Genomic DNA, 373,180 nt, shown 5'->3' on the forward strand with positions numbered 1-373,180 from the left:
CGCGGTCGCCTGCGGCAACGGCTTTCCGGCTGATGGTCGTACGGACTTTTTTACCCCGGAGAACACCGGCAAGTCCCATAACCGCCATGAGACGTGCCACAGTGCATCTGGCCACTCTGATACCTTCCCGTAACAACTGACGCCAGACTTTACACCGTATACCTTGTGATTTTCATCGTATACGCGCTGTATCTCTTTCTTCAGCCAGTCATCGCGCTGCGCACGGGCACTGCGTTTATCCGGATGATGTCGCTGTTGCTGACAGTGGTAATACGTTGACGGGGCAATATGCAGTTCGCTGCATAGCGGTCCGCCCCCGTACTGCTCACGCAGCTTATCCAGCAGTGGCATCATTTTTTCCAGAGGCGGTCGAACTCCGCCTTCGCAAAATAAGCGGAAGCCTGGCGAAGGATATCGTTACTGCGGCGCAGTTCACGATTTTCACGCTCCAGCTCTTTCAGACGCTGACGTTCAGCGGTGGTGAGCCCTCCATCACCGCCCCCGGTATCCCGCTCATGCTGGCGACCCCAGACACGCAGAGTCTCCGGCGTACAGCCAATCTTTGGGGCAATGGAACAAATTGTCGCCCATTGTGAGTCATATTCGCCCTGACTTTCCAGAACCATACGGACTGCCCGTTGACGGACTTCGGGGGAAAAACGAGTATTTTTAGTCATCCTGTTTACCTCTTTCTCAGGAAGTTTAGTCTCCAGGATTCCCGGGGCGGTTCAATACTGACACTATTGATAGCCTTAAATTACAGCGTGAAGATTTGCAGCGTAAAATCTCAAAAATGGCAGAACTTGCTATTGAACTCGATGATATGACAATTATCACAGAGAAATTACGCGACATGAAGAATGCGCTTTCAAAACTCAATCATGATATCGAAGAGGATACAAAGCGGATAAAGGCCATCACAACTGGAAGCCTCAAAGATATTGACAGGACAACAAAGGAAGGGATGGTAGAGACACAGCTACTTATCAAGGGCGTACTCAAAGAAATAGTTATAGATGCCGCTAAACGTCGATGTTGAAGTGGCACACTGAATTTGGCCACCTGAACAGAGGTGATATGCTCACCTCAGAACAACACAGGTGCTCCAATGAAAAAAAGAAATTTTAGCGCAGAGTTTAAACGCGAATCCGCTCAACTGGTTGTTGACCAGAAATACACGGTGGCAGATGCCGCCAAAGCTATGGATGTTGGCCTTTCCACAATGACAAGATGGGTCAAACAACTGCGTGATGAGCGTCAGGGCAAAACACCAAAAGCCTCCCCCATTACCCCGGAACAAATTGAAATCCGTGAGCTCAGGAAAAAGCTACAACGCATTGAAATGGAGAATGAAATATTAAAAAAGGCTACCGCGCTCTTGATGTCAGACTCCCTGAACAGTTCTCGATAATCGGGAAACTCAGAGCGCATTATCCTGTGGTCACACTCTGCCATGTGTTCGGGGTTCATCGCAGCAGCTACAGATACTGGAAAAACCGTCCTGAAAAACCAGACGGCAGACGGGCTGTATTACGCAGTCAGGTACTTGAGCTACATGGCATCAGCCACGGTTCGGCCGGAGCAAGAAGCATCGCCACAATGGCAACCCGGAGAGGCTACCAGATGGGACGCTGGCTTGCTGGCAGGCTCATGAAAGAGCTGGGGCTGGTCAGCTGTCAGCAGCCGACTCACCGGTATAAACGTGGTGGTCATGAACATGTTGCTATCCCTAACTACCTTGAAAGGCAGTTCGCCGTGACCGAGCCAAATCAGGTGTGGTGCGGTGATGTGACCTATATCTGGACGGGTAAGCGCTGGGCGTACCTCGCCGTTGTTCTCGACCTGTTCGCAAGAAAACCAGTGGGCTGGGCCATGTCGTTCTCGCCGGACAGCAGGCTCACCATGAAAGCGCTGGAAATGGCATGGGAAACCCGTGGTAAGCCCGGCGGGGTGATGTTCCACAGCGAGCAGGGCAGTCATTATACGAGCAGGCAGTTCCGGCAGTTATTGTGGCGATACCAGATCAGACAGAGTATGAGCCGGCGCGGAAACTGCTGGGATAACAGCCCAATGGAACGCTTCTTCAGGAGTCTGAAGAACGAATGGATGCCGGTGGTGGGTTACGTAAGCTTCAGCGAGGCAGCTCACGCCATAACGGACTATATCGTTGGATATTACAGTGCACTAAGACCGCACGAATATAACGGTGGGTTACCCCCAAACGAATCGGAAAATCGATACTGGAAAAACTCTAACTCGGTGGCCAGTTTTTGTTGACCACTTCACTCATTAGCTGAGGCTGTGAAGGTGCTCTCACCATTTTTAACGCTAACGCTCTTAGAGCACGTTACACGGGCTTTTAACGCTTCATCTGATAACTCACTTGCCGAATAGCTAAAAAGCTCTTTACAGGTCAGCATAGGGCTTCCAAGACTTGTCGTAGTGTTGCCAGTGTTCTTTTTACTGGTAGCACCGCCATCATTCGTGGTAGAAGTCCGTCCAGTGGCTGCTGAAACATCAGTTTGCCCTACAATAGCTTTGAAGTTAATTTCCTGAAAAGTTAGCTGGATTCTCAGTCCGTTTGAAATTCCAACATCTTTAGAGGCTTTAAAGCTTGTAATAATGGAGTCGTCAATCTTAATACCATCTTTACAGATAACTGAAATAATCTGCTTCTGGTCACGCCAGTTTTCAAGAGTGTCGATGAAGTTCTCCACCAGCTTATTATCTCGTGAGATAAGGGTACTACCGGATTCACTAGACTGGCCCCCTGAATCTCCAGACAACCAGTATCACTTATTTAAGTGATAGTCTTAATACTAGTTTTTAGACTAGTCATTGGAGAACAGATGATTGATGTCTTAGGGCCGGAGAAACGCAGACGGCGTACCACACAGGAAAAGATCGCAATTGTTCAGCAGAGCTTTGAACCGGGGATGACGGTCTCCCTCGTTGCCCGGCAACATGGTGTAGCAGCCAGCCAGTTATTTCTCTGGCGTAAGCAATACCAGGAAGGAAGTCTTACTGCTGTGGCCGCCGGAGAACAGGTTGTTCCTGCCTCTGAACTTGCTGCCGCCATGAAGCAGATTAAAGAACTCCAGCGCCTGCTCGGCAAGAAAACGATGGAAAATGAACTCCTCAAAGAAGCCGTTGAATATGGACGGGCAAAAAAGTGGATAGCGCACGCGCCCTTATTGCCCGGGGATGGGGAGTAAGCTTAGTCAGCCGTTGTCTCCGGGTGTCGCGTGCGCACGTGCACGTCATTCTCAGACGAACCGATGACTGGATGGATGGCCGCCGCAGTCGTCACACTGATGATACGGATGTGCTTCTCCGTATACACCATGTTATCGGAGAGCTGCCCACGTATGGTTATCGTCGGGTATGGGCGCTGCTTCGCAGACAGGCAGAACTTGATGGTATGCCTGCGATCAATGCCAAACGTGTTTACCGGCTCATGCGCCAGAATGCGCTGTTGCTTGAGCGAAAACCTGCTGTACCGCCATCGAAACGGGCACATACAGGCAGAGTGGCCGTGAAAGAAAGCAATCAGCGATGGTGCTCTGACGGGTTCGAGTTCTGCTGTGATAACGGAGAGAGACTGCGTGTCACGTTCGCGCTGGACTGCTGTGATCGTGAGGCACTGCACTGGGCGGTGACTACCGGCGGCTTCAACAGTGAAACAGTACAGGACGTCATGCTGGGAGCGGTGGAACGCCGCTTCGGCAACGATCTTCCGTCGTCTCCAGTGGAGTGGCTGACGGATAATGGTTCATGCTACCGGGCTAATGAAACACGCCAGTTCGCCCGGATGTTGGGACTTGAACCGAAGAACACGGCGGTGCGTAGTCCGGAGAGTAACGGAATAGCAGAGAGCTTCGTGAAAACGATAAAGCGTGACTACATCAGTATCATGCCCAAACCAGACGGGTTAACGGCAGCAAAGAACCTTGCAGAGGCGTTCGAGCATTATAACGAATGGCATCCGCATAGTGCGCTGGGTTATCGCTCGCCACGGGAATATCTGCGGCAGCGGGCTTGTAATGGGTTAAGTGATAACAGATGTCTGGAAATATAGGGGCAAATCCATTCACCAACCACAACCACACCACTGATTGAAATAGTTCTAGGTGAACGCATTACATTATCTGTTACAGTCTGCCCTGATTGCATATTTTGAGTGGTAACCATCATAGGGCTATCAAATTCCATGTTTTCAGTTGCTGATAGTGACAAGAAATTATCTGGTTGGCCTTGTAGATGGAAGTAAACACCATCTTTGCCAGTGTAACGAAGCTGATTAGAGTAAATCATTAAATTCTCTTTTGATTTCAAAGACTTAGCGCATTTTAATCATTTTTAACCAAGCCTTTGATATATAAGTATTTTCTCTGTTAAGCGTGAGCTACGTAAATTCTATGAACCGCCCCGGGAATCCTGGAGACTAAACTTCCTGAGAAAGAGGTAAACAGGATGACTAAAAATACTCGTTTTTCCCCCGAAGTCCGTCAACGGGCAGTCCGTATGGTTCTGGAAAGTCAGGGCGAATATGACTCACAATGGGCGACAATTTGTTCCATTGCTCCAAAGATTGGCTGTACGCCGGAGACTCTGCGTGTCTGGGTTCGCCAGCATGAGCGGGATACCGGGGGCGGTGATGGAGGGCTCACCACCGCTGAACGTCAGCGTCTGAAAGAGCCGGAGCGTGAAAATCGTGAACTGCGCCGCAGTAACGATATCCTTCGCCAGGCTTCCGCTTATTTTGCGAAGGCGGAGTTCGACCGCCTCTGGAAAAAATGATGCCACTGCTGGATAAGCTGCGTGAGCAGTACGGGGTCGGACCGCTATGCAGCGAACTGCATATTGCCCCGTCAACGTATTACCACTGTCAGCAACAGCGACATCATCCGGATAAACGCAGTGCCCGTGCGCAGCGCGATGACTGGCAGAAGAAAGAGATACAGCGCGTATACGATGAAAATCACAAGGTATACGGTGTAAAGTCTGGCGTCAGTTGTTACGGGAAGGTATCAGAGTGGCCAGATGCACTGTGGCACGTCTCATGGCGGTTATGGGACTTGCCGGTGTTCTCCGGGGTAAAAAGGTCCGTACGACCATCGGCCGGAAAGCCGTTGCCGCAGGCGACCGCGTAAACCGTCAGTTCGTGGCAGAACGACCTGACCAGCTGTGGGTGGCTGATTTTACTTACGTCAGCACATGGCGGGGCTTCGTCTATGTGGCGTTCATCATTGATGTGTTTGCCGGATACATCGTGGGGTGGCGGGTCTCATCGTCCATGGAAACGACATTCGTGCTGGATGCACTGGAGCAGGCGTTATGGGCCCGTCGACCGTCCGGCACGGTCCATCACAGTGATAAAGGTTCTCAGTATGTATCGCTGGCCTACACACAGCGGCTTAAGGAAGCCGGATTACTGGCATCAACAGGAAGTACAGGCGACTCGTATGACAACGCGATGGCGGAGAGCATCAATGGTCTTTACAAATCGGAGGTAATACACCGTAAGAGCTGGAAAAACCGTGCAGAAGTGGAACTGGCCACACTCACGTGGGTGGACTGGTATAACAATCGACGATTGCTGGAAAGGCTGGGCCACATCCCTCCGGCAGAAGCAGAAAAAGCTTATTATGCTTCCATCGGAAACGATGATCTGGCAGCCTGAGTTCACAGATAAAACACTCTCCAGGAAACCCGGGGCGGTTCACTATTTTCAGTTTCAAAACGGTCGCATAATGCGAGCATGTAAAGGATAGTTGCATCCGTTTGCTTACGACTGATAGCCTTTGCACTACACCTGTTAGCTGAACGATTAGGGCATCTGTACATTCCAAAACGTTTTAAGGCATATCCACCAAGAACAATAGTAGCCCCACACTCAGAACATTTGAGGTAGCCTGAGTTTAACGGACACTCCTTCCTGAAATAGAATGGCATCAGAAGGAGCTAATAATGAGCAGAAAAACCCAACGTTACTCTAAAGAGTTCAAAGCCGAAGCTGTCAGAACGGTTCTTGAAAATCAACTTTCGATCAGTGAAGGCGCTTCCCGATTATCTCTTCCTGAAGGCACTTTAGGACAATGGGTTACCGCCGCCAGAAAAGGGCTCGGTACTCCTGGTTCCCGCACGGTGGCTGAACTGGAATCTGAAATTCTGCAACTGCGTAAGGCGTTAAATGAAGCTCGCCTTGAGCGCGATATATTAAAAAAAGCAACAGCGTATTTTGCACAGGAGTCGCTGAAAAATACGCGTTAATCGAACAATGGCGACAACAATTTCCCATTGAAGCGATGTGTCAGGTATTTGGTGTATCCAGGAGCGGTTATTACAACTGGGTACAGCATGAACCCTCAGACAGAAAACAAAGTGATGAGCGGCTAAAACTGGAGATTAAGGTGGCACATATCCGCACTCGCGAAACATATGGAACCCGGCGGCTCCAGACGGAGCTGGCAGAGAATGGCATCATCGTTGGTCGTGACCGACTGGCACGTCTTCGTAAGGAGCTGAGGCTACGCTGTAAGCAGAAACGCAAGTTCAGAGCAACTACGAACCCGAACCACAATCTGCCAGTTGCGCCAAATCTGCTGAACCAGACGTTCGCTCCTACAGCACCAAATCAGGTCTGGGTGGCGGACCTGACGTATGTTGCCACACAGGAGGGATGGTTGTACCTCGCTGGCATCAAAGATGTTTATACGTGTGAAATTGTCGGCTACGCCATGGGAGAGCGCATGACAAAAGAGCTGACAGGTAAAGCCCTGTTTATGGCGCTCAGGAGCCAGCGCCCACCTGCCGGGCTAATCCACCACTCTGATCGAGGTTCACAGTACTGCGCATACGATTACCGGGTCATACAGGAGCAGTCTGGTCTGAAAACATCAATGTCGCGTAAAGGTAACTGTTACGACAACGCTCCGATGGAAAGCTTCTGGGGAACGCTGAAAAATGAGAGCCTGAGCCACTATCGTTTTAATAACCGGGATGAAGCCATCTCAGTAATACGGGAATACATTGAGATTTTCTACAATCGTCAGCGTCGTCACTCTCGTCTGGGGAATATCTCCCCGGCAGCCTTCAGGGAAAAATATCATCAGATGACTGCTTAAAAAAAGAACAAATGGTAGTGTCCGCTATTGCCAGTACACCTCACATTTGATGATACCCCTGAACAAGTTGACTGATAGCGGATTACTTGATACAGAAGCCCTACCATATTGCCCTGTGTTCAGTTGCTGTACTCGATAGAATAGTGACTCACTGATTATTGCGGGGTAGTAACCCTGAACTTCTTCACGTCCAGCAGGTGTGAAACATCCAATCACAGCACGATTTCTGAGCAGTTTCTTTACAGCAGTATCAGACCACCCCTTTTGTTTGGGTGTGTATTGATTCAATGACAAGTGACCTTCATCGTTTAAAGTTCTGGTGATAGCCCAAAAGCTTAAACCCTGTAATCTCAGGTCAAATGCTCGTTTAACAACTTCCACTTTATCAGGAATGATTGTGAATGTTCGACGGTCATCATTCAGCCTTAACCATGCAGGACAACGCCTAGATACCTTGATACCTTCGGAGATGAGTTCTTTTTTACGGTTCCATGCAGCTTGGACACGCTCAGACTTTCTCAAACTTTCCTCATGCGCCCGCTGCATTATCAGAATGCTTTTAATCAGGGCTAACGGGTCTTTTAAACTTTCTCGTGTGTAATGTTCTCCATCGCTCAGTGTGACTACATCTACACCAGCCCTTAAGATACGGCGTAATAGCTCAGAAGCAATATCAATATCCTGACGTGACAGACGGTCTAAACTCTCGATTAGTAGCGTATCACCAGCTTTAACAAGCCCTTTCTCGATAGCGGTTAAAAAGTCACCTAGACCACCTTTCAGGTGCTTACCACTAAAAGCACTTTTCCCCAAATCTTTAAAGCTCAAGGATGAATCCAAGTAAAACTCAGGGTTCTTATCAAGCCAGTCAGTAACCAGCTTAGATTGTCGGCGTACAGAGTCCCCTTTCAGTTGTCGTTCACTTGAAAATCTGATGTAGCTGATTGCCCGTCTCATATTCAATACCTAAAATGATGTGTTTAGGAACCCATTATACTGAAGACAATACCGGACCACATATTCAGGGCGGAGTGGCCGGTAACACCAAGCTGCTCAACGTAGAGGGGTAAGAAGGGCATTACCAGACTGAAGGCGGCCCCGGTAAGAAAACAGCCTAGCCAGGCGACGATCAGGTTTCGTTTCCAGTTTATAGGGGTGTCATTTTCACAGGGTGACATAGCAATCCGCTGTTGGTGCGCCAGGCGCGGTGAACATAAGAAGAAAAGATAAACACACTAATTATGCGCCCGACTTCCAGGGGGCGCAATCCAGAGAGCTTTTATCGCTAAATCAGGGGGATTTGCTGTGGTAATGCCGGATGCCATTCTGAAGCATCCGGCATGGGAGATTTAATAGCGTGAAGGAACGCCTTCCGGGCGTGTTTTAAAGCGACGGTGTAACCACATATACTGCTCTGGTGCCATCATGATGCATTTTTCGACCACTTTGTTCATCCACGCGGCGGTAGTTTCGGCATCATCCAGTGGCGGAGAACACTCTGGTGGCAGCATAATCAATTGATACCCTTTGCCATCTGGCTTACGGCGTGGAACGAAGGGCACCAGACATGCGCCGGACATCCGTGCCAGCATCCAGGTTCCGGTCGTGGTCGCAGCCTGCTCAACGGCAAATAACGGGACGAAAACGCTTGAGCGCGGGCCGTAATCATGATCTGGTGCGTACCAGACCACTTCGCCTTTTTTCAGGGCTTTAATCATGCCTTTTAAATCTTTGCGGTCGAGCATCGATTTATTTGAGCGCAAACGGCCCCAGGTTTGTAGCCAGTCAATCAGTGGATTATCGTTCGGGCGGTAAACGCCAATCCCCGGTTCCTGCATACCAAACTGCCGCGCGCCCAGCTCCAGTGTCAGAAAATGGATGCCAACTAACAGGATGCCGCGTTTTTGCGCCTGCACGTCACGAATGTGTTCCATGCCGATCACTTCCGTCCAGCGGGCGATTCGGCGGTCCGGCCAGAACCACGCCATACCGGTTTCCATCAGGCCCATGCCAACGGATTCGAAATTCTTCACCACCATTTTACGGCGTTCTTGTTCGCTCATTTCCGGGAAGCACAGTTCCAGGTTGCGATGCACAATTTTTGCGCGTCGTTTCATAAAACGTAACGCCAGTTTTCCTAATCCACAACCGAGGCGGTAGATAATCGGGTAGGGCAATTGCACGACCAACCAAAGTACGCCAATACCCAACCAGGTTAACCAATAACGCGGATGAAGCAGTGCGGTGGAGAACTTGGGTAGATTCGTCATATCAATCCTGTTTTTCAACCTATACGGGCAATTGTATGTATTGTCGCATTTTTTCGCCCGCAACCAAAATTTGTGGCTGAAGACTGGGCGAAATTGCCGCGCTTGTAAATAACAAATAATTTTTAATGCGCAAATGTAGCGTAAAATGTGTGGATGTTAATTATCGATAATTGCTATATCATGCCGCGGATTTTTACTTTCCCATCTCGCAGGAACCGTACACCATGCCAGTGTTACACAACCGCATTTCCAACGACGCGTTAAAAGCCAAAATGTTGGCTGAGAGCGAACCGCGAACCACCATTTCGTTTTACAAGTATTTCCACATCGCCGATCCTAAGGCGACCCGTGACGCTTTATATCAGCTGTTTACCGCGCTGAATGTTTTTGGGCGAGTGTATCTGGCGCATGAGGGCATTAACGCGCAAATCAGCGTACCTGCGAGCAATGTTGAAACATTTCGCGCGCAGCTCTATGCCTTCGACCCGGCTTTAGAGGGTTTACGCCTGAATATCGCGTTGGATGATGACGGGAAATCCTTCTGGGTACTGCGCATGAAGGTACGCGATCGCATTGTTGCCGACGGTATTGACGATCCTCACTTTGATGCCAGCAATGTTGGTGAGTATCTGCAAGCGGCGGAAGTGAACGCCATGCTTGACGATCCCGATGCACTATTTATCGACATGCGTAACCACTATGAGTATGAAGTGGGGCACTTTGAAAACGCGCTCGAAATTCCGGCAGATACCTTCCGTGAGCAGCTGCCAAAAGCAGTCGAGATGATGCAGGCACATAAAGATAAAAAAATCGTCATGTACTGCACCGGCGGCATTCGTTGTGAAAAGGCCAGTGCCTGGATGAAACATAACGGATTCAACAAAGTCTGGCATATCGAGGGCGGAATTATTGAATACGCCCGTAAGGCGCGCGAGCAGGGCTTGCCGGTGCGTTTTATTGGCAAAAATTTTGTTTTTGACGAGCGGATGGGCGAACGTATATCGGATGAGATTATCGCGCATTGCCACCAGTGCGGCGCGCCGTGCGACAGCCATACCAACTGTAAAAATGATGGCTGCCACCTGCTGTTTATTCAGTGTCCAGTATGCGCGGAAAAATACAAAGGTTGTTGTAGTGAGATTTGCTGCGAAGAAAGCGCGTTACCGCCAGAAGAACAGCGACGCCGTCGGGCAGGACGTGAAAATGGCAATAAGATCTTTAATAAGTCTCGTGGACGTCTGAATACAACACTGGGTATTCCTGATCCAACAGAATAAATATCATTGCCGGATGCGTGCCATCCGGCAACATTTCACTCTTACTTCTGCTGTACGCCTTCCACTGAAATAATCAGATCCACTTCCTGAGAAGCTGGACCTAAATCTGTCTTGATATTGAAGTCTTTGAGCTTAATTTTGCCTTCGGCCTCAAAGCCTGCACGTTTACCGCCCCATGGGTCGTCGCCCTGACCAATTAATTTCGCTTCCAGCGTGACGGGTTTGGTTACGCCATTCAGCGTCAGATCGCCGGTAATATCCAGTTCGTCACCGTCTTTCTTCACGCTGGTGGAGGTGAATGTTGCCTGTGGATATTTTGTGGTATTGAGAAAATCCGCACTGCGAAGATGTTTATCGCGTTCGGCGTGGTTAGTATCGACGCTGGTGGTGTTAATTGTCACATTCACTTTATCGGCAGCCGGATTTTTTTCATCAAAGGTAAAAGTACCGTCGAAATCTTTAAAGGTGCCATATAACCAGCTATAGCCAAGATGCTGTATGCGGAAGTTAACAAAGGCGTGCTGACCTTCTTTGTCAATTTTGTAATCGGCGGCAACCGCTGAACCGGCAGAGAACATCAGGGACGCGAAGGTTAAACCAAGCAGGCTTTTTTTCATTTTTTATACTCCATAGTCAGATGACGACTTTCCCAGCATGCGCTTCAGAGTGTCGTCTTTATCGATGAAATGATGCTTCAGGGCCATAAATCCGTGCATAACAGACAGTACTACGACGCTCCACGCGAGCCAAAAATGCAGGGCACCGGCAAAGTCTGCCTGTGCGCCAGCGTCGGCAAGGGTCGCGGGGACGTCAAACCAGCCAAAAACGCTGATCGGTTTACCATCGGCAGTTGAGATCAGATAGCCGCTGATGCCGATGGCGAACAGCAATAGGCACAATGCGAGATGTCCAGCTTTTGCGGCAAGACGAGTCATGGGCGAATAACTCGGCAGCGGACCCGGCGGTGGAGATATGACACGCCACAGAACGCGAATAACCAGCCCCATCATTAACAAAATACCGATGCTTTTATGCAGTTCGGGTGCTTTGTGATACCAGCCATCGTAATAACTGAGCGTGACCATCCACAGACCTAAAGCAAACATGCCGTAGACAATAATTGCGCTTAGCCAATGGAAGGCCGCAGATATAACACCATAGCGTTCAGGGGTATTTGTGAATGACATAAGTGCATCCAATACGAATTTGCGAGAGAAAGAAAATGGCGTGTCGGAGAATGAATTGCAACACAAAAATAACAAATTGAATGATATTTATTTTTATTTCAATAATTTTGAATTAATAATGAAAGAATCTTCATAAGTTTAGTGGGTTCAGCATCAGAGATGTCTGGTGAGTGCTGTAGAAGCAGGAATAATCTCATTCAATTTTTCACGCTAAATGAAAGGGAGATTAAATATTTGTCAGTTTATGTCAGTGCGGAAAACTAAAAATAAAACACATAGATCAGATCCATAATTGCCAACAATCCCCAGAGAAAAAGATAAAGCATCAGATGCTCGCGAATATTATTGATGAGATAGTGCAACAGCCGACGCATTAAATACTCCTGTAAAAACGGCCTCATTCTGGAGGCCGTAATGATGATTATTGGAAGCGGGAAAGCCTGAATGGCGTCAAATCAAAATCGCTTTTTTGGTCTTGCGCAAAATCGGCAGCTATTTCCCCTAAAACTGACGCAAATTTAAAACCGTGCCCACTCAGGCCGGTAATGAGCAGTGTATTATCGTGGCCGGGTAGGGTATCGATAATAAAATCTTCGTCAGGCGAATTATCATAGGTGCAGGCAGCGCCGTACAGGCAGCAACCGATACCCGGCAATACATTGCGCAAGAACGGGAAGGCTTCTGACCCATCACTGGCCACTTCCGCAAACGGAACACGTTCATCCGCTGAATGGATAACCTGGCCTCCGTTATGTTTGCCAATCTTCAACGCGTCGTTTTCTGCCGGAAAACCATAATATTGATCGCCATTGGGCAGTTCACCGGTAAACGCCGGGAATTTATTCTTCACGCTATAGCGGCCATCGGCCTGATACCAGGCAAATACTTTACGTACGGGCTGGACAGGCAGCTCCGGGAGCAGGTCTTTTACCCATGTTCCCGCGCAGACAATCGCTTTTTTCGCCTGATACTCACCGTCAACCGTTTCAATAGTTACGCCATCATCGTCATGACGAATTGCGGTGACCGGGCAGTTGAACAGTTGCGCACAGCCCGCTTCCTTCGCCAGTTGGATCCAGGTTTTAATCGCCAGTTCGCTGCGCAAAAAACCGGAATCAGTCTCAAATAAGCCGATGTAGTTGTCCGGGACGCGTATTTCTGGCCAGCGGGCCATAATCCCTTGCGCATCGAGCTTTTCAACGTTGAGTTGCCACTGTTCGGCGCTGTGGGCGACGTTGGCGAGAAATGCGGAGTCAGCCGGGCCGAGGTTAATGACACCAGAGCGTACAAAAATGGGATCATCTTCGTTGTGGCGGGAAAGTTCATCCCACAGCGTTTGCGCGCGGAGGACCAACGGGACATACTTTTCGCCTTCACCATAAGCATGGCGAATTAATCGCGTATCGCCGTGGTGGCTGCCGTGTTGATGCGGTGGCATATGGGCGTCGGTCATTAGCACGTTTAAACCGGCGCGGGTTGCATAATACCCGGCGGCAGCGCCTACGGAACCGCTGCCAATAATGATGAGATCGTATTTCATTTTTTTCTCTCTGCTCTCATGGTTTAAGCAGAGTAATTAACTGAATGCAGATATACAACCCAGAAATGGTAAAGGCACCGGTGAGGTGCCTTTTGGGTGGATGGTCATGTCATGTTAATGACGCCGATACTCGTTTACCGGGAAATCACCGGATTCAATTTTGGCGATTCCTGCTTCTAATATCGAAATAAATTGTCTGGCAACATCAGTGGTTAACCAGAGCGTCTGACCAACTTCAGTCCCTTCCTGCTCGGACTAATTTGGGGTCTGGTAGTGCAAACGCAACATCAGCGCATCATAGCTATCAACGGTGCTGATGTCCCACCCTACGAGCGGATGAGTCTGAATGACTTCATTATTTTTTTCCATCATGGCCCCCTAATTCGTGTTACTAGACAACGTTATTCGAGGTTCAATGCGTTTTTATCTGAAGCAACTTCAGTATACCAATAAGTAAGGGTATTCACCGAATTTTTAAAGGGGGGAACAGATAAATTTCTGCTTTTAAGATTTATATGAACAATAAAACAGCATGTCATTCATATTTTTTTAGCATATTGTGCAATTATTTTGAGGAAGTGTAGAAATTTTGTACTCAAAATTCGTAAGTAAAATAAAAAAGCCGGGGCGATCCGGCAAAAACAAAAATCACTGCATATTATTCGCTGACAAACCAGTCATCGGCGCTTTCCCACGTTTCCTGGAGAATTTCGCTAATGCGCTGTTTATCTTCTTTTGTTGCGCCAATAACCGATAAATTATTCGCTGCGGCATAACGTACCGATACGTGGCCTTCATTATCAGGAAACGCATACTGAATACGGCGGGAAAGTTCGCCAGCCAGGGCGTCAATAGCCCCAGCTGGCAATGGAGAAGTTTTCGCTATGGTGACTTCAATTCGCATAATAGCCCCCTGTTGAATATACTGGTTATTTATACAGGTAAAATAACCTAATGACAACAGGAAGCTACGATTTTTATTGTTTAACGGACCAGCGTACCGTTTCCCCGGCGAGGAATGGCACCAGGGTGTCATCAGTCAGTGCGATGCTTTCAGCAACCTGTTGCTCTTCACGTACCAGTTCGATGAATGTGTCGTTGACCGGCAAGCCATAGAACTGCGGGCCGTTTACAGAACAGAATGCTTCAAAGTGCTGCAGAGCATTCATCTCTTCAAAGACGGTAGCGTAACTGCCCAGCGCGGTTGGGGCGTTGAAGCAGCCCGCGCAGCCGCAACTGCTCTCTTTGCGATGACGTGCATGTGGCGCAGAATCCGTACCGAGGAATACTCGATTAAAACCGCTGGCGACCAGTTCACGCAATGCCTGTTGGTGAATATTGCGTTTGAGGATGGGTAAACAATACAGGTGCGGACGCACGCCACCAACCAGCATATGGTTGCGGTTAAACATCAGATGCTGCGGAGTGATGGTGGCAGCCAGCCGTTCATTTCCGTCACGGACATAGTCGGCAGCATCTTTGGTGGTGATGTGCTCAAAAACGACTTTCAGCGCAGTCAGGCGCTGGCGCAGAGGTTCCATCACGCTTTCTATAAAGCGCGCTTCACGATCAAAAATGTCGATATCTGCATGTGTCACTTCACCATGCACCAGTAGCGGCATACCGATTTTTTCCATGCGCTCAAGTACCGGCATGATTGCGTCAATTGACGTCACGCCGTGGCTGGAGTTAGTGGTTGCGTTTGCCGGGTAAAGTTTTGCAGCGGTGAACACGGCTTCATTAAATCCGCGCTCCAGCTCATTAGGATCCAGCGAATCTGTTAAATAACAGGTCATCAATGGGGTGAAATCGTGCCCGGCAGGTACGGCGTCAAGAATACGTTGGCGATACGCCACGGCAGCCTCAACTGTGGTCACGGGCGGAGCCAGATTGGGCATTACGATAGCCCGTCCATAAATTTCGCTGGTATACGGCACGACAGTTTTTAACATGTCGCCATCGCGGAGGTGAAGGTGCCAGTCGTCTGGGCGGCGGATCTTTAATACCTGGGATGGTGCAGTCATTAATCTCTATGCTCCGGCTGAAGGGATGTTTTTGCCGGACACAAAGGATAAGCGGAAACGTTTTCCTTTGCACGAAAAATAAAGGGCGCGAATGCGCCCTCGTCATTAATCCGTAAACGGAATGACAATTTCGCCTGGCTTCACTTCAATGCCTTTCGCCAGTTTTTTCGCCATTGCTTCGCCCTGACTGCCATCTTCGCGCAGGACGTAAGCAGGTTGCTGGTTAAAGTAATTGCGTAATGCCTGGTTCAAATAGGGAAGCAACGTTTGCATCACCGTTTGCATTTTTTCCGGTTGTACCGTCGCATCGACCACTTCCATCTCTTTCAGGAAGATCGCACCTTTTTCTTTATCAAACACGGGCAGCGCTTTCAGCTTCAGTTTCATGGTCGCTTTCTGACTACCGAACAGGGAGTTCATGTCCAGATTGGCGTCTCCGGTTAGGGTAACCTTATTCGGCTCTTCGCGACCAATTTGGCTGGTCAAGTTTGTCAGAACAATATGGGCGTCAGCCACGCCGGGTAAACCGATATCTTTTGAGAAATTATTATGTTTCGCAAGCGACTGGTTAATTTCTTGTTCGGTGATGGTGTATTGGGTGAGTTGATTACAGCCAACGAGCAGGCCACTGACGATCAATGCAGCGGCAAATAAAAACTTGTTCATGGTAGTCCTCGACATGAAATCTGCGTCAATATCCTGACACAACGCAGCATGTGTCACCAGCGATAAACTCGCCAGCAGAAAAAACTGAAAACGGCGGCAACCCGCGAATACAGGCTGCCGCGGCGGGTCAGGATTAAATCGCCATTGATGATAACAAATTGATTTGTGTCTGTTTCGCCATATTATCGCGGTAATTAGCAACGCGGCTTGGCCAGTTGATTCCGGCTACCAGCGTCAGATTACGCAGTAGCGGAAATAGCTGAATATCATCTTCCGAAAGTTCGCCATTCACGGCGTTCGGTTTGACGATCAGTTTGTCCAGCGCACGCAAATCATCGCTGATATTCTTAATCAGACCGTCAGAGTGGGCCAGCAGGTCGGCAAAATTACCCGCGCTGGCCTCTTTCTTGTCGACGAAATATTTGCGCGCGGCGGGAGTAGAAAACTCATCAAATGCCGATTTGGCAAAACGCGGCAACAGCAGTTTGTTGACGTAGCCATTGACCTTGCGCAGCCACTCTTCAATGGCAGGGGAACGTTTGCCGGTCAGTAACGGTTTGCCGTCGAGTTTATCGACATAGTGAACGATATCCATGCTTTCTGGCATATAGCGGCTGTCATCTTTTTGCAGAATGGGAACCTGTTTTTGACCGACCATCCGGGTGGGTGTTTCTGCGTCGTCGTTGAGCAGAACATGTAATTCGACGGGGATATTTTTCAGGCCGAAAATCATGCGGGCTTTGAGGCAGTAAGGGCAGTGATCGTAAATGTATAGCTTCACGTGACTCCTCCATTTGGCTGTCAGTTCACTTTCAGTATGGAGGAGTCAGGGGGGAGTATCAAATCAGGCGTCGCGTTCCAGCAAACGACGCGCGGCGCGTTTCTGACTAAACTGCCAACCCAGCGCAAGGAAAGTGAAGATGCCAATAATTCCCAGCATCATCCACGGAAGCTCTGGCTGGTGCGCCGATTTGCCCAGGTCAAACAGCCAGCCACCACCGATATAACCAATAGCGCCGCCAATCGCCAGACCCAGACGGCTAAACCCCATATAGCTGCCGCGAGCTCTTGCGTCCGCCAGCGAAGCACTTAAGGTTTCACGCGCAGGCTCGGCAATGATCGACCCGATATAAAACAGACAAATCAGGGTGAAAAGTTGTTGTAGGCCGCTGACCATGCCCACCGGCATCATGCTTAATGACATTATCAACAGCCCAGCCATCAACCGGTGTTCCAGACGAAAATGCTTTTCACTCCAGCGGGCGATAGGGTAGAGCAACGTTAACGACAGACACGCTTCAATGGCATACATCCATTTAACGGCAGAGGGCGCGCCAGCCACGTCGTTGACCATAATTGGCAGCATCAGCATCACTTGTACAGCCAGCATGTAGTAACCCGCCAGCGTCAGGACATAGGTGACAAAACGCTTGTCACGCATCACGCGGGTCATGCCTTCGCGAACGGGCGTGCGTACGGTGGAGAGTTTCCATGCCGGTAACAACCACGCATTGAACGCCGCACATAGCACAAACAAAACGGCCCCTGTGGCGCAGACCAGGCGAAAGTCGTATTGCAACAGCCAGCTCCCCAACAATGCGCCAATGACCGCACTGGCACTGTCCTGCATCATCAACAGCGAGAAAAAACGACCACGTTGTTGTGGACGGATTAGTTTCACCACCAGCGCCGAACGCGGCGGATCAAACAACGTGCCGCCGAGTCCCGAGAGCAGGCATGAAAACCACAATAGCCACGGTTCGTGGGCGATACCCATTGTGGCGAATCCGGCGGCGCGCATCAGCATACCGGTAACAATCATCGGTTTGGCACCAAAGCGGTCGGCAATTGCGCCGCCGAAAATACCCAGACCTTGCTGAATAAACTGGCGTAGACCGAGAGCAATACCGACCATGACGGCGGCCCAGCCCATTTGATCAACGAAGCGGATAGAGATCAGCGGGAAGACAACAAAGAACCCCAGCACGACCAGCATATTATCGATGAGCAGGAAATATTTACCCAGGTTCCTCGCCTGCGATACGCGGGACATTTCCCCTCCCGGGAAATAAAAGATGAGCACTTTCTATTCTGCATTGCCGCTAAGACTTTTCCCATCACTTCGGGGACAGTATTTTTTTATCAAAACGTCGCTTTGATAGAGAGTTTTTATCAAATATGTGAATAATGCAGAAAATGGCATTTTGGACTTTTCACAGGGTCTGGTTGCGCAGGTATAGTAATACTTACAGCGTATTAAAGACGTTACGGGAAGGAGTAGGTATAGAATGTTTGGCTATCGCAGTAACGTGCCAAAAGTGCGCTTAACCACAGACCGACTGGTCGTGCGTCTGGTGCATGATCGTGATGCCTGGCGTCTGGCGGATTATTACGCAGAGAATCGCCATTTCCTCAAGCCCTGGGAGCCAGTGCGCGACGAAAGCCACTGTTATCCATCAGGCTGGCAGGCCAGGCTAGGGATGATTAACGAATTTCATAAACAAGGTTCAGCTTTCTACTTTGGCTTATTCGACCCGGACGAAAAAGAGATTATTGGCGTTGCCAATTTTTCCAATGTTGTTCGCGGCTCTTTTCATGCCTGCTATCTCGGTTATTCGATTGGGCAAAAATGGCAGGGCAAAGGACTCATGTTTGAAGCCCTGACCGCAGCCATTCGTTATATGCAGCGCACCCAACATATTCATCGCATTATGGCTAATTATATGCCGCACAATAAACGCAGCGGTGATTTACTGGCGCGACTGGGTTTTGAAAAAGAAGGCTATGCGAAAGACTATCTGTTGATTGATGGACAATGGCGCGATCACGTACTGACGGCATTAACTACCCCAGACTGGACGCCCGGCCGCTAAGGAGAATCTCATGAAATATCAACTTACTGCCCTGGAAGCTCGCGTAATTGGTTGCTTGCTGGAAAAGCAGGTGACCACGCCGGAGCAATACCCGCTCTCAGTCAATGGTGTAGTCACGGCCTGTAATCAGAAAACGAACCGTGAACCGGTCATGAATCTGAGTGAATCCGAAGTGCAGGAACAGCTGGATAATCTGGTCAAACGTCATTATCTACGCACAGTGAGCGGTTTTGGTAATCGGGTCACCAAATATGAGCAACGTTTTTGTAATTCAGAATTTGGCGATCTGAAACTGAGCGCCGCAGAAGTGGCGTTAATCACCACGTTGTTATTGCGTGGTGCCCAGACGCCGGGTGAACTGCGCAGCCGCGCCGCGCGAATGTATGAATTCAGCGATATGGCGGAAGTGGAGTCGACGCTGGAACAACTGGCGAATCGCGAAGATGGTCCTTTTGTGGTGCGTCTGGCCCGCGAACCGGGTAAACGCGAAAGCCGCTACATGCATCTTTTCAGTGGTGAGGTTGAAGATCAGCCGGCGGTAACGGCTATGTCGAACATGGTTGACGGTGATTTACAGACCCGCGTCGAAGCCCTGGAAATCGAAGTGGCAGAACTGAAACAACGTCTTGATTCGTTGCTGGCCCATCTGGGAGATTAAAGTGAAAAAATTACGTATCGGCGTAGTGGGATTAGGCGGCATTGCGCAAAAAGCGTGGTTACCGGTGCTGGCGGCAGCGTCTGACTGGACGTTACAAGGAGCCTGGTCGCCTACGCGCGCCAAAGCCCTGCCAATTTGTGACAGCTGGCGCATTCCTTATGCCGATTCGTTATCCAGCCTTGCCGCCAGTTGTGATGCGGTTTTTGTGCACTCCAGCACCGCCAGCCACTTTGACGTGGTCAGTACGTTACTCAATGCGGGGGTACATGTCTGTGTCGATAAACCGCTGGCAGAAAATCTGCGCGATGCTGAAAGGCTGGTGGAACTGGCGGCGCGGAAAAAACTGACGTTGATGGTCGGTTTTAACCGTCGTTTCGCACCACTCTACGGTGAGTTAAAAACGCAACTCGCCACCGCAGCCTCGCTAAGAATGGATAAACATCGTAGCAATAGCGTCGGGCCACACGATCTTTATTTCACGTTGCTGGATGATTATCTGCATGTGGTGGATACCGCGCTGTGGTTGTCGGGCGGCAAAGCCTCTCTGGATGGCGGTACGCTACTGACTAACGACGCTGGCGAAATGCTGTTTGCCGAGCACCATTTTTCGGCCGGTCCTTTGCAGATCACCACTTGTATGCATCGCCGTGCCGGAAGTCAGCGTGAAACCGTGCAGGCCGTGACTGACGGTGCGCTCATCGACATTACGGATATGCGCGAATGGCGTGAGGAGCGCGGGCAGGGTGTAGTGAATAAACCGATTCCTGGTTGGCAGAGCACTCTTGAGCAACGTGGATTTGTCGGCTGTGCGCGGCACTTCATTGAATGCGTGTAAAATCAGACAGTTCCGCAAACCGCCGGCGAATAGGCAGTGCTGGCGCAACGTATCGTTGACAAGATCTGGCGCGATGCGATGAGTGAATAAACCCTGTAACATCTGGCGGTAGCAATTCACCATAATCTAGGTAGACTATTCGCCTCTTTCAGCGCCTGCCTTGCAGGCGTTTTGCCCGTGGGTCCGGATTAGAACACCGATGAATTTATTAAAATCGCTGGCCGCCGTCAGCTCGATGACCATGTTTTCGCGTGTGCTTGGCTTCGCACGAGACGCAATTGTCGCCAGAATCTTTGGCGCAGGGATGGCAACCGACGCCTTTTTCGTCGCTTTTAAACTTCCTAACTTGTTACGCCGTATCTTTGCCGAAGGGGCATTTTCCCAGGCATTTGTACCGATTCTGGCGGAATATAAAAGTAAGCAGGGTGAAGACGCCACGCGGGTCTTTGTCTCTTATGTTTCTGGCCTGCTGACACTTGCGCTGGCGGTTGTGACGGTCGCTGGCATGCTCGCCGCACCGTGGGTGATCATGGTGACCGCGCCAGGCTTCGCTGACACAGCTGACAAATTTGCCCTGACCAGCCAGCTACTAAAGATTACCTTTCCCTATATCTTGCTGATCTCCCTGGCGTCGCTGGTGGGAGCGATTCTGAATACGTGGAACCGCTTCTCGATTCCGGCGTTTGCGCCAACACTGCTTAACATCAGCATGATTGGTTTCGCGCTGTTTGCCGCACCGTACTTTAACCCACCGGTGCTGGCGCTGGCGTGGGCTGTTACGGTCGGCGGCATCCTGCAGCTGGTGTATCAGCTACCGCACCTGAAGAAGATCGGCATGCTGGTCCTGCCGCGCATTAACTTCCACGATGCTGGAGCAATGCGCGTGGTGAAACAGATGGGACCGGCGATCCTTGGCGTCTCTGTGAGCCAGATCTCCTTAATCATCAACACCATTTTTGCCTCGTTTCTTGCTTCCGGTTCGGTGTCTTGGATGTATTACGCCGACCGCTTAATGGAGTTTCCCTCCGGTGTGCTGGGCGTGGCGCTTGGCACCATTTTGCTGCCGTCGCTGTCGAAAAGTTTTGCCAGTGGCAATCATGATGAATACAACCGTTTGATGGACTGGGGGTTGCGTCTTTGTTTCCTGTTGGCACTGCCGAGTGCGGTTGCGTTGGGCATTCTTTCAGGTCCGTTAACCGTTTCGCTGTTCCAGTACGGTAAATTTACCGCGTTTGATGCGCTGATGACCCAGCGGGCGTTAATTGCCTACTCGGTGGGTTTGATTGGCCTGATTGTAGTGAAAGTGTTGGCTCCTGGCTTTTATTCCCGCCAGGACATTAAAACGCCAGTGAAAATTGCCATCGTTACGCTGATTTTAACGCAATTGATGAACCTGGCGTTTATTGGTCCGTTGAAACATGCCGGGCTGTCACTTTCTATTGGTCTGGCGGCGTGTCTGAATGCTTCGCTGCTTTACTGGCAGTTGCGTAAGCAGAAAATCTTTACTCCGCAACCCGGCTGGATGGCGTTTCTGTTGCGTCTGGTGGTGGCGGTACTGGTGATGTCTGGCGTGCTTTTAGGTATGTTACATATCATGCCGGAGTGGTCATTGGGTACCATGCCCTGGCGCTTACTGCGTTTAATGGCGGTCGTGCTGGCGGGGATTGCCGCGTACTTCGCTGCACTGGCGGTACTGGGCTTCAAAGTTAAAGAATTTGCCCGCCGGACGGTGTAACAATGCATTCCGGCCTGCAGTGCAGGCCGGAGATAATATTCAGATCGAAATCTTTTTACTGCCGCGATGGGGTGTTGAGGTCTGACCGTTCGCCCCATATAGCGTCGGTTCCTGATGCGGTTTCAACATTTCCAGCGCCTGTTGATTGCGCTCAATCTGTCCTTCCAGTAACCAGCCGTTATGTTGATTCATTTGGCGTAGTTGCTGCGTTTTCACAGTAATTTCCTGCCAGCGTTGACTAATATCAACGCTATTTGCTGTATTGGGTTCTTTCTTGCGTAACTGTTCGAGGTAATCCAGCGTCGCCAGCAGTGAGCTTTTTTGTTCTGTAATCCATTGCAACTGGCTGCCGTTGATCTGCCCCATAGAGAGATGTTGCTGCTCTTGATCCATTACCGTTTTGAGATCGTTAAGCACAGCGGACATCTGGTCGAGGATCTCTGCAAGACGTGTCATACGATCAGTTACTCTGCAAGTCTTGCTGCGCTTCGTTGATCAGCGCATCGGCAATTTTGCCGGTGTCCATTTTTAGTTCACCGTTACGAATCGCCAGTTTTAACGCTTCGACACGTTCAAGATTGATATCACTGCTGCCGGGTTGCATCAGTTTTGCTTGCGCGTCGCTTAACGTCACACTGGTGCTGGTGGAGGCGGTTGTTTTTGCCGCCCGGCTGTTCGTTACCGGCGCGTCGGTGGTTTCGCGCGGTTGAACGGTGCTTACAGGCTTCAGAGGCGAAGTGCGATCAATACTCATGGTTTATTCCTCATTGAGGGCGCTTTTATCATGTGTTGCTTATTTATCGGCAAGGGACGGGTAATCTTTAACAGCTTACAGGTTTATAAGAATATTCCCATCTGCATCAACAACGCCGCTGACTACCTGTTCCGATACCATGCGCACCCGCGCATTCTGTGCGACGGCTGCATTGTTCAGCGCCTGACCTTCTGCGTTGGCGCTAAACCCATCACCGCTGGCGATCACATTGACGCGTTGTCCCGCTTTTACCCGCCATGCCTGGCGAAACTGGGTTAACTGGATAGGTTGATCGGGTGATAGATCGCGCAGGCTAACGGCATCAACAAGTTGATTGATATCCAGCACCGTACGCGGTGGCAGGGTATCCAGGCGTCCACGTTTCAGTTTGACATTGCCAGCTTCCAGCTTTCCTCCCCGCACAATAGGCATCGCGGCAACCACATAATTTCCTGTGGCCTGCACATTAACCTGTAAATATCGTTTGTCGTTACCGCAGCGTGCCAACACATTCACATTGCCCCACAGGCGGGAATTATTGCTCATCGAAAGCAATGGCTGCTCGCATGGCGGTAGTAGATTGGGCGCTGTACGAATAGAAACACGAACCTCATCACTTACCCCCGCGAGTTGGGCGCTAAAAAAGTTGTGCAATTGCGATGTGAGATTGCTCGCCGTACTTAACGGACTGAACAGTATCGCGATGATCGCCACGCTACGTTTTATTGTCAGCATTTTCGCCCCCAGCCATTTCTACAACGTGAATTGTACCTGTCCGCAATGACCATCAACGGCATAAATAGCGACCCATTTTGCGTTTATTCCGCCGATAACGCGCGCGTAAAGGCATTTAAGCTGATGGCAGAATTTTGATACCTGCGGAGGAGATATGCTCGATAAGCTCGACGCCGCCTTACGTTTTCAACAAGAGGCGCTCAATCTGCGCGCCCAGCGTCAGGAAGTGCTGGCAGCAAACATCGCCAATGCCGATACCCCTGGTTATCAGGCGCGCGATATCGATTTTGCCAGTGAACTTAAAAAAGTCATGCAACGTGGACGGGATGCAACCAGTGTGGTTGCACTGACGATGACCTCAACGCAGCACATCCCGGCGCAGGCGCTGACGCCTCCTACCGCAGAACTGCAATACCGTATTCCGGACCAGCCTTCGCTTGACGGTAATACCGTCGATATGGATCGCGAACGCACCCAGTTTGCCGATAACAGCCTGCAATACCAGATGAGCCTTAGCGCGTTGAGCGGGCAAATCAAAGGCATGATGAACGTTTTACAGAGCGGAAATTAACGGATGGCACTGCTGAATATTTTTGATATCGCCGGGTCGGCGTTAACTGCCCAGTCCCAGCGCCTGAACGTGGCGGCCAGTAATCTGGCAAATGCTGATAGCGTGACCGGTCCTGATGGACAGCCATATCGGGCAAAACAGGTGGTATTCCAGGTTAACGCTGCACCAGGTGCTGCGACAGGCGGCGTAAAGGTTGCCGATGTTAAGAAAGTCAGGCCCCGGACAAACTGGTTTATGAACCAGGTAATCCGCTGGCAGATGCAAAGGGCTACATAAAAATGCCGAACGTTGATGTCGTCGGGGAGATGGTTAACACCATGTCGGCGTCACGCAGCTATCAGGCCAATGTTGAAGTGCTCAACACGGTGAAAAGCATGATGCTGAAAACCCTTACGCTCGGTCAATAAAGGAGAAAGCTATGTCCATTGCGGTAACCACCACCGATCCGACAAATACCGGCGTCAGTACCACCAGCAGTAGTTCGCTCACGGGCAGCAACGCCGCAGATTTACAAAGCAGTTTTCTGACTTTGCTGGTGGCGCAGCTGAAAAACCAGGACCCGACCAATCCAATGGAAAACAACGAGCTGACGTCGCAATTGGCACAAATCAGCACGGTCAGCGGGATTGAAAAACTCAATACCACGCTCGGATCTATTTCCGGACAGATTGATAACAGCCAGTCGTTACAGGCCAGTAACCTGATCGGTCACGGCGTGATGATCCCCGGCACAACTGTTCTTGCGGGAACCGGCAGTGAAGAAGGGGCTGTGACCACGACCACGCCGTTTGGTGTTGAGCTGCAACAGGCGGCAGACAAAGTTACGGCCACCATCACCGATAAAAATGGCGCGGTTGTGCGCACCATTGATATTGGTGAACTGACCGCCGGAGTTCACAGTTTCACCTGGGACGGTTCGTTGACTGATGGCAGCACTGCGCCGAACGGTTCTTACAATGTAGCGATTAGCGCCAGTAACGGTGGTACACAACTGGTTGCCCAGCCGCTGCAGTTTGCTCTGGTGCAGGGTGTGATCCGCGGCAACAGCGGTAATACGCTGGATCTCGGCACTTACGGCACCACCACCCTCGACGAAGTACGGCAGATAATTAAAGCCTTCACATTTCAGGAGTCAGTCATGGCCTTTTCTCAAGCGGTTAGCGGATTAAACGCTGCCGCCACCAACCTCGATGTTATTGGCAACAATATCGCCAACTCCGCCACCTACGGCTTTAAATCAGGCACGGCCTCTTTTGCCGATATGTTTGCCGGTTCGAAAGTGGGACTGGGGGTAAAAGTTGCCGGTATCACTCAGGACTTTACCGATGGCACGACCACCAACACCGGGCGAGGTCTGGACGTTGCTATCAGCCAGAACGGTTTTTTCCGTCTGGTAGACAGCAACGGTTCGGTGTTCTACAGCCGTAACGGACAATTTAAGCTGGATGAAAACCGTAACCTGTTGAATACGCAAGGTTTACAGCTGACGGGTTACCCGGTAACCGGTACGCCGCCGACTATTCAGCAAGGGGCGAATCCGACCAATATTTCGATCCCGAATACCCTGATGGCAGCGAAAACTACCACCACGGCGTCGATGCAGATCAACCTGAATTCCAGTGATCCGCTTCCTACTGTTACGCCATTCAGCGCCAGCAATGCGGATAGCTATAACAAAAAAGGTTCGGTGACTGTTTTCGACAGTCAGGGTAATGCTCATGACATGAGCGTCTATTTTGTGAAGACCGGGGATAATAACTGGCAGGTCTACACCCAGGATAGCAGTGATCCAAACAGCATTGCGAAGACAGCGACAACACTGGAATTTAATGCTAATGGCACATTAGTGGATGGTGCGATGGCGAATAATATCGCAACCGGCGCAATTAACGGTGCAGAACCCGCCACGTTTAGTCTGAGCTTCCTCAACTCCATGCAGCAAAATACCGGCGCTAACAACATTGTGGCAACCACCCAGAATGGCTACAAACCGGGCGATCTGGTGAGTTATCAAATCAATGATGACGGTACGGTTGTCGGCAACAATTCCAACGAACAAACCCAACTGCTGGGGCAGATTGTACTGGCGAACTTTGCCAACAACGAAGGTCTGGCATCCGAAGGCGACAACGTCTGGTCTGCGACGCAATCTTCTGGCGTGGCGCTGTTGGGGACAGCCGGGACGGGAAACTTTGGCACTCTGACCAACGGTGCGCTGGAAGCGTCCAACGTCGATCTCAGTAAAGAACTGGTCAATATGATCGTTGCCCAGCGTAACTATAAGTCTAACGCCCAGACCATCAAAACCCAGGACCAGATCCTCAACACGCGGGTTAACTTACGCTAATCGCTGACGGGATAGCTCAATGGATCACGCAATTTATACTGCGATGGGAGCAGCCAGCCAGACGCTGAATCAACAGGCGGTAACCGCCAGTAATCTGGCCAATGCCTCTACGCCCGGTTTTCGCGCGCAGTTAAACGCCTTGCGCGCAGTGCCGGTGGAAGGGCTTTCACTGCCCACGCGCACGCTGGTAACGGCGTCAACACCGGGTGCAGACATGACGCCCGGCAAGATGGATTACACCTCTCGCCCGCTGGACGTTGCGTTGCAGCAGGATGGCTGGCCGTGCAGACCGCTGACGGCAGCGAAGGGTATACGCGTAATGGCAGCATTCAGGTTGATCCCACCGGGCAACTGACAATTCAGGGGCATCCGGTGATAGGCGAGGCGGGGCCAATTGCTGTGCCGGAAGGGGCGGAAATCACGATTGCTGCCGATGGCACAATCTCGGCGCTCAATCCGGGCGATCCGGCAAATACAGTTGCGCCAGTAGGGCGTCTGAAACTGGTGAAAGCCACGGGCAGCGAAGTGCAGCGCGGTGACGACGGCATTTTTCGTTTAAGCGCAGAAACCCAGGCCACGCGAGGGCCGGTACTGCAGGCAGATCCAACCTTGCGTGTGATGTCGGGGGTTCTGGAAGGCAGTAACGTCAATGCCGTTGCGGCAATGAGCGACATGATTGCCAGCGCGCGGCGTTTTGAAATGCAGATGAAGGTGATCAGCAGCGTCGATGATAACGCAGGCCGTGCCAACCAACTGCTGTCGATGAGTTAATTGAACGATTGATGACATTGCAATAAAAGCGCGCGGACTATTCCCTCGCCCCTTTGGGGAGAGGGTTAGGGTGAGGGGAAATTCACACTGTCGCGTGCTTCTGCTCTGCTTGTCAGCAATCCACTACAGGACATTATATGATCAGTTCATTATGGATCGCCAAAACGGGCCTTGACGCCCAGCAAACCAATATGGACGTCATTGCCAACAACCTGGCAAACGTCAGTACTAACGGTTTTAAGCGTCAGCGCGCGGTGTTTGAAGATCTGCTTTATCAAACCATTCGCCAGCCGGGGGCACAGTCTTCCGAACAAACCACCTTACCCTCCGGATTACAAATCGGCACGGGGGTACGCCCGGTCGCCACTGAACGCTTACACAGCCAGGGCAATCTGTCGCAGACCAATAACAGCAAAGATGTCGCGATTAAAGGGCAGGGCTTTTTCCAGGTAATGTTGCCAGATGGCTCATCAGCCTATATCCGTGACGGCTCTTTCCAGGTGGATCAGAACGGGCAGCTGGTGACGGCTGGTGGTTTTCAGGTGCAGCCAGCGATCACCATTCCGGCGAATGCGTTAAGTATCACCATCGGTCGTGATGGCGTGGTCAGCGTAACCCAACAAGGCCAGGCAGCTCCGGTTCAGGTTGGGCAGCTCAATCTCACCACCTTTATGAATGATACCGGACTGGAGAGCATTGGCGAAAACCTCTACACCGAAACGCAATCCTCCGGTGCACCGAACGAAAGCACGCCGGGCCTGAACGGCGCGGGACTGCTGTATCAAGGGTATGTTGAAACGTCTAACGTCAACGTGGCGGAAGAACTGGTCAATATGATTCAGGTGCAACGCGCTTACGAAATCAACAGTAAAGCGGTGTCCACCACCGATCAGATGCTGCAAAAACTGACGCAACTCTAAGGCATAACCGGTGGCAGGTTCACCGGTTTACTGATTTTTGAAGATGATAGCCATGCAAAAAAACGCTGCGCATACTTATGCCATTTCCAGCTTGTTGGTGCTTTCACTAACCGGCTGCGCCTGGATACCCTCCACGCCGCTGGTGCAGGGGGCGACCAGTGCACAACCGGTTCCCGGTCCGACGCCCGTCGCCAACGGTTCTATTTTCCAGTCTGCTCAGCCGATTAACTATGGCTATCAACCGCTGTTTGAAGATCGTCGACCACGCAATATTGGCGATACGCTGACCATCGTGTTGCAGGAGAACGTCAGCGCCAGCAAAAGCTCCTCTGCGAATGCCAGCCGTGACGGTAAAACTAATTTTGGCTTTGATACTGTGCCGCGCTATTTGCAGGGGCTGTTTGGTAACGCTCGTGCCGATGTCGAAGCCTCCGGTGGTAACACGTTCAACGGAAAGGGCGGGGCCAATGCCAGCAATACCTTTAGCGGCACGTTGACGGTGACGGTTGACCAGGTACTGGTCAACGGCAACCTGCATGTGGTGGGTGAAAAACAGATTGCCATTAATCAGGGTACCGAATTTATTCGCTTCTCGGGCGTGGTTAATCCACGCACTATCAGCGGCAGCAATACCGTACCGTCTACTCAGGTGGCGGATGCGCGTATTGAATACGTAGGCAATGGCTACATTAACGAAGCGCAAAATATGGGCTGGTTGCAGCGTTTCTTCCTTAACCTGTCGCCAATGTAAGTGAGGCTGTGGTGATTAAATTTCTCTCTGCATTAATTCTTCTACTGGTTACGACGGCGGCTCAGGCTGAGCGTATTCGCGATCTCACCAGTGTTCAGGGGGTAAGGCAAAACTCACTGATTGGCTATGGCTTGGTAGTGGGGCTGGATGGCACTGGTGACCAGACAACCCAGACGCCGTTTACCACACAAACGCTTAATAACATGCTCTCACAGCTGGGAATTACCGTTCCGACGGGCACCAATATGCAGCTAAAAAACGTCGCTGCGGTAATGGTGACAGCGTCACTTCCTCCGTTTGGACGTCAGGGGCAAACCATCGATGTGGTGGTTTCTTCCATGGGTAATGCCAAAAGCTTGCGTGGAGGTACGTTGTTGATGACACCGCTTAAGGGCGTTGACAGTCAGGTGTATGCGCTGGCGCAGGGCAATATTCTGGTTGGCGGCGCAGGAGCCTCCGCAGGCGGTAGCAGTGTTCAGGTTAACCAACTGAACGGTGGACGGATCACCAATGGTGCGGTTATTGAACGTGAATTGCCCAGCCAGTTTGGCGTCGGGAATACCCTTAATTTGCAACTTAACGACGAAGATTTCAGCATGGCGCAGCAAATCGCTGACACCATCAACCGCGTGCGTGGATATGGCAGCGCCACCGCGTTAGATGCGCGGACTATTCAGGTGCGCGTACCAAGTGGCAACAGTTCCCAGGTCCGTTTCCTTGCCGATATCCAGAATATGCAGGTTAATGTCACCCCGCAGGACGCTAAAGTAGTGATTAACTCGCGCACCGGTTCGGTGGTGATGAATCGCGAAGTGACCCTCGACAGCTGCGCGGTAGCGCAGGGAAATCTCTCAGTAACAGTTAATCGTCAGGCCAATGTCAGCCAGCCAGATACACCGTTTGGTGGTGGACAGACTGTTGTTACTCCACAAACGCAGATCGATTTACGCCAGAGCGGCGGTTCGCTGCAAAGCGTACGTTCCAGCGCCAGCCTCAATAACGTGGTGCGTGCGCTCAATGCGCTGGGCGCTACGCCGATGGATCTGATGTCTATTTTGCAATCAATGCAAAGTGCGGGATGTCTGCGGGCAAAACTGGAAATCATCTGATGATCAGCGACAGCAAACTACTGGCAAGTGCGGCCTGGGATGCGCAATCACTCAACGAACTAAAGGCGAAAGCGAGCGAAGATCCGGCGGCAAATATCCGTCCGGTGGCCCGTCAGGTGGAAGGGATGTTCGTGCAGATGATGTTGAAAAGCATGCGCGACGCTTTACCAAAAGATGGCCTGTTCAGCAGCGAGCACACTCGTCTGTATACCAGTATGTATGACCAGCAAATTGCCCAACAGATGACGGCGGGCAAAGGTCTGGGGCTTGCAGAGATGATGGTTAAACAGATGACGCCAGAACAACCATTGCCAGAGGAGTCCACGCCAGCAGCACCGATGAAATTCCCGCTCGAAACCGTGGTGCGTTATCAAAACCAGACGCTTTCGCAGCTGGTGCAAAAGGCCGTACCACGTAACTACGATGATTCGCTGCCGGGTGACAGTAGAGCATTCCTCGCGCAACTCTCGCTGCCCGCCCAACTGGCAAGCCAGCAAAGCGGTGTGCCACATCATTTGATCCTCGCTCAGGCTGCGCTTGAATCTGGTTGGGGGCAACGGCAAATCCGCCGCGAAAACGGCGAGCCAAGCTATAACCTGTTTGGTGTCAAAGCCTCTGGCAACTGGAAAGGGCAAGTCACTGAAATCACCACGACTGAATATGAAAACGGCGAAGCGAAGAAAGTAAAAGCGAAGTTTCGGGTCTACAGCTCGTATCTGGAAGCATTGTCGGATTACGTTGGGCTGTTAACACGTAACCCGCGCTACGCCGCCGTGACGACCGCCGCGAGTGCGGAACAGGGGGCGCAGGTCCTACAGGACGCGGGCTATGCTACCGATCCTCACTATGCCCGTAAACTCACCAACATGATCCAGCAGATGAAATCGATAAGCGACAAGGTGAGCAAAACCTACAGCATGAACATTGATAATCTGTTCTGAATAACTCAAGTCCGGCGGGTCGCTGCCGATAATACTCTGTAATTGAAGGCTTATAAGGAACCTCCATGTCCAGCTTGATCAATAACGCCATGAGCGGACTGAACGCGGCCCAGGCGGCGTTAAATACGGCAAGTAATAATATCTCCAGCTATAACGTTGCCGGATATACCCGCCAAACCACTATTATGGCGCAGGCCAATAGCACCGTTGGCGCTGGCGGCTGGGTTGGGCATGGCGTCTACGTTTCTGGTGTGCAGCGTGAGTATGATACGTTTATTACCAACCAGTTACGTGCTGCGCAGACGCAAAGTAGCGGGCTGACCGCCCGCTATGAGCAGATGTCGAAAATCGACAATATGCTCTCCACCAGTACCTCTTCGCTGGCAACACAGATGCAGGATTTCTTCACCAGCCTGCAAACGCTGGTGAGTAACGCGGAAGACCCGGCGGCGCGCCAGGCGCTGATTGGGAAATCAGAAGGGTTGGTGAATCAGTTTAAAACCACCGATCAATATCTGCGCGACCAGGACAAACAGGTCAATATCGCGATAGGTGCCAGCGTTGATCAGATCAACAATTACGCTAAACAAATTGCCAGCCTGAACGATCAAATCTCGCGCCTGACAGGCGTGGGGGCAGGGGCGTCACCTAACAATCTGCTGGATCAACGCGATCAACTGGTGAGCGAATTAAACCAGATTGTTGGCGTAGAAGTCAGCGTTCAGGATGGCGGTACTTATAACATCACGATGCCAATGGTTACTCACTGGTTCAGGGAAGTACGGCGCGGCAACTGGCGGCAGTTCCTTCCAGCGCCGACCCTTCTCGTACGACTGTCGCTTACGTTGATGGGACGGCAGGCAATATTGAGATCCCGGAGAAATTACTGAATACCGGGTCGCTGGGCGGCATTCTGACATTCCGTTCTCAGGATCTGGACCAGACGCGTAATACGCTTGGACAACTGGCGCTGGCATTTGCCGAGGCTTTCAACAGCCAACACAAAGCCGGATTTGATGCTAACGGCGATGCTGGTGAAGATTTCTTTACTATCGGTAAGCCCGCGGTTCTGCAAAACACGAAAAACAAAGGTGACGTTGCGATCGGTGCCACGGTAACTGATGCCTCCGTGGTACTGGCGACAGATTACAAAATCTCGTTCGATAATAATCAGTGGCAGGTCACCCGCCTTGCCAGCAATACCACTTTTACGGCGACACCAGATGCCAACGGTAAAGTGGCATTTGATGGTCTGGAGTTGACGTTTACAGGAACGCCTGCCGTTAACGACAGCTTCACGCTGAAACCAGTAAGTGACGCCATCGTCAACATGGATGTATTAATCACCGACGAAGCGAAAATCGCGATGGCGAGCGAAGAAGATGCGGGTGATAGCGACAACCGCAACGGTCAGGCCCTGCTGGATCTGCAAAGCAACAGTAAAACGGTGGGCGGTGCGAAATCCTTTAACGACGCTTATGCCTCGTTAGTGAGTGATATCGGTAATAAAACCGCGACGTTGAAAACCAGTAGCACCACGCAAGGTAATGTGGTGACGCAGCTTTCCAATCAGCAGCAGTCGATTTCCGGTGTCAATCTCGATGAGGAGTACGGAAATCTGCAACGTTTTCAGCAGTATTACCTGGCGAATGCGCAGGTTCTGCAGACGGCAAACGCGATTTTTGATGCGCTGATTAACATTCGCTAAGGGGAGATAAAATGCGTTTCAGTACCCAGATGATGTACCAGCAAAACATGCGCGGCATCACCAATTCTCAGGCAGAATGGATGAAGTACGGCGAGCAGATGTCGACGGGTAAGCGAGTCGTTAACCCTTCAGACGATCCCATTGCTGCATCACAAGCTGTTGTTCTCTCCCAGGCACAGGCGCAAAACAGCCAGTACACGCTGGCACGTACTTTCGCCACTCAAAAAGTGTCACTGGAAGAGAGTGTACTTAGCCAGGTCACCACTGCTATCCAGAATGCTCAGGAAAAAATTGTCTACGCCAGCAATGGCACCTTGAGTGACGATGACCGGGCCTCGCTGGCTACGGATATTCAGGGGCTTCGTGACCAGTTGCTGAATCTGGCGAACACCACTGACGGTAATGGGCGCTACATATAAAACAGAGACTGCGCCGTTTAGTGAGGCTAACGGTGATTATGTTGGCGGAACAGAAAGTATTAAGCAACAGGTCGATGCTTCGCGTTCGATGGTGATAGGACATACGGGCGACAAAATTTTCGACAGTATTACCAGTAACGCGGTAGCGGAACCAGACGGTAGCGCTTCTGAAACCAATCTTTTTGCCATGCTGGATAGCGCCATCGCAGCCCTGAAAACGCCGGTCGCGGATAGCGAAGCGGATAAAGAAATCGCCGCTGCGGCATTGGATAAAACCAACCGTGGACTGAAAAACTCGCTGAATAATGTCCTTACCGTTCGCGCGGAATTAGGCACGCAGCTGAACAAACTGGAGTCGCTGGATTCCTTAGGTAGCGATCGCGCTTTAGGGCAAACGCAGCAGATGAGCGATCTGGTTGATGTGGACTGGAATGCAACTATTTCATCTTACATCATGCAGCAAACGGCATTGCAGGCATCGTATAAAGCATTTACCGATATGCAGGGATTGTCGCTCTTCCAGCTCAACAAATAAGCTCGCTTTAAAACATATCATGAAACTGGGTATGTTTTGTCTGCCCGCTCTGGGATCGCCGGGGCGGGCATTTTTTTTGCCTATTTTGCATTGTTGGTTAGCAAGGATGCCATTTGATGAATTTTAATATGTTGATTCAAACATGAAATAAAAAAGCCCTGGCAGTTACCAGGGCTTGATTACTTTGAGCTAATTATTACTCAACAGGTTGCGGACGCGCAGGAGCGGCAGAGGCATGATGCGTTGCCGTATGACCACCTGCGGCACCTTTACCTTCGAAGGCAAAAGTAGGGCGCTGCCAGTCACTGTGACGCGGTGCCTCCGGAACATATTCCGGTGCCGGAGCGCGCGTCATTGGCGCGGTAGCGTGGTTATGCTCAACGGTGATCTCTGGTTCAACCGCGGCCACCGTTTCAACTTCTGCTGCGACTTCAGCGACGACTGGCGCGGCAGGTTGAGCAACAACTTCAGGTTCAGCAACCACAACCTCAGCAGTTTCGGCAACTTCTTCAATATCTGCATCTGCCGTCTCTTCCTGCGGTTCAACCATCGGTTCTGCGTGTTCTGCGACTTCCTGGGCTACGGCAACATCAGACTCGGTAATCACCTGCGGCTGTTCAGTTACCGCGGCGGCAATCACTTCAGGATGCGTCGTTTCAACCACTTCCGGTTGCGGTTCGGCAACCGGTACGGGGGCTTCTACGACTTCAGCCATTTCTTCAACAACTGGCGCGCTAACAACAGGTTCGACAGCGGCGGCGACAGGGACCTCAGTCACCATCGGCTGCACTTGTACTTCTTCCTGTTCGCGCTGCTCTTCAACTTGTACATCTTGCGGACGTACAATTGGATAGCGGATCCAGACTTTGCCAGAGGCCAGTTCCGGAGACGCGCACGCTACGGTCAACGGCATTGGCGACTGGGTTGGATAACGCTCGTCACGATAGCGACGACGACGCTGACCACTCACGCGCAGGTGACGAGGCGAGCGGCGAGAACGACGCGGCATGCCACCGTTGTCACGGTTATCAGCATTGTTCTCTTCTTGCTGTTCTGGTGCAGTTTGCGCTACGACTGGCAGCGGGACTTTCACCAGTTCTGTGCGTGGAGCTGGAGCTTCCTGAACAATTGGTTCGGCAGCGGCAGTTTCTTCAACCACCGGTGCGACTACCGCTTCTTCGGCTACGCTTTGCTCGTAACGCACTTTCTGATTGAGCTGACGCTGTTTACGACGCGGCTGAACCGGACGTACACGTTCTTCCTGTTCGGTTTCCTGAACAGATTGCTCTTCAACATTCAGCGCCTTCGCTTCTTGTTGCGCCTGACGTTTATCATCGTTACGGCGGCGGCTACGTTCACGACGCGGCGCTTGCTGCTCGTCGGTGGTACGTGCTTTTTCCGTTACCTCAGCCTGCTGACGGCTCTCACGCGTCTCGGCAGTTTGCTGCTGTGCCTGGCGACGATTACGACGGTTTTCTTCGCGATTATCGCTGCCTTCAGTACGTTCACTACGGGTGTCGCGGCGCTCATTACGGTCACGGCGGTTGCTCTGACGAGGTTTGCGACGATCCTGTTGACGTTCCGGTTTCGCTTCTGCTTTCGGTGTTGGTTGCTCGGTCGGTTTGGCTTCTTCACCACCGCTGAACAGCGCTTTCAGTGCGCCGAAGAAGCGGCTTAACAGCCCAGGTTGTGCAGGAGCTGCTGGTGTTGCCGTTGCAGCTTTCGGTGCTGGGGCTACGACAGTCGCGGCAGGTTCAGCTGGGGTTGGCGCTGGCGGTACATCCGGCATGGCAAAGGTTGCCAGTGCAGGTTGTTCAGGACGCTTACGTTCAGCGAACTCTTCTTCAGACGGCAGCGCCATCGCTTCTTCATGCAGCTTCGGCAGCATGTAGCTTAAGGTCGGCGTTTCTTCCCCTTTGCGCACGCGCAACACGTGGTAGTGCGGGGTTTCCATCTGATCGTTTGGCACAATCACGCAGCGAACACCGTCCTGACGCGTTTCAATCGCATTCACCGCAGAACGTTTTTCATTCAGCAGATAAGAAGCGATTGGCACAGGAACAATGGCGTGAACTTCCTGGGTGTTCTCTTTCAGCGCTTCTTCTTCGATCAAACGCAGAATAGAGAGCGACAGCGATTCGTTGTCACGCACGGTACCGGTACCGGAGCAGCGCGGGCAGACGTGATGGCTGGATTCACCCAGTGATGGGCTCAGGCGCTGGCGGGACATTTCCAGCAGGCCAAAGCGAGAAATATGGCTGATTTGAATACGCGCACGGTCCTGACGCACCGCTTCACGCAGACGGTTTTCTACCGCACGCTGGTGGCGTACTGGCGTCATGTCGATGAAGTCGATAACAATCAGGCCGCCGAGGTCACGCAGGCGCAGCTGACGAGCAATCTCATCGGCGGCTTCGAGGTTGGTGTTAAACGCAGTTTCTTCGATATCGCCGCCGCGGGTCGCGCGTGCGGAGTTGATGTCGATGGCTGTTAACGCTTCGGTGCTGTCGATAACAATGGAACCACCGGATGGCAGACGGACTTCACGCTGGAAGGCGGACTCGATCTGCGACTCGATCTGGTAGTGGCTGAACAGCGGGATCTCGCCGGTGTACAGTTTGATTTTGCTGCTGAAATCCGGGCGACCTAATGCAGCGATATGCTGACGTGCCAGTTCGAGGACTTTCGGGTTATCGATAAGGATTTCGCCGATATCCTGACGTAAATAATCGCGGAAGGCGCGAACGATTACGTTGCTCTCCTGATGAATCAGGAACGGAGCCGGGCGGCTTTCAGCGGCTTTTTTGATGGCTTCCCAGTGTTTCAGGCGGAAGCTTAAATCCCATTGCAGCGCCTCAGCAGATTTGCCTACGCCAGCGGTGCGCACGATAAGCCCCATGCCTTCCGGCAGTTCAAGGCTTGCCAGTGCTTCTTTTAATTCGGTACGGTCATCGCCTTCGATACGGCGAGAAATGCCACCTGCGCGCGGGTTATTTGGCATCAGAACCAGATAGCTACCCGCCAGACTGATAAAGGTGGTTAATGCCGCGCCTTTGTTGCCGCGCTCTTCTTTATCGATCTGAACAATGACTTCCTGACCTTCACGCAACACATCTTTAATGTTGGGACGACCATGAGCACTGTAGTTAGCAGGGAAATATTCGCGGGCAATTTCTTTTAGTGGGAGGAAACCGTGACGTTCAGCGCCGTAATCAACAAAAGCAGCTTCCAGACTCGGTTCAATGCGGGTGATTTTACCTTTGTAGATGTTTGCCTTTTTCTGCTCGTGCCCTGGACTTTCGATATCCAGGTCATACAGACGCTGCCCATCTACAAGGGCAACGCGCAACTCTTCCTGCTGAGTTGCGTTGATTAACATTCTTTTCATCGTAACTTACTCATTATTCTTACATTGACGACTAAGCTGCGGGCAAAGTAACGCCTTTCCGGGTGTGAACCGATGGCCTCGTGTCTAGTCGCGTCGCCAACCTCACGGTTATCGTCAGCTCAAAGAGGCGCAGAGTGTCGGTTGCCCGTTTTTCATGCGGAAAAACAGCGCAATTATCAAAGAAACAGACTGGGTATTACTCTCCAGAAATATTTCCATCTACCGGTAAGGACTGCAACCCGCAGCCCGCTAACTGCCTGAAAGATCAATACGTCTTACGCCATTGCTGCGTGGATGATCGGTCGGGCAAAATGGGTTATTCCGTAAAATTTCTTGTTTTAACAAGGATGGACACGGAAACGGCCTCATTATTCCACTGCAAGCCTTGTTATAGCAAGATGACTTTTACCATTTATCACCCGCTTACTCACAGTTTTTTCACTTCTTGCTGGTGATTGGTTTAATAACCATCAATAAAGTGATCACGTAGTGAAGTAATAAGGTGCAAAACTAAATATAAGCATAGAAAAATGAGTGGCGCGAATCCTGTTGGCTAATTAGAATCGCCCACCATGAAAACAGAGACTCCATCCGTAAAAATTGTTGCTATCACCGCTGACGAAGCGGGGCAACGTATCGATAACTTTTTGCGTACCCAATTGAAAGGCGTACCAAAAAGTATGATTTACCGTATTTTGCGTAAAGGTGAAGTGCGGGTGAACAAAAAACGTATTAAGCCTGAATATAAACTCGAAGCGGGTGATGAGGTGCGTATCCCACCGGTTCGCGTTGCTGAGCGGGAAGAAGAGGCGGTTTCGCCACATCTGCAAAAGGTGGCGGCGCTGGCGGACGTCATCTTATATGAAGATGATCATATCCTGGTGCTGAATAAACCTTCCGGTACGGCGGTACATGGCGGCAGTGGTTTAAGCTTCGGCGTTATCGAAGGTTTGCGGGCGTTGCGCCCGGAAGCGCGGTTCCTTGAACTGGTTCATCGTCTCGACCGGGACACTTCAGGTGTGTTGCTGGTAGCGAAAAAACGCTCGGCGTTGCGTTCTCTGCATGAGCAATTACGTGAAAAAGGAATGCAAAAAGATTACCTGGCGCTGGTGCGCGGTCAGTGGCAGTCGCATGTGAAGAGCGTTCAAGCGCCGTTATTGAAAAATATTCTGCAAAGCGGCGAACGTATCGTGCGTGTCAGTCAGGAAGGCAAACCGTCGGAAACACGCTTTAAAGTGGAAGAACGCTATGCATTTGCCACCCTGGTGCGTTGTAGCCCGGTAACCGGACGTACTCATCAGATCCGTGTGCATACACAGTATGCGGGTCATCCGATTGCCTTTGACGATCGCTACGGTGACCGTGAATTTGACAGACAGCTCACTGAAGCAGGCACGGGATTAAATCGTCTGTTCCTGCACGCCGCAGCGTTGAAGTTTACCCATCCGGGGACCGGTGAGGTGATGCGTATCGAAGCGCCGATGGATGAAGGTTTGAAGCGTTGTTTGCAAAAGCTGCGTAACGCGCGCTAATACAAGCATATAAGCCTGATAATGGGCGGTTGGCCTGATAAGGCGTTTACGCCGCATCAGGCCGCCTGCACCGATTGCCGGATGCGACGTAACCGCATCCGGCGCAAACAACTATCCCATCAGCGGGTTTTTCCCTTCCCGACGTAACATCTGACACAGCGCGATTAGCGGTAAACCAACCAGCGTGTTAGGGTCACGTCCCTCTAAACGCTCAAACAGCGTAATGCCAAATCCTTCACTCTTAAAGCTACCCGCGCAGTGCAGGGGATGCTCCTTACGCACGTAATTATCAATCTCCGCCTCGCTTAGGTGACGGAAATGGACGTCAAAAGGCTCCACTTCTGTTTGTAGATGCCCATTCGCCGAATTAAACAACGCCAGTCCAGTATAGAAGGTGACGATATTGCCGCTGGCTTTGCGTAATTGCAGACGGGCATTTTCTTCCGTTAACGGTTTACCGGTGATTTCGCCATCAAGAACACATACCTGGTCTGAACCAATAATTAAATGATCCGGATAACGTGACGCCAGAGATTGCGCTTTTTCTTGTGCCAGTCGAAGCACCAACTGTCGCGGTGATTCGTCGCTGCGTGGGGTTTCGTCGACCTCAGGTGCTGCACATTCAAAAGAGATTTGCAGTTTTTCCAGAAGAGCGCGACGCCATGGCGAGGTGGAGGCTAAAATAAGTTTAGGCATATTTTTTTCCATCAGATATAGCGTATTGATGATAGCCATTTTAAACTATGCGCTTCGTTTTGCAGGTTGATGTTCGTTATCAGCACTGAACGAAAATAAAGCAGTAACCCGCAATGTGTGCGAATTATTGGCAAAAGGCAACCACAGGCTGCCTTTTTCTTTGACTCTATGACGTTACAAAGTTAATATGCGCGCCCTATGCAAAAGGTAAAATTACCCCTGACTCTCGATCCGGTTCGTACGGCTCAAAAACGCCTTGATTACCAGGGTATCTATACCCCTGATCAGGTTGAGCGCGTCGCCGAATCCGTAGTCAGTGTGGACAGTGATGTGGAATGCTCCATGTCGTTCGCTATCGATAACCAACGTCTCGCAGTGTTAAACGGCGATGCGAAGGTGACGGTAACGCTCGAGTGTCAGCGTTGCGGGAAGCCGTTTACTCATCAGGTCTACACAACGTATTGTTTTAGTCCTGTGCGTTCAGACGAACAGGCTGAAGCACTGCCGGAAGCGTATGAACCGATTGAGGTTAACGAATTCGGTGAAATCGATCTGCTTGCAATGGTTGAAGATGAAATCATCCTCGCCTTGCCGGTAGTTCCGGTGCATGATTCTGAACACTGTGAAGTGTCCGAAGCGGACATGGTCTTTGGTGAACTGCCTGAAGAAGTGCAAAAGCCAAACCCATTTGCCGTATTAGCCAGCTTAAAGCGTAAGTAATTGGTGCTCCCCGTTGGATCGGGGATAAACCGTAATTGAGGAGTAAGGTCCATGGCCGTACAACAGAATAAACCAACCCGTTCCAAACGTGGCATGCGTCGTTCCCATGACGCGCTGACCGCAGTCACCAGCCTGTCTGTAGACAAAACTTCTGGTGAAAAACACCTGCGTCACCACATCACTGCCGACGGTTACTACCGCGGCCGCAAGGTCATCGCTAAGTAATCACGCGTCTGCGTGATGAAGCTTAGTGAGGATTTTCCCCAGGCAACTGGGGAAAGACCAAACCGGGCGGCGACGATACCTTGACACGTCTAACCCTGGCGTTAGATGTCATGGGAGGGGATTTTGGCCCTTCCGTGACAGTGCCTGCAGCATTGCAGGCACTGAATTCTAATTCGCAACTCACTCTTCTTTTAGTCGGCAATCCCGACGCCATCACGCCATTACTGGCTAAAGCTGACTCTGAACAACGTTCGCGTCTGCAGATTATTCCTGCGCAGTCAGTTATCGCCAGTGATGCCCGGCCTTCGCAAGCTATCCGCGCCAGTCGTGGGAGTTCAATGCGTATGGCCCTGGAGCTGGTGAAAGAAGGTCGAGCGCAAGCCTGTGTCAGTGCCGGTAATACCGGTGCACTGATGGGGCTGGCAAAATTATTACTCAAGCCCCTGGAGGGGATTGAGCGTCCGGCGCTGGTGACGGTATTACCACATCAGCAAAAGGGCAAAACGGTGGTCCTCGATTTAGGGGCCAACGTCGATTGTGACAGCACAATGTTGGTGCAATTTGCCATTATGGGCTCAGTTCTGGCTGAAGAGGTGGTGGAAATTCCCAATCCTCGCGTGGCGTTGCTCAATATTGGTGAAGAAGAAGTAAAGGGTCTTGACAGTATTCGGGATGCCTCAGCGGTGCTTAAAACAATCCCTTCTATCAATTATATCGGCTATCTTGAAGCCAATGAGTTGTTAACTGGCAAGACAGATGTGCTGGTTTGTGACGGCTTTACAGGAAATGTCACGTTAAAGACGATGGAAGGTGTTGTCAGGATGTTCCTTTCTCTGCTGAAATCTCAGGGTGAAGGGAAAAAACGGTCGTGGTGGCTACTGTTATTAAAGCGTTGGCTACAAAAGAGCCTGACGAGGCGATTCAGTCACCTCAACCCCGACCAGTATAACGGCGCCTGTCTGTTAGGATTGCGCGGCACGGTGATAAAAAGTCATGGTGCAGCCAATCAGCGAGCTTTTGCGGTCGCGATTGAACAGGCAGTGCAGGCGGTGCAGCGACAAGTTCCTCAGCGAATTGCCGCTCGCCTGGAATCTGTATACCCAGCTGGTTTTGAGCTGCTGGACGGTGGCAAAAGCGGAACTCTGCGGTAGCAGGACGCTGCCAGCGAACTCGCAGTTTGCAAGTGACGGTATATAACCGAAAAGTGACTGAGCGTACATGTATACGAAGATTATTGGTACTGGCAGCTATCTGCCCGAACAAGTGCGGACAAACGCCGATTTGGAAAAAATGGTGGACACCTCTGACGAGTGGATTGTCACTCGTACCGGTATCCGCGAACGCCACATTGCCGCGCCAAACGAAACCGTTTCAACCATGGGCTTTGAAGCGGCGACACGCGCAATTGAGATGGCGGGCATTGAGAAAGACCAGATTGGCCTGATCGTTGTGGCAACGACTTCTGCTACGCACGCTTTCCCGAGCGCAGCTTGTCAGATTCAAAGCATGTTGGACATTAAAGGTTGCCCGGCATTTGACGTTGCAGCAGCCTGTGCAGGTTTCACCTATGCATTAAGCGTAGCCGATCAATACGTGAAATCTGGGGCGGTGAAGTATGCTCTGGTCGTCGGTTCCGATGTACTGGCGCGCACCTGCGATCCAACAGATCGTGGGACTATTATTATTTTTGGCGATGGCGCGGGCGCTGCGGTGCTGGCTGCCTCTGAAGAGCCGGGAATCATTTCCACCCATCTGCATGCCGACGGTAGTTATGGTGAATTGCTGACGCTGCCAAACGCCGACCGCGTGAATCCAGAGAATTCAATTCATCTGACGATGGCGGGCAACGAAGTCTTCAAGGTTGCGGTAACGGAACTGGCGCACATCGTTGATGAGACGCTGGCGGCGAATAATCTTGACCGTTCTCAACTGGACTGGCTGGTTCCGCATCAGGCTAACCTGCGTATTATCAGTGCAACGGCGAAAAAACTCGGTATGTCGATGGACAATGTCGTGGTGACGCTGGATCGCCACGGTAATACCTCTGCGGCCTCTGTCCCGTGCGCGCTGGATGAAGCTGTACGCGACGGGCGCATTAAGCCGGGGCAGTTGGTTCTGCTTGAAGCCTTTGGCGGTGGATTCACTTGGGGCTCTGCGCTGGTTCGTTTCTAGGATAAGGATTAAAACATGACGCAATTTGCATTTGTGTTCCCTGGACAGGGTTCTCAAACCGTTGGAATGCTGGCTGATATGGCGGCGAGCTATCCAATTGTCGAAGAAACGTTTGCTGAAGCTTCTGCGGCGCTGGGCTACGACCTGTGGGCGCTGACCCAGCAGGGGTCAGCTGAAGAACTGAATAAAACCTGGCAAACCCAGCCAGCGCTGTTGACTGCATCTGTTGCGCTGTATCGCGTATGGCAGCAGCAGGGCGGTAAAGCACCGGCAATGATGGCCGGTCACAGCCTGGGGGAATACTCCGCGCTGGTTTGCGCTGGCGTGATTGATTTCGCTGATGCGGTGCGTCTGGTTGAGATGCGCGGTAAGTTCATGCAAGAAGCCGTACCGGAAGGCACGGGCGCTATGGCGGCAATCATCGGTCTGGATGATGCGCCTATTGCGAAAGCGTGTGAAGAAGCTGCAGAAGGTCAGGTCGTTTCTCCGGTAAACTTTAACTCTCCGGGACAGGTGGTTATTGCCGGTCATAAAGAAGCGGTTGAGCGTGCTGGCGCTGCCTGTAAAGCTGCTGGCGCAAAACGCGCGCTGCCGTTACCAGTGAGCGTACCGTCTCACTGTGCGCTGATGAAACCAGCAGCCGACAAACTGGCAGTAGAATTAGCGAAAATCACCTTTAACGCACCAACAGTTTCTGTTGTGAATAACGTTGATGTGAAATGCGAAACCAATGGTGATGCCATCCGTGACGCACTGGTACGTCAGTTGTATAACCCGGTTCAGTGGACGAAGTCTGTTGAGTACATGGCAGCGCAAGGCGTAGAACATCTCTATGAAGTCGGCCCGGGCAAGGTGCTTACTGGCCTGACGAAACGCATTGTCGACACCCTGACCGCCTCGGCGCTGAACGAACCTTCAGCGATGGCAGCGGCGCTCGAGCTTTAAAAGAGGAAAATCATGAATTTTGAAGGAAAAATCGCACTGGTAACCGGTGCAAGCCGCGGAATTGGCCGCGCAATTGCTGAAACGCTCGCAGCCCGTGGCGCGAAAGTTATTGGCACTGCGACCAGTGAAAATGGCGCTCAGGCGATCAGTGATTATTTAGGTGCCAACGGCAAAGGTCTGATGTTGAATGTGACCGACCCGGCATCTATCGAATCTGTTCTGGAAAAAATTCGCGCAGAATTTGGTGAAGTGGATATCCTGGTCAATAATGCCGGTATCACTCGTGATAACCTGTTAATGCGAATGAAAGATGAAGAGTGGAACGATATTATCGAAACTAACCTTTCATCTGTTTTCCGTCTGTCAAAAGCGGTAATGCGCGCTATGATGAAAAAGCGTCATGGTCGTATTATCACTATCGGTTCTGTGGTTGGTACCATGGGAAATGGCGGTCAGGCCAACTACGCTGCGGCGAAAGCGGGCTTGATCGGCTTCAGTAAATCACTGGCGCGCGAAGTTGCGTCACGCGGTATTACTGTAAACGTTGTTGCTCCGGGCTTTATTGAAACGGACATGACACGTGCGCTGAGCGATGACCAGCGTGCGGGTATCCTGGCGCAGGTTCCTGCGGGTCGCCTCGGCGGCGCACAGGAAATCGCCAACGCGGTTGCATTCCTGGCATCCGACGAAGCAGCTTACATCACGGGTGAAACTTTGCATGTGAACGGCGGGATGTACATGGTCTGACCGCGATTTGCACAAAATGCTCATGTTGCGCGCAGTCTGCGTGGTTATGAGTAATAATTAGTGCAAAATGATTTGCGTTATTGGGGGGTAAGGCCTCAAAATAACGTAAAATCGTGGTAAGACCTGCCGGGATTTAGTTGCAAATTTTTCAACATTTTATACACTACGAAAACCATCGCGAAAGCGAGTTTTGATAGGAAATTTAAGAGTATGAGCACTATCGAAGAACGCGTTAAGAAAATTATCGGCGAACAGCTGGGCGTTAAGCAGGAAGAAGTTACCAACAATGCTTCTTTCGTTGAAGACCTGGGCGCGGATTCTCTTGACACCGTTGAGCTGGTAATGGCTCTGGAAGAAGAGTTTGATACTGAGATTCCGGACGAAGAAGCTGAGAAAATCACCACCGTTCAGGCTGCCATTGATTACATCAACGGCCACCAGGCGTAAGTGAACATCTCCAGGCGGTCGTTCGACCGCCTGAGTTTATCTTTTTGTCCCACTAGAATCATTTTTCCCTCCTTGGAGGACAAACGTGTCTAAGCGTCGTGTAGTTGTGACCGGACTGGGCATGTTGTCTCCTGTCGGCAATACCGTAGAGTCTACCTGGAAAGCTCTGCTTGCCGGTCAGAGTGGCATCAGCCTAATCGACCATTTCGATACTAGCGCCTATGCAACGAAATTTGCTGGCTTAGTAAAGGATTTTAACTGTGAGGACATTATCTCGCGCAAAGAACAGCGCAAGATGGATGCCTTCATTCAATATGGAATTGTCGCTGGCGTTCAGGCCATGCAGGATTCTGGCCTTGAAATAACGGAAGAGAACGCAACCCGCATTGGTGCCGCAATTGGCTCCGGGATTGGCGGCCTCGGACTGATCGAAGAAAACCACACATCTCTGATGAACGGTGGTCCACGTAAGATCAGCCCATTCTTCGTTCCGTCAACGATTGTGAACATGGTGGCAGGTCATCTGACTATCATGTATGGCCTGCGTGGCCCAAGCATCTCTATCGCGACCGCCTGTACTTCCGGCGTGCACAACATTGGCCATGCTGCGCGTATTATCGCGTATGGCGATGCTGACGTGATGGTTGCAGGTGGCGCAGAGAAAGCCAGTACGCCGCTGGGCGTTGGTGGTTTTGGCGCGGCACGTGCATTATCTACCCGCAATGATAACCCGCAAGCGGCGAGCCGCCCGTGGGATAAAGAGCGTGATGGCTTCGTACTGGGCGATGGTGCCGGTATGCTGGTACTTGAAGAGTACGAACACGCGAAAAAACGCGGTGCGAAAATTTACGCTGAACTCGTCGGCTTTGGTATGAGCAGCGATGCTTATCATATGACGTCACCGCCAGAAAATGGCGCAGGCGCAGCTCTGGCAATGGCAAATGCTCTGCGTGATGCAGGCATTGAAGCGAGTCAGATTGGCTACGTTAACGCGCACGGTACTTCTACGCCGGCTGGCGATAAAGCTGAAGCGCAGGCGGTGAAAACCATCTTCGGTGAAGCTGCAAGCCGTGTGTTGGTAAGCTCCACGAAATCTATGACCGGTCACCTGTTAGGTGCGGCGGGTGCAGTAGAATCTATCTACTCCATCCTGGCGCTGCGCGATCAGGCTGTTCCGCCAACCATCAACCTGGATAACCCGGATGAAGGTTGCGATCTGGATTTCGTACCGCATGAAGCACGTCAGGTCAGCGGAATGGAATACACGCTGTGTAACTCCTTCGGCTTCGGTGGCACTAATGGTTCTTTGATCTTTAAAAAGATCTAAGTTGTCATTTTCCACCCATATAAAAGGTCCGCTTGCGGGCCTTTTTTCTTAGCTTTTATTCCGACTTGTTCCGTAGTGAACATGCTGCCACACTAACAATTCTCTGATAAGGAGCCGGTATGTTCTTAATTAACGGTTATAAGCAGGAATCGCTGGCAGTAAGCGATCGGGCAACGCAGTTTGGTGATGGTTGTTTTACCACCGCCAGAGTTATCGACGGTAAAGTCAGTTTGTTATCGGCGCATATCCTGCGACTACAGGATGCTTGTCAGCGGTTGATGATTTCCTGTGACTTCTGGCCTCAGCTTGAACAAGAGATGAAAACGCTGGCAGCAGAACAGCAAAATGGTGTGCTGAAAGTCGTGATCAGTCGCGGTAGTGGCGGGCGAGGGTACAGCACATTGAACAGCGGACCAGCAACGCGGATTCTCTCCGTTACGGCTTATCCTGCACATTACGACCGTTTGCGTAACGAAGGGATGACGTTGGCGCTAAGCCCGGTGCGGCTGGGGCGCAATCCTCATCTTGCAGGTATTAAACATCTTAATCGGCTTGAGCAAGTATTGATTCGCTCTCATCTTGAGCAGACAAACGCTGATGAGGCGCTGGTCCTTGACAGCGAAGGGTGGGTTACGGAATGCTGTGCGGCTAATTTGTTCTGGCGGAAGGGCAATGTAGTTTATACGCCGCGACTGGATCAGGCAGGTGTTAACGGCATTATGCGACAATTCTGTATCCGTTTACTGGCACAATCCTCTTATCAGCTTGTCGAAGTGCAAGCCTCGCTGGAGGAGGCGTTGCAGGCAGATGAGATGGTTATTTGTAATGCGTTAATGCCAGTGATGCCCGTACGTGCCTGTGGCGATGTCACCTTTTCGTCAGCAACGTTATATGAATATTTAGCCCCACTTTGTGAGCGCCCGAATTAGTCATGAAAAAAGTGTTATTGATTATCTTGTTATTGCTGGTGGTACTGGGTATCGCCGCTGGTGTGGGCGTCTGGAAGGTTCGCCATCTTGCCGACAGCAAATTGCTTATCAAAGAAGAGACGATATTTACCCTGAAGCCAGGGACCGGACGTCTGGCGCTCGGTGAACAGCTTTATGCTGATAAGATCATCAATCGCCCACGGGTTTTTCAATGGCTGCTGCGTATCGAACCGGATCTTTCTCACTTTAAAGCCGGGACTTACCGCTTTACACCGCAGATGACCGTGCGCGAGATGCTGAAATTGTTGGAAAGCGGTAAAGAAGCACAGTTCCCGCTGCGACTGGTAGAAGGGATGCGTCTGAGCGACTACCTCAAGCAATTGCGTGAGGCTCCGTATATCAAGCACACGCTGAGTGACGATAAGTACGCCACCGTAGCGCAGGCACTTGAACTGGAAAACCCGGAGTGGATTGAAGGTTGGTTCTGGCCAGACACCTTGATGTATACCGCCAATACCACCGATGTCGCGTTACTCAAGCGAGTTCACAAGAAAATGGTGAAAGCGGTCGATAGCGCCTGGGAAGGGCGTGCGGACGGTCTGCCTTATAAAGATAAAAATCAGCTGGTGACGATGGCATCAATTATCGAAAAAGAAACCGCCGTTGCCAGTGAACGCGATCAGGTTGCCTCGGTATTTATCAACCGTTTACGCATTGGTATGCGCCTGCAGACCGACCCAACCGTGATTTACGGGATGGGAGAGCGTTATAATGGCAAACTTTCTCGTGCAGACCTGGAAACGCCGACAGCGTATAACACCTATACCATTACCGGTTTGCCGCCGGGTGCGATAGCTACGCCGGGGGCGGATTCGCTGAAGGCTGCTGCGCATCCGGCAAAAACGCCGTATCTCTATTTTGTGGCCGATGGTAAAGGTGGTCACACGTTTAATACCAATCTTGCCAGTCATAACAAGTCTGTGCAGGATTATCTGAAAGTGCTTAAGGAAAAAAATGCGCAGTAAGTATATCGTCATTGAGGGGCTGGAAGGCGCAGGCAAAACTACCGCGCGTAATGTGGTGGTTGAGACGCTCGAGCAACTGGGTATCCGCGACATGGTTTTCACTCGGGAACCTGGCGGTACGCAACTTGCCGAAAAGTTAAGAAGCCTGGTGCTGGATATCAAATCGGTAGGCGATGAAGTCATTACCGATAAAGCCGAAGTTCTGATGTTTTATGCCGCGCGCGTTCAACTGGTAGAAACGGTCATCAAACCTGCGCTGGCTAACGGCACCTGGGTGATTGGCGATCGCCACGATCTTTCCACTCAGGCGTATCAGGGCGGAGGACGTGGTATTGACCAACATATGCTGGCAACACTGCGTGATGCTGTTCTCGGGGATTTTCGCCCAGACTTAACGCTCTATCTCGATGTTACCCCGGAAGTTGGCTTAAAACGCGCGCGTGCGCGCGGCGAGCTGGATCGTATTGAGCAAGAGTCTTTCGATTTCTTTAATCGCACCCGCGCCCGCTATCTGGAACTGGCTGCACAAGATAAAAGTATTCATACCATTGATGCCACCCAGCCGCTGGAGGCCGTGATGGATGCAATCCGCACTACCGTGACCCACTGGGTGAAGGAGTTGGACGCATGAGATGGTATCCATGGTTACGACCTGATTTCGAAAAACTGGTAGCCAGCTATCAGGCCGGAAGAGGTCACCATGCGCTACTCATTCAGGCGTTACCGGGCATGGGCGATGATGCTTTAATCTACGCCCTGAGCCGTTATTTACTCTGCCAACAACCGCAGGGCCACAAAAGTTGCGGTCACTGTCGTGGATGTCAGTTGATGCAGGCCGGCACGCATCCCGATTACTACACCCTGGCTCCCGAAAAAGGGAAAAATACGCTGGGCATTGATGCGGTACGTGAGGTCACCGAAAAGCTGAATGAGCACGCACGCCTAGGTGGTGCGAAAGTTGTCTGGGTAACCGATGCTGCCTTACTGACCGACGCCGCGGCTAACGCATTGCTGAAAACGCTTGAAGAGCCACCAGCAGAAACCTGGTTTTTCCTGGCTACCCGCGAGCCTGAACGTTTACTGGCAACATTACGTAGTCGTTGTCGGTTACATTACCTTGCGCCGCCTCCAGAACAGTACGCCGTGACTTGGCTTTCACGCGAAGTGACAATGTCACAGGATGCATTACTTGCCGCATTGCGCTTAAGCGCCGGTTCGCCTGGCGCGGCACTGGCGTTGTTTCAGGGAGATAACTGGCAGGCTCGTGAAACATTGTGTCAGGCGTTGGCATATAGCGTGCCATCGGGCGACTGGTATTCGCTGCTGGCGGCCCTTAATCATGAACAAGCTCCGGCGCGTTTACACTGGCTGGCAACGTTGCTGATGGATGCGCTAAAACGCCATCATGGCGCTGCGCAGGTGACCAATGTTGATGTGCCGGGCCTGGTCGCCGAACTGGCAAACCATCTTTCTCCCTCGCGCCTGCAGGCTATACTGGGGGATGTTTGCCACATTCGTGAACAGTTAATGTCTGTCACAGGCATCAACCGCGAGCTTCTCATCACCGATCTTTTACTGCGTATTGAGCATTACCTGCAACCGGGCGTTGTGTTACCGGTTCCTCATCTTTAAGAGAGACATCATGTTTTTAGTCGACTCACACTGCCATCTCGATGGTCTGGATTATGAATCTTTGCATAAGGACGTGGATGACGTTCTGGCGAAAGCCGCCGCACGCGATGTGAAATTTTGTCTGGCAGTCGCCACAACATTACCGGGTTATTTACATATGCGGGATCTGGTAGGCGAACGTGACAACGTCGTATTTTCTTGTGGCGTGCATCCACTCAACCAGAATGATCCCTACGATGTAGAAGATTTACGCCGTCTGGCGGCAGAAGAGGGTGTTGAACCGCTGTGTGAAACCGGGCTGGATTATTATTACACACCGGAAACTAAAGTACTTCAGCGAGAGTCCTTCATCCATCATATCCAGATCGCTCGTGAACTGAACAAGCCGGTTATCGTCCATACCCGTGACGCCCGTGCCGATACACTGGCAATTCTGCGCGAAGAAAAAGTGACGGATTGCGGTGGCGTACTACACTGTTTTACAGAGGACAGAGAAACGGCGGGTAAATTACTGGATCTCGGATTTTACATCTCCTTTTCCGGCATTGTGACCTTCCGTAATGCGGAGCAACTGCGCGATGCTGCGCGTTATGTCCCCCTGGATCGATTACTGGTGGAAACTGACTCACCTTACCTTGCGCCGGTACCGCATCGAGGAAAAGAGAATCAACCTGCGATGGTTCGTGACGTTGCAGAATACATGGCTGTGTTGAAAGGTGTTGCCGTTGAAGAACTGGCGCAGGTAACCACCGATAACTTCGCCCGTCTGTTTCACATCGACGCTTCCCGCCTTCAATCCATCCGTTGAATGAGTTTTTTTAAAGCTCGTAATTAATGGCTAAAACGAGTAAAGTTCACCGCCGAAAATTGGGCGGTGAATAACCGCGTTTGAAATATTGTGACATATGTTTTGTCAAAATGTGCAACTTCTCCAATGATCTGAAGTTGAAACGTGATAGCCGTCAAACAAATTGGCACTGAATTATTTTACTCTGTGTAATAAATACAAGGGCGCTTAGATGCCCTGAACACGGGGAGGCTCTCCCCCCTTGCCACGCGTGAGAACGTAAAAAAAGCACCCATACTCAGGAGCACTCTCAATTATGTTTAAGAATGCATTTGCTAACCTGCAAAAGGTCGGTAAATCGCTGATGCTGCCGGTATCCGTACTACCTATCGCAGGTATTCTGCTGGGCGTCGGTTCCGCGAATTTCAGCTGGCTGCCCGCCGTTGTATCGCATGTTATGGCAGAAGCAGGCGGTTCCGTCTTTGCAAACATGCCACTGATTTTTGCGATCGGTGTCGCCCTCGGCTTTACCAATAACGATGGCGTATCCGCGCTGGCCGCAGTTGTTGCCTATGGCATCATGGTTAAAACCATGGCCGTGGTTGCGCCACTGGTACTGCATTTACCTGCTGAAGAAATCGCCTCTAAACACTTGGCGGATACTGGCGTACTCGGAGGGATTATCTCCGGTGCGATTGCAGCGTACATGTTTAACCGTTTCTACCGTATTAAGCTGCCTGAGTATCTTGGCTTCTTTGCCGGTAAACGCTTTGTGCCGATCATTTCTGGCCTGGCTGCCATCTTTACTGGCGTTGTGCTGTCCTTCATTTGGCCGCCGATTGGTTCTGCAATCCAGACCTTCTCTCAGTGGGCTGCTTACCAGAACCCGGTAGTTGCGTTTGGCATTTACGGTTTCATCGAACGTTGCCTGGTACCGTTTGGTCTGCACCACATCTGGAACGTACCTTTCCAGATGCAGATTGGTGAATACACCAACGCAGCAGGTCAGGTTTTCCACGGCGACATTCCGCGTTATATGGCGGGTGACCCGACTGCGGGTAAACTGTCTGGTGGCTTCCTGTTCAAAATGTACGGTCTGCCAGCTGCCGCAATTGCTATCTGGCACTCTGCTAAACCAGAAAACCGCGCGAAAGTGGGCGGTATTATGATCTCCGCGGCGCTGACCTCGTTCCTGACCGGTATCACCGAGCCGATCGAGTTCTTCTTCATGTTCGTTGCGCCGATCCTGTACATCATCCACGCGATTCTGGCAGGCCTGGCATTCCCAATCTGTATTCTTCTGGGGATGCGTGACGGTACGTCGTTCTCGCACGGTCTGATCGACTTCATCGTTCTGTCTGGTAACAGCAGCAAACTGTGGCTGTTACCGATCGTCGGTATCGGTTATGCGATTGTTTACTACACCATCTTCCGCGTGCTGATTAAAGCACTGGATCTGAAAACGCCGGGTCGTGAAGACGCGACTGAAGATGCAAAAGCAACAGGTACCAGCGAAATGGCACCGGCTCTGGTTGCTGCATTTGGTGGTAAAGAAAACATTACTAACCTCGACGCATGTATTACCCGTCTGCGCGTCAGCGTTGCTGATGTGTCTAAAGTGGATCAGGCTGGCCTGAAGAAACTGGGCGCAGCGGGCGTAGTGGTTGCTGGTTCTGGTGTTCAGGCTATTTTCGGTACTAAATCCGATAACCTGAAAACCGAGATGGATGAGTACATCCGTAACCACTAATCCGTAAGACGTTGGGGAGACTAAGGCAGCCAGATGGCTGCCTTTTTTACAGGTGTTATTCAGAATTGATACGTGCCGGTAATGCTGAAATTACGCGGTGCGCCGTAGACGATAGAACCTTCCATGTTGGTATCGTAGGTTTTGTCGAACAGGTTATTGACGTTCCCCTGTAACGAGAAGTTTTTCGTCACCTGGTAGCGGGTGAAGAGATCCACCAGCGCGTAGCTACCTTGCTCGGCGCGGAAGGTGCCATACGGTGTCACGGTGTCGGTATACACGCGATTTTGCCAGTTAACACCACCGCCGACTGTCAACTCTGGCATGACAGGCAACCGATAGCTGGTGAACATTTTAACCGTGGTGCGTGGCAGATTAGGATTAACGGCGTTTCCTTCGTTATCCTCTGCAAGATAGCGCGTTGCGCCAAATGTCAGCTGCCAGTTGTCGGTAATTGCGCCGTTGAGTTCAAATTCCACCCCTTTACTGACTGTCCCATCCACCGCTTTATAGGCGGTTTCGCCGTTGCTGCCGGGGATAGGTGTACCGGTGGACTGAGCGACATTATCCTGCTCAATACGGAAGATGGCTAACGTGGTGGTCAGACGGCTATTCATCCAGTCCGATTTCAGACCCAGCTCGTAGTTGTTACCGGTGATTGGAGCCAGATATTTGCCTGAACTGTCACGATCATTTTGCGGCTGGAAAATAGAGGTATAGCTGGCGTAGGTCGACCAGTTGTCATTGATGTCAAACACCAGACCAGCGTAAGGCGTGGTGTGGTTTTTCTCCATGCTGTAAGTCAGCGTATCAACCCGCCAGTTGGTATAACGTGCGCCGAGGATCAGATGCAGCGGATCGGCAAGGGTGACACGAGTGGCAGCATATAACGATTTCATATGTGTGGTATCGTCCTGCGCCAGGCTCTGTGATGACCAGTCGGCTTGTGGGAAATTGCCATTAAAGTTGTAGAAACTGCCAATTTCATCCGGGAAGATGTTGGCCCATGAACTGAACGATTGTTTTGTTTGCTGTAACTGCCACCAAACATTAGATTGTGCTGACGACCAAACAATTCATAACTACCGTCAGCGAACAAATCCAGCGCATCAACTTTACGTTTGCCACTGTTCCAACCGGTGCCGCCGACATGATCAAAGCCAGGTCCATAATTACTGTATGGCCCAACCAGCATACCATCCGCTTTGTTTACATAGGCATCGACATACATCATTTTGCTGTCAAATTCGACTTCAGAGTGGGTGGCATTCAGTGTCGCTTGCCAGGTATCAGCAAACCGCTGCTTCAGGGTCATAAAGACCTTGTTGATCTCTTTATCGTTGTACGCCCAGTCAGGTGCGGTACTGCGTGCGCGATCGTAACTGTTGCTGCTGCCATCAGTATTCCAGCGCGGTAAACCGCCCCAGGTTGGGCTATTAACATCAATGCGCTGATATTCGTAACCGGCTGAAAGCGTCGTAAGATCGCCTAAATCAGCATCGACAATGCCCGAGAAGAAGGTCTTTTCACTATTGTAGCGGTCCAGCCATGAGTCGTTATTCTGGTAGCCGCCGACAATTCGCGCGCGGATTTTACCGTCTTCGGTGAGTGGGCTTTGTAAATCCGCCACATACCGTTCTTTGTTCCAGCTACCGTATTCCGCCGAGACATCGCCTTTAAATTCACGACAGGTCGCGTGTTTTCGAACCATATTAATTGCCGCAGATGGATTACCCGTCCCGGTCATGAGTCCTGTCGCGCCACGCACTACTTCTACGCGTTCAAACAGTGCCATATCAGAAAGTGCGTCGCCCAGATTCCAGCGCGATTCAAAATAGGTGGGGATACCATCAACCATATAGTTATCGATCTGGAATCCGCGGGAATAATAAAGAGCACGATCGGAATCCGCCTGACTTTTGCTGATCCCCAGCGTGTTTTCCATCACTTCGCCCAGCGTTTGTAACTGCTGATCTTCCATCCGCTGCTGGCTAACAATAGTGACCGACTGAGGAATATCATGTTGAGTCATCTGCATTTTGGTACCCGCAGAGGTAGACGTTACGCTGTAATCATTTTCGCCATCATCTGGAGCTGTGGCTGAACCCTCAACAATCACCGTTTCTTCAGTGGCTGGTGCAGCAAAAGCGGCAGAAGGTAATAGTGCCAGTGCTATGCAACCGGCAAGTAGTGACGGTTTGGTGATGACTTGATATTGATTATCCCTGTTAAATTGTGTTGAAAGCATTTGAAATCTCTTGGTTTATGTTGTCGTCAGGCTCATGCCGGAGGAGGGTGATGAGCGGTTATATTTAGTGTGCGAATAATTTTGCTGCAAATGCAAATGCAAATGAGAAATATACGCATTCATATTTGTCGTGTAAACCAAACAGAGAATGTCTTTTCAGCGCATTCGCAGGCAGAAATGGGAATAATGGCGATATATACGGCAGCAAAACGATTTTTTGCTTAAGAAATCGTGAGTTAAGATTGAAAGAGCAGGTTTAACTCGACCATACTCTATACTCGCAGTGTGGCGCGGCGTAGCATGGCGCAACGCATGGCTATTTGAAAAAGGAAAATGTCGTGGCAGAAGAAACTATATTCAGCAAAATTATTCGTCGTGAGATCCCCTCCGATATCGTCTACCAGGATGATCTGGTAACGGCGTTTCGCGATATTTCGCCGCAAGCGCCAACGCATATTCTGATCATTCCGAATATTCTCATTCCGACTGTGAACGACGTGTCAGCTGAGCATGAGCAGGCGCTGGGACGCATGATCACCGTAGCGGCAAAAATTGCTGAGCAAGAAGGTATTGCCGAAGATGGCTATCGTCTGATCATGAATACCAACCGCCATGGCGGACAAGAGGTTTACCACATCCATATGCACTTGTTGGGTGGCCGTCCGCTGGGACCAATGCTGGCGCATAAAGGTCTGTAACGATGAGAAAAGGATGCTTTGGGCTGGTGTCTCTGGTGTTGTTACTGCTGGTGGGCTGTCGTTCACATCCGGAAATTCCGGTGAATGATGAGCAATCGCTGGTGATGGAGTCATCTTTATTGGCTGCGGGCATCAGTGCAGAAAAGCCCGTCCTTTCGACGTCTGATATTCAACCTTCAGCATCCTCAACGATTTATAACGAAAGGCAAGAACCCGTTACCGTTCATTATCGTTTTTACTGGTATGACGCCAGAGGGCTGGAGATGCATCCTCTGGAAAGGCCACGCAGCGTTACCATTCCCGCACATTCGGCGGTAACGCTGTACGGCAGCGCCAATTTTCTGGGGGCGCACAAAGTCAGACTTTATCTATATTTGTAAAGGGGTGAATCTTGATGACAAAAATGAGTCGCTACGCCTTGATTACCGCGCTGGCGATGTTTCTCGCCGGGTGTGTGGGGCAACGTGAACCTGCACCGGTAGAAGAAGTGAAACCAGCGCCGGAACAACCAGCCGAGCCACAACAGCCTGTCCCCACAGTGCCCTCGGTGCCGACGATCCCGCAGCAGCCAGGCCCAATTGAGCACGAAGATCGAACGGCACCGCCTGCGCCGCATATTCGCCATTATGACTGGAATGGCGCAATGCAGCCGATGGTCAGTAAGATGCTTGGGGCTGACGGGGTGACTGCGGGTAGCGTCCTGCTGGTTGATAGCGTTAACAACCGTACTAACGGTTCGCTGAATGCCGCAGAAGCGACCGAAACGCTGCGAAATGCGCTGGCTAATAACGGGAAATTTACCCTGGTTTCCGCCCAGCAACTGTCGATGCTATATCAACAGTTATGTTTGTCGCCGCAAGACAGTTTAGGCACCCGTAGTACAGCCATAGTCATTGCCCTCAATGTCGGCGCTCATTACGTGCTGTACTCCTGCGCCTCTGGCAACGTTAACGCTCCACCCTACAAATGTAGCTGATGCTGGTGCAGACGGGCGAAATTATCTGGTCAGGTAAAGGTGCCGTTTCGCAGCAATAATCCCATCACGCGCGACGAATTGCTGTCGCGCTTTTTCCCGCAGTTTCATCCCGTCACGACGTTTAATAGTGGGCTTAGTGGCGGTAGTTTTCTCATTGAACATCAGGGCCAGCGTTTTGTTGTGCGTCAGCCGCACGATCCTGATGCGCCGCAGTCCGCGTTCTTGCGCCAGTATCGGGCTTTATCACAACTACCCGCAAGCATTGCACCGAAGCCGCATTTATATCTCCGTGACTGGATGGTAGTCGACTATCTGCCCGGTGCGGTAAAAACGTATTTGCCGGATACCAACGAACTGGCAGGCTTGCTGTATTATCTACATCAACAACCACGTTTTGGCTGGCGAATAACGCTGTTGCCCTTACTGGAACTGTACTGGCAGCAAAGCGATCCGGCGCGGCGGACTGTGGGTTGGCTGCGAATGTTAAAACGTCTGCGCAAAGCGCGGGAACCACGACCTTTACGCTTAAGTCCATTGCATATGGATGTCCACGCCGGAAATTTAGTGCATAGCGCATCAGGGTTAAAACTCATCGACTGGGAGTATGCTGGAGATGGTGATATCGCGCTGGAACTGGCGGCGGTGTGGGTGGAAAATACTGAACAGCACCGGCAATTGGTCAATGACTATGCCACTCGCGCGAAGATTTATCCGGCGCAATTATGGCGTCAGGTCAGGCGATGGTTTCCCTGGCTGCTGATGCTCAAAGGAGGGTGGTTTGAGTACCGCTGGCGACAAACCGGCGATCAACAATTTATCAGGCTGGCCGATGACACCTGGCGGCAGCTATTAATAAAACAATAAGGAGAGCAGTGTGGGTCCAGTAATGTTGGATGTCGAAGGTTACGAACTGGACGCGGAAGAGCGTGAAATACTGGCGCATCCGCTGGTGGGAGGGCTGATTCTCTTTACGCGTAACTATCATGATCCTGCCCAGTTACGTGAACTGGTGCGCCAGATCCGCGCAGCATCGCGCAATCATCTGGTGGTGGCGGTAGATCAGGAAGGTGGACGCGTGCAGCGTTTTCGCGAAGGTTTTACCCGCTTACCGGCAGCACAATCCTTTGCTGCGCTGTTGGGAATGGAAGAGGGCGGCAAACTGGCGCAAGAGGCGGGTTGGCTGATGGCCAGCGAAATGATCGCTATGGATATTGATATCAGCTTTGCGCCAGTGCTGGATGTCGGGCATATCAGCGCGGCGATTGGCGAGCGTTCTTATCATGCCGATCCACAAAAAGCCCTGGCAATTGCCAGCCGGTTTATTGATGGTATGCATGAAGCCGGAATGAAAACGACCGGGAAACACTTCCCAGGACACGGTGCAGTAACGGCAGACTCACACAAAGAAACACCGTGCGATCCACGTCCACAAGCGGAGATTCGCGCTAAAGATATGTCGGTCTTCAGTTCCTTAATCCGCGAAAATAAACTCGACGCCATTATGCCTGCGCATGTGATCTACAGTGATGTTGATCCGCGTCCGGCGAGCGGTTCTCCCTACTGGCTGAAAACCGTTTTGCGTCAGGAACTGGGGTTTGACGGCGTGATTTTCTCTGACGATTTATCGATGGAAGGTGCCGCGATTATGGGCAGTTATGCCGAACGCGGGCAGGCATCACTGGATGCGGGTTGCGATATGATCCTGGTCTGCAATAATCGTAAAGGGGCCGTCAGCGTGTTAGATAATCTGTCACCGATCAAGGCAGAACGTGTTACACGTTTGTATCATAAAGGTTCATTTTCGCGACAGGAACTGATGGACTCGGCTCGCTGGAAAGCGATCAGCACCCGTCTGAATCAGTTACATGAACGCTGGCAGGAAGAGAAAGCAGGTCACTAACCCTGGCTTATGTGAGGAAGCGATGATTATCTATTTACACGGTTTTGACTCTAACAGTCCGGGTAACCACGAGAAAGTCTTACAATTGCAGTTTATTGACCCGGATGTACGCTTGATAAGCTACAGTACGCGGCATCCGAAACATGATATGCAGCATCTGCTTAAAGAAGTGGACAAAATGTTGCAACTGAACGTTGACGAGCGTCCGCTAATTTGCGGCGTTGGCCTGGGCGGATACTGGGCGGAACGGATTGGTTTTCTTTGCGATATCCGCCAGGTGATCTTCAACCCTAATTTGTTCCCTTATGAGAACATGGAAGGCAAGATTGATCGCCCGGAAGAGTATGCCGATATTGCCACTAAGTGTGTGACCAACTTCCGCGAGAAGAATCGCGATCGTTGTCTGGTTATTTTGTCGCGTAATGATGAAGCACTTAACAGCCAGCGGACATCTGAAGAGTTGCATCATTATTACGAGATTGTCTGGGACGAAGAGCAGACGCACAAATTCAAGAATATCTCCCCGCATTTACAGCGCATTAAAGCGTTCAAAACCCTCGGGTAAATGCCCTCGTCGCATCAGGTAACCTTGCCGGTACCTGATGCGCTCCGAATTCTGTAAGTCGGATAAGGCGTCCACGCCGCATCCGACAGTCGAGCATCAATGCCTGATGCGATGCTGCGCATCTTATCAGGACGACCAAACGCCCTCGATATACGCTTCACCCTATATTACCCTTCCGAATTTGCTCAAATAATAAACAATAAACTCTATTTTTTGATCTCCCCCGGTAAAGTTGCCTATCTTTTAAGCAACAAAACTTGATTAACATCAATTTTGGTATGACCAATGCACCATTCATGTTATTCTCAATAGCGAAGAACATTTTCATTGCTGTAACCTGTTGTTAATTAAGAGCTATGTTAATAACCATTAATTAACAATTGGTTAATAAATTTAAGGGGGGCACGTTGACTACGCCATTGAAAAAGATTGTGATTGTCGGCGGCGGTGCTGGTGGGCTGGAAATGGCAACACAGCTGGGGCATAAGCTGGGACGTAAGAAAAAAGCCAAAATTACGCTGGTCGATCGTAACCACAGCCACCTGTGGAAACCACTGCTGCACGAAGTGGCGACTGGCTCGCTTGATGAAGGCGTCGATGCGTTGAGCTATCTGGCCCATGCGCGCAATCATGGTTTCCAGTTCCAGTTGGGTTCCGTCATTGATATTGATCGTGAAGCGAAAACAATCACTATTGCAGAACTACGCGACGAGAAAGGTGAACTGTTGGTTCCGGAACGTAAAATCGCCTATGACACCCTGGTCATGGCGCTGGGTAGCACCTCTAACGATTTCAATACGCCAGGCGTCAAAGAGAACTGCATTTTCCTCGATAACCCGCACCAGGCGCGTCGCTTCCACCAGGAGATGCTGAATCTGTTCCTGAAATACTCTGCCAACCTGGGCGCAAATGGCAAAGTGAACATTGCGATTGTCGGCGGCGGCGCGACGGGTGTAGAACTCTCCGCTGAATTGCACAACGCGATCAAGCAACTGCACAGCTACGGTTACAAAGGCCTGACCAACGAAGCCCTGAACGTAACGCTGGTAGAAGCGGGAGAACGTATTTTGCCTGCATTACCGCCACGTATCTCTGCTGCGGCCCACAACGAGCTAACGAAACTTGGCGTTCGCGTGCTGACGCAAACCATGGTCACCAGTGCTGATGAAGGCGGCCTGCACACTAAAGATGGCGAATATATTGAGGCTGATCTGATGGTATGGGCAGCCGGGATCAAAGCGCCAGACTTCCTGAAAGATATCGGTGGTCTTGAAACTAACCGTATCAACCAGCTGGTGGTGGAACCGACGCTGCAAACCACTCGCGATCCAGACATTTACGCTATTGGCGACTGCGCGTCATGCCCGCGTCCGGAAGGGGGCTTTGTTCCGCCGCGTGCTCAGGCTGCACACCAGATGGCGACTTGCGCAATGAACAACATTCTGGCGCAGATGAACGGTAAGCCGCTGAAAAATTATCAGTATAAAGATCATGGTTCGCTGGTATCGCTGTCGAACTTCTCCACCGTTGGTAGCCTGATGGGTAACCTGACGCGCGGCTCAATGATGATTGAAGGACGAATTGCGCGCTTTGTATATATCTCGCTATACCGAATGCATCAGATTGCGCTGCATGGTTACTTTAAAACCGGATTAATGATGCTGGTGGGGAGTATTAACCGCGTTATCCGTCCGCGTTTGAAGTTGCATTAATCGACGTACACTGGCGGATGTGGTATAAACGCCTTATCCGCCCTGGACAAATGGTACGAGCGGTAGGCCTGATAAGACGCGTTAAGCGTCGCATCAGGCATTCCTTCAGACTCCTCCGAATCCTTAAGTATTTCCAGTCATTCCCGCGCTTTTCATCTTCTGTCTGATAGCTGCTTTTCTCCTTCGCTTGCATGATTGGCATAACTGCAAAGAAGGAGGTGTTCCCGTGAATAAATCAATGTTGGCGGGTATCGGGATTGGTGTCGCAGCTGCGTTGGGCGTAGCGGCAGTGGCCAGTCTGAACGTGTTTGAACGGGGCCCGCAATACGCTCAGGTTGTTTCTGCAACCCCAATCAAGGAAACGGTTAAAACACCGCGTCAGGAGTGTCGCAACGTCACAGTGACCCATCGTCGACCGGTGCAGGATGAAAATCGCATTACCGGGTCGGTGCTCGGCGCTGTTGCTGGTGGCGTGATAGGGCATCAGTTTGGTGGTGGTCGCGGTAAAGATGTCGCCACTGTTGTGGGGGCGCTGGGTGGTGGATATGCCGGTAACCAGATCCAGGGCTCTCTCCAGGAAAGCGATACTTACACGACTACGCAACAGCGTTGTAAAACGGTGTATGACAAGTCAGAAAAAATGCTCGGTTATGATGTGACCTATAAGATTGGCGATCAGCAGGGCAAAATCCGCATGGACCGCGATCCGGGTACGCAGATCCCGCTAGATAGTAACGGGCAACTGATTTTGAATAACAAAGTATAACAAGGCTGTACTCTGCAATTTGGCCCCTCATTCGCTCAGGCTGAGGGGCCTTTTTTGCGACTTATTTCACCAGTTCGGGCCATAAACGCAAAGTCGTTCCGGCAATCTGCATCAGTTTTTCCAGCGATGCACCTTCGCGTGCGCTGATCGACATCCCCTGAATAATACAATTAAGGAATTCTGCCAGATGTGTCACGTCACAGTGGGTCGGGATTTCCCCGCGCGCTTGTCGTTGACATAAAAACTGCTGCAAAGTGCGCTCTTGCATCGCATGGCGTGATTTCAACGTATTGGCTATATCTCCTGAATCTGGGGAGAGGGTGGTGCAGTTGTTGATCATGAAGCAGCCTGCCGGGGTGTCTTTGCTGGTAAAGCAGTTGGCGATGGCAGCAAAATAGTCAGCCAGCGCAGACTCCACGCTTTTCTCTTCACAAAACAGCTGTGCTTCATGCTTAGCGGCAAAACGATCGATATAGCGGTCGAGAACGGCACGAAATAACCCCTCTTTGTTGGTAAATTCCGCGTATAGCGTGGGCGCTTTGGCTCCGGTTGCTTCGACGAGGTCCGCAAGAGAAGTCGCTTCATAACCGTGTTGCCAGAACAATTTCATGGCCTTATCAAGCGCGGCATCCCTGTCGAACACTTTTGGGCGGCCACGGCTTTTTTTTACACATTGTGTTGAGTCAGTTGCCATGATGCCGTTGTACCTGGTGACTGTGAATGAAAGGTTATTATAAAAATAATCACCTCCGTTCACCAGTCCAGATTCCATAAAAATAATTGCTTTCTATTTGACTGAAATTTAAAGATTTTTAAATTAATTAATGATTGTTATAAAAAATATCTTGTATGTGATCCAGATCACATCTATCATTTAGTTATCGATCGTTAAGTAATTTCTTGCGACGTCATTCATCTGCATAAGGCCACTATTATGAAAAACGTAAAAACCTCATCGCTGCGGCGATTTTAAGCTCCATGTCATTTGCCAACTTTGCGGCTGTCGAAGTTCAGTCAACGCCAGAAGGCCAACAAAAAGTCGGTACTATCAGTGCTAACGCGGGGACAAATCTGGGATCGCTGGAAGAGCAGCTGGCGCAAAAAGCGGATGAGATGGGCGCAAAATCTTTCCGTATTACTTCTGTAACCGGTCCGAATACCCTCCATGGAACAGCAGTAATTTATAAATAAGCATTAACCCTCATTAATGCCTGCTACTGCTGATTTTTTCCCCGCGACATGCCGTGTCGCGGGGATTTTTTTTATCCAGGATTTACAGAGTTTGTGGGCTCACTTGATGACGGCGGACATCCACCGGCATCCCGGAACGGACATCCATCACATGTTGCATCACTTCAGCGTCAGTTTGTGCTGCATCTTTAAATGATTGCATTGCGCTATTCAGCGTAATTGGCAGCAGCTGCGGATCGTCATCAATCTTCTCTGACAGCGGCTGATGTACTTCAACCAGACGCGCACCGTTTGGTTCGGCAGAGACTTTTATCGGAGTGTTGATGATATTCACTTTGGTGCCTGGGGTGACCTGGCTAAAGAGTGTTTTGATATCGTCATCCCGCAGACGAATACAGCCAGAACTTACCCGCATGCCAATGCCGAAATCGGCGTTCGTACCGTGAAGCAAATAAACGCCGCCATAGGCCGCCAGACGAATCGCATGATGGCCCATTGGGTTATCCGGTCCAGCCGGCACTACCGCAGGCAACTCAATTCCCTGTGCTTTATAACGGGCGCGGATGTTTGCCGTTGGCGTCCAGGTTGGGTTTGCACGTTTGTCTGAAACGGTGGTCACCATTGTCGGTGTCAGCGTGTCACCACCTAACTGACCAATACCTATTGGATACACGGTTACCGAATTTTTACCCGGCGGGTAGTAATAGAGACGCAGCTCCGCAATGTTGATCACAATGCCTTCGCGCGGCGCGTCTGGAAGTAGGGTTTGCAACGGGATCGTTAACACGCTGCCCGCGCGCGGTACGTAAGGATCAACGCCGGGGTTAGCTTGTAACAGAGCGAGAAAGCCGACGTTATATTTTTTGGCGATGGCTTCCAGAGAACCACCGTCATTTTCCACCACATGAAATTTGTTTTCGCCAACCAGACGACTGCTCGCTGGCGGCAGCGGCCAGGTGTTGGCTTTTGCCGGTAGCGCCAGCGCCACGGCAGCGGCGAACGTAAAAAACGTTAGCCAGCGAGAAAAACGCGTTTTGATCATCACCAAAAATACATAATAAATATAAGGTTATTGTAATAAACAGATAAGCCTGAATTATGGATGGTGACAGTGTCGGATAGTGCAGGAAAGTGCAAAGAATTTGTAAATGTTGCAGATGGGGGCGCAGAAACGCCCCCGATTTACATTAAGCGATCGCGTTCTCTTCCAGTTCACGCATAAACTGGCGTACCCATTCGATACGCGTTTTCCGCTCACTCAAATCCTGAATAAATTTCAGGCGCGTCGGACCATCAAGGCGGTAATGCTGCGGCTGTTTTTGCAGCAAACCAATCAACCAGGCCGGATTAACGTGATTCTTCTCGGCAAATTCGATCACCCCGCCTTTCTCATTACCTTCCAGCTTCCTGATCCCCAGTTTCTGCGCTTGCTGGCGCAGACGGGCAATATCCAGCAGGGTACGCGCCGGATCTGGCAGCAGGCCGAAGCGATCGATAAGCTCGACTTTGATCTCTTCCAGTTCGTTTTCCGTTTTGGCGCTGGCAATACGTTTGTAGAACGACAGACGCGTGTTCACGTCAGGGATGAAATCATCTGGCAATAGCGACGGCATCCGCAGCTCGACTTCTGTTTGCTGGCTGGTGAGATCTTCCAGCGACGGCTCGCGTCCGGCTTTCAGTGCATCGACGGCGTTTTCCAGCAACTCCATATACAGCGAGAAACCGATGGTTTCCATTGAGCCGCTTTGTTCTTCGCCAAGCAGTTCACCCGCGCCGCGAATCTCCAGATCGTGCGTTGCCAGCGCAAAACCTGCCCCGAGATCTTCCAGCGAGGCAATCGCTTCAAGACGTTTTTGTGCATCGGTAGTCATCGCTTTTGGATGCGGCGTCAGCAGCCATGCATATGCCTGATGATGTGAACGTCCGACGCGACCGCGTAACTGGTGCAGCTGCGCCAGACCGAAGTGATCCGCACGTTCAATGATAATGGTGTTGGCTGTCGGGATGTCGATCCCGGTTTCGATAATGGTGGTACAAACCAGCACGTTGAAACGTTGATGATGGAAATCATTCATCACCCGTTCCAGTTCGCGCTCGCGCATCTGCCCGTGACCGATGGCAATCCGTGCTTCAGGCACCAGTTCTGCCAGCCGTTCGGCGGCTTTCTGAATGTTTTCCACATCATTGTAGAGATAATAAACCTGTCCTCCGCGCAAAATTTCACGCAGGATCGCCTCCCGGACCACCAGGCTGTCATACTCACGGACAAAGGTTTTAACTGCCAGACGACGGGCGGGCGGCGTGGCGATAATCGACAGGTCACGCATTCCGCTCATTGCCATATTCAGCGTACGTGGGATCGGCGTTGCAGTAAGCGTCAGAATATCCACGTTCGCGCGCATCGCTTTAATGCGCTCTTTATGACGCACCCCGAAGCGGTGTTCTTCATCGACAATCAGCAGGCCTAAATCTTTAAACTTGACGTCACTTTGCAGCAGTTTGTGCGTACCGATCAGAATATCGATTTTCCCTTCCGCCACTTCCGCAAGGATTTGCGTCTGCTCTTTGGCGCTGCGGAAACGGGAGATCATTTCGATACGTACCGGCCAGTTGGCGAAACGGTCGCGGAAGTTGTCGTAATGCTGCTGCGCAAGAAGGGTGGTAGGCACCAACACCGCTACCTGCTTGTGGTTATCTACTGCCAGGAAAGCGGCGCGCATCGCCACTTCTGTTTTACCAAAGCCAACATCGCCGCACACCAGACGATCCATTGCCAGCGGCTGACACATGTCGCTAAGTACCGCATTAATGGCCTGCGCCTGATCCGGCGTGGTTTCAAACGGGAAGCTGTCGCAGAATAACTGATACTGCTCACGATCGTGTTTAAACGCGAAGCCCTCTTTGGCGGCGCGTTGCGCGTAGATATCCAGCAATTCCGCCGCCACATCACGCACTTTTTCCGCCGCTTTCTGCCGCGCGCGTGACCACGCATCGCCGCCAAGTTTATGCAGCGGGGCGTTTTCTTCCGCGCCACCTGCGTAACGGCTAATCAGATGCAGTGACGACACCGGAACATACAGTTTGGCGTCGTTGGCATAGGTGAGCATCAGGTACTCGCCAGTAATGCCGCCAGCTTCCAGCGTGGTCATTCCGGCATAGCGACCGACGCCGTGCTCCAGATGGACCACCGGCTGACCAATATGCAGCTCCGCAAGGTTACGGATCAGTGTATCGGGGTTGATGGTGCGGCGAGAATCCTGACGACGGCGGGCAACACGTTCACCGAGCAGATCGCTTTCGCAGATCAGCGCCAGATTACGCGCCTTATCGACAAAACCATGTTCGGCAGCGCCAATCATCAGATAACGCCCACGGTCGCTGGCTTCATCAAGACGCATAATGCGTTGCGGAGCAATTTTAATTCGTGCGAGCAGTTCACCCAGCGCTTCACGGCGACCTTCACTTTCTACCGAGAACACCACCGGACCGTCGAAAGTCTCGAGGAACTTACGCAGCGCATCCAGCGGCGCTTTTTGTTGCGCCTGAACGGCCAGGTCTGGCAGTTTCTGGAAACCTAAATTGGCATTCGCGGCTTTTGTCGGTAAATGTTCAGTTTTTAGCTGCACTCGGGGCCAGTTTTTCAGCTCTGAGAAGAGCTCGTCCACCCGCAGCCAGAGCGATTGTGGTGGCAACAGCGGGCGCATCGGATCGACGCCGCGATTCTCAAAACGCGCCAGCGTGTCAGCCTGGAAACGTTCGGCACTGGTTTCCAGATCGCCAGTATTCACGAGCAAGGTATTGGCAGGGAAATAACTGAACAGCGGTGGCAGTGGTTCGCTGAAGAACAATGGCTGCCAGTACTCGATCCCAGCAGGTAATGTGCCTTTACTCACTTGCTGGTAAATATGTTCCGGATCGCGCTTCACTTCGAAGGTATCGCGCCACTGGCTGCGGAACAGTTCAATTGCCGCTTTATCGGTCGGAAATTCGTGCGCGGGCAGCAGATTGATCGCTTCTGCTTCCTCCAGCGTGCGCTGGCTGTCGACGTCAAACACCCGCAGGCTGTCGATTTCATCATCAAAGAAATCAAGACGATAAGGCAGCTCACTCCCCATCGGGAAGAGATCCAGCAACGCGCCGCGCGTGGCGTATTCGCCGTGCTCCATCACCTGGTCAACATGGCGATAACCGGCGCTGTCCAGTTGGGTTCGTAATGCATCTCGTGACAGGCGCTGACCTTTTTTCATCACCAGCGCATGACCGTGGAGAAAACTGTGTGGGCAAACGCGCTGCATAAGCGTATTCACCGGAACAATCAGTATGCCACGCTGCATCGTCGGTAGCTGGTAAAGGGTGGAAAGGCGCGAGGAGATAATGTCCTGATGAGGCGAAAAACTGTCGTAGGGAAGAGTTTCCCAGTCCGCCAGATTCATCACCATCTGATCGGTGAACTGGCTGATTTCATCATGCAAACGCAGAGCATTTTGCATATCTGGTGCAATGAGTACCACCGGACCGGCGTGACGTTCGGCAATTTCCGCTACCAGCGTTGCACAGGCTGCGCCGGTTAACTCGCCCAGCAGACGCTGCTCACCCGCTTTGACGGGCAGCGTATAACGATATTGTTCAGGCATAACGGTTGTCAGATTCTCGTTAGGATATGCCTCAACATATGGGGGCATATCTCTGATAAGCAATGCTGTTCATTATCCGTAATCGACATGGTTTAGCAAATTGAATCGCCCCGGCTGGGGTGATGGTTTAACGAGAGTAACTGACGGCAGCGGGCAGTGAAGGCGGGGAGAACAACAGATCGCTGAATGCACGCTGTGAAAGTTTTCTTACCAGCAAGCCCGCAACAGTACAGATGAACAAACTGACAAAGGGATAAACCAGCAGGAGTGTCAGTTCGACTTGCGGCGACCAGCGTGCTGCGTTCATTTGCGCAAGCAGAGTTAAGCTGAATATTTCAACCAGAATGCGATGGGTGGTGTAGATAGCAATGGTGTTGGAGCCAATCACATTCAGCAGGCTGGTGGAGCGCATACCGAATCGTTGCTCGTACTGATAAAACAGCTTCATGATCACCACAATCGATACCAGCGACAACAGCAGCGAGATAGTAAACAACCAGGCACCGACCGCCAGAACGGTAAGCAAAGAAGCCATCAGCAGATGGCGGCGCAACGGCACCTCTTTAACACAGGTCATTATTGTTGCGCCAAACCATGCGCCAAGGCTGTAATAAGGCAAATTGCGTATCACACTGTTCATTCCCCACCACGGCGTGGGAACGAAATTAACCGCCACACTCAGCAGTACAAACAAGGCGAATAGTGGCAGCGCCAGACGGCTAAAAATTTTACATACCACGAAATAGACAATTAACGCATACAGATACCACAAGCTGGTGCTGGCGGTGATCATCCCGTGCAGGAACTCACCGGTGGAATCGGCATAAGCGGCATTGGAGGCATTGCTTAAATCGCGCTCAGGTGCCAGCCACTGGTTCAGCGCACTTAACGCCAGCCACTGCACCACGCCCCAAAGCGCCAGCACCCAGAAGATGTTCCAGATCCGTTTATCGAGACAATTTCCCCACGGTACGCTGTCGATATAGCGGCGAATCAAATAGCCGGATATAAAGAAAAAAACCGGCATACGAAAGGGGGCAAGGTAAAGATTGAAATAGATCCAGCATTTGCTCAGGACTTCCGATAACGGATGCTGAAAAGTGGTCATATGCGGATAAAAGGTAATGACCGAGTGATAAATCACCACCAGACAAATACATAACCCTTTGATCTGGTTAATCCATAGCTCTTTTTGTTTCATCAGAACAACACGCTCTTTTTTAATTTACATGCGGTTGATCCTGCTGGTTATGACCCGAGGTGTAATGGGTATCTGTCTGTATTGGATGATTTTTCAGATTAAGATCAGGCGGCAAGATTGATGATAAAATATGGCAATTTAGCCGATTGATTTACGGGGGCTTTTCAGATTAGCCCTGACGATCACTTACAGTTCAGACGTTTACCCATCTTGCTTTCGCTTATATACTCGTGTCTTTGCTACAGCAACCAGACGGATTTCATGTACCAACCTGTCGCTCTATTTATTGGCCTGCGTTACATGCGTGGGCGTGCAGTGGATCGCTTCGGTCGTTTCGTCTCCTGGCTTTCTACCATCGGCATTACCCTCGGGGTGATGGCGCTGGTCACAGTATTGTCAGTGATGAACGGCTTTGAGCGCGAGCTGCAAAACAACATCCTTGGCCTGATGCCACAGGCAATTCTCTCTTCTGAGCATGGCTCTCTTAACCCGCAGCAACTCCCGGAAACGGCAGTCAAACTGGACGGCGTTAATCGCGTCGCACCTATTACTACCGGTGATGTGGTACTGCAAAGCGCGCGCAGCGTGGCGGTCGGGGTGATGCTCGGTATCGACCCGGCGCAAAAAGATCCACTAACGCCGTATCTGGTCAATGTGAAACAAACTGACCTCGAGCCGGGGAAATATAATGTCATCCTCGGCGAACAACTTGCCTCACAGTTGGGCGTCAATCGCGGTGATCAAATCCGCGTGATGGTGCCATCTGCCAGCCAGTTCACGCCGATGGGGCGTATTCCAAGTCAGCGCCTGTTCAATGTGATTGGCACTTTCGCCGCCAACAGTGAAGTCGATGGCTATGAAATGCTGGTGAATATTGAGGATGCCTCGCGTCTGATGCGTTATCCGGCAGCCAATATTACCGGCTGGCGTTTGTGGCTGGATGAGCCGCTGAGAGTTGACTCTTTAAGTCAGCAAAAACTGCCTGAAGGCAGCAAATGGCAGGACTGGCGTGACCGTAAAGGCGAGCTGTTCCAGGCCGTACGCATGGAAAAAAATATGATGGGCTTACTGCTGAGCCTGATTGTCGCTGTTGCGGCGTTTAACATTATTACCTCGCTGGGGCTGATGGTGATGGAGAAGCAGGGCGAAGTCGCGATCCTGCAAACGCAAGGCTTAACTCCGCGACAAATCATGATGGTCTTTATGGTGCAAGGGGCTAGCGCCGGGATTATCGGTGCAATCCTCGGAGCGGCGCTTGGCGCACTGCTTGCCAGCCAGTTAAATAATCTGATGCCGATAATCGGCGTCCTGCTTGATGGCGCGGCGCTGCCGGTGGCTATCGAACCTTTACAGGTCATTGTTATTGCGCTGGTGGCGATGGCTATCGCGCTGCTGTCTACGCTTTACCCTTCATGGCGCGCTGCCGCCACACAACCCGCTGAGGCTTTACGTTATGAATAAGATCCTGTTGCAATGCGACAACCTGTGCAAACGCTATCAGGAAGGCAGTGTGCAAACCGATGTGCTGCTCAATGTCAGTTTCAGCGTGGGCGAAGGTGAAATGATGGCAATTGTCGGTAGCTCTGGTTCCGGTAAAAGTACCTTGCTGCACCTGTTAGGCGGGCTGGATACGCCAACCTCCGGCGATGTGATCTTTAACGGTCAGCCGATGAGCAAACTGTCTTCAGCGGCGAAAGCAGAACTGCGCAACCAGAAGCTGGGCTTTATTTATCAGTTTCACCACCTGCTGCCGGATTTTACTGCCCTGGAAAACGTGGCTATGCCACTGCTGATTGGCAAGAAAAAGCCCGCTGAAATCAACAGCTGTGCACTGGAGATGTTAAAAGCGGTGGGGCTGGAGCATCGTGCGAATCACCGCCCATCTGAACTTTCTGGCGGCGAACGCCAGCGTGTAGCGATTGCCCGTGCGCTGGTCAATAATCCGCGTCTGGTACTGGCGGATGAACCTACCGGTAACCTCGATGCGCGTAACGCCGACAGCATCTTCCAGTTGCTTGGGGAGTTGAATCGCTTGCAGGGCACCGCTTTCCTGGTGGTCACTCACGACCTGCAACTGGCGAAACGTATGAGCCGCCAACTGGAAATGCGTGATGGACGTCTGACGGCGGAACTGAGCCTGATGGGGGCGGAGTAATGGCGATGCCTTTATCGTTATTGATTGGCCTGCGTTTTAGTCGCGGACGGCGACGCGGCGGCATGGTGTCGCTAATCTCTGTCATTTCTACCATTGGCATTGCCCTCGGCGTGGCGGTATTGATCGTCGGCTTAAGCGCGATGAACGGCTTTGAACGCGAACTGAATAACCGCATTCTGGCGGTGGTGCCGCATGGCGAAATCGAAGCGGTAAATCAGCCATGGACTAACTGGCAGGAAGCACTGGATAACGTGCAGAAAGTGCCGGGTATTGCCGCCGCTGCGCCGTATATCAATTTCACCGGTCTGGTGGAAAGTGGAGCGAATCTGCGCGCAATCCAGGTGAAGGGCGTTAACCCACAACAGGAACAGCGTCTGAGCGCATTACCCTCGTTTGTTCAGGGGGATGCGTGGCGCAATTTTAAAGCGGGCGAACAGCAAATTATCATCGGCAAAGGCGTGGCGGATGCGCTGAAAGTGAAGCAGGGCGATTGGGTGTCGATCATGATCCCCAACTCGAATCCCGAGCATAAACTGATGCAGCCAAAACGTGTGCGTTTGCACATTGCCGGTATTTTGCAGTTGAGTGGTCAACTCGATCACAGTTTTGCCATGATCCCGCTGGCGGATGCCCAACAATATCTTGATATGGGTTCCAGCGTGTCAGGTATTGCCCTTAAAATGACGGATGTTTTCAACGCCAATAAGCTGGTACGCGATGCGGGTGAAGTGACCAACAGCTATGTTTATATTAAAAGTTGGATTGGTACTTACGGCTATATGTATCGCGATATCCAGATGATCCGCGCCATTATGTATCTGGCGATGGTACTGGTGATTGGCGTGGCCTGTTTCAACATCGTCTCCACCTTAGTGATGGCGGTGAAAGACAAGAGTGGCGATATCGCAGTATTAAGAACGCTGGGGGCGAAAGATGGTTTAATTCGCGCCATCTTTGTCTGGTATGGATTGCTGGCAGGGCTGTTCGGCAGCCTGTGTGGGGTGGTTATCGGCGTAGTTGTTTCACTGCAACTTACCCCGATTATTGAGTGGATTGAAAAGCTGATCGGTCATCAGTTCCTCTCCAGCGATATTTATTTTATTGACTTCCTGCCATCGGAATTGCACTGGCTGGACGTCTTCTACGTACTGGTCACAGCATTGTTGCTGAGTCTTTTGGCAAGTTGGTATCCGGCGCGGCGCGCCAGTAATATTGACCCTGCGCGAGTCCTTAGCGGCCAGTAAAGGCAGTACATTAAAACAAGGAGCGGCAATGTATTACGGGTTTGATATTGGTGGAACAAAAATTGCGCTTGGCGTGTTTGATAGCGGTCGGCAGTTGCAGTGGGAAAAGCGGGTGCCGACACCGCGTGACAGCTATGACGCATTTTTAGATGCAGTGTGTGAGCTGGTAGCTGAAGCTGACCAACGTTTTGGCTGTAAAGGTTCTGTCGGCATCGGTATTCCGGGAATGCCGGAAACAGAAGATGGTAAGCTGTATGCCGCTAATGTCCCCGCTGCCAGCGGCAAACCGCTGCGTGCCGACCTGAGCGCACGTCTTGATCGCGATGTACGCCTTGATAACGATGCCAACTGTTTTGCCCTTTCAGAAGCCTGGGATGATGAATTTACGCAATATCCACTGGTGATGGGGTTAATTCTCGGCACCGGCGTTGGCGGCGGGCTGGTTTTCAACGGCAAACCGATTACTGGTAAAAGCTACATTACCGGCGAGTTTGGCCATATGCGTCTGCCGGTTGATGCGTTAACCATGATGGGGTTGGATTTCCCGTTACGCCGCTGCGGCTGTGGTCAGCATGGCTGCATTGAAAATTATCTGTCTGGTCGCGGTTTTGCGTGGCTGTATCAACACTATTATCATCAACCGTTGCAGGCTCCCGAAATTATTGCGCTTTATGATCAAGGCGATGAGCAGGCAAGGGCGCACGTTGAGCGTTATCTGGATTTATTAGCGGTTTCTCTGGGAAATATCCTGACCATTGTTGACCCTGACCTGGTCGTCATTGGTGGTGGCTTATCGAATTTCCCGGCAATCACAACGCAACTGGCGGACAGGTTGCCTTGTCATCTCTTACCTGTAGCTCGTGTTCCGCGCATTGAACGCGCGCGCCACGGTGATGCGGGAGGAATGCGTGGTGCGGCCTTCCTACATCTAACCGATTAATCAGCAAAGGTTGCTATGCTGTCGCGTCGGGGTCATCGGTTAAGTCGTTTTCGTAAAAATAAACGTCGCCTGCGCGAGCGTTTGCGTCAGCGTATTTTTTTCAGAGATAAAGTGGTGCCGGAAGCAATGGAAAAACCAAGAGTACTCGTACTGACAGGGGCAGGAATTTCTGCGGAATCAGGTATTCGTACCTTTCGCGCCGCAGATGGCCTGTGGGAAGAACATCGGGTTGAAGATGTGGCAACGCCGGAAGGTTTCGATCGCGATCCTGAACTGGTGCAAGCGTTTTATAACGCCCGTCGTCGACAGCTGCAGCAGCCAGAAATTCAGCCTAACGCCGCGCATCTTGCGCTGGCTAAACTGCAAGACGCTCTCGGCGATCGCTTTTTGCTGGTAACGCAGAATATAGACAACCTGCATGAACGCGCAGGTAATACCAATGTCATTCATATGCATGGGGAATTGCTGAAAGTTCGTTGTTCGCAAAGTGGTCAGGTTCTCGACTGGACCGGAGACGTTACGCCAGAAGATAAATGCCATTGTTGCCAGTTCCCGGCACCCTTGCGCCCGCACGTCGTTTGGTTTGGCGAAATGCCACTCGGCATGGATGAAATTTATATGGCGTTGTCGATGGCGGATGTCTTTATTGCCATTGGTACTTCCGGGCATGTCTATCCGGCGGCTGGGTTTGTACACGAAGCCAAACTACATGGTGCTCACACCGTTGAACTGAATCTTGAACCGAGTCAGGTTGGTAATGAATTTGCCGAGAAATATTACGGCCCGGCAAGCCAGGTGGTGCCAGAATTTGTTGAAAAGTTGCTGGAGGGATTATAAAGCAGGAAGCATTGCCTGATGCGCTACGCTTATCAGGCCTACAAGCGGACCACAATACCGACGAAAGAGCGGGATAAAACTTTACTGTCCTGACTCATTAGCCACATCCTTGCTAACTAAAAAACGGGCGGTAATACCACCGCCCGCTTGCTGAATTAACGTCCTGCTTTCAGCTTCTGATAATACTCTTCATAAATGCTGCTGGCTGCGCCAACGTCATTCTGCCATTCGCCATTTTTAATGGTTTCAGCATCCGGGTAGAGCGTCTTATCGTTTGCCACTTCTGGACTTAACAGCTTACGCGCCGCAAGGTTTGGCGTTGGATAACCGATAGTTTCAGCAACCTGTTTTGCCACATCCGGGCGCAGCAGGAAGTTGATCAATTTCAGCGCGCCTTCTTTGTTTTTGGCATTTGCCGGGATCGCCAGGCTGTCCATCCAGAATATGCCGCCTTCTTTCGGCCACACCACGTCAATAGGCGTACCCGCCTGGCGTGCAACGAAAGCAGAACCGTTCCAGATCATGCCGAGGTTAACTTCGCCTTCCATGTACGGGTTAGCCGGGTTATCGGAGTTAAACGCTGCGACGTTTGGCATCAGTTTTTTCAGCTCGTTATATGCAGCTTCAATCTCTTTCGGATCGGTGGTGTTACCGGAGTAGCCCAGCTTACGCAGCGCCATCTGGAACACTTCACGGGCATCGTCGGTCAACAGCAGGCTGCCTTTGTACTCTGGCTTCCACAGATCGGCCCAGCTGGTGACAGATTTCGGATCCACCGCATCACCGTTAACACCAATCGCCGTCGCACCCCAGATATACGGAATGGAGTAGTCGTTATTCGGGTCAAAAGGCTTGTTGAGCATGTCTGGATCGAGATTGCTGAAGTTCGTTAACTTCGACTTGTCGATCTTCTGGATCATCCCCTCTTTACGCATTTTATCGACGTAATAGGTTGAAGGAACCACCAGGTCATAGGCACCGTCTTTGTACGTTTTCAGCTTGGCGTACATGGTTTCGTTCGACTCGTAAGTCGAATAGATAACCTTAATACCGGTTTCTTTGGTGAACTGTTCAAGCAGTCCTGGCGGCACGTACTCGGTCCAGTTGTAGAAATACAGCGTGTTGTTGTCATCGGCGTGAGCGGCGCTCATGCCCAGTGCCAGAGCACCCGCCGCGAGCAGGTGGCGTGACCATTTTTTCATTTAACGTCCCCTCCGTTACCTTTCGTTTTATCACGAGCAATAAGCTGGCTGGCAATAACCATCACCAGCGACAGCACCAGTAATATGGTTGCCAGCGCGTTAACTTCCGGCGATACGCCGACTTTGACCATCGAATAAATTTTTAACGGCAGAATTTCATAACTTGGTCCGGTGACGAATGAAGAAACTACCACATCGTCCATCGACAGGGTAAAGCTTAACACCCAGCCCGCCGCCACCGCTGGCATTGCCAGTGGCAGAATGATTTTTCGCAGAATGGTAAATTCGCTGGCACCGAGATCTTTCGCCGCTTCCAGCATCCGCACGTCAAAACCTTTCAGGCGCGAATACACCGTCACCACCACAAATGGCAGGCAGAAGGTGATATGCGAGAACAGCAGCGACCAGAAGCCAAGCTGAATACCCAGCAGCATAAACAGCACCAGCAGCGAAATTGCCATCACGATATCTGGTGACATCATTACCACAAACAGCATTCCGCTAACGAACGGCTTACCGCGAAAGCGATAACGGTACAGCGCAACTGCCGTCAGTGAACCGATAAGCGTAGCAAACGTCGCCGAAAACACCGCCATTGTTAGTGAATGCTGCGCTGCCTGTAACAGGCTGTCGTTGTTCATCAGCAGGCTATACCATTTGGTGGTAAAACCCTGCCAGTTGATGCCAAAGCGCGAGCTGTTAAAGGAGTTCACAATCAAAATAATGATTGGGATATACAGGTACGCGTAGATAGCGGTCATAAAACCGCCGCGAAGCAGTCGACCGATCATTCGAGTTCCACCTTCTTATTCAGCAAACGAGAAGCGCGCCAGTAAACCAGCAACATCAGGCCCATTACGATAGTCAGCGTAATGCTGGTGGCTGCACCAAACGGCCAGTCACGAATATTGAGGAACTGTACCTTGATGACGTTACCGATCAGCAGGTTTTTCGCACCGCCCATCAGGTCGGACACATAGAACAGGCCCATCGCTGGCAGCATCACCAGCAGACATCCGGCAATAATCCCCGGCATCGTCAGTGGAATAATGATGCGGATAAAAGTCTGTAACTTGCTGGCACCGAGATCGCGCGCCGCCTCAAGCAACGGCTTATCCAGTTTTTCGATACTGGAGTACAGCGGCATCACCATAAACGGCAGCAGAATGTAAACCAGACCGATAATCACCGCACTGGGCGTGAACATGATACGGATTGGTGTGTCGATAACGCCCAGCCAGAGCAAAAACTCGTTGAGATAGCCTTTGGTGCTGAGGAAAATTTTCAGCCCGTAGATACGAATCAATGAGTTGGTCCAGAACGGAACAATCAGCAGAAACAGCAGCAGCGGACGCACCTTGTGTGGCAGCTTCGCCAGAAACCAGGCAAATGGATAGCCCAGCACCAGGCAGGCGAGGGTGGCGATCAGCGCCATATTCAGCGAGTGCAATAGCACTTCAAAATAGAGCGGATCGAGCAGACGCGTGTAGTTATCCAGTGTAAAGACCATTTTGACGAAACTGGCGTCGTCGCGGGTCAAAAAGCTGGTGCCAATGATCATCAGGTTGGGCAGAAAGACAAACAACACAAGCCAACCGACAATAGTGACAATCACTACATTCTGGAACTTACTTGTGTTCTTCATCAGCCAGTACGACCTCCCAGCTTTCTACCCAATTAATGGCCATTTTTTGGTCGAGAGAGTGGTCAAAGTCAGGATCGTCTTCATTGAAGAATTCGCTGACCATCACCATCTTGCCATTTTCCAGTTCAACAACCGACTCCAGCGTCATGCCTTTGTAGTTACGCTCACGAACGTAACCAATCAGCCCTTCAGCGTGGTTGTCGTCGTTAATCTCTTCAACACGTAAGTCTTCCGGGCGCAGCAGAACATGCAGTTTTTGCCCCGGTTCAACGGCGAAGTTAACGTAGATATTACATTCGCGGCCTTCAACGTTGGCGCGTACGCGCTGCTCGTCGAGTCGCTCGATCACCGTGGCGTTAAACATATTAATTTCGCCAATGAACCCGGCAACAAACAGGTTTTTCGGCTCTTCGTAGATTTCACGCGGCGTGCCGTCTTGCTCAATGCGACCATCGCGCATCACCACAATCCTGTCCGACATGGTGAGTGCTTCTTCCTGGTCGTGAGTCACGAAAACGAATGTAATGCCAAGCTTACGCTGTAACGCTTTCAGCTCGTTCTGCATTTGCTTACGCAGTTTGTAATCCAGCGCTGAGAGCGACTCATCCAGCAACAACAGACGAGGCTTGTTAACCACCGCTCGAGCAATGGCGACGCGTTGCTGTTGACCACCAGAGAGCTGATGCGGTTTACGTTGAGCGAAGGTTTCCAGCTGCACCATCCGCAGGGCTTCCATCACGCGGGGCGTAATTTCAGCAGCGGGGGTTTTTTGCATGCGCAACCCAAAGGCCACATTTTCGAACACGGTCATGTGGGGGAAAAGTGCATAGCTTTGGAAAACAGTGTTCACATAGCGGTTTTCCGCCGGAACGTGGGTGATGTCCTCGTTATCCAGCATGATGCGTCCGGAATCAACAGTTTCCAGACCTGCAATCAGGCGAAGAACGGTTGTTTTACCGCAGCCAGAAGGGCCAAGCAGCGTGAGGAACTCGCCATTGTTGATAGTCAGATCCAGCTGGGGAATGACCTCTTTACCATCAAAGCATTTGCGAATTCCCGCCAATTGCACCAGCGGTGAAAGCGAACTCGGTTGTTTATTCAATTTTTTACTCTGTCCCATGTAAACGCAACGGATGGCTTACCGATGCGGGGTTTGTGGTTAACCACCTTGGTGACTCCTAATGAGGGCGGTAATTCTACGGCAAACCGCTTGAATCGCCAATCTTTGTTGTGAATTACTGGCTTAGCTTTATATTCATTAAGGTAATGCTGATAAATATTCCCGCTTGCAGGGGTAAAAGTGACCTGACGCAATATTTGTCTTTTCTTGCTTCTTAATAATGTTGTCACAAAAAGTGAGGGTGACTACATGGATAAACTACTTGAGCGATTTTTGAACTACGTGTCTCTGGATACCCAATCAAAAGCAGGGGTGAGACAGGTTCCCAGCACGGAAGGCCAATGGAAGTTATTGCATCTGCTGAAAGAGCAGCTCGAAGAAATGGGGCTTATCAATGTGACCTTAAGTGAGAAGGGCACTTTGATGGCGACGTTACCGGCTAACGTCCCTGGCGATATCCCGGCGATTGGCTTTATTTCTCATGTGGATACCTCACCGGATTGCAGCGGCAAAAATGTTAATCCGCAAATTGTTGAAAACTATCGCGGTGGCGATATTGCGCTGGGTATCGGCGATGAAGTTTTATCACCGGTTATGTTCCCGGTGCTGCATCAGCTACTGGGTCAGACGTTGATTACCACCGATGGTAAAACCTTGTTAGGTGCTGATGACAAAGCAGGTATTGCAGAAATCATGACCGCGCTGGCGGTATTGCAACAGAAAAACATTCCGCATGGTGATATTCGCGTCGCCTTTACCCCGGATGAAGAAGTGGGCAAAGGGGCGAAACATTTTGATGTTGATGCCTTCGATGCCCGCTGGGCTTACACTGTTGACGGTGGTGGCGTAGGCGAACTGGAGTTTGAAAACTTCAACGCCGCATCGGTCAATATAAAAATTGTCGGTAACAATGTTCATCCGGGCACGGCGAAAGGAGTGATGGTAAATGCGCTGTCGCTGGCGGCACGTATTCATGCGGAAGTTCCGGCGGATGAAAGCCCGGAAATGACAGAAGGCTATGAAGGTTTCTATCACCTGGCGAGCATGAAAGGCACCGTTGAACGGGCCGATATGCACTACATCATCCGTGATTTCGACCGTAAACAGTTTGAAGCGCGTAAACGTAAAATGATGGAGATCGCCAAAAAAGTGGGCAAAGGGTTACATCCTGATTGCTACATTGAATTGGTGATTGAAGACAGTTACTACAATATGCGCGAGAAAGTGGTTGAGCATCCGCATATTCTCGATATCGCCCAGCAGGCGATGCGTGACTGCGATATTGAACCGGAACTGAAACCGATCCGCGGCGGTACCGACGGCGCGCAGTTGTCGTTTATGGGATTACCTTGCCCGAACCTGTTCACTGGCGGTTACAACTATCATGGTAAGCATGAGTTTGTGATTCTGGAAGGTATGGAAAAAGCGGTGCAGGTGATCGTCCGTATTGCCGAGTTAACGGCGCAACGGAAGTAAGCGAAAAGGGATGCGGCATGTGATGCTGCATCCGGCTTAAATCCAAACTTACCCTTCGAAGAACCAATACCCGCTATTGACCAGCGCCGCGAGCATCGCGAGGAATGACGGATCTTCCAGCGCATCGCCAAAATTCTCCGCAGTCAGCGCAATGTTGCTGGCGAGTGCATCCAGTGCCGGACGGTGCGGGGAATCGATCTTCTCACCATTGGCATACACGTCGTCGCCAATGCGCAATACGCGCAGACCACCCAGGCGCACCAGCACATCACCTTGTTTCAGCGCATCGTAGATTTCATCTGGCTGATAAGGCGGTTCCGGCGGCGCGATATCCAGTTCATGACGTGACTGGGATATAAACTCGCCAAACCATTGCTTAAAGTGTTCCGGCTGGTTGATCAATTCGAGCATCATCTCACGCAGTTTATCCATCTCTTGCGGCAGAACATCCGCAGGATGAGCACGAGGTGGAACATCCGGATCGCTGTAGTAGTTGCCGCCCAGTTCACGTTGCAGCACATAATCGGCAAATCCGCTAATTAATTCCCGCGTATTTGGCGCGCGAAAACCCACGGAATAGTTCATCGCATTTTCCAGCGCGTAGCCTTCATGCGGGAATCCTGGCGGAATATAAAGAATATCACCAGGCTCCAGCTCTTCATCGATGATGGCTTCGAACGGATCGACCTGTAACAGATCCGGATGTGGGCAGTGCTGTTTCATTTGCAGCTTTTCGCCCACTCGCCAGCGACGACGTCCGGTACCCTGAATGATAAACACGTCGTACTGATCGAGATGCGGGCCGACGCCGCCGCCAGGTACAGAAAAAGAAATCATCAGATCATCAATACGCCAGTCCGGTAGTTCACGGAACGGTCGCATCAGCGCGGCGGTCGGCTCATGCCAGTGGTTTACTGCCTGTACCAGTAATGACCAGTTGGTTTCACCGAGATGATCGTAGCTTTCGAACGGGCCGTGGCTGACCTGCCATTTGCCATCCTGGTGACTGACCAGTCGACTGTCAACTTCGCTTTCCATCGCCAGACCCGCCAACTCGTCTGGAGAGATCGGGTCAATAAAATTATTAAAGCCGCGTTTTAACACCACCGGGCGTTTCTGCCAGTGACGTTCAAGAAAATCGGGCCAGTTAAGAGTGAGTTGGTATTCCATGTTAAGCATCCACAGGCTGGTATCTGCAACCGATTATAACGGATGCTTAACGTAATGCGTGAAGTATGGACATATTTTATCAATTAGTGTTTTTTGCCGTTTCATAATGTTTCAGATTGTTCATTATGTTTTTGATTATAAACAGATTTGTGATTTTCCTTGTTCCAGCTTGTTTCACGTTGTAGCCCTTTGTGCAACGATCGGTGTAGTTAATGGTGTAGTTAATTGTGATGACCGGAATCAAAATTATGAGCAGAGCACTTAACAAACTGAGCGATACACAGCTGAGGAAAATCAACGGCACACCCGCCCAAAAAACAGCCTTTCTTAATGACGGTGGAAACCTGAGCGTCAGGCATTCAACCAGTGGCCTTTTAACCTGGTATTTCACTTACAGGGCCGGAACGGGAAGGGGGGCACCACCGGAACGCATTAAGCTGGGAAATTATCCTGATCTGAGCCTGAAATCAGCCAGGGAAAAAGCCGCCCAGTGTCGCGCATGGCTGGCAGAGGGGAAAAATCCACGTCATGAGCTTAATTACACCGTACAGGAAGCGTTAAAGCCGGTAACGGTTGGCGATGCGCTCACCTACTAGCTTGAGTCGTACGCAAAGGAAAACCGCGTGGATTATGCCGCCCTGAAAAAGCGCCTTAATAATCACGTAATACAGCACATTGGTGCTATGCCGCTGGATAAATGCGAGCTACGGCACTGGCTGGCCTGTTTTGACCAGGTGGCAAAGCGAACGCCTGTTACTGCCGGATTCTTGCTACAGACGTGCAAACAGGCGCTTAAGTTCTGCCGGAGGCGGCGCTATGCAATCAGCAACGTTCTTGATGATATGAGTGTGGCGGACGTTGGGAAAAAACCGGATATAAGCGAGCGTGTCTTAAGCACCAAAGAACTGGGCGAATTATTGCAGGCACTGGACAAAAAAATATTCTCCCCCTACTACATCGCGTTAATCCGCCTCCTGATTGTGTTCGGATGCCGGACGGTAGAACTGAGGTTATCGGAGATCAGCGAGTGGGATTTTACCGAAATGCTCTGGACCGTGCCGAAAGAACACAGCAAAACGAAGGTGGCAATATTCCGGCCCATACCGGAAGCAATACTGCCGTTCGTCACGCAGCTGGTGGAGCAGAACAGGCACACGGGCTTATTGCTGGGGGAAGTGAAACAGGAAACAAGCGTGTCGCAGTACGGCAGATTAGCGCACAGGAGGCTAAATCACCCTCACTGGTCACTACATGACATCCGGCGCACCTTTACAACGATGCTGAACGATTTAGGCGTGGATCCTCACGTCGTGGAGCAGCTTACAGGCCACCAGATGCCAGGAATGCAGCGAGTTTATAATCATTCCCGTTATCTGGATGCTAAACGCAATGCGCTGGATATGTGGACGGAGCGGTTAGGGATACTGGCGGGAACACATGAAAACGTAACCACGCTACCAGTAGCCAGAAGAAAATAATTTTTTTCGTGTTTTTTCAGTATGCGCATACTGGATATGCGAACAGATACAACGTGCAACAATGAGCAACAATGCGGAACAACTACGAACAAGAGGTGAAAAAGTGTACAGATTTATAAGTAGCTGATTTTTAATGTGTTACTGATTTTTTATACACTAGCGAATCACTCTTTAAATAGCGAGAAAAAAGGCATGAAACAATATTTTATGCCTTTGTATTAACATGAATTTAAAGGATTTTATCCTGATTATTCCTCTTTCTGTAAACCATACGGCCTCAACATTTGCCAACTCTGAATCATCCTGACACAATCAGACACATCCCAACGCAATAGAACACGAAATAACTCTTTAAGAAACGAAAGGGGGCAATAGTGTTAAGCACTGATCGGTTTATACGTGAAAAAGAATGCGAAAAGCTAACAGGCCTTAGCCGCTCATGCCGCTACCGCCTGGAAAAGGCCGGACAATTCCCATCACGTCGTAAACTTGGCGGTCGTTCCGTTGGCTGGTCTTTATCCGAGGTTCTGGCCTGGAAGGATAGCTGCAAGGCAGTTCATTAATCACGCTGGCGGCACGCAGCCGCCACACATCAATCATCTGAACACAGAGCTATAACCATGAAGATTGAATATACGCCAGAACGTGGGCGGGGATTCGTTCGCCCTGGTGAAACTGGAAAACCACAAAATTGGGGTTTTTCAGGCATAAAAAAAGCGGCCCCGAAATGGAGCCGCCTTTCTGAACAGATAACCCGCTGCGCCGTTTGTGTGTGTGATCCCAAACATAAGCACGGGGATGATAGCCGCTATCAGGCTGGTGGGCAATGCAATCAGTCTGGTTCAGTGCGTTGCCATAACTGCGAAGTTCTCTCCTTTGATGAGTATTCTTTAAGGTACTTCTCAAGGGCAAAAGAACACGGCGCGAATCGTTCTGATTCATGCTCTTTCTTTCTGCGTCGTCTTTTTCGTGCAGGTGATGTTTTTTCGGTTGATTCTTCGTTGGTCATTGTGTGCGCCTGTAAAGCAATGCGCCGTAGTACCTCACACCACGGCGCTGATAGTTTTTATCCTTTGGGTTCTATGCCGCGTTGCTGTAATTCTTTGCGGATTATTCGCTTTATCCAGGCAGCAAGAGAATCATCGCCGTCCTGTTGTTGTGCCTTTTCCATCTTTTCCCGTAAGTCAGGATCTAAACGGAACTGGAACGGAGGATTACCACGCCTTTCGTTTTTGTGTGTTGACACGTTAATTACACCTCAGGTAATGTATTTATGTGTAGTGACACATTACACACAATCAACACAAAAAGCAAAGCCCCGCACTGTAGGAGCAGTAACGGGGCTTCTAACCAACAACGTAAACTAGGAGCCGTTATGGTTGCCGTAAATCATATACCACACCTTGTACACACACAAACGGCCTTTGTGTGGCGTTTTCTGGCACTGAGTGCCGGAGAATCCCAAATCATCCACGTAACCGCTTGGACGGAACGCGAAGCGCGTAGCCGTTGCCCGTCCGGTTGTGTTGCTGTATTCGCCGCCCGTATTCGTCAGGGGGAAACCTATGCACAATAAAACCACACCGAACGCAGCAGCCGCCGCACTCACTACGCTGATGCACGCGCTTATTGATATTGAATGCACGGCAGAGCTTGCGCAGGGAGAAGAACAGAAAGACCGGACACAGTTCGCCCTGGAATGTATCCGATACATCGCAACGCGGTCACTGAATGACGCTAAAAATATTCTTGTTGCCGATTGTGAAAATGGGGGGGGTTATGCGTGATGATCGTTTTAATTCCCTGAAACAGGAATTTTCCGGCGTTCCTGATGATGCGGCTGATGCGCTTTCGTCAATGCCAGAACTTATTAGAGCGGCTTTTTTCTTACTTTCCACGAGAGAATATAAATCAACGGGCTTGATGTACTGAATATCGCCGCCGATTATGCTGATTTCGTGACAGAGGTTATTTTAAGAAAAACGACGGACGGGGATTAATATGCGTGATATTTACCACGAAACAATAGACCGCGCATTTCTTGCACTTTCTCACAGTGAAAACATGCTGGAAATATTGCGCATATGGCTTGAAACACTTGGCGACAATGAACGCGACAAACAAAAATCAAGAATTGCCACGGCATTAATAACGCTTCTTGAGCCTGTAATAATGGAACTGCAAGAAATAGATCTATTGCACGACAGATATAAAGAACAACACACCGGAGAATAAAAATAATGAAACTTAAATATTCTGGCTTAACTGCCAGTGGCAACACTCACCCTAAATTTACGCGCGGTGATATTTACCGCGACCAGTACGGCGGCATGGTAACGATTAAAGGCGTGGCAGAACGGCGCATCACCTACCGCCGTGAAGGTTACGAATATGATTGCGTGATGCCTGTTTATCAATTCCGGCGTGATTTCACGCTGGTACAGGCAGCGCCCCGCAGTAAACCAACCAGCAGGGAGAAAGCACGCGCCAATATTCAGGAAATAAAAAAGATGCTTAACGTATTCAGGGGTAAAAAATGAAACTGGCACCGAACGTAAAAAAACAGCCACGCGGAATAAAACACAAAGACACAGAGGTAATTATCTTTGCGGGTAGTGATGCCTGGTCGCACGCGAAACAATGGCAGGAGCAGGATGGCCCCGCATCCGGCGATAATGTGCCGCCTGTGTGGCTTGGGCCAAATCAGCTTGCCGAACTTGATGCACTGAAAATTGTTCCGGATGGAAAAAAACGCGTAAGGCTGTACCAGGCCGGAGAACTGGATTTGGTGGAGACCAAAAAGATTGGTCAGAAGCTGGCGGCGGCAGATATTCAGGACGCAAATTTTTACCCCGAAGGAATGCACGTCCAGAAGTGTGAAAACTGGCGGCGCTATCTGAATGCTGAGCGTGAAAATATTGCCGCAGGGCTTACCATGCCGGAGCAGAAAAATACGCAACTGGCACAAATGGCAGACAGTGAGCGCGCGCAGCTGCTTGCCGAGCGCTTTGATGGCGTTTGTGTGCATCAGGAAAGTGAAATCGTTCACGTATGGCGCGGCGGGGTATGGTGTCCGGTCAGCACAATGGAACTTAGCCGCGAAATGGTGGTGATCTATTCAGAGCACAGGGCCACTTTCAGCAAGCGCGTAATCAATAACGCCGTGGAAGCGTTAAAAGTTATTGCCGAACCAATGGGCGAGCCGTCCGGCGATTTGCTGCCGTTCGCCAATGGTGCGCTTGACCTGAAAACGGGGGAATTTTCCCCGCACACGCCGGAGAACTGGATCACCACGCACAACGGCATTGAGTACACGCCACCAGCACCAGGGGAGAACATCCGCGATAACGCGCTAAACTTTCATAAATGGCTTGAGCACGCAGCCGGAAAAGACCAGCGCAAGATGATGCGTATATGTGCCGCGCTGTACATGATTATGGCGAACCGGTACGACTGGCAGATGTTTATTGAGGCCACCGGAGACGGCGGGAGCGGTAAAAGTACATTCACACACATAGCCAGCCTTCTGGCAGGGAAACAGAACACGGTAAGCGCTGAAATGACATCGCTTGATGATGCTGGTGGACGTGCGCAGGTTGTCGGGAGTCGTCTTATCGTCCTGGCTGACCAGCCGAAATATACAGGCGAAGGAACGGGCATCAAGAAAATCACGGGCGGTGACCCCGTGGAAATTAACCCGAAATACGAAAAGCGTTTCACGGCTGTAATCAGGGCGGTGGTGCTGGCGACCAACAATAACCCGATGATATTCACCGAACGGGCCGGAGGTGTGGCACGTCGTCGCGTGATTTTCCGTTTCGACAATATCGTTAGTGAGGCCGAAAAAGACAGGGAGCTACCGGAAAAGATTGCGGCTGAAATCCCTGTCATTATCCGCCGATTGCTGGCGAACTTTACCGACTCTGAGAAAGCACGGGCTTTACTACTGGAACAGCGTGACGGTGATGAAGCTCTGGCAATAAAGCAACAGACGGATCCGGTTATTGAGTTTTGCCAGTTCCTGAATTTTCTGGAGGAAGCACGCGGCCTGATGATGGGCGGCGGTGGCGATTCAGTGAAGTACACGACCAGAAACAGCCTTTACCGCGTCTATCTGGCGTTTATGGCGTACGCAGGCAGGAGCAAACCGCTAAACGTAAATGACTTTGGCAAGGCTATGAAGCCAGCCGCGAAAGTTTACGGACATGAATATATTACGCGGAAAGTTAAGGGAGTAACGCAGACTAACGCAATAACAACAGACGAGTGCGACGCGTTTTTATAATTTTTTGTAATTGCTGTCTACCCTGTCTACCTGAGTAAAGAAAAATACATTTAATTCAGTGCATTAAGTTAGGTAGATAGCCTTTTTTTACTGTCTACCCACTATCTACCCTCTCTACCTGATTTTACCTGAATCAGACAGGGAGGTAGACACGGGGTAGATAGTGGATAAAAGCACTCTACCCCGCTGAAAGCAGCGCCATTACTGGCATGAGGGCCACTAAGGTAGATAAGGTAGACAAGGGGAGGCACAACTCAAAACTTTTTAAACGAGGGGGTAAAAATAAATATGCACACTTCAGGGAAATTTAATAAATCATTCAAAAAACGCAGAGACAGAACAGAACCGAAATATCGCGCGTTAGACATGACAGAGCACGCTTTAAAGGTGGCAATCAGAACGATAGACCGCCACGCGGGGGAAGGATACGCGAAAGCACATCCCGAACTGATAAGCGCATTCATGACCACGACGGCGGCAAATTTTGCCACGCTGACAGAGCGGGAGATTGCCGAAGCGGAACAGGTAACAACAATCAACGTTAAAACCGGAGAGGTGGAATCATGAGCGAACCAAAATTTGGTGAAAAATTTTACAAGCACAACGGACGGATCACGATTCTGCAAATAAGCGCAGCTACACCAGGCTGGTGGGTTGAAACAGACGAAGGATCCTCACCCGTGGCATCATGGGAGCTTTGTGTGCTTAGTTACCCTGACCGCGATGTGTATCAGGATATTCTGCCTGTGATATCCACTGACAAAGGCATGAAACCCGTAGACATCAAAAACATGGGGTTTCAGTGCGTAATGCTCACTGAAAAAATGATGGAAGAGATGAAAAAGAACAATGCCGGATCGCTTCACTGAGGTGGCAATATGACAGCACAAATTGCAGCTTACGGGCAGCTGGTGGGCGACCCGCTGGTAAAACAGAGCAGCAAGGGCACACCGGAGCCGCCAACGGAGAACTACGCAGACCTGAGAAATGCAGTAAATCGCACTTACGCAGACATGGGGCTGAGCAAATTAGCAGAGTAGGAATATCAGAACCACACCACGCAGCCGGAGCAATCCGGCTTTTTTTGCGTCATTTGAAACGGTATGGAGCACTACTGGCTTTTCGTCACGGTCCGGCATAGTTACTATCTGAAACAAACAGACACAACAGAGGAAAACGCAATGCCGATGAAATTTGATGAGATACTTAAACAGCGTGATAAATACCATGCTGACAACATGGAGACGATGAATATCACTGATTACCGCGCATTTCTGGAAACGGGGGCGCTGATTGAAAAGGATCATCATGGTTTTGTTCGTTGCGCGCTATCCGGTGAAATGCTGGCAGTAAATCCTGAACAGACAGATGCATTGATAGAATTTCTGAAAGGGATCAGAGACTGAGCACCCATACAGCACATACAGCCGGAGCAATCCGGCTTTTTGTTATTTTTTGTAAATTATTTGTTCGTGGTTGTTCCACGTTGTTCACTGAGCGGATCGGCATATTTTACCCGAACTGAATCATGATTATTCTCGCCCGTGGTGCCAGGACGCTGGGGCCACTTTCCCGCCTGTTAATGTGCTCGCCAATATTCATTACCAGGCGGGAAAACGATCGGTGCGATTACTGATTTCCTTATGAAAAACGGTTGAGTGTTTGCCGCGTCCTGGAGTTCCTTACTTAACCCCAGGACTTTTTTTATGCAGAGAATAATCGAATTACGCCAGCAGAAAACCGCCATTAAAAATCAGATGCGCGACATGCTGGAGAACGCTGAAAAAGAAAACCGCAGTCTTAACGATGCTGAGGGCGCAAAATTTGACGAATTACGCGCTAAAGCTGAATCCCTCGATAAAGACATTTCCCGCCTTGAAGCCATTGCAGACGAAGAGCGCAGCAAGCCAGGTAAAAGCAGCCAGACCACTGACCCCGCAGAACTACGTAACTACATTCTGACCGGTGAAACCCGCGCATTAAGTACAGGCGTTCCCGCTGATGGTGGTTATACCGTTATCCCTGAACTGAACACCGAAATCATGCGAATGCTGGCGGATGAATCCACCATGCGTCGCATCTGTACCGTGAAGAAAATCAGCAGCAACGAGTTTAAGCAGCTTGTTTCCGCTGGCGGTGCGACCGTTAACCACGGTGAAGAGGGTAAGGCACGCGAACAGACCAGCACCCCGCAGATTAACGAGGTGAGCATTAAGCTGTATCCGGTCTATGCGTACCCGCGCACCACACAGGAAATCGTGGATTTTTCCGATGTGGACATCCTTTCATGGCTGACGGGTGAGATTGGCGACACCTTCACGGAAACCGAAGAAAGCGATCTGGTTGTGGGCGACGGTGACAAAAAAGCAAAAGGTTTTTTATCCGTACCCCGTGCAGAGAAGAACGACAAAGAGCGTGATTTTGGTACGTTGCAGGTAATTAAACCTTCCGAATCTCTGGCGTGGACATCTGCGGACCCGCTGATCGACCTGAAATTTGCATTACGTAAAAAATACCGCAAAAACGCGGTCTGAGTGGTTAACTCCACGACGGCGGCAAAACTTCAGAAGGTGAAGAACGCGAACGGTGATTATATCTGGCGCGACCGTTTACAGGCGGGTGATCCTGATACGTTGCTGGGCCTTCCGGTCGAATATCTGGAGTTTATGCCTGATAACGTTATTGCCCTGGGTGACTTCAAACGCGGTTACTACATTGTTGATCACGAAACAGGTGTTCGCACCAGACCGGACAACCTGACAGAACCAGGATTCATCAAAATTTTCACGCAAAAATATTTAGGCGGTGGCGTGGTGGATTCGAACGCGATCAAGATTCTGGCACTGCCGGAAGACGACGATTAACAGCATACAGAAGGGGCTAAAAAGCCCCTTTAGTGTTTTATGGGTGAAAAAATTATGAAGAGTATGGAAATCCGGTCATCGGAAATCACCACCAGCGGAGCCGGTACGCTGACGGGCTACGTTGTTCGCTGGGATAAGCTTTCAGAACTGTTATGGGGTGAGTTTTACGAAAAATTCCAGCGGGGGGCGTTTACTGAATGGCTTGCGGCGGGTAATGACGTTCGCGGCCTGTATGAGCATGACCACAGCATGTTACTGGGGCGCACCCGTTCCGGCACGCTGAAACTGGAAGAGGACGAAACAGGGTTACGCTTTGAACTGACCCCACCGGATACCAGTACAGGGCGCGACGTTATCGAACTGGTTAAGCGTGGGGACATCTCGGGGATGAGCTTTGGCTTTCGCTCCCGTAAGGATGTATGGGATACCACAACAGATCCATGCGTGCGCACCGTGCTGGTGGCGGAACTGTACGAAATTACCGTTACATCGGTACCGGCTTACCCCGATTCCGGCGTGGAGCTGGCCCGCCGTTCCCTGTATGAGCAGCACCCCGAAAAAATGCCGCGTGCGGATAATCGCCGCTGGTGGGCGGATTTAGCGGGGGTGTGATATGTGGCCTTTCAGACGAAAAAAAGAGCAGCGCAGCATGACGCTTGATGAATTTATGGCGCTGGCCGGCACATCGAACACGGGGGCGGGTGAGTACGTATCATCTGGGACAGCGGAATCACTCCCCGCCGTCATGAACGCCGTCACGGTCATCTCTGACGCGGTGGCTACCATGCCGTGTTACCTGTACCTGGTACGCAATGAGAAGGGGAAGGAGGCCCGCGAATGGCTTGATTCTCATCCGGTCGATCACATCCTCAACGAGCGCCCGAACGCGTGGCAGACACCCTACCAGTTTAAGCGAATGATGATCCGCTACTGCCTGTTAAGTGGTAATGCTTATGCGGTTATTCAGTGGGGGCGTGATGGTTTTCCGGCGGCTTTACATCCTTACCCGCCGCAGTCGGTGAACGTGGAGCAGACAGGTGATCATAACTGGCGCTACTGCATCACTGACGCCTACACCGGAAACATCCGCAACTATTTACCGTGGGAGGTTCTCCACCTTCGTTACTCCACGGATGACGGTTTTATGGGGCGCTCACCTGTAACCATCTGCCGCGAATCGCTGGGGCTTGGGCTGGCCCAACAACGCCACGGCGCGAGCGTGATGCGTGATGGCATGATGGCGGCAGGGGTTATCACGTCAGGCGAATGGCTGGACGGCGTGAGGGGCAAACAGGCATTAGCCGCACTGGAACGCTACAAAGGGGCCAGAAACGCCGGAAAAACGCCCATCCTTGAAGGGGGGATGAGCTATCAGCAGCTGGGCATGAGTAATCAGGATGCCGAATGGCTGGCCTCCCGTCGCTTCACCATTGAAGACATCGCCCGAATGTTCAACGTCTCGCCGATTTTTTTGCAGGAATACAGCAACAGCACCTACAGCAACTTCAGCGAGGCAAGCCGCGCATTTCTCACCATGACGATGCGCCCGTGGCTGGCGAACTTTGAGCAGCAGATAAAAAACGCCTTGCTGGTGGCCTCGCCTGTACCTGGTATCCGGTATCAGGTGGAGTTTGACAGCGCGGACCTGTTACGGGCCACACCTGGCGAACGCTTTGCCACCTATGAGCGCGGCATAAAATCCGACGTTATGTGTCCGAACGAAGCCCGCGAACGTGAAGGGCTGTCACCGCGTGATGGTGGTGATGAGTTCAGCCAGGCATGGAAACAGGAAGTAAAAATCAGCGAGGGAGAAAAACCGGAATGAACATAGGGCGACTGCGTGACAGGATAACGATTCAGACCCTGAAACAGACCAGGGATATAACCGGCGAAATACTCGAAACGTGGGAGGACGGTCACACACTCTGGGCAAGCGTGAACATGGTCAGCAGCAAGGAGGCCATTTCATCGGGCGCAGAGCTGGCGATTGGTACCGTAAGGATCTGGATACGGTACCGGAAGGACATCAACGCCACCAGCCGGATAAAGGTCAGTACGGGGCCGCTGGCGGGGCGTGTACTGAATATCATCGGGCAGCCGCTGCCGGATGCCGCCAGGACACGCCTTGAAATTCTTTGTCGTGAGGGCGCGGAAAAATGACAGAAGAACTTATCACCCTGGAAGAAGTGAAACTCCATTGCCGCATCGATGGCGACGATGAAGACCAGTTAATCAGCGGATACATTGCCGCATCGCTTGAGGCGTGCCAGATACACATAGGCAGGCGCTTTGATGACGGGCTGGCGTTCACGCCAGCCATAAAGATTGGCTGCATGATGTTTATCGCTCACCTGTATGAAAATCGCCAGATTGTCGCGGATAACGCAAAAACACGCGTACCCATGACGATAGGCGCACTCTGGACGGCTTACCGTGATGTGGGGGGGTACTGATGCCGTGGCAACCATTAAGACGATGCACAGAACCAGGCTGTAACAGGCGCGTTAAATCCGGCAAGTGTGAGGAGCACAGGCGGGCGGCATGGCGTGCAGAGGATGCCAGACGAGGACACCGCCGCGCGCGTGGATATTCCAGACAGTGGGACAAATACCGCGCCATGTATCTGAGTAAAAACCCGTTATGCGTGCGATGCCTTGAGAAGGGGATATATACGCCCGCCGTGGTGGTGGATCACATTATCCCGATTAATGGCGGTGATGATGTTCTCTTCTGGCCCGAATGGAACCATCAACCATTGTGCCAGGCGTGTCATAACCAGAAAACGAAATGGCTTGATCCGGCAACAAAAAGCAAGCGTGCCGCAGGTGGATTTCGTGAAGAGGAAGAACGGGCTGCTAACCGCAATAACTGGATGTATGACGCTGATGAATGAGCGGGAACAAAACCGCCTTATCCGTGGACTTATAAGGCAGCGTGACGCATGGAAGACACAGGAAACAGGGCATAAAGATAAAGCGTCAGGACGCGCAGAACGCATCACAGCGAAGCGATTAACCGACCGTGACCGCGAGGTTATGGAATGTTTCCGCAATCGCTGATGAGGCTGTATGACGGGGTGGGGGGCGTTTTCAGGACAAACCCGACCCCGCCTACCTGGATGATATCGCCGTGAAGCAGTGGCGGGAAAAATCGCGGCAGCTTGCGGAACGGGGAGACCTGACCCCCGCCGACTGGAGCAATCTGGAACTGTATTGCGTCAACTACTCCATTTACCGGAAAGCCGTTGCAGACCTTGCGGCGCGCGGGTTCAGCATTGTTAACAGTCAGGGCGGCGAGAGCAGAAACCCCGCATTAAGCGCAAAATCCGACGCTGAAAGAGTGATGATAAAAATGGCCTCCTTGCTCGGTTTTGACCCGATAAGCCGCCGTAAAAATCCACCGGAAACAGAAGAAGAGGACGAGCTTGACCGCCTGGAATAAGTACGCAGAAGACGTAAAAACGGGCAAAATTCCGGCCTGTAAACGGTTAAAACAGGCTGTTAAACGGTACTTTTCGGACCTTAAAAGCCCCCTTTACACGTTCGATCGTGAGGTTGTGGAGCGGTTTATTGCCTTTTCCAGGGTGTGCCCGCACGTAAAAGGACCGATGCGTGGCAGACCCATTGAGCTGGAGCCGTGGCAGCAGTTCGCCTTTGCGTGCATCCTCGGCTTTAAGGTTAAGGCCACCGGACGGCGCAAATACACGAGCGCCTTTATCGAAGTGCCGCGCAAAAATGCGAAATCCACGACCGCCGCGATTCTGGCTAACTGGTTTCTGATTATGGAGAACGGTCAGCAGGATATCTACACCGCAGCGGTGAGCCGTGACCAGGCGCGGATCGTGTTTGATAATGCGCGTCAGATGTGCCTTTTATCCCGACCGTTACGCAGGCGGGTGAATATTCAGGCGCATAAGGTGATACACCCGAAAAGCAACAGCCTGTTAAAGCCGCTGGCAGCAAAAGCGGCAACCATCGAGGGGACAAACCCCAGTCTTTCCATCGTGGACGAATACCACCTACACCCCGATAACGGCGTTTATTCCGCGCTTGAGCTGGGGATGGGCGCACGTCCCGAAGGGCTGTTATTTGCCATTACCACATCGGGCAGTAACGTCGTTTCAGCCTGTAAACAGCACTATGATTATTGCTGCCAGATCCTGGACGGCGAAGAGGTTAACGATTCAATTTTTGTACTGATTTACGAACTGGACGACGAAAACGAGGTTGATGATCCGGCGATGTGGATAAAGGCGAACCCTAATATTGATGTTTCCGTGGATCGTGAAAAACTGGCCTCAACCATCCAGAAAGCGCGGGGTATTCCGTCGCAGTGGGTGGAGATGATGACAAAGCGATTTAATATCTGGTGTCAGGGGACTACCCCGTGGATGGGTAATGGTGCATGGGCTGAGTGTGCCGGAACGTTCACGGAGGAAGATTTACACGGTCAGGAGTGTTACGCGGGGCTGGACTTATCATCAACCAGCGATATTTCCAGCGTATGCTATGCCTTTCCGGTCGGTAAAACCATTATGCTGATTTCCCGTCATTATCTGCCGGAGTTCCAGCTACAGAACCCCGCCAATAAAAACCGCGCTGTCTATCGCCAGTGGGCTAAAGCGGGCTGGATACGCACAACGCCAGGTGACTGCATTGATTACGACCGGATCAGAGATGACATCATGCAGGATGCGGAGAAATTTAATATCAGGCTGGTGGGCTTTGATACGTGGAACGCCACGCATCTCAGGACGCAATTACAGGGGGCTGGTTTTGAGGTGGAGCCGTTCCCGCAAACCTACCTCAGATTCAGTCCGGCGGCGAAATCGTTCGAAGTTTTTGTTAACCGCAGGGTGATTGTGCATCGTGGCGATCCGGTGTTGTCCTGGTCGATGAGTAACGTCGTGATGCAGAGTGACGCGAACGCCAATATCAAGCCGAACAAGAAAAAATCACCGAACAAGATAGACCCGAGCGTAGCGGCGCTGATGGCGTTTGGTACATTCCAGGCAGAGCATGAGGATTTTGCTTTTGATATAAGCGACAGCCACCGCCAGAAACTGGAAGAATTTAGCGGGGTGTAATGAGGTCAGCAGCATGACAGAAGCCGAAATACTGCGATTAATCCGCCGCGTCTCTGGAATCAGCCAGCAGGCTGACGAACAGACCACGCAGCCGGACAGCGTGACAGCCGAAAATTATGCGCGTGTTGTTGCTGAGGTGATGCGCCGTGATGGTATCCAGCTTAATGATGCGGATATGCGCGACATACGGATCCGCGTTCTGGAAATGCTGGCCTACAATCGCCGCGTTGAACTGTATCGGGAGAAGGAGAAAATCACGTACCACTGGAAGAAGCCGGAGCGGTTACGGCGGTAACTCACTGAGATTAAAGCAAAGCGCAAAATTGCGCTGGCTACATCCCTCACATCTGAGGACTGTTAACCAGCAGGCCGGAATATATTCAGAAACTACGAAATTTTCGCAGTTTAATTACTCGTCAGCTTAATCGCTAACCCGCTCTGATATTTTCGGAAACCTCAATTTGAGGAAGTCGGCGAGGTAACTGTTTGATATTCCCGATAGCGCAAAGATGCGCGGTCGGGCAGAATGACCACCACCTCAATCGTGACGGAGAGTGACAACCAGTGACACACCGTGACAAAAAGACGGTTTAACCGTTCATTAAAAATCGACGTGATTTTGTGCTTTCCGGATGACGTGGCCAACGTCATTTTTTAGCGAAAAATTCTGATTAAGGTCACTGGCTGAACGGTCATAATGACCACGCAGACCATCGAGGCAACCATAGCGATCATCGTTACGGTTGGAGCTTTTCCGCCATTGGTGGAAAAGGTGCACATCTGGATCATCATTACGGTGATCAAGGGTATGTAAAACCCACCAGCCTGATTAAAGGTTAACCGGAAAAAAAATCCGGTAGCTCCGTTATGGGGATCCCCATATCGACATTAACGCCCCTCATGAATTGGTGCGCTTCCCCCTGGAAAGATTACCCGCCTGTATATTTCTTGTGTCTATTTGTTCCACGTTGTTTCATACAGTGCACCGAACGGTGTAGTTAATGGTGTAGTCAATTTGCGATTTTTGGCACTTTTTCAATGAAAATTGTTTGATCGAATCAATGACTTGATGTAGTGGTAAAAGGACATATTTATTCATCTTTCGGCGCAGAATGCTGGCGACCAAAAATCACCTCCATCCGCGCACCGCCCAGCATGCTCTCTCCGGCGACGATTTTACCCTCATATTGCTCGGTGATTTCGCGGGCTACCGCCAGCCCTACACCTTGCCCAGGGCGTAAAGTATCAACCCGTTGACCACGGTCGAAAATGACCTCTCGCTTGCTTAATGGAATACCGGGGCCATCATCCTCGACCACAATATAGAGATGCTCGTCGGTTTGCCTTGCAGAAATTTCGACAAACTCGAGGCAATATTTACAGGCATTATCCAGCACGTTGCCCATCACCTCGACAAAATCGTTCTGCTCACCGACAAAGCTGATCTCTGGCGAAATATCGAGAGAGATATTGACCCCTTTGCGTTGATACACTTTGTTCAGCGCTGAGGTGAGATTGTCCAGCAGTGGGGCGACCGGATGCAGCTCGCGGCTGAGCAATGTCCCGCCGCGCATACTGGCACGATGCAGGTAGTAGCCAATTTGCTGTGAAATGCGGCTGATTTGCTCCAGCATTACCGGCTCAGCATCACTGACGCTCATCTTTTCACTACGCAGAGAACGCAGCGTACTTTGCAGCACCGCCAGTGGCGTTTTCAGACTATGGGTCAGGTCGGTGAGCGTCGTACGGTATTTGTCGTAACGTTCGCGTTCACTTTTTAACAATCGGTTCAGGTTTCGTACCAGACTGGTCAGTTCTCGCGTTGTGGCTGGATTGAGCAATTCGCGGTTATGTTCTTCCAGTTCGCGGACTTCTTTTGCCAGGGCTTCGATGGGGCGTAAACTCCACCAGGCGGCGACCCACAGCAGCGGGATCACTAACAGCAGATTGGCTGAGAGCACATAGATAAACCAGCTCCAGACCATATAGGAACTTTTTAGCTCCACCGGAATGGTATCCACCACCACAATGGTTAATTTTGGCATCCGCGATGTTGCCGGGTAGACGTTTACCGCCACCGAGTGGGTCATCTCCGCGTCGTCATCATCTTCCCGCACTTCCTGCAACTGTTGCTGTATCGAATGATCTCCACTCAGCAAGAGGCTGGTATCGTTAACATCCGCTTCAATTTCATGAAAACCATTCGATTTCAGCCAGTCAGGCTGGATCATTTTCATCAGCCAGGGCACGTCACGTTGCGCCCATAAAAGCTGCCCGTTCTCATCATAAATTAGCGTCATGGTGGGGCTTTGCTTGTCGATATTTTCGGGTAACTCGACATGCAACTTATTGTTTTCCCACTGCGCAAGGGTATAGAACAGATTGCTCTCGCCACGTAACAGCCGAAACGTAGTTTTATCGAAACTGACGCTATAACCGATCAGCGCGACCATTCCGTAGGCAAGCGAAAGCACCAGTACTACCGCTGCCGTTGCCAACAGAAAACGTACCCGCAGCGAGAGCGGGAAAAAAAGACGCAGTAATTTTTTCATCAGCGCAATTCGAACAGGTAGCCCTGGCCGCGAACGGTGGTAATGACTTCTTGCGGATATTGTGCCTGAATTTTTTTGCGCAGACGTCCCATCAGTACATCAATGGTATGGCTTTCCCGCAGCTCCGCATCCGGATAGAGTTGTAGCATTAACGAATCTTTGCTGACCACTTTGCCATTATTGCGTATCAACGTTTCCATAATGGTGTATTCGAACGCGGTCAGTTTGATCACTTCGTCATTAATAGATAATTCACGGCGAGAGAGATCAACCTGAAACGGGGGGAGCGAAATGACCTGTGAAGCCAGACCGCTATTACGCCGCATTAATGCCTGCATTCGCGCCATCACCTCTTCAATATGAAACGGTTTAGTCACGTAATCATCAGCACCGGCACTTAATACTTCGACTTTGTCCTGCCAGCTTTCACGGGCGGTTAATACCAGAATCGGCAGTGAAACATCGTTGCTACGCCAGCGGCGAATCAGTGACAGACCGTCCTCGTCAGGCAATCCGAGATCGACAATCGCAATATCCGGTAAATGTTCATTGAGATAATAATCGGCTTCTTTGGCATCTTCTGCGTCATCGACCTGATGACCAGCATCCTGAATCTGAACTTTAAGGTGGTGACGTAACAACGCATTGTCTTCAACAACCAGTACGCGCATTTTTATTTCTCCCTGTCTTAATTATTAAAATAGTGTAACGCGATTATGTGTTTATGGGGGTAAACATTAAATAAACCAGCGGGGAGGGGAGGTAAAGTGAAAAAAGAAAAAGTGGATAATCTTAATAAGCAGGCCGGACAGCATCGCCATCCGGCACTGATTTGAGGCTTATTTCAGCTCATCAACCATCGTGATAGCTCGACCAATATAGTTAGCCGGCGTCATCGCTTTCAGGCGGGCTTTCTCTTCTTCTGGCAACGCCAGACCATCGATAAACTGCTTCATGCCTTCGGCGTCAACGCGCTTACCGCGAGTAAGCTCTTTCAGCTTCTCGTACGGTTTTTCGATGCCATAGCGACGCATAACTGTCTGGATTGGTTCTGCCAGCACTTCCCAGTTGTGATCCAGCTCATCCAGCAGATGGTCACGGTTCTCTTCCAGTTTGCTCACGCCTTTCAGGGTGGATTGATACGCAATCAGCGCATAACCGATACCCACGCCGAGGTTACGCAGCACGGTGGAGTCGGTCAGGTCACGCTGCCAGCGGGAAACCGGCAGTTTGCTTGCCAGATGCTGCAATACCGCGTTGGAAAGGCCCAGATTCCCTTCGGAGTTTTCGAAGTCGATCGGGTTAACTTTATGCGGCATGGTGGAAGAACCAATCTCACCAGCAATGGTTTTCTGTTTGAAGTGGTTAAGGGCGATATAACCCCAGACGTCACGGTCAAAGTCGATCAGAATGGTGTTGAAGCGCGCAACGCAATCAAACAGTTCGGCAATGTAGTCGTGCGGTTCAATCTGGGTAGTGTACGGGTTCCATTGAATACCCAGCGAGGTGACGAACTCTTCGCTGAACTGATGCCAGTCAACTTCCGGGTAAGCGGCGATGTGGGCGTTATAGTTACCGACCGCGCCGTTGATTTTGCCGAGGATCTCCACCTGGTTAAGCTGGCGGTGCTGGCGCTCCATACGGTAGGCGACGTTTGCCATCTCTTTACCGATGGTTGACGGCGTGGCTGGCTGACCGTGGGTACGAGACAGCAGCGGGATATCGCGGTACTGAACGGCGAGATCTTTAATGCCATCAATCAGTTGACGCCAGTACGGCAGGATCACTTCATCACGCGCGGTTTTCAGCATTAATGCGTGGGAGAGGTTATTGATATCTTCCGAAGTACAGGCAAAGTGGATGAATTCAGAAACCGCGTGCAGTTCCGGGATCTCCGCCACTTTTTCTTTCAGGAAATACTCAACCGCTTTAACGTCGTGGTTAGTGGTACGCTCGATGGTTTTGATGCGTGCGGCATCTTCTTCGCTGAAATTGGCGACAATTGCATCAAGGTAACCGATTGCGTCGGCAGCAAAAGCAGGAACTTCCTTGATCGCTGCGTGCGCGGCCAGTTTTTGCAGCCAACGTACTTCAACTTGTACACGGAATTTCAGCAAACCATATTCGCTGAAAATCCCGCGCAGCGCGCTGACTTTATCGCCGTAGCGTCCATCGACAGGGGAAACGGCGGTCAGTGAGGATAATTCCATAGATCACAACTCCGGGGTTAAATGAGCAAGAATTTGTTTTGCCTGAGTGGTCAGGCGATTACGAGAAAACATCAGTTGTAGACGTCCGCCGCCGACCTGGTGCCAGAGCACGGCGGCGCGAATGCCTGCCAGCAGGGTTGCGCGAACTTTCGCCTGCACTTGTGGGCTTTGCAGTACAGCAGGGGAACCGGTGACCTGAATGCGCGGGCCAAGCGGGCTGATCACATCAACATAGATAGCAGCCATCGCGCTCATCAGCGTTTCGGACTGTAAATCGAAGTGTTCGAGCTGGCGTTGCAGGCCGTTGATCCGGTTGCCCAGAGTGTCGAGCGCGCCTTTCGCTGAGGAGAGTTTGCGCTCAAGCACCATCAAGCTGAGTGTGTAGCGGGTTAATTCGGCGTTTAAGCCCTGGCAACTGCTGGCATTGAGCACGCCGAGCAGGGTTTCCAGCCCGACGCGCAGGTTGGCTTCGCTACCGCCAAAAACCGCCAGCGTCGAGCTGGGGTTCATATCAATAATACTGTTGAGTGAGACGTGTAGCGCATCGGCATCACAATGCCCCTGGTGAGCGAGTTGTTGCACCAGGCGTGCCGACTGACAAATACCGGCCAGGGCGAGGGTGATGTCATAGTAATTCTTTGCCACGTTCACTGCTTCCTTGTTTTAAGTAAAGATAATAATCAGACCGGCAGCGGCAGACGCTGCTCAATAATACCGCCACCGAGGCACACTTCACCGTTATAGAAGACGGCAGACTGGCCCGGCGTCACGGCGGCAACCGGCTCATCGAAAATCACTTTAATGCGATCGTCGTCCAGCGCCTTGACGGTGCACGGAATGTCGGTCTGGCGATAGCGGGTTTTTACCGTGCAACGCATAGTGCCGGTGAATGGTTCGCGATCGACCCAGTGCAGCTGCTGGGCAATCAACCCGACAGACATCAGCCGCGGGTGTTCATGGCCCTGAGCGACAACCAGAATGTTGTTTTCGACGTCTTTGTCCACCACATACCACGGTTCTTCGGTACCTTCTTTGGTGCCACCGATACCCAGACCTTTACGCTGACCGAGAGTGTGATACATCAGCCCCTGGTGCTCACCAATTTCATCGCCATCGACGGTAATGATTTTGCCCGGTTGCGCCGGGAGATAACGGCCCAGGAACTCGCGGAATTTACGTTCGCCAATGAAGCAAATGCCGGTAGAGTCTTTTTTCTTCGCGGTGACCAGACCAAGATCTTCAGCAATCTTACGCACCTGCGGTTTTTCCAGTTCGCCTACCGGGAACAGGCTTTGCGCAATCTGCTCATGGCTGAGCGTATAAAGGAAGTAGCTCTGGTCTTTATTGCTGTCCAGACCACGCAGCAGGCGGCTCTTGCCATCGACATCGGCCCGACGTACGTAATGACCGGTAGCGATATAATCGGCACCTAAATCTTCGGCGGCAAATTCGAGGAAGGCTTTAAATTTGATCTCCTTGTTGCACAGAATATCCGGATTCGGCGTGCGACCGGCTTTATATTCGGCAAGGAACAGTTCGAAGACGTTGTCCCAGTACTCGGCAGCAAAGTTAACGGTGTGCAGTTCAATGCCGAGCTTGTCGCAGACCGCCTGGGCATCAGCCAGATCCGCTGCTGCTGTGCAATATTCCTCACCGTCGTCTTCTTCCCAGTTCTTCATAAACAGGCCTTCGACCTGATATCCCTGTTGTTGCAACAGCCAGGCAGAAACGGAGGAATCGACACCGCCGGACATGCCGACGATTACTTTTTTTGCGGTTTCAGACATTGGATCACTCACGACATTGAACTTCAAGGCGGCGTATTCTATCACGCAGCCTTTTAGATGACACCCTTTGTAAAAGGCCAGTTAAAATCGCCAATCATCTCCAGCGGATAACGTTGCCCGCTTTGATAACAACGAATACTTTCCGCCACCAGCGGCGAACGAAGATTTGACGCCTGTAAAATTTCTTCGGCGCTGACCCAACGGCAGCAGTCGATATCGCTGTCATGAGGCTGGGTCGGGCATATTTGCTCAAGCTCAATGGCAAAGAGGAAACGCAAAAACGGCGTTTTATCTGGCGCAATCCACTGATGCATACGAATAAAGTGTTGCGGCTGCGCGCTGATGCCGGTTTCTTCCCACAGTTCACGGGCGGCGGCTTCCACTAAGGTTTCATCGGCTTCCAGATGCCCGGCAGGTTGGTTCCATAACGCTTTACCATTAATCGTCTCTTCAACGACTAAAAATTTGCCTTCTGCGTGCACCACGCAAGCAACGGTAACGTGCGGTTTAAACATTTTGCATCCTTAATCTGTCACTTCTCGCCATTCGCCATTGGCAAGATTATCCAAAGAGTAATCTCCCATCGCATAGCGAATCAGTCGCAGCGTGGGGAAACCAACATGGGCGGTCATGCGGCGCACCTGGCGATTACGTCCTTCATATAAGGTGATCTTCAGCCAGCTGGTGGGAATACTTTTGCGTTCACGAATTGGTGGATTCCGCGGCCATAACCACGCGGGTTCGTCAACCAGCTCCGCGCCTGCGGGCAGGGTAGGGCCATCATTTAAGGTTACGCCATTGCGCAAGGCTTCAAGTGCGTCTTGTGTGGGAATACCTTCCACCTGCACATAATAGATTTTTCCGGTGCGTTTACCCGGCTGGGTTAAACGCGCCTGCAACGCGCCGTTATTGGTCAGCACCAGCAACCCTTCGCTATCGCGGTCAAGGCGACCTGCTGCATAAACGCCCTGAACCGGGATGAATTCTTTTAATGTTTTGCGTCCGGTTTCATCGGTGAACTGCGGAAGAACATCGTAGGGTTTATTGAAGAGGATCACACGCGTGGGCTGGTTTTCATGTTTACGCCTGGTAGAACGTTGCGAGCTGAATCGCTTAACCTGGTGATTTCTAAAAGAAGTTTTTTGCATGGTATTTTCAGAGATTATGAATTGCCGCATTATAGCCTAATAACGCGCATCTTTCATGACGGCAAACAATAGGGTAGTATTGACAAGTCAATTACAAATCATTAACAAAAAATTGCTCTAAAGCATCCGTATCGCAGGACGCAAACGCATATGCAACGTGGTGGCAGACGAGCAAACCAGTAGCGCTCGAAGGAGAGGTGAATGGAAAGTAAAGTAGTTGTTCCGGCACAAGGCAAGAAGATCACCCTGCAAAACGGCAAACTCAACGTTCCTGAAAATCCGATTATCCCTTACATTGAAGGTGATGGAATCGGTGTAGATGTAACCCCAGCCATGCTGAAAGTGGTCGACGCTGCAGTCGAGAAAGCCTATAAAGGCGAGCGTAAAATCTCCTGGATGGAAATTTACACCGGTGAAAAATCCACACAGGTTTATGGTCAGGATGTCTGGCTGCCTGCTGAAACCCTTGATCTGATTCGTGAATATCGCGTTGCCATTAAAGGCCCGCTGACCACTCCGGTTGGTGGCGGTATTCGTTCTCTCAACGTTGCCCTGCGTCAGGAACTGGATCTCTACATCTGCCTGCGTCCGGTACGTTACTATCAGGGCACTCCAAGCCCGGTTAAACACCCTGAACTGACCGATATGGTTATCTTCCGTGAAAACTCGGAAGACATTTATGCGGGTATCGAATGGAAAGCTGACTCTGCCGACGCCGAGAAAGTGATTAAATTCCTGCGTGAAGAGATGGGCGTGAAGAAAATTCGCTTCCCGGAACATTGCGGTATCGGTATTAAGCCGTGTTCTGAAGAAGGCACCAAACGTCTGGTTCGTGCAGCGATCGAATACGCAATTGCTAACGATCGTGACTCTGTGACCCTGGTGCACAAAGGCAACATCATGAAGTTCACCGAAGGCGCGTTTAAAGACTGGGGCTACCAGCTGGCGCGTGAAGAATTTGGCGGTGAACTGATCGACGGCGGCCCGTGGCTGAAAGTTAAAAACCCGAATACCGGCAAAGAGATCGTCATTAAAGACGTGATTGCTGATGCATTCCTGCAACAGATCCTGCTGCGTCCGGCTGAATATGATGTTATCGCCTGTATGAACCTGAACGGTGACTACATTTCTGACGCTCTGGCAGCGCAGGTTGGCGGTATCGGTATCGCCCCTGGAGCAAACATCGGTGACGAATGCGCCCTGTTTGAAGCCACCCACGGTACTGCGCCGAAATACGCCGGTCAGGACAAAGTAAACCCTGGCTCTATTATTCTCTCCGCTGAGATGATGTTACGCCATATGGGCTGGACTGAAGCCGCAGACCTGATTGTTAAAGGTATGGAAGGCGCGATCAACGCCAAGACCGTAACCTATGACTTCGAGCGTCTGATGGAAGGCGCTAAACTGCTGAAATGTTCAGAGTTTGGTGATGCGATCATCAAGAATATGTAATCACTACATGTGTTAAATATTTAAACGGGCGTATAACACGCCCGTTGTTTTATTTATGTGGATATTATTAATAGCATATCGAGCATATTTAGGTAATGACTCCAACTTACTGATAGTGTTTTATGTTCAGATAATGCCCGATGACCTTGTCATGCAGCTCCACCGATTTTGAGAACGACAGTGACTTCCGTACCGGCCTTGCCAGATGTTGTCTCAGATTCAGATTATGTCGCTCAATGCGCTGAGTGTAACGCTTGCTGATAACGTGCAGCTTTCCCTTCAGGCGTGATTCATACAGCGGCCAGCCATCCGTCATCCATACCACGACCTCAAACTCAGAAGACGCTCCAGTGTGGCCAGAGTGCGTTCACCGAAGACGTGCGCCACAACCGTCCTCCGTATCCTGTCATACGCGTAAAACAGCCAGCGCTGACGTGATTTAGCACCGACGTAGCCCCAATGTTCGTCCATTTCAGCGCAGACAATCACATCACTGCCCGGTTGTATGCGCGAGGTTACCGACTGCGGCCTGAGTTTTTTAAGTGACGTAAAACCGTGTTGAGGCCAACGCCCATAATGCGTGCGCTGGCGCGACATCCGACGCCATTCATGGCCATATCAATGATTTTCTGGTGCGTACCGGGCTGAGAGGCGGTGTAAGTGAACTGTAGTTGCCATGTTTTACGGCAATGAGAGCAGAGATAGCGCTGATGTCCGGCAGTGCTTTTGCCGTTACGCACCACGCCTTCAGTAGCGGAGCAGGAAGGACATCTGATGGAAATGGAAGCCACGCAAGCACCTTAAAATCACCATCATACACTAAATCAGTAAGTTGGCAGCATTACCCATTTTCATGTATTAAACCCTTTGGCCGGGACAAGCAAATGCGCAATACACTCATACCCATCCTCGTTGCGATATGCTTGTTTATTACCGGTGTCGCTATTTTGAACATCCAGCTCTGGTATTCCGCAAAAGCAGAGTACCTGGCGGGAGCAAGATATGCCGCCAACAATATCAATCATATACTTGAAGAAGCGTCACAGGCGACTCAAACAGCGGTTAACATTGCCGGGAAGGAATGCGACCTCGAGGAGCAATATCAGCTTGGCACTGAAGCAGCTCTGAAACCTCACCTGCGCACAATCATCATTCTCAAACAGGGAATAGTCTGGTGTACATCCCTGCCTGGGAATCGGGTCCTGCTGTCTCGTATTCCTGTTGTCCCGGACAGTAATTTACTGTTGGCTCCGGCAATCGACACCGTTAATAGATTACCTATCCTGCTCTATCAGAGCCAATTTGCAGATACGCGCATTTTGGTTACGATAAGTGATCAACATATTCGCGGGGCGCTTAATGTACCCTTGAAAGGGGTAAGGTATGTATTACGCGTGGCGGATGACATTATTGGACCAACGGCTGATGTGATGACGCTTAATGGACATTATCCCTATACCGAGAAGGTTCACTCCACAAAATATCATTTCACTATTATCTTTAACCCGCCGCCACTCTTTAGCTTCTACAGACTTATCGATAAAGGCTTTGGGATTTTAATATTTATTCTGTTAATCGCCAGCGCCGCTGCCTTCCTGCTTGATAGATATTTCAATAAAAGCGCAACGCCTGAAGAGATCCTGCGACGGGCAATAAATAATGGGGAGATCGTCCCTTTTTACCAACCTGTGGTAAATGGTCGGGAAGGGACATTGCGGGGAGTTGAGGTGTTAGCCCGCTGGAAACAACCTCACGGTGGATATATTTCACCCGCGGCATTTATTCCACTTGCTGAAAAATCCGGATTAATCGTTCCGCTTACACAAAGCCTGATGAATCAGGTTGCCAGACAGATGAACGCTATCGCGAGTAAACTGCCGGAAGGTTTTCATATTGGAATTAATTTTAGCGCTTCGCATATTATTTCGCCGACGTTTGTCGACGAGTGTTTAAATTTCCGTGACAGTTTTACCCGCCGCGATTTAAACCTTGTTCTGGAAGTCACCGAGCGTGAGCCATTGAATGTTGATGAAAGTCTGGTTCAGCGGTTGAACATTCTGCATGAAAATGGTTTTGTCATCGCGCTGGATGATTTCGGTACTGGCTACTCAGGGCTTTCTTATCTTCATGACCTGCATATTGATTATATCAAAATTGATCACAGTTTCGTTGGCCGCGTAAACGCAGACCCAGAATCAACCCGAATTCTGGATTGTGTATTGGATCTGGCGCGTAAACTTTCGATCAGTATCGTCGCTGAAGGTGTCGAAACGAAAGAACAACTTGGCTATCTGAACCAAAATAATATCACATTTCAGCAGGGTTATTATTTCTATAAACCTGTTACATACATCGACCTGGTCAAAATTATCCTTTCTAAACCGAAGGTGAAGGTTGTGGTTGAGTGAAAATTGATCAGTAAGGCCATAGTGCGGTGTAATTATAGACAGCTAATTAGCTCGTTGCCTCTTGTTACTATTGTTCATTATTTTGTTTGCTATAATTGTTTGAAAGTTTTGACAGGATTGCCATTAGTAGCATGAATAATAGTAATAATCTGGATTATTTCACTCTCTATATCATCTTTTCCATTGCATTTATGCTGATCACCCTCCTGGTCATCCTTATTGCAAAACCCAGTACCGGGCTGGGAGAAGTGCTTGTGACGATAAATTTGCTTAATGCCCTTGTTTGGCTGGCGATCAATCTGGTTAATCGATTTAAGAGAAAGACTCGTTAGCCACAGGGATCAGCAATAATCTTTCAGTTTCTCACTGTCAGTATGCGGCTGAATGGGTTGCTGGCAGTGAACGCCTGGATCATTGAAGGAAAGGAATTATTGCGCAAATAGTTGTCAACCTTGGTGTTATCACAGTTGTTTTTATATATCACCGAAATAATTACCATGGCAACTATTAATAATTTTGATGTCGAAGAGTTATTTGTTAAACAAAATAGTCACCCCAAAGTGATCAATGTCATGAAAATAAGGTGAAAAATGATAATGCCGACTTATTTATCATTTATATATTGTCGCTGTTTATCTATTTAAATTTTTTGTGCTTTTGTTTTTGTCTTTACCCTCCGTTTTGGTAATCTGAGCTCATAGGTTATTTGACCAGGAATGTTTGTTAATCCAATGAATGGATAGTTAATCTATGAAACTGAAAAAACTCCCCGGGTTTAGTTTGGGACTTATTGCTCTGGCGGTGGGTAATGCATATGCTGAACAGTTTATTCAGCACGATGAATATAAACATGCTGTGGCAATAAAAGATGGAAAAGTAAAAGATATTGATAATGCGCTAGTTATAACAACGGGTAATGGAAGTTACGGGTATCCGTTGCAGGAGAGGGTAGTAAGTTAACCATTAACAATGGCGTCATTGTAACAACGGGCGGTTTATATCCTTCTGACAATAGTCCTCTAAGCCCAGCATTAACAGCTAGCGCAATCGTAAGTGAATTTGGCGGTGCTGTTATTTTGCAGGGTAAAAACACGATTGTCACAACGGGGGATTACTCAATTGGTTTGCTAAGTCAAACGAGTGGAAACCTGAATACTGACACCATAATAAGAGTCAACTCTGACGGTTCGGTTACCCCCTCTTTTTCTGACGGAGATGATACATTTATTGTTACTGCGGGTAATCACGCAGTCGGCGTTCTTGCGTGTGCATCTCCCGGAAGCGCGTGTGCGTGTGTATCTTCTCTTGATGAAGAAAGTACTGCCGATACAGGAAGTAATGAAAATAATGCCATAGCAAAACTGGATATGGCAAAAGGGGAGATCACAACCCACGGAACAGAAAGTTATGCCGCGTACGCTAATGGCACTGTCGTCAAGGCTGGTGACACGCTTGATTATACCAATGCCAGCGTTACATTAACCGATGTTGATATCACCACGCATGGGGACAATGCTCATGCCATCGCTGCCCGCCAGGGGACAGTTTCATTTAACCAGGGAGAAATTTATACAACGGGTCCTGACGCCGCGATTGCTAAAATTTATAATGGCGGCACGGTGACGCTGAAAAATACATCTGCAGTCGCGCATCAGGGGTCTGGAATTGTGCTGGAGTCTTCCATAAATGGTCAGGAAGCAACGGTAGATATTTTATCTGGTAGCTCACTACGGTCAGCAAATGAAATCCTCTACCATAAAGATGAGACGAGTAACGTGACCATTACGGATAGTGAGGTATCATCGGCTGCAGATGTTTTTATCAATAATATTAAAGGTCATTTGACCGTCGATGCAACTAATTCAAAAATAACGGGTTCAGCTAATATTTCAACAGATGATAACACTCATACCTATCTGTCGCTTTCAGATAATAGTACCTGGGATATTAAAGCTGACTCAACGGTGAGCAACCTCACGGTTGATAATAGTACGGTCTATATTTCCCGGGCAGATGGACGGGATGTCGAACCAACAAGATTAACAATAACTGAAAATTACGTTGGTAATAATGGCGTATTGCATCTCAGAACTGAATTGGATGATGATAATTCAGCTACGGATAAAGTCGTTATTAATGGAAATACCTCTGGAACAACCCGAGTTAAAGTTACCAATGCAGGAGGCAGCGGAGCTTACACGTTAAATGGGATAGAGATTATCAGCGTTGAGGGGGAATCAAATGGGGAATTTATTAAGGATTCGAGGATTTTCGCCGGTGCCTACGAATATTCATTAACCCGAGGTAATACCGAAGCGACCAATAAAAACTGGTATCTGACTAACTTCCAGGCAACGAGCGGCGGTGAAACAAACTCCGGAGGAAGTTCAGCGCCTACTGTTGCGCCTACCCCCGTCCTGCGCCCCGAAGCTGGAAGTTACGTCGCCAACCTGGCAGCCGCTAACACTCTTTTTGTTATGCGTCTGAACGACCGTGCGGGTGAAATGCGCTACATCGATCCTGTAACTGAACAGGAGCGTTCAAGCCGACTTTGGCTACGTCAAATTGGCGGGCATAATGCCTGGCGTGACAGCAACGGACAGTTGAGAACGACCTCGCATCGCTACGTCTCGCAGTTAGGGGGCGATCTGTTAACCGGTGGTTTTACCGATAGTGACAGTTGGCGTTTGGGAGTGATGGCTGGTTATGCCCGCGACTACAACTTAACTCATTCCAGCGTGTCGGATTATCGTTCGAAAGGGAGTGTCAGAGGCTATAGCGCAGGGCTGTATGCCACTTGGTTTGCCGATGACATCAGTAAAAAAGGCGCATACATTGACTCCTGGGCGCAATATAGCTGGTTTAAAAACTCCGTGAAAGGGGATGAATTAGCCTATGAATCCTATAGCGCGAAAGGTGCAACCGTCTCGCTGGAAGCGGGTTACGGTTTTGCCCTGAATAAATCCTTTGGTCTGGAAGCGGCGAAATATACGTGGATCTTCCAGCCACAGGCACAGGCTATCTGGATGGGCGTCGATCATAATGCGCACACGGAAGCCAATGGCTCACGTATTGAGAATGACGCAAATAACAACATCCAGACCCGACTCGGCTTCCGCACCTTTATTCGTACTCAGGAGAAAAACAGCGGTCCGCACGGTGACGACTTTGAACCTTTTGTTGAAATGAACTGGATCCATAACAGTAAAGATTTTGCTGTCTCAATGAACGGTGTGAAAGTCGAACAAGATGGGGTGAGTAATTTGGGGGAAATTAAACTTGGCGTAAATGGCAACCTGAATCCAGCGGCCAGCGTCTGGGGGAATGTGGGCGTGCAGCTGGGTGATAATGGCTACAATGACACCGCAGTGATGGTGGGCCTGAAATATAAGTTCTGATCCCGCCGTTAGCTAAAAAACCGCGTCGTATTCATCGACGCGGTACATATGAAATATTATTTTTTGCCGATAGCACGCATGGTGTCATCAATTGCCGTGATCAACAGCATTTGCGGGTCTTTAGCGCAAACCTGATTCAGTTTTTCTACCACTTTGGCGCTCAGTTCCGGAGATTGCTCAATTTTTAAATCACGGCTGGCAACGCTGGCATTACCCATTACCGCAACAATTTCTGCAACCTGTGCGCTGTCAGTTTTTGCCATTTCGTTGGCTTCTGCGCAAGTAATATAGGTTTCTGACGGCAAACCGTTTTTAATATTGTAGTCCTGCGCCCAGGTCATTGGTGCGAAAACAAACAGGCCCGCCAGTAAAGCAAATTTTTTCATCATCATTCCTTATTTCATTTTACCCAGAATTGCACCACCCGTACCGCCAATCACGGCACCTTTAATCGCCCCTTCGAGGCCATTGCCGGTCAGAACGCCAGTGACAGCACCAACGGCGGCACCCACTTTTGCACCTTTACGCGCATTTTTACCGTCGCGGCCTTTTTCTGTTACTGCACCAACACCAGCGCCAACAGCTGCACCTTTCAGTACGCCATTAACACCATTGCCAGTAAGTAAACCAACGCCTGCGCCTAGCAATGCACCTTTCGTGGTGCGGTTCATATCCGCCATCGCTGGCGTGGAGCAGAACAATGCTGAGATAAGCCCGAAGGCAAGTATTTTTTTCTTCAACTTAGATGTCCGGTATTAAGTAAGTTGCACACACAATAATTTCGTCTTCAATTAAGATCTGCTTAACTAAAGAACGCTCGCTATTATTCAGATAATTCAAAATGAGCGTGGCTGTGATGATAGGAATTATGTTTTTTACGTGAATGAGAATAATCTTAAATGAGGAATAACTCATTGATTGACAATATTTTTATTCAAGAAGTGTCATTGACTGTTAACGCAATGTTGTAAAGGTAAGATAATCTGATTTATCAATATTATTGTGTGATTTTTATGTGAGCAGAAGATATTCATCAGCAACGATTACATTAGTCATTTTATTTTTCCGACGGCCTCATTGTCTAAAGATAAGCGTACGACAGTATTATCTGAAAAGAGTGATTTTTTATCCAACTACACTTCAGCGCACTGCGTGTAAAAAATGCCTCTTTCTTATGCGGGATATCATCATTTCATCATGATGTCTTTGGTGAGCGGTGAACACAATACACCTGCGCTGTCTCTTCAGGATGAATCCCCTGGTCTGGTGCCTGCGGGCTGATGTTGCAGCAGAGCTTAGGTCACTTAGACGCTACTATCATTTATCCAATGGCATGGAATCGAAATCAGTCGATACCCGCAGTATATATCGTGAACTGGGTGCAACGCTGAGTTACAACATGCGTCTGGGGAACGGTATGGAAATTGAACCCTGCCTGAAGGCGGCTGTGCGCAAAGAATTTGTCGATGATAATCGGGTGAGAGTGAATAGTGACGGTAATTTTGTCAATGATTTGTCGGGCAGACGTGGAATATACCAGGCAGGTATTAAAGCCTCATTCAGCAGTACGTTAAGCGGGCATTTCGGGGTGGGGTATAGCCATGGTGCCGGTGTGGAGTCCCCGTGGAACGCGGTGGCTGGTGTGAACTGGTCGTTCTGACCATCAACGATTAAACTGCGCTTCGGCGCAGTTTTCGTTTACAGGATGTTGAAAGAGAAAATTCTGGGGCAAAAAAAGCCCGCCAGTTACGGCGGGAAACCTCATCCTATGGGAGAACAATGAATAATGAAATTGCGGGGTTATCATCTCCCAGTATATACACACTAATAACATGGTTATTTACTCAACCAGGCATAAACATTTTGTTCTGTGCGTGGGAACAGCCTTAAGGTGTAAAGGGGGAGGTGGAAATAGCAATGAGGAGTATCAGCAAGAATACTCGCCGCTTTACCACAACGTGGATGAGAGGGATGAAAAACTCAAGGCAGAAATGACTCTGCCTTGAAGATAAATGCGTTTTTACAGCGGGCTTATTTCAGCTCTTCTGCTTCCGGTAAGGTCACGTTCAGCTCAAGAATAGAAATATCGCCATCTTTTTGCTCAAGCTGTACGGTTACCATCTCAGGATCAATTTGTACGTATTTACAAATGACCTCAAGAATATCTTTACGCAACTGCGGCAGATAATGCGGTTCTGCATCGCTGCGACGGCGTTCAGCAACAATAATCTGCAGCCGTTCTTTTGCAATGTTGGCTGTGTTCTTCTTCCGCGAGAGAAAGAAATCGAGTAATGCCATAACTTATCCTCCGAACAAGCGTTTGAGGAAGCCTTTCTTCTCTTCTTCAATGAAGCGGAAAGGACGTTCTTCTCCCAACAGACGTTCTACGGTATCTGCGTAGGCTTTACCCGCATCGGCGTTAATGTCGAGAATGACCGGTTCACCCTGGTTAGAGGCGCGCAATACTGATTGATCCTCTGGGATCACGCCGACGAGTTTGATGCGCAGGATCTCCAGCACATCTTCCATGCTCAGCATGTCACCTCTGCTTACGCGGCCTGGGTTATAGCGCGTTAACAGCAGGTGCTCTTTAATAGGCTCTTCGCCATTTTCTGCGCGGCGTGATTTTGACGCCAGAATGCCTAAAATACGGTCAGAGTCGCGTACTGAGGAGACTTCCGGGTTGGTGGTAATAATGGCTTCGTCTGCAAAATAGAGTGCCATTAACGCACCGGTTTCAATCCCTGCCGGGGAGTCACAAACGATAAATTCAAAATCCATCGCTTTCAGATCATCAAGAACTTTGGCGACCCCTTCACGGGTGAGGGCATCTTTATCGCGTGTTTGCGATGCCGGAAGAATATAGAGATTTTCAGTACGCTTATCTTTAATTAACGCCTGATTTAGCGTTGCATCGCCCTGAATGACGTTGACGAAATCGTAAACGACCCGGCGTTCGCAACCCATAATCAGGTCGAGATTACGCAGGCCGATATCAAAATCTATCACGACAGTTTTCTTTCCCTTCTGGGCCAAACCAGTGGCGATGGCCGCGCTGGAGGTTGTCTTACCAACACCCCCTTTACCCGAAGTAACAACAATAATGCGTGCCATAGAAATTCCTTGTTAAAAAGGGATCAATTTAACGGTTGAACGGTCAAAGCGTTTTCGACTAACTGCAGTCGCGCCGCTTTGCCATAAAATTCTGCTGGGATTTGATCACTCAGCCAGTATTCACCTGCGATGGACACCAATTCCGCCATCAGGTTCGTACAAAATATTTGCGTTTCCCGGTCACCACTTGCCCCTGCCAGCGCACGACCGCGCATCATGCCATAGACATGAATGTTCCCATCGGCAATCAATTCGGCCCCAGCGCTAACGTGGCTTGTAACAATCAGATCACATTGTGGAGCATAAATACGCTGACCGGAACGCACCGGGGTATCTATTAAACGCGTTTTTGTGACCGGCATTGTATTTTGCGCTGGAGCCTGCGGTGCGGGAGCTGGACGTGGCGCTTTTTCTTTTCCTTCCGTCAGGATAGGCAGCCCCATTTTTTCAATTTCGGCTTTAAGTTGCGCATCTTTGCAGCCACTTACGCCAATAACCCGCAAACCGGTTGCCGAAACCGCCTTATGCATCGCTGACCAGTTTACCGGGTCTTCCAGTGCACTGACGTTGAGTACAACGGGGGCATGTTTTAAAAATGTGGGGGCCTGAGCGATTTTGTCTTTCAGCGCCTGATGGATAACCTTAGGTTCTGCCTCATGCAGATGAACCACAGATAAAGTGAAGCTACTGCCTTTAAGCTCGATTGGAGTGTTTGACATCCTGGCCTTACTCAATTAGCTATTAATCATCGCCAGCGCGCGATGATGTTCCGAAGACTATAAGGCATGTTATAGTCTGGATTATATTGAGGCAAGTCACCCTCCCATTTATTCAGAGTAAAAGTCTATTCTGTGATAAATGGCGCTGATTCATAGCTTAAAAAATACCCTTGTCAATCAACCCATTGCCGTCGTACTTTTGATTCTTCTTATTTACGCTTCCTTTTTCCGCACCCTAATCGTGACAGCATCTCCAGACCTGTTTAAATATCCAGTATTGAGGCAAGTGTATTTTTTCACCACGCCAGGCTTTCTTAACTTTCCATTTTTTGCAGCATCATTAAAGAACAGATACCCGTTATCTTAATATCCGCCACAGAATTGCTCTATCATAGAAACCGCAGAAGACGTCTGATACTTCTGTCAGGTCATCGTAACTCGTCCAGGTCAGCGGTTTTGATTACGGATTGATGACGAAATGAGCATAAGTGTTGTACGGTTGGATTATCAGGATGTGCTATGAATATGATGCGTATTATTTATATCGGATTGTCAGGTGTGGGGATGATGTTCTCATCAATGGCGTCTGGACATGACGCTGGCGGACTTCAATCTCCGACGTGCGGCGTTGTTTGCGACCCCTATATATGCGCGATCTCAAATGGCATTTCCCCAGAGTTAACAAGGAAATATCTCGGCGAAAAAGCCGCTTTGGATTTGCCCCTATATTTCCAGACATCTGTTATCACTTAACCCATTACAAGCCCGCTGCCGCAGATATTCCCGTGGCGAGCGATAACCCAGCGCACTATGCGGATGCCATTCGTTATAATGCTCGAACGCCTCTGCAAGGTTCTTTGCTGCCGTTAACCCGTCTGGTTTGGGCATGATACTGATGTAGTCACGCTTTATCGTTTTCACGAAGCTCTCTGCTATTCCGTTACTCTCCGGACTCCGCACCGCCGTGTTCTTCGGTTCAAGTCCCAACATCCGGGCGAACTGGCGTGTTTCATTAGCCCGGTAGCATGAACCATTATCCGTCAGCCACTCCACTGGAGACGACGGAAGATCGTTGCCGAAGCGGCGTTCCACCGCTCCCAGCATGACGTCCTGTACTGTTTCACTGTTGAAGCCGCCGGTAGTCCCCGCCCAGTGCAGTGCCTCACGATCACAGCAGTCCAGCGCGAACGTGACACGCAGTCTCTCTCCGTTATCACAGCAGAACTCGAACCCGTCAGAGCACCATCGCTGATTGCTTTCTTTCACGGCTACTCTGCCTGTATGTGCCCGTTTCGATGGCGGTACAGCAGGTTTTCGCTCAAGCAACAGCGCATTCTGGCGCATGATCCGGTAAACACGTTTGGCATTGATCGCAGGCATACCATCAAGTTCTGCCTGTCTGCGAAGCAGCGCCCATACCCGACGATAACCATACGTGGGCAGCTCTCCGATAACATGGTGTATACGGAGAAGCACATCCGTATCATCAGTGTGACGACTGCGGCGGCCATCCATCCAGTCATCGGTTCGTCTGAGAATGACGTGCAACTGCGCACGCGACACCCGGAGACAACGGCTGACTAAGCTTACTCCCCATCCCCGGGCAATAAGGGCGCGTGCGCTATCCACTTTTTTGCCCGTCCATATTCAACGGCTTCTTTGAGGAGTTCATTTTCCATCGTTTTCTTGCCGAGCAGGCGCTGGAGTTCTTTAATCTGCTTCATGGCGGCAGCAAGTTCAGAGGCAGGAACAACCTGTTCTCCGGCGGCCACAGCAGTAAGACTTCCTTCCTGGTATTGCTTACGCCAGAGAAATAACTGGCTGGCTGCTACACCATGTTGCCGGGCAACGAGGGAGACCGTCATCCCCGGTTCAAAGCTCTGCTGAACAATTGCGATCTTTTCCTGTGTGGTACGCCGTCTGCGTTTCTCCGGCCCTAAGACATCAATCATCTGTTCTCCAATGACTAGTCTAAAAACTAGTATTAAGACTATCACTTAAATAAGTGATACTGGTTGTCTGGAGATTCAGGGGGCCAGTCTATCATTACAAGGCTACGATCCCAGCGAATTTACATTCGCTAACGGTGTATTTTGCGATGTTAAAGAAAAATTATGTCGTGATGATCGTTATTTTGGTGTAGATGGTAAGCGGAGTGGAAAAATCAATCAAACCACCACAAAGATGTTATTTATGTGTCGTGAGTGATGCCTTGTTTACATTATGTTCTCTGCTATTCGTCATTAACCTCTTGAGCGACAGAGAGGAGTGGGGCGTTAACGTCTATGACGGGGATAGTCCCCGTCGGTTGACATTTACTTAATTTGAATATCGACGTTATATTTTTTAGTTTTGTTTTTACGGGCGTCGTTTCGAGTTTGCAGCACTCGCAGCTCATATTTGCCAGAAGCAGGGAGTGAGTATTGTCCGTGACTATCGAGTTCTGGGGAATATCTGGATAAATCAACAGAATCATCGATTCCTGGCCCGAAGAGATAAGTATCAGCGCCTTCATTAGAGATACTCACATGCACTTTCTGACCTTTTTTGGCATAGAAGGTATATGTATCGTAATCGTATCCCTTTATTTCGCCGGAGTACTGAGCGCTGCTATGATCTTACCCAGCAATAGTGGACACGCGGCTAAGTGAGTAAACTCTCAGTCAGAGGTGACTTACATGACAAAAACAGTATCAACCAGTAAAAAACCCCGTAAACAGCATTCGCCTGAATTTCGCAGTGAAGCCCTGAAGCTTGCTGAACGCATCGGTGTTACTGCCGCAGCCCGTGAACTCAGCCTGTATGAATCACAGCTCTACAACTGGCGCAGTAAACAGCAAAATCAGCAGACGTCTTCTGAACGTGAACTGGAGATGTCTACCGAGATTGCACGTCTCAAACGCCAGCTGGCAGAACGGGATGAAGAGCTGGCTATCCTCCAAAAGGCCGCGACATACTTCGCGAAGCGCCTGAAATGAAGTATGTCTTTATTGAAAAACATCAGGCTGAGTTCAGCATCAAAGCAATGTGCCGCGTGCTCCGGGTGGCCCGCAGCGGCTGGTATACGTGGTGTCAGCGGCGGACAAGGATAAGCACGCGTCAGCAGTTCCGCCAACACTGCGACAGCGTTGTCCTCGCGGCTTTTACCCGGTCAAAACAGCGTTACGGTGCCCCACGCCTGACGGATGAACTGCGTGCTCAGGGTTACCCCTTTAACGTAAAAACCGTGGCGGCAAGCCTGCGCCGTCAGGGACTGAGGGCAAAGGCCTCCCGGAAGTTCAGCCCGGTCAGCTACCGCGCACACGGCCTGCCTGTGTCAGAAAATCTGTTGGAGCAGGATTTTTACGCCAGTGGCCCGAACCAGAAGTGGGCAGGAGACATCACGTACTTACGTACAGATGAAGGCTGGCTGTATCTGGCAGTGGTCATTGACCTGTGGTCACGTGCCGTTATTGGCTGGTCAATGTCGCCACGCATGACGGCGCAACTGGCCTGCGATGCCCTGCAGATGGCGCTGTGGCGGCGTAAGAGGCCCCGGAACGTTATCGTTCACACGGACCGTGGAGGCCAGTACTGTTCAGCAGATTATCAGGCGCAACTGAAGCGGCATAATCTGCGTGGAAGTATGAGCGCAAAAGGTTGCTGCTACGATAATGCCTGCGTGGAAAGCTTCTTTCATTCGCTGAAAGTGGAATGTATCCATGGAGAACACTTTATCAGCCGGGAAATAATGCGGGCAACGGTGTTTAATTATATCGAATGTGATTACAATCGGTGGCGGCGGCACAGTTGGTGTGGCGGCCTCAGTCCGGAACAATTTGAAAACTAGAACCTCGCTTAGGCCTGTGTCCATATTACGTGGGTAGGATCACTATGGCCTTTGCTGAACTCAACATTGACATTCTTACCCGCAGCAAAGCTCGTGGAGGTTAGCAGTGCAAGCAGCAATACAGCCTTACTGATGCTCTTGATTTTCATTGGTAGTCTCCTGTTCAGAATGAGTACGATGAACTGTTATAATATAACAATCCCTTACGGGAGAATTCCAGTGGCTTTTCTGCGTTCGGTAAAATCCCGGCGCGGCATTTTTTGCCGGGGGGATTACTTATAAAGGGGCATGGACTCAACAAACCGCAGAAATCTACAGCTGGCTGGCTTGTGGCGCGGGTTTCATTGATGTTAGCTTATGCCAAAACCTGGCATCTTAAAGAGTAAAAGTATGTTTTGTGTGATTTATCGAAGCAGCAAGCGTGACCAGACCTATTTATATGTCGAAAAAAAAGACGATTTTTCGCGTGTTCCTGAGGAACTGATGAAAGGTTTTGGTCAGCCTCAGTTAGCGATGATTCTGCCGTTGGATGGGCGGAAGAAACTGGTCAATGCTGATATTGAAAAGGTTAAACTGGCATTAACCGAGCAAGGTTACTATTTGCAGTTACCGCCACCACCCGAAGATTTGCTGAAGCAACATCTTTCCGTCATGGGGCAGAAAACAGACGACACTAACAAATAACCGATATCCGGCGGTGGCATTATCTTTGTCGGCGCGGGTTTTCATATCCACGATAAGGTGAGGGGAACGTTATGTATCAACATCACAACTGGCAAGGTGCGCTGCTGGATTATCCGGTGAGTAAAGTAGTCTGTGTTGGCAGTAACTATGCCAAACATATTAAAGAGATGGGCAGCGCAGTGCCCGAAGAGCCAGTGCTGTTTATTAAACCAGAAACGGCACTGTGCGATCTGCGGCAGCCATTGGCGATCCCATCCGATTTCGGTTCAGTTCATCATGAAGTCGAACTGGCGGTGTTGATTGGCGCGACGCTGCGTCAGGCAACGGAAGAGCATGTCCGCAAAGCCATTGCCGGTTACGGCGTGGCGCTTGATCTGACATTGCGTGATGTTCAGGGAAAAATGAAGAAAGCCGGGCAGCCGTGGGAAAAGGCTAAAGCGTTTGATAACTCTTGTCCGCTTTCCGGGTTTATCCCCGCGGCGGAATTTACCGGCGATCCACAAAATACAACGCTGGGCCTGAGCGTAAACGGCGAAAAACGCCAGCAAGGTACGACTGCGGACATGATCCATAAAATCGTTCCGTTGATCGCTTATATGAGCAAGTTTTTTACCCTCAAGGCCGGTGACGTTGTGTTGACAGGCACGCCTGATGGCGTCGGCCCGTTGCAAAGCGGTGATGAGCTGACAGTCACTTTCGATGGGCATTCTTTGACAACTCGCGTTTTGTAATACTTTTTGCCGCCAGAAAGCGGCGGCAAAACTTGCATCGCTGTGCCAGACTGGTTATAAGGTGCGTTTTAACGTAATGGCGGAACACCTGATGAGCGATGTACCTTTCTGGCAAAGTAAAACCCTGGACGAAATGAGCGATGCGGAATGGGAGTCGTTGTGTGATGGTTGCGGTCAGTGTTGCTTGCATAAACTGATGGATGAAGACACCGACGAAATCTACTTCACTAACGTCGCCTGTCGCCAGCTCAATATTAAAACCTGTCAATGTCGGAACTACGAACGTCGTTTCGAGTTTGAACCCGACTGCATTAAATTAACCCGTGAAAATCTGCCAACATTCGAATGGCTGCCAATGACCTGCGCTTATCGGTTGCTGGCGGAAGGTAAAGATTTACCTGCGTGGCATCCGCTACTTACTGGTTCGAAAGCGGCAATGCATGGTGAACGTATCTCTGTGCGTCATATCGCAGTGAAAGAATCAGAAGTGATTGACTGGCAGGATCATATCTTAAATAAACCTGACTGGGCGCAGTGATAAATTTAATAGATGCTGATGGGGGCTTTCTTAATATACGTCTGGATGCTCGCCATTTCGTAGCCCTGTTTTTGAAAGCGCTCTGTCATAATGAGAGTTACCCGATACCTTATTATCAACAGGTAACTCTCAATCTTTAAAAAACGTCTGTGTTTTTAAATGTGATAAACCTTATACCTTGAGTACATGGAGAGAATAATCGCTTATCAGACTTCAGGTACTTCAAAGAGTGTCTTTTTACCGTGTCTTTTCTGATACTCATTACAGGTGTTAATCATTTTTTTGGCCGCTGCTTTTAGCAAAGAAAGCATTAAATCATCATAATCAACATAGAATCTGGTTGTTTCAGTTTCCGTTTTTATCTCCCCGATGGCGGCTATTTCGGTGGTTAATTTCAATTTGGCGGCATCGATATCTTTATTCGCTTGTTTAACCGTGTTAGACAGGGTGGTAAAGAAACTCTGCACAGATTTTAACTTGTTCTTCAATTCTGGAATCAGTTTCCCTTCAACTACGCCCGCAGCAATAGAATAGGAAATGATTAAACCAAATGGACCGGCGACGACATCGGCTGCGGCACCGGCATACGCTTCCTTCCTGATTTTATCTACCTGTGACTGGAAATAGCTGCTTTTTTCTGAAAAATCATTGGTTAACTGGCTATCTAACGCCAGCAGTTTCCCGGAAGCGTTGTTGAAACTTTGTGAGCTTACCAGCAGGGATTTTTGCGCTTCATTCAGCTTCGTGATGCCGTCATCCAGTACCTTAATGAGGGGCGGATGCTTTCTTCTCATTGTACTCATCAAATAGCAAAATATACGCTGCGAGCAATTGCGTCGCAACACCACACCATTCATACACTGTTTGGGTTGCTTCAAAATACTTATCCTGGCTATCCATAAGTAAGGTTTTAATATCGCCGACTAAAACGGAGGCTGCCTGTGAATACTCCTGTTTAAAGCGACTTAACTCTTTTATGGTTTCATCAAAGGTCTGCCAGGGGATGACCTGATCGAGATATTTATTATAAAGATCTAATGCTCCATCTGCGGTTTCGATTGCGTTTTTAACTACTTCTACCGTTTTATCTGCAACGATTTCAGTCATAATCATTCGCCTCTTTAAATATATAAATTGTAATGAAACTCCTGTTTTACAACTATTAATAAATTTTACTTCATCTAATTCATAGTTAGCCGGGCGGGATGCGTCAATGTCTTTATTTCTATTAATATGATAAATATCAAACAATGTTTAATGTCATTATGGCGAATGCTTCTATTCTATTTTTTTGCCGGGTGATATTTTTCATTTCTGCTGGATGAGCGTCGTCGCCAGAAGGCCACGTGAGCACAGGATAAGAGAACGAAAAATCAGCAGTCTATGCAGCGACAAATATTGATAGCCTGAATCAGTATTGATCTGCTGGCAAGAACAGACCACTGTATATAAAAACAGTATAACTTCAGGCAGATTATTATGTTGTTTATCAAGCCTGCGGATCTCCGCGAAATTGTGACTTTTCCGCTATTTAGCGATCTTGTTCAGTGTGGCTTTCCTTCACCGGCAGCAGATTACGTTGAACAGCGCATCGATCTGAATCAACTGTTGATCCAGCATCCCAGCGCGACTTACTTCGTCAAAGCAAGTGGTGATTCTATGATTGATGGTGGAATTAGTGACGGTGATTTACTGATTGTCGATAGTGCTATTACCGCCAGCCATGGTGATATTGTCATCGCTGCTGTTGACGGCGAGTTTACGGTGAAAAAATTGCAACTACGCCCGACGGTACAGCTTATTCCCATGAACAGTGCGTACTCGCCCATTACCATCAGTAGCGAAGATACGCTGGATGTCTTTGGTGTGGTGATCCACGTCGTTAAGGCGATGCGCTGATGTTTGCCCTCTGTGATGTAAACGCGTTTTATGCCAGCTGTGAGACGGTGTTTCGCCCTGATTTATGGGGTAAACCGGTGGTTGTGCTATCGAATAATGACGGTTGCGTTATCGCCCGAAACGCTGAGGCAAAGGCGCTGGGCGTTAAAATGGGCGATCCCTGGTTCAAACAAAAAGATCTGTTTCGTCGCTGTGGTGTGGTTTGCTTTAGCAGCAATTATGAGCTTTACGCAGACATGAGCAATCGGGTGATGTCGACGCTGGAAGAACTATCGCCCCGCGTCGAGATTTACAGTATTGATGAAGCATTCTGCGATCTGACAGGTGTGCGTAATTGTCGCGATCTGACTGATTTTGGCAGAGAAATTCGCGCAACGGTGCTACAACGTACCCATCTTACTGTTGGTGTGGGGATCGCCCAGACCAAAACGTTGGCTAAGCTTGCCAATCATGCGGCAAAAAAATGGCAGCGGCAGACGGGTGGGGTGGTGGATTTATCAAATCTGGAACGCCAGCGTAAATTAATGTCTGCTCTCCCCGTGGATGACGTCTGGGGGATTGGACGGCGGATCAGCAAAAAACTGGACGCGATGGGGATCAAAACCGTTCTCGATTTGGCGGATACAGATATCCGGTTTATCCGTAAACATTTTAATGTCATGCTCGAAAGAACGGTGCGTGAACTGCGCGGCGAACCCTGTTTGCAACTGGAAGAGTTTGCACCGACGAAGCAGGAAATTATCTGTTCCCGCTCGTTTGGTGAACGCATCACGGATTATACGTCGATGCGGCAGGCCATTTGTAGTTACGCTGCCCGGGCGGCGGAAAAACTTCGCAGTGAGCATCAATATTGTCGGTTTATCTCCACATTTATTAAGACGTCACCATTTGCGCTCAATGAACCTTATTACGGCAATAGCGCGTCGGTAAAACTGCTGACGCCCACTCAGGACAGCAGGGATATCATTAACGCTGCTACGCGATCTCTGGATGCCATCTGGCAAGCGGGCCATCGCTACCAAAAAGCGGGCGTGATGCTGGGGGATTTCTTCAGTCAGGGAGTCGCGCAGCTCAATTTATTCGATGACAACGCACCGCGCCCCGGGAGTGAGCAATTGATGGCGGTAATGGATACTCTGAATGCTAAAGAGGGCAGAGGAACACTCTATTTTGCCGGGCAGGGGATCCAACAACAATGGCAGATGAAGCGAGCTATGCTTTCACCACGTTATACAACGCGAAGTTCTGATTTACTGCGGGTCAAATAAATATAGCGGCAGGAAAAAAGCGCTCCCGCAGGAGCGCCGAATGGATTAGCGACCGAACAGATCACGTTTTTTCGCTTTAAACGGCTGGGAAATCACCACCAGCACCGCGACAATCAGGTAAGCGATAAAAATACCGAGCAGCCACTGCGGCATTTCCATACCTAAAAAATCCCACTGACGCTCGGCGCAATCGCCAGAGGCGACAAACACTTGCGGCACCCATTTATCCAGCGGCAGCCATTCCGGGAAACGAACCATAAAATCACAGGTGGCAAATGGCGAAGGATAGAGCTGAAGCATGGTGTGCTCGTAAGTTAACTGCACACCGCGGAACGCACTATACAACCAGATAACCATCGCTACATAACGCAGCGGAGTTTTCGGGGCGATCGCGCCAATCAGCGCAGCACCCAGAACGCCGAATAACGCGCAGCGTTCATAAATACAGAGCACGCAAGGTTTCAGTAACATCACATGCTGGAACCACAGCGCCGTCAGTTCCAGTGCCAGAGCAGTAAACGCCATCAACAGCCACGCGCCCCGGCCTTGTGAACATTGGTTCAAAAATCGCAACATAATCATTTCCCTGCAATATGCATAGAGTGCGCAGTTTAAACCAATTCATTCGCTGCGCCACCAGGAGGCAGCAAAAATAGGACGCAATTGGACAATTATCGGGCGAAAAGGCAAACCGGGCATTTATATGCCCGGTAAGTTGTTATCAAAGCGTTGCTATCCAGCCCATTTGCATAAACCATTCGGTTACAGGGGCAAGCGTAAACTCGACGCAGAGCAAGCCGACGAGTGTCAGTACGAGGGTGTAAGGCAGGGCCATCCACACCATGCGGCCATAAGAGAGGCGAATCAATGGCGCGAGTGCAGAGGTCAGCAGGAACAGGAACGCAGCCTGACCGTTCGGCGTAGCGACAGAGGGCAGATTGGTACCGGTATTAATGGCGACCGCCAGCAGCTCGTATTGCTTCAACGTGATAGCGCCACTTTCCATTGCCGCTTTCGCTTCGTTGATATAAATCGTCCCCACGAAGACGTTATCCGAAATGGATGACAGCAGACCGTTGAAAATATAGAACAGCGACAGCTGAGCATGTTCAGATGCCTGCAACACAAACTGAATAATCGGCGAAAACAGTTGTTGGTCGATAATCACCGCGACTACCGAGAAAAACACCGTCAACAGTGCGGTGAATGGCAGAGATTCGGTGAAGGCTTTACCGATAGCATGTTCATCGGTGACACCGGTCAATGATGTTGCCAGAATAATGACTGACAAACCAATCAAGCCAACTTCCGCCAGATGCAACGCCAGCGCAGTCACCAGCCAGACGCCAATAATCGCCTGGACAATCAGACGGATTTTATCCTGACGGGTACGCTGGTGGCGGCTTTGATCGTCAAACTGTTGCAACACTTCGCGGACTTTCTCCGGCAGCGTTTCACCGTAGCCAAACCAACGCAGCTTCTCTACCAGCAGGCAGGTTAACAGGCCACAAATCAGAACCGGAACGGTCACCGGCGACATGCGCAGGAAGAAATCGCCAAAATGCCAGCCAGCCGCTTTAGCGATGATCAGGTTCTGTGGTTCGCCCACCATGGTCATTACGCCGCCTAATGCGGTGCCGACACCGGCATGCATCATCAGGCTACGCAGAAAGCCACGGAACTGTTCCAGAACCACGTTGTAATGCTTGTCGATATGACTATCGTCTTGCAGGTCGGTGTCTTCGGTACGGGAAGAGGCTACGCGATGATAAATACCATAAAAACCGACTGCAACGCTGATCACCACCGCCACGACGGTTAAGGCATCGAGGAACGCGGAGAGGAACGCTGCCGCCACGCAAAAAGAGAGCGACAGCAGCATTTTGGAGCGAATGCTTAACAGCAAACGGGTAAATATGAACAGCAACAGCTGTTTCATAAAATAGATACCCGCCACCATAAACATCAATAACAGCAAGACTTCAAGATTTGCCGCCACCTCTTCACGGACGTGTTCCGCGCTGGTCATGCCGATGAATACCGCTTCGATAGCCAACAGACCACCGGGGAGTAGCGGGTAGCATTTCAGGGCCATCGCCAGAGTGAAAATAAATTCCGCTACCAGCAACCAGCCCGCGACGAAAGGGCTGATGAGGAAAATTAACGGGTTTACGATTAAGAAAATGATGAGGGCGAGTTTGTACCAGTCGGGGGACTGGCCCAAAAAATTGCGCCATAGCGCGCGGCCCCAGGAGATCTCCATGATGGTTTCCCTTACCTTACAAATAATCAATGATGTTTTTATGTTTAAACGCAAAGCTTAACGGTCAGGCAGGAGTGAGGCAAGTCTTGATAGTCAAGGGGAAAGAGATGCGGAAAATGAAGCCTTGATCCCTTTTTCTTCTTTTTGTCTGCTATCAGCGTAGTTAGCCCTCTGGTATGATGAGTCCAACTTTGTTTTGCTGTGTTATGGAAATCTCACTATGGTCATTAAGGCGCAAAGCCCGGCGGGTTTCGCGGAAGAGTACATTATTGAAAGTATCTGGAATAACCGCTTCCCTCCCGGGACTATTTTGCCCGCAGAACGTGAACTTTCAGAATTAATTGGCGTAACGCGTACTACGTTACGTGAAGTGTTACAGCGTCTGGCACGAGATGGCTGGTTGACCATTCAACATGGCAAGCCGACGAAGGTGAATAATTTCTGGGAAACTTCCGGTTTAAATATCCTTGAAACACTGGCGCGACTGGATCACGAAAGTGTGCCGCAGCTTATTGATAATTTGCTGTCGGTGCGTACCAATATTTCCACTATTTTTATTCGCACCGCGTTTCGTCAGCATCCCGATAAAGCGCAGGAAGTGCTGGCTACCGCTAATGAAGTGGCCGATCACGCCGATGCCTTTGCCGAGCTGGATTACAACATATTCCGCGGCCTGGCGTTTGCTTCCGGCAACCCGATTTACGGTCTGATCCTTAACGGGATGAAAGGGCTGTATACGCGCATTGGTCGTCACTATTTCGCCAATCCGGAAGCGCGCAGTCTGGCGCTGGGCTTCTACCACAAACTGTCGGCGTTGTGCAGTGAAGGCGCGCACGATCAGGTGTACGAAACAGTGCGTCGCTATGGGCATGAGAGTGGCGAGATTTGGCACCGGATGCAGAAAAATCTGCCGGGTGATTTAGCCATTCAGGGGCGATAATCCCTTCCGTTTAAAGAGCAACCCCCTCAAACGAGGGGTTTTTTGTTGTTTTTACAGATTTCCCATTCTTGGCGGGCAACGTTCCAGCAACTCGATGCTGCCGTCTTCGTTTTGCTGTTCGAGCATCACATCAAATCCCCACAGGCGATGCACATGCTTCAGGACTTCTTTGCGCCCCCGATCCAGCGGTGCGCGATTATGTGGAATATAACGCAGCGTCAGCGAACGGTCGCCGCGCAAATCCACGTTCCAGATCTGAATATTCGGCTCCAGATTACTTAACTTATATTGCGACGATAACCGGTTACGGATCTCCCGATAACCTTCTTCATTATGAATAGCGGAAATCTCCAGATAATTATGCCGATCATCATCCAGCACGGTGAAGAAGCGGAAATCACGCATCACTTTCGGTGACAGAAACTGGCTGATAAAACTCTCATCTTTGAAATCACGCATCGCGAAATGCAGCGTTTCCAGCCAGTCGGAACCGGCGATATCCGGGAACCAGTATTTGTCTTCTTCCGTTGGCGACTGACAAATCCGTTTAATATCCTGGAACATGGCGAACCCGAGGGCATACGGGTTGATGCCGCTGTACCACGGGCTGTTATAGGGGGGCTGGAAGACCACATTGGTGTGGCTGTGCAAAAACTCCAGCATAAAACGTTCCGTTACTTTCCCTTCATCATACAGATGGTTAAGGATGGTATAGTGCCAGAAGGTCGCACAGCCTTCGTTCATCACCTGAGTCTGTTTTTGCGGATAAAAATACTGGCTCACCTTACGCACAATACGCAGGATTTCACGCTGCCATGATTCCAGCAGTGGCGCATTTTTCTCCATAAAATAGAGCAGGTTTTCTTGTGGTTCGGACGGATAGCGGCGCGCTTCAGCAACCGTTTTCTCTTCCTCGCGCTTCGGCAGGGTACGCCAGAGCATATTGACCTGACTTTGTAGATACTCTTCGCGACTTTTCTGCCGGGCTTTCTCTTCTTGCAGCGAGATTTTTTGCGGGCGTTTGTACCGGTCCACGCCGTAGTTCATCAGCGCGTGGCACGAGTCCAGAAGCCGTTCTACTTCATCAACGCCATAACGTTCTTCGCACTCGGTAATATATTTACGGGCAAAAATCAGATAATCGACAATCGAACTGGCGTCGGTCCAACTGCGGAATAAGCAATTGTTTTTAAAGAAAGAGTTATGTCCATAGCAGGCGTGTGCCATCACCAGCGCCTGCATAGTAATGGTGTTCTCTTCCATCAAGTAAGCGATACACGGGTTAGAGTTAATGACGATTTCATAGGCCAGCCCTTGCTGACCGTGCTTATACAGCCGTTCAGTCTCGATAAACTTTTTACCGAATGACCAGTGCGGATAGTTAATTGGCATGCCGACGCTGGAATAGGCATCCATCATCTGTTCTGAGGTTATCACTTCAATCTGGTGCGGGTAGGTATCCAGCCGGTAGAGTTTCGCCACCCGGTCTATCTCTGCCAGATAAACATCCAGCAGGTCGAACGTCCAGTCGGGTCCATCGCTCAAACGTGTGGTGTCCTTATTCATAGAATCGATCGTCGCCATACGCGCACCTCATTGTTGTCGGCGCTCTCTGTGTGGAGCACCTCATTTCAAGCATAGAACACCTGTTAAAAACCGCGTCGCCGGAGAATTTTTTTCTTTGCGATTTCTTATTATCAGAGTGCCACTAATCCGCTTCTGAACGGAATTTTATGCTGGATAAAAAGGGCGTTCAGCAGGAGATACTAAAGACGCCATATTGCCGCAGAGTCAGGGAGATGTGAGTCAGCTCACCATAAAAAAGCCGTATGTTGAATAATATTTTCAACTGAGTTATCAAGATGTAATTAGATTATTATTCTTTTACTGTATCTACCGTTATCGGAGTGGCTATGCGAGTTGTCATACTGGGAAGTGGTGTGGTAGGCGTTGCCAGCGCCTGGTACTTAAATCAGGCAGGACATGAGGTCACCGTCATTGATCGGGAGCCGGGGGCCGCCCTGGAAACCAGTGCCGCGAATGCCGGGCAAATCTCCCCCGGATATGCTGCACCGTGGGCAGCACCAGGTGTGCCTTTAAAAGCGATTAAATGGATGTTCCAGCGCCATGCGCCGCTGGCGGTTCGTCTCGACGGTACGCAGTTTCAGTTGAAATGGATGTGGCAAATGTTACGTAACTGCGACACCAGCCACTACATGGAAAACAAAGGGCGGATGGTGCGTCTGGCGGAATACAGCCGTGATTGCCTGAAAGCATTGCGCGCCGAAACCAATATTCAGTATGAAGGGCGTCAGGGTGGGACGCTGCAACTGTTCCGTACCGAACAACAGTATGAAAATGCGACCCGCGATATCGCCGTGCTGGAAGATGCCGGCGTACCGTATCAGCTGCTGGAATCCAGCCGCCTGGCGGAAGTGGATCCCGCGCTGGCAGAAGTAGCGCACAAACTGACGGGCGGCCTGCAGTTACCCAATGATGAAACCGGAGACTGCCAGCTGTTTACCCAGAATCTGGCGCGGATGGCAGAGCAGGCGGGGGTTAAATTCCGCTTTAATACGCCCGTTGACCAACTGCTTTGCGACGGCGAGCAAATCTACGGCGTGAAGTTTGGCGATGAAGTGATTAAGGCCGATGCGTATGTGATGGCGTTTGGTTCTTACTCGACGGCGATGCTCAAAGGCATTGTTGATATTCCGGTGTATCCGCTGAAAGGCTACTCGCTGACTATTCCAATTGCGCAGGAAGATGGTGCGCCAGTATCCACCATTCTTGATGAAACCTACAAAATCGCCATTACCCGTTTCGATAACCGCATTCGTGTTGGCGGAATGGCGGAAATTGTTGGTTTTAACACCGAGCTGTTGCAACCGCGTCGTGAAACGCTGGAAATGGTGGTTCGCGATCTCTATCCACGCGGCGGTCATGTCGAGCAGGCGACTTTCTGGACGGGTTTGCGCCCGATGACGCCAGACGGTACGCCGGTTGTCGGGAGTACACGCTTTAAAAATCTGTGGCTGAATACCGGTCACGGCACGCTCGGCTGGACGATGGCTTGCGGTTCCGGTCAGTTGTTAAGCGATCTGCTCTCTGGTCGCACGCCAGCGATCCCATATGAGGATCTAAGCGTAGCGCGCTACAGCCGTGGATTTACGCCATCACGTCCGGGCCATTTACATGGCGCACACAGCTAAGGAAACGAGATGACCCGTCCGATACAGGCCAGCCTCGATCTGCAGGCATTAAAACAGAATCTGTCCATTGTCCGCCAGGCCGCGCCGCACGCGCGCGTCTGGTCGGTGGTAAAAGCGAACGCTTACGGGCATGGTATTGAGCGTATCTGGAGCGCGCTCGGGGCCACCGATGGCTTTGCATTACTTAACCTGGAAGAGGCAATAACGTTACGTGAGCGCGGCTGGAAGGGGCCGATCCTGATGCTGGAAGGATTTTTCCATGCTCAGGATCTGGAGATTTATGACCAGCACCGCCTGACCACCTGCGTACACAGCAACTGGCAGCTCAAAGCACTGCAAAATGCGCGGCTAAAAGCACCGTTGGATATTTATCTTAAAGTGAACAGTGGGATGAATCGGTTGGGCTTCCAGTCCGATCGCGTGCTTACCGTCTGGCAGCAGTTGCGGGCAATGGCGAATGTTGGCGAAATGACCCTGATGTCGCATTTTGCTGAAGCGGAACATCCTGATGGAATTTCCGGCGCGATGGCGCGTATTGAGCAGGCGGCGGAGGGGCTGGAGTGTCGGCGTTCGTTGTCCAATTCGGCGGCGACTCTGTGGCACCCGGAAGCGCATTTTGACTGGGTTCGGCCTGGCATTATTTTGTATGGCGCTTCGCCGTCCGGTCAGTGGCGTGATATCGCCAATACCGGATTACGTCCGGTGATGACGCTAAGCAGTGAGATTATTGGTGTCCAGACGCTAAAAGCGGGCGAGCGTGTGGGCTACGGCGGTCGCTATACTGCGCGCGATGAACAGCGAATCGGCATTGTCGCCGCAGGATACGCCGACGGTTATCCGCGCCATGCGCCTACCGGTGCTCCTGTTTTAGTGGACGGCGTGCGCACCATGACGGTGGGGACCGTCTCGATGGATATGCTGGCGGTTGATTTAACGCCTTGCCCGCAGGCGGGGATTGGTACGCCGGTTGAGCTGTGGGGCAAGGAGATCAAAATTGATGATGTCGCCGCCGCTGCCGGAACGGTGGGCTATGAGTTGATGTGCGCACTGGCGTTACGCGTCCCGGTTGTGACAGTGTAACTTGTTGTAAGCCGGATCGGAGGCAGCGTCTTCTGGTTGCGAAAAAATCATCCATCCGGCTGGTCAGCAACTGTAGTTGTTAATGTGACAGAGCCATTGCCCATGATAGTGTCCATTAAAAGAATGGACACTATTTCCCCGGAACCTGAACTCGCCGCACAGGCGTTCTACATAAAACGCTTACGCTTCATTGTTGACTCGGAGTCGACTTCAGATAAATCACGCTTCACCCTTGATGCAGATTCGGGTTCATGTTCAGATTGTTGATTAACAGGCTGCGAGTCCTGTTGTCTTTCCAGACTCAACAGGCCCAACTGTTGATCCAGGAGCTCCAGGTCCTCCTGTACCTTCACGCGCTCCAGGAGTTCCGGGTCATCCAGGAACTCCAGATCCATAAGGTCCTCCAGCTCCTCGAGTCCTTCCAGGTCAACCTAGCCTTCCTTGTGCAAAAAGTCCAAAAGGTCCTTCAGGCCCTGCTGTTTTTTCAGGCCCTCGACGGCTTTGAGCAGCGTCGGTAAATTGTCTTTGTCCCACGGGTTACCATTACAGTCAAACACCTTCAGGCTCTGGGGCTGCGGCACCTGTACCGTTTTAAACTTGTTTTCTCCACAGTAGTAAATTATTAGTTTGGGCGGCAGCCGTGGTGAAGAGATCAAATCGTTACTAGAACAGTCAAATACTTTCAGGCGAGTCAAGTTCTCCAGCATCTCATCAGGTATTGAGTTAATATTGTTGCCGGCACAGGATAGTTTATACAGGTACTGGGGCATCGACGGCGGTAAAAATTGCAAGAAGTTTTCAGAACAGTTAATCACTCTCAGGTTAGTCGACAGCTCAGGCAGCCAGATAATACTGTTTTCATAGCACTTCAGTACCATCAGTTTTGAGGGCTGCACCTTCGGTAACAAGATCAAGACGTTATCTGTACAGTCAAGCACCAGCAGCCACTTTGGCATCACCTTCGGTAACGCGGTCAACACGTTTTTACTGCAGTAAAATTCAATCAGATGTGGAGGCAAATTCTCAGGGAGTGAAGTCAATCCCAGGTTGCTAAGATTGAGCATACTCCGTCTTGTAATGAGACATTCCTTCATTCTGCGCAATGCTTCTGCCCGGTTTTCAATCCGGCTTGCTGGCAGGTTTTCTTCCAGGATATTTTCCTTGATTTCTTCCAGACTTTCTTTCAGGTCTTCTTGGGGAATTTCTGACTGTTTGTTTTGCTGGTTTTCTTCCAGGATTTCGTACAGGTTTTTTTGCAGGTTTTCTTGCAAACCATCCTGCTGTATAGCCCATTCGCACCATTTGGCGACCATCATGAACTCGTTATGTTGCTGATTCAGACGAGTCCCCAACGTGATGATGGTATTGTTGTCCACCTGTATGTTCACTTTGCCCGCGATACTGAGGTCAATGATCTGCCAGGGGGCATCACCCCAGCTGAATTTTTGCGGGCTGAGATACTTCATGTTCTGCAAAATTTGATTCTTGAGAAGAGCCGCCCTGGCGGGCGTCGTACGCCTGGGTTAACGGAAGATGGGGGAATGGCGGGGGCGAATGGGCAGATGTCTTTAAAGCTAGCCATAATGCTACGTTTCCTTGAAATAAATATCCTCTGGCAGCGCCGGAGACGTGAATGTGGTCACCGCAAAGGAGCCACAGGACGTCATTTGCGCTGATATCACTACTCATCGTTGACTTTTTTCCTGGTCAGAAATGCCGTGTCGGGTCTGGTACATGCTGTATTACGGCCTAGGTAGCTCTGACGTATTAAAGAAAATACGAGAGTGAACGACCCGGAAATAATCGTTATTAAGCAAAGGAATAACTATAAGAAATCGCTCATGCATCCGGTGCTACAGGCGGATGAAACGCCTATTGTGTGGGCTATGTCAGTGCGGCAGGTTGCGTGGGGGAATATGTTCAGGCGATGTCAGGCAGGGGCCCCTGATGGTTGACCGGTAATGCGGGGCTGGTTTTTATTACCTGTTACAGTCGGAAAAAGCCCTTACGCTGACTTTCTTGAGCCGGTGTTTTGAGTTCATTAGCCAGAGCCTGCAATGGTTTGTCATCCATAATTTAACCTTCTTCTGATGTTGGGATGAGCATATCAAAATCAGGAAATGACAAGTTTATTACAGGCTCAGGCTGCGTTCAGTAAAGCATCGCATCCGGCGATAGATGCTGCATTAAATTTAAGATTCAGCTTCCTCTTCAGCCACCCGAACGCCAATCTTCAACACTTCATTATCTTCTTTCTCGGCCACCGTCCAGATCATCCCGGCAAACTCTACCTGGTCACCGACAACCGGTGCCGCGCCTAGCAACTGCTGGACAATTTCACCCAGCGTTTGCTGTTTATCACGATATTCTCGCCCGTCTTCCAGGCCATATATCAGCGCAACATCAGCATATTTGGCGCTGGCTTCGAGAATGAAGTCACCAAAGAAGCGTTGATCCAGCGCGACCGGTGGCGACTGGCTGAACAGTTTACCGAGCGCCGGGAGATCGCGTTCCCGACCAATTACACACAATACATCGCCTTCGCGCAGTCGGGTGCTGCCGGTAGGATGAAGCAACTGGTTATCACGAAACAGGGCTGCAATACGCGTCTCTTTTGGCATATGCAAATCGCGCAGTGCCGCACCTACACACCATTTATCAGCACTCAATTGATAAACAAACTGCTCCCACAGATTTTCCGGATGAATATCCAGGCCAACGCGTGACACCGGACGTCCGACGGGCGGAACCACCACTTTGGCTTTTTTCGCCGCCCACGAGAGTGATGTTCCCTGCAAGAGCAGTGAAACCAGAACCACAAAGAAGGCGACATTAAAGAACAGTCGCGCATTCTCCAGCCCCGCCATCATCGGGAACACGGCTAGGATGATTGGCACCGCGCCGCGTAATCCCACCCAGCTGATAAACACGCGCTCACGCAGATTGAAACCGCGGAAAGGGAGCAATCCAGCAAATACCGAAAGGGGACGGGCGAAGAATATCATCCATGCCGACAAAATGAGCGCCGGAATGGCAATAGGCAGCAGATCGCTTGGGTTAACCAATAGCCCCAGCACCAGGAACATGGCGATTTGCGCCAGCCAGGCGAGGCCGTCGAAATTTTGCAGGATGCCGTAGCGGTTGCGAATCGGCCGATTACCCAGCAGAAAACCGCACAGATAAACAGCCAGAATACCGCTGCCTTCCAGCGCCGTGGTTAAAGCAAAAATTAAAATACCGCCGCTTAATGCCAGCAATGGATATAATCCGGCAGGCAGGGCGATGCGATTAATCATTTGCAGCAGTAAATAACCACCGCCAAGACCGATGACAATCCCGAGGCCAAATTGCTGCAGAATATCGACCACGAACATCCAACTGACACTGCTTTCATGCTGCTGGATCATTGCAATCAGGGTAATCGTCAGAAAGACCGCCATTGGATCATTACTGCCGGATTCAATTTCCAGCGTCGAGCCAACACGTTCGTTAAGCCCCTTACCACCCAGCAGAGAAAAGACCGCTGCAGCATCGGTGGAGCCGACGATAGCGCCGATTAATAAGCCTTCAATCAAATCAAGATTAAACAGCCACGCCGCCATCATGCCGGTTAAACCAGAGGTGATAAGTACGCCCAGCGTCGCCAGCGACAGCGCCGGTCCTAACGCCACACGAAAGGAACTGGCCTGAGTGCGCATCCCGCCGTCGAGCAAAATAATCGCCAGCGCCAGGTTACTTACCATGTAGGCGAAGGGGTAATTATCAAACGGGATACCGCCGACGCCATCGACTCCCGCCAGCATGCCGATCGCCAGAAAAATAACCAGAATAGGAATGCCAAGACGGGAAGAAAATGAACTAAGTAATATACTGCTGGTGACAAGGATGGATCCTAAGATGAAAAGGCTAATTATTGTTGTGGCATCCAATGGTCGGTTACTCCTGATTACGCTGTCTCTTATATAAACCGTACCATATTAGCGGCAGAGACAGCGTTTTACTTAGCCCTGAAGCGTGATTTTTTTACATTTTAAGAACAGGATGACCGCTAATCGTCAACTGAGCGCCTTCCCGGGTGTTATTCAGAATGGCATGTGCGCCCAACGGCAGCGTAACCGTGCGTTGTTCATGACCAAAATCGAGGCCGGTAATGAGTGGAATCGACAGGCGGGAACGCAAAAACGCGTACACTGACTCCAGGTTGTAACCTGCGTCATAATCATTGGGCGTGCTGCCGCTAAAGCTACCGAGAATAATCGCCTTCTGACGTGGCAAAATTCCCGCATGATAGAGCTGCAACAGCATACGTTCGACGCGGAAAGGGTGCACGTTAATATCTTCCAGCACCAGAATACCGTTCTCAATTTTTGGCATCCACGGTGTACCAATCAGTGAAATCAGCATCGCAAGATTGCCTCCCCACAACGTGCCTTCGGTCTGACATGTCGGGCCTTCCCCTTGCCATTCAATGGTGAAGGTTTCATTGCGTAACGCCAGCCAGAAATGGTGCTCGGTAAAGGCGTTCAGTTCATCCGCACCAAAGTTTGCTACCAGCATGGGGCCGCTAAAGGTGATGACATTGCCTTGCGCCAGAAGACCGCACTGAATGGCGGTAAAATCGCTATGTCCGCAAATGAGTAACGGGTCATGTTGTTGGCGAGCCACCAGTGCCTGCCAGTCAATATCTGCCAGTAAACGACTGGCACCGTAACCGCCGCGTACAGCCAGCACGATGGTGTTGGGGGTAGTCAGTCTGGCAAGGGAATTGAGATCTTCCAGACGCTCCGTTTCCGTACCCGCAAAACGCTCACAACGACGGGCAATAACCTCGACGTTATTGACTTGATGCCCCGCGTCGGTAAGGCGCTGGATACCACGCAGCGCGGCGTGCTGTTTAATGCTGTAACCCCGATGGGGCAATTAAGTGAAACAGAGACATGGCAATTCCTTGCTGACAACAGAAACGAAATGTATATAATGCCGCTTAGGTGTGCCCGTTGTAACCTTAACGGGGATTCCAGGCTATACCGGTTTAAGAATTGAAATTGACATGGTTTGCCTTTTTGATTGGTTATTAGCGGGTTGTTCATCAAAGCATGACTATACGAACCCGCCGTGGAACGCGAAAGTTCCGGTGCAACGTGCGATGCAGTGGATGCCAATAAGCCAGAAAGCCGGTGCAGCCTGGGGCGTCGATCCACAATTGATCACGGCGATTATCGCTATCGAATCGGGTGGTAATCCGAACGCGGTGAGTAAATCGAATGCCATTGGTTTGATGCAGTTAAAAGCTTCAACCTCCGGACGTGATGTTTATCGCCGTATGGGCTGGAGTGGTGAGCCGACGACCAGCGAGCTGAAAAATCCAGAGCGTAATATTTCAATGGGGGCGGCTTACCTGAATATTCTGGAAACCGGCCCGCTGGCAGGCATTGAAGATCCGAAGGTACTGCAATATGCGCTGGTGGTGTCATACGCTAACGGGGCAGGTGCGCTGCTACGGACTTTCTCGTCAGATCGGAAAAAGGCGATCAGCAAAATCAACGATTTGGATGCTGACGAGTTCCTCGATCACGTAGCGCGAAATCATCCTGCGCCGCAGGCTCCGCGCTATATCTACAAACTTGAGCAGGCACTGGACGCGATGTAAATCAGTCGCGCACTTTGTCCGCTTTTTCCCGGGCTTCTCGCTCGAGAGAGAAAATAATCCGCTGTAATTGCCGCTCCACCGTCGGGCTGACGTTAAGAAAACGGAAGCTCAGACGGGGAGTGGTGATGGTTTCATTCTTGCCATCAATCACTTTGCGCTCGCTGGTGGAGATTAACTGGGCGTCAAAGTGAAAAACACCCCATTGCCCCATGTTGACTTCAATTTGAGCGAAGCGCATACCTTCTTGTAATTCGGCAGGCTTTGCTGTTTCCAGTAATGCGCCCATGCCGCCTAACGACAAATCATACAAGCGGAAACGTAACGTACTGTTATCCGCCAGTTTGGTCTGGCAAAAATAAGGCGGATGGAGTGGGGCGGAGATGCGGAAATATCGGCGTCGTTGTACAAACCATAAGGTGGGAGGCGGTACGGTAATAAATGCCGGAAGCTGCAAGTATTCACTCTGCTGTAGTTGTTCAACAGTAAACTCGACTTTCGCACCCTGAGTTTCGGCGGTAATGGTAATGTGCTGTGCCTTTAGCACGGCGATGTTGTCTTCGGCTTGACTGCCGAAATCCAGCACCAGTTTATCCGGGGTTATTGCCAGTATTTTGCTGATCAGCTGCCCGCCATTCCAACTGAGACGCAAAGGAATTGCGGCTTTGTGCAAATCGCGTAACACGCCCAGGACGGCTAACGGATTTTGTTTCAGGAACTGCTCATGGTAATGACTCACGCGGAAAAACTCCTGACTGACAAACTGTCTTTGGTTTATCGGTCATAGTTAACAAAACTTAATACAAATGCGTGAATATTTTTTACATGTTGTTCTTAAATCAGCCGACAAACGCCCAGCATCGATCCCGCCCTTGCCTATACTTAGAGCGTTGACGTAAGCATTTCTTGCGACCGATTCATCGAAACGAGGGCCTGAACATGGGAATTATTGCCTGGATTATTTTTGGCCTGATAGCCGGCATTATCGGCAAGCTAATCATGCCGGGGCGTGATGGTGGTGGATTTTTCCTGACCTGTATTCTCGGGATAGTCGGTGCGGTGGTCGGCGGCTGGCTGGCGACCATGTTTGGCATTGACGGCTCCATCAGCGGTTTTAATTTGCACAGCTTCCTGGTGGCGGTGGTGGGCGCTATCCTGGTGCTGGGCGTATTCCGCCTCCTGCGAAGAGAATAAGATTTTCATAAGGCGGATAGCGATACAGATGCCGCTATCCGCTTTCACATCAGAACGTATACTCGACACCTGCTTATTAGCGGGTTGTTCATCAAAGCATGACTATACGAACCCGCCGTGGAACGCGAAAGTTCCGGTGCAACGTGCGATGCAGTGGATGCCAATAAGCCAGAAAGCCGGTGCAGCCTGGGGCGTCGATCCACAATTGATCACGGCGATTATCGCTATCGAATCGGGTGGTAATCCGAACGCGGTGAGTAAATCGAATGCCATTGGTTTGATGCAGTTAAAAGCTTCAACCTCCGGACGTGATGTTTATCGCCGTATGGGCTGGAGTGGTGAGCCGACGACCAGCGAGCTGAAAAATCCAGAGCGTAATATTTCAATGGGGGCGGCTTACCTGAATATTCTGGAAACCGGCCCGCTGGCAGGCATTGAAGATCCGAAGGTACTGCAATATGCGCTGGTGGTGTCATACGCTAACGGGGCAGGTGCGCTGCTACGGACTTTCTCGTCAGATCGGAAAAAGGCGATCAGCAAAATCAACGATTTGGATGCTGACGAGTTCCTCGATCACGTAGCGCGAAATCATCCTGCGCCGCAGGCTCCGCGCTATATCTACAAACTTGAGCAGGCACTGGACGCGATGTAAATCAGTCGCGCACTTTGTCCGCTTTTTCCCGGGCTTCTCGCTCGAGAGAGAAAATAATCCGCTGTAATTGCCGCTCCACCGTCGGGCTGACGTTAAGAAAACGGAAGCTCAGACGGGGAGTGGTGATGGTTTCATTCTTGCCATCAATCACTTTGCGCTCGCTGGTGGAGATTAACTGGGCGTCAAAGTGAAAAACACCCCATTGCCCCATGTTGACTTCAATTTGAGCGAAGCGCATACCTTCTTGTAATTCGGCAGGCTTTGCTGTTTCCAGTAATGCGCCCATGCCGCCTAACGACAAATCATACAAGCGGAAACGTAACGTACTGTTATCCGCCAGTTTGGTCTGGCAAAAATAAGGCGGATGGAGTGGGGCGGAGATGCGGAAATATCGGCGTCGTTGTACAAACCATAAGGTGGGAGGCGGTACGGTAATAAATGCCGGAAGCTGCAAGTATTCACTCTGCTGTAGTTGTTCAACAGTAAACTCGACTTTCGCACCCTGAGTTTCGGCGGTAATGGTAATGTGCTGTGCCTTTAGCACGGCGATGTTGTCTTCGGCTTGACTGCCGAAATCCAGCACCAGTTTATCCGGGGTTATTGCCAGTATTTTGCTGATCAGCTGCCCGCCATTCCAACTGAGACGCAAAGGAATTGCGGCTTTGTGCAAATCGCGTAACACGCCCAGGACGGCTAACGGATTTTGTTTCAGGAACTGCTCATGGTAATGACTCACGCGGAAAAACTCCTGACTGACAAACTGTCTTTGGTTTATCGGTCATAGTTAACAAAACTTAATACAAATGCGTGAATATTTTTTACATGTTGTTCTTAAATCAGCCGACAAACGCCCAGCATCGATCCCGCCCTTGCCTATACTTAGAGCGTTGACGTAAGCATTTCTTGCGACCGATTCATCGAAACGAGGGCCTGAACATGGGAATTATTGCCTGGATTATTTTTGGCCTGATAGCCGGCATTATCGGCAAGCTAATCATGCCGGGGCGTGATGGTGGTGGATTTTTCCTGACCTGTATTCTCGGGATAGTCGGTGCGGTGGTCGGCGGCTGGCTGGCGACCATGTTTGGCATTGACGGCTCCATCAGCGGTTTTAATTTGCACAGCTTCCTGGTGGCGGTGGTGGGCGCTATCCTGGTGCTGGGCGTATTCCGCCTCCTGCGAAGAGAATAAGATTTTCATAAGGCGGATAGCGATACAGATGCCGCTATCCGCTTTCACATCAGAACGTATACTCGACACCTGCCCAGAAATTGCGACCTTCTTCAATAAACCCTTCACTGTAGGCATATTGGGTATCAAACAGGTTATTGACCGACGCATTGACGCTGAAGCCATGACCTAAGGTGTAATCGGCTCGAATGTGGGTCACCGCAAAACCGGCGGCTTTTTGTGAACCGTCACTGTTGCTGTAGCTGGAGGAACGCGCCTCTTCCGACAGCGTTACGCTTAACGGCTCCCATGGTTTGAGTGTCATCCATGCGGTCATTGTCTGCGTTGGAAGATCGGTTATCTTGCCGATGTCTTTGCGTTTGGCGTCAGCGTGGATCAGAGCGTAGCTCAATCCTACATCCAGTATATTGCTGATTTTCCCCTTAATACCGGCATCCAGACCGCTGTAATCCACCGTGCCGCTGTTCTGATTTTGAATGGTATCGGCATTGATATTGTGCGAGAGGATGGCATCACTCACCCGGTTATAGTAAACGCTGACCTCAAATCCCCAGTCGCGCGTGAAGGCACCATTCCAGGTTAAATCCACCCCGCGAGCGCGTTCCGGCTTGAGCTGCGGGTTAACAATCGCTATCTGGTTATACGCAGGTTTGGATGTGGTATAGCGTTCTTTCAGCGTCGGAAAGCGTGTGCGGTCATAGTACGAAAGCGCCAGAGTGTCTTCATTGGCAAAGTGGTATTTCCCCATCACCTGCCAGTTAAAAGCTGACTGATTGTTGTCGTCATAATGGGTGATGCTGCCATCTTTCTCGTGTTTTTTCGCTTCTACGCTATCGCGCCAGTCATAGCTGATTCCCGCCACGACATCGACATTATCAGCAGCAGCCCATTGATATTCACTGGCGAGCGACCAGGTACGATCTTCATAGCGATCGTAAGCGGCGTGCGGCGCACCTTTTTCCCAGTGTACGTCATCTTTCCAGTTAACGGCAAACGACAGCAGATCGTTTTCACGCACATCGGCTGCCAGTTGTAATCCGGCACCGTCGCTGTAATCGGAATAATGGCTGTAGCTGCCTTTTTTATTTTTCAAATCAGCCAGCGAGTTGTACATCATCAGCGTATTTTCAAAGGTGTCGCGATACAGCCGACTTTTCAGGGTAAAACGGTCGTTTAGTTGGGTCGCTCCCTGATAATAAAAACTTTCTTTGTCATACTCTGGCCACTGCCAGTAGCGTGATTTTTGACCACAATTTCCGCTGTATGGCGGGTTATCTTTTTCACCATCCTGCTTAATGTAAGTCAGCGTGTATTCATCGTTTTCGCGCGGTGTAAAACCGAGCTTCACAATGCCGCGTTTATCATCAGCCGATGAATTAATCATCTTGCCGTGTTTGCCTGCAATATCATTATTTACACCATGCGGCAGGCCGAGAAAATCCTGCTTTAGCTGGCTACCGCTGACTTGCAAATACCCAAGATCGCTGCTGGCGGCAAATGAAGCATGCATATCGTAGGCATTGTCCTGACTACGGCTCCATCCCTGGCGATATCCCAGACTTGCTTCTTCAGGGTGGTGATATTAATGGCTCCGCCCATCTGATTAGGCCCATGAAGCAGCGACGAATACCCTTTGGAAACTTCGACTGCCCCCAGATTGTTGGTCAGAATCCGCGCCAGATCGAGGTTGCCGTCATAGGGGACATAAATGGGCACACCGTCGAAATAGACCGGCACCTGCCGACTATCAAAGCCACGAACTTTTACCTGTTCTTCGTTGCGGCTGCCTGACTTTTGCAGCACCACGCCGGGGACGACACTTAATGCCTGAGCGACATTCTGTTTATCCAAGGCCTTCATGGTGGGTTGATCGAGAACGGTGGTCGTCGTCGATGATACCGGACTGGACCATACGGTCAGCGTGTCGCTCTCCTGAGCCGCTACGGCCTGCTGGGTAAAGGCAAGTGATAATGCTGTGCAGAGATAACGTTTTTTGAGTCTCATAGAATAAATTCCGTTTAACAAAGAATTAAATAGAGGCTGTGGGTTGCAGACTGACTTTAATGTCAGCTGGTGCCGCGTAATAAGGCGCGGAGGTAATAAAAAGGCGAATGCCGCAGTCGAGGTAATTTTTGAGTGTCGTCAGATTAATTCCGCCGGTCAGAGCCAGCGTGCAGTGAGGAGCCAGCGACGGCGCTATTTGCGCAATTTCAGTTGCCTGTTGCGGACTAAATTTGTCGAGCTGAAGTACGTCTGGTTGTGCGCGTAACGCGGCGATAGCCTCTTTCGGCGTGTCGGCTTCAACAACAATTTTCTTCTCGGGTGCGTGGCGACGTAACTGAGCGATTGCGCCTGACCAGCCCTGATTGTCATGAAGAAAATGGCGGTGGTTGGCAAACAATAATATGGTTTCCGCACATCCGGCACGATGAATTAGTCCTCCGGCAGCCAGAATTGCCTGCGAAGCCAGTAAGCGGGTGCCCGGAATTGCTTTTCGGGTGCAGGCGATATTGCCGTCAGGATAACGTTCACGAAGCAATGCCAGCATTTGAGCGAGATAATCAGAAACACCGCAACTCCACTCCAGCACATTCTGGACTGCCTTCCATCCCTGATGAAGTGCTGCGGCATTACCCTGCGCACGGATTAGCCGTTGACCCGCGTTCGCTTGTGAACCGTCGCTGACCGCGTCATCAATAGTTAATCCCAGCGTAGTTAACATCTTACACGCGACAGAAACGCCGCTGACGCAGCCGCCCTGACGGTGAAAAAACGCTATATAGCCAGGCTGGTGTCCAATATTTAATGCTCGCGTGGTCAGGTCACCTCCCTGGATATCTTCCAGCAGTAACGCATCGATTTGTGCCTGAGAAAGGAAAATCATCACAGTGCCTCCTGCGGTACGCTATCCCACCAGATGAGCGCCCAGTCGCGGCTGGCAGGGGCGAGGGCACGAGCATCTTGTTGTTGATACCAGTGATATAACCGCTCACGCTCATCGTCGTTAAGCGCGCCAAGACTCCAGCTGACGTTCTGCTCAAAACGTTCCCAGGTGCTGTTATCCTGTTGGCAATTTTGTCCACGGATAAAATCAACGTGGGCATAAATTCCCATCTGATACAGGACGTTGAGCGCAAAGATATAGTTGGGTAATTCGATCACTTCCCGACCAGCCGCCCGCTGAATGGCTGGAGAGACGAACGAGGTGCTGACCAGATGAGTTGTATAGACGCGAAGCCGTGCCTGATTATTCAGTTTGCTCATTGCATGGCGCATATCAGCCACCAGAGTGGAGCGGGAAGCTACGGCAATATCGCAGCGTGGCAGGTCACTCCAGTCCTCTTCCCAGGCGCGCTGGATCCAGTGGACATTGTCAGCCTTCAGTGCGGCGGCGCGGCGGGCGGCAACGTTCAGCATCCCCTGACTGTAATCAACGCCATAAACCGTAGTGAGTTTGTCAGCCAGCGCCAGCGATACGGTGCCTGGTCCGCAGCCCATATCGAATAAGGTCTGAGCGCCTTGCAGGTCAATTTTAGCGATCAGTTGTTGCAGGTAGCTGTCCGTTGGCGAGGCGCAATTTTCCGCCATTTTCTCCGCCCGTTGATCCCAGTGATCGGGCGTTTTTTCTGTGCGGTGAGCCAGTTTGAGTTGCTGCAGATAAAGGTCTGCAAAATCAATATCATCAATGAGCATGATTGTTCCTTAGCGGCTAATTGCAGAGAGGTGATGATGAATTTGGTCGGCAGAAACCCGATACAGGGCCGCCAGTTTGTTCGTTGTTAACTGTTCGGTCGGTAAGCCTTGTGTTACTCGTCCATCTGGCTCTACTTGGATAATGCTGTCGGCAATGGCGTTGGCATGGAGCGTATGGTGAGTCGACATTAACATTGTCATGCCGTTATTTTTGAGCTGCGCCAGCGTGTCCAGAAGTTGGATCTGATGACCGAAATCGAGGCTGGAGGCGGGCTCATCCAGTAACAACAAGCGCGGTTGTTGGACGAGTGCACGGGCGATTAAAGCCAGCTGACGTTCACCGCCGCTAAGCGTATTCCAGCGTCGTGTCGCCAGATGCAAAATGCCCAGCTTTTCCAGTTGCTCCGTGGCTTTCAGGCGTTCTTGCTTACCGGGAACGGAAAAAGCGCCTATGGTGGGGGCCAGGCCCATCAACACCATATCCAGCACACTGAAAGCAAAAATACCGTCGTGCGCCTGCGGCACCCAGGCAATAGCCTGTGCGCGCTGGCGATGGCTGAGTGTCTGCACAGAGAGGCTATCCAGTAGGATCTCGCCTTTTAATAACGGTATAACGCCAAGAATGGAGCGCATGAGTGTGGTTTTGCCGCAACCATTCGCGCCAAGCAGACAACAAATTGTTCCTTGCGACAGGGTGAAGGACACGTCGCGTAGCACTGGATGGCGGGAGTAACCCAGAGACGCATGACGAACGGCAAGCAAAGTCACTGGCGACCTCCGCGTAACAACAAAAGCAGGAAAAACGGTGCGCCAACAAAAGCGGTCAGAATGCCAAGTGGGATTTCTGTTGTTCCAATGCTGCGCGCCAGCGTATCGGTAAGCAGGAGCAGAATAGCGCCAGTACACATTGCCATAGGCAACAGCTGCTGATGGTTATGACCGGTCAACAAGCGGGCAATGTGCGGAACGACCAGACCGATCCAACCAATTATGCCCGCTATTGCTACCGTGCTGGCGGTGATTAGTGTGGCGCAGACAATCAATCCAAAGCGCAGACGCGTCACGTTCAGTCCCAGCGAACGGGCTTCGTCGTCGGAAAGCGTGAGTAAATTCATGCGCCAGCGGAGAAAAAACAGGGGCAAGGAGCCTATGAGAATGATCGGTGCAGCATAGCAGAGATCGCGTAAGGTCACGGTGGACAGTCCCCCCAGCAACCAGAAGGTAATTGACGGTAACTGGGTGTAAGGATCGGCCAGCGTTTTAATTAGCGATATCCCCGCTCCGCACAACGTTCCTAACGCAATGCCTACCAGCACCAGGGTTAAGATCGGATCGTGGCGGGTCACCCGACGCGTAATCAACCAGACGCCCGCGACCACCATCAGCCCGCCGCAAAATGCGTACAGCTGGATGTAAACAATGGGTAATCCCCACAGGATTGCCGCGCAGGCACCAAGTCCGGCACCGGCGGAGACGCCTAAAATATCCGGTGAAACTAAGGGATTACGCAACATTCCCTGATAGGTGGTTCCGGCTCCTGCCAGCGCTGCGCCCAGTAACAGCGCAGCAAGAATACGCGGCACGCGGATTTGCCAGAAGACAATTTGTTCCTGCACAGACTCATTTTCTTGACGAAGAATTAGCGCCAGCAGTTGCTGCATATCGAGATGATAAGCCCCACTTACGGCGGCAAAAGTGATACTGATAGCTGCCAGCAGCAAAATACATCCGTTTACGATTCTCATTAGCTCGCCACCAATTTTTGATAGTCGGCATCACTGAGTGAACAATGCCAGAACAGTTGGGCGTAATGCTGCATGTCACTTTTAAACTGGCGATTGATGGCGGGATCCAGCCAGGCGTGAAGTCTGCGTAATCCCAGAAGACGGTTGATTCCCGGCGGGGCATCGAGCCAGCCAAAGGGCAAGCCACTTAAAAATAAGATGCGTTGTTCCGCAACGGCTTTCACGCCCTGCCAGAGAGGATCACGACGAATAAAATCTGCAGTAACGGCCTCCTGAACCAGAATAATATCCGGCTGCCAGCGCAGGAGATTTTCCATGGAAACCTGTGTCAGGCCGTGGCGATCGGCTATTTGCGCGACGTTGTGCAAACCTAATAATTCCGCCGCCTCGGTATGCAACGAACCCTGTAAGCCCGTTTCCAGCCCTCGGGGACCGCGCGCAGCATAAAAGCGGAGGTTAGCGGCGGGTGAGGTGGCGAATGCCTGAGCTTCACCAACGAAGTGGCTGGCGAGATTGGCTTGTTCTGCGGCGCGGTGCTCTTCGCCTAACGTTTTGCCAAGCGTTGTTAACTGTTCTGCTGATTGCGCCAGTTTTCCGTTAAGCAATAACCAGGGGATTTGTGTCTGTTCGCTAACCTGCCGTGCCTGGGAGATCAAGGTTTCATCCGTATTGCCGCAATCAACGACCAAATCGGGATGTAACGCCATAAGCCCTTCCAGCGATAGTGTGCTGGCGCGCCCGGCGAGTCGTCCCAGCCTGGGTAACTGGCGAATGTGCTCTGGCAATGGAATTAATGCCTGACGGGCAAAATCAAAAGAGGAAAAACCGACCATTTTTTCTGGCGCGACAGCCAGCAAGAGCAAATCGGCGGGCGCGCCTGCGCTGACGATGCGTGTAATGTTTTGGGCTTCGGGAAGAGATTGCGAAGCAAAACGATTAACTGTTTGTGAAAAGGACGGTAGAGACTGCAGGAGCAGGGTAGATGCAAGTGCCTGCGCAAACGTCCGTCTGGTTATGGGCATGGTGAACATCCTGAAAAGTAAAATCGATATATACTTTCATATATATCGATAAAAATCATGTTCAATATCAAAGTTTAGCTATTGAAAACATGAAGATGTGACGACTTCCGCAAGCCTGTTGACCCTCTCTATCATTAAAAATGTATTTATCAGGTGGCTAATATTATTTAAATCATTTAAGGCTAAATTATTTAAATATGAATGACATTATTGTTTTTTTATCGTCCACGGTTACGCGACGTTGAAGTTACTTGTTTTATAATGAGCGATTTTTGATATCTCGCCGAGAAAATTATCAGCATTCTCTCGTTTCAGTGTCGTGAATATACTGTTAACGGAGGTGAAAAGAATGCTGGGGGTTATACAAAACCTATGTTGTTGTCGTCCGGATTCACCGCTTGCTGATAGTAAGCAGCGTAACCAGAAGTTACCGCAACAAGACTTTGAGGATTTTAAGAACGACGTTATTAATGTCATTAACAACAATGAAGATATTTATTTTCTTAGAGAGAGTAATTTACTGAATGCGTTTATTCGGACGTGCAAAAAAAGAGATGATAACAGTTACGGAAATATGATATTTACGCTTTATTTTGATAACGATATCTATGGGAACAGAATTATCAAAGCATCGCTGAACGGCGGAGAGTTGCAGTTATTAAGCACAGGGTGTAGCAATGATAACATTCTCCATTTTGGTAATGACTCCAACTTACTGATAGTGTTTTATGTTCAGATAATGCCCGATGACCTTGTCATGCAGCTCCACCGATTTTGAGAACGACAGTGACTTCCGTCCCAGCCTTGCCAGATGTTGTCTCAGATTCAGATTATGTCGCTCAATGCGCTGAGTGTAACGCTTGCTGATAACGTGCAGCTTTCCCTTCAGGCGTGATTCATACAGCGGCCAGCCATCCGTCATCCATACCACGACCTCAAAGGCCGACAGCAGGCTCAGAAGACGCTCCAGTGTGGCCAGAGTGCGTTCACCGAAGACGTGCGCCACAACCGTCCTCCGTATCCTGTCATACGCGTAAAACAGCCAGCGCTGACGTGATTTAGCACCCGACGTAGCCCCAATGTTCGTCCATTTCAGCGCAGACAATCACATCACTGCCCGGTTGTATGCGCGAGGTTACCGACTGCGGCCTGAGTTTTTTAAGTGACGTAAAACCGTGTTGAGGCCAACGCCCATAATGCGTGCACTGGCGCGACATCCGACGCCATTCATGGCCATATCAATGATTTTCTGGTGCGTACCGGGCTGAGAGGCGGTGTAAGTGAACTGTAGTTGCCATGTTTTACGGCAATGAGAGCAGAGATAGCGCTGATGTCCGGCAGTGCTTTTGCCGTTACGCACCACGCCTTCAGTAGCGGAGCAGGAAGGACATCTGATGGAAATGGAAGCCACGCAAGCACCTTAAAATCACCATCATACACTAAATCAGTAAGTTGGCAGCATTACCCTCCATTTTATTAATGCATTTCTCATTCGGGTGAAATTTCCGCTACCTGGACGCATAAAACCGGAACTCTCGCCAAAAGTCGGGCACTCCGAAGGAATTGACGCGTTGCGCTGCTCTGTAACGGCATTTACCGCAAGCCATTTATTTCGCCAGCGACAATCCGCAGAGAACCAAACGCATCAGGAAACGACTGAACACAATAAATACTGTATTGATCAACATATTATACTGGCACCTCCAGCACGCAGTGAGGATACACTGTACTGATGAATCCCCTAATGATTTTTATCAAAATCATTAAGTTAAGGTAGATACACATCTTGTCATATGATCAAATGGTTTCGCCAAAAATCAATAATCAGACAACAAAATGTGCGAACTCGATATTTTACACGACTCTCTTTACCAATTCTGCCCCGAATTACACTTAAAACGACTCAACAGCTTAACGTTGGCTTGCCACGCCTTACTTGACTGTAAAACTCTCACTCTTACCGAACTTGGCCGTAACCTGCCAACCAAAGCGAGAACAAAACATAACATCAAACGAATCGACCGATTGTTAGGTAATCGTCACCTCCACAAAGAGCGACTCGCTGTATACCGTTGGCATGCTAGCTTTATCTGTTCGGGCAATACGATGCCCATTGTACTTGTTGACTGGTCTGATATCCGTGAGCAAAAACGGCTTATGGTATTGCGAGCTTCAGTCGCACTACACGGTCGTTCTGTTACTCTTTATGAGAAAGCGTTCCCGCTTTCAGAGCAATGTTCAAAGAAAGCTCATGACCAATTTCTAGCCGACCTTGCGAGCATTCTACCGAGTAACACCACACCGCTCATTGTCAGTGATGCTGGCTTTAAAGTGCCATGGTATAAATCCGTTGAGAAGCTGGGTTGGTACTGGTTAAGTCGAGTAAGAGGAAAAGTACAATATGCAGACCTAGGAGCGGAAAACTGGAAACCTATCAGCAACTTACATGATATGTCATCTAGTCACTCAAAGACTTTAGGCTATAAGAGGCTGACTAAAAGCAATCCAATCTCATGCCAAATTCTATTGTATAAATCTCGCTCTAAAGGCCGAAAAAATCAGCGCTCGACACGGACTCATTGTCACCACCCGTCACCTAAAATCTACTCAGCGTCGGCAAAGGAGCCATGGATTCTAGCAACTAACTTACCTGTTGAAATTCGAACACCCAAACAACTTGTTAATATCTATTCGAAGCGAATGCAGATTGAAGAAACCTTCCGAGACTTGAAAAGTCCTGCCTACGGACTAGGCCTACGCCATAGCCGAACGAGCAGCTCAGAGCGTTTTGATATCATGCTGCTAATCGCCCTGATGCTTCAACTAACATGTTGGCTTGCGGGCGTTCATGCTCAGAAACAAGGTTGGGACAAGCACTTCCAGGCTAACACAGTCAGAAATCGAAACGTACTCTCAACAGTTCGCTTAGGCATGGAAGTTTTGCGGCATTCTGGCTACACAATAACAAGGGAAGACTCACTCGTGGCTGCAACCCTGCTTACTCAAAATCTATTCACACATGGTTACGTTTTGGGGAAATTATGAGGGGATCTCTCAGTACACTGTATCATCAGCGAATCTTATCACTGCGGAGCTGGTTGAACGACTTTCTGAGCGAAATAAGTCGGTTCCCGGTAACAACAACAGAATCCTTTTTTAATTATTGTTTCGTTGTTTTTGGTGTGATTCAGAAAATAAATATTTTAGACAGTAGCCAGTCAGGCGTTAAAAATGGGGCGGATAGTGAGGCGGTTTTGGCTGCGCTTATTGAACATTTAGAATTGATCAATCCTTCTGGCAGATTAAGCCAAAATACCCGTTCGGCAATGCTTCAGTTACGCGAAGAGGAATGGTCTGAATTCTTTTTTTGGTTGCTAAATTCTCTGGAGTGTCTGGATTATGTGATTATTAATTTAACTCCAGAAAGCAAAAAAACGTTGATGAGTGAACACCGTAACAATATTCGGTAGCAATTGATGCTTTATATAGCCAACGTCGGCGTAAATCGCCGGGTGATGAAAGTGAAACACTTACCCGTAGAAATGACGCTATCTTCGGCAACCACGTATGGCAAACATTTGCGCAATACTTCCCGCCAGGACTTGAAAAACCGTCTGTGTAGAAAAAACCATAGATATGGTGTTATCTGCCGACAACGCCATCCGGAGAAGCCGAATGACGTTGTCGGAGTAAGCGCTGGTTAAGGTGTGGGTTGTGCCTCTTTGGTTGAGGGTTGCGTCGTTGCTGACTTAACGGTCGGATGCGTCGCCGGAACATTGTCACACGGTTGCTCTTTCGGGCAGATCAAATCCAGCATTTTCAGCGTCACGCCATTGGTCCAGCCAAAGCCATCCTGTAATGGATATTCGCCACCGCCGCCCCCCGTTCCGGTGGTGCTGACATCATATTTTTCCACCAGCTTTTTCTCCCGGTCATAGGTGTGCTGAACATTGGTCAGGAAGTGCCAGCTAATGTCCATCGCCACCTCTTTTTGCCCGTAGTTTTGTAATCCTTCTGTCGCGACCCACTGTAACGGTGCCCAGCCATTTGGCGCATCCCATTGTTGCCCACTTTTCACCGACGTGGTGTTCAGGCCGCCGGGTTGCAGCAGATGTGTTTTCGTCGCCGTCGCCATTTTGTTGGCGCGATCTTTCGCTGCCGCATTGACGTACAGCGGGAACAGGGCGGCCGCGGTTAACTGATTGCGCACTTTATGACTTTTCAGGTCGTAATCGGCATACCAGCCTTGTTGATCGTTCCACAGGTATTTTTCGATCCCTTTTTGACGGGCATTCGCCAGCGTTTCGTACTGGTTTGCCATCGCGTTATCTCCTGCAGCTTTGCTGGCGCGGGCGAGGATTTTTTCCATTTTAAACATCAGGCTGTTCAGATCGACCGGTACGATGCTGGTGGTGCGTAAGGTATTTAACTGCTGCGGGTTGTCCATCCAGCGCGAGCTGAAATCCCAGCCAGACGCAGCGGCAGAGCGCAGGTCGCGGTAAATTTCAGTGGCAGGTCGATTCGGATTGCTTTTGGCGGTGGCAATATCTTCCACCCATGACTCTGGTCGTGGCGTATCGCGATCGTCCCAGTAGCGGTTGAGAAGGGTACTATCCTGAAGTTTTACAACGCGTTTTTCCTGTTGTCCGGCTTGCAGGTTTTCAACACCGTCCATCCAGTAAGCATATTCTTTTTGCATTTGCGGCAGGTATTGCTTCAACGCGGCATCGCCTTCATGCTGCGCCAGTAACTCTACCATCAGGGCAAAGAAGGGCGGTTGCGAGCGGCTTAAATAGTAACTGCGGTTGCCGTTGGGAATATGACCGTAAGTGTTTATTTCATGAGCAAAATTGGCCACCATATCCGCGACTTTATCCCAGTGACCACTTTCGGCAAGTCCTAACATGGTGAAGTAATTGTCCCAGTAATATACCTCGCGAAAACGTCCGCCCGGCACGACATAAGGTTCCGGCAGCGGTAACAGAGAATCCCATTTTTCGGTGTTTTCGGTAGAACGCGTTAATACCGGCCAAAGTCCGTCAATATGTTCGCGCAGTGACTGCCCCTCTGGCGGAACATATTTCTCGCCTTCTTTCGGCAGGGTGAAATTGACGTTAACGAAATGGCGCAGATCAAATCCGCTCTGGTTTTGCTGCATCCGATAATCAGCAAGGATCATCAGCGGATCGCTGTTAGGCACGGCATCGGCAAAGGTTTTTTGGTCCGGAAAAAGTTTGACGTTTTGCACATCATTAAACAGCGGCCCTAATAAAATATCAGGCGGCTGTGGTGTTACCGGTGTTTCTTCTGCCTGCACCGATAGCGCAGCGAAACACAAAAAGATACAGGCTGGAATTAACGCCATTTTTTGCGGGCGAGAAGGTGCGGGGGATTTCATCAATCATTCTCCTTTGGCGAAACCGAATAAAACGGTATTCAAGTATCAGAAAACCTTAGTTCAGGATCGCACTAGCTGCATGATCGAAATCTCATTCTGCGAACGGTCAGGCATTTTAGAAAAGGGAATTAAAGGGATAAATAACGGCGAAATAGAGTGATCAAATAACGTCTGTTTATTAGCCAGCCAGCGACATTTGGTTCGCGATTAGCGAAGAAAAATCATCATAAATTGGTAAAAAATATAACAGGTAGTTAAAAAACATCAGTGCTGGGTAAATTGCCGGATGACATCAGAACGATGCCATCCGAACGGTGGCTTAACCCTGACGGTTGAAACGTTGCGTTTTAACGTCCAGCGTTAGCGTTTCTTCTGGTTGTATCGCATACAGTTTCTCACCCTGCTGGCAAATCCAGCCAATCCCCAGTTCACGGGCGATTAGGGCGCTGTGGGATACCGGACTTCCGGCGCTAAGGCAGATACCTTTTACAACCGCCGGATCCAGTTGCAGTACTGTGGAAGGATAAATGTTCTCCGCCAGTAGAATAGTTGGCGAGTTAAACTGCGGGAGTTCTTCTTTCGTTTGGGTCAGGTGGACCAGGGTGCGATGCAGAAGATCGTCCACATCAATATAGCGAGCTTGTAGATATTCATCATCCAGTTGCTGGTATTGCTGGCTAAGTTCTTTAAGAACTTGCTGCCAGGCATATTCTGCCGTGCAATGTTCATGCTGAAGGAGTTCGCTTGCCGCCGCCAGCAGTTCCGGATCACCTAACAGTGTATGGTGACCAGAAAAGATTGCGGCAATATCGTCAAGCCCGCTGGCTTCTGCTTTCGCTGTTAACGTCATCAGATCTAATAACGTGAAGTCAATAGCCTGGCGTAATCGATCTTGTTCTTCTTCCGCGGTCAGGGTTGATTTTGCCTGTACCGTACATAAAACTGGTTGATAATAAAAGGCTTTACCCGAAACAGGCAGAACGGGACGCAGAGTAGGTGGAGCGACTTCCTCCGTTTCACCAAAGTTATCTTCAGCCAGGTGACGGAAAGCGATCAGTGCCTCTTCAGCTTCTGGCCCTTTCGCAATCAGGCGCAGCGTATCGTTATAGCGAACTTGTAGTAACGCAATCTGGTTAATACTCTCTGGTGTGACGCATTTGCCGTTTTTTTCCAGCAACATATCGGCATTAAATGTCGATAAGGTATAAACCAGCCGGGAGGCCGGACGTACATGCAGGCCGTTACGGTTTTTTATGACCACCGCCAGAGAACGGGCTTCTTCATCGTACGGAGGACATGTGTCAGAGATTTCAGTGTCGGAGGACGGTAAACCCAGTTGTTCACGTTTGGCTTCCAGCGCATGCATAGCGTCAAAGATAACTTTGTCGATATCCGCCCCCGAGGCCGCGCTGACCGTTGCTGCCAGTGTACCTTCGACCAACGGCGCAGCACACAAACGTACTTTTGCGGCGATCTCGGGAGCCAGCAATTCCAGCGCAGTTTCAGCACTCAATAATGCGCTACCCATATCCATCATGACCAGCACATGGTCGGCATCAGCAACAGATTCGATGGCCTCCATCACTTTGACGGCATCGGTACCAATGGGATTTTGTGGATCGTCAATTCCCGCGGCAATGGCGATTTTACAACTATCACTCATTAACATCTGACGGGCTAATTCACCGACACCTTCTCCCAGTCGGCTGCTATGTGAAACTATGACCAGGTTTACCATCACCAATTCCTTACTCTTTTGCGGCTAACGCCAACATTTGCATCATAAACATCACCGAGGTCGCGCCGGGATCCTGGTGACCAATACTGCGTTCACCGAGATAACTGGCGCGGCCTTTGCGGGCTTGCATCGTAATCGTACTTTGTGCAGCGGATTCGGCGATGCTACTGGCAGCTTCGAGCGCCACCGGAACAGAGAGATTTTGCTCGCTGGACTGACGTAACGATTCCACCACCGGCACCCACACATCACACATGGTTTTATCGCCAGGTTCGGCTTTCCCGCGACTGATTACGCCGTCCGCGCCATCGCGGAACATCTGATAAAGCTCTTCCAGTGTCAGGCTTTGCCGTGCCTGGGTCGCCTGTGCGGCGCGGATAAAGAAGGTACCGAACAGCGGACCACTGGCACCACCGACGCTGGAAAGCAGCGTCATACCGGTATTTTTGAGAATGAAACCGATATCTTTATCTGCGATAGCAGGGAGTTTTTCCACCACTTTGCTAAAGCCTCGGTTCATATTTAGCCCGTGGTCAGCGTCGCCAATCTCGCGATCCAGCCCGGTAAGATACTCGCTCTCGGTGTTGAAAATATCGCCACAACGAGTGAGCCAGTTAACAATTTGAGTTCTGCTCAGTGACATTGCTTTCTCCTTATTTACCCCAGTTAAGGGCCGGGGTGTGGACCGGGGCGTCCCAGAGAGCCAGCGTTTCGTCATCAACTTTCAGTAAGGTGATTGAGAAACCGGTCATATCCAGTGAGGTGCAGTACGCGCCAATTAAATTACGTTCGATAGTCAATCCCGCTTGCTGGCAACGTGTGGTCAGGCGGTTATAGACGCCGTACAGCTCAGAAAGCGGAGTTGCGCCAAGATTGTTAACCAGTGCAATCACCCGATCGCCAGACTGGAGCGGTTGTTTGGTTTGTGGTTCTTCCTGCCAGCTGCCTTGTTGATAATCCCAGAAACGCAAAGTGCGATGGTATGAGCCATGTTCCAGCAGGGTGTCGAACATTTCATCGACGGTTTGATCAAGGGAAGAGAAAGGGCGGCGGTCAATACCTGGCTCACCATGAATGCCTACGCCAAACTCCATCTCATTATCCGCAAGGGTAAAAGAAGGTTTGCCCGCGGCAGGAACGGTACAGGCACCGAGAGCGATACCTATTGAGTGGCCTTGATTATTCAACTTACGCCCCAGTTCCGCACAGGCGTCCAGTGAGTCGCCACGCTCCGCCGCTGCGCCTACGAGTTTTTCAATTAATACGGTGTTGGCAACGCCGCGTCGCCCGGCGGTATAAAGACTGTCTTTTACCGCAACGTCGTCATCAATGACCACAGTGGTCACTTTTACGCCGCTATCGTGCAGTAACTCGGTCGCTGTTTCAAAGTTAAGAATATCGCCGGTGTAATTTTTGATAATCAACAGTACACCTTCGCCGCCATCAATTTGCATGGAGCATTCAAAGATTTTATCGGGCGTCGGTGAGGTGAAAATTTCGCCCGGACAGGCCCCCGAAAGCATCCCCTGACCGATATAACCACAGTGCATCGGCTCGTGTCCGCTGCCGCCACCCGACAGCAGGGCGACTTTTCCTGCAACAGGGGCATCAGCTCGGGTGACATACACCGGATCCTGATGCAGTGTCAGCGATGGATGCGCTTTCGCCAGTCCTGCCAGTTGTTCGTCCAGTACGTCTTGCACATCATTGATCAATTTTTTCATTATTTTGCTCCAGCAATTACGGTAGGGCATGGATGATGTTCAACGACACGGCGACCACTGACTGCCGATGAATCCATTGTGCATCAGGCAAGGGAAAAGAAAATTAGCCCAAATTATGTTTCATAGTGAAACATATGCTTTAATGAATGTTCCATATTGAAACTTTTACGTGTATTAATACTTAAAATTGCGAGCCGGAACACCTTTTGTCATAAGGGATGCGGGATATGAGTGGCGCTTTTAACAACGATGGTCGGGGCATATCTCCCTTAATTGCAACCTCCTGGGAGCGATGCAATAAGCTGATGAAACGGGAGACATGGAACGTACCACATCAGGCCCAGGGCGTGACATTTGCTTCTATTTATCGGCGTAAGAAAGCGATGCTGACGCTCGGGCAGGCTGCGCTGGAAGATGCCTGGGAATATATGGCACCGCGAGAGTGTGCGCTGTTTATCCTCGATGAAACCGCCTGCATTCTCAGCCGTAATGGCGATCCGCAAACCTTGCAGCAGCTAAGTGCACTGGGATTCAATGACGGCACGTATTGCGCCGAGGGAATTATTGGTACTTGTGCGCTATCGTTAGCGGCTATCTCTGGTCAGGCCGTGAAAACGATGGCCGATCAACATTTCAAACAGGCACTCTGGAACTGGGCCTTTTGTGCAACGCCGTTGTTTGACAGCAAGGGCCGATTGACGGGAACAATAGCGCTGGCGTGTCCGGTTGAGCAAACTACCGCAGCTGATTTGCCGTTGACGTTGGCAATCGCCCGCGAGGTCGGTAATTTACTGCTGACGGACAGTTTGCTCGCTGAAACTAACCGTCATTTAAATCAACTTAATGCCCTGTTAGAAAGTATGGATGATGGCGTGATTAGCTGGGACGAGCAGGGTAATTTGCAATTTATTAATGCCCAGGCGGCGCGGGTCTTGCGCCTTGACGCGACGGCAAGTCAGGGACGGGCAATCACTGAACTCTTAACGTTACCCGCCGTATTGCAACAAGCAATAAAACTGGCACATCCGCTCAAACACGTAGAAGCAACCTTTGAAAGCCAGCACCAGTTTATTGATGCGGTGATAACCCTTAAACCGATAATAGAAACGCAGGGAACCAGCTTTATTTTGTTGCTCCATCCTGTGGAACAGATGCGGCAGTTAATGACCAGTCAATTAGGAAAAGTCAGCCATACCTTCGCTCATATGCCACAGGACGATCCGCAAACCCGCCGCTTGATTCATTTTGGTCGCCAGGCGGCGCGCAGTAGCTTTCCTGTCCTGCTTTGTGGAGAAGAGGGCGTGGGCAAGGCACTGCTAAGTCAGGCAATTCATAATGAAAGCGAGCGTGCTGCAGGTCCTTATATCGCCGTCAATTGTGAGTTATATGGTGATGCTGCGCTGGCGGAAGAATTTATTGGTGGCGATCGCACGGACAATGAAAATGGCCGTCTGAGTCGGCTGGAACTGGCACACGGCGGCACGCTGTTTCTTGAAAAGATTGAATATCTGGCGGTGGAGTTACAGTCTGCTTTGCTGCAGGTTATCAAGCAGGGGGTTATCACGCGACTGGATGCGCGGCGTTTAATACCAATTGATGTCAAAGTGATTGCAACAACGACCGCGGACCTCGCAATGCTGGTGGAACAAAATCGTTTTAGTCGCCAGCTGTATTACGCGCTGCATGCATTTGAAATTACCATCCCGCCTCTGCGTATGCGGCGTGGCAGCATTCCGGCGCTGGTGAATAACAAATTACGCAGTCTTGAAAAACGCTTCTCTACGCGGCTGAAAATTGATGACGATGCCCTCGCTCGCCTAGTTTCTTGTGCATGGCCAGGCAACGATTTTGAACTTTACAGCGTCATCGAGAATCTTGCTCTGAGTAGTGATAACGGGCGCATTCGCGTCAGTGATTTACCTGAACATCTGTTTACCGAGCAGGCGACAGATGATGTCAGCGCCACCCGCCTTTCCACCAGTCTGTCATTTGCGGAAGTTGAAAAAGAGGCAATTATTAACGCAGCCCAGGTCACAGGCGGTCGCATTCAGGAAATGTCGGCTTTACTTGGGATCGGCCGCACTACGCTGTGGCGGAAAATGAAGCAACATGGCATTGATGCAGGGCAGTTTAAGCGCCGGGTATGAAAGACAGAAACGATTTCTGATACATCAGAGTGATCTGTATTTCATTCCGGCGCACGCTAACAATTTTCAGCATCGTTTAAGGGCTTGTCTATCCCGCACTTAAAAGCTGAAGCGATATCCTCCGTTGACTTGCTTCTGATCAAAGAGGTTACCCTGCGTGTAATCCGCTTCGAGATAGAATGTGTGCTGTTTGTTATACTGTGCACTGACTCCCACGCCGTTATTCCAGCCATTACCTTTGAAACTGTACTTCTCCCGGGAGTCGTTCAACAGATATTCGGTATCCCCTGAAAACTCGCGGATAGCGCCAGTCTTCACATAGACATTCAGCTGGCTGTTGCCTGCGGTGATGTCATACCCCAGTATCATGCTGGCACGCCCCAGCAGCGATTCGTAGTGATTCAGATGTATATTGAGGCCATTACTCGCCTTCATAGCCATCTCATTCTGGTGGCTGTATGTAAGCTGGGTTTGCGGCTCTATATAGAACCCATAACCAGTAGGGGACAGGTTGAACCTCTGCCCGGCTTCCAGGGAGATGCTCATTCCATTCGCAGTGCCGTTGGCGTTAACGCCGTTGTTCTGACTGTCCAGTACGTGGAAACTATTTTTCTGGCGCGATGCTTTTATAACGAGATCGCTGTAAAAACCGTTTTGTGCCATGTAACTGGCGTACATTCCCATGTAGTCTGAACGTGCGGTACCGTCGCCTCCGCTATAGTCCGGCGATGCATGTGTTGAGTCAATATACAGACCGACATACAACGGCATTACATCAGAGAGACGTTTATCCCCACCAAACTGGATACCGCTGTAACCCATGTCAAAGCCGCTCAGTTTGCCACTGGCAAAGGAGTCCAGGCTTCCCCCATAACTGCGCAACCAGATATTACCGTCTTTACTCTGATTTCGCAAGTCACCCATCCGTTGCATCAGCGTACGGTTTTCAACATAGTTCAATAAGTAACCGACATTGAGATAATTGCCGCCAGCATCTGCGGTCGTGGTGGGTTTAGGCGTGGGAGCGGGTTCAGGCGTAGGATCGGGGTTGACTATGGGAGGCTGAGCGGGAGCTGGTGTGGGTTCAGGATTAGGAGTCGGTTCCGGAACTGTCCCGGAAGCGTAAAGCTCCCAGTTAGTGCCATTTTTACGCACATCGTACAGATATCCCCCCAACTCAACCTGAGAAGACGCGCTGAACGAGGCCGCGCCGTCAGTGGTTTTTACCACTGTCAGAACTTCATTTCCCGTTGTGGCCTCGCTGCCCTGGTTGCGGATAGCCAATACGTGATTACCAGCACTACTCCCGCTGATATTCAATAAATCCCCTCTATTATTAACGCCATTACCCTCGCCAACAACATCAGCACGCATAATAAAGGTACTGTTACCGCTCAGGTTCTCTACGTTTAATGTGGTAAATGTGCCGGCAGTTGACCCGTGGCTGGCAAAATCGACAGTTGAATGGCTCAGCGCCAGCGTGTCGAGATTAGAATTACTTGTTACGTTCCAGACGCTGTTATTCATTGCAACGTCCAGTTTCCCGCCATTGACATTATCGCTGAGGGAGGAACCTGTCCAAACCGACCCAGGGTGCATATCCAGATTGATTAGCCCACCTTTGGAAAGAACGCTACCGTTGATAAGCATACGACCCGAGGCGTTGATGCGGCTGGCGGCATAACCATCGTCATGTTGCGTTGCGATGGCCATCTGGTCGGGTGTACTCATATCAATGACCAGATCGCTCGTGAGGTCGATCTGGCTGTTGGTCATGGCATAAATCCCTCTGGCTCCTGCCGCGCCGGTGATAGCCAAACTGTCTCCGGTTATTCTACCGCCGCTGAGCGCCCACAAACCCAGCGCCAGACTGCCATTACGATCAACCGTAATATCGGTATTTTGCATGTTGATAACAGCCGTTGCCGTCTGGGCCGAGGCACCATAAGAACCGCCGGAAAAGATGCTGTTTCGTTGCGCTGCCGTGCCAGAAAAATTGATTGTCGCGTCTGAACTACTGGTGACGAGGCCACCGCCCTGCGCGGAAGAAATATGGCTATCTGCACCGATAGTGGTTGTACCACCACGAACTTCGACGCCATTGGCCGCGGCTCCAGTTACATCAACAGTGAGTGCATTCGCGCTAACCTGGCCAAAGCTCCAGAGGCCGTGAGCATTATCGCCATTGGTTTTAATGGTACTGTTTGTTCCGAGATCGACAACAGAGTTTTTCTGTACGTTTATCCCCATGGCGCTGTAGCCCTGAACATCGATTGTCAGGTCTGTCGCCGTAAAACGCGCAGCACCATTGGCGTTATTGCCGTTGAGACCACCGATATAAACACCTGTACTTCCATCGGTCTTGATTTTACTTCCGCTTCCAAGATCGACACTGGTGCCATAGTCATTGATGGTTAGGCCTATACCGTTCGAGTTTTCAATGGTGAATTGAGTGGCTGTTAGTGTTGAGCTATGCCCAATAATGATGCCGTCATCGTTACTCTTAATGGTGCTGCCTGTGCCTAAGTCAGCATGGGTATAGTCACCAATTAAGTTAATGCCGATGGCAGAGGTTTGACCAACAACATCTACTGTGAGTCGGTTAGCTGTCAGGGAGCTGTTTTTGCCCTGAATAATGATTCCTTTTGCATATCCAGAGGCGTCGTTGACATTGACGGTGACATCATTACCCAGGTTGATATTGCCAGGCGTGTTTCCTGCTGGGGTCATTACACCATAGAGGTTTCCTGATGGATCGGCGGTATCTCCTGTAATTCTGTCACCATCATTAATAGTAATATTGGTGCCATATTGACTTCCTGTATCAGCAGCTATCAGCAGGGGGGAAAAGATAATTGCATTCAAACCAATAGCGCCAAATTTTATCAGTTGAATTGAGGGCGAACGGATTTTTAATTCAGCGAGACGATCGGCTTTGGTATTCCCATTGTGTTGTTTGATGCCCATACCACTCCTATATAGTACCCAGGCTATGGGTCTATGGATTTTGTCATTTTGTTTAAGTCAATGAATAATATCCTCTTATCATCATGATATCTGTATGGTGCAATCATGATGAGCTTCTCTGAGAATAATTCTCTATTACCGGGCAAAATCAGGAACACAGGAATTAATATATATTTAACCCCCCCCTTACAAAGGTGAGTTTATATCGAGTTATTCCCTAAGTTGTCGTTACTTATTCCAATTCGTTACTATGAATATGGCAAAAATATTACAACAAACAGCGGTTAAAAAATTTGGTGAAGATTTTTTGTAATAATCCTAATTAGTTATGGGATTTTCGCTTGATGTATCTGCATAACAAAAACAATATGCGCCATTTTTGCATTACTAATAAGAAAAAGCAAAAAACATCGATATTCATTTTTGTTCAATGGATTTTCTGGCCTATCGTTATTATTGTGCTACTGGTTATCATTTTCATCTTGCCAGGATCGCACGTAATCACGTTATTCGGGGACTTTATCTGCGGGATATTACCCTTCAGGTAAGTCCTTTTCTCGCCAGCATATTGGAGCGAGATCAATATTGATCAGCTGTGAAGAGGGCTGATGTGTAGTGGAACAAAAACTGACGTTATATCACTGCTAATGAGATATCAGTCATCTGAACACTTATGTCTTTAATTATTCTCGTGGTTCACTGTAGGCAATAAGCACAAAAGTGTAGGATGTTACAAGAATGATTAGGACTCGGTGAAATGAAAAATCCACGCAATTGCGTGGATTTTATATACTTTTGCGCTCTTCATGAGATTTAGCGAAACCTCATGAGACAATAAATTAATTAGACGTTGAAAAGGAAGTTCATCACATCGCCATCTTTCACGATGTAATCTTTACCTTCTGCACGCATTTTGCCTGCTTCTTTCGCGCCTTGTTCACCTTTGTAAGTGATGAAATCTTCAAACGAGATGGTTTGTGCACGGATAAAGCCTTTTTCAAAATCAGTATGGATTTTGCCCGCTGCCTGCGGCGCGGTTGCTCCAACCGGAATGGTCCATGCACGCACTTCTTTCACCCCAGCGGTGAAGTAAGTTTGCAGGTTCAGCAGCTTATAACCGGCACGGATCACACGGTTCAGGCCCGGTTCTTCCAGCCCAAGCTCCTGCATAAACTCGTCACGTTCTTCGTCGTCCAGTTCGGCAATGTCTGCTTCAACAGCAGCACAAACCGGAACCACAACAGAACCTTCTTTCGCCGCGATTTCACGCACCTGGTCAAGATATGGGTTGTTTTCAAAACCATCTTCGTTGACGTTGGCTATGTACATTGTTGGTTTCAGCGTCAGGAAGCTCAGGTAACGAATAGCCGCTTTCTCTTCAGCGCTTAAATCCAGCGCGCGCAGCATACCTGCGTTTTCCAGCTGGGGCAGGCATTTTTCCAGGACCGCCAGCTCAGCTTTCGCGTCTTTATCGCCACCTTTGGCTTTCTTCTGTACGCGATGAATCGCACGTTCGCAGGTGTCGAGGTCTGCCAGCGCCAGTTCGGTGTTGATAACTTCAATATCGTCAGCCGGGTTAACTTTGCCGGAAACGTGAATGATGTTGTCATTTTCAAAGCAGCGAACAACGTGACCGATCGCTTCGGTTTCACGGATGTTGGTCAGGAACTGGTTACCCAGACCTTCGCCTTTCGATGCGCCTTTTACCAGACCGGCGATATCGACAAATTCCATGGTCGTGGGAAGCGTACGTTGCGGTTTTACGATTTCAGCCAGTTGATCCAGGCGAGGGTCAGGCATTGGTACGACGCCTGTGTTCGGCTCAATGGTGCAGAATGGAAAGTTGGCCGCTTCAATACCGGCTTTGGTCAGCGCGTTGAACAGGGTAGATTTCCCGACGTTGGGCAAACCGACGATACCGCATTTGAATCCCATGATTTAAATCACCTTAATATCTTAATAATCAACCTGTTATTGCTAACAGATTGCAGAAATGGAAATAACTTTGCCTATTATACACGGCACTCGGCAAAAATGCCGCAGACAACGACTTATTGCGCTTTAAAGGCGTGCAATCGGTTCGTTGCTTTGGTCAAGCCATCTGTAAACCACATTTCAGTACAACGCGCCGCTTCGTCGATGGCTTCATCAATTAACTTCTGTTCACTAACAGGCGGTTTGCCTAACACAAAACCGACAACTTTATTTTTATCGCCCGGATGACCGATTCCGATGCGTAAACGGTGAAAGTTAGGGTTATTACCCAATTTACTGATGATGTCTTTCAGTCCATTGTGACCACCATGGCCACCGCCCAACTTAAATTTGGCGACGCCAGGAGGCAGATCCAGTTCGTCGTGGGCCACCAGAATTTCGTCCGGATTAATGCGGAAAAAACTGGCCATCGCCGCAACGGCTTTGCCGCTGAGATTCATAAATGTAGTCGGGACTAACAGGCGGACATCTTCGCTTCCAAGGGTGACTCGCGAAGTATAACCAAAGAATTTAGCCTCTTCGCGCAGCGGAGCGCGCAAACGCTCTGCCAGTAAGTCAACGAACCAGGCACCAGCATTATGTCGCGTTGCGGCGTATTCAGCACCGGGGTTCGCCAGGCCGACAATCAATTTAATCGTCACGTTTTTTTGTCCTGAGTGTGTACATAACTGGCGCGTAGTTTACTGGTTGCGGCCCCGCTTGACAAAAAACTGCGTATCAAATGCAGATAACGTAATAATTGCCTGAGTGGACTATTAGAAAGTCAAGGTGTTCAGGCGTTTATTTGTAAAGTTTTGTTGAAATAAGGGTTGTAATTGTGATTACGCCCGCACATAACCCACAGGGTGTTGTCTATACTTTACACATAAGGAAGAGGGGTATTCCCTGTTACAACCCAGAAAGTTCCGGAGGTGACATATGAAACGCAAAAACGCTTCGATACTCGGTAACGTGCTCATGGGGTTGGGTCTGGTGGTAATGGTGGTCGGCGTGGGGTATTCAATCCTCAACCAGTTACCACAGTTTAATATGCCCCAGTATTTCGCACATGGTGCAGTGCTAAGTATTTTCGTCGGTGCCATTCTCTGGCTGGCGGGTGCCCGTGTTGGCGGGCATGAACAGGTGTGCGACCGTTACTGGTGGGTTCGTCACTATGACAAACGTTGCCGCCGTAGCGATAATCGCCGTCATAGCTAACAAATAATGCAGTTTGCTGACCAGTCAGTTTGCGCTGACTGGTCAATCTCGTACTTATAAATCCGCCATCGCCGCGCGACGATTCGGGAAGAACGCGAGGCGTCCCGGGATCGGTTGAATGCCTGCGCGAGCCATAGTTCGCAGTGGCTGGAATTCCACGTTGCACACGCGCAGTTCACATCCTTCGGGCAGACGCTTCACAAAACGCTGGAACGCATCAAGACCACCAGCATCAAGTACCGGAACGGCATCCCACTTCAGAATCACAATCCGTTTGCCTTCAAGACGTGACTCCAGGTCCGTGAATAAGCCTTCAGCAGCAGCAAAAAACAGCGGGCCAATAACGCGCAGAACCAGGACATCGTCTGGAACATCTACGACTACCGGTGCCAGGCGAGTCATACGTGCGATACGACGCATAAACAGCAGCGATGCCAGCACGATCCCCACGCTGATGGCAATAACCATATCAAACAGCACGGTCAGTGACATACACAGCAGCATGACGATGATGTCATCTTTCGGCGCATGACGCAGCAAGTCGACCACTTTGTGCGCTTCACTCATGTTCCACGCCACCATCAACAGCAGGGCTGCCATGGCGGAAAGCGGCAGCCAGGAGAGCAGTGGTGCCAGTACCAGCAGGGCGAGAATAACCAGAATAGAGTGGATCACCGCCGAGATAGGGGAAGTTGCCCCGGCACGGACGTTAGCGGCAGAACGCGCGATGGCAGCAGTAGCGGTAATACCACCAAAGAATGGAGCGATGATATTCCCCAGCCCCTGACCGACCAGTTCACTATTCGCCTTGTGCTTAGTCCCGGTCATACCATCCAGTACCACAGCGCAGAGCAGAGATTCGATCGCCCCGAGCATTGCCATTGAGAATGCCGCAGGCAGCAGGGTGCGAATAGAATCCCAGGTTAGCGTGAATTCTGAATTAGGCAGATCCCACGGCAGCACCAGTTGCGGCAGCAGTTGCGGAATACCGTTACCCTGAGAACCATCGGCCAGGACGTAGTGGAATTGCGAACCGATGGTAGCAACATGTCCGCCGAGCAGGTTAACAATCCCCATCACCGCGCAACCAGCCAGCAAGGCCGGAAGGTGACCGGGTAAACGAATGCCCAGACGCGGCCAGAAAACCAGAATGCCAAGCGTCACAATGCCAATGGCAGCATCACCCACATTAATGGTCGGCAGCGCCATAAATAATGCGCCGACTTTTTGTAGATAATGTTCCGGGACATGGGCCATTTGCAGACCGAGAAAATCTTTAATCTGCATGGTACCGATGGTGATCCCGATACCCGAGGTGAAACCTAAGGTGACGGAAACCGGAATATACTCAATCAGACGACCAAAGCGTGCCAGCCCCATCAGAATCAAAAAGATTCCCGACAACAAGGTCGCAACCAGCAGTCCTGCCAGTCCAAACTGTTGCGAAACGGGATAGAGAATTACCACAAATGCCGCAGTCGGACCGGAAACGCTAAAGCGTGACCCACCCGTTAGAGCAATGACAATCCCCGCAACAGCTGCGGTATATAAACCGTACTGGGGGGCCACACCACTACCAATAGCCAACGCCATCGCCAGCGGGATAGCAATAATCCCGACGGTTATCCCGGCAATCAGGTCACGGGTAAACCGTGCGGCAGTATATTTTTCTTTCCAGCAAACGTCGATCAGAGCGCGGAAAGGCATCACATGTGAGGAAAATATTTTGTTCACAATAATGTTTCATCCGTGAGCGCATCATCTGTCAACTAAATGGCAGGTGAAGGAGGCATAGGTCATACAAATGGATATTACAGACAAAAAAACCCGCCGCAGCGGGTCTTTGAGCCGGGTTCGATTAGTGTTCGAACATGGCAGAGATCGATTCTTCGTTGCTGATACGACGAATCGCTTCGGCCAGCATACCTGACAGGGTCAGAGTACGCACGTTCGGCAGTGATTTGATTTCATCGCTCAGCGGAATGGTATCGCAGACAACGACTTCATCAATTACAGAGTTACGCAGGTTGTTCGCCGCGTTGCCAGAGAAGATCGGGTGAGTCGCGTACGCAAATACACGTTTAGCACCACGTTCTTTCAGCGCTTCAGCAGCTTTACACAGCGTACCGCCAGTGTCGATCATATCATCGACCAGTACGCAGTCACGACCTGCAACGTCACCGATGATATGCATCACCTGGGAAACGTTCGCACGCGGACGACGTTTGTCGATGATTGCCATATCGGTATCGTTCAGCAGCTTAGCGATAGCGCGGGCACGCACAACGCCGCCGATGTCCGGAGAAACCACAATTGGGTTATCCAGATTCAGCTGCAGCATGTCTTCCAGCAGGATCGGGCTACCAAATACGTTATCAACCGGAACGTCGAAGAAACCCTGAATCTGTTCAGCGTGCAGATCCACTGTCAGCACACGGTCAACACCGACGCTGGAGAGGAAGTCTGCAACCACTTTCGCAGTGATTGGTACACGAGCGGAACGGACGCGACGGTCCTGGCGCGCATAGCCAAAGTAGGGGATAACAGCGGTGATACGACCTGCGGAAGCACGACGCAGGGCATCAACCATAACGACTAATTCCATCAGGTTGTCGTTAGTAGGGGCACAAGTGGACTGGATGATGAAAATATCACCACCGCGTACATTTTCGTTAATTTGTACGCTGACTTCGCCGTCGCTAAAGCGACCTACAGCGGCGTCGCCGAGTGAAGTGTACAGGCGGTTGGCAATACGTTGTGCTAGTACCGGGGTGGCGTTACCAGCAAAAAGCTTCATATCAGGCACGAGAAGAACCTCAGGCATGCGTCCATTGGTGGAAAGAATCTGCCGAAAACTGTGCGGGCCAGGCATGATCCTTTCCAGGCGGTGTATTAAAGAGCGCGATGCAACGTCTGGAACAAGGTGACGTTGTCACCGAAACTCAGCTTGCCCGGCTTAAAGCATGGCTCTGTGCAATGGGGAAAGATTAACGCCTTTCGCCACAAAGCCATTGAGCCATTCCGGGGCTTGCTCTAGCACCTGGCGGGCTTCAGACTCTGTATCAAATTCAGCAAAGACACAGGCCCCTGTCCCAGTCAGGCGTGACGGGGCGTATTCTAACAGCCAGGAAAGCACCGCATCAACCTCGCGAAAACGTTTTCTTGCGATAACCTCGCAATCATTGCTGAATTCACATTTTAGCAACGTTTCTATTGACCTTTTTGGCGTATTGCGCGGGAGTTCAGGATCTTTAAAAATCACCGGAGTCGGAATACTTACACCAGGGTGCGCCACCAGATACCACTTCTCTGGCGGATCCACCGGCGTTAGTATTTCACCAACGCCTTCGGCAAACGCGGCATGCCCCCGAACAAAGACAGGAACATCTGCGCCCAGCGTCAGCCCCATTTCCGCCAGCTCATCCATGCTTAGCCCGCATTGCCAGAGATGATTTAATGCCACCAGGACCGTCGCGGCATTGGATGAACCACCGCCGAGACCGCCGCCCATCGGCAAACGCTTGTCAATGCTGATATTCGCACCGCTTCCCGTCGGAAGACGCCCGCTGTCTGCCGCAGTTTTCATCAACAACCGCGCTGCGCGAACGATCAGGTTATCTTCATGTTCCACGCCTTCAACGGGCGTTAACAGACGAATATCCCCATCGTCACGAAGCTCAATGCTGATGGTGTCGCCGTAATCAAGAAACTGAAACAGCGTTTGCAGCGTGTGGTAACCATCCGCACGCTGACCGGTAATGTATAAAAACAGATTAAGTTTTGCCGGAGAGGGCCACTGTGTCCGCATTATTTCACTATCCAGTTATCCATTTTTAACTTGATGCGTTGACCACCGTCGGTGAGTTCCATATTGGCTGGCATCGCAGGTTGCGTTTTGGTGTCATAACCACCATAAACAACCTTCCAGTTTTTGCCATTCTGGCTGTAGGTAATTTCGCTCAGGCGGTACTGGTCGTCCAGTTTGTAGTCGGTTGCATCACCCGGTAAACCTAAAATCCACTGGCGCAAGCTGTTGAGCGGAATTGGCATTCCGGTCAATTTGCCAATCATCTCTTCGGCGTCATCGGCGGTATAACGCTGACCTTTATTGTCGACCAACTGCACGTTACCCGGTTGAGCATTCAGCTCCAGTTCCGTGCTGCCCAATGGGTTAGTGAGCAGCAGACGGTAGCGATCCTGGCCGGTTTGCTGCCAGAAAAAGCGGGCGTACACTTTTTGTTGGTCAGAAATATAAGCGAACGCGCCGCGAGTCTGATACTGATTAAGATTGCGCACGTCTTGCTGATGCTGACGCCATTGTGGCGAATCCGGGCTTTTGCCAGGACCTTTGGGCGTGGTAACGGAACAGGCAGTGAGCACAAGAGCAGCCAGCGGTAGCAGGCGGATAAGACGAAAATCGGGCAGGGGCATAGTGATGACAAGTCCTTGAGATACGTTGCAGTTATAACCCTTAATGCTAGCGTTACCGTCCGCTATCGTCTATGTTCAAGTTGTCTTAATTGCCAGAATCTAACGGCTTTCGGCAATTACTCCAAAAGGGGGCGCTCTCTTTTATTGATCTTACGCATCCTGTATGATGCAAGCAGACTAACCCTATCAACGTTGGTATTATTTCCCGCAGACATGACCCTTTTAGCACTCGGTATCAACCATAAAACGGCACCTGTATCGCTGCGAGAACGTGTATCGTTTTCGCCGGATAAGCTCGATCAGGCGCTTGACAGCCTGCTTGCGCAGCCGATGGTGCAGGGCGGCGTGGTGCTGTCGACGTGCAACCGCACGGAACTTTATCTTAGCGTTGAAGAGCAGGATAACCTGCAAGAGGCGTTAATCCGCTGGCTTTGCGATTATCACAATCTTAATGAAGAAGATCTGCGTAAAAGCCTCTACTGGCATCAGGATAACGACGCGGTTAGCCATTTAATGCGTGTTGCCAGCGGCCTGGATTCACTGGTTCTTGGGGAGCCGCAGATCCTCGGTCAGGTTAAAAAAGCGTTTGTCGATTCGCAAAAAGGTCATATGAAGGCCAGCGAACTGGAACGCATGTTCCAGAAATCTTTCTCTGTAGCGAAACGCGTTCGCACTGAAACAGATATCGGTGCCAGTGCTGTGTCTGTCGCTTTTGCGGCTTGTACGCTGGCGCGGCAGATCTTTGAATCGCTCTCTACGGTCACAGTGTTGCTGGTAGGCGCGGGCGAAACCATCGAGCTGGTAGCGCGTCATCTGCGCGAACATAAAGTACAGAAGATGATTATCGCCAACCGCACTCGCGAACGTGCCCAAATTCTGGCAGATGAAGTTGGCGCGGAAGTGATTGCCCTGAGTGAGATCGACGAACGTCTGCGCGAAGCCGATATCATCATCAGTTCCACCGCCAGCCCGTTACCGATTATCGGGAAAGGCATGGTGGAGCGCGCATTAAAAAGTCGTCGTAACCAACCAATGCTGTTGGTGGATATTGCCGTTCCGCGCGATGTTGAGCCGGAAGTTGGCAAACTGGCGAATGCTTATCTTTATAGTGTGGACGATCTGCAAAGCATCATTTCGCACAACCTGGCGCAGCGTAAAGCCGCAGCGGTTGAGGCGGAAACTATTGTCGCTCAGGAAACCAGCGAATTTATGGCGTGGCTGCGAGCACAAAGCGCCAGCGAAACCATTCGCGAGTATCGCAGCCAGGCAGAGCACGTTCGCGATGAGTTAACCGCCAAAGCGTTAGCGGCCCTTGAGCAGGGCGGCGACGCGCAAGCCATTATGCAGGATCTGGCATGGAAACTGACTAACCGCTTGATCCATGCGCCAACGAAATCACTTCAACAGGCCGCCCGTGACGGGGATAACGAACGCCTGAATATTCTGCGCGACAGCCTCGGGCTGGAGTAGCAGTACATCATTTTCTTTTTTTACAGGGTGCATTTACGCCTATGAAGCCTTCTATCGTTGCCAAACTGGAAGCCCTGCATGAACGCCATGAAGAAGTTCAGGCGTTGCTGGGTGACGCGCAAACTATCGCCGACCAGGAACGTTTTCGCGCATTATCACGCGAATATGCGCAGTTAAGTGATGTTTCGCGCTGTTTTACCGACTGGCAACAGGTTCAGGAAGATATCGAAACCGCACAGATGATGCTCGACGATCCTGAAATGCGTGAGATGGCGCAGGATGAACTGCGCGAAGCTAAAGAAAAAAGCGAGCAACTGGAACAGCAATTACAGGTTCTATTACTACCAAAAGATCCTGATGACGAACGTAACGCCTTCCTCGAAGTCCGTGCCGGAACCGGCGGCGACGAAGCAGCGCTGTTTGCAGGCGATCTGTTCCGTATGTACAGCCGTTACGCCGAAGCCCGCCGCTGGCGGGTAGAAATCATGAGCGCCAGCGAGGGTGAACATGGTGGTTATAAAGAGATCATCGCCAAAATTAGCGGTGATGGTGTGTATGGTCGTCTGAAATTTGAATCCGGCGGTCATCGCGTGCAACGTGTTCCTGCTACGGAATCGCAGGGTCGTATTCATACTTCTGCTTGTACCGTTGCGGTAATGCCAGAACTGCCTGACGCAGAACTGCCGGACATCAACCCAGCAGATTTACGCATTGATACTTTCCGCTCGTCAGGGGCGGGTGGTCAGCACGTTAACACCACCGATTCGGCAATTCGTATTACTCACTTGCCGACCGGGATTGTTGTTGAATGTCAGGACGAACGTTCACAACATAAAAACAAAGCGAAGGCGCTTTCAGTGCTCGGTGCTCGCATCCACGCTGCTGAAATGGCAAAACGCCAACAGGCCGAAGCGTCTACCCGTCGTAACCTGCTGGGGAGTGGCGATCGCAGCGACCGTAACCGTACTTACAATTTCCCGCAGGGGCGCGTTACCGATCACCGCATCAACCTGACGCTCTACCGCCTGGATGAAGTGATGGAAGGTAAGCTGGATATGCTGATTGAACCGATTATCCAGGAACATCAGGCCGACCAACTGGCGGCGTTGTCCGAGCAGGAATAATGGAATATCAACACTGGTTACGTGAAGCAATAAGCCAACTTCAGGCGAGCGAAAGCCCGCGGCGTGATGCTGAAATCCTGCTGGAGCATGTTACCGGCAGAGGGCGTACTTTTATTCTCGCCTTTGGTGAAACGCAGCTGACTGACGAACAATGTCAGCAACTTGATGCGCTACTGACACGTCGTCGCGATGGTGAACCCATTGCTCATTTAACCGGGGTGCGAGAATTCTGGTCGTTGCCGTTATTTGTTTCGCCAGCGACCTTAATTCCGCGCCCGGATACGGAGTGTCTGGTGGAGCAGGCACTGGCGCGGTTGCCTGAACAACCTTGCCGTATTCTCGATCTCGGGACGGGTACCGGGGCGATTGCGCTTGCGCTGGCTAGCGAGCGCCCGGACTGCGAAATTATCGCTGTAGATCGTATGCCTGATGCTGTCTCCCTGGCACAACGTAATGCCCAGCATCTGGCGATCAAAAATATCCACATTCTGCAAAGCGACTGGTTTAGCGCGCTAGCCGGGCAGCAGTTTGCGATGATTGTCAGCAATCCGCCGTATATTGACGAGCAGGACCCACATCTTCAACAAGGCGATGTCCGCTTTGAGCCGCTCACTGCGCTGGTTGCGGCAGACAGTGGAATGGCAGACATCGTGCATATCATCGAACAGTCGCGTAACGCGCTGGTATCCGGCGGCTTTCTGCTTCTGGAACATGGCTGGCAGCAGGGCGAAGCGGTGCGACAAGCATTTATCCTCGCGGGGTATCATGACGTCGAAACCTGCCGTGACTATGGTGATAACGAGCGCGTAACGCTCGGCCGCTATTATCAATGACAAGTTTTTCTACACTGCTTAGTGTTCATCTTATTAGTATCGCGCTTTCTGTTGGGCTATTAACCTTACGTTTCTGGCTACGTTATCAGAAGCATCCACAGGCATTTGCTCGCTGGACGCGCATTGTGCCGCCGGTTGTCGATACGGTGTTATTGTTAAGCGGCATTGCGTTGATGGCTAAAGCGCACATCCTGCCATTTTCCGGGCAGGCACAGTGGCTGACTGAAAAGCTGTTTGGAGTTATCATTTATATCGTTTTGGGTTTTATTGCACTCGATTATCGTCGTATGCACAGTCAGCAGGCGCGCATTATTGCCTTCCCGCTGGCGTTGGTGGTGCTGTACATCATCATTAAACTCGCCACCACAAAAGTACCGTTACTGGGGTAAGTCATGAGATCGTTAGCTGATTTCGAATTTAATAAAGCGCCATTGTGCGAAGGCATGATCCTGGCTTGCGAAGCAATCCGCCGCGATTTTCCCTCGCAAGATGTTTACGACGAACTGGAGCGTCTCGTTAGTCTGGCGAAGGAAGAAATCAGCCAGCTTCTGCCTTTAGAAGAGCAGCTGGAAAAACTGATCGCGCTGTTTTACGGCGACTGGGGATTTAAAGCCTCACGCGGCGTTTATCGTCTTTCCGATGCATTATGGCTGGACCAGGTGTTAAAGAATCGACAGGGCAGTGCGGTATCATTAGGTGCGGTTTTATTATGGGTCGCGAATCGTCTCGATTTGCCGCTGCTGCCGGTGATTTTCCCTACGCAGCTGATATTGCGCATTGAATGTCCGGATGGCGAAATTTGGCTGATTAATCCTTTTAACGGTGAATCGTTAAGCGAACATATGCTGGACGGATGGTTAAAGGGAAATATCAGCCCGTCGGCGGAACTGTTTTATGAAGACCTTGATGAAGCTGATAACATTGAGGTAATCCGCAAATTGCTGGATACACTCAAAGCCTCGTTGATGGAAGAAAATCAGATGGAGCTGGCGTTACGCACCAGCGAAGCTTTATTACAATTCAACCCTGAAGATCCCTATGAAATTCGCGATCGCGGGTTGATTTATGCGCAACTGGATTGCGAACACGTTGCGTTGAACGATTTAAGTTATTTCGTTGAACGGTGTCCGGAAGACCCGATCAGCGAAATGATCCGTGCGCAAATAAATAACATCGCGCATAAACATATTGTGCTGCATTAATTAATCGACATTTTACTCAAGATTAAGGCGATCCTATGAAACAAAAAGTGGTTAGCATTGGCGACATCAACGTAGCAAATGACCTGCCGTTCGTACTGTTTGGCGGTATGAACGTGCTGGAATCTCGCGATCTGGCGATGCGCATTTGCGAGCACTACGTAACTGTGACCCAGAAACTGGGTATCCCTTACGTGTTCAAAGCCTCTTTTGACAAAGCCAACCGCTCCTCCATCCACTCTTATCGTGGACCGGGCCTGGAAGAAGGGATGAAAATCTTCCAGGAGTTGAAGCAGACTTTTGGCGTGAAAATTATCACCGACGTTCACGAACCAAGTCAGGCACAGCCCGTTGCTGATGTCGTGGATGTGATTCAGTTGCCGGCGTTTCTTGCTCGCCAGACTGACCTGGTTGAAGCCATGGCGAAAACCGGTGCGGTAATTAACGTCAAGAAACCACAGTTTGTCAGCCCGGGACAGATGGGTAATATCGTTGATAAATTCAAAGAAGGCGGCAACGAAAAAGTGATTCTTTGCGATCGTGGTGCTAACTTCGGCTATGACAACCTGGTTGTCGATATGCTGGGCTTCAGCATTATGAAGAAAGTGTCTGGTAACTCGCCGGTGATTTTCGACGTGACCCACGCACTGCAATGCCGCGATCCGTTTGGCGCAGCTTCCGGTGGTCGTCGTGCTCAGGTGGCTGAGCTGGCACGAGCCGGTATGGCGGTAGGTCTGGCGGGGCTGTTTATTGAAGCGCATCCGGATCCGGAACATGCGAAATGTGATGGTCCATCCGCGCTGCCGCTGGCTAAACTGGAACCGTTCCTCAAGCAGATGAAAGCGATTGATGATCTGGTGAAAGGTTTCGAAGAACTGGATACCAGCAAGTAATCTTTTTTGCTTGAAAAATAAAGTCTTAGCGTTCTGCGTTAAGACTTTTTTCATGGGTGCCAGATACAAAAAAGGCCGCAGGCTGTTACCCCTGCGGCCGGTTTCGGGCGCATATTGCCATCACGGCAGCCTGACGCCCGTTTTCACCTTACTTCCGGTTACGCCACCAGCTGACAATCGCTGCGGCAATAATCCCCGCCAGGATCGGTGCTGCCAGGTCGTGCCAGAAAGTCATGGCAAACTGCGCGAGCGTCATATAGCCGCCTTGTTGTAATGACAACATCTTTGCGGCTATTCTTGAAGTGTCTGGTTTCAAGATTAGCCCCCGTTTTGTTGTCAGGTTTTACCTCTCAACGTGCGGGGGTTTTCTCTTTCCAGCAACCAATGCCACCAGGGATAAAGCCCCCGCAACATTGCGCCTCACCGGATAATTCCGGCTTGGTGTGGATACTACGTCTCAATTCATCTTCACTTCATCCCTGAAATGTTTGCAATAAAGAGTACATTCCGGCTTTTCAACAGCTGTTGCAGTGGTTTCGTGCAGGTTGTGGTACAGGCTCGCAATTCTGATTAACGAGCTGTCCAGGTAGTATGAAGAAATACAATAAGCAGGAATTTATCTTATCTCTCCCGATTTCCGTCATCGGAGGAGATATAACTGTCAGGCAAATATCGTCATCAAATAGGCGGCAAACAGTGCCAGATGCGCTGCGCCATTGAGCACGTTAGTACGTCCGGTGGAGAAGGAGATATGGCACAGCACTAAAGAGGCCACCATCACCACCATTTCTGGCGCACCAAGTGCAAACTGCAATTCGTTACCCGTCATAAAGGCAATTAGCGTGACGACAGGTACGGTAAGCGAAATTGTTGCTAACACTGAACCAAAGAACAGATTCATCGCGCGCTGAACCTGGTTGTTCAACACTGCTTTTAACGCACCTAAACCTTCCGGCGACAGAATCAACAGTGCCACCAGGAAGCCAGTAAAGGCAACAGGGGCATTCATGCTGTCGAGCAATGTCTCCAGCGAGCTGGCGTTCATTTTGGTGACTGCAATAACGGCAATCAGATGGATAATCAACCAGATAGCATGCCACAGGCTGCTATGGGCAGACGTTTTACCGTGGTGCGGGTCGTCGTCATCACTGTCATCTTCGTGCTCGTAGACAAACAAACTTTGATGCGTTTTGGCCTGGATCAGCAAAAATACGCCATACATTGCCGCAGAAATTAATGCTACCAGTAACGCCTGACCGGTTGAAAAATTCGCCGCAGGCAGAGCCATTGGAAATACCAGTACGATTATCGCCAGGGGGAACAGCGCAATTAAATACTGCTTGATACCAAACAGATTCATATATTGGGTGGCAAACTTACGACCGCCCAACAATAATGAAAAGCCAACCAGCCCACCGGTAACAATCATAATGATTGAATAGAGCGTATCACGCATTAGCGTTGGCGCGGCGTCGCCGGTTGCCATTAAAGCTGAAATCAAACTGACTTCAAGAATAACCACTGAAAGGCTAAGAATAAGCGAACCGTAAGGTTCTCCCAGGCGATGGGCTAATACGTCCGCATGACGGACAACACTAAAGGCGCTACTTAAAATACCAATAAGCGCAAGAAGATTGATGGCAATGACCACTGGTAGTGTCTGGCTACTTCCCCACAGGAACAGCACTACCAGCACCAGAACCGGGAAAATAAGCGAAGTCTCCTTGTGGCGGGTTTTTACCGCCTCTTGAGCATTTGACATTATGGTTATCCCTTTGCAGATGAATTTATCGAAAATGTAAAAATAGGTAGGAAAAATAACAGAAAGTGTCTGGATATCGGTAACATTTTACGAATTTTTACCCCGCTGTCGATTTTTTACTCATTGGGGCATAAAAATAAGTATTACGTTTAGACAATGTTTGTTTTAGCGTTTCTTAAGAACAGTCTGACATGAAAATTCTTATGTTTTGGCAAGAGTAGATATTGTTGACCACACTTAATGTTCAACTTTGTAAAAGGAGTCAACGATGCCGTATAAAACGAAAAGCGATCTGCCGGAAAGCGTAAAGCACGTTCTACCGTCTCATGCCCAGGATATCTATAAAGAAGCGTTCAACAGCGCATGGGATCAATATAAAGATAAAGAAGATCGGCGTGATGACGCCAGTCGCGAAGAAACCGCGCATAAAGTGGCCTGGGCTGCTGTGAAGCATGAATATGCCAAAGGGGATGATGATAAATGGCATAAAAAATCGTAAAACCGGTAGCTTAGTTAAAGCTATTCGTGCGGTGTTGCCTTGCAAGTGGTCCGTGGATTGCATATTGTTCCGTTAGTGGTTTCAAAATGAGCGGTAAAAATGTCCGGAAGACACCAAAAAGTTGTCGCAGGGAAGTATGCAGTGGCGGAGGTGTAAGGTGATAACGCGTGATTTCTTGATGAATGCCGATTGTAAAACGGCATTTGGTGCCATTGAAGAATCACTCTTATGGTCAGCAGAACAACGGGCGGCTTCGCTGGCGGCGACGCTGGCTTGTCGACCTGATGAGGGACCGGTGTGGATCTTCGGTTATGGATCGTTGATGTGGAATCCGGCACTGGAGTTTACCGAATCATGCACCGGTACACTGGTTGGATGGCATCGCGCGTTTTGCCTGCGCCTGACCGCCGGGCGCGGGACTGCGCACCAGCCGGGACGGATGCTTGCACTGAAAGAGGGCGGACGCACCACAGGCGTCGCCTATCGACTACCAGAAGAGACGCTGGAGCAGGAACTAACCCTGTTGTGGAAGCGCGAGATGATTACCGGCTGTTATCTGCCAACCTGGTGTCAGCTTGATCTTGATGATGGACGCACAGTAAACGCCATTGTGTTTATTATGGACCCGCGACATCCAGAATATGAATCTGACACTCGCGCTCAGGTCATCGCGCCGTTGATTGCGGCGGCGAGCGGTCCGCTGGGAACCAATGCACAATACCTGTTTTCACTGGAACAGGAGCTTATCAAACTGGGAATGCAGGACGATGGGCTGAATGATTTGCTGGTATCGGTAAAAAAACTACTGGCGGAGAATTATCCGGATGGTGTGTTAAGGCCGGGATTCGCCTGAGTAAACTTCCCTCATAGTGGGGCGTCAGACGCCCCCTTAAACATTAAAATGTGAGCACTTTATCGGCTGACAGCGTCCATTGCGCCAGTTCCACAAGAGTACCGATTTCCACCCCATCAATCAGAGGAAGTGTGCTAATCCCGCGCCCGTCGGTACAGGTTTTGCACAATTTCACCGGTACATTCTGAGCGGTAAGGATCTCCAGCATTTGCTGAATGTTGTAGCCTTCCCCTGGTTTTTGCCCGCGCAACCCGGCTGTGACCGCATCAGACATCAGGAACAGACGCAGATCCAGATTGCTCTCCTGCTCTCGTAACGCAATGGCCAGCCGCAAGCTGTTAAACAAGGATTCGCTCCCGTAAGGTGCGCCATTGGCAACGATCACTATTTTTTGCATTATTTACTCCTGTATTCAGGGAATTAGACACTCATCTTCTATCTTACTGCTTCTGCAGCGTCTGACCAATCGGTCACATTTTTAAGGATTTTCCTGAAAGCGCGAGAAAATACGACAAAAGTTGCCAGTAATCGTTATTCTTTAAGGCTATGGTTTTTCATTATTACCGGAAGTTACCGACGTTTTGAGCCGTTTCGTTCCTCGCATTATCCCGTTTTATTTACTCTTGCTTGTAGCAGGCGGTACAGCTAACGCACAATCTACCTTCGAGCAAAAAGCGGCAAATCCCTTTGATAATAACAATGATGGTCTGCCGGATTTAGGCATGGCTCCCGAAAATCATGATGGGGAAAAACACTTTGCTGAAATTGTGAAAGATTTCGGCGAAACCAGTATGAATGATAACGGGCTGGATACTGGCGAGCAGGCAAAAGCTTTCGCATTGGGAAAAGTCCGCGACGCGCTTAGTCAACAGGTTAATCAGCACGTAGAGTCCTGGCTATCACCGTGGGGAAATGCCAGTGTTGACGTCAAAGTGGATAACGAAGGACATTTCACCGGCAGTCGTGGAAGCTGGTTTGTGCCGTTACAAGATAATGATCGTTATCTCACCTGGAGCCAGCTTGGTCTTACTCAGCAGGATAATGGGTTGGTGAGCAATGTGGGCGTTGGGCAACGCTGGGCGCGCGGCAACTGGCTGGTGGGTTATAACACTTTTTATGACAACTTGCAGGACGAAAATCTTCAGCGAGCGGGCTTTGGTGCCGAAGCGTGGGGCGAATATTTGCGATTATCGGCAAACTTTTATCAGCCGTTTGCTGCATGGCATGAACAGACAGCCACGCAGGAACAACGGATGGCGCGCGGGTACGACCTGACAGCTCGGATGCGCATGCCGTTCTATCAACACCTCAATACCAGTGTCAGCCTAGAACAGTATTTTGGTGATCGTGTTGATTTGTTTAACTCTGGTACGGGTTATCACAATCCCGTCGCGTTGAGTCTGGGATTAAATTACACCCCTGTGCCATTAGTCACTGTGACGGCCCAGCATAAACAGGGGGAAAGTGGCGAAAATCAAAATAACCTCGGGCTGAATCTTAATTACCGCTTTGGTGTACCGCTCAAAAAACAACTTTCTGCGGGCGAGGTTGCCGAAAGTCAGTCGTTACGTGGTAGTCGCTATGACAATCCGCAGCGAAATAATCTACCGACTCTTGAGTACCGACAGCGAAAAACGTTAACGGTGTTTCTGGCGACACCGCCGTGGGATCTAAAACCTGGCGAAACAGTGCCGCTGAAATTACAAATCCGCAGTCGTTACGGTATTCGGCAACTGATTTGGCAGGGCGATACGCAGATATTAAGTTTGACGCCGGGCGCACAAGCCAACAGCGCGGAGGGCTGGACGCTGATCATGCCTGACTGGCAGAACGGGGAAGGGGCAAGCAATCACTGGCGATTGTCTGTGGTGGTGGAAGATAACCAGGGGCAGCGTGTCTCCTCCAATGAGATCACGCTAACGCTTGTCGAACCGTTCGATGCATTGTCAAACGACGAACTGCGCTGGGAACCGTAATCAGAAAATGCGCTCCTGATGCACCCATACCGCTGCTTCCACGCGAGACTTGAGCTTCATTTTCTTCAGCATGTGCTTGACGTGCACTTTTACTGTGCTTTCGGTGATATCCAGGCGGCGGGCAATCATCTTGTTCGGCAAACCCTGGGCAATCAGCTTGAGAATATCGCGCTCGCGTGGGGTTAACTGGTTAACATCGCGCTCAGTAGTGGCACGGTTAGCGCGCAAGCTGGCGGCCAGAACAGGCGTTAATGCTTCGCTTAATACCATTTCGCCAGCAGCTGCCTGATGCAATGCTTTCAGCAGATCTTCCGGTTCCATATCTTTTAACAGATAGCCATCCGCGCCGCGTTTCAGTGCGGTGACCACATCTTCTTCATGGTTAGAGACGCTGAATACCACAATGCGCCCTGAGAGGGACTTTTCGCGCAGTTTATCCAGCGTTTCCAGACCGTTCATGCCGGGCATATTGAGATCTAACAGGATCAGATCGGGATCAAGAGATTCCGCCAGTTCAATACCCTGTTCGCCATTACTCGCTTCGCCAACCACGGTGATATCTGGTGCCATACTGATAAGCTGTTTTACGCCAGTTCGCAGCATCGGGTGATCGTCAATCAGCAGGATAGTAGCCGGTTCCTGATTACTCATGGGTATCTCCTTGGACGTCTGTGAAAGTTTTTTCGGGAATAAAGGTGACCACCACTTCGGTGCCACCTGATTCACGACGGCGGACGCGGCAATCGCCTCGTAAACTTTGCGCACGGTCGCGCATTATTATCATGCCGTAGTGATTGCTGCGGATGGCATTTTCAGGCACGCCACAGCCGTTATCCTGGACGGTCAGTTTGACCTGATTATCGTTTTGCGCCACCGTCACCACGACCTCACTCGCTTGCGAATGTTTGAGGGCGTTACTTAATGCCTCACGGGCAATTTGCAACAAGTGGATTGCCTGATGTGAAGGCACCAGACGAGGCGGCAATTGATAATCCAGCTTCACCGGGAAGCCAAATTTGGCGCTGTACTCTTCGCAACTCGCTTCCAGCGCCGGACGTAATCCAGGCTCGGTGAGCTGCAAGCGGAATGTGGTGAGCAATTCACGCAACTGCGCCCAGGATGCATTCAGTTCGTTACGGATCTGACTTAACAGTTCGCGGCTGCTTTCTGGCAGCGCATCGCCCTGCATCTGTAAACAACTCACCTGCATCTTCATGCAAGAGAGAGATTGGGCAATAGAATCATGCAGTTCGCGCGCAATGGTGGCACGCTCTTCCATCACGATCAACTGTTGCTGACGTTCCTGATGGCGATCCAGCGCCAGCGTGGCGGTAAGTTGTTCAACCAGGGTATCCACCAGTTGTTGTTGGTCATGGCTAAGATGACGCCCCTGCGGCAGGGTCGCCAGCAAAATACCGTACTGCGTATGAGAGTCAGCCAGCCGCCACTTCAGGGTCGTGCCGCGATCACCAACGGGTAATACGCCGCGCGGGCAGAGCTGGCAGCCTTTATCATCACAAGTCATATCTGGCTGGCAGGTAAACTCCTGATGATTCTCTTCATCATCAGTGTCATACACCCGCAGTTCGATATCACGTAGCAGGGTTAAATTCTGTAAGCCGTTGAGTACCGGTGACAGGCGTTCACACAGCGGGGCGCGGGAATGCAAACGGCGGTTAGCCTGCCATAAAAAAGAGAGGATCTGATTTTTATGCTCCAGCCCGGCGGTTTTCTCCTGAACCCGCTGCTCAAGTACGGCATAACTTTCGGCCAGTTCTGCAGACATATTGTTCAACGCAGTTCCAAGCATCGCCATTTCGTTGCGCCCGCTGATGTTTGCGCGTTGGGTAAAATCGCGATGGCTGACGGCACTCGCCATTGCCAGCAGTTGCCGCCACGGTTGTAGCAGTCGCGCCCGCAACCAGATAATAGTGAACACCAGTAAAAGTGCCATAAATACCGCCATTACCCGATGGACCAGTACCACTGTCTCAATACGCATTTCCGTGGTGCGGTCAAAACCAGATACCAGCTGATCAAGCCCGGCAACAAACTGGCTGACATCCGCTGACACCGTTTCTCGGTTTTGTGCACGCATCAGCGCAGGGATCAGTTCATTACGCCAGTAATCTTGTAAGCCCTGTAATTGCGCCAGTTGTCCGTCTCGTTCTGCTGCTCGAGTCAACTCGGCGCTAAATGCCGTTTGTTCCATCTCTTTAATTAAGGGCTTGTCTTTCTCGCTTAATGGCACTGCCGCCAACAGACGGTAACTTTGCATGCGCAGCGATCCCGCTTTGTTGATCGCATGGGCGCTGCCCTGAACGCCTTGCACCAGCCAGCCAGAAACCGCCATCCCTGCCAGTCCAATAGCAGTAGAAAGCAACACAATAAGCGCAACCTGATTAACCAGGGTGAGCGGAGAGAGACAACGTTTAAGCATGTAAACCCCTTCCTTCAGGCTTTAAATGAGCAATAACCTTAATGAATGTGACGATATATTCTGGAATGGCAGTATTCTCGGCTATTGGCTGAAGTATACCCATAGCCGGAAAGAGTTACTCCTTATTTGCCGTGTGGTTAGTCGCTTTACATCGGTAAGGGTAGGGATTCTACAGCACCGTGAAAAATCTCATAATTTTTATGAAATCACTGTACTCACTATGGGTAATGATAAATATCAATGATAGATAAAGTTATCTTATCGTTTGATTTACATCAAATTGCCTTTAGCTCCAGACACTAAGGTGGCAGACATCGAAACGAGTATCAGAGGTGTCTATGAGTCACTCATCTGCCTCCGAAAGGGCTACTGGAGCTGTCATAACAGATTGGCGACCGGAAGATCCTGCGTTCTGGCAACAACGCGGTCAACGTATTGCCAGCCGCAACCTGTGGATTTCCGTTCCCTGTCTGCTGCTGGCGTTTTGCGTATGGATGTTGTTCAGCGCTGTTGCGGTGAACTTACCGAAAGTCGGTTTTAATTTTACGACCGATCAGCTATTTATGTTGACTGCGCTGCCTTCGGTTTCTGGCGCGTTATTACGTGTTCCATACTCCTTTATGGTTCCTATCTTCGGTGGTCGTCGCTGGACGGCGTTCAGCACCGGTATTCTGATTATTCCTTGCGTCTGGCTGGGTTTTGCCGTGCAGGATACCTCCACGCCTTATAGCGTCTTCATCATCATCTCTCTGCTATGCGGCTTTGCTGGCGCGAACTTCGCATCCAGTATGGCAAACATCAGCTTCTTCTTTCCGAAACAGAAGCAGGGTGGCGCGCTGGGTCTGAATGGTGGTCTGGGAAACATGGGCGTCAGCGTCATGCAGTTGGTTGCTCCGCTGGTGGTATCACTGTCGATTTTCGCAGTATTTGGTAGCCAGGGCGTCAAACAGCCGGATGGGACTGAGCTGTATCTGGCGAATGCGTCCTGGATATGGGTGCCGTTCCTTGCCATCTTCACCATTGCGGCGTGGTTTGGCATGAACGATCTTGCTACCTCGAAAGCCTCCATCAAGGAGCAGTTGCCGGTACTCAAACGGGGTCATCTGTGGATTATGAGCCTGCTGTATCTGGCAACCTTCGGCTCCTTCATCGGCTTCTCCGCGGGCTTTGCGATGCTGTCAAAAACGCAGTTCCCGGATGTTCAGATTCTGCAATACGCTTTCTTCGGGCCGTTTATTGGTGCGCTGGCGCGTTCTGCAGGTGGTGCATTATCTGACCGTCTGGGCGGAACTCGTGTCACGCTGGTGAACTTTATTCTGATGGCGATTTTCAGCGGCCTGCTGTTCCTGACCTTACCGACTGACGGGCAGGGCGGAAGCTTCATGGCGTTCTTCGCGGTCTTCCTGGCGCTGTTCCTGACAGCTGGGCTGGGTAGTGGTTCCACTTTCCAGATGATTTCAGTGATCTTCCGTAAACTGACAATGGATCGCGTGAAAGCAGAAGGGGGTTCTGACGAACGTGCGATGCGTGAAGCGGCAACCGGCACGGCAGCGGCGCTGGGTTTCATCTCTGCGATTGGCGCGATTGGTGGCTTCTTTATCCCGAAAGCGTTTGGTAGCTCGCTGGCATTAACGGGTTCGCCAGTAGGTGCAATGAAAGTATTTTTGATTTTCTATATCGCCTGCGTAGTGATTACTTGGGCGGTATATGGTCGGCATTCTAAAAAATAAATCTTAATATTTGATTATCCTTTGCGCGGCATGATGCCGCGCTTTTTTTATGCGTCATTTAGTTACAACATATTAGTGTTATATGGCTTATTTCGCCGGATTTCATTAAGAGCCATTAATATGTTACCCATGGGGAATACTCCTTAATACCCATTTGCATAAAAATCTTAATAGTTTAAATAACTATAGGTATAAAACGTCTTAATTTACAGCATGTTATGCTGTAACTGTTAATTATCCTAAAGGGGTATCTTAGGAATTTACTTTATTTTTCATCCCCATCACTCTTGATCGTTATCAATTCCCACGCTGTTTCAGAGCGTTACCTTGCCCTTAAACATTAGCAATGTCGATTTATCAGAGGGCCGACAGGCTCCCACAGGAGAAAACCGATGAGTAAATTCCTGGACCGGTTTCGCTACTTCAAACAGAAGGGTGAAACCTTTGCCGATGGGCATGGCCAGCTTCTCAATACCAACCGTGACTGGGAGGATGGATATCGCCAGCGTTGGCAGCATGACAAAATCGTCCGCTCTACCCACGGGGTAAACTGCACCGGCTCCTGCAGCTGGAAAATCTACGTCAAAAACGGTCTGGTCACCTGGGAAACCCAGCAGACTGACTATCCGCGTACCCGTCCGGATCTGCCAAACCATGAACCTCGCGGCTGCCCGCGCGGTGCCAGCTACTCCTGGTATCTTTACAGTGCCAACCGCCTGAAATACCCGATGATGCGCAAACGCCTGATGAAAATGTGGCGTGAAGCGAAGGCGCTGCATAGCGATCCGGTTGAGGCATGGGCTTCTATCATTGAAGACGCCGATAAAGCGAAAAGCTTTAAGCAGGCGCGTGGACGCGGTGGATTTGTTCGTTCTTCTTGGCAGGAGGTGAACGAACTGATCGCCGCATCTAACGTTTACACCATCAAAAACTACGGCCCGGACCGTGTTGCTGGTTTCTCGCCAATTCCGGCAATGTCGATGGTTTCTTACGCATCGGGTGCACGCTATCTCTCGCTGATTGGCGGTACTTGCTTAAGCTTCTACGACTGGTACTGTTACCTGCCTCCTGCGTCTCCGCAAACCTGGGGCGAGCAAACTGACGTACCGGAATCTGCTGACTGGTATAACTCCAGCTACATCATCGCCTGGGGTTCAAACGTGCCGCAGACGCGTACCCCGGATGCTCACTTCTTTACTGAAGTGCGTTACAAAGGCACCAAAACTGTTGCCGTCACACCAGACTACGCTGAAATCGCCAAACTGTGCGATCTGTGGCTGGCACCGAAACAGGGCACCGATGCGGCAATGGCGCTGGCGATGGGCCACGTAATGCTGCGTGAATTCCACCTCGACAACCCAAGCCAGTATTTCACCGACTATGTGCGTCGCTACACCGACATGCCGATGCTGGTGATGCTGGAAGAACGCGACGGTTACTACGCTGCAGGTCGTATGCTGCGCGCTGCTGATCTGGTTGATGCGCTGGGCCAGGAAAACAATCCGGAATGGAAAACTGTCGCCTTTAATACCAATGGCGAAATGGTTGCGCCGAACGGTTCTATTGGCTTCCGCTGGGGCGAGAAGGGCAAATGGAATCTTGAGCAGCGCGACGGCAAAACTGGCGAAGAAACCGAGCTGCAACTGAGCCTGCTGGGTAGCCAGGATGAGATCGCTGAGGTAGGCTTCCCGTACTTTGGTGGCGACGGCACGGAACACTTCAACAAAGTGGAACTGGAAAACGTGCTGCTGCACAAACTGCCGGTGAAACGCCTGCAACTGGCTGATGGCAGCACCGCCCTGGTGACCACCGTTTATGATCTGACGCTGGCAAACTACGGTCTGGAACGTGGCCTGAACGACGTTAACTGTGCAACCAGCTATGACGATGTGAAAGCTTATACCCCGGCCTGGGCCGAGCAGATTACCGGCGTTTCTCGCAGCCAGATTATTCGCATCGCCCGTGAATTTGCCGATAACGCTGATAAAACGCACGGTCGTTCGATGATTATCGTCGGTGCGGGGCTGAACCACTGGTATCACCTCGATATGAACTATCGTGGTCTGATCAACATGCTGATTTTCTGCGGCTGTGTCGGTCAGAGCGGGGGCGGCTGGGCGCACTATGTAGGTCAGGAAAAACTGCGTCCGCAAACCGGCTGGCAGCCGCTGGCGTTTGCCCTTGACTGGCAGCGTCCGGCGCGTCACATGAACAGCACTTCTTATTTCTATAACCACTCCAGCCAGTGGCGTTATGAAACCGTCACGGCGGAAGAGTTGCTGTCACCGATGGCGGACAAATCCCGCTATACCGGACACTTGATCGACTTTAACGTCCGTGCGGAACGCATGGGCTGGCTGCCGTCTGCACCGCAGTTAGGCACTAACCCGCTGACTATCGCTGGCGAAGCGGAAAAAGCCGGGATGAATCCGGTGGACTATACGGTGAAATCCCTGAAAGAGGGTTCCATCCGTTTTGCGGCAGAACAACCAGAAAACGGTAAAAACCACCCGCGCAACCTGTTCATCTGGCGTTCTAACCTGCTCGGTTCTTCCGGTAAAGGTCATGAGTTTATGCTCAAGTACCTGCTGGGGACGGAGCACGGTATCCAGGGTAAAGATCTGGGGCAACAGGGCGGCGTGAAGCCGGAAGAAGTGGACTGGCAGGACAATGGTCTGGAAGGCAAGCTGGATCTGGTGGTTACGCTGGACTTCCGTCTGTCGAGCACCTGTCTCTATTCCGACATCATTTTGCCGACGGCGACCTGGTACGAAAAAGACGACATGAATACTTCGGATATGCATCCGTTTATTCACCCGCTGTCTGCGGCGGTCGATCCGGCCTGGGAAGCGAAAAGCGACTGGGAAATCTACAAAGCCATCGCGAAGAAATTCTCCGAAGTGTGCGTCGGCTATCTGGGTAAAGAAACCGACATCGTCACGCTGCCTATCCAGCACGACTCTGCCGCTGAACTGGCGCAGCCGCTGGATGTGAAAGACTGGAAAAAAGGCGAATGCGACCTGATCCCAGGCAAAACTGCACCGCACATTATGGTCGTAGAGCGCGATTATCCGGCAACTTACGAACGCTTTACCTCTATCGGCCCGCTGATGGAGAAAATCGGTAACGGCGGTAAAGGGATTGCCTGGAACACCCAGAGCGAGATGGATCTGCTGCGTAAGCTCAACTACACCAAAGCGGAAGGTCCGGCAAAAGGCCAGCCGATGCTGAACACCGCAATTGATGCGGCAGAGATGATCCTGACGCTGGCACCGGAAACCAACGGTCAGGTAGCCGTGAAAGCCTGGGCTGCCCTGAGCGAATTTACCGGTCGTGACCATACGCATCTGGCGCTGAATAAAGAAGACGAGAAGATCCGCTTCCGCGATATTCAGGCACAGCCGCGCAAAATTATCTCCAGCCCGACCTGGTCTGGTCTGGAAGATGAACACGTTTCTTACAACGCCGGTTACACCAACGTTCACGAGCTGATCCCATGGCGTACGCTCTCTGGTCGTCAGCAACTGTATCAGGATCACCAGTGGATGCGTGATTTCGGTGAAAGCCTGCTGGTTTATCGTCCGCCGATCGACACCCGTTCGGTGAAAGAAGTGATAGGCCAGAAATCCAACGGCAACCCGGAAAAAGCGCTCAACTTCCTGACGCCGCACCAGAAGTGGGGTATCCACTCCACCTACAGCGACAACCTGCTGATGCTGACTTTAGGTCGCGGTGGTCCGGTGGTCTGGTTGAGTGAAGCCGATGCCAAAGATCTGGGTATCGCCGATAACGACTGGATTGAAGTCTTCAACAGCAACGGTGCACTGACTGCCCGTGCGGTTGTCAGCCAGCGTGTTCCGGCAGGGATGACCATGATGTACCACGCGCAGGAACGTATCGTTAACCTGCCTGGTTCGGAAATTACCCAACAGCGTGGTGGTATCCATAACTCGGTCACCCGTATCACGCCGAAACCGACGCATATGATCGGCGGCTATGCCCATCTGGCATACGGCTTTAACTACTACGGCACCGTAGGTTCTAACCGCGATGAGTTTGTTGTAGTGCGTAAGATGAAGAACATTGACTGGTTAGATGGCGAAGGCAATGACCAGGTACAGGAGAGCGTAAAATGAAAATTCGTTCACAAGTCGGCATGGTGCTGAATCTCGATAAGTGCATCGGCTGCCACACCTGTTCAGTTACCTGTAAAAACGTCTGGACCAGCCGTGAAGGCGTGGAATACGCGTGGTTCAACAACGTGGAAACCAAGCCGGGCCAGGGCTTCCCGACTGACTGGGAAAACCAGGAAAAATACAAAGGCGGCTGGATCCGTAAAATCAATGGCAAACTGCAACCGCGCATGGGTAACCGAGCCATGCTGCTGGGTAAAATCTTTGCTAACCCGCATCTGCCGGGGATCGACGATTATTACGAGCCGTTCGATTTTGATTATCAGAACCTGCATACCGCGCCGGAAGGCAGCAAATCGCAGCCGATTGCCCGTCCGCGTTCGCTGATTACCGGGGAACGGATGGCGAAAATCGAAAAAGGGCCGAACTGGGAAGATGACCTGGGCGGTGAGTTTGATAAACTGGCGAAAGACAAGAACTTCGACAACATCCAGAAGGCGATGTATAGCCAGTTCGAAAACACCTTTATGATGTATTTGCCGCGCCTGTGCGAACACTGCCTGAACCCGGCATGTGTGGCGACCTGCCCGAGCGGTGCGATTTACAAGCGTGAAGAAGATGGCATCGTCCTGATCGACCAGGATAAATGCCGTGGCTGGCGTATGTGCATCACCGGATGCCCGTACAAAAAAATCTACTTCAACTGGAAGAGCGGTAAGTCTGAGAAGTGCATCTTCTGCTATCCGCGTATTGAAGCGGGTCAGCCGACCGTGTGCTCAGAAACCTGTGTCGGTCGTATCCGTTATCTTGGCGTGCTGCTGTACGATGCCGACGCGATTGAACGTGCAGCCAGCACCGAGAACGAGAAAGATCTCTACCAGCGTCAGCTGGACGTGTTCCTCGATCCGAACGATCCGAAAGTCATCGAGCAGGCGATTAAAGACGGTATTCCGCTGAGCGTTATTGAAGCTGCACAGCAGTCGCCGGTTTATAAAATGGCGATGGAATGGAAACTGGCGCTGCCGCTGCATCCAGAATATCGCACACTGCCGATGGTCTGGTACGTGCCGCCTCTGTCTCCGATTCAGTCTGCAGCAGACGCGGGCGAGCTGGGCAGCAACGGAATTCTGCCAGACGTCGAAAGCTTGCGTATTCCGGTACAGTATCTGGCGAATCTGCTGACCGCCGGTGATACCAAACCGATACTGCGTGCGCTGAAACGTATGCTGGCGATGCGTCATTACAAACGTGCTGAAACTGTTGACGGTAAAGTTGATACCCGTGCGCTGGAAGAGGTCGGTCTGACCGAAGCCCAGGCACAGGAGATGTACCGTTATCTGGCGATTGCTAACTACGAAGATCGCTTTGTGGTGCCGAGTAGTCATCGTGAACTGGCACGGGAAGCCTTCCCGGAGAAAAATGGCTGCGGCTTTACCTTTGGTGATGGCTGCCACGGCTCAGATACCAAATTCAATCTGTTCAACAGCCGTCGTATCGATGCCATCGATGTGACCAGCAAAACGGAGCCGCATCCATGATCGAACTCGTGATTGTATCGCGTCTCCTTGAATATCCGGATGCTGCCTTATGGCAGCATCAACAAGAGATGTTTGAGGCGATTGCTGCGTCGAAAAATCTGTCGAAAGAAGATGCCCATGCGCTGGGCATTTTCCTGCGCGATTTAACGGCGATGGATCCGCTCGATGCCCAGGTCCAGTACAGCGAACTGTTCGACCGTGGCCGTGCCACGTCACTGTTGCTATTTGAACATGTTCACGGTGAATCCCGTGACCGCGGCCAGGCGATGGTGGACCTGCTGGCGCAGTACGAGCAGCACGGCTTGCAGTTAAACAGCCGCGAATTACCGGACCATCTGCCGCTGTATCTGGAGTACCTGTCGCAGCTGCCGCAAAGCGAAGCCGTGGAAGGTTTGAAAGATATCGCGCCGATTCTGGCATTGCTGAGCGCGCGTCTGCAACAGCGTGAAAGCCGTTATGCCGTGATGTTTGATCTGCTGCTGAAATTGGCCAATACCGCTATCGACAGCGACAAAGTGGCGGAAAAAATTGCCGACGAAGCGCGCGATGATACGCCGCAGGCGCTGGATGCTGTCTGGGAAGAAGAGCAGGTTAAATTCTTTGCTGACAAAGGCTGCGGTGATTCAGCAATCACTGCTCATCAGCGTCGCTTTGCCGGTGCCGTCGCGCCGCAATATCTGAATATCACCACCGGAGGACAGCACTAATGCAATTCCTGAATATGTTCTTCTTTGATATCTACCCGTACATAGCCGGGGCGGTCTTCCTGATTGGTAGCTGGCTGCGTTATGACTACGGGCAGTACACCTGGCGCGCGGCGTCCAGCCAGATGCTGGATCGCAAAGGGATGAACCTGGCGTCGAACCTGTTCCATATCGGTATTCTGGGGATTTTTGTCGGTCACTTCTTCGGTATGTTGACGCCGCACTGGATGTATGAAGCCTGGCTGCCGATTGAAGTGAAACAGAAAATGGCGATGTTTGCTGGTGGTGCCAGCGGCGTGCTGTGTCTGATTGGCGGCGTGCTTTTGCTGAAACGTCGTATGTTCAGCCCACGCGTGCGTGCAACCACTACCGGAGCGGATATCCTGATCCTGTCGCTGCTCGTTATCCAGTGCACGCTGGGCCTGCTGACCATTCCGTTCTCCGCTCAGCATATGGACGGTAGCGAGATGATGAAACTGGTTGGCTGGGCGCAGTCGGTGGTGACCTTCCACGGTGGCGCTTCTCAACACCTCGATGGTGTGGCGTTTATCTTCCGTCTGCACCTGGTGCTGGGGATGACGTTATTCCTGCTGTTCCCGTTCTCGCGTCTGGTACACATCTGGAGCGTACCGGTGGAGTATCTGACACGTAAGTACCAGCTGGTGCGCGCTCGTCACTAAACGAATTTTAGTTCACATAGACCCTGCTTCGGCGGGGTTTTTTTATGGGCACGGTGCGGGGTGAGTTGTCGGATGCGCTTCGCTTATCCGACCTACAGGGGAGGATATTGTAGGCCCGGTAAACGTGGTGCCATCGGGCAAAATTAGCTCGGAGTAACAGGTTTTGATTATTCAAGGAAGCGATGGTGGTGGGGGAAGGATTACTCAGCGCTGCGCGCTTCGCCCTTCGGGTCGTTGCCTGCGGCAACGCTCTCTCGCTGGCGCTCAAGTCGAACCTTGGTCGAAGCTTCTCATCCTTCCCCGCTTGGGCAGAATATTTGATTGCAGATTCGTTTGAGAATTCCGGGGCTTTTGAAAGTGATGGTGGTGGGGGAAGGATTCGAACCTTCGAAGTCGATGACGGCAGATTTACAGTCTGCTCCCTTTGGCCGCTCGGGAACCCCACCACGGGGTAATGCTTTTTACTAGCCTGCTCCCTTATCGGGAAGCGGGGCGCATCATATCAAATGACGCGCCGCTGTAAAGTGTTACGTTGAGAAAAATGAACTGGTTGCGTAATTTTCATCCGTAACGGATTAAAGGTAACCAGTTATTTTTGCTGGCGATTAAAGAATAATCGTCCGATTACCGTAAACAAAGACGCGTTGCGCCAGTACTTTGTATAGCGCACGACTTAAGACGTTTTTCTCGACGTCACGACCTGCGCGCATCATATCTTCAGCTGTGTAGGTATGATCGACATGAATAACGTCCTGCATGATGATTGGGCCTTCGTCCAGATTGTCATTCACATAGTGAGCGGTTGCGCCAATAATCTTCACACCACGTTCATAGGCCTGGTGATAAGGACGTGCGCCGATAAACGCAGGCAGGAATGAATGGTGAATATTGATGATTTTATTCGGGAAGCGTGCCACAAATTCCGGCGTTAATACCCGCATATACTTCGCCAGCACCACATAGTCAGGTTGATAAGCATCAATGGCGTCCGCCATCTTTTGATCGTGCTCGTTGCGGCTTAACCCTTCATGGCTTACCAGCTCAAACGGAATATCAAAACGCTCAACCAGAGAACGTAAAGTATCGTGGTTACCAATAACTGCCGCGATTTCGACATCCAGACCGCCGTAATTGGCTTTCATCAACAAATCGCCAAGGCAATGCGCTTCTTTAGTGACCAGAATCACTATCCGGCGACGACCGGCAGGATTCAGCTCACGCACGGAGCCTTCTGGCAATGCGCTATCGAGATCCGCCAGCAGGGTGGAATCATTAAAAATCCCTTCCAGTTCCGTGCGCATAAAAAAGCGCCCGGTACGGTGATCAACAAATTCATTGTTCTGTACGATATTTAACTCGTGCTTGTAGCAAATATTGGTAATACGTGCGATCAGACCTTTTTGGTCCGGACAAATAGTACGCAGAACTTTACGTTGGAGTGAATGCATTGCTGGAAAAACCTTGTTGAGAGTGTTTGCTAAACCGTACCGTCAACCATTATTGGCCGCAGCACTTTTTAAATTTTTTACCTGAACCACAAGGGCAGGGATCGTTGCGACCAAACTGCGGACGTGTACCGTCAATATAGTACCATTGACCGTTTTCTTTCAAAAATCGCGAACGTTCAATTATTGCACCTGTTTTGCCACCTTCGGTAAATCGAGCAACAAAACTGACAAATCCGATATTGTCGGCGTCCTGCCAACAATGTTCAAATACGGTCAATCCCAACCATTCAGTATGCGCAAATCCGGTCATCAATTCGGCACGTAACGCCGCTGCTCCACAAGAGGGATGCCAGGTCTTTATTAAATAATCAGCGTCTTGCATCACAAAAGCGCAGTAACGCGAACGCATGAGATGTTCTGGATCAGGTGCAACCTTTTCACCAGACACATAAGGGTGGCAACATAGGCTATACTCGACAGCACTACCACAGGGACAAAGCTGAGACACAAATAATCTCCCTGGAAACAATAACGGCGTATTAACCGCCTGAGTAGCACTATGTTAACCGAGCAGTAGCGATGTGGCTACGATTGCATTCCAGGGGAATCTTGCGGGAATAATGAGAAAGATAAAAATAGGGCTGGCGCTGGGATCTGGCGCGGCGAGAGGTTGGTCGCATATTGGCGTTATTAATGCGCTAAAAAAAGTGGGTATTGAAATTGATATCGTTGCAGGATGTTCAATTGGTTCGCTGGTGGGCGCGGCCTATGCATGCGATCGATTATCTGCGCTGGAAGATTGGGTAACCTCTTTCAGTTATTGGGACGTTTTACGCCTGATGGACCTCTCCTGGCAGCGCGGTGGGTTACTGCGCGGCGAGCGTGTCTTCAATCAATATCGCGAAATAATGCCGGAAACAGAGATCGAAAATTGTTCCCGTCGCTTTGCGGCTGTTGCCACCAATTTAAGTACGGGGCGTGAATTATGGTTTACTGAAGGCGATCTCCATCTTGCTATTCGCGCATCATGCAGTATTCCAGGACTCATGGCACCCGTTGCACATAACGGCTACTGGCTGGTTGATGGGGCAGTAGTTAACCCAATTCCTATTTCTCTTACGCGTGCATTGGGGGCTGATATTGTGATAGCGGTCGACCTGCAGCACGATGCTCATTTGATGCAACAAGATCTGCTCTCCTTTAATGTCAGTGAAGAAAATAGCGAGAATGGTGATTCTCTACCGTGGCATGCGCGTCTGAAAGAAAGGTTAGGCAGCATAACGACACGTCGGGCTGTGACAGCGCCAACGGCAACAGAGATTATGACCACGTCTATCCAGGTGTTGGAGAACCGCCTTAAAAGGAACCGCATGGCAGGTGATCCGCCCGATATTCTGATTCAACCTGTTTGCCCGCAAATATCTACGCTTGATTTCCATCGCGCGCACGCTGCCATTGCGGCCGGACAGCTGGCAGTGGAAAGGAAAATGGACGAACTTTTGCCGTTGGTACGCACCAACATTTGACCAGAATTTTTATCTACACTTAAGTTAATTCTGACAGGCGCAGGTGGCAATAGCATGCCACTATTGAGTAAAGCCAGTCAGGGGAGAGAACATGACGCAGCCATTGGTCGGAAAACAGATTCTCATTGTTGAAGATGAGCAGGTATTTCGCTCGCTTCTGGATTCATGGTTTTCCTCATTGGGAGCGACAACGGTACTGGCGGCTGATGGGGTGGATGCCCTTGAGTTGCTGGGAGGTTTCACTCCAGACCTGATGATATGTGATATCGCGATGCCACGAATGAACGGGCTTAAACTGCTGGAGCATATACGTAACAGAGGCGACCAGACCCCAGTTCTGGTGATATCTGCCACTGAAAATATGGCAGATATTGCCAAAGCGTTACGTCTGGGCGTTGAAGATGTTTTGCTGAAACCAGTTAAAGATCTGAATCGCTTGCGCGAGATGGTTTTTGCCTGTCTCTATCCCAGCATGTTTAATTCGCGCGTTGAGGAAGAGGAAAGGCTTTTTCGCGACTGGGATGCAATGGTTGATAACCCTGCCGCAGCGGCGAAATTATTACAGGAACTACAACCGCCGGTTCAGCAGGTGATTTCCCATTGCCGGGTTAATTACCGTCAATTGGTTGCCGCGGACAAACCCGGCCTGGTGCTTGATATTGCCGCACTTTCGGAAAACGATCTGGCATTTTATTGCCTTGATGTCACCCGAGCTGGACATAATGGCGTACTTGCTGCCTTGTTATTACGCGCATTGTTTAACGGATTATTACAGGAACAGCTTGCACACCAAAATCAACGGTTGCCAGAGTTGGGCGCGTTATTGAAGCAGGTAAACCATTTACTTCGTCAGGCCAATCTGCCGGGGCAGTTTCCGCTATTAGTTGGCTATTATCATCGCGAACTGAAAAATCTCATTCTGGTTTCTGCGGGTCTGAATGCGACGTTAAATACCGGCGAACACCAGGTGCAAATCAGTAATGGTGTTCCGTTAGGCACTTTAGGTAACGCTTATTTGAATCAATTGAGCCAGCGATGCGATGCCTGGCAATGCCAAATATGGGGAACCGGTGGTCGACTGCGCTTGATGTTGTCTGCAGAATGAGCAAACGATAACGCGGGCTAAATTTGCATTACCTGCTAATGTCGGCTGGTGGTACTATCGTCGCCATTCGTATAAGTAATTGTCTTAATTATGCTATCTCGCCTCCTTTTCAGAACTTAGCCCCTTCGGGGTGCTGATATACTGGGATGCGATACAGAAATATGAACACGTTCAAAACACGAACAGTCCAGGAGAATTTAAATGGCTGCCATTAATACGAAAGTCAAAAAAGCCGTTATCCCCGTTGCGGGATTAGGAACCAGGATGTTGCCGGCGACGAAAGCCATCCCGAAAGAGATGCTGCCACTTGTCGATAAGCCATTAATTCAATACGTCGTGAATGAATGTATTGCGGCTGGCATTACTGAAATTGTGCTGGTTACACACTCATCTAAAAACTCTATTGAAAACCACTTTGATACCAGTTTTGAACTGGAAGCAATGCTGGAAAAACGTGTAAAACGTCAACTGCTTGATGAAGTGCAGTCTATTTGTCCACCGCACGTGACTATTATGCAAGTTCGTCAGGGTCTGGCGAAAGGCCTGGGACACGCGGTATTGTGTGCTCACCCGGTAGTGGGTGATGAACCGGTAGCTGTTATTTTGCCTGATGTTATTCTGGATGAATATGAATCCGATTTGTCACAGGATAACCTGGCAGAGATGATCCGCCGCTTTGATGAAACGGGTCATAGCCAGATCATGGTTGAACCGGTTGCTGATGTGACCGCATATGGCGTTGTGGATTGCAAAGGCGTTGAATTAGCGCCGGGTGAAAGCGTACCGATGGTTGGTGTGGTAGAAAAACCGAAAGCGGATGTTGCGCCGTCTAATCTCGCTATTGTGGGTCGTTACGTACTTAGCGCGGATATTTGGCCGTTGCTGGCAAAAACCCCTCCGGGAGCTGGTGATGAAATTCAGCTCACCGACGCAATTGATATGCTGATCGAAAAAGAAACGGTGGAAGCCTATCATATGAAAGGGAAGAGCCATGACTGCGGTAATAAATTAGGTTACATGCAGGCCTTCGTTGAATACGGTATTCGTCATAACACCCTTGGCACGGAATTTAAAGCCTGGCTTGAAGAAGAGATGGGCATTAAGAAGTAACATCCGTATCGGTGTTATCCACGAAACGGCGTTGAGCAATCGACGCCGTTTTTTTATAGCTTATTCTTATTAAATTGTCTTAAACCGGACAATAAAAAATCCCGCCGCTGGCGGGATTTTAAGCAAGTGCAATCTACAAAAGATTATTGCTTGATCAGGAAATCGTCGAGGGATTTACCTTGCTCATCCATTGCTTTTTTGATTACAGCTGGAGTACGGCCTTGGCCAGTCCAGGTTTTAGTTTCGCCGTTTTCGTCAACGTAGCTATATTTTGCCGGACGCTGAGCACGTTTAGCTTTGGTGCCAGATTTAACGGCAGCAAGGCTATTCAGCAGTTCGTTCGGGTCAATACCGTCAGCGATCAGCATTTCGCGATATTGCTGCAGCTTACGAGTGCGCTCTTCAACTTCAGCAGCAGCCGCGCTTTCTTCTTCGCGACGTTCGTTAACAACAACTTCTAATTTTTCCAGCATTTCTTCCAGCGTTTCAAGTGTACATTCTCTTGCCTGCGCACGAAGAGTACGGATGTTGTTCAGAATTTTAAGTGCTTCGCTCATTGTAGTAATCTCAAACTTATATTGGGGTGGTTTGTTGAGGTAATAATAGAGCCTTAAATTCAGTTGTGCAATAGCCAGGAATGTAAGGAATTCAAAATTGTTCTTTATTTTGTGCCGCCAATAAATATCTTTTCATAAAATTAGCCAGAAAAGACGCGGCATATAGCCCTATTTACACCGATGATTTCGCAGCACGTGAGGTTAAAACTTCCTGATTCATGTCACATTTTATGGGGAGATGATCGTCAGCTGACGACCTTTCAGGCTTACGTATTAACTGCGTTTACGAGTATCACCTATTCAGCGAATGATGAAACGTCGAACACTCGCAATAAGAGCATGGACTTAGTATTGCACTATCTACTGGAGGTCAACAGAGGGCTATTACTTGCGCAACAGGTTAAAGATTGTGAATAGTTACCAGCAGTCATTTACCCGCTTATAACAAGCGAGGCAGTTGTAATGATAGCTCAGAAGGATTATGCAAGGCTTCGTAAGGGAGAACGCATATACCCACTTCTGTGCATACTGTTGAGCTGAAAAACTGACGAATTATGATAAACTCCAGCCAACTTTATTTCATATCATTGAGGGCCTGTGGCTGATGGCACAGCTATATTTCTACTATTCCGCAATGAATGCGGGTAAGTCTACAGCATTGTTGCAATCTTCATACAATTACCAGGAACGCGGCATGCGCACTGTCGTATATACGGCAGAAATTGATGATCGCTTTGGTGCCGGGAAAGTCAGTTCGCGTATAGGTTTGTCATCGCCTGCAAAATTATTTAACCAAAATTCATCATTATTTGATGAGATTCGTGCGGAACATGAACAGCAGGCAATTCATTGCGTACTGGTTGATGAATGCCAGTTTTTAACCAGACAACAAGTATATGAATTATCGGAGGTTGTCGATCAACTCGATATACCCGTACTTTGTTATGGTTTACGTACCGATTTTCGAGGTGAATTATTTATTGGCAGCCAATACTTACTGGCATGGTCCGACAAACTGGTTGAATTAAAAACCATCTGTTTTTGTGGCCGTAAAGCAAGCATGGTGCTGCGTCTTGATCAAGCAGGCAGACCTTATAACGAAGGTGAGCAGGTGGTAATTGGTGGTAATGAACGATACGTTTCTGTATGCCGTAAACACTATAAAGAGGCGTTACAAGTCGGCTCATTAACGGCTATTCAGGAAAGGCATCGCCACGATTAATAAGAATTTCTTTACTGACAGGGTGAGCAGGGCACTTTTATCCTGTCAGTTCGTTTTACGCACTTCTTCCGGGCTATATACCCTTCTCAGCAGTTTTTTAACGCCGCTATACGCCTCACAGGGCTCTTAAGCACCGACGTTGACTTGTGACCTGTAAAGTACAATATCCCTGTGTTTAGGCGTTATACATCGTCGCAAATATGATGAAGGCTAATGCTGTCGGTTTATGGAAAAGTTGCTTTGGGTAAACAAAAAAACGGCCCCAGAAGGGGTAATGCCAGTCAGTTAAGCAACTGACTGGCTCTTTTTCGGAGCTGTGGGGTATTTCCAGGGCCTCTCCTTTACCACTCTCGGGAAGGCCCTTTCCCTTCTCGTCGGTAATTTCACAAGTTGTCCCATACTTGCAAGATCGCGCATCAGCTCCGGTATACGTCCCGGTGAAGCGCCCTGCAATGTCATCAGCATTCTCATCACCATTCCGCATGATTCTGAGAAACTCAGTTGATTCGGCCAGTAACCTTTCAGATGTTCCGCCATTTTAATCATCTGATATCTCACCAGATTATAAGCCAGTAAGACACCCCACAGCTCTTGCTCCACAAGCTCCGGCTTTTTACTTCTCAGCGTCAGCCTGCTCAGTTGCATCGTCTGTTTTATCTCCCTGTATCCCAGTTCGATTTCCCAGCGATGACTGTACAGATCCGCCATTTCTCCTCCGGGGAAGCGCATGGCGTCCGTCATCGACGTCAGCAGATGGCAGACTTTTCCTTTGCGCGTCACGGTCAGCAGGCGGGCTGTCACTTCATTTCCCAGTCCCGGCCACTTTTTTCGTGCCTGCGGGCTGGTTTTCAGCTTCACCAGATGATCGCCTTTACCCAGTTTTCTGAGCTCTTCATATTGCGCTCCCTTTCTGAGAGGTATCATCCAGTGGCGGTGTTCTCCCGCCAGGCTCCAGCCATTTAACAGTCCCAGTGAGTAATAACCTTTATCCATTAACGTCAGAGTGTTATCGCCGGTTTGTTCTATAAGTTGCTCAGCAAGCTCATTTTCGCTGTTCTTCATCGTGCCGAAGGCTGCAGCCGTCAGCAGATGGCTGGTCAGTTCCATCTGGCAGACCATTTTGACCTGCGGGTAGAGCGCCGGGTTCCCGGCATGTGTCTGGCGGGGGAAGGCTGCATCGTTCTCTGGTGTATCCGGTGTGCGCCAGAACACACCATCGATGGCCAGCAGGGTCAGGCCGCACCAGTGCGGATGCGGCGTGGCGTTATGCCAGAGCTGCGCTGTTTTCGTGAACACGCGGCGGACAGCCTCACTTCCCAGGCGCTGGCGGGCCTGAATAACGGCACTGGGGGCAACGAAGGGGCGATTGCCCGGCAGCATGATGTCCAGGCGATTCACAATCTGGTGAAGAGGTTCTTTACGCTCAAGCGCCATGCCAACAATACACCAGACCATCATTTCGAGGGGAAGACGGCGCTTGCGTAGCGTTACAGTACCTGATTCGGCAAGGCAACGAGAGATGAGTTCGGGGTCGAGGTAATCCCCCAGAGAAGTCAGTGGGTTACGCAGAGAATCGTAACGGGATACCAGATCAAGAGCCTGTCCAATGTGCATAAAAAAATCCGGAAACAAGTGAGCGTTTCCGGATTCTTACACAGCCACTGGATCGGTCAACTGATCCTTAACTGATCGGCATTACCCCAGAAGGGGCCGTTTATATTGCCAGACAGCGCTACTGATTAAGCGGATTTTTTCGCTTTTTTCTCAGCTTTAGCCGGAGCGGCTTCTTTTTTCGCTGCAGTTTCATCTTCTACATAATCACGACCGTAGTAGGTATCCAGCAGAATCTGTTTCAGCTCGGAGATCAGCGGGTAACGCGGGTTAGCGCCGGTGCACTGGTCATCGAATGCATCTTCAGACAGTTTATCCACGTTCGCCAGGAAGTCTGCTTCCTGAACGCCAGCTTCACGGATAGATTTCGGAATACCCAGTTCAGCTTTCAGCGTTTCCAGCCATGCCAGCAGTTTCTCGATCTTAGCAGCAGTACGGTCGCCCGGTGCGCTCAGACCCAGGTGGTCGGCAATTTCAGCATAACGACGGCGAGCCTGCGGACGGTCATACTGGCTGAATGCAGTCTGCTTGGTCGGGTTGTCGTTCGCATTGTAGCGAATAACGTTACAAATCAGCAGGGCGTTTGCCAGACCGTGCGGAATATGGAACTGGGAACCCAGTTTGTGCGCCATTGAGTGACATACACCCAGGAAGGCGTTCGCAAATGCGATACCCGCGATAGTTGCTGCACTGTGAACACGTTCACGCGCTACCGGATTTTTAGACCCTTCGTGGTAGGACGCTGGCAGATATTCTTTCAGCAGTTTCAGTGCCTGCAGAGCCTGACCATCAGAGAACTCAGATGCCAGTACAGAAACATAAGCTTCCATGGCGTGAGTTACTGCGTCCAGACCACCGAAAGCACACAGGGACTTCGGCATGTCCATAACCAGGTTGGCGTCGACAATCGCCATATCCGGGGTCAGCGCATAGTCCGCCAGCGGGTATTTCTGACCAGTAGCGTCGTCAGTTACAACCGCAAACGGAGTGACTTCAGAACCTGTACCAGAAGTGGTGGTGACAGCGATCATTTTCGCTTTCACGCCCATTTTCGGGAACTTGTAGATACGTTTACGGATATCCATAAAGCGCAGCGCCAGCTCTTCGAAGTGAGTTTCCGGATGTTCGTACATAACCCACATGATCTTCGCGGCGTCCATCGGGGAACCACCACCCAGCGCGATAATCACGTCTGGTTTGAAGGAGTTTGCCAGTTCTGCACCTTTACGAACGATGCTCAGGGTCGGGTCCGCTTCTACTTCGAAGAAGACTTCAGTTTCAACGCCTGCTGCTTTCAGTACGGAAGTGATCTGATCAGCATAACCATTGTTGAACAGGAAGCGGTCAGTCACGATGAGCGCACGTTTGTGGCCATCAGTAATCACTTCATCCAGCGCGATTGGCAGGGAGCCACGGCGGAAGTAGATAGATTTCGGAAGTTTGTGCCACAACATGTTTTCAGCTCGCTTAGCAACGGTTTTCTTGTTGATCAGGTGTTTCGGACCAACGTTTTCAGAGATGGAGTTACCACCCCAGGAACCACAACCCAGAGTCAGGGAAGGTGCGAGTTTGAAGTTATACAGGTCACCGATACCACCCTGAGAAGCCGGGGTGTTAATCAGGATACGAGCTGTTTTCATTTTCTGACCGAAGTAAGAAACGCGAGCCGGTTGGTTATCCTGGTCAGTGTACAGGCAAGAGGTATGACCGATACCGCCCATAGCAACCAGTTTCTCTGCTTTTTCTACCGCGTCTTCGAAATCTTTAGCGCGGTACATTGCCAGAGTCGGGGACAGTTTTTCATGTGCGAACGGTTCGCTTTCATCAACAACGGTCACTTCACCGATCAGAATCTTGGTGTTTTCTGGTACAGAGAAGCCTGCCAGTTCAGCAATTTTATAGGCTGGCTGACCAACGATAGCCGCGTTCAGCGCACCATTTTTCAGGATAACATCCTGAACAGCTTTCAGCTCTTTACCCTGCAACAGATAGCCGCCGTGGGTTGCGAAACGTTCACGTACTGCGTCATAAACAGAGTCAACAACAACAACAGACTGTTCAGAAGCACAGATTACGCCGTTGTCGAAGGTTTTGGACATCAGTACAGATGCAACTGCACGTTTGATATCAGCAGTTTCATCAATAACAACTGGAGTGTTACCCGCGCCTACACCGATAGCTGGTTTACCGGAGCTGTATGCGGCTTTAACCATGCCCGGACCACCAGTCGCGAGGATCAGGTTGATGTCTGGGTGGTGCATCAGTGCGTTAGACAGTTCAACAGAAGGTTGATCGATCCAGCCGATCAGATCTTTCGGAGCACCGGCAGCGATAGCAGCCTGCAGAACGATATCAGCCGCTTTGTTGGTTGCATCTTTTGCACGCGGGTGCGGGGAGAAGATAATGGCGTTACGGGTCTTCAGGCTGATCAGCGATTTGAAGATAGCAGTTGAAGTCGGGTTAGTGGTCGGAACGATACCGCAAATAATACCGATTGGTTCAGCGATAGTGATGGTACCAAAAGTGTCGTCTTCAGACAGAACACCACAGGTTTTTTCATCTTTATAGGCGTTGTAGATATATTCAGAAGCAAAGTGGTTTTTGATCACTTTATCTTCGACGATACCCATGCCGGATTCGGCAACGGCCATTTTCGCGAGTGGGATTCGAGCATCTGCAGCAGCCAGAGCGGCGGCGCGGAAGATTTTGTCTACTTGCTCTTGAGTGAAACTGGCATATTCACGCTGGGCTTTTTTTACACGCTCTACGAGTGCGTTAAGTTCAGCGACATTAGTAACAGCCATAATGCTCTCCTGATAATGTTAAACTTTTTTAGTAAATCATCTGCTCGAATACGAGAGTATAGTCAGTGCGGTGATGATTTGCTTAACCGATGAAAATCAAAAGCTTACTCGCGCTCACACTCACTGTGATTTACTAAAAGAGTTTAAACATTAGAGTTATTATCTCTAATGCGTCACTTCCAGGTGGCGTAAGCAAGATTACTCACTTCTGGGTACTGATTACGTGATCCAAATCAAATTTTTGCAAAGCTGACACCTTTCAGCATCGCTTTTCGCCATTATAGCTAACAGTTAATAAATTGTAGTATGATTTGGTGGCTACATTAGCATGTTTTGCACAACTAGATAACAATAACGAATGATAGCAATTTTAAGTAGTTAGGAGGTGAAAAATGCTGTCAAAAGGCGTATTGTCAGCGCGTCTTTTCAACCTTATTTATGGCTAACATTATCCGGCTTTTGCTTCGGAGCGAACCGTGATTCAGACCCTTTTTGATTTTCCCGTTTACTTCAAATTTTTCATCGGGTTATTTGCGCTGGTCAACCCGGTAGGGATTATTCCCGTCTTTATCAGCATGACCAGTTATCAGACAGCGGCAGCGCGAAACAAAACTAACCTTACAGCCAACCTGTCTGTGGCCATTATCTTGTGGATCTCGCTTTTTCTCGGCGACACGATTCTACAACTTTTTGGTATATCAATTGATTCGTTCCGTATCGCCGGGGGCATCCTGGTGGTGACGATAGCGATGTCGATGATCAGCGGCAAGCTTGGCGAGGATAAACAGAACAAGCAAGAAAAATCAGAAACCGCGGTACGTGAAAGTATTGGTGTGGTGCCATTGGCGTTGCCGTTGATGGCGGGGCCAGGGGCGATCAGTTCTACCATCGTCTGGGGTACGCGTTATCACAGCATTAGCTATCTGTTTGGTTTCTTTGTGGCTATTGCATTGTTCGCTTTATGTTGCTGGGGATTGTTCCGCATGGCACCGTGGCTGGTACGGGTTTTACGCCAGACCGGCATCAACGTGATTACGCGTATTATGGGGCTATTGCTGATGGCATTGGGGATTGAATTTATCGTTACTGGTATTAAGGGGATTTTCCCCGGCCTGCTTAATTAATTCCTTTCAAATGAAACGGAGCTGCCATGCTCCGTTTACTTCGTCATTATTTTTACTTTGTTCCCGCGCAGTTATCAAAAGCAAAAGGAATAGGTAAAAATATTCTTCTCAAATTACAGTTAGTTATAAGGATTTCCTTAACTGCTTCTCCTCACCATCATGTTATTTTCGCCACATCATAATCCTGGGCTTGCTGAAGAATAATTGAAATGATATTAGTAATTCCACTGCCTTTGGTAGAGGAAAGTGCTAAATAATAATCAATTGTTAAATTATTGTGCATTTCACTACTGGAACTGTAATCAGAAAAGATAGACATGCTTAGCCAATCTCTATTTGATTGAATTGAAAGGTAATGACTCCAACTTACTGATAGTGTTTTATGTTCAGATAATGCCCGATGACCTTGTCATGCAGCTCCACCGATTTTGAGAACGACAGTGACTTCCGTCCCAGCCTTGCCAGATGTTGTCTCAGATTCAGATTATGTCGCTCAATGCGCTGAGTGTAACGCTTGCTGATAACGTGCAGCTTTCCCTTCAGGCGTGATTCATACAGCGGCCAGCCATCCGTCATCCATACCACGACCTCAAAGGCCGACAGCAGGCTCAGAAGACGCTCCAGTGTGGCCAGAGTGCGTTCACCGAAGACGTGCGCCACAACCGTCCTCCGTATCCTGTCATACGCGTAAAACAGCCAGCGCTGACGTGATTTAGCACCGACGTAGCCCCAATGTTCGTCCATTTCAGCGCAGACAATCACATCACTGCCCGGTTGTATGCGCGAGGTTACCGACTGCGGCCTGAGTTTTTTAAGTGACGTAAAACCGTGTTGAGGCCAACGCCCATAATGCGTGCACTGGCGCGACATCCGACGCCATTCATGGCCATATCAATGATTTTCTGGTGCGTACCGGGCTGAGAGGCGGTGTAAGTGAACTGTAGTTGCCATGTTTTACGGCAATGAGAGCAGAGATAGCGCTGATGTCCGGCAGTGCTTTTGCCGTTACGCACCACGCCTTCAGTAGCGGAGCAGGAAGGACATCTGATGGAAATGGAAGCCACGCAAGCACCTTAAAATCACCATCATACACTAAATCAGTAAGTTGGCAGCATTACCGAATTGAAAGATGTTTGTTAAGGCATGGATGCAAGCTATAGATTCTGATACGGTCAATAAAAGAGAATCGCTTAACAATTTTGCAAAATGTATTGGCGAGTAAGAACCGCATTTGGTACTTTCCGGGCAACCGCCAGACGATTCTTTATTGGTAATGAGAATAATTAACAATTAAAGAGCGTCGCGAAAGAATAATGTGTCTCGACAGGGGAGACACAGTACGAATCGACATAAGGTGATCGTCTGAATCACCAGAATAAATAAAGTCGGTGATAGTAATACGTAACGATAAAGTAACCTGACAGCAGAAAGTCTCCGAGCTTGTGCAGGGTCCCAATCCGGGATTACACATGCTGGTTAATACCAGTAATTATAATGAGGGAGTCCAAAAAACAATGACCAACATCACCAAGAGAAGTTTAGTAGCAGCTGGCGTTCTGGCTGCGCTAATGGCAGGGAATGTCGCGCTGGCAGCTGATGTACCCGCAGGCGTCACACTGGCGGAAAAACAAACACTGGTACGTAACAATGGTTCAGAAGTTCAGTCATTAGATCCGCACAAAATTGAAGGTGTTCCGGAGTCTAATATCAGCCGAGACCTGTTTGAAGGCTTACTGGTCAGCGATCTTGACGGTCATCCAGCACCTGGCGTCGCTGAATCCTGGGATAATAAAGACGCGAAAGTCTGGACCTTCCATTTGCGTAAAGATGCGAAATGGTCTGATGGCACGCCAGTCACAGCACAAGACTTTGTGTATAGCTGGCAACGTTCTGTTGATCCGAACACTGCTTCTCCGTATGCCAGTTATCTGCAATATGGGCATATCGCCGGTATTGATGAAATTCTTGAAGGGAAAAAACCGATTACCGATCTCGGCGTGAAAGCTATTGATGATCACACATTAGAAGTCACCTTAAGTGAACCCGTTCCGTACTTCTATAAATTACTTGTTCACCCATCAACTTCACCGGTGCCAAAAGCCGCTATCGAGAAATTCGGCGAAAAATGGACCCAGCCTGGTAATATCGTCACCAACGGTGCCTATACCTTAAAAGATTGGGTCGTAAACGAACGAATCGTTCTTGAACGCAGCCCGACCTACTGGAACAACGCGAAAACCGTTATTAACCAGGTAACCTATTTGCCTATTGCTTCTGAAGTTACCGATGTCAACCGCTACCGTAGTGGTGAAATCGACATGACGTATAACAACATGCCGATCGAATTGTTCCAGAAGCTGAAAAAAGAGATCCCGGACGAAGTTCACGTTGATCCATACCTGTGCACTTACTATTACGAAATTAACAACCAGAAACCGCCATTCAACGATGTGCGTGTGCGTACCGCACTGAAACTAGGTATGGACCGCGATATCATTGTTAATAAAGTGAAAGCGCAGGGCGACATGCCCGCCTATGGTTATACTCCACCGTATACTGATGGCGCAAAATTGACTCAGCCAGAATGGTTTGGCTGGAGCCAGGAAAAACGTAACGAAGAAGCGAAAAAACTGCTGGCTGAAGCGGGTTATACCGCAGACAAACCGTTGACCATCAACCTGCGGTATAACACCTCCGATCTGCATAAAAAGCTGGCGATTGCTGCCTCTTCATTGTGGAAGAAAAACATTGGTGTAAACGTCAAACTGGTTAACCAGGAGTGGAAAACGTTCCTCGACACCCGTCACCAGGGCACTTTTGATGTGGCCCGTGCAGGCTGGTGTGCAGACTACAACGAACCAACTTCCTTCCTGAACACCATGCTGTCGAACAGCTCGATGAATACCGCGCATTATAAGAGCCCGGCCTTTGACAGCATTATGGCGGAAACGCTGAAAGTGACTGACGAGGCGCAGCGCACAGCTCTGTACACTAAAGCAGAACAACAGCTGGATAAGGATTCGGCCATTGTTCCTGTTTATTACTACGTGAATGCGCGTCTGGTGAAACCGTGGGTTGGTGGCTATACCGGCAAAGATCCGCTGGATAATACCTATACCCGGAATATGTACATTGTGAAGCACTAATGGCAATACGTGGGGCAGGAGTGTCCTGCTCCACGGTGTCTGATTTTTATCGCATTACAGAAGGCACAGGCCAGAAGGTAGGGCAATGTTAAAATTTATTCTACGTCGTTGTCTGGAAGCGATTCCGACGCTATTTATTCTTATTACTATTTCGTTCTTTATGATGCGCCTCGCGCCGGGAAGCCCTTTTACCGGCGAACGTACTTTACCGCCAGAAGTGATGGCCAATATCGAAGCGAAATATCATCTTAATGATCCGATCATGACACAGTATTTCAGCTACCTGAAACAACTGGCGCATGGCGATTTCGGTCCATCGTTTAAATATAAAGATTATTCGGTCAATGACCTGGTGGCATCCAGTTTTCCCGTTTCTGCCAAACTGGGAGCCGCCGCATTTTTCCTTGCGGTAATACTGGGTGTTAGTGCTGGCGTTATTGCCGCATTAAAACAAAACACCAAATGGGACTATACCGTGATGGGGCTGGCAATGACCGGGGTTGTTATCCCCAGTTTTGTGGTTGCGCCATTATTAGTCATGATATTTGCGATCATTTTGCATTGGCTGCCGGGCGGTGGCTGGAATGGTGGGGCGCTTAAATTCATGATATTGCCGATGGTGGCGTTGTCACTCGCCTATATCGCCAGTATTGCGCGTATTACCCGTGGCTCTATGATTGAAGTATTACACTCCAACTTTATTCGTACTGCCCGGGCGAAAGGGTTACCTATGCGGCGGATCATTTTACGCCATGCATTAAAACCTGCTCTGTTACCCGTGCTCTCCTATATGGGCCCCGCATTTGTCGGCATTATTACCGGTTCTATGGTCATCGAAACCATTTATGGTTTGCCGGGGATTGGGCAACTGTTCGTTAATGGCGCATTGAACCGTGACTATTCCTTAGTGTTAAGCCTGACCATCCTGGTTGGTGCGTTAACCATTTTGTTTAATGCCATTGTCGATGTGCTATATGCGGTTATCGACCCGAAAATCCGTTACTGATACTGGAGCTCGCGATGATGTTAAGTAAGAAAAACAGCGAGACGCTGGAAAATTTCAGTGAAAAGCTGGAGGTCGAAGGGCGCAGCTTGTGGCAGGACGCACGTCGACGTTTTATGCATAACCGTGCGGCGGTTGCCAGTCTGATAGTGCTGGTGCTGATCGCGTTATTTGTAATCCTGGCACCGATGCTTTCCCAGTTTGCCTATGACGATACTGACTGGGCGATGATGTCCAGCGCCCCGGATATGGAGTCCGGTCACTACTTTGGTACTGACTCATCCGGTCGCGACCTGCTTGTGCGCGTTGCGATTGGCGGGCGTATCTCACTCATGGTCGGTGTTGCTGCGGCACTGGTGGCAGTGGTCGTGGGGACACTTTATGGTTCGCTTTCCGGTTATCTGGGCGGTAAAGTGGATTCGGTAATGATGCGTCTGCTGGAAATCCTCAACTCCTTCCCATTCATGTTCTTCGTCATTTTGCTGGTGACCTTTTTCGGCCAAAACATCCTGCTGATTTTCGTGGCGATTGGCATGGTTTCCTGGCTGGATATGGCTCGTATTGTGCGTGGGCAAACCCTGAGTCTGAAGCGCAAAGAGTTTATTGAGGCGGCACAAGTTGGCGGTGTATCGACGCCGGGCATTGTTATTCGCCACATTGTGCCGAACGTACTCGGTGTGGTGGTGGTCTACGCATCGCTACTGGTGCCCAGCATGATCCTCTTTGAATCTTTCCTTAGCTTCCTGGGGTTGGGTACGCAAGAGCCGTTAAGCAGCTGGGGGGCATTGCTGAGTGATGGCGCGAACTCGATGGAAGTCTCTCCATGGTTACTGTTGTTCCCAGCGGGATTCCTTGTGGTGACACTGTTTTGTTTCAACTTTATCGGCGATGGCTTGCGTGATGCCCTCGACCCGAAAGATCGTTAAGGAGTGCAGCCATGAGCGTAATTGAAACTGCAACTGTGCCGCTCGCACAACAACAGGCTGACGCACTGCTGAACGTGAAAGATTTGCGTGTCACCTTTAGTACCCCGGACGGCGACGTCACGGCGGTCAATGATTTAAATTTTTCCCTACGTGCCGGAGAAACGCTGGGCATTGTAGGTGAGTCTGGTTCGGGTAAATCGCAAACTGCATTTGCGTTGATGGGCCTGTTGGCTGCCAACGGACGCATTGGCGGATCGGCAACCTTCAATGGGCGTGAAATCCTCAATTTGCCAGAGCGTGAACTCAATAAACTGCGCGCTGAACAAATCTCAATGATTTTTCAGGACCCAATGACTTCGTTGAATCCCTATATGCGCGTCGGTGAGCAGTTGATGGAAGTGCTGATGCTGCATAAGAACATGAGCAAAGCTGAGGCGTTTGAAGAGTCGGTGCGGATGCTCGATGCGGTAAAAATGCCGGAAGCACGTAAACGCATGAAAATGTACCCGCACGAATTTTCTGGCGGCATGCGTCAGCGAGTCATGATTGCGATGGCATTGCTATGTCGACCTAAGTTGCTGATTGCGGATGAACCCACTACAGCGCTGGACGTCACCGTACAGGCGCAGATCATGACGCTATTGAATGAACTGAAGCGGGAATTTAATACTGCCATCATTATGATCACCCACGATCTTGGCGTGGTGGCGGGGATCTGTGACAAAGTGCTGGTAATGTACGCCGGGCGCACGATGGAATATGGCAATGCGCGCGATGTCTTTTATCAACCCGTTCATCCTTATTCTATCGGTTTGCTCAACGCGGTGCCGCGTCTTGATGCGGAAGGTGAAACAATGTTGACCATCCCGGGTAATCCGCCAAACTTGCTGCGATTACCGAAAGGTTGCCCGTTCCAGCCACGTTGTCCACATGCGATGGAAATTTGTAGTAGCGCACCGCCGCTGGAAGAGTTTACGCCTGGCCGTCTGCGTGCTTGCTTTAAACCGGTGGAGGAACTGTTATGAATGCTGTAACTGAAGGAAGAAAAGTCCTCCTTGAAATCGCCGATCTTAAAGTGCACTTTGAAATCAAAGATGGCAAACAGTGGTTCTGGCAACCGCCGAAAACGCTCAAAGCCGTCGATGGTGTCACTCTTCGCCTGTATGAAGGGGAAACATTAGGTGTGGTAGGGGAATCGGGATGCGGTAAGTCCACCTTTGCTCGCGCCATCATCGGTTTGGTCAAGGCGACCGACGGTCATGTTGCCTGGTTAGGTAAAGAGTTGCTGGGCATGAAGCCCGATGAATGGCGTGCCGTTCGCAGTGATATTCAGATGATTTTCCAGGATCCGTTGGCATCGCTAAACCCGCGTATGACCATCGGCGAGATCATCGCTGAACCACTGCGTACTTATCATCCGAAAATGTCACGCCAGGAAGTTCGCGAGCGCGTGAAGGCGATGATGCTGAAAGTCGGGTTATTGCCTAACCTGATTAACCGCTATCCGCATGAGTTCTCCGGTGGGCAGTGCCAGCGTATCGGGATTGCTCGTGCTCTTATTCTTGAACCGAAGCTGATTATCTGCGATGAGCCGGTTTCGGCGCTGGACGTGTCAATTCAGGCGCAGGTGGTTAACCTGCTCCAGCAGCTGCAACGTGAGATGGGATTGTCATTAATTTTTATTGCTCATGACCTGGCCGTGGTAAAACACATTTCCGATCGTGTGTTGGTGATGTATCTCGGCCATGCAGTAGAACTGGGGACCTATGATGAGGTCTACCACAATCCACTACATCCTTACACCAGGGCATTGATGTCGGCAGTCCCCATACCTGATCCGGATCTGGAGAAGAACAAAACCATCCAGTTACTGGAAGGGGAATTACCGTCGCCGATCAACCCGCCTTCCGGTTGTGTTTTCCGTACCCGTTGCCCGATTGCCGGTCCGGAGTGCGCCAAAACACGTCCTGTTCTGGAGGGGAGTTTCAGACACGCCGTTTCTTGCCTGAAAGTCGATCCGCTTTAAAAACAATAAGGGCTGACAGTTGTCAGCCCTTTTTCACGCTAAAAGCGATTATTTATTCCCGCCAGATGATATGGCAAAGTTTGTGATCTTTTTCGCGGCATAACAGAATGCGGGCGAAAACATCGCTGATTTCACCATCTTCACTGTCCGTCAGACCAATCACCACTTCGGCAAAAAAGTCCGGGTTCAAATCGAAATCAACATGTTCCTGCCAGTCTTCCGCCGGATCGAATAACTCCGCGCCGCCGCGCTCTTCAAACTGAAGATTGAACAGCAGAACATCAGCTGGATCGAGATTGTCGGCAGCCAGTTCGAGAAAAATATCGTAGGCCTGCTCAAGCGTTTCATCTTCAGTCAGGCGATTGTTTAGATCCATATCCATAGTCACTACCTGTTTAACCTCTGTTGGCGACGTTTTACAGCAACGGGCTGAAGAAGTAAAACAGTCGCTCGGCGACACGTTGCCATAATGGACGTTTTAGCCATAAACGGGCATCGAGCAGACGTGAACGCGAAATATAATCGTCCTGAACGGCGGCAAGGTCTGCACCAAAACCTTTATCGTCGATTGCCAAGGTAATCTCGAAATTCAGCCACAGACTACGCATATCAAGGTTAACGGTGCCAACCAGACTTAGTTCGCCATCGACCAGCACGCTCTTGGTATGCAGTAACCCGCCTTCAAACTGATAAATTTTAACCCCAGCAGCAAGCAGTTCCGTAAAGAATGCGCGACTGGCCCAGCCGACCAGCATCGAGTCATTTTTTCGCGGAAGGATAATACTGACATCCACCCCGCGCTGCGCCGCCGTGCAAATCGCATGAAGTAAATCATCGCTTGGCACAAAGTAGGGCGTGGTCATGATCAAATATTCATGCGCCGAATAAGCCGCAGTCAATAATGCCTGGTGAATGAGATCTTCCGGAAAGCCGGGGCCAGAAGCAATTGTGTGAATGGTGTGACCGCTGGCCTGTTCAAACGGCATAATATTGACATCTGGTGGTGGCGGCAGAATACGTTTTCCGGTTTCAATCTCCCAGTCGCAGGAATAAATAATCCCCATCGCGGTGGCGATGGGGCCTTCCATACGCGCCATCAGATCAATCCATTGCCCTACGCCCGCATCTTGTTTGAAGTAGCGAGGATCGACCATATTCATGCTGCCGGTGTACGCGATGTAATTATCGATCATGATCATCTTGCGATGTTGGCGCAGGTCCATACGGCGTAAAAACACACGCATCAGATTGACCTTTAAGGCTTCGACCACTTCAATACCGGCATTACGCATTAGCTCGGGCCACGGGCTGCGGAAAAAAGCCACACTCCCGGCGGAGTCGAGCATCAATCGGCAATGAATACCACGCCGTGCAGCCGCCATTAATGATTCAGCCACCTGGTCCGCCATGCCGCCGGGCTGCCAGATATAAAACACCATCTCAATATTATGGCGCGCGAGCTGGATGTCGCGGATTAACGCCTGCATCACATCATCTGACTCGGTCATCAGCTGTAGCTGATTCCCTTTGACCCCAGCGATCCCCTGACGACGCTCGCAAAGCTTGAATAATGGCGCAGCGACACTGCTATTTTCTTCGGCGAAGATATGCTTACAGGCTTTAAGGTCGTTAAGCCATTTTGCGGTGGAAGGCCACATCGCTCTGGCGCGCTCAGCGCGGCGTTTGCCTAAATGGAGCTCGCCAACGGCAAGATAGGCAATAATTCCGACTAACGGCAGAATGTAAATAATCAACAGCCAGGCCATCGCGGAGGGAACTGCGCGTCGTTTCATTAGAATGCGTAAAGTTACGCCTGCAATGAGCAACCAGTATCCCAGAATGGCCAACCAACTCACCAACGTATAAACGGTTGTCATAGATTAGAAATCCTTTTGAAAGCGCATTGTTATGAGTTTACGCATATGGATTCATCTGGCAAATAAAAACGCGGGAAAAGCACTGGTCAGCGTCGGGGGCGGGGGTATAATGACCATTCTGTTATTGCATAGAGTAGTTAACATGAAGCGGAGTAGAACGGAAGTGGGGCGCTGGCGCATGCAGCGTCAGGCTAGCCGACGTAAATCGCGTTGGCTTGAGGGGCAATCGCGCCGAAATATGCGTATCCACAGCATCAGGAAGTGCATTCTAAACAAACAGCGTAACTCGTTATTGTTTGCGATCTACAATATCTAAATGTACTGGGCACCATTGCGGTGCCCAATAAGTTTACTCTTCCGTCTTTAAACTCTATTTTTGCGCCGATTCTTTACTGTCAGCTTTCGTTTCTTGTTCATCGTTATCGCTGAAAATACCATGACCTGAGTTCAACAACATTGAAACGAGCATATCATTATTAATCTCTTCACCATTTAAAACTCGCGCCAGAATTTCGCTGCCAAACAGTTGCGGTGAGAGAATGATATCCGGATGTACCATCTTAATCTTATTCAGGTTTTTGCTATCACTGACGGCGAGAACTGTTTTGACATCACTGCTCATATCTTTTGCCGAGAGTACAACAAACGCGTTATCTGCATCGTTATCACTCAGCGCCAGAATGGCCCGGCAACGATCGATTCCCGCTTTCTTTAATACTGAACTGTCATTACTGTCACCGGGGATAACATCAGCGTTATCGCCTAAGCGTTGCTCAAGTTGCTTGATATCATCTTCAGGCAAGTTGCTGATAACCGTTACGTTTTGTCCGCGTTGATTCAGTTGCAGGATCGTATTGATGGCGAGAATCGAATGTCCGCAAACAATAAAATGATCTTTACGATGCATTGTATGATTGTTTCCTTTTAAAAGTTTGTTGAATCCCCCGCGGATAAGCGGACCAAAAATTGAGGTCATAGATGTGGCAAAAACGGTAATGCCGGAAATAATGACCGAAATAGTGAACAATCGTGCTGATTCAGAAACAGGGACAATATCTCCATAGCCGACGGTTGACATGGTTTCTATCGAAAAATAGAACGCGGTCATCAAACTTTCTATTCGCGGATTAAAACCTTCGCTTAAATAAAGCGCACCGTAGGTTGAGTAAAACAGTAATGTCGTGAAACTAATAAATGCAAAAATTGTCCCGGCTGCGGCGCTACTGTGGGAGAAGTCTTTGCGCAGTATCAGCAAAAACACCAGCGTAAAAATGCAAAATCCAATACTAAATTTCAGCCAGGGATAAAAATGCAGGGTGTAAATTAGCGCTATCAACAACAAAATGATACTGATTGCCCATGCGAGCTTTGCCCGGAACAGTAAGCCAATGGAGTTCAGGACAAGAAAGACGCCGAGCATAAATAGTGGGGCGTTTGCCAGCAAGGAGAGATCCAACTCTGAAAATGCTTTGATATGGAAAATATCAAGCAAATTGACCGACATACCATAGATTGTTTTAAAAATAAGCAATCCATTTAAAAAGACGGCCAGCGCGAGAATGTCGTGCCGTAGGGTCACCCATAAATTTGTTGCTGTTTGTTTGAATGTAGCCCAGTGACTCACTGATACCTCTGTAACCACAATTTTGTTTAATTATCTTAGCGTGCACATTTTCTGAACATACATGCAGCGCGTGAATGTGTTAAACAATAGTAGATGACTTTATCCGCAGTAATCAAAGGTTTTGAGTGAGCAACTCTGCGTCAGGAAAGGGCTTTTTTCCTGAACATGCTCACATCATATAAAGAAATACAGATAAAGTTATTATCTGCTTGTGGTAGTGAATGCACTGACCGGCTATAAGGAAAGGCCAAACAAGAACACGGTTGCAAAAACCGTGCCCTTAAATATTGGATCTCTATGAGGTAGCCTGAGTTTAACGGACACTCCTTCCTGAAATAGAATGGCATCAGAAGGAGCTAATAATGAGCAGAAAAACCCAACGTTACTCTAAAGAGTTCAAAGCCGAAGCTGTCAGAACGGTTCTTGAAAATCAACTTTCGATCAGTGAAGGCGCTTCCCGATTATCTCTTCCTGAAGGCACTTTAGGACAATGGGTTACCGCCGCCAGAAAAGGGCTCGGTACTCCTGGTTCCCGCACGCTGGCTGAACTGGAATCTGAAATTCTGCAACTGCGTAAGGCGTTAAATGAAGCTCGCCTTGAGCGAGATATATTAAAAAAAGCAACAGCGTATTTTGCACAGGAGTCACTGAAAAATACGCGTTAATCGAACAATGGCGACAACAATTTCCCATTGAAGTGATGTGTCAGGTATTTGGTGTATCCAGGAGCGGTTATTACAACTGGGTACAGCATGAACCCTCAGACAGAAAACAAAGTGATGAGCGGCTAAAACTGGAGATTAAGGTGGCACATATCCGCACTCGCGAAACATATGGAACCCGGCGGCTCCAGACGGAGCTGGCAGAGAATGGCATCATCGTTGGTCGTGACCGACTGGCACGTCTTCGTAAGGAGCTGAGGCTACGCTGTAAGCAGAAACGCAAGTTCAGAGCGACTACGAACCCGAACCACAATCTGCCAGTTGCGCCAAATCTGCTGAACCAGACGTTCGCTCCTACAGCACCAAATCAGGTCTGGGTGGCGGACCTGACGTATGTTGCCACACAGGAGGGATGGTTGTACCTCGCTGGCATCAAAGATGTTTATACGTGCGAAATTGTCGGCTACGCCATGGGAGAGCGCATGACAAAAGAGCTGACAGGTAAAGCCCTGTTTATGGCGCTCAGGAGCCAGCGCCCACCTGCCGGGCTAATCCACCACTCTGATCGAGGTTCACAGTACTGCGCATACGATTACCGGGTCATACAGGAGCAGTCTGGTCTGAAAACATCAATGTCGCGTAAAGGTAACTGTTACGACAACGCTCCGATGGAAAGCTTCTGGGGAACGCTGAAAAATGAGAGCCTGAGCCACTATCGTTTTAATAACCGGGATGAAGCCATCTCAGTAATACGGGAATACATTGAGATTTTCTACAATCGTCAGCGTCGTCACTCTCGTCTGGGGAATATCTCCCCGGCAACCTTCAGGGAAAAATATCATCAGATGGCTGCTTAAAAAAAGAACAAATGGTAGTGTCCGCTATTGCCAGTACACCTCACTACTCAGAACACTTTCTTAAATGGTTTCACTGAAACGTGTTCATAGACTCCTGCCGCTACGTACGGGTCAGCATCGGCCCAGGCCTGAGCTGCTTCCAGCGATTCAAATTCAGCAATAACGGTTGAGCCAGTAAATCCCGCAGCCCCTGGATCGTTACTGTCTACCGCTGGCATTGGACCAGCTGTCAACAAACGACCTTCATCATGCAGTAACTGTAAACGTGCTAAATGTGCCGGACGAACGGAAAGGCGTTTTTCGAGGCTATCAGCTTTGTCTTGAGCGTAAATAACATACAACACGGGCACAACTCCTTGTTCGGGAAAGTTGTAAAGTACGTTATTTGAAAGGGCGAAGATCTGCAACGGAAAGATGATGTCTTTGTTAAGGTCATGCATAAAGTAAGGGTAATTACGCCAAAAATGACATTTTCACTGATCCTGATCGTCTTGCCTTATTGAATATGATTGCTATTTGCATTTAAAATCGAGGCTTAGTTTTTCTACTGAAATGATTATGACTTCAATAACCCTTGATTTACCTCGCCGCTTCCCCTGGCCGACGTTACTTTCGGTCTGCATTCATGGTGCTGTTGTGGCGGGGCTGCTCTATACCTCGGTACATCAGGTTATTGAACTACCTGCGCCTGCGCAACCAATTTCTGTCACGATGGTTGCGCCTGCTGATCTCGAACCGCCACAAGCCGTTCAGCCGCCACCGGAGCCGGTGGTAGAGCCAGAACCGGAACCTGAGCCGATCCCCGAACCGCCAAAAGAAGCACCGGTGGTCATTGAAAAGCCGAAGCCGAAACCTAAGCCAAAACCGAAGCCGGTGAAAAAGGTACAGGAGCAGCCAAAACGCGATGTCAAACCCGTAGAGTCGCGTCCGGCATCACCGTTTGAAAATACGGCACCCGCGCGCCCCACATCAAGTACGGCAACGGCTGCAACCAGCAAGCCGGTTACCAGTGTGGCTTCAGGACCACGCGCATTAAGCCGTAATCAGCCGCAGTATCCGGCACGAGCACAGGCATTGCGCATTGAAGGGCAGGTTAAAGTTAAATTTGACGTCACGCCGGATGGTCGCGTGGATAACGTACAAATCCTCTCAGCCAAGCCTGCGAACATGTTTGAGCGTGAGGTGAAAAATGCGATGCGCAGATGGCGTTATGAGCCGGGTAAGCCAGGCAGTGGGATTGTGGTGAATATCCTGTTTAAAATTAACGGCACCACCGAAATTCAGTAAGCAGAAAGTCAAAAGCCTCCGACCGGAGGCTTTTGACTATTACTCAACAGGTAAGGCGCGAGGTTTTCCTTCAGGATCAACCGCTACATACTTAAATAATGCTTCTGTCGCTTTATAGCGTTGCCCGATTGGTTCAGACGCTACTTTTTTCACCCACACTTCAATATTAATGCTGACCGATGTCGTCCCTTTCTGGACACAGCGTGCATAGCAGCACACCACATCGCCGACCGCAACCGGCCGTAAGAAAGTCATTCCTTCAACCCGCACAGTCACTACGCGACCGTGGGCAATTTCTTTTGCCAGAATAGCGCCGCCAATATCCATTTGTGACATTAACCAACCACCAAAGATGTCACCATTGGCATTGGTATCGGCGGGCATGGCTAAAGTACGTAAAACAAGATCGCCCTGAGGGACGTTATGTGTTGTAGACATGGTAAAACCGACTTAAAAGGAAAATCACAGGCGCGATGCTACTATGATTTTCCTGAGGAGAACAGAGGAGATACAGCGCCAGCCCCGAAGGACTGGCAGTCTGGTTAGGATTTATCTTCCTGCGGCATGTGGCGGTAGATATAGATACCGCTTAACAATGTGAAGATTAAGGTAAGGGCGGTCAGGCCAAAGACTTTAAAGTTGACCCAAATATTTTGCGGCAGCCAGAATGCGATGTAGATGTTTGCCAGACCGCAAAGGATAAAGAAAACAGCCCAGGCCAGATTTAGCTTCGACCATACCGGTTGCGGCAGCGTGAGTTCTTTACTCAGCATCCGCTGAATTAGCGGCTTTTTCATCACCCATTGGCTGACTAACAGGGCTCCCGCAAACAGAGCATAAATGACTGTAACCTTCCATTTAATAAACTCATCATTGTGGAAGAACAGCGTCAAGCCACCGAAGACGACCACCAGAACAAAAGTGATCAGGGCCATCTTCTCAACCTTACGAAAGCGAACCCAGCTATAGATAAGCACAATCGCCGTGGCGACGATCAGCGCTGCAGTAGCCGCATAGATGTCATAAATCTTGTAAAACGCGAAAAAGACAACCAGCGGTAAAAAATCAAGAAACTGCTTCATTTTACGATTCCGTAATCAAATGCTTAAGGTTATTGGCGAATCAACATATACAGGCGGAACAGATAGATGAGCAATATGGCAGAAATCAGGTTGCTCAAGGTGTTCGCCAGTACGGCACCAATTTCCGGGGTTAATGCGGCAAAAGAAGAGGCAAAAAGCAGCAACAGTGTTTTTGCCAGCAACCAGCTCAGTACTGCGGGTGCCACCAGACGCATATTCGCCCAAGTCAGCCGCATACTGCTACGCATCGAGGCAAAAATGCCCATTTTGTCCTGTACCAGCATCACCGGTGCCAGGGCCAGTAAAATGGCCATGATAATTCCCGGAACGACCACCAGCATGATGCCAATCTGTACTAAAAGGGTAGTCAGAAAAATCAGAATAAATAACTTGGGCAATATCGGCGCACTGGCACCAATAGCTCGCAGCGCACTGACTCTCTGACCCGCAGACACCAGCTGGATAATTAATATTACGCCTCCGGCGAGAATGGCGTTACCGATTAATTCTGAAAAAGTGGACGCCGCTGAAGCCTGCAGCAAAATTTGTTGCTGTTCCGGTGACATATTCTGAACCAGGTCGAACAACCCACTACTGCCGCTAACGGGCACGCCGTCATTGAGCTGCGCAAGCTGTGCATCACTGGGTGAGAAAACATGCCCTAACACCACTGTGATAAACGCACATAGCAACGATACCAACAGAATGGTCATAAATTGATTACGGAAGAAATTTCCGGTGTCACGGTATACGGACTGCGCCGTGATAGACATGCACTCTCCTTGAGTTTTATGCAGGTGTTAATTAGCGGGCAATTGTACCCTGGTTAAGCCTCGGGTGGCAGCATCAGGTCTTGTATGGAAAAGCATATCTTTGTAAAGCGGAGGTAATTGCTGGCCTTCAGGCGTGGGCAAAGCGCGGCAAGTGGCGATCGAGTTAATATTTGCGTAGAGAAAATATTTAAAAATTGATTTAAATCACATTAACCAGGATTCTCAATGCAACTTCTAAATTAATCCAGATCAATAAATGGTGAATTATCATATGTAATGTGATCTATGTAGGATCATTTGTTACTCCAATGTAGGTATATTCGTCACGTTTTTATAACCATAACGACGGAGCGGATATGAAAAAGTTAACAGTGGCGGCTTTGGCAGTAACAACTCTTCTTTCTGGCAGTGCCTTTGCGCATGAAGCAGGCGAATTTTTTATGCGTGCAGGTTCTGCAACCGTACGTCCAACAGAAGGTGCTGGTGGTACGTTAGGAAGTCTGGGTGGATTCAGCGTGACCAATAACACTCAACTGGGCTTGACGTTTACTTATATGGCGACCGACAACATTGGTGTGGAATTACTGGCAGCGACGCCGTTCCGCCATAAAATCGGCACCCGGGCGACCGGCGATATTGCAACCGTTCACCATCTGCCGCCAACACTGATGGCGCAGTGGTATTTTGGTGATGCCAGCAGCAAATTCCGTCCTTACGTTGGGGCCGGTATTAACTACACCACCTTCTTTGATAATGGATTTAACGATCATGGCAAAGAGGCGGGGCTTTCCGATCTCAGTCTGAAAGATTCCTGGGGAGCTGCCGGGCAGGTGGGGGTTGATTATCTGATTAACCGTGACTGGTTGGTTAACATGTCAGTGTGGTACATGGATATCGATACCACCGCCAATTATAAGCTAGGCGGTGCACAGCAACACGATAGCGTACGCCTCGATCCGTGGGTGTTTATGTTCTCAGCAGGATATCGTTTTTAATTCCGCACAAAAACGACCCCGTAATATACGGGGTCAATAAGGACATGGTATAAAGGGTATTATTTCTTCGCTTCTACGCCATCAGTTTCAGAACGAATTAAAAATTTCTCAGTTGTTTGCGGAATATGCTGAATCAGCCAGTCGGCCATTTGCTTTTCCTCATTTAAAATCGCTTCGATGATCGGAATTGAGACTGTATCACCGGCATTTTTTGCTGCTGCTAATAGTGAGGTGTAACAGGTGATTTCAAATTGCTCGAAGACATATCCGCCAATAGAGCCTTTAACTATTTCATCAGAAGGGAATATACCACCGATTGACTGCCCAAGCGCAGCCATTTTACTCATGGAATCTTTAATGACTGAACGTGAAATGTCATTACGATCAAGAATAGTTTCCAGTTGAACAATCTGGTTTTTGGTTTCACTAAGATGTTGTTCAATACGAGCGCGTAGTTCAGGATAATTATCTATACGGCTGGCCATGGATTCAAGCATAGATTCGGCTTGCTTTTCCATTGCGTGGGCGTCACGTAACCAGTCATGATAATGTTCAATACGATTCATGAAAATGTCCTCTTTATAAAATGACTAAAAGTTAAAATTCATATTTCAGGCTTTATTTTCGGCTTTCTTATTTACGTTATTAAGGGCCAGATCAGTCAGTTTGATGTCGGTGGCCTTTTCTTCTTCCAGGGTTTCTTTCAGAAGCTTCGCTGCTTTACGGTAACCTAATTGTTCAGCCAGCGTCGCTAATGTCCCGTAACTGGCAATCTCATAATGCTCGACTTTCTGTGCTGCGGCAATCAGTGCGGCATCACGCACTTCGTTTTTCTCGGTACTTTCGATGACCTCATTAGCTTCTTCAATAAGACCTTCCATTGCCACACATTTCATGCGCTTAATTTTCAGATTTGATTCTGATTCCACAACTTGATCAATTCGTTCAATCTGTCCATGAGTTTCCTCGAGGTGCGCATGAAAAGCCTGACTTAATTTTTCATTTGATGTTGCTCTTGCGAGTTTTGCCAGTGCCCGGGTTAATTGTTTTTCTGCGCTGTAGGTATCTGAAAGCAGTTGAATAAATACATCTTCAATGGTCTTCATATTCATATTTTTCTCCAGTGAAATCACTGCGAGCCATACGGCCCGCAGATGCAATTATCTTTATCAGCTGATATTAATAATTAACGGTGAATCAGGATTTGCCTGATTTATTACCACCGCTTTGTTGACCGCCTTTTTTACCCGCTTCAGATGCGCGTTGCGGATCATTTTTAAAATTACCGCCGCTATGCTGACCGCCTTTACGGCCTGCGTCGGATGCCTTCTCACGGTCTTCGGCGAAATTTCCTGAACTACCACGATGTTCGGCCATGTTATTTCTCCCGTTGCGTTGCATTGTTTCATTAATATGAGTGTTGTGTGTCGACACTCATTAAAATTAGTCACTAATGAGAATTAGTCAAATTAAGCGCAACGAGAAGATAGAGGGAAATATATTTTGAGGAACATTCTGGATATATTAACAATTACCTGAGGAATATGTGACTTAGAGAAAATTATTGATTTTACTGGTGTTATGTTGCGGGATTAATTTGTTTGATTATATTACTGTTGGGCGGAAAAATGACGTAAGTTGACGTTCGACCGGGGTAAGCGAAACGGTAAAAAGATAAATATTAAATGAATTTAGGATTTTTCCGGCTTCATTAAAGAAAGTTAAAATGCCGCCAGCGGAACTGGCGGCTGTGGGATTAACTGCGCGTCGCCGCTTTCATCGGTTGTACAAAAACTTTCAGTGCCGCCAGCATTTTCTCTGGCTCATTAATATGTTGCTCGATGATTTTAACAATGGCCGAACCAGAAATCGCGCCCGCAGCTCCTGCATCAATCGCTGCTTTTACCTGATCCGGGGCGGAAATACCAAACCCCTGCAATGGAGGTGCAGCGTTGTACTCTTTCAGCTTCGCAACCAGATGATTGAGGGGTAACGCGGCGCGGTTTTCTGCGCCGGTCACGCCCGCTCGTGACAGCAAATATGTGTAACCACGACCGTAAGAGGCTATCTGGCGCAGCAGGTCGTCATCGGCATTTGGCGGGCAGATGAAGATAGGTGCGACATTATGGCGCAACGCGGCCTGGCGGAAGGGCGCGGACTCTTCAACTGGCACATCGGCAACCAGCACCGAATCGACGCCGACTTTCTCGCACTGGGCATAAAACTCATCAATGCCTTTGTTAAACACCAGATTGGCATACATCAACAGGCCAATGGGAATGGTCGGGTGTTTCTGGCGAATCAGTGCCAGCATTTCAAAACATTGTGCCGGAGTCACACCTGCCGCAAAGGCGCGCAGAGTGGCGTTTTGAATGGTCGGGCCATCCGCCAGTGGGTCGGAGAAGGGGATACCTAACTCCAGCGCGTCAGCACCGGCTTCAATTAGCGTATCGATAATTTTCAATGACTGCTCAATGCCCGGATCACCGAGCGTGACGAAAGGAACGAATGCGCCTTCTTTGCGCTCCTTCAACTGGGCAAACAGAGATTCGTAGCGTTCCATCAGATTTCCCCTCGTGCTTTCAAAATATCGTGAACGGTGAAGATGTCTTTATCGCCGCGACCGGAAAGGTTAACCACCAGTAGCTGCTCTTTATCCGGGTTTTCGCGCATCATTTTCAGCGCATGGGCCAGGGCGTGGGAGGATTCCAGCGCCGGGATGATCCCTTCGTGCAGGCACAGCGTTTTGAAGGCTTCAAGGGCTTCATCATCGGTAATAGACACGTAATCAGCGCGTCCAGTGCTGTTAAGATACGCGTGTTGTGGACCGACAGACGGGAAATCCAGTCCGGCGGAGATGGAGTAAGATTCTTCAATCTGCCCGTCTTCGGTTTGCATCATCGGCGCTTTCATACCGAAATAAATGCCCACGCGACCATGTTTTAGCGGTGCGCCGTGCTCGCCAGTTTCGATACCGTGACCACCAGGCTCCACACCAATCAGGCCGACGTTGGTTTCATTGATGAAATCAGCAAACATGCCGATGGCATTCGAACCGCCGCCAACACAGGCGATAACGGCATCCGGCAGGCGACCTTCTCTTTCCAGAATCTGCGCTTTGGTTTCTTCGCCAATCATCCGCTGAAACTCACGGACAATGGTCGGATAAGGATGCGGGCCAGCCGCGGTGCCCAGCATATAGTGCGCGGTTTCATAACTGCCGGACCAGTCGCGTAGCGCCTCATTACAGGCATCTTTCAGCGTGGCGGAACCGCTATGTACCGGGATCACTTCCGCACCCATTAAGCGCATACGAAAAACGTTAGGCGACTGGCGTTCAACGTCTTTGGCACCCATATAAATACGGCATTTCAGGCCGAGCAGGGCGCTGGCAAGGGCCGACGCCACGCCATGCTGACCGGCCCCGGTTTCGGCGATGATTTCGGTTTTACCCATCCGCTTCGCCAGCAACGCCTGCCCCAGCACCTGGTTGGTTTTATGTGCGCCGCCGTGCAGCAAATCTTCACGCTTGAGATACAGCGTGGTGTTCGTCCCGGCTGTAATGTTCTGGCATTTGGTCAGTGCGGTTGGACGCCCGGCATAGTTTTTCAGCAGGTCGTTGAACTGGGCTTGAAATTCAGGATCTTTTTGCGCGCTGACAAAAGCTTCTTCCAGCTGGCGCAGAGCAGGCATCAGGATTTGTGGCACGTACATGCCGCCAAACTCACCAAAATAGGGGTTAAGTAATGTTGTCATTGTTCCTTTCCTTAATATGCGCGCAGCGTCTGGAAAACCGAGGCCAAAAGACGTGCGTCTTTGATGCCCGGTTGCGACTCTACAGCAGAATTAAAATCAAGTCCGGCGCAGCCGGTTTGTGCCGCTTCCACGCAGTTATCTGCGCCTAAGCCCCCCGCCAGCAGAACGTTGCCAAGCGATTGACCATTTAATAGTGACCAGTCAAAACGTTGCCCGCTTCCACCCTGGCCGTTGTCTAAAACATATTTATCAACGTGCTGAAACTCGCGGGCGGGCAGGGTTTCACCGACGCTTAATGCTTTCCAGATGGCAACATGTGCTGGCAGAGCTTCACGCAGCGTATCGATATACAGCTGATCTTCATTGCCATGCAGTTGCACTGCCGCCAGCGATAACACCTTAGCTTTGTCCACCACATCGGCAATATCGTGATTGCGGAACACGCCAACATACTGCAACGGTGCCGCAGCCATCACTTCCTGCGCCTGTTCAACGTTGACGCAACGCGGTGATGTCGCAACAAAAATCAACCCACCGTAAATCGCGCCCGCGTCATAAGCTGCTTTAGCATCTTGCCCACGCGTCAGGCCACATACTTTATTCTCACCCAGCAACACCCGGCGCACGGCGGCGTGCAAATCGTCATGGGCCATCAACGCCGAACCAATCAGAAAACCGTTAGCGAAGTGGCTTAACTCGCGCACCTGAGCGTAAGTATTGATGCCGGATTCGCTGATTACCGTTACGTTGTGCCCCAGTTTCGGCGCAAGCTCGCGGGTACGGTTGAGATCAATCGACAAATCACGCAGATCGCGGTTGTTGATGCCAACGACCTTTGCCCCTAATGCAATGGCGCGCTCCAGTTCCTCTTCATTACTGACTTCGGTCAGCACCCCCATCTCCAGACTGTGAGCGACGGCTGCAAGCTGGCGATATTGGTCGTCATCCAGTACTGAAAGCATTAATAAGCAGGCATCGGCCTGGTAATAGCGCGCCAGATAGATCTGGTAAGGGTCGATAATGAAGTCTTTACATAAAATCGGCTGCGGGGCGATTTGGCTGACGATGAGGAGGAAATCAAAGCTCCCCTGAAAATATTTCTCATCAGTCAGCACCGAAATTGCCGAAGCGTAATGTTTATAAATGGCGGCAATGCGTGCCGGATCGAAATCATCACGGATCACGCCTTTTGACGGCGACGCTTTTTTACACTCCAGAATAAACGCCGTGCGTGCACCCTGTAGCGCATCATAAAAATGTCGTGTGCTCGGCTGAACCTCATTCTGAAAACTGGCCAGCGGTTGCTGCTGTTTGCGGGTTTCTACCCAAATCGCCTTGTCTGCGACGATTTTCGCTAAAACGGTTTGCATCATTTACCCTCGTGCCGCCAGCGCGGTAACTCTGTCGTAAGCGGAACCACTGCGCAGTACCTCAAGAACGGTTTGCGCATTGGCTTGCAGATCTTCATGGCCATGCAGGCGCATTAACATGGCGACGTTCGCAGCGACGGCTGCTTCATGGGCGGCGTCGCCTTTACCTTGTAACAAGCGTGTTAAAATGTCACGGTTTTCTTCAGGTGTTCCGCCTGCCAGTTGCTCCTGGTGGTAGGGAGTCAGGCCAAAATCTTCAGCGGTCAATTGATAGCTCTTAATTTTGCCGTCATGCAGCTCGGCAACGATTGTCGGCGCGTGTAATGAAACTTCATCCATCCCGCCGCTGTGCACCACCGCCGCGCGTTGATACCCCAGCACGCGCAAGGTTTCGGCAATCGGCAGCACCAGTTCCGGACTATAAACACCAATTAACGCCAGCGGCGGATGCGCCGGGTTAATCAATGGCCCCAGCACATTGAACAGGGTGCGGGTTTTCAGTTGCTGGCGAACCGGCATCGCGTGGCGGAATCCGGTGTGATATTTCGGCGCAAAGAGGAAACATACGCCTAACTCGTCCAGCGCCTGGCGCGATTTATTGGCGTTCATATCAAGATTAATACCGAATGCCGCCAGCAGATCCGACGAGCCGGATTTACTGGAGACGCTGCGGTTACCGTGTTTCGCCACTTTCAGCCCACAGGCCGCGGCGACAAACGCACTGGCGGTAGAAATATTGATACTGTTGCTGCCGTCACCGCCAGTACCGACGATATCAGCAAACAGATAATCCGGGCGCGGGAACGGCGCTGCGTTTTCCAGTAGCGCGGTTGCTGCCCCGGCGATCTCGTTCGGGTGCTCACCGCGAATTTTCATGCTCACCAGCGCCGCCGCCAGTTGTTCCGGCTTCAGCTCGCCACGCACCACCGCTGAAAACAGCTGGTGGCTTTCTTGTTGGCTAAGCGTCTGCGCCTGATACAGTTTTTCCAGAATCGGTTGCAGCGTGTTGGCTGGCTCTAGTTTCTGCTGCGCCCAGGCCAGCGTTTGTTCCAGCAGGCGAGCGCCCTGGGTGGTGAGAATGGATTCCGGATGGAACTGGAATCCACAAACGCGATCCGCATCGTGACGTACTGCCATCACCATGCCATTAAAATGGGCGTTGATGGTTAAACCGGCCGGAATGTTACTGCCAACCAGCGAGTGATAACGCGCCACCGGCAGCGGGTTTGTTAATCCGGCAAACATCGCCTGACCGTCATGTTCAATGCTCGACGCTTTACCGTGAAGAATTTCGCCCGCCTGACCGACATAGCCCCCGTAAGCTTCGACAATTGCCTGATGTCCGAGGCAAATGCCAATAATGGGCAGCTTGCCACGCAAGCGGGTGAGGAGTTCCGGCATACAACCGGCTTCGCTCGGCACACCGGGGCCAGGAGAAAGCATCAGTACCGGATTGCTCATCGTCGCCAGGCGTTCAATTAAGGTCTGCGCCGGAATATGGTTGCGGTAAATCACCACGTTATGACCATTGCTGCGCAACTGATCTGCCAGGTTGTACGTAAAAGAGTCGATATTATCGAGCAGCAGAATGTCAGCCATCAGAAAGTCTCCTGTGCATGATGCGCGGTGGCAATAGCGCGCAGTACAGCGCGGGCTTTGTTACGGGTTTCGTCGGCTTCCGACTGCGGAACAGAATCAAGGACTACACCAGCACCCGCTTGCACGGTGGCGATACCGTTTTCCACCAGCGCCGAGCGGATCACAATGCAGGTGTCGAGATCGCCATGCGCGGTGAAATAACCTACCGCGCCGCCGTAGCTGCCGCGGCGACGACCTTCCGCCTCGGCAATTAACTGCATAGCGCGTACTTTCGGCGCACCGCTTAACGTCCCCATATTCATACAGGCGCGATAAGCGTGCAGGGCGTCAAGATCGTGACGCAGTTCGCCGACTACGCGAGAGACGAGGTGCATCACATAGGAATAACGGTCAACTTTGGTGAGATCGGCGATGTAGCGGCTGCCAGGGGTGCAAATGCGTGCCAGATCATTACGGGCGAGATCAACCAGCATCAGATGTTCAGACAGCTCTTTATGGTCAGTACGCATTTCCAGTTCAATACGGCTGTCGAGATCTCTGTCCAGTGAACCATCGGCGCGACGACCGCGTGGGCGTGTTCCGGCAATCGGGTAGATCTCAATCTGGCGGCTGGTGGCATCATACTTGAGCGAGCTTTCCGGCGACGCGCCAAATAGGGTGAAATCATTATCCTGCATAAAAAACATGTACGGGCTGGGATTACTCTTTTTCAGCACGTAATAGGCCGCCAGCGGTGACGGGCAGGGCAGAGAGAAACGGCGAGATGGCACCACCTGGAAAATTTCTCCAGCGCGAATCGCTTTTTGCAACAAACGCACTACGCCACCGAACTCTTCATCGCTCTGATTACATTCACAACGCATATGCGGCACGGAAACCACTGGCAGCGGCGGCGCGGCTTCGGTCAGTTGCTGACGTAGTTCGTTCAGGCGAGCAGTGAGACGTTGTTTTTCTTCTTCATTCGGAGCAAACAGGCTGGCCTGAATACGGGTGCTTTTTTTCTGATGGTCAATCACCATCAGCGTTTCAGCGAGATAAAAACAGAAATCAGGGCAGTTATTTTCCGCTGACAGTTGCGGTAAATCTTCAAATCCCGCCACAAGGTCATAAGAGAACAGGCCGCCGAAGAACATTGCTTCTCGTTCTTCCTTCGGTACATTCAACAGATTCTGCAATAAACGGAAAGCGTCAAAAACCGAAAGGGAGCATAAGCGGGCGTCTTCATCCAGCAGTGGACTGACAGGGGGGAAGCGCAGCACACGGCAGTTTGGTGATTGTTCACTTTCCACACCCGCAGGCAGGGCGTTATCCAGTAGTGCCAGCAGGGCTTCGCCATTGCCGGAAAGTGCCTGAATTGTGACGGTGTCACCTAATGCTGTAATGCGCAGCGCACTGTCTATCAGCAGCAGGCTTTTTAAATCATCTTTGCTGTCGATATCTGCGGATTCCAGCAGCAGCGTTGCCGGACGATTCCCACACAACTGGTGAAAAAGCGCAGTCGGGTTGTCGCGATAAGCGCCTTCGCAGGTTAGCAGTTCGAGAGTCGGTTTTTGTGTTTGCATTGTTATTCTCTAATTTTGTTCAAAAAAAAGCCCGCTCATTAGGCGGGCTGGGTATCTGATTGCTTTACGCATGGTGAATACACTGCCCGTTTCAGGAAGTGCGCCACCAACCTTTCAGTACGAAAATTGCTTTCATTGTCGATACCCTTTTTACGTGAACTTGCGTACTAGTTAACTGGTTCGATGATTAATTGTCAACAGCTCATTTCAGAATATTTGCCAGACCCGTTATGATGTCGGCGCAAAAAACATTATCCAGAACGGGAGTGCGCCTTGAGCGACACGAATTATGCAGTGATTTACGACCTGCTGCCGTAGGTCGTCTGGACGTTAACACCTGTGGTCTGCTGCTGCTTCCGATGGCTGCCTGACGCCAGAAGCATTGGTGCACCGTGCAGTCGAGATGCGCGTCGGCACCCTGGCGATCACCGACCATGACACCACAGCTGCAATCGCGCCAGCAAGAGAGGAAATTTCACGTTCGGGACTGGCGCTGAATCTTATTCCCGGCGTGGAAATTTCCACGGTCTGGGAAAATCATGAAATTCATATTGTCGGGCTGAATATTGATATTACTCATCCGCTAATGTGTGAGTTCCTCGCGCAGCAGACAGAACGGCGCAATCAGCGGGCGCAGCAAATTGCCGAAAGACTTGAAAAAGCGCAAATACCTGGGGCGCTGGAAGGCGCACAACGACTGGCGCAGGGCGGCGCAGTGACGCGCGGTCATTTTGCGCGTTTCCTTGTGGAGTGCGGCAAAGCCAGTTCAATGGCAGATGTCTTTAAAAAGTATCTGGCGCGCGGGAAAACCGGATACGTTCCGCCACAGTGGTGTACAATAGAACAAGCTATTGATGTCATTCATCATTCTGGCGGTAAGGCGGTGCTAGCTCATCCTGGGCGGTACAATCTTAGTGCTAAATGGCTGAAAAGATTGGTTGCGCATTTTGCCGAACACCACGGCGACGCGATGGAAGTCGCGCAGTGCCAGCAATCGCCCAATGAACGCACCCAGCTGGCCACACTTGCGCGTCAGCATCATTTATGGGCATCACAAGGATCTGATTTTCATCAGCCATGCCCGTGGATCGAACTGGGTCGTAAACTCTGGCTGCCCGCAGGCGTTGAAGGCGTCTGGCAGCTATGGGAACAGCCGCAGAACACCACAGAGAGGGAATTATGAGCCAGTTTTTTTATATTCATCCTGATAACCCGCAGCAACGTCTGATCAACCAGGCGGTGGAGATCGTGCGTAAAGGTGGGGTGATTGTCTATCCAACTGATTCCGGCTATGCGCTCGGCTGTAAAATTGAAGATAAAAACGCCATGGAGCGTATTTGTCGTATTCGCCAGCTGCCGGACGGTCACAACTTTACCCTGATGTGTCGCGATCTTTCTGAACTCTCGACCTATTCATTCGTGGATAACGTTGCGTTTCGTTTGATGAAAAACAACACGCCGGGCAACTATACCTTCATCCTGAAGGGGACGAAGGAAGTGCCACGCCGTCTGTTGCAGGAGAAACGCAAAACCATCGGTATGCGTGTGCCTTCTAACCCGATTGCGCAGGCGTTGCTTGAAGCACTGGGCGAACCGATGCTTTCCACTTCGCTAATGCTGCCAGGCAGCGAATTTACCGAATCCGATCCCGAAGAAATTAAAGACCGTCTGGAAAAACAGGTAGATTTGATTATTCACGGCGGCTATCTCGGGCAGAAACCAACAACGGTTATTGATCTTACCGATGATACGCCGGTCGTGGTGCGTGAAGGCGTAGGTGATGTGAAGCCTTTCTTATAAGTGCGTAACTCTGTATACTACGCGGCCTTAAAATGGCGCTATACGGCGCCATTGATTCTCCTGTTCGACGCCTGTGAAGGCGACACCAAAAGGAAGCTCTATGAGCGAAAAATTACAGAAAGTGCTGGCCCGCGCTGGCCACGGCTCCCGCCGTGAAATCGAATCTATTATTGAAGCCGGTCGTGTGAGTGTTGATGGCAAAATTGCTAAACTCGGCGATCGCGTTGAAGTTACCCCTGGGCTGAAAATTCGTATCGATGGTCATCTGATTTCGGTACGTGAGTCCGCTGAACAAATTTGTCGCGTTCTGGCCTATTACAAACCGGAAGGTGAGTTGTGTACCCGTAACGACCCGGAAGGGCGTCCGACGGTGTTTGACCGTCTGCCAAAGCTGCGTGGCGCACGCTGGATAACCGTGGTCGTCTTTCACCACCGATGGTGAACTGGCAAACCGTTTAATGCATCCAAGCCGTGAAGTTGAACGTGAATACGCCGTGCGTGTATTTGGTCAGGTTGACGACGCGAAACTGCGTGATTTGAGTCGTGGCGTGCAACTGGAAGATGGTCCGGCAGCTTTTAAAACCATCAAGTTCAGCGGCGGCGAAGGGATCAACCAGTGGTACAACGTGACTCTGACCGAAGGCCGTAACCGTGAAGTTCGTCGTCTGTGGGAAGCGGTTGGTGTGCAGGTGAGCCGCCTGATCCGTGTTCGTTACGGTGATATCCCACTGCCAAAAGGTCTGCCACGCGGTGGCTGGACGGAGCTGGACCTCGCCCAGACTAACTATCTGCGCGAACTGGTGGAGCTTCCGCCAGAAACCAGCTCTAAAGTCGCTGTAGAAAAAGACCGTCGTCGCATGAAGGCTAATCAGATTCGTCGTGCGGTGAAACGTCACAGTCAGGTGAGCGGCAGTCGTCGTTCTGGCGGGCGTAATAACGGTTAATCAAAGTATGCCGGACGTCATATCCGGCATTTTTACAGATTAATAATCAATCCCTATTTGCGCCTTAACACCGGCATCAAACGCATGTCTGATGGGGCGCAGCTCACTTACCGTATCCGCCAGTTCAAGAATATCCCGATGACAGCCTCGACCCGTGATAATCACCGTCTGTTGATGTGGACGTTCATTTAACGCCTGCACCACTTCTTCCAGTGGCAAATAGTCATACGCCACCATATACGTCAGTTCATCAAGCAAAACCATATCCAGTGAGGAATCAGCAAGCATCCGCTTTGCATGTTGCCAGACTTCGCGGCAGGCGGCGGTATCAGACTCGCGGTTTTGTGTATCCCAGGTAAAGCCCGTTGCCATCACCTGAAACTCAACGCCATGTGGCTCCAGCAGATTGCGTTCGCCATTAGGCCAGGTGCCTTTAATAAACTGCACGACGCCCACTTTTTTTCCGTGACCAACTGCGCGTGTTGCCGTACCAAATGCCGCGGTGGTTTTGCCTTTTCCATTGCCGGTAAAGACGATGATAATACCGCGTTCATCCTGGGCCTGGGCCACACGAGCATCTACTTTTTCTTTCACTCGCTGCTGACGCTGTTGGTAGCGTTCATCACTCATTGGGAAATTCCTGGTTTACGGCCCGGTTGGGCGTCAAAGGTCATGCCGGTTTTACGGCGGCTGTCATCGCCCATCAGCCAGAGGTAGAGCGGCATGATATCAGCGGGTGTTTTAAGTTTCTGTGGATCTTCGGTCGGGAAGGCGCTTGCGCGCATTGCGGTGCGCGTACCGCCTGGGTTAATGCAGTTGACGCGCAGGCGCTGCTGATATTCATCGGCCAGTACCTGCATCATCCCTTCGGTGGCAAATTTCGACGCTGCATATGCACCCCAGTTGGCTCGTCCCTGACGTCCAACGCTTGATGAAGTAAAGACCAGTGAACCGGCGTCCGATTTGAGTAATAAAGGAAGCAGTGCCTGGGTGAGCATAAAGGTGGCATTAACGTTGATCTGCATGACGTCCTGCCAGACCTGCGGATTTTGTTCGCTCATTGGGCAAACATCGCCGAGCAATCCGGCATTATGCAAAACACCATCCAGACGCGGATAATTAACGACAATGCGCTGTGCCAGTTGTTGGCAATTTTCGGACGTGCAGGTCAGCAAATCGAGAATAAACCACTGTGGCTGACGCCCAGTTTCTTCGTTTATGTGGCTGGCTACCTGACGTAATTTTTCTTCATTACGGCCCAACAGAATCACTGTCGCACCATAGCGTGCATACGTCATCGCGGCTTCACGACCAATCCCATCGCTGGCTCCCGTCACCAGGATAATGCGATCATTGAGTAAATCTTGTTTTGGCTGGTAATGCATGGCTACTCCTCAACGACGTTGTCTGTCGCGCTGCCAGTGTACTTTATGACTTTGGGGCTTTATGCCTGAAACAGAAGGGCATTTCAATCAGCCTGGGGCGATAACACCGCAAAATGGATACTTTGTCATACTTTCGCTGCAATAACATCTCTGCGAGACGGCTTAACATGCCTGTTGTAAACTGTGAGCCAAAGCGTTGTTTAACCAAGGTGGGGACTCGTGGAATTGTTGTCTGAATATGGTTTGTTTTTGGCTAAAATCGTTACCGTTGTGCTAGCGATTGCGGCGATTGCCGCCATTATTGTCAATGTTGCTCAACGTAATAAACGCCAGCGTGGCGAGTTACGGGTCAACAATCTCAGCGAACAGTATAAGGAGATGAAAGAAGAACTGGCCGCGGCGCTGATGGACTCACATCAGCAAAAACAGTGGCACAAAGCGCAGAAGAAAAAGCACAAGCAAGAAGCGAAAGCAGCAAAAGCGAAAGCCAAACTGGGCGAGGTGGCAACTGACAGTAAACCTCGCGTCTGGGTGCTGGATTTTAAAGGCAGCATGGACGCCCATGAAGTGAACTCGCTACGTGAAGAGATAACGGCGGTACTCGCAGCATTCAAACCGCAGGATCAGGTTGTGCTCCGTCTGGAAAGCCCTGGTGGCATGGTGCATGGTTACGGGTTGGCGGCTTCGCAGCTGCAGCGTCTGCGTGATAAAAACATTCCTTTAACTGTTACGGTAGACAAAGTCGCTGCCAGCGGCGGTTACATGATGGCCTGTGTGGCGGACAAAATTGTTTCCGCACCGTTTGCTATTGTGGGTTCCATTGGGGTGGTGGCGCAAATGCCCAACTTTAACCGCTTCCTGAAAAGCAAAGATATTGATATCGAACTGCACACCGCCGGGCAGTATAAGCGCACGCTGACCTTGCTGGGTGAAAATACCGAAGAAGGGCGGGAGAAATTCCGCGAAGAGCTGAACGAAACGCATCAGTTATTTAAAGATTTTGTGAAGCGTATGCGTCCGTCTCTGGATATTGAACAGGTGGCAACGGGTGAACACTGGTACGGACAACAGGCGGTAGAGAAAGGCCTGGTTGATGAAATCAACACCAGTGATGAAGTTATTCTTAGCCTGATGGAAGGCCGTGAAGTGGTTAATGTACGCTATATGCAGCGTAAACGACTCATTGACCGATTCACCGGCAGCGCGGCAGAGAGCGCCGATCGATTGTTGCTACGCTGGTGGCAGCGGGGTCAAAAGCCATTGATGTAAAAGACAAACGCGAGGCTAAAACCTCGCGTTTTGCTTTAATCAACCAGATGATATTTTTCTGAAAGCACATGGGCCAGGTGTTTGAACATATTAAACACCGCGGTGCTTTTGGCTGTTGGCAATCCTTGTTCATCTAAAAAGTAGTCGCCGGTAAATACCAGCACGCCATTACGCTGCGTGACGCCGGTGGCTTCAATCCCTGCGAGCGTATCCTCATGCTCACGAATGATTTTGTTGGCCTCTTTCAACAGCGTTTCGCGGTCGATGGGTTGTGTCTCTTTGTTCATTATTTACTCCTTAAACAAGGACATTAGTCTACGCCAGGCATGGCTTGCAGACAAATATACCACGCTGGTGGCAAGAGCGCCTTACTGGCAACTTTGGATTTTGCATGCTAATAAAGTTGCGTATCGGATTTTATCAGGTACAGTGTGACGCTTTCGTCAATCTGGCAATAGATTTGCTTGACATTCGACCAAAATTCCGTCGTGCTATAGCGCCTGTAGGCCAAGACCTGTTAACTCAGTCACCTGAATTTTCGTGAACAGAGTCACGACAAGGGGTTGATATCCGCAGAGAGCGAGTCCATATCGGTAACTCGTTGCCAGTGGAAGGTTTATCAACGTGCGACGCATTCCTGGAAGAATCAAATTAGGTAAGGTGAATATGGGTAAAGCTCTTGTCATCGTTGAGTCCCCGGCAAAAGCCAAAACGATCAACAAGTATCTGGGTTGTGACTACGTGGTGAAATCCAGCGTCGGTCACATCCGCGATTTGCCGACCAGTGGCTCAGCTGCCAAAAAGAGTGCCGACTCTACCTCCACCAAGACGGCTAAAAAGCCTAAAAAGGATGAACGTGGCGCTCTCGTCAACCGTATGGGGGTTGACCCGTGGCACAATTGGGAGGCGCACTATGAAGTGTTGCCTGGTAAAGAGAAGGTCGTCTCTGAACTGAAACAACTGGCTGAAAAAGCCGACCACATCTATCTCGCAACCGACCTTGACCGCGAAGGGGAAGCCATTGCATGGCACCTGCGGGAAGTGATTGGTGGTGATGATGCGCGCTATAGCCGAGTGGTGTTTAACGAAATTACTAAAAACGCGATCCGCCAGGCATTTAACAAACCGGGTGAGCTGAATATTGATCGTGTTAATGCCCAGCAGGCGCGTCGCTTTATGGACCGCGTGGTGGGGTATATGGTTTCGCCGCTGCTGTGGAAAAAGATCGCTCGTGGTCTGTCTGCCGGTCGTGTGCAGTCGGTGGCGGTCCGCCTGGTGGTAGAGCGTGAGCGTGAAATTAAAGCGTTCGTACCGGAAGAGTTCTGGGAAGTCGATGCCAGCACGACTACGCCATCTGGTGAAGCGTTGGCGTTGCAGGTGACTCATCAGAATGACAAACCGTTCCGTCCGGTCAACAAAGAACAAACTCAGGCTGCGGTAAGTCTGCTGGAAAAAGCGCGCTACAGCGTGCTGGAACGTGAAGACAAACCGACAACCAGTAAACCTGGCGCTCCTTTTATTACCTCTACGCTGCAACAAGCTGCCAGCACCCGTCTTGGTTTTGGCGTGAAAAAAACCATGATGATGGCGCAGCGTTTGTATGAAGCAGGCTATATCACTTACATGCGTACCGACTCCACTAACCTGAGTCAGGACGCGGTAAATATGGTTCGCGGTTATATCAGCGATAATTTTGGTAAGAAATATCTGCCGGAAAGTCCGAATCAGTACGCCAGCAAAGAAAACTCACAGGAAGCGCACGAAGCGATTCGTCCTTCTGACGTCAATGTGATGGCGGAATCGCTGAAGGATATGGAAGCAGATGCGCAGAAACTGTACCAGTTAATCTGGCGTCAGTTCGTTGCCTGCCAGATGACCCCAGCGAAATATGACTCCACGACGCTGACCGTTGGTGCGGGCGATTTCCGCCTGAAAGCACGCGGTCGTATTTTGCGCTTTGATGGCTGGACAAAAGTGATGCCTGCACTGCGTAAAGGCGATGAAGATCGTATCTTACCGGCAGTCCATAAAGACCATGCTCTGACGCTCGTTGAACTAACACCAGTTCATCACTTTACCAAGCCGCCAGCCCGTTTCAGTGAAGCATCGCTGGTTAAAGAACTGGAAAAACGTGGTATCGGTCGTCCGTCTACCTATGCGTCGATCATTTCGACCATTCAGGATCGTGGCTATGTGCGAGTAGAAAATCGTCGTTTCTATGCGGAAAAAATGGGCGAAATCGTCACCGATCGCCTTGAAGAAAATTTCCGCGAGTTAATGAACTACGACTTTACCGCGCAGATGGAAAACAGCCTCGACCAGGTGGCAAATCACGAAGCAGAGTGGAAAGCTGTACTGGATCACTTCTTCTCGGATTTCACCCAGCAGTTAGATAAAGCTGAAAAAGATCCGGAAGAGGGTGGTATGCGCCCGAACCAGATGGTTCTGACCAGCATTGACTGCCCGACTTGTGGTCGCAAAATGGGGATTCGCACAGCGAGTACCGGGGTATTCCTTGGCTGTTCTGGCTATGCGCTGCCGCCGAAAGAGCGTTGCAAAACCACCATTAACCTGGTGCCGGAAAACGAAGTGCTGAACGTGCTGGAAGGCGAAGATGCTGAAACCAACGCGCTGCGCGCAAAACGTCGTTGCCCGAAATGCGGCACGGCGATGGACAGCTATCTCATCGATCCGAAACGTAAGTTGCATGTCTGTGGTAATAACCCAACCTGCGACGGTTACGAGATCGAAGAGGGCGAATTCCGCATTAAAGGTTATGACGGCCCGATCGTTGAGTGTGAAAAATGTGGCTCTGAAATGCACCTGAAAATGGGGCGTTTCGGTAAATACATGGCCTGCACCAACGAAGAGTGTAAAAACACACGTAAGATTTTACGTAACGGTGAAGTGGCACCACCGAAAGAAGATCCGGTGCCATTACCTGAGCTGCCGTGCGAAAAATCAGATGCTTATTTCGTGCTGCGTGACGGTGCTGCCGGTGTGTTCCTGGCTGCCAACACTTTCCCGAAATCGCGTGAAACGCGTGCGCCACTGGTGGAAGAGCTTTATCGCTTCCGCGACCGTCTGCCGGAAAAACTGCGTTATCTGGCCGATGCGCCACAGCAGGATCCGGAAGGTAATAAGACCATGGTTCGCTTTAGCCGTAAAACCAAACAGCAATATGTCTCTTCGGAAAAAGACGGAAGGGCGACTGGCTGGTCAGCATTTTATGTTGATGGCAAATGGGTTGAAGGAAAAAAATAACCTTTAATTCTGTCAGGTTTTTATAAACAAAGGGTCGCGAAAGCGGCCCTTTTTTATTGCATATTATTTTTTCTTCACACCTATACACTAAGGCTATAAATGATATAGTGGTTATAGTTAGCACCTTTTTTATTATTAAATCGTATTAGTCACCCGCCAGGTGTGACGAAAAAACGATGTTCTGATGGCGTCTAAGTGGATGGTTTAACATGAAATTACAACAACTTCGCTATATTGTTGAGGTGGTCAATCATAACCTGAATGTCTCATCAACAGCGGAAGGACTTTACACATCACAACCCGGGATCAGTAAACAAGTCAGAATGCTGGAAGACGAGCTAGGCATTCAAATTTTTTCCCGAAGCGGCAAGCACCTGACGCAGGTAACGCCAGCAGGACAAGAAATAATTCGTATCGCTCGCGAAGTCCTGTCGAAAGTCGATGCCATAAAATCGGTTGCCGGTGAGCACACCTGGCCGGATAAAGGCTCGCTGTATATCGCCACCACGCATACCCAGGCACGCTACGCGTTACCAAACGTTATCAAAGGCTTTATTGAGCGTTATCCCCGCGTTTCTTTGCATATGCACCAGGGCCCGCCGACACAAATTGCTGATGCCGTCTCTAAAGGCAATGCCGATTTCGCTATCGCCACAGAAGCGCTGCATCTGTATGAAGATTTAGTGATGTTACCGTGCTACCACTGGAATCGGGCTATTGTAGTCACTCCGGATCACCCGCTGGCAGGCAAAAAAGCCATTACCATTGAAGAACTGGCGCAATATCCGTTGGTGACATATACCTTCGGCTTTACCGGACGTTCAGAACTGGATACTGCCTTTAACCGCGCAGGGTTAACGCCGCGTATCGTTTTCACGGCAACGGATGCTGACGTCATTAAAACTTACGTCCGGTTAGGGCTGGGGGTAGGGGTCATTGCCAGCATGGCGGTGGATCCGGTCGCCGATCCCGACCTTGTGCGCGTTGATGCTCACGATATCTTCAGCCACAGTACAACCAAAATTGGTTTTCGCCGTAGTACTTTTTTGCGCAGTTATATGTATGATTTCATTCAGCGTTTTGCACCGCATTTAACGCGTGATGTCGTTGATGCGGCTGTCGCATTGCGCTCCAATGAAGAAATTGAGGTCATGTTTAAAGATATAAAACTGCCGGAAAAATAATTTCTTGCGTTATTTTCGGCACCTTTTATGTAGCGAAGGTGCCGGAATATATTCTCTTTTGTTACTTATTTCTATACCGTGCACAATATTTTTATCCCTCATATTTATAGGGTAAATTACCTGTAAAGTAGTGTCTAATTACCCGCCTCGCAAATTCCAGTTTTCAAATATCTATTTCAGGTCAAAAGATTGAATTATTCACTGGAGACGATTCGTAAATTCGCTGGATTTTTGACTAAAGTTTCTTTAGGATTTGTCTCATCGTATGATTAATTACACCAATCATTCAACGTCTTGCTGATAAGTGATGGCGATTATATGAGGTTAGCAATGCCTTCTGGAAATCAGGAACCCCGCCGTGATCCTGAATTAAAACGTAAAGCCTGGCTGGCGGTTTTTCTTGGTTCTGCACTTTTCTGGGTGGTTGTCGCACTGCTGATTTGGAAAGTGTGGGGATAACTATGGTCGGTCAGGAGCAACTGGAGTCGTCACCATTATGCCAGCATAGTGACAATGAACCAGAAACGAAACGGGAATGTTCCGTCGTTATTCCAGACGACTGGCAACTAACATCGCAGCAGCAAGCCTTTATAGAACTGTTTGCTGAAGATGATCAGCCGAAACAATAATTATCATCATTCTTATTACCCATTTTTAATGAATTAAAGGGCTTTTAATACACCGCAGCAATAACAGCTTGAGTTATCTCAACACAAAATAATAACCGTTAAGGGTGTAGCCTATGATCAACACAAATATGAAATATTGGTCCTGGATGGGCGCGTTTTCTCTGTCGATGCTCTTCTGGGCCGAACTCCTCTGGATCATTACTCACTGATCCTTGACCCCGCTGCGGCGGGGTTGTCATTTGCTTTGCCACAAGGTTTCTCCTCTTTTATCAATTTGGGTTGTTATCAAATCGTTACGCGATGTTTGTGTTATCTTTAATATTCACCCTGAAGAGAATCAGGGCTTCGCAACCCTGTCATTAAGGAGGAGCTATGTCGTCAACCCTACGAGAAGCCAGTAAGGACACGTTGCAGGCCAAAGATAAAACTTACCACTACTACAGCCTGCCGCTTGCTGCTAAATCACTGGGCGATATCACCCGTCTACCCAAGTCACTCAAAGTTTTGCTCGAAAACCTGCTGCGCTGGCAGGATGGTAACTCAGTTACCGAAGAGGATATCCACGCACTGGCGGGATGGCTGAAAAATGCCCATGCTGACCGTGAAATTGCCTACCGCCCGGCAAGGGTGCTGATGCAGGACTTTACCGGCGTACCTGCCGTTGTTGATCTGGCGGCAATGCGCGAAGCGGTTAAACGCCTCGGTGGCGATACTGCAAAGGTTAACCCGCTCTCACCGGTCGACCTGGTCATTGACCACTCGGTGACCGTCGATCGTTTTGGTGATGATGAGGCATTTGAAGAAAACGTACGCCTGGAAATGGAGCGCAACCACGAACGTTATGTGTTCCTGAAATGGGGAAAGCAAGCGTTCAGTCGGTTTAGCGTCGTGCCGCCAGGCACAGGCATTTGCCATCAGGTTAACCTCGAATATCTCGGCAAAGCAGTGTGGAGCGAATTGCAGGACGGTGAATGGATTGCTTATCCGGATACACTCGTTGGTACTGACTCGCACACCACTATGATCAACGGCCTTGGCGTGCTGGGGTGGGGCGTGGGTGGGATCGAAGCAGAAGCCGCCATGTTAGGCCAGCCGGTTTCCATGCTTATCCCGGACGTAGTGGGCTTTAAACTTACCGGAAAATTACGTGAAGGTATTACCGCCACAGACCTGGTTCTCACTGTTACCCAAATGCTGCGCAAACATGGCGTGGTGGGGAAATTCGTCGAATTTTATGGTGATGGTCTGGATTCACTACCGTTGGCGGATCGCGCCACCATTGCCAATATGTCGCCAGAATATGGTGCCACCTGTGGCTTCTTCCCAATCGATGCAGTAACCCTCGATTACATGCGTTTAAGCGGGCGCAGCGAAGATCAGGTCGAGTTGGTCGAAAAATATGCCAAAGCGCAGGGCATGTGGCGTAACCCGGGCGATGAACCGATTTTTACCAGTATGTTAGAACTGGATATGAATGACGTTGAAGCGAGCCTGGCAGGGCCAAAACGCCCACAGGATCGCGTTGCACTGCCCGATGTACCAAAAGCATTTGCCGCCAGTAACGAACTGAAAGTGAATGCCACGCATAAAGATCGCCTGCCAGTCGATTATGTTATGAACGGACATCAGTATCAGTTACCTGATGGCGCTGTGGTCATTGCTGCGATAACCTCGTGCACCAACACCTCTAACCCAAGTGTGCTGATGGCCGCAGGCTTGCTGGCGAAAAAAGCCGTAACTCTTGGCCTCAAGCGGCAACCGTGGGTCAAAGCGTCGTTGGCACCGGGTTCGAAAGTCGTTTCTGATTATCTGGCAAAAGCGAAACTGACACCGTATCTCGACGAACTGGGGTTTAACCTTGTGGGATACGGTTGTACCACCTGTATTGGTAACTCTGGGCCGCTGCCCGATCCTATCGAAACGGCAATCAAAAAAGGCGATTTAACCGTCGGTGCGGTGCTGTCCGGCAACCGTAACTTTGAAGGCCGTATCCATCCGCTGGTTAAAACTAACTGGCTGGCCTCGCCACCGCTGGTGGTTGCCTATGCGCTGGCGGGAAATATGAATATCAACCTGGCTTCTGAGCCTATCGGCCATGATCGCAAAGGCGAGCCGGTTTATCTGAAAGATATCTGGCCATCGGCACAAGAAATTGCCCGTGCGGTAGAACAAGTCTCCACAGAAATGTTCCGCAAAGAGTACGCAGAAGTTTTTGAAGGCACAGCAGAGTGGAAGGAAATTAACGTCACACGATCCGATACCTACGGTTGGCAGGAGGACTCAACCTATATTCGCTTATCGCCTTTCTTTGATGAAATGCAGGCAACACCAGCACCAGTGGAAGATATTCACGGTGCGCGGATCCTCGCAATGCTGGGGGATTCAGTCACCACTGACCATATCTCTCCGGCGGGCAGTATTAAGCCCGACAGCCCAGCGGGTCGATATCTACAAGGTCGGGGTGTTGAGCGAAAAGACTTTAACTCCTACGGTTCGCGGCGTGGTAACCATGAAGTGATGATGCGCGGCACCTTCGCCAATATTCGCATCCGTAATGAAATGGTGCCTGGCGTTGAAGGGGGGATGACGCGGCATTTACCTGACAGCGACGTAGTCTCTATTTATGATGCTGCGATGCGCTATAAGCAGGAGCAAACGCCGCTGGCGGTGATTGCCGGGAAAGAGTATGGATCAGGCTCAAGCCGTGACTGGGCGGCAAAAGGACCTCGTCTGCTTGGAATTCGTGTGGTGATTGCCGAATCGTTTGAACGAATTCACCGTTCGAATTTAATTGGCATGGGCATCCTGCCGCTGGAATTTCCGCAAGGCGTGACGCGTAAAACGTTAGGGCTAACCGGGGAAGAGAAGATTGATATTGGCGATCTGCAAAATCTACAACCTGGCGCGACGGTTCCGGTGACGCTTACGCGCGCGGATGGTAGCCAGGAAGTCGTACCCTGCCGTTGTCGTATCGACACCGCGACGGAGTTGACCTACTACCAGAACGACGGCATTTTGCATTATGTCATTCGTAATATGTTGAAGTAACAAGTATTTGCTTGCCGGTTATTTTGCTTCCGGCAAGCAAATGAATTACACGATGCAAGAGGGTTATTTGTTCAGCAAATGGCCCATTTTCTCGGCTTTGGTATCGAGATAATGTTCGTTATTGGGGTTACGACCTACAATCAATGGTACGCGTTCAACAATATTAATCCCTGCTTCGGTCAGAATTTCGACTTTTTTCGGGTTATTGGTTAACAAGCGGACTTCATTGACGCCAAGGAGTTTGAACATATCAGCGCAAAGAGTGAAGTCGCGCTCATCAGCGGCGAAGCCTAACTGGTGGTTAGCCTCTACGGTATCGTAACCTTGATCCTGCAGTGCGTAAGCGCGGATTTTATTCAGCAGACCAATGTTACGACCTTCCTGACGGTGATACAGCAAAATACCACGGCCTTCCTCGGCAATTTGCGTCAATGCCGCTTCGAGCTGGAAGCCACAATCGCAGCGCAAGCTGAACAGGGCGTCACCGGTCAGACATTCGGAATGGACGCGCGCAAGTACCGGGGTATGCCCGGAAATATCGCCATAGACTAGCGCAACATGATCGTGTCCGGTTGCCAGTTCTTCAAATCCCACCATCAGGAAATCGCCCCATGGGGTTGGCAGTTTGGCTTCTGCCACACGTTTAAGCTGCATGAAATTCTCCAGATAATGCTGGTTCTGTATTGGCTTATTTTGCCATAACGAGAAGGGGTTCACCTAATCACGACGCGTCGATCGTTCACGGAATGGCACAAATCTGTCAATTTTTCTTGGAACTGGCATTTTCAGTTATGATTGTGGGACTTATCAAAAAGGAGAGGCCATGCGTTCGATTGCCCGACGTACCGCAGTGGGAGCTGCACTATTGCTTGTCATGCCAGTAGCCGTATGGATTTCTGGCTGGCGTTGGCAACCTGGAGAACAAAGTTGGCTACTAAAAGCGGCTTTTTGGGTTACTGAAACTGTCACCCAGCCCTGGGGCGTCATTACACATTTGATTTTGTTCGGCTGGTTTCTCTGGTGTCTGCGTTTTCGCATTAAGGCTGCCTTTGTATTATTTGCCATTCTGGCGGCGGCAATCCTTGTTGGACAAGGCGTTAAATCCTGGATCAAAGACAAAGTACAGGAACCACGACCTTTTGTTATCTGGTTGGAAAAAACACATCATATTCCGGTTGATGAGTTCTACACTTTAAAGCGAGCAGAACGCGGAAATCTAGTAAAAGAACAGTTGGCTGAAGAGAAAAATATTCCACAATATTTGCGTTCACACTGGCAGAAAGAGACGGGGTTTGCCTTTCCTTCCGGTCACACGATGTTTGCTGCCAGTTGGGCACTGCTGGCCGTTGGTTTGCTGTGGCCGCGTCGGCGAACGTTAACCATTGCTATCTTGTTGGTCTGGGCAACGGGAGTCATGGGAAGCCGCCTGCTGCTCGGGATGCATTGGCCACGCGATCTGGTGGTAGCTACGTTGATTTCGTGGGCGCTGGTGGCGGTGGCAACGTGGCTTGCGCAACGAATTTGTGGGCCATTAACACCACCTGCGGAAGAAAATCGCGAAATTGCACAACGAGAACAAGAAAGTTAACGCTGGTTGATTTTCCGAATTTAGGCCTTAAATCATCAACAATGCGCGTGGATGCCATTTCGCAGACGGCGCGAAAATGGTACTTTAAAGGGCTATTGCGGTAAGTTGACCATAATTTATTCGCTCTAACCACATAACGGGAAGTAATGTGAAATATTTACTCATTTTCTTACTGGTGTTAGCGATCTTCGTGATTTCGGTCACGTTGGGTGCGCAGAACGATCAACAGGTGACGTTTAATTATCTGTTAGCGCAAGGGGAGTACCGTATTTCCACATTGCTGGCGGTATTGTTTGCTGCGGGGTTTGCTATCGGTTGGTTGATTTGTGGCCTGTTCTGGCTGCGAGTTCGTGTTTCCCTGGCGCGCGCTGAACGTAAAATAAAGCGACTGGAAAACCAGCTTTCACCCGCGACTGACGTGGCTGTAGTGCCGCACTCGTCAGCGGCGAAGGAATAACTTTCTATGCTGGAGTTGTTGTTTCTGCTTTTGCCTGTAGCCGCTGCCTATGGCTGGTATATGGGCCGCAGAAGTGCGCAACAAAACAAGCAAGATGAAGCCAACCGCTTGTCGCGTGATTACGTAGCGGGGGTTAACTTCCTGCTTAGTAATCAACAGGATAAAGCGGTAGACCTGTTTCTCGATATGCTTAAAGAGGATACAGGCACCGTTGAAGCCCACCTTACGCTCGGAAACCTGTTCCGTTCGCGTGGCGAAGTTGATCGCGCTATTCGCATCCATCAGACCCTAATGGAAAGCGCCTCGCTGACCTATGAACAGCGTCTGTTGGCGATTCAACAACTGGGGCGTGATTACATGGCCGCCGGGTTATACGACCGCGCGGAAGACATGTTCAATCAGCTGACCGATGAAACTGACTTCCGCATTGGCGCGCTGCAACAGTTGCTACAAATCTACCAGGCTACCAGTGAGTGGCAGAAAGCAATTGATGTTGCCGAACGCCTGGTGAAGCTGGGTAAAGATAAACAGCGCGTCGAAATTGCCCATTTCTACTGTGAGTTAGCCCTGCAGCATATGGCCAGCGACGATCTCGATCGTGCCATGACCTTGCTAAAAAAAGGGGCGGCGGCAGATAAAAACAGCGCCCGCGTATCCATCATGATGGGACGCGTGTTTATGGCGAAAGGAGAATACGCCAAAGCCGTCGAAAGTTTGCAACGCGTCATATCCCAGGACAGAGAACTGGTCAGCGAAACGCTGGAAATGTTGCAAACCTGCTATCAGCAGTTGGGTAAAACTGCCGAATGGGCAGAATTCCTGCAACGCGCGGTGGAAGAGAACACCGGTGCCGATGCTGAATTGATGCTTGCTGATATCATCGAAGCGCGCGACGGTAGTGAGGCTGCACAGGTCTATATTACACGCCAGCTTCAGCGTCATCCGACCATGCGTGTATTCCATAAGCTAATGGATTACCACTTAAATGAAGCGGAAGAAGGGCGCGCCAAAGAGAGTCTGATGGTGCTGCGTGACATGGTTGGCGAGAAGGTGCGTAGTAAGCCTCGTTATAGCTGCCATAAATGTGGTTTTACCGCATACACCCTCTACTGGCATTGTCCGTCTTGTCGTGCCTGGTCAACTATTAAACCGATTCGCGGTCTTGATGGCCTGTAATTTTTAAAAAAATCCGACTTTAGTTACAACATACTAGTTATTGATGTCCCATTGTGCTCCGGCAACGACGGAGCAGAAAAAGCCTGCTAGGGGAAAAATCGCAACTGTTAATTTTTTATTTTCACGGGTAGAATGCTCGCCGTTTACCTGTTTCGCGCCACTCCCGGTGCCCATCATCAAGAAGGTCTGGTCATGACGTTAACTGCTTCATCTTCTTCCCGCGCCGTTACGAATTCTCCTGTGGTTGTTGCCCTTGATTATCATAATTGTGATGACGCGCTGTCCTTTGTCGACAAGATCGACCCACGCGATTGTCGTCTGAAGGTCGGTAAAGAGATGTTTACATTGTTTGGGCCACAGTTTGTGCGCGAACTTCAACAGCGTGGTTTTGATATCTTTCTTGACCTGAAATTCCACGATATCCCCAACACTGCAGCGCACGCTGTCGCTGCTGCAGCTGACTTAGGCGTGTGGATGGTGAATGTTCATGCCTCCGGTGGGGCGCGTATGATGACCGCAGCGCGTGAGGCACTGGTTCCGTTTGGCAAAGATGCACCGCTTTTGATTGCTGTGACAGTGTTGACCAGCATGGAAGCCAGCGACCTGGCCGATCTTGGCGTGACACTGTCACCTGCAGATTATGCAGAACGTCTGGCAGCACTGACGCAAAAATGTGACCTTGATGGTGTGGTGTGTTCTGCTCAGGAAGCTGTGCGCTTTAAACAGGTATTCGGTCAGGAGTTCAAACTGGTTACACCGGGCATTCGTCCGCAGGGGAGTGAAGCTGGTGACCAGCGCCGCATTATGACGCCAGAACAGGCGTTGGCGGCTGGTGTTGATTATATGGTGATTGGTCGCCCGGTAACGCAATCGGTAGATCCAGCGCAGACACTGAAAGCGATCAACGCCTCTTTACAGCGGAGTGCATGATGAGTGATTCCAACAGCCGTCTGGTCTACTCAACGGAAACCGGGCGTATTGATGAGCCCAAAGCGGCCCCAGTACGCCCTAAAGGCGATGGAGCGGTGCGTATTCAGCGTCAGACCAGTGGACGTAAAGGTAAGGGCGTTTGCCTGATTACCGGTATCGATCTCGATGATGCCGAACTGACAAAACTTGCAGCGGAACTGAAGAAAAAATGCGGCTGCGGCGGAGCAGTTAAAGATGGAGTTATTGAAATCCAGGGCGATAAGCGTGATTTATTAAAATCACTACTTGAAGCGAAAGGGATGAAGGTAACACTCGCAGGCGGTTAACATAAAAAGCCACGGATATATCCGTGGCTTTCGAAATATTTTACTGTGTGTATTATTCAGTTATTTCGTACTGAACAGAATCAAGCGTATTATAATTGCGAGTCGATAATCGACATTTATTTACGATTATTTACCGACCTGGTGACCAATAACACCACCGACAGCTGCACCACCTAATGTACCCAACGTACTGCCATCGGTCAGTACTGCACCGCCTAATGCCCCTGCACCCGCGCCGATTGCGGTGTTGCGGTCCCGTTTAGACCAGTTAGAACAGGCACTCAGAGACATTGCCAAAGTAATTGCCAGAACAGCCGCGGTCATTTTTTTGCTCGTTACAAACATAATACTCTCTCCTGAATTTATGATTCACGGAAGTAAGCTCTCTATAACTATAATAGCTAAGAATAAGCCTGGTGAAATTATTCCGTGAAATCTGCTCGCGCGCAGGGTTATATCACGCAGGTGATAATTACTTCCTGTTATATCGCTGATAATAATTTTATATCTTGAGAGTGTTAATAACAGGTAAATAGTCTTAATTATCAACCAGGAATCATCTTAGAGCGGATGATTTGCCAAACTGCAAATCATCCGTAGAGAAGGGAAATGGTTAAATGTCAACGACGTGAACGGTGAGTTTACTGTGCTCAAGATGCATCAGATCGCTGGCGCGTATTTTCGAATCGGTAATCACGCGATTGAATCGCTCAACGGGACCGATGGAGTATGAATGTACAGCACCAAATTTCGAGCTGTCAGTCAGGACTATCGCTGGGGACTCTTTTTCCAGCACGGCATTGACCACATCGGTGCGCATCATATCGCGACCGGTGAATCCAGTTTCAGGTTGCCAGCCATCAATACCAATAAATGCTTTGCTGAAATGTACCTGCTGGATGCACTGGCGTGTCAAAGGGCCAACCATACTTTCGCTTTTTTTCTGGTACACGCCACCGAGCAAAATGACTTCACAAGGCGCGTCTTTCAGCAAATGCGCGATGTAGCTGCTGACCGTGATGATAGTGACATTTTTCTTCTGCTCCCCCAGAGTCCGGGCGAGCAGGGCATTGCTGCTGCCATTTTCGATAAAGATGGTTTCGCCCGGTTGAACCAGTGACGCGGCAAACTCGGCGAGTTCACGCTTCAGCGTATAGTTGCTCATCATACGGGTTTCGACGTCATCACTATCAAGCGAAACTGCAAAGCCATGTGCACGGCGGAGGTAACTCAGTTTTTCGAGGGTGTTGAGATCCTGGCGAATGGTAACTTCAGAAACTCCAGTGGCTTTTGCCAGATCGGTTACGCTAACCTGACCCTGGTCAATGACCATCTGTAGAATAGTTTGTTGTCGGGAATTCATCGCTGTAATTCTTATAACGTTATAATACTAAATAAAAAAATACTGACGCGCCGGGCATCCTCAAATAGGAAAACCTGAAGGCACGATTGTTAAATCTCCCACGGTGTCTTCGGGATGTCTGGCGTAGATTCAGCAACCTGGCGCAAGAGTTCTGCTTTAAGTATCTCGAGATTATGGATCGCAGAGTGGTAATCGCCTGCCACAAGGATATCTAACACAATATCAATACGTTCGGCAACGCGCTGGGCATCAAATTCAGACATCAAGGACATCCTTATAGCAAAAGGGGGAAAATGAATAATGCAAAAATTGCCGCTAAAAGAGAAGTGTTTAACAGCAACGGCTAATTATCATCCAGGAATACGATATATAATGACGGGATATAGCGCTAAGTATATATATTCATCTACTTATGCGCGCTTCAGATAGCGTTTATACCAGCGTTCGAAGGCGACGGCGGGCATCGGTTTGGCAAACAAAAATCCTTGCCGCTCATTGATCCCGTTCTTGGTTAAAAAAGCATCTTCCTTTGCACTCTCTACACCTTCGGCGATCACCTGAAGATTCAATGCCTGGGCCACAGCGACGATCGCCCGGACCAGTGACTGCGAGACAGGTTGTTTGTGAATATCTCGAACAAAAACCTGGTCAAGTTTGATGGCATCGATCGGAAAGCGCGCCAGTTGCGAAAGTGAAGAGTAGCCGGTACCAAAATCATCCAGATGCACTTGCGCACCTAGTTGGCTAAATTGTTGAATAACAGACAGTGCCAGTTCATCATTCTCAATCAGACAACTCTCTGTCAGTTCAACATCTATAGGGCAGTATTCAAAATTGAGTTCCTGGAGAACCTGTTTCAGGGCGGTGAAAATGGTTTGATCGGCGAGCTGACGTGCAGAAATATTTACCGCCACTCGCAGGTTTATGCCTTTATCCCGCCACTTTGCCACCTGGCGTACGACATCGAGAATCACCCAACGGCCTAAAGGCACAATTAGCCCTGACTCTTCGGCGTAGGAAATGAAGTCCAACGGTGGAATCAACCCACGTTCAGGTGACTGCCAACGTACTAGTGCTTCCAGACTGCGCACTTCGCCACGCTAGGTGATTTTCGATAACCAACTGATCGTTTTCCAGTGCTTTACGCAAGTTGGTATCCAGCCAGAGATATTCAAATACCCGCTGATTCATTTCTGGAGTAAAAACGCAAAATTGTCCTCGTCCGCCTTCCTTCGCTGTGTACATTGCTGTGTCGGCGTGACGAATAATAGTCGCGCTGTCCGAACCATGTTCGGGAGAGAGCGAAATACCTACTGAACAGCTGGTATAAACTTCAATTAAACCAATACGAAAGGGGAGGCGTAAGCGGGTCAAAATTCGTGATGCCATTGCTTCCAGCGCGCTTTGTGAGGTATTGGATGCCAGTACCAGAAACTCATCGCCACCTGGACGCGCCAACACCTGGTCATGTTCGAGACAGCTTAAAATAGCCAATGACACGTCGCGTAATAACTGGTCACCAAACAAATGCCCATAGGCGTCGTTGACCTTTTTAAAATTATCCAAATCAAGATACACAACCCCAACTTTATTGTTATCTGCCTGATTAATAGCGTGATCGATTAACTCCTGCATTGCGTTACGATTCGGCAGTCCGGTGATACTGTCGGTATTTGCCAGAATACGCAGTCGCTCCTGAGTGCGGCGCTCTTCGGTAATGTCGGTACCGGAACAGATTAAAAAAATCTCGTTTTTGCCACTGCCGCTGTGGACAAATTTATTGCGAAACAGAAACAGCCGCTGGCCTTTACGTGTTGGTATCCACAGTTCGACTTCATATGCATTGCCGCTTCGAAAAAATACACGGTTATTGCGCCTGGATGCCGCAGCTTCACGACGGCTCATAAACAGTTTAAACACGCTTTACCCAATGACGTCGTGTTCTTTCAACCCTGTGTAATCTTCACATAACCGATTGAAGCGTTGGATATTCCCCCGGCTGTCGAGAATCACTATTGCGGAATGTGCTTCAGAAACTACCTGCTCAGCAAAGGAAAGCCCGTGTGATAAATCACGAGCAACCGCCGGTGTGTCATGCCATGCAGACGCGTTGCCAGCCCATTCCCGTTTATTGATTTTTCGTCCTACCAGATGCACAGAAAGATCGCTTTCATCGACGGTCAGACTCATCATCAGGCTGGAGGTGATGACCGTCATTTCCCTGATGCGAGCAGCCTGTTCGGCAGATAACTGCAATGTACGATCAGGTTCTGTGGTTTTGGTGGTAGAAAAGCGCAAAGCATCGCTGCTTTCCGTCAACCGCCAGTATGGATTGTGCGATCCGAGAAAGTTGTACAACGTTGTGGACTCCCTAACGGTTTTCATGATGCATATCCTCCGGTTAACAGCGGAGTCCGCGGTTAAATAAAAGGAACAACATGACTTACATGAAATTAACGGCGGCTAAACGCATTGTTTTTTTATATATTTATTTGTAATCCAGTTTTGGAAAAACGCCAGTTTTCAAACGAAAGTCAGTTAAAAAATCTGCCTGGATATAACGAAGGTAGAGCGGGGAAATAAACGGCCCATCCATGAGGAATGGGCCGTGAAAGGAGATTACGCGACCGGGCGCGCAATAATGCTGCGGGTTTCCATGCGGACTTCGGCAATGGTGACGTCAATAACGTCAGTTACTTTGTAAACCGTTTCACCTTTAATTTGTACAGTGCCGTTTTCCTGGCTGCAAACCAGTTCATCGCGCACAGCGTGTAAGAAAGGTGCCGGAATAAAGGCGATAGCGCCGTTATCAACCAAACGCACACGCATGCCGCCACGGCTGATATCGACAATTTCCGCCGCGAAACGGGTGCCGGTCCCGGCTTTATCTTTCAGGAAGCGTGCGTATAACCAGTCGCCAACATCACGTTCTGCCATCCGGTTGAGACGGCGACGTTCGGCCATTTGGACAGTGATTTCATCCTGCGGACGCGTCGCAGTTTCGCCTTTGATAACCGCTTTCAGCAGACGGTGGTTGATCATGTCGCCATATTTACGGATCGGCGAAGTCCAGGTGGCGTATGCTTCCAGACCGAGGCCAAAGTGAGGACCGGGTTCAGAGCTAATTTCAGCAAATGACTGGAAGCGACGAATGCGGCTGTCGAGGAAACCAGTTGGTTGCGCATCCAGTTCACGACGCAGTTTGCAGAAACCGTCCAGCGTGAGCACTTCTTCGGCATCGACATGCAGACCGTGCGTTTTCAGCAACGCTGCCAGCGCGTCGGCATTCGCCGGATCAAAGCCCATATGCACGTTATAGATGCCAAAACCGAGCTTATCGCGCAGTACGCGGGCCGCACAAATGTTAGCGGCAATCATCGCTTCTTCGACGATACGGTTGGCAATGCGACGAGGCTCGGCGACGATATCCAGCACTTCACCTTTTTCACCGAGAATAAAGCGGTAATCCGGGCGATCTTTAAACACCAGTGCGTGGTTATGACGCCACTCGCCGCGGCGTTGGCAAATTTGCGCTAGCAAACGGACTTGTTCGGCAATTGCTTCACTTTCAGGCTTCCAGTCACCGGTATTTTCCAGCCAGTCAGAAACCTGGTCATACACCAGCTTCGCTTTGGATTCGATGGTGGCGGCAAAGAATTCGATATTATCTTCAATGGTGCCATCAGCGGAGAGCGTCATGCGGCATGCCAGTACCGGGCGGACTTCATTGGCGCGCAGTGAGCAGAGATCGTCAGAAAGCTCGCGAGGCAGCATAGGGATGTTGAAGCCAGGCAGATAGTTGGTGAATGCGCGAATTTTCGCGGCTTTGTCCAGCTTGCTGCCTTCAGCAATCCACGCGGTTGGATCGGCAATCGCCACAATCAGCTGAAGTTTGTCATCCGGCAGCGCCTTAGCGAAAAGGGCGTCATCCATATCTTCAGTGCTGGCACTGTCGATGGTGACAAAATCCAGCGAGGTCAGATCTTCACGAACCAGACCTTCATCGAGCATTTCGGTAGCGACGCCGTCTGGTGCTTCTTTTTCCAGATTATGGCGCGCAAGGGTAACCCACCACGGTACAAAGTGGTCGTCACCAAAAGTGATGTATTGTGTCAGTTCAGCATAGAAAGAACGATCGCCTTTCAGCGGATGACGGCGCATTTCGGCAACCGCCCAGTCGCCTTCTTTAAACTCGTGGTTCAGGCCACGGGCTGCGCGGCAAGGAATGGCGTCTTTTAAAAGTGGATGATCAGGAACGATGGTCAGACGGTCATTTTTGCCCTGAACTTTACCCACGAAACGAGTCAGGAACGGTTCAACCAGTTCTTCTGGCTCTGCGGATTCACGTTCTTTTTCACTGTGGATCACCGCGATAATTCGGTCGCCATGCATGACTTTTTTCATCTGCGGCGGCGGAATGAAATAACTTTTTTGTGCGTCGACTTCCAGGAAGCCAAAGCCTTTTTCTGTGGCTTTTACCACCCCTTCAGCGCGTGGCGTCTGGGAATGCAGTTGCTGTTTAAGCTGCGCTAGCAGCGGGTTGTCCTGAAACATAATTGTCTATTTTGGTGGCCATTAGAGCGGCTGACAGTTTTACGCGAATCTGTCTGACGCGGCAAGGTTAATATGTCTCACCCAACGCGATTTTTAAGCGATTTATCCAGCCACACAGCCCGCTCCATACCAGCAGATTAATAATCTGCGTTGATGATTTTTCGTGTTCGAGTAAAGGGCTGAACTGGGCGGCGCTAAAGCGATCGGGTGCTCGGGTCAGCCATTGTATCGCCTGAACGGTAGCGCGCTCAACAGAATGACGGTCAGCCCATCGGTTAATTTCATTTTCGCCCTTGCGCAGAAGGGTGCTGATTTTTTTATATTCATTTGATGAATCCATACAGGTGGAAAAACAAGCAGGACTGCCATTTATACGCGCGCATAACAACGCCGCAAGCTGATTATCCGGCTGTGCATTGACCCGTGTGCTGTTTAACAACTTTTCGAGAAGGGAAAGTGAAATAGGGTGGAGAGAGAGTGTTTCGGCCAGTTGGCAAAGTTCTGCAGTTGAACTTTTTGTGTGCTCTTCAGGTAGTTTTTCCACCTCATAGCTGCTTCGCCAGCGTATTGATTCATCAGCAAACAGTGACGCGTCGGCGTAGTTTTGTATCGCCAGCCCGGGTAACCAGCGTACCGGATGCCCGAGATAAGCCTGAAATGTCGCAATTGTCCGCGCCTGAAAGCCAATAAAACCAATGATTTGGTTAATGATCACACAGTCCCAGACAGTAAGACCGACGTCATTCAGATGCTGGCGCGATCGGTTGTCGATAATAGAAGGCGAGCTAGCCAGTTGGCGGGCATATTGCGTGATTTGTGCCAACCGATGATTACTTTCCCTGGAGGAATCAGGTCCGGGGAGCGGCGTAAGTCGCGCCGAATAGTAGTTACATAACCGCTGGACGCCGCAAACCTGAGCAACCGTCAGGGCCGTCGACAAGCGTTCATAAGCGGTGAAGGTTTGTGAACGGGTCACGGTAAGCTGGTCAGGGAACAACTCCACTGCAAGAACGCGCGCAGGGACCAGCCATGAAAGGAAGGGGGCCAGCGTCTCTTCATCAAGGATCACGTCGAGCAGAAAGGGATCGCTGACCTTTGCGGCTTCCGGGACCAGAGGCAGAACGTCATACTCCGTAGTACTGGATTGCGTTTCATGATACCAGTGGCTTTTGCCGGTGATGTGGCGTTGTTCCATGGGCGCTCCTTGGTCGTAAAGGAAATCGTTATCCTGACGCAAGGCGGGAAGGGGAGAAAGACGGATCGGCGATAACAAATATCAGAAAGGTATAACAGAGATAACGGGCGGCAGAACGCCGCCCATCTTTACCAACAGAACGATTATTTCAGTTCGAGTTCGTTCATTGCAGCGATGCTGAAACCGCCGTCAACGTGGACTACTTCACCGGAGATACCGGCAGAGAGATCGGAGCACAGGAATGCCGCAGAGTTACCCACATCTTCAATAGTAACTGTACGGCGAATCGGGGTAACGGCTTCGCAATGAGCCAGCATTTTGCGGAAGTCTTTGATACCGGAGGCCGCCAGAGTACGGATCGGACCAGCAGAGATGGCGTTAACACGCACACCTTCCGGACCCATCGCGTTCGCCATATAGCGCACGTTCGCTTCCAGAGACGCTTTTGCCAGACCCATAACGTTGTAGTTCGGGATAGCGCGCTCAGCGCCAAGGTAGGAAAGGGTCAGCAGGGCAGAACCCGGATTCAGCATGGAGCGGCAAGCTTTTGCCATTGCAACGAAGCTGTAGGAGCTGATGTCGTGGGCAATTTTGAAGCCTTCACGGGTAACGGCGTTAACATAGTCACCATCCAGCTGATCGCCAGGTGCAAAACCAATAGAGTGTACGAAACCGTCAAATTTCGGCCAAACTTTCCCCAGTTCAGCGAACATGGTGTCGATGCTGGCATCTTCTGCAACATCGCACTGCAGAACGATGTCAGAACCCAATTGAGCGGCAAATTCTTCTACGCGGCCTTTCAGTTTGTCGTTCTGGTAGGTGAATGCCAGTTCAGCTCCTTCGCGGTGCATCGCCTGAGCGATACCGTAGGCGATGGACAGTTTGCTGGCAACACCGGTTACCAGAATGCGCTTACCGGAAAGAAAACCCATAGCTTTAATCCTTATTGTTGATGCTTGTTGTGCCTGAAAATCAGGCGATTCGTCGTTTTAGTAAACAGTACGAACAGATAAACGGTTATTATAATCAACCTGGCTGTGAGTAGCTATAGTTACCAGGTCCGACCGGAGCAGGCTGCGGCAGGGGGGGCGCTTTTCCCCTTACCCTAACCCTCTCCCCAGAGGGGCGAGGGGACCATATTGTGCAAATATTGTTACCCCAGCAACAAACAGGCTCATACAGCCCCTAACCCTTTTATGGCGATGGCTGGGATGGTTCAGACCTTGCCGAATATTCTCCAGCACTGTCTCCATGTTTTCACCACAACAGCTATTCGGCTCGGTCGGCCCCCTCGCCCTTTCAGGGTGAGGGTGACCGGCGGTTCAGTTCCTGCAGAATAATCTCCAGCACCGCCTCCTCATTACAATCAATCTCGTTATTCCAGAAACGCAGCACGGTCCAGCCCTGCGACTCAAGCCAGCTAGTGCGCCTGGTATCATAGGCAACTGCCAAATCATGCTGCCCACCATCCAGCTCAACGACTACGCGCGCCGAGCAGCAAGCAAAATCGAGAATGTAGCTCCCCACCGGATGTTGACGGCGAAATTTGAAATCACCAAAACGTCGGCTGCGAAGATATCGCCAGAGCTTTCGTTCCTGCAAAGTGAGATTGCGTCTTAAATCACGCGCATTTGATTTTATTTTATCCATCACCTCATTCTGACAAGATTTAATCTCTTGTCAGAATGAGGTGAATAATCTGGAAGGAGGATTCAGAAAATTAGCGATCTTTACGCCACGCATCCGCTGTCAATGCTTCGCCAAAGTGCCCGGCAATCAGCCGTTTGGTGAGTTCATGCAGCGGCGATGCCAGCACATCCGCGGTGCTGCCTCGCTCGACAACCTCGCCCTGATGCATCACCAGCACCTGGTCGCTAATGTGCTTCATCATTCCGATATGCTGGGTAACATAAATATACGAAATGCCCTGTTTTTCCTGTAACTCCAGCATCAGATTAATCAACTGCGAACGCATTGACATATCCAGTGAAGCGAGGGCTTCATCGGCAATAATGACTTTTGGGCGCAATATCAGCGCGCGCGCCAGACCCAGACGCTGTTTTTGTCCGGGTGCCAACATATGCGGATAGTAACTGACGTGATCCGGTAGCAGCCCAACCATACGCATCGTTTCAATAATCTGTTTGCGACGCTGTTCCGGTTCCAGGTCGGTGTTCAGGCGCAGTGGAAAATCCAGAATTTGTGAGATACGTTGACGGGGATTCAACGAGGTCGAAGGATCCTGAAAAATCATGCGAATACGCTGACTACGGAAGGAATAATCGCCAAAATGCAGCGGATGATCGTCAATCAATAACTCGCCGCTGGTAGGTTCTATCATTCCCGCCAGCATTTTTGCCAGTGTGGATTTACCCGAACCATTCTCGCCAATAATCGCCAGTGTCTGGCCTTCACGTAGCGTAAAGCTCAAGGGTTTTACCGCTTCTACGGTCTGACGACGAAACCAACCGGTCCGGTAGCGGAACGTTTTACTTAAATTACGCACTTCAAGCAGCGTTTCGATCATCTCACTCTTTCTCCATGTTCAGCGGGAAATGACAGGCATAGAGATGATTTTTCGCCCCCGTCAAACGTGGCGTCACAATGCATTCTCGTTGTGCATACGGGCAACGTGGCCCCAGACGACAACCAATCGGTAACTGTTCCAGCAATGGGATAGCGCCGGGTAGAGTATTGAGGCGACTTTTATGCGGCATCGCGCTGCCGAAGTCTGGTATCGCGCGGATCAGCGCCTGGGTATAAGGATGATGTGGCATCGTCACCAACTCCTTACTCGGCGCGGTTTCCACTGTTTGACCGCAGTAAAGCACGTTAATTTTATCCGCCCATTGGCTAAGCATTTGTAAGTCATGGCTGATAAGCAAAATAGTGGTATTGCTGTTTTGGTTGAGACGCGTCAGCAGGCGAAAGATTTGCGCCTGGGTTGTTGGCTCCATTGAGTTTGTCGGTTCGTCAGCAATCAGCAGACGCGGTTGATTCGCCAGTGCAATGGCTATCATCACTTTCTGACATTCACCTTCGGTCAACTCATAGGGAAAACTGCGCATCGCATCTTTGTGATCTTTAATCCCCACGCGGTGCAGCAGTTCAATGGCACGGCGTTTGCGCCAGCCAAAACGCTGCCACCAACGGCCTTTATAGGTCCAGGCTGGGATGTTTTGCATCAACTGGCGACCCACACGTTCTGAAGGGTCAAGACACGACTGCGGTTCCTGGAAAATCATCGACACGTTATGGCCAACCAGTTTGCGCCGTTCGCGTGCGGAGAGACGCAGCAAATCGATATCATCAAAACGCATACGGTCAGCAGTAACACGCCAGTTATCTTTATTCACCCCACAAATCGCTTTCGCAATCAAACTCTTGCCGGAACCGGATTCACCAACAAGACCGCGGATTTCACCTTCGGTTAAGGTCATACTTACCCGGTCGACGGCTTTAACCCACTCATCACCGGTTTTAAATTCAATGGTCAGGTTACGAATATCGAGTAATGGCATTATTCCACCCCCGCAATAATCGCACGACGAACGCCATCGCCAAGGAGGTTAACCAACAACACGCTAATCATAATTGCCGCACCTGGCAGCATGACAGTCCACGGGGCGACATAAATCAGTTCCAGCGCATCACCGAGCATCGCTCCCCATTCAGGCGAGGGGAGTTGTGCGCCGAGATCGAGAAAGCCCAGCGCGGCGATATCGAGAATTGCCATCGACAGTGCGCGGGTGATCTCGGTGACCAGCCCGGCGGTGATGTTTGGCATCACAGCAAACCAGAGAATATTCAGCGTTGATGCGCCATCCAGACGGGCGGCGATAACGTACTCTTTTTCCAGTTCGTCATGCACCATGCTGTAAATCGAACGTACCATACGCGGCAGCAATGCCAGCCAGACAGCAAACATAGCGTGGGACAAACTCGGTCCGGCAAACGCTACAACGATAATTGCCAACAGCAGCGAAGGGATCGCCAGTAAGGTATCCAGAATATGGTTAAGCACCGCTGAGCGGAGGCCGTGTGTCGCCCCGGCGAAGGTGCCCAGTACCAGGCCACAGATCGTCGCGGCAAGCGTCACCACAAATGCGCCACCCACGGTTGGCGCAGCTCCGCTCAGTAAACGGCTTAAAACATCACGTCCGAGGTCGTCAGTCCCCAGGAAGAAAGAAACTTCGCCATAGCGCGACCATGATGGCGGCAATAATTGATAACCGAGAAATTGCTGGTCGATGCCGTAAGGCGCAAACCAGCCGCCAAAAATACACAGTACAGCCAGTCCCGCGCAGCCGTACAGGCCGACCATCGCAGAGGCGTCACTATAAAATTTGCGCCAGGCGGTACGCAGCGTGCCCGGCGGGCGCTTTTCGCTGTATACGCTATCGTAAGGCATACCATTCCTTATGTTTCAGAGGGTTAGCCATGGCACCCAAAATATCAGAAATCACGTTAACAATAATGACCAGTGAGCCACACACCATCACTCCGGCGGAAATGGCTGCGTAATCCTGCTGGCGGATGGCGTTAATTAACCAGCGCCCTAAACCCGGCCAGCTAAAAACCATTTCGGTGATCATCGCCAGCGTCAGCATGGTGGAAAACTGTAAGCCCAGGCGAGGAATAACCGGCGGTAACGCGTTATGCAGAACGTGGCGACGCAAAATAGTAAAGCGCGACAAACCGCGGGTCGCCGCCGCTTTTACATAGTTCTGGTCATACACTTCAATAGTGCTGATACGCATCAGGCGGATCACTTCAGTTGTTGGCGCAACCGACAGGGTGATCACGGGCAATATCATATGGCGGATTGCGCTCATGATCATTTCATCCCGCCATGGTGAGTCCGAAAGCCAGGCATCAATCAACGCAAAACCGGTAATCGGTTTCACTTCGTAGAGCAGATCGAAACGCCCTGAAACGGGCAACCAACCTAGCGTGAGTGAACAAAACAGTGTCAACAGAAGCGCCAGCCAGAACACCGGGATTGAAAAGCCCAGTAAGGCGATGGCGTTGATCAAGTTATCCTGCCACTTATGGCGCGTAATCCCGGCAATCATCCCCACGGGGATGCCAACAATCAGCGCAAAACCGAAGGCGAGGATGCACAGTTCTATCGTCGCCGGGAAGAGCTCTTTTAACTGTTCGGCAATTGGTTGACCGTTAATGCTGGAAACACCAAAATCCCAGTGGATCAGGCCATTAAACCAGAACACCCAGGCATTCCACAGTGACGCGCCTTGTAACGGCGCGTGTGGAGTGAAATAGCTCAAGCTGAAGCCAACGAAGGTCAGCAGGAACAAGGTGACAATCAATAACAAAATGCGGCGTAAGGTGAAGATAATCATGGTTTTTTCACCTCATCCTGTTTCTCGCGATACACCCCAGCAAAGGAGGCGTTACCAAACGGGCTAAGTACCAGACCTTTGATATCGTACCGATAGGCCTGCAAACGCAATGACGACGCCAGCGGCAGAATAGGTAATTCCTGCGCCAGAATACTCTGCGCTTCGTCATAGGCTTCAATACGCGCTGCCAGCTGCTGCGAGGAGAGCGCCTTACGCAACACGCTGTCGAATTTCGGATTGCACCAGTGGGCGAGGTTGGTCTGTGAATGAATTGCCGCGCAGCTCAGTAACGGACGGAAGAAACTGTCCGGGTCGTTACTGTCCGTCGCCCAACCGGATAACGTCAGATCATGGCTCATATCCATCAACCGCGCCTCCTGAAAGCGACCTTCTACCGGCACAATCACCACTTTTACGCCAACCTGCGCCATATCCGCCTGAATCAGTTCGGCAGTTTTCAGTGGACTGGGGTTCCACGCCTGCGAACGTGTGGGCACCCACAGTTTCAGCGTTAAGTTTTCCAGCCCCAACGCCTTCAACTGTTCGCGCGATTTCGCCGGATTGTATTCAGTAATTTTAGCCTCGTTGTCATAGGCCCACGAGGCGCGCGGTAAAATAGAGGCCGCCGTTTCAGCCGTACCATAATAGATGGATTGCATCAGGCGCTGGTTATTAATCGCCAGTGCCAGTGCATGGCGGACAGCGGGATTATTTAGCGGCGGTTTGGCGGTGTTAAATGCCAGATAGGCGACGTTCATCCCAGGACGCAGCGTTAAACGCAAGCGCGGGTCGTCACGCAAAATGGATAGCTGGCTGGCAGCAGGCCAGGCCAGAACGTCGCATTCCCCGGTCAGGAGTTTCGACAGACGTCCGGTGCCGCCGGAGCCTAAATCCACCACTACCTGCGGCATTAACGGTTTACCGCGCCAGAAGTCATCATGACGTTGTAGGCGAATAAATTGCCCGGCGCGGTATTCCGACAACTGATACGGACCGGTGCCGACCGGTTGACGGTCGAGTTGCTCCTGGCGATCTTCTTTCTCTAACTTCCGGGCATATTCTGCCGACATGACCGAAGCATAATGGGTTGCGAGGTGCCACAAAAAAGAAGCATCCGGCTGGGCGAGTCGGAACTCAACGGTATGATTATCCAGTTTGCGGACGCTTTTCACGTTATCGGCAAATTGCAGGCTGTCGAAGTAGGGGAAGTTGCTGCCGTTGACGTTATGCCACGGGTTGTTGCGGTCAAAAATTCGCTGGAAGGTAAACACCACATCGTCGGCATTCATTTTACGAGTGGGAGTAAACCAGTCGGTTTTTTGAAACGGAACATCGCGACGCAGGTGGAAGCGATAGGTCGCGCCGTTGTCGAGTACTTCCCAGCTTTCGGCAAGTTCCGGCATCAGGCGATAGGTATAGGGATCGACATCCAGCAGTCGATCATAAAACTGGGCGGCAAGGGTATCGACAATTAACCCACTGCTCGCTTTGGATGGGTTAAAGGTGTTGACTTGCCCGCTGACGCAATAGACAAAACCGCTGTCGCGGATATCAGCATGCGGGGGGGATTCAGGCGCGGCGATTGCCTGACCACTCACAAGTCCAGCAATCACCAAAAGAGACGATAATACCTGGCGCATAATATTAAGGGATTTTATGTAAAGAGGCTATCTTACTAATATTTAATGACATTTGCCATTACCGTTTGTGTTCAGGGGTCGTAATGAGGGCCGTGTGGTTGGTCGTTGAACAGGTGGCGTCGCCATCTGTTCAACATTCGTACCCGTGATTTCTCTATAACTATAACTCACAGAACAACTTAGCGAGGAGCAGAGCGGTACGATCGTGAGAAACCCATTAAAGCACGCTGCAGTGCGTGTCATTGTTAGCCGGATGCGGCGTGAACGCTTTATCCGGACAACGATACTGACCGATCGTCTGCAATTAAATAATTACTCATTACCCCATTGATTCAAAAACTCTGCGATCTCATCAATGCGTACGGGATTAATCCCCGCTTCAGCAGCCATTTCATGTTGGGCTTCTTCGCTGATCTCTTCATTGTTCATCAAACGGGTGAGCAGTAACTGGAAGTAGTGGGCCAGCGGTGTGCGTTCAGCCTCTGCGACAGGCTCTGCGCATTCGGTCGCGTACTCATCGGCAATATCAAAATATTTTAGCGGGATATCGTGGTTCATTATTTGCCCCTGGGGTTAATGCGCTAAGCATAAGGGCGGATGATAGCACTCGTGATCCGGGTCATACATCTTTTTATAGTTAATGGCGCGGCGCGTTACCCTCAGGCAGGATAATGCGCCGCGCATCCGGCTATTACGTTTCGCTCACCGGCGTTCTGTCACCTTCGTACAGCGGCACTTTGCGATAGCGGCGGATCAGATACCACAAATATGCGCCGCCTAACGAAGCCCATACCAGACCGAGTGTCAGTGACGTTGACTCTAGGTTAACCCACAGCACACCCACCGTCAGCGCGCCAACCAGCGGCATCAGCAAATAGTGGAAGTGATCCTTCCAGCTTTTATTCATTCCTTTACGCCGCCAGAAATGATTAAACACCGACAGATTCACGAAGGTAAACGCCACCAGAGCACCGAAGTTAATCAGTGCTGTCGCGGTGACTAAATCAAAGAACAGCGCCGACAGCGCGACAATCCCGACCATAATGACGTTGAGTGCCGGAGTCCGCCATTTTGGGTGCACATAGCCAAACACGCGCTCCGGAAACACATTGTCACGCCCCATCACATACAGCAGACGCGACACGCTGGCATGTGAAGCCAGGCCAGACGCTAATGTGTTCACAAACGTGGTGCAGAGGAAAATCGACTGAAAGAGCTTGCCGCCGACGTACAGCGCAATTTCAGGCAGTGCGGCGTCCGGGTCTTTAAAGCGGCTGATATCGGGAAAGAACAGCTGCATAAAGAACGACGCCGCGATAAAGATAACGCCGCCGTATACCGCCGTCAGGAAGATGGCTTTCGGGATCACGCGTGCGGCGTCCGGCGTCTCTTCCGAAAGCGTGGTCACCGCATCGAAACCGAGGAACGAGAAACAGACAATCGTCGCACCGGTAATAATCGGGATCAGGTGCGCGTTCTCGCTGATAAACGGCTGAAGTGACCAGACGGTGCCAACGCCTTCTCCTTTATGCAGTCCCTGAACCACCAGGAAGATAAACACCACCATGATGGAGATTTGCACCAGTACAAACAGGGTATTGAAGTTAGCGACCAGGTTGACGCTCTTCAGATTCGCGGCGGTTAAAATGGCGACGAAGGTTACCACCCACACCCACGGCGGCACTTCCGGGAAGAGGGCGGAGAGATAGATTTTCGCCAACAAAACGTTGATCATTGGCAAAAAGAGATAATCCAGCAGTGATGACCAGCCGACCATAAATCCGACGTGCGGGTTAATCGACTTTTGCGCGTAGGTATAGGCCGAACCGGCCTCCGGAAACTGGCGAACCAGTTTGCCGTAGCTGATAGCGGTAAACAGCACGCCCGCCAGCGCCAGCAAATAGGACGCCGGAACGTGACCGTCGCTAATGCCGGAGACAATACCAAAAGTATCAAATACGGTCATCGGCGTGAGATAGGCCAGACCCATCATTACCACCTGCCACAATTTCAGTGATTTTCGCAGACGGGTTTTGCCGGGTTGCGCAGCAATATTCAGTGGTGAATTAATAGCCATAATTGCTGCCTCCCCTGCGTAATAAGGTTTGCGGTCGTGTCGACCTGAAATCAAACCTGTTTAGCAAGGGAAGCAAAGGGGGCGGAGTCCAGTCAGTAGCAGGAGGGGCGCATACGCAGCCTCCCTCGCCATGCGGGGATTTAATCATCGGCATCATCTCATTTCCTCGTCACAGTCTTAATCGTTAACGGAAGCCCGTTGCCGCCTGCGCTCCATAACGCGACATCCGGGAAATGTCTGGATTACCAGCAAATGTCAGGCCTGGCTCCGCTCAGGCCGATGAAACAACCCCGCAAGGGGAATTACGCGTTTTTCAACATCCACTCAATTTCTGTTTCTGTGATGAGGCGCTCAAACTGCAACAGCTCATCATTTTTACAGGCGTGATACACATGGCAAAACCGTTCGCCTAAATAGCGGCGCAGGTGATCATTCTCGATAAACTCACCCAGGGCATCGCTCTGGCGAATCGGGAAGGGTAAGCCTTCCTGTTCCAGCCCGTTGCCTTCGACTTCTTCCTGCAACGGCAGCTCGTTATCAAGGCCATGCAAAATACCGGCAAAAATCGCTGCCATCACCAGATATGGGTTGGCATCGGCACCCGCCACGTGATATTCCACGCGGTGATTATGACGGTCACCGCACGGAATACGCAGGGCGACGGTGCGGTTGTTATGGCCCCACGACGCCTGCGTCGGCACATACATTCCCGGCTGGAAGCGGCGATACGAGTTCACGTTTGGTGCCAGCAACGCCATCGACGACGGCATCAGGTCAATCATCCCGGCGAGCATCTTTTTCAGCAGCGGCGAATCTTCGCCTTCTGTGTCAGAAAGCACATTCTCGCCACGATTATTTTGCATACTGATATGGATATGCATCCCGCTGCCCGCGTGCTCTTCATACGGCTTCGCCATAAAAGTGGCGTGCATCTTATGCTTTTCTGCCATCAGACGCACTAGGCGTTTTAGTGCCAGCGCATCATCGCAGGCTTCCAGCACGTTATCAGTATGGTAAAGGTTGATTTCAAACTGACCCGGCGAGGCCTCAGCGACCGCGCCATCTGCCGGAATCAGCTGCAACTGCGCCAGTTCATCAATATCATTGAGCACGTCGGCGAAGTGGTTGAGGTTATCAACGGAGTAAACCTGGCTTTGTGTATTGCGGTCATCGGTGCCAGGCGCGCAGGGCGGTTGCAGATCCCCTTCAGCGTCGCGCTGGCGATCCAGTAAATAGAACTCCAGCTCTACCGCTACAACCGGGAACAATCCGCGCTGGCGCAGCTGCTGCCACAGGCGGTTAAGAACGTTCCGCGGCTCAACGTCAAAGGGAGCGCCATCTTCATCGACCATGGTCAGGAGCATCTGACCGATAAACTCTGGATCGGCGGCAGAAGGAGTTAAGGAACCGAGAACAGGAACACAGGTACGATCCGGCTCGCCCATTTCCTGACCCAGACCTGCTTCTTCTACTACGTTGCCCAAAATATTCAGTGCAAATATCGAGGCCACCAAATAACGGCGTGTGTCGAGCTTGTACAGGCTTGAAACAGGCTTACATTTTCCACGGAAGCAACCATTCAAATCAGTAAGTAAAACATCAACATATTGCGTATTCGGGTAGCGCTCCAGGTAGCGTTTCACTTCCTGCGTAAAGGCGCTACCCCGCCTCTCTTCTGACTGCTGAACAAAGTTCTCTACTTCAACGATATTGGTTTCCATGATTCTTCGCCTTTGGTTTGTTTTCCGCTCGTTATCAAAGCGTAAAATATAATGACCATCATTCGAATCTGTATGCAAACCAAATGTTTGTCAAATGTTAAATTGAGTTTGCAAAAATGAAAATCCACTGCTAGATTGAAAAAATATTGAACATAAAGGTCATTTAAAGCGCAGTAATGGCGATAATTTAGTCCACTTTGTGAGATTGAGCATGGAAAATATAATGAACAATCCGGTTATCGGTGTCGTAATGTGCAGGAACAGGCTTAAGGGTCATGCGACCCAGACTCTGCAAGAAAAGTACCTGAATGCCATCATCCACGCAGGCGGCTTGCCAATTGCGCTACCACATGCGCTGGCGGAACCGTCGTTACTTGAACAACTTTTGCCGAAACTCGATGGCATTTATCTTCCTAGTAGTCCCAGCAATGTGCAGCCGCACCTATATGGTGAAAACGGCGATGAGCCTGACGCCGATCCCGGGCGTGATCTTCTGAGCATGGCGATAATTAATGCCGCACTCGAAAGGCGCATCCCCATTTTCGCCATCTGCCGGGGTTTACAAGAACTGGTGGTGGCAACCGGTGGTTCGTTGCATCGCAAGCTGTGCGAACAGCCTGAATTGCTGGAACATCGGGAAGATCCCGAACTGCCGGTGGAACAGCAATATGCACCGTCGCATGAAGTTCAGGTTGAAGAGGGGGGATTACTGTCTGCGTTGTTACCTGAATGTAGCAACTTTTGGGTAAACTCTCTACATGGACAAGGGGCGAAGGTCGTTAGCCCACGGTTGCGTGTTGAAGCTCGCTCGCCGGATGGCTTAGTTGAGGCGGTTAGCGTCATCAATCATCCTTTTGCGCTGGGCGTACAGTGGCACCCGGAATGGAACAGTAGCGAGTACGCGCTTTCGCGTATATTGTTCGAGGGCTTTATCACCGCTTGGCAGCACCATATCGCTGAAAAACAGCGACTCTGACCACTACAGTTTAAGGAAATGCAAATATGAGTGATGAGGGACTGGCGCCAGGAAAACGCTTGTCGGAAATCCGCCAGCAGCAGGGGCTTTCACAACGTCGTGCCGCCGAACTCTCCGGGCTGACTCACAGTGCTATCAGTACGATAGAACAAGATAAAGTCAGCCCTGCCATCAGTACGCTGCAAAAGCTGCTGAAGGTGTATGGTCTGTCACTCTCGGAATTCTTTTCCGAGCCGGAAAAACCTGATGAGCCGCAGGTCGTCATTAATCAGGACGACTTAATTGAGATGGGCAGTCAGGGTGTGTCAATGAAGCTGGTTCATAACGGTAACCCGAATCGCACGCTGGCGATGATCTTTGAAACGTACCAGCCGGGCACAACCACTGGGGAAAGAATTAAGCATCAGGGTGAGGAAATAGGCACAGTACTGGAAGGTGAAATTGTTCTGACGATTAATGGTCAGGATTACCACCTCGTCGCGGGGCAAAGTTATGCCATTAATACCGGCATCCCGCACAGTTTCAGTAATACGTCGGCAGGTATTTGCCGAATTATCAGCGCCCATACGCCCACCACGTTTTAATCTTTTTGTTCTGTAAGCCGGGTAAGCGCAATGCGCCCGGCAATCCATAAAGAATGTCGCCAGAAATAAACGGGCATGCAGCCCGGGGATCTCTGCGCCCTGACGTTCACAAACTGCATATATCTGATAGACGTGAAACAGGAGTCATAATGAATTTTCATCATCTGGCTTACTGGCAGGATAAAGCGTTAAGTCTCGCCATTGAAAACCGCTTATTTATTAACGGTGAATATACTGCTGCGGCGGAAAATGAAACCTTTGAAACCGTTGATCCGGTCACCCAGGCACCGCTGGCGAAAATTGCCCGCGGCAAGAGCGTCGATATCGACCGTGCGGTGAGCGCAGCACGCGGCGTATTTGAACGCGGCGACTGGTCACTCTCTTCTCCGGCTAAACGTAAAGCGGTACTGAATAAACTCGCCGATTTAATGGAAGCCCACGCCGAAGAGCTGGCACTGCTGGAAACTCTCGACACCGGCAAACCGATTCGTCACAGTCTGCGTGATGATATTCCCGGCGCGGCGCGCGCCATTCGCTGGTACGCCGAAGCGATCGACAAAGTGTATGGCGAAGTGGCGACCACCAGTAGCCATGAGCTGGCGATGATCGTGCGTGAACCGGTCGGCGTGATTGCCGCCATCGTGCCGTGGAACTTCCCGCTGTTGCTGACTTGCTGGAAACTCGGCCCGGCGCTGGCGGCGGGAAACAGCGTGATTCTAAAACCGTCTGAAAAATCACCGCTCAGTGCGATTCGTCTCGCGGGGCTGGCGAAAGAAGCAGGCTTGCCGGATGGTGTGTTGAACGTGGTGACGGGTTTTGGTCATGAAGCGGGGCAGGCGCTTTCGCGTCATAACGATATCGATGCCATCGCCTTTACCGGCTCCACGCGTACGGGTAAACAACTGCTGAAAGACGCGGGTGATAGCAACATGAAACGTGTCTGGCTGGAAGCGGGCGGCAAAAGCGCCAACATCGTTTTCGCCGATTGTCCGGATCTGCAAAAAGCGGCAAGCGCCACCGCCGCAGGCATCTTCTACAACCAGGGCCAGGTGCGCATCGCCGGAACGCGTTTGTTACTGGAAGAGAGCATCGCCGATGAATTCTTAGCCCTGTTAAAACAGCAGGCGCAAAACTGGCAGCCGGGCCATCCACTTGATCCCGCAACCACCATGGGCACCTTAATCGACAGCGCTCACGCTGACTCGGTACACACCTTTATTCGTGAAGGCGAAGGCAAGGGGCAACTGCTGCTGGATGGTCGCAACGCCGGGCTGGCAGCGGCCATCGGCCCGACCATCTTCGTGGATGTGGACCCGAATGCGTCCTTAAGCCGCGAAGAGATTTTCGGTCCGGTGCTGGTGGTCACCCGTTTCACATCAGAAGATCAGGCGCTGCAGCTTGCCAACGACAGCCAGTACGGCCTTGGCGCGGCGGTATGGACGCGCGACCTCTCCCGCGCGCACCGCATGAGCCGACGCCTGAAAGCCGGTTCCGTCTTCGTCAATAACTACAACGACGGCGATATGACCGTGCCGTTTGGCGGCTATAAGCAGAGCGGCAACGGTCGCGACAAATCCCTGCATGCCCTTGAAAAATTCACTGAACTGAAAACCATCTGGATAAGCCTGGAGGCCTGAAATGACCGAACATACCAGCAGTTACTACGCCGCCAGTGCGAATAAATATGCACCATTCGACACACTGAATGAGTCAATCACCTGCGACGTTTGCGTGGTTGGCGGCGGCTATACCGGGCTCTCCTCCGCGCTGCATCTGGCGGAAGCGGGCTTTGACGTAGTGGTTCTCGAAGCCTCACGCATCGGCTTTGGCGCAAGCGGGCGCAATGGCGGGCAGCTTGTGAACTCCTACAGCCGCGACATCGACGTGATCGAAAAAAGCTACGGCATGGACACCGCCCGTATGCTCGGCAGCATGATGTTCGAGGGTGGCGAGATCATCCGCGAACGTATCAAACGTTATCAGATTGACTGCGACTACCGCCCCGGCGGTCTGTTTGTGGCGATGAATGATAAACAACTCGCCACACTCGAAGAGCAGAAAGAGAACTGGGTACGCTACGGCAATAAACAGCTGGAGCTGCTGGACGTCAACGCTATTCGCCGCGAGGTCGCCAGCGATCGCTACACTGGTGCGCTGCTGGATCACAGCGGTGGGCATATTCACCCGCTAAACCTCGCCATTGGTGAAGCCGATGCCATCCGCCTGAACGGCGGGCGCGTGTATGAGCTTTCCGCCGTGACGCAGATCCAGCACACCACGCCAGCCGTGGTTCGGACTGCCAATGGTCAGGTGACGGCGAAGTATGTGATTGTCGCCGGGAATGCGTATCTGGGCGATAAAGTAGAGCCGGAACTAGCGAAACGCAGCATGCCGTGCGGCACGCAGGTGATCACCACCGAACGGCTGTCGGAAGATTTAGCCCGTTCGCTGATCCCGAAAAACTACTGTGTGGAAGACTGTAACTATCTGCTTGATTACTACCGTCTTACCGCCGACAACCGCCTGCTGTACGGCGGGGGTGTAGTGTATGGTGCACGCAACCCGGATGACGTTGAGCGTCTTGTGGTACCGAAACTACTAAAAACCTTCCCTCAGTTGAAGGGCGTGAAAATTGATTACCGCTGGACGGGCAACTTCCTGCTGACCTTGTCGCACATGCCGCAGTTCGGCCGCCTTGATACCAACATCTATTACATGCAGGGTTACAGCGGCCACGGCGTCACCTGTACCCATCTTGCCGGGCGTTTGATTGCTGAACTGCTGCGCGGTGACGCCGAGCGTTTCGATGCCTTCGCCAATCTGCCGCATTACCCGTTCCCCGGCGGGCGCACGCTGCGCGTGCCATTTACCGCGATGGGCGCGGCTTATTACAGCCTGCGCGATCGTCTGGGCGTTTAATTTCCGATTAACAGTGAAGAGTCAAAAGGTGTGAAACATGAGCAACAATGAATTCCATCAGCGTCGTCTTTCTGCTACCCCACGCGGGGTTGGCGTGATGTGTAACTTCTTCGCCCAGTCGGCAGAAAACGCTACGCTGAAGGACGTAGAGGGCAACGAATACATCGATTTCGCCGCAGGCATTGCGGTGCTGAATACCGGGCATCGCCACCCTGATCTGGTCGCGGCGGTGGAGCAGCAATTGCAACAGTTTACCCACACGGCGTATCAGATTGTGCCGTACGAAAGCTACGTCACGCTGGCGGAGAAAATTAACACCCTTGCCCCAGTGAGCGGGCAGGCTAAAACCGCATTCTTCACTACCGGCGCGGAAGCGGTGGAAAACGCGGTGAAAATTGCTCGCGCCCATACCGGACGACCTAGCGTGATTGCGTTTAGCGGTGGCTTCCACGGTCGTACATATATGACCATGGCGCTGACCGGAAAAGTTGCGCCGTACAAAATCGGCTTCGGCCCGTTCCCTGGTTCGGTGTATCACGTACCTTATCCGTCAGATTTACACGGCATTTCAACACAGGACTCCCTCGACGCCATCGAACGCTTGTTTAAATCAGACATCGAAGCGAAGCAGGTCGCGGCCATTATTTTCGAACCGGTGCAGGGCGAGTGCGGTTTCAACGTTGCGCCAAAAGAGCTGGTTGCCGCCATTCGCCGCCTGTGCGACGAGCACGGTATTGTGATGATTGCCGATGAAGTGCAAAGCGGCTTTGCGCGTACCGGTAAACTGTTTGCCATGGATCATTACGCCGATAAGCCGGACTTAATGACGATGGCGAAAAGCCTCGCGGGCGGGATGCCGCTTTCGGGCGTGGTCGGTAACGCGAATATTATGGACGCGCCCGCGCCGGGCGGGTTGGGTGGCACCTACGCCGGGAACCCGCTGGCGGTGGCTGCCGCGCACGCGGTGCTCAATATTATCGACAAAGAATCACTCTGCGAACGCGCGAATCAACTGGGCCAGCGTCTCAAAAACACGTTGATTGATGCCAAAGAAAGCGTTCCGGCCATTGCTGCGGTACGCGGCCTGGGGTCGATGATTGCGGCAGAGTTTAACGATCCGCAAACGGGCGAGCCGTCAGCGGCGATTGCACAGAAAATCCAGCAACGCGCGCTGGCGCAGGGGCTGCTCCTGCTGACCTGTGGCGCATACGGCAACGTGATTCGCTTCCTGTATCCGCTGACCATCCCGGATGCGCAATTCGATGCGGCAATGAAAATTTTGCAGGATGCGCTGAGCGATTAATAGCCCAACGCAATAATGTCTGATGCGCTGCGCTTATCAGGCCTGCAAACGACGTATTGATTATGTATGCCGAATAAAGCATTCACGCCGCATCCGGCAAGTTGTATTGCTCAACTTCGCTAAATCTGGTGCTTTTTCAACAACGCGCGGAACTGATGATAAGTTAACCCCAGTAATTCAGCCGCGCGCTTCTGGTTATATTTCCCCTGTTGCAAACTGAGTTGCAGCAACTCTTTTTCCTGCTGCATCTGAAACTCGCGTAAATCCAGCGGCAGCGTCGGAAGCGAGGTATTTTCTGAAACGGCGATGGCTTCTTCAGGTGGACGCCGTTTAAAGGGATCAATAATGATGTCATCAAGCGGATAATCGCTGGTGCCGTGGCGATACACTGAACGTTCCACCACGTTTTTCAATTCACGAATATTTCCCGGCCAACGATAATTCAGCAATGTTTCTCTGGCGCGCTCCGTAAACCCCGGGAACAGAGGCAGCTTGATTTCCCGACACATCTGAATGGCAAAGTGTTCTGCCATCAGCATAATGTCGCTTTCGCGCTCGCGCAGGGGCGGCAGTTGCACTACATCGAAAGCCAGCCGGTCGAGCAGGTCAGCGCGAAAAGTACCTTCATTGACCATCGCCGGGAGATCGGCATTCGTCGCGCATACCAACCGCACATTCACCTGCAACGGCTGGCTACCGCCAACGCGCTCCAGTTCACCGTACTCAATCACACGCAATAATTTTTCCTGCACCATCATCGGTGCCGTAGCGAGTTCATCAAGAAATAGCGTACCGCCGTCGGCACGTTCAAATCTCCCAGGATGAAGTTTTTGCGCACCGGTAAACGCCCCCGCTTCGTGACCAAACAGTTCGGAATCCAGCAGATTTTCATTTAACGCCGCGCAGTTAAGGGAAATAAACGGCCCTTGCCAACGGGAGGAGAGATAATGCAGGCGGCTGGCAATCAACTCTTTACCGGTGCCGCGTTCGCCGATGATGAGCACCGGTTTGTCCAGCGGTGCGAGATGCGAAACCTGTTCCAGCACTTCGAGAAAGCTGTTCGCCTCACCAAGTAAATTATCTTTGTATTCGGCCATGATGAAATTCGCCACTTGTTAGTGTAATTCGCTAATTCATCCTGGCATGTTGCTGTTGATTCTTCAATCAGATCTTTATAAATCAAAAAGATAAAAAATTGGCACGCAAATTGCATTAACAGTTCAGCAGGACAATCCTGAACGCAGAAATCAAGAGGACAACATTATGGGTATTTTTTCTCGCTTTGCCGACATCGTGAATGCCAACATCAACGCTCTGTTAGAGAAAGCGGAAGATCCACAGAAACTGGTGCGTCTGATGATCCAGGAGATGGAAGATACACTGGTTGAAGTACGTTCTACTTCGGCGCGTGCGTTGGCAGAAAAGAAACAGCTGACTCGCCGTATTGAACAAGCGTCGGCGCGTGAAGTTGAATGGCAGGAAAAAGCCGAACTGGCGCTGCTGAAAGAGAGAGAGGATCTGGCACGTGCAGCGTTAATTGAAAAACAGAAACTGACCGATCTGATTAAGTCCCTGGAACATGAAGTGACGCTGGTGGACGATACGCTGGCACGCATGAAGAAAGAGATTGGCGAGCTGGAAAACAAATTGAGCGAAACACGCGCTCGCCAGCAGGCATTGATGTTACGTCATCAGGCGGCAAACTCGTCGCGCGATGTGCGTCGTCAGCTGGACAGTGGCAAACTGGATGAAGCAATGGCTCGTTTCGAATCTTTCGAACGTCGTATTGACCAGATGGAAGCGGAAGCAGAAAGCCACAGCTTCGGTAAACAAAAATCGCTGGACGATCAGTTTGCCGAACTGAAAGCCGATGATGCAATCAGCGAACAACTGGCACAATTAAAAGCCAAAATGAAGCAAGACAATCAATAATAACATCCAGGCGGCGTCCGAACGCGCCGCCGCTCATCGTCTAAGGAGTACTTATGAGCGCGCTATTTCTGGCTATTCCGTTAACCATTTTTGTGCTGTTTGTTTTACCGATCTGGTTATGGCTGCATTACAGCAATCGTTCTGGTCGCAGTGAATTGTCGCAAAGTGAGCAGCAGCGATTAGCGCAACTGGTTGATGAAGCAAAACGGATGCGCGAACGTATTCAGGCGCTGGAATCTATTCTTGATGCAGAACATCCGAACTGGAGGGATCGCTAATGGCGGGCATTAATCTCAATAAAAAGTTATGGCGTATTCCACAGCAGGGCATGGTCCGCGGCGTCTGCGCCGGGATTGCCAACTATTTTGATGTACCGGTAAAACTGGTGCGTATCCTGGTGGTGCTGTCGATTTTTTTCGGTCTGGCGCTGTTTACCCTGGTTGCTTACATCATTTTGTCATTTGCGCTTGATCCAATGCCGGACAACATGGCCTTTGGTGAGCAGCTACCTTCCAGCAGCGAATTGCTGGATGAAGTCGACCGTGAACTGGCGGCAAGTGAAACGCGTTTACGCGAGATGGAACGTTATGTCACTTCCGATACTTTCACGTTACGTAGCCGTTTCCGTCAACTGTGAGGAAAGTTATGAATACTCGCTGGCAACAGGCCGGGCAAAAGGTGAAGCTTGGTTTCAAATTAGCAGGCAAGCTGGTACTTCTTACCGCACTGCGCTATGGCCCGGCGGGTGTGGCGGGCTGGGCGATAAAATCAGTTGCTCGCCGACCGCTGAAAATGTTGCTGGCTGTGGCGCTGGAACCGCTGTTAAGTCGGGCTGCTAATAAACTGGCACAGCGTTATAAAAGGTGAGGGGAGTTTCGCAAAAATTGTTAAATCTCAGGCGTATAATGGATGGCAATTTTCATCCATAGAAGGACGCTTACATGTTTAAAAAAAGGCTTACTTGCTCTGGCACTGGTGTTTTCACTGCCCGTTTTCGCCGCTGAACACTGGATCGATGTTCGTGTTCCAGAGCAGTATCAGCAAGAGCACGTTCAGGGGGCCATCAATATTCCCCTGAAGGAAGTGAAAGAGCGCATTGCCACCGCCGTTCCGGATAAAAACGACACCGTGAAAGTGTATTGCAATGCCGGACGCCAGTCCGGGCAGGCAAAAGAGCTCCTTAGCGAGATGGGATATACCCACGTTGAGAACGCCGGTGGCCTGAAAGACATCGCAATGCCGAAGGTCAAAGGTTAAAAGAATTCACCATGAGCGGCGCTTATGCGCCGTTTTTTTTCTGTCACACCTTATTTACATCCCTATAGATTATTTGCGTCAGCTCACAAATACGCTTTTTCCCTGGTAAAAAATGATTTCCTGCGTGACTAAAACCCTTGTGCTCAATTGACAGTTTATTTTCTGCGGAGTAGTCTCTCGCCTCATGGGACCGCTACCACGGAAAGGCAACATGAAACAGAAAATTACGGATTACATGGACGAAATCTACGGTGGAACATTTACCGCAACTCATTTACAGAAACTTGTAACGCGTCTTGAGAGTGCGAAACGATTAATTACACAGCGACGTAAAAAACACTGGGATGAAAGTGATGTCGTGTTAATTACCTATGCCGATCAATTTCACAGTAATGATTTAAAACCACTACCCATATTTAATCAGTTCTACCATCAATGGCTGCAAAGCATTTTTTCACATGTTCATTTATTACCTTTTTACCCATGGTCATCTGATGATGGATTTTCGGTAATTGATTATCATCAGGTCGCCAGTGAAGCGGGGGAGTGGCAGGATATTCAGCAACTCGGTGAATGCAGTCATTTAATGTTTGATTTTGTCTGCAACCATATGTCTGCAAAAAGTGAATGGTTTAAAAACTATTTACAACAGCTTCCGGGTTTTGAAGATTTCTTTATTGCGGTTGATCCGAAAACCGATCTCAGTGCCGTCACCCTTCCGCGTGCGTTACCGCTATTAACGCCGTTTCAAATGGATGATAATTCCACGCGCCATTTATGGACCACCTTTAGTGACGATCAAATTGACCTGAATTACCGTAGCCCTGAAGTGTTGCTGGCGATGGTGGATGTTTTACTCTGTTACCTTGAGAAAGGTGCTGAGTATGTCCGCCTGGATGCCGTTGGCTTTATGTGGAAAGAGCCGGGAACAAGCTGCATCCATCTGGAAAAAACACATCTGATTATCAAGCTGTTACGGTCGATTATTGATGACGTAGCACCAGGTACAGTGATTATTACCGAAACCAATGTTCCGCACAAAGACAACATTGCTTACTTTGGCAACGGTGATGACGAAGCGCATATGGTGTACCAGTTCTCGCTGCCGCCGCTGGTGTTACATGCGGTGCAAAAACAGAACGTCGAGGCGCTGTGCCAGTGGGCGCAAAGTCTGAGCTTGCCCTCCAGTAAAACGACCTGGTTTAACTTCCTCGCCTCTCACGATGGCATCGGGTTGAACCCACTGCGTGGCTTGCTTCCAGAAAGCGAAATATTAGCGCTGGTCGAGGCATTACAGCAGGAAGGTGCATTAGTAGGTAATGCTGCCAACTTACTGATTTAGTGTATGATGGTGATTTTAAGGTGCTTGCGTGGCTTCCATTTCCATCAGATGTCCTTCCTGCTCCGCTACTGAAGGCGTGGTGCGTAACGGCAAAAGCACTGCCGGACATCAGCGCTATCTCTGCTCTCATTGCCGTAAAACATGGCAACTACAGTTCACTTACACCGCCTCTCAGCCCGGTACGCACCAGAAAATCATTGATATGGCCATGAATGGCGTCGGATGTCGCGCCAGTGCACGCATTATGGGCGTTGGCCTCAACACGGTTTTACGTCACTTAAAAAACTCAGGCCGCAGTCGGTAACCTCGCGCATACAACCGGGCAGTGATGTGATTGTCTGCGCTGAAATGGACGAACATTGGGGCTACGTCGGTGCTAAATCACGTCAGCGCTGGCTGTTTTACGCGTATGACAGGATACGGAGGACGGTTGTGGCGCACGTCTTCGGTGAACGCACTCTGGCCACACTGGAGCGTCTTCTGAGTTTGAGGTCGTGGTATGGATGACGGATGGCTGGCCGCTGTATGAATCACGCCTGAAGGGAAAGCTGCACGTTATCAGCAAGCGTTACACTCAGCGCATTGAGCGACATAATCTGAATCTGAGACAACATCTGGCAAGGCTGGTACGGAAGTCACTGTCGTTCTCAAAATCGGTGGAGCTGCATGACAAGGTCATCGGGCATTATCTGAACATAAAACACTATCAGTAAGTTGGAGTCATTACCCATTAGTAAACTGGAAAAATAATCCCGACGGCACGCGCAGTCCCTATGAGATGAATGTCACCTATATGAATGCGTTAAGCCGCCGCGAGAGTAGCGATGAAGAACGTTGCACCAGGTTTATCCTTGCCCATGCGATTTTGTTAAGTTTCCCCGGTGTACCCGCGATATATATTCAAAGTATTCTTGGCTCGCGTAATGATTACGCAGGTGTCGAAAAACTCGGATATAACCGTGCGATTAACCGTAAAAAATATCACAGTGAAGAGATAACACGAGAACTGAACGATGAAGCTACATTAAGGCATGCGGTATATCATGAGTTGTCGCGTTTAATTACACTTCGTCGCAGCCATAACGAGTTTCATCCGGATAATAATTTTACCATCGATACGGTTAATTCATCCGTAATGCGTATTCAAAGAAGTAACGCTGATGGTAATTGTCTGACTGGATTGTTTAATGTCAGTAAAAATATTCAGCATGTAAATATTACTGATCTGCATGGTCGGGATCTGATTAGTGAAGTTGATATATTGGGTAATGAAATAACGCTGCGCCCCTGGCAGGTTATGTGGATTAAATAAAAAGGAACATCTCATGATTAAATCAAAAATCGTGCTGTTATCAGCACTGGTTTCCTGCGCCCTGATTTCAGGCTGTAAAGAAGAAAATAAAACCCATGTATCCATCGAATTTATGCATTCTTCGGTGGAGCAGGAGCGTCAGGCAGTTATCAGCAAATTGATTGCCCGTTTTGAAAAAGAAAACCCAGGTATCACCGTTAAACAAGTGCCCGTGGAAGAAGACGCTCATAACACCAAAGTCATCACCCTTTCACGTAGCGGCTCGCTGCCGGAAGTGATCGAAACCAGCCATGACTACGCCAAAGTTATGGATAAAGAGCAGCTTATCGATCGCAAAGCGGTTGCCACGGTCATCAGCAACGTTGGTGAAGGCGCGTTTTACGATGGCGTACTGCGTATTGTGCGTACCGAAGATGGTAGCGCATGGACCGGTGTTCCTGTCAGCGCCTGGATTGGCGGCATCTGGTATCGCAAAGATGTGCTGGCAAAAGCGGGGCTGGAGGAGCCGAAAAACTGGCAACAGCTGCTGGACGTTGCACAGAAACTGAATGACCCGGCGAATAAAAAATACGGTATTGCGCTGCCTACGGCAGAAAGCGTGCTGACGGAACAATCCTTCTCCCAGTTTGCGTTATCCAACTAGGCCAACGTCTTTAACGCCGAAGGCAAAATCACCCTTGATACACCAGAGATGATGCAGGCGCTGACCTATTACCGCGACCTTGCTGCCAACACCATGCCGGGTTCTAACGACATCATGGAAGTGAAAGACGCCTTTATGAACGGCACCGCGCCGATGGCGATTTACTCCACCTATATCCTTCCGGCTGTGATTAAAGAAGGCGACCCGAAAAACGTCGGTTTCGTGGTGCCAACCGAGAAAAACTCTGCGGTCTACGGCATGTTGACCTCGCTGACCATTACCGCCGGACAAAAGACCGAAGCAGCAGAAAAATTTGTCACCTTTATGGAGCAGGCGGACAACATTGCCGACTGGGTGATGATGTCGCCAGGTGCTGCGCTGCCGGTGAATAAAGCGGTTGTCACTACCGCCACCTGGAAAGACAACGACGTTATTAAGGCGCTGGGTGAACTACCGAATCAGCTAATCGGTGAACTGCCAAATATTCAGGTCTTTGGCGCAGTAGGGGATAAAAACTTTACCCGCATGGGCGATGTGACGGGTTCTGGTGTGGTGAGCTCCATGGTGCATAACGTCACCGTGGGTAAAGCCGATCTCCCTGGCACGCTGCAAGCGAGCCAGAAAAAGCTGGATGAACTGATCGAACAGCACTAAACCCAGGACAGGAATCCGCAATGAACAGGCTTTTTTCAGGTCGTTCCGATATGCCGTTTGCGCTGCTGCTTCTCGCGCCCAGCTTATTACTGCTGGGCGGTCTGGTGGCGTGGCCGATGGTGTCGAATATCGAAATCAGTTTTTTACGTCTGCCGCTCAATCCCAACATCGAGTCAACGTTTGTTGGGGTGAGTAACTATGTGCGCATTCTCTCCGATCCCGGCTTCTGGCACTCGCTGTGGATGACGGTCTGGTATACGGCGCTGGTGGTGGCGGGCAGCACCGTGCTCGGGCTGGCCGTGGCGATGTTTTTCAACCGCGAGTTCCGCCTGCGCAAAACCGCGCGTTCGCTGGTGATCCTCTCCTACGTAACGCCGTCCATTTCGCTGGTGTTTGCCTGGAAATACATGTTCAACAACGGCTACGGCATTGTGAACTACCTCGGCGTCGATCTTCTGCATCTCTATGAGCAGGCACCGCTGTGGTTTGATAATCCGGGCAGTAGCTTTGTGCTGGTGGTGCTGTTCGCCATCTGGCGCTACTTCCCGTATGCCTTTATCTCGTTTCTGGCGATTTTGCAGACCATCGACAAATCGCTGTACGAAGCGGCAGAGATGGATGGCGCTAATGCCTGGCAGCGGTTTCGCATCGTCACGCTGCCCGCAATTATGCCGGTCCTGGCGACGGTGGTGACCCTGCGCACCATCTGGATGTTCTACATGTTCGCTGATGTTTATCTGCTGACAACCAAGGTCGATATTCTTGGTGTCTATCTCTACAAAACCGCCTTTGCCTTTAATGACTTAGGGAAAGCGGCGGCGATCTCGGTGGTGCTCTTCATCATTATTTTCGCTGTCATTCTGCTGACCAGGAAACGGGTGAACCTCAATGGCAACAAATAAACGCACGCTCAGTCGTATCGGTTTTTACTGCGGGCTGGCGCTGTTTCTCATCATCACGCTGTTTCCGTTTTTTGTGATGCTGATGACCTCGTTCAAAAGCGCGAAAGAGGCGATATCGCTGCATCCTACGCTGCTGCCGCAACAGTGGACGCTGGAGCATTACGTCGACATTTTTAACCCGATGATTTTCCCGTTTGTCGACTACTTCCGTAACAGCATGGTGGTGTCGGTGGTTTCCTCCGTGGTGGCGGTATTTCTCGGCATTCTCGGAGCTTACGCGCTTTCCCGCCTGCGCTTTAAAGGCCGGATGACCATCAACGCCAGCTTTTACACGGTGTATATGTTCTCTGGCATTTTGCTGGTGGTGCCTCTGTTCAAAATCATCACCGCGCTTGGTATTTACGACACCGAGATGGCGCTGATCATTACCATGGTGACGCAAACCCTGCCCACCGCCGTGTTTATGCTGAAAAGTTACTTCGACACCATCCCTGATGAGATCGAAGAAGCGGCGATGATGGATGGCCTCAACCGTCTGCAAATCATCTTCCGTATCACCGTGCCCCTGGCGATGTCCGGGCTGATATCGGTGTTCGTCTACTGCTTTATGGTGGCGTGGAACGACTATCTGTTTGCGTCGATTTTCCTCTCCAGCGCCAGCAATTTCACCTTACCAGTGGGCCTGAACGCGCTGTTCAGTACGCCTGATTACATCTGGGGACGGATGATGGCGGCCTCGCTGGTGACCGCATTGCCGGTGGTGATTATGTATGCGCTTTTGGAACGTTTTATTAAGAGTGGTTTGACCGCCGGTGGCGTGAAGGGCTAAAGCGGCCAGTTTCTTTACAAGGAGTTTTACATGAAAAAGTTAGTAGCCACAGCACCGCGTGTTGCTGCGCTGGTTGAGTATGAAGATCGGGCGATTTTAGCCAATGAAGTGAAGATCCGCGTGCGTTTCGGCGCACCGAAACACGGAACGGAAGTGGTCGACTTCCGCGCCGCCAGCCCGTTTATCGATGAAGACTTTAACGGCGAGTGGCAGATGTTCACCCCGCGTCCGGCAGATGCGCCGCGCGGCATTGAGTTTGGCAAATTCCAGCTTGGCAACATGGTGGTTGGCGACATTATCGAGTGCGGCAGCGACGTTACAGACTACGCGGTGGGCGACAGCGTATGCGGCTACGGCCCGCTCTCCGAGACGGTCATCATTAACGCAGTGAATAACTACAAGCTGCGCAAAATGCCGCAAGGCAGCTCCTGGAAAAACGCCGTCTGTTACAACCCGGCGCAGTTTGCCATGAGCGGCGTGCGCGATGCCAACGTACGCGTAGGGGATTTTGTCGTGGTGGTAGGGCTTGGCGCGATCGGTCAAATTGCCATCCAACTGGCGAAACGCGCTGGCGCATCGGTGGTAATTGGCGTCGATCCTATCGCCCATCGCTGTGATATTGCCCGTCGCCACGGTGCTGATTTCTGCCTTAACCCCATTGGCACTGACGTAGGCAAAGAGATCAAAACGCTGACCGGCAAGCAGGGGGCTGATGTGATTATCGAAACCAGCGGTTACGCCGACGCGCTGCAATCGGCGCTGCGCGGCCTGGCCTACGGCGGCACCATCTCCTATGTCGCGTTTGCCAAACCATTTGCTGAAGGTTTTAACCTCGGACGCGAAGCGCATTTCAATAACGCCAAAATTGTTTTCTCCCGCGCGTGCAGCGAACCGAACCCGGATTATCCGCGCTGGAGCCGTAAGCGTATTGAAGAAACCTGCTGGGAACTGCTGATGAACGGTTATCTCAATTGCGAAGATTTAATCGACCCGGTAGTGACCTTTGCCAACAGCCCGGAAAGCTACATGCAGTATGTCGATCAGCATCCGGAACAGAGCATCAAAATGGGCGTTACGTTTTAATTCAAAGGAATGAAAAAATGAAAATCGGCACACAGAATCAGGCATTCTTTCCGGAAAATATCCGCGAGAGATTTCGTTATATCAAAGAGATGGGCTTCGATGGTTTTGAGATTGACGGCAAACTGCTGGTCAACAACATCGAAGAAGTCAAAGCGGCGATCAAAGAAACCGGTTTACCAGTGACCACCGCCTGCGGCGGCTATGACGGCTGGATTGGTGACTTTATCGAAGAGCGTCGTCTTAATGGCTTAAAGCAGATCGAACGCATTCTCGAGGCGCTGGCAGAAGTGGGGGGGTTCCGGCAGCGTGGGGCATGTTTACCTTCCGCTTACCGCCGATGACCTCGCCGCGTAGCCTGGACGGCGACCGCAAACTGGTGAGTGATTCCCTGCGCGTACTGGAACAGGTCGCCGCGCGTACCGGAACCGTGGTGTATCTCGAACCGTTAAACCGCTATCAGGATCATATGATCAACACCCTCGCCGATGCTCGTCGTTACATCGTCGAAAACAATCTTAAACATGTGCAGATTATCGGCGATTTCTATCACATGAACATCGAAGAAGATAACCTGGCGCAGGCGCTGCACGACAACCGTGACTTGCTCGGTCATGTGCATATTGCCGATAACCATCGTTACCAGCCGGGCAGTGGCACCCTCGATTTCCACGCGCTGTTTGAACAGCTGCGCGCCGATAACTATCAGGGTTATGTGGTGTATGAAGGGCGTATCCGGGCAGAAGATCCTGCCCAGGCGTACCGTGATTCGTTGGCCTGGTTGCGTACCTGCTAAGAGGTCTTTGTGAAAAGTGCAATGACAAGCTCTCCGCTGCGGGTCGCGATAATAGGCGCGGGCCAGGTGGCGGATAAGGTTCATGCTTCGTACTACTGCACCCGCAACGATCTGGAACTGGTGGCTGTCTGTGACAGCCGCCTTTCCCAGGCGCAGGCGCTGGCAGAAAAATACGGGAATGCATCCGTGTGGGACGATCCGCAGGCCATGCTGCTGGCGGTGAAACCTGATGTGGTTAGCGTCGGCTCACCTAACCGTTTTCATTACGAACATACCCTGATGGCACTGGAAGCAGGCTGCCATGTGATGTGCGAAAAACCGCCCGCCATGACGACAGAACAGGCGTGGGAAATGTGCGATACCGCGCGCAAACTGGGCAAGGTGCTGGCCTACGACTTTCACCATCGTTTGCGCTCGATACGCAACAGCTGCGTGAACAGGTGACCAACGGCGTTTTGGGAGAGATTTACGTTACCACCGCCCGCGCCCTGCGTCGCTGCGGCGTTCCCGGCTGGGGTGTCTTTACCAATAAAGAACTGCAGGGTGGTGGCCTGCTGATCGACATCGGCATTCATATGCTGGATGCTGCGATGTATGTGCTGGGCTTTCCGGCGGTGAAAAGCGTGAATGCGCATAGTTTTCAAAAGATCGGCACGCAAAAGAGCTGTGGTCAATTTGGCGAGTGGGATCCGGCAACTTACAGCGTCGAAGATTCGCTGTTTGGCACCATTGAATTTCATAACGGCGGCATTCTGTGGCTGGAAACGTCATTTGCACTCAACATCCGCGAACAGTTGATTATGAACGTCAGCTTTTGTGGTGATAAAGCCGGTGCGACGCTGTTTCCAGCACATATCTACACCGATAACAACGGTGAATTAATGACGCTGATGCAACGGGAAATGGCAGACGACAACCGCCATTTGCGCAGCATGGAAGCCTTTATCAATCACGTACAGGGCAAGCCCGTGATGATAGCCGACGCCGAGCAGGGGTACATCATCCAGCAACTGGTGGCGGCGTTATATCAATCCGCAGAAACAGGGACGCGTGTGGAATTATGACCAGGCCAGTAACGTTATCAGAACCCCATTTCAGCCAGCATACCCTGAACAAGTATGCATCGCTGATGGCGCAGGGGAACGGCTATCTTGGGCTTCGCGCCAGCCATGAAGAAGATTACACGCGCCAGACGCGAGGGATGTATCTGGCGGGGCTGTATCATCGGGCGGGAAAAGGTGAAATCAACGAACTGGTGAATCTGCCTGATATCTTGGGGATGGAGATTGCCATAAATGGTGAGGTTTTCTCGTTATCCCGCGAAGCCTGGCAGCGTGAACTTGACTTTGCCAGTGGAGAATTACGCCGTAGCGTTGTCTGGCGTACCAGCAACGGCGCAGGTTACACCATCGCCAGCCGTCGCTTTGTTTCGGCAGACCAACTGCCGCTCATTGCGCTGGAAATCACTATTATGCCACTGGACGCCGACGCGTCAGTGCTGATTTCAACAGGCATTGACGCCACGCAAACCAACCACGGTCGCCAGCATCTCGACGAAACCCAGGTGCGGGTGTTTGGTCAGCATTTGATGCAGGGGATCTACACCACCCAGGATGGGCGCAGTGATGTGGCCATCAGTTGTTGCTGCCAGGTGAGCGGTGATGTGCAGCAATGCTATACCGCCAAAGAGCGCCGTTTACTGCAACATACCAGTACGCAGCTTCATGCAGGCGAGACAGTGACGTTGCAAAAACTGGTGTGGATCGACTGGCGGGATGACAGGCAAGCTGCTTTAGACGAGTGGGGCAGCGTGTCGCTTCGCCAGCTTGAAATGTGCGCGCAACAGAGTTACGACCAACATCTTGCAGCATCAACAGAAAACTGGCGTCAATGGTGGCAGAAACGCCGTATCACGGTAAATGGCGGCGATGCGCACGATCAGCAAGCGTTAGATTATGCGCTTTATCATCTGCGCATCATGACGCCGGCTCACGGCGAGCGCAGCAGTATTGCGGCAAAAGGCTTAACCGGCGAAGGCTACAAAGGCCACGTTTTCTGGGATACAGAAGTATTTTTGCTGCCGTTCCATCTGTTTAGCGATCCGACGGTTGCCCGAAGTTTACTGCGTTATCGCTGGCACAACTTGCCAGGCGCGCAGGAGAAAGCGCGACGCAACGGCTGGCAGGGCGCGCTATTTCCGTGGGAAAGCGCGCGCAGCGGCGAAGAAGAGACGCCGGAATTTGCCGCCATTAACATTCGCACCGGGCTGCGGCAAAAAGTGGCCTCGGCGCAGGCGGAACATCATCTGGTGGCCGATATCGCCTGGGCGGTTATTCAATACTGGCAGACCACGGGGGATGAAAGTTTCATTGCGCATGAAGGCATGGCGCTACTTCTGGAAACTGCAAAGTTCTGGATTAGCCGCGCGGTGAGGGTTAACGACCGTCTGGAAATTCATGATGTTATTGGGCCAGACGAATATACCGAACATGTCAATAATAACGCCTTCACCAGCTATATGGTGTATTACAACGTCCAGCAGGCGCTGAGTATTGCCCGCCAGTTTGGCTGTAGTGACGACGCGTTTATTCATCGTGCCGAAATGTTCCTTAAAGAACTGCGGCTGCCAGAAATTCAGCCCGACGGTGTTTTGCCGCAGGATGATTCGTTTATGACTAAGCCGGCGATTAATCTGGCGAAATACAAAGCGGCGGCGGGGAAGCAAACCATTCTGCTGGATTATTCACGCGCAGAAGTGAACGAGATGCAGATCCTCAAACAAGCTGATGTGGTGATGCTCAATTACATGCTGCCAGAGCAGTTCTCATCGGCATCGTGTCTTGCCAATCTGCAATTTTATGAACCGCGCACTATTCACGACTCGTCATTAAGTAAAGCAATCCACGGCATTGTTGCTGCACGCTGTGGCCTGCTGACCCAAAGTTATCAGTTCTGGCGCGAGGGGACTGAAATCGATCTTGGTGCTGATCCGCATAGTTGTGATGATGGTATCCATGCTGCCGCAACTGGCGCTATCTGGCTGGGGGCGATTCAGGGTTTTGCCGGGGTGAGCGTGCGTGACGGTGAATTGCATCTAAATCCGGCGTTACTTGAGCAGTGGCAACAGTTGTCTTTCCCTCTGTTCTGGCAGGGCTGCGAATTACAGGTCACTCTCGACGCGCAGCGTATTGCGATTCGAACTTCTGCGCCCGTTTCACTGCGTTTGGACGGTCAGCTTATATCCGTGGCTGAAGAATCTGTTTTCTGTTTGGGTGATTTTATTTTGCCCTTCAATGGGACCGCTACCACGCATCAGGAGGATGAATGAAACTGCAAGGGGTAATTTTCGATCTGGATGGTGTAATCACCGATACCGCGCATCTGCATTTCCAGGCGTGGCAGCAGATTGCCGCTGAAATTGGCATCAGTATTGATGCGCAGTTTAACGAATCTCTAAAAGGGATCAGCCGCGATGAGTCTCTGCGGCGCATTCTGCAACACGGGGGCAAAGAGGGCGACTTTAACCCGCAGGAGCGGGCGCAACTGGCGTATCGCAAAAATCTGCTTTACGTCCACTCACTGCGCGAGCTGACGGTTAATGCTGTGCTGCCCGGTATTCGCAATTTGCTGGCAGAGCTCCGTGCACAGCAGATTCCGGTAGGGCTGGCTTCCGTCTCCCTGAATGCGCCGACGATTTTAGCGGCGCTGGAGCTGCGTGAGTTTTTCACCTTCTGCGCGGATGCTTCCCAACTTAAAAACTCGAAACCGGATCCGGAAATCTTTCTCGCTGCCTGTGCCGGGCTGGGCGTGCCGCCGCAGGCATGTATCGGCATTGAAGATGCGCAGGCGGGCATTGACGCCATTAACGCCAGCGGTATGCGCTCGGTGGGGATCGGTGCGGGCTTAACCGGGGCGCAATTACTGTTGCCCTCAACGGACTCCCTGACCTGGTCGCGGTTATCGGCCTTCTGGCAAAACGTATAGCAAAGGAATCAACATGGCTCAGCTTTCGTTACAACATATTCAAAAAATCTACGATAACCAGGTGCATGTGGTGAAGGACTTCAACCTGGAAATTGCCGATAAAGAGTTCATCGTATTTGTCGGCCCGTCGGGCTGCGGTAAATCGACCACCCTGCGCATGATTGCCGGGCTTGAGGAGATCAGCGGCGGCGATCTGTTGATCGACGGCAAACGAATGAATGACGTTCCAGCCAAAGCACGCAATATCGCGATGGTGTTCCAGAACTACGCGTTGTATCCGCATATGACGGTTTACGACAACATGGCGTTTGGCCTGAAGATGCAAAAAATCGCCAAAGAGGTGATTGATGAGCGGGTGAACTGGGCGGCGCAAATTCTCGGCCTGCGTGAGTACCTGAAACGCAAGCCGGGCGCGCTTTCCGGCGGGCAACGCCAGCGTGTGGCGCTCGGGCGGGCGATTGTGCGCGAAGCGGGCGTGTTTTTAATGGATGAACCGCTCTCTAACCTTGATGCCAAGCTGCGCGTACAAATGCGTGCAGAGATCAGCAAGCTGCATCAGAAACTGAACACCACCATGATCTACGTGACCCACGATCAGACCGAAGCGATGACCATGGCGGCGCGGATTGTGATTATGAAAGACGGGATTGTTCAGCAAGTAGGTGCGCCGAAAACCGTTTATAACCAACCCGCGAATATGTTTGTTGCCGGATTTATTGGATCACCAGCGATGAATTTTATTCGCGGCACGATCGATGGCGATAAATTCGTTACGGAAACGCTTAAATTAACCATTCTCGAAGAGAAATTAGCGGTTCTGAAAACACAGGAAAGTTTGCATAAGCCCATCGTGATGGGAATACGCCCGGAAGATATTCATCCGGACGCGCAAGAGGAAAATAACATTTCCGCCAAAATTAGCGTGGCAGAATTAACCGGTGCGGAATTTATGCTCTACACCACGGTTGGGGGCACGAGTTAGTGGTCCGTGCTGGTGCGTTAAATGATTATCATGCAGGAGAAAATATCACTATTCATTTTGATATGACGAAATGTCATTTCTTTGATGCAGAAACGGAAATAGCAATTCGCTAAATACAGGGGGAAGGCATTCCCCCAGGATAATACAAGGAACAAAAAAAGTTATTACCCTGTACCGCACTGGTGATGTGTGCGGGAATGGCCTGCGCACAGGCCGAGGAAAAGAGCGACTGGCACTTTAATATCGGTGCGATGTACGAAATAGAAAACGTCGAGGGTTATGGCGAAGATATGGATGGGCTGGCGGAGCCTTCAGTCTATTTTAATGCCGCCAACGGGCCGTGGAGAATTGCTCTGGCCTATTATCAGGAAGGGCCGGTAGATTATAGTGCGGGTAAACGTGGAACGAGGTTTGATCGCCCGGAGCTGGAGGTGCATTATCAGTTCCTCGAAAGCGATGATTTCAGTTTCGGCCTGACCGGCGGTTTCCGTAATTATGGTTATCACTACGTTGATGAACCGGGCAAAGACACGGCGAATATGCAGCGCTGGAAAATCGCGCCAGACTGGGATGTGAAACTGACTGATGATTTACGTTTCAACGGTTGGTTGTCGATGTATAAATTTGCCAACGATTTGAACACGACCGGTTACGCTGATACCCGTGTCGAAACGGAAACAGGTCTGCAATATACCTTCAACGAAACGGTTGCTTTGCGAGTGAACTATTATCTCGAGCGCGGCTTCAATATGGACGACAGCCGCAATAACGGTGAGTTTTCCACACAAGAAATTCGCGCCTATTTGCCGCTGACGCTCGGCAACCACTCGGTGACGCCGTATACGCGCATTGGGCTGGATCGCTAGAGTAACTGGGACTGGCAGGATGATATTGAACGTGAAGGCCATGATTTTAACCGTGTGGGTTTATTTTACGGTTATGATTTCCAGAACGGACTTTCCGTTTCGCTGGAATACGCGTTTGAGTGGCAGGATCACGACGAAGGCGACAGCGATAAATTCCATTATGCAGGTGTCGGCGTAAATTACTCGTTCTGATAATGGGCTAAATTGCCGGATGCGGCGCGAGTACTTTATCCGATCTATAAATGTAGGCCGGATAAGATGCGCCAGCATCGCATCCGGCATTCAGGCAAGGTAGCTGGTATTTATTTCAGCGTCATATGCGTGGCAACGGTAATATTCTGTGGTGACGGTTTTCCCGAAATTAAGCGGAATAATAACTCGCAGCTTTGTTGACCTAACTCCTGCGTCGGAACATCGATGCCGCCTGGTGCAGGCGTTAAAATAAACGACAGCGTTTCATTACTATAACCCACCACCGCTAACTGCTGCGGAATAGCAATATTTTTCTCTGCCGCCGCACGATAAATGCTCATTAATTTCAGGCTGTCAGTGGCAAACACTGCCTCAGGCAACGGTGACTGACTTAATAATTGCCGTGCTGCTTGCAGTGCTGTTTCATGGGTATAACCGCCGTCAACAATCCATTTATCACGCACTGCAATATTATGCGCGGACAGACTTTGCTTATAGCCATTAACGCGATCAACCGAAACATGGACATCAAGCGGAGCATGCAGGCAGGCAATATTTTGATGCCCACTTTCAATTAATGCATCGGTCAACGCAATGCTGTCACCAAAATTATCGGTATCGACAGAATAAACATGGGCATATTGACCTTCAACTTTGCCAATTACCACCACCGGAATATCGTATTTATCGAGTTGGGCAAAAAATGACTCATCCGCTGGCGAACTGAGCATAATAATGCCTTTAATCATTTTCTGTTTAATTTTGCTTTCGCATTTTTGCAGATCTTCTGCCGGATTGTGCGACGTTTGTAATATCACGTCGAAACCTTCTTCTTCCGCTTTGGCGGTGATGGCATGCAAAACTTCAGAGAAAAACGGATTACCCGCCGTAGTTTTGGTCGAACGGGTAGAAATCACCATAATGGCATCAAAACCCGAAGAGGTCAGCGCGCGGGCCAGCTTGTTTGGCTGATACTGTAATTCTTCAATGGCCCGTAACACTTTTTCGCGCGCTTCCGGGGAGATATTAGTTTGCTTATTCAGCACGCGTGATACGGTGGATTTTGATACGCCTGCAACCCTGGCAATATCATAAATAGTAGGGGACATAGGTCAGGAACTCCGTCCGAACGTGAATGCTGCACATCTTATGGAGTTCGCCCGTCGATGACAACACGGGCAGTTGATAATCAATGGCCTGGCCCCCACATTCATATCCTTACGAATGATTTTTTTTCTGGTCTTCAGAGCAGCACAGGACAGCAATGAAGCGACTTAAAAATGAACTCAATGCGCTGGTGAATCGGGGTGTCGACAGACATCTGCGCCTCGCTGTAACCGGACTTAGCCGCAGCGGCAAAACAGCGTTTATCACCGCGATGGTTAATCAGTTGCTCAATATTCATGCCGGAGCACGTTTGCCGCTGTTAAGCGCGGTGCGTGAAGAGCGCTTGCTGGGCGTAAAACGCATTCCCCAGCGTGACTTTGGCATTCCGCGCTTCACCTATGATGAAGGACTGGCGCAGTTATATGGTGATCCTCCCGCCTGGCCGACGCCTACGCGCGGCGTCAGTGAAATTCGCCTGGCGTTACGTTTTAAATCGAACGATTCGCTGCTGCGCCACTTTAAGGATACCTCCACGCTGTATCTGGAAATTGTGGATTATCCCGGCGAATGGTTGCTCGACCTGCCGATGCTGGCGCAGGATTACTTAAGCTGGTCGCGCCAGATGACGGGCTTACTCAATGGTCAGCGCGGCGAATGGTCGGCGAAATGGCGAATGATGTGCGAAGGACTTGACCCGCTAGCGCCTGCCGACGAAAACCGTCTGGCAGACATTGCCGCCGTGTGGACCGATTATCTCCACCACTGTAAACAGCAGGGGCTGCACTTTATTCAGCCTGGGCGCTTTGTCTTGCCGGGAGATATGGCAGGTGCGCCCGCGCTGCAATTCTTCCCGTGGCCGGATGTCGATGCCTGGGACGAGTCCAAACTGGCGCAGGCCGATAAGCACACCAATGCCGGAATGCTGCGCGAGCGGTTTAATTATTACTGCGAGAAAGTGGTGAAGGGGTTCTATAAGAATCATTTTCTGCGCTTTGACCGCCAGATTGTGCTGGTGGATTGCCTGCAACCTCTCAACAGTGGGCCACAGGCATTTAATGATATGCGTCTGGCACTGACGCAGCTGATGCAAAGTTTCCACTACGGGCAGCGCACGCTGTTTCGCCGCTTATTCTCGCCGGTTATCGACAAACTGCTGTTTGCCGCGATGAAAGCGGACCATGTAACGGTCGATCAGCACGCCAATATGGTTTCATTACTGCAACAACTGATTCAGGATGCCTGGCAAAATGCGGCGTTTGAAAGGATTAGTATGGATTGCCTGGGGCTGGCCTCGGTGCAGGCGACCACCAGCGGCATTATTGACGTCAACGGCGAGAAAATTCCGGCATTGCGCGGTAACCGGCTCAGCGATGGTGCGCTTCTCACCGTTTACCCCGGTGAAGTTCCTGCGCGTTTGCCCGGTCAGGCGTTCTGGGACAAGCAAGGGTTCCAGTTTGAAGCGTTTCGCCCGCAGGTGATGGATGTCGACAAACCGCTGCCGCATATTCGTCTTGATGCCGCGCTGGAATTTTTAATAGGAGATAAATTGCGATGACCGAACCGTTAAAACCACGTATTGATTTCGACGGTCCGCTGGAGGTCGAACAGAATCCAAAATTCAGGGCGCAGCAGACCTTTGACGAAAATCAGGCGCAAAATTTTGCCCCGGCCACGCTCGACGAAGCGCAGGAAGAAGAGGGGCAAGTCGAAGCGGTAATGGACGCAGCGTTACGTCCGAAACGCAGCCTGTGGCGCAAAATGGTGATGGGCGGGCTGGCTCTGTTTGGCGCAAGCGTTGTCGGGCAGGGTATACAGTGGACAATGAATGCCTGGCAAACCCAGGACTGGGTAGCGCTGGGTGGATGTGCCGCTGGGGCATTGATTATCGGCGCTGGCGTAGGTTCTGTGGTAACAGAGTGGCGGCGCTTATGGCGCTTGCGACAGCGCGCCCATGAACGCGACGAAGCGCGTGATTTATTGCATAGCCACGGCACGGGCAAAGGTCGCGCATTTTGCGAAAAACTGGCGCAGCAGGCGGGTATTGATCAGTCGCATCCGGCGCTGCAACGCTGGTATGCCTCAATCCATGAAACGCAGAACGATCGTGAAGTGGTCAGCCTGTATGCGCATTTGGTCCAGCCAGTTTTAGATGCCCAGGCGCGGCGCGAAATCAGCCGTTCGGCGGCGGAATCAACGTTGATGATTGCGGTCAGCCCGCTGGCGTTGGTCGATATGGCGTTTATCGCCTGGCGCAATCTGCGTTTAATTAATCGCATTGCCACGCTGTATGGCATTGAACTGGGGTATTACAGCCGTTTGCGTCTGTTTAAGCTGGTATTGCTGAATATCGCTTTTGCCGGAGCCAGCGAACTGGTGCGCGAAGTGGGGATGGACTGGATGTCGCAAGATCTCGCTGCTCGTTTGTCTACCCGCGCAGCTCAGGGAATTGGTGCTGGACTTCTGACGGTACGACTCGGGATTAAAGCTATGGAGCTTTGCCGCCCGCTGCCGTGGATTGACGATGACAAACCTCGCCTTGGGGATTTCCGTCGTCAGCTTATCGGTCAGGTGAAAGAAACTCTGCAAAAAGGCAAAACGCCCAGCGAAAAATAATGCAATATCGGGTGCTGACCGGATATCTTTACGCCGAAGTGCCCGTTTTTCCGTCTTTGTGTCAATGATTGTTGACAGAAACCTTCCTGCTATCCAAATAGTGTCATATCATCATATTAATTGTTCTTTTTTCAGGTGAAGGTTCCCATGCGTCTGGAAGTCTTTTGTGAAGACCGACTCGGTCTGACCCGCGAATTACTCGATCTACTCGTGCTAAGAGGCATTGATTTACGCGGTATTGAGATTGATCCCATTGGGCGAATCTACCTCAATTTTGCTGAACTGGAGTTTGAGAGTTTCAGCAGTCTGATGGCCGAAATACGCCGTATTGCAGGTGTTACCGATGTGCGTACTGTCCCGTGGATGCCTTCCGAACGTGAGCATCTGGCGTTGAGCGCGTTACTGGAGGCGTTGCCTGAACCTGTGCTCTCTGTCGATATGAAAAGCAAAGTGGATATGGCGAACCCGGCGAGCTGTCAGCTTTTTGGGCAAAAATTGGATCGCCTGCGCAACCATACCGCCGCACAATTGATTAACGGCTTTAATTTTTTACGTTGGCTGGAAAGCGAACCGCAAGATTCGCATAACGAGCATGTCGTTATTAATGGGCAGAATTTCCTGATGGAGATTACGCCTGTTTATCTTCAGGATGAAAATGATCAACACGTCCTGACCGGTGCGGTGGTGATGTTGCGATCAACGATTCGTATGGGCCGCCAGTTGCAAAATGTCGCCGCCCAGGACGTCAGCGCCTTCAGCCAAATTGTCGCCGTCAGCCCGAAAATGAAGCACGTTGTCGAACAGGCGCAGAAACTGGCGATGCTAAGCGCGCCGCTGCTGATTACGGGTGACACAGGTACAGGTAAAGATCTTTTTGCCTACGCCTGCCATCAGGCAAGCCCCAGAGCGGGCAAACCTTACCTGGCGCTGAATTGCGCGTCTATACCAGAAGATGCGGTCGAGAGTGAACTGTTTGGTCATGCTCCGGAAGGGAAGAAAGGGTTCTTTGAGCAGGCGAACGGTGGTTCGGTGCTGTTGGATGAAATAGGGGAAATGTCACCACGGATGCAGGCGAAATTACTGCGTTTTCTTAATGATGGCACTTTCCGTCGGGTTGGCGAAGACCATGAGGTGCATGTCGATGTGCGGGTGATTTGCGCTACGCAGAAGAATCTGGTCGAACTGGTGCAAAAAGGCGTGTTCCGTGAAGATCTCTATTATCGTCTGAACGTGTTGACGCTCAATCTGCCGCCGCTACGTGACTGTCCGCAGGACATTATGCCGTTAACTGAGCTGTTCGTCGCCCGCTTTGCCGACGAGCAGGGCGTGCCGCGTCCGAAACTGGCCGCTGACCTGAATACTGTACTTACACGTTATGCGTGGCCGGGAAATGTGCGGCAGTTAAAGAACGCTATCTATCGCGCACTGACACAACTGGACGGTTATGAGCTGCGTCCACAGGATATTTTGTTGCCGGATTATGACGCCGCAACGGTAGCCGTGGGCGAAGATGCGATGGAAGGTTCGCTGGACGAAATCACCAGCCGTTTTGAACGCTCGGTATTAACCCAGCTTTATCGCAATTATCCCAGCACGCGCAAACTGGCAAAACGTCTCGGCGTTTCACATACCGCGATTGCCAATAAGTTGCGGGAATATGGTCTGAGTCAGAAGAAGAACGAAGAGTAAGCGCGAATATGCCTGATGGTGCAACACCATCAGGCATATTAACTTATGCTTTCAGTACAGCCAGAGCTGCTTCGTAATCCGGCTCGGTGGTGATTTCATCCACCAGCTGGCTGAAAATCACATTGTCATTTTCGTCAATAACCACAACGGCACGCGCTGCCAGACCTTTCAGTGGGCCATCAGCAATTGCCACACCGTAGGCTTGCAGAAATTCAGCGTTACGGAAAGTGGAGAGGGTGATAACGTTGTTCAGACCTTCTGCGCCGCAGAAACGAGACTGGGCGAACGGCAGATCGGCAGAGATACACAGCACAACGGTGTTGTCGATCTCAGTTGCCAGTTGGTTAAACTTACGTACTGATGCGGCGCAAACACCGGTATCAATACTCGGGAAAATGTTCAGCACTTTGCGTTTACCCGCAAACTGACCGAGGGTGACGTCAGACAGATCTTTTGCCACGAGAGTAAAAGTCTGCGCTTTGCTACCCGCCTGCGGGATGGAATTGGCGACTGTAACCGGGTTGCCCTGGAAATGAACGGTTTGTGACATGATTATCTTTCCTGTTTACATATAGTTAACGTCACACCTAGTTTATGCTAACTGTCAATAACACAGCAAACGCTATTTGCGCTTAATCCGCAGACCACCGCGACAACAAGGAGTAAAGATGAGAATCGTTAAGGTATTTGAGGAAGCCTGGCCCTTACATACCCCGTTTGTGATTGCCCGGGGAAGTCGCAGTGAAGCGCGCGTGGTGGTGGTTGAACTGGAAGAAGAGGGTATTAAAGGCACCGGCGAATGCACGCCGTATCCGCGTTATGGAGAAAGTGATGCCTCGGTAATGGCGCAAATTATGAGCGTCGTGCCGCAATTAGAGAAAGGGCTGACACGGGAGGAGTTGCAAAAAATTCTCCCTGCCGGCGCAGCACGTAATGCGCTGGATTGTGCATTGTGGGATCTCGCGGCGCGAAAACAGCAGCAATCGCTGGCTGATTTGATCGGCATAACGCTTCCCGAGACAGTTATCACTGCACAGACGGTTGTCATCGGTACGCCTGATCAGATGGCCAATAGTGCATCAACACTCTGGCAGGCAGGCGCGAAATTACTGAAAGTGAAGCTGGATAACCATCTTATCAGTGAGCGGATGGTGGCAATTCGCACCGCTGTGCCCGATGCCACGCTGATCGTTGATGCAAATGAATCCTGGCGTGCAGAAGGGTTGGCGGCGCGTTGCCAGCTATTGGCGGATTTAGGCGTTGCGATGCTTGAACAACCGCTTCCTGCGCAGGACGATGCGGCGCTGGAGAATTTTATTCATCCGTTGCCGATTTGTGCTGATGAAAGTTGTCATACTCGTAGCAATCTGAAGGCGCTGAAAGGGCGCTATGAGATGGTTAACATTAAGCTCGATAAAACCGGTGGTCTGACGGAAGCGCTGGCGCTGGCGACTGAAGCGCGTGCACAAGGTTTCAGTCTGATGCTGGGCTGCATGTTGTGTACCTCTCGTGCCATTAGCGCCGCTTTACCGCTGGTGCCGCAGGTCAGTTTCGCCGATCTTGACGGACCGACCTGGCTGGCGGTAGATGTGGAACCGGCGCTTCAGTTCACGACGGGCGAATTGCATCTTTAGGATGCCAGCGCAGCAAGTTTGCCATCGCAAAGAGATATTTTTCGCTGGCTTCGTCGGAGGAGATGGGCGGAAACTCTGCGGTGATGCAATGCAAGTTGAGATCTGCACACCAACTGCCGAAAGAGCCAGGCGTTTCATAACCGACGCTGGTTACCAGAGGCAATTCAAACGACTGGGCCAGCCATTCGCCTAATTCGTTGTGTCTGGGATCTTCAATACAAGCCAGTGGATCGTGGAATGAGACCACCCAGGCAGGTTGAATGCGGTGTATAAGCTGGCACAGCGCCTGGGTTTCAGGTTCGGAGCCAGGTTTGTCACCTGTCAGTAATACGACATCACGTTCTTCAGCGGCGCTGTTCCAGCGATAAACCGTTTCACCTTCCTTCCAGTTCGCCGCCGGAAAGTTTCTGTTTAAATCCACACCATTAGCATTGGCCCGTAACCCCAGCTGGCAGCCGTCAGGATTCACACACAGCACCACATGATGGCGGCGCAAAGAAGGTGTCAAAGTCCGCAGAGCACAGGAGAGCGTGACGACCGAAGAGTTTTCATCACCGTGAGTGCCAGCCAGAATCAAACCACTTTCGCGGCTGGCTGCAGGGGCAGGAAACCAGATTAACGGCGCGCCCAATAATGAACGTCCGTAATGTTCTGTTCCGGGCGGAAATGCGCCGCGTTCGGCGCGTGAGCGGGTTACGGTCATGATCGTCTCTGGTTCAGGAAGTATTACAGGCAGTGTTGTGCAAATTTTGCGGATTATCAAATCCTTTTCTTCAACGCTATGTCATCGATCTTGTATCACTTTTTTGCCGGAAGTTGTTTGCATTTTCATTGATGTGCAGATATTAGAATTGTCGTAATGTTATATACATGGCGTATTTTATTCTTACTGGTTCTACACATGTTAATCGCATCTGATTGATCAGTTCACCTTAATAAGTTTAATAAATCGTACTGCACATAGTACAGTACGATGGTATCTATATAATTGATTTACATGAAGAATGGCTTATCGCCATCAGTCCCGGGTTGATTGATGCCTATATTCTCACCAATGTGTTTCTCAGGTTTATCGATGATATCTGTAATTAATGCTGCGACACTCTTACGTGATACGATCGTACCTTTGAATGGTTCATTGCGAGAGGTAAGCTCATAATCAATAATATCTTCATCAGTCAGCCAGGCAGGGCGAAGAATTGTATATTCCAGTCCAGAAGCCTCAATTGCATCCGCAGCCCTGCGGAATGGTTTTAGGGGTTCACCAATAACTGCATTATTCCATTCGACAAATTTTCCTGGAACTTCATCATAAATACCGAGGGAAAGAACAAAGATCAGACGTTTAACATCACAGGCTTTCATCGCAGCGATCACTGAATTTGCCTGAATATCTAAATCTTCCCCCGTAAGGTTGGCATACACAATATCCTGTCCCTGCATGGCCTGCTTCAGTGCTGCATGATTCAGTACATCCCCCATAATAATCTGGCTATTAGTTGGATAGGGTTTGTGTATTTTTGCTGGCTGACGGGCAAATAAAGTTTGTTTAATAGTTTGTTTATCTGCCAGTTGATTAATCACATGGCGGGCTATCTGACCGCCAGCACCAAGAATCAGTACATTTTTCATAATATTTCTCATGAAACTTATCCCAGATGGGTGTTGAAAAAAGGAATAACTTTTGCCAGCGCCTCCTGAACTGCTTCCGGTTTGTCATATAGTTCATAATGTGAGAAATCGGGTAACGAAACTAACTGACGATCCTGCGAAACCATCGCCCGGCCATAGACTTCCAGTCCATCACGATAAGCACCGAAGGCACCGACTTTTTCACCAACTACTACCATCACCGGCTGGGTCAGTAACACTTCAGTAAATGCGAAGGCATCCCAGGCCAGCGTTTTCTGTGCATGTGAGAACAACATTTTTGTCGCACCTCCCGGTTGTTGCCCGCGTGGTGTTTTATAGTAGTCAGTTGCTTCATAAACATCGCGTTCGGTCAGTCCATGGGCTTTTGCTGCATCCAGGCTGGCGGGAAGTAATTCGTTGATCTGTAATTCTCCACCACGAGCCTCTTTTGCTCGTTGTGACGCCATTGCATTCAATACGCCAATCGGATCATAATTGCTGAAACCTTCCCGAAAAAGACGCCCGATATTAACACCCGTAATACTCACTACAGCTTTAATTCGTTTTTCTGTCAGCGCGGCATTAATGGCATAGCCACCCGTTACTTTATTCGTACCCCTTATAATGGGGTGTTAGCCAGCCAGACCCGGCATGATTACTGCCCCCAGTCGTCCATGATCCGGGGGGTGATGTCACCGGGTCTGGTGGGGCGCTGGTAACCGCTAATAGGGGTCAGGTCAGGCACTTTTGCCGGGACCGTCTGTAACGTGGATGCCGGTACCTGCTCCCCGTGGTTATCTGGTTAACCCATATACAAGGGAGACAGAATGACCGAATCCAGCGATTACGAATCCGTCCAGGTCTTTATCGGCGTTGATGTCGGTAAAGATACGCATCACGCTGTTACCATTAATCGTTCAGGTAAACGCGTGTTCGATAAAGCATTACCCAACGACGAAAACAAACTCAGGTCGCTAATATCTGACCTGAAACAACATGGTCAGATACTGCTGGTTGTTGATCAGCCAGCTACCATCGGTGCGTTACCTGTCGCCGTTGCCCGCTCAGAAGGAGTCCTTGTCGGATACCTCCCTGGACTGGCCATGCGCCGCATAGCCGACTTACACGCCGGTGAAGCTAAAACTGATGCTCGTAACGCTGCCATCATTGCCGAAGCTGCCCGTACCCTGCCTCACGCGCTACGCACGCTGAAACTGGCTGACGAGCAAATCGCCGAACTCTCCATGCTCTGCGGCTTCGATGATGATCTTGCCGCACAGACAACGCAGGCCAGCAACCGTATCCGCGGCCTTCTGACCCAGATACATCCGGCACCGGAGCGCGTTCTCGGTCCGAGACTTGAGCACCCGGCGGTACTCGATCTTCTCCAGCGATATCCCTCACCAGAAAAACTCGCTTCGCTGGGTGAGAAGAAGCTGGCAGCCCAGCTCTGCAAACTTGCGCCTCGTCTGGGTAAACGCCTTGCAGCAGACATAGCTCAGGCACTGGCCGAACAAACCGTCGTCGTTCCCGGCACGAATGCCGCTGCCGTAGTACTGCCACGTCTGGCACTCCAGCTCATCACGCTGCGTAAGCAAAGAGACGAGGTGGCGCTTGAGGTAGAACAGCGAGTTCTTGCTCACCCTCTTTACCCGGTCCTGACCAGTATGCCCGGAGTCGGTGTCAGGACCGCAGCCAGACTCCTCACCGAGGTCGCCTGCCGCGCCTTCGCCTCTGCCGCACATCTCGCTGCTTATGCTGGCCTTGCGCCGGTAACTCGGCGATCCGGCTCGTCAATACGCGGTGAGCATCCCTCGCGACGGGGTAATAAAGCTCTCAAACGGGCGTTGTTCCTGTCGGCCTTCGCCGCGCTCAGGGATCCGCTCTCCAGGGCTTACTACACCCGCAAAATGAGTCAGGGAAAACGACACAATCAGGCGCTTATCGCCCTGGCGAGACGACGCTGCGACGTTCTGTTCGCCATGATGCGCGACGGGACTTTTTATACCCCGCAGGGGTCATAACATGCTTGACAACTTAATAGGGGCACCCCCCACACACACCCAGCACGCCAATGCGTTCAGCATCAACATATGGCAGAGTTACTGCATAATCGATAACACGGCTAATATCCTCTACGCGCTGTGTCGGATCTTCTATCCAACGAGGCTACCCACCAGATTCTCCCTGGAAACTGGCGTCATAAGCGAGAACGACATAGCCTTTTTCAGCCAATGCCTTGCCATAGATATTGCCAGACGTCTGCTCCTTACAACTGCCAAAAGGATGGACGCTGATAATCGCCGGATACTGTTTTGACTCATCAAAATTTGGTGGAAACTGAATATTGGCAGCAATATGCCAGGCCATATCACTATTGCGGATTTGAATATGTTTCATTACAGAGTTTCCTCAAAGAACGGAGCTAATACTGAAATTGCTTCAGCCACATAGGCTTTGCCGTCATAAAGATCCATATGGTTTGCGCCTTCAACAATGTGATAGCGTTTATCCTGGCTTGATGCCCGATCGTACAGGTCGTCACTCATCCATTTGCTCCCTGCCTGGCTGCCCGCCACAATCTGCATCGGCTGAGTCAGGTACACTTCCGCCATATGGTAAGCATCATAGGTAATAATCTGGTTAAGGCTGCGCAAAGTAGCGTAACCCGGTGCTGTTGGATACTGCGCACGAGGTGTGTGGTAATACTCCCAGGCCTGACGCAGTTCTTCGTTCGGCGCATCGGCCTCCTTCATTGGAGCCAGTGGCATAATGGCGTATTCTTCGCTGCTAATATCGCTGGTTCGGGCGTTTGAGCCAGCTTCAATGTGTGGCAGAGCATCAATAGATTTCACATTGTTTTCCCAACCATTGCGGAACATCGAACCAATATTGACCGCACTAACGGTACCGATGGCCTTGATGCGGCGATCCTGAATTGCAGCATTGGCTGTATATCCTGCACCGGCACAAATTCCCATCGCACCAATTCGGGTATTGTCGACATAAGAAAGCGTTGTCAGGTAATCAATCACGGCACTGACGTCTTCAGTACGAATGTATGGGTTTTCTAACTGACGCGGCTCGCCGCCACTTTCACCTTGATAAGATGCGTCATAAGCAATAGTGACAAATCCCTTTTCCGCCAGCTTTTCGGCATAGGTTCCGGCCGTTTGCTCTTTAACGCCCCCACCTGGGTGAGATACCACAATTGCCGGATACTGACGGGTTTCATCAAATTTTGGAGGGAAATAGATCACTGCAGACAAAGAGATGGTTGGATTATTGCTGTTAGTGAAGCTGACTTTATTATTCATCATTCAGTTCCTCATGGAGTTGTCGGTTCGTTTTGACGGTTGGTGATATCACTATAGATATTGATCATTAAGTTGATTAGACCCTAAATCATGATTAGACCTATCATTTAAATGATTAATAGATTGTATGGAGATACTGAATGAAGCGTGAAGAAATCGCTGATCTGATGGCGTTTGTCGTCGTTGCAGAGGAGCGTAGCTTCACTCGCGCAGCAGCCCGCCTGAGCATGGTGCAGTCAGCTTTAAGCCAGATAGTGCGCCGTATAGAAGAACGATTGGGATTGCGGCTTCTGACGCGAACCACGCGCAGCGTTGTACCCACTGAAGCGGGCGAGCATCTTTTGTCTGTTCTTGGCCCTATATTGCATGACATAGATTCTGCCCTGACATCCCTGAGCGATCTGCAGAACCGCCCATCCGGGACAATACGTATTACTACTGTAGAACATGCAGCAAAAACGATATTGTTACCAGCCATGCGCACATTCCTGAAATCGCATCCTGAAATTGATATTCAGCTTACCATTGATTATGGTTTGACCGATGTCGTTTCTGAACGTTTTGATGCAGGCGTCCTGAGGTGTACTGGCAATAGCGGACACTACCATTTGTTCTTTTTTTAAGCAGCCATCTGATGATATTTTTCCCTGAAGGCTGCCGGGGAGATATTCCCCAGACGAGAGTGACGACGCTGACGATTGTAGAAAATCTCAATGTATTCCCGTATTACTGAGATGGCTTCATCCCGGTTATTAAAACGATAGTGGCTCAGGCTCTCATTTTTCAGCGTTCCCCAGAAGCTTTCCATCGGAGCGTTGTCGTAACAGTTACCTTTACGCGACATTGATGTTTTCAGACCAGACTGCTCCTGTATGACCCGGTAATCGTATGCGCAGTACTGTGAACCTCGATCAGAGTAGTGGATTAGCCCGGCAGGTGGGCGCTGGCTCCTGAGCGCCATAAACAGGGCTTTACCTGTCAGCTCTTTTGTCATGCGCTCTCCCATGGCGTAGCCGACAATTTCGCACGTATAAACATCTTTGATGCCAGCGAGGTACAACCATCCCTCCTGTGTGGCAACATACGTCAGGTCCGCCACCCAGACCTGATTTGGTGCTGTAGGAGCGAACGTCTGGTTCAGCAGATTTGGCGCAACTGGCAGATTGTGGTTCGGGTTCGTAGTCGCTCTGAACTTGCGTTTCTGCTTACAGCGTAGCCTCAGCTCCTTACGAAGACGTGCCAGTCGGTCACGACCAACGATGATGCCATTCTCTGCCAGCTCCGTCTGGAGCCGCCGGGTTCCATATGTTTCGCGAGTGCGGATATGTGCCACCTTAATCTCCAGTTTTAGCCGCTCATCACTTTGTTTTCTGTCTGAGGGTTCATGCTGTACCCAGTTGTAATAACCGCTCCTGGATACACCAAATACCTGACACATCGCTTCAATGGGAAATTGTTGTCGCCATTGTTCGATTAACGCGTATTTTTCAGCGACTCCTGTGCAAAATACGCTGTTGCTTTTTTTAATATATCTCGCTCAAGGCGAGCTTCATTTAACGCCTTACGCAGTTGCAGAATTTCAGATTCCAGTTCAGCCAGCGTGCGGGAACCAGGAGTACCGAGCCCTTTTCTGGCGGCGGTAACCCATTGTCCTAAAGTGCCTTCAGGAAGGGATAATCGGGAAGCGCCTTCACTGATTGAAAGTTGATTTTCAAGAACCGTTCTGACAGCTTCGGCTTTGAACTCTTTAGAGTAACGTTGGGTTTTTCTGCTCATTATTAGCTCCTTCTGATGCCATTCTATTTCAGGAAGGAGTGTCCGTTAAACTCAGGCTACCTCACTTATTCTAAGCAACCGGGTAGCATCATACGGGGCAATTATGGCCGCATTACCATACATGCAACTGTACATAGCTGATTACCTGGCTGACACCATGCATTTGTCAGCAGAGGAGCACGGCGCGTATTTGTTGCTGATGTTCAATTACTGGCAAACAGGAAAGCCAATACCCAAAAACAGGTTGGCAAAAATTGCCCGTCTGACTAACGAGCGATGGGTTGATGTTGAACCATCCTTGCGGGAGTTTTTTTGTGATAACGGCGACGAATGGATGCATCTTCGGATTGAGGAAGATCTGGCATCTGTCAGAGAAAAATTAACCAAAAAATCAGCCGCAGGAAAAGCATCTGTTCAGGCCAGAAGAAGCAGAAAGGAAGCAGATGTTCAAACAAAACAAGAGAGAAATTTAACAGGTGTTCAAACAGATGTTGGAGTGGTGTTCGAACATGATGCTGGATTTGCCCCTATATTTCCAGACATCTGTTATCACTTAACCCATTACAAGCCCGCTGCCGCAGATATTCCCGTGGCGAGCGATAACCCAGCGCACTATGCGGATGCCATTCGTTATAATGCTCGAACGCCTCTGCAAGGTTCTTTGCTGCCGTTAACCCGTCTGGTTTGGGCATGATACTGATGTAGTCACGCTTTATCGTTTTCACGAAGCTCTCTGCTATTCCGTTACTCTCCGGACTCCGCACCGCCGTGTTCTTCGGTTCAAGTCCCAACATCCGGGCGAACTGGCGTGTTTCATTAGCCCGGTAGCATGAACCATTATCCGTCAGCCACTCCACTGGAGACGACGGAAGATCGTTGCCGAAGCGGCGTTCCACCGCTCCCAGCATGACGTCCTGTACTGTTTCACTGTTGAAGCCGCCGGTAGTCCCCGCCCAGTGCAGTGCCTCACGATCACAGCAGTCCAGCGCGAACGTGACACGCAGTCTCTCTCCGTTATCACAGCAGAACTCGAACCCGTCAGAGCACCATCGCTGATTGCTTTCTTTCACGGCTACTCTGCCTGTATGTGCCCGTTTCGATGGCGGTACAGCAGGTTTTCGCTCAAGCAACAGCGCATTCTGGCGCATGATCCGGTAAACACGTTTGGCATTGATCGCAGGCATACCATCAAGTTCTGCCTGTCTGCGAAGCAGCGCCCATACCCGACGATAACCATACGTGGGCAGCTCTCCGATAACATGGTGTATACGGAGAAGCACATCCGTATCATCAGTGTGACGACTGCGGCGGCCATCCATCCAGTCATCGGTTCGTCTGAGAATGACGTGCAACTGCGCACGCGACACCCGGAGACAACGGCTGACTAAGCTTACTCCCCATCCCCGGGCAATAAGGGCGCGTGCGCTATCCACTTTTTTGCCCGTCCATATTCAACGGCTTCTTTGAGGAGTTCATTTTCCATCGTTTTCTTGCCGAGCAGGCGCTGGAGTTCTTTAATCTGCTTCATGGCGGCAGCAAGTTCAGAGGCAGGAACAACCTGTTCTCCGGCGGCCACAGCAGTAAGACTTCCTTCCTGGTATTGCTTACGCCAGAGAAATAACTGGCTGGCTGCTACACCATGTTGCCGGGCAACGAGGGAGACCGTCATCCCCGGTTCAAAGCTCTGCTGAACAATTGCGATCTTTTCCTGTGTGGTACGCCGTCTGCGTTTCTCCGGCCCTAAGACATCAATCATCTGTTCTCCAATGACTAGTCTAAAAACTAGTATTAAGACTATCACTTAAATAAGTGATACTGGTTGTCTGGAGATTCAGGGGGCCAGTCTAGATGCCAACACAAAGGCAACTAATAAAGATACAGATAAAGATCTAAAAACAGATCTAACCCATCCCAAACCCTTCCCTTCCGGAAGGGAGTTTCGGGATTTTGTGGCTGGAGTGCTTGAGGGGAGATTATCTGGCGGTACTGCAGCGGAATTTTGTAATTCTGCGGTGGTTGCGTTGCAGGCTGCTGGCCTGGATGTCTGTCGTGAGTATCCGGTGCCAGAGCGTGGTGACGGTTGCGGAGGGCGGATTGATATCGTCGTGACTGACAGGAACGGTGTCCGGTGTGGGATCGAGCTTGACCGAAATTCTCCGCGACAGAAATCACTGCTCAAAATCGGTGCTGTTGAAACCGGGATATGTGTCTTGCGGCGCAGTGATATCGCAAGGCACACCGAGCAGGGAATTCTGGTTATCGGTGGGGCTGTTCGCCAGAAAAAATTTGACCCGTTGTCAGTTGATCTGCCCGACTGGTTGTCAGAAACACTCTGGCATGAGTGGGTCCAGTTCAGGCAGGCATTGCGAAAACCGATTCGAACGGAGCTGGGCGCTAACGGGGCGATACGGGAACTGGAAAAATTCCGTCAGCAGGGTTTTACACCTGAGCAGGTGATTCGACACAGCATCGCCAATGAATACCAGGGTCTGTTCGCGCCGAAAGGTGTTCGGCCTGAGACGTTGCTCCGACAGGTTAACACCGTCTCGTTGCCGGACAGTGCGATCCCGCCAGGCTTCAGGGGGTAACAGACCATGAAAAATATTGCGACAGGAGGCGTTCTGGAGCGTATCCGCAGACTGACCCCACCATATGTAACCGCCCCATTCAGAACGGTTGCGGAGTGGCGCGAGTGGCAACTTGCTGAAGGCCAGAAACGTTGCGAGGAGATCAACCGCCTGAATCGTCAGTTGCGGGTGGAAAAAATCCTGAACCGCTCCGGCATCCAGCCGTTGCACCGGAAGTGTTCGTTTGCGAATTACCGGGCGCAGAACGACGGTCAGCGACATGCACTGAGTCAGGCGAAATCCATAGCTGACGAACTGATGACAGGCTGTACGAATTTTGTGTTCAGCGGTAAGCCCGGCACCGGAAAAAATCATCTTGCAGCCGCGATTGGCAACCGGCTGATGGCGAAGGGGCGTAGCGTGATTATCGTCACCGTGTCCGATGTCATGAGCGTGTTGCATGAGAGCTACGACAACGGCAAATCCGGTGAAAAATTTTTACAGGAGCTTTGTGGTGTTGACCTGCTGGTCCTGGATGAAATTGGCATGCAGCGGGATACGAAAAACGAGCAGGTGGTACTGAACCAGATTGTTGATCGCCGGACGGCATCGTTACGCGGTGTGGGGATGCTGACAAATATTAACCATGCAGCGATGAATACACTTCTCGGCGAGCGGGTGATGGATCGCATGGTCATGAACGGCGGGCGCTGGGTGAATTTTAACTGGGAGAGCTGGCGTCCGAATGTTAGCCATTCGAGGGTTGTTAAGTAGTTTCAGGAGGATTTATGGCGAAACCTTTTACTCCCGAACAGCGGGAAGAACTGAAGACGCGAATTGTGGAACTCGTGCATCAGGACGGTCGGGTCACGATTCGGCAGTTGTCCGATGAAACAGGTATCAGTCGTGCGTCTGTCGGTCGCTTATGCATAGAACTGGTCGCAAGTGGTGATGTATATAATTCTGGCTACGGCTTATTCCCGTCTGAACAGGCTCGCAAGGACTGGCAAAGCGCCCGCAAAAAACTCTCGAGAGTAAAGGTGAGGAAACCGGTTGTTGTTGATCCGGACCTTATCTGGTCATTACCTGACAGAGAAATACGCCGCTACGACAGGCGCCTGAATATAATCTGTCGCGAGTGCCGGAAGAGCGAAGCTATGCAGCGTGTACTGGCTTTCTATCAGGGTAATTTTCAGGAGGCGATACTGTGAATGAAATTAGCTATCAGGCTTCAATTACCGCTGGCATTCGCATCAAAGGAGAGGAGCATGGAAATAAAACCAGAAGATGAGTTAAGCAATATCGTTTTATTTCCGATAAAAGAGGATGACCCTCGTAATCAGGTTAATTTTCTTTATAAGCCATCGGAAAGACCATATTGCCATCACGCCTCTGTACGGGTTGACGAAAAAGAGCGTCAGGTCCGCTGTAAAATCTGCGGTGCGGTTGTGGAGCCGTTTGACTGGATGCTCTCTGTGGCAAAAAGAGAAACCAGACTGGCAGATGATGTAAGGCTATTGCGCCAGGAGGAACAGGAAAGGCGGAGAAATATAGAAAAGCTGATACAGATTGAGCGTAACGCGAAAGCGCGGATACGCAGGGCGACAAAATCCAGAACTGAATAATTAAATTTAGCACTGTTAAAAATTTAATCCTTAACCGGAGGGATTTCTGCACCCTCAAATCATCAGGAGACCGCCCGAAAGGGCGGTAATGAATGGTTACATTATTTAGAAAAAAATATCCGCGAAAGAGTAGAACAACAGAATTCCTGTTTCTCATTCTGTTTATCGTGTTGATGACACCGATATCCCCGCAAATTTTTGTCTGGATAATCGGAAAAATAATTGAGCCAGTTATTGAATTGTATAACGACGTGGTATGGGCGTCATTCAACACACTGCACAATAAAATTAATCCGTATAAGGAAAGCTGATATGGCACTGACGAAAAAACAACGTGCAGAACTGCGCATGAAGTTCGGTGGTCGCTGCGCTTATTGCGGCTGCGAACTTGGCGAAAAGTGGCATGCAGACCATGTAAAACCGGTCATTCGTTTTGATGGAAATATGCTTCACCAGGAACGTGACGATATATCCAACATGGTACCAGAATGCCACCCATGCAATCTGCACAAGCATTGCAGTAGCCTGGAAGATTATCGACGAATTATCAGTGATGGTCGTCGTGAATTCCTTGCGTCCGGGAAAGGCAAAGCGCTGGTTCGTATGGGATTGGTTGAAATGAAATCTGACCCGGTTGTGTTCTGGTTTGAAAAATATCAAGAAGGGGCTACGGCATGACTACTATTACCAAAGAGCGACTGCAATGGCTGGCTAACATTTCTGGCCGCGATGATATTGACGATATAGACGGCGGTGAAATTCGTGAACTGGCGCTTATCGCTCTGGCATCACTGGAAGCAGAGCCTGTAGCGGAATGCATTGTTGAAGATGGGGGCATGTGTATTGATGGGTTCGGTGAGTATGTGGGTCACTCGCTGCCTGATGGAATGCATGAGCTTTATGCTGCCCCGCGAATGCGACAACCTGATGGATGGAAAGCCGTAGCTGTAGCGTGGAAGGTGACGTTTACTCAAGTTGACCAGGAATCTAATACGTTCACTGCTATATATTTTTACAAAGCGGAAGTTGAGCGTTGGGTACGACTGCATAAAGCATGTGATTTTCGGGCAGATATAACACCGCTTTACGCAGCGCCGGCAGTGCCGGTTGCAGTAAACGACGACATGGCTTACGCATTCCATCACGCACTGTCAGATTCATCGCTTGGCTCTGATGAAATCGAAGAAATTAAAACCGGTTTGCGTGCTGCCTTTGCCAACGTCACTATCCAACCAGAGCCGATAGTGCCGGATGAAATCGGGCCAAACGATAGTAATACGTTTGATTATGTTGATGGCTGGAACGCCTGCCGCGCTGCCATGCTTAAGGGAGATAAATAATGATTAATCGAACCAAACTGGAGCACATTCTCGAATATGCCAGGCAGCAGAAATGTATTGGGCAACTTTGTAAAATTCCACCAGGAGATATGGTTGAAATCGTGGAAATGGCCATGCGTAAGGCTGGCAACTCTCCGGTAACTCTGGCTGGCTGGATAAGCTGTAGTGATGCAGTTCCTGCTGAATATTGCGATGTGATTCTTCTCGATGATCTCGGGAATGTATTCCCCGGTTCCTGGGATAAGGTTTTTTGCCCCACTCGTGGCGGGAATAAGATGGCTTTTGTGGACAAAGACGGCGTTGAAGTAGAGAGCTCAACTCACTGGATGCCGCTACCGGAACCACCGCAGGAGGTGAATCAATGACCTGGCCTGAGGCATTCACCACGGTAGGAATTGCGATGGCGGTGGCGCTGGTGGTGTATTCGATTTGCCGTTGGGGTTAACAAACAAAAACCCCGGATTGATGGTCCGGGGTTTTTGAAGGAAACAAAACAGAAACAGCAATTGCCGTTACCTGTTGTTACCATGGCAAGTAAACGTATCTCAGGCGAGCGCATTGCGCCGTTCTGACGCAGATAAATTAGCCTGGATAGAAGGTGCTGGCAATAAAAAATAGCGTTTTCTTATCGGTATCGGTAAGATTGCTGCGGGTGCTTGAGGCTGTCTGCCTCGGGCATGCCACTGTAAGGCAGACAGAGAAAAGCCCCAGTTAACATTACGCGTCCTGCAAGACGCTTAACATTAATCTGAGGCCCAATCTATGTCTCACAAATGTAGGTTAGCCTCTTACGTGCCGAAAGGCAAGGAGAAGCAGGCTATGAAGCAGCAAAAGGCGATGTTAATCGCCCTGATCGTCATCTGTTTAACCGTCATAGTGACGGCACTGGTAACGAGGAAAGACCTCTGCGAGGTACGAATCCGAACCGGCCAGACGGAGGTCGCTGTCTTCACAGCTTACGAACCTGAGGAGTAAGAGACCAGGCGGGGGAGAAATCCCTCGCCACCTCTCATGTGTCAGGCATCCTCAACGCACCCGCACTAAACCCGCTTCGGCGGGTTTTTTGTTGCGTGCTGAATACGCAGGGTGAAAAATAACCATATATTTGATTATATACACAACAAAAAATAAAAGTCATTGTACTTGCACATTAAACAATCAAATATACGGCGTGAAATAAATATTTATCAGATTAATATTTTTGTCTCTATGTGGATATAACCGTTTGTACTTATAAACCTGGGGGCATCGTGGAAAAAATAAAGAAACTATTTAGTAGCAAATACGCAGTCATACGTCGTGATGACCTGTCAGTTATAGTCGAAATGGATTACTTCCCTGAAACCCCAAAATCAATAATGTATCGTAATGGTCGAAAGGCAATTTTTTTACCGATGAGGGTAAGTGACATTATGGGAAATGATAAACTGCTGGATGAATTGCGAGTCAGAGCATCCTGTTAGTAGGTAATGACTCCAACTTACTGATAGTGTTTTATGTTCAGATAATGCCCGATGACCTTGTCATGCAGCTCCACCGATTTTGAGAACGACAGTGACTTCCGTACCAGCCTTGCCAGATGTTGTCTCAGATTCAGATTATGTCGCTCAATGCGCTGAGTGTAACGCTTGCTGATAACGTGCAGCTTTCCCTTCAGGCGTGATTCATACAGCGGACAGCCATCCGTCATCCATACCACGACCTCAAAGGCCGACAGCAGGCTCAGAAGACGCTCCAGTGTGGCCAGAGTGCGTTCACCGAAGACGTGCGCCACAACCGTCCTCCGTATCCTGTCATACGCGTAAAACAGCCAGCGCTGACGTGATTTAGCACCGACGTAGCCCCAATGTTCGTCCATTTCAGCGCAGACAATCACATCACTGCCCGGTTGTATGCGCGAGGTTACCGACTGCGGCCTGAGTTTTTTAAGTGACGTAAAACCGTGTTGAGGCCAACGCCCATAATGCGTGCACTGGCGCGACATCCGACGCCATTCATGGCCATATCAATGATTTTCTGGTGCGTACCGGGCTGAGAGGCGGTGTAAGTGAACTGTAGTTGCCATGTTTTACGGCAATGAGAGCAGAGATAGTGCTGATGTCCGGCAGTGCTTTTGCCGTTACGCACCACGCCTTCAGTAGCGGAGCAGGAAGGACATCTGATGGAAATGGAAGCCACGCAAGCACCTTAAAATCACCATCATACACTAAATCAGTAAGTTGGCAGCATTACCCTGTTAGTATTGGCATTAATTCTGGTATACTACATAACGGGCTGAACACCCATTCTACTGCGCCAGCGGAGAACTACGATGGCGCATATACAACTGGTCAAACAAACCTCTTCCGGATTACTTCTCCCGGCGACGCCGGAGAGTTGCGATTTTTTGCATCAAATCAAAATAGGTGAGTGGATACACGCAGACTTTAAGCGTGTGCGTAACTACGCATTCCACAAGCGTTTTTTCAAACTCCTGCAACTGGGATTTGATTACTGGACTCCGGTCGGTGGGGCGATCACGCCTCGCGAACGAAAACTGGTATCAGGCTTCGTTGATTACCTGTGCGAATCAGTAGGTCGGGAACACACTCCAGCCCTGAGTGATGCCGCAGAGCAATACCTTAATACAGTTGCGACATGCAGAACCCGGGATACGGCATTGCTAAAGTCGTTTGACGCTTTCCGCGAGTGGGTAACCATTCAGGCCGGATTTTACACCGAGCATATTTATCCTGATGGTAGTCGTGGGCGCAGGGCAAAATCTATCGCATTTGCGAACATGGACGAAACCGAGTTTCAGCAGGTTTATAAATCTGTACTGAATGTGCTGTGGAACTGGATCCTGTTCCGTAAATTTTCCTCTCCGGAGGAAGTCGAAAATGTGGCCGCGCAGTTACTGGAGTTTGCGTAATGGTGGATTTACGTAAAGCGGCGCGGGGGCAGATGTGCACCGTCAGAATTCCTGGCTACTGCAATCACAATCCCGAAACTTCTGTGCTGGCGCATTACAGGCTGGCGGGGACGTGCGGAACAGCGACAAAACCACACGATATGCAGGCAGCGATTGCCTGTAGCTCATGCCACGATTTAATCGACGGGCGGGTAAAAACCAGCGATTACACCAAAGAAGAATTACGCCTGATGCATGCAGAAGGTGTTTTTCGCACACAAGAAATCTGGAGAAAGGAAGGTTATTTATGATTTACCCAACAAATACAGGCAAAAGCGGGGAACACCTTCGTCTCACCACGCTGGAAAGTGTCTGGATTCAGGGAAAACTGCGCATGTGGGGGCGCTGGTCGTATATTGGCGGCGGTAAGACGGGAAATATGTTTAACCAGTTGCTGGCATCCAAAAAATTGACGAAAACAGCCGTCAATGAAGCCCTGCGCAGGATGAAAAAAGCGGGAATAGAGAAACCTGAGCTGGAAGCGTTTTTGCGAGAGATGATCAATGGCAAGCAAAAGACCTGGCTGGCGCATTGTACTGATGCAGAGGCGTTATGTATTGATAGAGTCATAAGTGAGGTGCTGGCAGAGCATCCTGGATTGATTAGTGTCCTCCGGCAACGGTATGAAGGGCGGGGGATGACTAAGCGTAAAATGGCTGAATTGCTGAATGACGCACACCCTGAGTGGTGTTTCCGGACGTGCTGCAGTCGGGTAGATGTATGGCTAAATCTTGCTGAATATATGCTCTATCTACCGATGCGTGATGCATTCTCTTCCGGGGATCTAAAAACCGTTTGTTGACTCAATCTGTTATCCGGGGCTATATTCCTCACGCGCCAGCAAAATCTGGCGTCGGGATTGGCGTCCCGGATGTTTACGGAGCGATATGAGACGCGCCCGCGTCTTTTTTCATATCGTTTGCACAGTCACATTCGCGATTTATGGCGGGCTGTGTGGGGGAGCCGAAAGGCTCGCCGGTTTCCGTACCCGGTTACGCCAACCCTGCACAGTTCGCCACCAGTTCGATTGGCGTCGTCGGTGGCGATAATTTCCAAATGTACGGAGTTATCGTTATGACCACTCAAATCTCTGTTGAAACTCTCTCCCCGATCACCCATAACCAGTGAGGTAGCCTGAGTTTAACGGACACTCCTTCCTGAAATAGAATGGCATCAGAAGGAGCTAATAATGAGCAGAAAAACCCAACGTTACTCTAAAGAGTTCAAAGCCGAAGCTGTCAGAACGGTTCTTGAAAATCAACTTTCGATCAGTGAAGGCGCTTCCCGATTATCCCTTCCTGAAGGCACTTTAGGACAATGGGTTACCGCCGCCAGAAAAGGGCTCGGTACTCCTGGTTCCCGCACGGTGGCTGAACTGGAATCTGAAATTCTGCAACTGCGTAAGGCGTTAAATGAAGCTCGCCTTGAGCGAGATATATTAAAAAAAGCAACAGCGTATTTTGCACAGGAGTCGCTGAAAAATACGCGTTAATCGAACAATGGCGACAACAATTTCCCATTGAAGCGATGTGTCAGGTATTTGGTGTATCCAGGAGCGGTTATTACAACTGGGTACAGCATGAACCCTCAGACAGAAAACAAAGTGATGAGCGGCTAAAACCGGAGATTAAGGTGGCACATATCCGCACTCGCGAAACATATGGAACCCGGCGGCTCCAGACGGAGCTGGCAGAGAATGGCATCATCGTTGGTCGTGACCGACTGGCACGTCTTCGTAAGGAGCTGAGGCTACGCTGTAAGCAGAAACGCAAGTTCAGAGCGACTACGAACCCGAACCACAATCTGCCAGTTGCGCCAAATCTGCTGAACCAGACGTTCGCTCCTACAGCACCAAATCAGGTCTGGGTGGCGGACCTGACGTATGTTGCCACACAGGAGGGATGGTTGTACCTCGCTGGCATCAAAGATGTTTATACGTGTGAAATTGTCGGCTACGCCATGGGAGAGCGCATGACAAAAGAGCTGACAGGTAAAGCCCTGTTTATGGCGCTCAGGAGCCAGCGCCCACCTGCCGGGCTAATCCACCACTCTGATCGAGGTTCACAGTACTGCGCATACGATTACCGGGTCATACAGGAGCAGTCTGGTCTGAAAACATCAATGTCGCGTAAAGGTAACTGTTACGACAACGCTCCGATGGAAAGCTTCTGGGGAACGCTGAAAAATGAGAGCCTGAGCCACTATCGTTTTAATAACCGGGATGAAGCCATCTCAGTAATACGGGAATACATTGAGATTTTCTACAATCGTCAGCGTCGTCACTCTCGTCTGGGGAATATCTCCCCGGCAGCCTTCAGGGAAAAATATCATCAGATGGCTGCTTAAAAAAAGAACAAATGGTAGTGTCCGCTATTGCCAGTACACCTCAGTAATCCATCCAGGCCTGTTGTTGCAGAGCTTGGCGATGATTCAGGCTGGCATTTTTTCAGCCAGAGAAACCCGGATAACAGCATAGTGTTCACTGTTAACGGACAGGTAATTCCGTTAAATTACGGAAACTTCGATGCCCGCTATAAATATCGAACAGAGGGGGTACAGGATGTACGGTATGGCCATGAAATGTATTACAGCCCCGGCAGTAACACCGTTTCGTGGAGATTTTGCGCACCTTCGGGACACGGGCTGTCAGGGATGGCGATATCGGATACCGGCCGTAACTCAGCGGATAACGTTGACGGTGTGTATTACCGACCACTGCAAAAACTGATTAATGGCACCTAGTATAACGTAGCGAGTATTTAACAATGTTGCATTTAAAAAATATTACTACGGGTAATCCGAAAACAGCAGAACAATATCAGATGACAAAACGATATTCGGTCACCTGGCTTTTTTCAGAAGACGGAAAAAACTGGTATGAAGAGCTGAAGAATTTCGCCAGGACACAATTAAAATAACTTACACCGGAGACGGTCGCGTGGTGTGGGTCGGTAAGGATGTGACAGGCATTGAACCCCGTAACGCCAGTGTTATTGAAGTTCCTGATATTACCGCCAACCGCCGCATTACCGCGCCGGGTTACTGGTTTTACCGCAATGATGAATTTGTCTTTGACTACAGACTCAAAGCGGAAGATGAGCGTGATGCCCTTCTGGCTCAGGTCAGTGCCCGGACAGGGGAATGGGAAGAAGACCTGCTGCTGGGGTTAATCAGCGACGAAGATAAAGAAAAGCTGAAAGCCTGTCGTATTTACGCGAAATCGCTGCAGGCGATGGATTTCAGCACCATCACTGATAAATCCTCATACAACGCCATTGAATGGCCCGCCTCTCCGGAAGGTTCTTCCTGATTTAATTTATCGCGAGAAAAACAATGTCTGTAGTGATATCAGGTGCGCTGACTGATGGCGCAGGTATCCCCATGTCCGGATACCATATTATTCTGAAATCCCGGGTAAACCCCCCGGAAGTGGTGATGAACACTGTTGCTGATGTGATGACAGGAAACGATGGTGAATACTGTTTCCATGCGCGGACTGGAAAATATGGTGTGTATCTGAAACAGGACTGGCGCAACGAGTACAACGTTGGCGACATTGCTGTATATGAGGACTCAAAGCCCGGCACGCTGAATGACTTTCTGATTGCTCCTGATGAGGGCGACCTGAAACCGGATGTCGTCAAACGCTTTGAGGAAATGGTGGCGCAGGCGCAGCAGAGCGCCGGGGCCGCAGCCGGAAACGCACAGCAGACGGCGCAGGATGTGGCGGCAGCCGCAGGTTATGCCCGCGCAGCAGAGCAGGCCAAAAATGACATTGATGCTGCGCTGACCGGCACTCTGAAAACGGCTAACCATCTGTCTGAAATCGCAGCAGCAGGCGAAAAGGCACAACAGAAGTCCCGGGATAATCTGGGGCTGAAAAGTGCGGCCACGATGGAAGCACAGAGCGACATTTACGACCGGACAAAAGGCCGTCTGGCGATACCCGGCGCATTCGGCTTTGGGTGTGCTTTTCTGCCTGAAGATGTTATCCGTTTTGACACTAAGAGTGATTTCCTGGCCTGGGTAAGGAATGCGCTGCCAGGTGAATATTCCGTTGCTGGCCCCTACGGCATCATCATACCCGACACACGGTTTGAAGGGGTGCTCAGCATCCGGTGGACTGATGCACGCCCTGAGACAACAGAACCGCGGTACAGAGCCAAATCCCTTACTTTTTACGGCATTAACGGCCCCATTTATCACACCCGCTACCGCTACTGGCCCATATCCAGACTGACTGACTGGGTGAAAATAAATATAACCACAGAAGATATTATTTACAGAATCGTGGCGAGCTCTGTCCGCAACAGATGGGGAGACCCTGACATTGGCGGGCTGATTATTGCTGCGTACCAGGGAGAAGCTGACGGTGATAAAGTCATCAGACTTGTCAGGGGGCAGTCATACAGAGGCTCACGACTGGGACCGGTGGGGATTTCAGTGCCCAGTACTCCCACCGGAACGTATATAGCATCCCCACAATTTTTCATTACGGGATGTTCAGAGCATTCATTACCGGGGTCATATTGCGCCCTGTCCGGGGTGCCGGATGCTCATGTCTCTGGCGCAATGCCCGGGCTTTTTATTCGCACATCGTGAGGAATGCACCGTGGAAATTAAAAAAATCATTAATCCCCGTTATACCGAAAGTGGCGCAGTAGACTGTGACGTTTTTTTTGACGACAGGGACCAGGCAGTCCCCTACACAGCCACCGCTGATGATGTCGCTCCGACGGGTCAGCAAATCTGGCAGGAACTGCAAAGCGGCAAATGGGGTGAGATAGCCCCATTCACTGTGACACCAGAAATGCTGGAAGCGGCCAGAGAGGCCAGACGTCAGGAAATTGAAGCATGGCGCGCAGAACAGGAGGCGAAACCGCTCACGTTTGAATGGAACGGTCGTATCTGGAATGCTGGTCCCGATTCACTGGGCCGCCTGTCCCCGGTAGTCATGCTGGCAAAATCTGTCACAGCACAAACACATATGGCGTGGAGCGATGCCGATAATCAGCAGGTGAAACTGTCGATGCCGGAACTGGAAGAACTGGCGGCAGCAATGGTGCAGGCGCAGGTCGATCGCAACGATGAGATTTATCGCCGTCAGCGGGAGCTGAAGGAAGAGCTGAATAGTCTGAAGGATTTGAATTCGGTTAGGAATTTTATCGTGGAATAACAGAAGCTGCGGCACGTCGTATGCAGGAACGTGCCGCGGTTGGCTGGTAAACTTTCGATAGTGCGAGTATTGAATGATTTCTAGGCGTTATCGATTTTACGTATTTTTTGCATGATAGAATTCGTACCTCCTCCCAACGACCTTCCATGGCTTTCCGGACTTCTGTAGGCTGGCGGACGATGCTGTCCTCGGATGTTGTGCTAATTGGGTGATAACAGATCCTGTGTATGGGCGTTTCCCTTTGTGCGTGCGTTGATGCTGGTAACGGTAAACGTCATGATGAACACGACCGCGAATAAGACGACAATCGTCGGAGCTGGTGCGCTGTCGATAAAAAAGGACAGCCAGACACCAGTCATTGACACTATTACCGATATGCCAGTCGCCAGTAGGAGCGCAATATGAAAGCGTTGTGTCAGGAGTACTGCAATGGCGCCAGGCGCAATGAGCAGAGAAATAGAGAGAATGATACCTACTGCTTTCAGCGTCGCCACAATGGTCAGGGAAACCATGCACAGCAGCCCATAATGCAGCCATCTCGTATGCAAACCGCTTACCTGCGCCTGTTGATAATCAAAGCTGAACAGCAAAAAATCCCGCCATTTTACGCTAATAACAAGTGTAACCAGCCCGGCAATAATCACCGTCTGGATTATGTCGCCGATGGTTATCCCGAGCATGTCGCCGAAAAGAATATGGTCAAGATGTACGTCTGGTTTAATTGCAATATACAAGATCAGACCTGCGGCAAACATGCCAGAAAAAACAATCCCCATAACTGTATCTTGCTTGATTCGGCTGTTGTCTTTCAGGTATCCCGTCGCCACCGCGCAGAATACTCCGGCGACGAATGCCCCTGTAGCCAGAGGTAACCCCAGAATCCAGGTAAGCACGATGCCAGGAAAAACCGCATGACTCATCGCGTCACCCATCAGTGCCCAACCTTTCAGGACCAGAAAGACCGACAGCAGCGCACAGGGTATGGAAACTACCAGTGAAATCAGCAGTGCGTGACTCATAAAGGTGAACTGCAGTGGCTCCAGTAATAATGCCATCATGAGCGATCCTCCAGCGCTTTATGCGCACGCCGACGATTTGCCAAAAGTCCATGGGTGGGCGCAAATACAAATGCTAAAAGAAACAGCAGTGTCTGCGCCACCACGATGATTCCACCTGTCGCGCCGTCCAGAAAGTAACTGACCCACGCGCCGAGGAAACTGGTTACACTGCCAATAGTTACAGCAATTATGAGCAGGCGGGGAAAACGATCGGTTAACAACCATGCTGTTGCACCGGGAGTCACCACCAGACAGATCACCAGAAAGGCACCAACCGTTTGCAGCGCCGCAACGGTCGAAACCGACAGCAGGGTGAAGAAGAGGATTTTTAATCTGCCCGGATGTAATCCAATAGCACGGGCGTGATTCTCGTCGAAAAAGGTCACCATAAGATCTTTCCATTTGAAAAAAAGCACGATGATCGAGAGAATGCCAATGATAGTGAGTTGCAGGATATCCGCCGGATCGATTGCCAGAATATTGCCCAGGACGATGGTCTGAATGTTCACGGATGTCGGGTTCAATGACACCATAAACAGCCCCAGGCCAAAAAAGGACGAGAAGATCAGGCCGATGATGGCATCTTCTTTTAAGCGGGTGCGTTGGTTAAGAAACAGCATGCTGCCCGCTGCCAGTCCGCCGGAAAAGAAGGCTCCCAGAGAAAACGGAAGCCCCAGCATATATGCCCCCGCAACACCCGGGACAATAGAGTGCGACAGCGCATCGCCAATCAGCGACCAGCCTTTTAGCATCAGATAGCATGACAGGAAAGCGCAGAGACCGCCGACCATTGCCGAGACCCACATCGCATTGAGCATATATTCATAGCTGAAGGGTTCCAGTAGCACGTTCATCTTGCTTCCCTCTGCACCGCTGACGGTCGATGTGCCACAAAAGGGCGTTCATCGTCAGTAATAATGCTTTCTTCCGAGCCGTTAAGTGTGACATGGCGCAGTACGCCGCTAAAAGCCAGCTCCAGGTTCTCGGCTGTAAAAGTGGTGTCTGTCGGCCCGCTTGCCAGGACGGTGCCTTTGACCATGACCGTATAATCGCAAAATGTCGTGACTGAGCCGAGATTGTGCGTTGAGACAAGCATCGTTTTGCCTTCCGCGCGTAACTCCCTCAACAGGCTGATGATTTTCGCTTCGGTTTTCACATCAACGCCGGTAAAAGGTTCATCCAGCAGGATCACATCACCCTGCTGTGCAATTGCTCTCGCCAGAAAGACGCGTTTCTTTTGTCCACCGGAAAGCTCGCCGATTTGACGATGGCGAAAATCCACCATATCGACACGTTCCAGCGCATCGGTGACAATCTGACGATCCCTCTTTTTGGCTATACGCAACATACCCATATGCCCATAGCGGCCCATCATCACCACATCTTCCACCAGTACAGGAAATGACCAGTCAACCTCTTCTGACTGAGGGACGTAGGCAACCAGGTTTTTCTGTAGCGCCTGTCGCGTGGGAATACCCAGAACAGATATCTTTCCGCTGGTCAGACGCACAAATCCCATAATCGCTTTAAACAACGTCGATTTTCCGGAACCGTTTACCCCAACCAGAGCGGCAATAGATCCACTTGGTACTGTGAAGGATGCATCGCGCAGTGCTGTGTGCCCGTTACGCCAGGTGACAGTAACATCATTAACGACAATGCCTGCAGATTGCATCATTATTTCTCCCTTTTCCCGGCTTTAATTCCCTGTACCAGCGTACTGGTAGTAACCTTAAGAAGGTCGATATACGTAGGTACCGGGCCGTTTTCTGTGCTCAGGGAATCGACATAGAGCACACCGCCGTAGTGTGCGCCGGTTTCACGCGCAACCTGACGCGCTGGTTTATCGGAAATCGTACTCTCGCTAAAGACTGCCGGGATATGATTTTTCTTAACTATATCAACAACCTTACGTACCTGCTGCGGTGTTCCTTGTTGATCGGCATTAATCGGCCACAGATAAAGCTCTTTTAGCCCCAAATCGCGTGCGAGATAAGAAAAAGCCCCTTCACTGGTGACCATCCATCGCTGATTCTCAGGGAGTTCCGTAATCTGCTTACGCAGGGGGGCAAGGGTTTGGGTAATCTTGGCTTTATAAGTATCGGCATTACGTTGGTAGGTTTGTGCATTTGCCGGATCGTATTTTATCAACGCATCACGAATATTATCGACGTAAATCAGAGCATTATCTGGCGACATCCATGCATGGGGATTAGGTTTGCCCTCATAGGGTCCTTCGGTGATCCCTACTGGCGTCACACCCGAAGAGACAATTACTTCTGGAACCCCATTGAGATGCTGGTAAAAGCGTTGGAACCACAATTCCAGATTCATACCATTGGCGAGAATCAGTTGTGCCCCCTGCGCACGTTTAATATCGCCAGGGGTAGGCTGATACTCATGAATTTCTGCACCAGGCTTGGTTATGGATGAGACTTCTGCAGCATCTCCAGCCACGTTTTTGGCCATATCCGCGATGATGGTAAATGTTGTAATGACCTTGAATTTTTCAGTTGCACTTGCCTGAAATGCGATCGAGCAGGTGAGGGCGAGGCACCCCAAGAGCATGGTTACTTTTTTTATTGAGTGCATAATTTAGTACCTATAGTGAGCAAAATTAGAACAAACATAGCAACGGCTATGTTTTATAGCATAACCTATACAAAATGAAAATAATTATCATTAACAGCTTTGAGGCCTAAAACAGGGATTAGGTTGTTTCCTGCTGGCGACATGATATTGAGGAAAAAAGTAGAGCAGCTATTAGGCTTTGAAATGACTTTATGAGGAAAATTGTTGATGGCAAAAATGGGGCAAAAAAGAGTGGGTTATCGTAGCTTATTGTTGTCGCTGATAATGTTTAACATATTGAAAAATAAATAAAATACTTATGAGTCAGATAGTTGTGATTTTTGCCCTTACTTGTTCAGGTTGTATTGTTCTTTCTTTGTAATTTGTTGATTTTCTTGCATTATTTCAGTTCTCTGGTACTAAATGGGGCAAATTGGGGGCAAACTTTGCAACTACGATAACCGCGCATTCAACATGGCTATCTGTTCGTCGTTCATGTCATCAATCCACATACCGTAAATTTCATACACCATTTGCGCAGTTTCATGCCCCATCTGGCTGGCTATAAATGCCGGGTTCGCTCCTGCCGTCAACAGCCAGCAGGCAAAAGTATGTCGCGTATGGTACGGATTACGGCGGCGAATACCAGCACGTTTTACTGCTGCATTCCATCTTGTACCCAAACTGCTTACCGAGTAATAAGGTTTCTGTTTTTCGTTACACACCCTGGGCATGAAAACAAAATGCAGTTTTTGTTTTTCAGTTCTGCCGTACTCCCGATGATAAAAAGTGATTTCGCTTTTGCGATGATGCCCGGTCAGTTTGTATTGCTCCTTCAGTGCTTCAAGAGCCGGCTGCAGTAATGCTACCGTCCGGATCCCGGCATTTGTTTTTGGGGGACCGAACATATCAAGTATCGTCAGGTTTCTTCTGACATTCACAATTCCCTTCTCGAAATCCACATCCTCCCACGCCAGAGCTGCCAGTTCCCCGTGACGAAGCCCGGAGTAAACGGCAAATTTCCACAAGTTTTGGCTCTGTCCTTTTTCACTTTCCATTAATGCATTGAATTCTGTTTTAGATAACGGGTCAGGTAATGCTGCCAACTTACTGATTTAGTGTATGATGGTGATTTTAAGGTGCTTGCGTGGCTTCCATTTCCATCAGATGTCCTTCCTGCTCCGCTACTGAAGGCGTGGTGCGTAACGGCAAAAGCACTGCCGGACATCAGCGCTATCTCTGCTCTCATTGCCGTAAAACATGGCAACTACAGTTCACTTACACCGCCTCTCAGCCCGGTACGCACCAGAAAATCATTGATATGGCCATGAATGGCGTCGGATGTCGCGCCAGTGCACGCATTATGGGCGTTGGCCTCAACACGGTTTTACGTCACTTAAAAAACTCAGGCCGCAGTCGGTAACCTCGCGCATACAACCGGGCAGTGATGTGATTGTCTGCGCTGAAATGGACGAACATTGGGGCTACGTCGGTGCTAAATCACGTCAGCGCTGGCTGTTTTACGCGTATGACAGGATACGGAGGACGGTTGTGGCGCACGTCTTCGGTGAACGCACTCTGGCCACACTGGAGCGTCTTCTGAGCCTGCTGTCGGCCTTTGAGGTCGTGGTATGGATGACGGATGGCTGTCCGCTGTATGAATCACGCCTGAAGGGAAAGCTGCACGTTATCAGCAAGCGTTACACTCAGCGCATTGAGCGACATAATCTGAATCTGAGACAACATCTGGCAAGGCTGGTACGGAAGTCACTGTCGTTCTCAAAATCGGTGGAGCTGCATGACAAGGTCATCGGGCATTATCTGAACATAAAACACTATCAGTAAGTTGGAGTCATTACCCACCGGAACTGATTTGATGAACTATCAACGCTCTTAAATTCCCGGCCTTTTTAATGTTACTGTTAGTAATCTCCCAGCCTTTCAATGTTTCCCGACATCGTTTTCCTCGAAACATGAACCAGATGCGAATGTATTTACCTCGAATCTCGACACCTGTTGGTAATTTAGACATATCATGAGTCTTTGATAAACTGATTTATCTTCGGATAGTTGTACCAGATAATCCCTCGCTTACTGTCTGGCTTCCCTAAAGGAGATACTCGTTTGAAGTGGAAGCCTTCCACCCAACAGTTCTGGCGGTATGCTTCAATTTGTCTGGCACCCAGACCAGTGCGAAGCATCAGGCTGAACCGCCCCGGGTTTCCTGGAGAGTGTTTTATCTGTGAACTCAGGCTGCCAGATCATCGTTTCCGATGGAAGCATAATAAGCTTTTTCTGCTTCTGCCGGAGGGATGTGGCCCAGCCTTTCCAGCAATCGTCGATTGTTATACCAGTCCACCCACGTGAGTGTGGCCAGTTCCACTTCTGCACGGTTTTTCCAGCTCTTACGGTGTATTACCTCCGCTTTGTAAAGACCATTGATGCTCTCCGCCATCGCGTTGTCATACGAGTCGCCTGTACTTCCTGTTGATGCCAGTAATCCGGCTTCCTTAAGCCGCTGTGTGTAGGCCAGCGATACATACTGAGAACCTTTATCACTGTGATGGACCGTGCCGGACGGTCGACGGGCCCATAACGCCTGCTCCAGTGCATCCAGCACGAATGTCGTTTCCATGGACGATGAGACCCGCCACCCCACGATGTATCCGGCAAACACATCAATGATGAACGCCACATAGACGAAGCCCCGCCATGTGCTGACGTAAGTAAAATCAGCCACCCACAGCTGTTCAGGTCGTTCTGCCACGAACTGACGGTTTACGCGGTCGCCTGCGGCAACGGCTTTCCGGCTGATGGTCGTACGGACCTTTTTACCCCGGAGAACACCGGCAAGTCCCATAACCGCCATGAGACGTGCCACAGTGCATCTGGCCACTCTGATACCTTCCCGTAACAACTGACGCCAGACTTTACACCGTATACCTTGTGATTTTCATCGTATACGCGCTGTATCTCTTTCTTCTGCCAGTCATCGCGCTGCGCACGGGCACTGCGTTTATCCGGATGATGTCGCTGTTGCTGACAGTGGTAATACGGGCACTGTGTTTATCCGGATGATGTCGCTGTTGCTGACAGTGGTAATACGTTGACGGGGCAATATGCAGTTCGCTGCATAGCGGTCCGACCCCGTACTGCTCACGCAGCTTATCCAGCAGTGGCATCATTTTTTCCAGAGGCGGTCGAACTCCGCCTTCGCAAAATAAGCGGAAGCCTGGCGAAGGATATCGTTACTGCGGCGCAGTTCACGATTTTCACGCTCCAGCTCTTTCAGACGCTGACGTTCAGCGGTGGTGAGCCCTCCATCACCGCCCCCGGTATCCCGCTCATGCTGGCGAACCCAGACACGCAGAGTCTCCGGCGTACAGCCAATCTTTGGGGCAATGGAACAAATTGTCGCCCATTGTGAGTCATATTCGCCCTGACTTTCCAGAACCATACGGACTGCCCGTTGACGGACTTCGGGGGAAAAACGAGTATTTTTAGTCATCCTGTTTACCTCTTTCTCAGGAAGTTTAGTCTCCAGGATTCCCGGGGCGGTTCATTCCCAAAATGCACTTGGTTTTACACCGGAATATTCTCATCGTATCCTGCTTGTTGCGTTTCGTTTTGTGTTTGTGGATCCGGGAATGCATATTCAACGCCTTCCAGTTCAATCCATAGTGCATTACGACCAGCTTTGATTGTCGGCCAGTCCATACCTTTGATTCTTTCCCATGAGCGGGAGGTGAATGTTTTTTCCAGCAAATCAGCTTTTGCGCGTTTGGCGTCGTTACTGGTGCCCCCATGGTGCTTGTTGAGCAACTCGATAATTTCATCAAGTGCGATTTCTTTTGCACGCTTTTCTTTTAGCCATGTCGGTGTACCGTCGTTGGCAAATAATTCACTGTTATCCCGTGAGGTATCGATGCCGGGGTGTTCACCTCCCAGGTTAAGAGACTCGATATGAGGAAGAAAGTTTTTAAATGTTGGGTTTGAAAATACCTGTCCATCAATACGGGTGGAGCGATCTTTTAGTATTCTGGCGGTGCGCCACACCTGACCGGTTTCTATGTTCATTTGCTTCTCCATCTGGATCCGGATGGAGGGTTCATAACCGGTTTCTGTTTCTGCTTTCATTTTTATACCGGTTTTTGCCAACTGGCGTTTGCCATCATCACCTTCGAAAAAGTCATACTCATATCCTGCACGCCCGCACATAATAATGTGCGCCTGACTGTTAACAAATCGATCGGTAAAGCGTCGCCACTCCTGTTTGAGCCACGCCCAGTCTGAAAATTCCAGTCCTCGTTTACGGTTTCGGCGTCTGGCATACTCGTCGCATAATCCGGTCCAGAAGTGACTGATGGAGTCGATGATCATTACGGAACCGCTGCTTTCCGCTTCATTAATGGCTTCAAGCAGATCAACAAACGAGCGGGTTTTTGCCGTAAATAATTCGATATTTTCCGCATCAAAGCGGGGTTTAACCCAGTCAGAGCCTGTTTCTGTGTCCAGAAACATTACCGGGCGGTTACCAGCTTCAATTCCCCGTTGCCGCATAAGCATTACCAGACCAATAGCCAGTTCGCTTGCTGTGTAGGTTTTGCCGTCGCCAGCAAACCCCATAATTCCTGCTTTTAGATAGGCCTGTGTGTTTATTGCTCGTTGAAAAAGCGCCATAGATTTTAGTCCTCCAAATCAATATCAACCTGGTGGTGGGCAATGGTTTCAGCCATGTACCGGATGTGTTCTGCCATGCGCTCCTGAAACTCAACATCATCATCAAATGCGTGGCTGATTGCCTGTTTATTGGCACCGTGGCGTTGCAAATGGTCGATGCAGAGCGATTCAAACAGGTGCTGAGGCAGACCTTTTTCCAGGTCGTCCGCCAGTTCCGTTTCTTTTTCTTCACGAACGATCTGCTGGTAGTGACGAGCCCATGCCATTTCTTCAATACGATCAAAAATCGGATAAGCGCTCTGAGGTAGCCTGAGTTTAACGGACACTCCTTCCTGAAATAGAATGGCATCAGAAGGAGCTAATAATGAGCAGAAAAACCCAACGTTACTCTAAATAGTTCAAAGCCGAAGCTGTCAGAACGGTTCTTGAAAATCAACTTTCGATCAGTGAAGGCGCTTCCCGATTATCTCTTCCTGAAGGCACTTTAGGACAATGGGTTACCGCCGCCAGAAAAGGGCTCGGTACTCCTGGTTCCCGCACGGTGGCTGAACTGGAATCTGAAATTCTGCAACTGCGTAAGGCGTTAAATGAAGCTCGCCTTGAGCGCGATATATTAAAAAAAGCAACAGCGTATTTTGCACAGGAGTCGCTGAAAAATACGCGTTAATCGAACAATGGCGACAACAATTTCCCATTGAAACGATGTGTCAGGTATTTGGTGTATTCAGAAGCTGATCTTACAACTGGGTACAGAATGAACTCTCAGACCGAAAACAAAGTGATGATCGGTTAAAACTGGAGATTAAAGTGTCACATATTCTGACTCGCGAAACATATGTAACCCGGCAGTTCCTCACGGAACTGGCAGAGAATGGCATCATCGTTGGTCGCGACCGACTGGCACGTCTTCCGCTGGAGCTGACGCTACGCTGCACGTAAAAGCACTAGTTCAGAGCAACTACGAACGCGAACCACAATCTGCCAGTTGCGCCAAATCTGGTGAACCACACGTTGGCTCGTACATCACCAAATCAGGTCTGGGTGGCGGACCTGACGTATGTTGACACACATGAGGGATGGTTGTACCTCGCTGGCATCCAAGATGTTTATACGTGTGAAATTGACGGCTACGCCATGGGAGAGCGCATGACAAAAGAGCTGACAGGTAAAGCCCTGTTTATGGCGCTCAGGAGCCAGCGCCCACCTGCCGGGCTAATCCACCACTCTGATCGAGGTTCACAGTACTGCGCATACGATTACCGGGTCATACAGGAGCAGTTTGGTCTGAAAACATCAATGTCGCGTAAAGGTAACTGTTACGACAACGCTCCGATGGAAAGCTTCTGGGGAACGCTGAAAAATGAGAGCCTGAGCCACTATCGTTTTAATAACCGGGATGAAGCCATCTCAGTAATACGGGAATACATTGAGATTTTCTACAATCGTCAGCGTCGTCACTCTCGTCTGGGGAATATCTCCCCGGCAGCCTTCAGGGAAAAATATCATCAGATGGCTGCTTAAAAAAAGAACAAATGGTAGTGTCCGCTATTGCCAGTACACCTCACAGGCTACCTCAAGGCAGCCAGTAATTTGTCTGCATCGACAGGATTTTTGGGCGGAATGTTTTTCCGGGCTTCATGGAGTTCTGCCCGTAGTTCCTGATATTTCTCATCAACAGAATTTACCTGTGACTGAGCATCCAGCGGCTGCGTGTTCTGATGATGTTCAGTTGCATCCGGTTCCATTGTTTCAGCCGTTGCCTGTTCATCTGCCATTGCGCCAGATGGCTGCGTTTTTTCTTCATCATCCTGTTTTCCTTCTTCTGTTACACGTTGCGGCATCGGGGCAGAGGAGCGACCGCAGGCAATATCCACGATTTCCGGATCAGGGTTGGCATGATCGGTTTCAGTCAGTACCTTGTTCAGATATTCAGTGACGTGAGCGGGGATGACCTCGATACCAATCGGTGCTTCTTTCACTGACGCAACCACGATGGCGCGGGAATAATCCATCCCGCCAGGCATGGTGATGAATTTGTCGCGGAAAACAGAAAAGGGCGGTTTATTTTCAGCGATAATTTCCTCGACACGTTTAGCGTGTGCCGGATGAAGGTTATAAATGTCCACGTCCATTGAACGAGCCAGTACGCCAGTGGCTACGTCGCGCGCCAGTGACGTCAGATCGTGAACGAAACCTTCGCCGCGATCGGTGAGGTTCCCGCCGCCAGCATTAGCGCCGGAAGCCGTGCGCGTGATGCGTGAAACACGATTTCCTTTCATCCACTCTTTTGTCAGCAGACCGCGATCGGTGTAGTCTGCGTCCATGTATGCTTCGAAAAAAGCAGTCATCAGCCCCAGGCTTGAATTGCCTGGATTAGGGAAAACTCTGTCAGTATCACGCACCAGTTTGTGGAGATCGCGAATTTCCAGCGGATCGAGCAGGCTGGTTTTGTGGGAAACAGCCAGGGCAGTAACAGCTGGTAGTTCTTCATCCCGAGCAATGTGTAATGCCTGGAGTTCGTCGCGTGAAACGTGCGTTACTGGTTTTTCGCTGCCGTGTTGCGCAAGCCAGCGAATGGGCAGTTCCTGACCGGAAACTGGCAGGAGCATGTTCTCCTCAATTTCTGTCATGTCTTCGCCGTTGACGTTGGTATTGTCAGTGCTGGCCGGTTTGTCCTGAACAGAGGGAGAAGATGCGATAAATACCATTGTGATGCCATCTTCCCCGCCTTTTTCGTAACGGTTGCAGAATTCCGTATCAAATACGCCTTCTGGCGGGAGGTCATCAACAACGGGCAAATTGACGCGAACAGGTTTTTTAAAGTCATCTTCATCGTAGCCTGCATCGTCAATCGCAACAGCACCACGGGAGATGGCAATGGATAATTTTTTCGCTTCAGCCCAGTAAAAACCGCCTTTAATACCGAGACGTTTTCTTACTTTGTCATTTTTTGCTTCGTAATACAGTGGGTAAACTTGTTTATCGGTGTTCATTGTTTTTTAACCTCAACTCAGATTAAAATTACTGCGAGTGATGAATAAATGTCCCAGGTTCTTCATTCAGGCCTGCACAGTGTGCAGGCTTTCTTTTTTTCAGATTTCACCTTTTAATTTCATTGCAATCAGAGTTGCCAGAAATTCGGCTTTTTTTTCTGCGGGCAGATTCTTTCCTATGTGCACCAGACACATTTTTTTTACACCATCGTTAAGTGTTTTAACGTTGCCTGATGGACCGTCGATATCAACCACAGTGAATGGGGTTTCTTTATTTTCTGTCTTAATCACGTAGCCAATACGCTTTCCTTCCAGATTAACCTCGTGAACAATGTCATCAGTAGTTACAACAGTGGCTTCATAACTGGTAATCATGTTTTTCTCCTTAATTAAGGTTGAGCGAATCCCTGCCATTGCTGGCATAAATTCAGTTTCGGATAGTCAGTTAATTAAAGTTCGTGTGCCATCTGGTCTTTTTCGGCACAGATTTCACTACAATATTTTTTCATTTCCGTCGTTGGTATAACTCCACGCATGAAATGAAGTGGTCTTGTAATGATTTTGCTTTCTTCAATTTCTTTATTGCAAAGGTGATAAGCACATTTTATTTTCTTAGTCATTACCATGACTCCGCCTTTACAGGTAAACCATCACGACCGAGGAAGACTTTAATCATGCAGTCAGAAATGCATGTTTTTGTAGTCAGGCTACGAATATAAAGTTTTCGCTTTTTAATATTGTTTGCCGAGGCGATATATGTCCGACCTTCATGAAGAACATAATCGCCAGGAGTCACACACTGACGTGGTATTTCATCAGTTCCGAAGTGATGAGCAATCATGGAAGCCTCCTTAATAAACAGTCTTACAAAGGAAATCTCAGGAAAGTTATTTAATACTTAGCAGCTGGATTTGCCCCTATATTTCCAGACATCTGTTATCACTTAACCCATTACAAGCCCGCTGCCGCAGATATTCCCGTGGCGAGCGATAACCCAGCGCACTATGCGGATGCCATTCGTTATAATGCTCGAACGCCTCTGCAAGGTTCTTTGCTGCCGTTAACCCGTCTGGTTTGGGCATGATACTGATGTAGTCACGCTTTATCGTTTTCACGAAGCTCTCTGCTATTCCGTTACTCTCCGGACTCCGCACCGCCGTGTTCTTCGGTTCAAGTCCCAACATCCGGGCGAACTGGCGTGTTTCATTAGCCCGGTAGCATGAACCATTATCCGTCAGCCACTCCACTGGAGACGACGGAAGATCGTTGCCGAAGCGGCGTTCCACCGCTCCCAGCATGACGTCCTGTACTGTTTCACTGTTGAAGCCGCCGGTAGTCACCGCCCAGTGCAGTGCCTCACGATCACAGCAGTCCAGCGCGAACGTGACACGCAGTCTCTCTCCGTTATCACAGCAGAACTCGAACCCGTCAGAGCACCATCGCTGATTGCTTTCTTTCACGGCCACTCTGCCTGTATGTGCCCGTTTCGATGGCGGTACAGCAGGTTTTCGCTCAAGCAACAGCGCATTCTGGCGCATGAGCCGGTAAACACGTTTGGCATTGATCGCAGGCATACCATCAAGTTCTGCCTGTCTGCGAAGCAGCGCCCATACCCGACGATAACCATACGTGGGCAGCTCTCCGATAACATGGTGTATACGGAGAAGCACATCCGTATCATCAGTGTGACGACTGCGGCGGCCATCCATCCAGTCATCGGTTCGTCTGAGAATGACGTGCAACTGCGCACGCGACACCCGGAGACAACGGCTGACTAAGCTTACTCCCCATCCCCGGGCAATAAGGGCGCGTGCGCTATCCACTTTTTTGCCCGTCCATATTCAACGGCTTCTTTGAGGAGTTCATTTTCCATCGTTTTCTTGCCGAGCAGGCGCTGGAGTTCTTTAATCTGCTTCATGGCGGCAGCAAGTTCAGAGGCAGGAACAACCTGTTCTCCGGCGGCCACAGCAGTAAGACTTCCTTCCTGGTATTGCTTACGCCAGAGAAATAACTGGCTGGCTGCTACACCATGTTGCCGGGCAACGAGGGAGACCGTCATCCCCGGTTCAAAGCTCTGCTGAACAATTGCGATCTTTTCCTGTGTGGTACGCCGTCTGCGTTTCTCCGGCCCTAAGACATCAATAATCTGTTCTCCAATGACAAGTCTAAAAACTGGTATTAAGACTATCACTTAAATAAGTGATACTGGTTGTCTGGAGATTCAGGGGGCCAGTCTAGCAGCTGCTCTACGGTCATATTTTTAATTGCGCTCCGGTTTACAAGAGCCCACCCCTGTTTTTCCAGATAAAACTGGAAAGTATCCAGGGTACAGACCAGTGCACCGTCAGGAACAGTTTCGGTGAATCTGATATTGCCGTGTTCGTCGAAGTGCACAACCAGAGTGCGACCGTTACCCGGAATCATCTTGTCAGCGGACGGGGTATTATTCTGGTGCAGTTCTGCCTCCATGCGGTCGAACATCAGCGATGTAGGCCTCTTTGAATGCAGCGGCTTTTTTCCCAGTGAAGCCCATCACCAGGAAAACGAAGCCGTTTTTGGTGATTTGGTACATTGGGCGTTTTTCGCCTTTGGTGTCGGTGTAGGTGACGTCCTCAAAATTGAGGGCGTTAAATTCAGGTGAGCATTCAGTATTTGCGATGGCACGTAACACATTGTCGTGTCGTTTGTGGAAGAACTCTGCAACCGCAACAGACGTAGTGACAGCGCGACCGTTTTCGATGGTTACGTCAGGGTGAGAAAGGGCAGGGATAGTAGCCATGATGGCATCCTCGAGTGATAAGTTAATTAACTCACCACCGAGGTTTTCCACGACCATAAGGGTGGTGAGACGTACAGGGGTGGAAATACCGGTCACTCGAGAACCCGGCCAGTCTTGCGACTGCCCTGCACATCCCACCATAATTTGAATGGAGCTGTGCATTACGCATAAAAAAACCGCTTCAGCGCGGCTATGCGCTCGAGTAACGTTCGGGTTTCCACGCCCGGCCCCCGTTTTATGAGGTGCAGATGCACTATAATTCCACCCGTTCTGGTTTTCAATAGCTACATTCAACATTTTCTCTTACCTTTCATCACCGAAGTGAACTTTGTTGATGCGGTGCCTGGTGCCTCCAGGTGACGTTAACCAGTTAACAATTAACGCCGGATACAGGGAAACCCATAACCACCCGATACGTGGGAACTAATCGCTTTTTAACTGTTCCGCGTGCGCTCAGCCGCATTCACCGCATCACAAAATTCACTTTAAAAAGGGCGGACATCAGCCAGCAATGAAACTGATGCCGCCAAAGGTACCAATCAACATGGAGTGTTGTGGCGTGGTTGTCACTTAAGCGTATGGTCAACCTGACAACCCGGTGTCCTCAACGGGGAAGGAATAACTCCGCCATACTTACCGCCGCGTCATTTCGCGTTGTGTGCCTGCTTTTAACTACGTCAGGCGAGGTGGTTCCTGTTATTCCCCAACAACAAGAAATTTGTATAATCTGAATACCCCAACAATAAGAAGAGTGAGCAAGTGATGTATTAGCGATGTCAGCTCTCAAAGAGACTGCATCAATGTTAAAATTATTCAATGAAGCAAAAACTCAGGCTGAGGTTGATCGCGCTGTGTCTGAAATAAACTCTAAGTTGTCAAGCATTCAGCTTGAATATTTGTCATCTCATTGATGAGCTGACAATCTCTAAAAGCAATGAGGCTGCGCTCAAAGCAAAACTCACGGAGATAGAAAAGTTTAAGTTCCAAAGTGAAGACTGCGAACCTCGCTAATTGATTACTGGAACGATTGTGTATGCCAGACAGTGCAATACTAGCTCTGGCAAGATTACCATGTATTTTTGTCCAGAATGTTTTGCGAAGAGAGCAATATCTATATTGCAACCTTTCCCTATCGAGGAAGGCGATAAATATACGAAAACTCAATGCCCCTCCTGTAAAAATGAGTATCTCATGGACTACAATTTCAATAATGATTTTTGAGTCACGGTATTCAGATTTTTAAAGAACATGCCGGATACTCACCCGTGTCCGGCGCACGCACTCCACCTCACCCGTGGAGAACTCCTTAATTACCAACCTTGGCTTCGTTGGTTAGCCATTAACGCTGGTATGTAATCATTCTGGCAATGCTTAATTTGAAGTGGCACACTGAATTTGGCCACCTGAACAGAGGTGATATGCTCACCTCAGAACAACAGTAAGCGCCCCATCAGCGACGTCTTGTGAAAATTGTCCTGTCTGGCAACAATCGCGCCCATCTATATTGATGGACACGAACGATGAATTCCCAGACAACAAAAGATATTCCCTGCTTCCGTTCTTATTTGCCTGATGCCCTGCGTTTAAGATTTGAAGATAAACTGACCATCCGGGCCATCGCTCAGCGTCTGGGTCTCAGTCATTCCACAATACATACGCTTTTTCAGCGATTTCTTGCATCCGGTATCGCATGGCCATTGCCCGATTCAGTTTCATTCGCTCAACTTGACGCCATCCTTTATGCCAACAGAAAGAAGGAATTAACAGAGCCTCAAATCAGAGAAGGCTCATGGCGAAAAGAACGGCGAACCAGCTATAGCCGTGAATTTAAGGTCCGTCTGGCTAAGCAGGCGTTACAGCCTGGGGCTGTTGTTGCCCGGATCGCCAGAGAACACGATATCAGGGATTTCAGTGCCCAGTACTCCCACCGGAACGTATATAGCATCCCCACAATTTTTCATTACGGGATGTTCAGAGCATTCATTACCGGGGTCATATTGCGCCCTGTCCGGGGTGCCGGATGCTCATGTCTCTGGCGCAATGCCCGGGCTTTTTATTCGCACATCGTGAGGAATGCACCGTGGAAATTAAAAAAATCATTAATCCCCGTTATACCGAAAGTGGCGCAGTAGACTGTGACGTTTTTTTTGACGACAGGGACCAGGCAGTCCCCTACACAGCCACCGCTGATGATGTCGCTCCGACGGGTCAGCAAATCTGGCAGGAACTGCAAAGCGGCAAATGGGGTGAGATAGCCCCATTCACTGTGACACCAGAAATGCTGGAAGCGGCCAGAGAGGCCAGACGTCAGGAAATTGAAGCATGGCGCGCAGAACAGGAGGCGAAACCGCTCACGTTTGAATGGAACGGTCGTATCTGGAATGCTGGTCCCGATTCACTGGGCCGCCTGTCCCCGGTAGTCATGCTGGCAAAATCTGTCACAGCACAAACACATATGGCGTGGAGCGATGCCGATAATCAGCAGGTGAAACTGTCGATGCCGGAACTGGAAGAACTGGCGGCAGCAATGGTGCAGGCGCAGGTCGATCGCAACGATGAGATTTATCGCCGTCAGCGTGAAATGAAAGAGGAGCTGAGCGGTCTGGATGATTTGGCTTCAATTCGGGCGTTTGACGTTGAGTAATGAATAAGCCGCAACTGGCGGAATCACAGAAGACCGCTTTGCTTACCGAAGCGGAGTCTGTCATCCGGCCGCCGGGGCGTGCTGTCAGGCTGAACAGGGAAACGGATGAATCCGGGGAGGCCCGGGGGCGGGCCTCTGTTTTTCCGGAGTCAGTCCGGTCTGTGGTTTATGCGATGTGATTATGAATGGTGCAGTTGTGAGCCGTTTTCAGACAATCGCAGGGCCAGTACCTCGTCAGTCACTTGACGGTAAATCTGCTGTTCAGTCTCACGCATCACCTGTGCACCGGCTTCCCTCTCCGCATCCGCATCACCGCTCAGACCTGATGCTTTCAGCCGGTCAGCCACCCTCTGAGAGTACTCATTCTCCAGCATCTCATATTTCTGCTCTTCTGCCTGCGCCCAGCGGTCAGCTTCCGTACGCTTCAGTACAGCATGCCATGGTCCCCAGAGGGAGAACCAGTCCGTAAATTCATTCTCTTCACGGCTTCTGACCATGGCTTCGGCAGTGCGGAGGTCATTTGCTGTCACTCCCGACACGCCATAGAAACGCATTTCCTTCACGGCAGTGGAGAGCTGAAGTTTCTCTGCGAGCATGGTCTGGAAGGCCAGGTAGACTTCTATCTCATCCACAAAATGGAGAGTTCTGACTTTATCCCGGGCAATATCCTCCAGAATTTCGAGGCGGAACATTTCCCTGCCCAGGGAGAGCAGAGCGCCGGTATCATTATCGAAAAGGCCTTCTGATGCCTGATGGACCAGGAGGGTTTTCCGGAGATTGTTCCATGTGAGCGCGACACGGTCCTCACAGCTTTCAGTGGCATCAGCAGCAACAGCGAAAGACTGCTGTCGAAGCTCTGCAGAGGTACTGAGTTTTTCCAGCCATGCAGCGACCTGTTCACGGAATCCGGAGGTATTGCGTGCAGAGACGGTATCGGAAAGGCGGTCAAGGAACGCGGAAAAGGTGTTGGCGTGCTCTTCATGTTCAAAAGCATGCCATATCTGTGATACATCAGATTGTTTGTTTTCCGGGAACCATGCTGTCACGGCATCAGCCAGGGGGCGATGGAGTGTATTCTGTTGTCCGTCACTCATGGAGAAGTAAATCCGTGGGCCGTGGTAGTCCGGTTGGGCGGTTTGTTGCGACAGAGACTCCCTGATCCGTGAGGACAGAGGATTGTCTTCGAGGATGATAGTGCAGGTCGGATCAAGGCTAAGTATATTTTCCGGAATGTGTGTGATGCGATTCTCGCGGCACCGGAAAAATATCTCGGTTTCCTCTGAGTGATGATTTCTTACAGGTACGGCTGGTAGGCTTTCCAGAAGATTAGTACTTACATCGAGCGCTTCCAGTGATTCAGGTAACTCAGGGAGAAATGTCAGCTGGTTATTTCTTACTGAGAGCACTTCCAGCGATGTAGGTAATTCAGGAAGCATGGTTAGCTGATTGTTATCTGCATTAATATATTCCAGCAATGCAGGCAATTCAGGAAGCATGGTTAGTTGGTTGTTATCTACATCAAGATGTTTCAGAGATGCGGGTAATTCAGGAAGTGTTGACAGGCGATTGTCACAGGCGTCAAGGTATTCCAGCGATGCTGGCAATTCTGGTAATGATATTAGGGCATTCTGAGTAATTTCCAGAACAGTGATTTGAGGTGGTAAGTTGTCAGGTAGCGAGGACAGATTTAAACGATTCAGTTGAAGCTCACTGAACTGATTGATGAGACATTCTTTAAGTAGGGAGACCGCTTCATTCCGATTTTCACCGGGGAGCGCTTGTTTTTCCCATTTATCCCATGCTGAAAAGTAATCAGCATATGTACCGGAAATAGTGTTATAAAAAGAATTTTGGGACAATGAAAAGTTATTATTTATCGGTAACATGATGGACATTCAGTTAAAGCCGATGGACAAATGGCTTTGTTAAAAGAAATAAGTAGGAGTTTTTATGAAGTTCATTCCATGAAATGAACTTCAGCACTTTTTTATTATAAAAGGACAAACAAAATTGGCTGTAAAAAAACGATACTGTTTCAGTTAACTGTGAATAGCTTGCTTGCACCGTATTGTTCTTGTTTTTCGGTTAGTTAAACATCGTACTTCATATTTGAACGTTCTGCCGGAATGCATTATCAATAGAGGTAAAGTCGCAACCCCAAATCGTAAAGGAAACCGTAGCACGTCGTATGCAAGAACGTGCCACGGCTGGCTGATGGATGTTCGATAGCGCGAGTTTGAATGAAAATCAGCCGGAGATGATTTTACATAATTGCTACGGAATTATTCAATACAGGAATTGCTTGCGTCTGCATGGATTGACCTGAAATATTCCCGAAAATTTCTCTAAAAAACTCGAAAAAAATGGTAACTGGTTGAATGGGTAATGCTGCCAACTTACTGATTTAGTGTATGATGGTGATTTTAAGGTGCTTGCGTGGCTTCCATTTCCATCAGATGTCCTTCCTGCTCCGCTACTGAAGGCGTGGTGCGTAACGGCAAAGGCACTGCCGGACATCAGCGCTATCTCTGCTCTCATTGCCGTAAAACATGGCAACTACAGTTCACTTACACCGCCTCTCAGCCCGGTACGCACCAGAAAATCATTGATATGGCCATGAATGGCGTCGGATGTCGTGCCAGTGCACGCATTATGGGCGTTGGCCTCAACACGGTTTTACGTCACTTAAAAAACTCAGGCCGCAGTCGGTAACCTCGCGCATACAACCGGGCAGTGATGTGATTGTCTGCGCTGAAATGGACGAACATTGGGGCTACGTCGGTGCTAAATCACGTCAGCGCTGGCTGTTTTACGCGTATGACAGGATACGGAGGACGGTTGTGGCGCACGTCTTCGGTGAACGCACTCTGGCCACACTGGAGCGTCTTCTGAGCCTGCTGTCGGCCTTTGAGGTCGTGGTATGGATGACGGATGGCTGGCCGCTGTATGAATCACGCCTGAAGGGAAAGCTGCACGTTATCAGCAAGCGTTACACTCAGCGCATTGAGCGACATAATCTGAATCTGAGACAACATCTGGCAAGGCTGGGACGGAAGTCACTGTCGTTCTCAAAATCGGTGGAGCTGCATGACAAGGTCATCGGGCATTATCTGAACATAAAACACTATCAGTAAGTTGGAGTCATTACCGGTTGAATGTATTAATATGCAATGGTACGTGTCAGGGATTAAAAGATGAACGTAAATTTATTCAACGCATTAATTTTAAAGGGTTTTATTGTTTGTTGACGAAAACAGGAATCATGTTCGGTCTCTTTTTATCTGTTAAAAGCCAGAAGCATTTCCTTCGCTGACTTTATAGTCAACCATAACACACACTCTACTGTCTGAGTCCAGCGTTTTTTAACATTCTTGTTAAGATTATGTGATCTTTAGCGCGGGAGGAAAATATTGATGAAACAGCCTGCGCCCGTTTATCAGAGAATTGCGGGTCATCAATGGCGACATATCTGGCTTTCTGGCGATATACACGGTTGTCTTGAGCAGTTGCGCCGCAAATTATGGCATTGTCGTTTTGATCCGTGGCGAGATTTACTTATCTCAGTGGGAGACGTTATCGATCGTGGGCCGCAAAGTTTACGTTGTCTGCAGTTACTGGAACAACATTGGGTTCGTGCGGTAAGAGGCAATCATGAACAGATGGCGATGGATGCGCTGGCATTCCAGCAGATGTCTTTGTGGTTGATGAATGGCGGCGACTGGTTTATTGCGCTGGCAGATAATCAACAGAAACAAGCGAAAACGGCGCTGGAAAAATGTCAGCATTTGCCCTTTATTCTTGAAGTACACAGTCGCACCGGCAAGCATGTTATTGCTCATGCCGATTATCCAGATGATGTTTGAGGTAGCCTGAGTTTAACGGACACTCCTTCCTGAAATAGAATGGCATCAGAAGGAGCTAATAATGAGCAGAAAAACCCAACGTTACTCTAAATAGTTCAAAGCCGAAGCTGTCAGAACGGTTCTTGAAAATCAACTTTCGATCAGTGAAGGCGCTTCCCGATTATCCCTTCCTGAAGGCACTTTAGGACAATGGGTTACCGCCGCCAGAAAAGGGCTCGGTACTCCTGGTTCCCGCACGGTGGCTGAACTGGAATCTGAAATTCTGCAACTGCGTAAGGCGTTAAATGAAGCTCGCCTTGAGCGAGATATATTAAAAAAAGCAACAGCGTATTTTGCACAGGAGTCGCTGAAAAATACGCGTTAATCGAACAATGGCGACAACAATTTCCCATTGAAGCGATGTGTCAGGTATTTGGTGTATCCAGGAGCGGTTATTACAACTGGGTACAGCATGAACCCTCAGACAGAAAACAAAGTGATGAGCGGCTAAAACTGGAGATTAAGGTGGCACATATCCGCACTCGCGAAACATATGGAACCCGGCGGCTCCAGACGGAGCTGGCAGAGAATGGCATCATCGTTGGTCGTGACCGACTGGCACGTCTTCGTAAGGAGCTGAGGCTACGCTGTAAGCAGAAACGCAAGTTCAGAGCGACTACGAACCCGAACCACAATCTGCCAGTTGCGCCAAATCTGCTGAACCAGACGTTCGCTCCTACAGCACCAAATCAGGTCTGGGTGGCGGACCTGACGTATGTTGCCACACAGGAGGGATGGTTGTACCTCGCTGGCATCAAAGATGTTTATACGTGCGAAATTGTCGGCTACGCCATGGGAGAGCGCATGACAAAAGAGCTGACAGGTAAAGCCCTGTTTATGGCGCTCAGGAGCCAGCGCCCACCTGCCGGGCTAATCCACTACTCTGATCGAGGTTCACAGTACTGCGCATACGATTACCGGGTCATACAGGAGCAGTCTGGTCTGAAAACATCAATGTCGCGTAAAGGTAACTGTTACGACAACGCTCCGATGGAAAGCTTCTGGGGAACGCTGAAAAATGAGAGCCTGAGCCACTATCGTTTTAATAACCGGGATGAAGCCATCTCAGTAATACGGGAATACATTGAGATTTTCTACAATCGTCAGCGTCGTCACTCTCGTCTGGGGAATATCTCCCCGGCAGCCTTCAGGGAAAAATATCATCAGATGGCTGCTTAAAAAAAGAACAAATGGTAGTGTCCGCTATTGCCAGTACACCTCAGTTTATGAATGGCAAAAGGACGTTGATTTGCATCAGGTCTTGTGGAGCCGCTCGCGATTAGGTGAACGCCCAAAAGGGCAGGGAATTACAGGTGCTGATCATTTCTGGTTTGGTCATACACCGTTGCGACATCGCGTGGATATTGGCAACCTGCATTATATTGATACCGGTGCTGTCTTTGGGGGCTAACTGACTCTTGTGCAACTGCAATAATTAAAAATCACCATACTCCTGTGCTGGTTGCCAGAAACCATCTATAAAATCCTCAATCGGAAAACAACTGCCATGGCGGATCCGTTGATCGCTCATAGAATAAAGACACTGCTGTTCCGTGTTGTAGACATCCACAACAATATCTTCACAACCGCCATCCAGGTAGCAAACAAAAAGTACCAGCGCGAACATTTCATCCCCGAAGTGTGGTGCCGTACCGTTAAGTTTAGGAGAGATTTTACAACGGGGGAATAACCAGGACAAATAACCCGCCATGCCGACGGGTTCTTTTTGGATCAGGCAAGACGCATAATCCAGGCATCAGATTGTTGATCGTAACGGGTACGGTAAAGGACAGAGTGTTCGCCATTTAGCAGGGCAGGGATACTGGTTTCAGCATCCCAGGCATCCAGTTGCATACATAAATCGGGGTCAGATTTACAAGGAATGGTTAACGTTCGATCACCCGGCGATTCACCGTGTAATTCGCCGTCGTCGATTTCAAAAGCGCCTATGCGCACACTGGTTTTCATCTTCGTGCTCTCCATTTAGCTGCTGATTGTAGTACGACCAGTCCGATCGCACAATTTTTCAGCCTAGTTGAGGCCGGCGAATGTGCCAGTCAAAAAGTGCGCTTTTTTTGTGCGCTGTCATGCGTTACTGGTAAAAAGTTTCCCGTCCCGCACCAGTTCACGCGGGTAGCTGTTTTTCAGTCGCGAACCAATCCGTTTGGCTAAACCAATCGGCTGATGCTGGAAAGTAACCAACACGTCATCCGCCACTGGCGCGGCTTGCGGGTAAACATCGCGCCCGCGATACCACTCCTACGCTTCCTGCGGTGTCAGTTCAAAAGCGTTTACATTGTCGGGGGAGGCATGGGCAATAACCGCTTCATGCTGCCAGCGATAACCTTTGTTATGCGTTTCGGCAAGTTTAATCCCTAAGCGAGAAAATCGGACTTTACCGATCAGGGCTTCAATGCCTACCGGGAACAACCACAGTTCTTTGTCGCGTTGCCAGAGTCGCAGGTTTCCATCCCAGTTTAAGCCAACACTTGCAGCCGCCTGACGAATTTGTCCGGCTTCGCGATCTTTCACCGGGCTGAACGGGAAATTGCCCACTTTGTATTTTGGGGCGGGTAAGGCGGGGATCGCCTGAGTTTTACGCAGACGAGCAACGAAGAAGCCTTCGCAGTCGTAAATTTGTGGGAAAACATGCAAAAAACCTTCTTCGGTCAGCGCCTTGTTTGCACCAGGGAAGAGATCGCCAAGTGGTAAAAACTCTACTTCGTCGGGGTAAGTCTCTTTCAGCCACCGGCAAACGGCTTCGTTTTCTTCCCGGTTTAAGGTACAGGTCGAGTAAACCAGCGTACCGCCAGGACGTAATGCATGAAAGGCGCTGTCAATCAGTTCCCGTTGGGTAGCTGCGATTTCCTGATTGCTTTCGGGTGACCAGTTTTTTAGCGCATCGGGATCTTTACGCACCACGCCTTCGCCGGAGCAGGGAGCGTCCAGCAAAATGGCATCAAACATTTCTGGCACTGCCGCACCAAACACGCGGCCACCAAAATGTGTGAGCGCAACATTACTGATGCCACAGCGGCTGATATTGGCATGTAACACTTTTACCCAACTGGCGGAAAACTCATTGGCAAGGATTGCCCCTTCGTTATTCATCCGCGCGGCAATTTGCGTCGTTTTTGAGCCTGGCGCAGCAGCGACATCCATCACCCGCTGTGGTGCATTACCGTCAGCAAACAAGGCGGCGACGGGCAACATTGAACTGGCTTCCTGAATATAAAACAGGCCACTTAAATGCTCGGTGGTACTACCCAATGGCAATGCATCTTCATTGTCGCGTTCAATCCAGAAACCTTCTTCACACCACGGAATTGGCGTAAGCGTCCAGCCATAAGGAGCGGTTAATTGCAGGAAATCAGCAACGGAGATTTTCAGCGTATTAACGCGAATGCTGCGGCGCAACGGGCGCTGACAGGCGGCAAGAAAATCATCAAATGAGAGCGTCGAAGGCATAGCTTCGCGCATTTGTGTCAGAAACGCGTCCGGGAAATAAACGGTGTGTTGGGCCACGAGCATGTACCACTGGCAAAAAAACAGGCGCGCAGTTTAGCATAAGCGCTCCGGCGCAGGCACGCCGGAGCAGTGGGCATTATTTGGGAAGCGCAGTTCCCCATTCACGCCACTCTTTCGGTTCACTTTCCTGCAACAGGAAGTGTTTGCCTTCTTGGGCTTTCGGTGCAAGTGGCGTACCCGGAGGCGTGGCGAAGGCGATGCCGCCACGGATAAATTGGTTAAAGGTGCCGGTTTTCACTACGCCGCCCGTCAGACCAAAGTCCAGACTGTAACCCGATGCCAACCAGAAGACGGAATTGTTACGCACCAGGTGTTGATAGCGTTTACTGATGCGCATCGCAATCATCACGCGATCTGACAATGTCCCCAGCGTCATTCCGGTAACCGTACCTACTTCCAGACCACGGAACAGCACAGGCGTACCGATGCCTAACGAACCGGCTTCCGGCGCTTCAACAATAATGCTTAAACCATCTAGGTAACGCGAATCAGTAATGGTGGCCTCTTCTAATTCAAAGTCGCGACGAGGATTGCCACGGCCTGGTTCGACGTTGATATACGGCTGGAGGATAGTATCTAGATGCTCAACGCCAGCTGCCGAGATTTGCGGTGTGACCACTGAGAAGCGCGTACCACCGCGAGCAAAGGTCTGGACATATTCCGGATAGAGCACCGCCTTTGCCTGTACTTCATTGCGTGCGGTAATCAGATCCAGCGTCTGGATTTGCCCGATATCAATACCGAGATAGCGAATTGGCATCCCGACCGCCAGTTTTCCGGCATCGAAAGCGTGAAGCGTAATCTGCCTGCCAACCGCACGGGCCGCTGTTTCGGAAGCATACAGAATTCGCTTGTCGCCTTTACGCTGACTGGCGCTGGCACCACTGAGGTTATCGAAGCTAATGGCCCCCTTTAATGCTCTGGAGAGCGGGGATGCCTGTACGGTCAGGCCACTACCATTCAGCTGAACTTTCGCCCCGCCTTCTGCCCAGAACACGCTGTTGCTGGTCAAAAGGTTGCGATATTCCGGTTTAATGTGCAGATCGATATCGAACGCGTTAGCTCGCGGACGCACGGTAATAACTTCACCAACTTCAAATTTACGGTACAGCACTACCGATCCTGCCTGCACATCCGGCAGCGTCTCTGCACTCAAACTCATGGTTGTGGTGGGTAAATCGCTAAGGCTGTTCTCCAGCGCTTTTTCCAGATTGGCATACAGTGGATAGCTGGCTTTCATCTCGCCTTTATCGCCCGGCAGAATACGTATCCCGCCGTTAATCCATTCTGAGGCGCTGGCACCGAGAAACTCAACGCCATCCAGCCCCACCTTCACGTCGACACGGCTGTTGACGACAAATTTGCTATCGCCTTTTACCAGTTCTCGATGCTGAGGCTCGATGGCGACGGTAAAGGTGACGCCTTTGCTGGTGAGTTTACGATCGATAACCTGGCCTACCTGCACGCCGTGAAGAATGAGCGGCTGACCCGCATCAATACCGTAACTTTCCGGTGCTGTCAGGGTCAGTGTCAGAACGTCCGGCTCTTGCAGCAGGGCTTTTTCGCCCGGCACAACAACGAACTCTTTGCGTGGCTCGCCATCGCCGGGCACCAACTCAAAGGTTTTTCCGGTCAGCAGGGCGCTGAGATTAGCATCGCTAAGGGATAATTTCGGGTTGCGTAATTCGATGCGGGTATTTTCACGAAGCAGGGATCAACGGTCATTTCCCCAGTGACTTTACCACCAGGATTTAAATCCAGTTTAGTCAGCTGTCCGACTTCCAGCCCCTGATACATTAACGGCGTCGAGTCGGCGGTTAATCCTGCTCCACTCGGCAGTTCCAGTTTTATTATTACTCCACGCTGGCTGTGGGCCAGATCTTCATACAGACCAAAGGTATCTTCCGCCTCGGCAGGTTTCGACTCTTCAGGTGAATCGAAGGCAATCGCACCGTTAACCAGTGCCGCCAGACTTTCCAGTTTCACCTTCGCGCCACTGATACTGACGTTGGCATCAACGCCGGAAACGTTTCAGAAACGGCTACCTTTTTTCACCAGATCGGTAAAACGCCGCTCGATCAGGACATCAATCACCACGCCTTGCTTGTTGGGATTGATGGCATAGTCGTAGACTTTTCCCACCGGGATCTTGCGGAAATAGACCAATGAACCGCTGTTCAGCGAACCGAGAGCGGGGGCTTGCAGGTGGATCATCAGATCGCCATTGTCCAGCCGATATTTCGGTTGGGTATCGAGCGCGACAAAGTGATCCTGCTCTTTACCTTTACCCGGCATCATGCCGATATAGTTCCCACCGACGAGGGCGTCCAGCCCGGAGACACCTGCCAACGATGCTTTTGGCGTCATCAGCCAGAACTGAGTCTCTTCGCGCAGCGCATCTTTCATATCGGACTTGATGCTGACCTTGACTTCAATCTTACGAAGATCGTCGCTGAGGCTGATATCCTGCACTGTTCCGACTTCAACGCCCTGATAACGAACAGGCGTACGGCCCGGAACAATACCATCCGCCGACATAAAGTCGATGGTGACGGTATTACCCCGGTCCTGATAACTGTCCCAAATCAGCCAACCGGCAATCATTAGCGCGATGAAAGGCAGCAGCCAGAAAGGTGAGATACGGCGTTTATTTTTAATCTGCGCTTCAGTCGTCGAAGCGGGCGTTTCCTGACTCATGTGCATCCCAAAGTAAGCGGCTGTCCAGCCATTCCACAGCAAGAATAGTCAAAATTACGGCAGCGCCAAAATAAAACGCAGCCGGTCCCATAGTAAAAGCGAGGATCTGATCGCGATTAATCAGCGACATGGTTAAAGATATGACAAACAGGTCGAGTATCGACCAGCGTCCAATCCAGGTCACCATCCGCAGTAACAGAATGCGTGTGCGTAAACCTTGCTGGCATTTAAAATGAATGCTCAACAGTAAAGTGAACATGACGATCACTTTAGTAAACGGTACCAGAATACTGGCGATAAACACGATTCCCGCAACCGCAATGTTGCTACTTGCCAGCGACATAATTCCGGAAAGAATCGTATCTTCCTGCCGGCCACCATTCAGATAAATGATAGAAATAGGCAATAGGTTGGCTGGTAACAACAAAACGATTGACGCTAACAGCGCCGCCCAGCATTTTTGCAAACTATGACGACGACGCAGGCGTAGCGGGATATGGCAACGCGGGCAGAGACCACGCTGATCAGGATAGCCGGTAAAATGGCACCCAAGACAGACACGAAGTTTCTCGTCCCTACGCGTAGCGGGGCGCTGCGGATAATATCGCTCCCACAGCTCCTCAACATTAAGATGTGACAACGTCACCGTCGTTAAAATCACCAACGCCACAAAAGAGAACAAGCCGACACCCGCCTGGATATGGGCATAATCCTGTACCTTTATAGAAGCAACGCCAATGCCGACCAGGTAGATATCCAGCATTACCCACTCTTTAAGTCGCTCAAGCATCAGCAGTACCGGACGTAAATTCATTCCCAGTCGGTTACCAAACCATAAATATGCTATGGAGGACACCAGAATGAGGGGGGCACCAATAACGCAGAAAAAGACCATTGATCCCGTTATCGCATCGCCCTGTTTGGTCATTTGCCAGATGCCTTGCATGACGTTGGCGTCAATACGAATGCCTAACAGCCAGATATGCAACAGCGGTTCGCCCCAGGCAAACGGCATAAGCAACAGCATGGTGAAGGCCATTGCCGCCAGGCGCGTTAGCGACCAGTCGCGCCCGTCGCGAATTTTTGCCTGACAGCGCGGACAATAGGCACTTTGATGAGAATTTATCTCGGGCAGGCTAAACAGCATGTCACATTGCGGGCAACGTTGGTAATCACCACGCGGCAGTTCCTCGCCGATTGCCCTCACTGTTATCTTTTTTGTCGGCGTAATTTGTGGTGTGTTAAGAGCCATGACGTGCCAAATGTAATAAGAATTAACATTAATCTTAACCCATGATGGGAATGATCTTGAGCATTAACGCATTTAATGCTTATTTTAATAGGCTGGCAGTTCCAGGTAAGACAACCAAGTGATTAAGTAATGAACAAAACAGAATTTTACGCGGATTTAAATCGCGACTTTAACGCGCTGATGGCGGGAGAAACCAGTTTTCTGGCAACGCTTGCGAACACCAGTGCGTTGTTATACGAGCGTCTCACTGACGTTAACTGGGCAGGTTTTTATTTGCTTGAGGACGATACACTGGTACTCGGACCATTTCAGGGCAAAATTGCCTGTGTCCGGATACCCGTCGGGCGCGGGGTGTGCGGCACAGCGGTTGCCCGCAATCAAGTGCAGCGTATCGAGGATGTTCACGCGTTTGACGGGCATATTGCCTGTGATGCGGCGAGTAATTCTGAAATTGTTCTGCCGCTGGTGGTGAAAAATCAGATTATTGGTGTTCTCGACATCGATAGTACTGTCTTCGCTCGCTTTACAGACGAGGACGAGCAAGGCTTACGTCAGCTTGTGGCACAGCTTGAAAAAGTGCTTGCAACGACGGATTACAAAAAATTCTTTGCGAGCGTCGCAGGATAATCAACGGATAACGTAGCATTTACTGGTAGCGTCATTATAATGACGCCTGTTCATGCCTGCGCTTGTTGGCTACGTCCGTTGTAATCAGGAAATTTCATGGAAAATCAACCTAAGTTGAATAGCAGTAAAGAAGTAATCGCGTTTCTGGCCGAACGTTTTCCCCACTGTTTCAGTGCGGAAGGTGAAGCGCGTCCGCTGAAAATTGGTATTTTTCAGGATTTGGTCGATCGTGTTGCCGGGGAAATGAACCTGAGCAAAACGCAATTACGATCCGCTTTACGTCTCTACACTTCGAGCTGGCGTTATCTTTACGGTGTTAAACCCGGCGCAACGCGTGTCGATCTTGACGGCAACCCATGCGGTGAGCTGGACGAGCAACATGTAGAGCATGCTCGCAAGCAGCTTGAAGAAGCGAAAGCGCGTGTTCAGGCACAGCGTGCTGAACAGCAAGCGAAAAAACGCGAAGCTGCCGCAGCTGCTGGTGAGAAAGAAGACGCACCGCGCCGCGAACGCAAGCCACGTCCGACCACGCCACGCCGCAAAGAAGGCGCTGAACGTAAACCTCGTGCGCAAAAGCCGGTAGAGAAAGCGCCAAAAACAGTAAAAGCACCTCGCGAAGAACAGCACACCCCGGTTTCTGACATTTCAGCTCTGACTGTCGGACAAGCCCTGAAGGTGAAAGCGGGTCAAAACGCGATGGATGCCACCGTATTAGAAATCACCAAAGACGGCGTCCGCGTCCAGCTGAATTCGGGTATGTCTTTGATTGTGCGCGCAGAACACCTGGTGTTCTGAAACGGAGGCCGGGCCAGGCATGAACATGTTTTTTAGGCTTACCGCGTTAGCTGGCCTGCTTGCAATAGCAGGCCAGACCTTCGCTGTAGAAGATATCACGCGTGCTGATCAAATTCCGGTATTAAAGGAAGAGACGCAGCATGCGACGGTAAGTGAGCGCGTAACGTCGCGCTTCACCCGTTCTCATTATCGCCAGTTCGACCTCGATCAGGCATTTTCGGCCAAAATCTTTGACCGCTACCTGAATCTGCTCGATTACAGCCACAATGTGCTGCTGGCAAGCGATGTTGAACAGTTCGCGAAAAAGAAAACCGAGTTAGGCGATGAACTGCGTTCAGGCAAACTCGACGTTTTCTACGATCTCTACAATCTGGCGCAAAAGCGCCGTTTTGAACGTTACCAGTACGCTTTGTCGGTACTGGAAAAGCCGATGGATTTCACCGGCAACGACACTTATAACCTTGACCGCAGCAAAGCGCCCTGGCCGAAAAACGAGGCTGAGTTGAACGCGCAGTGGGACAGTAAAGTCAAATTCGACGAGTTAAGCCTGAAGCTGACAGGAAAAACGGATAAAGAAATTCGTGAAACCCTGACACGCCGCTACAAATTTGCCATTCGTCGTCTGGCGCAAACCAACAGCGAAGATGTTTTCTCGCTGGCAATGACGGCGTTTGCGCGTGAAATCGATCCGCATACCAACTATCTTTCCCGGCGTAATACCGAACAGTTCAACACTGAAATGAGTTTGTCACTGGAAGGTATTGGCGCAGTGCTGCAAATGGATGATGACTACACCGTTATCAATTCGATGGTGGCAGGTGGTCCGGCAGCGAAGAGTAAAGCTATCAGCGTTGGTGCCAAAATTGTCGGTGTTGGTCAAACAGGCAAGCCGATGGTTGACGTGATTGGCTGGCGTCTTGATGATGTGGTTGCCTTAATTAAAGGGCCGAAGGGCAGTAAAGTTCGTCTGGAAATTTTACCTGCTGGTAAAGGGACCAAGACCCGTACTGTAACGTTGACCCGTGAACGTATTCGTCTCGAAGACCGCGCGGTTAAAATGTCGGTGAAGACCGTCGGTAAAGAGAAAGTCGGCGTGCTGGATATTCCGGGCTTCTATGTGGGTTTGACAGACGATGTCAAAGTTCAACTGCAGAAACTGGAAAAACAGAATGTCAGCAGTGTGATCATCGACCTGCGTAGCAATGGCGGTGGGGCGTTGACCGAAGCGGTATCGCTCTCAGGTCTGTTTATTCCTGCGGGTCCCATTGTTCAGGTCCGCGATAACAACGGCAAGGTTCGTGAAGACAGCGATACCGACGGGCAGGTGTTCTATAAAGGCCCGCTGGTGGTACTGGTTGACCGTTTCAGTGCTTCGGCTTCAGAAATCTTTGCCGCGGCAATGCAGGATTACGGTCGTGCGCTGGTTGTGGGTGAACCGACGTTTGGTAAAGGCACCGTTCAGCAATACCGTTCATTGAACCGTATTTACGATCAGATGTTACGTCCTGAATGGCCAGCGCTGGGTTCTGTGCAGTACACGATCCAGAAATTCTATCGCGTTAACGGCGGCAGTACGCAACGTAAAGGCGTAACACCAGACATCATCATGCCGACGGGTAATGAAGAAACGGAAACGGGTGAGAAATTCGAAGATAACGCGCTGCCGTGGGATAGCATCGATGCCGCGACTTATGTGAAATCAGGAGATTTAACTGCCTTTGAACCGGAGCTGCTGAAGGAACATAATGCGCGTATCGCGAAAGATCCTGAGTTCCAGAACATCATGAAGGATATCGCGCGCTTCAACGCTATGAAGGACAAGCGCAATATCGTTTCTCTGAACTACGCTGTGCGTGAGAAAGAGAATAATGAAGATGATGCGACGCGTCTGGCGCGTTTGAACGAACGCTTTAAACGAGAAGGTAAACCGGAGTTGAAGAAGCTGGATGATCTATCGAAAGATTACCAGGAGCCGGATCCTTATCTGGATGAGACGGTGAATATCGCACTCGATCTGGCGAAGCTTGAAAAAGCCAGACCCGCGGAACAACCCGCTCCCGTCAAGTAATATCAATCAGGCACAAGAAATTGTGCCTGATTTTTTAACAGCGGCAAGATGCCGTAAATCAGATGCTACAAAATGTAAAGTTGTGTCTTTCTGGTGACTTACGCACTATCCAGACTTGAAAATAGTCGCGTAACCCATACGATGTGGGTATCGCATATTGCGTTTTGTTAAACTGAGGTAAAAAGAAAATTATGATGCGAATCGCGCTCTTCCTGCTAACGAACCTGGCCGTAATGGTCGTTTTCGGGCTGGTACTGAGCCTGACAGGGATACAGTCGAGCAGCGTTCAGGGGCTGATGATCATGGCCTTGCTGTTCGGTTTTGGTGGTTCCTTCGTTTCGCTTCTGATGTCCAAATGGATGGCATTACGATCTGTTGGCGGGGAAGTGATCGAGCAACCGCGTAACGAAAGGGAACGTTGGCTGGTCAATACTGTAGCAACCCAGGCTCGTCAGGCGGGGATCGCTATGCCGCAAGTGGCTATCTACCATGCGCCGGACATCAACGCTTTTGCAACCGGTGCGCGCCGTGATGCCTCTCTGGTTGCTGTCAGCACCGGTTTGCTGCAGAACATGAGCCCGGATGAAGCCGAGGCGGTAATTGCTCACGAAATCAGCCACATCGCCAATGGTGATATGGTCACCATGACGCTGATTCAGGGCGTGGTGAACACCTTCGTTATCTTTATTTCCCGTATTCTGGCGCAGCTTGCCGCGGGTTTTATGGGCGGAAATCGTGATGAAGGTGAAGAGAGCAACGGCAACCCGCTGATCTACTTTGCGGTTGCAACGGTTCTGGAACTGGTGTTTGGTATTCTGGCGAGCATTATCACCATGTGGTTCTCGCGTCATCGTGAATTCCATGCAGATGCCGGTTCGGCAAAACTGGTTGGTCGCGAGAAAATGATTGCCGCGCTGCAGCGCCTGAAAACCAGCTATGAACCGCAAGAAGCAACCAGCATGATGGCTTTCTGCATTAACGGTAAGTCGAAATCGCTCAGTGAGTTGTTCATGACTCACCCGCCGCTGGATAAACGTATTGAAGCTCTGCGTACGGGTGAATACCTGAAGTAATATGAAGTAAATACTAAAAAGCGCGTCCTGATCGACGCGCTTTTTTTATGCCCTGGCTCGTGGCTGAGTGATACGTAAACCACTGACACAGGCAGCAATCACTGCCAGAATAGCCGCAGCCATCAGCGAGACGTGCGTACCATTATCACCAAACTGATTTAGCATCAGCGCCACCAGCGCCGCGCCACTACTCTGACCCAGTAGACGAGCCGTTCCTAACATGCCACTGGCCCCACCGCTACGTTCGCGCGGAGCGGAGGTAATAATGGTGTGGTTATTGGGTGACTGGAATAAGCCAAATCCAGCGCCACATAAGATCATCGGCCAGATAATATTGATATCCGCAGGTGACGCGGGCAGCAGAACCAGGGAAAAAAGCCCCGTAGCCATGATGAACAACCCTAAAGCACCCAGCAATCCTGCATGTACGCGTTCAATCAAATAGCCTGCCAGAGGAGCCATCACCATCGTTGCTAACGGCCACGGTGTCAGAAGTAAACCTGTTTCGACTTCACTACGCCCGAGCACGGTTTGCAGGTAAAAGGGCAGGGAAACCATTGCCAGCATTTGTGCGCAGAAAGAGCAAACAGATGTGCAAATAGAAAGTGAAAACAGCGGGATACGCAGTAAATCCACCGGTAGCAGCGGTACGGGAAGAGAAAGCTGGCGGCGAATAAAGAAAATACCAACAACAACCATTACCACCAGTTCCGCAGCAATTAACGTCAGCGATTGCCCCTGAGCGAAACCACTCAACGCAGTGATAAGCAGGCCGAAGGTTAACGCGTTCATCACGGCGCTGGGCAGGTCGAAACGGGGTTTACTGGCGCGAGAACCATTGGGTGGCAGAAAACGCATCGCCAGAAGCAGGGCGATAATACCTAACGGTACGTTGATTAAAAATAACCATTTCCAGGATGCGATGGAGAGGATTGCTGCAGCAATTGTCGGCCCGGCAGCAGAAGAGACGGCAACAATAAACGAGTTTATGCCCATCCCTCTCCCCAGAAAACGTTGTGGATAGATCAGGCGGATAAGTGCGGTATTAACGCTCATCAACGCTGCACCGCCGAAACCTTGTATGACACGCGCAAGGGTGAGCATTTGCAGCGAATCAGAAAGGGCGCAGAACAGTGAAGACAACAGAAAAACGACCAGACCGCATTTATAAATACGTCGATAGCCAAACATATCGCCCAGAAACGAAAACGAGAGCAGGGAGATGACAATGGCGATTTGATAGGCGTTCACTACCCAGATGGAACTGGCTGGTGTGGCATGAAGGTCCGTGGCAATTGTTGGCAGGGCGACGTTGGCGATTGCGCCGTCAAGGACAGCCATCGAAATACCAATCACAATGGTTAATATCGCACCGTATCGCTGGGGCAATGGCAGGCCGTCGGCCTGAACTTTTGGCATAGGAATTTTATATCTTTGGTGAATAATCAACAGGGGTATGATTCTAGCACTGATATTCACGGTGGATGTCGCAGAATTGTAACTAACCGGCAAAAGATGGATTGCGACCACCCTGGTGCGAAATTATAATAAAAAACAGTTCTGATTTTTATAAAACACTCGCAATGAGGTGATAAATGGCTAACGCAGATCTGGATAAACAGCCTGATTCTGTATCTTCCGTGCTAAAAGTTTTTGGCATTTTGCAGGCGCTGGGTGAAGAGCGCGAAATAGGGATAACCGAGCTGTCGCAGCGCGTCATGATGTCAAAAAGCACCGTTTATCGCTTTTTACAGACCATGAAAACCTTAGGTTATGTGGCGCAGGAAGGGGTGTCGGAGAAATATTCCCTGACCCTGAAATTGGTTGAACTGGGCGCTCGCGCGTTACAAAACGTCGATTTAATTCGTAGCGCAGATATCCAGATGCGTGAGATCTCCCGCCTGACCAAAGAAACTATCCACCTCGGCGCACTGGACGAAGACAGTATTGTTTACATTCACAAAATTGACTCTATGTACAATTTGCGCATGTATTCACGGATTGGGCGTCGTAATCCGCTGTACAGCACCGCGATTGGTAAGGTACTGCTGGCATGGCGCGATCGCGATGAAGTGAAGCAAATTCTTGAGGGCGTGGAGTATAAACGCAGTACCGAGCGGACCATCACCAGTACAGAAGCGTTATTACCCGTTCTGGACCAGGTGCGCGAGCAGGGGTATGGAGAAGATAACGAAGAGCAGGAAGAAGGGCTGCAATGCATTGCGGTACCGGTATTTGATCGCTTTGGCGTGGTCATTGCCGGTTTGAGCATCTCCTTCCCGACGTTGCGTTTCTCTGAAGAGCGTTTACAGGAATATGTCGCAATGTTGCATACCGCAGCGCGCAAAATTTCTGCCCAAATGGGTTATCACGACTATCCGTTCTGATGAGAGTAAGAACCTGTCGGAATATCAAACAGACAGGTTCTTTATTTAGCATGAGAAAAATAAAGTTGAAGGTGCGTTATATTAAACGCGCTTGCTATAAGAATATTTTACTCATGAGTGAGAATCTGGTTATTTATTACCCTTAACCATTATCGACCACGATATTGCTTTTACGTAACAGTGGGCAATCTGTTATCTCCAAGAAACCACTTTTAGTGTGCAAGTATTGTACCGTGCTGGTGCCTCTGGCAGTCAGATAGGTACATTGCAAACCTAATCCTGCGGCATTCTCTTTGCTTCCAATCAAAACGCCATATCCGCTGAGTAATAATCCTATCCATACCAGTGCTATCAGCATAACTGTGCGAATGATGAATCGCATTACAATCTCTTCTCTTTTTATGTTCGCTTAATCGTAGCGGCAATATGCGCTGAAGCAAGCTACTCATTCCGAAAAAGCACGAATATCGACATAGTTAGGCGCTGTTTAACTAACGCATGCTAGTTTAATGACATAAGGTAGGTGAAGCGGAGATTGGAGTGAAAAAGTTTCGATGGGTCGTTCTGGTTGTCGTGGTGTTGGCTTGCTTGCTGCTTTGGGCGCAGGTATTCAACATGATGTGCGATCAGGATGTACAATTTTTCAGCGGAATTTGTGCCATTAACCAGTTTATCCCGTGGTGATATCATTTTTTCAGCACTAGATTTTCTTCCTCTCCAGCAGTGGTAGAATAGCGCCTCTACTCAGAGGTGGTGAAATGAACGAAGTTGTAAATTCAGGCGTGATGAACATTGCGTCTTTGGTTGTATCGGTGGTGGTTCTTCTTATCGGGCTCATCTTGTGGTTTTTTATCAATCGTGCCAGTTCACGGACTAACGAACAGATTGAACTGCTTGAGGCGTTGCTGGATCAGCAAAAACGTCAAAATGCACTGTTACGTCGTTTGTGCGAAGCAAACGAACCAGAGAAAGCAGATAAAAAGACCATTGAGAGTCAAAAATCGGTTGATGACGAAGATATTATTCGCCTGGTCGCCGAACGATAATCCTTCCTCAATCTTGAGTAACCCCGTCGTTGAAGGGTTACTCAATTCATCCTGATTATACGCACTGTCATGGTGCAACTGCTTCAAATTAAAACTCTGGTCTGACTTCAAATAATTATCATATTATTTATTTGCGTAACGGGATATCAGAAAAAGATATTTTCCTCATTAATTTATTAGGATGTTTACATCAGATTTGTGATTAAGCGTGGTATTATTTATTAGCGAAACGTTTCTCTCTTGATTTTTTTGCTCACTCATCAATTTTTCTTATTTTAAATTTACAATCCCTTTGGGGATTGACTTCTCTTTAGGGTAATTGATAGCCGTTAACTGACTGTTTTATGAGAAAAAGTGATATAACTTTTTATTCATTGCATAGCAGAAAATGTGATATTGCACGCACTATGTAATAACTTCTCCCTCTGGCCTGGAACAACTGAACTTATTGAACTATGTTAGAAACTACGCCAGTTTAAGTATCTGCCTGAACTGGCAAGGTTAAGCACAATGATATATCGGCGCGTATTCCGTTGCATAAGTGTGCAAAAAAAGTGGAAGACGTATCGAGATTTGTGCGTCTGATCGAGATATGTTTAAAAATGGCTTGCCATAATTAACGTTGTATGTGATAAAAGATTTCGGGTTAAACGAGGTACAGTTCTGTTTATGTGTGGCATTTTCAGTAAAGAAGTCCTGAGTAAACACGTTGACGTTGAATACCGCTTCTCTGCCGAGCCTTATATTGGTGCCTCATGCAGTAATGTGTCAGTTTTATCTATGTTATGCCTGCGGGCGAAGAAAACAATCTAAGGAATTTTTCAAATGGCAAAGATTAAAGGTCAGGTTAAGTGGTTCAACGAGTCTAAAGGTTTTGGCTTCATTACTCCGGCTGATGGCAGCAAAGATGTGTTCGTACACTTCTCCGCTATCCAGGGTAATGGCTTGAAAACTCTGGCTGAAGGTCAGAACGTTGAGTTCGAAATTCAGGACGGCCAGAAAGGTCCGGCAGCTGTTAACGTAACAGCTATCTGATCGAATCCACTGATCTGAAGTGTGAATACGCTTCAATCTCGCTATAAAGCCTCGTCGAATGCGAGGCTTTTTACTATGCTTTATCTTCGCTCCTGGCGTTCGGATATTTGCCCGCCGCGTGATTCGCGTTACACTTGCGGCCTTTAGTATCCTGCCGGAGTTGTCATGTCGTTTTCCTGTCCACTTTGCCATCAGCCTCTTTCGCGTGAAAAAAACAGCTATATCTGTCCCCAACGACATCAGTTTGATATGGCGAAAGAAGGGTATGTCAATCTGCTGCCCGTTCAGCATAAACGGTCTCGTGATCCGGGCGACAGCGCGGAAATGATGCAAGCACGCCGCGCATTCTTAGATGCCGGACATTATCAGCCGCTGCGTGATGCAATTGTCGCCCAACTGCGGGAACGGCTTGATGAAAAGGCCACGGCGGTGCTGGATATTGGCTGTGGTGAAGGGTATTACACACACGCATTTGCCGATGCGTTGCCCGAAATCACCACGTTTGGCCTGGATGTCTCGAAGGTAGCGATAAAAGCGGCGGCGAAACGCTATCCGCAGGTCACTCTTTGTGTCGCTTCCAGCCACCGTTTGCCGTTTTCCGATACCAGTATGGACGCCATAATACGTATTTACGCGCCGTGTAAAGCAGAAGAATTAGCACGAGTAGTGAAGCCCGGCGGCTGGGTCATTACTGCCACGCCGGGACCGCGACATTTGATGGAGCTGAAGGGGCTGATTTACAATGAAGTACATCTTCATGCACCTCATGCAGAACAACTGGAAGGTTTTACATTACAGCAGAGTGCGGAGTTGTGTTATCCGATGCGTCTTCGCGGTGATGAAGCCGTCGCATTATTGCAGATGACGCCGTTTGCCTGGCGTGCGAAGCCAGAAGTCTGGCAAACACTGGCAGCAAAAGAAGTGTTCGACTGCCAGACGGACTTTAATATTCACCTCTGGCAGCGTTCTTATTAACCGTGGAAGTGCGTCCAGAGGATCTGGACGCCGATGCCGATCAGCACCAGCCCGCCGAGAATTTCCGCTTTTTTCCCAATAATTGAGCCGATAAAGCGACCAACCATCATCCCTAATGTCGACATAATCAAGGTTGCACAACCAATGGCCAATGCGGTCGCGATAATGTTGACCTGAAGGAAAGCAAGACCAACACCCACAGCCATGGCATCCAGGCTGGTGGCAATCGCGGTGGTTACCAGTAGCCAGAAACCGTGCCGACGGCGCGGCTCTTCATCTTCATCATCTGCGCCACGAAAACCCTCAATAATCATTCGCCCGCCGAGGAATATCAGCAGCACAAACGCAATCCAGTGATTCCATTCAAGGACAAACCGGCTGGCTAACATGCCCATTCCCCAGCCGATCAGCGGCGTCAGGGTTTCGACGGCACCAAAAATAAGGCCGGTTCGCAATGCTTCAGAAAATTTCGGTTTATGGGAGGGGGGCACCTTTACCGATTGATGCAGCAAATGCATCCATCGACATACCAAACGCAAGAAGAACAGTAGCAGTGATATTCATGACAACGTCCTGACCGGGGTATCCATAAAACACATCATCGCCCCCAGCAAACATGCATACATGAACAACAAGCCGCGATGGGTTTTCGCGTTCATGCAGGCATAGCGATTGATGTGCATATGGTCTCGCCTGACTGAAAGTCTTCAGTCCGTACGTGCCACGTTTTGCAACGAGTATGTTGACACGTACATTTCCGGAATCTGGAAATCGGCTACTCCCCAAATGAGGGCGCAACCTTAACATATTTTGAGAATATAAAACAACTGTTGGAATATATTATTTCATTGCTTTATTGATAACGATTTTCATTTATGTTTATATATCAATGAAACGTTAAAATAAATAACAAATAAGGGAAGAGATAATATAGCCTAAGCTATGTCTGATTATTAAAAATACACTAAACATAGCTTTGGCTAAATTCATAAGTTATTGAGTTGATACGAGGGTAATGACTCCAACTTACTGATAGTGTTTTATGTTCAGATAATGCCCGATGACCTTGTCATGCAGCTCCACCGATTTTGAGAACGACAGTGACATCCGTCCCAGCCTTGCCAGATGTTGTCTCAGATTCAGATTATGTCGCTCAATGCGCTGAGTGTAACGCTTGCTGATAACGTGCAGCTTTTCCTTCAGGCGTGATTCATACAGCGGCCAGCCATCCGTCATCCATACCACGACCTCAAAGGCCGACAGCAGGCTCAGAAGACGCTCCAGTGTGGCCAAAGTGCGTTCACCGAAGACGTGCGCCACAACCGTCCTCCGTATCCTGTCATACGCGTAAAACAGCCAGCGCTGACGTGATTTAGCACCGACGTAGCCCCAATGTTCGTCCATTTCAGCGCAGACAATCACATCACTGCCCGGTTGTATGCGCGAGGTTACCGACTGCGGCCTGAGTTTTTTAAGTGACGTAAAACCGTGTTGAGGCCAACGCCCATAATGCGTGCACTGGCGCGACATCCGACGCCATTCATGGCCATATCAATGATTTTCTGGTGCGTACCGGGCTGAGAGGCGGTGTAAGTGAACTGTAGTTGCCATGTTTTACGGCAATGAGAGCAGAGATAGCGCTGATGTCCGGCAGTGCTTTTGCCGTTACGCACCACGCCTTCAGTAGCGGAGCAGGAAGGACATCTGATGGAAATGGAAGCCACGCAAGCACCTTAAAATCACCATCATACACTAAATCAGTAAGTTGGCAGCATTACCTGATACGAGAAGCTTATAAATTTTTTCCAGATCGTCGATATTTCGAACGCGGATTAACAGCCGACGCTGTTCTAATTGCATCACCAACACGCCATCTTCCGACAAGTTCATCGCTTTGATTCGGCTATATTCAATCCAGACATTGGCGAAGAAAAAACCTTTTTGTTTAAAGATGATCTTCGGAATGCGGATCCAGAATATATAAAAACCCATCAGAGCCAGTGCACTTAATAACCATGTTGTTATTAGCGCGCCATGATTCGTGACGTTGTTATAGATAAGAATGACAATCAATCCGACGAAGATAACGCTATCGATGCGACCACGCCGGAGCAAAGGAATTGCCAGCAGGGTGGGGCCGTTACGGCGGGGCATGATGAACTGATCGTAGATCGCGAAGGCCAGGAGTGCGGCGATGAAAAGAATCAGTACCAGGTCCGTGATTGTCATTAATCCTCCAGATAAAAAAACGGGGCCAAAAGGCCCCGGTAGTGTACGACAGTCTTACAGTCCCAGCAGGCCGCAAGCGTAACCAGCGATACCGATGACGAAGAAGCCAACGATGATCCACAGCGGGTTAACTTTTTTGCGCAGCAGCCACATACAAGCAAATGTCAGCAGCAGTGGTACAAGGCCTGGCATTAACTGGTCAAGAATAGTTTGCACGGTGGTGACACGGGTCTGTCCATCCTGCCCGGTGATGGTCGAAACCACCAGCGGGATGTTGACATGTGTCCACTTGTTAACCAATGCCCCCATGACAAACAGGCCGAGGATAGACGCCCCTTCCGTCAGTTTTTGCAGGAAGCCACCACCCATATCTTTAACGATATCGATACCTTTGGAGTAACCATACGCTACGCCGTAGTAACGGGTTGCCAGACGCACCAGGTTAAACAGGATGAAGAACAGCAGCGGACCTAACAGGCTGCCGCTCATCGCGATACCGGCACCCAGTGCTGCAAATACCGGACGTACGGTTCCCCAGAAGATCGGGTCGCCTACACCAGCCAGCGGCCCCATCAAACCGACTTTGATACCGTTGATAGCACCGTCATCGATCTCTGCGCCATTAGCACGCTGTTCTTCCAGCGCCAGGGTTACGCCGAGAATCGGTGCAGCCACGAACGGCTGGGTGTTAAAGAACTCCAGGTGACGGCGAATAGCTTGTTTACGAGCTTCGTTGTTCTCAGGGTAGAGGCGACGAATTGCCGGTACCATAGAGAAGCAGAAACCCAGTGCCTGCATACGTTCGAAGTTCCATGAACCCTGGAAGAGGTTAGAACGCAGGAATACGCCACGAATATCACTTTGAGTGAGTTTTTTCTCGGTGGTAGTTTGAGTTGTATCAACCATTTCGCTCACCTGTTAGTCCAGTTCGTTATCGAGATCGTTGTTACCAGCTGCCTGAGCAGGCGCACCGGCTACGCGGTTGTATTTCGGGCTAAGTTGGATGTAGAGCACTGCCATAACAGTACCAATCACACCCAGAGCAACCAGGTTAAAGTTGGTGAATGCTGCGGTTACGAAGCCGAGGTAGAAGAACGGCATCAGGTAGCCAGCACGCATCATGTTGATAACCATCGCATAACCAACCACCACGATCATGCCCCCGGCGATATTCAGACCATTGGTCACCACTTCCGGAATCGCATTCAGCATGTTCTGTACTTCGCTGGTACCAACAGACAGCGCAACGATGACGGCCGGAATAGCCACACGCATTGCTTGCAGGAACAGAGAAGAAACGTGGATCCAGGAAATCGCTGTCAGGTTGCCGTTATCAGCAGCCTTATCCGCAGCGTGCTGGAAAGCAACGGTAATAGTACGAACGATGATGGTCAGTACCTGGCCCGCAGCGGCCAGAGGGATTGCCAGTGCGATACCTGCACCAATGCTCTGATGACCTGCGATAACCAGAATGGTAGAAATGATAGAAGCCAGAGCGGCGTCAGGCGCAACTGCAGCACCGATGTTCATCCAGCCCAGCGCGATCATTTCCAGCGTACCACCGATAATAATACCGGTTTTCATATCCCCAAGAACGATACCCACCAGGGTACACGCGATTAGCGGACGGTGAAACTGAAATTCATCGAGGATTGATCCCATACCTGCGATACAGGCTACGATAAATACCAGCACAATTTGAAGAGTGGTAATCTCCATTGTACTTCTCCTGTTTACGTAAGACTTAAGTGTGAAAACTGAATGATAATCAACACAATACGTTACTTATCGATTTTGCTGATCAGATCCATCATTTTCAGTTTCGGATCGGTGGAAACCTTACGGACTTCCAGCTCAATACCGCGTGCATTCAGTTTTTTGAACGCCTCGATATCTTTTTCATCAACCGAAACCGCGTTATTCACCTGGGTTTTACCCTGACGGAATGCCATACCACCGACGTTAACAGAGGTGATTTTCACGCCGCCTTCAACGAGACGCTCTACATCTGTTGGGTTGGTAAATAACAGCATTACGCGTTCGCCAGCATATTTCGGGTTGTTGTAGACGCGAATCATTTTGGCAACATCAACTACGTGTGCTGTTACGCCCGGAGGTGCAACCTGGGTGAGCAGTGTCTTACGAACGGTATCCGCAGCCACTTCATCACTAACAACAATAATACGGGAGACATTGGTTTCTTTGGTCCAGCGGGTGGCGACCTGACCGTGAATCAGACGGTCGTCGATACGCGCAAGGCCAATAACCATGTAGTCGTTTGGCCCCATTGGTTTTGCCGGAGTTGGAGCCGCTTTTGGTGCTGCGGCAGCGGGTGCTGGCGCGGCTTTTTCAACCGGTTTGGCTTTCAGTGCTTTCACGCCTTCACGGCCTGTTTCTACTGCCAGCGCAACCAGTTCATCAAAGCTCGGGTCATCATCACGGGCCATTAACGTTTCCACGAGCATTGGAATGTTAACGCCTGCAATGACTTCATAATGCTCTTTGTCGACGACAATGCGGCTGGCAGCATTGAACGGGCTGCCTCCCCATGTATCAACGAGAAACAGCACGCCTTTAGTGGTGTCGAGTTTTGCCAACTGAGCGTTGTATTTTTCAATCAGCGTTTCGGCATTTTCACCTGGAACGAAATCGATCCAGCCGACGTTTTCCTGCTCGCCTAACAGCATTTCTGCCGTTTTAAGCAACTGCTCTGCAGCCCAACCATGTGTGCCTATAACAATAGCAATGGTCACTTGCTACCTCCTTTATTATCGTTAACACCTCAACGTGCCAGATGTATTTTTGAATCGTCGTCCACAATCGAATCGATTCAGATAAGGGCTACAACCAAAAACCCCTGCGTTTCGCGATTTATTTTAGATATCGAAAAAATTATTTTATGTGATGAAGATCCGTAATTTAACTTTCGATTATCAGAAATTTCGAAAGGTAAAATATCCTTGTCACATTCGTTTGCAAAGGAAGGTAAATCTTTGCCAAATCAGAGGCGTCTCTGATATGTTTAACTCCCGTTTAACAACCATGGAGTATAGGGCAGTAGCCCGCAGTATGGATCGTCACCGACGTCATTTCAGCATCAGGCCTTTTAACGCCTGCCTTTCTGGCACTCTATGCCGCACCTTTCGTTTGCATTTTGTCGTTACGCCTGCATTATTTCTGGCGTCGAATAGCTATTCCTTAAGCAGGAGCTTGTCATGGAATTCTTAATGGACCCCTCAATTTGGGCGGGGCTACTCACGCTTGTTGTTCTCGAAATTGTGCTGGGTATCGATAACCTGGTCTTCATCGCCATTCTTGCTGACAAACTGCCGCCAAAACAACGCGATAAAGCGCGTTTGCTGGGGTTATCACTGGCGCTGATTATGCGTCTGGGGCTGCTGTCGCTGATTTCATGGATGGTCACGCTGACCAAACCGCTATTTACCGTCATGGATTTCTCCTTCTCCGGACGCGATCTGATTATGTTGTTCGGGGGGATATTCTTGCTGTTCAAAGCAACAACCGAACTGCATGAACGGCTGGAAAACCGCGATCATGATTCCGGCCACGGTAAAGGCTACGCCAGTTTCTGGGTGGTCGTCACACAGATTGTCATCCTTGACGCCGTCTTCTCGTTGGATGCGGTAATTACTGCAGTAGGGATGGTTAACCATCTGCCGGTGATGATGGCGGCGGTAGTGATTGCGATGGCGGTTATGTTGCTGGCATCGAAACCGCTGACGCGATTCGTTAACCAGCACCCCACGGTGGTGGTGCTCTGTCTGAGCTTCCTGTTAATGATTGGTCTGAGTCTGGTGGCAGAAGGTTTCGGTTTCCACATTCCGAAAGGTTACCTGTATGCCGCGATTGGCTTCTCGATCATTATCGAAGTGTTTAACCAGATTGCGCGTCGCAACTTTATTCGTCACCAGTCGACTTTGCCGCTGCGAGCGCGTACTGCCGATGCCATCCTGCGTTTGATGGGCGGGAAACGTCAGGCCAATGTTCAGCACGATGCCGATAACCCGATGCCGATCCCGGAAGGTGCATTTGCCGAAGAAGAACGGTACATGATTAACGGCGTACTGACGCTGGCGTCGCGTTCTCTGCGCGGGATCATGACGCCGCGCGGTGAAATAAGCTGGGTTGACGCTAATCTCGGGGTCGATGAAATCCGCGAGCAACTGCTCTCTTCACCGCACAGTCTGTTCCCGGTATGTCGCGGTGAACTGGATGAAATCATCGGTATCGTACGTGCTAAAGAACTGCTGGTGGCGCTGGAAGAGGGCGTTGATGTGGCGGCGATTGCTTCGGCGTCTCCGGCGATTATCGTCCCGGAAACCCTCGATCCGATCAACCTGCTGGGCGTGCTGCGTCGCGCTCGCGGGAGCTTTGTTATCGTGACCAACGAGTTTGGTGTGGTACAAGGCTTGGTCACGCCGCTGGATGTGCTGGAAGCCATTGCGGGTGAATTCCCGGACGCTGACGAAACGCCGGAAATCATTACCGATGGTAACGGCTGGCTGGTAAAAGGCGGTACAGATTTGCATGCCTTGCAGCAGGCGCTTGATGTTGAGCACCTTGCCGATGACGATGATATCGCGACGGTCGCGGGCCTCGTGATCTCGGCAAATGGTCACATTCCCCGTGTGGGCGATGTGATTGATGTAGGGCCACTGCATATCACCATCTTTGAAGCCAATGATTATCGTGTTGATCTGGTTCGCATTGTTAAAGAGCAACCGGCGCACGATGAAGATGAGTAAGCGTTAACGTAACGACATAATGGGCGTGATATGTCCATTATGCCGGGCGGGCGGCGGTTGGCTGCCCGCCAGCCATTTGGGAAAATCACGTAGCGGCATCGGCTGTGCGTACAAATACCCTTGCAAAATATGCACGCCATGACGGCGCAAATACTTCGCCTGTTCTTGCGTTTCCACGCCCTCCGCCACCAGTTCAATATTCAGTCTTTGCCCCAGCGCGATGATGATATCGGTCACCGTCGAGTTAACCGCGTCAGAACCTATAGCTGCGGTAAATGACTTATCAATTTTCAGCACGTCAGGACGTAATGTTTCAAGCCAGGAAAACGAGCTGTTGCCGGTGCCGAAGTCATCAATCGCCAGTTTGACGTTTTTACGATGCAGCTCGCGGGCAATCCGATAATCAACATCCAGTAAGGCATCGCGTTCGGTGATTTCGAGGATCAGTTGCTGAATCGGGTGAGCGCTAAACCAGTACTGATTGAGATCTTTTATCAGCACACCACGGCGAAAATGGCTGGGTGCGACGTTAATGCCAACATGAAACTGACTACTCATCGGGAAAACATGGTGCTGACGAATGGTTTCTGCCATCACATAGTGGGTCAGTGGCACAATTAAATGATGTTCTTCCGCGATAGGAATAAACACATCCGGTGAAATCCAGCCCTGACGCGGATTATTCCAGCGCAGCAAAATCTCTACACCAATACATTGCTGGCTGCGCGCATTAAGCAAAGGCTGACAGAACAATTCGAACTCATGTTGCGCCAGGCCCAGATTAATTTCGCGGGAAAAGCTCATCCGGTAAGCGGTCGCCAGCCAGGCGATATAGCCCACCAGTAAACTTAGCAGCACCGCCAGCGGTAATTGTGTTGGAAGATAGTGCCATGCCAGCGCCGTAGCCCCCGGACCATTTACGTTAATGGTAAAAGGAAAGCTTTGCGAAGAAACCTGATAGTTTTCATTGTCTTCAGGTTGCGGAAGGGAATCTACCAGCCCATTACCATAGAGCAAATGCCGTTTGTCCACCGTCAGGCTGGCGCTACTGATTTGCGGCAGTTGTGGCTCAAGGAGCATTGCCGTCAGTAAGTCGATGTTAATCATCTCTATGACCCCAGCATTGCTACTGCCCGCTGCAGGCGTCCATTGAATCAAAACCGGACTGCCTTTAATCAGGGCACGGTCGATCGTCAGGCGTAAAAGTGGTTGCGGTGCAGGAAGTTCAGCCAGAATGTCCACGACGGGCACATTGCGATAACCAAAAATGCTGGAGCAATAAAGTGTGCCGTCTTGCACCAGGCCAATGGATCGCACAGTTTGGAGTTTTGCCGCCTGTTTACGTAATGGCAAATGGGCGACAGAGCAGGGCAGACCAATCAGCGGAAGCAAGACTTTGCTACCTGCCTGTAGGGGAAGCAGTACTTTATCTAATTCCTCTACAGCGTGATTGGCGAATTGTACTACCCGTTGTTGATTTAAGTTACGCTGTGAAATAAATCGCACGCTCAGGGTCGAAGCGAGCGTAACGAGTGCGCAAATCGTACAAACAATCATTCGATTACGGCGATAGGTTTTAATGATCCGTTGTGCTTTTTGCATGCGGGCCACCCTGTAAGCGTATGGCGACAAACGCCTGACGCAACAGTGGAAGTGTAGTGGGGAATATTACAGCAGACGAGAAAGCGGGTATAAATTCGCCCATCCGTTGCAGATGGGCGAGTAAGAAGTATTAGTCACACTGGACTTTGATTGCCAGACCACCGCGTGAGGTTTCGCGGTATTTGGCGTTCATGTCCTTACCGGTTTCGTACATCGTTTCGATGACCTTATCCAGCGAGACGCGCGGTGCACTGGTGCGGCGCAGAGCCATCCGTGCGGCGTTAATCGCCTTCACAGAGGCAATGGCATTACGCTCAATGCACGGCACCTGAACCTGCCCTGCAACCGGGTCGCAGGTTAAACCAAGGTTGTGTTCCATGCCAATTTCCGCCGCCACGCAAACCTGTTCCGGGCTACCGCCCAGCAGTTCTGCAAGACCCGCAGCAGCCATTGAACAGGCAACACCCACTTCGCCCTGGCAACCAACTTCCGCACCGGAAATAGAGGCGTTCATTTTATACAATGCACCAATCGCGCCCGCTGCCATAAAGTAACGGGTATAGATGTCTGGGCTGACCGATTCAATAAAGTGGTCATAGTAAGCCAGCACTGCCGGAACGATACCGCAGGCACCGTTGGTTGGCGCAGTTACCACACGACCACCGGCGGCGTTTTCTTCGTTAACTGCCAGCGCAAACATGTTTACCCAGTCAATGACATTCATCGGATCGTTAGACAGTTTATCGCTGGAAACTAACATCCGGCGCAGGGCAGACGCACGACGTGGCACGCGCAGCGGGCCTGGCAGTACACCTTCGGTGTTCATCCCGCGATCGATACATGCCTGCATGGTTTGCCAGACATGCGCGAAATACTCGTCGATCTCTTTCTTGCTGTGCAGCGCCAGTTCGTTCTGCATAGCGAGACCAGACAGCGAATAGCCGGTTTCATTACAGTACGCGAGCAGTTCGGTGGCAGATTTGAACGGATACGGCACGCTCACTTCGTTGGCAGCATCCTGACCAAAGTGTTCTTCATCGACGATAAAACCGCCGCCGATGGAATAATAAGTTTTGCTGTAGACGACTTCATCGCCGTTATAGGCGTGGATTTGCATACCGTTTTCATGCAGCGGCAGGTTGCCGTTATGAAAACGCATCCCGTTGTCGCGCGGGAAATCCACTTCATGCCGTCCCTGTGCCAGCAGCAGACGTTCGCGCTCTTTTACGTCGCGAATAAAACCGGGAATACTGTCGATATCCACGGTGGCAGGTTCGTTACCTGCAAGACCCATAATAATGGCGATATCGGTGTGGTGGCCTTTACCCGTCAGCGACAGTGAACCATAAACGTCCACGGCAACGCGAGTAACGCTATCCAGTAAGCCTTTTTCGACCAGATCATCGACGAACTGTTTACCCGCCTTCATAGGCCCTACGGTATGGGAAGATGAGGGACCAATCCCCACCTTAAACATGTCGAATAGACTAATCACGATAATACTCCTGACAAGGTGACTGGACTTCCAGTAACGAACTAATAACAGCGCATAGTGTAAGAGGGAACGCGGCGACTGGCTTAACTATTCACATGAATTAAACTAATCAAAAACCGCGATTTAACTAATATTGCGATGATTGTCTCAAGTAGTGTTTTGTAGATGTAAAGATAAGTATAGTCAGGGGGTCACACCAATTTGCAGCGCCAGCTCACGAATTATGCCTGCGGTCATTCCCCATACAAAATACTGTTCGTACCAGGACAGCCATACCCGATGTGAATCGCCACGGCGGTAGATATCTAAAGGGTGATAACGACCCAGATGTAATGCCTGGGCGAGCGGCATTTCAAACACCGCCGAGACTTCATCTTCACTGGCGCGATACGGCAGATCGGGCGGGATAATGCCGACCACTGGGGTTACTTGATAGCCAGTTACGCTATCGACGGGCGGCAGCACGCCGATAACTTCAACGGCGGAAGGCGGTATAGCGACCTCTTCTTCAGCTTCGCGCAGCGCGGCGGCGATAACTGATGCGTCCGTGTCATCGACTGCACCTCCAGGGAATGCCACTTGTCCAGCGTGTTTACGCAGATGAATTGAACGCTGAGTCAGCAACAACCCCGGTTGCGGTCGACGGACGATGGGGATTAACACGGCAGCCTGACGATGATTTAGGGGTTCCCGGTTAATTTGCGGGCGCAAAAGTTGAAAGCGAGATAAAAAATCATCAAGCGTCAGGCTACGGTATTCCACGTCTTACTTCTCCAGTTGGCGTAATATCTTATTAACTTTATCAAAAGTTTCCTGATATTCCGCTTCTTCCTGGCTATCGGCGACAATTCCACCGCCCGCAGAGCAGTATATTTGTCCGTTAATGGCAGTCAGCGTGCGGATAGTAATGCTGGTATCCATGTTGCCGCAAAAGCTCAAATAGCCAATGCTGCCGCACCAGGCATTACGTCGCTGCGGTTCCAGTTCGTCGATAATTTCCATAGCCCGTACTTTCGGAGCCCCGGTTATTGAGCCACCAGGAAAAGCTGCGCGCAGCAGATCGCTGGCGTGTAACTGTTCTGGTAGTCGCGCCGTTATAGTGCTGACCAGATGATGCACGGCAGGGAAGGGTTCCACCACGAAGAGCTCTGGTACTTTTACCGAACCGGCTACGGCAACACGACCGATATCATTACGCATTAAATCGACAATCATCAGATTTTCGGCACGATCTTTCGCTGAGTTCGCCAGTTTTTCTGCTTGTTTGCTATCTTCCTGAGGATCGGGCAGGCGTGGTAGCGTGCCTTTAATCGGGCGGGTCTGGATTTCACTATTATCACAAAGAATAAACCGCTCTGGCGAAAGGCTTAAAATTGCACCCTGTTCAAGACGTAAAAAAGCGCTAAATGGCGCGCGGTTGGCCTGATTAAGCTGAAGGAATGCCTGCCATTCATCGCCAGAATAGGTCGCATGAAAACGCTGGGCGAGATTCACCTGATAGCAATCACCGCTGTGCAGATATTCCTGTACCTGGCGAAATTTTTCGCCGTACTGCTCGTGGGTCATATTGGATTGCCAGTCGGAAGTGAGCGTGAAATCTTCCTGCGGCGAGAATTGCTGGCTTTCCAGCCAGGCCCGACGGGCATTGACATCATTATGACTCAGCAAAGAAACTGTATGACGCTGGTGGTCGACAATGAGCGCCCAATCGTAGATACCCACTGCCATATCCGGCAGAACGATATCTTGTTCCGCAATTTCTGGCAGTGACTCAAAACGGCGGCCCAGATCGTAGCCAAACAACCCCAGTGCGCCGCCCTGAAATGGCAAATCTTCGTTATGCGTTGGGCGAATGTCTGCGCGATCCAGCACCTGCTGGAGCACCTGTAGCGGGTCATCAGTGGTCGTTGTGCGTTTTTCGCTTTCACTAACAACGGTTTCTTTACCTAAAGTGGTTAAAGTGCAAATCGGATCGGCGACCACAATATCAAAGCGGCTATACGGATGATCGGCATAGCCGGAGTGTAAAAGCATCGCCCACGGCAGGTGGCTTAAGCGGGAGAAATAAAATTCAGCGGCGTCCTGACGCCAGGGTAAAGTAATCACAGTGGGAGATAACGTCTTCATCAGTCCTGACTCTACTGGCTATGTGCCGGGTAGCATGAAATAATTAGCGCCAACAATTTAGCAGGAGTTAACAATGTTTGCAGGTTTACCTTCACTCATCCATGAACAGCAGCAAAAAGCTGTCGAGCGGATCCAGGAACTGATGGCACAAGGGATGAGTAGCGGCCAGGCAATCGCGCTGGTGGCAGAAGAGCTGCGTGCCAACCACTCCGGCGAGCTAATCGTGGCGCGTTTTGAGGATGAAGACGAGTAACACACTAATCCGTATCGATTTCGTTATAGAAGCCGATGATCATTTGATTGTGAGAAAAAGGACGCTTTTTATATGTGATTAAAAGCGTCCTGACCCATTTATGCTGATATAAATTTAACTCAGACCAGTGCTTTTAGTTCTTCCTGCATATATGTTGAAAAGTATTCAGGATTTTTAATCACAGAGCGTTCACCTGTCTCCATTTTTTTTGCCCATCCAACCATTTTTTCCGTGAACCCAGGGTTCCAGCCTTCCTGGTCAGCTCGCGCCGTAATATCAGCGGCACTCGCGGGTACTCCCAGTTCTTTTAAATATTTAAAGATTCCCTTCGCCGTGCTTTCATTCATCGAACTTGGTGTTGGCGCTGATACATCCATGGCACCAATGAAATCCAGGGCTTTATCTATTACAGCAGGCATATTCTTATCCTTAAAATTAACCATGTTATCGATAAGGCTATATATGACCTTAATTTGCATCTAATATCAAAGGGATTATAACGATATGGCACGAGTTAACCTGTTGACATTCAGGTGTTTTAAAGGTAGCAGCTCATGGTGTGTTATCCAGTAAGATGGAGAAAATTAACGGTCAGCCCGCACGCTATAACCAGATTGTTCAGCTAAGAAAGAAAACCAGAGTTGCTAATCAAAGGGCGAACACAACGGCATGGTTATGTTTATTTATATAGTTAGTTTTATAGATAAAATTGAAATTATAAATATAAATAATGAATTAGCATCAACAGTAATATCTTATTCTCTGGTCGATTTATGTAAAACCGACCAGTATTATCGATAAATTATCGTCTGACTTATTTTGCTTCGATAAAGCTTACACCGCAGCCACAATCTTAATTTCAACTTTATACTTCGGGTTCATCAAACCCGCTTGTACCGTGCAGCGCACCGGCGCATGACCCGCGACAACCCAGGCATCCCACGCTTTATTCATCGCCGCGAAGTCGTTTTTATCGGCCAGGAAAATGGTGGCATCCAGAATGCTCGATTTATTGCTGCCCTGTTTTTCCAGCACGGCGTCAATCTGTGCCAGCGTGTTGGCGGTTTGCTCAAAGGCATCGGCGTCGAGGTTTTCCGGTACACCAGTGTAGTAGAGCGTGTTGTTGTGGATTACTACATCAGACCAGCGGGCTTCAGCATCGATACGAACGATAGTCATCATTTTGTCCTCATTATACTTCCATTTTCGTGCTGCAAAGACTGCCACAATGTGAGGTTGCCGTCACCACTTCAACTGGCGAAAGCGCCCTCATCCTGACATAATCCCTGTTCAAATCAACAGGGGGTAGTGTGACGGACGATTTTGCACCAGACGGTCAGCTGGCGAAAGCGATACCAGGCTTTAAGCCGCGAGAACCACAGCGACAGATGGCGGTAGCCGTCACCCAGGCGATAGAAAAAGGCCAGCCGCTGGTGGTGGAAGCAGGAACCGGTACGGGCAAAACCTACGCTTACCTGGCTCCTGCGCTGCGGGCGAAAAAGAAAGTCATTATCTCGACCGGCTCAAAAGCGTTGCAGGATCAGCTCTACAGCCGCGATTTGCCAACAGTCTCAAAGGCATTGAAATATACGGGCAACGTGGCGCTGCTGAAAGGGCGCTCAAACTACCTCTGCCTCGAACGTCTCGAACAGCAGGCGCTGGCGGGGGGCGATCTGCCGGTACAAATCTTAAGCGATGTGATCCTGCTGCGCTCCTGGTCTAATCAAACAGTCGATGGTGATATCAGCACCTGCGTCAGCGTGGCGGAAGATTCACAGGCGTGGCCGCTGGTCACCAGCACCAACGACAACTGTCTTGGCAGCGACTGCCCGATGTATAAAGATTGCTTTGTGGTCAAAGCACGTAAAAAAGCGATGGACGCCGATGTGGTGGTGGTAAACCATCATCTCTTTCTGGCGGATATGGTGGTTAAAGAGAGTGGATTTGGCGAGTTGATCCCTGAAGCGGACGTCATGATCTTCGACGAAGCCCACCAGCTACCGGACATTGCCAGCCAGTATTTTGGTCAGTCACTCTCCAGTCGACAACTGCTCGACCTGGCAAAAGACATCACCATCGCCTACCGCACCGAATTAAAAGACACCCAGCAGTTACAAAAGTGCGCTGATCGTCTTGCCCAGAGTGCGCAGGATTTTCGTCTGCAACTCGGTGAGCCAGGTTATCGCGGTAACCTGCGTGAGCTGTTAGCTAATCCGCAAATTCAGCGGGCATTTTTACTGCTCGATGACACCTTGGAACTTTGTTATGATGTGGCGAAACTGTCACTGGGGCGTTCCGCCTTGCTGGATGCGGCATTTGAGCGCGCCACGTTGTATCGCACACGGCTGAAGCGGCTAAAAGAGATCAATCAGCCGGGCTACAGCTACTGGTACGAATGCACTTCGCGCCATTTTACTCTGGCTCTCACGCCGCTCAGCGTGGCGGATAAATTCAAAGAGTTAATGGCGCAAAAGCCCGGTAGCTGGATCTTCACCTCAGCAACGCTGTCGGTGAACGACGATCTGCATCATTTCACCTCGCGGCTTGGGATAGAACAGGCGGAGTCGTTGCTATTGCCAAGCCCGTTTGATTACAGCCGCCAGGCGTTACTCTGTGTGCCGCGCAATCTGCCGCAAACCAACCAGCCAGGTTCTGCTCGCCAGTTAGCGGCAATGCTGCGACCGATCATCGAAGCTAACAACGGTCGTTGTTTTATGCTTTGTACCTCGCACGCCATGATGCGCGATCTGGCCGAGCAGTTCCGCGCTACCATGACGCTTCCCGTTTTGTTGCAGGGGGAAACCAGTAAAGGCCAACTGTTGCAGCAGTTTGTCAGTGCCGGTAATGCGCTTCTTGTGGCAACCAGTAGTTTCTGGGAAGGGGTGGACGTGCGTGGCGATACATTGTCATTGGTAATTATCGACAAATTGCCGTTTACCTCGCCGGATGATCCACTGTTAAAAGCGCGCATGGAAGATTGTCGTTTGCGCGGTGGCGACCCGTTCGATGAAGTGCAACTACCAGATGCCGTCATTACTCTCAAACAGGGGGTAGGTCGACTGATTCGCGACGCCGACGATCGTGGCGTGCTGGTGATTTGTGACTATCGGCTGGTGATGCGTCCTTACGGCGCGACGTTTCTCGCCAGTCTGCCGCCCGCGCCACGCACCCGTGACATTGCCCGTGCGGTTCGTTTCCTTGCGATACCATCCTCCAGGTAATTTGTTACGGAGTATGGTATGATGCGCGCCTTTTTATTGATCTAAGCACGAAGACCCATGCGAATTCTGGCTATCGATACCGCGACAGAGGCCTGCTCTGTCGCCCTGTGGAACGACGGTACTGTCAACGCTCATTTTGAGCTTTGCCCTCGTGAACATACTCAACGAATCTTACCGATGGTGCAGGATATCCTGACCACCAGCGGAACTTCCCTGACTGATATTAACGCTCTGGCTTACGGGCGCGGCCCCGGTAGCTTTACCGGCGTGCGCATTGGTATTGGCATCGCGCAAGGGCTGGCGCTTGGCGCGGAATTACCGATGATTGGCGTCTCCACGCTAATGACGATGGCGCAAGGGGCGTGGCGCAAAAACGGCGCAACACGCGTGCTGTCAGCCATTGATGCGCGAATGGGCGAAGTTTACTGGGCCGAATATCAGCGTGATGAAAACGGTATCTGGCACGGTGAAGAAACCGAAGCCGTACTCAAACCCGAACTCGTTCATGAACGAATGCAACAGCTTTCCGGCGAATGGGTGACGGTAGGGACGGGCTGGCAAGCCTGGCCGGATCTCGGTAAAGAGAGCGGGCTGGTTTTGCGCGATGGCGAAGTGTTACTCCCCGCTGCAGAAGATATGCTGCCGATTGCTTGTCAGATGTTTGCCGAGGGTAAAACGGTGGCGGTGGAACATGCCGAGCCGGTTTATTTGCGTAACAACGTCGCATGGAAGAAACTTCCGGGCAAAGAATGAATCTTAAGAGTATGCCCTGAGAAAAAAAGGAGTCGCATCATGGCGGTTCAAAAGAATGTTATCAAAGGCATACTGGCAGGTACGTTTGCGCTAATGCTGAGCGGTTGTGTCACTGTGCCGGACGCCATTAAAGGCAGCAGTACCACGCCGCAACAAGATTTAGTTCGGGTGATGAGTGCGCCGCAGCTGTACGTTGGTCAGGAGGCACGCTTTGGTGGCAAAGTGGTTGCGGTACAAAACCAGCAAGGGAAAACCCGCCTGGAAATTGCTACCGTACCGCTGGACAGCGGAGCTAGGCCGACGCTGGGAGAACCTTCTCGCGGTCGCATTTATGCCGATGTGAACGGTTTTCTGGACCCGGTGGATTTCCGTGGACAACTGGTTACGGTAGTCGGGCCAATCACCGGTGCGGTTGACGGCAAAATCGGCAATACGCCCTATAAATTTATGGTGATGCAAGTAACGGGTTACAAACGTTGGCATTTAACCCAGCAGGTGATTATGCCGCCTCAGCCGATTGATCCATGGTTTTATGGCGGTCGTGGCTGGCCCTATGGCTACGGCGGATGGGGCTGGTATAATCCCGGCCCCGCGAGAGTACAAACAGTTGTAACCGAATAATTGCTTGTTTTTAAAGAATGCAGAAACAGCGGCTGGTCCGCTGTTTCTGCATTCTTACGGTAAAGATAAAAATAAATAGTGACGCGCTTCGCAACCTTTTCGTTGGGGAATTATCAAGCTGGTATGATGAGTTAATATTATGTTAACGGCGTGTATATCATTTGGGGTTGCGATGACGACGAACACGCATTTTAGAGGTGAAGAATTGAAGAAGGTTTGGCTTAACCGTTATCCCGCGGACGTTCCGACGGAGATCAACCCTGACCGTTATCAATCTCTGGTAGATATGTTTGAGCAGTCGGTCGCGCGCTACGCCGATCAGCCTGCGTTTGTGAATATGGGGGAGGTGATGACCTTCCGCAAGCTGGAAGAACGCAGTCGCGCGTTTGCCGCTTATTTGCAACAAGGGTTGGGGCTGAAGAAAGGCGATCGCGTTGCGTTGATGATGCCTAACTTATTGCAATATCCGGTGGCGCTATTTGGCATTTTGCGTGCCGGGATAATCGTCGTAAACGTTAACCCGTTGTATACCCCGCGTGAGCTTGAGCATCAGCTTAACGATAGCGGCGCATCGGCGATTGTTATCGTGTCTAACTTTGCCCACACTCTGGAAAAAGTGGTTGATAAAACCGCCGTTCAGCACGTAATTCTGACCCGTATGGGCGATCAGCTATCTACGGCAAAAGGCACGGTAGTCAATTTCGTTGTTAAATACATCAAGCGCTTGGTGCCGAAATACCATCTGCCAGATGCCATTTCATTTCGTAGCGCACTGCATAACGGCTACCGGATGCAGTACGTCAAACCCGAACTGGTGCCGGAAGATTTAGCCTTCCTGCAATACACCGGCGGCACCACAGGTGTGGCGAAAGGCGCGATGCTGACTCACCGCAATATGCTGGCGAACCTGGAACAGGTCAACGCCACCTATGGGCCGTTGCTGCATCCAGGTAAAGAACTGGTAGTAACGGCACTGCCGCTGTATCACATTTTTGCCCTGACCATTAACTGCCTGCTGTTTATCGAACTGGGTGGGCAGAACCTGCTTATCACTAACCCGCGTGATATTCCAGGGTTGGTAAAAGAGTTAGCGAAATATCCGTTTACCGCTATCACTGGCGTTAACACCTTGTTCAATGCGTTGCTGAACAATAAAGAGTTCCAGCAGCTGGATTTCTCCAGTCTGCATCTTTCCGCAGGCGGTGGGATGCCTGTTCAGCAAGTGGTGGCAGAACGCTGGGTGAAACTGACCGGACAGTATCTGCTGGAAGGTTATGGCCTGACCGAGTGCGCGCCGCTGGTGAGCGTTAACCCGTATGATATTGATTATCATAGCGGTAGCATCGGTTTGCCGGTGCCATCGACGGAAGCCAAACTGGTGGATGACGACGACAACGAAGTACCACCGGGTCAACCGGGTGAGCTTTGTGTCAAAGGACCGCAGGTGATGCTGGGTTACTGGCAGCGTCCGGATGCTACAGATGAGATCATCAAAAATGGCTGGTTACACACCGGCGACATCGCGGTGATGGATGAAGAAGGATTCCTGCGCATTGTCGATCGTAAAAAAGACATGATTTTGGTTTCCGGTTTTAACGTCTATCCCAACGAGATTGAAGATGTCGTCATGCAGCATCCTGGCGTACAGGAAGTCGCGGCTGTTGGCGTACCTTCCGGCTCCAGTGGTGAAGCGGTGAAAATCTTCGTAGTGAAAAAAGATCCATCGCTTACCGAAGAGTCACTGGTGACTTTTTGCCGCCGTCAGCTCACGGGATACAAAGTACCGAAGCTGGTGGAGTTTCGTGATGAGTTACCGAAATCTAACGTCGGAAAAATTTTGCGACGAGAATTACGTGACGAAGCGCGCGGCAAAGTGGACAATAAAGCCTGAGCGTTAAGTCAGTCGTCAGACGCCGGTTAATCCGGCGTTTTTTTTGACGCCCACTAAAGAGAAAACAATTTGAATTACCAAATGATTACCACGGACGATGCGCTGGCTTCTTTGTGTGAAGCCGTCCGTGTCTTTCCGGCGATAGCCCTGGATACTGAATTTGTTCGTACGCGCACTTATTACCCGCAGCTGGGGTTGATTCAACTTTTCGATGGCGAGCATCTGGCGCTAATTGATCCTCTCGGGATCACCGACTGGTCACCGCTGAAAGCGATCCTGCGCGATCCGTCCATCACAAAATTTCTCCATGCAGGCAGTGAAGATCTGGAAGTGTTCCTCAATGTCTTTGGCGAATTACCACAACCCTTGATTGACACGCAAATCCTTGCTGCCTTCTGCGGACGCCCGATGTCATGGGGTTTCGCTTCCATGGTGGAAGAGTATTCCGGCGTTACGCTGGACAAGAGTGAATCGCGCACCGACTGGCTGGCCAGACCGCTGACCGAACGTCAGTGTGAATACGCAGCGGCGGATGTCTGGTATCTGTTACCGATCACCGCCAAGCTTATGGTAGAAACGGAGGCCTCCGGCTGGCTACCTGCGGCGCTGGATGAATGCCGCCTGATGCAAATGCGTCGTCAGGAAGTCGTTGCGCCGGAAGATGCCTGGCGTGATATCACCAATGCCTGGCAGTTACGCACACGCCAACTGGCCTGTCTGCAACTGTTAGCCGACTGGCGACTGCGCAAGGCGCGAGAGCGTGATCTGGCGGTGAACTTTGTCGTGCGTGAAGAGCATTTGTGGTCGGTCGCGCGTTATATGCCGGGAAGTTTAGGCGAACTGGACAGCCTGGGTTTATCCGGTAGCGAAATCCGCTTTCACGGTAAAACGCTGCTGGCGCTGGTGGAAAAAGCGCAGACATTGCCGGAAGATGCCTTACCGCAGCCGATGCTTAACCTGATGGACATGCCTGGTTATCGTAAAGCGTTTAAAGCGATTAAGTCGCTGATTACTGACGTGAGCGAAACGCATAAGATCAGCGCCGAATTGCTGGCATCGCGTCGGCAAATCAACCAACTGCTGAACTGGCACTGGAAACTGAAACCGCAGAACAATTTGCCGGAGCTGATTTCCGGCTGGCGTGGTGAGCTGATGGCGGAAGCATTACACAATTTATTGCAGGAATATCCGCAGTAAAATCTTCCGAAGCCGGACTGGGCGCGCTCAGCGCCACATCCGGCTTTGGCAAACTACAAATCCAACACCAGGCGTTTACCCTTCGCACGCGAACAACAGATCAACATACTTTGCTGGCTGGCACGCTCTTCATCGCTAAAATACTGATCCCGATGGTCAGCTTCACCTTCCAGTATTGCCGTTTCGCAGGTTCCGCATACCCCTTCACGACATAAACATTCCACTTTCGCGGCTTTATTATTTTCAATAACCTGCAAAATAGTCATCTCTTCCGGCACCACAAACTCTTTTCCGGAACGGGCAAGCACCAGGGTAAATGCATCGCCGGTTTTGTCTTCGATAGCAAATTGCTCAAAGTGCAGTGTATCGGCGGCGATGTCCAGACGCGCAGCTTCACTTCTTACCGCTTCAATTAGCGCCTCGGGGCCACAGGTATAAACGTGTGTGCCAGGTTCGATATCCGCCAATAATCGCGCTAATTCCAGTCGTGTTCCGGTTGATGAATGATGCAAATGGACTTTCTCAGCCTGCGGATGCTGGACTAGCTCAGCACGAAATGCGCAACTTTCTGGATTTCGCGAGCAGTAATGTAGCTGCCAGTCGATGTCGCTGTGTTGCAACTCTGCCATGTGCGACAGGAAAGGGGTGATACCAATACCGCCCGCGATAAACAGATGCTTTCTGGCTGAGGGAATTAGCGCAAACAGGTTATTAGGCGTTGAGATCGTTAACCGATCGCCCACTTTTACCTGCTGATGCAAAAAGCGGGAACCGCCGCGCGAGTTTTCTTCCAGTCGAACGGCAATCTGATAACTAGAGGTGTTATGCGGTGAACTCAGTAGTGAATACGCATTGCTGTACTGGTTATCACCATCGCTCATCTGCACTAGGATGTGACTTCCTCCGGTGAACGCAGGCAGCGGTTTGCCATCGGTTGCCACCAGCGTGAAGCGTTTCACCTGTTCGGTAAGGGGTTCAACCTGGCTCACCTGTACTTCAAACATTTGATAGTCTGACATTGCTGTACTCCATCAAAAATCAGCCCAGCGGCGGAAAATACCGCCGCCGATGTCATTAGTCCTTAAACACCTGCGCCAGCAGATTATGGAAATGGGCGATACCATGTTCGGAAATGCCACTACCGCTACTGTCGGCCATGATGCGCCCCTGACCACGATAGCCACGCGATTTCAGCCCTTTCTGTACGCTTTCAACCAGACGTAAATCTTCCGGATGGAACACATCGCGATACCACTCAATCAGCGATTTTTGCTCGTCGGTTAACTCTTCATTGGTGAAGTAAATATCGTAGTTTTGCAGGGTAGTTTCAGAATCCACCGGGAATTCATAAATGACCGTCATCATCCCTTTGATCGGGGTGACGTTCAGCATCGTGCACGGCCACAGCCAGAAACCGTGGAATGCCGCATCCGTACCCTCTTCAAATTTAAACGACTGTTCGGACGGTTTGGCGAAACCGTATTGCAGCGTCCAGTTACCGTGCATGGTGTGCCAGTAACGATCAACCTGTACGGAGTCGGAGAAACCTAGATGCGCCGGACCACAGTGATAGCACTCGAGATAGTTATCGACAATGTTTTTCCAGTTGGCAGGCGTGCGGGTGGTAAAGCGGGCCGCTAGTTTCAGATTGTGGACTTCCGGGCAGGCTTCCAGCACTTTCGCGCCCAGACCGGTGTATTGATTCACTTGAAGTACGAAAAAAAACCGGGAGGACATTGGATTATTCGGGTTCTGATGGGATTAGATTTGGTGGGGCTTGCAAGCCTGTAGCGCAAATTTTAGTCGTTAATCAATGAAACGCGAAAGATAGTAAAAAATTGCTTTTGTTTCATTGAAAATACGAAAAACAAAAACACTGCAAATCATTTCAATAACAGCTTCAAAAAACGTTCAAAACCGATAACAACCAGGCTGTAACCAAATGACTCATATCACAAATCAGCTCATGCCGTTTAGGTATGTTACATGTGTGATTATGTGAGGTGAAGTATGTTTTAGCTGGTTCATGGTTGTTATACGGCTTTTTTTACATCTTGTGGTTCTTGTGAAGGAGCTACAAGACCTTCCTGTTCATAAATACCATACTTTGACAAAATCTTTTTACGAGTATCTGTTGGTAATGATTCAAGCATTTTGGCTGTTTGTAAGGTTTGCTGCGAAATACCTTGCAAATCAGCCTGGATGGAATCATCGGAAGAAAAAATCTCAGGCATAAGAGCTTCAAATCCTTTCTTTCTGAACAACTCAATCGCAGAATGCAGTTCCTTGTCCTCTAACAATTCGACAATTGCGATCAGTTTAGTTTTCAATGTGCTGCGGTCAGGTTGAGAATTTTTATTCTCTTGATTATTTTTATGCTCAACCATTGGCATGCTCTGACTTTGGATAAACCACTCTATTGGACGCCCTGTTGCGTAGGCTATTTGTGCTAATCGATCTAAAGACGGGTATGTCTTGCCAGACAGGTAGTTTCTGATAACCCCATCAGAAAGTCCGCACTTAGCTGCAAACGCCCGGCTTGATTCTCCATTCATTGCCTCTTCAAGGCGTTCCTTGAAACGCATTATTTCCGGGGGCATAAAAATGCGCTCTGCATTTTTGCTTTCTTTTTCACCTGTCATGCCCAATCTCTCTGTTATATAAAGAATTTTACAGAATTCTTTGATTTGCACTGGTTAAAATAAAAATGCGCATAGCTTTTGAATTGAGCATTTTTCTGCGCTATCGTTTTTCCCGATAGCGGTAGCCGGTATCAGTTACCGAAAACGTTAAGAGAGTAAGGATCGCAGAATGTCAGCAAAAAACCAAGACTGGCACGCAGAGCAGATAAAGGCTGCTGTTCGTATGAAGGGGAAGACACTATCTCAATTATCCAGAGAGGTGAGGTAGCCTGAGTTTAACGGACACTCCTTCCTGAAATAGAATGGCATCAGAAGGAGCTAATAATGAGCAGAAAAACCCAACGTTACTCTAAAGAGTTCAAAGCCGAAGCTGTCAGAACGGTTCTTGAAAATCAACTTTCGATCAGTGAAGGCGCTTCCCGATTATCCCTTCCTGAAGGCACTTTAGGACAATGGGTTACCGCCGCCAGAAAAGGGCTCGGTACTCCTGGTTCCCGCACGGTGGCTGAACTGGAATCTGAAATTCTGCAACTGCGTAAGGCGTTAAATGAAGCTCGCCTTGAGCGAGATATATTAAAAAAAGCAACAGCGTATTTTGCACAGGAGTCGCTGAAAAATACGCGTTAATCGAACAATGGCGACAACAATTTCCCATTGAAGCGATGTGTCAGGTATTTGGTGTATCCAGGAGCGGTTATTACAACTGGGTACAGCATGAACCCTCAGACAGAAAACAAAGTGATGAGCGGCTAAAGCTGGAGATTAAGGTGGCACATATCCGCACTCGCGAAACATATGGAACCCGGCGGCTCCAGACGGAGCTGGCAGAGAATGGCATCATCGTTGGTCGTGACCGACTGGCACGTCTTCGTAAGGAGCTGAGGCTACGCTGTAAGCAGAAACGCAAGTTCAGAGCGACTACGAACCCGAACCACAATCTGCCAGTTGCGCCAAATCTGCTGAACCAGACGTTCGCTCCTACAGCACCAAATCAGGTCTGGGTGGCGGACCTGACGTATGTTGCCACACAGGAGGGATGGTTGTACCTCGCTGGCATCAAAGATGTTTATACGTGTGAAATTGTCGGCTACGCCATGGGAGAGCGCATGACAAAAGAGCTGACAGGTAAAGCCCTGTTTATGGCGCTCAGGAGCCAGCGCCCACCTGCCGGGCTAATCCACCACTCTGATCGAGGTTCACAGTACTGCGCATACGATTACCGGGTCATACAGGAGCAGTCTGGTCTGAAAACATCAATGTCGCGTAAAGGTAACTGTTACGACAACGCTCCGATGGAAAGCTTCTGGGGAACGCTGAAAAATGAGAGCCTGAGCCACTATCGTTTTAATAACCGGGATGAAGCCATCTCAGTAATACGGGAATACATTGAGATTTTCTACAATCGTCAGCGTCGTCACTCTCGTCTGGGGAATATCTCCCCGGCAGCCTTCAGGGAAAAATATCATCAGATGGCTGCTTAAAAAAAGAACAAATGGTAGTATCCGCTATTGCCAGTACACCTCAAGGCAGGCTTAAAGCCTGACACTATGCGTAACGTATTTCGCTGCCATATACCACGATACGAAGCAATCATTGCTAGATATTTGGATATGGAACCAGCCCAGATTTGGCCTTCTCGGTATATGGAGAAAACATCATGTTAACCCATTGGGTAACAGCGCAAGAATGCGTAGGAATGTCATGCTTTCCTAAACATGAGGTGAGTATTCGCCGCAATCTTGAAAAGCTTGCAGCCAATCATCCAGAACTACGTCGCAAGCGTACGGGTTCAAAGGCTTTGGAATTTCATATATCAGTTCTACCAGCGGCAGCACGTGCTGAGTTGTTATTAAAATCTGAGCAAATAGAAACAAGCTAGGGGTATTTTGAAATCGCCCGCCCCACGCTGGAAGCGCACGATTACGATCGTGAGGCACTGTGGAGCAAATGGGATAAAGCCAGCGATTCCCAGCGCAGACTTGCTGAAAAATGGTTGCCTGCGGTTCAGACTGCAGACGAAATGCTGAACCAGGGCTGAAGCGTTGGTTTCTTTCCAC

General features: G+C 50.3%; 347 protein-coding genes, 1 tRNA gene, 31 pseudogenes and 55 other annotated features (2 of these 434 running past the window's edge). Of the genes and pseudogenes, 209 read left to right on the top strand and 170 right to left on the bottom strand.

Features of this window, described 5'->3' with window-relative positions; all coding sequences use genetic code 11:
• Positions 1-731 (bottom strand) — a mobile genetic element (it extends 575 nt beyond the left edge of the window).
• Positions 1-351: pseudogene (locus tag SF1049) on the bottom strand (it extends 533 nt beyond the left edge of the window). Its footprint overlaps the feature before it by 884 nt.
• Entirely contained in the window at positions 351-677 is a 327-nt protein-coding gene (locus SF1050) for an insertion sequence element IS629 protein (RefSeq protein ID NP_706965.1), read from the bottom strand. (Lies within the feature at positions 1-731.) The pseudogene SF1049 and the gene SF1050 overlap by 1 nt, the downstream one beginning before the upstream one ends.
• Positions 732-1,036: 305 nt before the next feature.
• Positions 1,037-2,285 (top strand) — a mobile genetic element.
• Between SF1050 and SF1051 the strand changes: the two genes are divergently transcribed.
• Together SF1051 and SF1052 are read left to right on the top strand one after the other, a co-directional pair.
• Positions 1,073-1,411 carry an insertion sequence element IS911 transposase InsN gene (locus tag SF1051; RefSeq protein NP_706966.1) on the top strand — a complete coding sequence of 113 codons (339 nt, stop codon included), beginning with the start codon at positions 1,073-1,075 and terminating at the stop codon, positions 1,409-1,411. It overlaps the preceding feature by 339 nt.
• On the top strand, positions 1,438-2,277 hold the full coding sequence (locus SF1052) for an insertion sequence element IS911 integrase core domain-containing protein (protein NP_706967.1): 840 nt from the start codon (positions 1,438-1,440) through the stop codon (positions 2,275-2,277). (Lies within the feature at positions 1,037-2,285.)
• Here SF1052 and SF1053 read toward each other — a convergent pair.
• Complete coding sequence (locus tag SF1053) at positions 2,283-2,786, bottom strand: bacteriophage protein (protein NP_706968.1); 504 nt, start codon at positions 2,784-2,786, stop codon at positions 2,283-2,285.
• Positions 2,759-4,089: a mobile genetic element, on the top strand. Its footprint overlaps the gene before it by 28 nt.
• Between SF1053 and SF1054 the strand changes: the two genes are divergently transcribed.
• The 6 genes and pseudogenes from SF1054 (at position 2,805) to SF1059 (ending at position 7,127) form a co-directional block, all read left to right on the top strand.
• Positions 2,805-3,215, top strand: a complete 411-nt coding sequence (locus SF1054) for an IS2 repressor TnpA (RefSeq protein NP_706969.3) — start codon at positions 2,805-2,807, stop codon at positions 3,213-3,215. (Overlaps the previous feature by 411 nt.)
• On the top strand, positions 3,173-4,078 hold the full coding sequence (locus tag SF1055; RefSeq protein NP_706970.1) for an IS2 transposase TnpB: 906 nt from the start codon (positions 3,173-3,175) through the stop codon (positions 4,076-4,078). Its footprint lies within the feature at positions 2,759-4,089. The genes SF1054 and SF1055 overlap by 43 nt, the downstream gene beginning before the upstream one ends.
• Positions 4,090-4,419: 330 nt before the next feature.
• Positions 4,420-5,725: a mobile genetic element, on the top strand.
• Positions 4,474-4,800 carry an insertion sequence element IS629 protein gene (locus tag SF1056; RefSeq protein ID NP_706971.1) on the top strand — a complete coding sequence of 109 codons (327 nt, stop codon included), beginning with the start codon at positions 4,474-4,476 and terminating at the stop codon, positions 4,798-4,800. It overlaps the preceding feature by 327 nt.
• Positions 4,800-5,683, top strand: a pseudogene (locus SF1057). Its footprint lies within the feature at positions 4,420-5,725. Before SF1056 ends, SF1057 begins: the two are co-directional and overlap by 1 nt.
• Before the next feature lie 181 nt (positions 5,726-5,906).
• Positions 5,907-7,170: a mobile genetic element, on the top strand.
• The gene (locus tag SF1058; RefSeq protein NP_706973.1) at positions 5,971-6,273 is read left to right on the top strand and encodes an insertion sequence element IS600 transposase; all 303 of its coding nucleotides are present in this window, start codon (positions 5,971-5,973) and stop codon (positions 6,271-6,273) included. It overlaps the preceding feature by 303 nt.
• A complete protein-coding gene (locus tag SF1059) occupies positions 6,309-7,127 on the top strand; it encodes an insertion sequence element IS600 protein (protein ID NP_706974.1) in 819 nt (272 codons plus the stop codon). It lies within the feature at positions 5,907-7,170.
• Here the strand turns inward: SF1059 and SF1060 are convergent.
• Positions 7,152-8,084, bottom strand: a complete 933-nt coding sequence (locus SF1060; protein NP_706975.2) for a bacteriophage protein — start codon at positions 8,082-8,084, stop codon at positions 7,152-7,154.
• Before the next feature lie 392 nt (positions 8,085-8,476).
• Positions 8,477-9,397, bottom strand: coding sequence for a lipid A biosynthesis lauroyl acyltransferase (gene htrB, locus SF1061; RefSeq protein ID NP_706976.2), 921 nt, complete (start codon positions 9,395-9,397; stop codon positions 8,477-8,479).
• Positions 9,398-9,621: 224 nt separating this feature from the next.
• Between htrB and yceA the strand changes: the two genes are divergently transcribed.
• Positions 9,622-10,674, top strand: coding sequence for a rhodanese-related sulfurtransferase (gene yceA, locus SF1062; RefSeq protein ID NP_706977.2), 1,053 nt, complete (start codon positions 9,622-9,624; stop codon positions 10,672-10,674).
• Between the two features lie 41 nt (positions 10,675-10,715).
• On the opposite strand, the gene yceI is transcribed toward yceA, so the two are convergent.
• The 9 genes from yceI to yceL all read right to left on the bottom strand — a co-directional run bounded on the left by yceI (position 10,716) and on the right by yceL (position 18,144).
• Entirely contained in the window at positions 10,716-11,291 is a 576-nt protein-coding gene (yceI, locus tag SF1063; protein ID NP_706978.1) for a hypothetical protein, read from the bottom strand.
• A 3-nt stretch (positions 11,292-11,294) separates the two neighbouring features.
• Positions 11,295-11,861: a cytochrome gene (locus tag SF1064; protein NP_706979.2), complete on the bottom strand. Its 567-nt coding sequence runs from the start codon at positions 11,859-11,861 to the stop codon at positions 11,295-11,297.
• A 260-nt stretch (positions 11,862-12,121) separates the two neighbouring features.
• Positions 12,122-12,235 (bottom strand): hypothetical protein, encoded by a 114-nt coding sequence (gene yceO, locus SF1065; protein ID NP_706980.2) that lies wholly within the window; start codon positions 12,233-12,235, stop codon positions 12,122-12,124.
• Between the two features lie 47 nt (positions 12,236-12,282).
• Positions 12,283-13,401 (bottom strand): N-methyltryptophan oxidase, encoded by a 1,119-nt coding sequence (solA, locus tag SF1066; protein NP_706981.1) that lies wholly within the window; start codon positions 13,399-13,401, stop codon positions 12,283-12,285.
• A 658-nt stretch (positions 13,402-14,059) separates the two neighbouring features.
• Complete coding sequence (gene dinI, locus SF1067; RefSeq protein NP_706982.2) at positions 14,060-14,305, bottom strand: DNA damage-inducible protein I; 246 nt, start codon at positions 14,303-14,305, stop codon at positions 14,060-14,062.
• A 73-nt stretch (positions 14,306-14,378) separates the two neighbouring features.
• Entirely contained in the window at positions 14,379-15,425 is a 1,047-nt protein-coding gene (gene pyrC / locus SF1068; protein NP_706983.1) for a dihydroorotase, read from the bottom strand.
• Between the two features lie 105 nt (positions 15,426-15,530).
• Positions 15,531-16,091 carry a lipoprotein gene (gene yceB, locus SF1069; protein ID NP_706984.2) on the bottom strand — a complete coding sequence of 187 codons (561 nt, stop codon included), beginning with the start codon at positions 16,089-16,091 and terminating at the stop codon, positions 15,531-15,533.
• A 133-nt stretch (positions 16,092-16,224) separates the two neighbouring features.
• On the bottom strand, positions 16,225-16,872 hold the full coding sequence (gene grxB / locus SF1070) for a glutaredoxin (RefSeq protein NP_706985.1): 648 nt from the start codon (positions 16,870-16,872) through the stop codon (positions 16,225-16,227).
• Positions 16,873-16,935: 63 nt separating this feature from the next.
• The gene (gene yceL, locus SF1071; protein ID NP_706986.2) at positions 16,936-18,144 is read right to left on the bottom strand and encodes a multidrug resistance protein MdtH; all 1,209 of its coding nucleotides are present in this window, start codon (positions 18,142-18,144) and stop codon (positions 16,936-16,938) included.
• Positions 18,145-18,379: 235 nt separating this feature from the next.
• On the opposite strand from yceL, the gene rimJ reads away from it, so the two are divergent.
• The 4 genes and pseudogenes from rimJ (at position 18,380) to mviN (ending at position 22,192) form a co-directional block, all read left to right on the top strand.
• Positions 18,380-18,964, top strand: coding sequence for a ribosomal-protein-S5-alanine N-acetyltransferase (gene rimJ, locus SF1072; RefSeq protein ID NP_706987.1), 585 nt, complete (start codon positions 18,380-18,382; stop codon positions 18,962-18,964).
• Between the two features lie 10 nt (positions 18,965-18,974).
• On the top strand, positions 18,975-19,622 hold the full coding sequence (gene yceH / locus SF1073; protein ID NP_706988.1) for a hypothetical protein: 648 nt from the start codon (positions 18,975-18,977) through the stop codon (positions 19,620-19,622).
• Position 19,623: 1 nt separating this feature from the next.
• Positions 19,624-20,457: pseudogene (locus SF1074) on the top strand.
• A 199-nt stretch (positions 20,458-20,656) separates the two neighbouring features.
• Positions 20,657-22,192, top strand: a complete 1,536-nt coding sequence (gene mviN / locus SF1075; RefSeq protein ID NP_706990.2) for a virulence factor — start codon at positions 20,657-20,659, stop codon at positions 22,190-22,192.
• 39 nt (positions 22,193-22,231) lie between these two features.
• Here the strand turns inward: mviN and flgN are convergent, their stop codons facing one another.
• The 3 genes from flgN to flgA all read right to left on the bottom strand — a co-directional run bounded on the left by flgN (position 22,232) and on the right by flgA (position 23,681).
• On the bottom strand, positions 22,232-22,648 hold the full coding sequence (gene flgN / locus SF1076; RefSeq protein ID NP_706991.1) for a flagella synthesis chaperone protein FlgN: 417 nt from the start codon (positions 22,646-22,648) through the stop codon (positions 22,232-22,234).
• 4 nt (positions 22,649-22,652) lie between these two features.
• A complete protein-coding gene (gene flgM / locus SF1077; RefSeq protein ID NP_706992.1) occupies positions 22,653-22,946 on the bottom strand; it encodes an anti-sigma28 factor FlgM in 294 nt (97 codons plus the stop codon).
• Positions 22,947-23,021: 75 nt separating this feature from the next.
• Complete coding sequence (gene flgA, locus SF1078) at positions 23,022-23,681, bottom strand: flagellar basal body P-ring biosynthesis protein FlgA (protein NP_706993.1); 660 nt, start codon at positions 23,679-23,681, stop codon at positions 23,022-23,024.
• Positions 23,682-23,835: 154 nt separating this feature from the next.
• Here flgA and flgB point away from each other — a divergent pair, with 154 nt between their 5' ends.
• The 10 genes and pseudogenes from flgB (at position 23,836) to flgL (ending at position 33,753) form a co-directional block, all read left to right on the top strand.
• Positions 23,836-24,252: a flagellar basal-body rod protein FlgB gene (gene flgB, locus SF1079; RefSeq protein NP_706994.1), complete on the top strand. Its 417-nt coding sequence runs from the start codon at positions 23,836-23,838 to the stop codon at positions 24,250-24,252.
• Between the two features lie 3 nt (positions 24,253-24,255).
• Positions 24,256-24,659, top strand: a pseudogene (locus SF1079a).
• 11 nt (positions 24,660-24,670) lie between these two features.
• Positions 24,671-26,599: a flagellar hook protein FlgE gene (flgE, locus tag SF1080; protein ID NP_706995.3), complete on the top strand. Its 1,929-nt coding sequence runs from the start codon at positions 24,671-24,673 to the stop codon at positions 26,597-26,599.
• 19 nt (positions 26,600-26,618) lie between these two features.
• Positions 26,619-27,370: a sequence feature ('Similar to Escherichia coli K12 flagellar biosynthesis, cell-proximal portion of basal-body rod gi: 1787317 (252 aa). BLAST with identity of 96% in 251 aa. This CDS contains an in-frame stop codon. The sequence has been checked and is believed to be correct.'), on the top strand.
• Positions 26,619-27,370, top strand: a pseudogene (flgF, locus tag SF1081). (Overlaps the previous feature by 752 nt.)
• A gap of 137 nt (positions 27,371-27,507) precedes the next feature.
• Positions 27,508-28,290 carry a flagellar basal body rod protein FlgG gene (gene flgG / locus SF1082; protein NP_706996.1) on the top strand — a complete coding sequence of 261 codons (783 nt, stop codon included), beginning with the start codon at positions 27,508-27,510 and terminating at the stop codon, positions 28,288-28,290.
• Between the two features lie 52 nt (positions 28,291-28,342).
• On the top strand, positions 28,343-29,041 hold the full coding sequence (gene flgH / locus SF1083; RefSeq protein ID NP_706997.2) for a flagellar basal body L-ring protein: 699 nt from the start codon (positions 28,343-28,345) through the stop codon (positions 29,039-29,041).
• An 11-nt stretch (positions 29,042-29,052) separates the two neighbouring features.
• Positions 29,053-30,150 carry a flagellar basal body P-ring biosynthesis protein FlgA gene (flgI, locus tag SF1084; protein NP_706998.2) on the top strand — a complete coding sequence of 366 codons (1,098 nt, stop codon included), beginning with the start codon at positions 29,053-29,055 and terminating at the stop codon, positions 30,148-30,150.
• Positions 30,150-31,091 (top strand): flagellar rod assembly protein/muramidase FlgJ, encoded by a 942-nt coding sequence (flgJ, locus tag SF1085; protein NP_706999.2) that lies wholly within the window; start codon positions 30,150-30,152, stop codon positions 31,089-31,091. The genes flgI and flgJ overlap by 1 nt, the downstream gene beginning before the upstream one ends.
• Positions 31,092-31,156: 65 nt before the next feature.
• Positions 31,157-32,799 (top strand) — a sequence feature ('Similar to Escherichia coli K12 flagellar biosynthesis, hook-filament junction protein 1 gi: 1787323 (548 aa). BLAST with identity of 98% in 548 aa. This CDS contains an in-frame stop codon. The sequence has been checked and is believed to be correct.').
• Positions 31,157-32,799: pseudogene (gene flgK / locus SF1086) on the top strand. (Overlaps the previous feature by 1,643 nt.)
• An 11-nt stretch (positions 32,800-32,810) precedes the next feature.
• Positions 32,811-33,753, top strand: a sequence feature (Similar to Escherichia coli K12 flagellar biosynthesis; hook-filament junction protein gi: 1787324 (318 aa). BLAST with identity of 94% in 314 aa. This CDS contains an in-frame stop codon. The sequence has been checked and is believed to be correct.).
• Positions 32,811-33,753 (top strand): annotated as a pseudogene (gene flgL, locus SF1087). Its footprint overlaps the feature before it by 943 nt.
• Before the next feature lie 196 nt (positions 33,754-33,949).
• On the opposite strand, the gene rne reads toward flgL, so the two are convergent.
• Positions 33,950-37,132 carry an RNase E gene (gene rne / locus SF1088; RefSeq protein ID NP_707000.4) on the bottom strand — a complete coding sequence of 1,061 codons (3,183 nt, stop codon included), beginning with the start codon at positions 37,130-37,132 and terminating at the stop codon, positions 33,950-33,952.
• 89 nt (positions 37,133-37,221) lie between these two features.
• Between rne and SF1089 the strand changes: the two genes are divergently transcribed.
• The gene (locus SF1089; RefSeq protein ID NP_707001.1) at positions 37,222-37,596 is read left to right on the top strand and encodes a hypothetical protein; all 375 of its coding nucleotides are present in this window, start codon (positions 37,222-37,224) and stop codon (positions 37,594-37,596) included.
• A 117-nt stretch (positions 37,597-37,713) separates the two neighbouring features.
• A complete protein-coding gene (gene yceC, locus SF1090; RefSeq protein NP_707002.1) occupies positions 37,714-38,673 on the top strand; it encodes a 23S rRNA pseudouridylate synthase C in 960 nt (319 codons plus the stop codon).
• Between the two features lie 111 nt (positions 38,674-38,784).
• On the opposite strand, the gene yceF is transcribed toward yceC, so the two are convergent.
• The gene (yceF, locus tag SF1091; protein NP_707003.3) at positions 38,785-39,408 is read right to left on the bottom strand and encodes a hypothetical protein; all 624 of its coding nucleotides are present in this window, start codon (positions 39,406-39,408) and stop codon (positions 38,785-38,787) included.
• Between the two features lie 159 nt (positions 39,409-39,567).
• Between yceF and yceD the strand changes: the two genes are divergently transcribed.
• From yceD to ptsG, 14 genes are all read left to right on the top strand, one after another.
• On the top strand, positions 39,568-40,089 hold the full coding sequence (gene yceD, locus SF1092; RefSeq protein ID NP_707004.1) for a hypothetical protein: 522 nt from the start codon (positions 39,568-39,570) through the stop codon (positions 40,087-40,089).
• 51 nt (positions 40,090-40,140) lie between these two features.
• On the top strand, positions 40,141-40,314 hold the full coding sequence (rpmF, locus tag SF1093; RefSeq protein NP_707005.1) for a 50S ribosomal protein L32: 174 nt from the start codon (positions 40,141-40,143) through the stop codon (positions 40,312-40,314).
• Between the two features lie 110 nt (positions 40,315-40,424).
• The gene (plsX, locus tag SF1094; protein ID NP_707006.4) at positions 40,425-41,465 is read left to right on the top strand and encodes a PlsX protein; all 1,041 of its coding nucleotides are present in this window, start codon (positions 40,425-40,427) and stop codon (positions 41,463-41,465) included.
• Positions 41,466-41,532: 67 nt separating this feature from the next.
• A complete protein-coding gene (gene fabH / locus SF1095) occupies positions 41,533-42,486 on the top strand; it encodes a 3-oxoacyl-ACP synthase III (RefSeq protein ID NP_707007.1) in 954 nt (317 codons plus the stop codon).
• A gap of 15 nt (positions 42,487-42,501) precedes the next feature.
• On the top strand, positions 42,502-43,431 hold the full coding sequence (gene fabD, locus SF1096) for a malonyl CoA-ACP transacylase (RefSeq protein NP_707008.1): 930 nt from the start codon (positions 42,502-42,504) through the stop codon (positions 43,429-43,431).
• A gap of 12 nt (positions 43,432-43,443) precedes the next feature.
• A complete protein-coding gene (gene fabG / locus SF1097) occupies positions 43,444-44,178 on the top strand; it encodes a 3-ketoacyl-ACP reductase (RefSeq protein NP_707009.1) in 735 nt (244 codons plus the stop codon).
• A 210-nt stretch (positions 44,179-44,388) separates the two neighbouring features.
• Positions 44,389-44,625 carry an acyl carrier protein gene (gene acpP / locus SF1098; protein NP_707010.1) on the top strand — a complete coding sequence of 79 codons (237 nt, stop codon included), beginning with the start codon at positions 44,389-44,391 and terminating at the stop codon, positions 44,623-44,625.
• 85 nt (positions 44,626-44,710) lie between these two features.
• Positions 44,711-45,952: a 3-oxoacyl-ACP synthase gene (gene fabF / locus SF1099; RefSeq protein ID NP_707011.1), complete on the top strand. Its 1,242-nt coding sequence runs from the start codon at positions 44,711-44,713 to the stop codon at positions 45,950-45,952.
• Between the two features lie 119 nt (positions 45,953-46,071).
• The gene (pabC, locus tag SF1100) at positions 46,072-46,881 is read left to right on the top strand and encodes a 4-amino-4-deoxychorismate lyase (RefSeq protein NP_707012.1); all 810 of its coding nucleotides are present in this window, start codon (positions 46,072-46,074) and stop codon (positions 46,879-46,881) included.
• Positions 46,882-46,883: 2 nt separating this feature from the next.
• A complete protein-coding gene (gene yceG / locus SF1101) occupies positions 46,884-47,906 on the top strand; it encodes an aminodeoxychorismate lyase (protein NP_707013.1) in 1,023 nt (340 codons plus the stop codon).
• Complete coding sequence (gene tmk / locus SF1102) at positions 47,896-48,537, top strand: thymidylate kinase (RefSeq protein ID NP_707014.1); 642 nt, start codon at positions 47,896-47,898, stop codon at positions 48,535-48,537. Before yceG ends, tmk begins: the two co-directional genes overlap by 11 nt.
• Complete coding sequence (holB, locus tag SF1103; protein NP_707015.1) at positions 48,534-49,538, top strand: DNA polymerase III subunit delta'; 1,005 nt, start codon at positions 48,534-48,536, stop codon at positions 49,536-49,538. Before tmk ends, holB begins: the two co-directional genes overlap by 4 nt.
• Before the next feature lie 10 nt (positions 49,539-49,548).
• Positions 49,549-50,346 carry a DNAse gene (ycfH, locus tag SF1104; protein ID NP_707016.2) on the top strand — a complete coding sequence of 266 codons (798 nt, stop codon included), beginning with the start codon at positions 49,549-49,551 and terminating at the stop codon, positions 50,344-50,346.
• Positions 50,347-50,641: 295 nt separating this feature from the next.
• On the top strand, positions 50,642-52,075 hold the full coding sequence (ptsG, locus tag SF1105) for a PTS system glucose-specific transporter subunits IIBC (RefSeq protein NP_707017.1): 1,434 nt from the start codon (positions 50,642-50,644) through the stop codon (positions 52,073-52,075).
• A 59-nt stretch (positions 52,076-52,134) separates the two neighbouring features.
• Positions 52,135-54,320, bottom strand: a sequence feature (Similar to Escherichia coli K12 outer membrane receptor for ferric iron uptake gi: 1787344 (730 aa). BLAST with identity of 99% in 728 aa. This CDS contains an in-frame stop codon. The sequence has been checked and is believed to be correct.).
• Here the strand turns inward: ptsG and fhuE are convergent.
• Positions 52,135-54,320: pseudogene (gene fhuE, locus SF1106) on the bottom strand. (Overlaps the previous feature by 2,186 nt.)
• Positions 54,321-54,658: 338 nt before the next feature.
• On the opposite strand from fhuE, the gene ycfF reads away from it, so the two are divergent.
• The 8 genes and pseudogenes from ycfF (at position 54,659) to ycfJ (ending at position 60,937) form a co-directional block, all read left to right on the top strand.
• Positions 54,659-55,018 carry a purine nucleoside phosphoramidase gene (gene ycfF / locus SF1107; RefSeq protein NP_707018.2) on the top strand — a complete coding sequence of 120 codons (360 nt, stop codon included), beginning with the start codon at positions 54,659-54,661 and terminating at the stop codon, positions 55,016-55,018.
• Positions 55,019-55,020: 2 nt separating this feature from the next.
• Entirely contained in the window at positions 55,021-55,398 is a 378-nt protein-coding gene (gene ycfL / locus SF1108; protein ID NP_707019.1) for a hypothetical protein, read from the top strand.
• Positions 55,399-55,412: 14 nt separating this feature from the next.
• Positions 55,413-56,053: pseudogene (locus SF1109) on the top strand.
• Positions 56,034-56,858 (top strand): thiamine kinase, encoded by an 825-nt coding sequence (gene thiK, locus SF1110; protein NP_707021.1) that lies wholly within the window; start codon positions 56,034-56,036, stop codon positions 56,856-56,858. Before SF1109 ends, thiK begins: the two are co-directional and overlap by 20 nt.
• A 10-nt stretch (positions 56,859-56,868) precedes the next feature.
• Positions 56,869-57,894 (top strand): beta-hexosaminidase, encoded by a 1,026-nt coding sequence (gene ycfO, locus SF1111; protein ID NP_707022.1) that lies wholly within the window; start codon positions 56,869-56,871, stop codon positions 57,892-57,894.
• Between the two features lie 22 nt (positions 57,895-57,916).
• Positions 57,917-58,459 (top strand): hypothetical protein, encoded by a 543-nt coding sequence (gene ycfP / locus SF1112; RefSeq protein NP_707023.2) that lies wholly within the window; start codon positions 57,917-57,919, stop codon positions 58,457-58,459.
• A gap of 407 nt (positions 58,460-58,866) precedes the next feature.
• Positions 58,867-60,171: a respiratory NADH dehydrogenase gene (gene ndh, locus SF1113; RefSeq protein NP_707024.2), complete on the top strand. Its 1,305-nt coding sequence runs from the start codon at positions 58,867-58,869 to the stop codon at positions 60,169-60,171.
• A gap of 226 nt (positions 60,172-60,397) precedes the next feature.
• Positions 60,398-60,937 carry a hypothetical protein gene (gene ycfJ, locus SF1114; RefSeq protein ID NP_707025.2) on the top strand — a complete coding sequence of 180 codons (540 nt, stop codon included), beginning with the start codon at positions 60,398-60,400 and terminating at the stop codon, positions 60,935-60,937.
• A 61-nt stretch (positions 60,938-60,998) separates the two neighbouring features.
• Here ycfJ and ycfQ read toward each other — a convergent pair whose 3' ends face one another.
• Positions 60,999-61,709, bottom strand: a complete 711-nt coding sequence (ycfQ, locus tag SF1115) for a hypothetical protein (protein ID NP_707026.1) — start codon at positions 61,707-61,709, stop codon at positions 60,999-61,001.
• 206 nt (positions 61,710-61,915) lie between these two features.
• On the opposite strand from ycfQ, the gene ycfR reads away from it, so the two are divergent.
• Complete coding sequence (ycfR, locus tag SF1116) at positions 61,916-62,128, top strand: hypothetical protein (RefSeq protein ID NP_707027.1); 213 nt, start codon at positions 61,916-61,918, stop codon at positions 62,126-62,128.
• Between the two features lie 82 nt (positions 62,129-62,210).
• On the opposite strand, the gene ycfS is transcribed toward ycfR, so the two are convergent.
• The 3 genes from ycfS to ycfT all read right to left on the bottom strand — a co-directional run bounded on the left by ycfS (position 62,211) and on the right by ycfT (position 67,963).
• Entirely contained in the window at positions 62,211-63,173 is a 963-nt protein-coding gene (gene ycfS, locus SF1117; RefSeq protein NP_707028.2) for a hypothetical protein, read from the bottom strand.
• Positions 63,174-63,315: 142 nt separating this feature from the next.
• The gene (gene mfd / locus SF1118; protein NP_707029.2) at positions 63,316-66,762 is read right to left on the bottom strand and encodes a transcription-repair coupling factor; all 3,447 of its coding nucleotides are present in this window, start codon (positions 66,760-66,762) and stop codon (positions 63,316-63,318) included.
• Between the two features lie 127 nt (positions 66,763-66,889).
• Entirely contained in the window at positions 66,890-67,963 is a 1,074-nt protein-coding gene (gene ycfT, locus SF1119) for a hypothetical protein (RefSeq protein ID NP_707030.1), read from the bottom strand.
• A 261-nt stretch (positions 67,964-68,224) separates the two neighbouring features.
• Here ycfT and ycfU point away from each other — a divergent pair, with 261 nt between their 5' ends.
• The 5 genes from ycfU to cobB are packed head-to-tail and all read left to right on the top strand — an operon-like array spanning position 68,225 to position 73,139.
• On the top strand, positions 68,225-69,424 hold the full coding sequence (gene ycfU, locus SF1120; RefSeq protein ID NP_707031.2) for an outer membrane-specific lipoprotein transporter subunit LolC: 1,200 nt from the start codon (positions 68,225-68,227) through the stop codon (positions 69,422-69,424).
• On the top strand, positions 69,417-70,118 hold the full coding sequence (gene lolD / locus SF1121; RefSeq protein NP_707032.1) for a lipoprotein transporter ATP-binding subunit: 702 nt from the start codon (positions 69,417-69,419) through the stop codon (positions 70,116-70,118). The genes ycfU and lolD overlap by 8 nt, the downstream gene beginning before the upstream one ends.
• Positions 70,118-71,362, top strand: a complete 1,245-nt coding sequence (gene ycfW, locus SF1122) for an outer membrane-specific lipoprotein transporter subunit LolE (protein ID NP_707033.1) — start codon at positions 70,118-70,120, stop codon at positions 71,360-71,362. Before lolD ends, ycfW begins: the two co-directional genes overlap by 1 nt.
• Before the next feature lie 28 nt (positions 71,363-71,390).
• The gene (gene ycfX, locus SF1123) at positions 71,391-72,302 is read left to right on the top strand and encodes an N-acetyl-D-glucosamine kinase (protein ID NP_707034.1); all 912 of its coding nucleotides are present in this window, start codon (positions 71,391-71,393) and stop codon (positions 72,300-72,302) included.
• Between the two features lie 15 nt (positions 72,303-72,317).
• A complete protein-coding gene (gene cobB / locus SF1124) occupies positions 72,318-73,139 on the top strand; it encodes an NAD-dependent deacetylase (protein ID NP_707035.1) in 822 nt (273 codons plus the stop codon).
• A 155-nt stretch (positions 73,140-73,294) separates the two neighbouring features.
• Here cobB and potD read toward each other — a convergent pair whose 3' ends face one another.
• From potD to potA, 4 genes are read right to left on the bottom strand one after another with little or no spacing between them, the layout of a single operon-like run.
• Complete coding sequence (gene potD / locus SF1125; RefSeq protein ID NP_707036.1) at positions 73,295-74,341, bottom strand: spermidine/putrescine ABC transporter substrate-binding protein; 1,047 nt, start codon at positions 74,339-74,341, stop codon at positions 73,295-73,297.
• The gene (gene potC, locus SF1126; RefSeq protein ID NP_707037.1) at positions 74,338-75,132 is read right to left on the bottom strand and encodes a spermidine/putrescine ABC transporter permease; all 795 of its coding nucleotides are present in this window, start codon (positions 75,130-75,132) and stop codon (positions 74,338-74,340) included. The genes potD and potC overlap by 4 nt, the downstream gene beginning before the upstream one ends.
• Positions 75,129-75,956 (bottom strand): spermidine/putrescine ABC transporter permease, encoded by an 828-nt coding sequence (gene potB, locus SF1127; protein ID NP_707038.4) that lies wholly within the window; start codon positions 75,954-75,956, stop codon positions 75,129-75,131. The genes potC and potB overlap by 4 nt, the downstream gene beginning before the upstream one ends.
• Positions 75,957-75,969: 13 nt before the next feature.
• Positions 75,970-77,106 carry a putrescine/spermidine ABC transporter ATPase gene (potA, locus tag SF1128; RefSeq protein ID NP_707039.1) on the bottom strand — a complete coding sequence of 379 codons (1,137 nt, stop codon included), beginning with the start codon at positions 77,104-77,106 and terminating at the stop codon, positions 75,970-75,972.
• A gap of 249 nt (positions 77,107-77,355) precedes the next feature.
• Here potA and pepT point away from each other — a divergent pair, with 249 nt between their 5' ends.
• Complete coding sequence (pepT, locus tag SF1129) at positions 77,356-78,582, top strand: peptidase T (protein ID NP_707040.2); 1,227 nt, start codon at positions 77,356-77,358, stop codon at positions 78,580-78,582.
• 48 nt (positions 78,583-78,630) lie between these two features.
• Here pepT and ycfD read toward each other — a convergent pair whose 3' ends face one another.
• Complete coding sequence (ycfD, locus tag SF1130; protein ID NP_707041.1) at positions 78,631-79,761, bottom strand: hypothetical protein; 1,131 nt, start codon at positions 79,759-79,761, stop codon at positions 78,631-78,633.
• Between the two features lie 239 nt (positions 79,762-80,000).
• Here ycfD and SF1131 point away from each other — a divergent pair.
• The 16 genes and pseudogenes from SF1131 (at position 80,001) to SF1147 (ending at position 93,760) form a co-directional block, all read left to right on the top strand.
• Positions 80,001-81,230 (top strand): annotated as a pseudogene (locus tag SF1131).
• A gap of 2,001 nt (positions 81,231-83,231) precedes the next feature.
• Positions 83,232-83,465, top strand: a complete 234-nt coding sequence (locus SF1133a) for a hypothetical protein (protein ID YP_008439238.1) — start codon at positions 83,232-83,234, stop codon at positions 83,463-83,465.
• Positions 83,466-83,470: 5 nt separating this feature from the next.
• A complete protein-coding gene (locus tag SF1134; RefSeq protein NP_707045.1) occupies positions 83,471-83,770 on the top strand; it encodes a bacteriophage protein in 300 nt (99 codons plus the stop codon).
• Positions 83,767-85,515, top strand: coding sequence for a bacteriophage P4 DNA primase (locus SF1135; RefSeq protein NP_707046.2), 1,749 nt, complete (start codon positions 83,767-83,769; stop codon positions 85,513-85,515). Before SF1134 ends, SF1135 begins: the two co-directional genes overlap by 4 nt.
• Positions 85,516-85,803: 288 nt before the next feature.
• A complete protein-coding gene (locus SF1136; RefSeq protein ID NP_707047.3) occupies positions 85,804-86,082 on the top strand; it encodes a bacteriophage protein in 279 nt (92 codons plus the stop codon).
• 536 nt (positions 86,083-86,618) lie between these two features.
• Complete coding sequence (locus SF1137; RefSeq protein ID NP_707048.3) at positions 86,619-86,921, top strand: bacteriophage protein; 303 nt, start codon at positions 86,619-86,621, stop codon at positions 86,919-86,921.
• Positions 86,922-87,173: 252 nt separating this feature from the next.
• Positions 87,174-88,379, top strand: a sequence feature (Similar to Escherichia coli O157:H7 EDL933 capsid protein of prophage CP-933C ref: NP_287332.1 (385 aa). BLAST with identity of 98% in 402 aa. This CDS contains an in-frame stop codon. The sequence has been checked and is believed to be correct.).
• Positions 87,174-88,379: pseudogene (locus tag SF1138) on the top strand. Its footprint overlaps the feature before it by 1,206 nt.
• 39 nt (positions 88,380-88,418) lie before the next feature.
• Positions 88,419-88,991, top strand: coding sequence for a head maturation protease of prophage CP-933C (locus tag SF1139; protein NP_707049.2), 573 nt, complete (start codon positions 88,419-88,421; stop codon positions 88,989-88,991).
• Position 88,992: 1 nt separating this feature from the next.
• A complete protein-coding gene (locus SF1140) occupies positions 88,993-90,204 on the top strand; it encodes a head portal protein (RefSeq protein ID NP_707050.1) in 1,212 nt (403 codons plus the stop codon).
• On the top strand, positions 90,201-90,539 hold the full coding sequence (locus SF1141) for a head-tail adaptor (protein NP_707051.1): 339 nt from the start codon (positions 90,201-90,203) through the stop codon (positions 90,537-90,539). Before SF1140 ends, SF1141 begins: the two co-directional genes overlap by 4 nt.
• Positions 90,536-90,832, top strand: a complete 297-nt coding sequence (locus SF1142; protein ID NP_707052.1) for a bacteriophage protein — start codon at positions 90,536-90,538, stop codon at positions 90,830-90,832. Before SF1141 ends, SF1142 begins: the two co-directional genes overlap by 4 nt.
• Entirely contained in the window at positions 90,832-91,272 is a 441-nt protein-coding gene (locus tag SF1143) for an HNH endonuclease (protein NP_707053.3), read from the top strand. The genes SF1142 and SF1143 overlap by 1 nt, the downstream gene beginning before the upstream one ends.
• A complete protein-coding gene (locus SF1144; RefSeq protein NP_707054.1) occupies positions 91,256-91,438 on the top strand; it encodes a hypothetical protein in 183 nt (60 codons plus the stop codon). Before SF1143 ends, SF1144 begins: the two co-directional genes overlap by 17 nt.
• A 70-nt stretch (positions 91,439-91,508) precedes the next feature.
• Complete coding sequence (locus tag SF1145) at positions 91,509-91,820, top strand: bacteriophage protein (protein ID NP_707055.1); 312 nt, start codon at positions 91,509-91,511, stop codon at positions 91,818-91,820.
• Between the two features lie 166 nt (positions 91,821-91,986).
• Entirely contained in the window at positions 91,987-93,465 is a 1,479-nt protein-coding gene (locus SF1146; protein ID NP_707056.2) for a terminase of prophage CP-933C, read from the top strand.
• Between the two features lie 13 nt (positions 93,466-93,478).
• The gene (locus SF1147; protein ID NP_707057.1) at positions 93,479-93,760 is read left to right on the top strand and encodes a bacteriophage protein; all 282 of its coding nucleotides are present in this window, start codon (positions 93,479-93,481) and stop codon (positions 93,758-93,760) included.
• A gap of 796 nt (positions 93,761-94,556) precedes the next feature.
• On the opposite strand, the gene phoQ is transcribed toward SF1147, so the two are convergent.
• From phoQ to ymfC, 7 genes are all read right to left on the bottom strand, one after another.
• Complete coding sequence (gene phoQ / locus SF1148) at positions 94,557-96,017, bottom strand: sensor protein PhoQ (RefSeq protein ID NP_707058.1); 1,461 nt, start codon at positions 96,015-96,017, stop codon at positions 94,557-94,559.
• Positions 96,017-96,688, bottom strand: a complete 672-nt coding sequence (gene phoP / locus SF1149; protein ID NP_707059.1) for a DNA-binding transcriptional regulator PhoP — start codon at positions 96,686-96,688, stop codon at positions 96,017-96,019. The genes phoQ and phoP overlap by 1 nt, the downstream gene beginning before the upstream one ends.
• Positions 96,689-96,856: 168 nt before the next feature.
• Positions 96,857-98,227, bottom strand: a complete 1,371-nt coding sequence (purB, locus tag SF1150) for an adenylosuccinate lyase (protein NP_707060.1) — start codon at positions 98,225-98,227, stop codon at positions 96,857-96,859.
• Positions 98,228-98,230: 3 nt separating this feature from the next.
• On the bottom strand, positions 98,231-98,872 hold the full coding sequence (gene ycfC / locus SF1151) for a lysogenization regulator (protein NP_707061.2): 642 nt from the start codon (positions 98,870-98,872) through the stop codon (positions 98,231-98,233).
• A gap of 35 nt (positions 98,873-98,907) precedes the next feature.
• The gene (gene ycfB, locus SF1152; protein ID NP_707062.3) at positions 98,908-100,059 is read right to left on the bottom strand and encodes a hypothetical protein; all 1,152 of its coding nucleotides are present in this window, start codon (positions 100,057-100,059) and stop codon (positions 98,908-98,910) included.
• A gap of 8 nt (positions 100,060-100,067) precedes the next feature.
• A complete protein-coding gene (locus SF1153) occupies positions 100,068-100,529 on the bottom strand; it encodes a phosphohydrolase (protein ID NP_707063.1) in 462 nt (153 codons plus the stop codon).
• 9 nt (positions 100,530-100,538) lie between these two features.
• Complete coding sequence (ymfC, locus tag SF1154; RefSeq protein NP_707064.1) at positions 100,539-101,162, bottom strand: 23S rRNA pseudouridine(2457) synthase; 624 nt, start codon at positions 101,160-101,162, stop codon at positions 100,539-100,541.
• Between the two features lie 201 nt (positions 101,163-101,363).
• Between ymfC and icdA the strand changes: the two genes are divergently transcribed.
• The 5 genes from icdA (at position 101,364) to SF1157 (ending at position 108,420) form a co-directional block, all read left to right on the top strand.
• On the top strand, positions 101,364-102,614 hold the full coding sequence (icdA, locus tag SF1155) for an isocitrate dehydrogenase (protein NP_707065.1): 1,251 nt from the start codon (positions 101,364-101,366) through the stop codon (positions 102,612-102,614).
• Between the two features lie 91 nt (positions 102,615-102,705).
• Positions 102,706-102,948: a mobile genetic element (partial), on the bottom strand.
• Positions 102,949-103,460: a mobile genetic element (partial), on the bottom strand.
• A gap of 38 nt (positions 103,461-103,498) precedes the next feature.
• Positions 103,499-105,022 (top strand): hypothetical protein, encoded by a 1,524-nt coding sequence (locus SF1156; RefSeq protein ID NP_707066.2) that lies wholly within the window; start codon positions 103,499-103,501, stop codon positions 105,020-105,022.
• Positions 105,023-105,117: 95 nt separating this feature from the next.
• Positions 105,118-105,354 (top strand): membrane protein, encoded by a 237-nt coding sequence (locus SF1156a; RefSeq protein ID YP_008439239.1) that lies wholly within the window; start codon positions 105,118-105,120, stop codon positions 105,352-105,354.
• A 418-nt stretch (positions 105,355-105,772) separates the two neighbouring features.
• Positions 105,773-105,982 (top strand): ATPase, encoded by a 210-nt coding sequence (locus tag SF1156b; RefSeq protein YP_008439240.1) that lies wholly within the window; start codon positions 105,773-105,775, stop codon positions 105,980-105,982.
• Between the two features lie 116 nt (positions 105,983-106,098).
• Positions 106,099-108,420: a hypothetical protein gene (locus SF1157; protein NP_707067.1), complete on the top strand. Its 2,322-nt coding sequence runs from the start codon at positions 106,099-106,101 to the stop codon at positions 108,418-108,420.
• A gap of 56 nt (positions 108,421-108,476) precedes the next feature.
• Here the strand turns inward: SF1157 and SF1158 are convergent, their stop codons facing one another.
• Positions 108,477-108,812: a hypothetical protein gene (locus tag SF1158; RefSeq protein ID NP_707068.1), complete on the bottom strand. Its 336-nt coding sequence runs from the start codon at positions 108,810-108,812 to the stop codon at positions 108,477-108,479.
• Positions 108,813-108,815: 3 nt separating this feature from the next.
• The gene (locus SF1159) at positions 108,816-109,100 is read right to left on the bottom strand and encodes a hypothetical protein (protein NP_707069.2); all 285 of its coding nucleotides are present in this window, start codon (positions 109,098-109,100) and stop codon (positions 108,816-108,818) included.
• A gap of 569 nt (positions 109,101-109,669) precedes the next feature.
• Between SF1159 and SF1160 the strand changes: the two genes are divergently transcribed.
• Complete coding sequence (locus SF1160; protein ID YP_008439241.1) at positions 109,670-110,080, top strand: hypothetical protein; 411 nt, start codon at positions 109,670-109,672, stop codon at positions 110,078-110,080.
• Positions 109,868-110,080, top strand: a sequence feature (Similar to Escherichia coli O157:H7 ATP-binding component of a transport system ref: NP_311542.1 (1571 aa). BLAST with identity of 96% in 136 aa. This CDS has been truncated. The sequence has been checked and is believed to be correct.). (Overlaps the previous gene by 213 nt.)
• A 371-nt stretch (positions 110,081-110,451) precedes the next feature.
• On the opposite strand, the gene minE is transcribed toward SF1160, so the two are convergent.
• From minE to SF1165, 5 genes are all read right to left on the bottom strand, one after another.
• On the bottom strand, positions 110,452-110,718 hold the full coding sequence (minE, locus tag SF1161; protein ID NP_707070.1) for a cell division topological specificity factor MinE: 267 nt from the start codon (positions 110,716-110,718) through the stop codon (positions 110,452-110,454).
• A 3-nt stretch (positions 110,719-110,721) separates the two neighbouring features.
• Positions 110,722-111,534 (bottom strand): cell division inhibitor MinD, encoded by an 813-nt coding sequence (minD, locus tag SF1162; protein NP_707071.1) that lies wholly within the window; start codon positions 111,532-111,534, stop codon positions 110,722-110,724.
• Positions 111,535-111,557: 23 nt separating this feature from the next.
• On the bottom strand, positions 111,558-112,253 hold the full coding sequence (gene minC / locus SF1163; protein NP_707072.2) for a septum formation inhibitor: 696 nt from the start codon (positions 112,251-112,253) through the stop codon (positions 111,558-111,560).
• Positions 112,254-112,965: 712 nt separating this feature from the next.
• Positions 112,966-114,296: a mobile genetic element, on the bottom strand.
• A complete protein-coding gene (locus SF1164; protein ID NP_707073.1) occupies positions 112,977-113,882 on the bottom strand; it encodes an IS2 transposase TnpB in 906 nt (301 codons plus the stop codon). Its footprint overlaps the feature before it by 906 nt.
• Positions 113,840-114,250 carry an IS2 repressor TnpA gene (locus tag SF1165; RefSeq protein ID NP_707074.3) on the bottom strand — a complete coding sequence of 137 codons (411 nt, stop codon included), beginning with the start codon at positions 114,248-114,250 and terminating at the stop codon, positions 113,840-113,842. (Lies within the feature at positions 112,966-114,296.) Before SF1165 ends, SF1164 begins: the two co-directional genes overlap by 43 nt.
• Positions 114,297-114,866: 570 nt before the next feature.
• Positions 114,867-116,124, top strand: a mobile genetic element.
• On the opposite strand from SF1165, the gene SF1166 reads away from it, so the two are divergent.
• From SF1166 to ycgN, 5 genes are all read left to right on the top strand, one after another.
• A complete protein-coding gene (locus tag SF1166) occupies positions 114,923-115,231 on the top strand; it encodes an insertion sequence IS3 transposase InsE (protein ID NP_707075.1) in 309 nt (102 codons plus the stop codon). It overlaps the preceding feature by 309 nt.
• Positions 115,228-116,082 (top strand): insertion sequence IS3A transposase InsF, encoded by an 855-nt coding sequence (locus SF1167; RefSeq protein ID NP_707076.1) that lies wholly within the window; start codon positions 115,228-115,230, stop codon positions 116,080-116,082. It lies within the feature at positions 114,867-116,124. Before SF1166 ends, SF1167 begins: the two co-directional genes overlap by 4 nt.
• Positions 116,125-116,439: 315 nt before the next feature.
• On the top strand, positions 116,440-116,766 hold the full coding sequence (gene ycgL / locus SF1168) for a hypothetical protein (RefSeq protein ID NP_707077.1): 327 nt from the start codon (positions 116,440-116,442) through the stop codon (positions 116,764-116,766).
• Between the two features lie 71 nt (positions 116,767-116,837).
• Complete coding sequence (locus SF1169) at positions 116,838-117,497, top strand: hypothetical protein (RefSeq protein NP_707078.1); 660 nt, start codon at positions 116,838-116,840, stop codon at positions 117,495-117,497.
• Positions 117,498-117,573: 76 nt separating this feature from the next.
• A complete protein-coding gene (gene ycgN / locus SF1170; protein NP_707079.3) occupies positions 117,574-118,035 on the top strand; it encodes a hypothetical protein in 462 nt (153 codons plus the stop codon).
• 206 nt (positions 118,036-118,241) lie between these two features.
• Positions 118,242-119,148: a sequence feature (Similar to Escherichia coli K12 hemolysin E gi: 1787430 (306 aa). BLAST with identity of 98% in 302 aa. This CDS contains an in-frame stop codon. The sequence has been checked and is believed to be correct.), on the bottom strand.
• On the opposite strand, the pseudogene hlyE reads toward ycgN, so the two are convergent.
• A pseudogene (gene hlyE / locus SF1171) lies at positions 118,242-119,148 on the bottom strand. Its footprint overlaps the feature before it by 907 nt.
• 366 nt (positions 119,149-119,514) lie before the next feature.
• Between hlyE and umuD the strand changes: the two are divergent.
• Both umuD and umuC read left to right on the top strand, forming a co-directional pair.
• Complete coding sequence (gene umuD, locus SF1172; protein NP_707080.1) at positions 119,515-119,934, top strand: DNA polymerase V subunit UmuD; 420 nt, start codon at positions 119,515-119,517, stop codon at positions 119,932-119,934.
• Positions 119,934-121,202, top strand: coding sequence for a DNA polymerase V subunit UmuC (gene umuC / locus SF1173; RefSeq protein NP_707081.1), 1,269 nt, complete (start codon positions 119,934-119,936; stop codon positions 121,200-121,202). The genes umuD and umuC overlap by 1 nt, the downstream gene beginning before the upstream one ends.
• 45 nt (positions 121,203-121,247) lie before the next feature.
• On the opposite strand, the gene dsbB is transcribed toward umuC, so the two are convergent.
• Both dsbB and nhaB read right to left on the bottom strand, forming a co-directional pair.
• Positions 121,248-121,778, bottom strand: a complete 531-nt coding sequence (gene dsbB / locus SF1174) for a disulfide bond formation protein B (protein NP_707082.2) — start codon at positions 121,776-121,778, stop codon at positions 121,248-121,250.
• A 145-nt stretch (positions 121,779-121,923) separates the two neighbouring features.
• Positions 121,924-123,465 (bottom strand): sodium/proton antiporter, encoded by a 1,542-nt coding sequence (nhaB, locus tag SF1175; RefSeq protein ID NP_707083.2) that lies wholly within the window; start codon positions 123,463-123,465, stop codon positions 121,924-121,926.
• A gap of 220 nt (positions 123,466-123,685) precedes the next feature.
• Here nhaB and fadR point away from each other — a divergent pair, with 220 nt between their 5' ends.
• Positions 123,686-124,405, top strand: a complete 720-nt coding sequence (gene fadR / locus SF1176) for a fatty acid metabolism regulator (RefSeq protein NP_707084.2) — start codon at positions 123,686-123,688, stop codon at positions 124,403-124,405.
• Between the two features lie 51 nt (positions 124,406-124,456).
• Here fadR and ycgB read toward each other — a convergent pair whose 3' ends face one another.
• Positions 124,457-125,989 (bottom strand): SpoVR family protein, encoded by a 1,533-nt coding sequence (gene ycgB / locus SF1177; RefSeq protein ID NP_707085.1) that lies wholly within the window; start codon positions 125,987-125,989, stop codon positions 124,457-124,459.
• Positions 125,990-126,318: 329 nt separating this feature from the next.
• On the opposite strand from ycgB, the gene dadA reads away from it, so the two are divergent.
• Complete coding sequence (gene dadA, locus SF1178) at positions 126,319-127,617, top strand: D-amino acid dehydrogenase small subunit (RefSeq protein NP_707086.2); 1,299 nt, start codon at positions 126,319-126,321, stop codon at positions 127,615-127,617.
• A 9-nt stretch (positions 127,618-127,626) separates the two neighbouring features.
• Positions 127,627-128,697: an alanine racemase gene (gene dadX, locus SF1179; protein ID NP_707087.1), complete on the top strand. Its 1,071-nt coding sequence runs from the start codon at positions 127,627-127,629 to the stop codon at positions 128,695-128,697.
• Between the two features lie 167 nt (positions 128,698-128,864).
• Here the strand turns inward: dadX and SF1180 are convergent.
• The 3 genes and pseudogenes from SF1180 to ldcA all read right to left on the bottom strand — a co-directional run bounded on the left by SF1180 (position 128,865) and on the right by ldcA (position 133,617).
• Positions 128,865-130,163, bottom strand: a pseudogene (locus tag SF1180).
• Positions 130,164-130,889: 726 nt separating this feature from the next.
• Positions 130,890-132,500 carry a hypothetical protein gene (locus SF1181; protein NP_707089.4) on the bottom strand — a complete coding sequence of 537 codons (1,611 nt, stop codon included), beginning with the start codon at positions 132,498-132,500 and terminating at the stop codon, positions 130,890-130,892.
• 220 nt (positions 132,501-132,720) lie between these two features.
• Complete coding sequence (gene ldcA / locus SF1182; protein NP_707090.1) at positions 132,721-133,617, bottom strand: L,D-carboxypeptidase A; 897 nt, start codon at positions 133,615-133,617, stop codon at positions 132,721-132,723.
• 70 nt (positions 133,618-133,687) lie between these two features.
• Here ldcA and mltE (SF1183) point away from each other — a divergent pair, with 70 nt between their 5' ends.
• Complete coding sequence (mltE, locus tag SF1183) at positions 133,688-134,347, top strand: lytic murein endotransglycosylase E (protein ID NP_707091.1); 660 nt, start codon at positions 133,688-133,690, stop codon at positions 134,345-134,347.
• Between the two features lies 1 nt (position 134,348).
• On the opposite strand, the gene ycgR is transcribed toward mltE (SF1183), so the two are convergent.
• On the bottom strand, positions 134,349-135,083 hold the full coding sequence (gene ycgR, locus SF1184) for a hypothetical protein (RefSeq protein ID NP_707092.1): 735 nt from the start codon (positions 135,081-135,083) through the stop codon (positions 134,349-134,351).
• A gap of 167 nt (positions 135,084-135,250) precedes the next feature.
• On the opposite strand from ycgR, the gene SF1185 reads away from it, so the two are divergent.
• Positions 135,251-135,538, top strand: a complete 288-nt coding sequence (locus SF1185) for a hypothetical protein (protein NP_707093.1) — start codon at positions 135,251-135,253, stop codon at positions 135,536-135,538.
• 136 nt (positions 135,539-135,674) lie between these two features.
• Complete coding sequence (mltE, locus tag SF1186) at positions 135,675-136,190, top strand: lytic murein endotransglycosylase E (protein ID NP_707094.1); 516 nt, start codon at positions 135,675-135,677, stop codon at positions 136,188-136,190.
• Position 136,191: 1 nt separating this feature from the next.
• Here the strand turns inward: mltE (SF1186) and SF1187 are convergent, their stop codons facing one another.
• Positions 136,192-136,926: a hypothetical protein gene (locus SF1187; protein ID NP_707095.1), complete on the bottom strand. Its 735-nt coding sequence runs from the start codon at positions 136,924-136,926 to the stop codon at positions 136,192-136,194.
• A 200-nt stretch (positions 136,927-137,126) separates the two neighbouring features.
• On the opposite strand from SF1187, the gene ymgE reads away from it, so the two are divergent.
• Complete coding sequence (gene ymgE, locus SF1188; protein NP_707096.2) at positions 137,127-137,381, top strand: hypothetical protein; 255 nt, start codon at positions 137,127-137,129, stop codon at positions 137,379-137,381.
• A gap of 49 nt (positions 137,382-137,430) precedes the next feature.
• Positions 137,431-139,406: a sequence feature ('Similar to Escherichia coli O157:H7 EDL933 outer membrane receptor, probably tonB dependent ref: NP_287437.1 (656 aa). BLAST with identity of 98% in 659 aa. This CDS contains an in-frame stop codon. The sequence has been checked and is believed to be correct.'), on the bottom strand.
• Here the strand turns inward: ymgE and prrA are convergent.
• The 6 genes and pseudogenes from prrA to SF1194 all read right to left on the bottom strand — a co-directional run bounded on the left by prrA (position 137,431) and on the right by SF1194 (position 143,841).
• Positions 137,431-139,406 (bottom strand): annotated as a pseudogene (prrA, locus tag SF1189). (Overlaps the previous feature by 1,976 nt.)
• A gap of 4 nt (positions 139,407-139,410) precedes the next feature.
• Positions 139,411-140,265, bottom strand: a complete 855-nt coding sequence (modD, locus tag SF1190; protein ID NP_707097.2) for a molybdenum transport protein ModD — start codon at positions 140,263-140,265, stop codon at positions 139,411-139,413.
• Positions 140,265-141,074: a hypothetical protein gene (locus SF1191; protein NP_707098.1), complete on the bottom strand. Its 810-nt coding sequence runs from the start codon at positions 141,072-141,074 to the stop codon at positions 140,265-140,267. The genes modD and SF1191 overlap by 1 nt, the downstream gene beginning before the upstream one ends.
• 9 nt (positions 141,075-141,083) lie before the next feature.
• Positions 141,084-141,842: a ferric enterobactin ABC transporter ATP-binding protein gene (locus SF1192; RefSeq protein ID NP_707099.1), complete on the bottom strand. Its 759-nt coding sequence runs from the start codon at positions 141,840-141,842 to the stop codon at positions 141,084-141,086.
• Positions 141,839-142,819, bottom strand: a complete 981-nt coding sequence (locus tag SF1193) for an iron ABC transporter permease (protein ID NP_707100.1) — start codon at positions 142,817-142,819, stop codon at positions 141,839-141,841. The genes SF1192 and SF1193 overlap by 4 nt, the downstream gene beginning before the upstream one ends.
• Positions 142,819-143,841, bottom strand: coding sequence for an ABC transporter ATP-binding protein (locus tag SF1194; protein ID NP_707101.2), 1,023 nt, complete (start codon positions 143,839-143,841; stop codon positions 142,819-142,821). Before SF1194 ends, SF1193 begins: the two co-directional genes overlap by 1 nt.
• Before the next feature lie 319 nt (positions 143,842-144,160).
• Here SF1194 and SF1195 point away from each other — a divergent pair, with 319 nt between their 5' ends.
• The gene (locus SF1195; protein ID NP_707102.1) at positions 144,161-144,619 is read left to right on the top strand and encodes a hypothetical protein; all 459 of its coding nucleotides are present in this window, start codon (positions 144,161-144,163) and stop codon (positions 144,617-144,619) included.
• Positions 144,539-145,307, bottom strand: a mobile genetic element. (Overlaps the previous gene by 81 nt.)
• Here the strand turns inward: SF1195 and insA (SF1197) are convergent.
• Positions 144,977-145,252 carry an insertion element IS1 protein InsA gene (gene insA / locus SF1197; protein ID NP_707104.1) on the bottom strand — a complete coding sequence of 92 codons (276 nt, stop codon included), beginning with the start codon at positions 145,250-145,252 and terminating at the stop codon, positions 144,977-144,979. Its footprint overlaps the feature before it by 276 nt.
• Positions 145,308-145,570: 263 nt before the next feature.
• Positions 145,571-146,899: a mobile genetic element, on the top strand.
• Between insA (SF1197) and SF1198 the strand changes: the two genes are divergently transcribed.
• On the top strand, positions 145,678-146,886 hold the full coding sequence (locus SF1198; protein NP_707105.1) for an insertion element iso-IS10R transposase: 1,209 nt from the start codon (positions 145,678-145,680) through the stop codon (positions 146,884-146,886). Its footprint overlaps the feature before it by 1,209 nt.
• Positions 146,900-147,023: 124 nt before the next feature.
• Positions 147,024-147,463 (top strand) — a sequence feature (Similar to Escherichia coli K12 conserved hypothetical protein gi: 1787446 (147 aa). BLAST with identity of 99% in 147 aa. This CDS ontains frameshift. The sequence has been checked and is believed to be correct.).
• Positions 147,024-147,463, top strand: a pseudogene (gene ycgY / locus SF1199). Its footprint overlaps the feature before it by 440 nt.
• Positions 147,464-147,541: 78 nt before the next feature.
• Here the strand turns inward: ycgY and treA are convergent.
• From treA to SF1203, 4 genes are all read right to left on the bottom strand, one after another.
• On the bottom strand, positions 147,542-149,239 hold the full coding sequence (gene treA, locus SF1200) for a trehalase (RefSeq protein NP_707106.2): 1,698 nt from the start codon (positions 149,237-149,239) through the stop codon (positions 147,542-147,544).
• Between the two features lie 319 nt (positions 149,240-149,558).
• Entirely contained in the window at positions 149,559-150,977 is a 1,419-nt protein-coding gene (gene ycgC / locus SF1201) for a dihydroxyacetone kinase subunit M (protein NP_707107.2), read from the bottom strand.
• Positions 150,978-150,987: 10 nt separating this feature from the next.
• A complete protein-coding gene (locus SF1202) occupies positions 150,988-151,620 on the bottom strand; it encodes a dihydroxyacetone kinase subunit DhaL (protein NP_707108.2) in 633 nt (210 codons plus the stop codon).
• 10 nt (positions 151,621-151,630) lie between these two features.
• Complete coding sequence (locus tag SF1203) at positions 151,631-152,731, bottom strand: dihydroxyacetone kinase subunit DhaK (RefSeq protein ID NP_707109.2); 1,101 nt, start codon at positions 152,729-152,731, stop codon at positions 151,631-151,633.
• A 188-nt stretch (positions 152,732-152,919) separates the two neighbouring features.
• Here SF1203 and SF1204 point away from each other — a divergent pair, with 188 nt between their 5' ends.
• Positions 152,920-154,848, top strand: coding sequence for a DNA-binding transcriptional regulator DhaR (locus SF1204; protein ID NP_707110.1), 1,929 nt, complete (start codon positions 152,920-152,922; stop codon positions 154,846-154,848).
• Positions 154,849-154,947: 99 nt separating this feature from the next.
• Here the strand turns inward: SF1204 and SF1205 are convergent, their stop codons facing one another.
• The gene (locus tag SF1205) at positions 154,948-157,815 is read right to left on the bottom strand and encodes an adhesion and penetration protein (RefSeq protein NP_707111.1); all 2,868 of its coding nucleotides are present in this window, start codon (positions 157,813-157,815) and stop codon (positions 154,948-154,950) included.
• 344 nt (positions 157,816-158,159) lie between these two features.
• On the opposite strand from SF1205, the gene SF1205a reads away from it, so the two are divergent.
• Positions 158,160-158,363, top strand: coding sequence for a membrane protein (locus SF1205a; RefSeq protein YP_008439242.1), 204 nt, complete (start codon positions 158,160-158,162; stop codon positions 158,361-158,363).
• Positions 158,364-158,658: 295 nt separating this feature from the next.
• Here the strand turns inward: SF1205a and ychF are convergent, their stop codons facing one another.
• Positions 158,659-159,750: a GTP-binding protein YchF gene (gene ychF, locus SF1206; RefSeq protein NP_707112.1), complete on the bottom strand. Its 1,092-nt coding sequence runs from the start codon at positions 159,748-159,750 to the stop codon at positions 158,659-158,661.
• A 116-nt stretch (positions 159,751-159,866) separates the two neighbouring features.
• Complete coding sequence (pth, locus tag SF1207; protein ID NP_707113.1) at positions 159,867-160,451, bottom strand: peptidyl-tRNA hydrolase; 585 nt, start codon at positions 160,449-160,451, stop codon at positions 159,867-159,869.
• A gap of 277 nt (positions 160,452-160,728) precedes the next feature.
• Here pth and ychH point away from each other — a divergent pair, with 277 nt between their 5' ends.
• Positions 160,729-161,007 carry a hypothetical protein gene (ychH, locus tag SF1208; protein NP_707114.1) on the top strand — a complete coding sequence of 93 codons (279 nt, stop codon included), beginning with the start codon at positions 160,729-160,731 and terminating at the stop codon, positions 161,005-161,007.
• Positions 161,008-161,061: 54 nt separating this feature from the next.
• On the opposite strand, the gene ychM is transcribed toward ychH, so the two are convergent.
• From ychM to lolB, 4 genes are all read right to left on the bottom strand, one after another.
• Positions 161,062-162,714 (bottom strand): transporter, encoded by a 1,653-nt coding sequence (gene ychM / locus SF1209; RefSeq protein ID NP_707115.2) that lies wholly within the window; start codon positions 162,712-162,714, stop codon positions 161,062-161,064.
• Between the two features lie 151 nt (positions 162,715-162,865).
• Positions 162,866-163,813 carry a ribose-phosphate pyrophosphokinase gene (gene prsA, locus SF1210; RefSeq protein ID NP_707116.2) on the bottom strand — a complete coding sequence of 316 codons (948 nt, stop codon included), beginning with the start codon at positions 163,811-163,813 and terminating at the stop codon, positions 162,866-162,868.
• Between the two features lie 150 nt (positions 163,814-163,963).
• Complete coding sequence (gene ipk / locus SF1211; protein NP_707117.1) at positions 163,964-164,815, bottom strand: 4-diphosphocytidyl-2C-methyl-D-erythritol kinase; 852 nt, start codon at positions 164,813-164,815, stop codon at positions 163,964-163,966.
• Positions 164,815-165,438 carry a molecular chaperone LolB gene (gene lolB, locus SF1212; RefSeq protein ID NP_707118.1) on the bottom strand — a complete coding sequence of 208 codons (624 nt, stop codon included), beginning with the start codon at positions 165,436-165,438 and terminating at the stop codon, positions 164,815-164,817. Before lolB ends, ipk begins: the two co-directional genes overlap by 1 nt.
• A 213-nt stretch (positions 165,439-165,651) precedes the next feature.
• On the opposite strand from lolB, the gene hemA reads away from it, so the two are divergent.
• Genes hemA through kdsA form a run of 6 tightly spaced genes read left to right on the top strand, consistent with a single transcriptional unit; the run spans position 165,652 to position 170,957 of the window.
• Entirely contained in the window at positions 165,652-166,908 is a 1,257-nt protein-coding gene (hemA, locus tag SF1213; RefSeq protein ID NP_707119.2) for a glutamyl-tRNA reductase, read from the top strand.
• A 41-nt stretch (positions 166,909-166,949) separates the two neighbouring features.
• Positions 166,950-168,032 carry a peptide chain release factor 1 gene (gene prfA, locus SF1214; RefSeq protein NP_707120.1) on the top strand — a complete coding sequence of 361 codons (1,083 nt, stop codon included), beginning with the start codon at positions 166,950-166,952 and terminating at the stop codon, positions 168,030-168,032.
• Positions 168,032-168,865 (top strand): N5-glutamine S-adenosyl-L-methionine-dependent methyltransferase, encoded by an 834-nt coding sequence (gene hemK, locus SF1215; RefSeq protein ID NP_707121.1) that lies wholly within the window; start codon positions 168,032-168,034, stop codon positions 168,863-168,865. The genes prfA and hemK overlap by 1 nt, the downstream gene beginning before the upstream one ends.
• Positions 168,862-169,254 carry a hypothetical protein gene (locus SF1216; protein NP_707122.1) on the top strand — a complete coding sequence of 131 codons (393 nt, stop codon included), beginning with the start codon at positions 168,862-168,864 and terminating at the stop codon, positions 169,252-169,254. Before hemK ends, SF1216 begins: the two co-directional genes overlap by 4 nt.
• A 3-nt stretch (positions 169,255-169,257) precedes the next feature.
• Positions 169,258-170,067, top strand: a complete 810-nt coding sequence (gene ychA / locus SF1217; RefSeq protein NP_707123.1) for a hypothetical protein — start codon at positions 169,258-169,260, stop codon at positions 170,065-170,067.
• Positions 170,068-170,102: 35 nt separating this feature from the next.
• A complete protein-coding gene (kdsA, locus tag SF1218) occupies positions 170,103-170,957 on the top strand; it encodes a 2-dehydro-3-deoxyphosphooctonate aldolase (RefSeq protein NP_707124.1) in 855 nt (284 codons plus the stop codon).
• A gap of 148 nt (positions 170,958-171,105) precedes the next feature.
• On the opposite strand, the gene SF1218a is transcribed toward kdsA, so the two are convergent.
• Together SF1218a and chaA are read right to left on the bottom strand one after the other, a co-directional pair.
• Positions 171,106-171,273 (bottom strand): hypothetical protein, encoded by a 168-nt coding sequence (locus SF1218a; RefSeq protein ID YP_008439243.1) that lies wholly within the window; start codon positions 171,271-171,273, stop codon positions 171,106-171,108.
• Between the two features lie 345 nt (positions 171,274-171,618).
• On the bottom strand, positions 171,619-172,719 hold the full coding sequence (chaA, locus tag SF1219) for a calcium/sodium:proton antiporter (protein ID NP_707125.1): 1,101 nt from the start codon (positions 172,717-172,719) through the stop codon (positions 171,619-171,621).
• Between the two features lie 268 nt (positions 172,720-172,987).
• Here chaA and chaB point away from each other — a divergent pair, with 268 nt between their 5' ends.
• Together chaB and chaC are read left to right on the top strand one after the other, a co-directional pair.
• A complete protein-coding gene (gene chaB / locus SF1220) occupies positions 172,988-173,218 on the top strand; it encodes a cation transport regulator (RefSeq protein ID NP_707126.1) in 231 nt (76 codons plus the stop codon).
• Positions 173,219-173,354: 136 nt separating this feature from the next.
• The gene (gene chaC / locus SF1221; protein ID NP_707127.2) at positions 173,355-174,071 is read left to right on the top strand and encodes a cation transport regulator; all 717 of its coding nucleotides are present in this window, start codon (positions 173,355-173,357) and stop codon (positions 174,069-174,071) included.
• A 43-nt stretch (positions 174,072-174,114) separates the two neighbouring features.
• Here the strand turns inward: chaC and ychN are convergent, their stop codons facing one another.
• Positions 174,115-174,468 (bottom strand): hypothetical protein, encoded by a 354-nt coding sequence (gene ychN / locus SF1222; RefSeq protein NP_707128.1) that lies wholly within the window; start codon positions 174,466-174,468, stop codon positions 174,115-174,117.
• A 325-nt stretch (positions 174,469-174,793) separates the two neighbouring features.
• Between ychN and ychP the strand changes: the two genes are divergently transcribed.
• Complete coding sequence (ychP, locus tag SF1223; RefSeq protein NP_707129.2) at positions 174,794-176,047, top strand: invasin; 1,254 nt, start codon at positions 174,794-174,796, stop codon at positions 176,045-176,047.
• On the opposite strand, the gene narL is transcribed toward ychP, so the two are convergent.
• On the bottom strand, positions 176,048-176,698 hold the full coding sequence (gene narL, locus SF1224; protein ID NP_707130.2) for a transcriptional regulator NarL: 651 nt from the start codon (positions 176,696-176,698) through the stop codon (positions 176,048-176,050). It abuts the gene before it with no gap.
• Complete coding sequence (gene narX, locus SF1225; protein ID NP_707131.1) at positions 176,691-178,487, bottom strand: nitrate/nitrite sensor protein NarX; 1,797 nt, start codon at positions 178,485-178,487, stop codon at positions 176,691-176,693. The genes narL and narX overlap by 8 nt, the downstream gene beginning before the upstream one ends.
• Before the next feature lie 338 nt (positions 178,488-178,825).
• Here narX and narK point away from each other — a divergent pair, with 338 nt between their 5' ends.
• The 5 genes from narK (at position 178,826) to narI (ending at position 187,272) form a co-directional block, all read left to right on the top strand.
• On the top strand, positions 178,826-180,217 hold the full coding sequence (narK, locus tag SF1226; RefSeq protein ID NP_707132.2) for a nitrate transport protein NarK: 1,392 nt from the start codon (positions 178,826-178,828) through the stop codon (positions 180,215-180,217).
• 392 nt (positions 180,218-180,609) lie between these two features.
• Positions 180,610-184,353 carry a nitrate reductase 1 subunit alpha gene (gene narG, locus SF1227; RefSeq protein ID NP_707133.1) on the top strand — a complete coding sequence of 1,248 codons (3,744 nt, stop codon included), beginning with the start codon at positions 180,610-180,612 and terminating at the stop codon, positions 184,351-184,353.
• Positions 184,350-185,888, top strand: a complete 1,539-nt coding sequence (narH, locus tag SF1228; RefSeq protein NP_707134.1) for a nitrate reductase 1 subunit beta — start codon at positions 184,350-184,352, stop codon at positions 185,886-185,888. The genes narG and narH overlap by 4 nt, the downstream gene beginning before the upstream one ends.
• A complete protein-coding gene (gene narJ, locus SF1229; RefSeq protein NP_707135.1) occupies positions 185,885-186,595 on the top strand; it encodes a nitrate reductase 1 subunit delta in 711 nt (236 codons plus the stop codon). Before narH ends, narJ begins: the two co-directional genes overlap by 4 nt.
• Complete coding sequence (gene narI, locus SF1230; RefSeq protein NP_707136.1) at positions 186,595-187,272, top strand: nitrate reductase 1 cytochrome b(NR) subunit gamma; 678 nt, start codon at positions 186,595-186,597, stop codon at positions 187,270-187,272. Before narJ ends, narI begins: the two co-directional genes overlap by 1 nt.
• A gap of 7 nt (positions 187,273-187,279) precedes the next feature.
• Positions 187,280-187,720 (bottom strand) — a sequence feature (potential protein location (hypothetical protein SF1231 [Shigella flexneri 2a str. 301]) that overlaps RNA (tRNA-Y)).
• Here the strand turns inward: narI and SF4466 are convergent.
• The 3 genes from SF4466 to ychJ all read right to left on the bottom strand — a co-directional run bounded on the left by SF4466 (position 187,634) and on the right by ychJ (position 189,228).
• Positions 187,634-187,718 (bottom strand) — tRNA-Tyr (locus tag SF4466). Its footprint overlaps the feature before it by 85 nt.
• 157 nt (positions 187,721-187,877) lie before the next feature.
• The gene (gene purU / locus SF1232) at positions 187,878-188,720 is read right to left on the bottom strand and encodes a formyltetrahydrofolate deformylase (protein NP_707138.1); all 843 of its coding nucleotides are present in this window, start codon (positions 188,718-188,720) and stop codon (positions 187,878-187,880) included.
• Positions 188,721-188,769: 49 nt separating this feature from the next.
• On the bottom strand, positions 188,770-189,228 hold the full coding sequence (gene ychJ / locus SF1233) for a hypothetical protein (protein NP_707139.5): 459 nt from the start codon (positions 189,226-189,228) through the stop codon (positions 188,770-188,772).
• Between the two features lie 112 nt (positions 189,229-189,340).
• Between ychJ and ychK the strand changes: the two genes are divergently transcribed.
• The 3 genes from ychK to galU all read left to right on the top strand — a co-directional run bounded on the left by ychK (position 189,341) and on the right by galU (position 192,461).
• Positions 189,341-190,246 carry a hypothetical protein gene (gene ychK / locus SF1234; RefSeq protein NP_707140.2) on the top strand — a complete coding sequence of 302 codons (906 nt, stop codon included), beginning with the start codon at positions 189,341-189,343 and terminating at the stop codon, positions 190,244-190,246.
• Positions 190,247-190,337: 91 nt separating this feature from the next.
• Positions 190,338-191,351 (top strand): response regulator of RpoS, encoded by a 1,014-nt coding sequence (gene hnr, locus SF1235; protein ID NP_707141.1) that lies wholly within the window; start codon positions 190,338-190,340, stop codon positions 191,349-191,351.
• Between the two features lie 201 nt (positions 191,352-191,552).
• The gene (gene galU / locus SF1236) at positions 191,553-192,461 is read left to right on the top strand and encodes a UTP-glucose-1-phosphate uridylyltransferase (RefSeq protein NP_707142.1); all 909 of its coding nucleotides are present in this window, start codon (positions 191,553-191,555) and stop codon (positions 192,459-192,461) included.
• A gap of 143 nt (positions 192,462-192,604) precedes the next feature.
• On the opposite strand, the gene hns is transcribed toward galU, so the two are convergent.
• Positions 192,605-193,018, bottom strand: a complete 414-nt coding sequence (gene hns, locus SF1237) for a global DNA-binding transcriptional dual regulator H-NS (protein ID NP_707143.1) — start codon at positions 193,016-193,018, stop codon at positions 192,605-192,607.
• 604 nt (positions 193,019-193,622) lie between these two features.
• On the opposite strand from hns, the gene tdk reads away from it, so the two are divergent.
• Positions 193,623-194,240, top strand: coding sequence for a thymidine kinase (tdk, locus tag SF1238; RefSeq protein ID NP_707144.1), 618 nt, complete (start codon positions 193,623-193,625; stop codon positions 194,238-194,240).
• Positions 194,241-194,511: 271 nt separating this feature from the next.
• Positions 194,512-195,939 (bottom strand) — a mobile genetic element.
• On the opposite strand, the gene SF1239 is transcribed toward tdk, so the two are convergent.
• Positions 194,526-195,872 (bottom strand): insertion sequence IS4 transposase InsG, encoded by a 1,347-nt coding sequence (locus SF1239; RefSeq protein NP_707145.1) that lies wholly within the window; start codon positions 195,870-195,872, stop codon positions 194,526-194,528. (Overlaps the previous feature by 1,347 nt.)
• A 40-nt stretch (positions 195,940-195,979) precedes the next feature.
• Positions 195,980-198,655 (bottom strand): bifunctional acetaldehyde-CoA/alcohol dehydrogenase, encoded by a 2,676-nt coding sequence (adhE, locus tag SF1240; protein NP_707146.1) that lies wholly within the window; start codon positions 198,653-198,655, stop codon positions 195,980-195,982.
• A gap of 476 nt (positions 198,656-199,131) precedes the next feature.
• Here adhE and ychE point away from each other — a divergent pair, with 476 nt between their 5' ends.
• Positions 199,132-199,779 carry a hypothetical protein gene (gene ychE / locus SF1241; RefSeq protein ID NP_707147.2) on the top strand — a complete coding sequence of 216 codons (648 nt, stop codon included), beginning with the start codon at positions 199,132-199,134 and terminating at the stop codon, positions 199,777-199,779.
• A 351-nt stretch (positions 199,780-200,130) separates the two neighbouring features.
• Positions 200,131-200,898: a mobile genetic element, on the bottom strand.
• On the opposite strand, the gene insB (SF1242) is transcribed toward ychE, so the two are convergent.
• On the bottom strand, positions 200,146-200,541 hold the full coding sequence (gene insB / locus SF1242; protein NP_707148.1) for an insertion element IS1 protein InsB: 396 nt from the start codon (positions 200,539-200,541) through the stop codon (positions 200,146-200,148). Its footprint overlaps the feature before it by 396 nt.
• Positions 200,568-200,843 (bottom strand): insertion element IS1 protein InsA, encoded by a 276-nt coding sequence (insA, locus tag SF1243; protein ID NP_707149.1) that lies wholly within the window; start codon positions 200,841-200,843, stop codon positions 200,568-200,570. Its footprint lies within the feature at positions 200,131-200,898.
• Positions 200,899-201,293: 395 nt before the next feature.
• On the opposite strand from insA (SF1243), the gene oppA reads away from it, so the two are divergent.
• The 5 genes from oppA (at position 201,294) to oppF (ending at position 206,880) form a co-directional block, all read left to right on the top strand.
• Positions 201,294-202,925 (top strand): oligopeptide ABC transporter substrate-binding protein OppA, encoded by a 1,632-nt coding sequence (oppA, locus tag SF1244; protein ID NP_707150.2) that lies wholly within the window; start codon positions 201,294-201,296, stop codon positions 202,923-202,925.
• 85 nt (positions 202,926-203,010) lie between these two features.
• Entirely contained in the window at positions 203,011-203,931 is a 921-nt protein-coding gene (gene oppB / locus SF1245) for an oligopeptide ABC transporter permease OppB (protein NP_707151.1), read from the top strand.
• Positions 203,932-203,945: 14 nt separating this feature from the next.
• Entirely contained in the window at positions 203,946-204,854 is a 909-nt protein-coding gene (oppC, locus tag SF1246; protein NP_707152.1) for an oligopeptide ABC transporter permease OppC, read from the top strand.
• An 11-nt stretch (positions 204,855-204,865) separates the two neighbouring features.
• The gene (gene oppD, locus SF1247) at positions 204,866-205,879 is read left to right on the top strand and encodes an oligopeptide ABC transporter ATP-binding protein OppD (protein ID NP_707153.1); all 1,014 of its coding nucleotides are present in this window, start codon (positions 204,866-204,868) and stop codon (positions 205,877-205,879) included.
• Positions 205,876-206,880: an oligopeptide ABC transporter ATP-binding protein OppF gene (oppF, locus tag SF1248; RefSeq protein ID NP_707154.1), complete on the top strand. Its 1,005-nt coding sequence runs from the start codon at positions 205,876-205,878 to the stop codon at positions 206,878-206,880. Before oppD ends, oppF begins: the two co-directional genes overlap by 4 nt.
• A gap of 52 nt (positions 206,881-206,932) precedes the next feature.
• Here the strand turns inward: oppF and SF1249 are convergent, their stop codons facing one another.
• The 3 genes from SF1249 to kch all read right to left on the bottom strand — a co-directional run bounded on the left by SF1249 (position 206,933) and on the right by kch (position 210,381).
• Positions 206,933-207,340 carry a hypothetical protein gene (locus tag SF1249; protein NP_707155.4) on the bottom strand — a complete coding sequence of 136 codons (408 nt, stop codon included), beginning with the start codon at positions 207,338-207,340 and terminating at the stop codon, positions 206,933-206,935.
• Positions 207,297-208,757, bottom strand: coding sequence for a cardiolipin synthetase (gene cls, locus SF1250; RefSeq protein ID NP_707156.1), 1,461 nt, complete (start codon positions 208,755-208,757; stop codon positions 207,297-207,299). The genes SF1249 and cls overlap by 44 nt, the downstream gene beginning before the upstream one ends.
• A gap of 370 nt (positions 208,758-209,127) precedes the next feature.
• Positions 209,128-210,381: a voltage-gated potassium channel gene (kch, locus tag SF1251; RefSeq protein NP_707157.2), complete on the bottom strand. Its 1,254-nt coding sequence runs from the start codon at positions 210,379-210,381 to the stop codon at positions 209,128-209,130.
• A gap of 298 nt (positions 210,382-210,679) precedes the next feature.
• Positions 210,680-211,943: a mobile genetic element, on the top strand.
• On the opposite strand from kch, the gene SF1252 reads away from it, so the two are divergent.
• Both SF1252 and SF1253 read left to right on the top strand, forming a co-directional pair.
• Complete coding sequence (locus SF1252) at positions 210,744-211,046, top strand: insertion sequence element IS600 transposase (protein ID NP_707158.1); 303 nt, start codon at positions 210,744-210,746, stop codon at positions 211,044-211,046. Its footprint overlaps the feature before it by 303 nt.
• Positions 211,187-211,900 carry an insertion sequence element IS600 integrase core domain-containing protein gene (locus tag SF1253; protein NP_707159.1) on the top strand — a complete coding sequence of 238 codons (714 nt, stop codon included), beginning with the start codon at positions 211,187-211,189 and terminating at the stop codon, positions 211,898-211,900. (Lies within the feature at positions 210,680-211,943.)
• Before the next feature lie 4 nt (positions 211,944-211,947).
• Here the strand turns inward: SF1253 and yciI are convergent.
• On the bottom strand, positions 211,948-212,244 hold the full coding sequence (gene yciI, locus SF1254) for a hypothetical protein (protein ID NP_707160.4): 297 nt from the start codon (positions 212,242-212,244) through the stop codon (positions 211,948-211,950).
• A 214-nt stretch (positions 212,245-212,458) separates the two neighbouring features.
• On the opposite strand from yciI, the gene tonB reads away from it, so the two are divergent.
• Positions 212,459-213,187 (top strand): transporter, encoded by a 729-nt coding sequence (gene tonB / locus SF1255; protein ID NP_707161.2) that lies wholly within the window; start codon positions 212,459-212,461, stop codon positions 213,185-213,187.
• A 39-nt stretch (positions 213,188-213,226) separates the two neighbouring features.
• On the opposite strand, the gene yciA is transcribed toward tonB, so the two are convergent.
• The 3 genes from yciA to yciC all read right to left on the bottom strand — a co-directional run bounded on the left by yciA (position 213,227) and on the right by yciC (position 215,042).
• Complete coding sequence (yciA, locus tag SF1256; protein NP_707162.1) at positions 213,227-213,625, bottom strand: acyl-CoA thioesterase; 399 nt, start codon at positions 213,623-213,625, stop codon at positions 213,227-213,229.
• A 104-nt stretch (positions 213,626-213,729) separates the two neighbouring features.
• The gene (gene yciB / locus SF1257) at positions 213,730-214,269 is read right to left on the bottom strand and encodes an intracellular septation protein A (protein NP_707163.1); all 540 of its coding nucleotides are present in this window, start codon (positions 214,267-214,269) and stop codon (positions 213,730-213,732) included.
• Positions 214,270-214,298: 29 nt separating this feature from the next.
• Entirely contained in the window at positions 214,299-215,042 is a 744-nt protein-coding gene (yciC, locus tag SF1258) for a hypothetical protein (protein ID NP_707164.2), read from the bottom strand.
• A 356-nt stretch (positions 215,043-215,398) separates the two neighbouring features.
• Between yciC and yciD the strand changes: the two genes are divergently transcribed.
• Positions 215,399-216,037 carry an outer membrane protein W gene (gene yciD / locus SF1259; protein NP_707165.1) on the top strand — a complete coding sequence of 213 codons (639 nt, stop codon included), beginning with the start codon at positions 215,399-215,401 and terminating at the stop codon, positions 216,035-216,037.
• Between the two features lie 59 nt (positions 216,038-216,096).
• On the opposite strand, the gene yciE is transcribed toward yciD, so the two are convergent.
• The 8 genes from yciE to trpE form a co-directional block, all read right to left on the bottom strand.
• Complete coding sequence (yciE, locus tag SF1260) at positions 216,097-216,603, bottom strand: hypothetical protein (RefSeq protein NP_707166.1); 507 nt, start codon at positions 216,601-216,603, stop codon at positions 216,097-216,099.
• Between the two features lie 45 nt (positions 216,604-216,648).
• Entirely contained in the window at positions 216,649-217,149 is a 501-nt protein-coding gene (gene yciF, locus SF1261; protein NP_707167.2) for a structural protein, read from the bottom strand.
• An 85-nt stretch (positions 217,150-217,234) separates the two neighbouring features.
• Positions 217,235-217,471: a hypothetical protein gene (gene yciG / locus SF1262; RefSeq protein ID NP_707168.1), complete on the bottom strand. Its 237-nt coding sequence runs from the start codon at positions 217,469-217,471 to the stop codon at positions 217,235-217,237.
• Between the two features lie 322 nt (positions 217,472-217,793).
• Positions 217,794-218,600, bottom strand: coding sequence for a tryptophan synthase subunit alpha (trpA, locus tag SF1263; protein NP_707169.1), 807 nt, complete (start codon positions 218,598-218,600; stop codon positions 217,794-217,796).
• Positions 218,600-219,793 carry a tryptophan synthase subunit beta gene (gene trpB, locus SF1264; protein NP_707170.1) on the bottom strand — a complete coding sequence of 398 codons (1,194 nt, stop codon included), beginning with the start codon at positions 219,791-219,793 and terminating at the stop codon, positions 218,600-218,602. Before trpB ends, trpA begins: the two co-directional genes overlap by 1 nt.
• 11 nt (positions 219,794-219,804) lie before the next feature.
• Positions 219,805-221,166, bottom strand: coding sequence for a bifunctional indole-3-glycerol phosphate synthase/phosphoribosylanthranilate isomerase (gene trpC / locus SF1265; RefSeq protein ID NP_707171.1), 1,362 nt, complete (start codon positions 221,164-221,166; stop codon positions 219,805-219,807).
• Positions 221,167-222,762, bottom strand: a complete 1,596-nt coding sequence (gene trpD / locus SF1266; RefSeq protein ID NP_707172.1) for a bifunctional glutamine amidotransferase/anthranilate phosphoribosyltransferase — start codon at positions 222,760-222,762, stop codon at positions 221,167-221,169.
• A complete protein-coding gene (gene trpE, locus SF1267; RefSeq protein ID NP_707173.1) occupies positions 222,762-224,324 on the bottom strand; it encodes an anthranilate synthase component I in 1,563 nt (520 codons plus the stop codon). The genes trpD and trpE overlap by 1 nt, the downstream gene beginning before the upstream one ends.
• Before the next feature lie 382 nt (positions 224,325-224,706).
• Here trpE and yciV point away from each other — a divergent pair, with 382 nt between their 5' ends.
• The 3 genes and pseudogenes from yciV to yciL all read left to right on the top strand — a co-directional run bounded on the left by yciV (position 224,707) and on the right by yciL (position 227,061).
• On the top strand, positions 224,707-225,507 hold the full coding sequence (gene yciV / locus SF1269) for a hypothetical protein (protein NP_707175.1): 801 nt from the start codon (positions 224,707-224,709) through the stop codon (positions 225,505-225,507).
• Entirely contained in the window at positions 225,468-226,124 is a 657-nt protein-coding gene (gene yciO, locus SF1270) for a hypothetical protein (RefSeq protein ID NP_707176.1), read from the top strand. Before yciV ends, yciO begins: the two co-directional genes overlap by 40 nt.
• Positions 226,125-226,224: 100 nt before the next feature.
• Positions 226,225-227,061 (top strand) — a sequence feature (Similar to Escherichia coli K12 conserved hypothetical protein gi: 1787524 (292 aa). BLAST with identity of 98% in 279 aa. This CDS contains an in-frame stop codon. The sequence has been checked and is believed to be correct.).
• Positions 226,225-227,061 (top strand): annotated as a pseudogene (gene yciL / locus SF1271). Its footprint overlaps the feature before it by 837 nt.
• 46 nt (positions 227,062-227,107) lie before the next feature.
• On the opposite strand, the gene btuR reads toward yciL, so the two are convergent.
• Both btuR and yciK read right to left on the bottom strand, forming a co-directional pair.
• Positions 227,108-227,698, bottom strand: coding sequence for a cob(I)alamin adenolsyltransferase/cobinamide ATP-dependent adenolsyltransferase (gene btuR / locus SF1272; RefSeq protein ID NP_707177.1), 591 nt, complete (start codon positions 227,696-227,698; stop codon positions 227,108-227,110).
• A complete protein-coding gene (gene yciK / locus SF1273; RefSeq protein NP_707178.1) occupies positions 227,695-228,453 on the bottom strand; it encodes an oxoacyl-(acyl carrier protein) reductase in 759 nt (252 codons plus the stop codon). The genes btuR and yciK overlap by 4 nt, the downstream gene beginning before the upstream one ends.
• 219 nt (positions 228,454-228,672) lie before the next feature.
• Between yciK and sohB the strand changes: the two genes are divergently transcribed.
• A complete protein-coding gene (gene sohB / locus SF1274; protein NP_707179.1) occupies positions 228,673-229,722 on the top strand; it encodes an inner membrane peptidase in 1,050 nt (349 codons plus the stop codon).
• A gap of 35 nt (positions 229,723-229,757) precedes the next feature.
• Here sohB and yciN read toward each other — a convergent pair whose 3' ends face one another.
• Positions 229,758-230,009 (bottom strand): hypothetical protein, encoded by a 252-nt coding sequence (gene yciN / locus SF1275; protein NP_707180.1) that lies wholly within the window; start codon positions 230,007-230,009, stop codon positions 229,758-229,760.
• Between the two features lie 379 nt (positions 230,010-230,388).
• Between yciN and topA the strand changes: the two genes are divergently transcribed.
• The 5 genes from topA (at position 230,389) to acnA (ending at position 237,847) form a co-directional block, all read left to right on the top strand.
• Entirely contained in the window at positions 230,389-232,986 is a 2,598-nt protein-coding gene (gene topA, locus SF1276; RefSeq protein NP_707181.2) for a DNA topoisomerase I subunit omega, read from the top strand.
• Positions 232,987-233,195: 209 nt separating this feature from the next.
• Entirely contained in the window at positions 233,196-234,170 is a 975-nt protein-coding gene (gene cysB, locus SF1277) for a transcriptional regulator CysB (protein ID NP_707182.1), read from the top strand.
• 294 nt (positions 234,171-234,464) lie between these two features.
• Positions 234,465-234,629 (top strand): hypothetical protein, encoded by a 165-nt coding sequence (locus tag SF1278; protein NP_707183.1) that lies wholly within the window; start codon positions 234,465-234,467, stop codon positions 234,627-234,629.
• On the top strand, positions 234,611-234,799 hold the full coding sequence (yciX, locus tag SF1279; protein ID NP_707184.1) for a hypothetical protein: 189 nt from the start codon (positions 234,611-234,613) through the stop codon (positions 234,797-234,799). Before SF1278 ends, yciX begins: the two co-directional genes overlap by 19 nt.
• Before the next feature lie 372 nt (positions 234,800-235,171).
• Positions 235,172-237,847 carry an aconitate hydratase 1 gene (gene acnA, locus SF1280; protein NP_707185.1) on the top strand — a complete coding sequence of 892 codons (2,676 nt, stop codon included), beginning with the start codon at positions 235,172-235,174 and terminating at the stop codon, positions 237,845-237,847.
• Between the two features lie 63 nt (positions 237,848-237,910).
• Here acnA and ribA read toward each other — a convergent pair whose 3' ends face one another.
• Positions 237,911-238,501, bottom strand: coding sequence for a GTP cyclohydrolase II (gene ribA / locus SF1281; RefSeq protein ID NP_707186.2), 591 nt, complete (start codon positions 238,499-238,501; stop codon positions 237,911-237,913).
• A gap of 169 nt (positions 238,502-238,670) precedes the next feature.
• Between ribA and pgpB the strand changes: the two genes are divergently transcribed.
• The 5 genes from pgpB to yciH all read left to right on the top strand — a co-directional run bounded on the left by pgpB (position 238,671) and on the right by yciH (position 242,324).
• On the top strand, positions 238,671-239,435 hold the full coding sequence (gene pgpB / locus SF1282; RefSeq protein ID NP_707187.1) for a phosphatidylglycerophosphatase B: 765 nt from the start codon (positions 238,671-238,673) through the stop codon (positions 239,433-239,435).
• 148 nt (positions 239,436-239,583) lie between these two features.
• A complete protein-coding gene (yciS, locus tag SF1283; RefSeq protein NP_707188.1) occupies positions 239,584-239,892 on the top strand; it encodes a hypothetical protein in 309 nt (102 codons plus the stop codon).
• 6 nt (positions 239,893-239,898) lie between these two features.
• Positions 239,899-241,068 (top strand): hypothetical protein, encoded by a 1,170-nt coding sequence (yciM, locus tag SF1284; protein ID NP_707189.1) that lies wholly within the window; start codon positions 239,899-239,901, stop codon positions 241,066-241,068.
• Between the two features lie 192 nt (positions 241,069-241,260).
• Complete coding sequence (gene pyrF, locus SF1285) at positions 241,261-241,998, top strand: orotidine 5'-phosphate decarboxylase (protein NP_707190.1); 738 nt, start codon at positions 241,261-241,263, stop codon at positions 241,996-241,998.
• Complete coding sequence (gene yciH / locus SF1286) at positions 241,995-242,324, top strand: translation initiation factor Sui1 (protein NP_707191.1); 330 nt, start codon at positions 241,995-241,997, stop codon at positions 242,322-242,324. Before pyrF ends, yciH begins: the two co-directional genes overlap by 4 nt.
• Positions 242,325-242,450: 126 nt before the next feature.
• Here the strand turns inward: yciH and osmB are convergent, their stop codons facing one another.
• The 16 genes and pseudogenes from osmB to SF1302 form a co-directional block, all read right to left on the bottom strand.
• On the bottom strand, positions 242,451-242,669 hold the full coding sequence (osmB, locus tag SF1287; RefSeq protein NP_707192.1) for a lipoprotein: 219 nt from the start codon (positions 242,667-242,669) through the stop codon (positions 242,451-242,453).
• A gap of 268 nt (positions 242,670-242,937) precedes the next feature.
• The gene (locus SF1288) at positions 242,938-243,687 is read right to left on the bottom strand and encodes a DeoR family transcriptional regulator (RefSeq protein NP_707193.1); all 750 of its coding nucleotides are present in this window, start codon (positions 243,685-243,687) and stop codon (positions 242,938-242,940) included.
• Between the two features lie 89 nt (positions 243,688-243,776).
• Positions 243,777-243,959, bottom strand: a complete 183-nt coding sequence (locus SF1289; RefSeq protein ID NP_707194.1) for a hypothetical protein — start codon at positions 243,957-243,959, stop codon at positions 243,777-243,779.
• 138 nt (positions 243,960-244,097) lie between these two features.
• Positions 244,098-246,072, bottom strand: a sequence feature (Similar to Escherichia coli K12 conserved hypothetical protein gi: 1787541 (662 aa). BLAST with identity of 98% in 658 aa. This CDS contains deletion. The sequence has been checked and is believed to be correct.).
• A pseudogene (yciR, locus tag SF1290) lies at positions 244,098-246,072 on the bottom strand. Its footprint overlaps the feature before it by 1,975 nt.
• A gap of 234 nt (positions 246,073-246,306) precedes the next feature.
• Positions 246,307-248,241, bottom strand: coding sequence for an exoribonuclease II (gene rnb / locus SF1291; protein ID NP_707195.1), 1,935 nt, complete (start codon positions 248,239-248,241; stop codon positions 246,307-246,309).
• A 67-nt stretch (positions 248,242-248,308) separates the two neighbouring features.
• A complete protein-coding gene (gene yciW / locus SF1292) occupies positions 248,309-249,436 on the bottom strand; it encodes an oxidoreductase (protein ID NP_707196.2) in 1,128 nt (375 codons plus the stop codon).
• Between the two features lie 143 nt (positions 249,437-249,579).
• The gene (gene fabI / locus SF1293) at positions 249,580-250,368 is read right to left on the bottom strand and encodes an enoyl-ACP reductase (RefSeq protein ID NP_707197.1); all 789 of its coding nucleotides are present in this window, start codon (positions 250,366-250,368) and stop codon (positions 249,580-249,582) included.
• Between the two features lie 367 nt (positions 250,369-250,735).
• The gene (ycjD, locus tag SF1294; RefSeq protein NP_707198.1) at positions 250,736-251,089 is read right to left on the bottom strand and encodes a hypothetical protein; all 354 of its coding nucleotides are present in this window, start codon (positions 251,087-251,089) and stop codon (positions 250,736-250,738) included.
• 67 nt (positions 251,090-251,156) lie between these two features.
• Entirely contained in the window at positions 251,157-251,963 is an 807-nt protein-coding gene (gene sapF / locus SF1295; RefSeq protein ID NP_707199.1) for an antimicrobial peptide ABC transporter ATP-binding protein SapF, read from the bottom strand.
• 1 nt (position 251,964) lies between these two features.
• The gene (sapD, locus tag SF1296; protein ID NP_707200.1) at positions 251,965-252,957 is read right to left on the bottom strand and encodes an antimicrobial peptide ABC transporter ATP-binding protein; all 993 of its coding nucleotides are present in this window, start codon (positions 252,955-252,957) and stop codon (positions 251,965-251,967) included.
• Positions 252,957-253,847 (bottom strand): antimicrobial peptide ABC transporter permease SapC, encoded by an 891-nt coding sequence (gene sapC, locus SF1297; RefSeq protein ID NP_707201.1) that lies wholly within the window; start codon positions 253,845-253,847, stop codon positions 252,957-252,959. Before sapC ends, sapD begins: the two co-directional genes overlap by 1 nt.
• Positions 253,834-254,799 carry an antimicrobial peptide ABC transporter permease SapB gene (gene sapB / locus SF1298; RefSeq protein NP_707202.1) on the bottom strand — a complete coding sequence of 322 codons (966 nt, stop codon included), beginning with the start codon at positions 254,797-254,799 and terminating at the stop codon, positions 253,834-253,836. Before sapB ends, sapC begins: the two co-directional genes overlap by 14 nt.
• Positions 254,796-256,439 (bottom strand): antimicrobial peptide ABC transporter substrate-binding protein SapA, encoded by a 1,644-nt coding sequence (gene sapA / locus SF1299; protein ID NP_707203.1) that lies wholly within the window; start codon positions 256,437-256,439, stop codon positions 254,796-254,798. Before sapA ends, sapB begins: the two co-directional genes overlap by 4 nt.
• Before the next feature lie 312 nt (positions 256,440-256,751).
• On the bottom strand, positions 256,752-256,997 hold the full coding sequence (ymjA, locus tag SF1300) for a hypothetical protein (protein NP_707204.1): 246 nt from the start codon (positions 256,995-256,997) through the stop codon (positions 256,752-256,754).
• A gap of 133 nt (positions 256,998-257,130) precedes the next feature.
• Positions 257,131-258,516, bottom strand: a complete 1,386-nt coding sequence (gene ycjJ, locus SF1301) for an amino acid/amine transport protein (RefSeq protein NP_707205.2) — start codon at positions 258,514-258,516, stop codon at positions 257,131-257,133.
• A 302-nt stretch (positions 258,517-258,818) separates the two neighbouring features.
• On the bottom strand, positions 258,819-260,237 hold the full coding sequence (locus SF1302; RefSeq protein NP_707206.2) for a glutamine synthetase: 1,419 nt from the start codon (positions 260,235-260,237) through the stop codon (positions 258,819-258,821).
• A 199-nt stretch (positions 260,238-260,436) separates the two neighbouring features.
• Here SF1302 and puuD point away from each other — a divergent pair, with 199 nt between their 5' ends.
• The 5 genes from puuD to goaG all read left to right on the top strand — a co-directional run bounded on the left by puuD (position 260,437) and on the right by goaG (position 266,019).
• Positions 260,437-261,213 (top strand): gamma-glutamyl-gamma-aminobutyrate hydrolase, encoded by a 777-nt coding sequence (gene puuD, locus SF1303; RefSeq protein NP_707207.2) that lies wholly within the window; start codon positions 260,437-260,439, stop codon positions 261,211-261,213.
• Positions 261,214-261,239: 26 nt separating this feature from the next.
• Positions 261,240-261,797 (top strand): DNA-binding transcriptional repressor PuuR, encoded by a 558-nt coding sequence (ycjC, locus tag SF1304; protein ID NP_707208.1) that lies wholly within the window; start codon positions 261,240-261,242, stop codon positions 261,795-261,797.
• 149 nt (positions 261,798-261,946) lie between these two features.
• Positions 261,947-263,434 (top strand): gamma-glutamyl-gamma-aminobutyraldehyde dehydrogenase, encoded by a 1,488-nt coding sequence (gene aldH, locus SF1305; RefSeq protein ID NP_707209.2) that lies wholly within the window; start codon positions 261,947-261,949, stop codon positions 263,432-263,434.
• A gap of 1 nt (position 263,435) precedes the next feature.
• A complete protein-coding gene (ordL, locus tag SF1306; protein ID NP_707210.1) occupies positions 263,436-264,716 on the top strand; it encodes an oxidoreductase in 1,281 nt (426 codons plus the stop codon).
• Positions 264,717-264,753: 37 nt separating this feature from the next.
• A complete protein-coding gene (gene goaG / locus SF1307; RefSeq protein ID NP_707211.1) occupies positions 264,754-266,019 on the top strand; it encodes a 4-aminobutyrate transaminase in 1,266 nt (421 codons plus the stop codon).
• A gap of 119 nt (positions 266,020-266,138) precedes the next feature.
• Here the strand turns inward: goaG and pspF are convergent, their stop codons facing one another.
• Positions 266,139-267,131, bottom strand: coding sequence for a psp operon transcriptional activator (gene pspF, locus SF1308; RefSeq protein ID NP_707212.3), 993 nt, complete (start codon positions 267,129-267,131; stop codon positions 266,139-266,141).
• Positions 267,132-267,282: 151 nt separating this feature from the next.
• On the opposite strand from pspF, the gene pspA reads away from it, so the two are divergent.
• Positions 267,283-267,951 carry a phage shock protein PspA gene (pspA, locus tag SF1309; protein ID NP_707213.1) on the top strand — a complete coding sequence of 223 codons (669 nt, stop codon included), beginning with the start codon at positions 267,283-267,285 and terminating at the stop codon, positions 267,949-267,951.
• Positions 267,952-268,004: 53 nt separating this feature from the next.
• Positions 268,005-268,229 (top strand): phage shock protein B, encoded by a 225-nt coding sequence (pspB, locus tag SF1310; RefSeq protein ID NP_707214.1) that lies wholly within the window; start codon positions 268,005-268,007, stop codon positions 268,227-268,229.
• Positions 268,229-268,588, top strand: a complete 360-nt coding sequence (pspC, locus tag SF1311) for a DNA-binding transcriptional activator PspC (protein ID NP_707215.1) — start codon at positions 268,229-268,231, stop codon at positions 268,586-268,588. Before pspB ends, pspC begins: the two co-directional genes overlap by 1 nt.
• A gap of 8 nt (positions 268,589-268,596) precedes the next feature.
• Positions 268,597-268,818: a peripheral inner membrane phage-shock protein gene (pspD, locus tag SF1312; RefSeq protein ID NP_707216.2), complete on the top strand. Its 222-nt coding sequence runs from the start codon at positions 268,597-268,599 to the stop codon at positions 268,816-268,818.
• 42 nt (positions 268,819-268,860) lie between these two features.
• Positions 268,861-269,208 (top strand): thiosulfate:cyanide sulfurtransferase, encoded by a 348-nt coding sequence (pspE, locus tag SF1313; RefSeq protein ID NP_707217.1) that lies wholly within the window; start codon positions 268,861-268,863, stop codon positions 269,206-269,208.
• 184 nt (positions 269,209-269,392) lie between these two features.
• Positions 269,393-271,862 (top strand) — a sequence feature (Similar to Escherichia coli K12 polysaccharide hydrolase gi: 1787568 (569 aa). BLAST with identity of 93% in 823 aa. This CDS has been disrupted by insertion. The sequence has been checked and is believed to be correct.).
• Positions 269,393-271,862, top strand: a pseudogene (gene ycjM / locus SF1314). (Overlaps the previous feature by 2,470 nt.)
• Positions 270,524-271,035, top strand: a mobile genetic element (partial). (Overlaps the previous pseudogene by 512 nt.)
• Positions 270,579-270,854 carry an insertion element IS1 protein InsA gene (gene insA, locus SF1315; RefSeq protein ID NP_707218.1) on the top strand — a complete coding sequence of 92 codons (276 nt, stop codon included), beginning with the start codon at positions 270,579-270,581 and terminating at the stop codon, positions 270,852-270,854. Its footprint overlaps the feature before it by 276 nt. The pseudogene ycjM and the gene insA (SF1315) overlap by 276 nt, the downstream one beginning before the upstream one ends.
• Positions 271,036-271,278, top strand: a mobile genetic element (partial).
• Positions 271,863-271,875: 13 nt before the next feature.
• Positions 271,876-273,159 (top strand) — a sequence feature (Similar to Escherichia coli K12 transport periplasmic protein gi: 1787569 (431 aa). BLAST with identity of 95% in 428 aa. This CDS contains an in-frame stop codon. The sequence has been checked and is believed to be correct.).
• Positions 271,876-273,159: pseudogene (locus tag SF1316) on the top strand. Its footprint overlaps the feature before it by 1,284 nt.
• A gap of 20 nt (positions 273,160-273,179) precedes the next feature.
• Positions 273,180-274,061 (top strand): ABC transporter permease, encoded by an 882-nt coding sequence (gene ycjO / locus SF1317; protein ID NP_707219.1) that lies wholly within the window; start codon positions 273,180-273,182, stop codon positions 274,059-274,061.
• On the top strand, positions 274,048-274,890 hold the full coding sequence (gene ycjP / locus SF1318; protein NP_707220.1) for a transport system permease: 843 nt from the start codon (positions 274,048-274,050) through the stop codon (positions 274,888-274,890). Before ycjO ends, ycjP begins: the two co-directional genes overlap by 14 nt.
• A 30-nt stretch (positions 274,891-274,920) precedes the next feature.
• Positions 274,921-275,973 (top strand): oxidoreductase, encoded by a 1,053-nt coding sequence (ycjQ, locus tag SF1319; protein NP_707221.1) that lies wholly within the window; start codon positions 274,921-274,923, stop codon positions 275,971-275,973.
• Between the two features lie 17 nt (positions 275,974-275,990).
• Positions 275,991-276,766: pseudogene (locus tag SF1320) on the top strand.
• Positions 276,287-276,766 (top strand) — a sequence feature (Similar to Escherichia coli K12 transient receptor potential locus gi: 1787573 (266 aa). BLAST with identity of 96% in 160 aa. This CDS contains an in-frame stop codon. The sequence has been checked and is believed to be correct.). Its footprint overlaps the pseudogene before it by 480 nt.
• 9 nt (positions 276,767-276,775) lie before the next feature.
• Positions 276,776-277,830 (top strand) — a sequence feature (Similar to Escherichia coli K12 dehydrogenase gi: 1787574 (352 aa). BLAST with identity of 98% in 352 aa. This CDS contains an in-frame stop codon. The sequence has been checked and is believed to be correct.).
• Positions 276,776-277,830 (top strand): annotated as a pseudogene (gene ycjS / locus SF1321). It overlaps the preceding feature by 1,055 nt.
• Positions 277,827-280,094: a hypothetical protein gene (gene ycjT / locus SF1322; RefSeq protein ID NP_707222.2), complete on the top strand. Its 2,268-nt coding sequence runs from the start codon at positions 277,827-277,829 to the stop codon at positions 280,092-280,094. Before ycjS ends, ycjT begins: the two are co-directional and overlap by 4 nt.
• Positions 280,091-280,750 (top strand): beta-phosphoglucomutase, encoded by a 660-nt coding sequence (ycjU, locus tag SF1323; RefSeq protein ID NP_707223.1) that lies wholly within the window; start codon positions 280,091-280,093, stop codon positions 280,748-280,750. Before ycjT ends, ycjU begins: the two co-directional genes overlap by 4 nt.
• A 13-nt stretch (positions 280,751-280,763) precedes the next feature.
• The gene (gene ycjV / locus SF1324; protein ID NP_707224.1) at positions 280,764-281,732 is read left to right on the top strand and encodes an ABC transporter ATP-binding protein; all 969 of its coding nucleotides are present in this window, start codon (positions 280,764-280,766) and stop codon (positions 281,730-281,732) included.
• A gap of 155 nt (positions 281,733-281,887) precedes the next feature.
• Positions 281,888-282,790 (top strand) — a sequence feature (Similar to Escherichia coli K12 outer membrane protein gi: 1787579 (302 aa). BLAST with identity of 98% in 301 aa. This CDS has been truncated. The sequence has been checked and is believed to be correct.).
• Positions 281,888-282,790, top strand: a pseudogene (gene ompG, locus SF1325). Its footprint overlaps the feature before it by 903 nt.
• A 110-nt stretch (positions 282,791-282,900) precedes the next feature.
• Here the strand turns inward: ompG and ycjW are convergent.
• Positions 282,901-283,899, bottom strand: coding sequence for an LACI-type transcriptional regulator (gene ycjW, locus SF1326; protein NP_707225.1), 999 nt, complete (start codon positions 283,897-283,899; stop codon positions 282,901-282,903).
• A 155-nt stretch (positions 283,900-284,054) separates the two neighbouring features.
• On the opposite strand from ycjW, the gene ycjX reads away from it, so the two are divergent.
• The 3 genes from ycjX (at position 284,055) to tyrR (ending at position 288,199) form a co-directional block, all read left to right on the top strand.
• Positions 284,055-285,452, top strand: coding sequence for a hypothetical protein (gene ycjX, locus SF1327; RefSeq protein ID NP_707226.1), 1,398 nt, complete (start codon positions 284,055-284,057; stop codon positions 285,450-285,452).
• Complete coding sequence (ycjF, locus tag SF1328; RefSeq protein NP_707227.1) at positions 285,449-286,510, top strand: hypothetical protein; 1,062 nt, start codon at positions 285,449-285,451, stop codon at positions 286,508-286,510. The genes ycjX and ycjF overlap by 4 nt, the downstream gene beginning before the upstream one ends.
• 147 nt (positions 286,511-286,657) lie before the next feature.
• The gene (gene tyrR, locus SF1329) at positions 286,658-288,199 is read left to right on the top strand and encodes a DNA-binding transcriptional regulator TyrR (protein NP_707228.2); all 1,542 of its coding nucleotides are present in this window, start codon (positions 286,658-286,660) and stop codon (positions 288,197-288,199) included.
• A 43-nt stretch (positions 288,200-288,242) separates the two neighbouring features.
• Here the strand turns inward: tyrR and tpx are convergent, their stop codons facing one another.
• On the bottom strand, positions 288,243-288,749 hold the full coding sequence (tpx, locus tag SF1330; protein ID NP_707229.1) for a 2-Cys peroxiredoxin: 507 nt from the start codon (positions 288,747-288,749) through the stop codon (positions 288,243-288,245).
• Positions 288,750-288,867: 118 nt separating this feature from the next.
• Between tpx and ycjG the strand changes: the two genes are divergently transcribed.
• Positions 288,868-289,833 carry an L-Ala-D/L-Glu epimerase gene (gene ycjG / locus SF1331; RefSeq protein NP_707230.2) on the top strand — a complete coding sequence of 322 codons (966 nt, stop codon included), beginning with the start codon at positions 288,868-288,870 and terminating at the stop codon, positions 289,831-289,833.
• Here the strand turns inward: ycjG and ycjI are convergent.
• The 3 genes from ycjI to SF1334 all read right to left on the bottom strand — a co-directional run bounded on the left by ycjI (position 289,808) and on the right by SF1334 (position 292,013).
• A complete protein-coding gene (ycjI, locus tag SF1332) occupies positions 289,808-290,536 on the bottom strand; it encodes a murein peptide amidase A (protein ID NP_707231.2) in 729 nt (242 codons plus the stop codon). The genes ycjG and ycjI overlap by 26 nt on opposite strands.
• Positions 290,537-290,826: 290 nt before the next feature.
• Complete coding sequence (locus tag SF1333; RefSeq protein ID NP_707232.2) at positions 290,827-291,465, bottom strand: hypothetical protein; 639 nt, start codon at positions 291,463-291,465, stop codon at positions 290,827-290,829.
• A 17-nt stretch (positions 291,466-291,482) separates the two neighbouring features.
• Entirely contained in the window at positions 291,483-292,013 is a 531-nt protein-coding gene (locus tag SF1334) for a hypothetical protein (protein ID NP_707233.1), read from the bottom strand.
• Positions 292,014-292,146: 133 nt separating this feature from the next.
• Positions 292,147-293,520 (bottom strand) — a mobile genetic element.
• Between SF1334 and SF1335 the strand changes: the two genes are divergently transcribed.
• On the top strand, positions 292,293-293,489 hold the full coding sequence (locus SF1335) for an insertion sequence element ISSfl2 transposase (RefSeq protein NP_707234.1): 1,197 nt from the start codon (positions 292,293-292,295) through the stop codon (positions 293,487-293,489). Its footprint overlaps the feature before it by 1,197 nt.
• On the opposite strand, the pseudogene SF1336 reads toward SF1335, so the two are convergent.
• Both SF1336 and ycjY read right to left on the bottom strand, forming a co-directional pair.
• Positions 293,503-293,865, bottom strand: a pseudogene (locus SF1336).
• Complete coding sequence (gene ycjY, locus SF1337; protein NP_707236.1) at positions 293,865-294,785, bottom strand: hypothetical protein; 921 nt, start codon at positions 294,783-294,785, stop codon at positions 293,865-293,867. The pseudogene SF1336 and the gene ycjY overlap by 1 nt, the downstream one beginning before the upstream one ends.
• Before the next feature lie 137 nt (positions 294,786-294,922).
• Positions 294,923-295,405: a sequence feature (Similar to Escherichia coli K12 transcriptional regulator LYSR-type gi: 1787589 (300 aa). BLAST with identity of 97% in 145 aa. This CDS has been truncated. The sequence has been checked and is believed to be correct.), on the top strand.
• Here ycjY and ycjZ point away from each other — a divergent pair.
• Positions 294,923-295,405: pseudogene (ycjZ, locus tag SF1338) on the top strand. Its footprint overlaps the feature before it by 483 nt.
• Positions 295,359-296,622 (bottom strand) — a mobile genetic element. (Overlaps the previous pseudogene by 47 nt.)
• Here the strand turns inward: ycjZ and SF1339 are convergent.
• The 4 genes from SF1339 to SF1343 all read right to left on the bottom strand — a co-directional run bounded on the left by SF1339 (position 295,402) and on the right by SF1343 (position 298,359).
• Entirely contained in the window at positions 295,402-296,220 is an 819-nt protein-coding gene (locus SF1339; protein NP_707237.1) for an insertion sequence element IS600 protein, read from the bottom strand. Its footprint overlaps the feature before it by 819 nt. The pseudogene ycjZ and the gene SF1339 sit on opposite strands and share 4 nt — an antisense overlap.
• Positions 296,256-296,558 (bottom strand): insertion sequence element IS600 transposase, encoded by a 303-nt coding sequence (locus SF1340; RefSeq protein ID NP_707238.1) that lies wholly within the window; start codon positions 296,556-296,558, stop codon positions 296,256-296,258. It lies within the feature at positions 295,359-296,622.
• Positions 296,623-299,146 (top strand) — a sequence feature (Similar to Escherichia coli K12 conserved hypothetical protein gi: 1787622 (286 aa). BLAST with identity of 96% in 841 aa. This CDS has been disrupted by insertion. The sequence has been checked and is believed to be correct.).
• Positions 297,075-298,405 (bottom strand) — a mobile genetic element. It overlaps the preceding feature by 1,331 nt.
• Positions 297,086-297,991, bottom strand: coding sequence for an IS2 transposase TnpB (locus SF1342; protein ID NP_707239.1), 906 nt, complete (start codon positions 297,989-297,991; stop codon positions 297,086-297,088). Its footprint overlaps the feature before it by 906 nt.
• On the bottom strand, positions 297,949-298,359 hold the full coding sequence (locus SF1343; RefSeq protein NP_707240.3) for an IS2 repressor TnpA: 411 nt from the start codon (positions 298,357-298,359) through the stop codon (positions 297,949-297,951). Before SF1343 ends, SF1342 begins: the two co-directional genes overlap by 43 nt.
• Before the next feature lie 6 nt (positions 299,147-299,152).
• Here SF1343 and SF1344 point away from each other — a divergent pair.
• The 9 genes from SF1344 (at position 299,153) to SF1350b (ending at position 303,553) form a co-directional block, all read left to right on the top strand.
• Entirely contained in the window at positions 299,153-299,899 is a 747-nt protein-coding gene (locus SF1344) for a DnaC-like chromosome replication protein (protein ID NP_707241.4), read from the top strand.
• Between the two features lie 14 nt (positions 299,900-299,913).
• The gene (locus tag SF1345) at positions 299,914-300,336 is read left to right on the top strand and encodes a bacteriophage protein (RefSeq protein ID NP_707242.1); all 423 of its coding nucleotides are present in this window, start codon (positions 299,914-299,916) and stop codon (positions 300,334-300,336) included.
• Positions 300,337-300,750, top strand: coding sequence for a bacteriophage protein (locus SF1346; RefSeq protein ID NP_707243.1), 414 nt, complete (start codon positions 300,337-300,339; stop codon positions 300,748-300,750).
• 92 nt (positions 300,751-300,842) lie between these two features.
• Positions 300,843-301,061: a hypothetical protein gene (locus tag SF1347; protein ID NP_707244.1), complete on the top strand. Its 219-nt coding sequence runs from the start codon at positions 300,843-300,845 to the stop codon at positions 301,059-301,061.
• A gap of 1 nt (position 301,062) precedes the next feature.
• On the top strand, positions 301,063-301,428 hold the full coding sequence (locus tag SF1348; protein NP_707245.1) for a hypothetical protein: 366 nt from the start codon (positions 301,063-301,065) through the stop codon (positions 301,426-301,428).
• Positions 301,425-302,090: a hypothetical protein gene (locus tag SF1349; RefSeq protein NP_707246.1), complete on the top strand. Its 666-nt coding sequence runs from the start codon at positions 301,425-301,427 to the stop codon at positions 302,088-302,090. The genes SF1348 and SF1349 overlap by 4 nt, the downstream gene beginning before the upstream one ends.
• A complete protein-coding gene (locus SF1350; protein ID NP_707247.1) occupies positions 302,090-302,455 on the top strand; it encodes a hypothetical protein in 366 nt (121 codons plus the stop codon). The genes SF1349 and SF1350 overlap by 1 nt, the downstream gene beginning before the upstream one ends.
• A gap of 397 nt (positions 302,456-302,852) precedes the next feature.
• Positions 302,853-303,065, top strand: a complete 213-nt coding sequence (locus SF1350a; RefSeq protein ID YP_008439244.1) for a regulatory protein — start codon at positions 302,853-302,855, stop codon at positions 303,063-303,065.
• 236 nt (positions 303,066-303,301) lie between these two features.
• Positions 303,302-303,553 (top strand): hypothetical protein, encoded by a 252-nt coding sequence (locus SF1350b; RefSeq protein YP_008439245.1) that lies wholly within the window; start codon positions 303,302-303,304, stop codon positions 303,551-303,553.
• A 2-nt stretch (positions 303,554-303,555) separates the two neighbouring features.
• Positions 303,556-304,323 (bottom strand) — a mobile genetic element.
• Here the strand turns inward: SF1350b and insB (SF1351) are convergent.
• Positions 303,571-303,966, bottom strand: coding sequence for an insertion element IS1 protein InsB (insB, locus tag SF1351; RefSeq protein NP_707248.1), 396 nt, complete (start codon positions 303,964-303,966; stop codon positions 303,571-303,573). Its footprint overlaps the feature before it by 396 nt.
• A complete protein-coding gene (gene insA / locus SF1352; RefSeq protein ID NP_707249.1) occupies positions 303,993-304,268 on the bottom strand; it encodes an insertion element IS1 protein InsA in 276 nt (91 codons plus the stop codon). Its footprint lies within the feature at positions 303,556-304,323.
• Positions 304,324-304,401: 78 nt before the next feature.
• Here insA (SF1352) and SF1353 point away from each other — a divergent pair.
• The 8 genes from SF1353 to SF1361 all read left to right on the top strand — a co-directional run bounded on the left by SF1353 (position 304,402) and on the right by SF1361 (position 310,216).
• Complete coding sequence (locus tag SF1353) at positions 304,402-305,001, top strand: bacteriophage protein (RefSeq protein ID NP_707250.1); 600 nt, start codon at positions 304,402-304,404, stop codon at positions 304,999-305,001.
• The gene (locus tag SF1354; protein NP_707251.1) at positions 305,001-305,291 is read left to right on the top strand and encodes a bacteriophage protein; all 291 of its coding nucleotides are present in this window, start codon (positions 305,001-305,003) and stop codon (positions 305,289-305,291) included. Before SF1353 ends, SF1354 begins: the two co-directional genes overlap by 1 nt.
• On the top strand, positions 305,288-305,842 hold the full coding sequence (locus SF1355) for a bacteriophage protein (protein ID NP_707252.1): 555 nt from the start codon (positions 305,288-305,290) through the stop codon (positions 305,840-305,842). Before SF1354 ends, SF1355 begins: the two co-directional genes overlap by 4 nt.
• Positions 305,843-306,165: 323 nt before the next feature.
• Positions 306,166-307,429: a mobile genetic element, on the top strand.
• Positions 306,230-306,532 carry an insertion sequence element IS600 transposase gene (locus SF1356; protein NP_707253.1) on the top strand — a complete coding sequence of 101 codons (303 nt, stop codon included), beginning with the start codon at positions 306,230-306,232 and terminating at the stop codon, positions 306,530-306,532. It overlaps the preceding feature by 303 nt.
• Entirely contained in the window at positions 306,568-307,386 is an 819-nt protein-coding gene (locus SF1357) for an insertion sequence element IS600 protein (protein ID NP_707254.1), read from the top strand. It lies within the feature at positions 306,166-307,429.
• Positions 307,430-329,319, top strand: a sequence feature (ipaH island II).
• Positions 307,979-308,350, top strand: a complete 372-nt coding sequence (locus SF1359) for a tail fiber assembly protein (protein NP_707256.1) — start codon at positions 307,979-307,981, stop codon at positions 308,348-308,350. Its footprint overlaps the feature before it by 372 nt.
• A complete protein-coding gene (locus SF1360; RefSeq protein NP_707257.2) occupies positions 308,374-309,642 on the top strand; it encodes a tail fiber protein in 1,269 nt (422 codons plus the stop codon).
• Positions 309,653-310,216, top strand: a complete 564-nt coding sequence (locus SF1361; protein NP_707258.2) for a hypothetical protein — start codon at positions 309,653-309,655, stop codon at positions 310,214-310,216.
• On the opposite strand, the gene sitD is transcribed toward SF1361, so the two are convergent.
• The 4 genes from sitD to sitA all read right to left on the bottom strand — a co-directional run bounded on the left by sitD (position 310,417) and on the right by sitA (position 313,842).
• Entirely contained in the window at positions 310,417-311,274 is an 858-nt protein-coding gene (sitD, locus tag SF1362; protein NP_707259.1) for an iron transporter inner membrane protein, read from the bottom strand.
• Entirely contained in the window at positions 311,271-312,128 is an 858-nt protein-coding gene (gene sitC / locus SF1363) for an iron ABC transporter permease (protein NP_707260.1), read from the bottom strand. Before sitC ends, sitD begins: the two co-directional genes overlap by 4 nt.
• Positions 312,125-312,952, bottom strand: a complete 828-nt coding sequence (gene sitB / locus SF1364; RefSeq protein ID NP_707261.1) for an iron ABC transporter ATP-binding protein — start codon at positions 312,950-312,952, stop codon at positions 312,125-312,127. Before sitB ends, sitC begins: the two co-directional genes overlap by 4 nt.
• Positions 312,952-313,842 (bottom strand): iron ABC transporter substrate-binding protein, encoded by an 891-nt coding sequence (sitA, locus tag SF1365; RefSeq protein ID NP_707262.2) that lies wholly within the window; start codon positions 313,840-313,842, stop codon positions 312,952-312,954. Before sitA ends, sitB begins: the two co-directional genes overlap by 1 nt.
• Positions 314,298-315,877, bottom strand: a sequence feature (Similar to Escherichia coli K12 transposase gi: 1787607 (412 aa). BLAST with identity of 96% in 525 aa. This CDS has been disrupted by insertion. The sequence has been checked and is believed to be correct.).
• Positions 314,938-315,705, top strand: a mobile genetic element. (Overlaps the previous feature by 768 nt.)
• Here sitA and insA (SF1366) point away from each other — a divergent pair.
• Positions 314,993-315,268 (top strand): insertion element IS1 protein InsA, encoded by a 276-nt coding sequence (insA, locus tag SF1366; RefSeq protein ID NP_707263.1) that lies wholly within the window; start codon positions 314,993-314,995, stop codon positions 315,266-315,268. (Overlaps the previous feature by 276 nt.)
• Entirely contained in the window at positions 315,295-315,690 is a 396-nt protein-coding gene (gene insB / locus SF1367) for an insertion element IS1 protein InsB (RefSeq protein ID NP_707264.1), read from the top strand.
• Positions 316,052-316,901 (bottom strand) — a mobile genetic element (partial).
• On the opposite strand, the gene SF1370 is transcribed toward insB (SF1367), so the two are convergent.
• The 4 genes from SF1370 to SF1373 all read right to left on the bottom strand — a co-directional run bounded on the left by SF1370 (position 316,094) and on the right by SF1373 (position 318,851).
• The gene (locus tag SF1370) at positions 316,094-316,714 is read right to left on the bottom strand and encodes an insertion sequence element IS629 integrase core domain-containing protein (RefSeq protein NP_707266.2); all 621 of its coding nucleotides are present in this window, start codon (positions 316,712-316,714) and stop codon (positions 316,094-316,096) included. Its footprint overlaps the feature before it by 621 nt.
• Positions 316,899-317,407, bottom strand: a mobile genetic element (partial).
• Entirely contained in the window at positions 317,027-317,353 is a 327-nt protein-coding gene (locus tag SF1371) for an insertion sequence element IS629 protein (protein NP_707267.1), read from the bottom strand. (Overlaps the previous feature by 327 nt.)
• The gene (locus tag SF1372) at positions 317,428-318,471 is read right to left on the bottom strand and encodes a bacteriophage protein (RefSeq protein ID NP_707268.2); all 1,044 of its coding nucleotides are present in this window, start codon (positions 318,469-318,471) and stop codon (positions 317,428-317,430) included.
• A complete protein-coding gene (locus SF1373) occupies positions 318,531-318,851 on the bottom strand; it encodes a host-nuclease inhibitor protein Gam (protein ID NP_707269.1) in 321 nt (106 codons plus the stop codon).
• Positions 318,826-320,089, top strand: a mobile genetic element. It overlaps the preceding gene by 26 nt.
• Between SF1373 and SF1374 the strand changes: the two are divergent.
• A pseudogene (locus tag SF1374) lies at positions 319,333-320,046 on the top strand. It overlaps the preceding feature by 714 nt.
• Here the strand turns inward: SF1374 and SF1375 are convergent.
• From SF1375 to SF1380, 6 genes and pseudogenes are all read right to left on the bottom strand, one after another.
• Positions 320,094-321,518, bottom strand: a complete 1,425-nt coding sequence (locus SF1375) for an exodeoxyribonuclease VIII (RefSeq protein ID NP_707271.1) — start codon at positions 321,516-321,518, stop codon at positions 320,094-320,096.
• Entirely contained in the window at positions 321,618-321,893 is a 276-nt protein-coding gene (locus SF1376) for a hypothetical protein (RefSeq protein ID NP_707272.2), read from the bottom strand.
• Entirely contained in the window at positions 322,138-322,359 is a 222-nt protein-coding gene (gene kil, locus SF1377) for an FtsZ inhibitor protein (protein NP_707273.1), read from the bottom strand.
• Positions 322,425-323,755, bottom strand: a mobile genetic element.
• Positions 322,436-323,341, bottom strand: a complete 906-nt coding sequence (locus tag SF1378; RefSeq protein ID NP_707274.1) for an IS2 transposase TnpB — start codon at positions 323,339-323,341, stop codon at positions 322,436-322,438. It overlaps the preceding feature by 906 nt.
• Positions 323,299-323,709: an IS2 repressor TnpA gene (locus SF1379; RefSeq protein NP_707275.1), complete on the bottom strand. Its 411-nt coding sequence runs from the start codon at positions 323,707-323,709 to the stop codon at positions 323,299-323,301. Before SF1379 ends, SF1378 begins: the two co-directional genes overlap by 43 nt.
• Positions 323,706-323,962, bottom strand: a pseudogene (locus tag SF1380). The gene SF1379 and the pseudogene SF1380 overlap by 4 nt, the downstream one beginning before the upstream one ends.
• Positions 325,736-326,199, bottom strand: a mobile genetic element (partial).
• Here SF1380 and SF1382 point away from each other — a divergent pair.
• The gene (locus tag SF1382) at positions 326,378-326,941 is read left to right on the top strand and encodes a hypothetical protein (RefSeq protein NP_707278.1); all 564 of its coding nucleotides are present in this window, start codon (positions 326,378-326,380) and stop codon (positions 326,939-326,941) included.
• Here the strand turns inward: SF1382 and ipaH_3 are convergent.
• Complete coding sequence (ipaH_3, locus tag SF1383) at positions 327,121-328,836, bottom strand: invasion plasmid antigen (protein NP_707279.1); 1,716 nt, start codon at positions 328,834-328,836, stop codon at positions 327,121-327,123.
• Positions 329,320-329,322: 3 nt before the next feature.
• Positions 329,323-330,090 (top strand) — a mobile genetic element.
• Between ipaH_3 and insB (SF1385) the strand changes: the two genes are divergently transcribed.
• Positions 329,680-330,075, top strand: a complete 396-nt coding sequence (gene insB / locus SF1385) for an insertion element IS1 protein InsB (protein ID NP_707281.1) — start codon at positions 329,680-329,682, stop codon at positions 330,073-330,075. It overlaps the preceding feature by 396 nt.
• Positions 330,091-330,351: 261 nt before the next feature.
• Positions 330,352-332,278: a sequence feature ('Similar to Escherichia coli K12 protein phosphatase 1 modulates phosphoproteins, signals protein misfolding gi: 1788143 (220 aa). BLAST with identity of 99% in 642 aa. This CDS has been disrupted by insertion. The sequence has been checked and is believed to be correct.'), on the top strand.
• Positions 330,352-332,278, top strand: a pseudogene (pphA, locus tag SF1386). It overlaps the preceding feature by 1,927 nt.
• Positions 330,802-332,065: a mobile genetic element, on the top strand. Its footprint overlaps the pseudogene before it by 1,264 nt.
• Positions 331,204-332,022 carry an insertion sequence element IS600 protein gene (locus tag SF1387; protein ID NP_707282.1) on the top strand — a complete coding sequence of 273 codons (819 nt, stop codon included), beginning with the start codon at positions 331,204-331,206 and terminating at the stop codon, positions 332,020-332,022. Its footprint overlaps the feature before it by 819 nt. Before pphA ends, SF1387 begins: the two are co-directional and overlap by 819 nt.
• From SF1388 to SF1392, 5 genes and pseudogenes are all read right to left on the bottom strand, one after another.
• Entirely contained in the window at positions 332,279-332,554 is a 276-nt protein-coding gene (locus tag SF1388; protein NP_707283.1) for a hypothetical protein, read from the bottom strand.
• Positions 332,555-332,574: 20 nt separating this feature from the next.
• Positions 332,575-332,811 carry a hypothetical protein gene (locus SF1389; RefSeq protein ID NP_707284.2) on the bottom strand — a complete coding sequence of 79 codons (237 nt, stop codon included), beginning with the start codon at positions 332,809-332,811 and terminating at the stop codon, positions 332,575-332,577.
• Positions 332,812-333,102: 291 nt separating this feature from the next.
• Complete coding sequence (yebU, locus tag SF1390) at positions 333,103-334,323, bottom strand: 16S rRNA (cytosine(1407)-C(5))-methyltransferase RsmF (RefSeq protein NP_707285.3); 1,221 nt, start codon at positions 334,321-334,323, stop codon at positions 333,103-333,105.
• Between the two features lie 124 nt (positions 334,324-334,447).
• Positions 334,448-337,074: a sequence feature (Similar to Escherichia coli K12 conserved hypothetical protein gi: 1788138 (880 aa). BLAST with identity of 97% in 875 aa. This CDS contains an in-frame stop codon. The sequence has been checked and is believed to be correct.), on the bottom strand.
• Positions 334,448-337,074, bottom strand: a pseudogene (locus SF1391). Its footprint overlaps the feature before it by 2,627 nt.
• Complete coding sequence (locus tag SF1392) at positions 337,037-338,320, bottom strand: hypothetical protein (protein ID NP_707286.1); 1,284 nt, start codon at positions 338,318-338,320, stop codon at positions 337,037-337,039. Before SF1392 ends, SF1391 begins: the two are co-directional and overlap by 38 nt.
• A gap of 129 nt (positions 338,321-338,449) precedes the next feature.
• Between SF1392 and SF1393 the strand changes: the two genes are divergently transcribed.
• From SF1393 to htpX, 4 genes are all read left to right on the top strand, one after another.
• A complete protein-coding gene (locus tag SF1393; RefSeq protein NP_707287.1) occupies positions 338,450-338,947 on the top strand; it encodes a hypothetical protein in 498 nt (165 codons plus the stop codon).
• A gap of 96 nt (positions 338,948-339,043) precedes the next feature.
• Positions 339,044-339,742, top strand: coding sequence for a hypothetical protein (yebJ, locus tag SF1394; RefSeq protein ID NP_707288.3), 699 nt, complete (start codon positions 339,044-339,046; stop codon positions 339,740-339,742).
• A gap of 25 nt (positions 339,743-339,767) precedes the next feature.
• Positions 339,768-341,810, top strand: a complete 2,043-nt coding sequence (prc, locus tag SF1395; protein ID NP_707289.4) for a carboxy-terminal protease — start codon at positions 339,768-339,770, stop codon at positions 341,808-341,810.
• Between the two features lie 194 nt (positions 341,811-342,004).
• Positions 342,005-342,883, top strand: a complete 879-nt coding sequence (gene htpX, locus SF1396; protein ID NP_707290.2) for a heat shock protein HtpX — start codon at positions 342,005-342,007, stop codon at positions 342,881-342,883.
• A gap of 45 nt (positions 342,884-342,928) precedes the next feature.
• Here the strand turns inward: htpX and SF1397 are convergent, their stop codons facing one another.
• On the bottom strand, positions 342,929-344,413 hold the full coding sequence (locus tag SF1397) for a transporter (protein ID NP_707291.1): 1,485 nt from the start codon (positions 344,411-344,413) through the stop codon (positions 342,929-342,931).
• A 65-nt stretch (positions 344,414-344,478) separates the two neighbouring features.
• On the opposite strand from SF1397, the gene SF1398 reads away from it, so the two are divergent.
• Entirely contained in the window at positions 344,479-345,270 is a 792-nt protein-coding gene (locus SF1398) for a DNA-binding transcriptional regulator KdgR (RefSeq protein ID NP_707292.1), read from the top strand.
• A gap of 142 nt (positions 345,271-345,412) precedes the next feature.
• Here the strand turns inward: SF1398 and SF1399 are convergent, their stop codons facing one another.
• Positions 345,413-345,652 carry a hypothetical protein gene (locus SF1399; protein NP_707293.1) on the bottom strand — a complete coding sequence of 80 codons (240 nt, stop codon included), beginning with the start codon at positions 345,650-345,652 and terminating at the stop codon, positions 345,413-345,415.
• A 158-nt stretch (positions 345,653-345,810) separates the two neighbouring features.
• Here SF1399 and SF1400 point away from each other — a divergent pair, with 158 nt between their 5' ends.
• From SF1400 to rrmA, 5 genes are all read left to right on the top strand, one after another.
• On the top strand, positions 345,811-345,954 hold the full coding sequence (locus SF1400) for a PhoPQ regulatory protein (protein ID NP_707294.1): 144 nt from the start codon (positions 345,811-345,813) through the stop codon (positions 345,952-345,954).
• Positions 345,955-346,028: 74 nt separating this feature from the next.
• Positions 346,029-346,316, top strand: a complete 288-nt coding sequence (locus tag SF1401; protein ID NP_707295.1) for a hypothetical protein — start codon at positions 346,029-346,031, stop codon at positions 346,314-346,316.
• Between the two features lie 669 nt (positions 346,317-346,985).
• The gene (locus SF1402; RefSeq protein NP_707296.1) at positions 346,986-347,129 is read left to right on the top strand and encodes a hypothetical protein; all 144 of its coding nucleotides are present in this window, start codon (positions 346,986-346,988) and stop codon (positions 347,127-347,129) included.
• Between the two features lie 12 nt (positions 347,130-347,141).
• On the top strand, positions 347,142-347,351 hold the full coding sequence (gene cspC / locus SF1403; RefSeq protein NP_707297.1) for a cold shock-like protein CspC: 210 nt from the start codon (positions 347,142-347,144) through the stop codon (positions 347,349-347,351).
• A gap of 165 nt (positions 347,352-347,516) precedes the next feature.
• The gene (gene rrmA / locus SF1404; RefSeq protein NP_707298.1) at positions 347,517-348,326 is read left to right on the top strand and encodes a 23S rRNA (guanine(745)-N(1))-methyltransferase; all 810 of its coding nucleotides are present in this window, start codon (positions 347,517-347,519) and stop codon (positions 348,324-348,326) included.
• Here the strand turns inward: rrmA and SF1405 are convergent.
• The 7 genes and pseudogenes from SF1405 to manX all read right to left on the bottom strand — a co-directional run bounded on the left by SF1405 (position 348,323) and on the right by manX (position 353,308).
• Positions 348,323-348,890, bottom strand: a pseudogene (locus SF1405). The gene rrmA and the pseudogene SF1405 overlap by 4 nt on opposite strands.
• A 447-nt stretch (positions 348,891-349,337) precedes the next feature.
• Positions 349,338-350,105, bottom strand: a mobile genetic element.
• Positions 349,353-349,748, bottom strand: coding sequence for an insertion element IS1 protein InsB (gene insB / locus SF1406; protein NP_707300.1), 396 nt, complete (start codon positions 349,746-349,748; stop codon positions 349,353-349,355). Its footprint overlaps the feature before it by 396 nt.
• Positions 349,775-350,050 (bottom strand): insertion element IS1 protein InsA, encoded by a 276-nt coding sequence (insA, locus tag SF1407; protein ID NP_707301.1) that lies wholly within the window; start codon positions 350,048-350,050, stop codon positions 349,775-349,777. (Lies within the feature at positions 349,338-350,105.)
• Positions 350,079-350,555 carry a hypothetical protein gene (locus tag SF1408; protein NP_707302.1) on the bottom strand — a complete coding sequence of 159 codons (477 nt, stop codon included), beginning with the start codon at positions 350,553-350,555 and terminating at the stop codon, positions 350,079-350,081.
• Before the next feature lie 54 nt (positions 350,556-350,609).
• Complete coding sequence (manZ, locus tag SF1409) at positions 350,610-351,470, bottom strand: PTS system mannose-specific transporter subunit IID (protein ID NP_707303.1); 861 nt, start codon at positions 351,468-351,470, stop codon at positions 350,610-350,612.
• Positions 351,471-351,473: 3 nt separating this feature from the next.
• Positions 351,474-352,274, bottom strand: coding sequence for a PTS system mannose-specific transporter subunit IIC (manY, locus tag SF1410; protein ID NP_707304.1), 801 nt, complete (start codon positions 352,272-352,274; stop codon positions 351,474-351,476).
• Positions 352,275-352,336: 62 nt separating this feature from the next.
• Positions 352,337-353,308, bottom strand: a complete 972-nt coding sequence (gene manX, locus SF1411) for a PTS system mannose-specific transporter subunits IIAB (protein ID NP_707305.1) — start codon at positions 353,306-353,308, stop codon at positions 352,337-352,339.
• 462 nt (positions 353,309-353,770) lie between these two features.
• Between manX and yoaE the strand changes: the two genes are divergently transcribed.
• Entirely contained in the window at positions 353,771-355,321 is a 1,551-nt protein-coding gene (gene yoaE, locus SF1412) for a transporter (protein NP_707306.1), read from the top strand.
• A gap of 3 nt (positions 355,322-355,324) precedes the next feature.
• Here yoaE and SF1413 read toward each other — a convergent pair whose 3' ends face one another.
• The 4 genes from SF1413 to pabB all read right to left on the bottom strand — a co-directional run bounded on the left by SF1413 (position 355,325) and on the right by pabB (position 360,545).
• On the bottom strand, positions 355,325-356,923 hold the full coding sequence (locus tag SF1413; RefSeq protein NP_707307.2) for a hypothetical protein: 1,599 nt from the start codon (positions 356,921-356,923) through the stop codon (positions 355,325-355,327).
• A gap of 130 nt (positions 356,924-357,053) precedes the next feature.
• Positions 357,054-358,418, bottom strand: coding sequence for an L-serine deaminase (gene sdaA, locus SF1414; protein ID NP_707308.1), 1,365 nt, complete (start codon positions 358,416-358,418; stop codon positions 357,054-357,056).
• A 183-nt stretch (positions 358,419-358,601) separates the two neighbouring features.
• Entirely contained in the window at positions 358,602-359,180 is a 579-nt protein-coding gene (yeaB, locus tag SF1415) for an NUDIX hydrolase (protein ID NP_707309.1), read from the bottom strand.
• A gap of 3 nt (positions 359,181-359,183) precedes the next feature.
• Positions 359,184-360,545 carry an aminodeoxychorismate synthase subunit I gene (gene pabB / locus SF1416; protein NP_707310.1) on the bottom strand — a complete coding sequence of 454 codons (1,362 nt, stop codon included), beginning with the start codon at positions 360,543-360,545 and terminating at the stop codon, positions 359,184-359,186.
• Between the two features lie 73 nt (positions 360,546-360,618).
• Here pabB and SF1417 point away from each other — a divergent pair, with 73 nt between their 5' ends.
• Complete coding sequence (locus SF1417) at positions 360,619-360,798, top strand: hypothetical protein (RefSeq protein ID NP_707311.1); 180 nt, start codon at positions 360,619-360,621, stop codon at positions 360,796-360,798.
• 119 nt (positions 360,799-360,917) lie between these two features.
• Here the strand turns inward: SF1417 and SF1418 are convergent, their stop codons facing one another.
• Positions 360,918-361,277: a hypothetical protein gene (locus tag SF1418; RefSeq protein NP_707312.1), complete on the bottom strand. Its 360-nt coding sequence runs from the start codon at positions 361,275-361,277 to the stop codon at positions 360,918-360,920.
• A gap of 355 nt (positions 361,278-361,632) precedes the next feature.
• Positions 361,633-362,025, bottom strand: coding sequence for a hypothetical protein (locus SF1419; protein NP_707313.1), 393 nt, complete (start codon positions 362,023-362,025; stop codon positions 361,633-361,635).
• 83 nt (positions 362,026-362,108) lie between these two features.
• On the opposite strand from SF1419, the gene SF1420 reads away from it, so the two are divergent.
• From SF1420 to rnd, 5 genes are all read left to right on the top strand, one after another.
• Positions 362,109-364,019, top strand: coding sequence for a hypothetical protein (locus tag SF1420; protein NP_707314.1), 1,911 nt, complete (start codon positions 362,109-362,111; stop codon positions 364,017-364,019).
• Between the two features lie 57 nt (positions 364,020-364,076).
• A complete protein-coding gene (gene yeaZ / locus SF1421) occupies positions 364,077-364,772 on the top strand; it encodes a hypothetical protein (protein NP_707315.1) in 696 nt (231 codons plus the stop codon).
• Between the two features lie 39 nt (positions 364,773-364,811).
• The gene (locus tag SF1422) at positions 364,812-365,393 is read left to right on the top strand and encodes a hypothetical protein (RefSeq protein NP_707316.1); all 582 of its coding nucleotides are present in this window, start codon (positions 364,812-364,814) and stop codon (positions 365,391-365,393) included.
• Between the two features lie 139 nt (positions 365,394-365,532).
• On the top strand, positions 365,533-367,284 hold the full coding sequence (gene fadD / locus SF1423; protein ID NP_707317.1) for a long-chain-fatty-acid--CoA ligase: 1,752 nt from the start codon (positions 365,533-365,535) through the stop codon (positions 367,282-367,284).
• 81 nt (positions 367,285-367,365) lie between these two features.
• Positions 367,366-368,481 (top strand): ribonuclease D, encoded by a 1,116-nt coding sequence (gene rnd / locus SF1424; protein ID NP_707318.2) that lies wholly within the window; start codon positions 367,366-367,368, stop codon positions 368,479-368,481.
• 53 nt (positions 368,482-368,534) lie between these two features.
• On the opposite strand, the gene yeaX is transcribed toward rnd, so the two are convergent.
• The 3 genes and pseudogenes from yeaX to SF1427 form a co-directional block, all read right to left on the bottom strand.
• Complete coding sequence (gene yeaX / locus SF1425) at positions 368,535-369,500, bottom strand: diogenase subunit beta (RefSeq protein NP_707319.1); 966 nt, start codon at positions 369,498-369,500, stop codon at positions 368,535-368,537.
• A gap of 55 nt (positions 369,501-369,555) precedes the next feature.
• Positions 369,556-370,175, bottom strand: a sequence feature (Similar to Escherichia coli K12 conserved hypothetical protein gi: 1788103 (375 aa). BLAST with identity of 99% in 206 aa. This CDS has been truncated. The sequence has been checked and is believed to be correct.).
• Positions 369,556-370,175, bottom strand: a pseudogene (gene yeaW, locus SF1426). (Overlaps the previous feature by 620 nt.)
• A gap of 206 nt (positions 370,176-370,381) precedes the next feature.
• Positions 370,382-371,123, bottom strand: a pseudogene (locus SF1427).
• 260 nt (positions 371,124-371,383) lie between these two features.
• Positions 371,384-372,647 (top strand) — a mobile genetic element.
• Between SF1427 and SF1428 the strand changes: the two are divergent.
• Together SF1428 and SF1429 are read left to right on the top strand one after the other, a co-directional pair.
• Complete coding sequence (locus tag SF1428; RefSeq protein NP_707321.1) at positions 371,448-371,750, top strand: insertion sequence element IS600 transposase; 303 nt, start codon at positions 371,448-371,450, stop codon at positions 371,748-371,750. Its footprint overlaps the feature before it by 303 nt.
• Positions 371,786-372,604, top strand: coding sequence for an insertion sequence element IS600 protein (locus SF1429; protein NP_707322.1), 819 nt, complete (start codon positions 371,786-371,788; stop codon positions 372,602-372,604). It lies within the feature at positions 371,384-372,647.
• Positions 372,648-373,180: the final 533 nt, after the last annotated feature.

It is taken from the genome of Shigella flexneri 2a str. 301 (genome assembly GCF_000006925.2).
In the GTDB taxonomy this organism is placed as follows: Bacteria; Pseudomonadota; Gammaproteobacteria; order Enterobacterales; family Enterobacteriaceae; genus ECMA0423.

What these genes read in the sequence shown, in the direction of transcription:
- SF1345 (NP_707242.1), top strand. Translation starts at nt 299,914, where the DNA reads ATGGCGAAACCTTTTACTCCCGAACAGCGGGAAGAACTGAAGACGCGA.
- rimJ (NP_706987.1), top strand. Translation starts at nt 18,380, where the DNA reads ATGTTTGGCTATCGCAGTAACGTGCCAAAAGTGCGCTTAACCACAGAC.
- narJ (NP_707135.1), top strand. Translation starts at nt 185,885, where the DNA reads ATGATCGAACTCGTGATTGTATCGCGTCTCCTTGAATATCCGGATGCT.
- pgpB (NP_707187.1), top strand. Translation starts at nt 238,671, where the DNA reads ATGCGTTCGATTGCCCGACGTACCGCAGTGGGAGCTGCACTATTGCTT.
- oppB (NP_707151.1), top strand. Translation starts at nt 203,011, where the DNA reads ATGTTAAAATTTATTCTACGTCGTTGTCTGGAAGCGATTCCGACGCTA.
- ycfD (NP_707041.1), bottom strand. Translation starts at nt 79,761, where the DNA reads ATGCTTAACATGGAATACCAACTCACTCTTAACTGGCCCGATTTTCTT.
- SF1347 (NP_707244.1), top strand. Translation starts at nt 300,843, where the DNA reads ATGGTTACATTATTTAGAAAAAAATATCCGCGAAAGAGTAGAACAACA.
- ipk (NP_707117.1), bottom strand. Translation starts at nt 164,815, where the DNA reads ATGCGGACACAGTGGCCCTCTCCGGCAAAACTTAATCTGTTTTTATAC.
- modD (NP_707097.2), bottom strand. Translation starts at nt 140,265, where the DNA reads ATGATTTTCCTTTCTCAGGCACAAATCGATGCGTTACTGCTGGAAGAT.
- ycjG (NP_707230.2), top strand. Translation starts at nt 288,868, where the DNA reads ATGAGAATCGTTAAGGTATTTGAGGAAGCCTGGCCCTTACATACCCCG.
- yceA (NP_706977.2), top strand. Translation starts at nt 9,622, where the DNA reads ATGCCAGTGTTACACAACCGCATTTCCAACGACGCGTTAAAAGCCAAA.
- tdk (NP_707144.1), top strand. Translation starts at nt 193,623, where the DNA reads ATGGCACAGCTATATTTCTACTATTCCGCAATGAATGCGGGTAAGTCT.
- fabH (NP_707007.1), top strand. Translation starts at nt 41,533, where the DNA reads ATGTATACGAAGATTATTGGTACTGGCAGCTATCTGCCCGAACAAGTG.
- SF1389 (NP_707284.2), bottom strand. Translation starts at nt 332,811, where the DNA reads ATGAAAACCAGTGTGCGCATAGGCGCTTTTGAAATCGACGACGGCGAA.
- ycjI (NP_707231.2), bottom strand. Translation starts at nt 290,536, where the DNA reads ATGACCGTAACCCGCTCACGCGCCGAACGCGGCGCATTTCCGCCCGGA.
- ymgE (NP_707096.2), top strand. Translation starts at nt 137,127, where the DNA reads ATGGGAATTATTGCCTGGATTATTTTTGGCCTGATAGCCGGCATTATC.
- yciM (NP_707189.1), top strand. Translation starts at nt 239,899, where the DNA reads ATGCTGGAGTTGTTGTTTCTGCTTTTGCCTGTAGCCGCTGCCTATGGC.
- SF1153 (NP_707063.1), bottom strand. Translation starts at nt 100,529, where the DNA reads ATGTTTAAACCGCACGTTACCGTTGCTTGCGTGGTGCACGCAGAAGGC.
- SF1146 (NP_707056.2), top strand. Translation starts at nt 91,987, where the DNA reads ATGCGTGGCAGACCCATTGAGCTGGAGCCGTGGCAGCAGTTCGCCTTT.
- SF1142 (NP_707052.1), top strand. Translation starts at nt 90,536, where the DNA reads ATGACAGAAGAACTTATCACCCTGGAAGAAGTGAAACTCCATTGCCGC.
- solA (NP_706981.1), bottom strand. Translation starts at nt 13,401, where the DNA reads ATGAAATACGATCTCATCATTATTGGCAGCGGTTCCGTAGGCGCTGCC.
- SF1372 (NP_707268.2), bottom strand. Translation starts at nt 318,471, where the DNA reads ATGGGGTTTGCTGGCGACGGCAAAACCTACACAGCAAGCGAACTGGCT.
- yceF (NP_707003.3), bottom strand. Translation starts at nt 39,408, where the DNA reads ATGGCTATCATCAATACGCTATATCTGATGGAAAAAAATATGCCTAAA.
- SF1288 (NP_707193.1), bottom strand. Translation starts at nt 243,687, where the DNA reads ATGAATTCCCGACAACAAACTATTCTACAGATGGTCATTGACCAGGGT.
- chaC (NP_707127.2), top strand. Translation starts at nt 173,355, where the DNA reads ATGCAGTGGCGGAGGTGTAAGGTGATAACGCGTGATTTCTTGATGAAT.
- fabD (NP_707008.1), top strand. Translation starts at nt 42,502, where the DNA reads ATGACGCAATTTGCATTTGTGTTCCCTGGACAGGGTTCTCAAACCGTT.
- ycjC (NP_707208.1), top strand. Translation starts at nt 261,240, where the DNA reads ATGAGTGATGAGGGACTGGCGCCAGGAAAACGCTTGTCGGAAATCCGC.
- oppF (NP_707154.1), top strand. Translation starts at nt 205,876, where the DNA reads ATGAATGCTGTAACTGAAGGAAGAAAAGTCCTCCTTGAAATCGCCGAT.
- dinI (NP_706982.2), bottom strand. Translation starts at nt 14,305, where the DNA reads ATGCGAATTGAAGTCACCATAGCGAAAACTTCTCCATTGCCAGCTGGG.
- minE (NP_707070.1), bottom strand. Translation starts at nt 110,718, where the DNA reads ATGGCATTACTCGATTTCTTTCTCTCGCGGAAGAAGAACACAGCCAAC.
- SF1370 (NP_707266.2), bottom strand. Translation starts at nt 316,714, where the DNA reads ATGGCGGTTATGGGACTTGCCGGTGTTCTCCGGGGTAAAAAGGTCCGT.
- SF1371 (NP_707267.1), bottom strand. Translation starts at nt 317,353, where the DNA reads ATGACTAAAAATACTCGTTTTTCCCCCGAAGTCCGTCAACGGGCAGTC.
- tyrR (NP_707228.2), top strand. Translation starts at nt 286,658, where the DNA reads ATGCGTCTGGAAGTCTTTTGTGAAGACCGACTCGGTCTGACCCGCGAA.
- pspD (NP_707216.2), top strand. Translation starts at nt 268,597, where the DNA reads ATGAATACTCGCTGGCAACAGGCCGGGCAAAAGGTGAAGCTTGGTTTC.
- plsX (NP_707006.4), top strand. Translation starts at nt 40,425, where the DNA reads ATGGGAGGGGATTTTGGCCCTTCCGTGACAGTGCCTGCAGCATTGCAG.
- SF1402 (NP_707296.1), top strand. Translation starts at nt 346,986, where the DNA reads ATGTGTGGCATTTTCAGTAAAGAAGTCCTGAGTAAACACGTTGACGTT.
- ychN (NP_707128.1), bottom strand. Translation starts at nt 174,468, where the DNA reads ATGCAAAAAATAGTGATCGTTGCCAATGGCGCACCTTACGGGAGCGAA.
- SF1181 (NP_707089.4), bottom strand. Translation starts at nt 132,500, where the DNA reads ATGCTGGCGGGAGTCGATGGCGTCGGCGGTATCCCGTTTGATAATTAC.
- SF1143 (NP_707053.3), top strand. Translation starts at nt 90,832, where the DNA reads ATGCCGTGGCAACCATTAAGACGATGCACAGAACCAGGCTGTAACAGG.
- yciE (NP_707166.1), bottom strand. Translation starts at nt 216,603, where the DNA reads ATGAATCGTATTGAACATTATCATGACTGGTTACGTGACGCCCACGCA.
- pspE (NP_707217.1), top strand. Translation starts at nt 268,861, where the DNA reads ATGGCAATTTTCATCCATAGAAGGACGCTTACATGTTTAAAAAAAGGC.
- flgE (NP_706995.3), top strand. Translation starts at nt 24,671, where the DNA reads ATGTCCATTGCGGTAACCACCACCGATCCGACAAATACCGGCGTCAGT.
- potC (NP_707037.1), bottom strand. Translation starts at nt 75,132, where the DNA reads ATGATCGGTCGACTGCTTCGCGGCGGTTTTATGACCGCTATCTACGCG.
- SF1302 (NP_707206.2), bottom strand. Translation starts at nt 260,237, where the DNA reads ATGGAAACCAATATCGTTGAAGTAGAGAACTTTGTTCAGCAGTCAGAA.
- dadX (NP_707087.1), top strand. Translation starts at nt 127,627, where the DNA reads ATGACCCGTCCGATACAGGCCAGCCTCGATCTGCAGGCATTAAAACAG.
- htpX (NP_707290.2), top strand. Translation starts at nt 342,005, where the DNA reads ATGCGAATCGCGCTCTTCCTGCTAACGAACCTGGCCGTAATGGTCGTT.
- tmk (NP_707014.1), top strand. Translation starts at nt 47,896, where the DNA reads ATGCGCAGTAAGTATATCGTCATTGAGGGGCTGGAAGGCGCAGGCAAA.
- SF1136 (NP_707047.3), top strand. Translation starts at nt 85,804, where the DNA reads ATGCACACTTCAGGGAAATTTAATAAATCATTCAAAAAACGCAGAGAC.
- yciH (NP_707191.1), top strand. Translation starts at nt 241,995, where the DNA reads ATGATGAGTGATTCCAACAGCCGTCTGGTCTACTCAACGGAAACCGGG.
- sitA (NP_707262.2), bottom strand. Translation starts at nt 313,842, where the DNA reads ATGCTCTTGGGGTGCCTCGCCCTCACCTGCTCGATCGCATTTCAGGCA.
- lolD (NP_707032.1), top strand. Translation starts at nt 69,417, where the DNA reads ATGAATAAGATCCTGTTGCAATGCGACAACCTGTGCAAACGCTATCAG.
- yebJ (NP_707288.3), top strand. Translation starts at nt 339,044, where the DNA reads ATGGAAAATCAACCTAAGTTGAATAGCAGTAAAGAAGTAATCGCGTTT.
- SF1349 (NP_707246.1), top strand. Translation starts at nt 301,425, where the DNA reads ATGACTACTATTACCAAAGAGCGACTGCAATGGCTGGCTAACATTTCT.
- ycgB (NP_707085.1), bottom strand. Translation starts at nt 125,989, where the DNA reads ATGGCGACGATCGATTCTATGAATAAGGACACCACACGTTTGAGCGAT.
- purU (NP_707138.1), bottom strand. Translation starts at nt 188,720, where the DNA reads ATGCATTCACTCCAACGTAAAGTTCTGCGTACTATTTGTCCGGACCAA.
- minD (NP_707071.1), bottom strand. Translation starts at nt 111,534, where the DNA reads ATGGCACGCATTATTGTTGTTACTTCGGGTAAAGGGGGTGTTGGTAAG.
- SF1193 (NP_707100.1), bottom strand. Translation starts at nt 142,819, where the DNA reads ATGAGAATCGTAAACGGATGTATTTTGCTGCTGGCAGCTATCAGTATC.
- umuD (NP_707080.1), top strand. Translation starts at nt 119,515, where the DNA reads ATGTTGTTTATCAAGCCTGCGGATCTCCGCGAAATTGTGACTTTTCCG.
- SF1056 (NP_706971.1), top strand. Translation starts at nt 4,474, where the DNA reads ATGACTAAAAATACTCGTTTTTCCCCCGAAGTCCGTCAACGGGCAGTC.
- purB (NP_707060.1), bottom strand. Translation starts at nt 98,227, where the DNA reads ATGGAATTATCCTCACTGACCGCCGTTTCCCCTGTCGATGGACGCTAC.
- yciF (NP_707167.2), bottom strand. Translation starts at nt 217,149, where the DNA reads ATGAATATGAAGACCATTGAAGATGTATTTATTCAACTGCTTTCAGAT.
- SF1408 (NP_707302.1), bottom strand. Translation starts at nt 350,555, where the DNA reads ATGACAATCACGGACCTGGTACTGATTCTTTTCATCGCCGCACTCCTG.
- oppC (NP_707152.1), top strand. Translation starts at nt 203,946, where the DNA reads ATGATGTTAAGTAAGAAAAACAGCGAGACGCTGGAAAATTTCAGTGAA.
- SF1393 (NP_707287.1), top strand. Translation starts at nt 338,450, where the DNA reads ATGAACAAAACAGAATTTTACGCGGATTTAAATCGCGACTTTAACGCG.
- minC (NP_707072.2), bottom strand. Translation starts at nt 112,253, where the DNA reads ATGTCAAACACTCCAATCGAGCTTAAAGGCAGTAGCTTCACTTTATCT.
- icdA (NP_707065.1), top strand. Translation starts at nt 101,364, where the DNA reads ATGGAAAGTAAAGTAGTTGTTCCGGCACAAGGCAAGAAGATCACCCTG.
- trpE (NP_707173.1), bottom strand. Translation starts at nt 224,324, where the DNA reads ATGCAAACACAAAAACCGACTCTCGAACTGCTAACCTGCGAAGGCGCT.
- SF1333 (NP_707232.2), bottom strand. Translation starts at nt 291,465, where the DNA reads ATGAAAAATGTACTGATTCTTGGTGCTGGCGGTCAGATAGCCCGCCAT.
- SF1159 (NP_707069.2), bottom strand. Translation starts at nt 109,100, where the DNA reads ATGGCGGATATGAACCGCACCACGAAAGGTGCATTGCTAGGCGCAGGC.
- holB (NP_707015.1), top strand. Translation starts at nt 48,534, where the DNA reads ATGAGATGGTATCCATGGTTACGACCTGATTTCGAAAAACTGGTAGCC.
- SF1134 (NP_707045.1), top strand. Translation starts at nt 83,471, where the DNA reads ATGAAACTTAAATATTCTGGCTTAACTGCCAGTGGCAACACTCACCCT.
- SF1401 (NP_707295.1), top strand. Translation starts at nt 346,029, where the DNA reads ATGAACGAAGTTGTAAATTCAGGCGTGATGAACATTGCGTCTTTGGTT.
- chaB (NP_707126.1), top strand. Translation starts at nt 172,988, where the DNA reads ATGCCGTATAAAACGAAAAGCGATCTGCCGGAAAGCGTAAAGCACGTT.
- lolB (NP_707118.1), bottom strand. Translation starts at nt 165,438, where the DNA reads ATGCCCCTGCCCGATTTTCGTCTTATCCGCCTGCTACCGCTGGCTGCT.
- potD (NP_707036.1), bottom strand. Translation starts at nt 74,341, where the DNA reads ATGAAAAAATGGTCACGCCACCTGCTCGCGGCGGGTGCTCTGGCACTG.
- yceB (NP_706984.2), bottom strand. Translation starts at nt 16,091, where the DNA reads ATGAACAAGTTTTTATTTGCCGCTGCATTGATCGTCAGTGGCCTGCTC.
- ycfH (NP_707016.2), top strand. Translation starts at nt 49,549, where the DNA reads ATGTTTTTAGTCGACTCACACTGCCATCTCGATGGTCTGGATTATGAA.
- SF1058 (NP_706973.1), top strand. Translation starts at nt 5,971, where the DNA reads ATGAGCAGAAAAACCCAACGTTACTCTAAAGAGTTCAAAGCCGAAGCT.
- yeaZ (NP_707315.1), top strand. Translation starts at nt 364,077, where the DNA reads ATGCGAATTCTGGCTATCGATACCGCGACAGAGGCCTGCTCTGTCGCC.
- narH (NP_707134.1), top strand. Translation starts at nt 184,350, where the DNA reads ATGAAAATTCGTTCACAAGTCGGCATGGTGCTGAATCTCGATAAGTGC.
- narG (NP_707133.1), top strand. Translation starts at nt 180,610, where the DNA reads ATGAGTAAATTCCTGGACCGGTTTCGCTACTTCAAACAGAAGGGTGAA.
- ychK (NP_707140.2), top strand. Translation starts at nt 189,341, where the DNA reads ATGAGAAAGATAAAAATAGGGCTGGCGCTGGGATCTGGCGCGGCGAGA.
- ycjW (NP_707225.1), bottom strand. Translation starts at nt 283,899, where the DNA reads ATGTCCCCTACTATTTATGATATTGCCAGGGTTGCAGGCGTATCAAAA.
- prfA (NP_707120.1), top strand. Translation starts at nt 166,950, where the DNA reads ATGAAGCCTTCTATCGTTGCCAAACTGGAAGCCCTGCATGAACGCCAT.
- ribA (NP_707186.2), bottom strand. Translation starts at nt 238,501, where the DNA reads ATGCAGCTTAAACGTGTGGCAGAAGCCAAACTGCCAACCCCATGGGGC.
- SF1135 (NP_707046.2), top strand. Translation starts at nt 83,767, where the DNA reads ATGAAACTGGCACCGAACGTAAAAAAACAGCCACGCGGAATAAAACAC.
- yciW (NP_707196.2), bottom strand. Translation starts at nt 249,436, where the DNA reads ATGGAACAACGCCACATCACCGGCAAAAGCCACTGGTATCATGAAACG.
- ychA (NP_707123.1), top strand. Translation starts at nt 169,258, where the DNA reads ATGAGATCGTTAGCTGATTTCGAATTTAATAAAGCGCCATTGTGCGAA.
- flgJ (NP_706999.2), top strand. Translation starts at nt 30,150, where the DNA reads ATGATCAGCGACAGCAAACTACTGGCAAGTGCGGCCTGGGATGCGCAA.
- SF1158 (NP_707068.1), bottom strand. Translation starts at nt 108,812, where the DNA reads ATGATGATGAAAAAATTTGCTTTACTGGCGGGCCTGTTTGTTTTCGCA.
- ycjT (NP_707222.2), top strand. Translation starts at nt 277,827, where the DNA reads ATGACCAGGCCAGTAACGTTATCAGAACCCCATTTCAGCCAGCATACC.
- flgH (NP_706997.2), top strand. Translation starts at nt 28,343, where the DNA reads ATGCAAAAAAACGCTGCGCATACTTATGCCATTTCCAGCTTGTTGGTG.
- yeaX (NP_707319.1), bottom strand. Translation starts at nt 369,500, where the DNA reads ATGTCAGACTATCAAATGTTTGAAGTACAGGTGAGCCAGGTTGAACCC.
- SF1354 (NP_707251.1), top strand. Translation starts at nt 305,001, where the DNA reads ATGGTGGATTTACGTAAAGCGGCGCGGGGGCAGATGTGCACCGTCAGA.
- yciB (NP_707163.1), bottom strand. Translation starts at nt 214,269, where the DNA reads ATGAAGCAGTTTCTTGATTTTTTACCGCTGGTTGTCTTTTTCGCGTTT.
- nhaB (NP_707083.2), bottom strand. Translation starts at nt 123,465, where the DNA reads ATGGAGATCTCCTGGGGCCGCGCGCTATGGCGCAATTTTTTGGGCCAG.
- SF1388 (NP_707283.1), bottom strand. Translation starts at nt 332,554, where the DNA reads ATGGCGGGTTATTTGTCCTGGTTATTCCCCCGTTGTAAAATCTCTCCT.
- SF1422 (NP_707316.1), top strand. Translation starts at nt 364,812, where the DNA reads ATGGCGGTTCAAAAGAATGTTATCAAAGGCATACTGGCAGGTACGTTT.
- ymjA (NP_707204.1), bottom strand. Translation starts at nt 256,997, where the DNA reads ATGAACCACGATATCCCGCTAAAATATTTTGATATTGCCGATGAGTAC.
- ycfQ (NP_707026.1), bottom strand. Translation starts at nt 61,709, where the DNA reads ATGGAATCTGGACTGGTGAACGGAGGTGATTATTTTTATAATAACCTT.
- rnb (NP_707195.1), bottom strand. Translation starts at nt 248,241, where the DNA reads ATGTTTCAGGACAACCCGCTGCTAGCGCAGCTTAAACAGCAACTGCAT.
- hemK (NP_707121.1), top strand. Translation starts at nt 168,032, where the DNA reads ATGGAATATCAACACTGGTTACGTGAAGCAATAAGCCAACTTCAGGCG.
- SF1339 (NP_707237.1), bottom strand. Translation starts at nt 296,220, where the DNA reads ATGTGTCAGGTATTTGGTGTATCCAGGAGCGGTTATTACAACTGGGTA.
- ymfC (NP_707064.1), bottom strand. Translation starts at nt 101,162, where the DNA reads ATGCAAAAAACTTCTTTTAGAAATCACCAGGTTAAGCGATTCAGCTCG.
- ycfL (NP_707019.1), top strand. Translation starts at nt 55,021, where the DNA reads ATGAGAAAAGGATGCTTTGGGCTGGTGTCTCTGGTGTTGTTACTGCTG.
- SF1252 (NP_707158.1), top strand. Translation starts at nt 210,744, where the DNA reads ATGAGCAGAAAAACCCAACGTTACTCTAAAGAGTTCAAAGCCGAAGCT.
- ychP (NP_707129.2), top strand. Translation starts at nt 174,794, where the DNA reads ATGGCTCCCGAAAATCATGATGGGGAAAAACACTTTGCTGAAATTGTG.
- sitD (NP_707259.1), bottom strand. Translation starts at nt 311,274, where the DNA reads ATGATGGCATTATTACTGGAGCCACTGCAGTTCACCTTTATGAGTCAC.
- yciC (NP_707164.2), bottom strand. Translation starts at nt 215,042, where the DNA reads ATGTCTATCACGGCGCAGTCCGTATACCGTGACACCGGAAATTTCTTC.
- sitB (NP_707261.1), bottom strand. Translation starts at nt 312,952, where the DNA reads ATGATGCAATCTGCAGGCATTGTCGTTAATGATGTTACTGTCACCTGG.
- SF1428 (NP_707321.1), top strand. Translation starts at nt 371,448, where the DNA reads ATGAGCAGAAAAACCCAACGTTACTCTAAAGAGTTCAAAGCCGAAGCT.
- SF1191 (NP_707098.1), bottom strand. Translation starts at nt 141,074, where the DNA reads ATGCTCATTGATGATATTGATTTTGCAGACCTTTATCTGCAGCAACTC.
- yceL (NP_706986.2), bottom strand. Translation starts at nt 18,144, where the DNA reads ATGTCCCGCGTATCGCAGGCGAGGAACCTGGGTAAATATTTCCTGCTC.
- SF1140 (NP_707050.1), top strand. Translation starts at nt 88,993, where the DNA reads ATGTGGCCTTTCAGACGAAAAAAAGAGCAGCGCAGCATGACGCTTGAT.
- htrB (NP_706976.2), bottom strand. Translation starts at nt 9,397, where the DNA reads ATGACGAATCTACCCAAGTTCTCCACCGCACTGCTTCATCCGCGTTAT.
- SF1399 (NP_707293.1), bottom strand. Translation starts at nt 345,652, where the DNA reads ATGCGATTCATCATTCGCACAGTTATGCTGATAGCACTGGTATGGATA.
- mviN (NP_706990.2), top strand. Translation starts at nt 20,657, where the DNA reads ATGAATTTATTAAAATCGCTGGCCGCCGTCAGCTCGATGACCATGTTT.
- pspB (NP_707214.1), top strand. Translation starts at nt 268,005, where the DNA reads ATGAGCGCGCTATTTCTGGCTATTCCGTTAACCATTTTTGTGCTGTTT.
- dadA (NP_707086.2), top strand. Translation starts at nt 126,319, where the DNA reads ATGCGAGTTGTCATACTGGGAAGTGGTGTGGTAGGCGTTGCCAGCGCC.
- SF1205 (NP_707111.1), bottom strand. Translation starts at nt 157,815, where the DNA reads ATGGGCATCAAACAACACAATGGGAATACCAAAGCCGATCGTCTCGCT.
- SF1204 (NP_707110.1), top strand. Translation starts at nt 152,920, where the DNA reads ATGCGGGATATGAGTGGCGCTTTTAACAACGATGGTCGGGGCATATCT.
- acpP (NP_707010.1), top strand. Translation starts at nt 44,389, where the DNA reads ATGAGCACTATCGAAGAACGCGTTAAGAAAATTATCGGCGAACAGCTG.
- cspC (NP_707297.1), top strand. Translation starts at nt 347,142, where the DNA reads ATGGCAAAGATTAAAGGTCAGGTTAAGTGGTTCAACGAGTCTAAAGGT.
- SF1413 (NP_707307.2), bottom strand. Translation starts at nt 356,923, where the DNA reads ATGCAAAAAGCACAACGGATCATTAAAACCTATCGCCGTAATCGAATG.
- chaA (NP_707125.1), bottom strand. Translation starts at nt 172,719, where the DNA reads ATGTCAAATGCTCAAGAGGCGGTAAAAACCCGCCACAAGGAGACTTCG.
- phoP (NP_707059.1), bottom strand. Translation starts at nt 96,688, where the DNA reads ATGCGCGTACTGGTTGTTGAAGACAATGCGTTGTTACGTCACCACCTT.
- SF1348 (NP_707245.1), top strand. Translation starts at nt 301,063, where the DNA reads ATGGCACTGACGAAAAAACAACGTGCAGAACTGCGCATGAAGTTCGGT.
- SF1064 (NP_706979.2), bottom strand. Translation starts at nt 11,861, where the DNA reads ATGTCATTCACAAATACCCCTGAACGCTATGGTGTTATATCTGCGGCC.
- trpD (NP_707172.1), bottom strand. Translation starts at nt 222,762, where the DNA reads ATGGCTGACATTCTGCTGCTCGATAATATCGACTCTTTTACGTACAAC.
- flgB (NP_706994.1), top strand. Translation starts at nt 23,836, where the DNA reads ATGCTCGATAAGCTCGACGCCGCCTTACGTTTTCAACAAGAGGCGCTC.
- oppD (NP_707153.1), top strand. Translation starts at nt 204,866, where the DNA reads ATGAGCGTAATTGAAACTGCAACTGTGCCGCTCGCACAACAACAGGCT.
- yciK (NP_707178.1), bottom strand. Translation starts at nt 228,453, where the DNA reads ATGCATTACCAGCCAAAACAAGATTTACTCAATGATCGCATTATCCTG.
- cobB (NP_707035.1), top strand. Translation starts at nt 72,318, where the DNA reads ATGCTGTCGCGTCGGGGTCATCGGTTAAGTCGTTTTCGTAAAAATAAA.
- SF1346 (NP_707243.1), top strand. Translation starts at nt 300,337, where the DNA reads ATGAAATTAGCTATCAGGCTTCAATTACCGCTGGCATTCGCATCAAAG.
- ycgC (NP_707107.2), bottom strand. Translation starts at nt 150,977, where the DNA reads ATGGTAAACCTGGTCATAGTTTCACATAGCAGCCGACTGGGAGAAGGT.
- SF1350 (NP_707247.1), top strand. Translation starts at nt 302,090, where the DNA reads ATGATTAATCGAACCAAACTGGAGCACATTCTCGAATATGCCAGGCAG.
- adhE (NP_707146.1), bottom strand. Translation starts at nt 198,655, where the DNA reads ATGGCTGTTACTAATGTCGCTGAACTTAACGCACTCGTAGAGCGTGTA.
- SF1202 (NP_707108.2), bottom strand. Translation starts at nt 151,620, where the DNA reads ATGTCACTGAGCAGAACTCAAATTGTTAACTGGCTCACTCGTTGTGGC.
- galU (NP_707142.1), top strand. Translation starts at nt 191,553, where the DNA reads ATGGCTGCCATTAATACGAAAGTCAAAAAAGCCGTTATCCCCGTTGCG.
- pyrF (NP_707190.1), top strand. Translation starts at nt 241,261, where the DNA reads ATGACGTTAACTGCTTCATCTTCTTCCCGCGCCGTTACGAATTCTCCT.
- ycfW (NP_707033.1), top strand. Translation starts at nt 70,118, where the DNA reads ATGGCGATGCCTTTATCGTTATTGATTGGCCTGCGTTTTAGTCGCGGA.
- SF1059 (NP_706974.1), top strand. Translation starts at nt 6,309, where the DNA reads ATGTGTCAGGTATTTGGTGTATCCAGGAGCGGTTATTACAACTGGGTA.
- pspA (NP_707213.1), top strand. Translation starts at nt 267,283, where the DNA reads ATGGGTATTTTTTCTCGCTTTGCCGACATCGTGAATGCCAACATCAAC.
- SF1335 (NP_707234.1), top strand. Translation starts at nt 292,293, where the DNA reads ATGACCGAATCCAGCGATTACGAATCCGTCCAGGTCTTTATCGGCGTT.
- ychM (NP_707115.2), bottom strand. Translation starts at nt 162,714, where the DNA reads ATGCCTTTCCGCGCTCTGATCGACGTTTGCTGGAAAGAAAAATATACT.
- acnA (NP_707185.1), top strand. Translation starts at nt 235,172, where the DNA reads ATGTCGTCAACCCTACGAGAAGCCAGTAAGGACACGTTGCAGGCCAAA.
- SF1144 (NP_707054.1), top strand. Translation starts at nt 91,256, where the DNA reads ATGACGCTGATGAATGAGCGGGAACAAAACCGCCTTATCCGTGGACTT.
- ycjO (NP_707219.1), top strand. Translation starts at nt 273,180, where the DNA reads ATGAACAGGCTTTTTTCAGGTCGTTCCGATATGCCGTTTGCGCTGCTG.
- SF1139 (NP_707049.2), top strand. Translation starts at nt 88,419, where the DNA reads ATGGGTGAAAAAATTATGAAGAGTATGGAAATCCGGTCATCGGAAATC.
- pspC (NP_707215.1), top strand. Translation starts at nt 268,229, where the DNA reads ATGGCGGGCATTAATCTCAATAAAAAGTTATGGCGTATTCCACAGCAG.
- ychH (NP_707114.1), top strand. Translation starts at nt 160,729, where the DNA reads ATGAAACGCAAAAACGCTTCGATACTCGGTAACGTGCTCATGGGGTTG.
- SF1289 (NP_707194.1), bottom strand. Translation starts at nt 243,959, where the DNA reads ATGTCCTTGATGTCTGAATTTGATGCCCAGCGCGTTGCCGAACGTATT.
- manY (NP_707304.1), bottom strand. Translation starts at nt 352,274, where the DNA reads ATGGAGATTACCACTCTTCAAATTGTGCTGGTATTTATCGTAGCCTGT.
- prc (NP_707289.4), top strand. Translation starts at nt 339,768, where the DNA reads ATGTTTTTTAGGCTTACCGCGTTAGCTGGCCTGCTTGCAATAGCAGGC.
- SF1340 (NP_707238.1), bottom strand. Translation starts at nt 296,558, where the DNA reads ATGAGCAGAAAAACCCAACGTTACTCTAAAGAGTTCAAAGCCGAAGCT.
- yciO (NP_707176.1), top strand. Translation starts at nt 225,468, where the DNA reads ATGGGAACAGCCGCAGAACACCACAGAGAGGGAATTATGAGCCAGTTT.
- ycfX (NP_707034.1), top strand. Translation starts at nt 71,391, where the DNA reads ATGTATTACGGGTTTGATATTGGTGGAACAAAAATTGCGCTTGGCGTG.
- SF1398 (NP_707292.1), top strand. Translation starts at nt 344,479, where the DNA reads ATGGCTAACGCAGATCTGGATAAACAGCCTGATTCTGTATCTTCCGTG.
- SF1216 (NP_707122.1), top strand. Translation starts at nt 168,862, where the DNA reads ATGACAAGTTTTTCTACACTGCTTAGTGTTCATCTTATTAGTATCGCG.
- SF1375 (NP_707271.1), bottom strand. Translation starts at nt 321,518, where the DNA reads ATGAACACCGATAAACAAGTTTACCCACTGTATTACGAAGCAAAAAAT.
- SF1350a (YP_008439244.1), top strand. Translation starts at nt 302,853, where the DNA reads ATGTCTCACAAATGTAGGTTAGCCTCTTACGTGCCGAAAGGCAAGGAG.
- SF1205a (YP_008439242.1), top strand. Translation starts at nt 158,160, where the DNA reads ATGTATCTGCATAACAAAAACAATATGCGCCATTTTTGCATTACTAAT.
- ycjV (NP_707224.1), top strand. Translation starts at nt 280,764, where the DNA reads ATGGCTCAGCTTTCGTTACAACATATTCAAAAAATCTACGATAACCAG.
- aldH (NP_707209.2), top strand. Translation starts at nt 261,947, where the DNA reads ATGAATTTTCATCATCTGGCTTACTGGCAGGATAAAGCGTTAAGTCTC.
- ycjF (NP_707227.1), top strand. Translation starts at nt 285,449, where the DNA reads ATGACCGAACCGTTAAAACCACGTATTGATTTCGACGGTCCGCTGGAG.
- fabG (NP_707009.1), top strand. Translation starts at nt 43,444, where the DNA reads ATGAATTTTGAAGGAAAAATCGCACTGGTAACCGGTGCAAGCCGCGGA.
- ordL (NP_707210.1), top strand. Translation starts at nt 263,436, where the DNA reads ATGACCGAACATACCAGCAGTTACTACGCCGCCAGTGCGAATAAATAT.
- yceD (NP_707004.1), top strand. Translation starts at nt 39,568, where the DNA reads ATGCAAAAGGTAAAATTACCCCTGACTCTCGATCCGGTTCGTACGGCT.
- ycfU (NP_707031.2), top strand. Translation starts at nt 68,225, where the DNA reads ATGTACCAACCTGTCGCTCTATTTATTGGCCTGCGTTACATGCGTGGG.
- ycfT (NP_707030.1), bottom strand. Translation starts at nt 67,963, where the DNA reads ATGAAACAAAAAGAGCTATGGATTAACCAGATCAAAGGGTTATGTATT.
- SF1060 (NP_706975.2), bottom strand. Translation starts at nt 8,084, where the DNA reads ATGAGACGGGCAATCAGCTACATCAGATTTTCAAGTGAACGACAACTG.
- ycjX (NP_707226.1), top strand. Translation starts at nt 284,055, where the DNA reads ATGAAGCGACTTAAAAATGAACTCAATGCGCTGGTGAATCGGGGTGTC.
- ycjP (NP_707220.1), top strand. Translation starts at nt 274,048, where the DNA reads ATGGCAACAAATAAACGCACGCTCAGTCGTATCGGTTTTTACTGCGGG.
- mfd (NP_707029.2), bottom strand. Translation starts at nt 66,762, where the DNA reads ATGCCTGAACAATATCGTTATACGCTGCCCGTCAAAGCGGGTGAGCAG.
- SF1392 (NP_707286.1), bottom strand. Translation starts at nt 338,320, where the DNA reads ATGGCTCTTAACACACCACAAATTACGCCGACAAAAAAGATAACAGTG.
- SF1141 (NP_707051.1), top strand. Translation starts at nt 90,201, where the DNA reads ATGAACATAGGGCGACTGCGTGACAGGATAACGATTCAGACCCTGAAA.
- trpB (NP_707170.1), bottom strand. Translation starts at nt 219,793, where the DNA reads ATGACAACATTACTTAACCCCTATTTTGGTGAGTTTGGCGGCATGTAC.
- btuR (NP_707177.1), bottom strand. Translation starts at nt 227,698, where the DNA reads ATGAGTGATGAACGCTACCAACAGCGTCAGCAGCGAGTGAAAGAAAAA.
- SF1355 (NP_707252.1), top strand. Translation starts at nt 305,288, where the DNA reads ATGATTTACCCAACAAATACAGGCAAAAGCGGGGAACACCTTCGTCTC.
- SF1376 (NP_707272.2), bottom strand. Translation starts at nt 321,893, where the DNA reads ATGATTACCAGTTATGAAGCCACTGTTGTAACTACTGATGACATTGTT.
- SF1360 (NP_707257.2), top strand. Translation starts at nt 308,374, where the DNA reads ATGTCTGTAGTGATATCAGGTGCGCTGACTGATGGCGCAGGTATCCCC.
- SF1137 (NP_707048.3), top strand. Translation starts at nt 86,619, where the DNA reads ATGGAGCACTACTGGCTTTTCGTCACGGTCCGGCATAGTTACTATCTG.
- rne (NP_707000.4), bottom strand. Translation starts at nt 37,132, where the DNA reads ATGTTAATCAACGCAACTCAGCAGGAAGAGTTGCGCGTTGCCCTTGTA.
- SF1156 (NP_707066.2), top strand. Translation starts at nt 103,499, where the DNA reads ATGCGCAATACACTCATACCCATCCTCGTTGCGATATGCTTGTTTATT.
- yceG (NP_707013.1), top strand. Translation starts at nt 46,884, where the DNA reads ATGAAAAAAGTGTTATTGATTATCTTGTTATTGCTGGTGGTACTGGGT.
- rpmF (NP_707005.1), top strand. Translation starts at nt 40,141, where the DNA reads ATGGCCGTACAACAGAATAAACCAACCCGTTCCAAACGTGGCATGCGT.
- potA (NP_707039.1), bottom strand. Translation starts at nt 77,106, where the DNA reads ATGGGACAGAGTAAAAAATTGAATAAACAACCGAGTTCGCTTTCACCG.
- SF1353 (NP_707250.1), top strand. Translation starts at nt 304,402, where the DNA reads ATGGCGCATATACAACTGGTCAAACAAACCTCTTCCGGATTACTTCTC.
- tpx (NP_707229.1), bottom strand. Translation starts at nt 288,749, where the DNA reads ATGTCACAAACCGTTCATTTCCAGGGCAACCCGGTTACAGTCGCCAAT.
- SF1356 (NP_707253.1), top strand. Translation starts at nt 306,230, where the DNA reads ATGAGCAGAAAAACCCAACGTTACTCTAAAGAGTTCAAAGCCGAAGCT.
- cysB (NP_707182.1), top strand. Translation starts at nt 233,196, where the DNA reads ATGAAATTACAACAACTTCGCTATATTGTTGAGGTGGTCAATCATAAC.
- osmB (NP_707192.1), bottom strand. Translation starts at nt 242,669, where the DNA reads ATGTTTGTAACGAGCAAAAAAATGACCGCGGCTGTTCTGGCAATTACT.
- ycjU (NP_707223.1), top strand. Translation starts at nt 280,091, where the DNA reads ATGAAACTGCAAGGGGTAATTTTCGATCTGGATGGTGTAATCACCGAT.
- treA (NP_707106.2), bottom strand. Translation starts at nt 149,239, where the DNA reads ATGAAATCCCCCGCACCTTCTCGCCCGCAAAAAATGGCGTTAATTCCA.
- ycjY (NP_707236.1), bottom strand. Translation starts at nt 294,785, where the DNA reads ATGATGAATAATAAAGTCAGCTTCACTAACAGCAATAATCCAACCATC.
- trpA (NP_707169.1), bottom strand. Translation starts at nt 218,600, where the DNA reads ATGGAACGCTACGAATCTCTGTTTGCCCAGTTGAAGGAGCGCAAAGAA.
- ipaH_3 (NP_707279.1), bottom strand. Translation starts at nt 328,836, where the DNA reads ATGTCCATCATGTTACCGATAAATAATAACTTTTCATTGTCCCAAAAT.
- oppA (NP_707150.2), top strand. Translation starts at nt 201,294, where the DNA reads ATGACCAACATCACCAAGAGAAGTTTAGTAGCAGCTGGCGTTCTGGCT.
- flgM (NP_706992.1), bottom strand. Translation starts at nt 22,946, where the DNA reads ATGAGTATTGATCGCACTTCGCCTCTGAAGCCTGTAAGCACCGTTCAA.
- ptsG (NP_707017.1), top strand. Translation starts at nt 50,642, where the DNA reads ATGTTTAAGAATGCATTTGCTAACCTGCAAAAGGTCGGTAAATCGCTG.
- hnr (NP_707141.1), top strand. Translation starts at nt 190,338, where the DNA reads ATGACGCAGCCATTGGTCGGAAAACAGATTCTCATTGTTGAAGATGAG.
- SF1050 (NP_706965.1), bottom strand. Translation starts at nt 677, where the DNA reads ATGACTAAAAATACTCGTTTTTCCCCCGAAGTCCGTCAACGGGCAGTC.
- sapC (NP_707201.1), bottom strand. Translation starts at nt 253,847, where the DNA reads ATGCCTTACGATAGCGTATACAGCGAAAAGCGCCCGCCGGGCACGCTG.
- rnd (NP_707318.2), top strand. Translation starts at nt 367,366, where the DNA reads ATGATTACCACGGACGATGCGCTGGCTTCTTTGTGTGAAGCCGTCCGT.
- goaG (NP_707211.1), top strand. Translation starts at nt 264,754, where the DNA reads ATGAGCAACAATGAATTCCATCAGCGTCGTCTTTCTGCTACCCCACGC.
- pepT (NP_707040.2), top strand. Translation starts at nt 77,356, where the DNA reads ATGGATAAACTACTTGAGCGATTTTTGAACTACGTGTCTCTGGATACC.
- ycfR (NP_707027.1), top strand. Translation starts at nt 61,916, where the DNA reads ATGTCATTTGCCAACTTTGCGGCTGTCGAAGTTCAGTCAACGCCAGAA.
- kdsA (NP_707124.1), top strand. Translation starts at nt 170,103, where the DNA reads ATGAAACAAAAAGTGGTTAGCATTGGCGACATCAACGTAGCAAATGAC.
- fadR (NP_707084.2), top strand. Translation starts at nt 123,686, where the DNA reads ATGGTCATTAAGGCGCAAAGCCCGGCGGGTTTCGCGGAAGAGTACATT.
- rrmA (NP_707298.1), top strand. Translation starts at nt 347,517, where the DNA reads ATGTCGTTTTCCTGTCCACTTTGCCATCAGCCTCTTTCGCGTGAAAAA.
- SF1387 (NP_707282.1), top strand. Translation starts at nt 331,204, where the DNA reads ATGTGTCAGGTATTTGGTGTATCCAGGAGCGGTTATTACAACTGGGTA.
- trpC (NP_707171.1), bottom strand. Translation starts at nt 221,166, where the DNA reads ATGATGCAAACCGTTTTAGCGAAAATCGTCGCAGACAAGGCGATTTGG.
- ycjJ (NP_707205.2), bottom strand. Translation starts at nt 258,516, where the DNA reads ATGGCTATTAATTCACCACTGAATATTGCTGCGCAACCCGGCAAAACC.
- SF1203 (NP_707109.2), bottom strand. Translation starts at nt 152,731, where the DNA reads ATGCCCTACCGTAATTGCTGGAGCAAAATAATGAAAAAATTGATCAAT.
- yceH (NP_706988.1), top strand. Translation starts at nt 18,975, where the DNA reads ATGAAATATCAACTTACTGCCCTGGAAGCTCGCGTAATTGGTTGCTTG.
- phoQ (NP_707058.1), bottom strand. Translation starts at nt 96,017, where the DNA reads ATGAAAAAATTACTGCGTCTTTTTTTCCCGCTCTCGCTGCGGGTACGT.
- SF1147 (NP_707057.1), top strand. Translation starts at nt 93,479, where the DNA reads ATGACAGAAGCCGAAATACTGCGATTAATCCGCCGCGTCTCTGGAATC.
- narI (NP_707136.1), top strand. Translation starts at nt 186,595, where the DNA reads ATGCAATTCCTGAATATGTTCTTCTTTGATATCTACCCGTACATAGCC.
- fadD (NP_707317.1), top strand. Translation starts at nt 365,533, where the DNA reads ATGTTAACGGCGTGTATATCATTTGGGGTTGCGATGACGACGAACACG.
- SF1418 (NP_707312.1), bottom strand. Translation starts at nt 361,277, where the DNA reads ATGCAAATTAAGGTCATATATAGCCTTATCGATAACATGGTTAATTTT.
- SF1133a (YP_008439238.1), top strand. Translation starts at nt 83,232, where the DNA reads ATGCGTGATATTTACCACGAAACAATAGACCGCGCATTTCTTGCACTT.
- dsbB (NP_707082.2), bottom strand. Translation starts at nt 121,778, where the DNA reads ATGTTGCGATTTTTGAACCAATGTTCACAAGGCCGGGGCGCGTGGCTG.
- sapA (NP_707203.1), bottom strand. Translation starts at nt 256,439, where the DNA reads ATGCGCCAGGTATTATCGTCTCTTTTGGTGATTGCTGGACTTGTGAGT.
- yebU (NP_707285.3), bottom strand. Translation starts at nt 334,323, where the DNA reads ATGCGCGAAGCTATGCCTTCGACGCTCTCATTTGATGATTTTCTTGCC.
- yoaE (NP_707306.1), top strand. Translation starts at nt 353,771, where the DNA reads ATGGAATTCTTAATGGACCCCTCAATTTGGGCGGGGCTACTCACGCTT.
- narK (NP_707132.2), top strand. Translation starts at nt 178,826, where the DNA reads ATGAGTCACTCATCTGCCTCCGAAAGGGCTACTGGAGCTGTCATAACA.
- SF1357 (NP_707254.1), top strand. Translation starts at nt 306,568, where the DNA reads ATGTGTCAGGTATTTGGTGTATCCAGGAGCGGTTATTACAACTGGGTA.
- ycfP (NP_707023.2), top strand. Translation starts at nt 57,917, where the DNA reads ATGATTATCTATTTACACGGTTTTGACTCTAACAGTCCGGGTAACCAC.
- hns (NP_707143.1), bottom strand. Translation starts at nt 193,018, where the DNA reads ATGAGCGAAGCACTTAAAATTCTGAACAACATCCGTACTCTTCGTGCG.
- fabI (NP_707197.1), bottom strand. Translation starts at nt 250,368, where the DNA reads ATGGGTTTTCTTTCCGGTAAGCGCATTCTGGTAACCGGTGTTGCCAGC.
- narL (NP_707130.2), bottom strand. Translation starts at nt 176,698, where the DNA reads ATGAGTAATCAGGAACCGGCTACTATCCTGCTGATTGACGATCACCCG.
- yciA (NP_707162.1), bottom strand. Translation starts at nt 213,625, where the DNA reads ATGTCTACAACACATAACGTCCCTCAGGGCGATCTTGTTTTACGTACT.
- umuC (NP_707081.1), top strand. Translation starts at nt 119,934, where the DNA reads ATGTTTGCCCTCTGTGATGTAAACGCGTTTTATGCCAGCTGTGAGACG.
- sitC (NP_707260.1), bottom strand. Translation starts at nt 312,128, where the DNA reads ATGAACGTGCTACTGGAACCCTTCAGCTATGAATATATGCTCAATGCG.
- sapF (NP_707199.1), bottom strand. Translation starts at nt 251,963, where the DNA reads ATGATCGAAACGCTGCTTGAAGTGCGTAATTTAAGTAAAACGTTCCGC.
- yceI (NP_706978.1), bottom strand. Translation starts at nt 11,291, where the DNA reads ATGAAAAAAAGCCTGCTTGGTTTAACCTTCGCGTCCCTGATGTTCTCT.
- sapB (NP_707202.1), bottom strand. Translation starts at nt 254,799, where the DNA reads ATGATTATCTTCACCTTACGCCGCATTTTGTTATTGATTGTCACCTTG.
- yciD (NP_707165.1), top strand. Translation starts at nt 215,399, where the DNA reads ATGAAAAAGTTAACAGTGGCGGCTTTGGCAGTAACAACTCTTCTTTCT.
- flgA (NP_706993.1), bottom strand. Translation starts at nt 23,681, where the DNA reads ATGCTGACAATAAAACGTAGCGTGGCGATCATCGCGATACTGTTCAGT.
- flgN (NP_706991.1), bottom strand. Translation starts at nt 22,648, where the DNA reads ATGACACGTCTTGCAGAGATCCTCGACCAGATGTCCGCTGTGCTTAAC.
- SF1198 (NP_707105.1), top strand. Translation starts at nt 145,678, where the DNA reads ATGTGCGAACTCGATATTTTACACGACTCTCTTTACCAATTCTGCCCC.
- yceO (NP_706980.2), bottom strand. Translation starts at nt 12,235, where the DNA reads ATGCGTCGGCTGTTGCACTATCTCATCAATAATATTCGCGAGCATCTG.
- cls (NP_707156.1), bottom strand. Translation starts at nt 208,757, where the DNA reads ATGACAACCGTTTATACGTTGGTGAGTTGGTTGGCCATTCTGGGATAC.
- sapD (NP_707200.1), bottom strand. Translation starts at nt 252,957, where the DNA reads ATGCCATTACTCGATATTCGTAACCTGACCATTGAATTTAAAACCGGT.
- SF1194 (NP_707101.2), bottom strand. Translation starts at nt 143,841, where the DNA reads ATGCCCATAACCAGACGGACGTTTGCGCAGGCACTTGCATCTACCCTG.
- SF1167 (NP_707076.1), top strand. Translation starts at nt 115,228, where the DNA reads ATGAAGTATGTCTTTATTGAAAAACATCAGGCTGAGTTCAGCATCAAA.
- hemA (NP_707119.2), top strand. Translation starts at nt 165,652, where the DNA reads ATGACCCTTTTAGCACTCGGTATCAACCATAAAACGGCACCTGTATCG.
- tonB (NP_707161.2), top strand. Translation starts at nt 212,459, where the DNA reads ATGACTTCAATAACCCTTGATTTACCTCGCCGCTTCCCCTGGCCGACG.
- SF1417 (NP_707311.1), top strand. Translation starts at nt 360,619, where the DNA reads ATGTTTGCAGGTTTACCTTCACTCATCCATGAACAGCAGCAAAAAGCT.
- SF1344 (NP_707241.4), top strand. Translation starts at nt 299,153, where the DNA reads ATGAAAAATATTGCGACAGGAGGCGTTCTGGAGCGTATCCGCAGACTG.
- pabC (NP_707012.1), top strand. Translation starts at nt 46,072, where the DNA reads ATGTTCTTAATTAACGGTTATAAGCAGGAATCGCTGGCAGTAAGCGAT.
- pabB (NP_707310.1), bottom strand. Translation starts at nt 360,545, where the DNA reads ATGAAGACGTTATCTCCCACTGTGATTACTTTACCCTGGCGTCAGGAC.
- ycjQ (NP_707221.1), top strand. Translation starts at nt 274,921, where the DNA reads ATGAAAAAGTTAGTAGCCACAGCACCGCGTGTTGCTGCGCTGGTTGAG.
- SF1160 (YP_008439241.1), top strand. Translation starts at nt 109,670, where the DNA reads ATGAATCCCCTGGTCTGGTGCCTGCGGGCTGATGTTGCAGCAGAGCTT.
- kil (NP_707273.1), bottom strand. Translation starts at nt 322,359, where the DNA reads ATGATTGCTCATCACTTCGGAACTGATGAAATACCACGTCAGTGTGTG.
- flgG (NP_706996.1), top strand. Translation starts at nt 27,508, where the DNA reads ATGATCAGTTCATTATGGATCGCCAAAACGGGCCTTGACGCCCAGCAA.
- yceC (NP_707002.1), top strand. Translation starts at nt 37,714, where the DNA reads ATGAAAACAGAGACTCCATCCGTAAAAATTGTTGCTATCACCGCTGAC.
- SF1429 (NP_707322.1), top strand. Translation starts at nt 371,786, where the DNA reads ATGTGTCAGGTATTTGGTGTATCCAGGAGCGGTTATTACAACTGGGTA.
- yciN (NP_707180.1), bottom strand. Translation starts at nt 230,009, where the DNA reads ATGAACAAAGAGACACAACCCATCGACCGCGAAACGCTGTTGAAAGAG.
- ycgL (NP_707077.1), top strand. Translation starts at nt 116,440, where the DNA reads ATGCCAAAACCTGGCATCTTAAAGAGTAAAAGTATGTTTTGTGTGATT.
- SF1156b (YP_008439240.1), top strand. Translation starts at nt 105,773, where the DNA reads ATGAAACTGAAAAAACTCCCCGGGTTTAGTTTGGGACTTATTGCTCTG.
- SF1169 (NP_707078.1), top strand. Translation starts at nt 116,838, where the DNA reads ATGTATCAACATCACAACTGGCAAGGTGCGCTGCTGGATTATCCGGTG.
- narX (NP_707131.1), bottom strand. Translation starts at nt 178,487, where the DNA reads ATGCTTAAACGTTGTCTCTCTCCGCTCACCCTGGTTAATCAGGTTGCG.
- ychF (NP_707112.1), bottom strand. Translation starts at nt 159,750, where the DNA reads ATGGGATTCAAATGCGGTATCGTCGGTTTGCCCAACGTCGGGAAATCT.
- pyrC (NP_706983.1), bottom strand. Translation starts at nt 15,425, where the DNA reads ATGACTGCACCATCCCAGGTATTAAAGATCCGCCGCCCAGACGACTGG.
- topA (NP_707181.2), top strand. Translation starts at nt 230,389, where the DNA reads ATGGGTAAAGCTCTTGTCATCGTTGAGTCCCCGGCAAAAGCCAAAACG.
- ycgN (NP_707079.3), top strand. Translation starts at nt 117,574, where the DNA reads ATGGCGGAACACCTGATGAGCGATGTACCTTTCTGGCAAAGTAAAACC.